The 455,754-nt window shown below is 34.7% G+C and carries 393 protein-coding genes, 5 tRNA genes, 1 pseudogene and 1 riboswitch (1 of these 400 cut by a window edge); of the genes and pseudogenes, 168 read left to right on the plus strand and 231 right to left on the minus strand.

Translation table 11 applies throughout. The features are described 5' to 3' along the window. The 6 genes in view from BMX64_RS02320 to BMX64_RS02345 are tightly spaced (at most 38 nt apart) and all read right to left on the minus strand, a layout consistent with a single transcriptional unit that may run on beyond the window. Positions 1-1,428: the 5' portion of a cation-translocating P-type ATPase gene (locus BMX64_RS02320; protein WP_091165790.1), read on the minus strand. 48 nt of this gene lie to the left of the window's left edge; the window shows 1,428 of its 1,476 coding nt (coding positions 1-1,428); the start codon lies at positions 1,426-1,428; its stop codon lies off the left edge, out of view. Positions 1,429-1,455: 27 nt separating this feature from the next. After that, positions 1,456-2,001: a c-type cytochrome gene (locus BMX64_RS02325; protein WP_091165794.1), complete on the minus strand. Its 546-nt coding sequence runs from the start codon at positions 1,999-2,001 to the stop codon at positions 1,456-1,458. An 8-nt stretch (positions 2,002-2,009) separates the two neighbouring features. After that, positions 2,010-2,534, minus strand: coding sequence for a DUF3341 domain-containing protein (locus BMX64_RS02330; protein WP_091165797.1), 525 nt, complete (start codon positions 2,532-2,534; stop codon positions 2,010-2,012). Further along, positions 2,527-3,930: an NrfD/PsrC family molybdoenzyme membrane anchor subunit gene (gene nrfD, locus BMX64_RS02335; RefSeq protein ID WP_091165799.1), complete on the minus strand. Its 1,404-nt coding sequence runs from the start codon at positions 3,928-3,930 to the stop codon at positions 2,527-2,529. The genes BMX64_RS02330 and nrfD overlap by 8 nt, the downstream gene beginning before the upstream one ends. Before the next feature lie 38 nt (positions 3,931-3,968). Continuing rightward, the gene (locus tag BMX64_RS02340) at positions 3,969-7,025 is read right to left on the minus strand and encodes a TAT-variant-translocated molybdopterin oxidoreductase (protein ID WP_091165802.1); all 3,057 of its coding nucleotides are present in this window, start codon (positions 7,023-7,025) and stop codon (positions 3,969-3,971) included. A 29-nt stretch (positions 7,026-7,054) separates the two neighbouring features. Beyond that, the gene (locus tag BMX64_RS02345; protein ID WP_091165805.1) at positions 7,055-8,389 is read right to left on the minus strand and encodes a c-type cytochrome; all 1,335 of its coding nucleotides are present in this window, start codon (positions 8,387-8,389) and stop codon (positions 7,055-7,057) included. Positions 8,390-8,604: 215 nt separating this feature from the next. Here BMX64_RS02345 and BMX64_RS02350 point away from each other — a divergent pair, with 215 nt between their 5' ends. Beyond that, positions 8,605-8,994, plus strand: a complete 390-nt coding sequence (locus tag BMX64_RS02350) for a DUF3627 domain-containing protein (protein ID WP_091165811.1) — start codon at positions 8,605-8,607, stop codon at positions 8,992-8,994. 706 nt (positions 8,995-9,700) lie between these two features. On the opposite strand, the gene infB is transcribed toward BMX64_RS02350, so the two are convergent. The 3 genes from infB to rimP form a co-directional block, all read right to left on the minus strand. Further along, a complete protein-coding gene (gene infB, locus BMX64_RS02355; RefSeq protein WP_091165816.1) occupies positions 9,701-12,598 on the minus strand; it encodes a translation initiation factor IF-2 in 2,898 nt (965 codons plus the stop codon). 112 nt (positions 12,599-12,710) lie between these two features. Next, a complete protein-coding gene (nusA, locus tag BMX64_RS02360; RefSeq protein ID WP_039108733.1) occupies positions 12,711-13,964 on the minus strand; it encodes a transcription termination factor NusA in 1,254 nt (417 codons plus the stop codon). 13 nt (positions 13,965-13,977) lie between these two features. After that, positions 13,978-14,442 carry a ribosome assembly cofactor RimP gene (gene rimP / locus BMX64_RS02365; RefSeq protein ID WP_091166529.1) on the minus strand — a complete coding sequence of 155 codons (465 nt, stop codon included), beginning with the start codon at positions 14,440-14,442 and terminating at the stop codon, positions 13,978-13,980. 178 nt (positions 14,443-14,620) lie between these two features. On the opposite strand from rimP, the gene BMX64_RS02370 reads away from it, so the two are divergent. Beyond that, a complete protein-coding gene (locus tag BMX64_RS02370; protein WP_091165821.1) occupies positions 14,621-15,445 on the plus strand; it encodes a universal stress protein in 825 nt (274 codons plus the stop codon). 139 nt (positions 15,446-15,584) lie between these two features. Here BMX64_RS02370 and BMX64_RS02375 read toward each other — a convergent pair. Further along, positions 15,585-15,655, minus strand: a tRNA-Gln gene (locus BMX64_RS02375). Between the two features lie 255 nt (positions 15,656-15,910). Between BMX64_RS02375 and BMX64_RS02380 the strand changes: the two genes are divergently transcribed. Next, positions 15,911-19,192: a glycosyltransferase family 117 protein gene (locus tag BMX64_RS02380; RefSeq protein WP_091165825.1), complete on the plus strand. Its 3,282-nt coding sequence runs from the start codon at positions 15,911-15,913 to the stop codon at positions 19,190-19,192. A gap of 69 nt (positions 19,193-19,261) precedes the next feature. Then, the gene (locus tag BMX64_RS02385) at positions 19,262-19,903 is read left to right on the plus strand and encodes a polysaccharide deacetylase family protein (RefSeq protein ID WP_091165830.1); all 642 of its coding nucleotides are present in this window, start codon (positions 19,262-19,264) and stop codon (positions 19,901-19,903) included. Positions 19,904-19,918: 15 nt separating this feature from the next. Here BMX64_RS02385 and BMX64_RS02390 read toward each other — a convergent pair whose 3' ends face one another. The 3 genes from BMX64_RS02390 to BMX64_RS02400 all read right to left on the minus strand — a co-directional run bounded on the left by BMX64_RS02390 (position 19,919) and on the right by BMX64_RS02400 (position 23,215). Continuing rightward, positions 19,919-20,215, minus strand: coding sequence for a thioredoxin family protein (locus BMX64_RS02390; RefSeq protein WP_091165834.1), 297 nt, complete (start codon positions 20,213-20,215; stop codon positions 19,919-19,921). Between the two features lie 72 nt (positions 20,216-20,287). Then, positions 20,288-21,523, minus strand: a complete 1,236-nt coding sequence (locus BMX64_RS02395) for a metallophosphoesterase (RefSeq protein ID WP_091165838.1) — start codon at positions 21,521-21,523, stop codon at positions 20,288-20,290. 168 nt (positions 21,524-21,691) lie between these two features. After that, complete coding sequence (locus BMX64_RS02400; RefSeq protein WP_091165841.1) at positions 21,692-23,215, minus strand: hypothetical protein; 1,524 nt, start codon at positions 23,213-23,215, stop codon at positions 21,692-21,694. A 336-nt stretch (positions 23,216-23,551) separates the two neighbouring features. Between BMX64_RS02400 and polA the strand changes: the two genes are divergently transcribed. After that, positions 23,552-26,395: a DNA polymerase I gene (polA, locus tag BMX64_RS02405; protein WP_091165844.1), complete on the plus strand. Its 2,844-nt coding sequence runs from the start codon at positions 23,552-23,554 to the stop codon at positions 26,393-26,395. Positions 26,396-26,480: 85 nt separating this feature from the next. Here polA and BMX64_RS02410 read toward each other — a convergent pair whose 3' ends face one another. Beyond that, positions 26,481-27,506: a LacI family DNA-binding transcriptional regulator gene (locus BMX64_RS02410; RefSeq protein WP_091165848.1), complete on the minus strand. Its 1,026-nt coding sequence runs from the start codon at positions 27,504-27,506 to the stop codon at positions 26,481-26,483. 341 nt (positions 27,507-27,847) lie between these two features. Here BMX64_RS02410 and rplM point away from each other — a divergent pair, with 341 nt between their 5' ends. From rplM to BMX64_RS02480, 14 genes are all read left to right on the plus strand, one after another. After that, positions 27,848-28,303 carry a 50S ribosomal protein L13 gene (rplM, locus tag BMX64_RS02415; protein ID WP_066080505.1) on the plus strand — a complete coding sequence of 152 codons (456 nt, stop codon included), beginning with the start codon at positions 27,848-27,850 and terminating at the stop codon, positions 28,301-28,303. Beyond that, positions 28,303-28,689, plus strand: a complete 387-nt coding sequence (rpsI, locus tag BMX64_RS02420; RefSeq protein ID WP_073016235.1) for a 30S ribosomal protein S9 — start codon at positions 28,303-28,305, stop codon at positions 28,687-28,689. Before rplM ends, rpsI begins: the two co-directional genes overlap by 1 nt. Before the next feature lie 174 nt (positions 28,690-28,863). Further along, positions 28,864-29,661, plus strand: a complete 798-nt coding sequence (rpsB, locus tag BMX64_RS02425) for a 30S ribosomal protein S2 (RefSeq protein WP_091165851.1) — start codon at positions 28,864-28,866, stop codon at positions 29,659-29,661. A 133-nt stretch (positions 29,662-29,794) separates the two neighbouring features. Continuing rightward, a complete protein-coding gene (gene tsf, locus BMX64_RS02430) occupies positions 29,795-30,619 on the plus strand; it encodes a translation elongation factor Ts (RefSeq protein WP_091165853.1) in 825 nt (274 codons plus the stop codon). A gap of 144 nt (positions 30,620-30,763) precedes the next feature. After that, positions 30,764-31,417, plus strand: coding sequence for a queuosine precursor transporter (locus tag BMX64_RS02435; RefSeq protein ID WP_091165857.1), 654 nt, complete (start codon positions 30,764-30,766; stop codon positions 31,415-31,417). 3 nt (positions 31,418-31,420) lie between these two features. Next, on the plus strand, positions 31,421-31,981 hold the full coding sequence (locus BMX64_RS02440) for a DNA-3-methyladenine glycosylase I (RefSeq protein ID WP_091165860.1): 561 nt from the start codon (positions 31,421-31,423) through the stop codon (positions 31,979-31,981). An 84-nt stretch (positions 31,982-32,065) separates the two neighbouring features. Continuing rightward, a riboswitch (TPP riboswitch) is annotated at positions 32,066-32,162 on the plus strand. A gap of 63 nt (positions 32,163-32,225) precedes the next feature. After that, on the plus strand, positions 32,226-32,432 hold the full coding sequence (thiS, locus tag BMX64_RS02445) for a sulfur carrier protein ThiS (protein ID WP_091165864.1): 207 nt from the start codon (positions 32,226-32,228) through the stop codon (positions 32,430-32,432). A gap of 186 nt (positions 32,433-32,618) precedes the next feature. Next, positions 32,619-34,442 carry a phosphomethylpyrimidine synthase ThiC gene (gene thiC / locus BMX64_RS02450; RefSeq protein WP_091165867.1) on the plus strand — a complete coding sequence of 608 codons (1,824 nt, stop codon included), beginning with the start codon at positions 32,619-32,621 and terminating at the stop codon, positions 34,440-34,442. 4 nt (positions 34,443-34,446) lie between these two features. Continuing rightward, positions 34,447-35,046, plus strand: coding sequence for a thiamine phosphate synthase (locus BMX64_RS02455; protein ID WP_091165870.1), 600 nt, complete (start codon positions 34,447-34,449; stop codon positions 35,044-35,046). After that, on the plus strand, positions 35,019-35,774 hold the full coding sequence (locus tag BMX64_RS02460; protein WP_091165874.1) for a hydroxymethylpyrimidine/phosphomethylpyrimidine kinase: 756 nt from the start codon (positions 35,019-35,021) through the stop codon (positions 35,772-35,774). The genes BMX64_RS02455 and BMX64_RS02460 overlap by 28 nt, the downstream gene beginning before the upstream one ends. After that, positions 35,767-36,399, plus strand: coding sequence for a thiamine phosphate synthase (locus BMX64_RS02465; protein ID WP_091165878.1), 633 nt, complete (start codon positions 35,767-35,769; stop codon positions 36,397-36,399). The genes BMX64_RS02460 and BMX64_RS02465 overlap by 8 nt, the downstream gene beginning before the upstream one ends. Then, positions 36,386-37,156: a thiazole synthase gene (locus tag BMX64_RS02470; protein ID WP_091165881.1), complete on the plus strand. Its 771-nt coding sequence runs from the start codon at positions 36,386-36,388 to the stop codon at positions 37,154-37,156. The genes BMX64_RS02465 and BMX64_RS02470 overlap by 14 nt, the downstream gene beginning before the upstream one ends. A 94-nt stretch (positions 37,157-37,250) precedes the next feature. Continuing rightward, the gene (gene thiH, locus BMX64_RS02475; protein ID WP_091165884.1) at positions 37,251-38,393 is read left to right on the plus strand and encodes a 2-iminoacetate synthase ThiH; all 1,143 of its coding nucleotides are present in this window, start codon (positions 37,251-37,253) and stop codon (positions 38,391-38,393) included. A gap of 52 nt (positions 38,394-38,445) precedes the next feature. Then, on the plus strand, positions 38,446-39,156 hold the full coding sequence (locus BMX64_RS02480) for a HesA/MoeB/ThiF family protein (protein WP_091165888.1): 711 nt from the start codon (positions 38,446-38,448) through the stop codon (positions 39,154-39,156). Between the two features lie 3 nt (positions 39,157-39,159). Here BMX64_RS02480 and aat read toward each other — a convergent pair whose 3' ends face one another. The 3 genes from aat to BMX64_RS02495 form a co-directional block, all read right to left on the minus strand. Beyond that, the gene (gene aat, locus BMX64_RS02485) at positions 39,160-39,798 is read right to left on the minus strand and encodes a leucyl/phenylalanyl-tRNA--protein transferase (RefSeq protein ID WP_091165892.1); all 639 of its coding nucleotides are present in this window, start codon (positions 39,796-39,798) and stop codon (positions 39,160-39,162) included. Between the two features lie 102 nt (positions 39,799-39,900). Continuing rightward, complete coding sequence (locus tag BMX64_RS02490; RefSeq protein WP_073352464.1) at positions 39,901-40,278, minus strand: DUF3127 domain-containing protein; 378 nt, start codon at positions 40,276-40,278, stop codon at positions 39,901-39,903. Between the two features lie 32 nt (positions 40,279-40,310). After that, positions 40,311-41,183 (minus strand): flavin reductase family protein, encoded by an 873-nt coding sequence (locus tag BMX64_RS02495; RefSeq protein WP_091165896.1) that lies wholly within the window; start codon positions 41,181-41,183, stop codon positions 40,311-40,313. Positions 41,184-41,355: 172 nt separating this feature from the next. On the opposite strand from BMX64_RS02495, the gene BMX64_RS02500 reads away from it, so the two are divergent. After that, positions 41,356-42,504 carry a sensor histidine kinase gene (locus tag BMX64_RS02500; protein WP_091165900.1) on the plus strand — a complete coding sequence of 383 codons (1,149 nt, stop codon included), beginning with the start codon at positions 41,356-41,358 and terminating at the stop codon, positions 42,502-42,504. Here the strand turns inward: BMX64_RS02500 and BMX64_RS02505 are convergent. The 3 genes from BMX64_RS02505 to greA form a co-directional block, all read right to left on the minus strand. After that, positions 42,501-43,673, minus strand: a complete 1,173-nt coding sequence (locus tag BMX64_RS02505) for a transglutaminase domain-containing protein (RefSeq protein WP_167543014.1) — start codon at positions 43,671-43,673, stop codon at positions 42,501-42,503. The two genes, BMX64_RS02500 and BMX64_RS02505, sit on opposite strands and share 4 nt — an antisense overlap. Before the next feature lie 99 nt (positions 43,674-43,772). After that, positions 43,773-44,162, minus strand: a complete 390-nt coding sequence (locus tag BMX64_RS02510) for an HIT family protein (RefSeq protein WP_091165907.1) — start codon at positions 44,160-44,162, stop codon at positions 43,773-43,775. Positions 44,163-44,205: 43 nt separating this feature from the next. After that, the gene (greA, locus tag BMX64_RS02515; RefSeq protein ID WP_091165910.1) at positions 44,206-44,682 is read right to left on the minus strand and encodes a transcription elongation factor GreA; all 477 of its coding nucleotides are present in this window, start codon (positions 44,680-44,682) and stop codon (positions 44,206-44,208) included. Positions 44,683-44,844: 162 nt separating this feature from the next. On the opposite strand from greA, the gene BMX64_RS02520 reads away from it, so the two are divergent. Beyond that, complete coding sequence (locus BMX64_RS02520) at positions 44,845-45,258, plus strand: Rieske (2Fe-2S) protein (RefSeq protein ID WP_091165913.1); 414 nt, start codon at positions 44,845-44,847, stop codon at positions 45,256-45,258. Between the two features lie 59 nt (positions 45,259-45,317). On the opposite strand, the gene BMX64_RS02525 is transcribed toward BMX64_RS02520, so the two are convergent. The 6 genes from BMX64_RS02525 to BMX64_RS02550 all read right to left on the minus strand — a co-directional run bounded on the left by BMX64_RS02525 (position 45,318) and on the right by BMX64_RS02550 (position 52,202). Further along, positions 45,318-47,396 carry a TonB-dependent receptor gene (locus BMX64_RS02525; protein ID WP_244273204.1) on the minus strand — a complete coding sequence of 693 codons (2,079 nt, stop codon included), beginning with the start codon at positions 47,394-47,396 and terminating at the stop codon, positions 45,318-45,320. Positions 47,397-47,705: 309 nt separating this feature from the next. Continuing rightward, a complete protein-coding gene (arfB, locus tag BMX64_RS02530; protein WP_091165921.1) occupies positions 47,706-48,107 on the minus strand; it encodes an alternative ribosome rescue aminoacyl-tRNA hydrolase ArfB in 402 nt (133 codons plus the stop codon). Between the two features lie 13 nt (positions 48,108-48,120). Beyond that, a complete protein-coding gene (locus tag BMX64_RS02535) occupies positions 48,121-50,241 on the minus strand; it encodes a DUF4301 family protein (RefSeq protein ID WP_091165924.1) in 2,121 nt (706 codons plus the stop codon). Beyond that, positions 50,196-50,825 carry a nicotinamide riboside transporter PnuC gene (pnuC, locus tag BMX64_RS15755; protein WP_091165928.1) on the minus strand — a complete coding sequence of 210 codons (630 nt, stop codon included), beginning with the start codon at positions 50,823-50,825 and terminating at the stop codon, positions 50,196-50,198. Before pnuC ends, BMX64_RS02535 begins: the two co-directional genes overlap by 46 nt. 3 nt (positions 50,826-50,828) lie before the next feature. Continuing rightward, positions 50,829-51,545 (minus strand): phosphoglycerol geranylgeranyltransferase, encoded by a 717-nt coding sequence (locus BMX64_RS15760; RefSeq protein ID WP_091165932.1) that lies wholly within the window; start codon positions 51,543-51,545, stop codon positions 50,829-50,831. Positions 51,546-51,572: 27 nt separating this feature from the next. Continuing rightward, positions 51,573-52,202 (minus strand): 4'-phosphopantetheinyl transferase family protein, encoded by a 630-nt coding sequence (locus BMX64_RS02550; protein WP_091165935.1) that lies wholly within the window; start codon positions 52,200-52,202, stop codon positions 51,573-51,575. A gap of 251 nt (positions 52,203-52,453) precedes the next feature. Here BMX64_RS02550 and ahcY point away from each other — a divergent pair, with 251 nt between their 5' ends. Both ahcY and BMX64_RS02560 read left to right on the plus strand, forming a co-directional pair. Continuing rightward, positions 52,454-53,770: an adenosylhomocysteinase gene (ahcY, locus tag BMX64_RS02555; protein WP_091165938.1), complete on the plus strand. Its 1,317-nt coding sequence runs from the start codon at positions 52,454-52,456 to the stop codon at positions 53,768-53,770. A 267-nt stretch (positions 53,771-54,037) separates the two neighbouring features. Beyond that, positions 54,038-54,280, plus strand: coding sequence for a hypothetical protein (locus BMX64_RS02560; RefSeq protein WP_091165942.1), 243 nt, complete (start codon positions 54,038-54,040; stop codon positions 54,278-54,280). A 634-nt stretch (positions 54,281-54,914) separates the two neighbouring features. Here BMX64_RS02560 and rpmA read toward each other — a convergent pair. Beyond that, a complete protein-coding gene (rpmA, locus tag BMX64_RS02565) occupies positions 54,915-55,181 on the minus strand; it encodes a 50S ribosomal protein L27 (RefSeq protein WP_086453627.1) in 267 nt (88 codons plus the stop codon). Positions 55,182-55,204: 23 nt separating this feature from the next. Further along, the gene (gene rplU / locus BMX64_RS02570; protein ID WP_091165945.1) at positions 55,205-55,627 is read right to left on the minus strand and encodes a 50S ribosomal protein L21; all 423 of its coding nucleotides are present in this window, start codon (positions 55,625-55,627) and stop codon (positions 55,205-55,207) included. Positions 55,628-55,865: 238 nt separating this feature from the next. On the opposite strand from rplU, the gene BMX64_RS02575 reads away from it, so the two are divergent. Further along, positions 55,866-57,191 (plus strand): M16 family metallopeptidase, encoded by a 1,326-nt coding sequence (locus tag BMX64_RS02575; protein WP_091165949.1) that lies wholly within the window; start codon positions 55,866-55,868, stop codon positions 57,189-57,191. Positions 57,192-57,202: 11 nt separating this feature from the next. Then, a complete protein-coding gene (locus tag BMX64_RS02580) occupies positions 57,203-59,251 on the plus strand; it encodes an insulinase family protein (RefSeq protein ID WP_244273206.1) in 2,049 nt (682 codons plus the stop codon). A gap of 70 nt (positions 59,252-59,321) precedes the next feature. Here the strand turns inward: BMX64_RS02580 and BMX64_RS02585 are convergent, their stop codons facing one another. Continuing rightward, entirely contained in the window at positions 59,322-60,188 is an 867-nt protein-coding gene (locus BMX64_RS02585; RefSeq protein ID WP_091165955.1) for a DMT family transporter, read from the minus strand. A 109-nt stretch (positions 60,189-60,297) separates the two neighbouring features. Between BMX64_RS02585 and BMX64_RS02590 the strand changes: the two genes are divergently transcribed. Next, the gene (locus BMX64_RS02590) at positions 60,298-60,675 is read left to right on the plus strand and encodes a heavy-metal-associated domain-containing protein (protein ID WP_091165957.1); all 378 of its coding nucleotides are present in this window, start codon (positions 60,298-60,300) and stop codon (positions 60,673-60,675) included. Positions 60,676-60,837: 162 nt separating this feature from the next. Here BMX64_RS02590 and gldD (BMX64_RS02595) read toward each other — a convergent pair. From gldD (BMX64_RS02595) to BMX64_RS02615, 5 genes and pseudogenes are all read right to left on the minus strand, one after another. Further along, positions 60,838-61,104, minus strand: a pseudogene (gene gldD, locus BMX64_RS02595) (gliding motility lipoprotein GldD); the annotation flags it as partial. A gap of 54 nt (positions 61,105-61,158) precedes the next feature. Further along, positions 61,159-61,851, minus strand: a complete 693-nt coding sequence (locus BMX64_RS02600; RefSeq protein WP_091165960.1) for a hypothetical protein — start codon at positions 61,849-61,851, stop codon at positions 61,159-61,161. Positions 61,852-61,862: 11 nt separating this feature from the next. Next, positions 61,863-62,114 (minus strand): hypothetical protein, encoded by a 252-nt coding sequence (locus tag BMX64_RS02605; RefSeq protein WP_143056047.1) that lies wholly within the window; start codon positions 62,112-62,114, stop codon positions 61,863-61,865. Beyond that, positions 62,080-62,805 (minus strand): hypothetical protein, encoded by a 726-nt coding sequence (locus BMX64_RS02610; RefSeq protein ID WP_091165966.1) that lies wholly within the window; start codon positions 62,803-62,805, stop codon positions 62,080-62,082. Before BMX64_RS02610 ends, BMX64_RS02605 begins: the two co-directional genes overlap by 35 nt. Then, positions 62,805-64,859 carry an AHH domain-containing protein gene (locus tag BMX64_RS02615; protein ID WP_167543015.1) on the minus strand — a complete coding sequence of 685 codons (2,055 nt, stop codon included), beginning with the start codon at positions 64,857-64,859 and terminating at the stop codon, positions 62,805-62,807. Before BMX64_RS02615 ends, BMX64_RS02610 begins: the two co-directional genes overlap by 1 nt. Positions 64,860-64,966: 107 nt before the next feature. Here BMX64_RS02615 and BMX64_RS02620 point away from each other — a divergent pair, with 107 nt between their 5' ends. Beyond that, positions 64,967-65,209, plus strand: coding sequence for a helix-turn-helix domain-containing protein (locus BMX64_RS02620; protein WP_091166022.1), 243 nt, complete (start codon positions 64,967-64,969; stop codon positions 65,207-65,209). Positions 65,210-65,232: 23 nt separating this feature from the next. Here BMX64_RS02620 and gldD (BMX64_RS02625) read toward each other — a convergent pair whose 3' ends face one another. From gldD (BMX64_RS02625) to mutY, 4 genes are all read right to left on the minus strand, one after another. Next, the gene (gene gldD, locus BMX64_RS02625; RefSeq protein WP_091166025.1) at positions 65,233-65,796 is read right to left on the minus strand and encodes a gliding motility lipoprotein GldD; all 564 of its coding nucleotides are present in this window, start codon (positions 65,794-65,796) and stop codon (positions 65,233-65,235) included. 89 nt (positions 65,797-65,885) lie between these two features. After that, a complete protein-coding gene (locus tag BMX64_RS02630) occupies positions 65,886-67,181 on the minus strand; it encodes a gliding motility-associated protein GldE (protein ID WP_091166027.1) in 1,296 nt (431 codons plus the stop codon). A 23-nt stretch (positions 67,182-67,204) separates the two neighbouring features. Then, positions 67,205-67,645 carry a single-stranded DNA-binding protein gene (locus BMX64_RS02635; protein ID WP_091166030.1) on the minus strand — a complete coding sequence of 147 codons (441 nt, stop codon included), beginning with the start codon at positions 67,643-67,645 and terminating at the stop codon, positions 67,205-67,207. A 44-nt stretch (positions 67,646-67,689) separates the two neighbouring features. After that, the gene (mutY, locus tag BMX64_RS02640) at positions 67,690-68,727 is read right to left on the minus strand and encodes an A/G-specific adenine glycosylase (protein WP_091166033.1); all 1,038 of its coding nucleotides are present in this window, start codon (positions 68,725-68,727) and stop codon (positions 67,690-67,692) included. A 132-nt stretch (positions 68,728-68,859) separates the two neighbouring features. Here mutY and BMX64_RS02645 point away from each other — a divergent pair, with 132 nt between their 5' ends. Together BMX64_RS02645 and BMX64_RS02650 are read left to right on the plus strand one after the other, a co-directional pair. Further along, positions 68,860-69,150, plus strand: a complete 291-nt coding sequence (locus BMX64_RS02645; protein ID WP_066080765.1) for an HU family DNA-binding protein — start codon at positions 68,860-68,862, stop codon at positions 69,148-69,150. Between the two features lie 324 nt (positions 69,151-69,474). Next, on the plus strand, positions 69,475-71,019 hold the full coding sequence (locus BMX64_RS02650; protein ID WP_091166530.1) for an Rne/Rng family ribonuclease: 1,545 nt from the start codon (positions 69,475-69,477) through the stop codon (positions 71,017-71,019). Between the two features lie 145 nt (positions 71,020-71,164). Here the strand turns inward: BMX64_RS02650 and BMX64_RS02655 are convergent, their stop codons facing one another. Next, positions 71,165-71,608, minus strand: a complete 444-nt coding sequence (locus BMX64_RS02655) for a nucleoside deaminase (protein ID WP_091166036.1) — start codon at positions 71,606-71,608, stop codon at positions 71,165-71,167. Between the two features lie 93 nt (positions 71,609-71,701). Between BMX64_RS02655 and BMX64_RS02660 the strand changes: the two genes are divergently transcribed. Next, positions 71,702-73,483, plus strand: a complete 1,782-nt coding sequence (locus BMX64_RS02660) for a 1-deoxy-D-xylulose-5-phosphate synthase (RefSeq protein WP_091166037.1) — start codon at positions 71,702-71,704, stop codon at positions 73,481-73,483. Between the two features lie 38 nt (positions 73,484-73,521). Continuing rightward, the gene (locus BMX64_RS02665) at positions 73,522-74,556 is read left to right on the plus strand and encodes a DUF3078 domain-containing protein (protein WP_091166039.1); all 1,035 of its coding nucleotides are present in this window, start codon (positions 73,522-73,524) and stop codon (positions 74,554-74,556) included. A gap of 2 nt (positions 74,557-74,558) precedes the next feature. Here the strand turns inward: BMX64_RS02665 and BMX64_RS02670 are convergent, their stop codons facing one another. From BMX64_RS02670 to BMX64_RS02695, 7 genes are all read right to left on the minus strand, one after another. Continuing rightward, positions 74,559-75,905, minus strand: a complete 1,347-nt coding sequence (locus tag BMX64_RS02670) for a deoxyguanosinetriphosphate triphosphohydrolase (RefSeq protein WP_091166042.1) — start codon at positions 75,903-75,905, stop codon at positions 74,559-74,561. 104 nt (positions 75,906-76,009) lie between these two features. Beyond that, complete coding sequence (locus tag BMX64_RS02675) at positions 76,010-76,486, minus strand: RDD family protein (protein WP_091166045.1); 477 nt, start codon at positions 76,484-76,486, stop codon at positions 76,010-76,012. A gap of 177 nt (positions 76,487-76,663) precedes the next feature. Continuing rightward, on the minus strand, positions 76,664-76,786 hold the full coding sequence (locus BMX64_RS15910) for a hypothetical protein (protein WP_262987357.1): 123 nt from the start codon (positions 76,784-76,786) through the stop codon (positions 76,664-76,666). Between the two features lie 197 nt (positions 76,787-76,983). Continuing rightward, on the minus strand, positions 76,984-79,398 hold the full coding sequence (locus BMX64_RS02680) for a ribonucleoside-diphosphate reductase subunit alpha (protein WP_091166048.1): 2,415 nt from the start codon (positions 79,396-79,398) through the stop codon (positions 76,984-76,986). A gap of 201 nt (positions 79,399-79,599) precedes the next feature. Beyond that, positions 79,600-80,577: a ribonucleotide-diphosphate reductase subunit beta gene (locus BMX64_RS02685; RefSeq protein ID WP_091166051.1), complete on the minus strand. Its 978-nt coding sequence runs from the start codon at positions 80,575-80,577 to the stop codon at positions 79,600-79,602. A gap of 263 nt (positions 80,578-80,840) precedes the next feature. After that, positions 80,841-81,407, minus strand: coding sequence for a DUF3109 family protein (locus BMX64_RS02690; RefSeq protein WP_091166053.1), 567 nt, complete (start codon positions 81,405-81,407; stop codon positions 80,841-80,843). Positions 81,408-81,493: 86 nt separating this feature from the next. Beyond that, the gene (locus BMX64_RS02695) at positions 81,494-82,300 is read right to left on the minus strand and encodes a DUF4412 domain-containing protein (protein WP_143056048.1); all 807 of its coding nucleotides are present in this window, start codon (positions 82,298-82,300) and stop codon (positions 81,494-81,496) included. Positions 82,301-82,488: 188 nt separating this feature from the next. On the opposite strand from BMX64_RS02695, the gene BMX64_RS02700 reads away from it, so the two are divergent. The 3 genes from BMX64_RS02700 (at position 82,489) to BMX64_RS02710 (ending at position 83,999) form a co-directional block, all read left to right on the plus strand. Then, positions 82,489-83,064, plus strand: coding sequence for a MarC family protein (locus BMX64_RS02700; protein ID WP_396180358.1), 576 nt, complete (start codon positions 82,489-82,491; stop codon positions 83,062-83,064). Positions 83,065-83,187: 123 nt separating this feature from the next. Continuing rightward, entirely contained in the window at positions 83,188-83,391 is a 204-nt protein-coding gene (locus BMX64_RS02705; RefSeq protein WP_091166062.1) for a hypothetical protein, read from the plus strand. Between the two features lie 2 nt (positions 83,392-83,393). Further along, entirely contained in the window at positions 83,394-83,999 is a 606-nt protein-coding gene (locus BMX64_RS02710) for an FAD-dependent oxidoreductase (RefSeq protein WP_091166066.1), read from the plus strand. A 70-nt stretch (positions 84,000-84,069) separates the two neighbouring features. Here the strand turns inward: BMX64_RS02710 and BMX64_RS02715 are convergent, their stop codons facing one another. The 3 genes from BMX64_RS02715 to BMX64_RS02725 are packed head-to-tail and all read right to left on the minus strand — an operon-like array spanning position 84,070 to position 86,668. After that, positions 84,070-85,641, minus strand: coding sequence for a S41 family peptidase (locus BMX64_RS02715; RefSeq protein WP_091166069.1), 1,572 nt, complete (start codon positions 85,639-85,641; stop codon positions 84,070-84,072). Continuing rightward, positions 85,642-86,073 (minus strand): deoxycytidylate deaminase, encoded by a 432-nt coding sequence (locus BMX64_RS02720; protein WP_091166071.1) that lies wholly within the window; start codon positions 86,071-86,073, stop codon positions 85,642-85,644. It lies immediately after the preceding gene. A 1-nt stretch (position 86,074) separates the two neighbouring features. Further along, positions 86,075-86,668 (minus strand): HupE/UreJ family protein, encoded by a 594-nt coding sequence (locus tag BMX64_RS02725; protein WP_091166531.1) that lies wholly within the window; start codon positions 86,666-86,668, stop codon positions 86,075-86,077. A gap of 179 nt (positions 86,669-86,847) precedes the next feature. Here BMX64_RS02725 and BMX64_RS02730 point away from each other — a divergent pair, with 179 nt between their 5' ends. Further along, a complete protein-coding gene (locus BMX64_RS02730) occupies positions 86,848-87,279 on the plus strand; it encodes a tellurite resistance TerB family protein (RefSeq protein WP_091166076.1) in 432 nt (143 codons plus the stop codon). Positions 87,280-87,332: 53 nt separating this feature from the next. Here BMX64_RS02730 and fbp read toward each other — a convergent pair whose 3' ends face one another. Beyond that, complete coding sequence (gene fbp, locus BMX64_RS02735; protein ID WP_091166078.1) at positions 87,333-88,352, minus strand: class 1 fructose-bisphosphatase; 1,020 nt, start codon at positions 88,350-88,352, stop codon at positions 87,333-87,335. Between the two features lie 170 nt (positions 88,353-88,522). On the opposite strand from fbp, the gene BMX64_RS02740 reads away from it, so the two are divergent. The 4 genes from BMX64_RS02740 to BMX64_RS02755 all read left to right on the plus strand — a co-directional run bounded on the left by BMX64_RS02740 (position 88,523) and on the right by BMX64_RS02755 (position 95,073). Next, a complete protein-coding gene (locus tag BMX64_RS02740; protein WP_091166081.1) occupies positions 88,523-89,002 on the plus strand; it encodes a GNAT family N-acetyltransferase in 480 nt (159 codons plus the stop codon). 26 nt (positions 89,003-89,028) lie between these two features. After that, positions 89,029-90,285 carry an aspartate kinase gene (locus BMX64_RS02745; protein WP_091166084.1) on the plus strand — a complete coding sequence of 419 codons (1,257 nt, stop codon included), beginning with the start codon at positions 89,029-89,031 and terminating at the stop codon, positions 90,283-90,285. Positions 90,286-90,474: 189 nt separating this feature from the next. Further along, on the plus strand, positions 90,475-93,906 hold the full coding sequence (locus tag BMX64_RS02750) for a hypothetical protein (RefSeq protein WP_091166087.1): 3,432 nt from the start codon (positions 90,475-90,477) through the stop codon (positions 93,904-93,906). Positions 93,907-94,002: 96 nt separating this feature from the next. Next, a complete protein-coding gene (locus BMX64_RS02755; RefSeq protein ID WP_091166088.1) occupies positions 94,003-95,073 on the plus strand; it encodes a glycosyltransferase in 1,071 nt (356 codons plus the stop codon). Between the two features lie 150 nt (positions 95,074-95,223). On the opposite strand, the gene phoU is transcribed toward BMX64_RS02755, so the two are convergent. From phoU to BMX64_RS02795, 8 genes are all read right to left on the minus strand, one after another. Beyond that, a complete protein-coding gene (gene phoU / locus BMX64_RS02760; RefSeq protein ID WP_091166532.1) occupies positions 95,224-95,901 on the minus strand; it encodes a phosphate signaling complex protein PhoU in 678 nt (225 codons plus the stop codon). Positions 95,902-95,960: 59 nt separating this feature from the next. After that, positions 95,961-96,713 (minus strand): phosphate ABC transporter ATP-binding protein PstB, encoded by a 753-nt coding sequence (pstB, locus tag BMX64_RS02765; RefSeq protein ID WP_091166091.1) that lies wholly within the window; start codon positions 96,711-96,713, stop codon positions 95,961-95,963. A gap of 1 nt (position 96,714) precedes the next feature. Further along, on the minus strand, positions 96,715-97,593 hold the full coding sequence (gene pstA / locus BMX64_RS02770) for a phosphate ABC transporter permease PstA (protein ID WP_091166094.1): 879 nt from the start codon (positions 97,591-97,593) through the stop codon (positions 96,715-96,717). A 3-nt stretch (positions 97,594-97,596) separates the two neighbouring features. After that, complete coding sequence (gene pstC, locus BMX64_RS02775; protein ID WP_244273208.1) at positions 97,597-98,805, minus strand: phosphate ABC transporter permease subunit PstC; 1,209 nt, start codon at positions 98,803-98,805, stop codon at positions 97,597-97,599. 206 nt (positions 98,806-99,011) lie between these two features. Continuing rightward, entirely contained in the window at positions 99,012-99,878 is an 867-nt protein-coding gene (locus BMX64_RS02780) for a phosphate ABC transporter substrate-binding protein (RefSeq protein ID WP_091166096.1), read from the minus strand. A gap of 136 nt (positions 99,879-100,014) precedes the next feature. Further along, complete coding sequence (locus BMX64_RS02785) at positions 100,015-101,271, minus strand: porin (RefSeq protein ID WP_396180368.1); 1,257 nt, start codon at positions 101,269-101,271, stop codon at positions 100,015-100,017. A gap of 280 nt (positions 101,272-101,551) precedes the next feature. Beyond that, positions 101,552-102,607, minus strand: a complete 1,056-nt coding sequence (locus BMX64_RS02790) for a sensor histidine kinase (RefSeq protein WP_091166099.1) — start codon at positions 102,605-102,607, stop codon at positions 101,552-101,554. Next, positions 102,608-103,291, minus strand: a complete 684-nt coding sequence (locus BMX64_RS02795) for a response regulator transcription factor (protein ID WP_091166102.1) — start codon at positions 103,289-103,291, stop codon at positions 102,608-102,610. It abuts the gene before it with no gap. A gap of 176 nt (positions 103,292-103,467) precedes the next feature. Here BMX64_RS02795 and BMX64_RS02800 point away from each other — a divergent pair, with 176 nt between their 5' ends. From BMX64_RS02800 to BMX64_RS02815, 4 genes are all read left to right on the plus strand, one after another. Next, positions 103,468-106,251 carry a TonB-dependent receptor gene (locus tag BMX64_RS02800; RefSeq protein WP_091166105.1) on the plus strand — a complete coding sequence of 928 codons (2,784 nt, stop codon included), beginning with the start codon at positions 103,468-103,470 and terminating at the stop codon, positions 106,249-106,251. A 182-nt stretch (positions 106,252-106,433) separates the two neighbouring features. After that, positions 106,434-107,606 (plus strand): hypothetical protein, encoded by a 1,173-nt coding sequence (locus tag BMX64_RS02805; protein WP_091166108.1) that lies wholly within the window; start codon positions 106,434-106,436, stop codon positions 107,604-107,606. Positions 107,607-107,733: 127 nt separating this feature from the next. Then, positions 107,734-108,072 (plus strand): T9SS type A sorting domain-containing protein, encoded by a 339-nt coding sequence (locus BMX64_RS02810; protein ID WP_091166110.1) that lies wholly within the window; start codon positions 107,734-107,736, stop codon positions 108,070-108,072. Between the two features lie 146 nt (positions 108,073-108,218). Next, positions 108,219-109,199 (plus strand): LuxE/PaaK family acyltransferase, encoded by a 981-nt coding sequence (locus BMX64_RS02815; RefSeq protein ID WP_091166535.1) that lies wholly within the window; start codon positions 108,219-108,221, stop codon positions 109,197-109,199. Here the strand turns inward: BMX64_RS02815 and tyrS are convergent. After that, positions 109,196-110,488 carry a tyrosine--tRNA ligase gene (gene tyrS, locus BMX64_RS02820; RefSeq protein WP_091166114.1) on the minus strand — a complete coding sequence of 431 codons (1,293 nt, stop codon included), beginning with the start codon at positions 110,486-110,488 and terminating at the stop codon, positions 109,196-109,198. The two genes, BMX64_RS02815 and tyrS, sit on opposite strands and share 4 nt — an antisense overlap. Positions 110,489-110,615: 127 nt before the next feature. On the opposite strand from tyrS, the gene BMX64_RS02825 reads away from it, so the two are divergent. Then, the gene (locus BMX64_RS02825; protein ID WP_091166117.1) at positions 110,616-111,605 is read left to right on the plus strand and encodes an NAD-dependent epimerase/dehydratase family protein; all 990 of its coding nucleotides are present in this window, start codon (positions 110,616-110,618) and stop codon (positions 111,603-111,605) included. A 13-nt stretch (positions 111,606-111,618) separates the two neighbouring features. Here BMX64_RS02825 and BMX64_RS02830 read toward each other — a convergent pair whose 3' ends face one another. Genes BMX64_RS02830 through BMX64_RS02840 form a run of 3 tightly spaced genes read right to left on the minus strand, consistent with a single transcriptional unit; the run spans position 111,619 to position 114,133 of the window. Further along, complete coding sequence (locus BMX64_RS02830; RefSeq protein WP_091166119.1) at positions 111,619-112,044, minus strand: DUF4296 domain-containing protein; 426 nt, start codon at positions 112,042-112,044, stop codon at positions 111,619-111,621. Between the two features lie 10 nt (positions 112,045-112,054). Next, positions 112,055-113,395 (minus strand): dihydroorotase, encoded by a 1,341-nt coding sequence (locus tag BMX64_RS02835; protein ID WP_091166122.1) that lies wholly within the window; start codon positions 113,393-113,395, stop codon positions 112,055-112,057. Positions 113,396-113,407: 12 nt separating this feature from the next. Beyond that, positions 113,408-114,133, minus strand: a complete 726-nt coding sequence (locus tag BMX64_RS02840; RefSeq protein WP_091166536.1) for a polyprenol monophosphomannose synthase — start codon at positions 114,131-114,133, stop codon at positions 113,408-113,410. 104 nt (positions 114,134-114,237) lie between these two features. Between BMX64_RS02840 and BMX64_RS02845 the strand changes: the two genes are divergently transcribed. The 3 genes from BMX64_RS02845 (at position 114,238) to BMX64_RS02855 (ending at position 116,308) form a co-directional block, all read left to right on the plus strand. Further along, positions 114,238-114,909: a DUF4271 domain-containing protein gene (locus BMX64_RS02845; RefSeq protein ID WP_091166126.1), complete on the plus strand. Its 672-nt coding sequence runs from the start codon at positions 114,238-114,240 to the stop codon at positions 114,907-114,909. Positions 114,910-114,922: 13 nt separating this feature from the next. After that, complete coding sequence (locus BMX64_RS02850) at positions 114,923-115,672, plus strand: uroporphyrinogen-III synthase (RefSeq protein WP_091166128.1); 750 nt, start codon at positions 114,923-114,925, stop codon at positions 115,670-115,672. A gap of 165 nt (positions 115,673-115,837) precedes the next feature. Then, a complete protein-coding gene (locus tag BMX64_RS02855) occupies positions 115,838-116,308 on the plus strand; it encodes an Lrp/AsnC ligand binding domain-containing protein (protein ID WP_073352582.1) in 471 nt (156 codons plus the stop codon). A gap of 88 nt (positions 116,309-116,396) precedes the next feature. On the opposite strand, the gene BMX64_RS02860 is transcribed toward BMX64_RS02855, so the two are convergent. Both BMX64_RS02860 and BMX64_RS02865 read right to left on the minus strand, forming a co-directional pair. Then, positions 116,397-117,086, minus strand: coding sequence for a zinc metallopeptidase (locus BMX64_RS02860; protein WP_208858952.1), 690 nt, complete (start codon positions 117,084-117,086; stop codon positions 116,397-116,399). 207 nt (positions 117,087-117,293) lie between these two features. Next, the gene (locus tag BMX64_RS02865) at positions 117,294-120,539 is read right to left on the minus strand and encodes a leucine--tRNA ligase (protein ID WP_091166131.1); all 3,246 of its coding nucleotides are present in this window, start codon (positions 120,537-120,539) and stop codon (positions 117,294-117,296) included. A gap of 170 nt (positions 120,540-120,709) precedes the next feature. Between BMX64_RS02865 and BMX64_RS02870 the strand changes: the two genes are divergently transcribed. The 5 genes from BMX64_RS02870 to BMX64_RS02890 all read left to right on the plus strand — a co-directional run bounded on the left by BMX64_RS02870 (position 120,710) and on the right by BMX64_RS02890 (position 123,946). Then, entirely contained in the window at positions 120,710-121,585 is an 876-nt protein-coding gene (locus BMX64_RS02870; protein ID WP_091166133.1) for a cell division protein FtsX, read from the plus strand. A gap of 71 nt (positions 121,586-121,656) precedes the next feature. Further along, positions 121,657-121,899, plus strand: a complete 243-nt coding sequence (locus tag BMX64_RS02875; protein WP_091166136.1) for a DUF3098 domain-containing protein — start codon at positions 121,657-121,659, stop codon at positions 121,897-121,899. After that, complete coding sequence (locus tag BMX64_RS02880; protein WP_091166139.1) at positions 121,900-122,709, plus strand: undecaprenyl-diphosphate phosphatase; 810 nt, start codon at positions 121,900-121,902, stop codon at positions 122,707-122,709. 6 nt (positions 122,710-122,715) lie between these two features. Continuing rightward, entirely contained in the window at positions 122,716-123,417 is a 702-nt protein-coding gene (truB, locus tag BMX64_RS02885; RefSeq protein ID WP_091166141.1) for a tRNA pseudouridine(55) synthase TruB, read from the plus strand. A gap of 4 nt (positions 123,418-123,421) precedes the next feature. Further along, positions 123,422-123,946, plus strand: a complete 525-nt coding sequence (locus tag BMX64_RS02890) for a hypothetical protein (protein WP_244273209.1) — start codon at positions 123,422-123,424, stop codon at positions 123,944-123,946. Between the two features lie 377 nt (positions 123,947-124,323). On the opposite strand, the gene BMX64_RS02895 is transcribed toward BMX64_RS02890, so the two are convergent. Beyond that, on the minus strand, positions 124,324-124,923 hold the full coding sequence (locus BMX64_RS02895; RefSeq protein ID WP_091166147.1) for a thioredoxin family protein: 600 nt from the start codon (positions 124,921-124,923) through the stop codon (positions 124,324-124,326). A gap of 105 nt (positions 124,924-125,028) precedes the next feature. Between BMX64_RS02895 and BMX64_RS02900 the strand changes: the two genes are divergently transcribed. From BMX64_RS02900 to BMX64_RS02915, 4 genes are all read left to right on the plus strand, one after another. After that, on the plus strand, positions 125,029-125,808 hold the full coding sequence (locus BMX64_RS02900) for a patatin-like phospholipase family protein (protein ID WP_091166150.1): 780 nt from the start codon (positions 125,029-125,031) through the stop codon (positions 125,806-125,808). A gap of 68 nt (positions 125,809-125,876) precedes the next feature. Beyond that, a complete protein-coding gene (pyrH, locus tag BMX64_RS02905) occupies positions 125,877-126,584 on the plus strand; it encodes a UMP kinase (RefSeq protein ID WP_091166153.1) in 708 nt (235 codons plus the stop codon). Between the two features lie 71 nt (positions 126,585-126,655). Then, positions 126,656-127,219, plus strand: a complete 564-nt coding sequence (frr, locus tag BMX64_RS02910; RefSeq protein ID WP_091166155.1) for a ribosome recycling factor — start codon at positions 126,656-126,658, stop codon at positions 127,217-127,219. A gap of 152 nt (positions 127,220-127,371) precedes the next feature. Continuing rightward, positions 127,372-129,870 (plus strand): DUF5686 family protein, encoded by a 2,499-nt coding sequence (locus BMX64_RS02915; protein WP_091166158.1) that lies wholly within the window; start codon positions 127,372-127,374, stop codon positions 129,868-129,870. Here the strand turns inward: BMX64_RS02915 and BMX64_RS02920 are convergent. Then, positions 129,867-130,196, minus strand: a complete 330-nt coding sequence (locus tag BMX64_RS02920; protein ID WP_091166160.1) for a DMT family transporter — start codon at positions 130,194-130,196, stop codon at positions 129,867-129,869. The genes BMX64_RS02915 and BMX64_RS02920 overlap by 4 nt on opposite strands. A gap of 1 nt (position 130,197) precedes the next feature. Beyond that, on the minus strand, positions 130,198-132,468 hold the full coding sequence (locus BMX64_RS02925; protein WP_091166538.1) for a cation:proton antiporter: 2,271 nt from the start codon (positions 132,466-132,468) through the stop codon (positions 130,198-130,200). 198 nt (positions 132,469-132,666) lie between these two features. On the opposite strand from BMX64_RS02925, the gene BMX64_RS02930 reads away from it, so the two are divergent. Continuing rightward, positions 132,667-135,093, plus strand: a complete 2,427-nt coding sequence (locus BMX64_RS02930) for an efflux RND transporter permease subunit (RefSeq protein ID WP_091166163.1) — start codon at positions 132,667-132,669, stop codon at positions 135,091-135,093. Between the two features lie 97 nt (positions 135,094-135,190). On the opposite strand, the gene BMX64_RS02935 is transcribed toward BMX64_RS02930, so the two are convergent. Further along, a complete protein-coding gene (locus BMX64_RS02935) occupies positions 135,191-135,649 on the minus strand; it encodes an RNA methyltransferase (protein ID WP_091166166.1) in 459 nt (152 codons plus the stop codon). Positions 135,650-135,957: 308 nt separating this feature from the next. Between BMX64_RS02935 and asnS the strand changes: the two genes are divergently transcribed. Beyond that, positions 135,958-137,394, plus strand: coding sequence for an asparagine--tRNA ligase (asnS, locus tag BMX64_RS02940; RefSeq protein WP_091166168.1), 1,437 nt, complete (start codon positions 135,958-135,960; stop codon positions 137,392-137,394). Between the two features lie 83 nt (positions 137,395-137,477). Then, positions 137,478-138,944 (plus strand): RNA polymerase factor sigma-54, encoded by a 1,467-nt coding sequence (gene rpoN / locus BMX64_RS02945; protein WP_091166170.1) that lies wholly within the window; start codon positions 137,478-137,480, stop codon positions 138,942-138,944. Between the two features lie 81 nt (positions 138,945-139,025). Here rpoN and BMX64_RS02950 read toward each other — a convergent pair whose 3' ends face one another. Then, positions 139,026-139,619, minus strand: coding sequence for a thymidine kinase (locus BMX64_RS02950; RefSeq protein ID WP_091166173.1), 594 nt, complete (start codon positions 139,617-139,619; stop codon positions 139,026-139,028). Between the two features lie 249 nt (positions 139,620-139,868). On the opposite strand from BMX64_RS02950, the gene BMX64_RS02955 reads away from it, so the two are divergent. From BMX64_RS02955 to BMX64_RS02985, 7 genes are all read left to right on the plus strand, one after another. Continuing rightward, positions 139,869-140,948, plus strand: coding sequence for a hypothetical protein (locus BMX64_RS02955; protein ID WP_091166175.1), 1,080 nt, complete (start codon positions 139,869-139,871; stop codon positions 140,946-140,948). 78 nt (positions 140,949-141,026) lie between these two features. Continuing rightward, on the plus strand, positions 141,027-141,740 hold the full coding sequence (gene rsmI / locus BMX64_RS02960; protein ID WP_091166177.1) for a 16S rRNA (cytidine(1402)-2'-O)-methyltransferase: 714 nt from the start codon (positions 141,027-141,029) through the stop codon (positions 141,738-141,740). Between the two features lie 2 nt (positions 141,741-141,742). Beyond that, entirely contained in the window at positions 141,743-142,795 is a 1,053-nt protein-coding gene (locus BMX64_RS02965) for a flavin monoamine oxidase family protein (RefSeq protein ID WP_091166179.1), read from the plus strand. A 15-nt stretch (positions 142,796-142,810) separates the two neighbouring features. Beyond that, complete coding sequence (locus BMX64_RS02970; protein WP_091166539.1) at positions 142,811-143,158, plus strand: HopJ type III effector protein; 348 nt, start codon at positions 142,811-142,813, stop codon at positions 143,156-143,158. Positions 143,159-143,261: 103 nt separating this feature from the next. Continuing rightward, positions 143,262-144,953: a single-stranded-DNA-specific exonuclease RecJ gene (gene recJ, locus BMX64_RS02975; protein ID WP_091166182.1), complete on the plus strand. Its 1,692-nt coding sequence runs from the start codon at positions 143,262-143,264 to the stop codon at positions 144,951-144,953. A 10-nt stretch (positions 144,954-144,963) separates the two neighbouring features. Continuing rightward, on the plus strand, positions 144,964-146,232 hold the full coding sequence (locus BMX64_RS02980) for an MFS transporter (protein WP_091166184.1): 1,269 nt from the start codon (positions 144,964-144,966) through the stop codon (positions 146,230-146,232). Positions 146,233-146,381: 149 nt separating this feature from the next. Beyond that, a complete protein-coding gene (locus tag BMX64_RS02985; protein WP_091166187.1) occupies positions 146,382-146,738 on the plus strand; it encodes a hypothetical protein in 357 nt (118 codons plus the stop codon). Positions 146,739-146,981: 243 nt separating this feature from the next. Here BMX64_RS02985 and BMX64_RS02990 read toward each other — a convergent pair whose 3' ends face one another. The 5 genes from BMX64_RS02990 to BMX64_RS03005 form a co-directional block, all read right to left on the minus strand. Next, positions 146,982-147,755 (minus strand): hypothetical protein, encoded by a 774-nt coding sequence (locus BMX64_RS02990; protein WP_091166189.1) that lies wholly within the window; start codon positions 147,753-147,755, stop codon positions 146,982-146,984. Between the two features lie 183 nt (positions 147,756-147,938). Beyond that, positions 147,939-148,691: a UDP-2,3-diacylglucosamine diphosphatase gene (locus tag BMX64_RS02995; RefSeq protein WP_091166191.1), complete on the minus strand. Its 753-nt coding sequence runs from the start codon at positions 148,689-148,691 to the stop codon at positions 147,939-147,941. Positions 148,692-148,695: 4 nt separating this feature from the next. Next, on the minus strand, positions 148,696-149,160 hold the full coding sequence (locus BMX64_RS03000) for a 6-pyruvoyl trahydropterin synthase family protein (RefSeq protein WP_091166192.1): 465 nt from the start codon (positions 149,158-149,160) through the stop codon (positions 148,696-148,698). A 34-nt stretch (positions 149,161-149,194) separates the two neighbouring features. Further along, positions 149,195-149,368 (minus strand): hypothetical protein, encoded by a 174-nt coding sequence (locus tag BMX64_RS15650; RefSeq protein ID WP_167543016.1) that lies wholly within the window; start codon positions 149,366-149,368, stop codon positions 149,195-149,197. A 6-nt stretch (positions 149,369-149,374) separates the two neighbouring features. Then, positions 149,375-150,142, minus strand: coding sequence for an enoyl-CoA hydratase/isomerase family protein (locus BMX64_RS03005; RefSeq protein WP_091166193.1), 768 nt, complete (start codon positions 150,140-150,142; stop codon positions 149,375-149,377). A gap of 126 nt (positions 150,143-150,268) precedes the next feature. Here BMX64_RS03005 and BMX64_RS03010 point away from each other — a divergent pair. Continuing rightward, positions 150,269-150,342: transfer RNA gene (locus BMX64_RS03010), tRNA-Ala, on the plus strand. A 63-nt stretch (positions 150,343-150,405) separates the two neighbouring features. Here the strand turns inward: BMX64_RS03010 and BMX64_RS03015 are convergent. The 3 genes from BMX64_RS03015 to BMX64_RS03025 are packed head-to-tail and all read right to left on the minus strand — an operon-like array spanning position 150,406 to position 153,206. Continuing rightward, on the minus strand, positions 150,406-151,353 hold the full coding sequence (locus tag BMX64_RS03015) for a lipid A deacylase LpxR family protein (protein WP_091166195.1): 948 nt from the start codon (positions 151,351-151,353) through the stop codon (positions 150,406-150,408). Then, on the minus strand, positions 151,354-152,094 hold the full coding sequence (gene mtgA / locus BMX64_RS03020; protein WP_091166196.1) for a monofunctional biosynthetic peptidoglycan transglycosylase: 741 nt from the start codon (positions 152,092-152,094) through the stop codon (positions 151,354-151,356). After that, the gene (locus BMX64_RS03025) at positions 152,094-153,206 is read right to left on the minus strand and encodes an NAD(P)/FAD-dependent oxidoreductase (RefSeq protein ID WP_091166198.1); all 1,113 of its coding nucleotides are present in this window, start codon (positions 153,204-153,206) and stop codon (positions 152,094-152,096) included. Before BMX64_RS03025 ends, mtgA begins: the two co-directional genes overlap by 1 nt. Before the next feature lie 237 nt (positions 153,207-153,443). On the opposite strand from BMX64_RS03025, the gene BMX64_RS03030 reads away from it, so the two are divergent. Both BMX64_RS03030 and BMX64_RS03035 read left to right on the plus strand, forming a co-directional pair. Continuing rightward, positions 153,444-155,345 carry a S9 family peptidase gene (locus BMX64_RS03030; RefSeq protein WP_091166200.1) on the plus strand — a complete coding sequence of 634 codons (1,902 nt, stop codon included), beginning with the start codon at positions 153,444-153,446 and terminating at the stop codon, positions 155,343-155,345. Positions 155,346-155,459: 114 nt separating this feature from the next. Beyond that, the gene (locus tag BMX64_RS03035; RefSeq protein WP_091166203.1) at positions 155,460-157,892 is read left to right on the plus strand and encodes an ATP-binding response regulator; all 2,433 of its coding nucleotides are present in this window, start codon (positions 155,460-155,462) and stop codon (positions 157,890-157,892) included. On the opposite strand, the gene BMX64_RS03040 is transcribed toward BMX64_RS03035, so the two are convergent. The 9 genes from BMX64_RS03040 to pdxA all read right to left on the minus strand — a co-directional run bounded on the left by BMX64_RS03040 (position 157,889) and on the right by pdxA (position 165,216). Beyond that, positions 157,889-159,220, minus strand: a complete 1,332-nt coding sequence (locus BMX64_RS03040; protein ID WP_091166540.1) for a sigma-54-dependent transcriptional regulator — start codon at positions 159,218-159,220, stop codon at positions 157,889-157,891. The two genes, BMX64_RS03035 and BMX64_RS03040, sit on opposite strands and share 4 nt — an antisense overlap. A gap of 120 nt (positions 159,221-159,340) precedes the next feature. After that, on the minus strand, positions 159,341-159,637 hold the full coding sequence (locus BMX64_RS03045; protein WP_091166206.1) for a hypothetical protein: 297 nt from the start codon (positions 159,635-159,637) through the stop codon (positions 159,341-159,343). 32 nt (positions 159,638-159,669) lie between these two features. Continuing rightward, positions 159,670-159,966 carry a hypothetical protein gene (locus tag BMX64_RS03050; RefSeq protein WP_091166541.1) on the minus strand — a complete coding sequence of 99 codons (297 nt, stop codon included), beginning with the start codon at positions 159,964-159,966 and terminating at the stop codon, positions 159,670-159,672. Between the two features lie 262 nt (positions 159,967-160,228). Beyond that, positions 160,229-161,575, minus strand: a complete 1,347-nt coding sequence (gene accC, locus BMX64_RS03055) for an acetyl-CoA carboxylase biotin carboxylase subunit (protein WP_091166208.1) — start codon at positions 161,573-161,575, stop codon at positions 160,229-160,231. 84 nt (positions 161,576-161,659) lie between these two features. Continuing rightward, entirely contained in the window at positions 161,660-162,139 is a 480-nt protein-coding gene (accB, locus tag BMX64_RS03060; RefSeq protein WP_091166210.1) for an acetyl-CoA carboxylase biotin carboxyl carrier protein, read from the minus strand. 23 nt (positions 162,140-162,162) lie between these two features. Beyond that, positions 162,163-163,161: a beta-ketoacyl-ACP synthase III gene (locus tag BMX64_RS03065; RefSeq protein WP_091166213.1), complete on the minus strand. Its 999-nt coding sequence runs from the start codon at positions 163,159-163,161 to the stop codon at positions 162,163-162,165. 173 nt (positions 163,162-163,334) lie between these two features. After that, complete coding sequence (gene rpmF / locus BMX64_RS03070) at positions 163,335-163,529, minus strand: 50S ribosomal protein L32 (RefSeq protein ID WP_007137315.1); 195 nt, start codon at positions 163,527-163,529, stop codon at positions 163,335-163,337. Positions 163,530-163,538: 9 nt separating this feature from the next. Beyond that, the gene (locus BMX64_RS03075) at positions 163,539-164,081 is read right to left on the minus strand and encodes a YceD family protein (RefSeq protein ID WP_091166216.1); all 543 of its coding nucleotides are present in this window, start codon (positions 164,079-164,081) and stop codon (positions 163,539-163,541) included. Positions 164,082-164,166: 85 nt separating this feature from the next. Continuing rightward, the gene (gene pdxA, locus BMX64_RS03080; protein ID WP_091166219.1) at positions 164,167-165,216 is read right to left on the minus strand and encodes a 4-hydroxythreonine-4-phosphate dehydrogenase PdxA; all 1,050 of its coding nucleotides are present in this window, start codon (positions 165,214-165,216) and stop codon (positions 164,167-164,169) included. A 58-nt stretch (positions 165,217-165,274) separates the two neighbouring features. Between pdxA and BMX64_RS03085 the strand changes: the two genes are divergently transcribed. Continuing rightward, complete coding sequence (locus BMX64_RS03085) at positions 165,275-165,862, plus strand: riboflavin synthase (protein WP_091166221.1); 588 nt, start codon at positions 165,275-165,277, stop codon at positions 165,860-165,862. A 408-nt stretch (positions 165,863-166,270) separates the two neighbouring features. Here BMX64_RS03085 and BMX64_RS03095 read toward each other — a convergent pair. Continuing rightward, positions 166,271-166,344: transfer RNA gene (locus BMX64_RS03095), tRNA-Ile, on the minus strand. A gap of 142 nt (positions 166,345-166,486) precedes the next feature. After that, positions 166,487-166,888, minus strand: a complete 402-nt coding sequence (gene mce / locus BMX64_RS03100; protein WP_091166226.1) for a methylmalonyl-CoA epimerase — start codon at positions 166,886-166,888, stop codon at positions 166,487-166,489. 220 nt (positions 166,889-167,108) lie between these two features. Between mce and BMX64_RS03105 the strand changes: the two genes are divergently transcribed. Next, a complete protein-coding gene (locus BMX64_RS03105; protein ID WP_091166228.1) occupies positions 167,109-168,761 on the plus strand; it encodes an Ig-like domain-containing domain in 1,653 nt (550 codons plus the stop codon). Here BMX64_RS03105 and BMX64_RS03110 read toward each other — a convergent pair. Next, entirely contained in the window at positions 168,758-169,534 is a 777-nt protein-coding gene (locus BMX64_RS03110) for an amidohydrolase (RefSeq protein ID WP_091166231.1), read from the minus strand. The genes BMX64_RS03105 and BMX64_RS03110 overlap by 4 nt on opposite strands. Positions 169,535-169,605: 71 nt before the next feature. On the opposite strand from BMX64_RS03110, the gene BMX64_RS03115 reads away from it, so the two are divergent. Then, a complete protein-coding gene (locus BMX64_RS03115) occupies positions 169,606-170,169 on the plus strand; it encodes a hypothetical protein (protein ID WP_091166234.1) in 564 nt (187 codons plus the stop codon). Between the two features lie 83 nt (positions 170,170-170,252). On the opposite strand, the gene BMX64_RS03120 is transcribed toward BMX64_RS03115, so the two are convergent. The 3 genes from BMX64_RS03120 to BMX64_RS03130 form a co-directional block, all read right to left on the minus strand. Then, entirely contained in the window at positions 170,253-170,999 is a 747-nt protein-coding gene (locus BMX64_RS03120) for a succinate dehydrogenase/fumarate reductase iron-sulfur subunit (RefSeq protein ID WP_091166542.1), read from the minus strand. Between the two features lie 86 nt (positions 171,000-171,085). Continuing rightward, a complete protein-coding gene (locus BMX64_RS03125; RefSeq protein ID WP_091166236.1) occupies positions 171,086-173,086 on the minus strand; it encodes a fumarate reductase/succinate dehydrogenase flavoprotein subunit in 2,001 nt (666 codons plus the stop codon). 13 nt (positions 173,087-173,099) lie between these two features. Continuing rightward, the gene (locus tag BMX64_RS03130; protein WP_091166238.1) at positions 173,100-173,765 is read right to left on the minus strand and encodes a succinate dehydrogenase cytochrome b subunit; all 666 of its coding nucleotides are present in this window, start codon (positions 173,763-173,765) and stop codon (positions 173,100-173,102) included. Positions 173,766-174,135: 370 nt separating this feature from the next. Here BMX64_RS03130 and BMX64_RS03135 point away from each other — a divergent pair, with 370 nt between their 5' ends. Then, positions 174,136-175,497, plus strand: coding sequence for a hydroxymethylglutaryl-CoA synthase family protein (locus BMX64_RS03135; RefSeq protein ID WP_091166241.1), 1,362 nt, complete (start codon positions 174,136-174,138; stop codon positions 175,495-175,497). A 78-nt stretch (positions 175,498-175,575) separates the two neighbouring features. On the opposite strand, the gene BMX64_RS03140 is transcribed toward BMX64_RS03135, so the two are convergent. After that, a complete protein-coding gene (locus BMX64_RS03140) occupies positions 175,576-177,057 on the minus strand; it encodes a helix-turn-helix domain-containing protein (protein ID WP_091166243.1) in 1,482 nt (493 codons plus the stop codon). Positions 177,058-177,219: 162 nt separating this feature from the next. On the opposite strand from BMX64_RS03140, the gene aceB reads away from it, so the two are divergent. Next, the gene (gene aceB / locus BMX64_RS03145) at positions 177,220-178,821 is read left to right on the plus strand and encodes a malate synthase A (RefSeq protein ID WP_091166248.1); all 1,602 of its coding nucleotides are present in this window, start codon (positions 177,220-177,222) and stop codon (positions 178,819-178,821) included. A gap of 50 nt (positions 178,822-178,871) precedes the next feature. Beyond that, positions 178,872-180,152 carry an isocitrate lyase gene (aceA, locus tag BMX64_RS03150; RefSeq protein WP_091166251.1) on the plus strand — a complete coding sequence of 427 codons (1,281 nt, stop codon included), beginning with the start codon at positions 178,872-178,874 and terminating at the stop codon, positions 180,150-180,152. A 73-nt stretch (positions 180,153-180,225) separates the two neighbouring features. Here aceA and BMX64_RS03155 read toward each other — a convergent pair whose 3' ends face one another. Continuing rightward, positions 180,226-183,063: a WD40/YVTN/BNR-like repeat-containing protein gene (locus BMX64_RS03155; RefSeq protein ID WP_143056049.1), complete on the minus strand. Its 2,838-nt coding sequence runs from the start codon at positions 183,061-183,063 to the stop codon at positions 180,226-180,228. 126 nt (positions 183,064-183,189) lie between these two features. On the opposite strand from BMX64_RS03155, the gene BMX64_RS03160 reads away from it, so the two are divergent. The 3 genes from BMX64_RS03160 (at position 183,190) to BMX64_RS03170 (ending at position 186,704) form a co-directional block, all read left to right on the plus strand. After that, positions 183,190-184,482: an aminopeptidase P family protein gene (locus BMX64_RS03160; protein WP_091166254.1), complete on the plus strand. Its 1,293-nt coding sequence runs from the start codon at positions 183,190-183,192 to the stop codon at positions 184,480-184,482. Between the two features lie 392 nt (positions 184,483-184,874). After that, positions 184,875-185,675, plus strand: coding sequence for a TIGR00266 family protein (locus BMX64_RS03165; protein ID WP_091166257.1), 801 nt, complete (start codon positions 184,875-184,877; stop codon positions 185,673-185,675). A 246-nt stretch (positions 185,676-185,921) separates the two neighbouring features. Beyond that, positions 185,922-186,704: an alpha/beta fold hydrolase gene (locus BMX64_RS03170; protein WP_091166261.1), complete on the plus strand. Its 783-nt coding sequence runs from the start codon at positions 185,922-185,924 to the stop codon at positions 186,702-186,704. Here BMX64_RS03170 and BMX64_RS03175 read toward each other — a convergent pair. The 5 genes from BMX64_RS03175 to BMX64_RS03200 form a co-directional block, all read right to left on the minus strand. Next, positions 186,701-187,372 carry an ATP-binding cassette domain-containing protein gene (locus BMX64_RS03175; RefSeq protein WP_091166264.1) on the minus strand — a complete coding sequence of 224 codons (672 nt, stop codon included), beginning with the start codon at positions 187,370-187,372 and terminating at the stop codon, positions 186,701-186,703. The two genes, BMX64_RS03170 and BMX64_RS03175, sit on opposite strands and share 4 nt — an antisense overlap. Positions 187,373-187,674: 302 nt before the next feature. After that, positions 187,675-190,452 (minus strand): PD-(D/E)XK nuclease family protein, encoded by a 2,778-nt coding sequence (locus tag BMX64_RS03185; RefSeq protein WP_091166270.1) that lies wholly within the window; start codon positions 190,450-190,452, stop codon positions 187,675-187,677. 63 nt (positions 190,453-190,515) lie between these two features. Next, positions 190,516-191,949 (minus strand): OmpA family protein, encoded by a 1,434-nt coding sequence (locus tag BMX64_RS03190; RefSeq protein ID WP_091166272.1) that lies wholly within the window; start codon positions 191,947-191,949, stop codon positions 190,516-190,518. Between the two features lie 112 nt (positions 191,950-192,061). After that, positions 192,062-193,255: a glycine C-acetyltransferase gene (gene kbl, locus BMX64_RS03195; RefSeq protein ID WP_091166274.1), complete on the minus strand. Its 1,194-nt coding sequence runs from the start codon at positions 193,253-193,255 to the stop codon at positions 192,062-192,064. Positions 193,256-193,302: 47 nt separating this feature from the next. Continuing rightward, positions 193,303-196,452, minus strand: coding sequence for a UvrD-helicase domain-containing protein (locus BMX64_RS03200; protein ID WP_091166276.1), 3,150 nt, complete (start codon positions 196,450-196,452; stop codon positions 193,303-193,305). 231 nt (positions 196,453-196,683) lie between these two features. Here BMX64_RS03200 and rbfA point away from each other — a divergent pair, with 231 nt between their 5' ends. Beyond that, positions 196,684-197,076, plus strand: coding sequence for a 30S ribosome-binding factor RbfA (gene rbfA / locus BMX64_RS03205; protein ID WP_091166278.1), 393 nt, complete (start codon positions 196,684-196,686; stop codon positions 197,074-197,076). Between the two features lie 3 nt (positions 197,077-197,079). Beyond that, positions 197,080-198,279, plus strand: coding sequence for an ABC transporter permease (locus BMX64_RS03210; RefSeq protein ID WP_091166280.1), 1,200 nt, complete (start codon positions 197,080-197,082; stop codon positions 198,277-198,279). A 41-nt stretch (positions 198,280-198,320) separates the two neighbouring features. Here the strand turns inward: BMX64_RS03210 and dusB are convergent, their stop codons facing one another. Further along, complete coding sequence (dusB, locus tag BMX64_RS03215) at positions 198,321-199,313, minus strand: tRNA dihydrouridine synthase DusB (protein WP_091166281.1); 993 nt, start codon at positions 199,311-199,313, stop codon at positions 198,321-198,323. 295 nt (positions 199,314-199,608) lie between these two features. Here dusB and lepA point away from each other — a divergent pair, with 295 nt between their 5' ends. Beyond that, positions 199,609-201,405: a translation elongation factor 4 gene (lepA, locus tag BMX64_RS03220; RefSeq protein WP_091166283.1), complete on the plus strand. Its 1,797-nt coding sequence runs from the start codon at positions 199,609-199,611 to the stop codon at positions 201,403-201,405. A gap of 78 nt (positions 201,406-201,483) precedes the next feature. On the opposite strand, the gene BMX64_RS03225 is transcribed toward lepA, so the two are convergent. Beyond that, positions 201,484-202,416: a 1-phosphofructokinase family hexose kinase gene (locus BMX64_RS03225; protein ID WP_091166286.1), complete on the minus strand. Its 933-nt coding sequence runs from the start codon at positions 202,414-202,416 to the stop codon at positions 201,484-201,486. Positions 202,417-202,522: 106 nt separating this feature from the next. Between BMX64_RS03225 and thiL the strand changes: the two genes are divergently transcribed. Further along, the gene (gene thiL, locus BMX64_RS03230; protein ID WP_091166289.1) at positions 202,523-203,569 is read left to right on the plus strand and encodes a thiamine-phosphate kinase; all 1,047 of its coding nucleotides are present in this window, start codon (positions 202,523-202,525) and stop codon (positions 203,567-203,569) included. Between the two features lie 59 nt (positions 203,570-203,628). On the opposite strand, the gene BMX64_RS03235 is transcribed toward thiL, so the two are convergent. The 5 genes from BMX64_RS03235 to BMX64_RS03255 form a co-directional block, all read right to left on the minus strand. Continuing rightward, entirely contained in the window at positions 203,629-204,324 is a 696-nt protein-coding gene (locus tag BMX64_RS03235) for a response regulator (protein ID WP_091166291.1), read from the minus strand. A gap of 20 nt (positions 204,325-204,344) precedes the next feature. Then, positions 204,345-206,369, minus strand: a complete 2,025-nt coding sequence (locus BMX64_RS03240; RefSeq protein WP_091166294.1) for an ATP-binding protein — start codon at positions 206,367-206,369, stop codon at positions 204,345-204,347. A 104-nt stretch (positions 206,370-206,473) separates the two neighbouring features. Next, positions 206,474-206,659 carry a hypothetical protein gene (locus tag BMX64_RS03245; protein ID WP_091166297.1) on the minus strand — a complete coding sequence of 62 codons (186 nt, stop codon included), beginning with the start codon at positions 206,657-206,659 and terminating at the stop codon, positions 206,474-206,476. A 176-nt stretch (positions 206,660-206,835) separates the two neighbouring features. Next, positions 206,836-207,648 carry a LytR/AlgR family response regulator transcription factor gene (locus tag BMX64_RS03250; protein WP_091166299.1) on the minus strand — a complete coding sequence of 271 codons (813 nt, stop codon included), beginning with the start codon at positions 207,646-207,648 and terminating at the stop codon, positions 206,836-206,838. Positions 207,649-207,871: 223 nt separating this feature from the next. After that, positions 207,872-209,413 (minus strand): glycine--tRNA ligase, encoded by a 1,542-nt coding sequence (locus BMX64_RS03255; RefSeq protein ID WP_091166303.1) that lies wholly within the window; start codon positions 209,411-209,413, stop codon positions 207,872-207,874. 97 nt (positions 209,414-209,510) lie between these two features. Here BMX64_RS03255 and BMX64_RS03260 point away from each other — a divergent pair, with 97 nt between their 5' ends. Both BMX64_RS03260 and BMX64_RS03265 read left to right on the plus strand, forming a co-directional pair. Continuing rightward, positions 209,511-210,194 (plus strand): ComF family protein, encoded by a 684-nt coding sequence (locus tag BMX64_RS03260; RefSeq protein WP_091166305.1) that lies wholly within the window; start codon positions 209,511-209,513, stop codon positions 210,192-210,194. Positions 210,195-210,502: 308 nt separating this feature from the next. After that, positions 210,503-211,111 carry a superoxide dismutase gene (locus BMX64_RS03265; protein WP_091166307.1) on the plus strand — a complete coding sequence of 203 codons (609 nt, stop codon included), beginning with the start codon at positions 210,503-210,505 and terminating at the stop codon, positions 211,109-211,111. A 304-nt stretch (positions 211,112-211,415) separates the two neighbouring features. On the opposite strand, the gene BMX64_RS03270 is transcribed toward BMX64_RS03265, so the two are convergent. The 4 genes from BMX64_RS03270 to BMX64_RS03285 form a co-directional block, all read right to left on the minus strand. Then, positions 211,416-213,314, minus strand: coding sequence for an amidophosphoribosyltransferase (locus BMX64_RS03270; protein ID WP_091166311.1), 1,899 nt, complete (start codon positions 213,312-213,314; stop codon positions 211,416-211,418). Between the two features lie 127 nt (positions 213,315-213,441). Next, a complete protein-coding gene (locus tag BMX64_RS03275; RefSeq protein WP_091166314.1) occupies positions 213,442-214,365 on the minus strand; it encodes a PfkB family carbohydrate kinase in 924 nt (307 codons plus the stop codon). A 206-nt stretch (positions 214,366-214,571) separates the two neighbouring features. Beyond that, positions 214,572-214,964, minus strand: coding sequence for a hypothetical protein (locus BMX64_RS03280; RefSeq protein ID WP_091166315.1), 393 nt, complete (start codon positions 214,962-214,964; stop codon positions 214,572-214,574). After that, positions 214,948-215,535: an RNA polymerase sigma factor gene (locus BMX64_RS03285; RefSeq protein ID WP_091166316.1), complete on the minus strand. Its 588-nt coding sequence runs from the start codon at positions 215,533-215,535 to the stop codon at positions 214,948-214,950. The genes BMX64_RS03280 and BMX64_RS03285 overlap by 17 nt, the downstream gene beginning before the upstream one ends. A gap of 126 nt (positions 215,536-215,661) precedes the next feature. Here BMX64_RS03285 and BMX64_RS03290 point away from each other — a divergent pair, with 126 nt between their 5' ends. Continuing rightward, a complete protein-coding gene (locus BMX64_RS03290; protein ID WP_091166317.1) occupies positions 215,662-216,009 on the plus strand; it encodes a DUF6249 domain-containing protein in 348 nt (115 codons plus the stop codon). Between the two features lie 52 nt (positions 216,010-216,061). Here the strand turns inward: BMX64_RS03290 and rnhA are convergent, their stop codons facing one another. Next, positions 216,062-216,535 (minus strand): ribonuclease HI, encoded by a 474-nt coding sequence (gene rnhA, locus BMX64_RS03295; protein ID WP_091166318.1) that lies wholly within the window; start codon positions 216,533-216,535, stop codon positions 216,062-216,064. A gap of 127 nt (positions 216,536-216,662) precedes the next feature. After that, on the minus strand, positions 216,663-217,226 hold the full coding sequence (gene purN / locus BMX64_RS03300) for a phosphoribosylglycinamide formyltransferase (RefSeq protein WP_091166543.1): 564 nt from the start codon (positions 217,224-217,226) through the stop codon (positions 216,663-216,665). Between the two features lie 176 nt (positions 217,227-217,402). On the opposite strand from purN, the gene BMX64_RS03305 reads away from it, so the two are divergent. From BMX64_RS03305 to BMX64_RS03330, 6 genes are all read left to right on the plus strand, one after another. Beyond that, positions 217,403-217,639, plus strand: a complete 237-nt coding sequence (locus BMX64_RS03305; protein WP_007137004.1) for an acyl carrier protein — start codon at positions 217,403-217,405, stop codon at positions 217,637-217,639. A gap of 175 nt (positions 217,640-217,814) precedes the next feature. Beyond that, on the plus strand, positions 217,815-219,068 hold the full coding sequence (gene fabF, locus BMX64_RS03310; RefSeq protein WP_091166544.1) for a beta-ketoacyl-ACP synthase II: 1,254 nt from the start codon (positions 217,815-217,817) through the stop codon (positions 219,066-219,068). A gap of 6 nt (positions 219,069-219,074) precedes the next feature. Then, positions 219,075-219,815 carry a ribonuclease III gene (rnc, locus tag BMX64_RS03315; protein WP_091166319.1) on the plus strand — a complete coding sequence of 247 codons (741 nt, stop codon included), beginning with the start codon at positions 219,075-219,077 and terminating at the stop codon, positions 219,813-219,815. Positions 219,816-219,928: 113 nt separating this feature from the next. Continuing rightward, the gene (locus tag BMX64_RS03320) at positions 219,929-220,417 is read left to right on the plus strand and encodes an IPExxxVDY family protein (protein ID WP_091166320.1); all 489 of its coding nucleotides are present in this window, start codon (positions 219,929-219,931) and stop codon (positions 220,415-220,417) included. Positions 220,418-220,422: 5 nt separating this feature from the next. Then, a complete protein-coding gene (pyk, locus tag BMX64_RS03325) occupies positions 220,423-221,853 on the plus strand; it encodes a pyruvate kinase (RefSeq protein ID WP_091166321.1) in 1,431 nt (476 codons plus the stop codon). A 168-nt stretch (positions 221,854-222,021) separates the two neighbouring features. Then, positions 222,022-222,795: a Bax inhibitor-1/YccA family protein gene (locus BMX64_RS03330; protein WP_091166322.1), complete on the plus strand. Its 774-nt coding sequence runs from the start codon at positions 222,022-222,024 to the stop codon at positions 222,793-222,795. Positions 222,796-222,850: 55 nt separating this feature from the next. Here the strand turns inward: BMX64_RS03330 and BMX64_RS03335 are convergent, their stop codons facing one another. The 3 genes from BMX64_RS03335 to BMX64_RS03345 all read right to left on the minus strand — a co-directional run bounded on the left by BMX64_RS03335 (position 222,851) and on the right by BMX64_RS03345 (position 226,678). Then, entirely contained in the window at positions 222,851-223,366 is a 516-nt protein-coding gene (locus BMX64_RS03335; RefSeq protein ID WP_091166323.1) for a PAS domain-containing protein, read from the minus strand. Between the two features lie 95 nt (positions 223,367-223,461). Continuing rightward, positions 223,462-224,544 (minus strand): DNA polymerase IV, encoded by a 1,083-nt coding sequence (gene dinB, locus BMX64_RS03340; protein ID WP_091166324.1) that lies wholly within the window; start codon positions 224,542-224,544, stop codon positions 223,462-223,464. A gap of 52 nt (positions 224,545-224,596) precedes the next feature. Continuing rightward, complete coding sequence (locus tag BMX64_RS03345) at positions 224,597-226,678, minus strand: recombinase (RefSeq protein ID WP_091166325.1); 2,082 nt, start codon at positions 226,676-226,678, stop codon at positions 224,597-224,599. A 398-nt stretch (positions 226,679-227,076) separates the two neighbouring features. Here BMX64_RS03345 and BMX64_RS03355 point away from each other — a divergent pair, with 398 nt between their 5' ends. After that, on the plus strand, positions 227,077-227,544 hold the full coding sequence (locus BMX64_RS03355; protein WP_091166545.1) for a CYTH domain-containing protein: 468 nt from the start codon (positions 227,077-227,079) through the stop codon (positions 227,542-227,544). Positions 227,545-227,547: 3 nt separating this feature from the next. Here BMX64_RS03355 and BMX64_RS03360 read toward each other — a convergent pair whose 3' ends face one another. The 11 genes from BMX64_RS03360 to uvrC form a co-directional block, all read right to left on the minus strand. Continuing rightward, positions 227,548-228,030 (minus strand): septal ring lytic transglycosylase RlpA family protein, encoded by a 483-nt coding sequence (locus BMX64_RS03360; protein WP_091166327.1) that lies wholly within the window; start codon positions 228,028-228,030, stop codon positions 227,548-227,550. An 82-nt stretch (positions 228,031-228,112) separates the two neighbouring features. Continuing rightward, the gene (locus BMX64_RS03365) at positions 228,113-228,535 is read right to left on the minus strand and encodes a hypothetical protein (RefSeq protein ID WP_091166546.1); all 423 of its coding nucleotides are present in this window, start codon (positions 228,533-228,535) and stop codon (positions 228,113-228,115) included. Between the two features lie 103 nt (positions 228,536-228,638). Beyond that, positions 228,639-231,425, minus strand: a complete 2,787-nt coding sequence (locus BMX64_RS03370; protein WP_091166328.1) for a TonB-dependent receptor — start codon at positions 231,423-231,425, stop codon at positions 228,639-228,641. Positions 231,426-231,806: 381 nt separating this feature from the next. After that, positions 231,807-233,459, minus strand: a complete 1,653-nt coding sequence (gene pgi / locus BMX64_RS03375) for a glucose-6-phosphate isomerase (RefSeq protein WP_091166329.1) — start codon at positions 233,457-233,459, stop codon at positions 231,807-231,809. Positions 233,460-233,642: 183 nt separating this feature from the next. Beyond that, a complete protein-coding gene (locus tag BMX64_RS03380; protein WP_091166330.1) occupies positions 233,643-234,863 on the minus strand; it encodes a M23 family metallopeptidase in 1,221 nt (406 codons plus the stop codon). Positions 234,864-234,883: 20 nt separating this feature from the next. Beyond that, the gene (locus BMX64_RS03385; RefSeq protein ID WP_091166331.1) at positions 234,884-235,819 is read right to left on the minus strand and encodes a tryptophan 2,3-dioxygenase family protein; all 936 of its coding nucleotides are present in this window, start codon (positions 235,817-235,819) and stop codon (positions 234,884-234,886) included. Then, positions 235,819-236,589 (minus strand): DUF3108 domain-containing protein, encoded by a 771-nt coding sequence (locus tag BMX64_RS03390; protein ID WP_091166332.1) that lies wholly within the window; start codon positions 236,587-236,589, stop codon positions 235,819-235,821. The genes BMX64_RS03385 and BMX64_RS03390 overlap by 1 nt, the downstream gene beginning before the upstream one ends. 294 nt (positions 236,590-236,883) lie before the next feature. Beyond that, entirely contained in the window at positions 236,884-238,044 is a 1,161-nt protein-coding gene (gene hppD, locus BMX64_RS03395) for a 4-hydroxyphenylpyruvate dioxygenase (RefSeq protein ID WP_091166333.1), read from the minus strand. Positions 238,045-238,253: 209 nt separating this feature from the next. Beyond that, the gene (locus tag BMX64_RS03400) at positions 238,254-239,411 is read right to left on the minus strand and encodes a homogentisate 1,2-dioxygenase (RefSeq protein ID WP_091166334.1); all 1,158 of its coding nucleotides are present in this window, start codon (positions 239,409-239,411) and stop codon (positions 238,254-238,256) included. Positions 239,412-239,596: 185 nt separating this feature from the next. After that, the gene (locus BMX64_RS03405) at positions 239,597-241,795 is read right to left on the minus strand and encodes a patatin-like phospholipase family protein (RefSeq protein WP_091166335.1); all 2,199 of its coding nucleotides are present in this window, start codon (positions 241,793-241,795) and stop codon (positions 239,597-239,599) included. A gap of 36 nt (positions 241,796-241,831) precedes the next feature. Further along, a complete protein-coding gene (gene uvrC / locus BMX64_RS03410; protein ID WP_091166336.1) occupies positions 241,832-243,634 on the minus strand; it encodes an excinuclease ABC subunit UvrC in 1,803 nt (600 codons plus the stop codon). Positions 243,635-243,761: 127 nt separating this feature from the next. On the opposite strand from uvrC, the gene BMX64_RS03415 reads away from it, so the two are divergent. The 3 genes from BMX64_RS03415 to BMX64_RS03425 are packed head-to-tail and all read left to right on the plus strand — an operon-like array spanning position 243,762 to position 245,560. Further along, on the plus strand, positions 243,762-244,745 hold the full coding sequence (locus BMX64_RS03415; protein ID WP_091166337.1) for a succinylglutamate desuccinylase/aspartoacylase family protein: 984 nt from the start codon (positions 243,762-243,764) through the stop codon (positions 244,743-244,745). Between the two features lie 10 nt (positions 244,746-244,755). Continuing rightward, positions 244,756-245,319, plus strand: coding sequence for a 5-formyltetrahydrofolate cyclo-ligase (locus tag BMX64_RS03420; protein ID WP_091166338.1), 564 nt, complete (start codon positions 244,756-244,758; stop codon positions 245,317-245,319). A 43-nt stretch (positions 245,320-245,362) separates the two neighbouring features. Then, a complete protein-coding gene (locus BMX64_RS03425) occupies positions 245,363-245,560 on the plus strand; it encodes a hypothetical protein (protein ID WP_091166339.1) in 198 nt (65 codons plus the stop codon). 61 nt (positions 245,561-245,621) lie between these two features. Here BMX64_RS03425 and BMX64_RS03430 read toward each other — a convergent pair whose 3' ends face one another. From BMX64_RS03430 to gdhA, 8 genes are all read right to left on the minus strand, one after another. Continuing rightward, positions 245,622-246,221: a lipoprotein signal peptidase gene (locus tag BMX64_RS03430; RefSeq protein ID WP_091166340.1), complete on the minus strand. Its 600-nt coding sequence runs from the start codon at positions 246,219-246,221 to the stop codon at positions 245,622-245,624. Positions 246,222-246,306: 85 nt separating this feature from the next. After that, the gene (locus tag BMX64_RS03435) at positions 246,307-246,687 is read right to left on the minus strand and encodes a TraR/DksA family transcriptional regulator (protein ID WP_073209154.1); all 381 of its coding nucleotides are present in this window, start codon (positions 246,685-246,687) and stop codon (positions 246,307-246,309) included. 6 nt (positions 246,688-246,693) lie between these two features. Continuing rightward, positions 246,694-250,152, minus strand: coding sequence for an isoleucine--tRNA ligase (ileS, locus tag BMX64_RS03440; RefSeq protein WP_091166341.1), 3,459 nt, complete (start codon positions 250,150-250,152; stop codon positions 246,694-246,696). Between the two features lie 266 nt (positions 250,153-250,418). After that, positions 250,419-250,622 carry a helix-turn-helix transcriptional regulator gene (locus BMX64_RS03445; protein ID WP_091166342.1) on the minus strand — a complete coding sequence of 68 codons (204 nt, stop codon included), beginning with the start codon at positions 250,620-250,622 and terminating at the stop codon, positions 250,419-250,421. Beyond that, positions 250,612-251,076: a hypothetical protein gene (locus tag BMX64_RS03450; RefSeq protein WP_091166343.1), complete on the minus strand. Its 465-nt coding sequence runs from the start codon at positions 251,074-251,076 to the stop codon at positions 250,612-250,614. Before BMX64_RS03450 ends, BMX64_RS03445 begins: the two co-directional genes overlap by 11 nt. 110 nt (positions 251,077-251,186) lie before the next feature. Beyond that, on the minus strand, positions 251,187-251,900 hold the full coding sequence (recO, locus tag BMX64_RS03455) for a DNA repair protein RecO (RefSeq protein WP_091166344.1): 714 nt from the start codon (positions 251,898-251,900) through the stop codon (positions 251,187-251,189). Between the two features lie 58 nt (positions 251,901-251,958). Next, positions 251,959-254,247 (minus strand): type IX secretion system anionic LPS delivery protein PorZ, encoded by a 2,289-nt coding sequence (gene porZ, locus BMX64_RS03460; protein ID WP_091166345.1) that lies wholly within the window; start codon positions 254,245-254,247, stop codon positions 251,959-251,961. Between the two features lie 124 nt (positions 254,248-254,371). Further along, positions 254,372-255,715, minus strand: coding sequence for an NADP-specific glutamate dehydrogenase (gene gdhA, locus BMX64_RS03465; protein WP_091166346.1), 1,344 nt, complete (start codon positions 255,713-255,715; stop codon positions 254,372-254,374). A gap of 265 nt (positions 255,716-255,980) precedes the next feature. Between gdhA and BMX64_RS03470 the strand changes: the two genes are divergently transcribed. Continuing rightward, positions 255,981-256,766: a THC0290_0291 family protein gene (locus tag BMX64_RS03470; RefSeq protein ID WP_091166547.1), complete on the plus strand. Its 786-nt coding sequence runs from the start codon at positions 255,981-255,983 to the stop codon at positions 256,764-256,766. A 69-nt stretch (positions 256,767-256,835) separates the two neighbouring features. Here BMX64_RS03470 and BMX64_RS03475 read toward each other — a convergent pair whose 3' ends face one another. Further along, positions 256,836-257,981, minus strand: coding sequence for a cystathionine gamma-synthase (locus BMX64_RS03475; RefSeq protein WP_091166347.1), 1,146 nt, complete (start codon positions 257,979-257,981; stop codon positions 256,836-256,838). A 103-nt stretch (positions 257,982-258,084) separates the two neighbouring features. On the opposite strand from BMX64_RS03475, the gene BMX64_RS03480 reads away from it, so the two are divergent. After that, entirely contained in the window at positions 258,085-258,828 is a 744-nt protein-coding gene (locus BMX64_RS03480) for a DUF3298 and DUF4163 domain-containing protein (protein WP_091166348.1), read from the plus strand. 166 nt (positions 258,829-258,994) lie between these two features. On the opposite strand, the gene BMX64_RS03485 is transcribed toward BMX64_RS03480, so the two are convergent. Next, the gene (locus BMX64_RS03485) at positions 258,995-259,453 is read right to left on the minus strand and encodes a DinB family protein (RefSeq protein WP_091166549.1); all 459 of its coding nucleotides are present in this window, start codon (positions 259,451-259,453) and stop codon (positions 258,995-258,997) included. A 76-nt stretch (positions 259,454-259,529) separates the two neighbouring features. Here BMX64_RS03485 and BMX64_RS03490 point away from each other — a divergent pair, with 76 nt between their 5' ends. The 5 genes from BMX64_RS03490 to nadD all read left to right on the plus strand — a co-directional run bounded on the left by BMX64_RS03490 (position 259,530) and on the right by nadD (position 263,155). After that, positions 259,530-259,880, plus strand: coding sequence for an arsenate reductase family protein (locus BMX64_RS03490; RefSeq protein WP_091166548.1), 351 nt, complete (start codon positions 259,530-259,532; stop codon positions 259,878-259,880). Continuing rightward, on the plus strand, positions 259,880-260,767 hold the full coding sequence (locus tag BMX64_RS03495; RefSeq protein ID WP_091166349.1) for a DMT family transporter: 888 nt from the start codon (positions 259,880-259,882) through the stop codon (positions 260,765-260,767). Before BMX64_RS03490 ends, BMX64_RS03495 begins: the two co-directional genes overlap by 1 nt. Positions 260,768-260,907: 140 nt before the next feature. Further along, a complete protein-coding gene (locus tag BMX64_RS03500; RefSeq protein ID WP_091166350.1) occupies positions 260,908-261,768 on the plus strand; it encodes a YicC/YloC family endoribonuclease in 861 nt (286 codons plus the stop codon). Between the two features lie 116 nt (positions 261,769-261,884). Then, positions 261,885-262,472 (plus strand): guanylate kinase, encoded by a 588-nt coding sequence (gene gmk, locus BMX64_RS03505; RefSeq protein WP_091166351.1) that lies wholly within the window; start codon positions 261,885-261,887, stop codon positions 262,470-262,472. A 59-nt stretch (positions 262,473-262,531) separates the two neighbouring features. Continuing rightward, on the plus strand, positions 262,532-263,155 hold the full coding sequence (gene nadD, locus BMX64_RS03510; RefSeq protein ID WP_091166352.1) for a nicotinate (nicotinamide) nucleotide adenylyltransferase: 624 nt from the start codon (positions 262,532-262,534) through the stop codon (positions 263,153-263,155). Here the strand turns inward: nadD and BMX64_RS03515 are convergent, their stop codons facing one another. Next, complete coding sequence (locus BMX64_RS03515) at positions 263,156-264,052, minus strand: LysR family transcriptional regulator (RefSeq protein WP_091166353.1); 897 nt, start codon at positions 264,050-264,052, stop codon at positions 263,156-263,158. A gap of 86 nt (positions 264,053-264,138) precedes the next feature. On the opposite strand from BMX64_RS03515, the gene BMX64_RS03520 reads away from it, so the two are divergent. The 4 genes from BMX64_RS03520 to BMX64_RS03535 all read left to right on the plus strand — a co-directional run bounded on the left by BMX64_RS03520 (position 264,139) and on the right by BMX64_RS03535 (position 267,630). After that, positions 264,139-264,903: a type 1 glutamine amidotransferase domain-containing protein gene (locus BMX64_RS03520; RefSeq protein ID WP_167543017.1), complete on the plus strand. Its 765-nt coding sequence runs from the start codon at positions 264,139-264,141 to the stop codon at positions 264,901-264,903. Positions 264,904-264,907: 4 nt separating this feature from the next. After that, the gene (locus BMX64_RS03525; RefSeq protein ID WP_091166354.1) at positions 264,908-266,071 is read left to right on the plus strand and encodes an iron-containing alcohol dehydrogenase; all 1,164 of its coding nucleotides are present in this window, start codon (positions 264,908-264,910) and stop codon (positions 266,069-266,071) included. A 312-nt stretch (positions 266,072-266,383) separates the two neighbouring features. After that, entirely contained in the window at positions 266,384-267,379 is a 996-nt protein-coding gene (locus tag BMX64_RS03530) for an NAD(P)H-dependent glycerol-3-phosphate dehydrogenase (RefSeq protein ID WP_091166355.1), read from the plus strand. Between the two features lie 35 nt (positions 267,380-267,414). Then, entirely contained in the window at positions 267,415-267,630 is a 216-nt protein-coding gene (locus BMX64_RS03535; RefSeq protein WP_091166356.1) for a hypothetical protein, read from the plus strand. A 230-nt stretch (positions 267,631-267,860) separates the two neighbouring features. Here the strand turns inward: BMX64_RS03535 and BMX64_RS03540 are convergent, their stop codons facing one another. The 3 genes from BMX64_RS03540 to BMX64_RS03550 form a co-directional block, all read right to left on the minus strand. Continuing rightward, positions 267,861-268,268, minus strand: coding sequence for a hypothetical protein (locus BMX64_RS03540; RefSeq protein WP_091166357.1), 408 nt, complete (start codon positions 268,266-268,268; stop codon positions 267,861-267,863). A 102-nt stretch (positions 268,269-268,370) separates the two neighbouring features. Further along, the gene (gene pheS, locus BMX64_RS03545) at positions 268,371-269,390 is read right to left on the minus strand and encodes a phenylalanine--tRNA ligase subunit alpha (protein ID WP_091166551.1); all 1,020 of its coding nucleotides are present in this window, start codon (positions 269,388-269,390) and stop codon (positions 268,371-268,373) included. A gap of 110 nt (positions 269,391-269,500) precedes the next feature. Further along, positions 269,501-269,857, minus strand: a complete 357-nt coding sequence (locus tag BMX64_RS03550) for a hypothetical protein (RefSeq protein WP_091166358.1) — start codon at positions 269,855-269,857, stop codon at positions 269,501-269,503. Positions 269,858-269,999: 142 nt separating this feature from the next. Between BMX64_RS03550 and BMX64_RS03555 the strand changes: the two genes are divergently transcribed. After that, on the plus strand, positions 270,000-270,503 hold the full coding sequence (locus BMX64_RS03555) for a CvpA family protein (protein ID WP_091166359.1): 504 nt from the start codon (positions 270,000-270,002) through the stop codon (positions 270,501-270,503). 22 nt (positions 270,504-270,525) lie between these two features. Here BMX64_RS03555 and BMX64_RS03560 read toward each other — a convergent pair whose 3' ends face one another. The 8 genes from BMX64_RS03560 to BMX64_RS03595 all read right to left on the minus strand — a co-directional run bounded on the left by BMX64_RS03560 (position 270,526) and on the right by BMX64_RS03595 (position 279,599). Further along, positions 270,526-271,269 carry a tetratricopeptide repeat protein gene (locus BMX64_RS03560; RefSeq protein WP_091166360.1) on the minus strand — a complete coding sequence of 248 codons (744 nt, stop codon included), beginning with the start codon at positions 271,267-271,269 and terminating at the stop codon, positions 270,526-270,528. Positions 271,270-271,333: 64 nt separating this feature from the next. After that, entirely contained in the window at positions 271,334-273,079 is a 1,746-nt protein-coding gene (locus BMX64_RS03565; protein ID WP_091166361.1) for a BatD family protein, read from the minus strand. Positions 273,080-273,099: 20 nt separating this feature from the next. Further along, on the minus strand, positions 273,100-273,867 hold the full coding sequence (locus BMX64_RS03570) for a tetratricopeptide repeat protein (RefSeq protein ID WP_091166362.1): 768 nt from the start codon (positions 273,865-273,867) through the stop codon (positions 273,100-273,102). 47 nt (positions 273,868-273,914) lie between these two features. Continuing rightward, complete coding sequence (locus tag BMX64_RS03575) at positions 273,915-274,946, minus strand: VWA domain-containing protein (RefSeq protein WP_091166363.1); 1,032 nt, start codon at positions 274,944-274,946, stop codon at positions 273,915-273,917. 53 nt (positions 274,947-274,999) lie between these two features. Further along, the gene (locus BMX64_RS03580; RefSeq protein WP_091166364.1) at positions 275,000-276,001 is read right to left on the minus strand and encodes a vWA domain-containing protein; all 1,002 of its coding nucleotides are present in this window, start codon (positions 275,999-276,001) and stop codon (positions 275,000-275,002) included. Then, on the minus strand, positions 276,001-277,632 hold the full coding sequence (locus tag BMX64_RS03585; protein WP_091166365.1) for a hypothetical protein: 1,632 nt from the start codon (positions 277,630-277,632) through the stop codon (positions 276,001-276,003). Before BMX64_RS03585 ends, BMX64_RS03580 begins: the two co-directional genes overlap by 1 nt. Before the next feature lie 17 nt (positions 277,633-277,649). Continuing rightward, complete coding sequence (locus tag BMX64_RS03590) at positions 277,650-278,513, minus strand: DUF58 domain-containing protein (protein ID WP_091166366.1); 864 nt, start codon at positions 278,511-278,513, stop codon at positions 277,650-277,652. A gap of 81 nt (positions 278,514-278,594) precedes the next feature. Next, positions 278,595-279,599, minus strand: a complete 1,005-nt coding sequence (locus tag BMX64_RS03595; RefSeq protein WP_091166367.1) for an AAA family ATPase — start codon at positions 279,597-279,599, stop codon at positions 278,595-278,597. 212 nt (positions 279,600-279,811) lie between these two features. On the opposite strand from BMX64_RS03595, the gene BMX64_RS03600 reads away from it, so the two are divergent. The 3 genes from BMX64_RS03600 (at position 279,812) to BMX64_RS03610 (ending at position 282,713) form a co-directional block, all read left to right on the plus strand. After that, positions 279,812-280,684, plus strand: a complete 873-nt coding sequence (locus tag BMX64_RS03600) for an aldo/keto reductase (protein WP_091166368.1) — start codon at positions 279,812-279,814, stop codon at positions 280,682-280,684. Positions 280,685-280,733: 49 nt separating this feature from the next. Then, positions 280,734-281,489, plus strand: a complete 756-nt coding sequence (locus BMX64_RS03605; protein ID WP_091166369.1) for an SDR family NAD(P)-dependent oxidoreductase — start codon at positions 280,734-280,736, stop codon at positions 281,487-281,489. A gap of 84 nt (positions 281,490-281,573) precedes the next feature. Then, entirely contained in the window at positions 281,574-282,713 is a 1,140-nt protein-coding gene (locus tag BMX64_RS03610) for an ATP-binding protein (protein ID WP_091166370.1), read from the plus strand. 131 nt (positions 282,714-282,844) lie between these two features. Here BMX64_RS03610 and BMX64_RS03615 read toward each other — a convergent pair whose 3' ends face one another. The 4 genes from BMX64_RS03615 to BMX64_RS03630 all read right to left on the minus strand — a co-directional run bounded on the left by BMX64_RS03615 (position 282,845) and on the right by BMX64_RS03630 (position 287,634). Next, positions 282,845-285,553 (minus strand): peptidase associated domain and porin domain-containing protein, encoded by a 2,709-nt coding sequence (locus BMX64_RS03615; protein WP_244273213.1) that lies wholly within the window; start codon positions 285,551-285,553, stop codon positions 282,845-282,847. Then, on the minus strand, positions 285,513-286,313 hold the full coding sequence (locus BMX64_RS03620; RefSeq protein WP_091166371.1) for a GLPGLI family protein: 801 nt from the start codon (positions 286,311-286,313) through the stop codon (positions 285,513-285,515). Before BMX64_RS03620 ends, BMX64_RS03615 begins: the two co-directional genes overlap by 41 nt. Before the next feature lie 61 nt (positions 286,314-286,374). Continuing rightward, entirely contained in the window at positions 286,375-286,674 is a 300-nt protein-coding gene (locus tag BMX64_RS03625) for a hypothetical protein (RefSeq protein WP_091166372.1), read from the minus strand. 306 nt (positions 286,675-286,980) lie between these two features. Continuing rightward, positions 286,981-287,634 carry a response regulator gene (locus BMX64_RS03630; protein ID WP_091166373.1) on the minus strand — a complete coding sequence of 218 codons (654 nt, stop codon included), beginning with the start codon at positions 287,632-287,634 and terminating at the stop codon, positions 286,981-286,983. Positions 287,635-288,098: 464 nt separating this feature from the next. On the opposite strand from BMX64_RS03630, the gene BMX64_RS03635 reads away from it, so the two are divergent. Both BMX64_RS03635 and BMX64_RS03640 read left to right on the plus strand, forming a co-directional pair. Beyond that, entirely contained in the window at positions 288,099-288,824 is a 726-nt protein-coding gene (locus BMX64_RS03635; protein ID WP_091166374.1) for a metallophosphoesterase family protein, read from the plus strand. 43 nt (positions 288,825-288,867) lie between these two features. Further along, positions 288,868-289,365 carry a DUF6646 family protein gene (locus tag BMX64_RS03640; protein WP_091166375.1) on the plus strand — a complete coding sequence of 166 codons (498 nt, stop codon included), beginning with the start codon at positions 288,868-288,870 and terminating at the stop codon, positions 289,363-289,365. A gap of 94 nt (positions 289,366-289,459) precedes the next feature. Here BMX64_RS03640 and amaB read toward each other — a convergent pair whose 3' ends face one another. The 3 genes from amaB to BMX64_RS03655 form a co-directional block, all read right to left on the minus strand. Then, positions 289,460-291,007: an L-piperidine-6-carboxylate dehydrogenase gene (gene amaB / locus BMX64_RS03645; RefSeq protein WP_091166376.1), complete on the minus strand. Its 1,548-nt coding sequence runs from the start codon at positions 291,005-291,007 to the stop codon at positions 289,460-289,462. A gap of 181 nt (positions 291,008-291,188) precedes the next feature. Next, complete coding sequence (locus BMX64_RS03650; protein ID WP_091166377.1) at positions 291,189-291,728, minus strand: 3-hydroxyanthranilate 3,4-dioxygenase; 540 nt, start codon at positions 291,726-291,728, stop codon at positions 291,189-291,191. 40 nt (positions 291,729-291,768) lie between these two features. Beyond that, positions 291,769-292,878, minus strand: a complete 1,110-nt coding sequence (locus tag BMX64_RS03655) for an endonuclease/exonuclease/phosphatase family protein (RefSeq protein WP_091166378.1) — start codon at positions 292,876-292,878, stop codon at positions 291,769-291,771. 269 nt (positions 292,879-293,147) lie between these two features. Here BMX64_RS03655 and BMX64_RS03660 point away from each other — a divergent pair, with 269 nt between their 5' ends. The 3 genes from BMX64_RS03660 (at position 293,148) to BMX64_RS03670 (ending at position 295,224) form a co-directional block, all read left to right on the plus strand. Continuing rightward, positions 293,148-294,044 (plus strand): S66 peptidase family protein, encoded by an 897-nt coding sequence (locus BMX64_RS03660; RefSeq protein ID WP_167543021.1) that lies wholly within the window; start codon positions 293,148-293,150, stop codon positions 294,042-294,044. A gap of 54 nt (positions 294,045-294,098) precedes the next feature. Beyond that, positions 294,099-294,458: a YraN family protein gene (locus BMX64_RS03665; protein ID WP_091166380.1), complete on the plus strand. Its 360-nt coding sequence runs from the start codon at positions 294,099-294,101 to the stop codon at positions 294,456-294,458. Positions 294,459-294,567: 109 nt separating this feature from the next. After that, positions 294,568-295,224 (plus strand): aspartate kinase, encoded by a 657-nt coding sequence (locus BMX64_RS03670; protein ID WP_091166381.1) that lies wholly within the window; start codon positions 294,568-294,570, stop codon positions 295,222-295,224. A gap of 55 nt (positions 295,225-295,279) precedes the next feature. Here BMX64_RS03670 and mfd read toward each other — a convergent pair whose 3' ends face one another. Beyond that, complete coding sequence (mfd, locus tag BMX64_RS03675; RefSeq protein ID WP_091166382.1) at positions 295,280-298,648, minus strand: transcription-repair coupling factor; 3,369 nt, start codon at positions 298,646-298,648, stop codon at positions 295,280-295,282. Continuing rightward, positions 298,641-299,246, minus strand: coding sequence for a hypothetical protein (locus tag BMX64_RS03680; protein WP_091166553.1), 606 nt, complete (start codon positions 299,244-299,246; stop codon positions 298,641-298,643). The genes mfd and BMX64_RS03680 overlap by 8 nt, the downstream gene beginning before the upstream one ends. A 312-nt stretch (positions 299,247-299,558) precedes the next feature. On the opposite strand from BMX64_RS03680, the gene BMX64_RS03685 reads away from it, so the two are divergent. Together BMX64_RS03685 and BMX64_RS03690 are read left to right on the plus strand one after the other, a co-directional pair. After that, complete coding sequence (locus BMX64_RS03685) at positions 299,559-300,509, plus strand: L-threonine 3-dehydrogenase (RefSeq protein WP_091166383.1); 951 nt, start codon at positions 299,559-299,561, stop codon at positions 300,507-300,509. 119 nt (positions 300,510-300,628) lie between these two features. Beyond that, the gene (locus BMX64_RS03690; RefSeq protein ID WP_091166554.1) at positions 300,629-301,834 is read left to right on the plus strand and encodes an NAD(P)/FAD-dependent oxidoreductase; all 1,206 of its coding nucleotides are present in this window, start codon (positions 300,629-300,631) and stop codon (positions 301,832-301,834) included. 62 nt (positions 301,835-301,896) lie between these two features. Here BMX64_RS03690 and BMX64_RS03695 read toward each other — a convergent pair whose 3' ends face one another. From BMX64_RS03695 to BMX64_RS03705, 3 genes are all read right to left on the minus strand, one after another. Further along, complete coding sequence (locus tag BMX64_RS03695; protein ID WP_091166555.1) at positions 301,897-303,771, minus strand: M1 family metallopeptidase; 1,875 nt, start codon at positions 303,769-303,771, stop codon at positions 301,897-301,899. A 61-nt stretch (positions 303,772-303,832) separates the two neighbouring features. After that, positions 303,833-305,461 (minus strand): S8 family peptidase, encoded by a 1,629-nt coding sequence (locus BMX64_RS03700; protein ID WP_091166384.1) that lies wholly within the window; start codon positions 305,459-305,461, stop codon positions 303,833-303,835. Positions 305,462-305,535: 74 nt separating this feature from the next. After that, positions 305,536-306,396 (minus strand): MBL fold metallo-hydrolase, encoded by an 861-nt coding sequence (locus tag BMX64_RS03705; protein ID WP_091166385.1) that lies wholly within the window; start codon positions 306,394-306,396, stop codon positions 305,536-305,538. Positions 306,397-306,564: 168 nt separating this feature from the next. On the opposite strand from BMX64_RS03705, the gene BMX64_RS03710 reads away from it, so the two are divergent. From BMX64_RS03710 to sufD, 5 genes are all read left to right on the plus strand, one after another. Continuing rightward, complete coding sequence (locus BMX64_RS03710; RefSeq protein WP_091166386.1) at positions 306,565-306,894, plus strand: HesB/IscA family protein; 330 nt, start codon at positions 306,565-306,567, stop codon at positions 306,892-306,894. 72 nt (positions 306,895-306,966) lie between these two features. Beyond that, positions 306,967-308,415, plus strand: a complete 1,449-nt coding sequence (gene sufB / locus BMX64_RS03715) for a Fe-S cluster assembly protein SufB (RefSeq protein WP_091166556.1) — start codon at positions 306,967-306,969, stop codon at positions 308,413-308,415. Positions 308,416-308,422: 7 nt separating this feature from the next. Further along, a complete protein-coding gene (locus tag BMX64_RS03720) occupies positions 308,423-308,911 on the plus strand; it encodes a flavodoxin family protein (RefSeq protein WP_091166387.1) in 489 nt (162 codons plus the stop codon). Positions 308,912-308,947: 36 nt separating this feature from the next. Next, positions 308,948-309,700 carry a Fe-S cluster assembly ATPase SufC gene (sufC, locus tag BMX64_RS03725; RefSeq protein ID WP_091166388.1) on the plus strand — a complete coding sequence of 251 codons (753 nt, stop codon included), beginning with the start codon at positions 308,948-308,950 and terminating at the stop codon, positions 309,698-309,700. Positions 309,701-309,781: 81 nt separating this feature from the next. After that, complete coding sequence (sufD, locus tag BMX64_RS03730) at positions 309,782-311,098, plus strand: Fe-S cluster assembly protein SufD (RefSeq protein WP_091166389.1); 1,317 nt, start codon at positions 309,782-309,784, stop codon at positions 311,096-311,098. 200 nt (positions 311,099-311,298) lie between these two features. On the opposite strand, the gene BMX64_RS03735 is transcribed toward sufD, so the two are convergent. Both BMX64_RS03735 and BMX64_RS03740 read right to left on the minus strand, forming a co-directional pair. After that, positions 311,299-311,991, minus strand: coding sequence for a hypothetical protein (locus BMX64_RS03735; RefSeq protein ID WP_091166390.1), 693 nt, complete (start codon positions 311,989-311,991; stop codon positions 311,299-311,301). A 76-nt stretch (positions 311,992-312,067) separates the two neighbouring features. Then, a complete protein-coding gene (locus tag BMX64_RS03740) occupies positions 312,068-313,414 on the minus strand; it encodes a serine hydrolase domain-containing protein (protein WP_091166391.1) in 1,347 nt (448 codons plus the stop codon). Positions 313,415-313,843: 429 nt separating this feature from the next. On the opposite strand from BMX64_RS03740, the gene BMX64_RS03745 reads away from it, so the two are divergent. The 8 genes from BMX64_RS03745 (at position 313,844) to BMX64_RS03780 (ending at position 320,142) form a co-directional block, all read left to right on the plus strand. Then, positions 313,844-315,058: an aminotransferase class V-fold PLP-dependent enzyme gene (locus BMX64_RS03745; protein ID WP_091166392.1), complete on the plus strand. Its 1,215-nt coding sequence runs from the start codon at positions 313,844-313,846 to the stop codon at positions 315,056-315,058. 22 nt (positions 315,059-315,080) lie between these two features. Continuing rightward, complete coding sequence (locus BMX64_RS03750) at positions 315,081-315,512, plus strand: hypothetical protein (protein ID WP_091166393.1); 432 nt, start codon at positions 315,081-315,083, stop codon at positions 315,510-315,512. A gap of 23 nt (positions 315,513-315,535) precedes the next feature. Continuing rightward, a complete protein-coding gene (locus BMX64_RS03755) occupies positions 315,536-315,955 on the plus strand; it encodes a SufE family protein (protein WP_091166394.1) in 420 nt (139 codons plus the stop codon). 73 nt (positions 315,956-316,028) lie between these two features. Beyond that, on the plus strand, positions 316,029-316,436 hold the full coding sequence (locus tag BMX64_RS03760) for a GxxExxY protein (protein ID WP_091166395.1): 408 nt from the start codon (positions 316,029-316,031) through the stop codon (positions 316,434-316,436). A gap of 127 nt (positions 316,437-316,563) precedes the next feature. After that, positions 316,564-316,887 carry an SUF system Fe-S cluster assembly protein gene (locus BMX64_RS03765; RefSeq protein WP_091166396.1) on the plus strand — a complete coding sequence of 108 codons (324 nt, stop codon included), beginning with the start codon at positions 316,564-316,566 and terminating at the stop codon, positions 316,885-316,887. Between the two features lies 1 nt (position 316,888). Continuing rightward, positions 316,889-318,721 (plus strand): ABC transporter ATP-binding protein, encoded by a 1,833-nt coding sequence (locus tag BMX64_RS03770; protein WP_091166397.1) that lies wholly within the window; start codon positions 316,889-316,891, stop codon positions 318,719-318,721. 9 nt (positions 318,722-318,730) lie between these two features. Further along, on the plus strand, positions 318,731-319,246 hold the full coding sequence (locus BMX64_RS03775; protein WP_091166398.1) for a DUF2480 family protein: 516 nt from the start codon (positions 318,731-318,733) through the stop codon (positions 319,244-319,246). Positions 319,247-319,293: 47 nt separating this feature from the next. Beyond that, the gene (locus BMX64_RS03780) at positions 319,294-320,142 is read left to right on the plus strand and encodes a DUF3078 domain-containing protein (protein ID WP_091166399.1); all 849 of its coding nucleotides are present in this window, start codon (positions 319,294-319,296) and stop codon (positions 320,140-320,142) included. A gap of 104 nt (positions 320,143-320,246) precedes the next feature. Here BMX64_RS03780 and BMX64_RS03785 read toward each other — a convergent pair whose 3' ends face one another. The 3 genes from BMX64_RS03785 to hflX all read right to left on the minus strand — a co-directional run bounded on the left by BMX64_RS03785 (position 320,247) and on the right by hflX (position 324,065). Beyond that, positions 320,247-320,852 (minus strand): REP-associated tyrosine transposase, encoded by a 606-nt coding sequence (locus tag BMX64_RS03785; protein ID WP_091166400.1) that lies wholly within the window; start codon positions 320,850-320,852, stop codon positions 320,247-320,249. A 205-nt stretch (positions 320,853-321,057) separates the two neighbouring features. After that, positions 321,058-322,440: a hypothetical protein gene (locus BMX64_RS03790; protein ID WP_091166401.1), complete on the minus strand. Its 1,383-nt coding sequence runs from the start codon at positions 322,438-322,440 to the stop codon at positions 321,058-321,060. A 374-nt stretch (positions 322,441-322,814) separates the two neighbouring features. Next, entirely contained in the window at positions 322,815-324,065 is a 1,251-nt protein-coding gene (gene hflX, locus BMX64_RS03795; RefSeq protein WP_091166402.1) for a GTPase HflX, read from the minus strand. A 239-nt stretch (positions 324,066-324,304) separates the two neighbouring features. Between hflX and BMX64_RS03800 the strand changes: the two genes are divergently transcribed. Next, the gene (locus BMX64_RS03800) at positions 324,305-325,951 is read left to right on the plus strand and encodes a DUF6377 domain-containing protein (protein ID WP_091166403.1); all 1,647 of its coding nucleotides are present in this window, start codon (positions 324,305-324,307) and stop codon (positions 325,949-325,951) included. Between the two features lie 296 nt (positions 325,952-326,247). Beyond that, the gene (locus BMX64_RS03805; RefSeq protein WP_091166404.1) at positions 326,248-328,365 is read left to right on the plus strand and encodes a glycoside hydrolase family 97 protein; all 2,118 of its coding nucleotides are present in this window, start codon (positions 326,248-326,250) and stop codon (positions 328,363-328,365) included. Between the two features lie 87 nt (positions 328,366-328,452). Here the strand turns inward: BMX64_RS03805 and BMX64_RS03810 are convergent, their stop codons facing one another. The 7 genes from BMX64_RS03810 to BMX64_RS03840 form a co-directional block, all read right to left on the minus strand. Beyond that, complete coding sequence (locus BMX64_RS03810) at positions 328,453-329,319, minus strand: hypothetical protein (RefSeq protein WP_091166405.1); 867 nt, start codon at positions 329,317-329,319, stop codon at positions 328,453-328,455. Positions 329,320-329,534: 215 nt separating this feature from the next. Then, positions 329,535-329,984: an FKBP-type peptidyl-prolyl cis-trans isomerase gene (locus BMX64_RS03815; protein WP_091166406.1), complete on the minus strand. Its 450-nt coding sequence runs from the start codon at positions 329,982-329,984 to the stop codon at positions 329,535-329,537. 90 nt (positions 329,985-330,074) lie between these two features. Further along, positions 330,075-331,430, minus strand: coding sequence for a DUF5689 domain-containing protein (locus BMX64_RS03820; RefSeq protein WP_091166407.1), 1,356 nt, complete (start codon positions 331,428-331,430; stop codon positions 330,075-330,077). Between the two features lie 10 nt (positions 331,431-331,440). Then, on the minus strand, positions 331,441-334,278 hold the full coding sequence (locus BMX64_RS03825) for a carboxypeptidase-like regulatory domain-containing protein (RefSeq protein WP_091166408.1): 2,838 nt from the start codon (positions 334,276-334,278) through the stop codon (positions 331,441-331,443). 446 nt (positions 334,279-334,724) lie between these two features. Next, on the minus strand, positions 334,725-335,936 hold the full coding sequence (locus tag BMX64_RS03830; protein ID WP_091166409.1) for an MFS transporter: 1,212 nt from the start codon (positions 335,934-335,936) through the stop codon (positions 334,725-334,727). 166 nt (positions 335,937-336,102) lie between these two features. Then, entirely contained in the window at positions 336,103-337,143 is a 1,041-nt protein-coding gene (locus BMX64_RS03835; RefSeq protein WP_091166557.1) for a Gfo/Idh/MocA family oxidoreductase, read from the minus strand. Between the two features lie 403 nt (positions 337,144-337,546). Beyond that, positions 337,547-338,614, minus strand: a complete 1,068-nt coding sequence (locus BMX64_RS03840; RefSeq protein WP_091166410.1) for an NADH:flavin oxidoreductase/NADH oxidase — start codon at positions 338,612-338,614, stop codon at positions 337,547-337,549. Positions 338,615-338,838: 224 nt separating this feature from the next. Between BMX64_RS03840 and rseP the strand changes: the two genes are divergently transcribed. Then, a complete protein-coding gene (gene rseP, locus BMX64_RS03845; RefSeq protein ID WP_091166411.1) occupies positions 338,839-340,182 on the plus strand; it encodes an RIP metalloprotease RseP in 1,344 nt (447 codons plus the stop codon). A 137-nt stretch (positions 340,183-340,319) separates the two neighbouring features. Next, positions 340,320-340,393 (plus strand) — tRNA-Asn (locus BMX64_RS03850). 188 nt (positions 340,394-340,581) lie between these two features. Here the strand turns inward: BMX64_RS03850 and BMX64_RS03855 are convergent. The 3 genes from BMX64_RS03855 to BMX64_RS03865 all read right to left on the minus strand — a co-directional run bounded on the left by BMX64_RS03855 (position 340,582) and on the right by BMX64_RS03865 (position 342,933). Further along, the gene (locus tag BMX64_RS03855; RefSeq protein ID WP_091166412.1) at positions 340,582-341,649 is read right to left on the minus strand and encodes an SDR family oxidoreductase; all 1,068 of its coding nucleotides are present in this window, start codon (positions 341,647-341,649) and stop codon (positions 340,582-340,584) included. 95 nt (positions 341,650-341,744) lie between these two features. Further along, entirely contained in the window at positions 341,745-342,308 is a 564-nt protein-coding gene (locus BMX64_RS03860; RefSeq protein ID WP_091166413.1) for a Crp/Fnr family transcriptional regulator, read from the minus strand. Positions 342,309-342,513: 205 nt separating this feature from the next. Further along, a complete protein-coding gene (locus tag BMX64_RS03865; RefSeq protein WP_091166414.1) occupies positions 342,514-342,933 on the minus strand; it encodes a DUF2452 domain-containing protein in 420 nt (139 codons plus the stop codon). Positions 342,934-343,416: 483 nt separating this feature from the next. Between BMX64_RS03865 and BMX64_RS03870 the strand changes: the two genes are divergently transcribed. Continuing rightward, complete coding sequence (locus BMX64_RS03870; protein WP_091166415.1) at positions 343,417-344,541, plus strand: PQQ-dependent sugar dehydrogenase; 1,125 nt, start codon at positions 343,417-343,419, stop codon at positions 344,539-344,541. A gap of 3 nt (positions 344,542-344,544) precedes the next feature. Further along, positions 344,545-344,988 carry a c-type cytochrome gene (locus tag BMX64_RS03875; protein WP_091166416.1) on the plus strand — a complete coding sequence of 148 codons (444 nt, stop codon included), beginning with the start codon at positions 344,545-344,547 and terminating at the stop codon, positions 344,986-344,988. A 21-nt stretch (positions 344,989-345,009) separates the two neighbouring features. On the opposite strand, the gene BMX64_RS03880 is transcribed toward BMX64_RS03875, so the two are convergent. Continuing rightward, complete coding sequence (locus tag BMX64_RS03880; protein ID WP_091166417.1) at positions 345,010-347,088, minus strand: TonB-dependent receptor family protein; 2,079 nt, start codon at positions 347,086-347,088, stop codon at positions 345,010-345,012. Between the two features lie 344 nt (positions 347,089-347,432). Between BMX64_RS03880 and BMX64_RS03885 the strand changes: the two genes are divergently transcribed. Both BMX64_RS03885 and BMX64_RS03890 read left to right on the plus strand, forming a co-directional pair. After that, complete coding sequence (locus BMX64_RS03885; protein ID WP_091166418.1) at positions 347,433-348,461, plus strand: hypothetical protein; 1,029 nt, start codon at positions 347,433-347,435, stop codon at positions 348,459-348,461. A gap of 15 nt (positions 348,462-348,476) precedes the next feature. After that, on the plus strand, positions 348,477-349,325 hold the full coding sequence (locus BMX64_RS03890; protein WP_091166419.1) for a polysaccharide deacetylase family protein: 849 nt from the start codon (positions 348,477-348,479) through the stop codon (positions 349,323-349,325). Positions 349,326-349,538: 213 nt separating this feature from the next. Here the strand turns inward: BMX64_RS03890 and BMX64_RS03895 are convergent, their stop codons facing one another. From BMX64_RS03895 to BMX64_RS04000, 22 genes are all read right to left on the minus strand, one after another. After that, the gene (locus tag BMX64_RS03895; RefSeq protein WP_244273215.1) at positions 349,539-350,756 is read right to left on the minus strand and encodes a murein hydrolase activator EnvC family protein; all 1,218 of its coding nucleotides are present in this window, start codon (positions 350,754-350,756) and stop codon (positions 349,539-349,541) included. Positions 350,757-350,815: 59 nt separating this feature from the next. Next, the gene (locus tag BMX64_RS03900; RefSeq protein WP_091166421.1) at positions 350,816-351,604 is read right to left on the minus strand and encodes a lipoprotein insertase outer membrane protein LolB1; all 789 of its coding nucleotides are present in this window, start codon (positions 351,602-351,604) and stop codon (positions 350,816-350,818) included. Further along, positions 351,601-352,950 carry a tetratricopeptide repeat protein gene (locus BMX64_RS03905; protein ID WP_091166422.1) on the minus strand — a complete coding sequence of 450 codons (1,350 nt, stop codon included), beginning with the start codon at positions 352,948-352,950 and terminating at the stop codon, positions 351,601-351,603. The genes BMX64_RS03900 and BMX64_RS03905 overlap by 4 nt, the downstream gene beginning before the upstream one ends. Positions 352,951-353,001: 51 nt before the next feature. After that, positions 353,002-354,012, minus strand: a complete 1,011-nt coding sequence (locus tag BMX64_RS03910) for a sugar phosphate nucleotidyltransferase (RefSeq protein ID WP_091166423.1) — start codon at positions 354,010-354,012, stop codon at positions 353,002-353,004. Positions 354,013-354,089: 77 nt separating this feature from the next. Then, positions 354,090-354,524, minus strand: coding sequence for a dUTP diphosphatase (gene dut / locus BMX64_RS03915; protein ID WP_091166424.1), 435 nt, complete (start codon positions 354,522-354,524; stop codon positions 354,090-354,092). 174 nt (positions 354,525-354,698) lie between these two features. Further along, complete coding sequence (locus BMX64_RS03920) at positions 354,699-356,165, minus strand: lipopolysaccharide biosynthesis protein (RefSeq protein WP_091166425.1); 1,467 nt, start codon at positions 356,163-356,165, stop codon at positions 354,699-354,701. Positions 356,166-356,286: 121 nt separating this feature from the next. Further along, the gene (locus BMX64_RS03925) at positions 356,287-356,685 is read right to left on the minus strand and encodes a hypothetical protein (RefSeq protein WP_143056050.1); all 399 of its coding nucleotides are present in this window, start codon (positions 356,683-356,685) and stop codon (positions 356,287-356,289) included. A 73-nt stretch (positions 356,686-356,758) separates the two neighbouring features. Continuing rightward, positions 356,759-357,202 carry a GNAT family N-acetyltransferase gene (locus BMX64_RS03930; protein WP_091166427.1) on the minus strand — a complete coding sequence of 148 codons (444 nt, stop codon included), beginning with the start codon at positions 357,200-357,202 and terminating at the stop codon, positions 356,759-356,761. 90 nt (positions 357,203-357,292) lie between these two features. Further along, positions 357,293-358,153, minus strand: a complete 861-nt coding sequence (gene atpG, locus BMX64_RS03935; protein WP_091166428.1) for an ATP synthase F1 subunit gamma — start codon at positions 358,151-358,153, stop codon at positions 357,293-357,295. A gap of 82 nt (positions 358,154-358,235) precedes the next feature. Continuing rightward, positions 358,236-359,813 (minus strand): F0F1 ATP synthase subunit alpha, encoded by a 1,578-nt coding sequence (gene atpA / locus BMX64_RS03940; RefSeq protein ID WP_091166429.1) that lies wholly within the window; start codon positions 359,811-359,813, stop codon positions 358,236-358,238. A gap of 38 nt (positions 359,814-359,851) precedes the next feature. Next, positions 359,852-360,385 carry an ATP synthase F1 subunit delta gene (gene atpH, locus BMX64_RS03945; RefSeq protein ID WP_091166430.1) on the minus strand — a complete coding sequence of 178 codons (534 nt, stop codon included), beginning with the start codon at positions 360,383-360,385 and terminating at the stop codon, positions 359,852-359,854. Between the two features lie 2 nt (positions 360,386-360,387). Next, the gene (locus BMX64_RS03950) at positions 360,388-360,879 is read right to left on the minus strand and encodes a F0F1 ATP synthase subunit B (protein WP_091166431.1); all 492 of its coding nucleotides are present in this window, start codon (positions 360,877-360,879) and stop codon (positions 360,388-360,390) included. Between the two features lie 77 nt (positions 360,880-360,956). Next, a complete protein-coding gene (gene atpE, locus BMX64_RS03955; protein WP_031453874.1) occupies positions 360,957-361,157 on the minus strand; it encodes an ATP synthase F0 subunit C in 201 nt (66 codons plus the stop codon). Positions 361,158-361,198: 41 nt separating this feature from the next. Then, the gene (gene atpB / locus BMX64_RS03960; RefSeq protein ID WP_091166432.1) at positions 361,199-362,350 is read right to left on the minus strand and encodes a F0F1 ATP synthase subunit A; all 1,152 of its coding nucleotides are present in this window, start codon (positions 362,348-362,350) and stop codon (positions 361,199-361,201) included. Positions 362,351-362,481: 131 nt separating this feature from the next. After that, the gene (locus BMX64_RS03965) at positions 362,482-362,844 is read right to left on the minus strand and encodes a hypothetical protein (RefSeq protein ID WP_143056051.1); all 363 of its coding nucleotides are present in this window, start codon (positions 362,842-362,844) and stop codon (positions 362,482-362,484) included. Positions 362,845-362,861: 17 nt separating this feature from the next. Continuing rightward, the gene (locus BMX64_RS03970; RefSeq protein WP_091166434.1) at positions 362,862-363,098 is read right to left on the minus strand and encodes an AtpZ/AtpI family protein; all 237 of its coding nucleotides are present in this window, start codon (positions 363,096-363,098) and stop codon (positions 362,862-362,864) included. Then, positions 363,076-363,474: a bactofilin family protein gene (locus tag BMX64_RS03975; protein WP_091166435.1), complete on the minus strand. Its 399-nt coding sequence runs from the start codon at positions 363,472-363,474 to the stop codon at positions 363,076-363,078. The genes BMX64_RS03970 and BMX64_RS03975 overlap by 23 nt, the downstream gene beginning before the upstream one ends. 2 nt (positions 363,475-363,476) lie before the next feature. Further along, entirely contained in the window at positions 363,477-366,104 is a 2,628-nt protein-coding gene (porW, locus tag BMX64_RS03980) for a type IX secretion system periplasmic lipoprotein PorW/SprE (protein ID WP_091166436.1), read from the minus strand. A gap of 328 nt (positions 366,105-366,432) precedes the next feature. Further along, on the minus strand, positions 366,433-367,128 hold the full coding sequence (locus BMX64_RS03985; RefSeq protein ID WP_091166437.1) for an ABC transporter ATP-binding protein: 696 nt from the start codon (positions 367,126-367,128) through the stop codon (positions 366,433-366,435). 48 nt (positions 367,129-367,176) lie between these two features. Further along, complete coding sequence (locus BMX64_RS03990) at positions 367,177-368,646, minus strand: DUF5687 family protein (RefSeq protein WP_091166438.1); 1,470 nt, start codon at positions 368,644-368,646, stop codon at positions 367,177-367,179. A gap of 162 nt (positions 368,647-368,808) precedes the next feature. Further along, the gene (locus BMX64_RS03995) at positions 368,809-369,489 is read right to left on the minus strand and encodes a hypothetical protein (protein ID WP_091166439.1); all 681 of its coding nucleotides are present in this window, start codon (positions 369,487-369,489) and stop codon (positions 368,809-368,811) included. Between the two features lie 10 nt (positions 369,490-369,499). Then, on the minus strand, positions 369,500-369,841 hold the full coding sequence (locus BMX64_RS04000) for a PadR family transcriptional regulator (RefSeq protein ID WP_091166558.1): 342 nt from the start codon (positions 369,839-369,841) through the stop codon (positions 369,500-369,502). A gap of 150 nt (positions 369,842-369,991) precedes the next feature. Here BMX64_RS04000 and BMX64_RS04005 point away from each other — a divergent pair, with 150 nt between their 5' ends. After that, positions 369,992-371,044: a ferredoxin--NADP reductase gene (locus BMX64_RS04005; protein WP_091166440.1), complete on the plus strand. Its 1,053-nt coding sequence runs from the start codon at positions 369,992-369,994 to the stop codon at positions 371,042-371,044. Positions 371,045-371,149: 105 nt separating this feature from the next. Here the strand turns inward: BMX64_RS04005 and BMX64_RS04010 are convergent, their stop codons facing one another. The 4 genes from BMX64_RS04010 to BMX64_RS04025 form a co-directional block, all read right to left on the minus strand. Next, positions 371,150-371,911: a GLPGLI family protein gene (locus tag BMX64_RS04010; protein ID WP_091166441.1), complete on the minus strand. Its 762-nt coding sequence runs from the start codon at positions 371,909-371,911 to the stop codon at positions 371,150-371,152. Positions 371,912-372,124: 213 nt separating this feature from the next. Next, the gene (locus tag BMX64_RS04015) at positions 372,125-374,905 is read right to left on the minus strand and encodes an outer membrane beta-barrel protein (RefSeq protein WP_091166442.1); all 2,781 of its coding nucleotides are present in this window, start codon (positions 374,903-374,905) and stop codon (positions 372,125-372,127) included. Between the two features lie 235 nt (positions 374,906-375,140). Beyond that, positions 375,141-376,151, minus strand: coding sequence for a glycosyltransferase family 9 protein (locus BMX64_RS04020; protein WP_091166559.1), 1,011 nt, complete (start codon positions 376,149-376,151; stop codon positions 375,141-375,143). 48 nt (positions 376,152-376,199) lie between these two features. Then, on the minus strand, positions 376,200-376,805 hold the full coding sequence (locus tag BMX64_RS04025; RefSeq protein ID WP_091166443.1) for a DUF4254 domain-containing protein: 606 nt from the start codon (positions 376,803-376,805) through the stop codon (positions 376,200-376,202). Positions 376,806-376,891: 86 nt separating this feature from the next. On the opposite strand from BMX64_RS04025, the gene upp reads away from it, so the two are divergent. Beyond that, the gene (gene upp, locus BMX64_RS04030; protein ID WP_091166444.1) at positions 376,892-377,545 is read left to right on the plus strand and encodes a uracil phosphoribosyltransferase; all 654 of its coding nucleotides are present in this window, start codon (positions 376,892-376,894) and stop codon (positions 377,543-377,545) included. Here the strand turns inward: upp and BMX64_RS04035 are convergent. After that, complete coding sequence (locus BMX64_RS04035; protein WP_091166445.1) at positions 377,540-378,469, minus strand: DUF6427 family protein; 930 nt, start codon at positions 378,467-378,469, stop codon at positions 377,540-377,542. The two genes, upp and BMX64_RS04035, sit on opposite strands and share 6 nt — an antisense overlap. 132 nt (positions 378,470-378,601) lie before the next feature. Here BMX64_RS04035 and BMX64_RS04040 point away from each other — a divergent pair, with 132 nt between their 5' ends. Then, positions 378,602-378,832, plus strand: coding sequence for a DUF6341 family protein (locus BMX64_RS04040; RefSeq protein ID WP_091166446.1), 231 nt, complete (start codon positions 378,602-378,604; stop codon positions 378,830-378,832). A gap of 32 nt (positions 378,833-378,864) precedes the next feature. On the opposite strand, the gene purD is transcribed toward BMX64_RS04040, so the two are convergent. Next, a complete protein-coding gene (gene purD / locus BMX64_RS04045) occupies positions 378,865-380,139 on the minus strand; it encodes a phosphoribosylamine--glycine ligase (protein WP_091166447.1) in 1,275 nt (424 codons plus the stop codon). A gap of 132 nt (positions 380,140-380,271) precedes the next feature. On the opposite strand from purD, the gene BMX64_RS04050 reads away from it, so the two are divergent. The 3 genes from BMX64_RS04050 to BMX64_RS04060 are packed head-to-tail and all read left to right on the plus strand — an operon-like array spanning position 380,272 to position 383,862. Further along, positions 380,272-381,585, plus strand: coding sequence for a phenylacetate--CoA ligase family protein (locus BMX64_RS04050; protein WP_091166448.1), 1,314 nt, complete (start codon positions 380,272-380,274; stop codon positions 381,583-381,585). A 4-nt stretch (positions 381,586-381,589) separates the two neighbouring features. Then, a complete protein-coding gene (gene wecB, locus BMX64_RS04055; protein WP_091166449.1) occupies positions 381,590-382,678 on the plus strand; it encodes a non-hydrolyzing UDP-N-acetylglucosamine 2-epimerase in 1,089 nt (362 codons plus the stop codon). After that, positions 382,678-383,862 (plus strand): glycosyltransferase family 4 protein, encoded by a 1,185-nt coding sequence (locus BMX64_RS04060; RefSeq protein ID WP_091166450.1) that lies wholly within the window; start codon positions 382,678-382,680, stop codon positions 383,860-383,862. The genes wecB and BMX64_RS04060 overlap by 1 nt, the downstream gene beginning before the upstream one ends. Here the strand turns inward: BMX64_RS04060 and BMX64_RS04065 are convergent. The 4 genes from BMX64_RS04065 to BMX64_RS04080 form a co-directional block, all read right to left on the minus strand. Beyond that, the gene (locus BMX64_RS04065; protein ID WP_091166451.1) at positions 383,859-385,226 is read right to left on the minus strand and encodes an undecaprenyl-phosphate glucose phosphotransferase; all 1,368 of its coding nucleotides are present in this window, start codon (positions 385,224-385,226) and stop codon (positions 383,859-383,861) included. The genes BMX64_RS04060 and BMX64_RS04065 overlap by 4 nt on opposite strands. A 76-nt stretch (positions 385,227-385,302) precedes the next feature. Next, positions 385,303-386,286, minus strand: coding sequence for a UDP-glucuronic acid decarboxylase family protein (locus BMX64_RS04070; RefSeq protein WP_091166452.1), 984 nt, complete (start codon positions 386,284-386,286; stop codon positions 385,303-385,305). 194 nt (positions 386,287-386,480) lie between these two features. After that, entirely contained in the window at positions 386,481-387,209 is a 729-nt protein-coding gene (locus tag BMX64_RS04075) for a class I SAM-dependent methyltransferase (RefSeq protein WP_091166453.1), read from the minus strand. Between the two features lie 16 nt (positions 387,210-387,225). After that, positions 387,226-388,341 carry a glycosyltransferase gene (locus BMX64_RS04080; protein WP_091166454.1) on the minus strand — a complete coding sequence of 372 codons (1,116 nt, stop codon included), beginning with the start codon at positions 388,339-388,341 and terminating at the stop codon, positions 387,226-387,228. Between the two features lie 228 nt (positions 388,342-388,569). On the opposite strand from BMX64_RS04080, the gene BMX64_RS04085 reads away from it, so the two are divergent. Beyond that, positions 388,570-388,956, plus strand: coding sequence for a hypothetical protein (locus BMX64_RS04085; protein ID WP_091166455.1), 387 nt, complete (start codon positions 388,570-388,572; stop codon positions 388,954-388,956). Between the two features lie 14 nt (positions 388,957-388,970). On the opposite strand, the gene BMX64_RS04090 is transcribed toward BMX64_RS04085, so the two are convergent. The 7 genes from BMX64_RS04090 to BMX64_RS04120 all read right to left on the minus strand — a co-directional run bounded on the left by BMX64_RS04090 (position 388,971) and on the right by BMX64_RS04120 (position 397,475). Further along, positions 388,971-390,110, minus strand: coding sequence for an O-antigen ligase family protein (locus tag BMX64_RS04090; protein WP_244273219.1), 1,140 nt, complete (start codon positions 390,108-390,110; stop codon positions 388,971-388,973). 130 nt (positions 390,111-390,240) lie between these two features. After that, on the minus strand, positions 390,241-391,311 hold the full coding sequence (locus tag BMX64_RS04095) for a hypothetical protein (protein WP_091166457.1): 1,071 nt from the start codon (positions 391,309-391,311) through the stop codon (positions 390,241-390,243). Positions 391,312-391,387: 76 nt separating this feature from the next. Then, positions 391,388-392,692 (minus strand): MATE family efflux transporter, encoded by a 1,305-nt coding sequence (locus BMX64_RS04100; protein WP_091166458.1) that lies wholly within the window; start codon positions 392,690-392,692, stop codon positions 391,388-391,390. 47 nt (positions 392,693-392,739) lie between these two features. Further along, complete coding sequence (locus tag BMX64_RS04105) at positions 392,740-393,726, minus strand: hypothetical protein (protein ID WP_091166459.1); 987 nt, start codon at positions 393,724-393,726, stop codon at positions 392,740-392,742. Between the two features lie 9 nt (positions 393,727-393,735). Then, positions 393,736-395,415: a DUF6909 family protein gene (locus tag BMX64_RS04110; RefSeq protein ID WP_091166460.1), complete on the minus strand. Its 1,680-nt coding sequence runs from the start codon at positions 395,413-395,415 to the stop codon at positions 393,736-393,738. Positions 395,416-395,451: 36 nt separating this feature from the next. Beyond that, positions 395,452-396,939 carry a GH3 family acyl-acid amido synthetase gene (locus BMX64_RS04115; protein ID WP_091166461.1) on the minus strand — a complete coding sequence of 496 codons (1,488 nt, stop codon included), beginning with the start codon at positions 396,937-396,939 and terminating at the stop codon, positions 395,452-395,454. Between the two features lie 38 nt (positions 396,940-396,977). Beyond that, a complete protein-coding gene (locus BMX64_RS04120; RefSeq protein ID WP_091166462.1) occupies positions 396,978-397,475 on the minus strand; it encodes a peptidase in 498 nt (165 codons plus the stop codon). 212 nt (positions 397,476-397,687) lie between these two features. On the opposite strand from BMX64_RS04120, the gene BMX64_RS04125 reads away from it, so the two are divergent. After that, entirely contained in the window at positions 397,688-397,861 is a 174-nt protein-coding gene (locus BMX64_RS04125) for a Sec-independent protein translocase subunit TatA/TatB (RefSeq protein ID WP_091166463.1), read from the plus strand. 41 nt (positions 397,862-397,902) lie between these two features. On the opposite strand, the gene BMX64_RS04130 is transcribed toward BMX64_RS04125, so the two are convergent. Beyond that, entirely contained in the window at positions 397,903-400,026 is a 2,124-nt protein-coding gene (locus tag BMX64_RS04130; protein WP_091166464.1) for a Tex family protein, read from the minus strand. Between the two features lie 64 nt (positions 400,027-400,090). Between BMX64_RS04130 and BMX64_RS04135 the strand changes: the two genes are divergently transcribed. After that, a complete protein-coding gene (locus BMX64_RS04135) occupies positions 400,091-400,369 on the plus strand; it encodes a DUF1294 domain-containing protein (RefSeq protein ID WP_091166465.1) in 279 nt (92 codons plus the stop codon). Here BMX64_RS04135 and rpiB read toward each other — a convergent pair. Together rpiB and BMX64_RS04145 are read right to left on the minus strand one after the other, a co-directional pair. After that, positions 400,366-400,794 (minus strand): ribose 5-phosphate isomerase B, encoded by a 429-nt coding sequence (gene rpiB, locus BMX64_RS04140; RefSeq protein WP_091166466.1) that lies wholly within the window; start codon positions 400,792-400,794, stop codon positions 400,366-400,368. The two genes, BMX64_RS04135 and rpiB, sit on opposite strands and share 4 nt — an antisense overlap. A 731-nt stretch (positions 400,795-401,525) precedes the next feature. Beyond that, the gene (locus tag BMX64_RS04145; RefSeq protein ID WP_091166467.1) at positions 401,526-401,759 is read right to left on the minus strand and encodes a hypothetical protein; all 234 of its coding nucleotides are present in this window, start codon (positions 401,757-401,759) and stop codon (positions 401,526-401,528) included. 119 nt (positions 401,760-401,878) lie between these two features. Here BMX64_RS04145 and rnr point away from each other — a divergent pair, with 119 nt between their 5' ends. From rnr to BMX64_RS04160, 3 genes are read left to right on the plus strand one after another with little or no spacing between them, the layout of a single operon-like run. Next, on the plus strand, positions 401,879-404,068 hold the full coding sequence (rnr, locus tag BMX64_RS04150) for a ribonuclease R (protein ID WP_091166468.1): 2,190 nt from the start codon (positions 401,879-401,881) through the stop codon (positions 404,066-404,068). A gap of 5 nt (positions 404,069-404,073) precedes the next feature. Next, complete coding sequence (locus BMX64_RS04155) at positions 404,074-404,790, plus strand: head GIN domain-containing protein (protein ID WP_091166469.1); 717 nt, start codon at positions 404,074-404,076, stop codon at positions 404,788-404,790. 41 nt (positions 404,791-404,831) lie between these two features. Continuing rightward, a complete protein-coding gene (locus BMX64_RS04160) occupies positions 404,832-405,509 on the plus strand; it encodes a LysE family translocator (RefSeq protein WP_091166470.1) in 678 nt (225 codons plus the stop codon). Positions 405,510-405,778: 269 nt separating this feature from the next. Here the strand turns inward: BMX64_RS04160 and BMX64_RS04165 are convergent. Both BMX64_RS04165 and folB read right to left on the minus strand, forming a co-directional pair. Then, positions 405,779-405,849: transfer RNA gene (locus tag BMX64_RS04165), tRNA-Cys, on the minus strand. An 83-nt stretch (positions 405,850-405,932) separates the two neighbouring features. Then, positions 405,933-406,292: a dihydroneopterin aldolase gene (folB, locus tag BMX64_RS04170; RefSeq protein ID WP_091166471.1), complete on the minus strand. Its 360-nt coding sequence runs from the start codon at positions 406,290-406,292 to the stop codon at positions 405,933-405,935. Positions 406,293-406,417: 125 nt separating this feature from the next. Here folB and BMX64_RS04175 point away from each other — a divergent pair, with 125 nt between their 5' ends. The 4 genes from BMX64_RS04175 to BMX64_RS04190 all read left to right on the plus strand — a co-directional run bounded on the left by BMX64_RS04175 (position 406,418) and on the right by BMX64_RS04190 (position 409,818). Beyond that, entirely contained in the window at positions 406,418-408,520 is a 2,103-nt protein-coding gene (locus BMX64_RS04175; protein ID WP_091166472.1) for a glutamine--tRNA ligase/YqeY domain fusion protein, read from the plus strand. Between the two features lie 303 nt (positions 408,521-408,823). Then, positions 408,824-409,171, plus strand: a complete 348-nt coding sequence (locus tag BMX64_RS04180) for a YtxH domain-containing protein (RefSeq protein WP_091166473.1) — start codon at positions 408,824-408,826, stop codon at positions 409,169-409,171. Positions 409,172-409,191: 20 nt separating this feature from the next. Continuing rightward, positions 409,192-409,542, plus strand: coding sequence for a competence protein (locus tag BMX64_RS04185; RefSeq protein ID WP_091166474.1), 351 nt, complete (start codon positions 409,192-409,194; stop codon positions 409,540-409,542). A gap of 3 nt (positions 409,543-409,545) precedes the next feature. Continuing rightward, entirely contained in the window at positions 409,546-409,818 is a 273-nt protein-coding gene (locus tag BMX64_RS04190; protein ID WP_091166475.1) for a DUF6327 family protein, read from the plus strand. Between the two features lie 28 nt (positions 409,819-409,846). On the opposite strand, the gene BMX64_RS04195 is transcribed toward BMX64_RS04190, so the two are convergent. Both BMX64_RS04195 and gltX read right to left on the minus strand, forming a co-directional pair. Next, a complete protein-coding gene (locus BMX64_RS04195) occupies positions 409,847-410,821 on the minus strand; it encodes an SPFH domain-containing protein (RefSeq protein ID WP_091166476.1) in 975 nt (324 codons plus the stop codon). A 182-nt stretch (positions 410,822-411,003) separates the two neighbouring features. Continuing rightward, entirely contained in the window at positions 411,004-412,509 is a 1,506-nt protein-coding gene (gltX, locus tag BMX64_RS04200) for a glutamate--tRNA ligase (protein ID WP_091166477.1), read from the minus strand. Between the two features lie 309 nt (positions 412,510-412,818). Here gltX and BMX64_RS04205 point away from each other — a divergent pair, with 309 nt between their 5' ends. From BMX64_RS04205 to BMX64_RS04230, 6 genes are all read left to right on the plus strand, one after another. Next, a complete protein-coding gene (locus tag BMX64_RS04205) occupies positions 412,819-415,965 on the plus strand; it encodes a hypothetical protein (RefSeq protein ID WP_244273221.1) in 3,147 nt (1,048 codons plus the stop codon). Continuing rightward, entirely contained in the window at positions 415,962-416,381 is a 420-nt protein-coding gene (ybeY, locus tag BMX64_RS04210; protein ID WP_091166478.1) for an rRNA maturation RNase YbeY, read from the plus strand. The genes BMX64_RS04205 and ybeY overlap by 4 nt, the downstream gene beginning before the upstream one ends. A gap of 144 nt (positions 416,382-416,525) precedes the next feature. Further along, a complete protein-coding gene (mnmG, locus tag BMX64_RS04215) occupies positions 416,526-418,397 on the plus strand; it encodes a tRNA uridine-5-carboxymethylaminomethyl(34) synthesis enzyme MnmG (RefSeq protein WP_091166479.1) in 1,872 nt (623 codons plus the stop codon). A 204-nt stretch (positions 418,398-418,601) separates the two neighbouring features. Next, on the plus strand, positions 418,602-419,450 hold the full coding sequence (locus BMX64_RS04220) for a class I SAM-dependent methyltransferase (RefSeq protein WP_091166480.1): 849 nt from the start codon (positions 418,602-418,604) through the stop codon (positions 419,448-419,450). A gap of 244 nt (positions 419,451-419,694) precedes the next feature. Beyond that, positions 419,695-420,261, plus strand: coding sequence for an OmpH/Skp family outer membrane protein (locus tag BMX64_RS04225; RefSeq protein WP_091166481.1), 567 nt, complete (start codon positions 419,695-419,697; stop codon positions 420,259-420,261). A 298-nt stretch (positions 420,262-420,559) separates the two neighbouring features. Next, entirely contained in the window at positions 420,560-422,827 is a 2,268-nt protein-coding gene (locus BMX64_RS04230) for a helix-turn-helix domain-containing protein (protein ID WP_091166482.1), read from the plus strand. A gap of 312 nt (positions 422,828-423,139) precedes the next feature. Here the strand turns inward: BMX64_RS04230 and BMX64_RS04235 are convergent, their stop codons facing one another. Beyond that, positions 423,140-424,087 (minus strand): HU domain-containing protein, encoded by a 948-nt coding sequence (locus BMX64_RS04235; RefSeq protein ID WP_091166483.1) that lies wholly within the window; start codon positions 424,085-424,087, stop codon positions 423,140-423,142. 102 nt (positions 424,088-424,189) lie between these two features. Between BMX64_RS04235 and dprA the strand changes: the two genes are divergently transcribed. Further along, entirely contained in the window at positions 424,190-425,290 is a 1,101-nt protein-coding gene (dprA, locus tag BMX64_RS04240; protein WP_091166484.1) for a DNA-processing protein DprA, read from the plus strand. 88 nt (positions 425,291-425,378) lie between these two features. On the opposite strand, the gene trpS is transcribed toward dprA, so the two are convergent. Beyond that, a complete protein-coding gene (trpS, locus tag BMX64_RS04245; RefSeq protein WP_091166485.1) occupies positions 425,379-426,353 on the minus strand; it encodes a tryptophan--tRNA ligase in 975 nt (324 codons plus the stop codon). A gap of 258 nt (positions 426,354-426,611) precedes the next feature. Here trpS and BMX64_RS04250 point away from each other — a divergent pair, with 258 nt between their 5' ends. Continuing rightward, positions 426,612-427,373, plus strand: a complete 762-nt coding sequence (locus BMX64_RS04250) for a lysophospholipid acyltransferase family protein (protein ID WP_091166486.1) — start codon at positions 426,612-426,614, stop codon at positions 427,371-427,373. On the opposite strand, the gene BMX64_RS04255 is transcribed toward BMX64_RS04250, so the two are convergent. The 7 genes from BMX64_RS04255 to BMX64_RS04285 all read right to left on the minus strand — a co-directional run bounded on the left by BMX64_RS04255 (position 427,357) and on the right by BMX64_RS04285 (position 433,196). Next, the gene (locus tag BMX64_RS04255) at positions 427,357-428,802 is read right to left on the minus strand and encodes a hypothetical protein (RefSeq protein ID WP_091166487.1); all 1,446 of its coding nucleotides are present in this window, start codon (positions 428,800-428,802) and stop codon (positions 427,357-427,359) included. The genes BMX64_RS04250 and BMX64_RS04255 overlap by 17 nt on opposite strands. Further along, on the minus strand, positions 428,799-429,341 hold the full coding sequence (locus tag BMX64_RS04260) for an RNA polymerase sigma factor (protein WP_091166561.1): 543 nt from the start codon (positions 429,339-429,341) through the stop codon (positions 428,799-428,801). Before BMX64_RS04260 ends, BMX64_RS04255 begins: the two co-directional genes overlap by 4 nt. Before the next feature lie 14 nt (positions 429,342-429,355). Beyond that, entirely contained in the window at positions 429,356-429,769 is a 414-nt protein-coding gene (locus tag BMX64_RS04265) for a hypothetical protein (RefSeq protein ID WP_091166488.1), read from the minus strand. A gap of 134 nt (positions 429,770-429,903) precedes the next feature. Then, the gene (gene recA / locus BMX64_RS04270; RefSeq protein ID WP_035674074.1) at positions 429,904-430,911 is read right to left on the minus strand and encodes a recombinase RecA; all 1,008 of its coding nucleotides are present in this window, start codon (positions 430,909-430,911) and stop codon (positions 429,904-429,906) included. Positions 430,912-431,101: 190 nt separating this feature from the next. Beyond that, positions 431,102-431,611 carry an acyl-CoA thioesterase gene (locus tag BMX64_RS04275; RefSeq protein WP_091166489.1) on the minus strand — a complete coding sequence of 170 codons (510 nt, stop codon included), beginning with the start codon at positions 431,609-431,611 and terminating at the stop codon, positions 431,102-431,104. Positions 431,612-431,659: 48 nt separating this feature from the next. Beyond that, positions 431,660-432,043 carry a DoxX family membrane protein gene (locus BMX64_RS04280; protein ID WP_091166490.1) on the minus strand — a complete coding sequence of 128 codons (384 nt, stop codon included), beginning with the start codon at positions 432,041-432,043 and terminating at the stop codon, positions 431,660-431,662. Positions 432,044-432,047: 4 nt separating this feature from the next. Then, on the minus strand, positions 432,048-433,196 hold the full coding sequence (locus tag BMX64_RS04285; RefSeq protein ID WP_091166491.1) for a DNA polymerase III subunit: 1,149 nt from the start codon (positions 433,194-433,196) through the stop codon (positions 432,048-432,050). 358 nt (positions 433,197-433,554) lie between these two features. Between BMX64_RS04285 and BMX64_RS04290 the strand changes: the two genes are divergently transcribed. The 6 genes from BMX64_RS04290 to BMX64_RS04315 all read left to right on the plus strand — a co-directional run. Next, positions 433,555-433,998: a hypothetical protein gene (locus BMX64_RS04290; protein WP_091166492.1), complete on the plus strand. Its 444-nt coding sequence runs from the start codon at positions 433,555-433,557 to the stop codon at positions 433,996-433,998. Positions 433,999-434,168: 170 nt separating this feature from the next. Then, complete coding sequence (locus BMX64_RS04295) at positions 434,169-435,452, plus strand: hypothetical protein (protein ID WP_091166493.1); 1,284 nt, start codon at positions 434,169-434,171, stop codon at positions 435,450-435,452. A 56-nt stretch (positions 435,453-435,508) separates the two neighbouring features. Further along, positions 435,509-436,957, plus strand: coding sequence for a T9SS type B sorting domain-containing protein (locus BMX64_RS04300; protein ID WP_091166494.1), 1,449 nt, complete (start codon positions 435,509-435,511; stop codon positions 436,955-436,957). A 1-nt stretch (position 436,958) separates the two neighbouring features. Beyond that, positions 436,959-440,309 carry a PorP/SprF family type IX secretion system membrane protein gene (locus tag BMX64_RS04305; protein WP_091166495.1) on the plus strand — a complete coding sequence of 1,117 codons (3,351 nt, stop codon included), beginning with the start codon at positions 436,959-436,961 and terminating at the stop codon, positions 440,307-440,309. 286 nt (positions 440,310-440,595) lie between these two features. After that, positions 440,596-454,866 (plus strand): T9SS type B sorting domain-containing protein, encoded by a 14,271-nt coding sequence (locus tag BMX64_RS04310; RefSeq protein WP_091166496.1) that lies wholly within the window; start codon positions 440,596-440,598, stop codon positions 454,864-454,866. 219 nt (positions 454,867-455,085) lie between these two features. Continuing rightward, a partial coding sequence (locus BMX64_RS04315) for a PorP/SprF family type IX secretion system membrane protein (RefSeq protein ID WP_091166562.1) occupies positions 455,086-455,754 on the plus strand: 669 nt, incomplete at its 3' end.

Here is a 455,754-nt window from a genome sequence, read left to right on the forward strand (position 1 = left end):
CAACAAAGGAACTTTTGTTAAAGCTGTAAAAACAACATAAATAAATAATCCTAGGAAGAAAAGAACAGATGCTATTTCTGAAATTCCAATAAACCATCTATCACCTACAGTTCCCGGCATAATCATATTAAAGAAATCAATATAATGTCCAGCTAGGATTACAACACCTGCCATAACTAATACCCAAGTAATTCTTTTGAAATCAGTATTGATTAAGATCAATAAAGGAAAAACAAAATTCATAACTACAGCACCAAAGAAAGGAAGGTTGTACAATTCTATTCTAGTTATAAAATAAGTAACTTCTTCAGGAATATTAGCATACCATATCAACATGTATTGTGAAAACCATAAATAAGTCCAAAAAACACTAAAACCAAACATGAATTTCGCTAAATCATGAATATGACTTGTATTTACATACTCTAAAACTCCTTTTGATTTCAAATACAATGTAACTAAAGCTATTGTAGTAATTGAACTTACAAAGAAACTTGAAAAAACATACCATCCAAACAAAGTACTAAACCAGTGTGGATCGATAGACATAATCCAATCCCAAGACATTATAGATTCAGATACAATAAAAAACACAAGGAACATTGCTGAAAGCTTGAAGTTCTTTTTGTAGTTAAGATCATCATTTGCTTCATCTTGTGCCAAACAATTTTTTCTTGAGAAGTATTGGTATAAACTCCAACCTGTCAAAAATATAGCAGCTCTAATAATCCAGAAAGGAAAATTTAAATAACCCGCCTTGTTTGCAATTAATTTGTCATTGGCAACAACTTCAGGATCTAACCATATAAAAAGGTGGTTTAAGTGTAATCCACATAAAATTAAAATCACAAAAAAGATAACTGAACCTACAGGTAAATAAGCAGTTATACCTTGCATAACTCTGAATAAAACAGGAGACCATCCAGCTTGAGCTACTTGTTGGATTGCATAAAAAACTAATACCCCAAGAGAAACAAGCATGAAGAAGATACAAGCAACATACAAAGCAGACCAAGGTTTGTTTTGTAATTGATGTAAAACATGATTTAAATGTTCCATATGCTCTGCCTCTTCACTAACCTCATGACCTTCTTTTTTAACGGCTGCTTTAGATTGAACTGTTTCAGCATGTGCTGCTTCAGCAACTTTAGTAGTATCATCGGTTGGAGCAACAGCTCCATGAGATTCCTCTACTTTTTTCTCTTCAACAGCTTCACCATGACTAGCAGCAACTTCATGCGAAGGTGCAGCAGAAGTAGTCGTTTCATGTTTTGCTTCGCCATGTCCACCATGACTTTCGGCAGCAAGAAATTTTTCAACGTCTTGAATATCTTTTGGTGCAGTTAAAAAACCATATCCAATTCCTAATATACCTACGGCCATTAAGATGAAAGAAAGAGTTTTTAATTTACTTGAAAATGTATACATATCTATTACGATCAGTTTGTTCAACAATTATAATTCGCTTTTTAGTTTCAGAACATAGTCAGTAACTAACCAACGTTCTTGGGCACTCAATTGGTTTGCATGTGAACCCATTGAATTCAAACCATACGTTATTACGTGAAAAATACTTCCTTCAGTGATAACTCTATCTTTATAACTAGGAACACCCAGAAATTTTTCTCTTTCTACTAACTTACCTTTACCATTACCAGAATTACCATGACAAGTAGCACAATAGATCTCAAAAAGTTCTTTTCCTTTTTCAGGATTTCTACTTAAAGAATCTAAAGGAGATTTAAGGTTTGCTTTAGCTAACTCATATCCAGCAGTAGAATTTTCGTATTCAAAAGGTTCGAATCCTCTGTTTACAGTTCCTTCAGCCGGAAGTTGACCTTCTTTACCATTTTTAAATGCATTCGATTCAGAATAAGTTTCATACCCTACTGATTCGTACATATTTGGAAAATATTGATAGTTTGGTGCCGCATTATTATGGCATGATGAAACTAAAATAGTTATACCAAATAAAAGTGTTATTTTATATACGCTTTTCATATCTATAATTAATGCTTATCTATTACTTTAACTTCTACAGCTCCTGTACTTTGGAAAAAAGAAATCAATTCCTCTTCGTTATCATTTACAGCAACTTCCATTAAAAAATGGTCATCTGTAGTTCTTACATCTGGATTTTCTGCTTCTTTGAAAGGCCACAATTTACTTCTCATATAAAAAGTAATAACCATTAAGTGAGCCGCAAAAAACACCGTAAGTTCAAACATAATTGGCACGAAAGCCGGCATGTTTTCAATATAACTGAAACTTGGTTTTCCACCAATATCTTGTGGCCAATCCTGAATCATAATATAATTCATCATCGCTGTTGCTACCGAGATACCAACACAACCATAAAGAAAAGCACAAATAGCTAATCTTGTAGGTGCAATTCCCATAGCTTTGTCCAAACCGTGAACCGGAAATGGAGTAAAAACTTCTTCAATATGATGATGAGCTGCTCTGGTTTTTTTAACCGCATCCATCAATATATCATCGTCATTATAAATGGCGTATATTACTTTATTACTCATGATGTGAATCTTTATTTGCTTCTCTTTCTCTTTTGTAATTATCTCCAGTTCCTTTCAAAATTGTTTTTACCTCTGCTTGGGCAATTACAGGGAATGTTCTTGAATACAATAAGAACAATACAAAGAAGAAACCTATTGTTCCGATGAAAATTCCAATATCAACAAATGTAGGTGAAAACATTGTCCAAGAAGATGGTAAATAATCTCTATGTAACGAAGTTACGATAATTACAAATCTCTCAAACCACATTCCAATATTTACAACTATCGAAATTATAAACGAGAACAAGATACTTGTTCTTAATTTTTTGAACCACATGAATTGCGGAGAAAAAACATTACAAGTCATCATTGACCAATATGCCCACCAGTAAGGTCCGGTAGCTCTGTTTAAGAAAGCATATTGTTCGTACTCTACACCAGAATACCATGCAACAAATAATTCAGTTATGTAGGCAACCCCAACAATAGATCCCGTAATCATGATAACGATATTCATCAACTCAATGTGTTGAACCGTGATATAAGCTTCTAGATTAGACACTTTTCTCATGATGATAAGCAAAGTATTTACCATTGCAAATCCTGAGAAAACCGCTCCAGCAACAAAGTACGGAGGGAAAATTGTAGTATGCCATCCTGGAATAACAGAAGTAGCAAAGTCCATCGATACAATAGTATGCACAGAAAGTACAAGTGGAGTAGCTAAACCTGCAAGTACCAAAGATACTTCTTCAAAACGTTGCCAGTCTTTTGCTCTACCGCTCCATCCGAAACTTAATATAGAATACACTCTTTTATTGAAAGGAGTAATAGCTCTATCACGTAACATGGCAAAATCAGGCAATAAACCAGTCCACCAGAATACTAATGAAACCGAAAGATACGTTGAAATTGCAAATACGTCCCAAAGTAATGGCGAGTTAAAGTTTACCCAAAGAGAACCAAATTGATTCGGAATTGGTAAAACCCAATACGCTAACCATGGACGTCCCATGTGGATGATTGGAAATAAACCTGCTTGAATAACCGAGAAAATTGTCATTGCTTCTGCAGAACGGTTAATTGCCATTCTCCAACGCTGACGGAAAAGCAATAATACCGCTGAAATAAGTGTTCCTGCGTGACCAATACCAACCCACCAAACAAAGTTCGTGATATCCCAAGCCCATCCAACAGTTTTATTTAATCCCCATGTTCCAATACCTGTAGATACGGTGTAAATGATACAGCCAAGTCCCCAAAGGAAGGCTATTAATGCGATTGAAAACACAATCCACCAATGTTTGTTTGCTTTACCTTCAACAGGCGCAGCTACATCTACAGTTACATCGTGATAAGATTTATCACCTATAACTAAGGGTTTTCTAATGGTTGCTTCGTAGTGAGACGACATAATCCTTTATATTGATTCTTAATTAATTATTTTTTGTACTAGGTATTTCTAACTTTAACGTGGTAAATCACATTTGGTTTTGTTCCAACATGCTCCAATAAATGATACATTCTTTCGTCAGCAGCTAATTTAGTTATTTCAGCTTCTGAATCATTTACATCCCCAAATTTCATTGCTCCAGTAGAACAAGCATTTGAACATGCTGTTTGGAATTCACCATCAACGATTGCTCTTCCTTCTCTTTTTGCTTTCAAAATTGTTGCTTGTGTCATTTGAATACACATTGAACATTTCTCCATAACTCCACGAGAACGAACATTTACGTCTGGATTCAATACCATACGTCCTAAATCGTCATTCATATGATAATCGAATTCACTGTTTTTGTTGTACAAGAACCAGTTAAAACGACGCACTTTATACGGACAGTTGTTAGCGCAATAACGCGTTCCAACACATCTGTTATAAGCCATATGGTTTTGACCTTGACGAGAGTGTGAAGTTGCAGCAACTGGACAAACCGTTTCACAAGGTGCATGATTACAATGTTGACACATTACAGGTTGAAAAGATACTTGTGGGTTATCACCCGCTTTTTCCATTTCATTAAATGTAGACAATGAACTTGATAAACCAGCTATATTTTCTTTTCTTTCATTATCACCTTCAAAAGTACTTTCAGAAGAATAATATCTGTCAATACGCAACCAGTGCATATCACGACTTCTTCTAACTTCTGATTTTCCAACAACAGGTACGTTATTTTCAGCATGACAAGCAATTACACAAGCACCACAACCGGTACAAGCGTTCAAGTCAATCGAAAGATTAAAATGGTGACCCGTTGAACGATCAAATGAATCCCATAAATCTACTTTGGTTGCTTCAACTTCTTTGTGGTCCAATGAAACCATTGGTTGTGTATTCCAAACCTGAGCATCTTTTGTATTGAAAATTTCTAAAGAAGTTTCTTTAATAATATCACCTCTTCCCATCAATGTTTTCTGACCTTGAACACAAGCAAACTCATGCTCTCCTCCAGCTTTCGCCAATGTTACAGACTGTACATTATCAAAACCTTTATATAAAGAGTAGGCATTTAAACCCACCATCATTTCTTCTTTCAAAGCCGCTTTACGACCGTAACCTAATGCTAAACCAATAGTACCAACAGCTTGACCTGGTTGAACTATTACCGGAACATTTTCTAACTTAGTTCCATCGGCAGTAGTAATAGTAGCATAACTTCCGTTTAAACCACCATTTGCAACGATTTCATTAGAAAGTTCGTATTTCTTAGCATCTGCATTCGAAACAGTAACATAATTATCCCAAGATACTCTTGTAATTGGATCCGGAAACTCTTGTAACCAAGGGTTATTTGCTTGTTGTCCATCTCCCATACCAGTTTTAGTATATAAAACAAGCTCTAGTCCTTGAGCAACTTTTGATTTTGCCAAAGCATTTGCAGCAGCACTAAAATCAGCAGAACCGGCAGATACAGTTGGAACAACTCCAACATAAACGCCATCATGTAACACTTTGTTCCAAGAAGAACCAGCTATTATTGTTGATGCATTAGCCTTAATATAATCGTAGAAAGTACCAGTAAGTCCATTTAAAGATAACAAGACATCTTGAAATTGTTTTGTAGTGAAAAGAGGGCGAATTGCAGGCTGAGTAATTCCGTAAGTACCTTTTGTAATACTTACATCATTCCATGATTCTAAATAATGAGGAACAGCAGCTGCAATAGTACTTACTAAAGCAGTTTCATCTTCTTTTAAAGAAAATGCCACTGATGTTTTAACTTTTTTAAGTCCTTCAACAAAAGAAGCACTATCTGCTAAAGTATAAACTGGATTAACACCACTCATGATCAAAGTATGAACGCTTCCCGCTTTCATATCATTGATTAACTGAGTAACTTTTGCATCAGATCCTTTTCTGATTTGTCTTACTCCAGAAGTACTGAAAGCTTCACTTGCCAACACTTGGTTGATAGCCAAAACTAACAACTGAGCATTTTTATCTTGAATCCCTGATACCAATACTCCTTTTGAACCAGCAGCTTTCAATTGTTGAGCCGCTTTTGTAACTTCTGCTTTAAATTTATCTTCTAAACTTACAGCAACAGAAGAACCAGTTACAATATTATATATATGAACTAATGCTTGTTTTTGATTAGCAGTAGACATTGGTAAACGCTTATCAGCAGCAGCACCAGACAAAGTCATATTTGCTTCTAACTGAAAATGACGAGACATCTTCCCTGCTTTAGGAATTCTTCCTTTAGCATAACCTGAATCAAATCCTCCACCTTGCCAATCTCCAAGGAAGTCAGCTCCAACAGAAACTATAAGCGAAGCTTTAGAAAAATCGTAATCAACCAAAGCTCTTTCTCCATAAACAGTTTCAAAAGCATCTAATGCTTCAGATTCAGATACAGCATCATAAACAACATGTTTAGCATTTGGATTTTTACCAATAAACTCAGCGATCAACTTTTCAGTTGATGGACTAGCTAATGTATTTGTCAAAAGCACAACTTGACCACCTTTTGCAGCAGCATCAGTTATACTTGATTTAATTTTAGAATTAACAGCAGACCAAGTTGAATTTTTACCTTCAATTTTAGGCTCTTTCAAACGCATACTATCATATAAAGATAGAATAGACGCATGAATTCTTGCATTAGCACTAAACTTAGCTCCCGCAATAGTATTATTATCTATTTTAATAGGACGCCCTTCACGAGTTTTTACCAAAAGATTAGCAAAGTCAAATCCATCAAAAACAGAAGTTGCATAATAATCCGCCACTCCAGGAATGATTTGCTCCGGCTGAAGCACATAAGGTATAGACTTGTTTACAGGACCTTCACAAGCTGCAAGCGTAGCTGCTGCAGTACTAAAACCAACGTACTTTAAAAAATCACGACGTGATGTTGACGAAGATGACAAAGCATCATTATTTCCTAAAAATTCATCAGTAGGAATTTCTTCAACAAATTCGTTATTTCTAAGCGCCTCAACAATAGAACTATTTTTGTCTAGTTCTTCAACACTTTTCCAGTATTTTTTGTTTGATGACATATATAAATATTAAAATCTTAATAATTTGATTAATAGTGGCATTTACCGCATTCTAAACCTCCCATTTGCGCCGCAGTCAATTTGTCTACACCGTATTTCTTAGAAAGTTCATCATGTATTTTAGTGTAATACTCATTGCCTTCCATTTTAACATCCGTTTTCCTATGGCAATCAATACACCAACCCATTGTTAATGGAGCAAATTGTTTTTGAATCTCATACTCTTGAACTGGACCGTGACATGTTTGACATTCAATTCCAGCCACAGTTACGTGTTGAGAGTGATTGAAATAAACAAAATCAGGTAAATTATGAATACGAACCCATTTTACAGGTTGTGTTTTTCCAGTATAACTTTGCGTTGTTTTATCCCAACCAACCGCAGTATATAATTTTTGGATTTGCTCATCATAGAACGCTTTGCTGTACTCTGGAGTAGCAGTAGTTTCAGCAACTTCAGCAATATTCTTATGACAGTTCATACAAACATTCAAAGAAGGAATCCCAGCATTTTTACTCACACGAGCAGCAGAGTGACAATACTTACAATTGATTTCATTGTCACCAGCATGTATTTTATGTGAATAATGAATTGGCTGGATTGGAGCGTAATCCTGATCAACACCAACTTGCATCAAATAACCATACACAAAGTAGGCACTGGCTAAAAGCAAAAATATTGAAGTTACTAAAACCAAAAATTGATTTCTAGCAAACGCTTTCCAAATAGGAGTTGTTGGTGTTTTTGGCACTGTTACAATTCCATTAGCCTTTGCCACTTTTGACAAAACTTGATTTACCAAAAACAACATCACTACCAAAATAACCATAACAAGTGCTAAAGCACCTAATATAATGTTATTTGAAACTCCACCGTCTGAAGGCGTAGTCCCAGGAACCGCTTCAGCACCACCGGCTGCCGGAGCTGGAGCTTCTGCTTTTGGCTCCGATGTGTAAGCAATGATATTATCAATGTCAGCATCAGATAATTGAGGAAAAGCCGACATTACTGCCTTATTGTTTTCTTCAAAAACTTTTACAGCCTGAGCATCTCCAGACTTAATCAAATCAGAACTATTTTTAATCCATTTGTAAAGCCATGGCATATCATACTTACCAGCTACACCCCTAAGAGCAGGTCCAGTAGCTTTAGCATCTAATTTGTGACATGCAGCACAATTTGCATTAAACAATTCTTTACCTTTTACAGCATCTCCACCAGTTGCCGCAGCAGGAGCTGCAGCTGCATCAGTCACTGCAGGAGCAGCTTCTTGAGCAAATGAAGTTAAAGAGAAAATTAACGATAAGGCTAAGCCTAAAAATAATTTCCTTGAGATCGAATTATGGTTACCCACCTTTTTCATATAGTATAATGATTATCTACTAAAAATTGGCACAGTTTTTTCTAATTGAATTATCAAAACTGATCCTTTATTTTAAAACTTGGACAAAAATACGACTTAAGAACTATTCTCAAAACCTTAAAATAGTCTTAATTTCAATTTATATCAATTCTAAATAACATTTGCCGTTTGGTATCATTCATTAAATATTACTTTTGCACAAAAACAATCACATTATGAGAATTTTAGCCACCCAAAAAGCCTTTTTCATCTTTCTTGCATTATGTATTTCAACACTCAACACAAGTGCACAAGATGCAAATATCACAGTAAAACAAGACTCAAAATTTGAACAATTATTAAATGAGAAGAGAAAAACAAATGTTTCAAATACTGTAAATGACCGATATAAAATTCAAATTTTCAGTGGAGACAGCGAAAAAGCTAAAAACACGCTTAATCAATTCAGACAAGAATTCAGCGACTTAGACGGTACTATTATATTTTTTACTCCAAATTATAAAGTTTGGGTAGGGAATTTCAAAACCCGAATTAAAGCGGAACGCAATCTAATTGAAATCAGAAAAAGCTACAGTAATGTGCATTTGATAAGACCTAATAAATAATAAAAATTACCGTTTTTTTTCTCAATATAACATGTTCTTACACAAGAAAGCCATTCGTAACGAATGGCTTTCTTGTTTTTATTTTATTCTAAAAACTTCATAGTCAAACTATCGGAGTAGCACTAAGCAACTACATTCAAATAGACTTTTATGATAATATTCATTGAAGTAGCTATGTTATAAGTCTATATAAACTATTAAACGGTCTACGCTACTTAAATCAAATTTATTGTTAAAACAGGATACATTTTAGCAAAATTTTATTGCTATATCCTCTACAATTAAGCAAGAAACCTTTCCCTCAATTAACTTTATAAAATAGTATCAAAATGAAATACCTACAGTTCCAATAGCATGGAAATACCTTTTTTTTAAGCTATACATCAAAATACCTTGCTAAAATAATTTTCTCTAAATAATCGTTTGAAAATTAAAATATAACTATTTCTTCCTAAAAAAAATTTATTACACTAAAGCCTTCTTGTTTGCGTGAGGGATAGCAGCTAGCTACCCTGTAGCACGGATAGCCCGGCAGCATCTAGGAAAAAGGGCAATGAACGGCATATTGCTGGCCCTTTTTCCTAGATGGTGACACGCCCAAATAAAACAAAACGACTCTAATTGCTGTAGTAACAACAATTGGTTAAATATATAAAACAAAAAATCCCGACGAATCGGGATTTTAATTTTAAAAAATATTGAAATTCTATTTCAATTTCTTTTTGATTGCTACCTCATGGTAAGACTCAATAACATCTCTTTCTTCAATGTCATTGTATCCTTTTACTTGAATACCACAATCATATCCTTTGGCCACTTCTTTTACATCATCTTTGAAACGTTTCAACGCTAACAATTCTCCTGTAAAGACAACAACACCTTCTCTAATGATTCTCATTTTAGCATTTCTGGCAATTTTACCATCCATTACCATACAACCTGCAATTGAGCCTACTTTAGAGATTTTGAATATCTCTCTGATCTCAGCTGTACCCAGAATTTCTTCTTTCATTTCTGGAGCCAACATTCCTTCCATTGCATCTTTCAAGTCGTCGATAGCCGCATAGATAATAGAGTAATAACGGATATCAATTTCTTCTTTGTCTGCTAATTGTCTTGCATTTCCAGCAGGACGAACATTAAATCCAATGATAATTGCATCTGAAGCAGAAGCCAACATTACGTCAGTTTCAGTAATTGCCCCAACACCTTTATGGATAATATTAATTTGAATTTCTTCAGTAGATAATTTAGAGAATGAATCAGACAATGCTTCAACTGATCCGTCAACATCTCCTTTAAGGATAATATTCAATTCTTTAAATTGACCCAATGCAATTCTACGTCCAATTTCATCTAATGTAATATGACGTTGTGTACGAACTGATTGCTCACGCATCAATTGAGAACGTTTAGAGGCAATTTGTTTCGCTTCTTTTTCGTCTTCGAAAATATTGAACTTGTCACCCGCTGTTGCTGCTCCATCAAGACCAAGAACTGAAACCGGAGTCGAAGGACCCGCAACAGTTACAATGTTCCCTCTTTCATCATGCATGGCTTTAATTTTACCATGATGCTTACCAGCCAACATATAATCTCCAATTTTCAATGTTCCGTTTTGAACTAATATCGTAGAAACATATCCTTTTCCTTTATCAAGGAAAGCCTCAACAACAGTTCCAGAAGCCGCTTTATTTGGATTTGCTTTCAAATCTAAAAGTTCTGCTTCTAACAATACTTTTTCTAATAATTCTTTCACGCCTGTTCCTACTTTCGCAGAAATATCATGTGATTGAATTTTTCCACCCCAATCTTCAACAAGTAAATTCATACCTGCTAATCTTTCTTTTACTTTTTCAGGATTAGCATTTGGCTTATCAATTTTATTGATAGCAAATATGATAGGAACTCCAGCTGCTTGAGCATGGCTAATTGCTTCTTTGGTTTGCGGCATGATGTCATCATCAGCAGCAATCACAATAATAGCAATATCGGTAACTTGAGCACCACGCGCACGCATCGCAGTAAACGCTTCGTGACCCGGTGTATCTAAGAATGCAATTTTTTGTCCATTATCTAAAGTTACTCCGTAGGCACCAATATGTTGTGTTATTCCTCCAGACTCACCTGCAATTACGTTTTCTTTACGAATGTAATCCAGTAACGATGTTTTACCGTGATCGACGTGACCCATTACAGTTACAATTGGCGCTCTGAAAACTAAATCTTCTTCTCTGTCTTCAACAACTTGAATTGCTTCTTCGATGTCCACAGTGATAAATTCAACTTCATAACCAAATTCATCAGCAACGATAGTCAACGTTTCTGCGTCAAGACGTTGGTTCATGGTAACCATGATTCCAAGTGACATACACGTTCCAATCACTTTAGTAATTGGCACATCCATCATGATGGCAATTTCACCTACAGTAACAAACTCAGTAACTTTAATAGTTTTACTTCCTTCGTCAATAGCTCTTTGCTCATCATCAGATTTCTGACGGTGCGTATCTCTTTTATCTCTTCTATATTTAGCTGCTTTAGACTTACCACCTTTACCTTGTAGTTTCTCTAAAGTCTCTCTAATTTGATTTTTAACTTCTTCTTCAGTAGGCTCAACTTTTGCAACAATAGCAGGTCTGTTTCCTTTTACAAAACCAGGTCTTGCACTTCTGTTAGCATTGAATCCTCCGCCACCTACATTAGGTGTAATCTTGTTAGGATTTGGCGCACCCGGAACTCCTGGTGTTGCAGGCGGTCTAGGAGCACCTGGTTTAGGAGCAATCCTTTTACGCTTGTTTTTATTTGCATTGGCTGCAGCCGAACCTGGAGCACCCGGTTTATTCGGAGTGATTTTTGGTTCTTCTTTTTTCTTCTTCGGTTTGTTGAATTGAGATAAATCAATTATTTGACCCGTTAAAGTAGTTCCCGATAGTTTTTGATATTGCGTTGTGATGGTTTCATCAACAGGTGCTTCATCAACTTTAACTGCCTCGGTTTTTTCAACTACTTTTGGTTCAGCAGGGACTTCTTTCGGAGCCTCTGTTTTCACCTCTTTTATCCCAACAACAGGTTTTACCTCTTTTTTGTCTGAAACAACTTTTTCTTCCAAAGGTTTTTCTGGTGACGGTTTTTCTGCTGAAACTTCTTTTTGAACCGCTTTTACCTCAGGTACTTTAGCAACTGGAGTCTCCACTTTTTCAACAGCTTTTACAGACGGAACGACTGAAGGTTTCTTCGGATTAAGATCAATCTTACCCACTTGAACAGGACCTGCTATAACCGCTCTTGCTTTTATAACCTCTTGTTGCTTAAGACGCTCTTCATCGACCTTACGTTTGTCATCGATTTCTTTCTCTCGTTCTAAACGCAAAGCTTCCTTTTCTTTTCTTTTCTCTTCCCCTACTTCTTTTGAAGCCTCCTTATTCCCTTTGTCACCTGCAAACTGACCGCACAAGACATTGTATACATCATCAGAAATTTTTGCGTTTGGATTTGCTTCAATAGCAATCCCCTTATCTTTTAGATAATCCACAGCTCTTTCTAAAGAAATATTCAATTCCCTTAAAACTTTGTTTATTCTAATAATTCTCTCTTCAGACATAAAACCTTTTTATTATTACCTTTTTTGTTATTCCTCACTTTACTCCCAACTCGATACCTACCGAGCAAGAATTAATTGTAAAATGGCATGTTTATCGTTGAAGACGTATTGACTAACTGTCAAATTCTTCTTTCAATATTCTCATTACATCTAGAATCGTTTCCTCTTCTAGGTCTGTTCTTCTTACTAAATCTTCTACATCTTGTTTCAAAATACTTTTTGCTGTATCTAAACCAATTTTTGCAAACTCTTCAATAACCCAGTCTTCAATTTCATCTGAAAACTCAGTTAATTCAACATCATCCTCATCAGCAGTTGCACCAGCAACATCTCCTTCGCGAATAACGTCTAATTCATAACCAGTCAATAAACCAGCTAATTTAATGTTGTGCCCACCACGACCAATAGCTTTAGAAACTTCTTCAAGTTTCAAGAAAACTTCTGCTCTTTTTGTCTCTTCATTTATTTTAATAGAAGACACTTTTGCAGGACTTAAAGCTCTTGTGATAAACAACTGTATGTTACTTGTATAATTGATAACATCAATATTTTCGTTTCCTAATTCACGAACAATTCCGTGAATACGAGACCCTTTCATACCTACACAAGCTCCAACAGGATCAATTCTGTCGTCATAAGAATCTACGGCTACTTTTGCTTTTTCACCTGGTATTCTTACCACTTTTTTAACCATGATTAAACCGTCAAACACTTCCGGAATTTCTTGTTCAAACAATTTTTCTAAAAACTTCTCCGAAGTTCTAGACATAATAATTTGAGGTTTATTTCCTTTTAATTCAACGCTTTCTATAATTCCTCTAACATTATCTCCTTTACGGAAAAAGTCAGAAGGTATTTGTTTTTCTTTAGGCAAGATGATTTCATTTCCTTCATCATCAACCAAAATCACCACTCTTGGACGCACATGGTGCACTTCAGCAGTATAGATATCACCTATTAAATCTTTAAATTGTTTGTAAAGATTTGTATTATCATGTTCATGAATTTTAGAAATCAAATTCTGACGTAAAGCTAAAATTGCTCTTCTTCCTAAATCAATTAATTTTACTTCTTCGGAAACTTCTTCACCAATTTCAAAATCAGGCTCTATTTTTCTAGCTTCAGTCAACGTAATTTCAAGATGATCAAAATCTAAGTCTTCATCAGCAACAATTACTCTTCTTTGCCATATCTCCATATCTCCTTTATCAGGATTTATAATGATATCAAAATTATCATCTGAACCGTATTTTTTCTTCAATGCATTTCTAAATACATCTTCTAAAATTGCCATAAGCGTTACACGATCAATAAGTTTATCATCTTTAAACTCTGAGAATGAATCGATTAATGCTAAATTTTCCATGCGAATTCTTTAATTAAAATGTTACTGTAACAATTGCTTCTTTTATATCTGCGTAAGGCAGTTTAAGTTCCTTTTGAACTGTTTCTTTCCCTTTTCCTATCTTTTTAGGTTCTCTTGCTTTCCAAGACAAAATTACAAAATCATCATTAGCATCCACTAATTCTGCTTCAATTATTTCCGCCCCAGTCTTTACAATCAATGTTCGTCCTATATTTTTCTTATATTGTCTTACTAATTTCAATGGAGACCCAACACCTACCGAAGCTACTTCCAGAGAATAATCTTGTTCTTCTCGGTCCAAATTACTATCTATGTATCTACTTACATCAATACAATCCTGAAGCGCTACCCCATTATCACCGTCTAAAGTCACAATAACCTTGAAAGCATCAGTGACAATAAGATCTATCAAAAAAATTGACGGCTTCTCTAAAAGGCCTTCTGCCAATAACGTATGTACTTTTTCTTTAAATGTCATATTTTTATAAAAAGAGGGGACATTTAGTCCCCTCATTATCTAGATTTTAATAAATAACCGTGCAAAGATAGTCTTTTTTTTTATAATTTAAAATAATCAGTTGCTGTTAAAATATTTCTTATCTTTATTAGACAATTTAAAGAACCCTTTTTCCTATAATTTTAAACCCTCCTAAATTATGAAACGAATTTTAGTTCCAACTGATTTTTCCGAACATGCTGAAGACGCTCTGAAAGCAGCCGCGCAAATTGCTAAAAAAAATGGAGCAGAGATATTTCTGCTTCATCTACTAGAACTGCCCAATCAAATGAATGACGCAGTGACAAATGGCAGCAGTATTCCCGAGGTCATGCTTTTTATAAAAAAAGCGAATGAAAAACTTCAAAAAATCAAGGAACAACCACACTTACAAGGAATCACCATTAGCACCACAGTACAATTTGAAAAAGCTTTTGATGGCATATTATCATTCAATAAAAAAAACAAAATAGACTTAATAGTCATGGGATCACATGGCTCCTCAGGCATCGAAGAAATCCTTATCGGATCCAATACAGAAAAAGTAGTACGCCTTTCAGACATCCCTGTATTAGTTATCAAAAAAGACTTAGATACATTTAACATTAAAAATATCGTATTCGCATCTGATTTTTCGAAAGAAATCAAAAAACCTTTCCTAAAAATGATTGAGTTTGCAAAAATATTTGATGCAAATTTAATTTTAGTCATGATTTGCACACCCAACAGCTTTAAAACAACCTCAATGGGCGAGAAAACGATGAAGAATTTTATTGCAGATTTTGAAGTCAATAATTACTCCATGCACATTTATAATGATTCCAATATCGAAAAAGGAATTCTAAATTTCACCAATATGGTTGGCGCAGATTTAATTGGTTTGTGCACACACGGAAGAACTGGATTATCCCATTTTTTTAATGGAAGCATCAGTGAAGATTTAGTAAACCACACCATAAAACCTGTTATAACTTTCAAAATCTAATTCACAAGAATTTAAACCGTGATGGGAAAGACAAACCTTGCCGTTAATCTCGGAAATTCAAAAAGAAACACAATTGTACTGCATAATTTCCCTTAAAATAAGGCATAAAAAAACCTCTCAAATAATGAGAGGTTTTTTGTTGGTCTACAAGGACTCGAACCTTGAACGACTGCACCAAAAACAGTTGTGTTACCATTACACCATAGACCAGCACAATTACTAAACTAATATTCTTGCTTAGCGAGTGCAAATTTATACTATTTTTTAGTTTGCGCAAACTTTTTTATCAATTTTATCAAAAAAATTTTCTCTAAAATTGAATTTAATTTCAAAAATAAACGAAAAAGATTCATAGTCAGAACGTTATTCAATTACATTACTTTTCCAGAAAATAGTGTTAATGCTATGGAGGATAAACAAAAAAACATTTTCTTTGTGACTTACAATTAAATTAAACTTTAGTACATGGATAAAGCAGCATTCAATTTCAATAAATGGAATACAATTATTGGTTGGTTTACATTTGGAGTCGCATTATTAACATACACTTTAACGGTTGAACCCACCATGAGTTTTTGGGATTGCGGTGAATACATAGCCACAGCAGCAAAACTTGAAGTAGGCCATCCACCAGGAGCTCCTTTATACCAGATGATCGGTGCCTTTTTCGCCATGTTTGCCACGGACGATACTAAAATTGCCTTAATGGTAAATATGATGTCAGTATTCTCAAGTGCTTTCACCATTTTATTTTTATTCTGGTCATCGTCAATGATATTAAAAAAATTAGTTTCAAGATTTTCTGAAATAAACAGGAATAATGAAATTGCAATCTTAGGAAGCTCACTTGTTGGCGCTTTAGCGTATACTTTTTCTGATAGTTTTTGGTACAATGCTGTTGAGGCCGAAGTTTACGCCATGGCTTCCTTATTTATTGCTTTATTATTTTGGCTTGGATTACGCTGGGAACAGGACATGGATAAACCAAGGGGTAACAAATGGTTATTAATCATTTCTCTTGTTGTTGGACTTTCATTTGGAGTTCACTTCATGGCTTTATTAACAATTCCCGCCATAGGTTTCCTTTACTTTTTCAAAAATTACAAAGTTGTTACCGTCAAAAACTTCATACTTGCGAATATTGTAGTTATTGCCATTTTGCTGTTTATTTTCAAAATGCTACTTCCAATGACCATGGGATTCTTTGGTAAAACTGAAGTTTTCATGGTAAATAACCTAGGATTACCGTTTGATTCAGGAACTATATTTGTTACTATTTTATTAGCAGCCTTGTTTTATTTTGGATTAAAATACACGAATAACAAAGGCTTGGCAACCTACAACACCTTAATTTTATGTGTTCTTTTTATCCTAATTGGCTTTTCTACTTGGACAATGTTGCCAATTCGCGCTAACGCCAATACCGTAATCAACGAAAACAAACCTTCTGATGCACGTGAAGTTCTTGCGTACTACAACAGAGAACAATACGGTGTAAACCCATTGTTTTACGGTCCGCAATACACCGAAGCTTTTTCAGGTTTAGACGAAAACAATCCTTATCTAGACAAAGCCCCCAATTATGAAAGAGACTACAAAACAGGTAAATATGTTATTGTCAATAATTTCAAAAATGCCGAACAAAATACGGATGACAACCACAAAACTATTTTACCAAGAATGTGGAGTGGCGATCATATTGAAAACTACATGAATTTTACAAATCCCCCTGAGTTCAGGTTAAATCCTAATTATCCTTACGAAAATGACCTGGCCAAATACGGGATTGACCCAAATCAACTTAGTGAAGAAGATTATAATAAAGCGATTGCGCAACTGAAAAATGAGACCGAAAAAATAATAACCGAATTCAGACAAGCTTACGCTCAAAAACAAATTGACAACGAAGGCTATGTTACGTTCCTAAAAAGCTATGGCGATTATTTATTGGTTGACAAACCAACAACTGCTGACAATTTGGGCTTCATGGTTGAATACCAATTTGGCTATATGTACTGGAGGTATTTAATGTGGAATTTCGTTGGTCGACAAAACGATGTTCAAGGAAGATACGATTACTTAGACGGGAACTGGCTCAGCGGAATATCATTTATAGACGAATTACACTTGGGCAGTCAAGAAAATTTACCATCAGATGTATTGAACAACAAAGGTAGAAATGTCTATTTCTTTCTACCGTTTATTCTAGGATTAATCGGCTTAATGTACCATGCCAATAAGGATTTAAAAAGTTTCTACGTTCTGCTGGCTTTATTCCTTTTTACAGGAATAGCGCTCAAAATATACTTAAACGAAAGACCTTTTGAACCACGAGAAAGAGATTATGCTTTAGTCGGCTCTTTTTACGTGTTTGCCATCTGGATTGGTTTTGGAGTTTATGCCTTATATGAAAGTATCCAAAAATATTTAGCTCCAAAAATTGCCGGCCCAATAATTATCTGCGCCAGTTTACTGGCTGCTCCTGTACTTATGGCTGCTCAAAACTGGGATGATCATGATCGTTCAGGAAAATATACTGCTGTAGCCATGGCAAAAGCCTACCTTACTTCGTGTGATCCAAATGCTATTTTATTTACCATTGGCGATAACGACACGTTCCCGCTTTGGTACGCGCAAGAAATTGAAAAAGTAAGAACGGATGTCAAAATTGTAAATACTAGTTTATTCATGACAGATTGGTATATAGATCAAATGAAAACCAAAACATACGAGTCAGATCCATTGCCTATTTCATTTACTCACGATCAGTACGTGGGAGATAAACTGGATTACGTAGCTCACATACCAAAAGTTGAAAGTCGTTGGGATATAAAAGATTTCATTAGTTTCATAAAAAACCCTAAATCTACGGTTGATATGCAAAACGGACAGACCATTCATTTTTATCCTACCAATAAAATTAGAATTCCTGTTGACAAAAATGTTATCATAAAAAATAAAGTCGTTAGTCCTAAATACAATGATTCTATTGTGCCTTACATAGATTTGGATATAAGTAAAAATGCGTTGTACAAAAACAGATTAATGATGCTGGATATTGTTGCCAATAACAACTGGAAACGACCTATTTATTTTAGCGGAGGTGCCTTTGATAACGAAGATTATATCTGGATGAAAGAGTATCTTCAACTAGAAGGAATGGTTTATAAATTAGTCCCAATAAGAACAATTATACATAAAGACGGCGGTCCGCTTGAAATGGGACAAATAGATTCGGATAAAATGTATGCTAAAGTTATGAAATGGGATTGGGGCAATAGCGAAAGTCCGAAAATTTATCACGACCCTGAAACCCGTAAAAACAGTATAACGTACAGAAGCAACCTTTCAAGATTAATGAATCAGTTGATCGTTGAAGGCAAAAAAGACAAGGCAAAAAACATAATTGATTTAGCCATGACAAAAATGCCTTTAGAATACTTCGATTATTATTCTTTAATAGAACCTTTCGCTGGTGGCTATTATAAAATTGATGAAAAAGTAAAAGCACAACAATTGCTGGAAAAACTAATCGGTAAGTATCAGGAAAACCTCAACTATTATGGCAAACTTAAATCTTCCGAGCAAAGCAGTATTGCAACTCCTATCATAATCGATATTGAACGTTACAGAAGCCTTTTGCAGGTCATGAAAGAAAATGGAGATGTAGATTTCTATAACAAGCATAAAATCACTTTCAACACGTACATCAAAATGTTTGAACGTTTTGGACGAGACAAAGAGTAATTTTAAATACCAATTAGAAAAGATAGCGATGTTGAAAAATATCGCTATCTTTTTTTTTAAAGCTAAAAAATGAAATTCTACTGGATCAAAACAAATTGGATCATTAAAAAAATGTTTTCTAATTATACTTGGGATGTTTCCAATACAGGAAACACCGTGTATCTCACATTCGATGACGGACCTATTCCAGAAATTACAACATGGGTTTTGGAAGAATTAAAAAAATACAACTTGAAGGCTACTTTTTTTTGTATTGGAGAAAATATTTCCAAGTATCCCGAAATATTCCACAAAGTAATCAAAGAAGGTCATTCCATAGGAAATCATACTTTTAATCATTTAAATGGCTGGAATACTGCTACTGAAGATTATATTGAAAATGTTGCACGATGCGAAGAAACGATTGACAAAAACATAAATCAAAATCTAAAACCCAGACTATTTCGTCCGCCTTATGGCAAATTAAAAACGGCTCAATCAAAAGCCATACGGAAATTGGGGTACAAAATAATTATGTGGGATGTACTTAGCGCTGATTTTGACACAACCCTATCTAAAGAAAAATGTTTGGATAATGTGCTGTCAAATATAAAACCTGGAAGCATTATTGTGTTTCACGATAGTATAAAAGCCTTCAAAAATCTTGAATACATGTTACCAAAAACATTGGACTTTTTAAAAGAAAATAATTTTAATTGTGCTGTTTTGTGACATCCAAAACCAATTTTACAATTGCTCCTGAACGATTCCAATAAGGGTATTGGCATCTAATTCTCCAGATTGTCTCCAGATCATTTGACCTTGTTTGTAAATCATCAATGTAGGCAAACCTTTGATGCGTAAAGCATCCGCTAATTCTTGATTTTTATCCACATCAATTTTAATCACTTTTGCTTTATCGCCAAGAGCTGCCGCTACATCTCTGATAACAGGATGCATAGAAACTGATGGTTCATTCCATTCCGTGTAAAAATCAATTAACACGGGTACTTGAGTATTTATAAGTTCTCCAAATTTTGACATAAAACCAAAAATTTAATTTTTAAATTCACTAAAAAGAGATATTTATTTTACAAATGTAGCATTTTTAACGTATTATGCCACATTCGTACCCTTTTTTAGTTCAATGACCGTTATTTCCGGCATAATTCCTACTCTACCAGGATAGGCATGAAAACCAAATCCTCTGTTTACATAAACGTATCTCCCTAAATTTTCGTACAAACCAGCCCATTGTTTGTATACATACTGTGCCAAACTCCATTTGAAATAACCCGGAATTTCGATACCAAATTGCATTCCGTGTGTATGACCCGAAAGCGTGAGGTGATAATGTTTCTCATCATGTTGCACGACGTGCTCCCAATGCGAAGGGTCGTGACTCATCAAAATCTTGAAGTCTTCTTTCTTTAACGGTCCCGCAGCTTTATTTAAATCTCCGGCCTGCTTGAAGTTATGACCCCAGTTTTCGACACCAACCAATGCTATTTTCGCATCTCCTTTTTCGATAAAAGTATGCTCATTCAACAATAAATTGAAACCAATTTCCCCATACAAACTTTTTATAGCTTTGAAATTTTCCTCTTTGGCTGCTTCTGTTGGCCATGTTACATATTCTCCATAATCGTGATTCCCCAAAACGGAATATTTGCCATATTCATGTTTTTTAATTCTATTGAACGTTTCTATCCAAGGATGCATTTCCTTGGCATCCGTATTTACAATATCACCGGTAAACAGAATTAAATCTGAATTTTGCTCATTAACCAAATCAATCGCGTAATTAATTTTTTCAGGATTATCAAAACTGCCACTGTGAACATCCGATATTTGAGTAATCGTAAAACCATCAAAAGCGTCCGGCAAATCAGGAAAAAAAATGCGTTGTTTGATTACTTTATAATTGTATTTCCCAACCGTCACACCATAAATTAAAGATAGAAAAGGAACCGCCGCTAATCCTAACCCTATTTGACTGATAAATTTTCGTCTGGAATTAAGGAAATCCGTGCCCTTGTCATAATCTACAAAATAATTTATGGTTCCCGCACCCAATCTAAAGATGTCTTCTCCCATTAACACAAGAGTCAAAATTAATTTTGGAACGTAAACAATCAGCAGCAAACCCATGATTACCATCATGTGTTGGGTTTGGCCAACGCTTCGGTCAAATTGCATTATCGAATAAACAATATACACTAAGACTACGATGCTAATAAGCTGAATGGAAAACAAAATTGGCTTTGATTTTATCAAAGTTTTTAATACCTGAAAAGTATAAAGCTCAACAATAAGAAGAATTAAGCACAAGAATACGATACGAAAGATCATTTTAATCAAATTTTAAACAAAATAACAAAAGAATTAACCAAAATGTTTTTTTATTAGTTAAAATTTAACGGTTGATTAAAGCTTAAAAAAGAACCAAAGTAAACATATAAAAAATTGCATTATTATTTTACTGAAATAATGCAATTTTTATGAATTTTAAAGTGAATTTTATTTCATTGTTATATTATAAGAGCGGAAGGTAAAAACTTTATTCGTACCATTCAATCGTTTAGCGCACAGTTCAATATACTCTCCATTAGCAAGAGTTACGGTTCCTGTAACTGCAATGCTCTGAATATTTGCGTTATTAGAATCTATAAAAGTTTCTGAAGCAGTAACAAAAGTGATGGGATTTCCAACAGAACTTTTGATAAAAAAGAATAATAGATCTGCAGCACCAGTACTACTACCTTCAAAAGAAATTGAAGCAGAAACTGTAAAAGTTCTAGGTTTCTTACCTGAATAAACTAATCTATTATTTGTTGAGCCATCCATTCTAAATAAATTAGTTGAAATGGTTGTTCCAGAGATTTTATAAGTTGCACCAATATCTGTTAAAGAACCGGCGGGAGAAGCTATAGCTCTATCTAAATAGATGTTTCCAGTAGAAAAAGAATCTCCTTCATTTGGAATTCCCGCACAACGTACAGTCCAATTATTGTTAAAATTATAGCCAGGAATAACACCTCCTGCAACACCATAGGGCTTTACATATCCTGCTGTATTATCCCCTGTAAACACAACGGTCTCCATCACCGCATCTCCAGCTATGACTGGGTTACTTGATACATCAAAACCAAAGGATGTTCCAGAAACTTCACTGAAACCACCCTGTTTTTCAACTAAGCCAAAAGTACCTACTAACTTTTCATACGTTCCTGAATTCGCAAGAGATGAACTACCACCAAACCAACCTGCATTATTAATCAATAACTTATTTATATCCTGATAAATAACTCCATTAGCGTTACCAAAATATTGAACGATACTCACAAATACTAATGAAAAATTTTTTATAAGGCCTACATTAGCTGAATTCCCGATAATAGCATCTCTTAAAATAAGATTTTGTGTTTGAGCCCCTATAGCTCCTGGCCCTGTAATATTGAAAACATTTCCTGCTGATGCCACTAAAGTCACTACCCTAATTGACCCTCCTGTTGTTCCTATAAAAAGATCTCCACTACTTTTAACTAACTTGTCCTCGCCAGAGTCCAATCCTGCGATATAAGCATTATTCAATTCAATAGGTAGATCTACTAGTACTTGTCCATTAATTTCATATAAGGTTCCAGTGTCCAAAAGATATTTAGTATTACTCCCTGCTGCCTTCTCCGCAGCCAATACCGTAGCTAATACATCACTAGATTTTATACGTTTAAATTTAAGTCTACCATTAGCATCACTACTCATTCTGTTCCATGATACTGCAGTACTATTATAATGATAAAAAGATTTCAAATCCGTATCGTACACGATCAACCCATCGGCAGGAGTCACAATAGCTGTTCTCTGTGCCGTTGTCATTCTCGGCGTCAACAATCCTTGTGTTGTAGAAGACACATCTAATACAGAACTTGCATTCGGAGTAGTAGTTCCAATTCCTACCTGTGCGAACACATTTGTTGTTATTGTCATAAAAATTAACAAACAGGCTTGTAATACCTTTTTAGCGGCGTAGTTTTTTTTCATAACAAATTTATTGAGTGAATATAAGACTTAAAAATAAAAAAAATCATTTAAATAATCGATTAAAAACACATATAATCGATTAAATACACTTTTTACGTCTTAATCATATTAAAAAACTTACTATTTTTAATGTGACACTCTTTTCTTTTTAGCTATTTATGTTTATTTAGTTTACCCGTTAGTTGTATTAAAATAGGCTCATTTTGCAAGAGCTACTAGATTGTTGCTTAGTACACATAAGCAAATTTCAACTGAAATTGGAACAAATCCTGCAATCCTGCACTCCTTTATATAACAAGTTTTGTACTTTTGAAAACTTTACAAAAACCATAGTTCATGTCACAACAAAAACGCCTGTTCCTTCTAGATGCTTATGCCTTAATCTTCAGAGGCTATTACGCTTTTATAAAAAATCCACGTATCAATTCTAAAGGAATGGACACATCAGCCATTATGGGTTTCATGAATTCACTGATGGATGTGATAAAAAGAGAAAAACCAGATCATTTAGCCGTTGCTTTTGACAATGGCGGAAGTCAGTTGAGAAATGATATATTCCCTGAGTACAAAGCCCACCGCGATGCCACTCCGGAAGCCATAAAAATTGCTATTCCTTATATCCAAGATTTACTGAAAGCCATGCATATTCCTATCATTGAAGTAAAAGGATATGAAGCTGATGATTTAATCGGGACTATTGCAAAACAAGCGGAAAAACAGAACTACAAAGTCTTTATGGTAACTCCTGACAAAGATTTTGCACAACTCGTTTCCGAGAATATTTTCATGTACAAACCTGCTCGAATGGGTAATGGAATAGAAATTTGGGGGATTCCGGAAGTTTTAGCAAAATTTGAAATTGAACGACCAGACCAAGTAATCGACTTTCTTGGAATGATGGGTGATGCTGCCGATAATATTCCTGGACTTCCTGGCGTAGGCGAAGTAACGGCCAAGAAACTTTTGAAAGAATTTGGAACCATGGAAAATCTTTTAGCCAACACTGACAAGCTAAAAGGAAAAATGAAAGAGAATATTGAAGCGAACAAGGAAAAAGGATTATTATCCAAAACCTTGGCAACCATTTTACTGGATTGTCCCGTTATTTTTGACGAAACAGATTATGAATTATCAACTCCAGATGTCGAAAAAACAGATGCGCTTTTCAATGAATTAGAGTTCAGAAGAATGGCGGAACAATTTGACGCCATATTCAAAAAAGGCGGAACTGCCTCTACCAATACCAATCCGGTTGACGAAACCAAATTATACAAAAAACCACAACCAAAAAACGAAGAACAGTTCGACCTTTTTGGAAGTGCAATTCAAGAAGATTCATCTGATGAAACACGCCATCAATACTACAATTCATTAGAAAATACCGAACATTCTTATCAGATTATTCAAGGGGATTTAGGCTTGAAATTGCTGTTGCAAAATTTGCAAAAACAGTCTTCTGTTTGTTTTGATACAGAAACAACCGGACTTGATGCTTTACATGCTGAGTTAGTTGGAATCTCATTTTCGTATGAAAAAGGAAAAGGATTCTATGTTCCGTTTCCAGAAAATCAAGAGGAAACTCAGACTTTAATCGAGAAATTCATTCCTTTTTTCGAAAATGAAAGCATTGAGAAAATTGGTCAGAATTTAAAATACGATTTAAAGATTCTTTCTAATTACAATGTTACCGTAAAAGGAAAATTATTCGATACCATGATTGCACATTATCTGATTAATCCAGATATGCGTCATAATATGGATATTTTAGCAGAAACGTATTTGAAATATTCGCCTCAATCCATTGAAACGTTAATTGGTAAAAAAGGAAAAAACCAAAAATCAATGCGTGATGTTGAACTGGAGGAAATCAAAGAATATGCCGTTGAAGATGCTGACGTAACCTTGCAACTCAAGGAAATATTCACTTTAGAATTAGATAAAACCGGAACCAAAAAACTTTTTGAGCAAATCGAAATTCCATTGGTAAAAGTCTTGGCTGATATGGAAAAAGAAGGAATCCGTGTGGATGTGGATTTCCTGAAATCGCTGTCGAAAACATTAGACGATGACATCAAAATATTAGAAGCCAACATATTTGAAACTGCAGGAGAAAAATTCAACTTGGCTTCTCCAAAGCAATTAGGCGATGTTTTATTCGATAAATTGAAAATTGGAGGCGCAAAACAAAAGAAAACCAAAACCGGTCAATATGCAACCGGAGAGGAAATCTTAAGTTATTTAGCCGCCGAAAACCCAATTGTAAAAGACATTCTGGATTGGCGACAATTAGTAAAATTACAAAATACTTATGTCGAGGCTTTACCCAATCAGGTTGATAAAATCACAAATCGCATTCACACCGATTATATGCAAACGGTGGCCGCAACAGGTCGTTTGAGTTCGAATAATCCCAACTTGCAAAACATTCCGATTCGTACGGAACGTGGAAGACAGATTAGAAAAGCATTCGTTGCCCGAGATGAGAACTACACTTTGGTTTCTGCGGATTATTCCCAAATAGAATTACGTGTAATTGCCGCATTGAGTGGGGAAGAAAACATGATTAAAGCATTCCAAAATCATGAAGACATTCACAAATCTACTGCTTCAAAAGTCTTTAATGTTCCGCTTGAAGAAGTGACTCGCGAGCAGCGAAGTCATGCCAAAACGGTAAATTTTGGAATTATTTACGGGGTTTCGGCTTTTGGATTGAGCAATCAAACTAACTTATCTCGCAAAGAGAGCGCTGATTTAATTGAGGCGTATTATCTAACCTATCCAAGATTAAAATCCTACATTCAGGAACAAATAGATTTTGCAAGAGAGAACGGTTATGTGCAAACCATCCTGGGGCGTCGTCGCTATTTGAAAGATATCAATTCGCAAAACGCCATTGTTCGTGGTGGTGCAGAACGAAATGCGGTAAATGCGCCGATACAAGGAAGTGCTGCCGATATCATCAAAATTGCGATGATTAATATTCATGAAAAACTAACGTCTGAAAACTGGAAAAGCAAAATGTTATTACAAGTCCATGATGAGCTTGTTTTTGACGTGCATAATTCGGAACTCGAAAAAATCCAACCAATGATAAAACACGAAATGGAACATGCGTTTAAACTTGATGTTCCTTTGGATGTAGACTTGGGAGCAGGAAAAGATTGGCTTGAAGCACATTAAATATCTTCCATTAAAGGCATAAAAAAAATCTCTAATCATTTAAAATGATTAGAGATTTTTTTTAGTTTTATATTACAATGAGTTGCTACAATTTCCTTGTTGACTCTCTTTCTTTCAACTTCGTTTTTATTACCACCGTTTCATAAGGAATGTGTTCTTCTTTGGACTCTAATCTGTCGATAAGCAATTTAGCAGCCACTTCTCCTATTTCAATTCCATGTTGACTCACCGTGGTTAAACTTGGAGACAGTCTTCGAGAAGCAAGAATTCCATCGGCAAAACCTATAATAGAAAGTTCTTCGGGAATTTTATATCCTTTTTTGATTCCAATTTTCAAAGCTGCTACTGAATCATTTTCATCCAAAGCAAAAACACCATCTATAGTATTGCCATCAAAAATACTTTCTATTTTATCTTTTAAATCCTCTTCAGAATCTGTTCTAAGAATTATATTCAAATTCACAGGAATATTGTTATTTTCCAATGCTTTGAGATACCCATCAGCCCTTAGTTTCCCAACACTTAAATTATCAATAGAAGACAACAAAGCGATATTTTTGCAGCCCAAGTCTATTAAATGTTGCGTAGAATTTAAAGCAGAATCAAAATCATCTACAATTACTTTATCACAATCCACTTCCGCAGCTATTCTATCAAACATAACTATAGGAGTTCCGTCATTAATAATTGCTGAAAAATGATTGTACTCATGATTCTTTTGGGCTTCTTCAGAAACTGATACGATGAATCCATCAATAGTCCCATTACTTAACATTTCCAGCGTATGCGCTTCTTTTTCTAAAGATTCATTGGAGATACACATAATCACATTGTATCCTTTCTCATCCGCTACTTTTTCTATACCGCTAAATACTTTGGCAAAAAAAGAATTGAGAATATTTGGAATAATCACCCCAATAGTTTTTGTCTTCCTGTTTTTTAGGTTCAGACCAATTACATTGGGTTTGTAATTTTTAAGCTTTGCGTATTCTTTGATTTTTATTTTAGTTAAATCACTAATCTCTGGACTATCATTAAGCGCTTTTGAAACTGTTGAAACAGAAACATTAAGTTCTTTTGCGATTTGTTTTAATGTAGCTTTGGCTTTCATGGAGAAATATTTAGTGTAATTGATAAGGTAAAAACAGGCACAAGATAGAAATAATTAGATTATTGACTAGCTAATGGACAAAAATAGCCAATATAATATAAAATTTACATGTAAAAAATAAGGAATATTCAATAAATGTATAAAAAAAATCACATCAAAACTTCTCATAGCCACAACTCCTGATTACTAAATTTAGTAATCAAAAAATATTTTAAATATACATTTGATAATCAGCACTAAAACAAAAAAAAATAATCTTTTAAGGTATTTGTATTTAAAATAATTAATTGTACTTTTGCAACCCCTTTATTGGGGATGGAATGTTTAATTAAAATAATATTATGGACGCATTAAGCTACAAGACACAATCAGCAAGCAAAGCCACCGTTACAAAAGAGTGGATTGTTGTAGACGCTGATGGGCATAACTTAGGTCGTATGGCTTCAAAGATCGCAATGATCCTTAGAGGTAAATACAAAGCTAGTTATACGCCGCACGTTGACTGTGGAGATAACGTAATTGTTATCAACTCAGAAAAAATCAACCTTACAGGAAACAAGATGAAAGAGAAAACTTACATCCGTCACACTGGCTACCCTGGAGGACAAAGAACTTTAACTGCTGAAGTTTTGCAATCAAAAAACCCTGCATTACTAGTTGAAAAAGCGATAAAAGGAATGTTACCTAAAAACAAGTTAGGTGCTGAACTTTTTAGAAATTTAAATGTTGTTGTAGGATCAGAGCACAAACAAGGCGCTCAAAAACCTAGAACAGTTAACCTTAACGATCTTAAGTAATGGGAGTTATTCACAAAATCGGTAGAAGAAAAACCGCTGTTGCACGTGTTTATGTTTCAGAAGGAACAGGAGTAATCACTGTAAACAAAAAAGCATTCGAAACGTACTTCCCAACTGCAACTTTACAGTACAAAGTATTACAACCTATGTCTATGACAGAAAATGTAAGCAACTTTGACGTAAAAGTTAACGTTTACGGTGGTGGTTCAACTGGTCAAGCAGAAGCTGTAAGAATGGCATTGGCACGCGTTATGTGTGAAGTAAATGCTGAAAACAGAGCTATCTTGAAACCACAAGGTTTATTGACAAGAGATCCAAGAATGGTTGAACGTAAGAAATTCGGTCAGAAGAAAGCTCGTAAGAGATTCCAATTCTCTAAACGTTAATATTACCTGTCTTGTTCAAATGGGACAAGACATCGTTGATTTATTATTGAATTTAAAAAACAAAGTTGTTGTTGCTCTCCTACCGAGGTAGGAAATAGTTTAGCATCTAAATGTATAAAGCCGGGAAGCCGCCATTTATTCATTGCTAATCAACAGAACGTAAACTAGAACAAAATGGCAAACAAAGTAGAAGTAAAAGACTTACTAGAAGCAGGTGTTCACTTCGGACACATGACTAGAAAATGGGATCCAAACATGGCTCCTTACATTTATATGGAGCGTAATGGTATTCACATTATAAATCTATATAAAACTGCAGCAAAAATTGAAGAAGCGAATGAAGCTTTGAAAAAAATCGCTGCATCAGGTAGAAAAATATTATTCGTTGCTACCAAAAAACAAGCAAAAGACATCGTTGCTGAAAAAGCAAAAGCTGCAAACATGCCTTACATCACTGAAAGATGGCCTGGTGGAATGCTAACTAACTTCGTAACTATCCGTAAAGCTGTTAAAAAAATGGCTACTATTGATAAAATGAAGAAAGATGGTACATTCATGACCCTTTCTAAAAAAGAGCGTTTACAAGTTGATCGTCTTCGTGCTAAATTAGAGAAAAATTTAGGTTCAATCGCTGACATGTCTAGACTACCAGCTGCATTGTTCGTAGTTGATATCAAAGCGGAACATATCGCAATAAAAGAAGCTCAAAAATTAAACATTCCAGTTTTCGCAATGGTGGATACCAATTCTGACCCAAGAGAGGTTGAATTCGTAATCCCATCTAACGATGATGCTTCTAAATCAATTGATAAAATTTTATCTTTAGTAACAGCTGCAATTGTTGAAGGACTTTCTGATAGAGGTTCTGACAAAGAAGGTGAAGCAACTGCTGAAGTTGTTGCTCCTGCTGCTGAAGTAGCTGAGGTTGCTCCTGCTGTTGAAGCAGCTGCTCCTACAGCAACTGAAGAATAAATAAACATTTAATTCCAAGTTTTAAATTCCTCTCCAAAAAAAATTAGAAACAATATGTTGATAATTTAATAAAATTGGAAATTGGTTTTAAAACTTGGAATTTTTTACTTTTAACCTTAAAAAAATATACAATATGGCAACAATTACTGCTGCAGACGTAAATAAATTAAGAACAATCACTGGTGCAGGAATGATGGACTGCAAAAAAGCCTTGGTTGAAGCAGACGGAGATTTTGATTTAGCGATCGAAAACTTACGTAAGAAAGGACAAAAAGTAGCTGCAAACCGTTCAGATAGAGAATCTACTGAAGGCGCTGCAATTGCTGTTGTAAATGCTGACAAAACTGCTGGAGTTGTTATCACATTGAACTGTGAGACTGACTTCGTAGGGATGAATGAAAACTTTGTAAAAATGGCTACTGAAATGGCTAATTTAGCATTGAACTTCAATACTAAAGAAGAATTTTTAGCGGCTGATTTCAACGGAATCACTGTTGCTGATAAATTAATCGAGCAAACAGGAGTTATTGGTGAAAAATTAGAAATCAGAACTTTCGAGAAATTAGAAGGTGCTTTTATCGGTTCTTACATCCACTCTGGAAACAAAATCGCCACTTTAGTTGGTTTATCTGCAAAATTGGAAGGTGCTGATGAAGTAGCAAGAAACATCGCTATGCAAGCTGCAGCTATGTCTCCTATTGCTTTAGACGAAACTGGTGTTGATGCTGAAACTATCGCTAAAGAAATCGAAATTGCTAAAGATATCCTACGTCAAGAAGGAAAACCAGAAGCAATGTTAGACAATATCGCTAAAGGTAAATTGGCTCGTTTCTTTAAAGACAATACTTTAGTAAACCAAGATTATATCAAAGACAACAAAATGAGCGTTGCTGCTTATGCTAAATCTTTAGATAAAGATCTTATCGTTACAGGTTTCAAAAGAGCTGCTTTAGGATAATCATTCTAAAATCGTTTCAGGATTCTAAATTTACTTTAAATTTAGATTACAAATATAAAATCCCATTTTGTTGTAAAAACAAGATGGGATTTTTTTTGTCTGAAAAGGAATTAAAATCCTAAATTTGAGTATTAATTTTTATTTATGTTTAAAACCAAAAAAGAGCTTGTATTTGTAATTCTGGCCGGAATCTTCATTACCAATGCCGTTACTGCCGAACTAATTGGTGGAAAACTGATACAAATTGGTCCGTTTGTAATGAGCATCGGCATTTTACCCTGGCCTATTGTTTTCCTAACCACCGATTTAATAAATGAATATTTTGGAGAAAAAGGAGTAAAAAAACTGTCTTTAATCACAGCCGGTTTAATTGCTTATGCTTTTATCCTCTTGTTTTTAGCCATAAACATTCCTGCAGCAAAAGGCATAAGCCCGGTAAATGATAAACAATTCTTTGCTGTTTTTGGACAAAGCATGTGGATCATAGTGGGAAGTATTATTGCGTTCTTAGTTTCACAATTGATTGATGTAACTATTTTTTGGTTTTTCAAAAACCGTACAGGAAACAAAAAAATATGGCTCAGAGCGACTGGCTCTACCATAATTTCTCAATTATTCGATTCATTTATTGTGTTGGGAATTGCTTTTTGGTTGCCCGGAAAAATTAACTTTGATACTTTTATTACTTCGGCATTGACGGGTTATACATTCAAACTTGCAATTGCCATTTTATTGACTCCGCTAATTTATTTAGGTCACTACATTATAAAAAATTATTTATCAGAAGAAACAGAATAAATCATGGAAGAAAAAACAAGATGTAAATGGTGTGTTGGTATTGATATTTACGAAAAATACCATGATGAAGAATGGGGAGTTCCAGTTTATGAGGATCAAAAATTATTTGAATTTCTAATCTTGGAAACCTTTCAGGCAGGACTGAGCTGGATTACAATCCTTAAAAAGAGAGAAAACTTCAAAGTAGCTTTTGATAATTTTGACTACAAAAAAGTAGCCCTTTATACAGAAGATAAAATCCAGGAATTACTTCAAAACGCAGGAATCATCCGCAATCAATTGAAGGTTCACGCAGCTGTTTCTAATGCCGTTGCATTTATGAAAGTCCAAGACGAATTTGGTAGTTTTTCTAATTACATTTGGAAATTTACCGATGGAAAACCAATTCAAAACAACCAACAATCCTTAAAAGAAGTTCCTGCAACCACACCACTTTCGGATGAAATTAGTAAAGATTTGAAAAAACGCGGATTCAAATTCGTAGGTTCTACAGTGGTTTATGCACACATGCAAGCCACCGGAATGGTTGATGATCACGTAGCAGATTGCTGGAAAAAACAGTAGTCAGCAATCAATTTTCAACCTTTAAAAAATTATCAAATAAAACTTTAAATCTGAAACTTTAAACAAAAAAACGATTACATTTGCTTCACACTTTAGGGGTGTCTACAACATTGTAGGCTGAGAATTACCCTCTGAACCTGATCTAGTTCATACTAGCGTAGGGAAAAGTAAGATGACTTTCGCGCACATTTATGTGTCATTGTAGCCATTCCTAAAGTATAACTATATACTAAACTCAAAAGGAATGGAGCTCAAAATCAACAATCAAACAAAACATTTTTCAACTGGCAATCTAACTGTTCAGGCACTTCTTGACTTAGAAATTCCCGAAAAACAAAACGGAATTGCCGTAGCCATTAACAATATCGTGATTCCAAAATCCAACTGGAATTCCCATCCTATACAAGAAACCGACGACATTCTCATTATCTCTGCAACTCAAGGAGGATAGTTTGGCTGCTCGGGCGGGCTATCCATTTCAAGTCCGCAGTTTCAAACCTATAAAACATTGTCTTAGTCAAAGCTTCCTGACGGTCGCTTCACTAATCCTTGTTTTATTTGGCTTTCAACTTTACGGGCTTTCCATTGCTATCCCTAGCAGAAGACGAACACTCCTAAAATCATAAAATTCGAAGAAATGAATAACGAAGAAAAAATCTCAAGAACTCCTTTCCCAAACTCTACAAAAATTTACGTAGACGGAACCATTCATCCCATAAAAGTAGCCATGCGAGAAATTGCCTTGGCAGACACTAAATTATCAAGCGGACGAATAGAAAAAAATCCACCGGTAACCGTTTATGATACTTCCGGTCCATTCACCGACCCAAATATTGAAATTGACATTCGAAAAGGATTGCCGCGCATCCGCGAACAATGGATTTTGGACCGTAATGATGTGGAAGAATTAACTGAAATCTCTTCTGAATATGGAAAAAAGCGTCTGAATGACGAAAAACTAAACGAATTGCGTTTTGAATATTTGCACAAACCCATGCGTGCCAAAAAAGGAGCCAACGTTTCCCAATTGTATTATGCAAAACAGGGAATCATTACTCCCGAAATGGAATACATTTCCATACGTGAAAACCAACGCTTGGAGTTGATAAATAAACAAACCAAAGCGATGCAATGCCAACATGGCGGAAACAGTTTTGGCGCTAATACACCCAAATCCAAGATCACACCTGAATTTGTTCGCAGCGAAGTAGCCAGAGGCCGTGCCATTATTCCAAATAACATTAATCATCCCGAAAGCGAGCCTATGATTGTAGGACGTAACTTCTTGGTGAAAATTAATGCTAACATTGGAAACAGTGCCGTAACCTCAACTATCGAAGAAGAAGTAGAAAAAGCGGTTTGGGCTTGCCGTTGGGGAGCTGATACGATTATGGATTTGTCCACCGGCAAAAACATACACGAAACCAGAGAATGGATTATCCGAAATTCTCCTGTACCAATAGGAACGGTACCTATTTACCAAGCTTTGGAAAAAGTAAATGGCGTTGCCGAAGATTTAACTTGGGAAGTATTCCGTGATACTATAATAGAACAAGCCGAACAAGGTGTTTCTTACTTCACTATTCATGCGGGCGTTTTATTGCGTTACATCCATTTAACAGCCAACCGCGTTACCGGAATTGTTTCCCGCGGTGGTTCTATCATGGCAAAATGGTGTTTGTTTCACCACAAAGAAAACTTTCTATACACTCATTTTGAGGAGATTTGCGAAATCATGAAACAGTATGACGTAGCTTTCTCATTAGGAGATGGCTTACGCCCAGGTTCTATTGCCGATGCAAATGATGCTGCGCAATTCGCCGAATTGGAAACACTTGGTGAATTGACAAAAATTGCTTGGAAACACGACGTTCAAGTATTTATTGAAGGTCCTGGTCACGTGCCCATGCATATGATTAAAGAAAACATGGACAAACAATTAGAACATTGTGAGGAAGCTCCTTTTTATACTTTAGGGCCATTGACAACTGATATCGCTCCAGGTTATGACCACATCACTTCTGCCATTGGAGCCGCCATGATTGGCTGGTACGGTTGTGCAATGTTGTGTTATGTTACTCCAAAAGAACACCTTGGTTTACCCAACAAAAAAGACGTCAAAGATGGTGTCATAACTTATAAGATTTCCGCTCATGCCGCTGATTTGGCAAAAGGTCATCCGGGATCACAATACCGTGACAATGCCTTGAGTAAAGCGCGTTTTGAATTCCGTTGGGAAGACCAATTCAACTTGTCTTTAGATCCAGATACGGCGCGTGAATTCCACGATGAAACATTACCTGCAGATGGTGCAAAAGTCGCCCATTTTTGTTCTATGTGCGGACCCAAATTCTGTTCTATGAAAATTTCACAGGAAATTCGTGACGTTGCCGAAGCCGAAAAAGGCATGCAAGAGAAATCACAGGAATTTGTAGAAAGCGGAAAAGAAATTTACAGCTAAATAAATGATCGTTATTTCCAATCCCACTCTTATAAAGAATGAAATCAGTACTATAAATCTTCTTTTCGAGAATGGGATGGAGTTATTTCATATTCGAAAACCAGATTTTTCTGTAGCCGAAATGAAAGCTTTCTTGTTTGAAATAAAATCGGATTATAGACAAAATTTGGTTTTACACAGTCATCATCAATTGGCTGTAGAGTTTGGAATACATCGCATTCACTTTACAGAAAAAAAACGAAATGAAACGTCTGAAGAAAGTTTGAAAAAATGGAAAGAAAATAGATTCACACTCTCTACTTCCATTCACAAAATGGCTGATTTTGAAAAATTATCAGCTGTTTTCGATTATGCGTTTTTTGGGCCCGTTTTCGAAAGTATTTCCAAAACAAATTATATTTCGGATATTGATTTTGAAAAAGAATTAAAACAAAGAAATAACATCAAAACTGCACTGATTGCAGTAGGAGGAATTACATCCGAGAGAATCAAAATTGCATTGAAATATGGTTTTGATGATGTGGCGCTTTTAGGTACCATTTGGAACAGCAATAACCCAATAGAAAATTATAAACTATGTCAGCAAATCGCCCTTTCGTATTAACAATTGCAGGCTTTGATCCTTCTGGAGGTGCAGGAATTCTGGCAGATGCGAAAACATTCGAGCAACATCACGTGTATGGATTTGCAGTGAATACCGGCAATACCATTCAAACTGAAAATGAGTTCTACGAAATACAATGGACTGACTTAGATTTTTTTTTAAAATCAGTAGAAAAACTGTTTCAAAACTATACTATCAAAGCAGTAAAAATTGGAATTATTCCTTCATTGGATTATTTAAAAGAAATTGTTTTACTTGTGAAAAGGCTTTCGCCAAAAACAAAAATTATTTGGGATACCGTTTTGAAATCCACTACTGAATTCGATTTTATAAACATCAAAAACCAAGCTTTTTTGATTGAAATATTGAAAGAGATTGATTTGATAACGCCCAATTACGATGAGATATTACAACTGTCTTCGGAAGAAATTAATGCAGAAACAATAGCAGAAAACCTTTCGGACTATTGCGCCGTTTTACTAAAAGGCGGTCATAATCCAGACGAAATTGGTGTTGATTATTTGTATCTGAAAAATAAAATTTTCAGGCTTAGGCCAAAAGAAAATTTGGTTTTCGAAAAACATGGCTCCGGCTGCGTATTATCATCCGCTATTACAGCCAATTTAGCCTTGGGACAAGACCTAAAAACAGCATGTGGCAACGCTAAAAAATATACAGAAACATATTTACAATCGAACCAAACCAAATTAGGATACCATTATGCATAACCAATTACAATACATTTCGCAAGGAAACACTGTCGAAGAACAAGTATACAACATCCACAAAGCATTGGATAATGGTTGCGAATGGATACAAATGAGATTCAAAAAAAATTATTCAGATGATGCTTTCACTTTGGCGGAAGCCGTAAAAATGTTATGCAAAGAATATTTAGCCACTTTTATCATCAATGACAACGTCTATTTAGCAAAGCAATTGGATGCGGATGGAGTTCATTTAGGCTTGAGTGACATGAGCGTTGAAGAAGCAAGACTCATTTTAGGAAACACAAAAATCATTGGAGGCACCGCAAATACTTTTGAAGATGTGCTTCAAAGAACAGCCGAAAATTGTGATTATATTGGTTTGGGTCCATTCCAATTTACAACCACAAAACAAAATTTAAGTCCAATTCTAGGATTGGAAGGATATCATTCAATTATTGGGCAAATGAAGGCGAAAAACATCCAAATCCCCATTTATGCCATTGGAGGAATCACACTCGAAAATGTAGAAAGTCTAATGAAAACTGGAATTCGCGGCATAGCCGTTTCCGGTATGATTACACAAACCGAAAATGCATCGCAACTTATCAATCAACTTAACGACAAATTATATGTTACCATTTAAAATAGGAGACAGAACCTTTGAATCCCGCTTGTTTTTAGGCACAGGGAAATTTGGTTCGAATCAACAAATGGAAGAAGCCATTTTAGCATCAGGGAGCGAGTTAGTAACCGTAGCGTTAAAACGTATTGATTTAGAAACTGAAACAGATGCCATTTTAGCACATCTGAAACACCCGAAAATTAATTTATTACCCAATACCTCTGGAGCACGAAATGCTAAAGAAGCCATTTTTGCAGCACAATTAGCCCGCGAGGCATTAGAAACCAATTGGCTAAAACTAGAAATTCATCCTGATCCAAAATACTTAATGCCTGATGCGATTGAAACCTTAAAAGCTACGGAAGCATTAGCCAAATTAGGATTTATCGTTCTGCCTTATATTCATGCGGATCCGGTTTTGTGCAAGCGTTTGGAAGATGTCGGAACTTCGGCGGTAATGCCTTTGGGTTCGCCGATTGGCAGCAACAAAGGATTAAAAACCATCGATTTTTTAGAAATTATTATCGAACAAAGTAGAGTTCCCATAATTATTGATGCAGGAATTGGCGCTCCTTCTGATGCTGCAAAAGCGATGGAAATCGGCGCTGATGCGGTTTTGGTAAACACAGCCATTGCCGTAGCGGGAAATCCAAAATTGATGGCAGAAGCTTTTAGAGACGCTGTTATTGCAGGCCGAAAAGCATTCGAAGCAAAAATCGCTCAACAACATAATCGAGCAATGGCTTCAAGTCCTCTGACGGCATTTTTGTATGAATAATCCTCTCCCCTCCCGAAGCTTCGGGACTCTCCAAAGGAGAGGGAGCCAAAACCAAATAATAAAAATGACGCTTCCTAAATAACCAACTTAAACGATGAACACATTTAAATCAGTTTTTGATAATTACGATTGGGAAACTATCAAATCCAAAATATACAACACAACAGTACTCGAAGTTGAACAGGCTTTAACCAAAAGCAAACGCAGTCTCGATGATTTTATGGCATTAATTTCACCTGCTGCCCAACCCTATTTAGAACAAATGGCGCAACTGGCCCATGAATTAACAAAAAAAAGATTTGGCAAAACGATTCAAATGTATGCTCCTTTGTATTTAAGCAACGAATGCCAAAACATTTGTACGTATTGTGGTTTTAGTTTAGACAACAAAATCAAGCGAAAAACACTTACCGAAAATGAAATTACATTGGAAATTGAGGTCTTAAAAAAAGGAGGATTTGATCATGTTTTGTTGGTTACTGGCGAAGCAAATCATACTGTAAACATTCATTATTTTCTAAAGGCAATTGCTCAAATAAAAAACAATTTTTCTACTATTTCAGCCGAAGTGCAACCACTTTCAACAGAAGAATACGAGCAATTGCATGACGCTGGAATCTATTCGATTTTAGTGTATCAGGAAACGTATCATCGTGATGTTTACAAACAGTATCATACAAAAGGCAAAAAATCCAATTTTGATTTTCGTTTAGAAACGCCTGACCGAGTAGGAACTGCGGGTATTCATAAAATTGGCCTGGGTGTTTTATTAGGATTGGAAGATTGGCGTACAGACAGTTTTTTCAATGCATTACATTTAGATTATTTACAAAAAATATACTGGCAAACTAAATATGCAGTTTCTTTCCCCAGATTACGACCGGCAGAAGGAGTGATTGAACCCAACTTTGTCATGGATGATAGTGATTTGACCCAACTCATTTGCGCATACCGTTTGTGGAATGAAGATTTAGAAATCTCCCTGTCGACCCGTGAAAATGAAAAATTCAGGGACAATATTATTCCAATAGGCATTACTAGTATGAGTGCCGGTTCTAAAACTAATCCTGGCGGTTATGCCGTTGATCCGCAATCATTGGAACAATTTGAAATCAGTGACGAACGATCAGCTTCAGAGATTGCAAAAGTCATTTCCAGTATAGGATATGAACCCGTTTGGAAAGACTGGGATAAAAATTTTAGTCAAAGGTCGAATATCGAAAGTCAAAGGATTTAAAATAATTTTAACTTTCAACTTTATGACTTTTCAACTTTAAGACTTAATAAAGATGAGTATTATTCAGGATTTTTTACGCTACAACCGACAAATGATGTTGCCGGAAATAGGAGATTCCGGGCAGGAAAAACTCAAGAAAGCTAAAATTTTAGTGATTGGTGCTGGCGGATTAGGGTGTCCTATCTTGCAATATATAGCAACGGCCGGAATTGGAACCATAGGAATAGTTGATTTTGACAAAATCGAATTGCACAACCTACACCGCCAAATTCTATATACTGAGGAGCACGTTGGTCAATCAAAAGCAATTACGGCAAAATCGGTTTTGGAAACTTTAAATCCGTTGATTGATATTATTGCTTTTGAAGAAAAACTAACTATGGAAAACGCCACACAAATCATCCTGAATTTTGATGTAGTTGTTGATGGAAGTGATAATTTTGCTACTCGTTATTTAGTAAATGATACTTGTGTAATTCTTGGAAAACCATTAGTCTATGGCAGTATCTTAAAATTTGAGGGACAAATGGCGGTTTTCAATCATAATGGAAGCAAAAATCTTCGTGATGTATTTCCTGAACCACCCAGTCCAAAAGATATTCCCAATTGTAATTTGAATGGTGTATTGGGTACACTTCCAGGAATCATTGGTACTATGATGGCGCATGAAACTTTGAAACTAATTATGGATTTACCAATATTGAAAAATGAATTAATTCTTTTTAACACACTGGATTGGAGTTTTAAAAAATTAAGATTTTAAGTGTTATTTGCTTTTCAATATTTCCATAAAATCGATTCTGTCAATTTCCCTGCAACCCAAACTTTCAAGATGTGGATTATAAACTTGGCAATCCAGCAATTTATAATTAGCTACCTTTAATTGGTTCACCAAAGCTATAAAAGCCACTTTGGAAGCATTCGAAACTTTAGAAAACATACTTTCACCACAAAAAACATGACCTAAATCAATTCCATATAAACCACCAACCAAAACCTCATCTTGCCAAACTTCGACTGATTTAGCTATTCCTAATTCGTGCATTTTACAATAGGCTTCAATCATGTCATTCGTAATCCAAGTTCCGTTTTGACCGTCACGTTCTATGTTTTGGCAATTAGAAATCACATCCCTAAAATTCTCATTGAAAGTGACTGTGAAAATATTTCTATTCAGAATGTTTCGCATGCTTTTAGAAATAATCAATTCATCTAGAAATAAAACCATTCTGGGATTTGGTGACCACCACATAATGGGTTCACCATTTTCAAACCACGGAAAGATTCCACTTTTGTAGGCAAGTAGCAATCGTTCCGGAGATAAATTACCTCCAATGGCTAAAATTCCATCGCGATTGGCTTGGTCAACAGGAGGAAAAAATAAATCTGGAGATAAATAATACATTTTTCAATTTCAAAAAATAATGGTAATGGCAAAAAATAAAAAAGTCAGAAATTCAAGTAAAAACTCAAACTTCTGACTTATAAATTCTAACTTTTTTATCTCTTAGAATGGTAAATCGTCAGCTTCTTCTTCGTTTAGGTTTGTTGCTGGTGCAAAAGCTTCAGCAGCCGGCATTGGAGGCATTTGTGCAGAAGTCGCTTCAGTAGCTACTCTTTCTACTCTCCATCCTTGAATTGCATTAAAATATTTAGTCACTCCTTGTGGGTCAACCCATTCGCGTCCTCTTAAATTGATTGAAACTTTAACTGCTTCTCCTACTTTGAAACTATTCAATAAATCACATTTATCTTGTACAAATTCTACTAAAATATGTTGTGGATATTGCTCTTCAGTGGTTACTACCAATTCTCTTTTCAAGAAACTTCCGCTTCCCACATTTTTTGCATCCCCAAGCATTTTAATTTTTCCTGTAACTTCCATCTTCGTTGTTTTTAATGTTATTTATATTATTATTATTTTGCTAAAAGCACTTTCCAAGCCGATAAAACATCATTATCATCCAGATATTTTTTTGCTGCCAAGTGTACTTTTTGCTGATCGTCAGCGCTTAAAACTCCTTTTACTGCAAAATTCTGTTGTACAAATATACTAACTTCTTCCAATGTAGGCAAGGCTTCTACATTCCCCAACATGCCTAAATCATTTCCGTTAAAAACTGGACTTTCTTTTACAAAATTTGGAATGGCATCCACTCCTATTCCTAATGTAGACAATGGTTTTGGTACTTCAAAAAGACCTTGGTTTGATCTCGAATACCAATTACCTCCTAATCTGGAAACTAAATCGATTTTATATTGGTCAATAGCTCCATTATCGTCTAAAACAGATTCGTCAATATGAATTCGAACGACTTCACAAAGCACTAAATTCCCTGCACCACCTTCTGTTCCAAGCGGAATAATCTGAGTGACTTTGCATTCAAATTGAACCGGTGATTCTTTTACTCGAAAGGGTTTCACCACCTCTGAAGCAATGGGAGTCAAGCCTGATTTTAAAAACTCATCCACACCATCAGCATACTCTGTACTCGCCAGAGAAATTTGTTGTACCATGTCATAATTCACCACATTAATGACTACTTCCCTAGTTGCTTCCGCATTGATTAACGTGTGTTTTATTGAATTGTCACGAACGCGTCTCGCCGGTGAAAATATCAAAATCGGGGGATTTGCACTGAACACATTAAAGAAACTGAAAGGCGATACATTAGGATTCCCTTCCGCATCCATAGTACTGGCAAAAGCAATGGGTCTTGGCCCAACAGAACTCTGCAGATAACCTTGTAATTTTGCCGTTTCAATGCTTTTTGGATCAATCGTAATCATATATTTCAAAATTTACTTAAGATACAAAAGTAGACAAATCGATTCAGTTTTTGAAGTAGAAGTCCCAATTAGAATAAAATTATGTGTGGATTTATTCTAAAAAAAATTCTTTGACTAAAACTAAAATACTACAGCATTTATTTCGTTATATTTATCATTCAAATTTTCATTTATGCAGTTTTCTGAAAGAAGAAATACAACCCGTTGGATTATAATTTTCGCCTCTTTTTTAATCATTTCACTGATACTTTGGAACACCTACACCTTTTTTCAAATCTTCAAAAATGAAGAACGATTAAAAATGAATCTTTGGGCACAAGCTCAAAAAACACTGATTAACGCAGGTGAAAATACAGATGTTGAACTTCCACTGCAAATTTTCAGTGACAATACTTCGATTCCTATTATACTTACAGAGAATGACAGCATCATAAACACCGTGAACATTGATGAAGTTATTGTAAAAAACAATAAAAAAGCAGTCGCATTTTTACATGATTTAAAAAGTGAAAACGAGCCCATCGTCATTGAATATGTTCCGGGAAAATTTCAAAAACTCTATTATGGAAACTCGGCTTTACTGAATAAATTAAAATATTATCCCGTTGCTTTAGTGCTAATTATTGTACTTTTTGGCGGTTTAGTTTACAATTTTTATCGAAGTACCAAAATGGCAACGCAAAACAAACTTTGGGCCGGAATGGCGAAAGAAACTGCACACCAAATAGGAACTCCGCTTTCTTCCTTGATTGGCTGGGTCGAACTATTGAAATCTGAAAATGTGGACGAAAGCACCACTTTTGAAATTGAAAAAGATATTGAGCGTTTGCAAACCATAACCGATCGTTTCTCCAAAATAGGTTCAGAACCCAAATTAGAGAATAAAGACATCGTTGCAGAAACCTTTCAATCCTACGACTATTTACAATCCCGATTCTCCAAACAAATTGAGTTTTCGTTCAAAGCGCCAAAAGCTCCTATTATAGTGTCTCTCAATCCCACACTTCACAGTTGGACCATTGAGAATTTGGTGAAAAATGCCATCGATGCCATGAAAGGAAAAGGGAAATTAGCACTTGAAATTGAGCAAGAAGGTGATTCTGTAAAAATAAATGTTTCCGATACAGGAAACGGAATTCAAAAAAAACAATTCAAAAGCATTTTTGAACCTGGTTTTACCACCAAAAAAAGAGGTTGGGGATTAGGACTTTCATTAACCAAAAGAATCGTGGAAGAATACCATAAAGGAACCATAAAAGTGCTGAATTCCGAAATTGGAAAAGGAACAACGATGCAAGTTAGTTTTAAAAAAGTAATTTAGTTTAACGGAACACCAAACCAGGTAACTTTAGAGAACATCGTTTTTCTGACTATTTTAGACTTACTCAAATAATTTTTTACAAACAAGGAATGTTCTTCGGCTTGCGCCAAAGCTGCTCCTATTGATTTTTTAATGGATGACACATTAGATGCATTTTGACTGCCAACAGAACCTACACTGTAAATATTGTTCTGGCAATTGACCAGTTTCTCTTTTGGTGTTTCAATCATGCTGCTAATTTCATCATCTGATAAAGCAGGTTTGAACTTATTGTTTCTGTAATGAATAAAATCATTCAACAGGACAACTGCCAGATTCATTTCATTCACAATAGCATTCAATTTTTCAATATTGGTATTTTGTCGCAAATAAGTCAACTGTTGCTTTTTTCCTTCATAACGCTCCAAAATCATGGCGTTTTTCAATCCATTTTTCTCTATTCTTTCTGCCGAAGCAAATAATTGATCCGCTTCAGACAAAGCATTGTATTTGATGATTTCTTTCTCAAAATCAAAGTATTTCTTCGTTTTATTGATTTGAATTTTCCCTTCATAAAACTCAGTATTGGTAATAGGATAATTCGAAAATTGCCACAAATAATCAAATGGAATGTGGGAAGAAATTATTGTAGCAGGAACTGCCTTAAAATAATAATTGTTTATTTTTTTAGAAAACCTACCATTATTTACATAACCGGAACCCCAAGTTGGATCAAATATATACCACTTTTTATCAACTTTTGCAGCGACCCAAGCGTGAGCTAATTCACTTACTTTTCCGTTTTGCTTTGTATAGCCTTCAATTATATAGGATTGAATTCCTATTTTTTGCGAAAGCTCATTGAAAACCACTGCATAATGAATACAAACCCCTTTATTAGTTCTTAACGTCTTTGCAATTTGTTCCTGTTCGGTTTCATTGAAATTTACGGAAAACATATTAGCAACATCATAGCTGATAGTTGATGCCGTCCAATAAAAAACCGCCCTGATTTTATCTGTTTCTGTTTTAAAATTAGCGTTAATGTAGTTTGCAATTGCTTGTGTAGAAGTTGTTGCATTTGCAGGAATTGCCGCCATTTTAGTATCAACCAAAGCGTATCCGGAATTTGCTTGTCCAAAACTCAGCAAGAAAAAAAAGAGAGAAAATAACAAAAAAATGTTTTTCATAGTATATAATGTAGGCTTCATAAAGTAGAAAAGGGAACAGGTTTGCACCTATTCCCTTTTTAACGAAAACCATACCAAATTATTTTATTTTAAAAATTATTATAAATTGGTTTTTATACTTGCCGCCAAAGCTTCAAATTGTTCTTTGGACAGCGATACTTTATTTTGAAAACGCATTTCATCCATTTCATTCAACGGAATCAAATGAACGTGCGCATGAGGAACTTCAAGTCCTACAACTGCAATTCCGATTCGTTTACACGGAACCGTTTTTTCAAGAGCAACTGCTATTTTCTTAGAAAACTGCATCAGCCCGATATACAAATCATCTTCCATCTCAAAAATCTTATTTATTTCTTTTTTTGGAATACAAAGTGTGTGTCCTTTTGCATTTGGATTTACATCCAAAAAGGCCAAGAAATTTTCATCCTCTGCGATTTTGTAACAGGGAATTTCTCCGTTTATAATTTTTGTAAATATACTTGACATTGTTGAGTTGGTTAATTGATGAATCGGTTAAACCTTTAACTATTTAATCACGAGATATTTCTAAAATTTCAAATTTCAAAACACCATTAGGCACAGTGATTTCCGCCACTTCTCCTACTGATTTCCCTAATAAACCTTTCCCGATAGGTGAGGTTACTGAGATTTTTCCAGTTTTCAAGTCGGCTTCACTTTCAGCTACCAACGTGTATTTCATTTCCATTCCATTGGTTTGGTTTTTGATTTTCACATTAGACAAAACCAATACTTTAGAAACATCAAGATGTGTTTCATCTATTAATCTGGCATTAGAATGTACTTCTTCCAGTTTAGCAATACGCATTTCAAGCATTCCTTGTGCTTCCTTAGCCGCATCATATTCGGCATTCTCTGAAAGATCGCCTTTATCTCTTGCTTCAGCAATATCCGCAGATGCTTTTGGACGCATTACGCTCTTTAAATAATCCAATTCTTCTCTTAATTTTTTTAACCCTTCTGCGGTGTAATACGATACTGTACTCATAACTTCATCATTTATATAAATAGAAAAAATCCCATCAGGACGGGATTTCTTTCCACAAAGATACTATTATTATTTTTTCGTCTATAAATATATGTTAATCATATATAATTCAAAGTTAAATAAATTAAATTTGTTTCACTAATACTTTGACACTATTTTAAAATGAAAAAACACACAATCCTTTTCCTTATTATTCCTTTACTTTTTTCATGTAGTGATTCTGATTTCAACAATACAAATCCATTTGTCCCTAATTACAGTTTCACAGTAGATATCAATATGAACTTGCCTGAATACTCTAATCTTAAATTCGTTAGTAATGCTGTTTATGTTCCTGGAATTGGCGCACGGGGCATTATTGTTTTTAATACTGGTAGCGGCTACAATGCTTTTGATGCTGCTTGTCCCAATCAAGCTATAAGTTCCTGCTCTACCATGACCATAAATGGAATAAATGCCGTTTGCGGCTGTGACAGTAAAGAATATAATTTATTTACAGGACAGGGAACTTTACAATATCCAATGAAGCAATATCGGGTTCAGGTAAATGGAACGTCACTTCGGGTTTATAATTAAACCAAAAAATCCTGACAGGTAAACCATCAGGATTTTTCTCATTATAACTAAACAAGATTCTAAAACTTCAGTGTCAAACCAGCAAGAAAATTAATTCCCGCTTGTGGATAATAATACGGATATACATCATACATGTATCCGTTAGAAACGTATCTCTTATCTAAAAAATTATTCACTAAACCCGTCAATACAATTTCTTTGAAGATGGTTTTTGGCTTAAAAGTGTAGGCAATATTCAAATCATTTACAAAATAATCCGCCAACTTTGCAGCCGGCAATTCGATGTTGTTCATGTATTGTTCTCCTACAAATTTTTGCAACCATGAAATATGAAGATTTTCAATAGGAGTGTATACCAAAATATTTCCCGCAATAATTGATGGCGAATACGCAATATCTGTAGTTCCATAATTCTGACCTTCTACCGCTAAATCAGTATTTTTATTAGCACTCAACGTAAAATTAGGACGAATAATCAATTGATCTGTCAACGCTATTTTAGCATCAACTTCCAGTCCTAAACGATAACTTTTTTCGCTGTTGGAACGTATTGGCGCACCAACATCATCTAAACCTCCCGTTAAAATCAATTGATCTTTATAGGCCATATAATACACATTCGAATTGAATTGTACTTTCTCCGCAACGTATCTCCAACCCAATTCAAAGTCATTCAACTTTTCCGGCTTTACGTTTCCGCCTTCATAATCACTCCTATTGGGTTCGCGATTGGCTCTGGCATACGATAAATAAACGGAATTTCCAGAATTGATCGTATAGGTTAATCCTGTTTTGGGGTTAAAGAAATTAAAAGTATCATCCACAACTGTTGGCTGGACACCGTTTGCTTTGTAATTCACTGATCTATATTGCAAATCTCCAAATAAACTTAATTGCTCCGTGATTTGGTAATTGGCTTTCACAAAAATATTTCCATCCGTTTTATTGGCATAGTCATCATAATAGCGATCTTCTAACTCACTCTGAGAAGCATTTCGTGCCCAAATGACTTTTCCAAAATGGTCGCCTTCATACTTATTCCAACCGCCACCAAAAATCACATCCAGTTTTTCATCTTTATAATTAGCAGAAAATGTAGTTCCATAGAAATCATTCTCTAACCATTTTTGTCGCACTAAATCCGTTGTTGTAATAGTGCCAATAGGCTGTAATCCGTAATCGGAAAAATCAGCATCTTCTTTATAGTTTTCATAAAATCCTTTGCCTTTTGTGTAATGCAACGCAAAATTTGTACTCCAGTTTTCTGATATTTTTTCGTTCCAAAGCAATTGTGAGTGATCTTGCTGGTAATTATCGGTTTCATTGTCATAAAAACGAGCATTTCCTTGTTCGTCCGTGAAAGCACCTGCTGAATTAAACGTTCGGTCATTTTTTAAGGTTTCACCATCTATTCCGTTCCAAGACTGATACGTTTTTTCGGTACCACCAAAAACCAATCCTTTTATCAAAGTAGTTTTACCCACATACGTTCCCTGCAGAAAATACGATTTCAAATCAGATGCTCCACGATCCACAAACCCATCAGACTTGATGGCCGATAAACGTCCCGCAATTTCAAAATGATTGTTCATTAAACCCGTACTGAATTTTACGGTGTGTTTCCTGGTATTAAAACTCCCCAAAGAGTTGGAAATTTCGCCCGAGCTTTCTTTGGCAAAATTATCAGTTAACATATTTAAACTGGCACCAAAAGCGCCTGCTCCATTAGTAGAAGTTCCTACACCGCGTTGCAATTGCAAACTCTCCACTGAAGATGCAAAATCCGGCATATTCACCCAGAACGTTCCATGACTTTCGGAATCATTGTAAGGAATTCCGTTGATGGTAACGTTCACTCTCGTTGCATCGCTACCACGAACCCGAATTCCGGTGTATCCCACACCATTTCCAGCATCAGAGGTCGTAACAACTGACGGTAAATAATTCATCAGAATAGGAATATCCTGTCCTAAATTTCGGAATTTGATTTCCTTTTTGTCTAAATTACTGAAACTTACCGGCGTTTTTGTGGTAACACGTACTGCAGAAACCAAAACTTCATCAAGTTGGTTTACTTTAGTGGTGTCTTTGACTTGAGAAAACGAGATAAAAGATGCAAGAAAAAAGACAGAAGACATATAATATGTCAGATTCTTGGGCTTTAAGACTTTGAGACTTTGAGACTTTGTAACTGTAATAAAAGTATTCATCCGTAAAAAAGATTACGAATAAAAGGGGGAATTATTCCTTTTGTTAAATTAATAAATGATTGTTTCCTATGACAAATAGATAGTGTGCACGCTATTTTTTTGTCATTTTTTCCCTTAGCGACATTACTCGCCCAGGTTCGTTGGGTATGATCTCAGCTCGTTATTTAGAGCACCCCTTTGAGACAGCGCAAAACTAATTATAAATTGTGAATTATAAATTATGAATTGGAATAAATTTTAAAAATCAGGTTTTCTGCGTGTTTTTTTAATTTCAGAAATAGTTTTTTTATCCTTTATTCGCTTTCTAATAACAGATTTAGGGATTCTGGTGGGCTTTCTTTCCTTTGGAACAAGCAATGCATTTTTTATTAGTTCCAAAAATCGCTTGGTCACAATTTCTTTGTTTCTAAATTGACTTCGATCTTCATCACAATTCAATATCAAAATAGCATCAGTAGTCAATCTGGAGGATAATTTGGTTTCAAGCAAAAGTTTTTCTCCTTCGGTTAAACCCTGAGAACTTTTCAAATCAAAAGTCAACACCACTTTCGAGGAAACTTTATTTACGTTTTGACCACCGGCTCCACTGCTGCGGACGGCTTTAAAACTTAATTCGGATATGATTTTTTCAATTTCCATTGCAGTTAAATTTTCAGGACTGATGTGCCGGTTTTAATAAATCATTTACTGTTTTTACCGGATTAAAAGTAATCAAAGGAACCTGAACAAATACAGTCAACCAGTTTGCCATTGCACCGTTCCATAAACCCGGTAATTCATATCCTTTAATATTTTTGCCTGCTACATTTTTCGCTACAATAAAACCACTATTATTATCCACAAACTGAGCCAGATCAAATTTCTCTTTTTTATAATTTTTAATGCCACAAACTAAATCAACCGGATTGAAATGGGTGGCATCATTAAGAATTATCTTTTGATTCTCATTTGACAAATCAACTTGAGAACTTTCTACGATTTGTAATGAAATTACCCCTTGACTATTTCGTACCCAAAATGGTCCTCCACCTGGCTCACCTTCATTTTTCACCATTCCACATACACGAATCGGTCTGTTTAAAATAGTTTGCAGTTGAAAGATTTTAGTTTTTAAATTTTCAGAATAAAAACCATTCTTCATGGTAATATTTAATTTTTCCTTCAAAAAGAGAATAATTTCATCTATTAATTCGGGTTCAATTGTAACAGAATCTAAAGCATTTAAATAACTAAATACCTCTTGCTGAATCCCCAGTAATATCCCCGCCAACCCTTTTTTATATAAAGAAATTTTCTCTAAATTGTTTTGAATTACATTATCAATATTTTTGATAAACACAATATCAGCATCCAAATTATTCAAATTCTCAATCAAAGCACCGTGTCCTCCGGGTCTGAAAACCAATTGCCCATTTTCATCTCGGAACGGCTTATTTTTCATAGTAACCGCAAGCGTATCTGTGCTTTTATTTTGATAGGAATAACTAATGTTTATTGTTACACCTGATTTATTTTCAATTTTAGGTTTAATCGTGTCTATGATACTTTCAAAATACTTTTGATGCGATTCTGAAACTGTAAAATGTAAATGGGAACTATTATTGGCGCTAGAATACTGTGTACCTTCCTGTAAATGTTCTTCTATTGGAGTTGCAATATGCGTTTTATATTTATGAAAAGGAAGAATCCCTTTAGGTTGATTAGCAAAATCAAAATGATCCGCTGACAGCAGAAATTTTATGAAATAATAATTTTTCAAACTTCGATCCAAAGTATCAAAATCAGTAAATTCAGCTCTCAGTTGCTTGTCAACTGCTTCAAAAAAAGGAAACTTCTCCATTCCTACTATGAAAATAGAAAGCTTACTTGCTTTTTTTCGGTTGATGTAGGCGTTTATCGATTCGTTTTCAATATCAAATTCATTGATAAATTCAGTCAAAAACTTAAACATTCTGCTGGCTGCTCCAGAAGCAGGAACAAATTTATTTAATTTGAGATCTGATTTATTTGCATCAAAAAAACTGGCTTTCTCTTGAAAATCTTTTTCAGATAATTTTAAAATACCATTAGACAACGTTGCCGGACTGACTAAATCCGCTTTTGGTATTCCTTCTTTAAAAAAACTCAATTGCTTTTGAATATTTTTCATTGGGATTCCATGCTCGTGAATATGTATAAAATCAGCTGATGAAAACCCCAATTCTCTCGCTAAAGTCAAATCATCAATAATAGTAATTGCCTTTTTAAGTCGCAAGTCCTTGTCTCCGGAAAGTGTTATAAATGGCTTATTATTATCGATTAAAGATTGCTTAAAAACCGCAAAAACAGATTCCCTGCCCTCCGCTTTATCTCTCAAATCATCTCTTTCCCAAGGCACATCAATATCCGTCAGAAAAAACAAGTCGTACTCATGTTCCCGAGCCGCTTGATCTAATAATGGATCACAATAGTCATAATACACTTCCGAAAAAACTTTAGTTACCAATAAATTAGTATCACAAAAAAGATATTTATTAGCAATTAAAGCGCTTTCATTTTCTAATTTGGTTTGACCATAAGCAATCGGTAACATGTCATCAACAGTGCATATTTGTTGATTTGCATCCCATTTTTCCTGAAGATAGTCGCGTGCAAATTCTGGAACCCATTCGGTTTTATAATATTCCGCAAGCTCTCTAGCTAAGGTAGTTTTGCCAGTGCTTTCGGGACCAAATAAAGCTATTTTTATTATTTTTGTAGCTCCGTTGGAGAGCTGTCTGAGATTTTCTTCCATTCTAAATAGCCAAAAATGGCAACTACTGTAAATACTATATATTGAAAACTGGTAAAAGTATAGCCTTTTGCAAAATACAATGGAATGGAAATTACATCTCCAATAATCCAAAATATCCAATTCTCTACTTTTCTTTTGGCCATGAGCCACATTCCTACAAAGAAAATTCCTGTAATAAATGTATCTACATACGCGTACCAAGTGGTGAATTTTCCGAAATAATGATATACCGAAACCACAAAGGCGACGGTAAATATAAAAAGAATTATCGCAATTCGTTTTTCAGAACTCGAAATTTTTGAAATTGGGAATTCTTCCGTATCTCCTTTTTTCCGAGTCCAATGGTACCAGCCATAAATACTCATCACAAAATAATAGCCATTGATCATCATATCGCCCCATAAAGTCCATTTCCAAAGCAAATACACAAATATGGAAGTACTTACTAATCCGGTTGGAAAAACCAAAATATTATCTTTTTTAGCGTACCAAACGCTCAGTAATCCGAAAATGACAGCAACAATTTCTAAAACTATGTCTAATGTTGGGTATTCGCTATACTGCGAAAAAAAATAATCAATCATTCACTATACGTTAAAAAAGTTATTATTGTTTTCAAAAGCCGTTCCTATAATTACTAAATCGGCCCCGGAATCATAAGCGTTTTGAATTCCCTGCAAATCTACAATTCCGCCACCAACAAGTAACGGAATTTCAATATTTTGAGCAACTAATGCAATCATTTCCAGCGGAACGGCTTGTTTTGCTCCACTTCCCGCTTCCAGATAAATCAACTTATTGCCTAACATTTCGCCAGCTTGTGCTGTTGCCAATGCTAAATCCAGATTATTTCTATCTAAAGGCTTTGTCTTACTAACGCGTTCCACGGCGGTTTCATTTCCACTTTCAATCAAAATATATCCTGTTGAAATGACTTCGAGTTTGGTTTTCTTTAAAATGGGAGCTGCTTTTACCTGATGTTCAATCAGAAAATCCGGATTGCGACCAGATATTAACGACAAAAACAGAATAGCATCAGCTTTGTCTGAAATCTGGGATGGATTTCCGGGAAAAAGAACAATAGGTAAATCACAGTTTTGCTTGATTTTTACAATTAATTCATCTAGAATATTTGTTGTAACATGGCTTCCGCCGATGAAAATATGGCTTGCCGGCGATTGATGTATTTTTGAAATTAGTATTGCTACAGTGTTCAAATCAATTTTATCTGGATCAAGAAGAATAGCTAATAATTTTTGGTTATTCCTTTTGGCTTGTATTATTTGACTGTATAGGTTCTCCATAAGTTCTAGCGCAAATTGCAGTTTGTTTTAATTTTCAAAGGCATAAACTAAAGTAAATTCTTCTATTTCTTCAAAATGGATTTTGAAATCTTTCACTAAATTATCAAAATGAAGTTCAGCGGTCGTTTGTTCACTTTCTAAATCAAAATCGCAGACTCTTATATGGTTTTTGAAACTAATTCCTTTTTCATTTCTAATTTTGAAAATAGCTTCTTTAACACCCCAAATAACCGTCAGCTTTTTGATGTATTCGTCGCTATCCAGATCCAAAAACTGAAATTCCGAATCACAGAATTTATCTGCAATTCGGGTGATTTTGTCTCTTTGCAATTCGATATCGATTCCTACGGTTTCGTCACTGATAATAATCGCGGAAAACTCATGGGAATGCGTTATCGAAATGTGTTTTTCTCCATGAAGATGCGGTTTACCAAATTCATCATAATACAAATCTAAATCCGTATGCCCCGCTTCCTGCAATAATTTGCGAACGCTAAGAAAAGCGCGTTGATGCATTTCAGACTTCATTCCGTCGAGCCGGAGCCGATTGCTGTCGTTTAAGACGACTTGTTCTAATAATTCCCCGTAGGATTCGGTTACTTTCCAAACGAGAATTTGAGTTCTAGAATTAATATGTATCGTTTTGTAAAGTGGCATCGTGTTCTGGTTTCGTTTTTTAGCCCCGGTAGCAGTGGCATCCTTTTTTCACGCTTTTTTGCGTGTAAAAAGATATAGCGAATAACGGGAAATAGCTCCTGAAACTGAAACAAGTTCAGCTTCAAGAAATTATTTAGTTAATGTTCAAAAGATTAGCGAATTAAACAATTCATAATTCTTTTAGAAAACAGTTAAATTCTAAAGTTATTACGTAAATTTGCAAAAAATTTACAATTACAAATATACTATAAATGAGTACTACAACTATGCCTTTTGTGGCTTTCAAAGTAAAAGACATTTCTCTAGCGGCTTGGGGAAGAAAAGAAATTGAATTAGCTGAAGCTGAAATGCCAGGTTTAATGGCGCTTCGTGCGGAATATAAAAACGAACAACCACTAGCTGGTGCTCGTATTGCAGGATGTTTGCACATGACAATCCAGACTGCGGTTTTGATTGAAACTTTAATTGCTCTTGGAGCTGAAGTGACTTGGAGTTCTTGTAACATTTTCTCTACTCAAGATCAGGCTGCTGCTGCGATTGCTGCTGCAGGAATTCAAGTTTATGCTTGGAAAGGTTTGAACGAAGAAGATTTTGACTGGTGTATTGAGCAAACTTTATTCTTTGGTGAAGACAGAAAACCATTGAACATGATTCTTGATGACGGTGGAGATTTGACTAATATGGTTATTGACCGTTACCCGGAATTAGTTTCTGGAATCAAAGGATTATCTGAAGAAACTACAACAGGAGTTCACAGATTATACGAAAGAGTAAAAGCAGGAACATTGCCAATGCCTGCTATCAATGTAAATGACTCGGTTACTAAATCGAAATTTGATAACAAATACGGTTGTAAAGAATCTGCAGTTGATGCGGTTCGTCGTGCGACTGATATTATGCTTGCTGCAAAAAGAGTAATCGTTTGTGGTTACGGTGACGTAGGTAAAGGAACTGCTGCTTCTTTTAGAGGTGCTGGTTCTATTGTTACGGTTACTGAAATTGACCCAATTTGTGCGCTTCAAGCTGCAATGGACGGTTTTGAAGTAAAAAAATTAGATACAGTTATTGCTACTGCTGATATTATTATTACTACTACTGGAAATAAAGATATCGTTTTGGGCTCTCATTTCGAAAAAATGAAAGACAAAACTATCGTTTGTAACATCGGGCATTTTGATAACGAAATTGATATGGCTTGGTTAAATACAAACCACGGTGCATCAAAAATCGAAATCAAACCACAAGTTGACAAATATACTATTGCTGGAAATGATATTATCGTATTGGCTGAAGGTCGTTTGGTAAACCTTGGTTGTGCTACAGGTCACCCAAGTTTTGTAATGAGTAACTCATTTACAAACCAAACTTTAGCTCAAATCGAATTGTGGAAAAACAGCGCGGCATACAACAATGACGTATACATGTTACCAAAACATTTAGATGAGAAAGTAGCAATGTTGCACTTAGCTAAATTAGGTGTTGAATTAGAGACTTTACGTACTGATCAGGCTGATTATATTGGCGTTCCAGTTGAAGGTCCATTCAAACCAGAATATTACAGATACTAGTCTGAAATTAGATTTTTAGATCATTGGATTTTTAGAACCCTTGCAGTCCCGAAGTTTCGGGAGCAAGGGTTTTTTGTTTTTGGGCGTGACCCTTCGCAAAAACTTCGGGTCGGGCTATGCGCTTTATCTTTTATTACGCTGCGCTTCATAAAAGGATACCGCTGCTATCCCTCACGCAAACAATCACAAGAAATCTTAAAATTAATCAGATATTTTATATACTTTTAAAAAATATAAGTATATTTTTTTAAAACCAAAAATCAAATTATGAGAATATGCCTAATTGTAATGATTATAACAATTTTACCTTTTTTTGTAAGTGCGCAAAATTTTAATCCTCCTAAGATTAAACCTCCAAATGTTGTCCATCCAATTCGATTAGAACAAAGACCAAAGGTTCCGGATATAACACTAACCATGAAGCCGCTTTATCGCAGTAGCATGGAAAATGCAAAAGCAAAGTTAGCACGGGAAGAGCAAAAACTAATAAAACAAGCAAAAAAAACATAGAAAAAAGAAGATGACTTAAAGACCAAACAAGAAAAATTAAAAAATTTTGAAAATATACCAAAAAATAGCATTGATCCCAAATTTCAGAAAAATATTGAAAGATATAAAAAGCAAATAGCTAAATTTCAAGATGCTCTGGATAAAGAAAAAATTAAACTAAAGTCAAAGTCAAAAAGAATAGAAGACTTTGAATTAGCAATAGAAGAAGCTAAATTTAAAAGATTTGGAGAATAACAAACTCCTATTTAAGCTCTAAGCAAAGACAAACAGACTCACTCTTTAAAGAGTTTTAAAACAAGAGCACTTAGCAATCAAGTAACTAAGTGTCTTTTGTTGAATCTAAAATTTTAAAAAGCAACCGCAATATATCTCCTTGTCCTAAAGAGCAAATTCACAATCTACCCATAAACATATATCTCAAAAAAAACCATTCTCAATAGAGGCAAATTGCACATACAAGTTGTAATATAAAAAATTCGAACATGGGATCGCAAAACAATAAATCTCTACAAACTTAAGTCTTAAGCGTTACGCTACAGAAGAGCTAAAATCAAGTTTCATAAAATAGTAAAAACAAAAAAACCCGTTTCGTTATTCAAACGAGACGGGTTTTTTAATAAATTGAGAAAATCAATTATGCTTCAACTTCGAATGGAAGTATAGAAACGTATGATTTGTTATCTCTTTTCTTTTGGAAGAAAACAACTCCATCTACTCTTGCGTGTAGTGTGTGATCTTTACTAATGTAAACGTTTGCACCTGGATTATGTTTTGAACCTCTTTGTCTTACGATGATGTTCCCAGCAATAGCAGCTTGACCACCAAATATCTTAACGCCTAAACGTTTTGATTCTGATTCTCTACCATTCTTAGAACTACCGACACCTTTCTTGTGAGCCATGACGTATTAGTTTTATTTTGTTATTATTCTTTTGTGTCTTCTTTTTTAGCTTTAGCTACCTTTTTCTTTGGAGCTTCAACTTCTTCTGTAGTTGCTTCAGCTACTGCTTTTTTAGGAGCCGCTTTTTTAGCACCAACACCAGTAATACCTTCAATTACAATTTGAGTAAGATATTGTCTGTGACCGTTTCTCTTTTTGTATCCTTTTCTTCTTTTCTTTTTGAAAACGATAACTTTATCTCCTTTTAAGTGTTGTAACACTTTAGCTTCTACTGAAGCACCTTCTATAGCTGGGGCGCCTAAAGTGATAGTTCCGTTATCATCTAATAAAAGAACTTTGTCAAAAGAAACTTTTGAACCTTCTTCATTAGTCAAACGGTTAACATAAACCTTTAAGTCTTTGCTTACTTTGAATTGTTGCCCTGCTATCTCTACGATTGCATACATACTGAATTGTTTTAATAATTTTTAAGGTTGCAAATATACAATTAAATATTTACCTCGCAATTTGTTGAAGAAAAAAAAATATTTTTTACGTCAGAATTCCTTATTTGTTAGGCTTTTGAACCAAATTTACGAAAGAACACGATGAACTAGTATTAAATTTCCCACACCGAAGTGCTTTTGATGTAACAAAAATATAAAAGCACTACTAACAATACATATTAACAAAATTATTAACCTTATGAAAAATTCATTAATGGCTTTAGGTGCTTTGTTTATGCTAGGAGGAGTCGCTTCTGCGCAGAAAGTAGCTTTTGAGGAATACAAATTAGATAATGGCTTGCATGTGATTTTGCACAACGATCCATCTGCTCCTACTGTTATTACATCAGTAATGTACCATGTGGGCGCCAAGGACGAAAATCCAGAGAGAACTGGTTTTGCTCACTTTTTTGAACATTTACTATTTGAAGGAACCGAAAATATCAAACGCGGTGAGTGGTTTAAGATTGTAACTGGAAACGGTGGTGTAAATAATGCGAACACTACTGATGACAGAACCTATTATTACGAAGTTTTCCCTTCTAACAACTTAGAATTAGGTTTATGGATGGAAGCAGAAAGAATGTTACACCCAGTAATCAATCAAATTGGTGTTGACACTCAAAACGAAGTGGTGAAGGAAGAAAAAAGACTTCGTGTTGACAACCAACCTTACGGAAACTTTTTAGCGGAAGTGAAAAAGAATATTTTTACAAAACACCCGTATCGTTGGGCAACTATTGGTTCTATGAGCCACTTAGACGCTGCTACATTAGAAGAGTTCCAAGCTTTCAACAAGAAATTTTACATTCCGAATAATGCTGTTTTGATTGTTGCCGGTGATTTCAAAAATGAACAAGCTAAAGAATGGATCCAAAAATATTTTGGACCTATCAAAAAAGGAGCTGCTATCCAAAGAGAGACATTTGTTGAAGAACCAATAACTCAAACCATAAAAGCTAAATTTGAAGATGCAAATATCCAAATCCCTGCAATTGTAGCAGCGTACAGAACTCCGTCTATGAAAACCAGAGACGCAAGAGTTTTGGATATGATTTCTTCTATTTTAAGTGATGGAAAAAGCTCAAGATTATATAAGAAAATAGTAGATGACAAAAAAATGGCCTTACAAATTGGTGCATTTAGCAATAGTCAAGAAGATTATGGAAGCTATATCATTTATGGTTTGCCTCAAGCTCCAAACACTGCAGAGAATATTCTTGCCGAAATTGACTTGGAGATTGTAAAACTACAAACAGAATTGATTTCTGAAAAAGATTTACAAAAATTACAAAACAAATTCGAAAACCAATACGTAAACAGCAACTCTACCATTGACGGTATCGCTGACAACTTGGCTTCCTATCATTTGTTATACGGTGATGTTAACTTAATCAACACCGAAATCGAAATCTACCATTCTATCACTCGTGAGGAAATCAGAGATATTGCCAAGAAATATTTAAATCCAAACCAAAGATTAGTTTTGGATTATGTTCCATCTAAAGACAAAGCTCAAAACTAAGATATATCATTATGAAAAAATCAATATTAATTTTATCAAGCTTGTTCTTAACAGTAATCATGCAAGGACAAATCATCCCTCAGCCAAAACCCGGAGTTGCTCCAACAATAAAAATCGGAAAACCAGTAACCTTTGAATTAAAAAATGGTTTGAAAGTTATGGTCGTTGAAAACCATAAATTACCAAGAGTTTCATTCAGCCTTACTTTAGACAATGATCCGTATACTGAAGGCGACAAAAAAGGAGTTGCTGACATGACCAGTACTTTAATTGGAAGCGGTACAACTAAAATTTCAAAAACAGCTTTCAATGAAGAAGTTGATTTTCTGGGAGCCAACATCAATTTTAGTTCGAACGGTGCATCAGCAAGTGCGTTATCTAAATATTCTGGAAGAGTTTTAGAATTAATGGCTGACGGTGCATTAAACCCAAACTTTACACAAGAGGAATTTGACAAAGAAAAAACAAAACTTATCGAAGGCTTAAAAGCGAATGAAAAAAGCGTTTCAGCGGTAGCAGCAAGAGTTGTAGATGTTTTGACTTTTGGAAAAAACCACCCTTCAGGTGAATATTTAAGTGAAGCTACATTGAAAAATGTAACTCTTGCCGATGTAAAAGCAAACTACAATACTTATTTTGTTCCAAGTAACGCCTACCTAATTATTGTTGGTGATGTAAAATTCAACGAAACAAAAAAAATGGTAGAGAAATTTTTTGGTTCATGGAAAAAAGCAACTGCTCCATCGACAACTTATAATGATCCAAAAGACGTTCAGTATTCACAAATCAACTTCATTGACATGCCTAATGCAGTTCAATCAGAAGTTGCAGTTATAAACATTTCGAACCTTAAAATGACTGATCCTGATTACTTTGCTGTCTTGGTTGCCAATCAAATCCTAGGAGGCGATTTCAATAGCTATATCAACATGAACTTAAGAGAAGCTCACGGATGGACGTACGGCGCTAGAACTAGTATTTCTGGTGACAAACGCGTTTCTACTTTCAATGCTTCTACACAAGTTCGTAATGCCGTAACCGATAGCACAGTTGTTGAAATTTTCAAAGAATTCAAAAAAATCAGAACAGAGAAAGTGACTTACGAAATGTTAGCTAGTGTAAAAGCAGGTTACATTGGACGTTTTGTAATGCAAATTGAAAAACCACAAACGGTAGCTGGATACGCTTTGAGAATTCAAACACAAAGCTTACCGGCAGATTTCTATGAAAACTACATCAAAAATATCAGTGCTGTAACTGCAGAAGATGTTTTAAGAGTTTCTAATAAATATTTCTTAGCAGACAACAGCCGAATTGTAATTGTAGGAAAAGCAGCTGATGTAGCCCCTAGTTTAGAAAAATTGAAAATTCCGGTTTCTTACTTTGATAAATACGGAAACCCAACAGCAAAACCTGAACTAAAAAAACTAGTTCCAGCGGGAGTTACTGCCAAAAGCGTTATCGATAATTACATCAAAGCAATTGGTGGAGAAAAAGCAGCATTAGCAGTAAAAACAATTGCAATGACCGGAACTACAACAATTCCACAAGCACCTTCTCCATTAAATTTTACTTCTAAAATTGATGCCAAAGGAAAACTTATGGTTGAATTAGCCATGGGAACTATGAGCTTGATGAAACAAGTAGTAAATGAAAAAGAAGCTTATGTAATGCAGCAAGGGCAACGTCAGAACATCGAAGGAACGATGCTAACAGACATGAGAGCAGCTGCAACACCATTTGAAGAATTATCTCTTTCTAAAAAACAAGGTTTAACACTAGAAACTATTGAGTCCATTAATGGAAAAGACGCTTATGCCGTTAAAAACGGAAAAACTACTTTATATTACGATGTAACTTCAGGTTTGAAATTAGCTGATTCTAAAGTTATGGAACAAGGTGGCAAAAGCGTTACACAAACTACTAATTATGGAGATTACAAAGAAGTAAAAGGAGTTAAGGTTCCTTTTAACATCATCCAAAATGTAGGTTTTGAATTGGACATAAAAATGTCTGATGTAAAAATCAACGAAGGTGTTTCAGATGCTGATTTTCAATAATCAAATCTTGAATAAATAATCGAAGGCTGTCTTTTTAGGCAGCCTTTGTTATTTAGCACTATTAACAAACCTATTTCTTAGCTGATAAATACACACCAATTAAAACAATAAAAGCGCCAAAAAACTGAACCGGCGTCAGCATTTCATTGTCTAATAATCCCCAACAAAAAGCAACTACAGGAATCAAATACGTTACCGAAGTAGCAAAAACCGGCGAAGACATTTGGATTAATTTAAAGAACAGAATATTGGCAATTCCAGTTCCTACAACTCCAAGAATCATGATAAACAAAATAGACTCTTGTACTTTTACATCATGCATTACTTCAAAGAAACCTGAAAAAAACAAGATGATAAATGCTGGAAAAAACAACACCAAAAAATTCCCGGTGGTAATGCTCAACGGACTCAAATCATGCAAATATTTTTTGATTAAATTAACATTGACCGCATAACATATTGAAGCTATTAAAACCAAAATAGCATAGTAATAGTTTTGTTCCGGATGATGAATCGCACCATTCAAAATCAATAAAGCACTTCCTATTAAACCAATAAGAATCCCAAAAATCTGATTTCTTTTGAATTGCAATCCAAAAACCAAAGCACCTAAAATCAATGTATTCAAAGGAGTCAGAGAATTCAAAATAGAACTCACAGAACTATCAATTTCAGTTTGAGCAATTGCAAACAAATAAGCGGGAATAAATGTTCCAAACAGAGAAGTTAAGGCAATATATTTCCATTTATGTAACGGGATTTTGGACAAACTTTTAAACCCTATCAACAATAAAAAAACAGCTGCAAAAATAATTCGCAACGATCCCAATTGCAAAGCGGTCAAACCGATTAGTCCTTTTTTTATTAGTATAAATGAACTTCCCCAAATCAAGGCAAGAACCATCAAGTATACCCATTTTAACTGCTTTGATCCCATAAAAATAATTTTGCCCCAAAATTGTAATTATTTTATGAATTAGTCCTTCTTTTTTTAATTAAATTTGTGAAATACAAACATGCTTTTAATCTTTTAAATTTTCAACATAATGAATTTCAAAAAATCAATCGTAACGCTAGTACTTACCAGTGTTTTATTTGTAGGCTGTAAAGAAAAAGAAACGGAAATTGTTGCAAAAGAAACTGCAACTACAGCTGCTCCAAAAGTTAAAAAAGAAATTGCTGCTGCTAATCTTCAAACCGCGAGTTTCTCGGTAGAAGGAATGACATGTGCTGTAGGCTGCGCCAAAACTATTCAAGAAGATTTGACCGTACTAGATGGTGTTCAGAAAGCAACGGTAGATTTTGAAACAAAATTAGCCACTGTAACTTTTGACAAAACGGTTCAAACACCAGGAAAATTGACTAAAGTTGTCGAAGCGGCCGCTGATGGTAAAACCTACAAAGTTTCGGATAAGAAGTCGTAATTCAGACTTTTAAATAGCATAAAATAGCATTCTCTCAACGGGAATGCTATTTTTTTTTGAACCATATAAGACATTGAAGGTCATTAAAGAAAGCTCGAAATTTAGTACTTACGGGCTTATTTGTACTTTAATGACTTATATGTTAAAAAAAAACACTTGTTATTACTTCCATTTTAGGGTTTCCATCAGTCGCTGCATGTCATTTTTAATGTAGCTTGCCGCTGGCATAATGGAGTCATAATTGGGTTTAGCATAGAAATAAACGGAACCCGTTACAAAATGCCTGGTACTATCAGTAGCGTAAAACTGTGAATTCGTTGCCGCATTTCCTTCTACCTGATAAAACATTCCATAAACTTTTTGGTCGGAATTCAAATACGGCTGTTCTAATATATCATCTGCTTTTATCACGTGTTCAAAAGTCAATTTTAGCTTATATTAAATTCTTTCTTTTTAAATTATTACTCACTAATTAGGCAGTAATTAATCATATGTACCATCATAATAATAAATATCTTTTACCCATTTCCCTTCAATTTTTTTCATGAGAACCGTAAATCGCTCTATCGTATTAAAACCGAACTGGCTATTTCCAGAGTTAAAAAATATTAAAGCATATTTTTTATTGATTATTAAAGGTTTTGAAACATATATTACTAGTTTTTCAGGTAAGTTTATATAAGATCCAGATTTTATGATATTTATAAATGTTTTAGAATTCATTATGGAAATTTTATAGTTTTTAACGTCTGATTCTTTCCAGTTATAGACTTCATCCTTATTGTATTTGTTTTTTAAACTATCAATTTTTAAACTATCAATTACCCACCCATCTTCATTATCTAATGAATTCGGATTTATTAATAATCTTGAACTTACTGAAGACTTTCTTTCTTTGTAAGCATAATCATAAGCATTTAAGGCTACTAAAGGATTAATAGATTCTTTAATTAAAAGAATTTCATTTTTTCTTGTGTTATTATACCGATCCGACTCTAATTGTAATCGTAGTAAAGTGTTTACAATTATACTTTCTTCAATTGTTAAAGAATCAACAATTTTGATTGCTGAAATAGTTTTAGACACTTTATAATCTGTAAGTATATTATTTGGTGTTTTTTTTGTATTACAAGAAAATAAATAGAAAATTATAAATGAATATATTGAATATTTCATAATTAAAATGTTTATTTACAAGGTTTTCCAATTGAAGCTTCTTTTTTTATTTCTAAGGAAACTTTATCAAGAACTTTTTCAAAAGATTTTTTATACAATAAAGTGTCTGTAATTATTTCTTTTTTTATAAAAACAATTGTTCCATTTTTTGGAACAATTGTTTCATTTTGTGAATAAAGTAAATTATTACTAATAAGAATTAATATTAGTAGCTTGGAATTTTTAAAATTATGCTTTTCCATATACTTTTTCTCTTTCGCCACCTGGCATTAACCATTCGCTTATTGATAATTCGAGAGGTTGAAATTCGACGCCAGAAATTTCGTTTTTTACTAATTCATTTTTTAATCTTTCCGAAACTATACCTTTATGCGCAGCCTCTGCATATCTCAAAGAAAAAAAATCTAAATCCATATTTTCGTTAAAAAAGATATTTTTGAACGAAATCATTTTTGGGTAGCGTATACTGCTTACAAATAGATTAAATTCATCAATGTTTTCAAAACCAATTGTGTTACTAATTATGTTTCTATTTTTATCTCTGTCTTTTAATGTAAAATTTGTCTTTTTAAAATCTACAAATTGAAATGGAAAATCGTATATATTAGTTTGCCAATAGTTATTAAATTTTTTATCATGTTGAATAATGTATGTTTTGAATAACTGAAGACCATAACAATTAAATTGATCTAATATTTGTTTAAACTTGTCACTTATTAAATACCCAAAATTAAAGCCCACATCGCCATAAACATCAATAAAATCAGTTTGTTTTGCAACAGAATGTAAAACAACGTTTGATAAAATGGGTTGAACTTTTATTTTTTCATAAATAAAATTGTCAATAAAGTTAGTTTCTTCATTCACATTACAATGATGTATAAATCCCTTTACTTGTGGATATTTACCTAATAATTTTTCATTTAAACATGTTTGTATTGCAAAATATTTCATTACTGTAAAATTATGTTATTTATTAAGGTATTGGGGTTATTCGCAATCCAAGTTCTAACATCTTGAATTAAATCAGTTAGAAAATCATAGCATTCATTTGGTGTAGCATTTGAAGCATCAAATTGATCAAATTTCGTTTGTATTACTAGATCATAATTTGCATGACTTCCATTATGCACCGCTTTACTTAAAGGGATACCATTTAAAGCCTCATTCATATGAAAAGCACTTCCCGATTTTGAAGCTTTTTGCACAATAGATTTTGTTTGTTTATTTAATGGAATAATGTGATGTGCTTGATTAAGATTTCCAACAGCTAATCCAAGTACTTTTCTTAGTTGTGCTCTGCAAGTACTGTTAGAACCAAAATATATTGTTCCATCTACCAAAACTTTCCATGTTAGTTTTACTTTTGTTCCTATAGTCGCAACTGTCTTTATTTTTACAGCATACTTAACACCTACAGCTGCCCATCCATAAACTGGAACAGCACTTGCAAAGCTAAAGGCTGCATTTACCTTGTCGTCTTCTATAGTGTATAGAGTGCCATTCGCTAAATCGGCTACTTCGCCAATAACGGGAATTAGTCCAAAAGCATCGAGTGTCATGTGCCTTAAATCCCATAAAACGCTGTAATAAATTTGAACTTCGTTCCAATTTGGATGAAGATATTTTTTCACTGCTCGTTGTATTAAATATTCTTGTGCAATTTGCGCAGCTAATAAAGGATCAATTAAAATTTGATTTTGCGCATCTTGGCTGAAATAACTAATATTATCTTGAAAAAATGATTCGGTTAAATTATCTTGGAAAATATTTGTTGCACTTACAGCTTTAAAAAACAATGAGGTAGTTTTGGAATCACTATTTACCGGATTTTCGAAACAATAATTAATCACTTTCATAGCAAATACCTTAGCTTCAGCATCATAGTTGTTTTCTTTAACAAATTTACAAATTTGTTCCTTGACTTCTATATTTTCAAAACTACTAAGCCACTCCGACTGTTCAAAGGAAAGTTCTAACAGAATAGCAATACCTTCGACGCTATCGCTGTTGCAAGAGCAATCAAAATAATCTTTTTTTATGGCATCACTTGCGTTTTTCATATCGATTTTACTGAATTTACAATCACAATTAGGTGCGTCGTCAGCGGTTGCCATTGTCAAAAAAGAATCAGGAAGAGGAATGCTAAAATCAAATTCTATAGACTCACTATTGCTTTTCTGACTCTTTTTATCAGAATTACTACAATCACACGCAGGGACAAAGAACGAATTTTCCTTACTTATGTCTGATGTTTTTCTAGTGGATCCACCTGCGCAATGGCACTTTGTTGCTCTAAAAATATTGTTGAAAAAATTACCGATACTATTAGTAATATTTGTGATAGTCGTCCAAATTCCGCTAAAAACACCATTGTTATTAGAAAAGGAAGAGTTTGAAGTAGGTGTAGAAAAGGTAGATGAATCTCCTGTTGAAGTATTGGTAATTGTTGTGTATATTGAAGTTGGTGCGAATGACCCTGATCCTGAACTAGATCCTGAGCTGTCTGAAGAATAGCTAGTAGCAAAGCTGACAAGATTTAGGTCACCACAAATTCCGGAATTACTGTCTACATTTAATGCAAAAACCTCATATAAAAATTCGTCACAATTGACTTCTCCTATTGTTTTAGAGAAAGTTCCTTTTTTGAGTTTGCTTTTGATTTTTATGTTCTTTTTAATAGGCAGAGCATAGGTTATAATTCCTCCATCTACTTTGATCACTGATGCTTTAGATTCAAAATAGGATTCCAGTATAGCTAGCTTTGATTGCTTGTTGTTCGACGAAACATTAAGAACTTTAAACAATTGATTTGTAAACGCATCAGGAAGTTGGCTATTTGGGATTAATTTTGCATCGGCATTAAAAAAGCCATTTAATTTTTCAAATTGCGATTGATTATTTTCAATTTCGGGCTCTTTAACTTCGAAATTTTTTTCGCAACTAGACAGCAACAATCCTAAACCAGCTGTAATTAAAAAAATAGTTTTTTTCAAAATTCGTTTCATAAACTGTTGGTTAAAGTTAGTAATATTCTTTAAAATATATAAAAAAATCTGTACTATAGCATATAATGCCATATTCTTTATAATATGCTTTAACGAATTTCGTTACTGTGAGAAAAGCAGTAAATGAAATTTTCATAAAAGAAGTTGGCAAGTACTTAAGGAAAATTAGGCTAAGTAAAAAAATGTCCATGCAAACGCTTGCCTACACTATAAACGTTGAATATTCACAGATAAGCAGAATAGAATTGGGAAAAATTAATGCTTCAATAAGTACAGTTTATGATATAGCAGAAGCACTTGAAGTTCCCTTACAATTGCTTTTTGATTTTGAGATAGAGCAAAATAAATAAATAGTTATTCTACTTTTGAAATCCTATTTCCACTTCAACGTCTCCATCAGTCGTTGCATGTCATTTTTGATATAACTCGCCGCGGGCATAATAGAATCATAATTAGGTTTTGCATAGAAATAAACAGAACCCGTTACAAAATGCGTGGTACTATCAGTGGCATAAAACTGCGAATTTGTAGCGGCATTTCCTTCTACCTGATAAAACATTCCATAAACTTTTTGGTCGGAATTCAAATACGGCTGTTCTAATATATCATCTGCTTTTATCACGTGTTCAAAAGTTAATTTTTGCGCATCACGCAATAATTTGTTGACATTTTCCGATACTGGTTTATACGTGAGATAAATTGTCGCTTTCATTTTAGGGTATGTAATCGTGAAACCACAATTCTTGTCTTTTTTAATTACAGCGTCTGAATTCATTTCGAAAGTAAAAGGACACTCATTTTCAAAATTCACATATTTGGCTTCTGGATAATCCAACCGCAAATGGCTTGATGGCTTTGGCAAGACATCATCTTTGCAACTAAAACTCACCAATGAGACTCCGATTATTGTACAAAAAGCGATTAATTTTTTTAACATCTTTATTCTAAATTTATTTAATCTTTTATTTTTCAAAAGAAACACATTCCACAATGATTCCAATTACTTCAAAGGTTTAGGTGGACGATTTATTCAATTGTCACTTTTATTTGTTTAACTCGTTTTTTATCAACTGCTTCTACCGTAAACAGACAGTTTTCAAATGTTATTTTCTGATCTTTTTTAGGAAAATTACCTAGAATTTCCAAAATAAATCCAGCTAGCGTTTCAGCTTCTCCTTTTTTGATTTCAAACAACTCTTCATCAACATCAATAATTCGATAAAAATCCTTAAGGTTTATTTTCCCTTCAAAAAGGTAATTTTTATCGTCAATTTGGGAAAAATTAATATGTTCATCATCAAATTCATCGCTGATATCCCCAACAATTTCTTCAATGACGTCTTCAAGGGAAACCAATCCTGATGTTCCGCCATATTCATCAACAACAATAGCCAAATGACTTTTCATGCTTTGAAAATCTTTTAACAGATTATCCAATTTTTTATTTTCAGGAACAAAGAAAGGCTCTCGCAACAACGATTTCCAATCAAATTCATTTGTATTAATATGCGGTAACAAATCTTTAACAAACAAAACGCCTTCTATCTGGTCTATATTGTCTCGATACACCGGAATTCTGGAATATCCTTTTTCTATAATTTTGGGACAAATAACGGAAAAAGATTCCTCTATTTCTAAAGCAAAAATGTCAATTCGGGGACTCATCACTTGTCTCGTATCCGTATTTCCAAAGCTTACAATTCCTTCTAAAATTTTTTGCTCTTCGGTAGATGTCTCATCCGAAGCCGTAAGTTCTAAAGCTTGTGATAATTGATTGACAGAGAAATTTGTTTTTTGTTTTCCTAATTTGTTATGCAAATAAATCGTGGCAGCCCGCATGGGTAAACTTACTGGAGATAACATTTTATCCAGAAAAGCAATTGGGTAGGCTATCAATTTGGCGAATTTTACGTTATTTCTGCTGGCATACACTTTGGGCAGAACCTCTCCAAATAACAAAATCAAAAATGTCACTACCAATACTTCCAGAATGAATTTTAAAAGTGTTGATGTTATCGCAGCAAACATACTTTTTCCAACAAATGAAAATAATATTACGATAGCTATGTTAATAAAGTTATTTGCTACCAAAAGTGTAGCCAAGAGTTTTTTGGGTTTTTCTAAAAGTTTCGAAATTATTTTCCCTTTAGAATTATGCTCTTGTACCGTTTCCTCGACATCTTTTTGTGACAACGAAAACAAGGCTACTTCAGCACCTGAAATTAAAGCGGAACAAAACAGCAAAACGACTATTCCTGTTATGCCAACTGCTACATTAGCATCTACAGCGTAAGTAACAAATAAACTGGGCTCTGGGTCCAAATTAGTTAAGATTAATTAAACAATCAAAATGGCAAGTCATTAATAGGCAAGACATTATTTTCTGGGTCAAAATTAGTGTTTTTCACAACATCAGCTGCAGGAATTTGTTTGTTACTTTCACTGTCTTTTTTTGTGGAAAGAAAAGTGAATTCAGTTACCTGAATTTCGGAGGTATGCTTTGTACTTCCATCCTCTGACTGCCATTGACGGGATTTAATGCGCCCTTCTACGTAAATTTTATCTCCTTTAGAAAGGTATTTTTCACAAAGTTCCGCCGCTTTATTGCGTACTACCAAATTATGCCACTCCGTAGAAGTGATTTTTTCATTGGTAGTTTTGTTGATGTATACTTCGTTTGTTGCCAACTGAAATCTTCCGATACAGTTGCCTCCGTCAAAATAATGCATTTTGATATCATCGCCAAGAAAACCAATTAGCATAACCTTATTTAATGTTCCGTTCATTTTAGAATGTGGTATTTTATCAAAGATACATTTTTTTAGAAACTCTATAAATCCTTTTCAATAAAATTATGAATCACAATTGGAAACGGAAAAGTTCTCAATATTTCCCTATCAATTCCATTTTCAATTGTTCCTTCAATTTTCACTTTCCAAAACTTGATGTGTAAATGTTGGTGAGACAATTTATGAATGATACTCTTTTCGTTGTATTCCAACATACTTTCGACAGTATTATCTTTGAAATAATTCCCTTGAACAGCTTCGCTAACACAATCAAAATCTTCTTCTTTTTCGGTTTCCATCAAAGGGAATTCATATAAGTTGTGCCAAATCCCTTTGTCTGTTCGTTTCTGGATAATTGTATTTCCCGCTTCGTCTTCAAGAACCAAATAATTAAAGTATCGGTTCCTAACTTTTAGTTTTTTGGATTTTACGGGCAACTGATCGACTTTGTTTTTTTGCAAAGCAGCGCAACTTTCGTTAAAAACACAAATACTACAATTCGGACTTTTAGGAACGCATTGCAACGCACCAAATTCCATAATGGCTTGATTGAAGGTCGCAGGATTATCCTTTGGCATCAGTTCGAAAGCCAAAGCAGTGAATTCTTTTTTGGCGGAAGCCTGAGCAATATCTGTATCCATATCGAAATAACGGGACAAAACCCGAAACACATTCCCATCAACAACGGGAACAGCTTCATTATAGGAGAAAGAAGCAATAGCCGCCGCGGTATATTCCCCTACTCCTTTTAATTTTAATAAGTCATTATAATTGTCTGGAAATACTCCCGATAATTCCTGTGCTATATGTTGGGCTGTTTTATGTAGGTTTCGGGCTCTGGAATAATATCCTAATCCCTGCCAGAGTTTCAAAACTTGTTCCTCATTGGCTTTCGCCAAATCAAAAACAGTAGGAAAAGCGGTTGTAAAAGACATAAAATAAGGCATTCCTTGTGCAACACGCGTCTGTTGCAACATGATTTCAGAGAGCCAAATAGGGTATGGATTGGTAGTATTTCGCCATGGTAAATCGCGTTTATTTTGTAAATACCATTTTATCAGCAGGTTAGAAAAATTCATCTTTAAATATTAGACTACAAAAGTAAAAGTTTATGTAATTAAATTTTAATCAATTAGCTTGAATAATTGTATTTTAAATTCATATCTTTGCAACCTCAAAAAAATAGTACAACATTATAAATAGGAAAGAAAATGACGAAAGCAGATATCGTAGCAAAAATTTCAGAGAAATTAGGTCTTGAAAAAGGAGATGTACAGGCGACTGTAGAGACTTTTATGAATGAAGTAAAAAATTCATTGGAAACTGGAGACAATGTTTATTTAAGAGGTTTTGGAAGTTTTATAGTGAAAACTAGAGCTGAGAAAACAGGAAGAAATATTTCTAAAAATACGACAATAAAAATTCCTGCACACAATATTCCTGCATTCAAACCTGCAAAAGTTTTTGTAGAAGGAGTAAAAACAAATAACGAAGCAAAATAATAATATTAATTAATCATAAAATCGACAAGATATGCCAAGTGGTAAAAAAAGAAAGAGACATAAGGTAGCAACTCACAAACGTAAAAAAAGAGCGAGAGCTAACCGTCACAAAAAGAAAAAGTAGTTTTAAACTACTTTTTTCTTTTTAAACGTTCATTGAAATTGAGATTTAAGATTGTAGATTACCGATTTAAGATTGCAGATTTGAAAAATTTAAAATCAAGAATCAAAATTCACAAATCTAAAATCTCCCCGGGTTCAATACCTGTTAAAATATTGTTTAATCCATTTGTTCGCCTTGGCGAATAGATAAAAATGTACAGCGTGAATAAAGAATTAATCATCCGATCTAGTTCTGAAGCCGTAGATTTTGCCTTATTAAAAGATGGAAAACTAATTGAATTGCACAAAGAAGAAGAAAAAAGCAACTTCCAGGTTGGTGATATTTTTATTGCCAAAATCAGGAAACCAGTTGCCGGATTGAATGCTGCTTTTGTAAATGTAGGCTTCGAAAAAGATGCTTTTTTACATTATCACGATTTAGGTCCTAACTTATCTTCCCAACTGAAATTCATAAAACTTGTAAGCGCAGGTAAATTAAAAGATTTCTCCCTAAAAACCTTTCAGTTTGAAAAAGAAATAGACAAAGATGGCACCATTACTGATGTTTTGAGTTCCAATCAATCTGTTTTAGTACAAGTCGTCAAAGAACCTATATCTACAAAAGGTCCAAGAATTAGCGCTGAGCTTTCTCTTGCCGGAAGATTTATAGTTTTGGTTCCGTTTTCTGACCGCGTTTCTATTTCACAAAAAATAGAAGACAAAAAAGAAAAAGAACGCTTGAAACGATTAGTACAATCCATCAAACCAAAAGGATTTGGTGTTATTGTTCGCACAGTAGCCGAAGGCAAAAATACAGCCGAATTAGAAAAAGATTTGCAGAACCTGCTCAGCAGATGGACTGCAATGTGTAAAAAATTACCGACCGCTCATCATCCGTCTAAAGTATTAGGAGAACTCAACAGAGCTTCTTCAATATTAAGAGATGTATTTAATGATACCTTTAGTGGTATTCAAATTGATGATGAAGAGTTGTACAACCAAACAAAGGATTATTTGCAAGAAATTGCACCATCCAAACAATCAATCGTTAAGTTTTATCAATCAAAAGACACACCTATTTTTGAGAAATACAACATAGAGAGACAAATCAAAACTTCTTTTGGAAAAACAGTATCCATGAGTAAAGGGGCGTATCTTATTATCGAACACACTGAAGCTTTGCACGTCATTGACGTGAACAGCGGAAACCGTTCTAATAAAGCCACCAACCAGGAAGATACAGCCATGGAAGTCAATATGATTGCAGCTGCCGAAATCGCAAGACAATTACGTCTTCGTGATATGGGCGGAATCATCGTAGTTGATTTTATCGATATGTCAAATCCTGAAAATCGTAAAGTGTTGTTCGATTTCTTGAAAGAAGAAATGAGCGATGATAAAGCAAAACACAAGATCTTACCTCCGAGTAAATTTGGATTAGTTCAAATTACAAGACAAAGAGTAAGACCTGAAGTAAATATTAAAACTAGAGAAGAAGATCCAAACAATGAAAGTGGCGAAATTGAAGCGCCAATCCAAATCATTGATAAAATCGCTTTTGATCTGGAAAGAGTATTAAAAAACCACAAAGATGTTGTGCTTAATGTACATCCTTTTGTGGCAGCATACCTTACCAAAGGTTTTCCATCATTACGTTCAAAATGGTTTCTTGAACATAAAAAATGGGTGAAAATTATACCTCGTGATGCTTACACGTATTTAGAATATCATTTCTACGACAAAAAAGAAAATGCTGTCATAGAATAAATTACAAACTTCTCAAGAAATTGGGGAGTTTTTTTTTGCCATTTTTTTAGTAGCTATTTCCAGCTATTCGCTATATCTTTTCCTGGCTAAAGAAGCCAGAAAAAGGATGCCGCTACTATCTGGGCTAGTGCATACGTTTATACCATCACTTCCTTCTCTCCACAAAAAACCGCTTCATCAAGTCCGAAGCTTCATTCGCCAGAATTCCAGAAACAACAGTAGTCTTAGGATGCAATTGCGTACCCATTTTTACAAAACCACGATGTTCATCAGTGGCTCCATACACAATTTTCGAAATCTGACTCCAATACAAAGCTCCCGCACACATCTGGCAAGGCTCCAGTGTAACGTAAAGCGTGCAACCAATCAAATATTTCCCGCCAAGATAATTCGCAGCAGCAGTAATGGATTGCATTTCGGCGTGGGCCGTAACGTCATGGAGTAATTCAGTTAAGTTATGACTTCTGGCAATGACTTTATTATCAATGACAATTAGGGCGCCAACAGGGATTTCGCCTTTTTCAAAAGCGATTTCAGCTTCCTGCAAAGCCTTTTTCATAAAATATTCGTCGGTGAAAGGATTTATCATAATATAGACCGCAAATTCGCAAATTTAAATTCTTTGTGAAACAACTTTTTTTATCGACTGCAAAAATACAATTTCAAATCGTACCTTTGCTTTATGTCAGATAATTTACTTTCAAACATCAATATCCCAGCCGATTTACGACTGCTTGACGAAGCCCAACTTCCTCAAGTTGCTCAGGAATTGCGCAATTTCATTATCGATATTGTGGCTGTAAAAGAAGGCCATCTCGGTGCAAGTCTTGGAGTTGTAGAATTGACCATTGCGTTGCATTATGTTTTTGACACACCAAACGATTTATTGATTTGGGACGTAGGACATCAAGCCTACGGACATAAAATACTCACCGGCCGAAGAGAAAATTTTCATACCAATCGTCAACTCGGTGGTATTTCCGGTTTCCCAAAAAGAAGTGAGAGTATATACGATGCTTTTGGCGTAGGCCACTCCTCCACTTCTATTTCGGCAGCGTTAGGAATGGCAATTGCTTCTAATTTGAAAGGTGACTTCAACAAACAGCACATTGCGGTGATTGGCGATGCCTCCATAGCCTCAGGAATGGCTTTTGAAGGATTAAATCACGCTGGAGTTACTGATGCTAATTTACTGGTGATCCTCAATGATAACGCTATCGGGATTGATCCAAGCGTGGGTGCTTTGAAACAATACCTAACTGCTGTAAAAGAAGGGAAAAATCCGAGGCAAAATAACATGATTAAATCATTGAATTTTGATTATTCGGGGCCTATTGACGGCCATGATATTTTTGCCGTCATCAAAGAATTAAAACGCTTACAAAAAATAAAAGGACCAAAATTTCTTCATATCATTACCACAAAAGGGAAAGGTCTTCAGCAAGCCGAGGACGATCAGGTGAAATACCATGCTCCCGGAAAATTTGACGCTTTAACAGGAGAAATTCACATTAAATCAGAAGAAAATCTACCTCCAAAATATCAGGATGTTTTTGGCTTCACCGTGTTGGATTTGGCTAAAAGCAACGAAAAAATCATAGGAATCACACCTGCAATGCCATCGGGAAGTTCGTTAAAATTCATGATGGATGCCTTTCCAAAACGTGCTTTTGACGTGGGAATTGCCGAACAGCATGCGGTGACTTTAGCCGCCGGAATGGCGACACAAGGAATGATCGTTTATTGCAATATTTACTCGACATTTTTACAAAGAGCATACGACCAGATAATACATGATGTAGCTTTGCAAAATCTTCCGGTGATTTTTTGTTTGGACAGGGCTGGTTTAGTGGGAGAAGACGGCGCAACACATCACGGTGTTTTCGATTTGGCTTATTTGCGTTGCATTCCTAAAATGATTATTCATGCCCCAATGAATGAAATAGCGTTGCAAAATATTTTATATACCGCACAATTAGGATTAAATCATCCTATAGCAATTCGTTATCCACGTGGTCGCGGCGTTATTGCAGATTGGCAAACGCAACATCTGGGGAAGTATGAAAAAACAGCAATTGGAGAAAGTGTTTGCCTCAAAGAAGGTTCGAAAGTAGCCGTTTTATCCAATGGAACTATTGGCAATACTGTTTCTTTGGCTATAAGCAAAATAAAACATCCAGAAAATATTGCCCATTATGATTTTTCGTTTGTTAAACCATTAGACAAAAAGGCATTAAAAGATATATTTAACACTTTTAAAACCATCATTACAATTGAAGGCGGAACTGTAAAAGGCGGGTTTGGAAGTGCAATTCTCGAGTTTGCCTCAGAGAACAATTATGCGTCAAAAATTACTGTTTTGGGTATTCCAGATGAGTTCATTGAACATGGAACTGTAGCCGAATTACAACAATACTGCAAAATTGACGTTAAAAGTCTTGAAATACTTTTTTCAAGTTATTAAAATAATTATTTTGCAACACCAAACACAATTACTCCAAAATGAAATTTTTAACCTACACATTATTATTGCTTGCATTCACATTTCCTCTTAATAGTTTTTCCCAAGAAGCGACAAATACCACTCTTTCCGACGGACTTAAACCTATAACCACACTATCAACTGCAGGAAAATCATTGCATGTTCCGCTAAAAATACAAACTAAAACACATTATCTTCCCTTATCACATTGGAGCAAAAAAAATAGTTTAGGTTTTGACATCTCTGAAGTTGCCTTTGTTAACTGGTCTGCCGGGGGAACAAGTTCAATTTCCGGTTTATTTAAAGGTAAATTTCACCGAGTGTATAACCGAAGCAATTATAACTGGTCAAATGAATTAGTAATTAGATACGGATTAAACAAACAAGACGGAATCGATCTTAGAAAAACAGATGACGCCATCCAATTAAACTCTACTTTCGGATATAGAAAAGACACGCTTTCAAACTGGTTTCATTCCGCTAAATTTAATTTCAATACGCAATTTACTAACGGTTACGCGTATCCAAATACTGAAAAAGCGATTTCAACACCCTTTGCTCCCGCTTATATTTTTATGGGAATAGGTGCCGAAAACATTAATAAAGAAAAAAAGAGAACGTTCTACATCTCTCCCTTTACCTTTAAAACAACCTTAGTTTTAGACCAAAGACTAGCTGATCAGGGTGCTTTTGGTGTTCCAAAAGCTACTTATGATCTCGACGGAAATCAACTCACAGAAGGTGAAAGGTCAAAAATGGAACTTGGTTTTCTGATTACCAACAAATATAAAAAAGAAATTTTCAAAAATATCAGTTTAGAAAATCGGCTGAGCTTATATTCTGATTATGTAAATCGTTTTGGAAACATCGATATTGATTGTGATTTGCAAGTAGAACTTGTGGTAAATCAATATGTAAAAGCTAATATTGGAGCACATGTTATCTATGACGATGACATCAAATCTAAAAGAGAAATTGCTGGAATACAAGTAACCGAAGGTCCAAAAACTCAGGTTCGCCAAGCGATTGGTGTGGGAATTGAATATATTTTTTAGAATTAATTCTTTTTTCTGCCGTTTATAGTTTCAAACAATTCAAGTGCATTTCCATCTGTCAACAACGAAATAAAATGACAAATATGGAGCAATCTTCCGTACAAATTTTCTTTTTCCTGATGGTGTTTCTCGGGCAACATTTTCAGAATTAAAGAATCGTAATTAGACGCATTCCCGTTGTATTTGTTATTATAAGCCGTTATGAATTTATCCAACAACGTTTGAATAATCTGATAACCGACGATTTCTTTCTCGATGACTTCCCGGCTTTGGTAAATATTATCGACACTAATCTTGATAATATCATCCATCTGGGCTTTGTACTTACTTTTATCCATTATGGCAAACGGGAATTTCCCGTTCAGAATCAAGGCTTCATTTTCAACAAATACCTTTACGGCATCATTTATTAAACTCCCAATGGCCAAAGCGCGCAAATAACTAATGCGGTCTTCTTTGGTTTCCAAAGTCTTGTATTTAGATGTATCAATACTGTCTTTTACCAATTTTATCAAATATTCTAATGCAAAATCTTCGGAAACTAATCCTAAATTGATTCCGTCTTCAAAATCAATAATGGTATAACAAATATCATCTGCAGCTTCTACTAAATACGCCAAAGGATGTCTTTCGAAACCAACATCACTTCCTGATTTATTTGGAATCAAACCCATATCAGAAGCTACATCTTGAAAAAAAGCTTTGTCGGTTTGAAAGAAACCGTATTTTTTGTCGGCAATGTCTTTGGTTGGTTTTTTAGGCAAACTTTCTTTAGGATATTTCATAAAAGCGCCCAACGTTGCATACGAAATCCGAAGTCCGCCTTCAATTCCGGGACGACTGGCCGTCAGCACCGAAAACCCATTTGCATTTCCTTCAAAATCAATTAAATCCTGCCATTCTTTTGCAGAAAGCTGGTCTTTGTATTGTTGTCCTTTTCCAATGGAAAAATATTCTCCAATCGCTTTTTCACCGGAATGTCCAAAAGGTGGATTTCCAATATCATGCGCCAACGAAGCCGCAGCAACAATAGCACCGAAATCATTCATGTGATAGCCATGAACTTCTTTCAAATGCGGATATTTTTCGATGATTTTCTTACCCACCAATCGCCCCAAAGAACGACCCACAACCGAAACTTCTAAACTGTGCGTCAATCGGGTGTGTACAAAATCTGTTTTTGATAACGGAATAACTTGTGTTTTATCCTGTAAACTTCTAAAAGCGGCCGAGAAAATGATACGGTCATAATCAACCTCAAAACCCAAACGGGTATCGTCTTGTTCTACACGCAATCTTTTGCCTTTGTCGCCTTGTCGTTTTAGTGATAAAAGTTGTTCCCAGTTCATTATTTTATTTTTGGTATTTAAAAGGAGCGAATATAAAGAAAAGGATGTGTTTAAAAACAAAAAAGCAGCCTAAAATGACTGCAATTTTTATCTTTTGTACTTTCTTATTCCTCCGAAAACAATTTCTTTTTGGCTATAAAATCATGCTTTTTCACCACATAGGTAACTGATAAAGTATCATGCCATCCTCGATCAGCAGTTAAAAAAGAAAAAGGCTCAAAAGGAATTAATCTAGAAAGTGTTCTTACAATTATACTTTTCATATTGGGTCTTGAACCTTCATGCTTTACAACAATTGTTTTCGTGAAATACTTCCCGAAGGTTCTGGAAAAATACATTTCAGTTATTAAATAATAAAAAAACAAGATGACAAGTCCAAAAAAGAAACTTTCAACTCCTCTTAATGAAGAAACCCAATTTGATGCTGTATCACTTTTCGTTAAATCTCCAATTAGAATTATGGTCGTACCAATACTGATTTCGATAACATAAATTATAAATAAATCAATAACGAAATTCAGTAGACGTTGGCCTTTGGAAGCTAATAAATCATCTGTAACAGTAAATTTTTTATTTTCCATGATAGTGATTTTTACAATGATAACTACATCAAATATAGTGAATTATTTACAAATTTAAACTGTTAGCTCTAGGTAATTAGCCCCGATTGAAGTGAAAATCCTTTTTGTTCGCCTTTTCGGCGAATAAAAAGATTGTAACGAAAAGCGGGAAATAGCTCCAAAAAAAAGCAGCTATCGTTACAATAGCTGCTTTTCAAATTTAAATACTTTTTTTAATTCGAATTTTAAAACAACTTCCGTCAGTTTTACAAATTCTTCTTCCATTTCTTGTTGTGATACATTTTCTAAAAATGTAATCATAACCTTCATCCGTTTTTGGACTCATAATTGAAATTATTAAAATTTAACAATAAAGAAGTCCTTTTTTTTACCAAAAAATTTTATATTTGAAGTCTGAAAACAAAAAGATTTTTGGCTATAGAATAGAACTTCAATTCTATTATCTATAATTTATTAAAAAAAGGCTTCAACTCGAATTGAAGCCTTTTTTATTTTATTTAACTCCCACACATTTCACATTCGTCTGGACCAGCATTTTTAGACAATTCAAGCATCGCTCTGTATTCATCGGCTGTCATTTCTACTGCTTCTGCAACTGCAGGAATAGCGATTGATTGCTCTTTGATTTCGATTGGCTCTGCTTTTTTATCATTGTTCAATGTAAATTTAATTGCATCCACCGCAGCTTTGGTTCTTAGATAATACATTCCCGTTTTCAATCCGGATTGCCAAGCGTAGAAATGCATTGATGTCAATTTAGAATAATTGGCATTTTGCATAAACAAGTTCAATGATTGCGATTGATCCACAAAATAACCACGTTGACGTGACATATCGATAATATCTTTCATTGACATTTCCCAAACGGTTTTGTACAATTCTTTCAAGTCTTGCGGAATATTAAGTGCTTGAACTGAACCGTTATTACGCATTAATTCTTGTTTCAAGTTTTCGTTCCACAAACCACGTTCCACTAAATCGTGCAACAAGTGTTTGTTTACCACAATAAATTCACCCGAAAGTACTCTTCTCGTGTAAATATTAGAAGTATATGGTTCGAAGGCTTCGTTGTTACCCAAAATTTGTGAAGTCGAAGCCGTTGGCATTGGCGCCACTAATAACGAGTTTCTCACTCCGTGTTCCATTACTTCTTTTCTCAATGAAGTCCAGTCCCAACGTCCTGATAATTCCTCATCTTTCAATCCCCAAAGGTTGTATTGAAATTCCCCTTGTGAAATTGGCGAACCTTTAAAAGTTGAATACGGTCCTTCTTCTTTGGCCATTTCCATCGATGCGGTTACGGCTGCAAAATATAAGGTTTCAAAAATTTCCTGATTCAGTTTTTTTGCTTCGTCGCTCGTAAACGGCAAACGCAACATAATGAAAGCATCAGCTAATCCTTGCACTCCAAGACCAATTGGTCTGTGGCGTTTATTAGAATTTTCTCCTTCTATAACGGGATAATAATTCCTGTCAATTACTTTATTTAAGTTTCTGGTTACTCGTTTGGTAACGGTATACAACAATTCATGATTGAATTTTTTGTTTTCCACAAACATTGGCAACGAAAGTGAAGCCAGGTTACAAACTGCGATTTCATCTTTAGAAGTGAATTCCATAATCTCCGTACACAAATTCGAAGAACGAATGGTACCCAGATTTTTTTGGTTTGATTTTCTGTTAGCTGCATCTTTGTACAACATGTAAGGTGTTCCGGTTTCAATTTGCGATTCTAGGATTTTCTCCCACAATTCATGCGCTTTGATGGTTTTTCTACCTTTTCCACGTTTCTCGTAATCAATGTACATTGCTTCAAATTCTTCGCCATACACATCATATAATCCCGGACATTCATTAGGACACATCAAGGTCCAATAACTGTCTTCCTGCACACGTTTCATAAATAAATCCGAAGTCCACATCGCGAAGAACAAATCTCTCGCACGCATTTCTTCTTTTCCGGTATTCTTTTTCAAGTCCAAAAATTCAAAGATATCCGCATGCCAAGTTTCGATATAAATAGCAAAACTTCCTTTACGTTTTCCTCCACCTTGATCTACATATCTTGCAGTATCATTAAAAACACGCAACATAGGAACAATTCCATTAGACGTTCCGTTTGTTCCACGAATATAAGAACCAGTAGCTCTTACATTGTGAATAGAAAGCCCAATTCCACCCGCTGATTGCGAGATTTTGGCCGTTTGTTTCAACGTATCATAAATCCCGTCAATACTATCGTCTTGCATCGCCAAAAGGAAACAAGAAGACATTTGAGGTTTTGGCGTACCTGCATTGAACAATGTAGGAGTTGCATGCGTAAAGAACTTTTTCGACATTAAGTCGTACGTTTCAATCACCGATTTCAAATCGTCTAAGTGAATTCCAACAGAAACACGCATCAGCATGTGCTGTGGACGCTCCACGATTTTACCGTTTATTTTTAGCAAGTACGATCTTTCTAAGGTTTTAAAACCAAAATAATCGTAGTTGAAATCTCTATTATATATAATATGGGAATCCAAAAATTCCGCGTTATCCATTATCACTTTATGCACTTCCTCAGAAAGTAACGGTGCGTATTGACCGTTTCTTGGATTCACATAATTGAACATATCATTCATCGTTTCCGAAAATGATTTTTTAGTATTCGAATGTAAATTTGAGATTGCAATACGAGCTGCTAATTGTGCATAATCAGGATGCGCAATAGTCATTGACGCAGCAGTTTCGGCAGCAAGATTATCCAATTCAGATGTCGAAACACCATCATAAAGTCCTTCAATTACGCGCATTGCCACTTTCACGGCATCAACCAAATCATTCAAACCATAACATAGTTTTTTAATTCTATCTGTGATTTTGTCGAACATTACAGGCTCTTTGTGGCCATCTCTCTTAATTACATACATAAGCTAAATTGTTTTTAAAAAACAGAAAATCCCTTTTCTATTTTTTGGGTATTTGTTAATTTTTTTTGGGAAGCTAATCCCGCTGTCATTCCGATCTTTCTAGTCCTGAACTTGTTTCAGGATCCTGAAACAAGTTCAGGACTAGAAAGGATATTCCCTTCCATCGGGGCTAAAAACACCCGATACTACAATAACTATTTTCTAAAAATCAGCGTCAAAAGATATTTTCTGAGCATCCTCATCGGTATTCATAACACCGGCTTTTTGATATTCGGCCACTTTCTTTTCAAAGAAGTTTGTTTTTCCTTGAAGTGAAATCATATCCATAAAATCAAACGGATTTGTAGTATTGTATTCTCGTTCGCAACCTAATTCAACCAATAATCTATCAGCAACAAATTCTAAATATTGCGTCATTAATACTGCATTCATCCCTATCAAACTCACTGGAAGCGATTCCGTAATAAATTCCCTTTCAATATTCAAAGCGTCTACAATAATACTTCTGATTCTTTCTTTTGGCACTTTATTCACCAAGTGGTGGTTGTGTAAATGCACCGCAAAATCACAGTGAACACCTTCGTCACGAGAAATCAATTCGTTAGAAAATGTCAATCCTGGCATTAATCCACGTTTTTTCAACCAATAAATAGAACAAAATGCTCCCGAAAAGAAAATTCCTTCCACCGCTGCAAAAGCAATTAATCTTTCAGCAAACGAATCCGATTCAATCCATTTCAAAGCCCAATCCGCTTTTTTCTTAATTGCCGGAAAAACTTCTAATGCATTGAACAATTCATCTTTCTCCGCTTCGTCTTTTACATAAGTGTCAATCAATAACGAATACGTTTCGCTGTGAATGTTTTCCATCATGATTTGGAACCCGTAAAAGAATTTTGCTTCTGCATATTGCACTTCGTTCACAAAATTTTCAGCCAGATTTTCATTTACGATTCCATCTGAAGCAGCAAAAAATGCTAAAATGTGTTTAACAAAATAACGCTCATCGTCCGAAAGCTTGTTATTCCAGTCATTTAAATCTTGTGACAAATCGATTTCTTCAGCAGTCCAGAAACTGGCTTCCATACTTTTATAAAATTCCCAAATATCATGGTGTTTGATAGGAAAAATTACGAAACGATTTTTATTCTCTTGTAAAATTGGTTCAAGTTGTGCCATTATAGTAGTTTGTTTTTTTTGAAATTTTAACGAAATAAATTCCGTTTTGAGAGTTACAAAGATTGTGAAATATTGCTGGAATTAAAAGCCAAACTTATCCACAATCGGTTATAGTTTTTAACAAATAGAAAAAATTAAATATTTTCAACAAGATTTACAAATCACTTTAAATCAGCCATTTGAAATTTAAAAAAAAGAGGGAAGTACCGTAAAATATAGGATTTTTAGAATACAAAACTATAGAAAATCTACTTTTATATAAATTATTTTTTCATGTCTTCAGCAACCTTTTCAAGCTCGGCATACCAGTCTTCACCAAACTTTCGAACTAAGGCTTCTTTGACAAATTTATAAACTGGAACATCCAACTCCTGACCTAAAGAACAGGCCGGATCACAAATATCCCATTTGTCATAATTAACAGCAGCAAATTCTGTAAAATCTTTCACCCGAACTGGATACAAGTGACAAGAAACCGGTTTTTTCCAGTCGATTATTCCTTGATTGTACGCTTGTTCGATACCGCACAAAGCCGTTTTACCGTCAAAAATTACGTAAGCACAATCTTTATCATCAATTAAAGGCGTTTCAAGATCACCATCGGTTCCTTTGACCCAAGTTCCTTGCGCTTCAATAGCAGCAATTCCCTGCTTGCGCAAAAAGGGTTTGACTTTTGGATAAATAGATTCGAGGATTTTAGTTTCCTCCAAACTTAATGGCGCTCCAGCATCGCCGTCTACACAGCAAGCGCCTTTACAAGCAGTCAAATTGCAAACAAAATCTTTTTCGAGTAAGTCTTCTGAGACGATGGTTTTTCCTAGTTGAAACATTCTGCAAAGGTATTCAAAGAAATTCAAAAAAGCACCTCAGCAAATCATAAAATTCGAAAACAAAATAGAAGAAAATAAAAAATAATTTACATGAATTTATAGTCTGATTTTAGAAATTCACGAGAATTTTTCTCTAAAACAACACACTTCATCGTGGTTATTTTTCCTTTATTTTTCAAGTCTTTCATACTCATTGTCATCATCAAAGGTCGGTCTCCAGTTTTAAAATATCGCTTTAAAACATCCGGGGTTTTCTGTCTTTGCTGAGATCTAAACATATCCGAAAAACTCACCTTGGCCTCATTTGTATAATAAAATACCATCACAAAATCGGCACTTGTGGCTTCAATTCCCTTACAATTATAACCCATAATTATTTTATTGGGAAGTGACCTGTATGAAAACCCGTCACTTTCATTCTCTTTTGATGTCATTTCGGAGTAATCAGGCATTTTAGAAGCCATGGCAACCTTTTCTTTTTCTTGATTAAAAGCAGTAATCATCAACTTATTTCTGCTGTCAATTACCATAAACATTTCACCGGATTCACCCATTTTGAATCCAAAATATTCCGCATTAGGCTCTAAAAAATAATCCATAATCATCGCCTTTTCCTTTTCACTCTGAATTTCCAAAGAATATTTCCAGCTGAACGAATAGGAATCTGGAACCAAAGCAGGATCAACTTTGTTTTTTCCGTATGCCATTGCCATCACATTAGCATCCAAAACCTTATCTTTAGAATTCTTCGTTTCCTCTTCCTCTTTATCACTGGCTTTCTGTTCTATTTTATCTTGGACTTTTTTTTGCAATTTTTTTAAAATTTGCGCTTCCAAAACATTATTAAAAACCAACAACAACACCAAACTAAAAACCCAACACATCTTTTTCATGACAGTAAATTTTAGATTAAATACAAATTTACAATTTGATTATCAGATAGTTATGATTAATTAAATAAAATTAAGAAGGAGCAATATCTATTAAAATAAAAGAAAAAAATAGCCTGATAAATTAAAAATTAACGTAGCCCATAAACAAACAAAATTCAATACTTTTGTGATAAATAAGTACCCGAATTATGGAATTAGACATTAGAGAAATAATCACAGTTGGAATGGTGCTTTTCGCCGTAATTGATATTGTGGGATCCATCCCAATTATTGTTGATTTAAGAACAAAACATGGACACATTGAATCTGAAAAAGCATCCATTGTTGCCGGTGTCATTATGATTGTTTTTCTTTTTGCAGGTGAAGAGCTTTTAAAATTAATTGGCATCGACGTTAATTCTTTTGCCGTAGCTGGTTCATTCGTCTTATTCTTTCTGGCTTTGGAAATGATTTTAGGAATCAGGATTTATCGTGATGAGGAAGCCAGTTCCGCCTCGATTGTGCCATTAGCATTTCCTTTGATTGCCGGAGCCGGGACCATGACAACTTTACTGTCTTTGCGTTCTCAGTTTTACACAATTAATATTGTGATTGCCATAATTTTGAATATCATCTTGGTATACGTCGTTTTGAAATCCTCTTCTAAAATTGAAAAAATGTTAGGTGAGAATGGACTTGGAGTGATCAGAAAGACTTTTGGAGTAGTTCTTCTCGCTATTGCTGTTAAATTATTCGCTGCGAATGTTAAAGGTTTGTTTGTCTAAATTTAATTTTCATAAATTTACTCCCTAACATTTTATATAAATAATTAGATTTTTAGAAAAACTACTTTCTAAATAACATCCCTAAATATTTCTTTCTTTTATATTAAAAAACAAAAACATCTTATGAAAATTTTCACTAACATATTGGTATTTTTAGCATTAGCTCTAATCCTATTTAATGTTACTTTACTGGACTTTAAAAATCCATTTCAAGGAGATAGCGTAGTTGCTTTTATTGGAATCGCAGCTTCTTTTTGTGCCGTGTTGATCCTTCTCATTTTTAGAATGTCTAAAAAAATAGAGGAAAAATCGAATGACAATCTATAATTATGTTTGATGTTTTGATTATTGGCGGTGGGGTTTCAGGAATGTCATGTTCACTTGTACTAGGTTCAGCAAAAAACAAACCTTTTGTCGCTAATAAAAAAATCGGCATTTTTACCCATCAAAAAACATCTTCCCTTCAAGAAGCGTTATTCAAGAACGCTTACGGGATACCACCCGGGAAATTAGGCTCTGATTTACTGCACGAAAGCATCACGCATCTTTCCGAAACGTATCCGCACATTGTGCAAATTCCCAGTGAAAAAGTACTCAAAATCGAAGGCATCTGTCCTGAATTTACAGTCATTACAAATAAAACAAGCTACAAAACCCGCATAATTGTAGTAGGAATTGGTTCAGCAAATACTTTTGCCATCGAAGGCTTAATGGAATATGTAGAACCACATCAAAAATCGCTTCCTGAAAAACAAAGAATACAACTCAAGAACATCGACCATAAAGTTGCCGAAGGTATTCATGTGATAGGAACTTTAGCAGGCTGGAGAAGTCAACTGGCCATTGCTGCCGGAAGTGGCGCCGCAGTTGCAACAGACATTCTAACTTTATGGAATGACGGGATTCAAACGCATGCCCATGACAGTATTCGGTAGAAAAAGTTGAATTAAACTTTTAATTATCCTTAAAACTCTAAACTATTTATTATCTCAATAATAGATTGCCTTACTGATTTAAAATCTTTTTTACCATCGCATCTTCTTTCAACACAATCTCATAATAATAGCTTTCCCCATACAATTGTCGGGCAAATTCAGCGGAAAGATAGCGTTTTACCAAAGCCTTGCTTTTTCCAAAATTCAGATCCAATCCGTTTCCAAAAATAAATTTTTGGAATGCATTAAAATACACCTCTGTGGCATTCATTTTAGTTTGAAATTGATCGAAAGACAATCCTTTAAAAGCACTTCGGTTTTTATCCAATTGCTCAAAAACAAAATTACCTACAATTCCGGATTGCAATAAATAAGCGGTACTTTCATTTCCGTGCTCCACTTCAAGGGGAACAAAAACATCTGGGACAATTCCGCCGCCGCCATATACAATTTTACCTTTTTTAGTTTTGAATTTTATGGTGTCCAAAACTTTTATACTGTCTTTGTCATACAATTCACCATTCCCAAAACGAGCTTCTGATTCTTTGAAATAGGCTTCATTTCCTTTTGAATATGGCTTTTGAATCGAACGTCCTGTTGGAGTGTAATATCTGGCAATGGTCAATCGAACGGCTGAACCATCGGCAAAATCCATTTCTCGCTGTACCAATCCTTTTCCAAAAGAACGACGCCCCACAATGGTTCCTCTGTCATTATCCTGAACCGCACCGGCAAGAATTTCACTAGCTGAGGCACTGTTTTCATTGATTAAAATAAAAACATTGCCTTTTTCAAAATTACCTTTTGCAGTTGCAAATGTTTTATCAATATTTCCGTTTTTATTTTTAGTAAAAACAATCAGTTGTTTATCCGGCAACAATTCATCGGCAATGGCAATCGCTTCTTCCATATATCCGCCACCATTATCTCGAACGTCAATAACAAGTGATTTTGCTCCTTGCTGTTTGAGTTTAGACAAACCTGCCATAAACTCTTTATAAGTAGTTTCCGCAAATCGATTTATTTTTATATATCCTGTCGCATTACCTAAAAGCAGTACCGCATCGACACTTTTCAAAGGAATAACGTCTCTCTTTATTTTTAGTTTTAGTTTTTTATGTTCTGATTTTCTGTAAATCGTAAGTTCAATATCGGAGCCAATGGTTCCTTTTAATTTAGAAAACAAACTGTCAGTCGGTAATTTACGCCCATACAATTTTGTTTTACCAGCATATAAAATACGGTCGCCTGCCTTTATTCCAGCTTTTGCCGAAGGGCCGTTCTCCACTGGTTTTATTACAGCAACAGAATCTTTGTACATATAAAAATTTACCCCTATTCCTACGAAGTTTCCCTTCATGCTTTCCATCACTTCTTGCTGATCACTTGGCGGAATATATACTGAATGTGGATCGAGCTGCGCCAAAATATTATCAACCGTAAGATTTACAATAGAGTCCGTATTAACATCATCCACGTATTCATTATCGATAAAATCAATGAGTTTATTTAGCTTGCTTTTCGAATTGTTTTTAACAAGATAATCTGCTGTGTTAGGAAAATTTAACATTCCACCCAAGACAACACCTAAAGCAAGTGTTGAAAAAATAAGAATGGGCAAATATTTAGTATTAAAGTTCATTTATTCTTCTAAAATTGAAATATGCTCCACCTCTACTCCGGCTTTTATCAGAAACTGAATTCCTGAATCATCCCGATATCCATTGTGATACACCACTCTTTTTATTCCGGACTGATGAATCAATTTACTGCATTCCTTGCAAGGCGAAAGCGTAATATACAATGTGGCTCCTTCACAGGATTGCGTGGATCGGGCTACTTTCAGAATCGCATTTGCCTCAGCATGCAAAACATCCCAACGCGTTAATCCTTCCTCGTCTTCACAGCAATTTTCAAAACCAGAGGGCGTTCCGTTGTATCCGTCAGAGATTATCATTCGATCTCGTACAATAATCGCACCAACTTGTTTGCGTTTACAATACGACAGTAAACTCCATTCTTTGGCAATTCTAAGATACGCTTTATCGTATTTATTTAATTTTTTTTCGTTCATTTTATCTTATCCAGATTTCACTTTCCACAATCATTGGTATAACCACTCCTATTATAAATGCCGACATTACTAATGTCCAATCGCGTTTCGAAAATCTAAAAACGGTTTGAACTATATACGACAAAATCAAAACGACAAAAACTACAACAATCTGAGCCGCTTCTATTCCTAACGCGAATTCTGACAACGGCAATATTTTAGAAGTAGCATCGCCACCAAGAATCGATTTAAAATAATTTGAAAATCCCAATCCATGAATTATCCCAAAGAAAAGCGTAATAAAAAACACCAAATTGATACTTTCTTTCTTGCTTGATTTTCCAGCTGTAAAAAGGTTAAACAATGCTGTTATCACAATTGTTATTGGAATTAATAATTCGACTACATTCACTTTTATGGCAATTATACCAAAAACGGAAAGCATTAAAGCCATCGTGTGACCAAGGGTAAAAAGGGTGACCAAAAGTACAATTCGCTTCCAATCCTTGAAAGAGAAAGGAACTGCTAGAGCGATTAAAAATAAAACATGATCATAAGCATGAATATCCAAAACGTGTTTTAATCCTATTTGAAAGTAAATCCAAAATTCTGACATCAGTAATTTATTAAGTTGATAAAGGGGTTGTAAACTTACGATTAATTTTGAAAATGATTCATTTGAATATTTAAATAAATACATTTCAAAACAGAACTTACTAAAAGAAAAAATATAAAAAAATTAAAATCAATAATTTAAAAATAGATTTATCTTTGTAAGATATAAAACCAATAATTATGTCATTTTCAGATTTATTTGATAGCGAATTTAAGCAAAGAAATAAAGGTCATTTTGCATCAATTGTCCGTGTAGCGCTTACTGACGAGAAGTTTTCTCCAGAAGAAAAAGCATTTTTAGACAAACTGGCAGTTCGATTAGAAATTTCTACTGCAGAATATGAGGAAATTCTAGAGAATCCTTTAAAATATCCAATCAATCCGCCTTATTTGTACGAGCAAAGAATGGAGCGTTTGTACGATTTAGCCCGAATTGTTCATGTTGATCATCATTTAGGTGACAAACAAGAAGTAATGCTTAGAAAAATTGGTGTAGGTTTAGGCTTTAACGCTGAAAACGTAGATTACATTGTAGATAAAGCGCTTAAATTAGTAGATAAAGAGGTTGATTTAGATACTTTCATTTTTGAGATGCAAAATATGAACAAGTAATCATATAAGTATATATATAAAAAGCTTCCGCCATGGCGGAAGCTTTTTTATTTTTAGTATTTGCTTAATTTTGCTTTATGCATAAATTCTTCTGCTTTTTCAACCATATTGTAGCTTCCGCAGAAAAAAGGTACCCGCTCATGCAATTCAGTTGGTATAATTTCCATAATACTTCCAAAACCATCTGAGGCTTTACCACCAGCTTGTTCGACAATAAATGCCATGGGATTACATTCATATAACAAACGTAATTTCCCTTTTGGTGCTTTAGAACTTGTTGGATAAATATAAATTCCGCCTTTAATCATGTTTCTATGAATATCCGAAACCAAACTTCCTATATAACGTGACGTGTACGGTCTATCATCTTCTTCGGACTGGCAGTATTTAATATAATCTTTAACCCCTTGTGGAAAATGAACATAGTTCCCTTCATTGATCGAATAAATATGTCCGTCTTTTGAAAACTGCATGTTTGGATGTGACAAATAAAACGTTCCAATAGCCGGATTTAATGTAAATCCATTTACGCCGTGTCCTGTAGTATAAACTAGCATAGTTGACGTACCGTAAATCACATAACCTGCAGCAACCTGATTGATTCCCGGCTGCAAAAAATCTTCTATTGTAACTGGAGTTCCTATTGGCGTAATTCTTCTATAAACAGAGAATATAGTTCCTACTGAAACGTTTACATCAATATTAGAAGAACCGTCAAGAGGATCCATTAAAACTACATATTTATTGTTGTGGCTTTTATCGCTTCCTTCCACTGTAATAAACTCATCGTTTTCCTCAGAAGCGATTCCACATACAATTTCCCGATTAATTAGCGTTTGAATAAAAACTTCATTTGCATACACGTCGAGTTTTTGCTGATCTTCTCCCTGAATGTTTTGTTCCCCCGCAGCACCTACAATATCTACAAGCCCCGCTTTGTTTACTTTATAATTGACCACCTTGGCTGCCAATCGGATGGAGTTAATGATTCGGGATAATTCGCCTGATGAATATTGAAAAGCATTTTGGTTTTCAATGATAAATTCTCCTAGTGTTTTGTTGCGTTGTTCCATTAAGAAATCGTTGTAGTTATTTTGAAGTCACAAATATCGTTTTTTTTGTGAAAATGATTTCAATAATATTTAGTTAGTTTATCAGTATTGTATATTTGCTTATTAAAGCTCCGATTTTATACGTATAAATACTGTTTTATCGTGTTTTTAGAACATTAAAATAAAAGATCATGAATATTAGAAGAGGAAATCCAGAAGACATGAAAGCTGTATTAGGGCTTATCAAAGAATTAGCTGAGTTTGAAAAAGAGCCAAATGCAGTTCTTGTAACTGTTGACGATTTAATTCGGGATGGTTTTGGCCCTGTTCCTCTCTTTCATGTTTTTGTTGCCGAAGTGGAGTCAGAAATTGTGGGTATCGCGTTATATTATTACCGTTATTCGACTTGGAAAGGAAAAACAATTCATCTGGAAGATTTAGTGGTAAAAGATAAAATGCGTGGAACCGGACTTGGATATGCTTTATATTCTGAAATTATAAAACAGGGTAAAAAAGATCAGGTTCGAAGAGTGGAATGGAATGTATTGGACTGGAATACTCCGGCAATAGAATTTTATGAAAAATCAGGCGCAAAAGTCCTTCGTGACTGGTATGTAGTACAAATGGACGAACTGGGAATCACGAATTTTGTGGAGAATAAATTGAAATAAAATAAAGAACAATTTTTGTTTAAAATATGAGAGTATTCAAATTTGGAGGAGCTTCTGTAAAAGATGCCGCAGGAATTAAAAACGTGTACGACGTTTTACAAAAAGTGGGTTACGAAGATGTATTGCTGGTCGTTTCTGCAATGGGAAAAACGACGAATGCATTGGAACTCGTCATAAAAAACTATTTCGACAAATCGGCTGAGTTAAATTCATCTGTCCAAGAAGTAAAAAAATACCACAATCAAATTTTGATGGATTTATTTGAGGATGAAAAAAATGAAGTTTTTTCAGCTGTAAATACACAATTTACTGATTTAGAATATTTTTTGGCGCACAATAAATCTCCAAATTATAATTTTGTATACGACCAGATTGTAAGTTATGGTGAATTAATTTCGACAACAATTCTGAGCCATTTCATGAATTTCATGAGAATAAAAACACAATGGCTGGATGTGCGTAATTTCATAAAAACAGATGCAAATTATAGAGATGCAGAAGTAGATTGGGAATTGACACAGAAAAACATTGCCAAAAACGTAAAACGAAAAATCCTAAACATCACACAAGGTTTCTTGGGTTCAGATGAGAATAATTTCACTACCACTTTAGGCCGTGAAGGTTCAGATTATACCGCTGCAATTTTTGCATATTGTTTAAATGCCGAAAGCGTAACCATCTGGAAAGATGTTCCAGGAGTGATGAATGCCGACCCAAGATATTTTGAAAACGCCAGTTTATTAAACCAAATTTCGTATCGCGAAGCGATTGAATTAGCATTTTACGGTGCAACGGTTATTCACCCAAAAACGCTGCAACCTTTACAGAAAAAGGAAATTCCCTTATATGTAAAATCATTCATAAATCCATTATTAAAAGGGACAAGCGTTTCTAAAGGAGTCGATTTAGAACCCTATTTACCTTGTTTTATTGTCAAAAGAAACCAACTTTTGATTTCGCTTTCCTCTATAGATTTCTCTTTCATCATGGAAGAAAACATCAGCGAGATTTTTGCTTTGTTTCACCAATTTAAAATAAAAGTAAATTTAATCCAGAATTCAGCGATTAGTTTCTCCGTATGCGTAGAAGATAAGTTTGATAATTTTAAAGCCTTAAATGCCATTTTGTCGAAAAAATTTAAAGTTGAATTTAACGAAAATGTCACTTTATATACCATTAGACATTTCGATGACAAAGCAGCACAAACTGTCGAAGAAAACAAAATTGTCTTATTGAAACAAGTCAGTCGTGAAACGATGCAAGTTGTGACAAAAGAAGTTTAGAAACTGTTTAACAGTATTGAAAAATGGGAATCGAAATTAAATTTGATTCCCATTTTTTGTTTTTAAAAATATAAAAAAAGCTATAATGGAGAAAATATTTATTTATGTATCCGCTAATTTTCTGATTGAGGCATCTTCTAATTATCGAATTATAAATACTACTTTTGGTACTTTCGAGTTATAGTATTTATGTTGAAAAAATTACTTTTTTGGATTGTAATAAGCTGTTTTTCTGGGCTCCATGCTCAGGAAATGAATTTGCTGTACAAAACCAAAAAAATCACTCCTACCCGCGACACGATTTACATTGAAAAAGAAAGCCTTAATTCTAGTTTTTTCAAATTGCTTGACGCAAATGGCAAACGGATTGACAGCACTTTATTTGCAATAAATTTTGAAAAAGGAACGCTACTTTTAAAGGGAAACAGTGATTTTGGCTCCGACTCACTTACTATACAATACTTGAAATTCCCTGAAATACTTACCCAAGAATACCGCATTTATGATTCCAGCCGAGTCGTCAGTAATGAAGCCGGAACTGGAAATTTATATAAAATTGAGGAAAAAAAAATAAACAAAAATGTGCCTTTTGATGGTTTGAATACTTCCGGAAGCATTACGCGTGGCTTGACGATAGGAAACAATCAAAATGCGGTTTTGAACTCCAATTTAGATTTACAAATCACAGGAAAAATATCCGAAAAAGTAAGTTTGAGAGCCTCCATTCAGGACAGTAATATTCCGTTGCAGGATGGCGGTTATTCTCAAAAACTAGATCAGTTTGACAATGTTTTCATGGAATTATTCAGCGACGAATGGAATATCCGTGCGGGTGATATTTTTCTGGAAAACAAGAACACCCAATTCCTGAATTTCAATAAAAAAGTACAGGGACTGGCGACAAATTTCAACTTTGGAACCGAAGAAAACAAAACGAATGTATTTGCATCTGCGGCATTAGTCCGGGGACAATATGCCAAAAGTGATATTGTGGGACAAGAGGGCAATCAGGGTCCGTACAAATTAAAAGGGCAAAATGGTGAATTATATGTTCTGGTGGTTTCAGGTTCAGAGCGGGTTTATGTCAATGGGATTTTACTGAAACGAGGCGAAAACAACGATTATACGATAGATTACAATGCGGGTGAAATTGTATTTACGCCACTTTTTACCATCACTTCCGAAATGCGAATTGCTATAGAATACCAATATTCTGACAGGAATTACACGCGTTTTGTAACCTACGCCAGAGCCACGCATGACAACAAGAAATGGAGTTTTGGAGGCTATTTATATTCGGAAAACGACTTGAAAAACCAACCGTTACAACAAAACCTCTCGCAGGAACAAGCCCAAATATTAGTCAATGCCGGAGACAATCCAAGTTTGATGACTGCGCCTTCCGCCTATTCCGACACGTACTCCGAAAATAAAGTGCTGTATCGAAAAACGCTCGTTAATGCCGTAGAAATTTTCGAATATTCGAATGACGCACAACAGGAATTATTCAATGTCCGATTCACTTTGGTAGGAACCAATAATGGGAATTATATATTAACCAATGCTGCAACAATCACCCGAGTTTATGAATACACAGCTCCTATAAATGGTCTTCCTCAAGGAAATTATGAACCCATAATTCAACTTATTGCACCAACGAAAGTACAAGTTGCCACCTTTTTAGGAAAATATAAACCCACTGAAAAAACAGCAGTTGATTTTGAAATTGGCATTAGCAACAATGATAAAAATTTATTTTCGACAATTGATGACGCGAATAATAAAGGTTTGGCTGGAAAAATAAATACCAAACAGCGTATTTTTTCAAAAAGATGGCAAATGGATGCTTTCGCCAATTATCAATTTATTCAGAACAATTTCAGATCTGTGGAACGGCTTTACAACATAGAATTTAATAGAGATTGGAATTTAGGAACAGCAGGCATTGGAAATCAAAGTTTATTAGTTTCCGGATTGCAATTGGATTTAAATCCAAAACCAAAATCCACCAATAAAGGATTAGTATTGTATCAATTTGAAAAACTAGATTTCTCCGAAAATTTTTCGGGTAGCAGGCATGTTTTAAATGGTTTGTTTCGAATAAAAAATTGGACTTTTCAAAACCAAGGCAGTTTTTTAAACAGTGATGGTACTATTTTATCCTCCAAATTTTTAAGAAACCAATCTCAAATGCGATTTCATTTCGACAAAAATTGGGTTGGTTCCAGCCTGCGTTTAGAAGACAATCAGGAAAAAGACAAAACAACCAATCAGTTTTCGGCTTTAAGCCAAAAGTTTACAGAGTATGGTTTTTTCACCGGAAGAGGCGACAGCACTAAGGTTTTTGTAGAATTGGGTTATCTTAGAAGAACCAATGACAGCTTACAGAATGGCTTGATTGAGCGCGTAAATTCCTCCCAGACTTTTATGCTGAAATCGAAATTGATTCAAACCAATAAAAGTGATTTGTCCCTTTTTGCCAATTACAGAGTCTTGGAATTTGTGGACGCTACACGAAAAAAAGAACCCTCATTGAATTCCAGAATTGTGTACACGGATCGTTTTTTCAATCAATTAATACAAAGCACAACGGTTTACGAAACGAATTCCGGAACCATTCCGCAACAGGAATTTACCTATCTGGAAGTACCGGCCGGACAAGGGGTTTATACTTGGAACGATTACAACAGCAATGGAATTCAAGAATTACAGGAATTTGAAGTCGCTCCGTTTATCGATCAGGCGAAATTTATCAGGGTGTTTTTACCCAATCGGATTTACATCAAAACACATCAAAATAAGTTCTCCCAATCCGTGACCTTAAACCCAAATCAATGGCAAAATGAAACCGGAATCAAGAAATTACTTTCCTATTTCTACAATCAAACCGCCTTTATAATCGACCGAAAAACGAGAAGTGACGGCGCTAATTTTGAATTAAATCCATTTAGCGGTTCCAATGAAAATGTGCTGGGGCTGAATTCCAGTTTAAGAAACAGTTTGTTTTACAATCGAGGAAAACAAAACCATTCTACAACGTATTCTTATTTAGAAAATAAAACCAAAAATTTATTATCCATCGGCTCGCAGGAAGCTACCAACAGTTCCCATCAATTGCAGTACAACCATTTGTACCAGAAAAGCTGGCTTTTTGGTTTTTTTGCCAAAACGATCCAAACCGCCATTCAATCGGAGAATTTCCCGGAGAAAAACTACGACATCAGCGGTTATCAATTGGCTCCAAAAATCAGTTATTTATTTTCCAAGAATACCAGTTGGGATCTCTTTTATGAGTTACAAAAGAAAGAAAACCAGATTGGAGTTTCGGAAATGCTGCTACAAAACCGTTTTGGAACTGCCTTCTCCTATTCGGGCACAAAAAAATTCACGATGAACGGAGAGGTTTCTTTTTACCAAAATAAATTTGATGGAAATGAATTCTCTTCTGTAGGATTTCAAATGCTGGAAGGCTTGCAAACGGGACAAAATTTGACTTGGAGATTGCTTTTGCAAAAAAATATCACACAATTTTTAGATATAAATTTTAATTACCAAGGTCGAAAAAGCGAAACAAGCCAAGCCATTCATACCGGAAACGTGCAATTGAGAGCTTATTTTTAATGAAATAATTTAATGGTTTGGTAATGCCTTAGAAATATGCGAAACGGGTTCATTTCCTAACTTTCAAATTAAAAATAACAAACCTATTTATCGCACATGGATTTGAAATCGAAACAAAAGACTATATTAATTGCACCATTAAATTGGGGCTTAGGTCACGCTACCCGATGCATTCCAATCGTTAAAGCGTTATTAGAAAATAATTATACTCCTATAATTGCATCCGATGGGATTGCATTGGCATTACTAAAAAAAGAATTCCCTAATATACAAACACTCGAACTTCCCTCTTACCAAATAGAATATGCTAAAAATGGCGCCAATTTTAAATGGAAATTGATACAAAATGGTCCCAAAATGGTTCGAGCTATTTTGGAAGAAAAAAAAACAATCAAAAATTGGATTGAAAAATATGCAATAGACGGCATTATTTCAGACAATAGATTAGGCGTTATTAGCAAGAAAGTGCCGTCTGTCTTTATCACCCATCAACTTAATGTAATGACTGGAAATACCACTTGGATAACTACTAAAGCGCATCAATATATCATAAAGAAATATACGGAATGTTGGGTTCCAGATCTCGCCGGAACTCTAAATCTAACTGGGAAACTAGGGCATATAAATGATCCAAATATCAAAATCAAATACATTGGTCCTATAAGCCGATTAGAGAAAAAATTAGTCCCAAAAAAATATGACTTATTGGTCATTCTCTCCGGTCCTGAACCTCAACGGGGAATATTGGAACATCATTTGAAGAAAGAAATAGTTCAATTCAAAGGAAATGTGATTTTTATTGAAGGAAATATAGAATCTGAACAGAAAACTGTTGTAAAAGAACATGTGACCTATTACAACTTCATGAATTCAACAGAACTAGAACTGGCTTTTAACGAAAGTGAAATGGTCCTTTGTCGTTCCGGTTACACTACAATAATGGATCTTGCACAATTAAGAAAAAAAGCATTTTTTATTCCGACTCCAGGCCAGTACGAACAGGAATATTTGGCTAAAAAACTAGAAAAAGAAGGTCTTGCACCTTACGCATCACAAGATGATTTCAGGATTAAAGACATTGAAAAAATAAAAAACTATAAAGGATTACCCAGATTAGACACCTCGGTAGACTGGAAAGCATTATTTCAAGTTTTTGAGAAGCAGTAACGATTACTCTGGTATCATACTAAAAATAAACAAGCGCTGTGATTAAGATTTATTTTCCAATAAAAAACACTAATTACTATACTCTTTAAAGTATCTAATTAGTGTTTTTTATAAAAATATACAGGGCAATTATAGCTTATCTGTATTGAATTAATCTTCAAATTTTGTACTGCCAAATTTTTCGTGTTTGATAATTTTGGCGTTAATCATAAAATAAACATATTCTGCAATATTTGTACAATGTTCAGAAATACGTTCTAAATGTTTTAAAACAATTACAAGATTTGTTCCAGAAACAACCGTCTTAGAATTAGACTTCATTTCATTTATAATGTTATGAATGGCTTCATCACATTCATTTTTTATTCTATTATTCAAAATAAAAATTTCGCCAATCGTACTTTCATTACGAGTTAAAAAACATTCGTTTGTTTTTATTGTAATTGACTCCACTTGTTTGGCGATATCAGCAATAGAAAACTTAACAATTAAATCATGTTTATCTTTAATGTTTTTAGACTTTTTTATGATACTTATCGCCAGATCACCTATCCTTTCTATCTCGTTGCTGATTTGCATTGCCGACATAATGAATCGTAGATCAGAAGCTACAGGTTGATGTAATGCAAAAATGCTTTGACAAATTTCATCAATTTTTACATCCAATTTATCAATCTTATTTTCTGTTTTTTTAACTTCTTTACCTTCTGTAACAGGCTCCGAAAGTAATACTTTGACAGCCTCAGCCACCTGATTTTCGGCTAAATCACCTATTTTTATTATGATATTCTTAAGCTTCCCTAATTCTGTTTCTATGTGTAACGCCATTTTTTTCAAGATTTCAAGATTTAAAATTAAACCATTCTGAATACAAATCAAAATCAATATTATCCAAATCTACCTGTTATGTAATCTTCCGTTTGTTTTTGTGACGGTTTTGTAAATATAGTTTTTGTTTTGTCATATTCAATCAATTCTCCCATATAGAAAAAAGCAGTTGTATCACTCACACGACCAGCTTGTTGCATATTATGTGTTACTATAACGATTGTATATTGTTTTTTCAATTCATAAATAAGTTCTTCAATTTTGGAAGTAGAAATGGGGTCCAAAGCTGAAGTCGGTTCATCCATTAACAATATAGAAGGTTGGATTGCCAAGGCTCGCGCAATACACAAACGTTGTTGTTGTCCTCCCGAAAGTTCAAAAGCCGATTTCTTTAATTTGTCTTTCACTTCTCCCCAAAGCGCAACTTGCTCGATAGAAGTAATCACGCGTTCTTCGATTGTCTTTTTATCGGTAATTCCGTTTACTTTTAAGCCATAAGCAACATTCTCAAAAATAGATTTCGGAAATGGATTTGGTTTTTGAAATACCATCCCAACATTTTTTCGTAAATCATCTACATTGGTGTTTTTTTCATAAATATCCTGACCGTCAATCAAAATTGAACCTGTCATTTTTGTGTTATCAATCAAATCATTCATCCGATTCAGTAAACGCAAATAGGTAGATTTCCCACAACCGGACGGTCCTATTAAAGCCGTTACTGAGTTTTCTTTCATTGATAGCGAAACATTATGCAATGCCTGAGTTTCTCCGTAATAAAAATTTATATCTTTTGATTCTATCTTTTGCATACTAATTCATTTTTACTTTTTTTCCAAAATATTTGCGAAGCGCATTCGCCAATAAATTAGAAATTAATACGATTATAATTAAAATAAGTGCCGTTCCGTAAGCCATTGCCCGCGATGCCTCTATATTGGTTCCACTGGTTGAAATTACGTATAAATGATACGGCAACGCCATGGCTTGATCAAAAATTGAGGTAGGTAATTTGGGCAAGAAATAAGCCGCAACGGTAAATAAAATGGGTGCTGTTTCTCCTGAAACCCTTCCTATGGAAAGAATTAATCCCGTAATAATATTTGGAAACGCAATAGGAAAAACCACTTTACTGGTAGTTTGCCATTTACTGGCTCCCAGACCTAAACTGGCTTGTCTAAAAGTATCATCAACTGATTTTAATGATTCTTCGGTAGTTCTTATTACCACAGGCAAAACTAATAATCCCAAGGTTAAGGATCCTGCTAAAAGAGAATCTCCAAATTCCAGTTTATTAACAAACAATGCCATCCCGAAAAGACCAAAAACGATTGAGGGAACTCCGGCCAGGTTATTTGTCATTTGTTTAATAATCTTCTTCATCCAACCATCTTTTACATATTCATTCATGTAAATAGCTGCCAAAACTCCTACCGGAAAGGCAAAAATCATACTTCCAAAAACCAAACAAAGGGTTCCCACTATTGCAGGGAAAATTCCTCCTTTTGTCATCCCCTCTTTGGGCATTTCTGAAATAAACTCCCAACTGATAACGCCAATTCCTTTTATTACTATGAAAGCTAAAATTACAAATAAAAGACCCACAACGGCATAGCTGGTGAGTTGAAACAGTCCAAAAGCAATTTTTTGGTTTCTTCTTTTTTGTTTTGCTAAATGAATTTCTTTAGTCATCTTTTAATGTTTTTTATGAGATCCTCTGTTGGTAACTAATTCAACCAACATATTGATGCAGAACGTAATCAGGAATAAAATACATCCAAGAGCAAACAACGATTGATAATGCAATCCTCCATTTGCAGCTTCGCCTAATTCAGCAGCAATGGTGGCAGGAATAGTTCTTAGCGGCGCTAAAAGTGTATGTGGCATTATGGCAGCATTTCCCGTTACCATTAAAACAGCCATCGTTTCACCTATCGCACGACCAATTCCAAGTATGGCTCCAGCTGTTATACCGGATGCCGAATAAGGAATCACAACTTTATAAATCGTTTGCCAATGGCTCGCGCCCAAAGCTAAACTAGCTTCTTTCATAGCGCGTGGCGTGGTACGCATTGCATCTTCGGAAATGGTGATAATCGTTGGCAAGGCCATAATCGCCAAAACAATACTTCCCGCTAAACCTGTTTCTCCAACAGGTAAACCGAAAACGCTTTGGATTAAAGGTACAATGACAACTAATCCAAAAAAACCGTAAACAACAGATGGAATTCCTGCTAATAATTCGATTAGTGGTTTCAAAATATTACGCGTTCGCTTTTTGGCTATTTCACTCAAATAGATGGCTGCAGCCAAACCAATGGGTAATGCCAATAGTATTGCGCCAAAACTTACCCAAAGTGTACCGTAAATTAATGCCTTAACTCCCATTTGTGCGATGGGTTGAGCAGTTGGAAACCATTCTTCTCCGGAAAGAAATTCAAAGATTTTAATTTTATTAATTTCTAATTCTTTTCCATGAAAATCTTTTGCTTTGTATTTATCTGAAAAAAAGGCAATTACACCAGGAGTTTTAGAAACATACTCATCTATTTTCGCTGGGAAATATTCAAAATTTTCACCTAACTCCTCTTCCGTATAAAACTCGGTAATATCCTCGGTTCTAAATAAAACGATGGGTTCATTTTTTCCGCCCAACTGTTTCCAATTGGTGATTTTTTGATCAAAAATATCTTTTACTTGGGATGGTTCTAATTTATTTATTGGATTAGACGCGTGTACTGCCAACAAAAAACCTTCTTCAATAGGCTTTTTGGAAAAAACTCCGGCGCCTTCAATAAATAGAAAAAAAACAATCAAAACAACAGTAATACTAGTAGCAGCGCTGCTTAGCATTAATATAGTTTCGATTATTTTCTCTTTTATTTTTTTAAAATTTGTTCTCAAAGCTATAGTTTATTTTAACAACAAAAGTACATTAGGGTTACGCTTCCAATGTGTTGTATACATTAACCTTGCGTTAACTTAAAGTTAAGTATAAAAGTACGAAAATCATTTTTCATCATTCTTAAGTAAAGCTATATTATTCAAAATGAAGCAAATAAAAAGGCTGCCTAAACAGACAGCCTTTTTTAACTTAAGAATAAATATTATTATTTTAACGGTACATAACCTACTTCAGAAACATTCTTTTGACCTTCAGGAGACAAAGCATAATCAACAACTGTTTTTACTTTTGCAGCATTTGCTTTATCAAAAATATAGAACAATGGTCTGGAGATAGGATAGCTTTTATCTTTTGCAGAAGCTACACTTGGAGCAACAAAAGTCTTTCCTTGATCATAAGAAACAGAAAGTTGTTTCACTTCTTTAGTTTCATAAGCCAGTCCAACATATCCGATAGCTCCTTTTGTTTGACTTACCGCCTGAACAATAGCTCCAGTAGCTGGCATACTCAAGATATCAGATGCATAATTTTTCTTATCCATTACTTCTTCTTTAAAGAACTCATAGGTTCCTGAGGAAGATTCTCTGGAATAGGCGACAATTTTAGCATCTTCTCCACCTACTTCTTTCCAGTTTTTGATTTGTCCTGTATAAATTTTTTCTAATTGCTCACGTGTTAATTGTCCTACTTTATTAGCAGGATTAACAATAATCGCTAAAGCATCAAAAGCAATAGTTACTGTTTCAATTTCTTTTTTTGCTTCAGAAAATTTTAATTTTTCTTCTGTTTTCAACTCTCTTGAAGCCATTGCGATATCCGTAGTTCCGTCCAGAAGAGCAGTTACACCAACTCCTGTTCCTCCTCCTACGATAGTAACACTGACCTCTGGATTAGTTTTCATCATTTCCTCAGCCTCTTTCTGTGCTAGTGGCAAAACAGTATCACTTCCCTTTATTGTAACAGACACAGACGATGCTTTATCTTCTGATCCTTTTTCTTCATTTTTTGCTTTACCACAACTTAACATACCAATTAAAGGTAAGATTAAGAATAATTTAGTTTTTATAGTCATCTTTTGTTTATTTATAAATTTGTACAAAAGTATACACCTTATATTAACAGTATGTTAAGCCAGCATTATACTATCTTTATTATTATATTAATTTTAATAATTATTTAATCCGTCAAAAATGAATGATAACAATTTATTAAAAGTTGAATTGTGCTTGTAAGCGCAATAAATTTCCTCGTTGCCTGTTATTTGGAAGGGCGCTATCTTCGAATGTTCTATCAGCAATAACCCATTCTGCCACTAACTCAAATGCCTTGATAGGCTGCCATTCTACTCCCAACTCATAATCTCTTACAACATAACTCCTGGCATCTTTCTCAAATTTCTTTCCACCATCATAATACTGGAATTTGGCAAAAGGATAAATGTATTGGTTTTTAGGCAAATCCCATTTGTAATTTAAAGTGATATAACCACCCTCCAGATTAGAAACCTCAACTGTATTGGTAGTTTTATTATAGCGGGGCCCCTTACCGATATTGTATTCTGTTTGAACTCCAAATGGTTTAGGATAAAGCACGAAAGAAGCCGCAATCCTTTGATCTGTTGTATATTGCTTATTTGGAGTAGTTACTCCTGTAGAAAGCTCATTGGTAAAAGCCCATTTTCCGGTATATGCTTGTATGCCGGGCTCTATAATTTGACTACCAATTTCAAAAGGATAACTTATTCTTGTCACAACATGCAAGTCCCTGTTTGCTTCTGACTTATTTGCTGTTTGTCCATTATATACTCCAAACCCAAATACTCCATAATCTCCAGACCCTTTATACCCATCTTTGATCAGCATAGCAAAACGCTCTCTAATTTTACTTGGAGCCCAATAAAAAAATGCTCCTAAATCTCTTTCGTTTACCACCGCACTATTCAAAGCATCGTTACGATCCAAAACCAATCGATTTTGACTAGATTGCAAGTTTTCGAATCCAAAGGGGATTTTACTTTGTCCAATTCTAATTCGATACTCTTTCTTTACATCAAATGACAAATCAAAATAAGCATCTCTGATTTGAGCAAAATTATTAACCCCAGATGACGGAGAACTTGCAAAATCTGGCTGAATATAAAAATAGACATTAGGATGAATTTGTCCTGAAAATACAATGCGAGCCCGTCTTAAAAAAAGGCCATTATTCGATTTTGCATCTTCTGCTGTTGATGTTGTCCCCCAAGACTTATCACATTGATCACAGGACACTTTGTCGTTGGAAGAAAACAACCCATTGTATCGCACTTGAACATAACCTCTTATGCCAATTTTATCATACCATTGTTCTTTTTTTTCCTTAGTTTTTTCTTGGGCTTCATTAACTTTCTTGATAGAATCCAAAACATGGATTATGGATTTAGTCAGCTCCTGTTTATTCGTAGAAGTTTCTACAGCAGGTGTAATTTGTGCAGATACTTGATTTACTACAAATATACTTGCAATAATTAATAATGCTTTTTTCACGATTAAATGTTGTTTGTTTAGTACACCAAAGATGATTGCGCAATGTTAACTAAACATTACGCAAGTGTTAAATAAAAAACTAATGTTAACAAATTGTTATAAATTTTATATAACTATTTGTTTTTTAGATCATTACAAATGTACTTTTTTTATTCCAAACTTTAACATTTATAACATTTTTAAAATATATAACTTTAAAATTACATTTTGAATCTATATATTATTTACTGGTTCTATTTGCCTTTTCAAGTGTAAAAGAAAATTCAGACCCAATTCCGAATTTACTATTTACATAAATTTTCTCATCATGAGCTTCAATAATATGTTTCACAATGGACAATCCCAAACCTGAACCACCTTCAGTTCTTGCTCCACTTTTGTCCACTCTGTAAAAACGTTCAAAAAGTCTCGAAATATTTTTTTTCTCAATTCCTTCGCCATTATCCGTAATTCGGACGATGACTTTTTCGTCCGTTAAATCTTCAATACTAACTTCTGTAGAACCTTTTAATTTTCCGTATTTAATAGAGTTGACAATCAAATTCATTACTACTTGTTGGATTTTTTCCTTATCCCCAACCACCATAACAGGCCTATTGTATTTCATATCAAACATCAATAAAATGTCTTTTTTAGAGGCTTTCATTTCTAGCAGATCAAAAACATTTTGTACCAGCTTAACGATGTCAAATTCAGCAATCTCTAAATTTAGATCTCCAATTTCGAGTTTGGAAATCATATCTAAATCCTGTACTATATAAATCAGTCTTTCCACACCTTTTTCAGCACGTTCTAAATATTTTTTTCGGATTGTTTTATCATTCATCGCTCCATCGAGTAAGGTAGACAGATAGCCTTGAACCGTAAAAAGAGGTGTTTTAAGTTCATGGGAGACATTTCCAAGAAACTCTCTCCGGTATTCTTCCCGGACTTTTAAGGTTTCAATTTCTAACTTTTTGTCGGTCGCAAACTTCTTCACTTCACGGGTAAGTGTTGCCATATCCGTTGTTATAGGCTGGTTTCTAAAAGTACTTGACTCTAATAAAGAAACATCATCGTATATTTTTTTTACTTTTTTATAAATGAAACGCTCTACCCGATACTGGATTACTATAAATGAAAAGGTAGCTATTGAAAAGGCAAAAATTAAGCAAAACTGATAGGAAAAAGAAAAAAATAAGCAGGTCAGATAACCAACTAGTCCGGTAGAAAAAAGGGTAATATAAAGCGCCGACTTTACGGCAAAGCGATATGTTTTTTTAAAATTTATTGTCATTTATACTTCAAACTTATACCCTACTCCTTTTATTGTTTTGAATAATTCTTCTCCAATTTTTTCTCGTAATTTTCTGATATGCACATCAATCGTTCTGCCTCCAACAACCACTTCATTACCCCAAACTTTATCCAGAATTTCATCGCGCTTGAATACTTTCCCTGGTTTTGAAGCCAAAAGATAAAACAATTCAAACTCTTTTCTGGGTAATGCAATTTCGATATTATCTTTAACAATTTTGTATTCTTCCCGATTGATTTCGATACCGCCTACATTAAGGGTTTCACTGTTTTGCTCTTTTTCATTTAATCTACGCAGCAAGGCTTTTACTTTGCTGACTAATAATTTAGGTTTGATGGGCTTTGTAATATAATCATCCGCACCTGCATCAAAACCGGCAACTTGAGAGTAATCCTCACTTCTGGCCGTCAGGAAAGTTATAATTACATTACTAAGTTCTGGAATTTTTCTAATATTCTCGCAAGCTTCCATTCCATCCATTTCCGGCATCATAACATCCATTATAATAAGGTCTGGGATTTCTTTTTTAGCTTTGGCTATAGCTTCTTTCCCATTTGCCGCTGTAAAGATTTGATACCCCTCTTGAGACAGGTTATACCCCACAATTTCTAGGATATCCGGTTCGTCGTCTACTAATAAAATCTTCGTGTGTTTTTTCTTCATAAAGCGCCAAAAATTGTTTTTGAATTGTAAATGTAATAATAAAAGGGGTATTGAAAAGCTGTTAACCGTAATTTAATATTAGGTTCGTTTTGAGTCCTAAAACAAAACATAACCATAACAAGTCAGTAACTTACATTTTACATTTCGGACGTTACTTTGCAAAAAAATTAAAACAAATGAAATTCAAGTTACTATTTTTCACGTTATTAATAACAGCCATTTCTTTTTCACAGAACAAAGGAACCGTTACTGGAATGTTAACAGACAAAGATGCTAATAATCAATCCTTACCATTTGCTAACGTTCTTATTAAAGGAACTAATATAGGAACCAATACTGATATTGATGGTAAATATGCGATAACGATACTTCCTGGAAATTATACTTTGCAGTTTAGTTTTGTAGGATATGAATCTATAGAAGTTCCTGTAACGGTAGTTGCAAATGAAACTATAACTATAAACAAAACGTTAGGTTCCGGAAGCTACAAACTAGAAGATGTGGTAATTAAAGCAACTGCCCCAAATCGAGAAAAGGAAACGGCCCTTTTATTAGACCAAAAAAATGCAGTTGTCTTCAAACAAAGTATTGGAGCACAGGAAATGGCTCGTAAAGGAGTTAGCGATGTTGAAGAAGGTTTAACAAAAATTACCGGAATCTCTAAAGTAGAATCTAGGGGTTTATTTGTAAGGGGACTTGAGGACAGATATAATAATCTTTTAATAAATGATCTGCAAGCACCTTCAAATAGTCCGTTCACCAAAATAATTCCACTAGATCTTTTCCCAACGGATATAGTAGGAGTTTTAAATGTTTACAAAACTTTTAATCCTAATATTTCTGGAGATTTTGCCGGAGCTACTGTAAATATTGAAACTGTACAATCAAAAAGCATTACTAAAATTAACATTGGCACTAGTTTTACTACTGCAAATAATGGTTCTGACTTTTTAATTCATAGTGATGCAAACAACAGCAAAGGCTTTTTGGGACTGAATGGTCAAGACCGTCAGTTAAGTAATGAATTTGGAAATGTTCCAACGGGTAAAAAATTAACTCCTACTGGATATAATGATGCTTACAAAAACAATACTTGGAATGTAGATAAAACTTCAAGCCCATTAAATACCAGTATTGGTTTTATACATGCCGAAAAATTTACTTTAAACAATGATGCAAAGTTAAATTATACACTTTCGTTGAATGCAGATAATAAATATGTAATCCGTAAGGGTGTAGACCGTACTTTTATTTTAGGAGCTGGAGATTACGATAACAACTTGAACAAAGAAAGCTATAGCTACCAAACGACAGCTTCCGCTTTAATTGGAATAAATTATAAAGCTAAACGTTTTGACATCGGATTAAACTCGTTTTACCTACGTTCCACTGATAGCAAGATTCAGGATCAATTAGGGTATACGAACAATCAATCTACTAATCCTAACATTTTAATTAGAACAAATCAATTCGATCAATCTGATTATTTGAATACACAACTTTTAGGAAATGTAAAACTAACTTCGGATGAAAAACATTCGCTTAAAGTAGGTGGCTCTTTTGTAAAAACTGCTTATGAGCAACCGGATCGTAAATTTATTATTGGCGAAAAAATTTCTGAAACTGAAATCAATACTTCTTATGGTGGAAATCATCTGAACAGACAGTATTTAGACATCAAAGGAAATTACTATTTCTCAGGCTTATTAGAGTATAATTTTAAGTTTAATGAGAAAGAAAACGGAAAATCCAATCGCATAACTGTAGGATATAATGTTTTCGAAAATGACTTAAGATCTACTTACCGTATTTTCTCAGGATTACGTTCTGTCAACAAAAACTACACAGCACCTTTGAATACTATTGATCAATTTATTGTTGATGACATCAATAATGGAATCATAGCTGTTCGTGAAGAATCAAATGCTGATTATAAAGTAAAATTGAATCAATTAGTTAACGCAGGCTATGTTAGCTTACTTTATAACATTGGTGACAAATTTGAAATCAATGGAGGAATTAGAGTCGAAAATTCAGACCGATTAATTCATTACAGAAGTATTGGTCAAATTATCAATGGACCATACCAAAAGATTAAAGACCAAAAATTAGATGTATTACCCTCGATTAATGCAAAATATGCGTTAACAGAAAGCAGTAATTTGCGTTTTAATGGTTCTAAAACAATTACCAGACCTGTTACAATGGAATTATTACCTATTCAATATGTAAGTCCAGATGGAAAATCGATATTGGGTAATCCAAACTTAAAAAATAGTGATAATTTCAACTTCGACATGAAGTATGAATTGTTTCCAAAAAACAACGAAATCATTGCGGCAGGGTTATTTGCAAAACAAATCCAAAATCCTATTGAAAGAGTTTTTATTGCTGGAGCAGGCGGTAGTGGACAATTGATGACGTATCAAAATTCTAAAGAAGCTTTTTTATATGGCGCAGAAATTGAATTGCTATTGCAATTAGAACGTTTATCTCCAGTATTATCAGATTTCTCTTTTGGAATGAACACTTCATTAATGAAAACCGATGTAAAAGTAAATTTTGGAGGTAGTTCATTAGAGAACAACTCCAGTAGAAAATTACAAGGAGCTTCAGAATGGATCATCAATTCAGATTTGAAATATGATTTTGAATTTAATGAAATTATGAAAAACTCCATTTCATTAGTATATGGCGTATATGGTCCAAGAATTTTTGCTGTAGGATCAGCGGGTATGGATAATATCTATGAAAAACCGTTTCACAAATTAGACTTTGTATGGTCTAGTAAAATCAGCAAAAATATTGATCTTAAATTTGCCGTTGATAATCTTTTAAATCCATTATATAAAATGGAATTGGGCAAGGACAATAAATTTATCATAAATGAAAATTCCCTATTATTGGAGAGTTTCAAAAGAGGACGAGGATTCTCACTTAATTTATCATATACTTTTTAAAAAACGAGGCTGTCAAAAAATGACAGCCTTTTTTTATTAATCACAATAACCTAACAGTCTTTACATAAAATTTACTTTAAGTTCAAATTTTAGCAATGGTATTATAATATTGACTTAACCTCCATTAAAAGCTATGAAAGTAAATTTGTTAAAAATAATCACAACAAACAAACAGTAACAAAATGAAAAAATTAGTCTTAAGCTTATCAATGGTAGCTTTATTTTTAGGAAGTTGTTCTTCTGATAACGAGGAAATCACAACGCAACCAATACCTACAGGAACTATTTCAGGTGATATAACAACAGCAAAAACGTATCCATTAGGGAATTACACAATACAAGGAACAGTGAAAATTAAAAACGGAGGGTCTTTAACCATCGATGCAGGTTCGACTATTACAGCAACACTTGCTGATGGAACAGCTGATGCTTTATTAGTGGAAAACGGAGGAAAACTTTTCTTAAATGGTACTGCTGCATTACCAATTGTATTTACAGAAGCTTCTAAAACTGCAGGTTCATGGGGTGGAATTATTATGTTTGGAGATGCTCCTATAGTAGGTGCTAATGGTGTTACTACTGCTACATCTGAAGACGGAAACAACTTGCCATACGGTGGCGCAAACACTACACACAATGGCGGTTCATTAAAATACGTACGTGTAGAATATGCTGGAAAAAAGCTTACTGATAACACTAGTGAATTAAATGGATTTTCATTTTACTCAGTAGGATCTGGAACTGTTTTAGAAAACTTAGTTGCTTACAAAGGTGCTGACGATGGATTTGAATTTTACGGAGGTACAGTAAGTGCTAAAAATCTTGTCTCTTATGGTAATTTTGATGACTCTTTTGACTGGCAAGATGGTTGGAGAGGTCAAGAAAACACAAATTGGTATGCTTACCAAGTTGGTACAGGAAACTATGGGATGGAGATTGAAGCAAAATCAGTAAATAATGCATTTGGACCAAAAGTTACTAATATTACTTTAACAAGAGGTACTGGAACTGTTACTGAAGGAGGATCTTCAGCTGCTGAATATGATGCTATTCAATTCAAAAAAGAAGGAAATGGAGAATTCTCGAATGTTCTAATTTCTGGATACACAACTGCAGGTTCAACTGCTGTTAGAATTCAAGATGCAGCTACAAATACCAATCAGGTTTCAGGTGGGAAGATAAAATTATCAAATGTAAAAATTAATGATGGTACTTCTCAGTTTGCTGGAGTAGGAACGGCTTTCACCGTTACATTTCCAGTTGGAAATTACTCTTTAAGTACAACGACAACTGGTGCTGCACTTACTTCTGGATCATGGTCAATTATTGACGGATTGGATTTATTAAAAAAATAGAATTCCATTACCCAGTATAGGTCCGATTATGGACTTTTATTTAAAAAACCTATTCAATCATTTGGATAGGTTTTTTTGGTATGCTTTTTGAAATATATTTTGTATATTTACTATTCAAAATAATCTGATGGCAAAAAACTACTTTTATATTATTACTTTATTGGTTCTTTTATTTTCTCTAAGCGTTACTGCTCAGGAAACTAAGCAACAACCAAGAACACAAGAAACCGCCACTATAGAAGGTTTAAGCTTGTACCCGAACCCTGTGAGTAATGGCAAAGTCTACATTTCTACAAAAAACGACTTGGATAAAGAAATAATTATCTTTGATGTTTTAGGAAAAAAAGTACTTCAAACTGTTATGAGTTCAAAAGAACTAAATGTTTCTAATCTCTCTTCTGGTGTTTATATCATAAAAATTAATGAAAAAGAAGCATCAGCGACCAGAAAATTAATCATCCGATAATTTCAAAAATACATCATAAAAGCTCCAATTGCAATTGGGGCTTTTTTTGTGACTTCTTGCAATTGAACCACTAGCGGGCTTCCTATTAATCCAATTCGGTTATTGGTTTGCCTTTAAATTTTTGATTACTTTTGCAAAAAAAATTCTTGATCACAGCTTCCGATATATTTGCCATTTCCAGTCAAAAACAGTTTGAAAAAATTGCCTTGAAAGTGTTTCGTTTCCAATACGAAAACAACTTGGTCTATCAGGAATTTTGCAATTTTTTAAAAACAGATCCTCACAAAGTAAAATCGCTACAACAGATTCCATTTTTACCTATTCAGTTTTTTAAGAGTCATCAGGTGGTTTCGAATACCAATCCCATTCAGGAAACCTTCACCAGTAGCGGTACAACCGGAATGATAACCAGCAAACATCTGGTTACGGATGTTACTTTATATGAAGAAAGCTACCACAAAGGATTTTCTGAATTTTATGGCAATATCGAAGATTATGTTGTTTTAGCTTTACTTCCCTCCTATCTGGAAAGAGAAGGCTCTTCCTTAATTTACATGGTTAAGGATTTAATTGAACTTTCCAATCATCCTGAAAGTGGTTTTTATCTACACAATCACGACGAACTGATTACTAAGCTTATCGCTTTAGATGAAGCAGGTCAGAATGTAATCCTGATTGGAGTGACATTTGCATTACTGGACTTGATTGAGCAGCATCAATTTCAATTGCAACATACCATTATCATGGAAACCGGAGGTATGAAAGGCAAGCGCAAAGAAATGATTCGGGAAGAATTACACGAACAATTGTGTAAAGGTTTTGGAGTTTCAGCCATACATTCTGAATACGGAATGACGGAATTACTTTCACAAGCGTATTCTTTAGGAAACGGCGTATTTGAATGCCCTTCTTGGATACAAATCCTCGTTCGCGATACAGAAGATGCTTTAACCTATATTGCAGACGGAAAAACAGGCGGAATCAACGTGATTGATTTGGCTAATATCAATTCCTGTTCGTTTATTGCTACGCAGGATTTGGGCAAAAAAAATCCCAACAACTCTTTCGAGGTATTGGGACGTTTTGATAATTCTGATATTCGAGGTTGTAATTTGATGGTTATTTAAACCACTCTCACCACAAAATAGTTTTTCTTTCCACTTTGCAACAATACAAATTGATTGTTGATTAAATCTTTGGTCGAAAGCACAAATTCCTCGGCAACTTTTTCTCTATTCACTGAAATAGAATTAGCTGTCAAAGCGCGTCTTGCTTCACCATTCGATTTTAAAAATCCTGTTTTTTCATTTAAAACGTCAACAATATTGATTCCCGCTTCAATTTCGTTTCTGCTGATTTCCGCTTGAGGGACACCATCAAAAACATCTAAAAAAGTCGCTTCATCTAGTTGTTTCAAATCATCCGAAGTCGAATTCCCGAACAAAATATTCGATGCTTTTATTGCATTTTCTAAATCTTCCGCTGAATGTACCATTACCGTAATTTCTTCGGCCAAACGTTTTTGTAACAAACGTAAATGTGGTGCTTCTCTATGCTTTTCGGTTAAAACTTCGATTTCTTCCTTCGATAAAAAAGTAAAAATCTTAATATATTTTTCCGCATCAACATCGGAAGTATTCAACCAATATTGGTAAAATTTATACGGAGAAGTTCTGGCCGAATCCAACCAAATATTTCCACCTTCTGACTTTCCAAATTTGGTTCCATCCGCTTTTGTAATTAACGGACAAGTCAACGCATACGCTTTTCCACTGGCAATTCTACGCACTAATTCGGTTCCTGTTGTGATATTTCCCCATTGGTCACTTCCACCCATTTGCAACGTACAATTCTTTTCTCTGTACAAATGCAAAAAGTCATATCCTTGAACCAATTGGTAGGTAAACTCCGTGAATGACATTCCTTCGGCAGCTTCAGAAGACAAACGTTTCTTCACAGAATCTTTTGCCATCATATAATTTACCGTAATATGCTTCCCTACATCACGAATAAAATCCAGAAAAGAAAAGTTCTTCATCCAGTCGTAATTATTCACTAATTCTGCTGCATTAGCCGAATTAGAAGTAAAATCTAGGAAACGAGCCAATTGACCTTTTATAGCTTCTTGATTGTGACGCAAAGTCGCTTCGTCCAATAAATTTCTTTCATTTGATTTTCCGGATGGATCACCAATCATTCCTGTTGCACCGCCAACTAACGCTAATGGTTTATGTCCTGATAGCTGAAAATGTTTCAATAACATCACGCCAACTAAATGTCCTATATGCAATGAATCGGCAGTTGGGTCAATTCCCACATACGCCACACGCATTTGTTCCATCAAATGTTCTTCTGTGCCGGGCATAACATCGTGGAGCATTCCTCTCCAAGTTACTTCTTCAATAAAATTCTTCATCTTTTTAATCAATTTACTTTCGTCAATTCAGCCTTTTAGGCTTCGTGTGCACAAAGATAAAATTTATTGCGGATTAGGTTATTTGTTTAATAGGTTATTCGAAAAAAATTATTCGTATTTTCGTAGCATGATTTTAGTCACAGGAGGAACCGGTTTAGTAGGCGCACATTTAGTGCTTCATTTAATTGATAATGGTGAAAAAGTACGTGCCATTTATCGAAGTGTAACTTCAATAGAGAAAACTAAATCGCTCTTCGCTACCTATAAAAAAGAATCCCTATTCGACCAAATCGAATGGATGCAAGCTGACATTACCGAAGTTCCTTCATTAGAAATCGCCTTTCAAAATATTGATACCGTGTATCATTGCGCCGCATTAATTTCTTTTGATCCAAAAGATGAAGATATATTGCGAAAAACAAATATTGAAGGCACAGCAAATATTGTGAATTTTTGCATTGCTTATGAAATAAAAAAAATGTGTTTTGTAAGTTCCATTGCCACTTTGGGCGATTTACTGCCTCATGAAAAATTCATTACCGAAGAAACTGAATGGAATCCGGAGAAGCCACATAATGATTATGCTATTTCTAAATATGGCGCCGAAATGGAAATCTGGCGCGGACAACAAGAAGGTTTAGAGGTAATAATTGTAAATCCTGGCGTTATTCTCGGACCCGGTTTTAGAGAGCAAGGAAGTGGACAACTTTTTACGAAAGTAAAAAATGGATTGAAATTTTACACGTTGGGTTTCACCGGATTTGTTGCCGTTGCTGATGTTGTTCGAATGGCGCATCAATTGATGAAAAGCGAAATCAAAAACGAACGCTTTACTTTGATTGCAGAAAATAGTGTTTTCCGTGACATTCTGAACGCGATGGCAGATGCACTGGGTGTTCAACGACCTGAAATTCACGCAAAACCCTTTTTTATGGAAATGCTCTGGAGATTGGATTGGATTGCTTCAACTGTTTTTCAACAAAAGAGAAAATTATCGCAAGCCACTGCAAGAGCTTCCTACTCGGTAAATAATTATTCAAATCAGAAGATTAAAGACTTCTTGGTAACTGATTTCACAGACATTCACCACTACATAAAAGAGATTTCAAAACTTTAAAACTGCAGGAGATTTATTTCAATTTTGTGGTATCGCCGACAACCGTAGCTGGTTTTTTATTGTTTTGAAGAACCGGTTTCTTTTTCTTTTTTTTCAAGTTTACTAATGAATCGGTGCTTTTTTTATTGGCATCCAATCGTTTTGTAATTTGTTCAAACATCAATTTGTAGTCTTCATAATCTGACGCGTAATACACATTACTTTTGGCAAACTGAAGACTGTCAATTTTATATTTTTTATAAATAAAGTCTCTTGGATTTATTTTAAAGGTATCCAAGGAAGTTGGGTTTTGATATTTGATCGCTTCCAAAATAGATAAATCATACATAATATCAACCATAACATCCTTCTCTATAAGTCGTTCAGGCTTATTCACTACTTCTTCTTTACAGCTTACAAACAGTGTTATGGTCATTAAAAGTGTTATGATTTTTCTCATTTATAAAATTTTATCTTTCGAATAATAAACGTTTTCCGGCACGAATATCTTTTACTTTAAAAGCAGTATATACTAATTGCCCGTTGACAAAAGTATGGGTGATTCTGGATTTAAAAGTAAAACCTTCAAATGGAGACCAACCACATTTAGCTAAAATATTTTCTTTTTTTACACTCCAAGGCAAACCTGAATTCACGATAACCAAATCCGCATAATAGCCTTCTTTGATAAAACCACGTTTTTCAATTTTGAAGATTTTAGCCGGATTATGACACATTTTCTCCACAATTTTCTCCACGCTTATTTTCCCTTGGTGGTGCGCTTCAAACATAGCCACGACAGCATGTTGAACCAGTGGACCGCCGGAGGGCGCATTCAAATAGGATTGTTTTTTCTCTTCTAAAGTGTGTGGGGCGTGATCTGTAGCAATCACATCAATTCGGTCATCAAGCAAGGCTTCCCAAAGCACTTTTCTATCATTAGCTGTTTTTACAGCTGGATTCCATTTTATAAGATTGCCTTTAGTAGCATAATCATCATTGGTAAACCACAAATGATGCACACAGACTTCGGCAGTGATTTTCTTGTCTTCCAAAGGAATTTTATTGGTAAACAAATCCATTTCTTTGGCCGTCGAAAGATGAAAAACATGCAAGCGAGCACCTGTTTTTTTAGCCAAAGCAACCGCTTTGGAAGACGAAATATAACACGCTTCCTCGCTTCGGATCAGGTGATGCACGGTAACGGGAACATCCTCTCCAAACTCTTCTTTATATTTCGCTAAATTGTTTTGTATTGTAGTTTCATCCTCGCAATGCACCGCAATAAGCATGGGCGTACTGGAAAATATTTTTTCTAGTGTTGCTTCGTTATCCACCAACATATTTCCGGTTGAGGAACCTAAGAATATTTTGATTCCGGCAACATTCTTCGGATTTGTTTTTAAAACTTCCTCCAAATTATCGTTGGTAGCGCCCATCATAAACGAATAATTCGCATACGATTTCTGTGCAGCCAATTCATATTTTTGCTCTAATATTTCTTGGGTAACCGCATTTGGAACCGTGTTGGGTTGTTCTATGTAGGAAGTGATTCCGCCTGCAACTGCTGCTCTGGATTCGGATTCAATATCACCTTTGTGCGTGAGTCCTGGTTCTCTGAAATGTACTTGATCATCAATAGCACCGGGCATTAAATAATTTCCTTCGGCGTCGATAATTTTGCAATCGGATGATTTAGCACTGATACTTTCTGAAATTTCAACAATTAAGTCATTCTCAATTAATACATCGCCTTCAAAAATTACCCCTTCATTTACTATTTTGGCATTCTTAATTAAAACCCTGTTCATCGTATCTTTTTCTTATAATGTGTTGAATAATCTTTTTAATCTAAGCGCAATAACTCCAAAAACGGCTTCAACTATTATTGAATTACTCATCTTGGATTGCCCTTTTGTCCGGTCGGTAAAAATAATTGGAACCTCCGTAATTTGAAACTTTTTACAATACGTTCTGTATTTCATTTCAATTTGGAAAGCGTAACCAACAAATTTTATTTTATCTAAATTGATCTCTTCTAAAACTTTTCTTTTGTAACAGACGAATCCCGCTGTGGCATCATGAATTTTCATTCCCGTAATCATTCGCACATAAACCGATGCAAAATACGACATCAGAACGCGACTTAACGGCCAGTTTACCACATTTACACCAGTGACATAACGGGAGCCAATCGCTAAATCAGCATCACCAAAATGACAGGCGGTGTATAATTTTTCTAAATCGTTGGGGTTATGGGAAAAATCAGCATCCATTTCAAAAATAAAATCATATTTATGTTGCAACGCCCATCTGAATCCATGAACATAAGCTGTTCCTAAACCTGATTTTTTATCCCTTTTTTCCAAAAACAATCGACCCTCAAATTCAGACTGAAGTAAAACGACCTTATCAGCAGTGTGATCGGGTGAATTATCATCAATAATAAGAACATGAAAAGGTTTATGTTGCGAAAGCACCGATCGAATAATGCTTTCTATATTTTCAATTTCGTTATAGGTAGGAATTATAACAATACAATCATTCATATTTTCGACTAATTTCACCGCAAAAGTAAACTTTTTATGCCATTTCATCCTTAATAAAATTATAATAAAAAGAATCATGGAAAAATTAGTAATTTTGCATCGTTATGATCGAAACTATACTTCATCCCCGAATAACTGAGAACAAAGACTGGGCGACCGCTCTTTTTGTTCTGTCGTTTGCTATTATTGCGATTACCAAATCTATTTTTGAAAATCGATTTGGTGATTTTGCTAATCTAATTTTTTCAAACAAATACACTAAAGTTTATAGAGATAACAGCCATTTAAAAAGCGGCTTTACCATCTCTTTATTTTTTGTACAGATTATTTCCCTTGCCTTTTTCATTCAGATTTCGCTGAGTTATTTTGGTCATGCCTCAAAAACAGATTGGGTGCTGTACATCCAAATATTTACGTTCCTTATTTTCTTTATTTTATCTAAATATCTAATAGAAAAAATAATTGCCACATCTTTCAATATTGAAGAATTTATGGATCAGTTTAACCTTCAAAAAGTCACTTATAGAACCTATATTGGATTATTGATACTGCCAATCAATATTATTTTGTTCTATTATGACTCCATTTCAAGAAATATCCCAGCATTAATTATAGTTATAATTCTAGCAATCAATATGTTAACTTATTCTATTTCAATAAAAAATTATCAAAATTTAATATTCGGTAAGTTGTTTTATTTTATTTTATATCTTTGCACTCTTGAAATAGCACCCTATTATTTTATGTATTATTGGTTTACAAAAGGGAGTGCTTAGAAAACGTTTAGATATGAAAGTGAAAACAATTTTGGTGTCACAACCCGAGCCTAAGGTGGAAAATTCCCCTTACTTTGAACTTCAACAAAAGCATAAAGTAAAAATTGATTTCAGACCTTTTATTCACGTAGAAGGAGTTAATGCAAAAGAGATTAGACTTCAAAAAATCGATCTTAATCATTACACCGCGATTATTTTAACGAGTAAAAATGCCGTAGATCATTTTTTCAGAGTGGCTGATGAGATGCGTTATAAAGTTCCGGAAGGATTAAAATACTTCTGCCAATCAGAAGCTATTGCTTTTTACCTGCAAAAATACGTTGTGTACAGAAAACGTAAAATTTACGTTGGACCAAAAGATTTTGCTGATTTATCTCCACTGATAAAAAAATACAAAGACGAAAAATTCTTATTACCTGCTTCAGATCAATTGAATGCCGATGCGCCAATAACGCTAAACGCATTAAAAGTAGATTGGACTCCAGCCGTTTTTTACAGAACTGTAATGAGTGATTTATCCGATTTAGCCGATGTATATTATGATGTTTTGGCTTTCTTCAGCCCAACCGGAATAAAATCATTGTTTATGAATTTCCCGGATTTCGAACAAAATGACACTCGAATTGCAGTTTTTGGAAGTACTACCCAAAAAGAAGCGTTAGATCACGGTTTGAGAGTGGATATTCTTGCACCAACACCAGCAACACCTTCGATGACAATGGCTTTGGAAAAATACATTATTGAAGCCAATAAAGGAAAATAAAAAATTACTTTTCAGATACAATTAAAGCCATTCGCAAATCCGAATGGCTTTTTTTATGACGTAAATTTTAAAAAAGGCGAGTTATTCTTTACACTAATCGTTTTTTACTTAAATTTGATTTTCAATTCAAACTAAATTTCATATTTTAGTTTAAAACAACAACTCATGAAAATCAATTCCCTAATAGTAGAAATTGACGGTATCGATAAAGAGATTTTACGCGACCTGATGGAAGATGCCCGAAAACCAATTCTTCAAATCGCCAATAAAATAGGAATTTCAGGGGCGGCAATCCATCAACGCTTACGAAAACTGGAGCAATCCGGTGTTATTTCGGGATCAAAATTCACCGTAAACAATAAAATTTTAGGATATAATACGATGGCTTTTGTTGGGATTTATTTGGACAAAGCCGCCAGAAACCCAGAAGCCGTAAGGGATTTAAAGAAAATTCCTGAAGTATTGGAATGCCATTACACCACAGGAAACTGGTCGATTCTAATCAAAATTATTTGTCGCGATAACGAACATTTGATGCAATTACTCAACACCAAAATCCAAGCGATAGAAGGCGTTTCCAGAACAGAAACCTTCATTTCCTTAGACCAGCAAATCGACAGGCAGATTCAACTATAGTCTTTTGGTTAATCGTTGATTTGGTTATTTGATAAAAAAAATCCGCTTTGTTTTCACAAGACGGATTTTATATTTCCTTCAAAAAATGTTAATCTCTTCTGCTTCCTCCCATATAAATCGAAACGTAATACAACAGCGTAGCGATAGATCCCAAAGCAGCTACCACATACGTTCTGGCAGCCCATTTAAGCGAATCTTTCGCCCCCGCTTGTTCTTGTTGCGTCAGCATTCTTTTGTTTTCTAACCAAGCTAATGCGCGATTACTCGCATCATATTCTACCGGTAAAGTAACAATCGAAAATAAAGTGGTTGCAGCAAAAATGATGATTCCAATCAACAATAATGATGGAAAAGTTTTCATCATTAAGATTCCGGCAAGCAAAATCCATTGCATGTACGTTGACGCCACATTTACCACTGGTACTAATTTAGAACGCATCGTAAGCCATTGATATCCTACAGCATGTTGTACAGCGTGACCACATTCGTGCGCTGCAACAGCTGCCGCAGCGGCATTGCGCTGGTTGTAAACCGCCTCACTTAGATTCACGGTTTTATCTACCGGATTGTAATGATCCGTCAAACGTCCCGGTGTCGAGATTACTCTCACATCGCGAATTCCGTTATCGGCAAGCATTTTTTCGGCGATTTCAGCGCCAGACATTCCGTTTTGTAATTGTAATTTAGAATAATGTTCAAATTTGCTTTTTAGTCTTGAACTAACTAACCAGCTGAAAAGCATAATTGCTCCGGCAAGAATCAAATAACCCATTCCCATATTTTTGTCTTTTAATTGTATTGTTAAAGTTATAAAAGAATTATCAAAATCTGAACCAATTTTTTAAAATGTCAATTTGGCATTGGAAAATGGAACGCGGCTAACGCAGATGAAACGGATTTACGCAGATTTTTATTTATTAGAATCAAAAAATCCAAATTCTAAAAATAGAATTTGGATTAATATGATTATTGCAATATTGAATACCTATCCCACCAAGTTAATGATTTTTCCCGGAACAATTATCACCTTATTTGGCGTTCTTCCTTCTAATTGTTTGATTGTTCTTTCGTCTTTCATCACGATTTCCTCGATTTGTTCTTTGGTTAAATCCAAAGGTAACACCATCGTGAAACGCATTTTACCATTGAAAGAAACTGGATATTCCTTTTCACTCTCCACTAAATATTTAGCTTCAAAAACAGGAAAAGCAACCGTTGCAATCGAACCTGTATTTCCTAATAATGACCATAATTCTTCGGCGATGTGAGGCGCATACGGCGAAATCACAATTGCTAATGGTTCCAATATTGCACGAGAATGACAATTTTGCGTAGACAATTCATTCACACAAATCATAAACTGAGAAACTGATGTATTAAAAGAGAAACCTTCAATATCTTCCGCCACTTTTTTGATGGTTTTATGTAATGATTTCAAGTTGTCTTTGGTTGGCGCGTCATTGGTCACAATCAAACCATTATCATCAAAATACAAACGACACAATTTTTTCAAGAAACCAAAAACTCCCGAAATTCCTGCCGTATTCCATGGTTTTGCTTGTTCCAAAGGTCCTAAGAACATTTCGTACAAACGCAAGGTATCTGCACCGTATTCGTTACAAATATCATCCGGAGTTATTACATTGTGATATGATTTTGACATTTTTTCAACTTCACGACCAACAGTAAATTTTGAACTTTTACCAAATGAAATAAATTTTGCGTCTTTAAATTCTAAAGAATATTTTGAATCCTTGACAAACTTATCAATTAACAATTCATTAGTACTTTCATTAATAAGTTTTAAATCAATTCTAATTGGACTAAAATTGAAGGCTACGCAGAAAGGATCAATCGAATTAAAACTTATTCTAAATGAGTCATCAGAATGTTGCTCCTGTAAGATTTGCAACAAACTCGACAAAACGACTCTAATGTCTCTTAAATCAACTATATCAGATTCCGTAAAAGATTCTTTAATTTTATCTCGATATTCAACTCCCTCAAGATTACTTTCTACAATGTCAATTATTTGATAAACCCAATAATTACTTAATAAAGTCTCAACTCCATCATTATTAAACAATTTTGAATTTAAAGAATCTAACTTGTCTTTTAGTTTATTGTATTTTTTTAAAAAATCATATTCAATAATTGTTGCAGGAAGTTTTAGCATCATAAATTCTTCATCCAAAACACCTGTATATAAATAAGAACTTACTTCTGCTCTTAAAACATAAGCACTATTCCCTAAAATCATTCCCTGATTAATCAGTTTTTTGAATGGTTCTTCAGTTGGTGCAAAACCTTTGTCTTTTAGGAATTTGTTCCAAAAACGAGAATACAATAAATGTCCGGTCGCGTGTTCGCTTCCGCCAATATATAAATCAACACTTTCCCAATATGCAAGTGCGTCTTTGCTTGCAAACTCATTCTCATTGTGCGCATCCATATAACGCATCCAATACCAAGAACTTCCCGCCCAACCTGGCATCGTGTTCAATTCTAAAGGAAATATCGTTTCATTATCTACTAAATCCGTATTTACAACTTCATTCGTTTCGGTATTCCAAGCCCAAACCGTAGCGTTCCCTAAAGGCGGCAAACCGTCTTCAGTTGGTAAATATTTTTCTACTTCCGGCAAGATGATTGGCAAATGTTGCGCATCAATCATTTGCGGCAAGCCATTCACATAATATACAGGAAACGGTTCTCCCCAATAACGCTGGCGAGAGAAAACGGCATCACGCAAACGGTAATTCGTTTTTCCTTTTCCTTGATTTAATTTTTCTAGTTCCTCAATTACTTTTTGAGTTCCTTTTTTGTAATCTAATCCATTTAGAAAATCAGAATCTACCAGTTGAAAACCTTCTTTAGCTCCAAAAGCAGCTTCAGATATATCTTTATTAAAAATGTTCTTGATTTCCTGCATTCCGTTTTGACCTTTGAAGAAATTCGCAAAAGCATAATCTCTTTCGTCGCCACAAGGAACCGCCATAACAGCGCCTGTTCCATAACCTGCCAAAACATAATCGCCAATCCAAACCGGAATTGGTTCTTTTGTAAACGGATGTTCTGCATAAGCTCCGGTGAATACTCCAGAAATGGTTTTTACATCGGCCATACGTTCTCTTTCGGAACGTTTTGACGTTTTTTCTATATAAGCATCTACTTCCGCTTTTTGTTCTGCAGTTGTAATTTGAGAAACTAATTCGTGTTCCGGAGCCAATGTCATGAACGTAACTCCAAAAATAGTATCTGGTCTTGTAGTAAACACATCGATATATTGTTGCTCACTTTCGACTTTCGACTTTTGACTTTCGACTTTGAAAGAAACAGTCGCTCCAACGGATTTTCCAATCCAGTTTCTTTGGCTTTCTTTGATACTTTCGCTCCAATCAATATCATTTAAACCTTGTAATAAACGTTCTGCATAAGCCGAAATTCGCATGCTCCATTGCGTCATTTTTTTACGAACAACCGTAAAGCCACCTCGCTCCGAAACACCATTTACGATCTCGTCATTCGCTAAAACGGTTCCTAATCCCGGACACCAGTTCACTTCAGTCTCGGCTAAATAAGTCAATCTGTATTGCAGCAAAATTTTCTCCTGCTGTTCTTTTGCGAAAGCATTCCATTCATTTGACGAAAAACTTTCGATGTTTTCATCACAAACAGCATTAACACTTGCATTTCCTTCTGTTGAAAAAATGGAAACTAAAGTCGAAATATCTTCGGCTTTGTCACTGTTTTTATTGTACCAAGAATTGAATAATTGGATAAAAATCCATTGTGTATGCTTGTAATAATCCGGATTTGAAGTGCGGACTTCTCTACTCCAATCGAACGAAAATCCAATTTTGTCCAATTGCTTTCTATATCCCGCAATTTTATTTCCTTCTTTATCCGTTCCACCGTCAATGTTTACCGAAGTCGTATCTTCCGGACGCTGACCAGTTTGTATCGCATATTGCTCCGCAGGCAATCCGAAACTGTCGTAGCCCATTGGGTGCAACACATTAAAACCTTGGTGTCTTTTGTATCTGGAATACACATCAGAGGCGATATATCCCAGTGGATGCCCTACGTGTAATCCCGCTCCAGATGGATAAGGAAACATGTCAAGCACGTAATATTTAGGTTTTTCTGAATTGTTTTCGGCTTTAAATGTTTGGTTTTCTAACCAATATTTTTGCCACTTGGCTTCAATTTCGTTTGGATTGTATTTCATTTCTATAAAAGTTGCAAAGTTGCAAAGGGACAAAGCTGCGAAAGCTTTCTCACGATGACTATTTTTAGGTGCCAAATTTACGTTTATTGTACGAAAGTTGAAACTTTGAACGTTATTAACTTTAAATAAAGAAATTCTTTATTATTTTTACCCAATAATTTCAATAAACTATGAGTTCTTCCTTTGATAATTTTCAAAAACGCCGGTTAATTTCCTCTTATTTTTCAGTAGTGCTAAGTGTATTCTTAGTTTTATTTCTATTGGGAATATTGGGACTTTTTATTATAAATTCTAAAAAATTAGCCAACGATTTCAAAGAAAATATTGCCATGACGGTTTTTTTCAAGAATGAAGCCAATGACAGTATTGTGAAAGCTTTTGGAACCCAAATAAAAGCAAGTCCATTCGTGAAATCATACACTTATGTGACCAAAGAAGCTGCCGCTAAAGAACATACTGATATTATTGGTGAGGATTTTATGGAATTTCTAGGTGAAAATCCATTGCAAAACTCCTACGATATTCACTTGAAAGGAGATTATGTAATTAAGGACAGTATCACAAAAATTGAAGCTGGCTTGCGCAAAAATACTATGATTTCGGATATTGTTTATGACAAACAATTAGTGAATTTAGTGAACGACAACATCAAAAAAGTGAGTATGTGGATTTTAATAATCAGCGGATTCCTTGCTGTTATTGCCGTATTACTAATCAATAGTTCATTACGTTTATCGATACATTCGAACCGATTTATCATCAAAACCATGCAAATGGTAGGCGCCACCAAAGCCTTTATCAGAAAACCTTTTGTAATGCGAAGCATAAAACTGGGAATGATTGGAGCAGTTTTGGCAGTTTTAGCATTAATTGGTGTTTTGATTTATGTTGAAACCAGTTTTCCAAATCTTGGTATTTTAGAAGATAAAGCTATGATTGGCTTGGTTCTACTAGCCGTTTTAGGAATTGGCGTCTTAATTACTTGGTTAAGCACGTACTTTGCAACACAACGTTTCTTGAACTTGAGAACAGACGATTTATACTAATATTTATTAGTTGATTAATATAAACTCATTATCATTCGGCATTTTTAGATGCTGAACTAAATTCAGCATAAATGAAAAACAACGAACAGAAACCAGAATTTCTTTTTGATAAAATAAATTACAAAATCTTATTAATTGGGATTGGAGTTATTGCCTTGGGTTTTATTCTAATGTCAGGCGGCGGAAGTGATGATCCAAATGTATTTAGCGAAGACATCTTCAATTTCAGAAGAATTCGATTGGCGCCAACAACCGTTTTAATAGGTTTTGGAATAACTATTTATGCCATTCTTAAGAATCCCAAAAACGCATAAATGAATACATTACAAGCATTTTTGATTGCTGTTATCGAAGGATTAACCGAATATCTTCCCGTTTCCTCGACTGCTCACATGGTTTTTCTAAGTTCTTATTTTGGAATTCAAGAGGATGATTTCGTGAAGCTTTTTCAGGTTTCTATTCAGTTTGGAGCTATTTTGGCGGTTGTCGCTTTATATTGGAAGAAATTTTTCGATTTCTCTAAATTCAACTTTTACATTAAACTGATTTGTGCCGTAATTCCAGCATTGGTTTTAGGAAAATTATTCGATGATAAAATTGAAGCAGTTCTTGGAGATCCAATTCCCATTGCGATTGTATTAATTTTAGGTGGCGTAATTTTACTTTTTATCGACAGTCGTTTTCAAAGTCCAACCGTAATCAAAGAAGAAGATATCACGGTAAAGAAAGCCGTAATCATTGGTTTTTGGCAATGTTTAGCAATGATGCCAGGAACAAGTCGTTCTGCTGCCTCAATCATTGGAGGAATGCAACAAGGATTAACGCGTCATGCCGCAGCGGAATTCTCTTTCTTCTTGGCAGTTCCCACCATGATGGCCGTTACCTGTTATTCTGTATTCTTGAAAACCTATGAGTCTTCACAAATGAAAGGCTACGAATTGATTTTAAAATCAAACGAAAATATACAATTGTTCTTGATTGGAAACGTGGTTGCATTTATCGTTGCCATTATAGCAATTAAATTCTTCATCGAAATCATCAAAAAATACGGTTTCAAACCTTGGGGTTGGTACCGAATAATCGTAGGAATATTTTTATTGATTTACTTTTCATACTTTAAATAAATTCCTTTGAAAACAGCCGAAGATTACCAAAACGGACAAATTTTACTCATTGACAAACCCTTGAATTGGACTTCATTTCAGGCGGTGAATAAATTGAAATGGGCATTAATTACCAAACTGAATCTGCCAAAAAAATTCAAGATTGGTCACGCCGGAACTTTGGATCCTTTGGCAACTGGATTGTTGTTAGTTTGTACCGGAAAATTCACCAAAAGAATCACTGAACTTCAGGGTCAAGCCAAAGAATACACCGGAACTTTTTACATTGGAGCCACAACGCCTTCGTATGATTTAGAAACGGAAATCGACCAAACTTTCCCAACGGAACATATTGACGAAGCTTTAATTCATGAAACTGTCAAACAATTTCTGGGCGAAATAGACCAAAAACCACCCATTTATTCGGCTATAAAAAAAGATGGCGTTCGCTTGTATGAACATGCCAGAGCAGGAGAAACCATTGAAATTGCCACTAGAAAAACAACCATTCACGAATTTGAAATCACTCGAATCGCGCTTCCTGAAATTGATTTCAGAGTCGTTTGCAGCAAAGGAACTTACATTCGTTCCCTGGCTTTTGATTTTGGAAAAGCAATGAATTCCGGTTCACACTTAACTGTTTTACGACGAACCAAAATTGGAGATTACGACGTAAATCAAGCTATAGCTGCTGAAACATTCGAGGAAAATTTAGTGACAAATAATTAATATTTTGAGACTTTTAATCCTATTAGCGTTCTTATTTACTTTTTCTGCTTTTTCTCAAAATAAAAAATTTACCTACATTCAATTTGATGTAGCCATCCCTATTAAAGGAAATCCGGAACGTGGAGAAACAGATGCGAATGGCAACAAAAACAACTCTTGGTTCCTGCCCGATGGACTGAATAGTAAAATAGGCTATGGATTGCATTACAACAAATGGATTGCTTTGGGAATCAATTCTGGAATAGACTGGAAATGGACTGATAAATTAGTTATTGTTCCAGTTTTTGCAAATTTAAAATTAAGTCCAAAAATTAGTGAGGACACCCGAATTACATTACAACTAGGTTTAGGAAAGGCAATGGCGCTAGGCCGCGGGGATTTAATGGGAGATTATAAAAAAATAAGTTTGGGTATTCAAACACCTGACGATCTAATTATATTTATTGAACTAAGCCATTACGCAATTCCTATTAATAATCAAAAAGATACCGGAAGCATCAGTTTCGGACTTTCTTTAATCACTTTTTAAAGAATACTTTCTAAGACTCAATTCGAATAAAAAGCAAAAACACATGATAAATACAAAATTGAATTTATTATGTGTTTTTTCTAAAATTAAAGTACTGTTAATCCATACTCTTTTTTCTACTTGGCTACGCCAAATTAATTTAATAATGAGGTATGTTCTTACCTCCAAATAGTAAATTAGACAAGTAATCATAAAACTTTTCAAATAGCTTTTTCATAGCGATGTTAATTAAATTGTGAAACAATATATTTAAACACCAATAAAAAAAGTAAATCAAATAGCAGACTTGGTTGTAAGTCACTAATTTACAATTTTTTTTAATACAAAAAAATTAATTATTTGATATAGAGAAACTTATAGCCAAATATGCTTTTATATTAAAGATTTTGCATCAAATTAATTATTTCTTCTTGAGTACTTAATCCTTTGTCATGCAAATACCACAATTGCAAGTTGGTTTTTGCTGTTTCATCAATAACTCCAAATTCTTTCTTATACTCAATGATCAAATCGGCTGCTGATTTAGGCCTTGGACCCCATTTTTCGAGAACGCTTCCCGTTTCTTTATCTACTACTATCAATATTGGAATTGCTTTATTTTTATTGGTCAAAAACAACTTCATCAACTCTTCGTTTTCATCACGCAACACAATCCTCAAATCTATTTTACCGGATTCTACTGCCATCTTATTGATAATTGGCAATAATTGTGCGGCGTCACCACACCAACCTTCAGAAATCACTAACCAAATATATTCGCTATTTAAAGACTTTAGTTTAAGACTGTTTTCCTCCGTGATTTTGATCGTTTTACCCAAACGATTCATTCGGGTTTCATTTAACGTACTATAGTGAGTCAAATCTTCGGATTGTTCATTACCGGTTGATTTTCCTTCCAATAATAAATCAGAAATAAGCTTTCTATATTCTGAATAGGAATGACTATTAAACAATGCTTTGGCTACTGGAATTTTCATAATAAGTAATTTGTTTCCACAAAGTTACCATAAAATTGAATTTTAAACATGACATATATCACTTTCAATTCCACAAAAAGAGTAATTTTATAACAAATAATAAAGATGGATTTAAAAACAAAATCGATAGGATTAGTGCTTTCTGGAGGAGGCTCTAAAGGTTTAGCACATGCTGGCGTTATAAAATTCCTGGAAGAACAAGACATCAAACCATATCAAATTGCGGGAACTAGCGCCGGTTCAATTGTTGGCGCATTATATGCTTGGGGGAAAACACCCGAAGAAATTTTGGAATTTTTCAAATCCATTTATCTTTTTCATTGGAAACACCTCACTTTTAAAAAAGCAGGACTAATTGATTCCGAATCCTTCCGTATTTATTTTCACAGTATTTTTGGCGATGCCGTTTTAAGCGATTTAAAAATTCCGATTCAAATTACAGCAACCGACATGATTCGGGGAAAATTAAAAGTATTTGGTCCCAAAACAAAAATCGTTGATGCTATTTTAGCCTCTTCTGCCTTCCCAGGAATTTTGTCTCCGTATGAAATAGACGGAAGCATATACAGTGACGGCGGGATATTAAACCATTTTCCTACTGATATTTTACAAGGTCAATGTGATACCGTAATAGGAGTTTATGTGAGTCCAATTCAGAAAATAGAAGCCAAAGATTTACGTTCTATCAAAGCGGTGACCACGCGGGCTTTTGATATTCTTTCGGCAAATTCAAACATGCATAAATTTAATATTTGTGATTGGGTTATAGAACCAAAGGATTTATGCCTGTACAGCACCTTTGAAACGAGCAAAATAAAGATGAATGCCGTGTTCAACATTGGCTATGAAGCCGCAAAAAAATCGTATGAAAAACTTAATTTATAAAATTTAAGTAACACTTTTTTTAAAAATCAGAATATGTCTATATTTGCACCAATCAACTCAACACACACATGAAATACAAAAGAATTCTTCTAAAACTAAGTGGCGAAGCTTTAATGGGCGACCTGCAATACGGAATTGACCCAAAAAGATTAGCTGAATATGCTGACGAAATCAAGCAAATTCATGAAAAAGGAGTAGAAATAGCCATTGTAATAGGTGGTGGGAATATTTTTAGAGGAGTTGCTGGCGCAAGCGCAGGAATGGACAGAGTGCAAGGAGATTATATGGGAATGTTAGCCACTGTAATTAACGGAATGGCTTTGCAAGGCGCATTAGAAGAAAAAGGAATGAAAACACGCCTGCAAACGGCATTAAAAATGGAATCCATAGCAGAACCATACATCAAAAGAAGAGCGGATCGTCACCTTGAAAAAGGAAGAATCGTAATCTTTGGAGCTGGAACCGGAAATCCATATTTCACAACTGACACTGCAGCCGTTTTACGTGGTATTGAAATTAATGCCAATGTTATCCTGAAAGGAACTCGCGTGGATGGTGTGTATGATTGTGATCCTGAAAAAAATAGTTCTGCTGTGAAATTTGACTTTATTTCCTTTGACGATGTTCTTAAAAAAGGATTGAATGTAATGGACACCACCGCATTCACACTAAGTCAGGAAAATAAATTACCAATCGTAGTTTTTGACATGAATAAAGTAGGGAACCTACTGAAAATATGTGAAGGAGAAAATATAGGAACCGTAGTAAATATATAGTTAATGGTTCTTGGTTTTAGGTACTTGGATTGCTCCAAACATCTAAAAACCAAAACCCAAAACCTAAAAAAATGACTGAAGAAATTGAATTTATATTAGACAGTACCAAGGAATCTATGACCGGTTCTATTGCGCATTTAGAAAAAGAATTTTTGAATATTCGTGCCGGAAAAGCATCTCCGGCAATGCTTGGAAGTGTTTTTGTAGATTATTACGGATCTGCGACACCACTTTCACAAGTATCAAAAATTAGTGTGCCTGATGCCAGAACAATTACGTTGCAACCTTTTGAAAAAAATATGCTGCAAGTAATTGAAAAAGCAATTATGGTGGCAAACATTGGTTTTAATCCAATGAATAACGGTGATGTAATTATCATAAGCGTTCCTGCATTAACTGAAGAAAGAAGACGTGATCTTGCTAAACAAGCCAAAGTAGAAGCTGAAGATGCAAAAGTGGGTATTCGAAATGCCAGAAAAGATGCTAATACTGAAATCAAGAAATTAGAAAAAGAAGGAACATCAGAAGACATTTGTAAAAGTGCCGAAGAAGAAGTTCAAAACTTAACCAATAGTTATATCCGTAAAATAGATGAACTTTTAGTGGTGAAAGAAGCTGAAATTATGAAAGTCTAATTCCCTTTCAAATTATATTAAAAATCCGTCTCGTTGAACTACCCCCAAAAAGTTACACACTATTTGGGGGTAGTTCAACGAGACGGATTTTTTTATTGCTATTTTTGCGATACCAAAATGAGATTATACCCGTTTTGCAGTAAACCCTATTTATGAAGCAATTGTGTTTGTTCTTCTTTTTTTTAACGCTTTCGCTACAAGCGCAATTTCAGGTCAATGGAATTGTAAAAGAATCCGCAACTAACAAACCGTTACCGTTTGCCACGATTACCACAAATAATGGTCTAAATACCATCTCTGATGTGGACGGGAAGTTTAGTATTGCAGCTCCTATTCCCTTTACAGCTTTTGATATTTCTTATATTGGTTTCACAAAAGCTAGGATTGCCCTCGAAAAAAACAAAAATTATTACGTTGTCGTTCTTTCCCAAAAAACAGATGATTTGAATGAAGTGGTGGTTCCAAGCGAAAACCCTGCTTTGGCGATTATAAAGAAGGCAATCGAAAATAAAAACAACAATAATCCACAAAAAAAACTACGCAGTTTTGAGTTCAAATCCTACAATAAACTCATTGTAACTGCAAATCCTGATTCTATTGATGGAAGAATCGATTCTGTTTTTGTACAAAAGTCTATTGGAAAACAATTCTCAAAAATTGACTCCTCCGATTATAAATTTAAAGACATCATTAGCAAACAACATCTGTTTCAAACCGAAAAAGTATCACAATATCAATTTGCCAATGCTCGATTAAAAGAAACAATATTAGGCACCAAAATGGCGGGTTTCAAGCAACCTGTTTATGAAATCATCGCTTTTAACTTGCAGTCTTTCTCTATTTACGATTCCAGCTACGAGCTTTTTGAAACCAAATACAACAGTCCTATTGCCAATGATGCGCTAAACGATTACAACTACAAACTCTTGGATTCACTCCTCATTGACGGTAGAAATACCTACATGATTTACTTCAAGAACAAGAAAAAAAGAAGAGCATCAGGACTGGAAGGCGTACTTTATATTGACCAAAATAATTTTGCTGTCGCCAAAGCGGTAATGCGTATAAAAGGCGTTCTTGACATTAGCGGAATTCATGATTTTAAGTACATTCCCAATGAAAAATTATGGTTCCCAACAGACAAAACCTTTAAAATTGTAAAAGGCAAGAATGATGACGATATAAAAATCCTTGGCGGAACCATTCAATTTGATGGAGATGTAGAACAAGATTTTAAAGAAAGAAAAAAAGTCGCTTCAGATTTCACCTACTTACTTTCGCACACGAATAATTTTGAAATTCAGTACAATACTCCGATACAAATTAAAAAATCGGCGATTTATATCGAAATTAAAGACGATGCGATTAATAAACCGGAACATTTTTGGAACACCTACAGAAAAGACAGCTTGGACAGCCGAAGCCAAAAAACGTATTTGGCATTGGACAGTATTTCGTCCAAAAAACGAATTGAAAGTCGCATCCGTTTTGGACGAAAAATCATCAACGGGTATTTACCAATAGGAAAATTTGATTTAGACTTACGCAAATTGTTCAGTTATAATAATTACGAAGGGTTCAGATTGGGAATTGGCGGAGTGACCAATGAACAGTTTTCAAAAAAATTCAGAATCGAAGGCTATACCGCTTATGGAACAAAGGATGGCAATTTCAAATACAATTTGGGAATGGCGACCCGTGTAGGTAAATTTTCGAATTCCTGGATTGGCGTTTCCTATACTGATGATGTTCGGGAAATTGCAAGCAGCGTGTTTACAATTGAGAAAAAAGCATTCAAAATCTATGATCCAAGACCAATAAACATCAGTACATTTTACAATTATGTAAGTTGGAAAACATTTATAGAAACGAAAATTATTCCAAAAACCGAAAGCTTCTGGGAACTTTCTCGTGCCAAAATAGAACCTAAATTCAATTATATATACAACTTAAACGAGAAATTATATACGAGTTATGTTATGACCACCGCAATGGTTTCTTTGCGCTGGAATCCATTCAGTGATTACATGCAAACGCCTACGGGACGAATTGAAGTAGAGAAACGTTTCCCAAAATTCACTTTTCAATACACACAGTCCCTGCCTAAGGTTATGCAAAATGATTTTGAATTCAGCAAATTAGATTTCAAAACAGAGTATGAAAAAAAATATTTAAACGGACAAAAAACAAGTCTGCTTTTTGAAGCCGGTTATGCTCTTGGCGATGTACCGCTGACACATTTGTACAATACGTCTCCTAATAATATCACCAAGGAAACCATCATGCAAAGAATCACTTTTGCAGGAAAAAACAGTTTTGAAACCATGTTTTTCAATGAATTTTTCTCCAGTGAATATGCTTATTTTCAATTCAAACATGGCTTTAGCCGCGTAACACTATTCAAAAAAGTAAAACCTTCTTTAGTTCTTGTTTCAAGAATGGCTTGGGGGAATTTACAAAACCCAGAACAACATATTGGATTGGATTACAAAACCTTAAACAAAGGCTATTTTGAATCTGGAATAGAGCTGAACCAAATTTACAAAGGATTGGGATTAGGCGGATTTTACCGTTATGGCCCGAATCAGTTGAGTAAATTTCAAGATAACATAGCTGTCAAAATAAGTTTCGTTCTTAATCTGGGGCTTTAATGACTCGAAACGAATTTCAAACCAATGATAGAACTGATTAAGGTGGTGATGAAAAATATACGCCAAAAATCAGCTGGTTCTTTAAATACAAAAATTCCAACTAGAACCGTTCCCACTGCTCCAATTCCGGTCCAAACTGCATAAGCCGTTCCAATAGGTAATGTTTGTGTGGCTTTGTAAAGCAACACCATACTTATTGTCAAACAAATTAAGAATCCGCCCAACCATAATGTTGATGTCGTTCCTGAAGTTTCTTTGGCTTTGCCTAAACAAGTGGCAAAACCCACTTCAAAAAGACCGCCGATAATCAATAAAATCCAGTTCATGTTAATGTTTTAAAATTAATACCGAAGGAACACCACTCAACCAAATGCTTCTGGAATCAACGAGTTCTTTCCAACTATCAAGACTGATTAGCATTAAATCCTGTTGGTCCAAAAATTCCTTTTTAATTATTTTATCGGTAATCAAACTAATATTATTTGGATGTTTTTGTTCCAAAGAATCAATAGCACTCTTCATCACAAAATTAGTCGTAAGATGCCCATTTACATCCAAAAGAATAATTTTAGAATTGTTGTTGTAAATTAATTTTTGCACATAATCAATTAAAAATGAATCTTCAGGACTGAAAATTGGAATAAAAATATGTTTTACCTGCTGTAAATCTTTATCGATTAAAATCCCAATTGGCATTTTCGTTTTAGAAATAATCTGTCTGGTTCTTTCGTCAAAAGGAGAGTTTTCAAACAAACCTTCTTTCCCAGTAAATTTATCGATTAATCGATCCGGATTGATGATTCGTGTAGTAAAACCAATTACTTTCCCAAGAATAGTCCCTTCAAATATTGATTTCCCCAAACCTACCAACAGCAAATCATAGTCCCCTTGATTGGCAACATCAGCAATCTCCGTTTCAATATCCATCGTTGCTTTAAAAATGGTGGTAATATCCTGTTTCAGCAGTTGTGACTCTTCAACAATAGGATAAAAACTATTTTTTTCTTTGTCTTCCATGTTAAAAGTATGCACCTCATCACTTAAAGACAAATGCATCACGGTAATACTGGAGGTGCTTTTTTGTTTTTTTATTAAACTGTTCGCCAATCGCAATAACGATTTCCCTTTTTCGTTGTTTCCAAACGAAATTAAAATTCGGTATTTATTCTGGTTTGTTGGTTCTATAATTTCAACACCATCTTTCGTTTTGAAGATATAATTGATTAAATCCAAAGCCGGCCCCGTCATAAAAGTAGTGACCAAAGCCATGATGACCATCATTGTAAACACTTCGGGAGTCAAAACTTTAAGCTCTAAACCGATGTTTAAAACAATCAATTCCATCAATCCTCTGGTATTCATTAAGGCACCAATAGTCAAACTGTCTCGCCAACTTTGCCCTACAAATTTGGCAGCCAAAGCACTTCCTAAAAATTTCCCCATTACGGCTACCAAAATAATAAAACCGGTAACTTTCCATAAATACGGATCATTGATAAGTCCAATTTCGGTTTTCAATCCCGTGAAGACGAAGAATAAAGGCAGTAAAAGTATCAATGCCACATCCTCTACTTTTTCTATGAATATGGTTCTGAATTTTGGGACATCCGGCATAATAGCTCCCGCCATAAACGCACCAAATAAGGCATGAATACCAATCACTTCAGTAGCATAAGACGAAAGAATAAGAACCAAAAAGAAGATGGCGACAACCGGTTTTATGATGCTGTCTTTAGAACCATATAAATCCCCTATTCTTTTCAAAAATGGTTTTACAATATATATCATGGCGATAACATAAAGTACCGCCAACATAATAATGTATAGCGAACTCACAAAAGTTCCCGCTTTAACAATTGCAATAACCACCGCCAGAATACACCAAGCCGTAATATCATCGGCAGCAGCACACGTAATTACTATGGCACCTAATTTAGTTTTATGGATTCCTCGTTCCTGAACGATTCTGGCCAAAACTGGAAAAGCGGTGATACTCAACGCAATTCCCATAAATAAACTGAAAGAAAGAAATTTAACGCCTTCGGGAGCAAAACGATTGTACACAAAATATGCCAGTCCTATTCCAAGAGCAAAAGGGATAACGATACTGGCGTGACTGATGACCACCGCTTCATTAGCTTTGTTTTTCAGCACTTTCAAATCGAGTTCCATTCCTATGACGAACATAAAAAGAATCAACCCTATCTGGCTCAAAAATTTTAAATTTCCTAAGGACTCAACCGGAAATAAAGCTCCCGAAAATTCCGGAAAATACAATCCCAACAAAGACGGCCCGAGCACAATTCCCGCGATAATTTCCCCAATTACTGATGGCTGTCCTATTTTCTTGAAAATCCAGCCAAAAACACGAGCGACAAGAATGATGGTTATGATTTGTGCCAAAAGAATGGCCAAAGGATCCTGAAAATTATGTTGCATCGAAGCTAAAAAATCGCCCCAAGAACCTTTTCCACTTTCAGGTGTCACTATAGTTTTGGCAACTTCTAAATGCTTTCCTTTGGTTATAATCCAATACATCAAAGCAGTAAAACCGCCTGTTATAACCAAATAAAAAACTGTATTTTTATAATTCTTCATATACTTTTTTTTTGTCATCTGTCTCAATCACAAACAATGAAGATGAGGATTCAAATGTATCATTTATATCTTAAAAATTTATTTAAATACAAATAAAAAAAAGAAGCCTGAATCACGGCATAAACTAACGAAAAGTTTACGTTAAAACAAATGATTTATTGTGGTTTTGACTACCTTTACAGCCTTTAAAAACGAATTATGATCAAGTGGTTTAGTTTAGGATTTTGGGAGTTAATAGCCCGAGTTGTCCTTAGAAATAGGATTTTAATGTTATCCATTATTGTTGTGATAACTGGGCTTTTAGCACTACAATGGAAAAATATACATTTTACATTTACCGAAGCTAATTTATTGCCGGATGATAATATTGTAAATATCGAGTACAACGCCTTTTTGAACAAATTTGGTGAAGAAGGAAATCTGGTCATCATCGGTGTAAAAGACGACGCCATATTTACACCAAAAGCCTATGCTTCCTGGAGTAAAATGATGAATACGCTGAAAGAAGACAAAGCGGTTGATTTAGTTGTTTCACTAAATGATTTAAAGAAATTACAAAAAAATGATTCTCTGGAAACCTTTGAACTGGTTCCTTTTGTGGACCAAAGCAAAACCGTTGACCCGGCGTATCTTCAAAAAATAAAAAAGGAACTTTTCAATGATTTGCCTTTTTACGAAGGATTGCTTTTCAACAAAAGATCGGGAAGCATTCGCTCTGCTGTTTACATGGATAAGAAAATTGTAAACACGGCCGCCCGAAAAGATTTTGTCCTTGATAAATTAGTTCCCGCAGTCGAAACATTCGAAAAAGAAACCGGAATCGACCTGCGTGTTTCGGGAATGCCTTATATCCGAACACTGAATGCAAAAACCATAACGGATGAAATTAGCATCTTTATTGGAGCCTCATTATTAGTTACCTCTTTGCTTTTCTTTTTCTTTTTTAGAAGTTTTAGAGCGACATTAATATCAATGATTATTGTTATTATTGGCGTGATGTGGTCGTTTGGATTTTTAGGATTATTGAATTACGAAATCACGGTTTTAACGGCTTTAGTTCCTTCATTAATCATCGTAATAGGAATTCCGAATTGTATTTTCCTGACCAATAAATACCATCAGGAATACAAAATTCACCACAATAAAGCCAAAGCATTACAGCGCGTAACCACCAAAGTGGGAATGGCAACTTTGATGACAAACCTCACCACAGCGATAGGTTTTGCTACGTTTGTGGCTTCAAACAATCAATTATTATTAGAATTTGGGGTCGTGACTTCTATCAATATCATGGCACTTTTCTTTTTGTGTATCATTGTCATCCCTATTTTTCACAGTTATATTCCGGCACCAAAAGAACGTCACATTGAGCATTTAGACCGAAATTACGTGAAGGTTTTCATGGATTGGATTCTGAGAAACGTAAAATACAATCGTTTTTCAATTTATGTCGTTTCGATTGTTTTGCTTGTGATTAGCATTGTAGGAATCTATGAAATGCGCATTTCCGGAAGTTTGATTGAAGACATGCCTAAAAAAGAAGCCTTTTTTGAAGATATTGTTTTCTTCGAAAAAGAATTTGATGGTGTTATGCCGCTCGAAATCATTATTGACACCAAACGCAAAAAAGGAGTCATGAAATTGTCTACGCTAAGGAGAATGGACGAGTTGGAAAAAACCATTGACGAAATTCCGGAATTATCAAAACCTATCTCCATTGTGAATTTGGTGAAATATTCCAAACAGGCGTATTACAACGGAAACCCCGAGTATTACGATTTACCCAGCTCACAAGAACAGTCGTTTATTTTGTCGTATGCTAAAAATGCCACGAAAAACTCGAAAGACAATCTAATGAAAAGTTACGTGGATTCCACGGGACAATTTGCCCGAATTACAACTTTTATGCGCGATGAAAACGGCGATAATATTGCCAAAATTGAAGCTGAGATTCGCAAGAAAGCTGATAAAATTTTCCCTCCAGATCAATATAAAGTCACTATCACAGGAAAAGCTCTGGTTTTCCAGAAAGGAACCGGATACCTGCTGGACAACTTACTTTCGTCGCTGGCATTTGCTTTTTTCCTGACTGCACTTTTGATTGGTTTTATGTTCCGTTCGTTCAAAATGGTTTTGGTTTCTATTATTCCAAATTTACTTCCGTTAATGTTAACCGCAGGAATCATGGGCTTTCTGGACATTCCACTGAAACCATCGACGATATTGGTTTTCGGAATTGCGTTTGGACTTTCGGTGGATGACACCGTCCGATTCCTTTCTCAATACCGTGAGGAATTAAAGAAAAATAACTGGAAAATCCGCAAATCAGTTTACGCCACATTTACTGACGCCGGCTTGAGCATGTTCTATACTTCTATCGTATTGTTCTTTGGATTTTCGGTATTTATGTTATCCAGTTTTGGAGGAACAATCGCGCTTGGCGGATTGATTTCACTGACATTATTGTTCGGAATGCTATCAAATTTGATGTTACTACCGGCTTTGGTACTGACCTTGAACAAAACACTGGCTAACGAACAGGATTTTATTGAACCTAAAATTGACATCATCGAACCAAGTGATGCCGAAATTGATGATTTAGAAAAGAAAAAATTGGATAATTAAGAACTATTTCCTTTTACATTATAATCTTTTTCAATCTTGTCAGGGTTTTGTACCCTGACAGGATTAGATTTAAAATAGAATATAAAAAGAGCGATTTTTAAGATCTGGGTTTATTAAGTCCACGATCATAAAGAACAATACTTCCTGCAACAGAAACATTCAAACTTTTTTCGGATTTGAATTTTACGAGGTAATGACATTTGGCAATGGCAGCTTTTGATAATCCGTTATCCTCAGCGCCCAATAGATATACACAGCGTCTTGGATGTTCAAAAGTTTCTAAATCAGTTGCATTTTCATCTAATTCAACACCTACTAATCGGGCACCTTTTGGTAAGTTTTTATAAAAGTCTTCGAACGACTCATAATGAAAATAAGGGATTGACTTTACAGCATTATGCGTATCGCAAGCCTGTTTAGCATAGCGATTGCCTATGGTAAAGATATAACTTGCACCAAGATTTTGTGCTGTGCGCCATAATACCCCCAAGTTCTCAGGAGTTTTACCGTTTTGAATCCCAATACCAAAATACTCTGTTACAAAATTGTCGTTCATGGGGCAAAAATACAAACTGTTACTAGGTTTGTCAAGTTTTTAAAATATTTATGCTTGGAGTGTTTTGCTCATCGTGTCGTTATTTATTGGGACAGCTTCTGTTTGTGCTTGAAAACCTAAAATTCCACCGCAACCTAGCCCTGATAGCAGCGGCATCCTTTTACTTTTTTCTTTAAAAAGTAAAAGATATAGCGAATAGCAGGAAATAGCTTCTGATTACCCTATTTCTTACAATGACTTTTCAAACAAATCATTTATATTTGCAGTTCAGTCACGAGACAATTTTTAATATCAATTATATACATAAAATGAGACATACAAAAGTTAAAGACTTACTAAACAGCACAAAAACGCTTCATGAAGTAAATGCAAAAGGATGGGTGAGAACTTTTAGAAACAATCAATTTATTGCCTTAAACGATGGCTCGACCATTGATAATATACAATGTGTTGTCGATTTTGAGAACACACCAGACGAAACCTTGAAGCGAATTACGACTGGAGCAGCAATATCTGTAACAGGAACTTTGGTAGAAAGTAAAGGTGCCGGACAAAAATTTGAAATTCAGGTGGCTAAACTGGAAATCCTTGGAGATTCAGATGCAGAGAAATTCCCGATACAACCAAAAAATAAACCAAGCTTAGATTTCTTACGTGAAAATGCGCATTTAAGAGTTCGTACCAATATGTTTGGAGCCATTATGAGAGTGCGTTCTGTATTATCATATGCGGTTCACAGTTATTTCCAAGAGAAAGGTTTTGTGTATGTGAATACGCCAATTATCACGGGATCGGATGCTGAAGGTGCTGGTGAAATGTTTAAAGTTACCGCTTTGCCATTTGACGGAACACCAAGAACTGAAGACGGAAAAGTGAATTACAAAGAAGATTTCTTCGGGAAAGAAACGAACCTAACGGTTTCGGGACAACTGGAAGGAGAAACTTTTGCGATGGCTTTGGGTCAGATTTATACTTTTGGACCAACTTTTAGAGCCGAAAACTCGAATACTTCTCGTCACCTTGCGGAATTTTGGATGATTGAGCCGGAAGTGGCGTTCAATGATTTGAATGATAATATGGACTTGGCTGAAGATTTTATTCAATATGTAATCAAATATACAATGGACAAATGTCCGGAGGATTTGAAATTCTTAGAAACGCGATTATTGGATGAAGAGAAATCAAAACCCGTTGCAGAAAGAAGCGAAATGGCTTTGCTAGACAAATTAAACTTTGTTTTGGAAAACAATTTTAAACGCGTTTCGTACACGGAAGCAATTGACATTTTGAGAGAATGTACACCAAATAAAAAGAAAAAATTCAACTATATCATTAACGAATGGGGTGCTGATTTACAGTCAGAACACGAACGTTACTTGGTAGAAAAACACTTTAAATGTCCGGTAATCTTGTTTGATTACCCGGCAAATATTAAAGCATTTTACATGCGTTTGAACGAAGACGGAAAAACAGTTCGCGCGATGGACATCCTTTTCCCTGGAATTGGAGAAATCGTGGGAGGTTCTCAAAGAGAAGAACGTTTTGATGTTTTGGTTGAAAAAATGAAAGCCTTAGGAATTGATGAAGAAGAATTGTGGTGGTATCTTGATACCCGAAAATTCGGTTCAGCAGTTCACTCTGGTTTTGGACTTGGATTCGAAAGATTAGTATTATTTGTAACAGGAATGACAAACATTCGTGACGTAATTCCTTTCCCAAGAACGCCAATGAATGCGGAATTTTAAAAATTTGTTTCAGATTTAAAGTTTAAGGTTGTTGAAAGTTCAGCAACCTTAAACTTTAAACCTTAAACTTTTAAACAATAAAAATGCTAAAGCAATTCTTAAATTTAAAGTTATCACAGAAATTATCTCCACAGCAAATTCAGCTGATGAAGTTAATTCAATTGCCTACGCAAGCTTTCGAACAACGTTTATTGGAAGAAATGAACGAAAATCCAGCTTTGGAAGCCGGAAAAGAAGAAGATGAATATGAAAAGGATGAGTTCGAAAATGAAGATTATGACGATTATGATGATTCGGAATCAGACAGAATTGAAGCCGAAGACATTAACATTGACGAATATTTAAGTAACGACGAAACACCGGACTATAAAACACAGGCCAATAATTACAGCGATGACGACGATGATCGCGAAACGCCTTTTGCAGCACCGGTTAGTTTCCACCAAGATTTAATCAATCAGTTGAATACCTTTATATTGAATGAAGAGGAGCGTGAAATTGCTGAATTTTTGGTGGGAAGTATTGATGACATGGGTTATATCCGCAGAAGCGTTCCAGATATGGTAGACGACATGGCATTCACGCAAGGCATTTACACCGATGAGAAGATGGTGGAAAAAATGTTGCAGGTAATTCATGAACTGGAACCATCAGGCGTGGGCGCACAAGATTTACAAGAATGTTTGTTGTTGCAACTAAAACACAAAACACCAACAGAATCCGTAGAACTGGCTACTGATATTATCGAAAATCAGTTTGATGCGTTTACCAAAAAACATTACGACAAGCTGTTGCAAAAATATAATGTTTCGAATGAGCAACTTAAAAAAGCCATTCACGAAATAGAAAAACTAAATCCAAAGCCAGGCGGATCATTTACTGGAAACAACAAAGTAACTGAAAATGTAGTTCCTGATTTCGCCATCAGAATTGTGGACGGTGAATTGGAATTGACCTTAAACGGACGAAATGCTCCTTCCCTGCACGTTTCTAAAGATTATCAGGAAATGATGCAAACCTACAAGGATTCCCGTGATAAATCAGCACAGCAAAAAGATGCGGTGCAGTTTATCAAACAAAAACTGGATTCGGCTAAATGGTTTATCGATGCGATACGACAACGTCAGGAAACGCTTTTTGTAACCATGAATGCGATTATGCATTATCAGGAAGAATATTTCTTGGATGGTGATGAAACAAAGTTGAAACCAATGATTCTGAAAGATATTGCTGATATGGTAGGTCTTGATATTTCCACTATTTCACGTGTGGCAAACAGCAAATACGTGGAAACGCCTTATGGCACGAAACTAATTAAAGAATTCTTCTCGGAAGCGATGAAAAATGACCAAGGCGAAGATGTTTCGACATTGGAAATCAAAAAAATTCTTCAGAACACCATTGAGGAAGAAGATAAGAAAAAACCACTTCCAGACGATCAATTAGCCGAAATTCTTAAAGAAAAAGGCTATCCAATCGCAAGAAGAACAATTGCAAAATACAGAGAACAACTCGATATTCCGGTAGCGAGAATGAGGAAGAAAATGTAAGATTGTTGATTTAAAAATACTAAAAAGGGGAAATTTGTTTAAAGACAAGATTTCCCCTTTTTTATAAAAATATAATTTTCTTTATTTTTTCTCCTGATCTTTCCGCATCGCATGATAATACGCGGCACGACTCAACGGTTCGTATTCTTCTGTTTCTCCTAACATAACGAGTTTGTCATTGTCGGTTTTTCGGAAACTGTAATTCGCTAGATTTCCGGTGCGGGTGCATACGGCATGCACTTTGGTAACATATTCGGCAGTTGCCATTAATGCGGGCATTGGACCAAAAGGATTTCCCTTGAAATCCATATCTAATCCGGCAACAATTACACGGATTCCCTGATTCGCCAAATCGTTACAAATTTTGACAATTTCGTCATCAAAAAATTGTGCTTCGTCAATTCCTACAACATCACAACCTTGCGCCAAAATAGCAATATTTGCGGCAGCGGGAACGGGTGTGGAACGAATTTCGTTAGCATCATGAGACACTACCATTTCATCATCATAACGCGTATCGATTGCCGGTTTAAAAATTTCGACTTTTTGCTTGGCAAACTGCGCTCTTTTCAAACGACGGATCAATTCTTCGGTTTTACCCGAAAACATGGAGCCACAAATGACTTCGATCCAACCAAATTGTTCTTTATGATTTACTGTATTTTCGAGAAACATTTTGTATTTTTCTGACTTAAAAAATGAATAGTTTTTATTACTTTGTAATAGACAAACCGACTTAAAAATTTTATACTTTTACGTCGTTTCAAAAGTATAAAATTTATATCAAATCGGAGATTTGCGAGCACTTATTTAAAAAAATAAAAATCGCGTACACAAAGAATCCCTTTTCTGGGGGCGATATAAAAAGGTAATACAAAAACGCATCAAAAAAGCCCCGCCTAACACCCTATAATTTCAACAGTTATGAAAAAAAAATTGGAAGCCGATTTAATCAGCATTGCACACAGAATATTACAGCTAAAAAATAAATCTGACATCAATCAATTATATCTGGAAACGCAGAAGTTATATGAAAAACTTTCTGTCTTACGATTTGTGGACGAACATTTCAGTGAAGCAAAACCAACTATTGGTATAACGGAAATTAGCAAAGAAATAGAAACTATTTATGACAAAACTGAGTCCACTCAACCGGAAGCAGCAATTGTAATTGACGAAACTGCTGTGGAAGAACCTGCCGAAACGACTTTGGAACAAACCGAAGAAACAACTCCTTTAGCGGAACAAGAAACTGCTACAACAGAAAATGAAAGCGTTTTAGAGGAAGAAGAAGCAATAACTGAGGAAATTCATGAGGAAGAAAAAATCACTGAGGAATCTGTAGATGAAGATGCAAGTGAAATCCCTTTGGAACAAACAGAAAAAGTAATTGACGCGAGCGAGGAAGAGGAAGAAACTGTGGTAGAACGAGAAATAGTTGCGAGTACAGAAAAGGAAATAGAAGAAGAAACAGTAGAACGTGAAGCGCCTTTTGAACCTGCTTTTGAATTATCACAGGAAAAAGAAGTGCAGACCGAACTGGAAATACCAAAGAAAACAGAAGCCGTACAAATCTCTTTTGAAGATTTATTAGGTGGCAATTACCACGATACACTTTTTGTAAAAAAACAGCAAGTCGATAATATTCCCACTGCAATAGTTATTGAAACCCCAAAAGAAGTGTTACCTGCTGAAGAGCCAAAATTAGAAAATGTTTCAGCAGACTCTGCTGAAAAAGCGGAGCCAAAAACAGTTTCTTTGAACGATAAGTTAGCCAAAGGAATCAACATCGATTTGAATGATCGTTTGGCCTTTATAAAACATCTTTTTGGAAACAGCAGCGAGGATTACAACCGTGTTTTAAGCCAACTTATCACGTTTGACACCTTCTATGAAACACGCGATTTTGTACAGGAAATGGTAAAACCAGATTACAACAATTGGGAAGGAAAACAAGATTATGAGGAACGTTTCATGGATATTATAGAGAAAAAATTCTTGTAATTTTCCTATAACTTTTTCTGAATATACATTTGAACAAATACAGATTTTCTATAAAATTTGTATTTAATTACTTTATCTATGTCAAAATTATACATCGTTCCTACGCCTATCGGCAATCTTGAAGACATGACTTTTCGAGCCATTCGGATTCTTAAGGAAGTCGATTTGATTCTCGCCGAGGACACGCGTACGAGTGGAAAATTGTTGAAACATTTCGAGATTGGCACACACATGTACAGCCATCACATGCACAACGAACACAAAACCATTGAGAATTTAATTTCGAGATTGAAAGCTGGAGAAAATATCGCCTTGATATCAGATGCGGGAACACCCGCAATTTCGGACCCCGGATTTTTATTGACCCGCGCTTGTGTTGAGAATGGAGTTGAAGTCGAATGTTTGCCTGGAGCAACAGCATTTGTACCTGCATTAGTAAACAGTGGCTTACCGAATGATAAATTTGTTTTCGAAGGTTTTTTACCTGACAAAAAAGGGAAACAAACCCGTTATTTGGCTTTAGCCGAAGAAACGCGTACAATGATTTTATATGTTTCACCGCATAAATTAGTGAAAACTTTAGCGGAATTCATTACTTATTTTGGTGAAGACAGACCGATTTGTGTTTGTAGAGAATTATCAAAATTGCACGAAGAAAATGTTCGAGGAACGGTACGAGAAGTTTTGACTCATTTTGAAAAAATAGCTCCAAGAGGAGAAATTGTTGTGGTTGTAGGTGGAAAACAAATAACAAAAGAGCCTAAAAAATCTAAATTCTCAGCTGAAGAATAATCATGAAAAAGGAAAAAGTTATTGTAATCGGTGCGGGACTTTGTGGACTCTACACTGCTTTTTTACTTCAAAAAAAAGGAATAGAAGTTCTGATATTGGAGGCCAATACCAGAATTGGAGGCCGCATAAAAACCATAACCGGAACAACAGCTGTCACGATGGAAATGGGTGCGACTTGGTTTGGAAATCAACACCGGCATCTTCTGGAGGTACTTCACATTTTAGAACTCCCCTATTTTAGACAACATACAAAGGGCATTTCATTATTTGAAACAATGTCTTTTGTACCGCCACAGAAATTTGAAATCTCAGATTCCAAAGAACCTTCTTTTCGTATCGTGGGTGGAACAGCAACTCTAATTGAGAAATTAGTCTCTGAGATTGGTCTACAACATATTAAAACACAAACTAAAATAATCGCAATAAAAGAGCAAAATAATCAATTAATAGTAACGGATTCAAGCGGAAGCAGTTATTCAGCCGATAAAGTAATCAGCACTATTCCACCCAATTTGCTTGTAAACTCGGTGATTTTTGAACCCAAATTACCCGACAATTTCACACAACTAGCCAAGAAAACGCATACTTGGATGGGCGAATCTATAAAATTCGCTGTGGAATATAAAACTCCTTTTTGGAAACAGAATAATTATTCTGGAACGTTATTCAGCCAAGCCAGTATTATTCAGGAAATGTATGACCACAGCACTGCTGATAATTCCGGTTTTGCATTGAAAGGTTTCCTAAATGGGGGAACCGCAGTCCTGTCTTTTGAAGAACGCAAAGAAAAAGTAATAGCGCAACTAACGACATTCTTTGGGCCAGAAGCTTCGGATTATGTAGCCTATTATGAGAGCGTTTGGAGGGAAGAACCACTTACATTTCAGCCGTATGAACAACTTGTATTAGCGCACCAAAACAACGGACATTCGCTTTTTAAAACACCATTATTAAACGAAAAATTATATGTTTCTGGAGCTGAAACAGCCAATCAAAACCCTGGTTATATGGATGGCGCTATTTTTGCCGCGAAAACAATTGCCTCACAATTCTAAACAATGAAAATCAATATGACTATAGCCGCTTTCTTAGAGAAATTAAAACAAACACCTGAAGCAATAGTATTTCCAGAAACCATTGCTACTATCGAAGAAAACTACGACTTTACACCTACAGCATTCGAGAATGGTTTGCAACACAATGCAGCAGGAGAAAATTCAGGATCTTGCAAATTATTTTCGTTCGCCGAAATTCAAAACTTATCAGAAGCAGAAACACTAGCCTGTTTTGGAGCCTATTATTACGAAGATGTTTTACAAAATCCAAACGGAACTGATCACCAAAACATCCGCAATTTCATGAAAACCGGTTGGGATGGAATTGCCTTTTACGGAAGTGCTTTAGTATTGAAAAAATAAAAATTGTTAAAATGCTAATTGCTATTATAAATCGATAGACGTAATTAGCGAATTAGCGGTGGTTCCCTTTTCGAATTTCTAAATTTTATAATACCAAATCAATATGCGTTGGACCTTCAAACCAAAACCTTCAGAGGAGACTGTACAACATTTGGCGAAAGCGCTGAATGTAGAAGATTTTGTGGCCACTTTATTAGTGCAACGCGGTATTGAAACATTTGAAGATGCCAGACGGTTTTTTCGACCAAGTTTAGAGGATTTGCACGATCCATATTTGATGAAAGATATGGAAAAAGCAGTCGCCCGAATTGAAAAAGCAATTGAAAATGAGGAAAATATTCTCGTTTTTGGTGATTATGATGTCGATGGAACCACGGCAGTTTCACTCGTTTCTTCCTATTTAAAAACCTATTATCCGAACGTGGCGACCTATATTCCGGATCGTTATGATGAAGGCTATGGAATTTCATTTAAAGGAATTGACTTTGCTGATGACAATGGATTTTCACTTATAATTGCTTTGGATTGTGGTATAAAATCTATCGATCATGTGGGGTACGCCAAAGCAAAAAACATCGATTTTATCATTTGTGACCACCATAGGCCGGGAGAATTCTTACCCGAAGCTATTGCCATTCTCGATCCAAAAAGAGACGATTGTTCCTATCCCTACGATGAATTGTGCGGTTGCGGAATAGGTTTCAAATTGATTCAGGCTTTAGGCCAAAACCGAAATGAAACAATCGATGATTTGATTCCGTATTTGGATTTGGTTTCAGCTGCGATTGCTGCTGATATCGTCCCTATGACTGGAGAAAATCGGGTGCTGGCTTATTTTGGATTGCAAGTCATCAATTCTGACCCAAGACCGGGAATCAAAGCCATCATTCACCAAATAAAAAAACAAACTTTAGATATTACCGATGTTGTTTTCATCATCGCACCCAGAATAAACGCCGCCGGACGCATTAAACACGGGAATCATGCGGTGGAATTATTAACCGAATTTGATTTTGAGCAAGCCCAACAATTTGCTTCTGAAATCGAGGCGTATAATTCGGAGCGAAAGGATTTAGACAAATTAATCACGAAAGAGGCGTTAAAACAAATTGAGGAAAACAATGAAAAAGAACGTTTTACCTCCGTAGTTTTTCAAGAAGATTGGCACAAAGGTGTGATTGGAATTGTCGCTTCCCGATTGATAGAAACCTATTACCGTCCGACACTTGTTTTTACCAAAAGTGGCGATAAATATGCGGCTTCGGCACGATCCGTAAAAGGATTTGATGTGTATAATGCACTCGAAGCCTGTACCGAACATTTGGAACAATTTGGTGGTCACATGTATGCTGCGGGAATGACGTTGAAAGAAGAAAACTATCAAATCTTCAAAGATGCTTTCGAAAAAGAAGTCGAAAGAACCATTCATCCGGATATGTTGACTCCAGAAATTGCGGTTGATGCCGAGATTGATTTTGCGGATATTACTCCAAAATTAATTCGAATCCTGAAACAATTTGAACCGTACGGACCGCAAAATATGACGCCAATTTTCCTGACCAGAAACATCAAAGACACCGGTCATGGAAAACCGCTTGGACAAGAAGACGAACACTTAAAACTTTTTGTCAAACAAAATAACTCCGAAGGCATCGCTGCTATTGGGTTTAATTTGGGAAACAAAATCGAACTGACTACGCATCAAAAACCTTTTCAAGCGGTGTATTGCATCGATGAAAACGAATGGAAAGGTAAATTAAGTTTGCAATTGCGATTGCGAGATATTAAACAATGATTCTGTTGCTATGAAAAAAAAAGACCCTTACTCTGCGCTGCGGTATAAAGAATTCAATATTTTTTTGTTATTGCGTTTTGCCATGGTTTTTGGCTGGTCCATGCAGTTTATCGTCATTGAATGGGAAGTATACAGTTTGACCAAAAATCCATTATCGTTAGGAATCATCGGATTAATGGAAGTTATTCCTGCGATTTCAATGGCATTATTTGCCGGTCACATTGTGGACCAAAAGGAGAAAAAAGGATTGCTTTTCAAATGTATTTTAGGTTTTTCAATTATTAGTTTGGGCTTATTTTTATTTACGTGGCCACCTTTTATAAAAGATTTTTCTACCCAAACTATTTTATATTCCATTTACTTTTTCGTGTTTTTAGGAGGATTGGTTCGTGCTTTTCTTGGCCCGACGATATTTTCTCTTTTAGCGTTAATTGTTCCTAAAAAATTATATCCCAATGCCGCCACTTGGAGCAGTTCGGTTTGGCAAATAAGTTCGGTTTTAGGTCCTGCAGTAGCTGGTTTTTCGATCAATTGGATTGGTGTTCATTGGTCCATGTCCATCGTTTTAGGATGTTCAATTTTGGCGTTGATAGCTTTAACCCAAATTGCAACTAAGCCTATTTTAAATCCAAAAATTGGTGAACCCATTATGGAAAGTTTGAAAGAAGGCGTGAAATTTGTGTTCAATAATAAGACTATTTTAGGCGCTTTATCACTGGACATGATTGCCGTTCTTTTTGGTGGAGCCGTTGCGCTATTACCCATTTTTGCACAAGATATTTTGAAAGTGGGACCGCAGGGATTTGGTGTTTTGAGAGCTGCCCCAGCTGTTGGCGCTTTTTTGATGCTGATTATTTCCGCATACATTCCTTTTACTAAAAATGCGGGTATGAAACTGCTGTCGGCTATTTTTGCGTTTGGGATTTGTATTATCGTTTTTGGACTTTCGTCTATTTTTTGGTTATCCGTTGCAGCTTTATTTCTAAGTGGTATTTTCGATGGGATTTCGGTAGTGATACGCCAAACTATTTTGCAATTGAAGACTCCGGATCACATGCGAGGCCGAGTTGCAGCCGTGAATTCTATATTTGTGGGTTCTTCCAATGAATTGGGAGCTTTTGAAAGCGGATTAACGGCGAAGCTGATGGGAACTGTTAGCGCAGTGGTCTTTGGCGGAAGCATGACATTGATTACCGTATTTCTTACCGGTGCCGTATCGCCTACTTTTAGAAAACTGGACTTACAAAAAGATGTTGAGGAACACGAAAAGAGCGAGTAATAATAGTTTTTTTTTAGAAAAAACACTTCTTACTATCTTTCAGTAAATTAATCTCAAGATTACTTACCGACTTTTTTTATGTCATTTTTATGTTTTATTATTTAGAACAAATATAAATAATATTTATATTTGCTTCAAATTGATGACACATGCAAGAAATAAAACAAATATATCATAACAATTTAGGCACTGCTTTTTACTGGAGAAAGGATAATGGCATTGTACTGGACAAAGTCCAACTGGTTTTTAGAGAAATGGGTTTTTATTTTACCCAACAGGAACTGCAACTATTTAAGCGCTGTATTGAGGACAGCTATTTCCAAAATAAATGCTGCGACGATTGTGAACTGAAAAACAAATGCCACAAATTTTTACTAAAAACGCCTTGTTACCAAATTGACTTGGCCGTTTCCATGGAAGAATTAGATGCCGTAAAAGACTTGGTGGAAGGCACTTTATTTAAAATAAATCTGGATGATTATTTGTATGGGGAAGGAATGAATTAGAGTTATTTTATTGAATAACTATCTAATAAATAGCATTTTAAAAAAAAACTTTAATAATGCAAGAATAGGCGCAAATTCAGACACATTTTCGCAGCACATAAGATTAAGACTTCGTGTAGCTCTGTAAATCCCTCTAAAAACTTAACGATATCCATAGGTAACGGACGTGTAATCGGTTCCGTTCAACACAGTTTTCATTGTTTGTGCTACGCACGTAACGAAACTCCGGCTTTTAGCAGATGTTTATATGTCTAACCGTATTTTTTCAAGAACTTTTTCTCCATCTTTCGTAATTGAATAATATTTTGCGGAAGTTGAATATTGAGATTTATAAATAAGTAAACCTAACTGTAATAAATAATCAAGTGATTTATTGTCATTTAAAATAGTTTCTCCCCGTTGAATAGATAAACATAACTTTAAAAACTCATCAATATAATTTTTAGCTTTTAAACGATTTATGAAAACATCTGTTCTGTCTTCGGAATTAGAAGGCTTGAAAACATCCATTTGACCATTATTTGTTTCACTTTTAATCTTTGAAACTTCTATTATCTCGTTTTCTAGACTTTTGATTCGAGCTTCCAATCGCGATTTAGTTTCACGTTCTTTATCTAAACGGTTTTGTAAATCATCACTTTCGGCACGAATTCTTTCATATTCTTCTTTTAATACTATAGATTTAGAATCAGTAATTTTATAAATCCAAGGAGTTAAGCGTTTTTCTGATAAATTGACAATAAATCTTGAAATATTTACGAGTAGATAGGTTAAAATTAAAAGTCCAAACGACCAGTAGATATTAATTAATAGATTTTCTACAAAATCAGTTTTGTTATAATAGTCATTAACAAATGTGATTTTATCTTTTAGCCTTAAATTTGAGTCAAAATTAAGCAAGCTATAAATTAAATCCCAATTTCTAATTAGCCATACGAGTAGATATGTTCCAAGAAATGGATTTTTAGTTTTTTCCTTAAAGTTATCCGAAAATGATATTAAAAAATCTTTAACCATTAGCAATTTTTATATTTGTTATTTGCACCTTGTTTGCCAAAATACCAGCTAACTCATTTATATATCTGACAATCGTTAACTAAATCAAATATATACAAAAAAGAAGACGCTAATGGATAACCCCCAACATATTTGTCAGTTTTTTACACAATCAAAAAAGTCGAAAAAACCCTTGAAAATTTATTAATACTTTTTGATTTCGAAAGTCTCGCCATCAAAAACACCATAGGTAAAATACGTAATCCAGTCGCCTAGATTTACATACTCAGAATTTTCTCCTACGGTTACTTTCATAGGCAAATGACGGTGTCCGAAAATAAGGTAATTGTAGTGTTTGGTTTCTAGTTTTCTTTTAGAATAAAGAATAAGCCATTCGTTGTCTTCGCCAAGAAAAGTTACATCTTCATCGCCAGAAATCAATTTATTCTTTACGGAAAGGTATTGCGCCAGTTTCACGCCAATATCCGGATGAAGCCATCTAAAAAGCCATTTGAAAAAAGGATTTGTAAATATCTTTTTCATGCGTTTGTATCCTAAATCTCCGGGACCTTTTCCGTCTCCGTGGCCAATAAGGAATGTTTTATCTCCAAAAGTATATTCTTGATTGTCATGAAACACAGGAATATTGAGTTCTTTCTGGAAATAATCGGCCATCCATAAATCATGGTTTCCCACGAAGAAATAAATAGGGATTCCGGAGTCTCTGATTTCGGCGAGTTTACCTAAAACACGAATAAATCCTTTTGGGACTACGGTTTTGTATTCGAACCAAAAATCAAATAAATCGCCCAATAGAAAAATAGCTTCTGCATCGCCTTTTACCTCATCGAGCCATGCTACGAATTTTTGTTCTCTAGGAAAACTCAGTTCGGGTGTTGGTGCGCCAAAATGTTGATCGGAGGCGAAATATACTTTTTTATTATGGGGTAATTGCATGAAGTTACAGTATGGATTTCATATTATCACTAGCAAACCATTCTGCAAAAGAAGATTCGGTTTCTTGTAATTTTAGGGAAAAAAGAGTGATTCCTTCTGGTAATCGGCTGATGATTCTTTGAGAAAAATCTACTACCATATTTTCACTAGTTGGTTGGTAATCTACCAAAATAACGTGGTGTCCGCGGGTCATTAATTCATTTGCCAATTCGATATGCGGCGTTGTTCCGTTGAAAACTGTCGCATGGTCAAATTGATCTACAATTTCTTCTTTTACAATTTTCTTTAAATCCGTGAAGTCAATCACCATTCCAAATTTAACATTGGAACGATCTGTAATTGGAGTTCCAATTACCGTTACTGACAATTTATAACTATGTCCGTGAACATTTTTACATTTCCCGTCATAACCATATAAGGCGTGTCCGGTTTCGAAACTAAATTGTTTTGTAATTCTGATATTGCTCATCGGAGTTTTTATTTTAATGCAAATTTAGTAATAATTATAGGTCTTTGTCTCTTTTTTTTGCACTGGTATACATCCAGTAAGCCAACGCAAGTAAAACAACAAAAGGAATAAAGGATCCAATAACAATCCCTATTTGATAACTGCTGTCTGTTGCATTTTTCAGTTTTTCTTCTATGTTTACTCGTTGAACAAGCATTAGAATTTTCATAATGAATTATTTTTTAAATTGTAATAACGCTTTTTTGGTAAAATCAGATAACACCAATCTTCCAGAAATAGAGGCTCTCTCTAACAAAAGTGTTTTCCATTCTTGGGTTCCATCCCATAACACTTTTTTCATTTCGGCTAATGCTTCAGGATTATAACTGGATAATTTAGCGCTAAAATCAGCTATTGCGGTATCCAGCGCTTCGATAGTTTCAAATGTATTGGCATACAATCCTTTGGCTGCTGCCCAATCAGCAGTTTTCCATTCGTGGGCTGCGAGCGTCATTTCGGCCATTGCCGTTTTTCCAATTTTCTTTGAAACGACTGGTTCTATTACAAAGGGACCAATTCCGATCGCTAATTCTGATAATTTTATTGAAGCATTTTTTGTAGCCAATGTATAATCACAAGCGGAAGCAATTCCTACGCCACCACCAACTGCTTTTCCGTGAATGCGCCCCACGATAAGCTTGGAACACAAACGCATGGCATTAATTAAATGGGCAAATCCAGAAAAAAACTCGGTTCCTTCTGATTCATTGGAAACAGCCAAAAGTTCATCAAATGAAGCACCTGCACAAAAAGCACCTGAGCCTTCACTTTGTATAACAATCACCGAAACAGTTGGATCGGCACTTAAATTATTAAACTCAGTAGTGAGTCGGTCTAATAATTCTCTGGGAAAAGAATTACTTGAAGGATGACCAAATATAACGGTTGCGATTTTATTGTCGATAGTTGTAACGAGCGAACCTATTGAGTTTTCTGATGGCATAGTAGTGATTTTGATGTAAAGTTAAAAAAAGTAAAGGAGGATTTGACTTTTTTTAAAATAGAATGAATTTGTATTTTTGAAATTTGCTTTTTGGAAAATTTATATGTTATATTTGCGACCAAGTTTGGGGGATTAGCTCATTTGGCTAGAGTGCTTGCCTGGCAGGCAAGAGGTGACCGGTTCGAATCCGGTATTCTCCACAAAAAACCGTAAAATCTTTTAAGTAAGAGTTTACGGTTTTTTTTATTTCTTAGTTCACAGTTCTATTTAAACAAATAAGCAATAGCTATTGAACCATAAAAATAGCCTGTGACCAAATCATTCTTCAACTCTTTTCCTCTGTAAATAAAGGCATACGATAAATTAAGATTGTTTTTTCGGTATTTTATCCCTGATTCTGCATTAAAACGAAATGGAATTAAATCATACGTTATCGGGCTGGAATCATTAAAAAGACTTCCCTGTATTGTAGCATCATACAATTGATAATTTATACCGGGAACGATGTAAAAATACAACTCGCTATCATTTTGCTGAGAATTAGCAAGAACAGAACCTCCATAAAGATTAGAATCATAAACAGGCAGTACTTTTTTTATACTGATTCTAGTCAAAAACCCTGCAGAAACTCCCGTAAAAATAGTTCCTAAATCTGCTTTTGATTGAAAATGAAAATCTACATTCTGTTTGTTTTGTTTGACAAATAACTTCTTAGAAAATAAAAAATTAGTTTGAAGGGCTACCGCATTTTTAATTTGGTACTGCCAGCCCTGAACTGATTTATAATTAAAAATTGCGTGAAATTCCTTTTGCATTTCTTCAGCAAATGAATTAACACCAATGAAACCAAGCTGAACCGCAACCTTGAATACCGATTCATTTTGATAAAAACTGGTTCTCCCCGCTTCAGCAAAAAGATAACCAGCGAACGGCCGATCATTTAATCTTGCATCATTTGCTTTAATAGTTCTGGGATTATAAATATATTGGCCTATTCGAAATTCCAATATATTTTTATTTATTGCTTCCTGATCATTTTTTACTAGAAACCTATAGAAAAACTCTAACCCATTGGTATAATACTTGTCATTCTTGGAAGAGGTATATAAATCATTATCCGTAATGAGACCTATCTCATTCATTTTATTTTGGCCAAAAGTAAAGGCGGAGAACATAATTAGAATACTACAAAGGGTTTTCCTAAATAGCATCTAATAATTAATTTTTCCAACAGTTCGCATCACGCGCATAATTTTAGCTTTTCGTCTGTTGATATACGAAGAAGAACTGGTTGCCGAATATTTTCTAGGATTGGGTAATATCGCAGCAATTCCAGCTGCCTGCATCGGTGTAAGACTCGATGCATCTTTTCGGTACCAATGTTTTGCGGCTGCTTGCGCTCCATAAACACCATTCCCCATTTCGATACTATTCAAGTACACTTCCATGATGCGTTCTTTACCCCAAATAATTTCAATCAGAACGGTGAAATAGGCTTCAAGTCCTTTTCTTAAATAACTTCGACCTTGCCAAAGAAATACATTCTTGGCTGTTTGTTGCGATATGGTACTTCCCCCTTTTATTCTTCGACCTCTTTCATTGCTTTTATATGCTTTTTGCATCGCAACAAAATCAAAACCGTTGTGTTTCAGGAACGTTCCGTCTTCACTGGCAATTACGGCTTTTTGAAGATTCATCGATATATTCTCAATTGGTTCCCAGTTGTGGCTAAAAAAAACTTCTTTCCCGGCAGCTTTGTTTTCAATCGCCCGAATCACCATTAATGGTGTAAATGGAACCGGAACAAATTTAAAAAGTACTACAAAAAATAAAGAAAGTCCGAAGAACCATAACAATACTTTGAATAAAAAATGAGTTAGTTTGCTCATAAAAGAGGTCGGTTCTTTTTTAACGGGTTGTCTTGATTTTCTTGGTGTTATTTTCGTTGCCATTATACTAAATCTGCTAATTCTGTTCCAATTAAACTTCCTATTGCTACTCCCATTCCACCCAATCGTACGCCACAATAGACATTATCGGACAGTTGTGAAACAATGGGATTCTTACTGTTGCCAATACCCATAATCCCGCTCCAACGGTGTGCAATCTGGAAATCCTGATTCGGCAAAATTACTTCTTTTAATAATTGTTCCAATTTTTTTTGGACGATTTCTGTTTGTCCAAATTCGGTTGTGTTCTCCGTCTCAAAATCCAGGTTTCTTCCGCCACCCAATAATATTCTGTCGCCAATATTCCTGAAATAATAATACCCTCTATCCAAGTGAAAAGTTCCTTTTATATCTAAGTTTTTAATAGGCTCCGTGATTAAAACTTGCGCTCTGGCCGGCTTAACAGCTCCAGTTGTCAATGTATTTGCAAAGCCATTCGTAGCAAACAATATTTTTTTAGTACTAAAACTGAAATCCCCAAGTGCCACTTCCACTCCATTTCCCTTATCGAAATAAGAAGTAACGGTTTGCTGGTTTAGAATTAAAATATTTTTAGAAACAGCTTCTTTCAACAACGCCTGCATCATATTTCCGGTATCAATTTGTGCTTCAAAGGGATTGAAAACTAAATATTCTTGTATCCCATTAAACCCAAAACGATCTACTTCTTTGGCAAAAACATCCGCTTTAAAAAGTGGTCTTAAAATTTCATTGATGAACGGTAATTTCCCGACACATTCACTGTAACAACTTTCATCGTCTTTTAAAAACAACTCATATCCGCCATACGGTTTGAAATCTATCGTGTCATCACCGAGTCTTTTTCGCAACAATTGCAATCCTTTCCAACGTTTTTGCACCAGTTGAATCACTTCCTCTTCAGAATGGGATTTTAAATCGTCTATAATTTCTGAAAGACTTCCGAAACACGCAAAACCGGCATTTTTAGTACTTGCGCCTTGCGGCAACATTCCTTTTTCCAGGACTAGAATTTTGCTTTCCGGGAATCTTTCGCGCAAGCGTAATGCAGCATGCAAGCCCACAATACCGCTTCCTACGATGGTATAATCGACATCCGTAAACCAATTTTTCAACTCCCAATAGCTCAAATCCATGTTTAAATATTTTTCATAAAATTAATAATTTTTTGGATTTATTCTCAATTTATTTCAGGAGCTAATCCCGCTATCCGTTTCAATCTTTCTAGTCCTGAACTTGTTTCAGAATCCTGAAACAAGTTCAGGACTAGAAAGGATTTCCACTTTTATCGGGGCTAAAAAGCAAGTGTTAAAAACGAAAAAACATCAATTTAAATTGGCTAATTTTAGCATTCGAAAAAATCAATTATCACAATGAAAAAAATACTGTTTATACCCTTACTAATGATTAGTTTAACTGCTATGGCACAAAATGTAATGACTCCGGAACTGCTCTGGAAATTAGGAAGAGTAACTCCTTTAGGCATTTCCAAAGATGGAAAAAATGTAGTTTATAAAGTTACCACTCCTTCGGTCCAAGAAAACAAATCGGACTCAAAATTCTATAGTTTGTCCGTAAATGGTGGAAATCCAACCGAAGTAAAAGATACTAAAGAATTATTAAAAGATAAAAATGTTTCTCCGGACGGGAAATATATCGTTTATAATGATGAAGTAAAAATCGAAAAAGTTCACGGAAAAGATTTTTATCCGGAACTGGAAAAATCAGACGTTCAAATCTATGACGGCTTAAATTACCGCCATTGGGACACTTGGAACGAAGGCAAATACAATCATGTTTTTTACAAACAAAACAAAGAAGGCGCAGTGGGAATTGACATTATGAAAGGCGAAAATTTTGACAGTCCACAAAAACCTTTTGGCGGAGACGAAGATTATATTTGGTCGCAAGACAGCAAAAGCATCTTGTACGTTAGCAAGAAAAAAGCAGGAACCGATTATGCTGTTTCTACCAACACCAATATTTTCGAGTACAATCTGGAAACAGGAAAAACCAGCAATAGAACCGAGGAAAACCTAGGATATGATACCGCTCCACAATTTTCTCCAACTGGAAATTTGACTTGGTTGCAAATGAAACGTGACGGTTATGAAGCTGATAAAAACGACCTGATGGTGAGTTTCAAAGGAATGAAAATGAACTTAACGGGGAATTGGGACGGAACAGTTGATCATTTCATTTGGAGTCCTGACGGGAAAAAAATCTATTTTGTGGCGCCAATAGACGGAACCAAACAATTGTTTGAAGTTAATTTTCCAGGTCTGACCAAGATAGCAATCAGCGTTCGCCAAATAACTACTGGAGAATTTGATGTCAATGATTTAGTTGGTTTCTCAGGCGATAACATCATCGTAACGAAAACCGACATGAATCATGCTGCGGAAATTTTTTCATATAATTTAAACAAAAATACTTGGAAACAACTTTCCAATGTTAATTCGGCAACCTATAATTCTTTGGCGCTTAGCAAAACAGAAAGAAGATATGTAACAACTACGGATGGCAAAAAAATGTTGGTTTGGGTCGTTCTTCCGCCTAATTTTGATGCTTCAAAAAAATACCCAACGCTTTTATATTGTCAAGGTGGACCACAATCTGCATTGACACAATTTTATTCTTACCGATGGAATTTGCAGTTGATGGCTGCCAACGGCTATATTGTCGTGGCTCCAAACCGACGCGGAATGCCGGGTCATGGTGTAGAATGGAATGAGCAAATCAGCAAAGACTGGGGCGGGCAAGTAATTGACGATTACCTATCAGCGATTGATGATGTGGCAAAGGAAAAATATGTTGACACCAGCCGTTTAGGATGCGTTGGCGCCAGTTACGGAGGATATTCCGTTTTCTATTTAGCGGGAATTCACAACAACCGATTCAAAACGTTCATTGCCCACGATGGCGTTTTTAATACCCAAAGCATGTTTGGAACTACTGAGGAAGTTTTCTTTAGCAACTGGGATTTTGGTGGTGCGTATTGGGAGAAAGACAATGCTGTAGCTCAAAAAACGTACACGACATTCAACCCAATGACTTTAGTGGAAAAATGGAACAAACCTATTTTAATTATTCAAGGCGGAAAAGATTTCCGTGTACCAATAGGACAAGGTCAAGAAGCGTTCCAAGCAGCTCAATTGCGTGGCATAAAAAGCAGATTCTTGTATTTTCCAGAAGAAAACCACTGGGTGTTGAAACCACAAAATGCTCAGGTTTGGCAAGGTGAATTTTTCAAATGGCTTAAAGAAACCTTGTAGATTCGAACTTATAAAAGAAATTAAACCTCACTTTTCCGTGAGGTTTTTTTGTTCCCTTCAAAATATTTTGAATATCTTAACTTTAAAGCCTTATCTAATTTTTATCTTTGAAAAATGGACAATAAAAAAAGTTATATTCCGATAAAAGTTTTCATTAGTTATCTGGTGCTAGCTTTACTTTTTGCAAGTGTGGGCTGGTTTTTATACTCCGAAAGCAACGTTTTTTCAGAAACTGAAAGTAAGTTTGTTAAAGAAAATAGCAAAATTTTAAAAGTAAGTAATTTACTTTCTAAAATATATAAAACAGAAAGTTTAGCCCGAATAACCATTCAGTCTAATTCTGAAAAAGATTTCAAGAATTATATTTCTAAAACAGATTCCTTAAAATTAGATATTGATTCTTTAAAATTATTGGTCACAACTCCCTATCAGATTACTTTATTGGATAGTGTGAAATTTTTATTATCTAAAAAAACTCAAAATATAAAGCAACTTAAAGCCATAAAAAACAAGACCAATGATGAAGCTGCAGTAAAAAATGCAATTGAGGATTTAACCAAGATAGAATCTTCGTTACGAAAGCTCCAATTGGAAGATTTTGTAAAATACCCCTCAGAAATGGGAGAATATCAACGAAATGTACTTAAAAAGTACGTCTCCTATTTAAATCAAAACATTCCTGATGACAGTACGAATACGTTAAGTAAAAAAGCTACTGATTCAATTTTAATGGCTTCCAAAACATTGTTGAATCAAGTGAAGAAAGAGACCGAAAAAAAGAAAATATTATTGAATTTTGAAGAAAATAAATTACTTAAAAATGAAATTTCCATATCGGAACAATTAAGAAAAATCTTAAATATCGTAGAAAGTGAGATTATTCGAAATACAACCAAAAATAATCTAGACCGAGAAAATTCATTAAAAAAAACAAATCGAATCGTAACTATAGCTGCGGCGATAGGATCATTGTCAACATTATTATTTTTAGTGTTAATTTTAAATGATTTTTCAAAAACTCAATCCTATAAAAGACAACTTGAGGCAGCGAACACCAAAACCAAAACACTTCTTAAAAATAGAGAGCAACTTATTTCCACGGTAAGCCACGACTTAAAAACCCCTTTAAGTACAATCTTAGGCTACACCGAACTTTTGGGCAATTCAATCTTGAATCCAAAGCAAGAACATTTCACAAAAAACATCAAAAATTCTTCAGAATATATCTCGAAATTAGTTCAGGATTTACTTGATTTTACTCAAATTGAGGCTGGAAAAATAGTTGTTGAAAAAATCCCTTTCTCTTTATATGATATTATTCATGAAATAGGTGACAGCATACAATCGGTTTATATTCAAAAACCAATACAACTTGACATCAAAATTGATCCTAATCTAAAACAAAAAATCATAGGCGACCCGTTCAGGCTGAAACAAATATTGTCTAATATCATAGGAAATGCGTTCAAATTTACAGAAAAAGGATTCATAAAAATTGAAGTTACGGTTAATCCTAAAACCGATAGAATATGCATCCGTATTGAGGATTCTGGCATTGGAATAGCAGAAAAAAATCAGCAATTAATTTTTGAGGAATTTACACAAGCCGATGAAAATATTGAAAAAAAATATGGAGGAACGGGTTTAGGACTTACCATCTCTAAAAAAATAACCGCTATTTTAGGAGGTGAATTGAGTTTAAAAAGTGAATTAGGCAAAGGAAGCATTTTTGAAATTCAAATTCCACTAATTTTTGACGATACGCTATCCAAAAAAGAAATCTTTATCAATCCTTCAAAAGAGAAATTTACAGCAGTGATCATTGATGATGATGAGAGTTTGTTGAAGTTAACAACCGAAGTTTTAAAACAGCATCAGTATACTGTTTTTCCGTTTAATAATGCCTCTGATGCGATTACTGCACTACCAAATATTAATTTTGATTTCATAATTACTGATATTCAAATGCCTGTTGTAGATGGTTTCTTATTTTTAGCAAAACTAAAAAAATCAACAGAAATAAATTATAAAAACCAGCCAATTATTGCAGTAACGGGAAGAAATGATTTAGATATAGAAAATTACAAAAAAGCGGGGTTCACAACCGTGGTCAGAAAACCATTTTCTCCAAAAGGATTGCTCAAAACCATCAAAGCATTTTTGAACAATACGGAAATCCCTGTTGAATCAGACTTGAAAACTGACTCTAAACAAACAAACAAACCATATTCGCTAAAAGCGTTGAAATCATTTTTATCCGATGAAGATGAGGCTTTAAAAGAGGTTTTATTAACCTTTATGACAAGCACAAAGGAGAGTTTACAATTTTTAGAACAAGCAATCTTAGAGGATAACTTTCTTGAAATTAAAAATAGTGCTCATAAAATGAACCCAATGTTTAAGCAAATCAAGGCTTCTCATATTAGTACAATTCTAGATCAATTAGAGTTAGAAGATCATACAATCCAAAACATAAATATTATTTTTACGGATTTAAAAAACAAGATTACGATTCTTTTTACACTTCTGGAAAAGGAAATAAACTAATTGATATCGTATAATTTTAATTTATTATACAATGTTTTTCTGTTGATTTTAAGCAATTTTGCTGCTTCAGTTTTATTATTATTCGTTTTATTTAAAGCCTCAAGAATAGTGTCTTTTTCATTTTCAGACAATGAAAAATCATTTGTTGTTGTAGGTTCATTTTGAAAAAATTCTACTGGAAGTGTCGCTTTTTCAATAAAATCTCCTTGTGATAAAAGCGTGGCTCTTTTGATACAATTTTGAAGTTCCCTAAGATTTCCCGGCCATCTGTAGTTTTGAAAAATAGTCATGACTTCAGAAGAAAATCCGATGACATTTTTGTTCAATTCTTGATTTGATTTTTCAAGAAAAAAAGCTGAAAAAAGCATTAAATCCTCATTTCGTTCCACTAATGAAGGAGAATGAATGGAGAATTCATTGATTCGGTGGTATAAATCTTCCCTAAAATCTCCTTTTTTTACTGCTTCGCGCAAATCTTCATTTGTTGCGGTAATAATCCTAATATCAACATCGATTTCTTTATTACTGCCAACGGGTTTTATTTTTCTTTCTTGCAAAGCTCGTAAAAGCTGGATTTGATTTTCATAAGAAAGATTCCCTATTTCATCCAGAAAAATAGTTCCACCATTTGCCGCTTCAAAAAAACCGATTTTATCTTGGATTGCTCCAGTAAAAGATCCTTTTAGATGTCCAAAAAACTCACTCGCTGCTAATTCTTTTGGAATGGAACCACAGTCAACAGCAATGAAATTAGTGTTTTTTCTGGAACTGTTTTCATGAATACTTTTTGCAATGACTTCTTTTCCAGTTCCACTTTCGCCAATAATTAAAACTGACATGTTTGTTGGACTGACTAATTGGATGTATTCAGCAAGCTTTTGGGACGCTTGAGAAATACCTTTAACAAATTCGTCAGTAATTTTTTTAACTTCCTGTTTTTTATTTTTAGACGTAGAAACTGTATTATCAGATATTTGTAGCGCACCAGTAATAACCAATAAAACTTCCTCAGGATTAAATGGTTTTGAAATGTAATCCGCAGCACCGTTTTTTATAGCCTTTACAGCTGTACTCACATCCGAATATCCCGTCATTAGTATTACAGGAACATTTGGGTGAGTTGATTTTATTTCTGACATAAGTACAATCCCATCAGAATCGGGAAGCCTTAAATCCGTGATAATTAAATCGAATTCGTTACTTTTAATCTTGGATTTTGCTTCTGCGGCTGAAAATGTTGCCGTTACATCATAGGATTTTTTTATTAGAAATTTTTCTAATAATCTACAAAAAGCGACATCGTCTTCAATCAATAAAATCTTAGCCATTAACATTGTTTAACTTTAGGGCTAAAATAAAGTTATTAAATTTGTATTCTCATAATTTTTTGCAAAAAAAAGAGACTGTTAAAAAACAATCTCTTTTAAAAAATAAAAAATTTCCCTAAATTATTTATTTATCCAGTTTCCTTCGGCATCTGCATAAACAGTAGCTTTCTGGTCTCCAACTGTGATTTCTAATTTATATTCTTTCTTTGCATTAACAGAGGCTTTTACAAGTGTAGCGTCCGGCTTAGCGGTTTTCAATGCTGCTTTCACCGCTTCAGGAATTGCTTCTGTCTGTACTTCGGAATATTCTTCTTGCATTAAGACAGATTGAGTAACTATATTGCTTACCGGAATAATAGTTGCATAAGTTGATAAACTTCCTAAAACGATTGCTGCTGATACCATTAACTTTTTCATCTTATTTACTTTTATTTATTATTATTTTATAATTATTTTTGAATCCATTTTCCATTTGCATCTGCAAAAAGATTTCCTTTTTTATCGCCAACAGTGATATCTAATTTATATTCTTTGTTAGCATTAATATATGCTTTATCAAGTATTGCATCTGGATAAGCTGTTTTTAATGCTGCTTTTATAGCCTCTGGTACTTCTTCTAATTTTACCTCTGTATATTCTTCTTGAATAGATTGTGATGTGGTAACGGAGTTAGTTGTAGGAAGTGTAGTTGCGTATGTAGAGAAACTTCCTAAAACGATTGCTGCTGATAAGATTAACTTTTTCATAATATTTATTTTTAAATTATTCATTTGTTATTGTTGTTTAAGATAAAGTAATAATTGTACCAGTTTTTAACAAGAACCTAAAAGACCTGTAATAGACTAAAAAATAGAGTATTAATATTTGAGCCCGTTGTTTTAAGATGGGAAAAGTGGGTAACATTTTGAGAAAAACGGGTAATTTTTACACACTTTACCCCAGTATCAAAATTAGAATAAACAAAAAAACCCTGCATCGCTGCAAGGTTTTTACTTAAATAAAGTATTTTTATTCCGGATCGTTCATTTTGAAAGTATCCATGAATGCGGTAGTATATTCACCCGCAATATAACGAGGATCATCCATTAATTGTCTATGGAAAGGAATAGTTGTTTTTATTCCTTCGATTACAAATTCATCTAAGGCTCTTCTCATTTTACTAATTGCTTCCTCGCGAGATTGAGCTGTAGTAATAAGTTTTGCAATCATTGAATCATAATTTGGCGGAATAGTGTACCCTGAATATACATGAGTATCTAAACGAACTCCATGTCCACCAGGCATATGCAATGTTGTGATTTTTCCTGGAGACGGACGGAAATCATTATAAGGATCTTCCGCATTAATACGGCATTCAATAGCATGCAATTGAGGCAAATAATTTTTCCCTGAAATAGCAACCCCTGCGGCTACAAGAATTTGTTCACGAATTAAATCATAATCAATTACTTGTTCTGTAATAGGATGCTCTACTTGAATACGAGTATTCATTTCCATGAAGTAGAAATTACGGTGTTTGTCCACCAAAAACTCTACAGTTCCAGCACCTTCATATTTAATATATTCAGCTGCTTTTACAGCTGCTTCACCCATTTTAGTACGCAATTCATCTGTCATAAATGGTGAAGGCGTTTCTTCAGTCAATTTTTGATGACGTCTTTGTACCGAGCAGTCTCTTTCAGAAAGATGACACGCTTTTCCATAAGAATCGCCTATAACCTGAATTTCAATATGACGAGGCTCTTCAATTAATTTCTCCAAATACATTCCGTCATTCCCAAAAGCAGCTGCGGATTCCTGACGTGCACCTTCCCATGCTTTTAACAATTCATCTTCTTTCCAAACGGCACGCATCCCTTTTCCACCACCACCAGCAGTTGCTTTAAGCATTACTGGATAACCAAAATCTCTTGATAATTGCAAGGCTTGATCATACGATTCTAAGATACCTACTGAACCCGGAACACAAGGAACTCCTGCTTCAATCATGGTTGATTTTGCAGAGGCTTTGTCTCCCATTCTATCAATCATCTCTGGAGATGCTCCAATAAATTTGATCCCATGTTCCTGACAAATTTTTGAAAATTTAGAATTTTCAGAAAGGAATCCGTATCCTGGATGTATTGCATCTGCGTTTGTAATTTCGGCAGCGGCAATAATATTTGACATTTTTAAATAGGATAAGTTGCTTGGAGGAGGTCCTATACAAACCGCTTCGTCAGCAAACTTTACATGAAGACTTTCGGCATCAGCAGTAGAATAAACAGCTACTGTTTTTATGCCCATTTCCTTGCACGTTCTAATTACGCGTAACGCAATTTCCCCTCTATTTGCAATTAATATTTTTTTAAACATCTTATTTTATATTTTAAATTTAAAATTCCAATAGTCAAAACTCAATTTGGAATTGGAATTTTGACTATTGGAATCTCAAAAATATTATGACGGATCTACTAAGAATAAAGGTTGGTCAAATTCAACTGGTGACATATCATCAACCAGTACTTTCACAATTTTACCAGAAACTTCAGATTCAATTTCATTAAATAATTTCATGGCTTCAATTACACAAAGAACATCCCCCTTAGAAATTGTTTTACCTACTTCAACAAACATCGGTTTATCTGGAGATGGTTTTCTATAAAAAGTTCCAATAATTGGAGATTTTATAGTGATATAATGAGCGTTTTCTACTGCTGGAACTTCTGGAGCAACTACGGCCGGGGCAATTTGTTGCGGAGCTACTGCTTGTTGAAGTGCACCTTGAGCAGGCATTTGTTGTACATAAGTGGTTTCTGTCACATTCCCTTCCAGTGTTGTTCTGATGGTGATTTTCACATCATCCATCTCTAATTTAACTTCTGCAACTCCTGAATTTGCTACAAACTTGATTAGATTTTGAATTTCTTTTAAATCCATAATTATTTGTTTTTAGTTTAAATTTATTTTTTATCGTATGCCCATTTTAGATAAATAGATCCCCAAGTGAATCCACCTCCAAAAGCAGCCAAAATTATCGTATCTCCTTTTTTGAATAAATGTTCAAAATCACTAAGCACTAATGGTAAAGTAGCAGAAGTTGTGTTTCCGTATTTTTCGATATTCATTAATACTTTAGAATCTTCTAAATTCATTCTATTAGCAGTAGCATCAATAATACGTTTATTGGCTTGATGAGGAACCAACCAATCTACATCTTCATTCGTCAAATTATTTCTTTTCAAAATTAATTCGCTTGAATCTGCCATGTTGGTCACTGCATATTTAAACACTGTTTTTCCGTCTTGAATAATATTATGTCTATTTTCTTTTACGGTTTCTAAAGATGTAGGATTAATGGATCCACCAGCATCAATTTTCAAAAAATCTCTACCGATACCATCACTACGCAAGTACTCATCCTGCAGTCCCAATCCTTCGTAATTAGGTTCAAATAATACTGCACCAGCACCATCTCCAAAAATAATACAGGTTGATCTGTCTGTATAATCTACGATTGAAGACATTTTATCAGCACCGATCAACAGTACTTTCTTATATCTTCCTGATTCTATATAAGCAGCGGCAGTTGACATTCCAAATAAGAAACTGGAACAAGCTGCTTGCAAATCATAAGCAAAAGCATTAGTAGCACCTATTTCAGTTGCAACATACACACCCGTTGAGGCTACCGGCATATCTGGAGTAGCAGTTGCCATTATCAACAAATCTATTTCAAGAGGATCAATATTAGCTTTTGCTAATAAATTTTGTGCAGCTTTAATGGCCAAAAAAGAAGTTCCTTTCCCTTCTTCTTTAAGAATTCTTCTTTCTTTTATTCCTGTGCGAGAGGTTATCCACTCATCATTGGTATCAACCATTGCTTCAAGAGCTTTGTTCGTTAGTACAAAGTCCGGAACATAAGCTCCAACAGCGGTTATTGCGGCTGTAATTGTATTCATTGTATGCGATTATTTCTTGTCAAATGATACCATTTGAAAATTTTTTAAAAGACTTGAAAATTACAAAAAAAAAATTCATTTCCATTGATTAAGAGCTTCTTATTTAACGAAAATGATAAACAACAAAAAAACTCTCACGATGTGAGAGTTCGAATATCATTTACTAAAATGTATTAAGCAACCGCTACAGATTTATCTATAACAACTTGCCCTCTGTAGTACATTTTACCTTCATGCCAATACGCTCTATGGTATAAATGCGCTTCTCCAGTGATTGGACAAGTAGCAATTTGAGCTACAGTAGCTTTATAATGTGTTCTTCTTTTATCTCTTCTTGTTTTGGAGATTTTTCTCTTAGGATGTGCCATTTTACTATATTATTTATCCGTTAATAGTTGCTTTAATTTGTCCCAACGCGGGTCAATATTTTCTTCTTCTTTAATTTCTTCTTTTTCTTCCTTTACTATGAGTTCATTTAACTTAGTTAAGGCTTCTGTCTTTAAACTTCCGTCTTTCACGCCTGGATGAACTCGTCTTAGAGGAACTGACAACACTATCATTTCATAGATGTATTGTGCAATATCTATTTCAAACTCTCCATGAGGTAAAATTAACAATTCCTCATTTTCATTATTAAATTCCTCCCCAAAACGAACGATTAACTTCATTTGACCTTTAATAGGCAAATCAAAATCTTCACTTGTGAGATCACAAGGCACATTTACAATACCTTTATGCTTAAAACTCAACTCTAGCAGCGTGCTTTTTTTCTCTAAAACTACATTTACTTTGATATTTGAATCTTGATATTCATTATAATCAAAGATTTCAAAGAACGCATTACTTATTTGATACTCAAAATGATGTTTCCCTAGCTTTAATCCTACGAAAGGAATTAAATATTCTTTTCTATTCTTCATTTCAACAACAATTTGCCCCTAAACTTCGGGAGTGCAAAGATATAAAATTATTGCAAATCTAATAATGTTATTCACTTTTTTTTGTTCACAACTGTTTTTCTTTTGTTTTCAATGGTTTCTCACTGATTTCAGCATATTGATTTCTCGAATGATAAATATCAATTGCAAGATAAACAGCCTCTTTAAAAGAGTTGAAATCCGCTATCCCCTTTCCTGCAATATCATAAGCAGTGCCATGATCCGGCGACGTTCTTATTTTATTCAGACCGGCCGTATAATTCACGCCATTTCCAAAAGAAAGTGTTTTAAAAGGAATTAATCCCTGATCGTGATAAGTAGCTATAATCGCATCATATTTTTCATATTGGTTACTTCCAAAAAAACCATCGGCAGCAAAAGGCCCAAAAACTAAAGTTCCTTTATCAAATATCTTTTTCAGTGCTGGCTTTATTATTAAATCATCTTCAGTCCCGATAACCCCGCCGTCGCCACAATGTGGATTCAATCCCAAAACCGCAATTTTAGGCTTATTGATACTAAAATCCTGAATCAATGATTGCTTAACTGTTTCGATTTTCTTCCTGATTAATTCCTCAGTAAGATGCGCAACCACTTCGTTTAAAGGTATATGATCGGTCAATAATCCAACTCTTAAATTATCCTGAACCATTAACATTAAGGCATTCCCAGCTAATTCCTGATCTAAATAATCTGTATGCCCGGGGAATTTAAATTCATCCGATTGTATGTTGTATTTATTTATTGGTGCAGTCACCAGCACATCTACAAGACCATCTTTCAAGGCCTTGGTTGCCGCAACAAATGACCGTATAGCATACTCTCCGGCCTTCGAATCACTTACACCAAAATTCAAATCCACTCCTTCCTTCCAAAGATTTAAAACATTAATCTTCCCCGGAACAACTTGATCCAACTTATCAATCCCATGCAATAATGAAGTCGATTGAAAACCTTTTTTCACAAAAGACAGCAACTTTACATTAGCGAAGATAACAGGAGTACACAACTCCAGCATACGAGAATCCTCGAATGTTTTTAAAATAACCTCGCTTCCAATACCGTTTAAATCTCCTATAGAAATTCCGACGATTATATTTTCTGCCTTTTTCATAATAATCTAACGTTATTTATTGCTAATTTTGAAGTGCAAATTTAGTAAAATAAAACAAGAAATGTTTACAGGAATCATAGAAACCCTTGGCACCATCCAAGAAATAAAAAAAGACATGAACAACATTCATGTCACAATAAACGCATCTATCACCGGCGAACTTCAAATAGACCAAAGTGTAGCCCATAACGGAATATGCCTTACCGTTGTTGCAATTGAGGACAGTTTTTATACCGTTACCGCTATAGACGAAACGATAAAAAAAACAAATTTAGCCGATTGGAAAGTTGGCAACAGCGTCAACTTAGAAAGAGCAATGAAACTTGGCGACAGACTTGACGGCCATATTGTTCAAGGTCATGTAGACCAAACCGGAACCTGCATCATTGCAGAACAAACTGATGGAAGCTGGCTTTACACTTTTGAATATGATGAAAAATTAAACAACATTACTATCGAAAAAGGATCAATCACCGTAAATGGAGTAAGCCTAACGGTAGTGAACTCACAAAAAAATCAGTTTAGCGTAGCTATCATTCCTTACACTTATGAACATACTAACTTCAAAAATTTCGTGGTAGGAACAAAAGTGAATCTTGAATTTGATGTGATCGGTAAATACATTTCCCGATTGTACACAAACAAATAAAAACTATATTCTTCGTTAAAAAACAAAAACCCCGATTAAATTGGGGTTTTTGTTTTTAATCTATTATTGTAAATGATATAAATTCCGAATAACAAAGCTATTATCATTACTATATATATATTCTCATCTATAGGCAAAAGAGGAGGAGCCGGAGGCGTTCTGTAAGTAGGCGAAGGAGGACTTTCCTTAGCAATTATACTAAAAATGCTAAAAAAAAAGAGAATAAAACACAATGCGTTTTTCTGAACTATTTTCATAATGTCAAATATAAAAATCTATTGTTTAAAAACAAATCTTCTTCAATGCTAATCCAACTAATAAGCATCTTTTTCACAAAATGCAAGACAAACTTGTTCAAACAAAAATTTTATAAATAAAAAAAACCTTGCTAAAAAACAAGGTTTTATGTGGTCCCACCTGGGCTCGAACCAGGGACCACCTGATTATGAGTCAGGTGCTCTAACCAGCTGAGCTATAGGACCGGTTAAGAGTGTGCAATATTACCACTATTTTTCATTTGCTCCAAATATTTTTGACTTAGATTTTAATATAGTTCAATTATTAACTTATTTCAAACAGAAACCAACTGAATATTAGAATACTACCCATTCATACATGCTTAAATTATTTTATTTCCTGACACAATTCGATCAAAACACCATTCGTACTCTTTGGATGCAAAAAAGCAACTAACTTATTATCAGCACCTTTTTTTGGAATTTCATTCAAGACTATAAATCCTTCGTTTTTCAAACGCGCTATTTCTGAAACAATATCTTCAACATCAAAAGCAATATGATGAATTCCTTCTCCCTTTTTTTCTATGAACTTGGCAATGGGACTGTCCGGATTAGTTGCAGCAAGAAGCTCAATTTTATTGGGTCCATTCAAAAAAAAAGAAGTTGTTACCCCTTCACTTTCAACCGCTTCAAATTTATATGCCGGAGCACCAAAGAGTTTTTCGAAAACTAAATTTGACACTTCCAAGTCTTTAACAGCAATTCCTATATGTTCTATTTTTCTCATTATATATTATTTGAAGGCAACGCTATTTTCGTTTGAAAATTCAAATACCGCTACTAATTATTACTGTACAATTTACTGATGTAAAATTAAACATTAAAAACAAAAAAAGGGAAGCATTCTAGAAAAGTAAGCGGAATTAAATCACTCATAATAATTCTATAAAAAATTTCGATTGCATGAATTATAATTGTTATTTTGTAGAATCTAATTATGATTTGATATGTTGAAAAACAATTTAAAATATACCTTCTTTCTATTGCTTTTAATTACTGTTGGATGTGCAAAAAGAGGCTCCATAACTGGTGGTTTGAAAGATACCATTGCACCCGTTTTAAAAGTAAGTTTCCCGGAAAATTTCAGCAAAAATTTCAAAGGAAACGAGATCAAACTAGTTTTTGACGAGAACATTAAACTCAAAAACCTCAATAAGCAGTTGATTATTTCACCACCCATGAAATACGAACCGTCAATTCTGCCTACTACTCCAAGCAAAACGATTACAATAAAAATCAAAGATACATTACAACCTAATACCACTTACAGTTTTAATTTTGGCCAAAGTATCGCTGACAATAACGAAGCTAACCCGTTAAATCAATTCAAATATGTGTTTTCAACTGGTGATTATATCGACTCTTTAAGCCTTGGCGGAACTGTAAAAAGCGCTTATGACAAAGAAGTAGAATCATTCGTTTCGGTTATGCTTTATGACGTGAATGACACTTTTAAGGATTCCGTAGTCTATAATGAGAACCCAAGATATGTGACTAACACATTAGATAGTTTGAAGACTTTTCGTTTTGAGAATTTAAAAGCTGGAAAATACCTTCTTGTAGCCATGAAAGACTACAACAGCAATAACAAATACAACCCAAAAACGGATAAAATTGGATTTAGCAAAGAGTTTATTACCATTCCTAACGACACCATTTACGAATTGGAATTATTCAAGGAATCACTTCCTTTTAAAACTTTCAAACCAAGCCAAGCATCCGGAAACAGATTGTTCATGGGGTACGAAGGCGTTGTCAATTCAGTTGCTGCCCTACCAAAGTTAATCTTGAAAAACAACACTGAAGTCCTGTCCAATATCATTACTAAATTTCCAAAAAAGGATTCCCTCCAAGTCTGGTATAAACCTATCAAAGTAGATTCGCTTACTTTGGCTGTAGCCAAAGACAAATACAAAGCCAATTTCACCTTTAAAATAAAAGACCAGAAAAAAGACACTTTGAGTATCTCTGCCATACAAACCGGCAACTTAAAGTTCAGAGAGCGTTTTACATTAGAGAGCTCAACTCCATTAATCCGCATTGAGAATTCTAAAATAAATTTGATCAACAATGCAAAAACTGCAGTGCCTTTTACCACTGAATATGACGAATTTAATCAGAAATTGTATTTTGACTTTAAAAAGGAACCCTCAGAAAATTATACTTTTGAAATTTTGCCTGGAGCGTTAACTGATTTTTTCGAAAAATCGAATGATACGTTGACTTATAAATTAAACACTACAAACACCTCAGATTATGGGAATCTCACCGTGGCATTAGAAAATATAAAAGAATTTCCTGTCATTATAGAACTAACAAATATAAAAGGTGATGTTTTGGCGACTGAATACACTGAAAAGAACACCACAATAGAATTTAATTTGATTGAACCTGCGCTTTATACGTTACGCGCTATTTATGACACCAATAAAAACAAGGAATGGGATTCCGGTAACTATTTAGAAAAACGCCAGGCCGAAGAAGTAATTTATTTCTCCAAGGAAATCGATGTCCGTGCTAATTGGGATGTAAATCAAATTTTTGATTTGAGCATTCCCTACATTCCCGAACCTAAAAAGAAAACAGAAAAAAAGAATTAAAACTTATATTTTTTTATTTCAAAAGAATCTCTGTCGTTCAAAAAACCTAATTTTTGTCGGGTTTTCAGCATTTTTTGTTGGTCTAATTTTACCGTAAAACAACCTTCAGACTCTTCTGGTTCCAATACATAATTCCCCAGAAAATCGACTGCTTGCGAATGACCAATGTATTCGTAACCATTTGCATCGGTCCCTATTCTATTGACACCAATTGCATAACTCATGTTTTCTATTGCTCTAGCTTTTAATAAAGCATCCCAAGCATTCGTTCTGATTTTTGGCCAACTTGCCACATAAATCAATAAGTCATAATCCTCTGAATTTCTGGAAAAAGCTGGAAATCGCAAATCATAACAAATCAATGGACAAATTCTCCAACCCAAATAATCCACCACTATTTTTTGATTGCCACTTGTATAGACTTTGTCTTCTCCAGCCAAAGTAAATAAATGCCTTTTATCATAAAACTGAATTTCTCCCGACGGAAACACAAACACTAATCGATTGTAGAAATTTCCATTTTCTGCAATAACTAAACTTCCCGTAATGGCGCAGTTTCTGGCTTTAGCCAATACTTTAAGCCAAGTTATTGTTTCACCTTCCATGGTCTCAGCTACGTTATCTGGATTCATTGTAAAGCCGCTTGTAAACATTTCCGGCAATACAATTAAATCAACTGCCGAGGAAATTTCATTTATTTTTTCTTGGAAATAATCGCGATTTAACTTTGGATTCTCCCAAATTAAAGGAGCTTGGATAAGGATGACTTGCATTGTTTTATTTTTTATAAAAATAAGAAATATCACAATACCATAAGTTCATTATATTAGCAAAAAACAACTTTATGAAAAAGATACTTTTTGTATGCACACTGTTATGCTCTATTATGATTTTTGGACAAGAAAAATCAGGAGCGAAACAATTTTGGGAAAGCTTGCAAAAACAATGCGGCAAATCATTTGAAGGTGAAGTAAAAGAAGGCGCTGCCAATGATACTTTTCGAGATAAAAAGCTAGTGATGCACGTTCGTAATTGCGATGAGAACACGATTCGGATTCCATTTTTTGTAGGAGATGACAAATCGAGAACTTGGGTATTGATTTATAAAAATGACCGCATTCAATTAAAACACGATCACCGCCACGAAGACGGTTCTGAAGATAAGGTTACACAATACGGTGGAACAACCTCTAACTCTGGTTCGTCTACGCTTCAGTTTTTTCCGGCAGATCAACAAACTTGTGATTTAATCCCAAATGCTGCTGCAAATGTCTGGTGGATTACTTTAGACGAAACTTCTTTTACTTATAATCTAAGACGCATCGGTTCAGACCGATTGTTTACCGTGAAATTTGACATTACAAAAGCAGTTCCAACACCATCCGCACCTTGGGGATGGAAAGACTAAACTAGTTCTGAAATCTAACGTGTATTTATAAAAAAACGCATTCAAATTAATGAATGCGTTTTTTAATTGTATGTTATGAGTTTTTATCCTTTCAAACTTGCAGACATATATTCTCTGTTCATTCGAGCTATATTTTCAAGGGAAATTCCTTTTGGACATTCTACTTCACAAGCTCCAGTATTGGTACAGTTACCAAAACCTTCAGCATCCATTTGACTCACCATATTTAAAACCCTGTCAGTCGCTTCAATTCGTCCTTGTGGTAATAAAGCATATTGAGATACTTTTGCAGCAACAAATAACATTGCCGATGAGTTTTTACAAGTAGCCACACAAGCTCCGCAACCAATACAAGCAGCAGCATCAAATGCATCATCAGCATCTTTCTTGTTCACTGGAATTGTATTTGCATCAATTGTATTTCCTGATGTGTTTACAGATATAAATCCTCCAGCATGTTGAATTCTGTCAAAAGAACTTCTGTCTACAACTAAATCTTTGATTACTGGAAATGCTTTTGCTCTGAATGGCTCGATAAAAATAGTGTCACCATCCTTGAACATTCTCATGTGCAATTGACAAGTGGTAACACCTCTATCCGGTCCGTGAGCTTCACCATTGATGTACAAAGAACACATTCCGCAAATTCCTTCGCGACAATCGTGATCAAATGCAACTGGCTCATCACCTTTCATGATTAGTTCGTCATTTAAAATGTCAAGCATTTCAAGAAACGACATGTCTGGTTCAATATGATCGATCGGATATTCAACTATTTTTCCTTCTGCAGCGGCATTTTTCTGACGCCATATTTTTAATGTAAGTTTCATATTTTTAGTTTGAAAGTCATAAAATCGAAAGTCGAAAGCCAATTGACATTGAGCCATTTGACTTTAAGACGTTAGACATTAGACTATTATTTATAACTTCTTTGAACTAATTTCACGTTGTCAAATACCAACGGTTCTTTGTGTAAAACAGCTTCACTTGGTTTTCCAGTGTATTCCCATGCTGCTACGTAAGCGAAATTCTCATCGTCACGTTGCGCTTCACCTTCTTCAGTTTGATATTCTTCACGGAAATGTCCTCCACAAGATTCATTACGATGTAAAGCATCTTTAGCGAATAATTCTCCCAATTCAAGGAAATCGGCAACACGAGTCGCTTTTTCCAATTCTTGGTTTAAACCATTAGCATCACCAGGAACTTTTACTTCATTGTAGAACTCTTCGCGCAAAGCAGCAATTTCTACAATCGCTTCGTTTAATCCTTTTGCGTTACGAGCCATACCCACTTTGTCCCACATAATTTTTCCTAATTTCTTATGGAAATAATCAACAGAATGTGTTCCTTTATTGTTCATGAATCTTTCGATTTGATCTTTCACCGCTTTTTCAGCAGCAGCAAATTCTGGCAAATCTGTAGATATGGCACCCATTTTAATATCTGGTGATAAATAATCTCCAATAGTATATGGCAATACGAAATATCCATCAGCTAAACCTTGCATCAAAGCAGAAGCTCCAAGTCTGTTTGCTCCGTGATCAGAGAAATTAGATTCTCCAATAGAGAAACATCCCGGAATTGTAGTTTGTAAGTTATAATCAACCCAAGTTCCACCCATAGTATAATGTACCGCAGGGTAAATCATCATTGGAGTTGAGTATGGATTTTCATCAACGATTTTTTCATACATCTGAAACAAGTTACCATATTTATTGGCAACAACTTCTGTTCCTAATTTAATAACTAAGGCAGTGTCTTTCTCGTCTAAATGTTTGATTCTTGCTTGATCTACTCCATATCTTTGGATTGCTGCAGCGAAATCTAAATAAACAGCTTCTCCTGTTTTATTTACTCCAAAACCTGCATCACATCTTTCTTTAGCAGCACGAGAAGCAATATCTCTAGGCACTAAATTTCCAAAAGCTGGATATCTTCTTTCTAAATAATAATCTCTTTCCGCTTCAGATAAATCCGTTGGTTTCTTTTTCCCTTCACGAATCGCTTTAGCATCTTCTAGTTTTGCAGGAACCCAAATACGACCATCATTACGCAATGATTCTGACATTAATGTCAATTTCGATTGGTGATCTCCAGAAACTGGAATACAAGTTGGGTGAATTTGTGTGTAACAAGGATTTGCGAAGAACGCTCCTTTTTTGTGGATTTTCCAAGCTGCAGTAGCATTACTTCCCATTGCATTTGTAGAAAGGAAAAATACATTTCCGTAACCCCCAGAAGCAATAACAACAGCATGCGCCGAATGTCTTTCGATTTCTCCGGTAACTAAGTTACGAGCGATAATTCCTCTTGCTTTTCCGTTTACGATTACTAAATCTAGCATTTCGTGACGGTTGTACATTTTTATTTTTCCACGACCTATTTGGCGATTCATTGCTGAATAAGCACCTAATAAAAGTTGTTGCCCTGTTTGTCCTTTTGCGTAAAAAGTTCTAGAAACCAATGTTCCTCCAAAAGAACGGTTGTCTAACAATCCACCATATTCACGAGCCAATGGAACACCTTGTGCCACACATTGGTCAATAATATTCGAAGAAACTTCAGCTAAACGGTGTACGTTTGCTTCACGAGCACGGTAATCGCCTCCTTTTACTGTATCATAAAATAAACGGAAAGTTGAATCTCCATCTCCTTGATAGTTTTTTGCAGCGTTAATTCCCCCTTGTGCAGCAATGGAGTGCGCACGACGTGGTGAATCTTGAAAGCAAAAAGCTTTTACGTTATATCCTAATTCTGCTAAAGTTGCAGCAGCAGAACCTCCAGCCAAACCTGTACCAACTATAATTATATCTAAATTACGTTTGTTAGCAGGGTTTACTAAATTAATATGATCTTTATAATTTGTCCATTTGTCCGAAATTGGACCACTAGGAATTTTTGAATCTAATGCCATTTATAATTTAATATTAATGATTAAAATGATGAAATAATGCAATGAAAATGAAACCAAAAGGAACTACGATTGCAAAAGTATACCCTAATTTGTGCAGAGATCTTGAATATTTATTGTTAAACCCTACTGATTGAAAAGAAGAATTGAAACCATGCCATAAGTGCAATGACAACAATAAAAATGATACGCAATAGATTGCTGTACGAACCGGACTTTCAAATTTATGAACTAATTCGGAAAAATATCTTGTTTCGTTCAATGGATTAACATCCACATATTTGTAAACCATTTCAGGGATCCAAAAATCGTAAAAATGTAAAAGAATAAAAGCAAGAACAACTGCCCCAGAAATAATCATGTTCCTTGAAGCCCAAGAAGAATTAGCCGCTCCGTTATTCTTTGCATAAGAAATTGGTCTTGCACTGTTATTTTTAAATTCCAAAACAATACCCATAGTAAAGTGAAAAATCACACCTAAAACTAAAATAGGTTGAATAACATATTGAACTAAAGGATTATTTCCCATAAAATGAGAAATTGAATTAAAAGTATCGGAATTAAAGACCGACGTCATATTGATAAAAAAATGCTGTGCTAGAAACAGCATCAAAAAAAGTCCTGAAAGTGCCATAGCTACTTTTTTTGCTATTGACGATTTCAATAATGCAGATTTTGCCATAAGAATTTGTGTGAATTAATTTAAAAATCATACAAAAATAAAGGAAATAGTGATGAACTACAACCTTTTCGTTACAATTTATAATCATTTTAAAGTGTTAAAGGCGGCAATACAGCAATTCGTTTGAAACCAACACTTAAACGACTAATTACCTGATATTTAATTAAACAAAAGCAAAAAAAGAAAGAATTTTGTCCTTAAGAATCAAATCAATTATTATTATATATTTATGTTAAAATTATCATATCAATAATTTTAACCTACATTAAATTTTAAATCCCTAAAACTTAAAAAAATCATAGTTTTATAACTCTAAAAAAAAGACTATTAAATCACAAAATTCTACTTTTGAGCATTAAAAAAACACAAAATGAAAACCGGAATTGACGCCATTTCTTTTGATGTGGCCAAAATACATCTACCCATTCAAACTTTGGCGAAAGCCAGAAATATCGAACCCGAAAAACTAGAGAAAGGATTGGGTTTAATTAAAATGACATTGCCGGACACGCATCAGGATGTTGTGGTTTTTGGAGCCAATGCGTTGACAAAATTAATTTTACAAAACAATATCAACCTCAACGAAATCGCCCGAATTTATGTAGGAACCGAAAGCGCCATTGACAGTTCAAAACCAATTAGTTCGTTTTTAATTGCATTAATGGAGCAAAAATTTGGAGCAAACACTTTATCAGAATGTGATGTAGTTGATTTCACTTTTGCCTGTATTGGCGGAGTTGATGCGATGCAAAACTGTATTGATTTTGTAACATTGAATCCAACCAAAAAAGCAATTGTTGTCACAACAGATTTTGCAAAATACGATTTAAACTCAACCGGAGAATACACGCAAGGCGCCGGAGCTTTGGCAATATTGATTACTGCAAACCCAAGAATTATTGCTTTCGAAAATAATTGGGCAACAAGTACAAAAGGAGTTTTTGACTTTTTCAAACCGTACCGAACGATTTCCAAAACAGCAATTACAGGGAATTCAACCAACGAACCTTGGTTTGAAAATTTAGAAAGCGAAATTGAAATCCACAAAGACCAACCCGTTTTTGACGGTCAATATTCGAATCAATGTTATATGGATCGAACGAGAGATGCTTACTTTTCGTTCAAAAAATTAAAAAACACCACCGAAACCGTTTACGATTCCTGGAAAAGCATTGTCATGCATTTGCCTTATGCTTTTCAGGGACGCCGAATGTTGTCTGAAATATATACTTTGGACGCTTCCAATATAATTATTTCCGGTGACGAAGCGGCTTCGGAATGCCAGAATAAACTGAAAGAAATCAGCAAATCAGAAGCCTACAAAGAATTTGTGAACGAAAAATTAATGCCCGCCGAAATTGCCTCTTCTCTAATTGGAAATCTATACACCGGTTCTATTTTCATGGGATTACTATCGACTTTGGCTCATTTTTACGATACTGAAAAAGAAATAAGCGACAGTAAATTTGGCTTTCTGGCGTATGGTAGCGGTTCAAAATCGAAAGTTTTTGAAGGAACGATTCAACCGGAATGGAAATTAGCAATTGCCTGCGTCAAACTTTTTGAAACGTTAGAAAAAAGTTTCGAAATTGATTTTGACACCTACAATAAACTTCACAAAAAGGAACAGAAAATCAGCATTCGAACCCCAAAAAACGAATGGATTTTAGACCGAATTGAAAACGAAATTCCAAATTTAATGGGTGCGCGTTATTACAAATGGGTTGACTAATTTTATATTCCCACAAAAAAGCACCGAGAATTCATATCTTGAACTTTCGGTGCTTTTTTTCTTAAATACAGCATTAGACTAACTGAATTTTGTCATGTATTGCTGTACAATTAAATCCGTGTTTTCGTTGCGGGTTTTCTGCTCTAATTGTATTGGAGCCGATGCTCTTTCCTCACAGTTTTTAACAGCGCAGGTTTCGCAGGTAACTCCAACAAGTTGTTTGGGAATGGTTTGATTTTCCATGAATTTAAATTTCTTTTTCATTCCAGGCGTAATCAATATCCCGACAGAAATACTTCTCAAACAATCTTTTTTGAAAGGGTCCAATGTAGCCGATGAAAAAACAAGGTATTCATTACTGCTGTTGTCATAACGAGAAATCTGAGCACTGAAATAATGTCTTTTATTTTGCTTTATTGCCTCGACAATGGTTTTTATAGAAACCCATCTTCTGCAATAATGTTCATTCATTTCGTTTGCGTGAGGCTCCTGCTGATTCGTTATATGCAATTCCTTTTTAATTTGATACGTATCTGAACCGATTTGATGAGACAATCGAAGGAAAAATAGGTTTTTCAGTTGAAAATCCTTTGGCAAAATATTCGTTAATCTCTGGTAGAAAGATTCCGGTGATACATTGAATCTACCCATGAGCTCAATCATTTCCTCAGCCTTAGGATTTGTTTTCGACAAAAAAACATTCAGTTTGTCAATCAATAACTGTCTTGGAATAAGCAAAGCTCCAGCAAAGTAGGAGGCATAAAAATTATTTAAAACCTGATCAAAATTATCGAATTTAATCCAACTGAAAGTATACAATCTCTCGCTTATTTCTAAATAATTATAAGCGATTTCTTTTGCCAAAATAAAGGCTTTTTGAGGCTCATCAATATCTAGTGAAAGCAATAAAGTTTTACTCTTAGGCACAAATATGGACCTTAAATCTCCCAATTGCTCGTGTTCCGAAAAAACAATTTCATTGATTGTGTAGCCATATTCTTCAATAAGAATAGCCGTTAGTTCTTCGACAGAAATCTTAGTGTTAATATTAACGTGAAATGCATTCGAGAAATCCAATACCTTTTGCTCCAAGTCTTCAAAATAATTATTGTGCGCTTCTTGGTACGATCGCAATGCAGCCAGAAAGAAACTTTCTCGTGTCAAGTTATAATGTTGTGCAATTTCAATAATCGTGCTTATGAACGCATTCACTTTTGCGGGCGCATTTGCAATAATATCAATAAGGTCATTTTCCTGAATACCAAAAATTTCCAAAGGAATTTCTTTTAGAATACCTGATTTTAAAATCTCGCCAATAGGCGCTAAATTATTATCCAGTTTTAAAGAAACCATACTGTCATAGGAAACTTCTAATTTCTCGGCCAGAAGAATAATTTTATCCGTTTTGGGGTATTTCTTTCCTTTTTCAATTTCGTTCAAATACGATTTTGAGAGGTCCGTAATCTTTGCCAAACCAAACAACGATAAATTCTTACTAGTCCTAACCTGCTTTAGTTTAAGCCCAAAAATCAACTTGATATAATCCTTTTCTATATTCATAAATTCAAAGGTACGCTAAAAAATAAATCCTTCAAAAAAAATATTTTTCATTTTTAGCGTACGTTCGCTTGTTTTGTAAAAAACTTTTTGTATCATTGCACTGTTAAACAATCACAAATTATTAACAAACATTCATTATTATTAAATTAAATACGTTTTAAAATGAATTTAAAAGAAGTATATTCGAAAAATTTGTTAAATTTTTCAGAAGAAACCACCGAGCATTACCCGGAAATCTTAACTGACGAAGCAATGACTTTTTTGTCTTTACTTCATGAAAATTTTAATGAAAAAAGACTAGCGCTTTTAGAGGAACGAAAAAAGCAACAAGTTTTATTTGATCAAGGCGCATTACCCACTTTTCCTGCTGAAACAAAAAGTATCAGAGAAAGTAATTGGGAAGCCGCTAAAACTCCTGAAGATTTATTAGACCGAAGAGTCGAAATAACTGGACCAGTAGACCGAAAAATGGTTATCAACGCATTGAATTCAGGGGCAAAAACCTTCATGGCTGATTTTGAAGACAGTACATCCCCAACATGGAGCAACTTGATGACTGGTCAACAAAACTTAAAAGACGCGGTCAATAAAACCATTACTCTTGAAGACACCATAAAAAATAAAAAATACAGTCTGAACGACAAAACCGCCATTCTGCTTGTTAGACCAAGAGGATTACATCTGCCAGAAAAACATCTTTTGGTTGATGGTAAACAAACTTCTGGTTCATTAGTTGACTTTGGTTTGTATGCTTTTCATAATTACAAGCAACTTATTGAAGATGGAACTGCTCCATATTTTTACATTCCAAAATTAGAACATTATTTAGAAGCCAGATGGTGGAACGAAGTTTTTGAATTCACACAGGAATATTTGGGCGTAAAAAACGGAACATTTAAAGCAACAGTTCTAATCGAAACGATAACTGCTAGTTTTCAATTGGACGAAATCATTTTTGAACTGAAAGATCACATCGTAGGTCTTAACTGCGGAAGATGGGATTACATCTTTTCATACATCAAAAAATTAAGAAAGAACTCGGCTTTCATCGTTCCAAACAGAGATCAAGTGACTATGACCGCACCATTCATGAGTGCATATTCCCAATTAGTTATTCAAAGATGCCACAAACGAAACATTCATGCAATAGGTGGAATGGCAGCACAAATTCCGATAAAAAATAACGAAGAAGCTAATAAAACAGCTTTCGACAAAGTAATTGCCGACAAAGAACGTGAGGCAAAAAATGGACATGACGGAACTTGGGTGGCACATCCGGATTTGGTTTCACTGGCCATGACGGTATTCGATAAATACATGCCGACCAAAAATCAGATTCATGTAAAAAGAGAAGACGTACACGTGACCGAAAGTGATTTATTGGAAACTCCAAAAGGAACAATTACAGAGGAAGGCGTTCGAAAAAATATCAGTATTTCAGTTTTATATATCGCTTCATGGCTCAACGGACAAGGCGCTGCCGCATTACACAATTTAATGGAAGATGCCGCTACTGCTGAAATTTCGAGATCACAATTGTGGCAATGGCTACAAAACGAAGTGATTTTGGACAATCAAAAAGTATTGAATGAAAAATACTACCATCGATTAGCCATGGAAGAATTTGAAAAAATCAGAAAGCTCGTTGGAGACGAAAATCATGAAAACCAAAAATACAGACTAGCCGAACAGTTATTAGACATTCTGGTGGTCAACGACAATTTTATAGAATTTTTGACTATTCCAGGATATAAATACATTTAAAAAACCCAACTACAATTTCTAGTTAACAAACAACCAAAAAAAGAAAAAAAATGAAAACTACAGAAACAAGAATTCAAGAATTAGTTACTGACTGGATTACTAACCCAAGATGGAATGGTATTGAGAGACCATACTCTGCTGAAGAAGTGGTGAAATTGCAAGGTTCTTATCAAATAGAACATAGTGTAGCCAGAATTGGAGCCAATAATTTATGGAACAAACTAAATGCTCAGGATTTTGTAGCCGGACTTGGCGCGCTTACTGGAAACCAAGCCATTCAAGAAGTGGAAGCAGGATTAGATGCTATTTATTTGAGCGGATGGCAGGTTGCTGCTGATGCAAATGTAGCTGGAGAAATGTATCCTGACCAATCTTTATATCCTGCTAATAGCGTACCGTTAGTGGTAAAACGCATCAACAATGCGCTTTTGAGAGCGGATCAAATACAAGTTGTAAACGGAACTGCTGACAAAAAAGAATACCTGGTTCCTATTGTGGCTGATGCCGAAGCTGGTTTTGGTGGAAACCTGAACGCTTTCGAATTAATGAAATCCATGATTGAAGCGGGAGCCGCAGGAGTTCACTTTGAAGATCAATTGAGTTCTGCTAAAAAATGCGGTCACTTAGGTGGAAAAGTATTGGTTCCTACTCAAGAAGCTATTAACAAATTGATTGCAGCACGTTTAGCAGCTGACGTAATGGGAACACCTACAATTGTTGTGGCCCGTACAGATGCGGATGCAGCTAACTTATTGACTAGTGATATTGACCCAAGAGATGCTAAATTCATCACTGGAGAGAAAACCGGAGAAGGATTTTTCTATGTAAATTGTGGCGTGGAGCAAGGAATTGACAGAGGATTGAGTTATGCGCCTTATGCTGATTTAATTTGGATGGAAACCAGCAATCCGGATCTTGATTACGCAAGAAAATTTGCTGAAGGAATTCACGCAAAATTCCCTGGAAAAATGTTGGCTTACAATTGTTCTCCCTCTTTCAACTGGGCTGCAAAATTATCAGTTGCTGAAATGGAAACGTTCAGAGAAGATCTTGCGGCAATGGGATACAAATTCCAATTCATCACATTGGCAGGATTCCACGCATTGAATACGAGTATGTTCGAATTGTCTAAAGCTTACAAAGAAAGAGGAATGGCAGGATATTCTGAATTACAAGAAAGAGAATTTGCTTTGCAAAAACATGGTTTCAAAGCGGTTAAACACCAAGGTTTCGTAGGAACTTCTTATTTTGATGCAGTACAAAACACCGTGACAATTGGAAAATCTTCTACAACCGCAATGAAAGATTCAACAGAAGCGGCGCAGTTTTAAACACAGCAGCAACCATAAAAAAACACGATTTCAGATGGAATCGTGTTTTTTGTTTTTAAAATAAAAGGACTTTCTATTTTGATTCAATAATTTCAAGATCAGTAACCACTTTCTCTTTTCCTTTTTGAATGCTTATTCTATTAACTGAAATTGGAAGGTAATATTTGCCGTTTTTGGCTTCTTCCAATTTTAGTTTTTTATCTTTATTTTTCCAATTATCAGCAGTTGCTTTCGTTATGGAAAGATCGTAAACATGTTTGTTTAATCCTTTTGACGCTTTCACTTTCTGAGAATAAACGACTTCTTTTAAACTGTTTTCAATTTGCAAAAGTACTTCTGAATCCCCATTCGAATAAAACCAAATCTCTGCTTTTGGCTCTGAAGCTTTAGCCCAAGAACTCCAGCTGTTTCCCCATTCTCTTGATTTTTTTATCTTTTTTAACTCGAAAACATGAAGGTTTTTCACCATGATTTTATCGCTCAATTGTTGCACTTGCTCTAAATTGACTTTATAAATCGAACGACCGTGAGTTCCCACCACTAAATCTTTTGCTACCTTTTGAATCACTAAATCGTGAACCGCAACGTTTGGAATTCCGTTAGAAAAATCATCCCAAGATGTTCCTTTATTTAGTGAAACATACAATCCGTTATCCGTTCCCAGATACAAAACATTCTCGTTAACATTATCTTCCACAATCACATTCACTGGACTTACAGGCAAATTAGTAGCTATGTTTTTCCAAGTTTGACCAAAATCATCTGAGATATACACATAACTGGTGAAATCATCATTTCGATATCCGTTTAAAGTTGCATACACTCTTTCTTTCTTATGCGCCGAAGCCACGACTCTGGAAACCCAACGATTCTGAGGCAAATTCCCCGAAATTTTATTCCAAGTCGCCCCGCCGTCTTTCGAAATATGAATCAATCCATCATCACTTCCTGCGTAAAGTAATCCGAACTGTAAAGTACTTTCGCTGATCGTAGCGATGGTACCAAAAGCTACATTTCCTTCTTTCATTCCTTGCGTCAAATCAGGCGAAATTGCCGTCCAAGTTTGTCCTTGATTCATCGAACGATGCAAGAAATTAGATCCCATGTATAAAATATCCTGGTTGTGCGAAGACAATAAAATAGGCGTTTGCCAATTGAATCGGAATGGTTTTTCGTCCTTTTTTGGCTTTGGCGAAATATAATCACGTTTGTTATTCGCACGATCAATTCTGTAATAATTTCCAAATTGAAACCCAGTAAAAACAATATTTGGATTTCTTTTGTCGATTTGAGTTTGCATTCCGTCGCCACCCATCAAATTTTCGTACGGATATTTCCCGGTTTGGTACCATTCTGAGGAATATTTATATGTACTTGGTCCAACCCAAACACCATTATCCTGCATTCCGCCATAGATATTATACGGTTCCTGCTCATCTACATTCACCGCATAAAACTGACTTACTGAATGGGAATTACTTTTCACCCAATGCGCTCCGTCATCATACGAAATATTCAAACCGCCATCATTTCCATTAATTAAATGCCCCGATTTATTTGGGTTTACCCAAACTACGTGATGATCTGCGTGAACATTCTCTTCGCTTAAGGAGGTAAATGTTTTTCCGCCATCATTTGATTTTATAATCGGTACGCCCGATAAATAAATTTTATTGACATCGTTTTGATCAACAGAAATGACGCTGAAATAATACCCGTACGAATAAAAGAAATCATCGATAAAATCTTGGTGGGTTTTAATCCAATTTTTTCCTCCGTTACTTGATTTGTAAACTTCGGCACCAATAACTTCTGTTTCGGCCAAACTATTGATCGCATCCAATACTACTTTTGCAGCTTCGTTAGGTTGCAAATACCCGTTTTGAACCCAGTGTTTGATGTTTTCTGCTCTGTATTTTTCCGTTAATCCGTAATTCTTTAAAATAGAATTCAGATTTTTATTGGGTAATTTCAGGAATTCGTCGCCCGGCATAGAAAATGCAATCGGTAACGAATTGCTTTTTTTGGATTGCAACGGTCTTTTGAATTGGTTATCCAAAACAGCATACACTTCATTATCGTCATACACCGCTAAACCAATTCTTCCAACGCCTTCGCCAACAGGAAATCCACTTTCAGCATTCGTAAAAAGTTTCCATGTCAATCCCGCATCTTCACTTTTATAAATTCCCGAAGTGGCTCCGCTTCCTATAAAATCCCACGCTTTCCTGTCTTTACTCCAAGAAGCCGCAAATTGAATCTTAAAGTTTTTTGGCGAAACAGCCACATCAATAATCCCGGTTTCATCGTCGATATAAAGGGTTTTACTCCACGTTTTTCCGCCATTTGTCGTTTTGAAAATTCCTCTTTCTTCATTTTTCGAATACAAATGACCCACTGCACCTAAAATAACTTCATCTGGATTTGATGGATTTATCAGGATTCTGCTGATGTGATGGCTGTCATGCAATCCCATATTTTGCCAAGTCTTTCCTTTGTCTTCGGATTTCAAAATTCCAATTCCGGCGTAAGACGATCTTGACGAATTCACTTCGCCAGTTCCTACCCAAATCGTTCCTCGTTTCCAGTCTATCGCGATATCACCCACATTTTGCGTAGGCGCCACATCCATAACCGGCGAAAAACTCATTCCGTTATTATTCGTGTACCAAAGTCCGCCCGAAGCATATCCTACATAAAATTCGGTTGGATTTTCCGGATTTACGTCCACATCCACCACTCTGCCGCTCATCACCGTTGGCCCCACATTTTCGAAAGTAACCTGCTGAAAAAGCGATTGATTTTCCATTATTTTCTTGGCTACCAATGATTGCTGAATCGCTTCGGTAGAAACCTGTCCCCAAGAGACGCTTTGTACGATAAGGGCAGAAAAGAATACTATTTTTTTCATGTAAAACTGATTTGAATTGGAAAATTAATCATAAAAATAGTTATCTGAAAATTTTATAGTGTAATTAACATCCGTTTCTCTCAAAGTTAGTATTTTTGAATATTCAATGTATAAAAACGAATTGTTATGAAATATCATCAAATTGACCGAGATTTATTTATAAAAAATAGAGAAAAATTCATGGCTCAGATGAAGCCAAAAAGCGTTGCCATCTTCAATTCAAATGATATTTATCCCGTTTCTGCCGATAGTACCTTGCCATTTGCACAACACCGCGATATCTTTTATTTAAGCGGAGTAGATCAGGAAGAAAGCATTTTATTGCTCTTCCCGGATGCGCCTTATGAGCACCAAAGAGAAATGGTATTTTTGAAAGAAACCAGCGAACATATTGCCATTTGGGAAGGCGAAAAACTGACTAAAGAGCGTGCTTTTGAAGTAACAGGAATCAGAACAGTGTATTGGTTACAGGAATTTGAGAAAGTTTTATTCGAAATGATGACTCATGCAGACACGATTTACATTAATACAAATGAGCATTATCGTGCCACTGTAGAAACTGAAACGCGTGAAGCCCGTTTTGTAAAATGGTGGAAAGAAAAATATCCGGCACATGCTGTTGCAAAAAGCAACCCAATATTGCAGCGCCTACGTTCTGTAAAAGAAACCGAAGAATTGGATTTAATCCAAAAAGCCTGTAACATTACGGAACTTGGTTTTAGAAGATTATTGCCTTTCGTGAAACCAAACGTTACCGAATACGAAATCGAAGCTGAGTTGATTCACGAATTCATTCGCAACCGTTCCAGAGGTTTCGCTTATACGCCAATTATCGCTTCCGGAAACAATGCCAATGTGTTGCATTACATCGAAAATAACCAACAATGCAAAGCCGGTGATTTGATTTTACTGGATGTCGCAGCTGAATATGCCAATTATTCCAGTGATATGACGCGTACGATTCCAGTTTCAGGAAAATATACCAAAAGACAAAAAGAAGTATACAATGCCGTTTTACATGTAAAAAACGAAGCGACCAAAATGCTGACTACAGGAACACTTTGGAAACAATACCATATCGAAGTAGGTAAATTAATGACTTCTGAGTTGCTAGATTTGGGTCTTATTGATAAAGCCGATGTGCAAAATGAAAACCCGGAATGGCCCGCTTATAAAAAATATTTCATGCACGGAACTTCCCACCACATGGGATTGGACACGCACGATTACGGAATCCTGACCGAACCCATGCAAGCCAATATGGTCTTCACCGTAGAGCCTGGAATTTACATTCCTGCCGAAGGTTTCGGAATCCGTCTGGAAGATAACATCATCGTTCAGGAAAGCGGCGAACCTTTCAACATGATGCGCAACATCCCAATTGAAGTGGACGAAATCGAAGAATTAATGAACAGTTAATTCCTAAAAACATACAACCAAATCGGTTTACAGCAATGTGAACCGATTTTTTTTTGGGCGCAACCCAGCTCCGTAAACTGCGGCTGTGTCGGGCTATCCGCTATAAGTCCTCGTCTCGTCCAAAAAGACGAGACTGTGGGCTTTCCACTTCTATCCCTTGCGCTTCAACGAGAAAATATATAATTCCAAAACATCAATTCCAAAATTCATGGTAAAGCTGTAACTTTATAATCACGCTTCCGACTTATTTAAAATAACAACTATTTTTTAAAACATATTCAATATGTGATTTGAACCATTAAGAAATTAAGAAAAATTAAGCTCTGATTCTTAATGAAACTTAATTTCTTAATGGTGAAAACTTTTAAATAAAAACTTAAAACACAGAAATCATGCAAGCACACGAAATAGACTACCACATTTACGGCGAGGAAATGCAATATGTGGAAATAGAACTGGACCCACAGGAAATTGTTATTGCCGAAGCGGGAAGTTTTATGATGATGGACAATAATATCCAAATGGAAACTATTTTTGGGGACGGTTCCGGGCAGGAAAACGGATTGTTCGGTAAACTTTTAAGCGCCGGAAAAAGAGTTCTGACAGGCGAAAGTCTTTTTATGACTGCGTTCATCAATCAAAACAACACCAAAAGCAAAGTTTCATTCGCATCGCCTTATCCCGGAAAAATTATCCCAATAGACTTGACAAAATTTAACGGAAAATTCATTTGCCAGAAAGATGCTTTCCTCTGCGCTGCCAAAGGTGTTTCTGTTGGAATCGAATTCTCTAAAAAACTGGGACGTGGATTGTTTGGTGGTGAAGGTTTCATCATGCAAAAAATAGAAGGCGACGGAATGGCGTTTGTACATACCGGGGGAACATTAGCCAAAAAAGAATTAGCCGCAGGCGAAATCTTAAAAGTGGACACCGGTTGCATCGTAGGTTTTACCAAAGATGTTGATTATGATATTGAGTTTATTGGTGGCATCAAGAATTCCATTTTTGGTGGCGAAGGATTATTTTACGCAACACTTCGCGGTCCGGGAACGGTTTATGTGCAATCCTTACCTTTCAGCCGACTTGCCGACAGAATCATTGCATCTGCTCCGAGAGCTGGCGGAAACAGTCGTGACGAAGGCAGTTTATTAGGCGGATTAGGAAGTTTGCTCGATGGCGATAGACGATTTTAAATTTTATAAACGGCTTTCAGAAATGGGAGCCGTTTTATTAACCATATAAGTCATTTAAGCAAATAGAGGTAATGCTTAAATGAACTTAAATTCCTTATATGGTTAAAAAACACTTTTTGTTTAAATATTTTTTCAATTTCACTTTGTACTTTTTGGTATAATTTACCATAACAATTTTAAAACTTATATGCCTTATATGGTTTAAAAAAATTAAAGCCCTAATTTTGCAGACTCTAAAAACTAAAAGTGAAACAAATTCTCTTTAAAAACACCAACATCTCCTATTCCGATACCGGGAAAGGAACCGCTATTGTCTTACTTCATGGTTTCTTGGAAAACAAAAGCATGTGGGATTTTTATATTCCGGAGTTTGCTAAAAAAAGCCGCGTCATCACGATTGATTTATTGGGACATGGCGAAACGGAATGTTTGAGTTACGTGCAAACGATGGAAGATAATGCCGATGCAGTCCACGCTGTTTTATCGGAATTACGCATCCGAAAAGCCATATTTGTCGGGCATTCTATGGGCGGTTATGTCGCTTTGGCTTTCGCCGAATTGTATCCTGACACGATAAAAGGATTGGTTTTACTAAACTCGACAGCGAGAGCCGACAGCGAGGAACGAAAAACAAATCGGGATCGAGCTATCAAAGCGGTAAAACAATCTTTTATGAATTTTGTTTCACTTTCTATCGCTAATTTATTCAGTGAAAATAACAGGGAACGCCTTTCGTCAGCAATTGAAAACGTAAAAAAAGAAGCTTTAAAAACACCGCTTCAAGGAATCGTTGCGTCACTGGAAGGAATGAAAATACGACAAGATCGTGAAGTGTTATTGCATCTTACACCCTATCCAAAATTATTGATTCTGGGCGAAAAAGATCCCGTTTTAAATTACGAAGAAACGAAAGAACAAATCGAAAACACTGCAGTGAAACTGGTGACTTTTCCGGACGGGCACATGAGCCATATTGAAAACCAAGACCAATTATTGATTGTATTATTGGCTTTTTTCAAAAGCATCTAAATCATTCCTGATTTCAAATATCCTTTTTCTACCAATTCACTTTTGTCTTTCAAGTGGTGCATTTTACCTTCTTTCATCAACGCCAGTTTTGTGGAAACCTTAATCACATTTTCATAGTTATGATCCGTAATAATAATGCCTTTTACATTGGACATTGCAGTGATTAATTCATTTATTTTTTCAATCATTATGGGTGACAAACCATTATAAGGCTCGTCCAGCAAAACAAATTTTGATGCATTGTTCAGGATTAATTTAATTTCTAAATACCGTAATTCTCCGCCAGATAAATGTTTTATTTTTTTGTTCAGTATTGATTGAATCATTTCATCAGCATAAAATTCCTGCACTTTCTCTTTGGCAATAGCCAATTGAATAGTCTTTTTTATCGAAAATGAATTTGGAATAAAATTATCTTGAGGCAAGTAACTAATTTCATTTAGCAAATCGCTGGTTTTTGATTTCACAACGCCATCTACTCGAACAAATTTAAAATCAGCAGCTACAATTCCAAAAATGATTTTCAACAAAGTAGATTTCCCAGAACCATTTCGTCCTAAAACACCAATAATATCCGCGGTTTCACATTTCAAATACACATCTGAAACTATGATTTTTCCATTATATTGTTTTTGAACGCTATCTACTTCTAAAACACTCTTTGTCATACGAGTTTCAGTACTACATTAATGAATAAAATCAGCAGCATCGAAAAAACAAAATTCATTAGAAAACCATACACAAACAATTGCATTTTTGAAATTCCGTTGTTGTAATAAAACAGGTATTCATTTTTAGCATTTACCTCTTTAATCAAAAGGCTAATGAAGAAACCAAAAATAATAAGTACGTATTTGAAAGTTTCAAATCCTCCAAAAACCCATGCCAAAGCACTTATTGACACATTAATCGTCAAAGTGCTTTTATAAAACTCGAAGATGTTGGCTAATTTTCTGATTGGGAGTTTTGTTTAAATTATTTTCTCTTCAAAAGGTATATTCTCGTCTAAAATTTCGCTTAATAGCAGCACCATTTGTTCTAAATAATTACTCAAAATTTCTTCGTTTATAATTGAATTTATTTCTTTGTCTTCTTTAAAATTAAACGGAAGAAAACCTGCTTTTAAATTCTTAAAAGAAATAATTCCCGCTTCAATTGGCTTTCCTTTTGCTTCGTGTTCATACATATAAGCATAGGCGAGCACCTGAATGATTTTATCGCTTTTAATGTCTTCAGTTAATCCTTTCCAGGATTTCAATGTGACGCTTGTTTTTTCTACTTTTCCAGTTTTATAATCAATGATTCGAATGATTCCGTTACGCTCTTCTATTCTATCTACATTTCCTTTTATCAATACGGGAAAAGGCAAATTCGGATGATTTAAAGTTCTTCCAAAAGTTTGTTCCAAAGCCAAAATTTTTATCGCATCGCCGTTTTTAATACTTTCCAGTTCCACTTTTAGGAAATTCGAAACGTTCCGTTTGGCTACTTCAAACGCCAACAAATTTCGCCCTTTTTTAATTTCGCCTTCTTTGTAAACCAATTTGAATTGCTTCAAAACCTCAGCGTCTATTTGTTTGAAACAATTTAGAATATCACTTTCAGAAATAAATTTACCAATGAAAGGCTCGTACAAAACTTTTAGAGTTTCGTGGATAATGGTTCCCAAGGTATTCAATGCAATGTTCTCCTCAACTTCTTCGACTTCGCTGATGCGTAAAATCTTCTGGAAATAGAACTGAATCGGATTCCGAATATAGCTCGTCAATGCCGATGGAGAAAACCCTTTTTCGGCAATTTCTTTCAATCGTACCATCACACTTTCCGATTTTGGAATCACCATCGGTTGATAGGCCGTTTCAGGTAAAACTGCATTGTAAATTTCGTGTGTTAACGTATGATTATTTTGCTTTTCGACTTCCAATTGGGTTATAAAACGGCTTTTTTCACCCGCATCCAGACCTTCACTTTCGGTATTATAAAGCAAGTAAATATTTTTGGCGCGTTGCAACAAATGATAGAAATGATAGGTATAAATGGCGTCTTTTTCTTTGAAAGTCGGCAAACCCAATTCGCGTTTCACATCATAAGGAATAAACGAGTTTTGTGATTTTCCCGCCGGAAATTTCCCTTCATTCATCGAAGTAACAATGACAGTATCAAAATCCAAAACACGACTTTCTAAGACTCCCATAATCTGTAAACCATTCAACGGTTCACCTTCAAAAGAAACTTCCGCTAAATCAATTACTTGTTTGTAAATGGCATAAAGCGTTTCTATTTTATCGATATGTTCATGTTTCGAATAATAATTAATCAGTTTGTTAATGACCTTGAAAATGGCAAAGACAAAAGCTTTGGTGATTTTTTCTTCTTCGTTATCGTTGCTTAAATTTTCTTTTATGGTTTGCAATAATTTTGAAATGGTCTCTAATACCGGAATCGAACCCTCTTCCCATTTTTGAAATAATAGAAGAAACAATTCACTAGGAATTGCATTCAATTCCATCAATTTATGATGTGTAATAAAAGTATAATTATTTTGATTGATGGTGTGGACAAGCGCGCTGGTTTTTGCATACGGTTCCACCAAAGGATGCGTCAAAATATCCAACACATCTTTGTAATACAATACATAACTTTTGGCATTTCTGGATAATGCATTCGTATGCATTTTGAATAATTTGGCAATCAAAATCTGCGCTGGATTATTCTTACTCGAATACCCCATCGTAATATTCAAAGCTCCAACACTTGAGGGTAATGAATATAAAAGCGGGACTAAAAGATTTTCCTCGCCCAGAACAACAGCCACTTTATCCAACTTGCCTTCTGTCCCGAGACTTCGGGATTCATTGATGACATTCTCGATAATACTTCCGGCTATTTTGGCTTGACCAATTGTTTTTGGTGTGCCAATAACCTGAATGTTTTTTGTCTGCGAAAAATCATTTACAATCCATTCAAACGGATGTAGTTTATAATGTTTCCAACTTTCTTTGAAACGTCGTACAAACAGTCCTGCATCGTGATACGGATCATTGAGAAAGGTTTGGTCTACGTCCCAATAAATTTTCGCCTGATCAGAAGCGATAAGGTGTTGGATTATTTTTTCTTCGGCGGCATTCAACGCATTAAAACCAGCAAAGACAAATTGTTTATCTTTTACGGAATCTGAAAAGTGATTTAAGTTATTTACTGCCTCACGATAAATCAAGCCTTGATACCCGATTCCTTTATTCAGTAAATGAGTATAAAGGGATTGATAGTAATTGGGCAGTAATTTCCAAAAATCAATATATTTTTCTAATAATGCCGTTTTATTTTCGACCTCAATTCCCCATTTTTTAATGTCTTCGATATCCTTCAAATACGAAAGAACATGAGAAGGCTCTAATAAATAGCGGTCAATTTCATTAAAGTCCTGTAATAGTGTTTTGGCCCAATTAGCAAACAATTCAAAAGTTTGTTGGTTTGCTTTATCGGTAATTGATAAGTAGACTTCGTAGAATTCAAATAATAGTTCAATAGGATCTATAGTACGTATACCAGCTATGTTTTGAACAAAATCTTCAATACTTATAATTTCGGGAGAAAGTATGTTTGTTGTGACTTGATTTTTTAACGCTTCAATCAGGAATATTTTAGCTCGTTTGTTTGGTAAAACTACAATCGTATTGGAAAGATTGCCTAAATAATTTTCAATTAAAACCGAAGCTATTTTATCTAAAAAAGAAGTATTTGTCATTTTATAAAAATAAAAAAAACGCCCCGATAAATCGAGGCGTTTTCTAAAAATATTTTGGGAAAATTATTCTTTAATTAAAGAAACTTCAACTCTTCTGTTGTTAGCTTTTCCTTTTGCAGTTTTGTTAGTATCAATTGGTTTAGTTTCACCAAAACCTGTAGATCTTAATCTATCAGTAGCAATACCATTTTCAATTAAGTAATTTTTAACCGCTGCAGCTCTGTTTTCAGATAAAGTTTGGTTTAATTCATTACTTCCATCGCTGTCTGTGTGACCTTCAACCATGAATTTAGAATATGGGTATTCTTTTAGAATAGTAACCATTGATTGTAAAACTGGGTAAGTTTGTGCTTTAAAAGTAGATTTACCAGAGTTAAACAAGATAGTTTTACCATAATTGTTTAATTGTTTAATTGCTTCTTCAGTAATTTCTGGACAACCTTGGTTAGCAACAGTACCTTTTATTTCAGGACATTTGTCATCTTTATCTAATACACCGTCTCCGTCAGTATCTGGCCAAGGACAACCTGCATTTTCTTTAGGACCTGCAACAGAAGGACATTTGTCATCTTTATCTGCAACACCATCTCCGTCAGCATCAGGACAACCGTTCAATGCAGCTAAACCAGCAACTTCTGGACAAGCATCATCTTTATCAGCAATTCCGTCTCCGTCAGTATCAGGACAACCATTCAATGCAGCTAAACCAGCAACCTCAGGACATGCATCAGCACTATCTTGAATACCGTCACCGTCAGTGTCAGGACATCCGTTGAATTCTTTCAAACCAGCAACTTCTGGACAAGCATCATCTTTGTCATATATTCCATCTCCATCTGTGTCTTTTCCTCCAAATTTGAAAATAAGACCAGCTGAATGTTGAAAATGTGATGGAGCATCTGGAACACCAGCTGCATCTTCTCTATCTCCAAAAGATTTTTTATATTTTGTAGCAAGTTCTAAACCAACATTTTCAGTAAACCAAAAAGTTAAGCCAGCACCTGGATTTACAGTTCCGTAGCTGCTATCACCAAAAAATGTATAACCTCCACCAACAGATAAAGACGGATCAATCACTTTAGAATTGATCAAGTTCATCATACTATATTTGATAGTTGCATCAATACCATAGTACATTAAGTCTCCTGGATTAGATACAACATATCCACGAGAATCATGACCAACTGCAGTTGGTGCAAATTTCACATATTTATCGATTTTGTTCACAGAACCAGAAAGTCCAAATGAGAAATTATCACCTACGTATTTCGATACACTAAGGTATGATACTGAAGGAAGAATATTCCAATTGTCTTTAACTGCAAATGGTTGAGAGAAATGACGATCAAGCCAGTTATTTCCTCCACCAGCACTAGTTTTAGTGTCTACGGCATTAACTCCAAAAGAGATAGCCCAAGGATTATTACTGTCTTGTGCGTGAGAGCTTAAGCCCATCACCATCATTACAGCAACAAAAAGTTTGTTAAGATGTTTCATACTTAATTTTTTTAATTACAAATTATTTAATTCCAAACAAAAGTAATGAGTAATTTTTTAAATACAAAATGAAATGTTAAAAAAAACCTACAAAACTACCAAAATATGGGAATTATACAACTTTTAACACTTTCCCAACCTCAATAAATGCATTAATTGCCTTGTCTAGATGCGCTTTTGTATGTGCTGCAGATAGTTGTACTCTAATTCTTGCTTTATCTTTAGGAACCACCGGGAAAAAGAATCCAATAACATAAATTCCTTTTTTTAACAGTTCATCTGCCATTTTTTGTGACAATTTTGCATCATAAAGCATCACGGGAACAATAGCCGAATCTCCATCAATAATATCAAAACCAGCTTTTTTCATTCCTGCTTTAAAATAATTAGTGTTCCATTCCAATTTATCACGTAAAGTAGTATCCTTTTCTAATAATTCAAAAACTTTTATAGAGGCTCCAACAATTGCAGGCGCAAGAGAATTAGAGAATAAATATGGTCTAGAACGCTGACGCAATATTTCAATAATTTCTTTTTTGGCAGTCGTATAACCTCCCATTGCACCCCCAAGTGCTTTTCCTAATGTTCCTGTAATAATATCAACTCTTCCCATTACACCTTTTGCTTCAAGCGTCCCTTTTCCGGTTGCACCAATAAATCCAGCAGCATGGCATTCATCTACCATAACCATCGCGTCATATTTATCGGCCAAATCACAAATTTTATCCAAAGGAGCTACAACACCATCCATAGAAAAAACACCATCAGTAACAATCAATTTGAAACGAGTTCCTGCCTCAGTAGCTTTGATTAATTGTTGTTCCAAATCTTCCATATTGCTATTTTCATAACGATAACGAGCCGCTTTACACAAACGAACACCATCTATAATGGAAGCGTGATTTAAACTATCGGAAATTATCGCATCGTTTTCTCCTAACAAAGGTTCGAAAACCCCTCCGTTAGCATCAAAAGCTGCCGCGTAAAGAATAGTGTCTTCTGTCCCATAAAATTCAGAAATTTTTCTTTCCAATGTTTTATGAATATCCTGCGTTCCACATATAAAACGTACTGATGACATTCCGAAACCGTGTGTATCCAAAGCATCTTTAGCAGCCTGAATCACTTCCGGATGTGATGATAACCCAAGATAATTATTGGCACAAAAATTCAAAACAGTTTCTCCTGTAGAAATAGTAATTTCTGCTCCTTGAGGTGAAGTGATAATTCTTTCCTTTTTGAAAATCCCATTATCCTCTATAATTTGCAATTCTGCTTGAAGATGTTCTTTTATTTTTCCGTACATTTTTATGTTTTTTAAAGTTCAGTTTTGCGAATTATTCATTTTTTAGGCTACAAATTTACTACATCGATTTCTTTTCCGATGTAAATAAGTGCTTTTTTTGTCACTTTATAACCCATTAACTCAATTGCTGTTTGATAATTTTCCAATTGCTGTTGGTATTTCACATTATGTGTTCCTGTTTTATAATCCAGCAATAACACTTCTTTGTTTTTTGTCAAAACCATTCGGTCGGGCTTAATGGTTCCTCTTTCTTTTTGAATGATTGTTTGCTCATTTAAAACTTCATTTCCTTCGGCAAAACAAATTTCTAATTCACTGTGATTGACAATTTCCTGAATTGTATTAAAAACTATTTCTTTCTGAGCAAAAGTTATCAATCCGTTTTCAATAGACTTTGTAATTGCCAAATCAACATCGTTTTTAGTTTTTACAAAAGATAAAATTTCATGAATTACATTCCCATATTCTATAGCTTCCTGCTGATGCGTTCCCCACATTAATGCTTCTCGTTGTGCAATTTTTATATTCTTTGGATTTAGAATTTCTGAAACCAAAGGAATCGTTTTTGAAGTATCGACGTGTTGTTTTGCTGAAGATAATTTCGCTGCATTTCCAAATTCATATTCTAATTTATCTTCGGCAAATTCGCCTTTATTACCTAAATAATTAATAAAAAAACTACACATATTGTTTTTTGGAATTTCGCCTTTATTGGATAAATTCATATTCGAAATAACATATAATTGTTCTTCGGCTCGGGTTAAAGCCACATATAAAACATTGATATTATCTAATAATTCTTCCTGTTTCTTTTGATTGTAAACCTCAGCAGCTTCTTCTCCAAAACCTTCTACCGCACTGCTATTGTCAATTAAAACTTTAGGCAAACCGAAATCCTGTTCTTCAGCATTAAGCCATAATTTATCTTTTGGCTTTCTGTTGTAATCTTCTTCGGCAAAAGGAAAAATCACAACCGGAAATTCTAACCCTTTCGATTTATGAATCGTCATAATCCGAACGGCATTAGTCCCTTCCGGAGATGGAATACTAAATTTTTCCGCATTTTTATCCCAGAAATTTAAGAAGTCCGAAATCCCTGCTTGGTTGCGAATGTCTCGTTCCAGAATAATGTCCAAGAAATATTGAACGTAGGCATTACTAACTTTTGGGTTCAGAAACTTTGCTATTATTGTCTCCACCGCTTCATACAAAGATTTTTTTCGAATGTTTTGAAAGGATAATTCCACATCAAAAGTCATTAACCACTCTTCAAAATTAGCTTCTTGAAATAACGCCATTCCTTGAGCGATAAAATCATGAATCGGTAATTTATCCTGACTCTTTTGAGCTAAATATTGAAGAAAATTTGCTTTGGATTCCAAATCAGAACTGTTTTTCAAATATTTCAATAAATGAATAATCAACAGAACTTCTGTTGCATTTTGAATCATCAAGGTTTCTGAAGACAAAAGCGGAATTCCTTGTTCTGTCAAATAATTCGCAATCGCAATTCCCTGACTTCTTTTTCGAGTAAGAATCACAATATCTTTGTATTGAAAACCTTGTTTTAAAGTTTTTTGAATCGTATTTAAGGTTGCCAAAACATACAAATCGGTTTTATCCAACGTTTCTTCATCTTCCGAAGTTTCTACTTTTGGAATAAAAGAAATATTTACGTAGCCGCCTATTTTATCATTCGTTTTTTGATGGCTGTGATTTTCATACAAATCTTTATAATCCAAATGTTCGAATTCATTTGATAACAATTTAAAAAAATCATTGTTAAATTCGATTATTTGCGAATAACTGCGGTAATTTTTATCTAAATGCTCGAGTCTTTTATCGGGATTGTTGAACGGATTTTGGTCTTTACTCAATTCAATAAATTGTTCCGCTTTTCCGCCACGCCATCTGTAAATGGATTGTTTTGGATCGCCCACAATCATCAAAGTTCCTTTTACTCCAAAATCATCCTGGCCCGAAAGTGCATTGTCAATCAGCGGAATCAGGTTCTGCCATTGCATTTCAGAAGTATCCTGAAATTCATCGATGAAAAAATGACGGTAGCGCTCGCCCAATCGTTCATATATAAAAGGAGCAGGTTGGTTTTGGATTTCCCGATGAATAATCGCATTAAATTCCGAAATGGAAAGTACATTTTGTTCTTCCTGAATTTTGGCTAATTCATTACTAACCGTATTCAGCAATGATAAAGGCGTAATGTTTTTCAGGAACGCTTTATAGAAATTTATCTTTTCGAAAGTCGAATAAACTTTCGATAGAATTTGTAAAAATTCAGGAATCAAATTCTCAATAATCGCTCGATCTTTTGCCGTTTTATTTATTGCAATATCATCAAACTCATGAAACATTTTATTCTTAGGATTGAATTTCCCTTGTTGAATACTATTAATATGATTTGGAAAAGTACCCCTGGAAAAGGACTTCACATCAATTCCATTTTTATCAATTAAGGTTAACGCTTCTTCTGCAAAAACAATCGTTTGCTTTTCTAAGTCTTTGCAGGCTTCAGAAAGTTTGGCTTTGATTTCGACAAATTCACCGATGGATTTATCTTGAAAATGCGTGATTTCATTTCTGTTATTTTCGTTTAAAACCAAACGTCCGGTTTCAAGAATTTCACGAGAAATATCCCAAGACTTGTCATCATCAGTTTTTTCCATCGTGAAATCGATGAGCAACTTTGTCAATGTTTCATCTTCTCCGGCTTGCGCGATGATGGCATCGACGGCTTCTATCAATAAATTTTCGGTATCCAATGTAACTTCAAAAGTCATGGGTAAATTCAAATCATGTGCAAAAGCCCGAATCACTTTATGCGTGAATTTATCAATTGTAGAAATATCAAAAGCGGCATAATTATGAATAATGTGCTTGATGATTTGCTGCGATTTGGTTTTGATTTGAATAATAGACAATTCCGTATCAATAGCCAAATCTTGCATTAAATCCTGCGCTTTTTGCATTGGTTCGTCTTTAGCAAATTCAGAGAGACTGCCTACGATTCGGCTTTTCATTTCATGAACCGCTTTATTGGTAAACGTAATGGCAAGAATGTTGCGATACGCATCATTTTTTGGTGCGACAAGGATAATTTTTAGGTATTCTTTGACAAGTGCATAGGTTTTTCCGGAACCGGCCGATGCGTCGTATATAGAGAATGAAGGTCTTTGCATTAAGATTTTAGATTTCTGATTAACGATTTTAGATTTCTGATTTAGAATTAGCGTTCTAATTTCCCAAATCCCCTAGCCCTGATGGTAGCAGCATCCTTTCCTGCCGGTGTTCGGCATGAAAGATATAGCGTACAGCAGGAAATAGCTCCTAAAAATACACGTATTAATAGGTTACTTTTAAAATTTGTCCTGAAACTTCAGGATAAAACTTAAAAGTAGTATTTTTGCAGCATGGAAACAAATAGACAGAAAAAAATAGGTGGGGTTATCCAAAAAGATTTGGTTGATATTCTACAAGGTGAAGTGAGAAAAAACGGATTGGCTAATTTAATCATTTCGGTATCCAAGGTTACTGTGACTACAGATTTATCAGTAGCGACTGTACATTTAAGCGTTTTTCCTCAGGAAAAAGCAAAAGAGATTTTAGAAGCGGTTAAGTCCAATGCTAAAAACATAAAACATGATTTATCGCAACGTGTTCGTTTGCAATTGAGAAAAGTTCCCAATTTGGTTTTCTTTATCGACGACTCTTTAGATTACATTGAAAAAATTGACAATGCTTTAGCAAATAGAGATAATCCTATTGAAAACAGAGATCTTTTGGACAAACGCAGATTTCAATAAAATTTGAATTTCCCCCTTTACATAGCCAAACGCTACATTCTTAGCAACAGTAAAAACAATGCTATCAATATCATCAATCGTATTGCCAGTTTGGGAATTATTGTTGGTGCGATGGCTTTGTTTGTGGTTTTATCTGTTTTTAGCGGGTTGAAAGTTTTTAGTCTTTCGTTTACAAATGACATTGATCCCGATTTAAAAATAAGCAGCACTTTAGGAAAATCTTTTTTGATTTCCCCAAATCAGGAAAGCCAAATTAAGAAAATTGACGGCTTGATTTCGTATACTAAAATTATTGAAGAACGTGTTTTATTCACTTTTGACGGCAAGCAGGAAGTTACGTACTTAAAAGGTGTTGATGCTAATTTCAGCAAAGTTAATGCTATCGAGAAAAAACTTTTCAATGGGCAGTGGCTGAAACCAGATACGTATCAAGTAGTTGTGGGTTACGGAATTTCTCAAAAATTCTCGATGGGATTATTGGATTTTAATAATCAGTTGGAAGTTTTGGTTCCAAAGCCAGGAAAAGGCGCTATCGAAAATCCGGAACAAGCTTTTAATAAAACCGATATTATTCCGGTTGGTATTTATGCCATAAGCGAAGATTTGGATTCCAAATATGTTTTTGCCGATTTAGGTTTAGCCCAAGAACTACTGGAATATAAAACCAATCAGGTTTCTGGAATTGAAATCAAGACGAATCCTGGCGCTGATGAAAGTGCCATTACAGAACAACTTCAAACTATTTTCGACAATAAAATCACCGTAAAAAACAGGGCTCAACTCAACGAATCGCTCTATAAAATGTTGAACACGGAGAATATTGCGGTATATTTAATCTTTACTTTGGTGATTGTTGTGGCGCTATTCAACTTGATTGGCGCACTGATAATGATGATTTTAGACAAAAAAGGAAACCTAAAAACCCTTTTTAATCTTGGAACTGAAATCAAGGATTTACGAAAAATATTTTTACTTCAAGGCACTTTACTTAGTGTTTTTGGCGGAATAATTGGCTTAGTTTTAGGAATTATAATCGTTTTACTGCAAGAGTATTTTCAGCTGATTATGATTACTCCTACACTGGCTTATCCCGTGATTTTCTCTCTAGAAAATGTACTGATTGTTATGGGAACTATAGTCACGCTTGGCTTTGTTGCTTCCTTAATTGCGAGTAGTCGCGTGAGCAAGAAGTTGTTGGAGTAAGATTTTTGATTTCAGATTTTAAAAAATAAAAATGAATTCCACTAAACAACCTCATATCCCGCATATGCTTCTTCAATCTCATTCAAAGCGGCGAACAACTCTTCAGGACGATCTAGCGTTACTAATTTTTGCTTGTGCGTTTTAAACGAATGAATTCCTTTGAAATAATTAGTGTAATGTGGTCTCGTTTCTACAATACCCAATCTTTCCCCTTTCCATTCCATTGCCCAAGTTAAATGGTTACGTACTGCTTCTACCCTATCAATAACCGTAGGTTTTGGCAAATGTTCTCCTGTTTTGAAGTAATGTTTGATTTCGTCAAAAATCCAAGGATAACCAATCGCGGCGCGACCAATCATAATTCCGTCGATACCATATTCATTTTTATATTGTAATGCTTTTTCCGGACTATCAATATCTCCGTTACCAAAAATAGGCATCGTGATTCTAGGATTATTTTTTACTCGGGCAATGTGCGACCAGTCCGAATGGCCTTTGTACATTTGGGCGCGGGTTCTGGCGTGTATACTCAAAGCGGCTACACCAATATCTTGCAAACGCTCAGCAACCTCATCAATATTAATGGAATTATCGTCCCAACCCAAACGGGTTTTCACAGTAACTGGCAAATGCGTACTGTCGATAACGGCCTGAGTTAAACGAATCATCAAATCAACATCTTTAAGAACTCCGGCTCCGGCACCTTTGCAAACCACTTTTTTGACAGGACAACCAAAATTAATATCTATTAAATCCGGGTTTACTGCGGAAACAATTTTGGAAGACATCGCCATAGCTTCTTCGTCTCCACCAAAAATCTGTATTCCAACAGGTCTTTCGTAATCGAAAATGTCTAATTTCATTCGGCTTTTGATAGCGTCACGAATTAATCCTTCGGAAGAAATAAATTCAGAGTACATCATATCAGCTCCATGGGCTTTACACAATCTGCGGAAAGGCGGATCGCTCACATCTTCCATAGGTGCGAGAAGTAAAGGGAAATCAGGTAATTCTATGTTGCCAATCTTAATCATCTTCATTTAATTTGGTGCAAAATTACAACATTTAGATGAATAGCAGAAAGCAGTTGCCGAAAAGAGTTCTTACTTAACCCATTAGTTTACTAATTCTAGGCTTTGAAGCTATTGATTTTAGCTTATATTTGCAGATTAATTGTCGCTGTTTGGCGCTTGCGTGAGGGATAGTAGTGAAAATCCTTTTCCTTTTTTCTTTAAAAAGGAAAAGATTGTAGCGGATAGCCCGACCCTTGTGGTCACGCCCTGAAATAAATTCAGGGTAAACGCAAATAAATTTGATATTATTTAGAACATGAAACATATTAGGAATTTTTGCATTATTGCACATATTGATCACGGAAAAAGTACGCTTGCTGACCGATTACTTGGTGCTACACAAACAGTAACTGCTCGTGAAGAAAAAGCGCAATTGCTTGACAACATGGACTTGGAGCGCGAACGTGGGATTACGATTAAGAGTCACGCGATTCAGATGGAATACACGTATAAAGGACAAGAATATATCCTGAATTTGATTGATACTCCGGGACACGTAGATTTTTCGTATGAAGTTTCTCGTTCGATTGCAGCTTGTGAAGGCGCGCTTTTGATTGTAGATGCAGCACAAAGTATCCAGGCACAAACGATTTCAAATTTATATTTGGCTTTGGAAAATGACTTGGAAATTATTCCGGTTTTGAATAAAGTGGATTTACCAAGTGCCAATCCTGAGGAAGTAAGTGACGATATAATTGATTTACTTGGATGTAAATTGGAAGATATTATTCACGCTTCGGGTAAAACTGGTTTTGGTGTTGAAAATATTTTGGCAGCAATTATCGAAAAAATTCCGCCTCCATCAGGAAATGTGGATGAACCTTTACAAGCATTGATTTTTGACTCACACTACAATCCGTTTCGAGGAATCGAAGTTATTTTTCGTGTGAAAAACGGACAGATTAAAAAAGGCCAAAAGATTAAATTCATGGCTACCGGAAACGAATATTTTGCAGACGAAATTGGTACTTTGAAATTAAACCAAGTTCCGAAACAAGTAATTTCTGCAGGTGATGTTGGGTATTTGATTTCTGGAATTAAAGAAGCCAAAGAAGTAAAAGTAGGTGATACGCTAACCGATGCGAAAAACCCGACTACCAATATAATTACTGGTTTTGAAGACGTGAAACCAATGGTTTTTGCAGGGATTTATCCTGTAGATACTGAAGATTATGAAGAGTTGAGAAACTCTATGGAAAAACTGCAGTTGAATGATGCTTCGTTGGTGTTTTTACCGGAAAGCTCAGCAGCTTTAGGATTTGGTTTCCGTTGCGGATTCTTAGGAATGTTACACATGGAAATTATCCAAGAACGTTTGGAGAGAGAGTTCAACATGACTGTGATTACTACCGTTCCCAACGTTTCTTATTTGGCTTACACCAAAAAAGATCCTACAACACCACTTATCGTAAATAACCCTTCGGATTTGCCTGAGCCTTCTCGTTTAGACCATGTGGAAGAACCTTTTATAAAAGCTACTATCATTACCAAATCTGATTACGTTGGAAATGTAATGAGTTTGTGTATCGAAAAACGTGGGTTGATTACCAATCAAACATATTTGACAACGGAACGTGTAGAATTGACTTTTGACATGCCACTAGCAGAGATTGTATTTGACTTTTATGACCGTTTGAAAACCGTTTCTAAAGGATATGCTTCTTTTGATTACACGCCAATTGGGATGAGAACTTCTAATTTGGTTAAAGTGGATATCTTATTGAATGCTACTATTGTTGATGCTTTATCCTCTTTGATGCATGCCGATAATGCGTATTCTATTGGAAAAAAAATGTGTGAAAAATTGAAAGAATTAATTCCACGTCAACAATTTGATATTCCTGTTCAAGCTGCAATTGGAGTAAAAGTAATTTCACGTGAAACCATTAAAGCATTGCGTAAAGACGTTACCGCCAAATGTTATGGTGGAGATATTTCTCGTAAACGTAAATTATTGGAAAAACAGAAAAAAGGTAAAAAACGTATGAGATTGGTAGGGAATGTTGAAATTCCTCAAGAAGCGTTTATGGCTGTTTTGAAGTTGAATGACTAATTTATTTTAGAGTAAAGAAGAAAGAGAATAGGATATATAGAAACCTGACGATGTGAAAATTGTCAGGTTTTTTTGTTTTTATTTATTCTTCAACCATTCAAACAATCGTTTTGCATCTTCACCTTTGAACAATTGGGTTCCTTCATTCATAGTTGTTGCTGAACCGCAAGCAACCCCCCAACGGATGACTTCTTTCAGGCTTTTATTTTGCGAAAGCGCCCAAACCATTCCACCCACCATACTGTCTCCGGCACCTACTGTACTTTTTTTGGCCACGTTGGGAGCTGGAACAAACTCGTAAACATCTTTTGTAACCAACACCGCACCTTGGGGACCGAGAGAAACAACTACGATTTCGGCGCCACCTTTAGCTATGATTTGTTTTGCGGCTTCATTTACTTCCTCCAGTTCCAATCGCTCTACGCCAATCAGTTTTGCAAGTTCACCAACATTAGGTTTGATCATATAAACACCCACTTCTAACGCTTTTTTCAATGCTTCGCCCGAGGTATCCACAATTAATTTAGCATTTGATTTTTTTGCGATTTCTGCAATTTTTCGATAAAAATCATCAGACAAACCTTCATTCAAACTGCCGCTGGCTACTAGGAATTTTGGTTTTAAAGCTGCTATGGCTTCTAAAATTCTTTCGCTTTCTTCTTCGGAAATTTTTCCACCGGTAAATCCAAAACGGTATTGAGAATTAGTATTATCATCCACGGCAACAAAACTTTCTCTGGTCCAAGTTTGAACTTCGATTGCTTTAAATTCAACTGATTCTTTAGCTACCAATTCTTCCAGCATTTTACCCATTGGTCCACCAGAGGTAAACACTGCTAAAGAGGTTCCTCCCAAACGGGAGATTGCCTTAGAAACATTGATTCCGCCACCTCCCACATCATAACGAGGCTCATCACATCTAATTTTCTGTTCTGGAACCAAGCCTTTAAAATGGGTGCTTTTATCCAAAGCCGAGTTAACTGTTATAGTAACGATATCAAATGATTCCATTGTTGATGATTTTAATTACTTAAAGATGCGAAAAAATGGCGAAAATTGATACAAATCAAGGCAAATATTTCTTTGTATATTTGCAATCTCAAAACAATAAAAAATAATGATCGAAGATAAAAGCCCACAACGTACAAGTATTGCCCAATTAGGAGAATTTGGATTGATAGACCATTTGACAAAAAACTTTGAAATCAATCAGCCTTCTACTTTAAAGGGAATTGGTGATGATGCAGCCGTTTTGGATTTCAAAGATAAAAAAGTAGTCGTTTCTACGGATTTACTGATTGAAGGAGTACATTTTGACTTGGCTTACATGCCCTTAAAACATTTGGGTTACAAAGCTGTTGTGGTAAATGTTTCTGACATTTGTGCGATGAATGCCAAACCAACACAAATCACGGTTTCTGTTGCGGTATCCAATCGTTTTCCACTGGAAGCGTTGGATGAATTATTTGAAGGAATTACGCATGCAGCCCGTGAATATAATGTCGATGTTATAGGTGGTGATACGACTTCCTCCCAAAAAGGATTAATTATCAGCATTACTGCCATTGGCGAAGCAGATGAAGAAGAGATTGTGTACAGAAACGGCGCCAAAGAAACTGATTTATTAGTGGTTACCGGTGATATTGGTGCTGCTTACATGGGATTACAAGTTTTGGAACGTGAAAAGCAAGTTTTTCAGGTGAATCCAAATTCACAACCGGATTTAGATGCGTATACGTATTTAATCGAACGTCAATTGAAGCCTGAAGCACGTAAAGATGTTAGAACTTTATTGCACGCTTTAGAAATAAAACCAACTTCAATGATTGATATTTCGGATGGATTGTCATCTGAGATTATGCATTTGTGCAAACAGTCCAAAGTGGGTTGTAATTTATATGAGGACAAATTACCTATAGATCCAACATTTATTAATGTTTGTGAAGAATTCAATATCGACAGCACAACAGTTGCTATAAACGGAGGTGAAGATTATGAATTGCTTTTCACCATTGCCATGGAAGATTTTGAAAAAATCAAAGCAAATCCAAATTTCACTATTATTGGCCATATGACACAAGAAAGTGAAGGAATCCATTTAGTTACGCGTGCCAATACAAAAATCGCTTTAAAAGCCCGTGGTTGGGATGCTTTGAGCGAATAGAAAACTATTAAAATAACAAAAAACGACACCTAAAAAGTGTCGTTTTTTGTTTAAGAAATTTAAAAAAGTAATCCTTTGTTTTTAGCTTCCCGAACTAAGTCAATGTCACTACCGCCCTCTATCTTTAATAACTCTTTTAGATTAAGTTTTCTTCTTTCAATTGCTACTAATGAAATCGGGATGTATTGCGTAATATCGTTTAACTTAGTACCTTTTGATAAATGAAATAAAATTTGTTTATCAAATTGATCAATTTCTATAGTATTTTCTTCAGATTGATTCAACATTTTCAGAACCGACTCACTGTAATATTTATTGTTTTTTAAAACTTTGTCGAATGCAAAAAGTAGTTCATCAAACGTTAAATCATTTTTTATAACCAGTCCGCTCGGATTTATAGTCTTTATAATTGTTTTTATATTTAATAGTTCCGTAAACATGGTTAACAAAATAACTTTGCAATTCGGCATATATTGCGATAATAATTTTGCTAAATCCTCACCAGAATAAATATTTTTTTCCGCATACGGGGGCATACTAATATCCAAAAAAGCGATATCAAATACCGGAGTATCCGGATTAGTAATAATGTTATATGCGGATTGACAATCTTTAGCCTGATCAATATAAAAATGATATTGCTCTGGATGGTAGCGTGTTATTGCATTTTTATACCCTTCAATTATAAAAGGATGGTCATCAACAATCAATATGTTATTTTTGATTATGATGTCTGCAGTTGAATCAATTGTCATTTATTTGTAAGTGTTTATATTTATTCTAACGCAATTTTGACTGCAATAACTGTGCCTTCTCCCATTTTAGAATTTATCTCAACGGTTCCGTTACATTCATGGGTTCTAGAACGGATGTTTTGTAAACCTATTCCTTTTTTTGATCTGTTAACATTAAAACCTATTCCATCATCGATAATTTCCAGAACAATATTATTTTCAGCTTTCTTAAATTTTATGTTAATGGTATCTGCATTGGCATATTTATTAATATTTTGCAAACACTCCTGGATAATTCGATATAAATTAATTTTAGTCGAGTTACTCATTAAATCCCACTTAATAGCTGGATCAATACTTAAAATCAACTTAGATTCAAAGGTTTTCTTTTGGTCCTCAAATAAGTCGTTTAGAATGGCTACAAAGTTATTAATTAATTCTGATTTTTCCCTACTCAAATCATGGGAAATCTCACGTATATCCTGTTCAATATTCTTTAATTCCAGCAGGTAATTATTTCTTTTTTCAACGGCAGTGGTATCATCAAATTTATTTAGACTGTCCAGATTAATCCGCAAACCAAACATCCTACCTAAAACACCATCATGCAATTCCTGGGCGACTCTTTTTTTCTCTTTAACTCTTCCGGTTTCAATAGTACTTTGCTGGGAAATCATTAAATTATAAATATCTTCATTGGCTTTTTGTTGTCTTTGTTTGTAAATAAGGACTTTATTCTTATTTTTTTGTGTCTTTACAATATACAGAAGCAATCCAAACACTACAAAAGAAAGCAAAGCATACAACAGATTCCTGTTTTTAGTCGTCAAATTGGAGTTTTTTTCTTTTACCTCTTCTGTTTCAAATTCGATACGGGAGAATTTATTCCCTATTTTCCGTTCTGATTTTTGAAGTTTCTCATTAACAAGAATGTATTCTTTGGAATAAACTGCAGCATTTTGAGGCTCAATTACAGATAATTGTTTTAATGAATTTAAAATATTACGGTAATTATTGATGTTTTGAGACAATTCAAGTGCTTCTGTAGCAAACTGTCTTGCTTTAACTGTATCCTTTTTTGAAATAAAGTACTCTGACAAATTTAGTTTACTTGCAATGATACCCGTTGTGAGTTGTAAACTATCTCTAATTTTTAATGATTGAAAAAACAAATCTGGCAGACTATCCTTTTCATTTAGCTTAAATTTAGCGTGACCTAAATTATCTAACAGCATGGCATACAATGAGGGTTTGTCTTTAGCTACATTTTCTTCTTCTAATCCTTTTTGAAAAAAAGATTTTGCTTTCTTAAAGTCTTTTTTGTTTTGATAAACTAATCCAATATTATTGTACGAAGTAGCCTTTGGCTGAGAGAAAGAAGCCGTTAGCTCATCATCGATACTTGTTAGCGCTTTATTGAGATATACCATTGCATTGTTATAATCCTCTAATTCATTATAAATTAATCCCAAATGATTGTACGCATCATACAAAACATCGTTGTTTTCAGTATCCTTAATAATCTTTAAGACTTTAAAAACAGCTTTTTCAGAGCCTAATAAGTCACTTTGATTGAATTGTAAGATTGCCTTTTTTATAATTGTTTTTGCTAAATTATAATTGTCATTTAACCCAATATATTTTTTTTCTGCATTATCATAGTATAAAAAGGAACTATCTGGCATCGACTGAGAATCATAGTAATCTCCTAAATACGTATTCCCTTTTGCAATACTGAACGCATCCTGTTTCATTTCTGATTTTTTTAGAACCAGGTGTACAATTTTATTATATTCCTTCCAGTTTTCTAAGTTATAATAGCGATTGGCAATCTTGAATAGGTTTACACGATGTAATGAATCATTTTCTTGAGGAGAAATGATATATAATGCTTTTAGTATGTATTGTTCTCGCTCGTCAGGAGGCAAATCAAAATCATTTGCTAATGAGAAATAGGCCTGTAGACTATCTTTATGGTTTGAAATAGGTTTAGGCCCCGTTTTTTTTTGAGTACAGCTAATCCCAAAAAAAATAAAGAAAATAAAGAAATGAAAAGAATGTTTCAATAGTTCTGATGTTATTCCATCAAAAATAACAAATTAAACTAATTGGTATAAAAAAAGCTGCCAAATATTTGGCAGCTCTTTTTATTAAAAATAAGTCTATTTATTTAATCATTTTTTTTATTTCCACCTGTTGACCCACTTCCTATTATCTCTAATTTTACATTTTCGATTTTAAAGACCTCTGCTTTATTGTCTTTTTTTGTTGTTGATGTGATTTCTTCATTTGAATTAAAAGAAGTTAATACCATCACTAAAGAGAATAATCCGATTGTTACTATTGCTTTTTTCATAATTTGGGGGTTTTATGTTTTTTGTTGTTTTACATTTGTTATGATGGTGATTATCACTGCATCATGATGTAAAACTACTTCGCATATCCCCAAAAACAACACCTAAAAAAGGGTTAGTGGTAGAACATATCCAACTGGTAGTGTACGGGTATCAAATTAGGGTAAACTGCATTATTTTAAATTTCCAGGTAATTTCCATTAGCAAAATCAGAAATAACCTGATCAACATTACCTTTGTACAATTTAGAAAAAGGCAATCTTGAATTGGTGTTTTTTATATAACAAACTGAGTTTCCATTGTGGATTCGAGAAATATAATTGCGATTTACAATATAACTTTTATGAATCCTGATAAAAGGATAGGATAATACCGCTTCAAAATATTTTAGCGTTTTGAAAGCAGTTATCATTTCACCGTTATTCAAATGGATATCTGTAGAATTATTGTCTGCTTGAAAGAAACAAATGTCTTTAGCATCAATATACCTGTGATCTCCATAGGATTTTATACACAATCGTAAAGGATGTAATTCATTTGGCATTTTTTGTTCCCATGAAAATGGAGAATTGCCAGTATGTTTTGCACGTTCGACAATCCCTATTTCTTCTTCCCTTTTTGATTTATTTAACCTCAACATCAATTTTATAATATCCGACTGAGTTACAGGCTTCAATAAATACTCTTTCACTTCATATTGAAAAGAATCAAAAGCCAAATTCTTTTCTTGCGTAGTCACAATAATCTTAGGAAGTATCGTTAAATATTTGTGTAAAGTATCAATAAAACCAAGTGATAAATTAGAACCCACATCTACTGGATCAATTTCAAGAAAAATTATTTCCGGTTTTTTTTCTAAAACGAGATTTAAACCATCCGCAGCATTTTGTACGGAGCCAATAAAGGAAAGTTCTGAAAAACAATCTGCAATTGCTTTAGTTTTCAAAATACTTTCTTGATCATCGTCAATAATAACGTACGAATAATTCATCAATCACCTTTATATTTGATTAATTACTACATAAAAGAAACTGTTTTAGAAGTAAGTTAACTTATTATTTCAGACAAATGTACTACAATTAGTTAAATAATGATTTAGACGCTACTGCCATTAAAAATTCCATTAATCAATTTAAGAAGCTAGTACACTATTGTAAATCTAAACCAAAAAAGCTTCTCAATCGAGAAGCTTTTTTGGTTTAGATTTACAATAATTACATTTTCATTAACCAGTTTTTCATTGAAACTTCATTTTCGATAATGGATTTCAAGTCTGCAATCGCTACACGGTCTTGTTTCATTGTATCTCTATGACGAATTGTTACAGTTTGATCTTCGATAGTTTGATGATCAACCGTAATACAAAACGGAGTACCTAATGCATCTTGTCTTCTATAACGTCTTCCTACCGCATCTTTTTCATCATACGAAACATTGAAATCCCAACGCAAATCGTCAATGATTTTATGTGCAATTTCCGGTAATCCGTCTTTTTTCACTAATGGTAAAATAGCCGCTTTTGTTGGAGCCAGAACCGAAGGTAATTTCAGTACTGTTCTCGTAGAACCATCTTCTAATGTTTCTTCTTTTAATGAAGTGGCAAAAACTGCCAAAAACATTCTGTCCAATCCTACTGAAGTTTCCACTACATAAGGAACATAATTCTGGTTCAATTCAGCATCAAAATACTGCAATTTTCTGCCGGAGAATTGTTCGTGTGCTTTCAAATCGAAATCGGTTCTGGAGTGAATTCCTTCTAATTCTTTGAATCCAAAAGGGAAATTAAATTCAATATCAGCAGCTGCATTAGCATAATGCGCCAATTTTTCGTGATCGTGGAAACGATAATTTTCTCTTCCTAAACCAAGTGATAAATGCCATTTCAAACGAGCTTCTTTCCAGAATTCATAATGCTTCATTTCTTCGCCTGGACGTACAAAAAATTGCATTTCCATTTGTTCGAACTCACGCATACGGAAAATAAATTGTCTGGCAACGATTTCATTTCTGAATGCTTTACCAGTTTGTGCGATTCCAAAAGGAACTTTCATTCTTCCTGATTTTTGAACATTTAAGAAATTGACAAAAATACCTTGGGCCGTTTCCGGACGCAAATATAAATCCATTGCTGAATCGGCTGAAGCTCCAAGTTTTGTACCAAACATCAAGTTGAATTGACGTACTTCGGTCCAGTTTCTTGAACCTGACTCCGGACAAGCAATTTCTAATTCTTCAATTAATGCTTTTACATCTTCCAAGTCTTCGTTACCAAGAGAACGTGCCATTCTTTCCAGAATTTCTCTTTCTTTAGCTTTGTACTCCATGACACGGGCATTTGTGGTAACAAATTCCTGTTCGTTGAAAGCATCACCAAAACGAGCTCTTGCTTTTTCGATTTCTTTGATTGCTTTTTGATTTAGCTTTTCGGCATAATCTTCAATCAAAACATCGGCTCTATATCTTCTTTTTGAATCTTTGTTGTCAATCAATGGATCATTAAAAGCGTCAACGTGACCCGATGCTTTCCAAGTAGTTGGATGCATCAAAATTGCCGCGTCAAGACCTACAATGTTATCGTTCATTTGAACCATTGCTTTCCACCAATATTCGCGTATATTCTTTTTTAATTCTACTCCGTTTTGTGCATAATCATAGACTGCACTTAAACCATCGTATATTTCGCTTGATGGAAAAATAAATCCATATTCTTTTGCGTGCGAAACTACATTCTTAAATAAATCTTCTTGTTTTGCCATAATGATGCAAAAATATAAAAAGTGAACTTAAAAAAAAGAAAATTGTTAAAGATTGAAGCATTGATTTGTCTATTTTTATAAATAAATCCCTGATTACATGTTTGAAAGCATTATTAATCTCTTTTTTCCAAAAGTCTGTTCCGGTTGCAGCTCGTTTTTATTGCCCTATGAAAATGTGATTTGCACGGTTTGCCGACACGATATTCCGCTGACGAATCATCATTTGAATCCAGAGAATGATGCTTTCAAAAAATTTTATGGACGAATTCCTGTAATTCATACTTCGGCCTTGTTTTATTTTCATAAAAAGGGAATTGTCCAAGAACTTATTCATAATTTAAAATACAAAGGACACGAGGAAATAGGTACAATTCTTGGCGAATGGTACGCTGAAGATTTAAAAACGATCGATTTATTACAATCTGTTGATGAAATTATTCCGGTTCCATTGCATCGAAGAAAACTAAAAGAAAGAGGATACAATCAAGTTACTGCTTTTGGAAAAGCACTTTCATCAGGTTTAAATATCGATTATAATGATTCTATTTTGGTTCGAAATGTGTACTCGAAAACACAATCCAAGAAAAATTTATTAGGCAGAACAGAAGGAATCGAAAGCACTTTTGATGTTTCCTTTACTGAAAAAGACCACAACAAACATTTCCTTTTAATAGATGACGTCATCACAACAGGATCAACACTAGAAGCTTGTTCCAGAGCATTACTGAAAATCCCTGGCGCAAAAATCAGCATTGTTTGTATGGCAATGGCGCAATCATAATTTGGTAATTTATATTCTAAAATGGGTATGTAAAACAGAATGGTATTCTAAAGTACAACCGTTTTTTAGCCCTGATTAAAGTGAAAATCCTTTCTAGTTCTGAAATTGTTTCAGGATTCTGAAACAATTTCAGAACTAGAAAGATTGTAGCGGAAAGCAGGAAATAGCTCCTGAAAACAAGTCTGTTACAACTCCAAAGAGCACACTATCAATTAATTTAATGAAATTATAACGAAATAGAATTTCCGTTTCCAAAGTTTAATGTTTAAATTTGAATAAATATTTATAAATCATTAAACAATCATATTATGGCTTTTGAATTACCACAATTACCTTATGCGTATGACGCATTAGAACCTTATATTGATGCGCGCACGATGGAAATTCATCACACGAAACATCACAACGCTTACATTACCAACGTGAATGCTGCAATTGCAGGTACGGATATGGAAGGTAAGACGATTGAAAATATTTTGATTAATCTTGATATGAAAAACATGCCAGTTCGTAACAATGGCGGTGGTTTTTACAATCACAACTTGTTTTGGACGGTTATGACACCAGACGGTGGAGGACTTCCAACAGGAGATTTATTGGATGCAATTGAAGCTTCTTTTGGAACTTTTGAAGAATTCAAAGCAAGTTTCAGCAAAGCTGGAGCAACACAATTTGGTTCAGGATGGGCTTGGCTTTGTGTTCATAAAGGTGGAAAATTAGAAGTTTGCGGTACTCCAAATCAAGACAATCCTTTGATGCCTGGTGTAGGTTGTGGCGGAACTCCAATTTTAGCAATGGATGTTTGGGAACATGCTTACTATTTGCATTATCAAAATAGAAGACCCGATTATATTGAGGCTTTTTTCAATGTAATTAACTGGACGGAAGTGGCTAGAAGATTTGCTTTAGAGAAATAAAAACAGATTCAAGAGGAAAGAATAAAGACTTCAAAAATTACTGTTGTCTTTTTTCTTGTTTCTTTAATCTTAAAATAAAAGGCGCCGATTTCAAAATTTGAAATCGGCGCCTTTTATTTTATCATTTTCTTGACTTTATTCCAATAAAAAAGGTGGAATCTCTTCCACCCTTTTTGCCCCAAATCTACCATAAACTTAACCTACTAATGTTATGGTGAGTCAAAATTATACTAGTTCTTCATTGCCACCAAATAAATTAGATGAACAACTTAGAAAACCGATTAAAAACTCATCTCCTTTAATTCTAGTATGCTCTAGCGTCTTTTCCTTCATAAAAATTCATAAATGCTCGGTTTACCACTCGGTTTCCTCCAGGTGTTGGATAGTCTCCGGTAAAATACCAATCGCCTAAATTTTTAGGACAAGCAACATGTAAATCTTCTACGGTTTGGAAAATAATTTTCACTTCGGCTTTGATCTCCGGAGAACTCAACATTTGTGCGATTTTATCTGAAATCTCTTGTGGTTGAAAAGGTTCGTATATTGCCGTTACGTAATTTACAACTTCACTGTCCTTGAAGTTTTCCTGCGCTTTACATTTTACATATACTTCGTCAACGATATGATACAAGTTTCTTTCTTTAAGTAATTCTAATGCTGCTTTGAAAGCCACTAAACCTTCTAGTTTAGCCATGTCAATTCCGTAACAATCCGGGTAGCGTATTTGTGGTGCAGATGAAACAACAACAATTCGCTTTGGATTCAAACGATCCATCATTTTGATGATACTCATTTTCAAGGTAGTTCCTCGAACAATACTATCGTCAATAATAACTAAATTATCCGTTGGTTTTATAACACCATACGTAACATCATATACGTGCGCTACTAAATCGTCACGACTGCTATCCTCTGTAATAAAGGTTCTTAGTTTCGCATCTTTGATGGCTACTTTTTCAGTACGTATTTTCACCGAAAGCAATTCTTGTAGCGATTCCTTTGTTAAGGTATTTCTATTTTGAAGAATGTAATTATTCTTTCTTTGATTCAAGAAATCTTGCGCTGCTTCAACCAATCCGTAGAAAGAAGTTTCAGCCGTATTTGGAATATAAGAGAAAACCGTATTGTCTGTATCTTGATCAATTGATTTCAAAACTGCCGGAAGAATAAGTCTTCCCAGTGTTTTTCTTTCTTGATATATTTCGGCATCGCTTCCTCTGGAGAAATAAATTCGTTCAAAAGAACAGGCTTTCTTAACCGTTGGCGGAAGAATTTCTTGCATAGAAACCGTTCCGTTTTTCTTGATGATTAATGCGTTTCCTGGTTCAATTTCCTGGACTTTTTCGAAAGAAACATTGAAAACCGTCTGGATTACAGGCCTTTCTGAAGCTACAACAACGATTTCATCATCTTGATAAAAATAAGCGGGACGAATTCCTGCCGGATCTCTAAACACAAATGAATCGCCATGACCTAAAAGTCCTGCCATCGCATAACCGCCATCTAAGTTTTTAGAAGCTCGGGCCAAAATCTTGGCAACATCCAGTTTCTCGGCAATTACCGGCGAAGCTTCTCTTTTTGTTAAGCCATTATTTTTACATTCTTGGTACAAATCAGTTACTTCATCATCCAGAAAATGACCTATTTTTTCCATTACCGTAACCGTATCCGCCATTTCTTTTGGATGCTGACCCAATTCTACTAGACTTTGAAAAAGCTCTTTAACATTCGTCATGTTAAAATTTCCAGCCAAAATCAAATTTCTGTGCATCCAATTGTTCTGACGCAAAAAAGGATGAACACTTTCAATGCTGTTTTTTCCAAAAGTTCCATAACGAACGTGTCCTAAAAACAATTCTCCTAAATAAGGAATCTTCTGTTTTTGTAAAGCAACATTATCCGCATATTCCGGATGAGCAGCCATTTCCTCATTGATTCTGTCATTGATCTGCGCAAAAACATCCTGAATTGGTTGTGCATGATTGGAACGAACACGACTGATGTAACGCTCCCCAGGTTCCACGTCTAATTTAATACTTGCAAAACCAGCACCGTCTTGACCGCGATTGTGCTGCTTTTCCATCAAAAGATACATTTTTTGGATTCCGTAGAATGCCGTTCCGTATTTCTCTTTGTAAAATTCAAGCGGTTTAAGTAATCTAATTAAGGCTATACCACACTCGTGTTTTAAAGCATCGCTCATTGTAAGGTTGTTTGTGTTGTTGTGTTATTCTAAAAATAAATTAAACTGATTTGAAAAAGATAAATCAGATGTAATTCCCTGCTAATTTTATTTAACAAAAAAACCTCGTTTCCGAGGTTTCAGCGCATTATAATTCTATGTCGAATTGTGTCAGTGATTTGAATTGTTGTAATCTGGAAACAACTTCCTCTTTCTCTAAATCAACCATTCTTTCGGTTCCAAATTTCTCCACACAAAAGGAAGCCAAATTAGATCCATGAATAATTCCATTTTTCATGTTTTCGAATGAAATGTTTTCGCTCTGCGTCAAATATCCTGCAAATCCTCCTGCAAAAGTATCTCCTGCTCCAGTTGGATCAAAAACTTCTTCAAGTGGTAAAGCAGGCGCGAAGAAAACTTCTTTATTATGAAAGATAAGTGCTCCGTGTTCTCCTTTTTTAATCACAACATATTTAGGTCCCATGGTGTGAATTTTTGCAGCCGCTTTCACTAAAGAATATTCTCCAGAAAGTTGTCTTGCTTCCTCATCATTGATAGTAATTACATCTACACGTTTTATTACGTCCAATAATTCCGGCAAAGCACAATCCATCCAAAAATTCATAGTATCCAATACTGTCAATTTAGGTTGTGTTTCCATTTGGTCCAAAACACTGCTTTGTACTAATGGATGTAAGTTTCCTAACATTACTATGTCAGCATTTTTATAGTCTTGAGGAACTTTTGGTTGAAAATCAGCCAAAACATTTAATTGAGTATCCAGTGTATCTCTTGAATTCAAGTCATTGTGATAACGACCACTCCAAAAGAAAGTTTTCCCTCCTTTAACCACTTCAAGACCAGAAATATCAATGTTTCTTGAAGTCAATAAATCTAAATATTCTTGTGGAAAATCATCCCCAACTACAGAAACTATAGCCGATTGAACATTAAAAAAAGAAGCGGATAGACCGATATAAGTTGCTGCGCCACCTAAAATTTTGTCCGTTTTTCCAAATGGAGTTTCAATTGCGTCGAAAGCTACTGTTCCAACAATCAATAATTTATTCATTATATACGTTTCGAATTAAGGCGCAAAGATAGTTTATAAGTTGTAAAGTTGCAAAGAGTCTAAAGCGTAAAGTTTTGCCAATTTATTAATTTGATTTTCATGTAATTAAGTATGTGTTTTGGACTTTTGGCTACTTTGATTAGACCAAAAACATTTTATCGTCGAACGATTAGAAACTCACCATAAAAAATTGTAAAAAAATTTTTTTACAATTGATACTTCTTGTCATAATAATTTTTCAACAATGGTATTTGTACCAAAATCATTAAAGGAACAATTAAAATCGCATAAATTGTGTTTATTGAAAAATGGAACTCTGAAAATATGTTTGAAATATTTACAACATAAGAATGACCTATTTCCGAATTATATGACTCATTCCCAAAGGATGCATAGAGAATCAAAGAAATTAAACTCCCTATAATGACAATCCAAATAGTTTTAGAAATCAAAGGTGTATAATGTTGAATTTTAATTTTTTCGACAACTAAAATTTGAGACATTACTTTTGAAGTAAAGTCAATTGACGGCGACTCCAAATTGCTCTCCGCCATTATATCACCTATAAGTTTTTTAATGTTTTTATCGCTCTCTTTCATAATAATCCAATATTTCCGGTTCCAATTGCTTTTTTAAAATTACTGCTAATTTTTTTCTACTTCTAAATAACTTTACTTTGACGTTATTGGAATTAATATCCATAATCTTTGCAATCTCATCTAAATTCTGATTGTCAAAATAATACAACGTTAATAAAAAATTCTCTTCCCTCGACAATAAATTCAGGCAATTCTGAATTGTTTGTTTTCGTTCTTTCTCTTCCAAAGCACTAAAAGCGTTATCCAGATTTTTAACTAAATGATCTGAAAATTCGTCAATTAAAATAGTATTCTCTTCCTTTTTATTCTTTTTCAAACGATCTAAACAAGTATTATAAGCAATTTTATAGACCCATGTCGAAAATTTAGAATCTCCTTTAAACTTATTTAAAGAATTGTAAATTTTGATAAATGTATCCTGAGAAACCTCTTCAGCTTCTTCTCTGTTTTTAATCATCCTTAAAGCCAAAGTAAAAATCATTTCCTTATAACGATCAACCAGTACGCTAAACACATTTGTGTCCCCTTGTATAATTTGATTGATATAATGTTGATCACTTAACTTATCCATATACTAGTAAGACGACAATCACTTTATTAAGGTTACAAATAATTTATTATATTTTTTTGATAGATCTGTAACCTAAATCAAATCTGTTTCGTCATATGGAATATCAATCATTTAAATTATGTAATTATGGGTCCAGAAATTTTAATCCCTTTGAGTTTTTTCCTTATGATCTTTGGAATTGTTTATCTTGTTTACTCTACAAGAAACCGAGAGCGCTTAGCTCTTATTGAAAAAGGCGTAGATGCCAGTATTTTTTCGCAAGGAAAAGACAAAGGCGTTCCTATGTGGAAAGTTTTTATTCTAAATCTAGCTTTTTTATTAATAGGAAGTGGAGTTGGAATTTTTATTGCTTTGCTAATTACAACTTACACCGGGTTGAATGATGGTGCTGTTTATCCATCGATTATTATCACAATGGCAGGAATTGGTTTACTTGCTGGATTTAACAAGGCTAAAGAATTAGACAAAGAATAAATAATTCTTTTATTAACGTATCAAAAAATATTTTGATACGTTAATGCTTTTTTTATTTCGAATCAATTGATTCATAGAAAGCATCGACAGAAAGTTGCTTTTGCATCGAAGCCATAACGGCTAATTCATCGCACCTTTCGTTTTGAACATGATTGTTATGCCCTTTGATCCATTTGAAATCGACTTTGTGTTTTCTATAAACAACCAGAAAACGTTTCCATAAGTCGGAATTTTTCCGATCTACGAATCCTTTTTTTTCCCAGCCTAAAACCCATTTTTTAACCACCGAATCAACCACATATTTAGAATCAGAAACAACTAAAACTCTAGTGTTCGGATTTTTCAACTTTTCAAGTCCCACAATAACGGCCAGTAACTCCATTCTATTATTGGTCGTTCGACGAAAACCTTCATAGAATTCTTTTTTATACGGTTTCCCTACCCATTCCATGACTACTCCGTAACCGCCATTTCCGGGATTACCCTTGGCTGCGCCATCAGTATATATATGTACGTCGTGTTCCATTTTAGACTTCTTAGATTTTTGGATGTATAGATTGGTTAGAAAGATAAATTATAATTGATTTAGATCTTTCCCAAATTTTAAGGATTGAACATGTTTTAGTTTTATGTCCCACAGAAAAGTCTAAAAATCAATTTGCCAACAATTTCTCTATCACTTCCGGAAAATATTTTTGTTCTAATTCATGTATTTTTGCAGCCACTTCTTCCGGAGTTTCATCACCCGTTAGAATAACACTTTGTTGAAAAATAATGTTTCCTTCATCGTAATTTTCATTTACATAATGAATCGTAATTCCGGTTTCTTTCTCTTTATTATCCACAATTGCTTTGTGAATATTCATCCCATACATTCCTTTTCCACCATACTTAGGCAACAATGCCGGATGAATATTTATGATCTTATTTGGATAGGCGGCGATGATATTTTCGGGGAATTTTAATAAAAATCCGGCCAAAACAATCCAATCAGGTTGGATATTGTTTATTGTTTGTAATACTTCACCTTCAATTAACTCTGCTTTTGAGAAAATTTCTGTTGCTACACCATAGTTTTTTGCTCTATCAATCACTTGGGCACTTGGGTTGTTTGTAAACACCGCCGCAACAGTTCCAATTTTAGTTTTCACAAAATACTTTATGATGTTTTCAGCATTAGTACCCGATCCAGAAGCAAAAATCACTATTTTTTTCATAATTCTAACAATTTTTAATTGCACAAAAAAAGGAATAAAAAACGAAATTAAATAACATTCAGAAGCCTTTGTCAAATTTATTTTATAAATTCGTTCTCACATTTATTAACTAAATAGTTGTTTTAAAATAAAGTTTTTTATTTTTGCCAACAAATTAAATTCTAAAATTAAAGATTATGTCAGACATTGCATCAAGAGTAAAAGCGATTATCGTAGACAAATTAGGTGTTGACGAAAACGAAGTTGTAACAGAAGCAAGCTTCACTAATGATTTAGGAGCTGACTCATTAGACACTGTTGAGCTTATTATGGAATTCGAAAAAGAATTTGACATTCAAATTCCAGACGATCAAGCAGAAAACATCGCTACTGTAGGTCAAGCAATCTCTTATATCGAGGAAGCTAAAAAATAATAAAGTACACACCCGTCTGCAATCTTGTAAACGGGTGTTATTATTTTTTTAAATTAAATTCAAGATTGAATTTCAATCAAAATATATTTATTGTAATACCCATGGCTCTTTTGTAATACTACAGTAAAGAAAGCGTGGGTTTTATTTGTTTAAAGATAACAAAAATAAAGAATTTATGGTATTAAGACGAGTTGTTGTAACAGGTTTAGGCGCTCTTACACCTATTGGAAATAACATTGAAGAATATTGGAACGGACTTATTAACGGCGTTAGTGGTGCTGCTCCAATTACCTATTTTGATGCTTCAAAATTTAAGACTCAATTTGCATGCGAATTGAAAAAATTTAATGCTGAAGATTTCTTAGACAGGAAAGAAGCTAGAAAAATGGACCGCTATGCACAATATGCAATGGTTTCATCTGATGAAGCCGTGCTTGATGCTGGTTTTAATTTCGAAAAATTAGACAAAGACAGAGTGGGTGTCATTTGGGGTTCAGGGATTGGCGGATTAGAAACGTTTCAAATTGAAATGTTGAACTTTGCAGCCGGGGATGGCACACCAAAATTCAATCCTTTCTTTATACCAAAAATGATTTCGGATATTGCCGGTGGTCATATTTCTATAAAATACGGATTCAGAGGTCCAAACTTTACCACTGTATCTGCTTGTGCTTCTTCTACAAATGCTATTATAGACGCTTTCAACTATATAAGATTAGGTCATGCTGATGCTATGGTAACCGGTGGCTCTGAAGCTGCAGTAACAATAGCCGGAATGGGAGGTTTTAATGCCATGCATGCTTTATCAACCAGAAACGATGATCCTAAAACTGCTTCAAGACCAATGGATAAAGACAGAGATGGGTTTATTTTAGGTGAAGGAGCTGGTGCATTAGTACTAGAAGAGTACGAACACGCTATAGCCCGTGGAGCAAAAATTTATTGCGAAATTGGCGGTGGCGGAATGTCAGCTGATGCATATCACATTACCGCACCGCATCCTGAAGGATTAGGCGCTAAAAATGTAATGTTAAACTGTTTGAGAGATGCTGGTTTACAGGCAACTGATGTTGATGGTGTAAATATGCACGGAACTTCAACACCACTTGGTGACTTGGCAGAATCTAAGGCAATTTTACATGTTTTTGGTGAACACGCGTACACGATGAACTTAAATTCGACTAAATCCATGACCGGCCATTTACTTGGAGCAGCAGGAGCAGTTGAAACAATTTCTTCGATTCTTTCCTTGAAACATGGAATAGTACCTCCTACAATCAATCATTTTACAGATGATGAAAACATTGATTCTAAACTGAACTTTACATTTAATAAAGCTCAGAAAAGAGACATGAATGTTGTTATGAGTAATACTTTCGGTTTTGGAGGTCACAATGCTTGTGTATTAGTAAAAAAATTAGAAATCTAATTATATATGCGTATAATCAGAAAAATATTTTCAAAATCCCGTTCTCCAGAAGACGGGATTTTTTTTGATTCTATTCAGAAAATTTTAGGGTTTGCTCCCGTAAATCTTGATTTCTATAAAAAAGCGTTTACCCATCGCTCCTCTAATCGTCTAGATATCTTAGGAAATCCAATCAATTACGAACGATTAGAATTTCTGGGTGATGCTATGCTAAGTGCTGTAATTGCTGCCCATTTATTCAACAAAGCTCCAGCTGGCGATGAGGGTTATTTAACCAAAATGCGTTCCAAAATTGTAAGCCGAGAACACTTGAATGAATTAGGTAAAGACCTAAACTTAGTACAATATATAGAAAGCAAAGTGCCACTTCAGCATTTTGGCGAAAATATTCATGGTAATATTTTTGAATCATTAGTCGGAGCAATCTACCTAGATCGTGGTTACGTTTATTGTGAAAAATTCATTCAAAAAAGAGTCATAATTCCATACGTAGATATTGCAAGGCTAGAAGGTAAAGTAATCAGCTACAAAAGCTTGGTCATTGAATGGTGTCAAAAAGAAAAGAAAATATTTAATTATGATATTTTTGAAGACAATGCCATTGACGGTCAACGTTTGTTTGGTGTAAAACTCAGCATTGATGATAAAGTAATTGCAAAAGCCAGAGCAACTTCTAAAAAGAAAGCCGAAGAAAAAGCATCCCAACGCGCTTATTTTGCATTTCAAGAAAAAATGGACAGAAAATAATATCCATTTTCAAAAACTATAACGTTATCGTTCATAAATTCACAAAAACATCCCATTTTAGGAGGTAGATACTTCAATAGAAGTACTATATTTACAACTTATTTTTTCATGAAATGGCTATTCATAAATTGGATCTTGGCGAATTTGACGAAATAGATTATTATCTCATTGCTATTCATACTTCATTAGAAGACTATCGATTGGCATTTTTTATTAATCAAATACTGCCTATAAATTTAAGTAAAAGCAAGAGCGAAATTCAAATTAATATAAAAGAAGGAGAAACAAATTTTTCCAGATTTTATTACAATGACGAAGAAAGCGCTATTACCTGGAATTTGATCCAAAATAAAAATGAAGTAATCCAATACAAAAAGGGAAATACTCAAAACTTATTTTCAAATGTAACAATGGAAGTTTCAACAAAAGTTTTTTTGCTTCCTGAATTTAAAAAAGCAGATTATTTTCTGAAAATAGAAAATAACGACGATGCAATGAATGTATCAAAAATACAAATCCTATTAAATACCATAGATAGTGTATCAACTGTTTATATAGTGGATACAAATAAAATAAAATCAAAAAACAATTTAATTTTTTAATACAAATGCTTACAAACAAAAAAACTAAAATTGTAGCCACACTTGGGCCAGCTTGCAGTACTAGAGAAATCATAAAAGATATGATTGAAGCAGGTGTAAATGTGTTTAGAGTGAATTTTTCGCATGCTGACTACAATGATGTAAAAGAAAAGATAAACCTTATACGAGGTCTTAATGAAGAGTTTGGCTACACAACTGCAATCCTTGGTGATTTACAAGGTCCAAAACTTCGTGTAGGAGTAATGGAAGAAGGTGTTGTAGTGCGTGATGGTGATTTAATTACATTTACTACTGCCGAAGAAGTTCTTGGAACGGCTAAAAAAGTATTCATGAAATACAAAGAGTTCCCGAACGACGTTAATCCAGGAGAAAGAATTCTACTAGATGATGGAAAGCTTATTTTCGAAATCGTGGAGACTGATAAGAAAACCGAAGTTATTGCAAGAGTAATTCAAGGTGGGGAATTAAAATCTAAAAAAGGGGTTAATTTACCAAATACAAAAATATCGCTTCCCGCAATGACCGAGAAAGATATTGCAGATGCCATATTTGCTATTAGCCAAAATGTAGACTGGATTGCACTGTCATTTGTAAAAACACCGCAAGACTTACAAGACTTACAGGAATTAATCGCAAAACATTCGGATTATAAGATTCCAATTATTGCAAAAATAGAAATGCCGGAAGCATTAGAAAATATCGACAAGATTGTTGCCTACTGTGATGGATTAATGGTTGCCCGAGGAGACTTAGGAGTAGAACTTCCAGCACATGAAGTTCCTCTTGTTCAAAAAGAATTGATTCGTAAAGCAAAAACAGCTCGAATTCCTGTAATTGTTGCTACTCAGATGATGGAAACAATGATTACAAGCCTTACACCAACCCGTGCTGAGGTAAATGACGTAGCAAACTCTGTCATGGATGGCGCAGATGCAGTAATGCTTTCTGGAGAAACGGCTACCGGAAATTATCCAGTTCAGGTAATTCAAAAAATGACTCAAATCATTGAGGCAGTAGAAGATTCTCCGCTGATTCAGGTTCCGCAAAATACACCACAGATAAAAACAAAACGTTTTATCACAAAAACCATTTGTCACCACGCAGCAAGCATGGCCAATGTAATCAAAGCAAAAGCAATTTGTACGTTGACAAATAGTGGTTATACAGCTTTTCAAATATCTGCTTGGAGACCAAATGCACATATTTTGGTATTTACCTCAAATAAAAGAATCCTTACACAACTTAATTTATTATGGGGTGTAAAATCTTTCTTCTATGAAAAAACAGTAAGTACTGATGATACGGTAACGGACATCAACGAAATCGTAAAACAAAAAGGTTTTGTACAAAAAGGTGACTTTCTTATCAATTTAGCAGCAATGCCAATTAAGGATAAAGGAATGGTCAACACCTTGAGAGTTTCTGAAATAGAATAATAAAAACTATTTAAAGACTATTAAAAATCCGTCTCGTTAGGAAAATGAGACGGATTTTTTTGTTTCTAAAGAACATGATTTATCTTTACTTCAAAAAAAATTAAGAATATTTAAACATGCCGTTACAAAATTAAATTTATATTTGAACAACAAATAACCCTACAAACTATGAGTTTCAATTCTAAAAATCCATTTTTAAATAATAAAACTTTTTCGTCAACAGCAGTTTCAAAAAAAGATGAAGTGCATCAAGCTACCTTCATTGATTATAATGACGAGATGACTTTGTCCGGCACTATCAATAAAAGTTTAATCTTATTTTTACTTCTTACCGCTTCTGCAACTGTAATCTGGTGGTTGACTTTTAACGGAATGAATCCTTTGGTTCCTGCTATTGGCGGTGCTATTGTTGGATTAGTTTTAGTACTTATCTCAGCTTTCAAACCACAATATTCTCCTTATCTGGCTCCTGGATATGCGTTGTTTGAAGGATTATTTATTGGTGGAATTTCGGCAATATTTGAAGCAATGTATCCTGGAATCGTAATGCAGGCGGTAGGTGCAACTTTTGTGACTTTTATGGTTTGTCTGGGATTGTATAAATATAAAATTGTAAAAGTAACCGAACAATTCAAATCGGTAGTTGTAGCTGCCACATTGGCCATTGCAACGTATTATCTTATATCTTGGGTGTTCTCCCTGTTTACCAGTTTTGTTCCTGTACATTATGGCAGTTCAATGATGAGCATTGGCATCAGTGTTTTTGTGATTGTAATTGCCGCTTTAAATCTGTTTTTAGATTTTGATCGCATTGAAAAAGGAGCCGAACAAAAAATGCCAAAATACATGGAATGGTATGGCGCCATGGGATTGATGATTACACTAGTTTGGCTCTATATTGAATTTTTAAGATTGCTTTCTAAATTGAACAGTAAAAACTAATTCCATAACTTCATATAAAAGAGAAAACCTTTCCATTCTGGAAAGGTTTTCTCTTTTATGCGGCTTTTTCAAAAGCGATATAATGACTTAACTTCCCTTTTATATTGAAAACAGGAAACGCTTTTATCAAACAAGCATAAACTTCTCCATTCTTTTTATAATTCATCACTATTTTTTCAAAAGGTTGCTGGTCTATTATTGCCTTACGAATTTCATTTGAAGTAATCTGGTTAGTTGCCTCTCCTTGAAACATTTTTGGACTTTTACCTAAAACTTCCGCTTCTACATACCCATTCATTTTCTCGATGTTGTGTGATGCAAAAAGAATCTTCAATTTAGTATCCGTCACAATTATCACTTCTTCTTTAAGACTGTTTTTTAAATCCCAGTTGTTCTGAATCCATTTATTTTGGGAAGCAATTGAATTTAATTTGTTTAAATCCAAAAAAAAATTCTTTACTGCTGCCAAAAAATCACTGTGAAAATCCCAACAATAAACGGGAGCTTTCTTTATATTTAAACCATTGTGATACATCGCAATAGCATCTTCATATTGTCTGAAATTATTCATAGTAGATCAATTTAAGATTCAAATGTAATTTTATTTACAAAGATAAAATAACAATTTCCTGACTTTAACCATTGTTGAATGCATTAAAAACCCAATTAGAAATCAAATTTTAACTGTACGACAACAAACTTCTTCTCCTCCGTGTTTAAATTACTTAAGGAAATCCCAAGCAATCGGACGGAATCTTTCATTCGTTCCTGATACAATAGTTCTTTTACGACTTCAATTATTAAAGCTTTATCAGATATAAAATAAGGCAATGTTTTACTGCGGGTTTGCTGTGAAAAATCACTATATTTTATTTTTAAAGTGACTGTTTTCCCCGCGACATTATATCTTTTTAATCTTTTCTCCAATGCAGCCGCAATGAGTTCCAATTTCTCTATCATAAAAATTTCAGAAGAAAGATTGACATCAAAAGTATGTTCTGCAGCAACTGATTTTGTAATTCGATCAGATTTCACTTCACTATTATGAATACCGCGGACGACATGATAATAAAAATTCCCTGACTTCCCGAAATGTTTCTCCAGAAACTCCAACGATTTGTTTTTTAATTCAAGACCGGTAAAAATTCCAAGTTGGTACATTTTTTCAGTAGTTACTTTACCAACACCATGAAATTTCCGAATGGGCAGCTCTTCCAAAAACGAAATAACATCATCTGGATTCACCGTTTTTTGGCCATTTGGTTTATTGTAATCGCTGGCAATTTTGGCTACAAACTTATTGACTGATATTCCTGCAGAAGCGGTCAAACCAACTTCGTTGAATATGCGCTGTCTTATTTCCTGAGCCAATACTGTAGCGCTTGGATTTCCTTTTTTATTTATGGTTACATCTAAATAGGCCTCATCAAGTGATAATGGCTCCACCAAATCCGTATACTCCCTAAAAATTTTTTGAATTTTATTTGAAATTTCTTTATACCGGTCAAATCGTGGTTTGACGAAAATAAGTTCTGGGCAATTTTTTTTTGCCATAACTCCGCTTATAGCACTCCTCACTCCAAATTTCCTCGCCTCATAACTTGCCGCTGCCACTACACCTCGATTTTCTGAGCCACCTACCGCAATGGGCTTTCCACGCAACAATGGATTGTCCATTTGCTCTACAGATGCATAAAAAGCATCCATGTCAACGTGTATGATTTTCCTATTTGGAATTAATTCTTGCATCTTAAACGAATTGAATACCCGTTCCTATTCTGAATGGTTTACTATCCTCCAATTATTTTGAATCCTCAACGTTTAAATAATTTTCGACCACAACAGATTTGCCTTTTTTTTCTGTTGGAAAAAAGAAACTTATGGGACTTGATTTGAAATGATTCCAAATGGAAACTGTAACAAAACGCAATTCAAATAATGAAATTGCTCTTGATCGAAAGGCTAGTCCCATTGAAAGACTAAAACTTACCATAAAGTTAACCAATCCTATAATCCCTATTCCAAAAATGCCCCAGAATAACATGGCATTATTCACTTCATAATTTGCCCCATATAAGGCCAAAGCTAGATTTCCACTACCAAAAGTGATGTGTCGAATATCAAGGTTTAATCCTAAAAACAACCCAATAGATGCCGTACTACCCATAAATATTCCAAACCAAAAATTTGAAATAATACCAGCCCATCTTTTTTCATATAGTTTCGCCAGTTTCAACGTTTTTGTTTTTCCTAAATTCCTTTTCAGGAAAGGGTGTTCTGTAATCCTAAAATAAACCTGATTGTGCTTATCCCTATTAGCAACACTTCCAGTAATAATTCCGGATAAAAATAGAAACACTCCTGCAATAGCCGCGTGAAAAATTGCTAAGGAATGAATCGGACTTAAATCAATCAGTAAAGATTCCCATTTAGTTGCGGCAATATTATAATGCAAAAAATGGTCAATCAGCCAGATTCCAAGTAATGAAACCGGAAAAGCCATAATCACGTTCCCCACAAAGGCAATAAACTGTGAGCGGAAAACACGTGCAAAAAGAATGGCAAAAGCTTTATACTTTTCAGTATCTCTACCTTGTTTCAACACGCCTTCTTCCAAAGCTTTAATCAAAGCAGAAGCTGTCATTGCGGGTTGTTTTGTTGCCAAAGTAAAACCCAAAAGATAAATTGCAATGAAACCAATAGCATAATTCATACTGTAAAGAAAAGCATGACCAAAAAAACTGGTGTCTGCCTTAGAAAGCAAAACCTTAATAATACACAAAATACCTACAATAAAACCTCCTCCTAATGCAGTTTTGAACATTTTAAAATACTCATTGCGGCTTTCTGTGATATAATGTTCTCCTGTTTTAGCCGTATGCTGCGTTATTTCATACGAAATCAATTGCGTGCTTTCTGCTATAAATTTTCGAACATTATTTTTATAACAATTGAACTTTATCAATCGTGACGCCAATATAATTCCGTTATTTTTTTTATCTTTTTCTTTGTCAACGATCAGTAACGAAATTAAAAATTTCAACCGTTCTAATTGCTGTCTAATTTTCAATAAATTTTGGTTTACCCGGAGTGAAATTCCGTATTTCGAACTGTTGTGAAATGCTTTCTCCACAAATTCTTCGCATTGCTTGTGCAAAACCAACAATTGTGCATACGATAAATCATCCGTTGTAATATAATGACTGTCCGAACTTCTAATCCTGTCTTCAATCAGAAAAAATTCTTTTTCAAAAGCTGAAAAAGGACTCTCAAGATCGTCAAATTCCGGCACCATTTTGATCACATCCGTTTCCATGGCGCGACCGCTGATCCGTTGGGTAATCAAATGCATGGCAACTAATAATTCAGATAAAGCCGAATTAGGTTCCGTACTGTCATAAATGGACTTAAATTTCAAAAGATCATATAATTCAGCCAATTGATTTAATGGAATTCTGTTAATCCAAATCCCGTCATTGGCCAGATAAAAAACCTGATTGAGAATGTATTCTAAAGTATCTTTTTGGGGCTGATACGGTAAAAACTTAGCGAAAATTCTTTTTTTAACTTCAAAAATAAAATCTACATCCTGCAGAATTGCTGCATCAGAAAGAATTTTATTGAACTTCTTTTCTTTTAAAATTTCTTTGAGATAAATGGAAAGTTGTTTCCGGCACGAATAATTTTCTTTCAAAAAAGTAATGATTTCTTGTAAATCTACCGTTTGTACGTTTTTGATTTTCAAAGGTCGAATCAACCTAATTAATTCTACTAAAGGCTCTAAGGTATCATTTGTTTCACGCCAAGATTGTGCTTCACCAAAAAACTCAGTTAAAAGTCCAGCTATTGTAGGCTTAGAGGTTGCTTTGAAAAATGCCTTCATTATTTACGTTCAATTTTTGTAAAAATACAAATCGGGAAACAAATTACTATAACTTATTCATTAAATTATGGTATCCAAAAGCTAAAAATGATAGCGACATCATATTCTGGTTTTCCAATCGTTTATTTTTGCTTATTGAAATACAAATAAAACAATGTAGAAAAATAGATTTCAAAACGGATTTAAAAGATACAAATCCATTAGAGGAAAATTTTGATACCTTTGAATACTGGAATAGCCCAGATAGAAGTGAAAATATTCGACTGAATAAAACTATTTTTTCTTTTAAAAAAGAGCGACCCAAGAAGCTCCTTTTTTAAAAATTGAAAAAAAGTTTTATGAGGGAGAAATTGAAACGAATAGCTGGAAATAGCTCCTATTATTTAAAAAAAACAAAAATGATTGAAATAGAAAGAAAATTTTTGGTTAAAGATGATTCATTCAAGACAGCCGCTTTTGCAAAAAACCACATTGCACAGGGCTATTTGAGTTCCGTTCCGGAACGTACGGTTCGCGTTCGTATAAAAGGAGACAAAGGATTTCTAACTATAAAAGGCGCTTCAAACGAAGCGGGATTATCACGATTTGAGTGGGAAAAGGAGATTCCTGTTGCCGAAGCTAAAGCGTTATTGCTTTTATGTGAAAAAGGTGTCATTGACAAAACACGGTTTGAAATAAAACAAGGTGATCATGTTTTTGAAGTGGATGAATTTTATGGTGAAAATGAAGGATTGATTGTTGCGGAAATTGAACTTAACTCTGAAACCGAAACTTTTGAAAAACCAAATTGGGTGGGGAACGAAGTAACCGGAAACAACCGATACTACAATTCGTATTTAAGCACCCATCCTTATAAAAACTGGTAATTATTAATTATCCAATACTGCTATTGTCACTAGCATTCCTCCGCTGCCTTTATGCGATGTAATATCCATAAATGCCCGTTTTGAAAGATCAATTTCTCTGGATTTAACAAATGGCCCTCTATCTGTAATTTCAACAATTACCCACTTTCCATTTTTTTCGTTAGTGACTTTCACTTTTGTACCGAAAGGAAGTTTTTTGTGCGCTGCAGTATATCTCTTGTTGTCAAATTTTGTTCCGCTTGCAGTCCTTTTTCCGTTGAATTTATCGGCATAATACGATGCATGTGCCTCTTTTTTGTAGGTTTTAAAGGTACCTAATGTAGTAATTAATGAATCTAATTTATTTTCTTGTACTTCAGCTACAGCTTTACTCTTTTTGATAGAGTCTTTTTGTATTGTAGATTTTTGTTTATTCAAAATTGAACTTTGACCACTAACTACGTTAATAATAGTCAGCAAAAAGAATAATGTAATTGATTTTTTCATATATACTGTATTAGTTAAATCTATTTTACAAAAACCATACCTAGATAAAAAAAGCCCTATTTCTAGAGCTTTTTTTAGGTTTTTAGAACCACATATTCCATGGAATTCTGCTCAAAATAAGTAGCAATCCTAAACCATAAAAAATAGAAAATGTTTTGAATTTTGATTCACTTGCCACTAATTTTTTATGTTTTGACCATCCTATTGTGATTAAAATAATTGCAATTATATTTATTAACGGGTGCTCCAATGAAGTAAGACGTAATGCCTTATCCGCCATCTGTCCAAAAGAAGCGAATCCTAATGGAGACACGAAATATAAAATGATACCTACTAATAATTGTATGTGAATTGCTATTAAGGCAAACAAGGCAATTTTCCTGTCTTTGGAAGTAAATTCTTTTTTTGAAGACATCCCAATAAAGGAATTAACCACTGCCACCACTAATACTAAAAGTGCTAAATAAGCCCAACCAGAATGAAATTTTTGAATGAAATCGTACATAAATACTTTTTTTGTTTTAACAAATATAAGAAAAAAAGGCATAAAAAAAAACGGCATCATGCTAAAAGCAGATGCCGTTTTTAAATATTAAAGAGATTCTCTTTTAGAAATTGTAACGTAAACTAAAGTTCCAAGTTCTTCCAAAACCGAAGAAAACTTGATTCGCATTTGCAACACCATTGTATAGTCTGTTGTTTGATGCATATGTCCCTAAAGCTGCATTTGAACTGATATTATCATCAGCGAAAATATTAGTTCTTGATTCCGCAATATAAACTTCGTCTAAAACATTGTTCACATTCAATCTGAAGTTTACAGAATTATCTTTGTTTTTACCTACAAGCATTTTATAAGAAAAACCAGCGTCCATTAAACCATAAGAAGGCAATTCTAAAGAACCTTTATTAGTCGCAGAAGCAAAGTCACCTGGAGAAATAGAAGCATATAATTTATCAGAATGTCTGTAATTTGCATCTAAAGTAACTCTTTTAACAACTTCATAAGAAGCTCCTAAAGAAGCAGTAACTTGAGCAGCATCTCCAACTTTAACTTTATCTAAATATAAAGTTCTTGCTGAACCGCCATCAATTGGGTTATTCGTATTATCATATCTGTTGCTAATACTATTACCATCATAAACCCATTTCCCAGCTGAAAACATAGCATTTATTTTCAATTTATCCCCAACCTTTGCATTAGCTTCAAGTTCAACACCAGAGTGAATTTCTGTAATCCCTGAGAAATCAAAATAACCACCAGGATTGTCAACTGAATTGTCAGTAGATCTTTGGTATCTGTCTTTCCAATTAGTATGGTAAACGTTTAAATTAGCATTGAAAACAGCGGAACGGAAACCGTATCCTGCTTCTAATCCAGTAATTTTTTCATTTGTTAAATTTGCTCCTAGAACAGAAGCATTATTAGGATAAACTGCATTAAAGAAAGGCTGTTTTGAGTAGTATCCTGCGTTAACAAAAACATTATGGTTTTCATTAATATTATAATTCGCTCCTCCTTTTACATTTCCTCCAAGAATATTTTCATAATCTGTAGAATATAAAGGATCCGTTGTTTTATATTTAAAGAAATCATCTCTTCTAAAGGCTTGCTGAGAAACTGCTCCTTGAATAAATGCAGTAAGATTATCAGCACTATACTCTAATTGAGTAAAAGCACCATACCATCTAACCAGACCATCATTATTGAAATTGATTTTTTCTTGATTAGCACTATAAAAAGGATTCGCGTTTGGTCTTGCTTCATAAGTAGTAGTTAAAAGCCTTGGAACTTGAACACCTGCTCCATCAACACTATTAACATTTGTATTATCAGAATATCTATCAGCACCCAACAAATCATTTAACACTTGATAGTGAATACCTCTATATGTTCTTGCATCAACACCAAAATCTAAAACTAATTTTTCATTTAATCTTTTATTCAAGTTCATCACACCACCATACCAGTTGTGAGAGTTAACTGAAGCAATTTGAGAAATACCATTAGTAGTATTATTAGATGTAGAAGAACTATTTTGATATGCTCCACCTATTTGAGTTCTTGTTACTGTGTTTCCACTAATAACAACTGGTTGACCCGAATTATACGCTTGAATTAAGTCAATATTAATTAAACCATTTGCAGTTTTCAAAGGATCAGCAAAAAATCTATTTCCTCTTATTGCTCCAGCTCCGTTAGAACCTCCTCCACGACCCCAAGATCCGTAAACAACAGTTGACAATTTAGTTGTTTCGTTTATTTTCCAATCCCAGTTGATTGAACCAACTGGTTTATGATAATAGTTCGTTCTAAAACTATATTCTTGTCCATTTAAATAACCCCAGTCTGAGTTGTATCTAGTATTAGGATCGTCATTTGAACCATATTTCTGAAAAGCTGCAATTGTAGGAGCAGTATTTCTTTGATTATGCCATTGTGGAGCACCTGTAAAAGTAAATTGGATATCGTGTTGCTTATTGATTTCATAACCAAGGGCAAGAAAATAATTGTATCCTTGAAACTTAGTTCCATCTACATAACCGTCACCACGTGTTTGACTCAATAAAATAGAAGCAGATAGTCCATTTTTCATTTTACCCGTAGAGTATGATGCTTGTGTTTTTAAATAATTAGCATTTCCAAAAGTTGATGATACTGAACCGCCTTCTTTCATATCTGAAGCTTTTGTAACTATATTGATAGTTCCTCCTACAGAAGAAATTGCCAATTTAGAAGATCCCAAACCTCTTTGAACCTGCATTGCAGAAGTAACATCTGACAAACCTGCCCAGTTACTCCAGTAAACTGCACTATTTTCCATGTCGTTTACAGGCATTCCATTAATCATTACCGCGATATTTCTTTGATCAAAACCACGAATATTAATTCTAGAATCACCAAAACCACCACCCGATTTTGTTGCATATACTGAAGGTGTATTCGCTAAAATTTCAGGAAACTCCTGAGATCCTAATTTCTCTTGAATTTCCGCAGCTTTTATTGTAGAAACTGCCACAGGTGTTTTTCTGTCTTTTGCAATATCTACAACACTACTCTTAACTATAATTTCAGTTAATTCATTAGAATTTCCTGTCAAAACAATAGTCCCTAAATTGACTGTAGCACCGTTTGAAACTGAAAATTTAACTATTTTCTGATCAAAACCGATAAAAGAAATAACTAATTCTCCTGAATTAGCTGAAGAATTGATAGAAAATGCACCATCAAAACCTGTAGAAGTAGTTGTTTTTGTACTTCTTATAACAACATTTGCACCTGGTAAAGTACTTTGACCATCTGTGATAGTTCCCGTAATTTTACCTTGAGAAAATGCTGTTGAGACTGCCAAAAACATTAATCCAGTAAGTAACCAATTTTTAATTGTCTTCATTATTGTTTAGTTTATTAATATTTGGCAAAAATATAACATTTTTGTTTTAAAAAGTTAACACAACGTTAAGAATAATATTTTTTTTACACAGAGAATATAGCTTAAAATAGTTCTTATTGCTTTTTTATTAAAAAAAAACATTTTTTGCAATAAAAAATGTTTTTTTTTAAATTATTCACATATATATTTTAATTAGTAATGTTTAAAAAAATTAAGTGAAGTTAAAAAAAAACACTATAACAGAGTCACTTAACCATAAAAAAGCCCTGATTTAATTAAAATCAGGGCTTTTAAACCAGTATCTAATCTTTAAAAACGGAAGGAAATAACTAAATTACATCAAAGTTCATAAAACTATAAAAATTAGTCCCAAAATTCATACTACTTACTCCTTAAAAAATGATTTAATAAAAAGGCAGTAGAACCGTCATGACTTTTGACCGTTTTCGTATGAATCTCCTCTAAAATTGAATTTGCTAATTGTTTCCCTAACTCAACTCCCCACTGATCAAAACTAAAAATATTCCAAATAATGCCCTGCACAAAAATTTTATGCTCATACAATGCAATCAAAGAACCTAAAGTTTCGGGCGTAAGTTTTTGAATTAAAATAGTATTAGTAGGCTTGTTGCCTGCAAAAACTTTAAAAGGCAATAGGAACTTTGCTTTCTCAGCTGCAATTCCTTGTTTATCAAATTCTGCCTGTACTTGTTCTTCTGATTTCCCATGCATTAATGCTTCGGTTTGTGCAAAAAAGTTAGACATTAGCTTATTGTGATGGTCATCATCTCCATATAAAGGAGTTATGAATCCAATAAAATCAGCCGGAATCAATTTTGTTCCTTGATGAATCAGTTGAAAAAAAGCATGTTGCGCGTTCGTTCCCGGCTCTCCCCAAATGATAGTTCCCGTTTGGTAGTTGACCGGATTGCCATCTCGACCTACACTTTTACCATTGCTTTCCATAGTCCCTTGTTGTAAGTAAGGCGCTAATTTTTGTAAATATTGCGTGTAGGGAATTAAAGCTTCACTTTCGGCACCAAAAAAGTTATTGTACCAAATGCTTAATAACGCTAAAGTAACGGGCATATTTTGATCAAAATCAGCAGTCTTGAAATGCTCGTCCATTTCATTGGCTCCTTTTAATAAGTCGTTAAAATTATCATAACCAACTGCCAAACTTATCGTAAGTCCAACCGCACTCCATAAGGAAAACCTTCCGCCAACCCAATCCCACATTGGAAAAACATTATCTGGATTAATCCCAAACTCAGTTACCTTTTGGATATTGGTAGAAACTGCTACAAAATGCTTAGCAACATCTTCTTGAACTGTCCCAAAATCTCGGGATAAAAACCATTTTCTGATAGTTTCAGAATTGGTCAGTGTTTCTTGTGTAGTAAATGTTTTAGAAACAATTACAAAAAGGGTCGTTTCGGGATTTAGTTTTTTTATAATCTCATTTACATGATCTCCATCCACATTTGAAACAAAATGGATATTAAGATGATTTTTATAGAATTGTAATGCCTCAATAACCATTGCAGGTCCTAAATCAGAACCTCCAATACCTATGTTAACAACATCCGTGAAGGCTTTGCCCGTAAAACCTGTTCTTCCTCCAGAAGTTACTTCGTTTGTAAATGCTTTAATTTTATTTTTCACTTCATAAATTTCAGGAATCACATCAATTCCATCCACTTTTACAACTGCAGATTCATTGGCACGTAAGGCAGTATGAAGCACGGCTCTGTTTTCGGTTTGATTGATGATTGCACCGTCAAAATAATCAGCAATGGCGCTTTTAAGCCCAACTTCATTGGCTAGTTCCAACAATAACTGAATCGTTTCCTTGTTGATAATATTTTTAGAAAAATCAATTAAAAAATTATTCCATTTCAAGTTAAATGTGTTCGCTCTCGAAGGGTCCAATTGAAATAATTCTTGCATCGAAGCTTTTTGCATTTCGTTGTAATGCAATTCAAGTTTCTTCCAAGCATTTGTTTCTGTTGGGTTTATAGTATTTAAGGCCATTATAAAGGATTTGTAGTATTGTTAAAATTGGGACAAAAATACTCAAATTTGTTTTAATGGAAAATGGGTTTTGATTTATATCACAATTTAGCAACAAAACCGCTAAATAGTAAAATTCTAAATTTACTTCATGGGATTCTGCTTTTGCATTCAAAAAACCGTAGACAATCTACATCCTTTGAATTATAGATTAGCGACACTATCTAATTCAAATTTCAGAGGCGTTATTTGTGCAAGAAATCGGCTTTTATTATTTCCGGTCATAGGCTCACCGGTAGGCAATTTAAGCCTTAGAGCATCCACTTGCTTCCCATTTTTCCAAAATCGATAACACACGTGCGGTCCTGTTGCAAGACCAGTACTTCCAACCAAACCAATGACTTGCCCTTGATTGACACGCTGTCCGCGTCTTACCAATATTTTTGACATGTGTAGGTATTGTGTAGAATAAGTTCCGTTGTGTTTTACTTTTACAAAATTTCCATTTCCGGCAGTAAAACCACTTTGCTCTACAATACCTCCTGCAGTAACAGTAATAGGAGTTCCGCGTGGTGCTGCATAATCCGTCCCTTTGTGCGCTTTCCATCGGTGTTGTACCGGATGAAATCTACTAGATGAAAACCGAGATGAAATTCTACTAAATTTTATAGGCGACTTTAGAAAGAAATTTTTTAGTGTTTTTCCTTGTTCATCATAGTATTCTATCTTATCTGAATTGGGATTCTGAGCAAAAGGAAACGCGTAAATAATTTTTCCTCTGTACTCAAAAAAAGAAGCTTCGAGTTCTTCTACTCCATCATAAACTGTGTCATTTATAAAGCGCTCAGTGAACGTTATTGCAAAACGATCTCCTTTTTTGAGTTTCATAAAGTCAATGGAATAGGCGTAAATCTTAGCTATTTTACTTGCCAAAACGCCTTCAATCTTAGCGTTACCAAGAGTTTCGGACAGCGACTCTTTCAAAACACCACCAATAGTACGTCGCTTGATGGTAATGGGTTTTATTTTTTTATAAACAACAATTGCTGTATCTCGGAAATCAACTACGTAATAACTCAAATTATCGGGCTGATAGATAAAAACCTCTAAGTTATGTTTTTTGTCTTTGGATCTCAACAACGTAAAAGGTCTGTTGATTCTAATAGTTCTTACATCAAAAGAATCTCTGACTTTTGCAATAATATCGTATACTTGGCGATCTCCTATATTTTGTTCTTCTAATAAGGTCCCAAAAGTATCTCCCCTTTCTATAGTGTCATTTACTATATTAAAATCAGCGAGAACAAATCCAAATTCACTTTTTTTAGGAACAAGCTTTACTACTTTTTCCGGAACTATTTCCTCCGTTTTTTTACATGATACTAAAGAAAATAATGCTATTATAACTATAAATATTTTTTTCAAACCGTGTTTTTTAATTCAACTTACATTTCTACTCCCCAATTTTCTAATTCATGGCTACTCCACAATTCCGGGAAGAAAATTCTTCTTTGGTATTTAGGATGCATGTATTTTTTCCAGTCACTTCCACCAGTAGCTTCGCCATCGCCTTTACCGCTTTGATCAATGTATTTTTTTGCTGTATTCAAATGTTGCATTACCCAAGTAATATTCACCGTATGGTCATAATGACGCATCGCTTGAACTAATTCGGGATTTTTTTGATCTAATTCCGGCAGTTGCTTAAATTTTTGCCAAATATTTATGGTGTTGTATTCCTCCATGTGCGCTAGGAATTCCTTCTTATATTTTTTTTCAAATTCCTCCAATAAAAAAGATTTTTTTCCGGTATGATAATCTTTTCCTGCTGCTTGCCAATATAAATGTTCCAATGCAAATTCATACGGTGTATTTCTGTCTATTGTATCTCTATAACGGTGGTCAATCAGATTTATTAGGTCAGTAGAAGCAAATTCTATCAGGCGGTATTGCGCACTTTGAAAACCACTGGCAGGTGTCAGTGTATTTCTAAATTTCATGTATTGATCTACTTCCATTCCATCTCCCATTATACTGAAAGAGGTAGTCAACATATCAAAATAACGACTGATTCGCATTAATCGCTCCGTGAAAAATACTGTATTAATGTTTTCACAATAGGAAATTTGTCTCATCTCCCAAAGTATCATTTTAAATATCAATTCGTTAACCTGATGATACATGATAAAAACCATTTCGTCAGGAAGCGTCGTTCTTTGAATTTGCAGATTCAACAAAGCATCTGTTTGAATGTAATCCCAATACGTGATTGGTTTTGACCACAATAACCCTTCTAGCTGCGTTTCTGTTTTTTGATTTATTGCTTCATATTTAAGCTCAATTTCTTTTAAAATAGCTTCTGAATTGTCGTTATTGCTCATTATTTTTTTATTTTAAAAGGATTCTTCAAGCCTTTATAGGCATCAATATCTGCCTTGATGGAACCTACTGCCAAACTAGCTTTTATTCTAAGGGGTAATTTATTATCATCGTCCGAAATCCAAACCGTAAGACTTTCTTGTTCTTTAAAAACACGTCCTGATTGTACCAAAGGTCTAAAAATCATAGCTGGAACAACGCCAAATTTAGTGGTTATATTTTCTCGTCCAATAAACTTTAGCTTGAATTTAGTAGTTTCATCATCAAAAAACATATCAATTGCCACTGATTCTCCTACTTTCAATTTATCAATTGTAGGATAATTTCTTAAATAATAAAACGTAGATAAAATGTCTTGTGTATTTTTAGGAACGTAAAGTGTTTTTTCGGTCTTATGTTTGTAATCCTTAATAAGAACTCTGTTTGTGGATTGATTAAAAAAACCTTCTTGATTTTTAGTATACCCTCCTTCATTAATCTTTCGAACAAACTGGTATGGATTTCCAGTCTCTTTGTCAATATAACTTTCGTATAAATCATCTACTTTAAAGAAAAAACGAGACATTCCTGTAGTGTACCCTTTCCCAACGACGTGAAAAGTTTTTTTATTATTTATCGTAGCATCTTTTACTTCTAATGTTGCATATCCTGCATTCACTATGCCGTAATGTATCCTGAATTTGAACCATTCCCCGACATCATAAGCATCCTCTCTTGGAGATTCAAAACTTACCGTCACTAAGAGTAGAAGGAGTAGAATTATCTTTTTCATTACGTTATGTTTTCTATTTATTTTTCAATAATAGCAAATTTTGTTCCAAATATATCAAAACAAAAAAACTCAGTCAAATAATGACTGAGTTTTTATGCTATTAACTAACCAAAAAACTATAAACTATGAAATTTATATGAAATCAGGAAGGAAACCACCCCTTCCCTTTTTGCGAGTGCAAAGGTAGCTAACAAATTCAGTTATATTTGTTAAAAATAAAGTTTAACACAACATTTACAAAGAACCATGTTGTTCGTCGGTTATTTTTTCACAATATGTAAAAATAATGCGTTTTTACAACGTTCCTCGCAATTGTTGTTCTCGCTCAATTGATTCAAATAGCGCTTTAAAGTTCCCTGCTCCAAAACCTTTTGCTCCCATTCTTTGAATAATTTCAAAAAACAAGGTTGGTCTGTCTTGTACCGGTTTTGTGAAAATTTGCAGTAAATATCCTTCTTCATCGGCATCGACCATAATGGCAAGCTTTTCGATTTCATTTAAATCTTCTTTCATCATTTTCATGTGATCGCCCAATCGCTCCGGAATTGCTTCATAATACGTATGCGGAGGAGCGGATAAGAATTCGATTCCTCTGGCTTTCAATTGCGATACCGTTTTGATAATATCATCCGTTGCAATTGCGATATGCTGAATTCCAGGTCCGCCATAAAAGTCCAGATATTCCTCAATTTGTGATTTTTTCTTGCCTTCGGCAGGTTCGTTGATTGGAAATTTGATTCTTCCGTTTCCATTAGACATTACTTTACTCATCAACGCCGAATATTCCGTGTTGATTTGTTTATCATCAAAAGAAAGGAAATTTACAAATCCCATCACGTCTTCATAGAATTTAACCCAAGTATTCATTTCGTTCCAACCCACATTTCCCACCATGTGATCTATGTATTTTAATCCTGTTGGCTCCGGATTGTAATCGGATTTCCATTCCTTATAACCCGGTAAGAAAACACCATTGTAATTTTTGCGTTCAACAAAAATGTGAACGGTTTCTCCGTAGGTAAAAATTCCGGAACGCACTACTTCTCCAAATTCATCTTTTTCTAGCGTTGGCTCCATAAAAGAGCGCGCCCCACGTTTCATAGTTTCTTCGTAAGCACTAGTCGCATCTTCAACCCAAAGTGCTGCAACTTTTACACCGTCACCATGTTTTCTCAAATGTTCATGAATTGGAGAATCTTGTGTCAATGGCGTGGTTAATACGATGCGAATCTTATCTTGCTTCAGCACATACGATGTTCTGTCTCGTACTCCAGTTTCTAGTCCGGCATACGCCAATGACTGGTATCCAAAAGCCGTTTTATAATAATGTGCGGATTGTTTTGCATTTCCTACGTAGAATTCTACATAATCGGTTCCTAATAATGGAAGGAAATCTTGCGCTCCTTCGAATATTTTTTCTAGCCCGTATTCTACTGATTTAAGTTCTTTTGACATGGCATTATTTGTTTATTCGGTACTTCTAGTTTTGGAACGCGGACGACGCGGATAAAACTGATGGACACGGATTTATTAATTTAAAATTATGTTATTGTTTACTCTAAAGTCCTAGCCCTGATAGCAGTGAAAATCCTTTTTTGAGGTTTTTTAACCGAAAAAAAGATTGTAATCTCGTCTTTCAGGAAGAGAGAGGAAATAGCTCCTTATTACTCTACCCAAGATTTATAGTACTGACCATCATCTAATCCCATCGCTTCTTCGGTGACCATTAAAGGGCGAAACGTATCGACCATTACGGCTAATTCATGAGTTTCTGTATGACCTATACTGCGTTCCATGGCTCCCGGTGCGGGTCCGTGCGGAATGCCTTTTGGGTGTAATGTGATGTGACCTTGCTCGATATTATTGCGGCTCATGAAATCGCCATCTACATAATACAAAACCTCATCACTATCAATATTACTGTGATTGTAAGGCGCTGGAATTGCTTTTGGGTGGTAATCGTACAGTCGCGGACAGAACGAACAAACGACGAAAGTTGCCGTTTCGAAGGTTTGATGTACTGGTGGCGGCTGATGTACGCGACCAGTTATAGGTTCAAAATTATGAATGCTGAATCCGTAAGGGAAATTATAACCGTCCCAACCTACAACATCAAAGGGATGCGTGGCGTAAACGACTTCATGCATCATTCCTTCTTTCTTGATTTTGATTAGGAAATCACCTTTTTCATCGTGCGTTTCTAACTCGTTTGGCAAAATAAAGTCGCGTTCGCAAAAAGGAGAATGCTCTAAATGTTGACCTGATTCGTTTTTATAGCGTTTTGGCGTGTAAAAAGGCGCAAATGATTCGACGTAGAAAAGTCTGTTTTCCGAAGTTTCAAAGTCAATTTGGTAAATCATTCCGCGAGGAATAATCAAGTAATCGCCATATTCAAAAGGAATATTTCCCATCATGGTGCGCAATTTTCCTTTTCCTTTGTGAATGAAAATCATTTCATCGGCATCAGCATTTTTGTAGAAATAGTTGCGCAATGATTGTCTTGGCGCGGCTAATCCTATCGTACAATCTTTGTTTACCAACATCGCTTTGCGACTGTCCAGAAAATCGTCTTCTGGTTTTAACTCAAACCCTTTTAACAGTAATGATTTGATATTTTTTCCAATGGCAATTTTTGGTTCAACCGAATAGGATTTTAGAATTTCCTTGACTTGCGTAGGCCTGTGAACGTGATATAACAATGACGAATGACCGTGAAAACCTTCTGTTCCAAAGAGTTGTTCGTAATACAAACCACCATTTGGTTTTTCGAATTGTGTGTGTCTTTTTTGAGGAAAACTCCCCAATTTGTGGTATAAAGGCATGATTTTTTTGTTTAAAAGTGTAACAAATTAAAGTTGAGATTACTTTATAATGTGCTATGATAAATCAAAAAAAAGAATACTTATTCAGGATTTCTCTTGATAAGGAATTGAAGATACTCTAATAAACCTAGCCATTTTGTTTTCATTATAACAAATATCGGAATTATTATTGAAATAAATTATAATTAAAACAAAAACCCAATGCTAAACCATGTAAATCCTTTGGGCTGTTCCGGAGACCAAGAATATTTTATTTCTATGGGTCCAATCACTGTTTCTAAACCATATCCAACGGCATAACCAGAATATTTTGGAATCGAAACCCAATCCACCGTTTCAAAAATTCGATCCCCAATATTAGCGAAATTTGCTGAGAAATTAACATGATTCTTCTTCAAAAACTCATAATCCACTGTTGCAGTTGATTTTATATAACTATTGGCAGCCACACTTAAATAATCGTACCCATATAGATATTTGAAATTATTAAGCGGATTATACCCATACCCTCCTAAAATAAAATTAAAAAAGGCAACACTTTCCTGACCAAAAGAAAATCCGGCATCGGTTTGAAATTTTACTGTGGCGTTTTTAAACAAAGTTGCCGCTACACCAAAATCACCTTTAGCAATGGAAAACGGCTGAAAATTACCGGTATAATTGGATGACAGTAAATACGATTGAATATCACCTGAAAAATACCATCCTTTTTTAGGAAAATATTTATTATCGAAAGAATCGAATTTCAAGTAACCAAAAAGACTTAAATAATTACTATTGTCAATTATTGGATCTACATTGGCGAGTGTTTCTGATTTTATCTTTAAATATTTGAGTTCGACTCCGCCTCCAATTAAAAATTTTTGAACAAATAAAGATTGGAAATATGCTTGATTCGTCATGTCAGTAAAATCAACATTAATAGAATTTATATCTGGATTATTTAAAGTTGTACTACTTATTTCCTTGGCTACATTTCGATTAAATTGGTTGTAATGCGATTTGAAACCAAAACTCAGATTAAATCCATTTTCAATGTAATAATCTAAATTATATCTAATATTATCGCCTAAAATAATATCCAGCGATGCTATATCATTTTTAAAAAGTGTTTTTTTACGTGTCAAATTCACTAACACACCACTTTTGAACAAATTATCATAATGCATTCCGAATTTCAAATAGGTTTTTGTGGGATTTTCTTTCAAGCTAATATGTAAGTCAACATCTTCTTTGTTTGACTCTAAAGAATACGATATGGCACTAAAATTTTTGGTCGCATTGATATTATTAATCCCCTTCAGCAAATCATCATAACAAGTTTTAGCACCGGGCTTAAATCGTAATTTTCCAATGACATACTCTTTCGTATAATTATCTAATTTATTACTGTTTATAGCTCTAATTTGTATACTGTCTGAACTTAATTCCAACTTTGGTTTCCGGTAAGGATTGGATTCATCGACAATTTTTTTTATTTGTTCGTAAACTGCAAAAGTAGCTTCTTCCCCTTTTCTTATAATTTCTTTTCCTTTATCAAAAGAAACTACGCCGTATTGAGAAATATCGGGTTTAATGTAAATATCTGTGTTAGAAATATTCTTCTTCATTCTCTCAATGGACTGGAGACTGGTTATTTGTACTAAAATTTTAGTAGCATCTTTCAGTTGCGTTCGATCCAATAATCCATCCTGAACATCGACACCTATTATGATATCAGCACCTAATTTCCGTACCTCTTCAATGGGATAATTATTAACAACGCCACCATCTACCAAAATTTTTCCATCAATTTCCACAGGAGAAAATAAAGAGGGAAATGCAGAGCTTGCAATCATGGCCTGCACCAAATTTCCCTTGTTCAACAGCACCTCTTCTCCGGTTTCAATATTGGTACCAATACATAAAAAAGGAATGGGAAGTTGGTTAAAATCTTTAATGTGTCTTACGTTTCTGGTAATTCTGCTCAATAAATTATAATTGTACATTCCTTTAGACAAGGCTTCCGGAATTCCAATCTTCATTTTATTAAACGGCAAAACCAGCGCATACAATTCGTCGTTTCTTCTTTCGTAAAAATTTTTGGAAGATCTGGGAATAAAATCATTGATTAATTCATTGAAATTTGTCGCCTGAAAAATAGAATCAATTTGGGTTGCATTATATCCCGAAGCATAAAGACCGCCAATAACCGCACCCATGCTGGTTCCGCCAATATAATCAATCTTGACGCCTGCTTCTTCTAATACTTTCAAAACTCCAATATGAGCAAATCCTTTTGCACCACCACCACTCAAAACCAAACCTATTTTGGGTCTTTTTTGTTCTTGCGAAAATACAGCCAGACTGGTGAAAACAATTAATAATAGTGCGATTTTCTTCATAAGCAGCCATTTGTTCCGTAATAGAATGAGGAAATATTAATTTTCATTTGTTGCCTTGTAAAATTCGGTAATTTTTTTGGCTTTTGATGTACCTATGACATCAGAAATTTCTTTTTCTGTTGCTAATTTCAATCTTTTAACACTTTTAAAGTGTTGAATCAAAGCCAACATAGTTTTTTCTCCAATGCCAGGAATGGATTCTATCGAAGAATTCAGTGCTGCTTTACTTCTTTTATCTCTGTGATGCGTAATCCCAAAACGGTGTGCTTCGTTTCGCAATTGTTGAATTATTTTCAGTGTCTCTGATTTTTTATCTAAATACAACGGGATAGAATCTCCGGGATAAAACAGCTCTTCCAGTCTTTTGGCAATACCAATTATAGCAATCTTTCCTCTAAGACCCAATTCATCAATGCTTTTCAATGCCGATGACAATTGCCCTTTTCCACCATCAATAATTATTAAATTGGGTAATGGTTCATTTTCGTCCAGTAATCGTTTGTATCTTCTGTAAACCACTTCGGTCATCGAAGCAAAATCGTCCGGTCCTTCGACTGTTTTTATATTAAAGTGACGATAATCCTTTTTGCTGGGTTTTCCATCTTTAAAAACTACACAAGCCGCCACAGGATTTGTTCCTTGAATATTCGAGTTGTCAAAACATTCAATGTGTCGTGGCTCCACCGGCAATCGCAAGTCTTTTTGCATTTGCGCCATAATCCTTTTCGTATGGCGATCAGGATCTACAATTTGCAATTGTTTGAGTTGTTCGATTCGGTAAAACTTAGCGTTTCGGATTGACAAATCCAAAATTTGTTTTTTATCTCCCAGTTGCGGAACGGTAATTTTTATATTCTCCCCCAAGTCCACATGAAAAGGAACAATAACTTCCCTAGACAGCAAATGAAAACGCTCTCGCAGTTCGATAATCGCCAATTCTAATAATTCCTCATCAGTTTCGTCAAGTTTCTTTTTGATTTCCATCGTGTGCGAACGAATAATCGAACCGTGAGAAATTTGCAGGAAATTCACATAGGCCGCACTTTCATCTGAAACAATAGAAAAGACATCAATATTGGTGATTTTTGGATTTACAATCGTAGATCTTGATTGGTAATTCTCTAAAATTTCTATTTTTTCTTTTATTTTCTGCGCTTCTTCAAAATGCATGTCAGCGGCCAAACTGGTCATAACACGTTTGAAATCTTTCATACTCTCTTTGAAATTTCCCTTCAGGATTTCGCGAATCGCATCGACTTGCTTTTGGTACTTTTCTAACGTCTCATGCCCTTCACAAGGCCCCATACAATTGCCAATATGATATTCAAGACAAACTTTGAATTTCCCGCTTTCGATATTACTTTTACTCAAATCGTAATTGCAAGTCCGCAGCGGATACAGTTCTTTAATAAGTTCTAGAATAGTACTTACTGTTTTGAAACTGGTGTAAGGACCAAAATATTCCGACCCGTCTTTGACCATCCTTCGGGTTGCAAAAATGCGCGAAAAAGGCTCTTTCTTGATACACAACCACGGATAACTTTTATCATCCCGCAATAACACATTGTAACGCGGCTGCAGGGTTTTTATCAGATTATTTTCTAACAAAAGCGCATCGGTTTCAGTAGGAACCACAATGTGTTTTATCGTGACAATTTTCTTTACGAGCACATTGGTTTTGGCCGTATCATGAATTTTATTGAAATAAGAAGAAACTCGCTTTTTAAGATTTTTGGCTTTGCCCACATACAAAATTTTCCCTTCTTTGTCGTAATATTGGTATACGCCGGGATTATCAGGCAAGGTTTGGATTTGTAGGGCTAAAGTTGTTGGATTCATGTAACAAAGTTAATCTCAAAAATCCCCAAATACAAATCAATGTTCTTGAAATCTTACTGAAGAAAATTTTATCGAAATTTTAGTTTCTAATTCGTTATTATCCTTATTTTTATGCTTTCAAGAACCTATGATAAAAATTAATACCACACCTATTGTTCTTTTTGGCGAAAGCATAAATCCGGGCGAAAGCAAAACTATCAATGTCGAAATTGCCAGACTGCACACCACTACAAAACTGAACATCCCTATTATAGTAAGACGCTCCAAGTTTCAAGGTCCCGTTGTTCTTTTCTCAGCAGGGATTCATGGTGACGAAATCAATGGAGTCGAAATCGTAAGACAGCTCATTTACAAAAAAATAAACAAGCCAAAAAGAGGTACAATCATTTGTATTCCAATAATTAACGTATACGGATTTGTCAATAAATCCAGAGAATTTCCAGATGGTCGAGATTTAAACCGCGTTTTTCCCGGAAGCAAAACGGGTTCTTTGGCCAGCCGATTTGCATTTCATATTTTAGCTGAAATCATGCCCTTAGTAGAATATGCTGTCGATTTTCATGCCGGTGGAGCCAGCCGTTTCAACGCACCACAAATCAGAATAGCACATAATAATGCTGATTTAAAAATTCTTGCTGATGTTTTTAATGCACCTTTCACCTTATATTCCAGAAATATAATGGGATCTTTTAGGAGTTCCAGCGAAAGAATGGACGTCAAAATGTTACTTTTTGAAGGCGGAAAATCATTAGATATTAATAATGATATCGCCGAGGAAGGCATAAATGGAGCAAAGCGCCTGCTTAAACATCTTGACATGCTAGATTTAAAACATACAGCCGTACAACAAAAATCCAACACGATTTATATTGAAAAATCTGGTTGGATACGCGCCAAATGCTCCGGATTATTACACGATTTTAATACGATAGGGAAATTTGTAAAAAAAGGAACTATTCTTGCCACCATAACTGATCCGTACGGAAAATTTGAACGAAAAGTAAAAGCGCCAAACGACGGCTATATCATCAATGCCAATCATTCACCAATTGTGTATGAAGGCGATGCTATTTATCATTTGTCGAATGCTCTTGGAGAAGAAGGAGAATAAAATATTTAAAATGAACAAGACAGACTTACGACAAAAATACAAAGCCTTACGAAATTCACTTTCTGAAAATGAATTGGAAGAAATGAGTTTGGCTGTAGCCAATAAAATACTGACACTCCCGCTTTGGGAAAAAACTTATTTTCATGTTTTCCTTCCCATAACAGAACAAAAGGAAGTCAATACAGAATTTATTTTACACTTATTGTCCGGAAAAGACAAAGAAATTATTGTTTCCAAAGCTGATTTTACAACCAGGAACATGACTCATTTCCTATTGACAGATAATACTAAAATCAAGAAAAATGAATACAACATTCCGGAACCTGTAGATGGTATTGAAGTTCCCTCAAATAAGATTGATGTAGTTTTTGTTCCGCTTTTGGCTTTCGATAAAAAAGGGCATCGCGTGGGTTACGGCAAAGGGTTTTACGATAAATTTTTATCAGAATGTAAATCGGATATAATCAAAATTGGACTGTCTTTCTTCGAACCTGAAGAAATTATTAAAGATGTATTTGAAGCTGATGTACAATTGGATTATTGCGTGACGCCAAATTCAATTCACTCGTTTTAATTTGGAATGCGTACTTTCGCAGCAGATACAATCAAAATAATATATGAGAACATTCAAAAATTCAAGATTTGCAGTAAGCGTTATGGTTATTTTATTCGCAGTTTCCTTTTCAAATTGCAGCATCCAAACCGGAACCAGCAGATCAAGTTATAAAGCTAAAAAACTTCCTCCAGGACAAGCTAAAAAAATATATGGTGGAAAAAGTGCAAAACGATATGCACCGGGACACAACAAAAATTAATAAAAAAAAGACCTGTTCAAATCATGAACAGGTCTTTTTGTATAGGGTAAAAACGCTGAATCTAATTGTGATGAAATGCTTTTTTATTAAAGAAAATCAAGATTCCAACTCCGGTAGAAATCGCCATATCAGCAATGTTGAAAATGGCATTGAAAAAAGTAAATTCTCTTCCACCCCAAATTGGCAACCAACTTGGTAGATTTCCATGCCAAAAGGGAAAGTAAAACATATCTACTACTTTTCCGTGAAACCAAGTTCCATAAGGTTGATCCGAAAAGAGAGTGGCTAATTGTTGTTGACTGTCGTCAAAAATAACACCATAGAAAACAGAATCAATAATATTTCCGAAAGCACCGGCTAAAATCAATGAAATAGCTACGATTAAATAATTGGAACTGTGTTTTCTTTCAACAGAATCCCACAACCAATATCCAATTCCACCTACAGCCACCAATCTAAAAAGGGTTAGGAATAATTTTCCGTATGCACCCGGAATTTCAGTTCCCCAAGCCATTCCTTCATTTTCTATAAAAAGAATTTTGAACCATTTGAATACTTCAACTTCTTCGCCTAATATAAAATTAGTTTTAATGTATATTTTGGAAACTTGATCAACAAGCAATAAGATAAAAATAAGGAGATACGCTTTTCGTAATGACATTTTATAAATTTTAATGGCGCAAAAATAACAATTTAATCAAAAAAAACGCTCCATTAGGAGCGTTAAATATTACACAACAAGTAGTTTATCTTTGCAAATTTTTTGCCTCAATACTCATTGTTGCATGAGGAACGATTTTTAATCTTTCTTTCCCAATTAGTTTGCCTGTAACTTTACACACGCCGTATGTTTTATTTTCTACACGGAAAAGTGCATTTTTCAAATCACGAATAAACTTTTCCTGACGTATTGCCAGTTGAGAATTTGCTTCTTTAGACATTGTTTCGCTTCCCTCTTCAAATGCTTTAAAGGTAGGCGAAGTATCGTCAGTTCCATTATTCAAATCATTCATGTATGCACTTTTTATCAGATCTAAATCAGCTTGTGCTTTTTGAATTTTGTTCAGGATTATCTCTTTGAACTCTGCTAAATCAGCGTCAGAGTACCTTGTTGCTTCATCTACCATTTTGTATTATTTTGAAATTAAAATCATTGTTTTTATATCGTCAAATTCAATTTCTGTCCCGTTTTCTAATTCATCTACAAAAACCAAATCACTGGTTAATGTTTCTGATTTTATATACGCTTCATTTTCAAGAATAGCCTCTTCTAAAATTCCGTTTCTCTTCAATTGAACTTTAATTTTATCAGTAACTTCAAATCCGGAATCTTTACGGATATTCTGGATTCTGTTTACCAATTCTCTGGCAATTCCTTCTTGTTTTAAAGCTGGTGAAATTGTAATATCCAGTGCAACCGTTATTCCGTTTGAGTTGGCTACCAACCAACCTTCAATATCCTGTGATGTAATTTCTACATCTTCTAAAGTTAAAATTACGTTATTTCCTGCAATAACAATATTTAGACTTCCTTCCTTATCCAATTGGCTGATTTGCTCTTTTGAAAACCCTTGTATTTCCTTAGAAATCAAGCCCATATCCTTCCCAAAACGAGGTCCAAGCGCCTTAAAATTAGGCTTAATCTGTTTCACCAAAACACCGGAAGCATCATCCAAAAGTACGATTTCTTTCACGTTTACCTCTGCTTTTATAAGGTCGGAAACAGCTTCAATTTCAGCTCTTTGATTGTCGTCAAGTACTGGAATCATTACCTTCTGCAAGGGTTGACGCACCTTTATCATTTCCTTTTTTCGGAGTGATAAAACCAATGATGAAATGGTTTGTGCTTTCTGCATTTTGCTCTCTAACATTTTATTAACATAGTTGTCAACCGAAATTGGAAACTCCGCCAAATGTACACTGTCATATTTTTCCGACTGTGTTGCTAAAGTTAAATCTCTGTAAAGTTTGTCCATAAAGAACGGAGCGATTGGCGCACCCAGTTTACTTATAGTTAACAAACAAGTATATAAAGTTTGATAAGCAGCGATTTTGTCCTGCGCATATTCCCCTTTCCAGAAGCGTCTTCTGCACAAACGAACGTACCAGTTACTCAAGTTTTCCTGTACAAATTCTGAAATCGCTCGAGCTGCTTTCGTTGGCTCATAATCCGCATAAAAACCATCTACTTCTTTGATCAAAGTGTTCAGTTCTGACATGATCCATTGGTCAATTTCCGGTCTTTCGTTCAACGGAATTTCCGCTTCTTCGAATTTGAAACCATCAATATTTGCATACAAACTAAAGAATGAATACGTATTGTATAAAGTTCCAAAGAATTTTCTTCGCACCTCAGCAATTCCTTCTAAATCAAATTTCAGATTGTCCCAAGGATTCGCATTCGATATCATGTACCAACGCGTCGCATCGGGACCATATTCTTTTAAGGTTTCAAATGGATCTGCGGCATTCCCTAAACGTTTGGACATTTTTTGCCCGTTTTTGTCTAAAACCAATCCGTTTGAAACTACATTTTTATAGGCCACTTTATCGAAAACTAATGTTCCAATGGCGTGTAAGGTATAAAACCAGCCGCGTGTTTGATCCACTCCTTCTGCAATAAAATCAGCAGGAAAATCTTTGTTTTCGTCAATTTTATCTTTGTTTTCAAAAGGATAATGCCATTGCGCATAGGGCATAGAACCCGAATCAAACCAAACGTCAATTAAGTCCGCTTCACGCGTCATTGGTTTGCCAGAAGCAGAAACCAACGTGATTTCATCGACTACATTTTTATGCAAATCAACTAAATCATAATTAGATTCTGCCATATTTCCAATTTCGAAACCTTTGAAAGGATTTTCTTTTTGGAAACCGGCAGCGATAGATTTTTCAATTTCGTTGTATAATTCTTCAACAGAACCTATTAAAATTTCTTCTTGTTTGTCTTCGGTTCTCCAAATTGGCAATGGAATTCCCCAGAATCTTGAACGGGATAAATTCCAGTCATTGGCATTTTTCAACCAATTCCCAAAACGTCCTTCTCCAGTCGCTTTTGGCTTCCAGTTGATGGTTTCGTTCAAGTCAAACATTCTGTCTTTAACTTCAGAAATTTTTATAAACCATGAATCCAAAGGATAATATAAAATAGGCTTGTCTGTTCTCCAGCAATGTGGGTAACTGTGCACATATTTCTCTACTTTAAACGCTCTGTTTTCTTCTTTTAATCGAATGGCGATTTCAACATCTACGGAACGTTCCGGCGCTTCACCTTCGTTATAATATTCGTTTTTTACATATTTACCGGCATATTCTCCCACGTGCGAAGTGAATTTTCCTTGTAAATCTACTAACGGAACCGGAGTTCCATTTTCGTCAAGAACCAACATCGGCGGGATCTCTGGCGTAGCTTCTTTAGCTACTTTTGCATCATCAGCACCAAATGTTGGCGCCGTGTGTACAATTCCTGTTCCGTCTTCGGTAGTTACAAAATCCCCTGAAATCACTCTAAAAGCATCTTCTGGATTTTGGTATGGTAAAACAAATGGCAATAATTGTTCGTAACGAATATCAACTAAATCAGCTCCTTTGCATTCCGCCAAAACCTGATAAGGAATTTTCTTGTCGCCTTCTTTGAAATTTTCAAAATCAGCTGGCTCATTACTTTCGAAGAACCCTTTCCCGAATTGTTTTCCAACTAAATTCTTAGCCAAAATCAATGTTGCCGGACGAAACGTATATTGATTGAATGTTTTTACTAAAGCGTATTCAATTTTTGGACCTACAGTCAAAGCGGTATTACTTGGCAATGTCCAAGGTGTTGTCGTCCAAGCTAAGATAAAAACTTCGTCTAAATCCAACGCTTCTAACTTATAATGCAGTAAATTATTCGAACTGATGTAATCGTAAAACTTTGAGAATAACAACTCTTTGTACGCGTCAATCACTTTAAATTGTGCCACAACCGTAGTATCCGTTACATCACGGTAACTTCCAGGTTGGTTCACTTCATGCGACGATAATCCTGTTCCTGCTTTTGGAGAATACGGCTGAATCGTGTAACCCTTGTACATCAAATCCTTGTTGTAGATTTGTTTCAAAATCCACCAAACCGTTTCCATGTATTTGGATTTATAGGTCACATACGGATCTTCCATATCTACCCAATAGCCCATTTTTTCGGTCAAATCATTCCATACATCCGTATAACGCATCACGGTTTTTTTACACGCTTCGTTATATTCTTCGATGGAAATGGTTTTCCCAATATCTTCTTTGGTGATTCCTAATTCTTTTTCGGTACCTAATTCCACAGGCAAACCATGCGTATCCCAGCCTGCTTTACGCTTTACTTGGAACCCTTTTTGAGTTTTATATCTGCAAAAAATATCTTTAATTGCACGCGCCATTACGTGGTGAATTCCCGGTAATCCATTTGCCGAAGGCGGCCCTTCAAAAAACACGAATGGTGGGTTTCCTTCACGAGTGGTTACGCTTTTCTCGAATATATTTTCTTTCTTCCAAAAATCCAGAACTTCTGACGCCACAGTTGGTAAGTCAAGTCCTTTGTATTCAGTAAATTTTGTGCTCATTTTATCCTTTTCTAAATCGAGGTGCGAAAGTAAGGAATTTTGAATAAAAGAAAGAAAAGATGAGAGAAAATAGACAAAATTGATTAGAGAATTCGATAAAATTCATAATAAGTCCGACAACATTCTATTTTAAGCAAAAACTTCTTTTAAAACGTCTAATGATTTCGGTTTTTTGAATTTTAATTCCTACTGAATCTTATAAAGCATAATTGTTTTTAAAGACTTTATATTCAATAGAATTCTTATAAATTTGAAGAATTTAACACTTATTTGTCATCATCATCCAGCTCGAAAAAATCATTAACTGATTTCCCAAACAACCTTGATAATTTTAACGCCAGAACTGTTGATGGCACAAAACGATTGGTTTCAATTGAATTGATTGTTTGCCTGGAAACGCCTATTTTCTCCGCTAATTCCTCTTGGGTCAAATTTAAAATGGCGCGTTCTATTTTTAGTCTATTCTTCATTATAGGCTTTTTTTAACTTGCGGAAAGTAAAAATCTGTGACATAAGCAAAACACCTAATACCGAAACGCCCTTACTACCTTCTATTTTAGGCATTGATGAAAAAATTGACACAATGGAAAAGTGAATAAATGGTAATATTAAATAGATCAGCACTGTCACTATTACAGCATAATTATAGGATTGCATTCGGATTTTCCCAATTAATTCATCTTCTATTTTCTCTCTTGAAATTGAAATTATAAGTAATCCTATAACTGAAACTGACAAAGCGATTCTTTCAAATAATTCGTGGTACTTAATATCTAACATATAAAGCTTAAGAGACGTAATAATTGATAAAATCGAAGCAATAAACACTACCAAACCAACAATTTTAAATTTATTAGGCAATTGATAACCTGTAAACTTATCAATTTTTTCAATATCTCCTTCTTGTTTTGCTTTTGGTTCCATAAAGTTAATTAGTTAAAGCTTGCTTTCCATAAAGAACAACAAACTTGATTAAAAGACAAATATACTTTACTTTTAAATATAAAATTAAATTATGAATAATTTTTTTTATGTTACGAAAAAACTTCTTTCAAAACGTCCAAGGATTTTGGTTTTTTAAATCCGTCCAAATGAAAACTGTAGTAATCAATCAGTATTCTCAAAACGATTTGTCTTTCAATGACATGAAATGTTTTTTGATTGTTGTCGAATCTCAAGTCAATCAGTTTTTTAAACAAATTACTTTCATGTTCCGTAAGTGAACTGACGGCATGAAAAGGCGTAAAAATACCTTCGTTCATTTCGAAAAAAGGCATATCCATATCGGAAGTATCAGGATAAAAACCCAAATATTTTGTAGTTTCCAATAATAAAATCAAGTGAAAATTAGCAATTTCATCGTGATTGTCTAACCAATGCAAAGCCGTTTCGAGAAAGGTAAACAGATGCTCATTTGTTTCTTCTTCATGAATGGAATGGTGCAACATTTCTGAAATAAACATCACGATCGTACTCTTATAAATATCTGAATGAATCGAGTGAAAAGGAGTCCCGATTTTTATTTCCTTAAAATTTTCTAAAGTGCCTTTGTTTTTATGAACCGCTTCGATTTCGAGAATGGTCAACGGTTGAAAATAAGCGATTTTCTGATTCGCTTTTCGGCTCGAAAAAGCATCTCGAACAAAGTACGATTTCAAACCATGTGAGAGCGTAAAGCATTTGACAATCAAGCTTTTTTCCTGAAATTTTAATGACGAAAGAACGATGGCTTTGGTTTTGACTTGCACAATTTTAATTTAAAGATTGAAAAATTTAAAGATTAAAAAATTAATTCACTCTTCTAAATCATCTGATTATCATTACTTTTTTAACTTTGGTTTCCACTCCGTCTTGTGCCGAAATAAATATCATATACACACCGGAAGCAACTTTGTATTTTCCAAAAGCAGTCGTATCCCATTCTATAGTTCCACCTTCAGAAGTGGTTTCATAAACCAGATTTCCTTCAATATCGGTGATTTTAATAGTGGCTTTATCAAGTAATCCGGCAATTTTAACGGTTCCATGATATTCAGGACGTACGGGATTTGGATACACATACGCATTACTTAAATCATCATTGGCAGCAGTCGAAACTCCTTTGAAAGAAACCAACCCTTTGGCAGTAGCGATAAAAACTTCGCCTGAAACGCTATTGATAGCAACATCATTTATAACATTGCTAGGTAACGGTGAGTTGTTTATTGTAAAGTGATATTTGGTTTCCTTACCATTTGGCGACACCAAAAACAAACCGGAATCAGCCGTTCCAATCCATTTATTATTCGCACCATCCACAGCAATGTCCGTAATGAATTGTTCAAACAACAATTCCTGAGCCAAGTTATCTTCTACAATTATTATTGGATTCGCCGTCATCTGTTCCTCAGATTGAAAATTACCTACATTAGGCAAAACCCGCAATCCTTTTGTGGTTCCTATCCAAAGTTGGTTTCTGGTATCTACTGCAACTGTTCTTACATTTGAAACAGGCAAATTCCCAGTATCTGGTCCTGTTGTTATTTTCTTAAATTTCCCAGAACTCTCATTAAAACCAATCACTCCATCTTCACTAGTAGAAAGCCATTTGGTTCCATTTTTATCGATGGCTATTGTTCCAAAATTATTGTCAATAGCCGAATCTAAGATATTATCCATAGCATAACTTTGCCATTGTCCAGTAGATTTAAACACTTTCAATCCATTTTTTATCCGGCTGGTGGTAACCCAAAGATTTCCTGATTTGTCAAATGCCGTTCCGTTAACCCTTATATCTACATAATCAGGACCCACAAAGGTCAAAGATTCTAAACCACTATTGGTTTGATTGTATAATATTGTAGGTACGTCATTTTCAATTTTCAATAATCCCGAGAAAAAAGAACTCGCATATACCTCGTTTTCATTGCTCGGATTAACGGTAATTCTGGTCATCGATTGTGCACGTAAAACTTGTTCATAAGGAATGTTCAACCATCCTGTTGCAGTAAACTTACTTACACCGTAACTATCTAATGGATACGGATTATAATCCGCGGAGTAATCTCCATAAACTGTCCAGAGTGCATTTGGTGTAACATGAAGCGAGAATATATTATTTCTTGCAGGGCCTATTGGCGTTATATTTTCAAAATTCACCGATGAAGATAAGGCAGTCGCAAATAATCCATTTTCTTTTGTTCCAATAAAAATATTTGCCCCTATTACACTAGCACAGGTAAAACGAATATTGCTTTCGGGGATTTGATTGGTATTTATTTGGCGTACTAAAACCATTTGACTGTTGTAAATATAAATACTGCTTGAAGTCGTCACTATTAAATAATCGGAAGATACTCTCATATCCAATGAAGGTTGAGAAAGCTGGACAAATCCTGTAAAAGAATTTGATGAGACAGAAAATTTTTGAACATTTCCAGAAGTATCAACAGCATACAAATCGGCACCAAAAGTTGTTGCACTGGACCAGCTTCCAGTAGCAATTGTTTCCCATTGATTAAAATCGATTAAGTTTTTATTGGAAATAGTAGCTCTCTTTATTCCACTATTTGTAGCAGCATAAATAAATCCATTGAACAATGCCGTTTGATTCACATTGATTTCAGCTCCATTATCCCCAATAAAATAAGTATCCCCAAACTGCATGGTAGTCAAATTAAATTGGACAATCCCAAAATCACACGATATATAAGCAATTCCCTCAAATTCCATGAAGTGATTGACTTTTTTTATATCCGCCGGAAGTTGTTTATTGATAATATCGACCACATTTAGCATACTGCCATCTACCTCATTGATGACAATTATCAGTCCGTTTTCGTATCCTACAATTGTTTTATTAAATGTTGAACTGTGGTATATAGATGAAATTGTTTGTCCGGAAAGCCCGTCAATAGTATTCGTTGTTTTAATTACGTTTGTCGATAAATTTTTTGAAAACAATGCATTTTCAGACGCGGCAAAAACTGCAGTTGCAGATTCTGAAACATCTTTAATCTCATTGTAAGAGAAATAACCCTGCCACGATAAATCACTTTGGGCAAAACCCTTTTGGATAAAAAGTAAAAGCAAAAAATACAAAACGCTCTTTTTCATTATTTGCATCAATATTTGTTTACAAATATAGAACAAACGAAAGTCTTAGCATTTTGTTACACAAAAAAAATGCCTTCGACCAATAACATCGGCAGAAGGCATTTTAAATTATAATTTACCTGATTTATACCACTCCTTGAGCCAGCATAGCATCAGCTACCTTAACAAATCCGGCAATGTTCGCTCCTTTTACGTAGTTCACATATCCTTCGTCATCAGTACCATATTTTTTACATTGATTATGGATTCCAACCATGATTTCTTTTAACCTAGAGTCTACTTCTTCACTGGTCCAGTTCAAACGAATAGAGTTTTGAGTCATCTCTAATCCAGAAGCTGCAACACCTCCGGCATTTGCTGCTTTACCTGGTGCAAAAAGCACTTTCGCTTTCAAGAATTGTTTGATCGCTTCTAAAGTACATGGCATATTTGCCGCTTCAGTTACGCAAATAACACCATTTGCTATTAAGTTTTTAGCATCTTCCTCGTTCAACTCATTTTGAGTAGCACAAGGTATTGCAACATCAACTTTCACTTCCCATACACTTTTTCCTTTATGGAAAACAGCATTTGGATATTTTTCTAAATAAGCTTCAGCTCTATTGTCACCTCTTGCTCTCATTTCAAGCATGAAATCAATTTTGTCTCCAGAAATTCCTTCTTCGTCATAAATATAACCATCAGGACCTGAAATAGTAACTACTTTTCCACCAAGATCATTTACTTTCAAAGCAACTCCCCAAGCAACATTACCAAATCCAGAAATAGAAACTGTTTTACCGTTAATGCTTTGACCAATAGTTTTCAACATCTGTTCCGCGAAATAAACTACTCCGTAACCCGTAGCTTCTGGTCTGATCAATGATCCTCCGTAAGCCAATCCTTTACCAGTTAATACTCCGGTAAATTCGTTTTTGATTCTTTTGTATTGACCAAATAAATAACCAATTTCTCTGGCACCAACTCCAATATCCCCTGCAGGAACGTCTAATTGCGGTCCGATGTGTCTGCACAATTCAGTCATGAAAGACTGACAGAAACGCATCACTTCACCATCAGATTTTCCTTGTGGATCAAAATCAGACCCTCCTTTTCCTCCGCCCATTGGCAAAGTGGTTAAACTGTTTTTGAATACTTGTTCGAATGCTAAAAATTTAAGCACGGATAAGTTTACAGTATGATGAAAGCGTATCCCACCTTTGTACGGACCGATTGCAGAGTTCATTTGAATTCTGAAACCTCTGTTTACCTGAATTTCACCACTATCATCTACCCAAGGAACACGAAATATAATTGAACGCTCTGGCTCCGACATTCTGAGAAGCAAATTTTTTCCATCGTATTTTTTTTGCTCTGCAATAAATGGAATTACAGTTTCTGCAAATTCCCTAACAGCTTGAATAAATTCAGGTTCATTTGGATTTTTGGCTTCAACTTGAGCCATAAAATCATTTATTTTTAGTAACATAGACTATAATATTTTAATTATGAAAACGATTTCGTTGTAATTTACAAATATACATTTTATAAAAATATTCAGACTCTGTTTTCTTAATTTATCAATAGAATTATCTTTTTATTAGACATTCACAAACAATTACGTTTAAGATGTGCCCATTTAAACCAAATGACTACCACTTTCGTAAGTAAATAAGAATTTGTCTGCTTATTTTTAATTTTTTTAATAATTGATGTTTACATATATTTGCAACGATTCGAAATTTGAAATGAAAATGCTTAATTATAAAATTATTGTTTTATTTATTCTATTTGGATTTTCAGGTGCAATAAACGCTCAAATCGGTATCGCCCACGAAGTAGGAGTTGTGTTTGGTCCGGTTATGTTTAAATCCGACTATGGTTCCCGCAACGATTTGGGAACAAACATAAATAATAATGGATTTGGAATAGGACTAGTTCATTATTTAAATTTTTCATACAACACCAATAATGAGACTTTTTTTTCTGAACACTTTAAAATACGTTCTGATATTTCATATAACAAGAGTGAATTCAAACACTATGGGGAGTATGTCGAAAAAAGTAGCAATTCTATAGGAGTCCAGCAACTTAGGGCCATGCGAGGTTCTTCAGGAATTTTCAATTTAGGAACACAACTTGAATATTCTCCGATAAAAATTCATAACTTTGAAAAAACAATCAGCAGTTTTGGACCTTACGCCAGTATTGGTGCCCAATTGAGTTATTATTCAGCCAAAGCAAATTCTACACTTGGAGAATTGGGAATTCCATCAATTACTTTCCCAAAATACCTAACTCCTTCAGACGGTCATCCTTTCGGGTTTTCAAATGAAAGTAAAGCTGTTTTCTCTATCATTTCAAGTATTGGAACACGATACAAATTAAGTCCTTTACAAGATTTAATTATCGATTTTAGATTTCAGTATTTCAACTCTGATTGGGTGGATGGCTTAAATCCAAATCCTGCAATCTATAAAGAAAACAAAGCTAATGACTGGTTAGTTTGGGTGAATCTAGGGTATATTTATTATCTATAAAACGACGAGGTAAAAAAAAGCTCCAATTCTAAATTTTAGAATTGGAGCTTTTTTATTTAAGATATTCCGTTACGCTAATGCTTGTTTCAAATCTTCGATTAAATCCTCAGCATCTTCAATACCTACGCTTAATCGAACCAAATCATCTGTAATTCCAACTTCCTTACGCTTGTCTTCCGGAATAGATGCATGTGTCATCAAAGCCGGATGATTTGCTAATGATTCCACTCCGCCTAAAGATTCTGCCAGTGTGAAAACTTTTAGTTTTTCCAAAAAGTCAATTGCATCTTCTTTTTTGCCCGACACAAAAGTAAATGACACCATTCCACCAAAACCACTCATTTGCTTTTTAGCAATTTCATGATAAGGATGGCTCGGTAATCCTGGGTAATAAACTGTTTTGACTTTTGGATGATTATTCAAAAATTCCACCACTTTACCACCATTTTCACAATGTCTTTCCACACGCAAATGCAAGGTTTTAATTCCTCTAAGCACTAAAAAACTATCCATTGGTCCCAATGTAGCTCCTGTTGCAAATTGTTGAAAATGCAATTGTTCTCCCAACGCTTCATCTTTTACAATCAAAGCCCCTGCAATAACATCAGAATGGCCGCCCAAATATTTAGTCGCCGAATGCATTACAATATCAGCGCCTAAATCCAATGGTTTTTGCAAATAAGGCGTTGCAAAAGTATTATCAACCGCAAAAAGAATTTTCTTTTCTTTAGTGATTTTTGCGATTTCTTGAATATCGGCTAGTTTCATCAAAGGGTTTGTTGGTGTTTCTACCCAAACCAGTTTTGTATTTTCATTAATTAATGACTTGAATTTTTCGATGTCATTCATATCCACAAAATGGAATTTTATTCCAGAATCTTTATAAATTCGAGTAAACATTCTGTAGGTTCCACCATATAAATCGTCCATCGCAATGATTTCATCCCCAGATTTAAAAGAACGCAAAACACAATCCGTTGCCGCTAATCCTGAAGAAAAAGCCAATCCTCGTGTTCCGTTTTCGATACTTGCCAAGGCGTTTTCAAGTGCGCTTCGGGTAGGATTTGCAGCTCTACTGTATTCATAATCTGGATTTATAGGTTGCCCAGGACTGGTTTGTACAAAAGTTGATGTTTGATATACTGGAGGCATAACCGCTCCTGTGCTTGGGTCGTGGTGCTGTCCACCGTGAATGACTTTAGTATTGAATTTCATAAGTTGAATTTTTTTGATGCAAAAATGTTTTACAAATTTACCCTTTAATTTTATCTAACCAAGCTACAAGTAGGTACCTTTGTATTTAATTAACAATTTTGAGATGAAACACTTTATTATTTACACTTTACTGCTTTTTTCTGCTGCGCAATGTTCTAACGAATTGGTTTTTGAAGAGGAATCTTTTCAGAAAAAAACAACGATGCCCTGCAAAGAAAATTGTCCGTCAATTAGTGTAAAAATACCCGTTGCAAATGCCGTCCCGGTTGTAGCAGACAGCATCAATAAAAAAGTATTTTCGGTAATGAAAGAGATTATTTATTTTGGAGAAAAGCCCTATTCAGCAACTAATTATGATAGCTTATTGGCTTCATTTATTAATTCTTACGAGAAACTTCAGAAAGAATTTCCCAATGATAAATTTGGGTGGGAAGCTGACATTGAAGGAAATGTAAAATACCAATCAGATGCTATATTGAATATTGAAATCAAACATTACACCTATACTGGTGGCGCTCATGGATACCAAGGTTTGCGCTCCCTGCTTTTTGATCCAAATACTGGAAAATCAATATCGAATGAGGAATTATTTAATGATAAAGGAGCATTCAAGGCTTTCGCCGAAAAAAAATTCAGAGCAAAATATAAAATTCCTGCAAACAAATCCATCAATGCAACCGGATTGATGTTTGAAAAAGAGAAATTCCAATTGCCCCAAAATATTTTTTATACCGATAAAGGATTGCTGCTATATTACAATTCCTATGAAGCCGCATCGTATGCAGATGGACCAAAAGAATTATTATTGCCGTACACTGAAGTGAATGATTATTTGGCGTTTAAATAATAAATGGTCTTTAAAAAAATTAAACATTTTTTAAAGACCAAATAGTGTTTTTTAACGATTCGCTAGCCCCGATAGAAGCGGATATCCTTTTCCTTTTTTCTTTAAAAAGGAAAAGATATAAGCGAATAGCGGGATTAAGCTCCCGATATTCATAGAGGTATAAATCCTAAATAAACTTTCTGATAATCATCATATTACCAATATGAAGCCCTTCATGGAAATTACTGAAAGCCATGGCATCCTCGGCATTTCTTAAAACGTGATCGCCAGTTGAAGTGGTATATTCCATGTAGTTTTTGAAAATTTGATTGTCATAATCTACTTTTGTTTGTTGAATAGTTTCAAACAATAACGATTTGATTTCGTCTACTTCGACTTGGGTTACGATGTGTTCCGGCTTGGTTCCCTTTTTGTATTTCTCGACTAATTCATCAGAAACCATCATCGGCAAACCAGAAAGCTTGTATACTAAAAGTTGTTGCGACACGATTATATGACCGATGTTCCAAATCAAATTATTGCTGAATCCTTCCGGAATTGTGTTGAGTTGGTCAAGATTGTATTCTGATAGAAATTTTGAAACCATATTTCTGCTTGTAGTGCTGACGTCGAATAATTGATTCATTTTTTTATTTTTTTGATAAAAATAATCATTTTCCGTGTCAAATGAATTTTCTTTGCACAAAGAAATCGCTATTTACATGGACATAATATACTATCTCGCTTCTTGCGACACCTGCAGAAAAATTATAAAATCATTACCGAAAGAACATGATTTTAAATTTCACGACATCAAACAAGATCCAATTACTGTTGCCGAATTAGAAAAAATGCGCGAGCTTTCAGGAAGTTACGAAGCGCTTTTCAGCAAAAAAGCACAGTTGTACAAATCGATGGATTTAAAGAACAAATCGTTGACCGAAGACGATTACAAAAAATACATTTTGGAACATTACACGTTTTTGAGTCGTCCTGTTTTTATCATCAAAGACAAAATTTATATTGGCAATACCCAACAAAATATGTTGCAGGTAATGAAAGCTTTGGTATAATGTCCAAAAGAAATCTTGCACTAATTGGCGCCACAATTGTCTCTATAATTTACGGTGTCACGTTTACCATTGCCAAAGATGTCATGCCGTTGTATATTGACGCCTATGGCTTCATCTTGTTGCGCGTGGGCGGTTCGGTGCTATTGTTTTGGCTGGTTTGGCTTTTTATGCCAAAGGAAAAAATTGCTCTCAATGATTTCCCTAGAATAATTGCGGCTGCTTTCTTTGGCGTAGCGTTTAATATGCTTACGTTTTTCAAAGGATTAAGCCTTACTTCTCCTATTAGCGCAGCGGTAATCATGGTTTCAACACCGATGATTGTTTTGACGCTTTCAGCCATTATCATGAAAGAACGCATGCAAAAACGAATGGTTTTTGGGATTATCCTTGGATTAATCGGAACTGCTTTTCTTATTCTGTACGGAAAATCCATTGGCAGCGCCACAAACGCCGGATTAGGAAATTTTCTGGTTTTGGTCAACGCCATTTCCTATGGATTTTACCTGATCATCGTCAAGAAATTAATGGATAAATACAATGCGTTTACGTTTGTAAAATGGATTTATTTGTTTGGTTTTATTATGGTTTTGCCTTTTGGCTGGAGCCAATTTCAAACTGTTGAATGGGCTTTAGTCCCAACGGATATTTGCTGGAAAATAGTATTTGTAGTTGTTTTTTCGACTTTCCTGACCTATTTGCTAAATTTGCTTTCGATGAAAGAATTAAAACCAACTACGGTTGCCGTTTTTATTTATTTACAACCGCTATTCGCCACTATTTTTGCGATAAGCTTGGGAAAAGACGAATTGAGTTTGGTGAAAATTGGTTCAGCCATTTTGATATTTGTCGGCGTTTATTTAGTTACACAGAAAAAGAGTGTTCAGTAATCAGTGTTCAATCGTTGATTTGGAATGTTCTAATTTCAATCCATTTACAAGTCAAAACCTAATTATAAAAAAAGCACTAAATACTAAAAACTGACCACTGACCACTTTTTTATTATCTTTGACCTCTTTTAGAAAAATATATGATACAATCAATGACGGGTTTTGGTAAAGCGACTTTGCAATTACCAACCAAAAAAATCACGGTAGAAGTAAAATCTTTAAACAGTAAAGGTTTGGATTTGAATGTTAGAATGCCTTCGCTGTACCGCGAAATGGAATTGGGTTTACGCAACCAAATTGCACTGAAACTGGAAAGAGGAAAAGTAGATTTTTCTATTTTTATCGAAAGTACCGCGGAACAGACTTCTACTAAAGTGAACGTGCCCATTGTAAAAGCATATATCAATCAGCTGAGAGAAGTTTATGCTGATGCTGATGAAACCGAACTAATGAAAATGGCAGTTCGCATGCCGGATACCATGAAAATAGAACGCGATGAAATCGATGAAAACGACTGGGTACAAATCCAAACCGTTATCGAAGAAGCGCTGCACAACATCCTGAACTTTAGAAAAGATGAAGGAATGTCTCTTGAAAAAGAATTTCAATTGCGAATTGGGAATATTCGTCAATATATGTCCGAAGCTTTGGCACTTGATCCAGAACGCGTTCAGGCGATAAAAGACCGTTTGCAAACTGCAATCTCAGAATTGAAAGTGAATGTAGATGAAAATCGTTTCGAGCAGGAATTGATTTATTATTTAGAAAAATTAGACATCACCGAAGAAAAAGTGCGTTTGACGAATCATCTGGATTATTTCCTGGAAACCATCAACGGAACCGAAGCTAACGGTAGAAAATTAGGTTTTATTACCCAAGAAATGGGACGTGAAATCAATACGATGGGCTCTAAATCCAATCACGCACAAATGCAAAAATTAGTCGTTCAAATGAAAGACGAATTGGAAAAAATCAAGGAACAAGTATTAAACGTATTGTAATTATTAACCTGCAAAGTTATTAACCTTGCAGGTTTATTAATTTTATAACATACCTACAAGGTTTTTGAAACCTTGCAGGAAAACATAAACAGATACTGAAATAAATTCAGCATAAAATGAGCACAGGAGGAAAATTAATAGTGTTTTCGGCACCTTCGGGATCTGGAAAGACGACCATCGTTAGACACTTATTAGGAAAAGAAGATTTGAATCTGGAATTTTCGATTTCGGCAGCTTCTCGTGAGCCAAGAGGCGAAGAAGTAAACGGAAAAGATTATTATTTCATGTCGACCGAAGAGTTTAAAAAACACATCAAAAACGAAGACTTTCTGGAATGGGAAGAAGTATACCGTGATAATTTCTACGGAACTCTGAAAAGCGAAGTAGAACGTATTTGGGCCAAAGGTAAAAATGTGATTTTTGATATTGATGTATCCGGCGGATTGCGTATCAAACATAAATTCCCCGAAGAAACTTTAGCCGTTTTCGTGAAACCACCAAGCGTGGATGAACTAAAAAGACGATTAAAGGAACGCTCTACCGAAAGTGATGACAAAATCAACATGCGCATCGCCAAAGCTTCTGTAGAACTGGCAACAGCACCACAATTTGATGTGATTATAAAAAACTACGATTTAGATATTGCCTTGGAAGAAGCATATCAATTGGTAAGGAATTTTGTAAACACAGATTCCACAAATTAGCACAGATTTATAATTTCTAAAAATCTGCGAAATCTGTGTTGTTTAAATAATTAGTGTCTATGAAAATCGGACTTTATTTCGGAACGTTTAATCCCATTCATGTTGGGCATCTCATTATTGCCAATCACATGGCGGAACATGCCGATTTAGATCAAATCTGGATGGTGGTTACGCCACACAATCCTTTGAAGAAAAAAAGTACATTGCTCGATGATTACCATCGTTTACAAATGGTGCATCTTGCCACCGAGGATTTTCCAAAAATCAAACCTTCGGATATTGAGTTTAAATTATCGCAACCTAATTACACCGTGAATACTTTAGTTTATTTAGAAGAGAAATATCCCAATTACGAGTTCTCATTAATCATGGGTGAAGACAATTTAAAATCTTTGCACAAATGGAAAAACTACGAAGCAATTCTGGCGCATCATGAGATTTATGTTTATCCAAGACTCGAGGCCAAAGGTTCTGCTGAAGAAGCAATTTCTACCGACGCGTACAATTTGGATTTAAAAATTTTACAAAAATTCGGTACAAAAATCCACATGATTGACGCTCCGGTTGTAGAAATATCATCGACATTTATTCGGGAAAATATTAAGAAGGGAAAAAATGTGCAACCTTTGTTGCCTGCGAAAGTTTGGGAATACATTGATCACAATAACTTTTATAAAAAGTAATTACGTCAAAACTCTTTTCAATTCGAGTTGAATATTTTCGAAAATCGTACTCAAATTATCGTTTTTACCGGATAATACAAACACTTCTGTACTTGGCATTTGCTTGCTGTTCCACAACAATTGGATTTTATTTTCTTCGATTAAACTTTTCGCATTGCAATCCCAAACAACCGCTATTCCGGTGTTTTTCGAAATGATTTCCAGCATTTCATATTCGGATGGAATAATATAATTGGGAACCATCGACGGTCTTTTTTTATTAAAAACATGCAACCAAAACAACTTTATGTGCGGAATCTGCGCATTGTGGCTGAACCATTTTTGGTCGTTTAACCAATTTTCGATAGCAGAGAAATCCTTTGTTTTAATACTAGATTTCAACTCGGAAGCATCGATAGTATTGGAACCGACAATGACTTGTTTGATTTCGCCAACCTTTTTCTTAATGGTGTCAAACGTGTCATATTGTTTGGTTACAACCGCAAAATCTAATTTTTTAGAATCGACTAATTCAAAAAGCGCATCGTTTTCATGGAAGCTAAAATCAATGAATTCGAATTTGGAAACCAAAGCGCTTCCCAAACTTCGCATCAAATGCTTTGAAATCCCAATAGAAATTAATCGATTTGCATTGAACGCTTTGGCACGAAAACCATTTTCCACATTTTCCAATCGGTCCAATGCTTCAATGATTAAATTATTGAGTAACTTAGCGTATTCCGTTGGTTCAACGCCTTTAGACTTTCGATTGAAAAGTTTATATCCTACATGCGCTTCCAACATTGATATTTGCTGACTAACAGCAGGTTGACTGATAAATAATTCTTTGGCAGCCAAAGAAAAATTACCGTTTTTGTAAACCGATTTAAACGTTCGATACCATTCGAGATTGACCATGATATAAATATATTTATCACAAACATAATTTAAATTATTTTTACTAATAGCATATTCGCCTTAAATTTGTAGAAAGAAAATTAAAGATGAAAAAAATCGCATTATTTGCCATTATAGCATTAACCGCAAGTTGTATTACGGCAACTGCACAAAATAAAAAAGGTATGAAAAAAGTATTATTCGTTCTAACTAGTCATAGTGAGTTAGGGAACACAGGAGAAAAAACAGGATTTTGGATTGAAGAATTTGCTGCTCCTTATTATGAGTTAGCAGATAAAGGAGTGATTATTGATATTGCATCACCCTTAGGAGGACAGCCACCAATTGACCCAAAAAGTTCAGATCCATCTTCGGCTACTGAAGATACTAAAAGATTTGACAAAGACACTGAACTACAAGCTAAACTAAGTAAAACACACAAACTAGCTGATGTTAAACAAGCTGATTATGATGCTGTATTTTACCCTGGAGGTCATGGTCCATTGTGGGATTTGGCAACGGATGCAACTTCAAGTGCTTTAATTGAATCTTTTTACACGAATAACAAGCCTGTTGCTTTTGTATGTCATTCACCAGCAGTGTTGAAAAACGTAAAAGTAAATGGGGAATTTTTAGTTAAAGGTAAAAAAGTAACCGGATTTTCAAATACAGAAGAAGAAGCGGTGGGATTAACGAATGTTGTTCCGTTTTTATTAGAAGATGCGTTGCAAGCTAACGGTGCAACTTATTCAAAAATTGGGGATTGGCAGCCTTATGCAGTAGAGGATGGTTTATTGATTACAGGTCAAAACCCAGCTTCGTCTAAACTCGTTGCGGAAAAATTATTAAACCAATTGAATTCAAAAAAATAAGAAGATGTTAAATTTCGAATTATACAATCCTACCAATTTAATTTTTGGAAAAGGACAAATTGAAAAACTTTCCACATTAGTACCAGAAGGAGCCAAAATCCTTTTGGCCTATGGTGGCGGAAGTATTTTCAAAAATGGAATTCATGAGCAAGTAATCAACAATCTGAAGGGGTTTGAAATCGTAGAATTTGGAGGAATTGAACCAAATCCACATTTTGAAACATTAATGAAAGCAGTTGACGTTATCAAGGAACAAAACATAGATTTTATCCTTGCCGTTGGTGGAGGTTCTGTAATTGATGGCGTAAAATTCATTTCGGCAGCCGTGAACTTTGACGGAAATCCAATGGATATTCTTCAAAAGAGATTATTGATTAAAGATTTGTCTAAAGTGATTCCTTTTGGAACTGTATTGACTTTACCGGCAACTGGTAGTGAGATGAATTCTGGTGCCGTAGTGACTATTGAAGCTACTCAGGAAAAATTGGCTTTTGGCGGCTCTGCTTTGTTTCCAAAATTTTCTATATGTGATCCGACCGTAATTGAATCTTTACCAAAAAGACAATTGCAAAACGGAGTTGTAGATGCTTACACCCATGTTTTAGAACAATATTTAACGTATCCGCACGAGGGATATCTACAGGATAGAATTGCAGAAAGTATTTTGCAAACTTTGATTCAAGTGGGTCCAGAAGTAGTTGAAAATCCTAAAGATTATGCTTTGGCTTCCAACTTTATGTGGAGTTGTACAATGGCTTTAAATGGATTAATCCAAAAAGGAGTCCCTTCGGATTGGGCAACGCACATGATTGGGCACGAATTAACGGCTTTGTACGGAATCGATCACGCCAGAACATTGGCAGTTGTGGGTCCAAATTTATACCGAGTGATGTTTGAAACTAAAAAAGGAAAATTGGCACAATACGGAAAACGTATTTTCAATTTAACGGGAACTGAGGATGAAATCGCAAACGAAGCCATCAACAAAACCGTTGAGTTTTTCCACACAATGGGAATGGACACTAAATTATCTGATTACACAAAAGATTTTGATAAAACGGCAGATTTTATAGTGGATCGTTTTAAAGAAAGAGGTTGGTTAGGACTAGGTGAAAAACAAAATATCACTTTAGAAAAGGTTAAATCTATTGTTGAAATGAGTTACTAATTAAAATAACTAGAGTACTGATTGAAGCAGTGTAAATAAAAAGGCGTTCTCATTTTTTGGGAACGCCTTTTAAAATTCTAAATTATAACTAACTAACTCAATTCTCATTATCTTGTTAAATTATTAAACAATAAATAACAATAACGAAATAGCTGTACTTATATTGTGTTAAAAATTAAAAAAAATTAAAATTATTTTTCATTCCCTATAATTGTAGTATTTCCAACACGTTTAAAAATCAACCTTCTTGTTCTAATTTTATTTGTATAATCAGTCCTTTTTTAAGTACTTTTGATTAAATTCAATAAAAAAATGGCTGAAAATATAAAATTCGCAGTAATAGGCGGTGGAAGTTGGGCGACAGCGATAGCAAAAATGTTATGCGTAAATCTTACCGAAATTTCGTGGTACATGCGCAATGAAGCTGCTATAGAGCATATTAAAACCTACAAACACAATCCAAATTATTTAAGTTCGGTTGAATTTGATACTAAAAAACTGAAACTAACCAGTGACATCAATGAAGCTGTAGCGTATGCAGATTACATAATTTTTGCTATTCCATCTGCTTTTTTGGATGGTGAATTAGCAAAATTAACCGTTTCTCTAAAAGATAAAATCATTTTCTCGGCGATTAAAGGAATTGTCCCTGAAACAAGTTTAATTGTAGGAGAACATTTTCATGTAAAATATGATATTCCTTATTACAATATAGGCGTGATTACTGGCCCTTGCCACGCAGAAGAAGTTGCCATGGAACGTCTTTCTTACCTTACCATTGCGTGTGGCGATCCTGATAAAGCCAAAGTCGTTGCTAAAAATTTATCTGGAAATTATATCAAAACTAAAATTACAGATGACATTATAGGAACTGAATATGCTGCTATGCTAAAGAACATTTATGCAATTGCAGCAGGAATGGCTCATGGTTTAGGTTATGGCGATAATTTCCAGTCCGTATTGATGAGTAATGGGATACGCGAGATGAAAAAATTTATCAAGAAAGTTCATAAGATGAAACGAAACATCAATGACTCTGCTTATTTAGGCGATTTATTGGTTACCGGTTATTCTATATTCTCCAGAAACAGAATGTTCGGGAATATGATTGGTAAAGGCTACACCGTTAAATCAGCAATGATGGAAATGAGTATGGTTGCTGAAGGATATTACGCCGTAAAAAGCGCGTATAAACTCAATCAGGCTTATGGTGCCAAAACACCAATTATAGATGCAGTGTACAGTATATTATACGAAGGTCAGGATGCTAAAGCCGTATTCAAAAAACTGACTGATAAACTCGATTAATTCCGTTTCAAATAACAACCAAACACAATCACTTCATGAGCGAAAGATGGAAATATCAAATTAAAACTGGCGGAATTTGGGGTGTATTTATGACGGTTTTCAATGTATTGTTTGACATTAAAGAAATCCCTTTTTCGGAACAGGTTGCTACGCCTAATTTTTATATTCGAGCAGCTGCCTATATCGCTGTAGGGATATTTGTTTTAGGTTATTTTACCTGGAAATCCAAAGTTAAACAACAGAACCGCTAAATCATTTCTATGAGCGAAAGATGGAAATTTTAGATTAAAAATGGTGGGATTTGGTGATTTATTTTTGCCTTATGTCTATCCGTTTTTGACCTGTTCGAAATGTCTTTTGAAGATGTTTTTTTGTCCAAAAAAATCTACTCCGAACACTTTATTTCGTTTTAGTCGGAGTATTTATAGTGGGCTATTTGAATTGGAAGAAAAAAGTCAAACGTGATGACGATAGTGCTGAACTATCTCACGATAACGCCGTCAACAAATAAGATAGGCACTTCCTCGACTTCCGTTTCGTTGATGAAATTTGCTTTGAAAATAAACTTTTTATCGTATAATTTGTCCCCAATAAAAAAGGTAAGCATAAACTCATTGTTAAGTGTCAAAACGCTCTTTTCGATCATTTCAATTTTCACCACAGAAACTGCAGGTACTTCTACAAAAGCATGACGCAAAAGTGAAGTTTTTTTCATTTCACCGTCTATGGTTCCAAATGCTTTGGAAACAACCATAACGCTTTCGATTAGAAAATCACTGTCGTTTATTAAGTAAGCATACCATACTTTTTCCATAAAATCGTCGCTCCATTCTTGGACTGCAGCAAGGAAAACATTTTCTACTTCGGGAATGATGATGTCGGCTTTCATTTATTTGATTGTTGATTGATGATTAACGATTTTTGATTGTAGATTTTTGATTGTAGATTTAAACTTCTAAAATCAAAAATCGCTAATCAAAAATTTGAATTTTTATATACTTGATTTGAATTGCTCCAAGAAACGAACGTCATTTTCGTAAAACATACGGATGTCTCCGATTTGATACAACAACATGGCAATTCTTTCGATTCCCATTCCAAACGCGAAACCAGTATATTCTTCCGGACTGATGTTACAGTTTTTTAATACATTAGGATCTACCATTCCACAACCACCAATTTCTAACCAACCGGTCCCTTTGGTGATACGATAATCGGTTTCGGTTTTCAAACCCCAATAAATATCGATTTCAGCACTTGGCTCTGTAAACGGAAAATAAGACGGACGCAAACGGATTTTTGATTTTCCAAACATCTCTTTGGTGAAATACAAAAGCGTTTGTTTTAAGTCGGCAAATGAAACGTCTTTGTCAATGTATAATCCTTCTACTTGGTGGAAAATACAATGTGAACGGGACGAAACAGCCTCATTACGAAAAACCCTTCCCGGAGAAATGGTACGAATGGGCGGTTTATTATTTTCCATGTAGCGCACTTGCACCGATGAAGTGTGCGTACGCAATAAAATATCAGGATTTGTTTGAATGAAAAAAGTGTCTTGCATATCACGTGCGGGATGGTATTCCGGTAAGTTCAATGCAGTGAAATTATGCCAGTCATCTTCAATTTCCGGACCTTCGGAAACATTGAAACCTATGGTAGAAAAGATATCTATAATTTGGTTTTTAACCAATGAAATAGGGTGACGAGAGCCAATAATCATTGGTTCCGCAGAACGGGTCAAATCACCATAAAACCCTTTACTTTCTTCTTTGCTTTCCAAAGCTTCCTGAATGGATTTTACTTTTTCTTCGGCAGAAGTTTTAAGCAGGTTAATTACCTGTCCAAATTCCTTTTTTTGGTCGTTAGGAACATTTTTAAATTCAGCGAAAAGCTCTTTCAAAAGTCCTTTGCTTCCTAAAAATTTGATTCGGAATGTTTCTAATTCTGCTGTATTTTGCGTTGAAAAAGCCTGTGCTTCGCCAATATATTCTTTTATCTTATCTATCATTTTCATTCCATAATTGAGAGTGCAAATTTAAGAAATTTGTTCCAAGTTTCACGTTTAAAGTTTCAAGTTTGTTGCATTACATTTAAAACTAACCATGTTGTTTAAATTAGCTATTCTATTACTTCCCGTTCCAGGAAGTAATTCACTATAGCTTCTTTCATCAAAACCGATTGTTCTCCAGCTTTTAATGGTGGTAATTCCTCTTTTACTTTGTAATGTGGCCATCCATCCTCATCAAAAAATTCGAATTCATAAAAACCATACGGCTCTAACAACCTGCAAATTGCGATGTGCATCAGGTTTAATTTCTCATCTTTTTTAAACTCATTATGGACTTTTCCTAGTTCCTGCACCCCGATTAAATAAATAATGGCGTCTAAATCTAAATCTTCACCTTGTGAAAATTGATTGGAAAGTATATTTACAAGCTGTTCCCAGCGTTCTTTAAGTTGTGTGTCTCTTGACATTTTTTTGAATTATGAATTATGAGTTATGAAATAGTTATTCATAACATTTACAAATATATCAGGCAAAGATAAGAACTTGAAAATTGGCAATGGTAAAGAACAATTCATTTATATTTGCGTTTCTATTTTTTAATTAATTATCATGGGATTTTTAGATATTATTTTAGGTGTACTACTTACTTTTGCTTTTTATAAAGGATTGAAAAACGGACTTTTTGTTGAATTAGCATCTTTGGTTTCGCTATTGGCGGGTATTTATTTTGCTGTAAAATTTTCTTCCTTTATGCGGGATATTTTAGTAGGTTATGTGAAGTGGAACCCCAATACTATTCAAGTTGTTGCCTTTATACTGACGTTTATTGCTGTGGTTGTGGTCGTCACAATTTTAGGAAAGTTCCTCACAGGAATTGCCGATTTTGCTTTTTTAGGCTGGTTGAATAAATTGGGCGGCGGTTTTTTCCGAGTGCTGAAAATAGTTTTGATTATCAGTATTCTCTTTGCAGTTTTCGAAAAAATAAATTACAATCATATTTTAGCCAAAAAAGAGACGTTGGACAATTCTCTTTTTTACAATCCAATCCAAAAAACAGCGGGATATATGTATCCGTCACTAAACGAATGGTACAGTAGTTTGAAGAAAAAGTAAGCAAAATTTACCGTGAATATTATTATTTCACTTCCTTAATCGTACTAGTTTCAATCCATCCTTCGGTTCCATCAGTAAGTTGTATTTTTTTCCATTTTCCAATGGTTTCAAAAACAAACACTTTTGTTCCTTCATGCAATACTAATAATGGCTTACCACCATCTCTGGGTTCCGACTTCATATTCGTTCTTTCGGCAAAAATTATGGCTGGTTTTTCAGTATCAAAATGACTTTTCTCAATAATTGCAGCAGATAAAGCAATTACCATCAAAATAAATACTGCAAACATTCCAAAGAAGAAAATACGTTTAGAAAGTGTTCTTTGTGAAAAATAATATCCGATAAAAAACAATAAAAAAAATGTCGCCAGTCCTACAGAAATCCATCCCCAAGTATTATAGTGGTAAATTCCCGTGAAATCCCGAAGTAACTTTCCAAAACCCACTTTTGGAATTACTTTAATCTCATCAATGGTTCTTTTTTGAGCGAATTTCAGGTTGTTTATGCTTTCCTTATCCTTTGGATTCAGTACCAATGCTTTTTCATAATAGTAAATCGAAGGCGCTACCTCATTCAATTTATAATACGCATTTCCTAAATTAAAATACAATTCCGAGGACTGCTTATTGTCTTTTAAAACACTTTCATAAGCTGTCACGGCTTCAGTGTACTTTCCTTTTGCATAGTAGGCATTCCCTTTTTCGAAACCGTTTTGGGCAAAGAAAATCTGGGTTGAAAGTAATAATATGTATAGTATGTTTTTCATTATTATGTTTTTTTGCCATGAAGTCACAAAGGCGCAAAGTCTATTTACTCAAAAATTGATTTTATTAAGCAATTTGTTTTTCTAATTCAGAGATTATAAATACCGCTTTATCAAAATCCTGCTGTATCGTAACACTTGACGAAGGCGCATAACGCGCTACTTCACAGTTCTCAGTAAGCGCAATAAAATCATTTACAGCTTCTGGTTTTGCATTTCGAGACAACAATAATTCCTGAATATTATCCTTGCTCATTTCTGAAGTTTCAATGTGTAATTTCGCTTTCAGGAAATTATGCATCGCTTTTTCCAGCGCAATGTAAAACAGTTCTTTGTTGTTGATTTGTTTCTTCGCTTCTGATAAATATTTCTTAGCCAGTCTGTTATTCATTCGGATTCTGTTTCCGGAAATATCACCATCCATAGCCTCTTTCTTCTTTTTGAATAAAACAATTATTGGTACCAGTAAAAAAGGAAGCAATAACAATCCAATAAACAAATTCGACCCAAAGAAATCCTCTTTGTCAATGGTAACAAGATTGGTTTTTGACTTGATCGTTTTAAATTCCTCTACAGCTGCAATTTTATTCTTATTTCCACCAGTTGCAGTAGAATCAGCCGGTGTAGGACCATCCAGAACATTAATCATAATCTGCGGAGAACGCAACGTTTTATAGCTTCCGGAGCTCAAATCAAAATAAGAAAACTGCATTGGTTTGACCGGATAATTCCCTCTGTATTGCGGAATTATTGCATAACTATCCGACGATTTTCCAGCCATTCCAGAGAGTGGTGTACTGATATCTTCGCTGTGAATGGCATCGTACATCTCCAGTGCATTTGGCACTACTGGTTTTGGCAAACTGAATAGTTTTAAATTTCCTTTTCCGGTTACACTTACAACCAAATCAAGGCTTTCTCCATGTTTCAAATTAGTCTTTGATGGAGTAACTTTAAAATCAAAATCTCCAACCGCACCGCTAAAATCATCTGGTTTTCCTGCCTCAGGTAATGGCTTAACGTTAATGGTTTTGGCTCCAGCCGAAACACGTTTAGTAGTTTCTGTAAGCATCATACGACCAAACATATCCCTACGATTGGTTGGTAATTGCACATCTACCGATAATGACAACGGCTCAATTTTAAGTCTGCCCGATTTTTGCGGATACAGCACTACTTTTTTCAGTACAATAAACCTGAAATTCTGGCCCTTGAAAATTCCTTCTTCGGCAGCAAGTTGTTTTATTTCGATATTTTGGCTCCAAAAATCATTGTATTTAGGCTTACTTGATTCTCCAAGGTTTGAAATTCCAATGTTGGCAAAATATAATTTATAAACTACCGTAATGGGTTCGTTGATGTATGGATTTGTTTTAGAAACATCAGCAACCAGATATAGGTTTTCATCCCCAGACATTTGAGTATCGTTAGGGTCTCTAGGCTGTTCTGTGGCAGCGGTCACAATAATCTTGATTGGTGCCGTTTTATAGATTTGACCGTTGTACTCAATAGCCGCCGGCTTAATTATAAATGTCCCTTTTTGATTAGGTGTCAGAAAATAAGAATATGCTTTTTCAAAAGAGCTTCTTCCGTTTACCCACGACTGACTTACCTGCTGACTGGGTCCGGCTATAATTCGGAAACCATCAAAAGACGGCTGAACAAAATTATCGCCATCTACATTCATCATAAAATCAATACGCAGTCTTTCATTCAAGCCCAGCGTAGTTTTGCTCACTCTGGCCTCAAACTGAACCTGAGCGCTGAGTGTGCTGCACACCAATAAAACAATCGCCGCTATATATTTTTTCATTTTCAAACTCTCTAATTGAATTACCAATCCTTCTCCGTTTTAACTGGTTTTCCTTTTACTTTTTGGGCATTCACTTTGTCCTGAATCTTCTTTTCTTCTTTATTTACGGCATCCAAAAGATTCTCTAAACGTTCCTTAGAAATTCCTCCCGGAGCAGGTTTTGGTTCTCCCTTATCGTTGGGTTTCGGGTCTTTATTTTGTTTGTCCTGATCGCCTTTATCGTCTTTTTTATCTTTTTCTTTATCGTCCTTTTTGTCTTTTTCGCCGTCTTTCTTGTCGTCCTTTTTATCGTCTTTCTTTTCCTGATCTTTTTTCTCGTCTTTTTTCTTATCGTCCTTCGGAGGATTGTCTTTCAGCATTTTTTTAGCCAAAGCATAATTATATCGGGTTTCCTCATCAGTTGGATCATTGCGCAAGGCATTTTTATATGCTTCTACTGCTTGCGTATAATCTTTTTCATTCATGAATACATTCCCAAGATTATGAAAAGCACGGTGTTTCTGAGGTCTAGTTTTCGAATTTTTTAATGCTTTGGCGTAAGCAAACTTGGCTTCAGAAGATTGTTTTTGCTTGTAAATACTATTTCCAAGGTTAAAAGGCGCAGCTGCTTTATTAGGGAATTTTGAATCCGAAATTCGGTAATTAGCCTCCGCATCCACAAATTTATTATCCGCATAATCTTGGTTTCCTTTGGGCAAAATTCTATCTTTTTGTTGCGCATGCAATCCGGCTGTTCCGGAGAAAGCAACGATTAAAAAGGCAATTATGATAATTTTAAATCTTTTCATTTATTGTATCTATAAATCCAGAAGGCTTCAAAAACTTCTAGAAATAATTATTTATTCTCGTTAAATAAATCCAACTTTTTAACCCAACTTGTTTTTCTTTCCAATAGAAATACATCAACAAATAATAGCAAAAAGGCAAAACCCAAGAACCATTGAAATTGCGATTGAAAATCTGCCATTTCGGTCGCTTCAAACTCTGTTTTTTGAATATTATTCAAAGCATTCTTAACATATTCCAAAACTTCTTTGGTGTTATTACCATTTACATAGCCTCCTTTTGTGGCTTTTGCAATGGCTGTCAGACTTTCAGGAACCAATTTTGTTATCACTACTTCGTTATTATTATCTTTCTTGAAACCTTCAACAACTCCATTTCTTTTTAATGGAATAGTACCTCCTTTTTCAGTTCCAACACCAATTGTAATGATTTTAATTCCAAGTTTATTCGCTTCTTCGGCGGCTTCATCAGCACCTTCGTTATGGTCTTCACCATCCGAAATCATTATCAATAGCTTACTTGTTTTTTTATCATCAAAATACGTTGACGATAATTTGATAGCCTCGTTGAATGATGTTCCTACGGAAGAAACCATATCCGTATTCATGCTTTGCAGAAACATTTTGGCTACGCTATAATCCGTAGTGATTGGCAATACTGGGAAAGCACTTCCTGCATAAGCCACAATTCCTATACGATCGCTTCCTAACTGATTGATGATTTGCGAAACAATTTGCTTGCTTTTATCCAATCGGTTTGGCGCTACGTCTTCGGACAGCATACTTTTGGAGACATCCACTGCAAAAACAATGTCAATTCCTTCTCGCTTCACAGTTTCCATTTTGGTACCAATCTTTGGATTTACCAATCCAAGAATGAGTCCAAGTAAAGCCAAAATCAGTACTGATATTTTCAAAACGGGTTTAAAAACTGAACTTTCCGGACTCAGTTTTTTCACCATTTCTAAATCGCCAAACTCGCGTTGTTTTTTTCTTTTCCAATATAAATTGAACAGAAAAACCAACACCACCAAAGGCAGTATAAAGAGAAGATATAAATATTTTTTTTCGTCTAATTCCATTTTTTTACTTTTAGTCGCAGTTTTCAGTTACAGTTTTCAGTTTGCGACTGTCATTATATAAAGCTTTTAAAAACCGTATTCCTTAATCCTATTTCCAGCAATAATAAAAAACCAGCGAACCATATAAAAGGTCTAAATTTTTCATCGTAATCATAGAATTTTAATTCTTCAATTTCAGTAGTTTCCAGTTTATTGATGGAAGCATAAATCTCCGCTAATTTGCTATTACTTGTTGCTCTGAAATATTTTCCATCTGTTTTTCTGGCGATATTTTTCATCAACTGCTCGTCAATTTCCACTTTCATCATTTGGAACAAAAACTTACCATTTGGTGCGATAGCATAAGGAAACATGGCCATTCCATTAGTTCCAATTCCAACGGTATACACTTTAATTCCATATTGTTTGGCAATATCCGATGCTGTTTCCGGCTCGATAAAACCGGCATTATTCACACCGTCTGTCAAAAGAATAATCACCTTGCTCTTAGCCTGACTGTCTTTCAATCTGTTGACAGCAGTCGCTAATCCCATTCCTATTCCGGTTCCATCCTGTAAAACATTATCATATTTAATGCTGTTGATAGCATCCAGAATTACGGCTTTATCACTAGTGACCGGCGTTTTTGTGTACGCTTCAGAGGCATACACCACAAGTCCAATCCTGTCATTTGGTCGTTCTTCTACAAAATCAGCGGCTACTCTTTTGAGGGCTTCCATTCTGTTCGGTTTCAAATCTTTGGCCAGCATACTTCCGGAAACGTCTATCGCCATGACGATATCAATTCCTTTCGTCGTTTTAGTTTTATTACTCACATCGACCGTTCTTGGTCTAGCCATCGCTACAATCAAAGAGCATAAAGCCAAAACCCGAAGCACATTCAACATCGGTTTTAACTTGGTCAAATACGATCCTGTTCCTTTAAATCCTTCTAACGAACTTATTTTTAACGTGGCTGATTGATGGTTCTTTTTTCGCATGAACCAGACAATTACAACTGGAATCAGTAGAAACAACCAAAAAAATTCTGGGTTTAAAAATGTTATTTTGTCCATTATTTACTTGCTTGTTTTAATTCGACAGCATTCAAAACGCGTTCTGATATTTCGTTGCCATACTTATCTCCTTCTTCATGAAAAATTAAAATCTGTTGCAATCCGCCTTCTTGACTGAACAATATTGCTTCATAATACATTTTTGCAGTAGTCTTATTGTCACTATCAATTTGGGAGAACGTTCCGTAAGCTTTCAATCCTTTAACTCCTTCATTGGTTTCAAAATCTTCTTGTTTTACAATCATGTTTTGAGCTCCTTGCGCTTCAAGTGATTGCAGCGCGCCATCCATAGATTTTGCCAAATCAATTTGAGTTTCTGCTTTGAATTTTAACGTAGAAACCATTACATAAAATCGGTCCAAAACACTTCCATACGCAAAGGATTGCATTTCTTTGATCAAAGCCATTCCATTTTTAGGGAGTGTTTTTGTCAAATCTACTCTCTTAAGCACTTTTGGTGTTTCTATGACAATTCCCGGATTTCCGTACTCACTTTTTACCCATTCGCCTTCCAATAATTCTTTTGTGGGATGACCAATAATATTGTCTTTTACATAATCAAACCCTTTGGTAACAATGAAAAAAGTGGTGGTCGCTGCCAATAAAAAAACAACCGAAGCCACCGCAGTTACGATGCGTTTGTTCCTTTGTTTGCGCAATTGAATTTGGATTTGTTTTTGTCTTTGCGCTTCATTCAACAACATATCTTCCTCTACCGGAATTTCCACAGGAATCGAATTGTCTAATGTCAGAATTGCTTTTTGAATCTTATTTCGGTCTTCTGTGATTTCAAAATCCAATGGTTTTGACTTGGCGAATTTCACTAAATCGGCTTGTTTCAAAACACGCTCCAGATTTTCGATAATTTCCTGCGAAAGCGTCATTTTCTTTTTTACAGAAGCTGCTCTAAGACCCTGAATCAATTCCGAAGTCGTGCTTTCCATAGCCGGAATTTCAATTGCTTCTTCGATATAATTTCTTGCGATATCAGTCAATTCACTATAATAGGCTTTGACTTCTCCTTTTTGCCAAAGTTCCTTTTTCTCTAAAGTATCCAGTAAAGTAGTCGCTTTCTCGATTGGAGTTTTATAAATTTCTTCCTGTAGTTTCTTTTCTTGGCGTTTTTTAATAAACCAATAAATAAAAGCTCCAATACCTACAATCAAAGCAATAATCAAAAGGTATTTCCACCAGTCTCCAATTGGGTTATCAGCTGGAGCAATGTCCTTGATGTCGAACATTTTTTGTTTCAAAGTATCCACTTGAACATTCGCCACTTCTACCAAAATCGAATCCGTAAGAAACGGTTTGCTGTTGATAAAAATCTTGATACTTGGAACCACATATCTACCGGAATCAAATTGGGTTAAACCGTATTTTTTGATTAATTCATAACGGCCGTCCATTTTGACCGTATCAATAGGATACGACTGAATCACCTCTAAAGCTCCAAAGTTTTTCAATTTCGGGAAAATCACTTTAGACGAAGTATCAACAGTAGTTTTTATGGACAGTTTAAATTCCGCACCAATTTTATTTTTAGTCGTGTCAATACTTGTGACTACTTGCTTTTGTTGTGCAAAAACCGCAGTCGAAAGCAGCAATAGTAGTAGGTATAATTGTTTTTTCATCTTTTATTATTGAACCCTTATCTCGATTTGAAATAACTTAATAATTTCGTCACATAACTTTCATCAACTCTTGTGTTTACAACACCGGAACCTGATTTACTGAATGTTTCTTTAAAATAATTTACTTTATCACGGTATTGTTTTTCATAATTCATTCGCACTGCTTTCGAACCGGTATTTATCAATTCGACTGCTCCGGTTTCAGCATCAAGCATAGAAACCATTCCTAAATCCGGCATTTTTTCTTCTCGAATGTCGTACACGCGAATCCCCGTTATGTCGTGTTTTTTTGCAGCAATTTTTAAAGTTTGCTCGTAATCTTCCGACATGAAATCAGAAATTACAAACACAATTGCTTTCTTTTTTTGGGTTCCCGATAAAAATTTTAAGGCTTGAGTAATATCAGTTTTACGGCTTTTAGGCTGAAATTCTATTAATTCTCGAATGATTCGAAGTACGTGTGATCTTCCTTTTTTTGGCGGTATATACAATTCGATTTCATCCGAAAACAAAATCAAACCTATTTTATCATTGTTTTGAGTTGCTGAAAAAGCCATTGTTGCAGCAATTTCCGTAACAATGTCTTTCTTGAATTGGTTTTTTGAACCAAAACTTTCTGAACCCGAAATATCAACCATTAACATCATGGTCAATTCGCGCTCTTCCTCAAAAACTTTTACGTGTGCTTCGTTGTACCGTGCGGTTACATTCCAATCAATCGCACGAATGTCATCTCCGTACTGGTATTGACGCACTTCACTGAACGTCATTCCACGCCCTTTGAAAGACGTATGATACTCTCCCGAAAAGATGTGATCGCTCAATCTTCGGGTTTTGATTTCTATTTTCCGTACTTTTTTTAAGAGGTCTTTTGTATCCATTTTTAATTTGTTTAAAGTTTAAAAGTTTAACGTTCCAAGTTCGTAATCCAACAACTTGAAACTTTAAACCTTAAACAAACTTTAAGGTACTTCTACTTCGTTTACGATTTTGTTGATGATGTCTACTGAAGTAATATTTTCGGCTTCTGCTTCATAAGTAACTCCAATTCTGTGACGCAATACATCATGAACTACAGCACGAACATCCTCTGGAATTACATAACCACGACGTTTGATAAAAGCGTAACATTTTGCGGCAGTCGCCAAATTGATACTTCCACGTGGTGATGCTCCAAAACTGATTAATGGTTTCAAATCAGCTAATTTGTATTTTTCTGGATAACGCGTGGCAAAAATGATATCAAGTATGTATTTTTCTATTTTTTCATCCATGTAAACCTCACGAACTGCTTCTTGAGCTCGTAAAATTTGTTCCACAGAAACTACAGCATTTACTTTTTCATAACTTCCTTTTAGGTTTTGACGAATTACTAAACGTTCGTCTTCCATTTTTGGATAATCAATAACCGTTTTCAACATGAAACGATCGACCTGAGCTTCAGGTAATTGGTAGGTACCTTCTTGTTCAATTGGATTTTGAGTAGCCAAAACCAAGAATGGTCGGTCTAACTTGAAAGTAGTGTCGCCAATAGTTACTTGCTTTTCCTGCATGGCTTCCAGTAATGCTGATTGCACTTTGGCTGGCGCACGGTTAATCTCATCGGCAAGAACGAAATTAGCGAAAATTGGTCCTTTTTTTATCGAAAATTCATTAGCCTTAATGTTGTAAATCATTGTTCCCACAACATCTGCTGGCAATAAATCCGGTGTAAATTGAATTCTACTGAAAGATCCCTGAACGGCTTGCGAAAGGGTGTTTATCGCTAAAGTTTTTGCTAATCCGGGAACACCTTCCAATAAAATATGCCCTTGACCCAAAAGTCCAATTAACAAACGCTCCACCATGTGCTTTTGACCCACAATAACCTTGTTCATTTCCATTGTGAGAAGGTCTATAAATGCACTCTCTCTTTCGATTTTTTCATTGATTGCTCTGATGTCTAAAGTCGCCGTATTTTCTTCCATTTTATTATTTTTAAAACCTTGAATTTAATGCCTTCGTTTTGAAGGTGCAAATTGAATTTTTTTTTAGAAGTAAGATGTTAAAAAATGGTTAAAACTTCAATAAAAGCCTTAATTTTAAGGACTAATTGTGATACAATTTTTATATTTTTAAGAACTTTGAAAAATATACTTTGAATTACAAGATTTACGCATTTCAATAAAAAATAAAAACCATGAGCAAAACAAAATTATCACCTATTGTAGCGGGTGTAATGAATTGGGGAGTTTGGGATAAAAATCTCAATACCAAAGAAATGGAAAACATGATTAATGTGTGTTTAGAGAACAAAATCAGCACTTTTGACCATGCCGATATATACGGAGATTACAGCACCGAAACCGACTTTGGAAAAGCGTTCGCTTCCAGTAGCATTGCACGAGAAAAATTACAGTTAATTTCGAAGTGTGGCATCCAAATGGTAACCGGAAACCGAGACAATACGATTAAACATTACGAGTATTCTAAAGATTACATTATCTGGTCCGTTGAGAACTCGTTAAAAAATTTACAGACGGATTATTTAGACGTCCTTTTACTCCACAGACCAAGTCCCTTGATGCAGGCCGATGAAATTGCCGAGGCGGTTTTAAAACTAAAATCAGACGGGAAAATCATCGATTTTGGACTTTCTAATTTTACGTCTTCACAAACAGAATTAATTAGTCAAAAAACAGAAGTTTTATACAATCAAGTGCAATTTTCGGCAACGAATTTCGAACCAATGGTGGACGGAAGTTTTGATTATATGCAAGCCAATAACATCCGACCTATGTCATGGAATCCGCTGGGATCCGTTTTTAGAGAAGATATTCCACAAACCAGACGATTGAAAAAATTACTGGCAACCTTAGTTTCAAAATACCATTTAGGTTCAGATTCGATTTTACTTTCTTGGATTTTAAAACATCCGGCGCAAGTAATTCCTATTGCAGGAACGGTAAATGTGGCCCGAATTCAATCGCTGATGAAATCCGTAGAATTAGAATTAGACAAAGAAGATTGGTTTGCCATCTGGACCGCAAGCATGGGCGATGATGTAGCCTAAAATAGTTTTCAGTTCAGCAACTTTAGAATCAAAAACAAAAAAAAAACTCATGACTAAAACAGCCTTAGTGACTGGAGCAACCAGCGGAATTGGTAAAGCAACAGCACAAATATTAGCTAAAAACAACTATAAAATAATTCTTTGCGGACGCCGTGAAGACCGTTTAATTGCTCTTGAAAAAGAACTTTCGGAATTTACTGAAGTGCATACTTTGTCCTTTGATGTTCGGGACAAAAAAGCGGTTTTTGAAAGTATCAATTCCATCCCGGAAGCTTTTTCCACAATTGATGTTTTGATTAATAATGCCGGAAATGCGCATGGTTTAGATCCCATTCAAAACGGGGATTTAGATGATTGGGACGCCATGATTGACATCAATGTCAAAGGGCTTTTGTATGTTTCGAAAGCAATTATCCCACAAATGATCGAACGAAAATCAGGTCATATTATCAACATTGGTTCCATTGCCGGAAAAGAAGTTTATCCAAACGGAAACGTCTATTGCGCCTCCAAACATGCCGTTGACGCCTTGAACCAAGCCATGCGAATGGATTTAAACCCTTATAGAATTCGCGTGGGCGCCATTCATCCCGGTGCTGTAGAGACAGAATTTAGCGAAGTACGTTTTAAAGGTGATACGGACAGAGCTGCCAATGTTTACAAAGGTTTTGAACCATTACATCCAGAAGATATCGCTGATATTATTCACTTTGTAGTTTCCAGACCCTATCATGTAAATATTGCGGATTTGATGGTGTTGCCAACAGCACAAGCCGCTGCTACTATTTTAAAAAGAGATATTTAAATTTAATTTTTAGATTGTTGGATTTTTAGATTATTTAGAGAGTCTAAGAATCCAACGGTCTAAGAAATATAAAAATATAACTGTATGATTAACAAACGCATTCTTATCAAGAACCTGCTTGCTCACAATGATGAGAGTAGTTTTTATGATAAAAAGCGTCAGTTGAACTTGCATACTCGGGAAGGAAAAGCCAAGTTTCTCAAACACATTTGCGCGCTCTCCAATTCAAATCCTACAAACAATTCCTATATCGTCGTGGGAGTTGAAGATCATGACAATCTTATCGTTGGCGATGATTTTTTTGATGACAGCCGGATTCAGAATTTAGTGAATGCCTATCTGGAAAATCCTCCAAAAATTCAATACGAAAATGTGCCATTCCCAAATTTGCCAAAAGATAAAGTGATCGGATTGGTAACGGTCAAGCCAAAAAGCAAGACTTCCCATTTCAAAAAAGGAATTCACACGATTCCTGCCAACAGTATTTTTATACGGCGAGGCAGCAACACGATGCCGGTTGAAGGGGAAATTGAAAAGAATTATCAGAATACAGAAACCGTAATTGGCATCGAAAACAATTCCAGAAACAGCATCGAATACACACTCGACGGTGTGATTGATTTCATGAATTTTCGGCACAAGGATATGGCGCCAAAGTATAAAGTATTCAAAGAATTATTTGTGATTTGCTGGGCGGGAATTGTCAAAAAATCCCGTGATAAAACCTATTTATCACGTGTTGATATTGAATTGATAAACGAACAAATCAAGCTGTTTTATTCGGCTCAAGATGTGGTCGAAATCACTTTTGACGAAGATACTTTTACAATTGTTGAATATGTTCCTTTGGGTTTGAATGACAAAACGAGCTATTATCCTTTAGAAAAACAAACGATTCATTTTCACGACAATGGTTATTATAAAATAGAAAGGGAGATGCTTTTTCAGCCACCAGAATTCAACAAGAAAATGCTGTTTCACATTTACAATGCCAATATTGCTTTGCTGAAAAAACTCCAAAAAGGGCTTTCGTTAACCGAGCGGGAACACAAAGATTTAGAGAATTTACCTTCCACTTTTATGATTTGTTACCTCAACGGTTTTGAAGAAGCCAAGCAAAAACTGATTGATGCCAAAGTGCTTTTAAAACCTTTCAACCAAGTCTATTTGTCGTTTAAAGAAGCGTTACGGATTTTAAGAAAAATGAAATATGATGTGCAGTGATATAATTATAATATGGTTTATTATCTAATTAGTAATTTTCAAATTAATGAAATATACTAAAAGAGTCCTTCGTAATAATAGCGCAAAAGAAAAATTCATACTTCCGTTATGAAGATATATAGTTCGTTTTTTTAGAACCTAAAATCCATTTTTATAAGCATGTATCTTGGTTGCAATTTATATTCAGTTTTTGAAACGCTAATGTCATTTATAGCGTAATTTCTAAATGTTTCGGTGTTAAACAAATTTTGACCTGAAAGTGAAAAAGTGAGATTATTTTCTTTTACAATATATTTTATATCTAAATCCATAAAATAATACTTGTTGTATTGTCTCTCTAAATTTCCAAAATAATAACGTTCGGTTTGGATTTGAAAATTGAATTTTTCGCTCATCATAAACGACAAATCAAGAAAAGACATATTGTCTTTAAACGAATTGGTAACGGTTGTTTTCACCTTGTTATAATTCCATTTTGAACCAATGTGATAATTGAAAAATCCGCTAAAACCAGAACGTAATTCAAATCCATAGTTTAGTGAACTGTTTCTTATTTCTCGTAAATCTGAGTTATTCACGATGTTTTTATAATTTGATTTCGAACCTCCAAAAGTTAATTTCAAATTTGAAGATATGGATTTAAAGTATCTATCCATATTTGATGATACCGTTAAAAAACCTCTACCCTTTATTAAAATTTTTTCTGATTCCGAATAGTTTTGAGCGACTAAAGTATTGGTACTGAAAAAATTATGATTTCTTGAATACAATAAAAATGTGTTGGCAAAAAACTTGTCACCCCAACTTCCATATGTATAATTAAGCAAAACGGAAGATGCATCTAATTGATTAAAATTACTCGTTCCTTTAGAAAAAGAACGAAAACCTGTGTGAATAGAATTATCATAAACATCTAAAATGGTAGCATTAGTTTTATTTAAGGAATACGAAGTTAGTATTTTATTTTTGTTGTTTATTTCCCATTCAAAACCAAGTTTTGGATTGATAAAAAATGGTTTTTCTGTTTTTAAGGTTTCAAAATTTTCCGCTTTATTAAAAAGTTGGTGAAGATCGGATTGTGTTAACACGCTTATTTTATTGAACTTAAAGCGATATTTTGTAATTAAATATAAATCATTTGTGAAGTAAGAAAGTTGATTTTGATAATCTAACGGTTCGTTAATAATTATTTCATTAGATTTGAGTTGAAAATGTGAAATTAAATCATCTTTACGAAATTGATTCCCGAATTGAATTTCCAATAACTCTCCATTATTTTTTCGGTCTAACAAATGGGCTTCAAAACCTGCAAACTGCATTTTGTTTTCACTGGTTTGAGCAATGTTATTTGTATTTTGGTTAAACAAATCCTGATAAATAAACTGATTTACTGCATACGATTGAGGAGTTTTCTCGTTGATGTATCTACCTGAAATCAACACTACTTTATTTTTTTTTAATTTTGAAGTCAGAACTAATTTTTGATCAAAAAGTTGGTTGTTACTTTGTAGTTTTTCATTTATATTATTCCCATTAAAATTCAAGTCACTTCTGTTTTTTTCGTCGGTTCTATTGAATTTTCCCGTGTATTCTAATGTTTTGGTTTTAGAAATATCATGGGTTAAATCAATTTTTCCGAAGCCTGTAATTTTAACTTTTCTTCCAACTATATCTTCGGTATTTTTAAAATTGACATTTCCAACTGTAAATGATTGAAAACTGTTTTTAAAGAAATCATTTACATCAGAATTGAAAAACCCTAACATTTTCAACTTTGTTTTTGGAGAAATTGTATAAATACTATTTAATGACAGCAGTTCGGCATTGTTGAAATTTATTTTTTTTTGTCTTAAATTTGCCGTTTCGGATTGTAAACCAAGAATTGTATTTGCAGTTTGGTTATCGCCTATACTGGCTGGTTCGTTAAAACGAAACGGTCTAATTAGATAGTTAATGTCTCCCGTTGCATCAAAGCCAATATTATTAAGATTTGCAAGAATATAATGTTTATTCTTTTTGCCAAAGTTCATCAAATTACCTCGAACTTCATAACGATTTTCAGTTATCAAACCATAACCAAGTTGCATATTGCCAAACCATATCCTTTTTGCGTCATCCTTGAGTTTTAAATTAAGAGCAATTTTTTCGCTATTTTCTATCCCCTTTAAATGTTTGTTATTTGAATAATGTTGGTACAATTCGACTTTTTCAATAGGGCTTGCAGGCATGTTTTTGGTAAGTAGCTTATATCCTTTTTCAAAAAAATCATCCCCATCAATCATTACTTTTTCGACTTCTTCATTGCCTACTTTTATCGTACCATCACTTGTAACATTAAGTCCTGGAATCTTTTTTAGTAAATCTTCAACAACTTGTTCGTTGCCTTGCAAGAATGATTTTGCAAGAAATGTTACGGTGTCTTTTTTTACGGTTATAGGTCTTTCAGATACAATAATGACCTGTTTAAGTTCTATTGGTTTGTAAATTAATGCTATATTTTTTTCTATTTTTTCTGCAACTTCAATTTGTTCAGTAGGTATGGAAATAGGTTGGTAATTTAATGCCGACACCACTAAAACAAATTTTCCTTTTTTATTTGTTGTTATTTCATAATACCCTTTTTCATTAGAAGTGGTATAGGCTATTATTTGACTATTATTATCAGTCTTTAAGACAATGTTTGCTTGTGAAATAATTTCTCCATGCCCTTTTACAATTCCAAAAATATGCGTTTGTCCAAAAGAAATAGTGCTGATAAATAATAATAATATATGAACTTTGATTCGTAATGGATTGACTTTATTCAAATTCACTTTCAATTGGGCTATTTTTAATATCACTTGGCTTAAGGTTTAAATTTGCGCCTCTAGGGAGTTTTGCCTTAATCGATTTAACATATTCCTCTTTATAATTTTTCCTATATAACTTAAATTCTTCATAATTAAATTTAGTTTCATTATTATTATAAACGGCTTTTATTTCCACGTCTGTTTTAACATTAAAAATAATTTCTGACGCAACAACATAAAACTCCATATTTGAATCATACGCTTCTAAGATTAACCCCGGTAAACCAAATAATTTCCATGGACCAGAAGAAATAGGAATGTCACTTGCAAACCAAGCTGTATAAATCCTACCCCTAAAATTACCACTTGCTTTTTGACATTCGTACTTTCCTATTTTCTTTTTTCCCTCTGAAATGTCCCACGATATTTCCTTCCAATGATCAACAACTAAAATTGCATTCATAAATTTAGAGCCAACTTCTCTAAAAACAATACTATCTTTTGAAAAATTCCTGTAGACATAACAGCCTATTTCATCGGATTCTGTAACTTTTATTGAGATACTATTTCCATCTTGCGTAATTCTATTTTCAGGTTTTGGAAAATCATCTCTTTCACTAATAAAAATGGAATGTTCATTGTTCGCTGTTAATTGTGAATATATTTCATCCGACATTTTTCCATTATTTGGAACATGATATTTGTAAACTACTTTAATAGAATTATTTGATTCTTGGGCATGACTATTATAACTATAAAAAAATAAAATGATTACTATAATTATCTGATCAATTTTGAATTTATTATCCATAGTTTTTTGCGGAATTAATTAAAAAAGATTGTCTCCTTCTGGAGACAATCTACGTATTGAATTATTGAAAGAAAATCATAAGGAAATTCATAATATCTCCCATTGTCATACCTGTGCAATCATATTGTGTACTCCAATTATCGTTCTTGTCTGTATAAGATAATGTAAATCCACAAACTGTATTATTCTCATCGTATTTTAAATTAGAAATTTCTAAATTATGAGATTTCAATGATAAATTAACTTGTTCAACACTATTAATAGTTGTTAATTCGTTTGATTTTGGTAAACTTTTTTCTGATGCAAACCCACTAACAGAAAACACAACTGTAGCAACTAAACCAAATAATAAATTTTTCATCTTATTTTGTATTCCAATTACAGACTATCTGTCATTAAAGACGAAAACTTTAGGAACATATTTTTAGGTTAGTTTGTTCCGCCCCGTTAACATAGTTATTTATCCAAACATCCTTGCAAGGTTACATTCCGATCATTTTTGATTAATCTTCATGTAATGTTTGTTAAAAAAAGTGTTAACTAATAGTCAAACCTAAAAAACAAAAGACAAACCAAAGGTAGTTTTACTACCTTTCTTGTTAAATTTTTATGAAAAAACTTCTTTAAAACAATCAAAGAAGTTTTTCTACTCCAATAATTATAAATTTTAGATAATACCAATTTTCCGAGACTCTCTGATAATGTCTTCGTCATTCCCAGAATCAATATTTAACAATTCTTTTATAATAGATTTTCTTTTATGAACTGCACTTAGCGTTAAAGGTATATAATTGGGAATATTTTTAGTAGTTATCCCTTGTGAAATCAGAAGAATAATTTCTCTATTCAAACTGTCAAAATGTATGTCGCTAATTCTGTTCTGGTTTATGGTTTTGTTTACTCTATCACTTTTATAAACCTTCCCTTCTACGACTTCCTTAAAAAGGATATAAATTGAATTATAATCAAGATCTGATTTTTCGACTAAACCTTCTGGATTTACTTTTCTTATAATGCTGCTTAATGTAAGCTTATTTAAATATCCTGAGATAAAAATAATTTTAATTTCGGGGTACTTCGTTCGTAATAACCTTGCTAAATCTTCTCCGTTTTTTAAATTATTTTCTAAACACTCTGGCATACTCCAATCTAACACTGCCAAATCAATAACTTCCAGATTTTGCTTAAGAACGAAATTATATGCACACTTCAAAGAATTGACTGAAGTGATTTCTGAATTTATTTCTAAATCTTTTAAAACCATTTTATAGCAATCTGTAATCATAATATGATCATCAACTAATAAAATTTTTAGACACATATAATTTTAGCTTCTTGAAATTTTAAAACCTTTGTTGTGTTTTAATTTGCGTGTAAGATATTCACAATCAGATCTATTTTCTACTTACATAAATCCTCAGTCCTAAATAAAAGCCATCAATTCTTTTAGAAATTGACAAATCATTTTAGCTAACAGCAATGATAACGTAATAAGTGTACTCATTTGAAAAAAAGTTTGATTTTTTGTAAAACTAATCCGAAAATTTTAATAAAACAATCACCTAAAACAGTGATATTTTCAACTTTATATTAAAATGAAATTTGAAGAATTTGGTACCGTTATTTGCTATAAAAATTACATTTTTTTAAAATACAGCTCCTTTTAATTTAGTTAAAAAAATAAGTTAAAAAGTAGTACTTCATCACTCTTTTACTTAATTTTATGACTTGAAAAATAGCCTGTATTTTCTGCTATTTTTACATTAATAAAAGAACAACCAGTACATGAGAACACTTGTTATAGGCGACATCCACGGTGGTTTGCGAGCGCTACACCAAATTATGGAAAGAGCCAAAATTACTAAAAACGATACTCTGATTTTTTTGGGAGATTACGTTGACGGCTGGAGCCAATCCCCTCAGGTACTCGATTTTATCATTGATTTAAAAACGAAACAAAATTGCATTTGCATTCGCGGGAATCACGATGATTTATTACTGGAATGGCTTGACGAAAGCAAAGACAATCTGTTGTGGTACAAACATGGCGGGGAAGCGACGGTTTTGGCCTACGAATCCGTTAGCACCGAAACGAAACAAAAACATATTGAATTCCTAAAATCGTTGGATAATTTTTATCTGGATGAGCAACGTCGTTTGTTTGTTCATGCTGGTTTTACTAATATGAACGGTGTTGATTTCGAATATTTTCCTGGACTTTTCTATTGGGATAGAACCCTTTGGGAAACCGCATTGGCATTGGATACAACAATGAAATCCAATCACCCGTTTTACCCAAAACGGTTTACTTTATACAATGAAATCTATATTGGTCACACGCCCGTAACCCGAATTAGTGAAACAACTCCCGTACAAAAAGCTAATGTTTGGAACGTAGATACCGGAGCAGCGTTCAAAGGACCATTGACCATTATGGATGTTGACACCAAAGAATTCTGGCAAAGCGAACCTTTGGACCAATTGTATTTTGACGAGAAAGGAAGAAATTAGATTTTATTGAACTACTTTTGCACCCACTTTAAAAATTAAGAGTATGAAAAAGATTACCACATTAGTATTGCTGTTGACTGTTGGACTGCTACATGCACAAGCTTTCAAAGGAAATGGAGACGTTAAATTTGATGTTGGAGCGAACTTTCAAAACGGAGGATCTGGAATTCGTGTTTCTTCGGATTTCGGTCTTGGAGAAAATATGTCATTCGGATTTGTCACTTCTTATTTGCTATCTGTTTCTAATGATGATTTAGGAAACAAACCTGATTTTGGAGACAGAGTAGATATTAAAGGACGATTCAATGCAAACTTGGGAAATGTTTTTGAATTAGATCCAAAAATGGATCTTTACCCGGGATTGGATTTAGGCTTAAGAAATTTTGGTGCGCATTTAGGTTTCCGTTATTTCTTTACCGAAGGTTTTGGTGTTTTCACCGAAGCTGGAATTCCAATTGCCAGTTACAAAACAAATCCAATAGGTTTTGATAAATTGAACAACCAATTCACGTTTAATATTGGTGCTTCTTTTAATTTGTAAAATACTTTTCACAACAATTCTCGAAGCAATTTGAAATAAAAAAAGGCAATTTGAAATATTCAAATTGCCTTTTTTAGTTTATTATAATTTATTACTACAAATCAAATTTGATTCCTTGTGCCAATGGCAATTGGGTTCCGTAATTGATCGTATTGGTTTGTCTTCTCATGTAGGCTTTCCAAGCATCTGAACCAGATTCACGTCCGCCACCAGTTTCTTTTTCACCACCAAAAGCTCCACCAATTTCTGCTCCGGAAGTACCGATATTCACATTTGCAATTCCACAATCAGAACCAGATTGAGAAAGGAACAATTCCATTTCTCTCATGCTGTTTGTAAAAATAGAAGAAGAAAGTCCTTGTGGAACTCCATTTTGCAACGCAATCGCTTCTTCAATCGTGCTGTATTTCATTACATATAAAATAGGCGCAAAAGTTTCTGTTTGAACCATGTCAAAATGATTTTCAGCTTCAATGATACATGGTCTTACATAACAACCACTTTCATATCCTTCGCCTTCAACCAATCCGCCTTCAACGATGATTTTTCCGCCTTCTTTTTTAGCGCTTTCTATTGCATTCAAATAATCCTGCACAGCTCCTTTATCGATAAGCGGTCCAACGTGATTATTCTCATCCAATGGATTTCCTATTTGCAATTGACCGTACGCATTTTTCAATACGCTGATGGTTTTGTCATACACACTTTCGTGAATGATTAAACGTCTGGTTGATGTACAACGTTGTCCTGCTGTTCCTACCGCTCCAAAAACGGCTCCAACCAATACCATACTGATATCAGCATGTTCCGAAACGATAATCGCATTGTTTCCTCCTAATTCAAGTATTGTATTTCCAAAACGTTCTGCAACGGTTTTTGATACGTGACGTCCTATTCTTGTTGATCCTGTAAAAGAAACCAACGAAATTCTTTTGTCATTATTGATTAAATCTCCTGATTCGTTTCCTGTTACTAAACAACTCACACCTTCAGGAACGTTATTTCTTTTTAAAACTGTTTTGATAATATTTTGACAAGCAATTCCGCATAAAGGTACTTTTGAACTTGGTTTCCAAATGGCAACATCACCACAAATCCAGGCAATCATTGCGTTCCAACTCCAAACCGCTACCGGAAAGTTAAACGCTGAAATGATTCCAACCGTTCCTATTGGGTGGTATTGCTCATACATTCTGTGCAAAGGTCTTTCAGAGTGCATTGTTAATCCGTATAACTGACGGGATAGTCCTACCGCAAAATCACAGATGTCAATCATTTCCTGTACTTCGCCATATCCTTCTTGAAGACTTTTTCCCATTTCATACGAAACTAGTTTTCCTAGAGGCTCTTTGAATTTTCTTAATTCATCTCCCATTTGACGAACGATATCACCTCTTTTAGGAGCTGGAACCATACGCCACTCTAAGAACGCTTCTGAAGCTTTTTGCATCGCTTTTTCATAATCCTCTTTAGAAGACGTTTTTACTTTTCCAATTAAAGTCCCATCTGCTGGTGAATAACTTTCGATGATTTTTCCGTTGGCAAAATTAGCTGCTCCAGTTGATGTTCCTTCATTTATCTCCTCAATCCCTAATTGCTTAAGGGCGTCTTTGATTCCGAATTGATCTGCTATTGTTATCATTGTAACTTTTTTATTAAAAATTGTTATATTTTTTTACAAATATATTGATTTAAGGTTAAATAGTAAACGTTACTACTTATATTTTCATTTTTTAGCCCTGATAGAAGCGGCATCCTTTATAGGTTTCGTTTTTTACGAGACCTATAAAGATACAGCGTATAGCAGGATGAGCTCCTGAAAATTATTTTTTGGCAACAAATCGAGGGTCCGTTTCCATTATAGTTCCGCATTTTTCGCAAGTTCTCAAGTGTTCTGAATTATAGAAATGTTCGAAATGAGGCAAGAAATCCTTCTCGATATTATGCAGTTCAAAATAGACTTCGTGCAGCTTATGATTACAAGTATCGCAAAACCAAAGCAAGCCATCTGTAAATCCTTGTCCGGCTCTTTTTCGTTCGATGACAAGCCCAATAGAACCTTCGGAACGAACTGGAGAATGTGGGATTTTAGCGGGATTAAGATACATATCGCCGGGATGTAATTCCATTTCTTTGCGCTCGCCGTCTTCTTGAATAATCACTTTTATAGAGCCTTCAAGTTGGTAAAACAATTCTTCGGTTTCGTTGTAATGATAGTCTTTTCGGGCATTTGGACCGGCAACAACCATAACGATATAATCCCCGGATTCTGTGTATAAATTCTTGTTGCCAACAGGGGGTTTGAGCAGATGACGGTTTTCGTCAATCCATTTATTGAGGTTGAAAGGTTTTGCTATTGCCATGATTTTTATTTTAATTGTAAAGTTATGAAATATTAAAACGTTATTTTTTTTCCTTAATCAAATAAATATAGACGGGAAAATGGTCGCTAAATCCTATTTCGGTGGTGGAATGACGTAACGGATAGCCTTTGTATTGTCCGCTGTTTTGTATCAAAAATGACTTGTTGTAAATTCCTGATTTCCAATATCGAAAGCTCGAATAATCCGTTTGCAGTAAGGTTTCAGAAACCATTATTTGGTCAAAAATATCCCATGCATCCCGAAATGCGATGGTTCCAAATCCCTTTTTGGCCATTTCTTCGAATGGATTGTAAATTCCAAACGGAAGCACATCTGCCTTTTTTGCTTTGGCGCCAAGCCCAATTCTGACGCTTTTATTATACGGTCCATCATTCAAATCACCCAACGTAATCACTTTTGCGTTTGGATTGATCCGTTGTAAAGAGTCTATTATTTTTCGGTTTAATGCACCGGCGGCCTCACGAAACGGACTTGATTTTTTCTCGCCACCAGAACGCGACGGCCAATGATTGACGATGATATTGATTTCCTCACCATCGAGAAATCCAGTTACTAAAAGCTGATCTCGTGTATAAACCCGATAATTTTTGGTGCTTATCTGCAATTCATCATCTGTTTTTTCTTCAGAACTGGCTTTGGAATTTTCGTTCGCAGTGCTCCCTTGTTTATAAATGTACAATGGAACATTGCTGTAACTCGTGGGCTGAAATTTATTTTTCTGATACAAGAGCGCCACATCGATTCCTCTTTTGTCTGGAGAATCAAAATGGATAATTCCGTAGTCTTTTTCGATTAGTTTGGGTTGTTTGACCAAATCTTCCAAAACGCCTCGGTTTTCTATTTCGCATCCACCAATAAATGTAGGTGAATCGGTGTTTTCTGCAGAACCTATTTCAGACAAAACGCGGGCTAAATTCCCTAATTTCTTTTCATATTTATCATATGTCCATCGCTGTAAACCTTTTGGTGTCCACTCTTCATCGAAAGTATCAGGATTATTTATGGTATCAAAAAGGTTTTCGAAATTATAAAACGCAACAGTATGAATGACGTATTTTTTTTGTTGAGCATTTGATTTTACTATTGGAAAAAATAAAAAAAGAATAGGAATCCAATGGGTAATTCTCATAAGTGTTATTTATTTCCAGTCGTTGATTGGATTCTATTTTAGAATCTGGCTATTGTAAAAATAGTCATTTGAACCTGAACTTAGAATTATTTTCTAATTGTCTATCTTTGTTTTTATCATTTAAAAACTTTACCACTAGAATTTTTTCAGAAAAGCATTCCAGCATGAACAAAATCCGATTAATTTTTACACCACGCCGTCCTATATTATATCCATTTCTATTGCTTATTTTTGTTTTACAATCTTTCAACTGCCAAGCCCAATACAACATGATTACACCGCCAAGTTTACAAAAAGGAGACACAGTAGCTATTTTGGCAACAGCCAGAAAAAATACAGATGACAACTTGAAACCCGCTATTGCTTTATTGAAAAGTTGGGGTTTAGAAGTAGTCATTGGCAGTACAATTGGTTTAGATAATGACCAATTAGCCGGAACTGACGAACAACGTGCCGCCGATTTTCAGCAGCAATTAGACAATCCAAACATCAAAGCCATTTGGTGTGTAAAAGGCGGATACGGAACTGTACGAATGATTGATTTACTGGATTTTTCTGCCTTCAAAAAAAATCCAAAATGGATTGTTGGTTTCAGTGATGTGACCGTTTTACACAATCATTTGAATACAATGGGTTACAAATCCATTCACGGAATCATGCCGATAACCGTTCCAAGAGCAACTCCTCAAGCCATAGAAACACTTCGAATTTCGTTATTTGGTGAAAAATTGTCTTATGAAATAGATCCTTTCCTGATGAACAGACCCGGAAAAGCTACCGGAGAATTAGTGGGCGGAAATTTATCGATTCTATACAGTTTGTTCGGTTCCCCATCCGCAATTGACTGTTCTGATAAAATCTTGTTTATAGAAGATTTAGACGAATATTTGTATCATATTGACCGCATGATGATGAATTTAAAGCGAAATGGTTGTTTGGAAAGCATCAAGGGAATTGTTGTGGGTTCCATGACAAAAATGAAAGATAATGATATTCCTTGGGGGAAAAATGCCATAGAAATTATTGAAGATGTTACCAAAAAATATAATATTCCCGTCTTGTACAATTTCCCTGCCGGACATATTCAAGACAATAGAGCCTTGATTTTAGGAAATAATGTGACTATCGATGTCAATGAAAAATGTAGTACGCTAGTTTTTGAATAAAGGCAATTTGATATTTGATAACAGAAGTTTAAAAACTTAAAACAAAATTTTTCAATGGCGGAACACAACGAGCTCGGAAAACTTGGAGAAGAAATGGCGGTCGAATTTCTAAAGAAAGACGGTTACACTATTTTAGAAACCAACTGGACATTCCAAAAAGCCGAAATAGACATTCTCGCCCAAAAAGAAAATACACTTGCCGTTATTGAAGTCAAAACACGTTCCTCATTAGAATTTGGCTTGCCACAAGATTTTGTAAAACCAAAAAAAATCCAGCTTCTTGTGAAGGCAGTTGATGCGTTTGTCAACGAAAGAGATTTAGATATTGAAGTCCGTTTTGACATAATAGCTATCCATAAAGAAGGGAAATCTTTTGTAATTGAACACCTTATCGATGCTTTTTATCACTTTTAGTTGTTTTTTCTAGATGTTATATTTGTAACAAATTGTTTTTTATTTATATTTGCGTCCTATTTACACACTGACTACGCGTATAATAACAACCAACTAAAAAAATTACATCATGAAAACTGTTTCTTCCATTGTAGAAAACTACATCAAAACAAAGCCTTTTTTACTAAATGCATTATCATTAGGCATCATTAATCTGACCTCATTATCCCGAAATATAATGACCGAATTAGAAAGTGAATTTGGCAAGGAAGTAAAACAAGGTGCAGTTGTTATGGCTTTAAAAAGACTAACAGAAGAACTGGATTTCAGGTTAAACCATAAGATTAACAAAGTCATCAAAAATATTGGAGAAATCACCGTTCGTTCGGCTTTGACCGATTATACTTTTTCTGCATCTGACACAGTATTGAACAAACAAGCCGATTTAATTACGGATATCAATTCACTTCCAGATATTTTTTACACTTCATCCAGAGGTGTAAACGAGACCAATATTGTAGTGAGCAACAGCATCAATCACTTAGTTGACAAGCATTTTGCCAATGAGAAATTGATTCAAAAACTAGACAATCTAGCTTCGATTACGGTAAAACTACCCAAAGAAAATATTGTCGTTCCTGGAATTTACTACTTCATTTTTCAACGTTTGGCTTGGGAAGGAATTATTATCAATGAAGTAATTTCGACTTCTAATGAATTCACCATTTTAGTGAGCGAAGAACAAGTTGATGTTGCTTTTAAAGTAATTAAGGATTTGAAGAATTAGAAAATTCCGTTATCAACAAAGCTTCCAGCCTTCAAAAGGCTGGAAGCTTTGTTATTTATTCTCCACCCAATAGCTCCATCAATTCCAAAGCTGTTCTGGTATTTTTTACATTGTCAAAAGTCAACAAAAGCCGCAAACCAGCTGGCGTTTGCTTTTCTTTCATTTTGCATAAATTAGGATGTTTTTGTACAAACTGCAGTACTTTATGAAAACGATTCGATTGGTAATAATCGGATTGTTGATCCGAAATGAAATACCCAATCATCTTGCCTTGTTTCATCACTAATTTCTCGATTCCAATGCGAGTCGCAATCCATTTGATTCGAATACTATTCATTAATGCTTTGGCTCGTGGCGGCATTGGACCAAAACGGTCAATTAATTTATTTTGGAAAACAATCAATTCTTCTTCATTTTTGACTGCGCCTAATTCATTGTACAAACTCAATCGCTCCGAAACATTATTGATGTATTCATCAGAAAATAACAGCTCAAAATCAGTATCGATTTGTAAGTCTTTGACGTATTCTTTGGTTTCCAAATTATTTTCCTCAGGATACAAATCTTTGAATTCATTTTCTTTCAATTCGTCAATGGCTTCATTCATGATTTTTTGGTAGGTGTCAAAACCTATTTCGTTGATGAAACCACTTTGTTCGCCACCTAATAAATCTCCGGCACCACGAATCTCTAAATCTTTCATCGCAATATTAAATCCACTTCCCAATTCACTGAACTGTTCCAATGCCTGAATTCTCTTTCTGGCGTCATCGGTCATCGCAGAATATGGCGGACAAATAAAATAGCAAAACGCTTTCTTGTTGCTACGACCTACCCGACCGCGCATTTGATGCAAATCAGACAATCCGAAATTATTCGCATTGTTTATGAAAATCGTATTCGCATTGGGAACGTCTAACCCGCTTTCGATAATTGTGGTTGCCACCAAAACGTCAAATTCTCCGTTCATGAAAGCCAACATCAATTCCTCGAGTTTTTTTCCGTCCATTTGTCCATGACCAATTCCAACTCTGGCATTTGGTACCAAACGCTGAATCATTCCGGCCACTTCCTTGATATTTTCTATTCGGTTATTAATGAAGAAAACCTGTCCGTTACGCTGAATTTCATACGAAATCGCATCCCGAATCAATTCTTCACTAAAACCAACTACATTCGTCTCAATAGGATAACGATTGGGTGGAGGTGTGGTTATTACAGATAAATCGCGTGCTGCCATTAGTGAAAACTGCAAGGTTCTCGGAATTGGCGTTGCCGTTAAAGTTAACGTATCAACATTCGCTGCAATCGTTTTAAGTTTGTCTTTTACATTAACACCAAATTTTTGTTCCTCATCTACAATCAACAATCCAAGGTCTTTGAAAACTACATTTTTATTAACCAATTGGTGTGTTCCTATCACAATATCGAGTTTTCCTTCGGCCAATTGTTTTAGTGTTTCCGCTTTCTGTTTGGCCGTTCTAAAACGGTTTAGATAGCCAACAGAAACCGGCATATCTTTCAATCGTTCTGTAAAAGTTCTGTAATGTTGGTAGGCTAAAATGGTTGTTGGAACCAGAATTGCCACTTGTTTACTATTATCCACAGCTTTGAAAGCCGCACGAATAGCGACTTCAGTTTTACCAAAACCTACATCTCCACAAACCAAGCGATCCATTGGACGATCGCTTTCCATATCAGCTTTGACTTCTGCAGTTGATTTAGTTTGGTCCGGCGTATCTTCATAAATGAACGAGCTTTCTAATTCGTTTTGTAAATAACTGTCGGGCGCAAACTGGAATCCTTTTTCCAGTCTTCTTTTGGCATACAATTGAATCAAGTTGAATGCAATATGTTTTACTCTAGCCTTGGTTTTTTGTTTTAAAATCTTCCAGGCATTCGAACCCAATTTGTAAATTTTGGGTGGCGTTCCGTCTTTTCCGTTGTATTTTGAAATTTTGTGCAGCGAATGAATACTCACATACACAATATCATTATCGGCATAAACGAGCTTGATGGCTTCTTGCGTTTTGCCTTCAACTTGTATTTTTTGCAATCCTCCAAAACGTCCGATTCCGTGATCAATGTGCGTCACATAATCGCCAACTGAAAGTGTTGTGAGTTCTTTTAAAGTGATATTTTGTTTTTTCGAATATCCGTTTTTAATATTGAATTTATGGTAGCGTTCAAAAATCTGATGGTCCGTGTAACAGGTTATTTGGTTTTCTTCGTCAATAAATCCTTGGTACAAAGGCAAAACAACGGTGTGATATTGCTTACGGATATTCTCTGAATTCGCTTCGTCCAACGTTTCAAAAATATCATGAAATCGTTTCGCCTGAGCTTCATTCGAACAAAACAAATAATTTTTGTAGCCGTTAAAATGATTTTCGTTAAGATTATTCAATAACAAATCAAATTGTTTGTTGAAAGACGGTTGTGGCTGAATGTGAAATTCGAATTTTTTGGTGGTTCTAAAAATAGCTTTTGAACTCAATTCAACAATCGAAAAATCCAACGCTCTTTTTATAAATGCTGCTTGATTCAAAAACAATTGTTCTGGCGAAGACCGCTTTATTTCCTGCGACAATTTTGCGAAAGCTTCTTCGGCTTTGCCAAATTGTTTATCCAATTGCAATAAAAAATCTTCGGTATTTTGAATGAAAATTACTGTTTTCTCCGAAATATAATCTAAGAAACTTTCTCGGTTTTCCTGAAAAACTTTGTTTTCCACATTTGGGATTATTGTAATCTTTTTTTGTGTTTCAATAGACAATTGCGTCGCAACATCAAACGTACGGATGCTCTCGACTTCGTCTCCAAAAAACTCAATTCGATACGGATTATCATTCGAAAATGAAAACACATCGACAATTCCTCCACGAACTGAAAACTCTCCTGGTTCCGTAATGAAATCGACTCTTTTGAATTCGTATTCGAACAAAACTTCATTGATAAAGTCGATGGAAATCTTATCCCCAACAGCAACTTTCAACGTGTTTTTGTCCAATTCTTTTCGGGTTACTACTTTCTCGAAAAGCGCTTCGGGATAGGTAACAATAATGGCCGGTTTCTTGCGGGAATTGATTCGGTTTAACACCTCGGCGCGAAGCAAAACATTCGCGTTATCCGTATCTTCTATTTCGTACGGGCGACGAAATGAACCGGGGTAAAATAGCACATCTTGCTCCCCAATCATCTGTTCCAAATCGTTCAAGTAATACGCCGCTTCTTCTTTATTGTTTAAAATAACTAAAAAAGGAAGCTCCGATTGTTTAAATACAGAACGAATTACAAACGAAACTGCAGAACCCAAAAGTCCCGACAGCTGCATTTTTACTTGATTGTTTTCTAATAAACGAGCAACAATTTGCTGGATTTTTGGCGAATTATCGTAGGTATGGTATAAGATTTTTTTACTCAACGCGTGGGATATTTGGATCTATAACTGGTGTATTGGGAATGGCTCTTGAGGTGTCCATCATTCTCCATAATTCAGATTCACCCTCTTCAATAGGAATTTTACTTTTCTCCACAATTTTGTCCATTTGTCTTTGTAGTGATACCAATTCCAAGTTGATTTCTGACACTAACAACGTCACTTTTTTATCTGGAATATTATCTAAATGAATGAATAAATCCAACAATCGTACTTTAGTAATCAACGTCGAAATCCTACTTTTTATTTGAGGTTTGTTGTATTCGTAAGGAATATTATCGTTTAAAGCCATTGCTTTTTTCGAAAGCGCTTTCGATTTTTGCTGAAAAGCTCCAATCGTTTTTTTAGGCTTTTGTGCTAATTCAGCCAAAAACATACGCCATTCGTTCCAAGACGCAATGCTTTTTTCACCCGCTTCGGTTACTGGTTCATCGTATAAAACCCAACCTTTCTGTATGTTTGCAAATATGATTTCTCTTTTTTGTATCTCTTTTTTGTTTTCCGCAATTCGTTTTTGATCGTCATTTTTACAAGAGAACAAAACAAAAACCAGAGAGAAGAAAACGGCTATTTTATATTTCATGTGCGTCAATTTATCATTTTTTAATGGATGAAAGTAATTCAAATACAGTTGTAATTTTTTAAAAAAGAAGCAATTATGACTCTTTAAAAATTCCATTAATTTAGGTGCAAAGTTACAAAGTAAATTTACAATAATGAATTCCAGTATTGGAATAACAATCTAATATTGCCAGACTGATTTTTATGTTTAAAAACATGAAAATTTAAGAAAATAAACATGTTTTTAAAAACTATTTTAAGATTTTTATAATCATTTTCATCAAAGTTATGTTATTTGCGAAAACGTTATCTTTGTTTTTCAAAACAGACAAAAATGAGTACAAAAATATTGATTATTGGCGCTTGTGGCCAAATAGGAACGGAGCTTACCGAAAAACTACGAAAAATATACGGAACTGAAAATGTAATCGCTTCGGATATCCGAAAGCTAAATATTGATGTGGTGAATTCCGGTCCATTTGAAGTGGTGAACGCTTTAGATTTCAATCAAATTGAGCATTTGGTCGAAGTACACCAAATTGATGAAGTGTATTTGATGGCTGCATTGTTATCGGCAACAGCGGAAAAAAATCCTGCATTTGCTTGGGATCTAAATATGAATTCGTTGTTTCACGTTTTGAATTTGGCGAAAGCAGGAAAAATAAAAAAAATATTCTGGCCTTCGAGTATTGCGGTTTTTGGACCAACAACTCCGAAAGAAAATACCCCACAATACACGATAATGGAGCCTTCAACGGTGTACGGAATCAGCAAACAAGCCGGCGAAAGATGGTGTGAATACTACCATAATATTTTTGGTGTAGATGTAAGAAGCATCCGTTATCCGGGTTTAATCAGCTGGTCATCGCCTCCTGGTGGTGGAACTACAGATTATGCAGTGGATATTTTTCACAAAGCACTTTCCGATAAAACATACGAATGTTTTTTATCCTCAGAAACTAAAATGCCAATGATGTATATGGACGATGCCATTGCTGCGACCATCCAAATTATGCAAGCGCCGGCTGACCAAATAAAAATTCATTCTTCGTACAATCTAGCCGCCATGAGCTTTACGCCAACAGAGATTGCTGCCGAAATCAAAAAACACATTCCTGAATTTACCATCACTTATGAGCCAGACTTCCGTCAAAAAATAGCAGACAGTTGGCCAGCAAGTATTGATGATGCTGAAGCAAGAAAGGACTGGGAATGGAAACATGAATTTGATTTAGAATCAATGACTAAAGATATGTTGAAAAATTTGAGTGCCGAAAAAGCATAATAATTTTATTTATAAAGAGTTCGGGTTTTAGAAAATTAGGGTGAAAATCTAGTTTTTTGAAACCCGATTTTTTTTTAAAATTATTTTTTTTAACTAAATTTGATAAAAACCTGAGCGCCATGAAACTAAAATCAAGTGAACCTTTTTGGTTGGTAAAAAACGGAATCATCAACTCGTATCCGTCATTAAGAGAAAATCTGGATACAGAAATTCTAATTGTAGGAGGCGGAATAACTGGCAGTCTGATAGCGCATCAATGCATGGCGGATGGTTACAAAACCGTACTGATCGATCGCAGAGAAATTGGTCATGGAAGCACATCGGCTACGACATCCATGTTGCAATATGAAATTGACGTGCCTTTGCACCAACTTATTGATTTGATTGGCGAAAAAGCTGCCGTTGACAGTTATTGGGCATGCTACAAATCGATTGATGATTTGAAGAAAATAGTACAACAAGTAAAATCGGATTGTGGATTTAAGAAAAAAGAATCGCTTTATTTTGCCGCTTTAAAGAAAGATGTTGGTTGGCTAAAAAAAGAATTCGAAGCTCGAAAAAAAATTGGAATGCCTGTAAAATGGCTTGAAGCCGATGAAATTGAAGAAAAGTTTCACATCAAACATTCGTATGGTGGAATCTTATCAGAACAAGGTGGCAGTATAGATGCTTTCCAATTAGCTCACGATATTCTAGCGTACAATCACGAAAAGGGATTACAGATTTTTGATAAAACCGATATTAAAAAAGTCACTTATAAACAAAATGGCGTTACCGTTCTAACCGAACATGGAACTACCATCACTGCAAAAAAAATAATTTATTGTAATGGTTTTGAAAGTACCGAAATCATTAAAGACAAATTTGTAAAACTACTGTCTACTTACGCCATTGTAGGAGAACGCTTTGAAGACGATCAATCGCATCTTAACGACACTCTTTTTTGGAATACGGCGGAACCCTACATGTATATGCGAACCACGGATGATAATCGATTGCTTATTGGCGGCGAGGATGAAGATTTTGTTGATGCTGCAAAAAGAGATTCCTTACTCAACGAAAAGTCCGATAAATTAACTAAATATCTGAAGAAAATTCTACCTGATTATGATTTCAGAATGGATTTTGTATGGGCGGGTACTTTTGGCGAGACCAAAGACGGCTTACCTTACATTGGAAAACATCCCAATTTTCCAAGCACTTATTTTGTCTTGGGCTTTGGAGGAAACGGTATCACATTTTCAGTTATTGGAATGGAACTTGTTTCTGAAATGTTGAAAAATAAGAAACATCCTTTAGCCGAATATTTTAAATTCAGAAGGTAATTTTTAAGCACCAACATTTCGTTAAACTGCATAAAAAAAGCCCTTTTCAAGGCTTTAAATTATTACTTTAATTCGTAGGTATTGTTTTCCTTCTTGATGTCAGCCATTAATCCACTTGGATCAATAGTTATTTTCTTGATGGAAGCTTTTGATTTAGCAATGTTGAATTCAAAAGTTGGGTACGCCCAAGCCCAATCATTCAAAACTGTTCTTTTTACAGCAGGATTTGGGTTTTCTTTTTCAAAACTCATCATGCGCAACGGGATGTAAAAACTTTCCATTGTTCCATCTGTGTACTCCACTAATAAATCAATTGGCATTGGCATTCTGCCTATTCTTCCTAAAGTAACCGTTGTTTTATCTGCATTTTCTTTTACATCATTGATTGCATAATCAATAGTATTTGTGGTTTGTGTCCAATCCGTCAAGTACCAATCCAGATTTGCTCCTGTAATTCTTTCGGCAGATCTTTTAATATCATTTGGCGTAGGATGTTTGAATTTAAAATCGCTGTAATACTTTTTTAAAGTTTTCATCAGATTTTCCTTCCCTATCAAATACATCAATTGTGTCAGGAAAAGTTCTCCTTTACTATACGAAGTAATGCTGTACACTCTATTTTCGTCAAAACGATCCGCATGTGTTCCTTGTGGTAATTCTTTTCCTGAATTTACCATTGAAAAATATCCAGCATACGCTCCCGTAAATGGGTTTTCTACTTTTTTATCTGCAATTTCATTCATTCCTAAATCTTCAAGGAATGAAGTAAAACCCTCATCCATCCATCCGTGTTTTGATTCATTGGAAGCCAATACATGCTGGAACCAAGAGTGTGCCATTTCGTGAGCGGTTACGCCTAATAATCCTTCAAAACTCCCTTGTCCTAAAATCAACGTACACATGGCATATTCCATTCCACCATCGCCACCCTGAATCACAGAATATTGTTTGTACGGATAATCGCCAACTGTTTTATTGTAAAACTCCATTAACCGCACTGTTTTTGACTGTAAATCTTTCCAGTTTTGTACAAATTTTGGATTGTTTTTGTACAAGAAATGAATATCAACCCCATTTGGGCCTTTGGCAATATCATGAATATAATTTTTATCAGCTGCCCAAGTAAAATCATGAACCATTGGTGCATTAAAATGCCAAGTCAACGTTTTAGTTTTCTTTGGAACAGACACAACAACACCTTGGTCTTGGTAGCCGTGACCTATTTCGTTTTTGTTTTGCAAATATCCGGTACCACCTAAAATGTAGTTTTTATCAATAGTAATATTTACGTCAAAATTCCCCCAAACGCCATGAAATTCTCTGGCGATGTAAGGATCGGCATGCCAACCTTCAAAATCAAATTCGGCTAGTTTTGGATACCATTGTGCCATTGATAATTCGACACCTTCGGCATTATTTCTTCCGGAACGACGAATCTGAATGGGAACCTGACCATCAAAATCTAATGTGAATGTAGTTTTGGAATTGGGTAGTATTGGCTTAGCCAAAGTTACTTCAAGAATAGTCCCAATCTCTTTTGCATTAGCAACTGCTCCGTCTTGTTTGAAATTAGAAATTCGCAAATAACCAATTTCATTTGGTTTCAAATTTTTAATGCGGCTTTCTTTGACTTCTTTATCACCAACTTTTACTTTGGTGACCATTCTGCCATCTGGATCTTTTATGCTTTGGATTCTTGCATCCATTTCGCTTCCGGGCTGAAAAGCATTATTGAATAGGTGGTAATATACTTTTCTCAAAGTATCAGGAGAATTATTGGTGTAAACCAATTCTTGTTTTCCTTTGTATTGGTATGTTTTTACATCCATGGAAACATCCATTTTGTAATCGACATGCTGTTGCCAATATGAAGTGTTTTGGGCAAAAATAGTTCCGAAACTCAAAGTGACAAAAGAGAATAAAAGTAGTTTTTTCATATTTGATTTAAATAAAAATGGAAGGACAAATTGCCCTTCCATATAATGAATTGTTTAAATATTATTTAGCCATTTTTTCTGCCATCAGCAAAGCATTGTAGGCATTTACTATTTTCCCTGATTTAGACAGAGTAGTAAAAGAACGCGTATCATTTGCTTTTCCACCAACAATAACCTCTGTTGAAATGGCAATTCCTGAATCCATCAAAATATGCTTCACTTGTTTAGCTGATAATTTTGGATAGTACGAACGGATTAGTGCAGCAACTCCGGCAGCATTTGGTGCAGCCATTGAAGTTCCTTGTAAATATTTATAAGTATTGTTTGGAGTTGTTGCGTAGATTTTTACACCAGGAGCAAAAACGTCAACATTAATTTTCCCAATATTAGAAAAACGAGCCACAACTTTATTTCCATATTCAAAATTCAAAGCACCAATTGTGATTAAATTATCAGCAAATTCGGTTACTTTATCTTCAGAATCATTAGGGAAATTTTCAGCAAAGTCAATGTCTTTTGCATCATTACCAGCTGCGTGAACGATTAATACATCTTTTTTCTCAGCATATTTTATAGCATCATAAACCCATTGCTTGTGTGGAGAAAAACTTTTTCCAAAACTTCCGTTGATTACTTTGGCACCATTATCAACAGCGTAACGAATTCCAAGTGCAATATCTTTATCATACTCGTCACCGTCTGGCACTGCACGAACGGTAAGAATTTGAACATTATTAGCAACACCATCTCCGCCTAATACGTTGTTTCTACTTTGCGCAACAATTCCGGCAACGTGCGTTCCATGAAGAATTTCGTTCTTGTCTGGTCCCATCACATTATTATTTCCATATTTTGTATCGGTAATATCATTTGGATTATCTCCTACTACTTTACGGTAATCTGTTTTCAGATTGTCTCCGTTTATAAGAGCAACCTGATCGTCTAATTGTTTTTGAACAGCAACTTTTAGATCCGCAATTGGCAATCCATAAGAAAGCATTTGTTGCATAGCTGCTTTACTTTTTTGAGTTGCCGGTTCTTGCGAAACAATTGCATTTACTTCTTCAATTGTATAAACTGGTTTACCTAAATGTTTCACTAAAACAGCATCACCTGCAACAATAGTTTCTAGCATTTGCTCTGAACGAGTTTTCCCAGCAGCAGCTTCAGCAACTTTTTTGTCATTCAATGCTTTCGCCGCTTGATATGTAGCATCATCAACTAAAGTTTTGTCTTTGATGATTCTTTCGTATTCCAAGTTTTCTTTAGTACTGTCCCCAAGAAAATTCCATCCGTGAATATCATCGATATATCCGTTTTTGTCATCGTCAATTCCGTTTCCGGCAATTTCTTTCGTATTGGTCCAAAGTACCGATTTCAAATCTTCGTGTTCGATATCCACACCAGAATCTACAATTCCAACAATAACTGGCACGCCTTTTTTACCTTTCAATAATTCAGCGTATACCTTGTCAACACTCATTCCAGGAATGGTATCTGACACAATATCTAAATGACTCCAACGCTTCAAGTCATTTTCAGTTATTGGTGCCTTTTTTGTAATGTTCAAAGGGGCGCTTATGGCAACGAGCCCTGAAGTAGAAGTATTTGAAACTTGTTTTGAAGCGCCACATCCTACTAATGCTAAAAGTGCAAAAGCAGAAATGTAAATAGGTTTAATGGTATTCATTTCGGATTTTTATTAAGTTTTGAAATATTTGTCTAAAATAATTTTTTTTGTTACAAAAGGCGTTAAGATTAACACTATGTTAAGATTTGTTCGCAAGTAAAAACTTCTGCTAACCGAACTCCTTTTTCTGTTTTTTGTACGGTTATTATTTCATTATGCGCATCGTGTTCCAAGAACAAATAATAATTGTTATCGGCGGCCGCATTCATGAATTTTTCTTTTTCCGGCATCGTTAACAACGGTCGAGTATCATATCCCATAACATACGGAATTGGAATATGTCCGGCTGTCGCCAATAAATCAGCGCAAAAAACGATGGTCTTATCCTTATATTGTATATGCGGAATCATTTGCTTTTCGGTGTGTCCATCAGCAAAGAAAATGCCAAAACCCAATTCCGATGTTGAAAGAAAATCTCCTTCGGGTCTTTGGATGAAATTCAGCTGTCCGCTTTCCTGCATCGGCAAAATATTTTCGGATAAAAAAGATGCTTTCTCTCTCGCATTAGGTTTTGTTGCCCATTCCCAGTGATTTTCATTAGACCAGAATTTAGCATTTTTAAACGCAGGTTCGTATCCTGTTTTGTCAGCGTTCCATTGTACGCTTCCACCACAATGGTCAAAATGCAAATGTGTCATAAAAACATCGGTAACATCATCGCGATGAAAACCGTATTTAGCCAACGATTTATCCATGGAATGCGTTCCCCAAAGCGAGTAATACCCAAAAAATTTCTCGGATTGCTTGTTTCCCATTCCGGTATCAATCAAAATCAATCGATTGCCATCTTCAATTAATAAACAGCGTGCCGCAATATCAATAAGGTTATTTTCATCGGCTGGATTGGTTTTGTTCCAAATGGTTTTTGGGACCACGCCGAACATAGCGCCGCCATCCAATTTAAAATTTCCGGTTTCTATGGGATATAGTTTCATGGTTTTTCTGTTTTTTGAGAGGCCTCAAAGTTAGGGAATTCAAATGCTTTTTACGGTTTCAAATAGCTTTTTTCTATTTTGTCATTTGCTATAAAAATGTTATCAATTATGGAAAAAGCATTTTATACACTATCTTTGTCCTTAATTTAGACAAAATCAATATAAGCTATGATAAAAGTTTCTGACACAGCAAGAAAAAAAATCATCGATTTAATGCAAGATGATGGTTTTGACGCTGCAATCGACTACGTAAGAGTGGGTGTAAAAAGCGGCGGATGTTCTGGATTGTCTTATGATTTAAAATTTGATAAAACAAAAAACGAAGACGATAAAATTTTTGTAGACAACGATATCACTATCGCTGTTGAAAAAAAATCTTTTCTGTACTTAGCCGGAACAATATTAGAATTCTCAGGAGGAATTAATGGTAAAGGGTTTGTTTTCAATAACCCAAACGCGAATAGAACATGTGGTTGCGGGGAATCATTTTCTCTATAACCAAATAACAAAAGATTTAAACCATTAAGAAATTACGCTAATTAAGTCTTAATGGTTTTAAAAAATAAAATTATGTCAAAATATACAGAAGACGATTTAAAAATCGAACTCGAAAATAAAGAATACGAATACGGATTTTACACCGAATTAGAATCGGAAACGTTTCCTGTAGGTTTAAATGAAGATATCGTTCGCGCTATTTCGCACAAAAAAGGAGAGCCACAATGGATGACCGATTGGCGTCTGGAGGCTTTTCGTGCTTGGGAGCAAATGACAGAGCCAGAATGGGCAAATGTGCATTACACTAAACCTGATTTTCAGGCGATTTCCTATTATTCAGCTCCAAAAGCGGTAGATCCCAATAAAACATTGGACGATGTAGATCCGGAACTTTTAGAAATGTACAAAAAGTTAGGTATCTCTGTCGATGAGCAAAAAATGATGAATAATGTAGCAATGGATATCGTTGTGGATTCAGTTTCAGTAGCGACTACATTCAAGAAAACATTAGGCGAAAAAGGAATTATCTTCATGAGTATTTCTGAAGCCATCAAAGAGCATCCAGAATTAGTTCGTAAATATTTAGGAACAGTTGTACCGCAAAAAGATAATTTTTATGCGGCTTTGAATTCAGCAGTTTTCTCTGATGGATCTTTCTGTTATATTCCAAAAGGTGTTCGTTGCCCAATGGAACTTTCAACTTATTTTAGAATCAATCAAGCAGGAACAGGACAATTTGAAAGAACATTATTAGTTGCTGACGAAGGCAGTTATGTAAGCTACCTTGAAGGTTGTACCGCACCAAGTCGTGATGAAAATCAATTGCACGCTGCTGTAGTGGAACTAATCGCTTTGGACGATGCCGAAATCAAATATTCAACCGTACAAAACTGGTATCCTGGAAACAAAGAAGGAAAAGGTGGCGTTTTCAACTTTGTTACTAAAAGAGGAATCTGCGAGAAAAACGCAAAAATTTCTTGGACACAAGTAGAAACCGGTTCAGCTATAACTTGGAAATATCCTTCTGTTATATTAAAAGGAGACAATTCAACAGGCGAATTTTATTCGATTGCGGTTACCAATAATTTCCAACAAGCCGATACAGGAACAAAAATGATCCATTTAGGTAAAAACACTAAATCGACCATTATTTCTAAAGGAATTTCTGCTGGAAAATCACAAAATAGTTATAGAGGTTTGGTACGAATTTCACCAAACGCAGATAACGCCAGAAACTTTTCGCAATGTGATTCCTTATTAATGGGGAACAATTGTGGCGCACATACTTTCCCTTATATCGAAAGTAAAAATCCATCGGCAAAAATAGAACATGAAGCTACGACAAGTAAAATTGGCGAAGACCAAGTTTTCTATTGCAACCAACGTGGAATTCCAACTGAAAAAGCCATTGCTTTAATTGTAAACGGTTTCAGTAAAGATGTATTGAATAAGTTACCAATGGAATTTGCAGTAGAAGCACAAAAATTATTAGAAATTTCTCTTGAGGGAAGTGTTGGATAATTTGAATATGGGAAACAAGAAAGTTATTATTGTAGGTTCTTCCAGAAGCAATGGAAATACTTCAAAAATAGCTGGTAAAATTTCCACCCAAATAAATGCTGATGTTATTAATTTAAGAGATTATTCTATTTCCTATTATGATTATGAAAGCGGAAATAGAGCCGATGATTTTTTGCCTTTAATAACTTCAATTATTGAAAAATATGACACGCTTGTTTTTGCAACACCTGTTTACTGGTATGCAATGAGCGGAATAATGAAAGTGTTTTTTGACCGATTTTCTGATTTGATCAGAATCGAAAAAGAATTAGGTCGAAAATTAAGAGGTAAAAATATGTTTGTAATTTCAAATTCTGATGAAGATCAAATGGATTATGATTTTTATTTACCCTTTCGATTATCAGCGGACTATTTAGGAATAAAATATTTAGGAGAAAAGCATTTGTCCTATCAAACAATAAAAGACCAAGAACACATCAATAGTATTTTAGAATAAAAGAGAATTTAAATCCTTTTAAAATTAAAGAAACAAATGTTAAGTATAAAAAATTTACACGCCTCGATAGGTGACAAAGAAATATTGAAAGGGATTAACCTTGAAGTAAAAGCAGGAGAAATTCATGCGATTATGGGACCAAACGGAGCCGGAAAAAGTACCCTTGCGTCAATCATTGCAGGAAACGAAAACTACGAAGTAACCGAAGGAGAAATCTCTTTAGACGGAGAAGACCTTTCTGAATTGGCACCAGAAGAAAGAGCACATAAAGGTGTTTTTCTTTCGTTCCAATATCCGGTTGAAATTCCGGGAGTTTCAGTTACCAACTTCATGAGAACTGCCATTAACGAAACTCGTAAAGCAAACGGTCTGGAAGAAATGCCGGCTAAAGATATGCTGAAAGTGATTCGTGAAAAATCAGAATTATTAGAAATTGACCGTAAATTTTTATCTCGTTCTCTAAACGAAGGTTTTTCTGGTGGAGAGAAAAAACGTAACGAAATTTTCCAAATGGCGATGCTGGAACCAAAATTGGCTATCCTTGATGAAACCGATTCTGGTCTTGATATTGATGCGTTACGAATTGTTGCCAATGGTGTTAACAAACTAAAAAGTGACAAAAACGCCATCGTAGTAATTACGCATTACCAAAGATTATTAGATTATATCGTCCCTGATTTCGTTCACGTGTTATACAACGGAAAAATTGTAAAATCCGGTGGAAAAGAACTAGCGCACGAACTGGAAGAAAAAGGATACGACTGGATTAAACAAGAACAAGAAGCTTAAAATTTTGTTTGAAGTTTAAAGTTTAAAGTTACCTCGGAATAACTTTAAATTTTTAAACCTTAAACTTTAAACAATAAAAAAATGGAATTAAAAGAAAAATTACTATCGTCTTTTATGGCTTTCGAAGAGCGTGTGGATGTTCACTCTGAACTTCATGACGTGAGAACTGCCGCCATAAAAAACTTTGAAAATAAAGGTTTCCCAACCAAAAAAGACGAAGCTTGGAAATACACTTCACTAAATGCCATCTTAAAAAATGACTTTACCGTTTTTCCAAAGCAAGAAAATGCAGTTGAATTCAACCACGTAAAAAAATATTTTTTACACGAAATAGATACGTATAAAGTAGTGTTTATTGATGGTGTTTTCAGTTCGCATTTATCGTCAACAACACACGAAGGAATTGATGTTTGCTTGATGTCATCGGCATTGACCAAACCAAAATACAAAATGGTTATTGATTCTTATTTTAACCAAATTGCCAACAAAGACGAAAGTCTAACTTCCTTGAATACGGCTTTCGCCATTGAAGGAGCGTATATCAACATTCCAAAAAGTAAAGTAGCAGATAAACCTATTGAAATCATGTATTTCTCTACAGGAAATGAAGCAGCTCTTTTGGTTCAGCCAAGAAACTTAGTGATTGTGGGTGAAAATTCACATGTTCAAATTATCGAGCGCCATCAAAGTTTAAACGAAAATCCTGTGTTAACGAATTCTGTTACCGAGATTTTTGCTCAAAAACGCGCTATCGTTGATTATTACAAAATTCAAAACGATACGCTTGAAGCGAATTTAATAGATAACACCTACGTTTCTCAACAAAAAGAAAGTCACGTTTCGGTTCATACATTCTCTTTTGGAGGAAACTTAACGAGAAACAACTTGAATTTTTATCACTTTGGAGAACGATTGACAAGCACATTAAACGGAATCACGATTATTGGCGAAAAACAACACGTAGACCATTATACTTTGGTGAAACATTCGACTCCAAATTGCGAAAGTTTCCAAGATTATAAAGGAATCTATGCTGATCGTTCTACAGGAGTTTTTAACGGAAAAGTGTACGTAGAGAAAGACGCTCAAAAAACAAATGCATTCCAAAAAAGCAATAATATTTTATTGAGTGACAAAGCGACTATAAATGCTAAACCACAATTGGAGATTTTTGCTGATGACGTAAAATGTTCTCACGGTTGTACTGTTGGACAATTAGACGAAACAGCAATGTTCTACATGCAACAACGCGGAATCCCTAAAAAAGAAGCCAAAGCGTTATTGATGTATGCGTTCTCGAATGCTGTTATCGAAAACATCAAAATACCAGAATTAAAACAGCGTATCACCAAAATTATCGCCACAAAATTAGGGGTGAAATTGGGATTTGATTTGTAGTATAATTCAAAACCAGATATAAAAAAACCCGACAGATTTTAGAAATCTTTCGGGTTTTTTTTTAGGAGCTAATCCCGCTATACATTGCAAATGAAATTCACTGAATACCAAAATAAAACATCAAATTGGTGAAGTACTCTTTTTTCGGTAAAAACCTCAAAAAGGATTTTCATTTCTATCGGGGCTTAAAAATCTCTGCCTTAATTAATAATATAACTAACCAAAGTACTTTCTACCGTACTTCCATCAATAGTATTTATTGATTTTATTGGTCCAACTCCTTTTGCATACCAATATACCGATTCTGTAATAGTAGTTTGACCTTGAAAACTTACTTCTTGTTTAAAACTAATTTTAATAACACTCGCATAAACCTTACCATTGACAGTCATACTTGCATCTTTTTCTACAATAATTCCCAAATATTTTATAGATGCATCAAAAGCAGATGAAAAAGAACCATTTGTCACACTTACCTTTGAAATAACAGTACCACTCCATTGTTCACCAACCGCCAAATTATCTTTCAATACTGGCAATTCATAAGCCTCCATTTTAAGAATAACACCATTTTCGTTGGCATTATATTCTCCTGTCCTTAAAAAATAAGTCGCTCCTTTTTTAGTCGCCCAAGCTTGTAAATCATAGACATTCTCCGTTGAAACACGATAATAAGTAGTCCCTCCAAAATTATCTGCACCTGTGATTTTCACAGGAGAAGTTACAGAACCATTTTCATTATAAATCCATTGATTGTTTAAAGCTAAAGGCCAATAATCGCCACTCGAAACCCCATTTGAATCATCAGAAACAGAATCATCATTAGAACAAGATGTAATTAATAAGGAAGAAAATAGCAATGTAAACAATGCCAATAAAGTAATTTTTTTCATGTTAATATCGTTTTATTAGACCAATATATAACATTTTAAGCATATTTATAAACCCTACTAACAAATATGCTAATTTTTATTTCTTCAAACTCCCAATAATCCCTTTCAACATTCCATTAAAATCAAAATTAGGATCTTCTTTCAAGCCCATTCGAACAATCACTAAATCAAGTGACGGAATAATCGCCACCATTTGCCCTTGAAAACCGCTACAATAATACATATCTCTTGGTACATCGGGAAAATGTCCGCCGGCATTGAGCCAAAAGTGTCCACCGTATCTTCCGTCTGAAGTATTCGTAGGTGTTGCGGTATATTTTGCCCAACCTTCATTGAAAATTTGTTCCCCGTTCCAATTACCGTTATGTAAATACAACAACCCAAATTTTGACCAATCTCTCGTTGTAGCCCAACCGTAGGATGAACCCACATAATTTCCAGCCATATCTGTTTCGATAACCATAGAATTCATTCCTATTTTATCAATCAAAGCACTGTACCAAAAATCTAGATATTCTTGATGCGTTTTGAATTGCTTTCGCAAAATACCTGAAAGTAAATTCGTCGTTCCTGAGGAGTAATTCCATCGCGTGTTGGGTTTATGCTCTGCTGGTTTCTCAAGTTGGGAACGCGTCATATCCTCGGCTTGGAAAAGCATTTTTGTAGCATCCGAAATTGTCGCATAATCCTCCACCCATTGTAAACCGGAATTCATGTGCAGCAAATCATTTGTGGTTATCAATTTTCGTCCGTCGTTTGCCCATTCTGGGATTGGAGCAGGAGCATCAATGTCAAATTTTCTTTGTTTTTCCAAAACTCCAAATACAGCGCTCGTGATACTTTTGGTCATCGACCAACCCAGAATTTTACTGTTTTTATCGAAACCAGTATTGTATTTTTCGGCAATGATTTTGTCTTTATAAATTACTAATAGGGTCCGTGTTCGTTTTTTGATTTGCCCTTTTGCATCAAAAGCATTGGCGACAGCCGCATTCAATTTAGTATAATCAACGTTAGCAAAAATGGTGTCTTTAGCTTCCTTATTTCCATACGGAAAAGGTAAATTGTTATTCAATTTTGTTCTTTTGGGAACCAAATACGGTTTTGACACATCAAAATCATCATTGATTAAAGTCGCTCCCAAACCTTCGCGGTAAATTGCTTTTCGTTCTTTCAAACCATAAACCGAAGCAACGGCAAACTTTCCGGCATCTTCAATTTTGTTTTTGGCCAAATCAATCATGTCGATATCATTGTCACCTTTCTCAATCATTTCTTGCGAACGATTATCAATAAAATGTCCTGACGCGATACTTTTGGCTGAAAAGCCAGAAATTAAATCCAGTTTTGGATAAGTAGTGAACCCAACATAAAAGATTCCGATAAAAGAAGCAAAACCAACGAACTTGAATAATTTTTTCATAGAGAATTAATTTGAAGCAATTTAATAAAAAAGAACCACATTTTTGAAACAGTAATAATGACTGTAAAGTGATTTTTCTGTGAACAACTATTTTTTATTTAAACCATTAAGAAATTAAGTTTCATTAAGAATTATCACTTAATTTTTCTTAATTTCTTAATGGTTAAATTTATAAAGAGAAATCGTTTCATAAAATCTTCCGGTTTACCAAAAAGTAAGGTTTGAAGTCGTATTATATTTTTCTAAATCATAAATAGTAATAACTTTTATTAACAAGTGTTTGCTAAAAATTAATTCCAATTTCACTACTTTTGTATTTAGAAAAATTCTAAATAATGAAAGGCTAATTTCAACTTAGTCTGTCAAAAAAATGTTGAATATTGGCAATCAATTTGACCAATAAAAACATTAAAAAAACAAGCCGACAAAATGTTAGACATTAATAAAATTAGAGCCGACTTCCCTATTCTTTCGCAAAAAGTAAACGGAAAACCATTGGTTTATTTTGACAACGGAGCTACTTCGCAAAAACCACAAGTGGTGATTGATGCGATTTCAAAATATTATCAGGAAATCAACGCTAATATACATCGCGGCGTTCACACGTTAAGTCAATTAGCAACTGATGCGTACGAGATTTCACGCGGTAAACTTCAAAATCACATCAATGCAAAATTTGCTCATGAAGTACTTTTTACTTCGGGAACAACGCATGGAATCAATTTAGTTACTAATGGATTTGCTTCGATTTTGAAACCAGGCGATGAAGTTTTAGTTTCGGCATTGGAACACCACAGCAATATTGTGCCTTGGCAAATGTTGTGCGAGAAAACGGGAGCGACTTTGCGCGTGATTCCAATGAATCTTGATGGCGAACTGATTATGTCAGAGTATGACAAATTACTTTCGGATAAAACCAAAGTTGTTACTGTAAATCACATTTCGAATGCTCTGGGAACGGTCAATCCAATTAAATATATGATTGACAAAGCACATGAAGTTGGCGCGGCGATTTTGATTGACGGAGCGCAAGCGGTTCCGCATTTAAAACCTGATGTTCAGGAATTGGATTGTGATTTTTATGTTTTTTCAGGACATAAAATATGTGGGCCAACAGGAACCGGAATTTTATACGGAAAAGAAGCTTGGTTGAATAAATTACCGCCATATCAAGGTGGAGGCGAAATGATTAAGGAAGTGACTTTCGAGAAAACTACTTATGCGGAGTTGCCTCATAAATTTGAAGCAGGAACACCAAATATTGCCGGAGGAATTGTTCTGGGAACTGCCGTTGATTATATGAATGAAGTTGGTTTTGACAACATTCAACAACAAGAAAAAGAATTGCTGGAATACGGAACGAAACGATTATTGGAAATTGAAGGTTTAAAGATTTTTGGCACCGCCAAAGAAAAAACTTCCGTAATTTCGTTTAACATTGAAGGTATTCATCCGTACGACATTGGCACCATAATTGACAAATTAGGAATAGCAGTACGAACAGGCCATCATTGCGCCCAACCCATTATGAATTTCTTTAATATTCCGGGAACTATACGAGCATCATTTGCTTTTTATAATACCAAAGAAGAAATTGATGTTATGGTTGAAGCTATTAAAAAAGCGCAACTCATGTTGTCCTAAAAAAAATTAAAAATATCAACACATGAAAATTCTATCCTTATTATTTCTGACTATTTTTCTGGGCAACGGTTGCGATAGCGCCAAAGCTCAAGATATTGAAACCGCTGTTATTGAATACACGGCGAACACCAGAGGTTTTTATCAAAAAATAACAGTGAAAAATCAGATGCTGACGGTATCAAAAGACAGAGACGGAAATGATAAAGAGGTACCAACAAAAATATCGGATGCCGACTGGAAAGAATTAGTGGATTGTTTTAAAAAGGTGGAATTGGATAGTTTATCCAAATTAAAAGCACCATCCGAAAAACGTTTTTATGACGGTGCGGCTATTGCCAATTTGAAAATCACCTTCAAAGATAAAACCTATGAAACGGATAGTTTTGATCATGGTTTTCCACCAAAAGAAATTAAGAAATTAGTGGATACAATAACGTCATTAGCTAAAGAATAAAACTGAAATAAATTCAGCATAGTATGAAAATTAAAGAGATACAAGAGGAAATTGTTGATGAGTTCTCCATGTTTGACGACTGGATGGAGCGTTATGAATACATCATCGAATTAGGAAAAAAACTTCCTTTAATCAAAGAAGAATTCAAAACCGAAAACAATCTGATTAAAGGCTGCCAGTCAAAAGTGTGGTTGAAAGGAGAACAAACGGATGACAAAATTGTTTTCACTGCCGATAGCGATGCCATTTTGACCAAAGGAATTATTGCGATATTAATTAGGACTTTTTCCAATCAAAAAGCATCTGATATTCTCGAAGCCGACATGAATTTTATTGACGAAATAGGTTTGAAAGAACATTTATCACCCACCCGCGCCAATGGATTGGTATCGATGATAAAAAATATAAAAATGTATGCTTTGGCGTTCAACACGCAGAATTGATTTCAAACTAATTCGTTTAACCATATAAGACATTTAAGGTCATATAAGTCAGAATAAAAAAAACGGAAAATTTATGACCAAAACATATTTAAAAGATTTAGTGTATCAGGTTAATGGTTGTGCTATAGAAGTACATAAGCATCTTGGTCCCGGTCTTTTAGAAAGTGTTTATCATACTTGTTTAAAAAAAGAATTGACAATTAGAGGTTTTGAATTTCTAACTGAACTTACAATTCCTGTTTATTATAAAGGTTTAGAACTTGAAGCAGGATTAAGATGTGACTTATTGGTTGAAAAAAGTTTAGTAGTTGAACTTAAAGCAGTCGAAAAAGTTTTACCAATACATGAAGCCCAAATTTTAACCTATATGAACCTTTTAGAAATTCCTATAGGATTAATGATAAATTTCAATGTAACACATATTTTTAAAGAAGGACAAAAAACATATGTCAACGAAAGATATAGACATCTGGATGAATAAAAAACAAAAATAGCAGACTTTAAATAAGATTTAATCAAGCTAAATAATAAAAAAAGTACTAATATAATATTCAAAACAAAAACCTTAAATGACCTTCAATGTCTTATATGGTTAAAACACTCAAACAATGGAACAAGAAATAGACACCACTGAATTAGGAGAATCAATCGTAAAAATATTAAAGACTATTTACGATCCGGAGATTCCTGTAGATATTTACGAATTAGGATTGATTTATGACGTGATGGTTAATACGGATTATGAAGTAAAAATACTGATGACACTTACCTCTCCAAACTGCCCAGTTGCAGAAAGTTTACCAAGAGAAGTAGAAGAAAAAGTAAAATCATTAGAGAATGTAAAAGATGCTGAAGTAGAAATAACTTTTGATCCGCCTTGGAGTAAAGATTTAATGAGCGAAGAAGCAAAATTAGAATTGGGAATGCTTTAAAATGGCGCGGACTCAACCCAAATCTTTAAACGATCAAAAAATTGGACTAAAATCTTCTTTTGATTCGCTTTTTTTTATACCCCGCTTTTTCAAAGAAATTTGGCGTACTAACAAAACGTTATTCTTGACATCAGCTTTTTGCAGAATCGTTGCGGCTTTGTTGCCCGTTGCAATTTTATGGGTTGGAAAACTCATTTTTGATGCCATCATCCAAATTACAACACACGGCGAAAAGGATTATTCTACGTTATGGCATTCTGTAGCAATAGAGTTTATACTCGTCGTGTTATCTGATTTGGTAGGTCGGGCAATTTCACTTACCGATGGAATTCTTGGAGATCAGTACAATATCAATAGTTCGATTAAAATTATCAAAAAGACTAATGAAATCGATATTAGTCTGCTGGAAAATTCTGAATTTTATGACAAGCTTGATCGAGCAAGAACGCAAACGGCAGGTCGTGTCGATTTAATGTCGAATGTTTTAGGTCAGGCACAAACTACGATTTCTATCTTTTCGCTTGTAATAGGATTGATTTATTTTGAACCTTATTTAATTGTCTTATTAATTTTAAGCATTTTTCCGTCTTTTATTAACGAAGTACGTTTCAGTCAACAACAATATTCGCTGGCTAGAAGCTGGACTTCCGAAAGAAGGGAATTGGATTACCTTAGATTTATTGGCGCTAATGATAAAACGGCAAAGGAAATTAAGCTTTTTGGATTAACTAGCTTTCTGGTCGAAAGATTTGAAACCCTTGCAACGCGTTATTTTAAATTAAATAAATCGCTCGTTGTAAAACGTTCCAGTTATGGGTTTTTATTTAATGTTTTAGGATCAATTAGTTATTATGCAGCATATGTTTTTATAATTTACAGAGTTCTTTCGGGCGGAATTACACTTGGTGAATTAACTTTTTTATCCGGGAGTTTCAATCGCTTAATGAGTAGTCTGCGAGATTTTTTTTCGAAATTTACTCGGATATCCGAAAGCTCTTTATATCTGAAAGATTATTTTGATTTTCTTGACATTCCGTCCGAATATAAAAATGAAAAGGAGGTTCCGTTGCCAGAAAAAATCAAAATCGGATTTGAATTTAAAAACGTCTATTTTGCTTATCCGGAATCTGATAATCAAATAGTAAAAGACATTAGTTTTGTTATAAAAGCTGGAGAAAAAATAGCATTCGTTGGGCAGAATGGTGCTGGAAAAACAACACTTACTAAATTACTGCTTCGGTTTTACGAGCCAACATCGGGTGAAATTTTGCTTGACGGCATCAATATAAATCGATATAATAAGGCCGATTATCAGGAATATTTTGGAGTCCTTTTTCAGGATTTTTTCAAGTATGAATTTTCAGTGAAAGAAAATATCGCCATCGGCAAAATTGATGAAATTAATGATTACGAACGAATACAAAAAGCGGCTGAATTAAGTTTGGCCAACGAAGTTGTCTCTGAATTAAAGTATGGCTACGATCAACAACTAGGAAAACGATTTGCCAAAGGTCAGGAACTATCCGGAGGACAATGGCAAAAAATTGCATTGGCACGGGCTTACATGAAAAACGCTGAGGTTATGATTCTAGACGAGCCCACATCGGCACTGGATGCCAAAGCTGAAAGCGAAGTTTTTGAACGATTTATAGGATTAATAAAAGATAAAACCAGTGTAATAATCTCTCATAGATTTAGCACTGTGAGACAGGCAGACCGTATTTTAGTCTTACAAGAAGGTAAGATTTTAGAATCAGGAACGCATAATGAGTTAATGGAAAATAAAAAATTATATGCCCAACTGTTCACACTGCAGGCTGAAGGCTATCTATAAAAAAATGGTATGGAAGATGAAATAATAAATAAAGTTGCGAATAGTGTTTTGGAAGTTTTCGATCTCGAAGATTATTATCCAAAAGCAATTCGCACGCAAATCGATATTTCGCAATGGCTTTTGGAAGGTTTTTTATTGAAAGAAAAAGACTTTAGAGAGGAATTGAAAAATCACGATTGGTCACAATATCAAGATCAATATGTAGCTATTGATTGCAGTACCGATGCTATTGTTCCGGCTTGGGCTTCAATTTTAGTGGCGATTCAACTAGCGCCATTTGCAAAGAAAATCATCAATGGAACTTTGGAAGATTTAGACGCTTCACTCTATGAAGAATTATTGCCTAAAATTGATTATTCGGTTTATGAAAATAAGCCTGTTATTATAAAAGGATGCTCCAGAAAACCGGTTCCGATGCGGGCTTATGTATTAGCAGCGCATTACTTGCAACCTTTTGCACGAAGTATAATGTATGGCGAAGCATGCTCTGCCGTTCCATTATACAAAGCACCTAAAAAGGGATAATATATTTACGTTTAGGAATACTTTAAAATGTATTTAAATTATAAAACATGAAAAAAATAGCTTTTTCTGTAGTGTTTCTTTTTGCAGTGCTTTCTGCTGCTGCACAAGAAACGGCAACAGACACGACTAAGTATTGGACCAAAAAAGGAAACATCTCACTGCTTTTTAATCAATCGGCATATAATAAGCAATGGCTGGGTGGTGGAACTTCGAATATTGCGGGGAATTTTGGACTGAATTATGACTTCAATTATAAAAAGGAAGATATCGTTTGGGATAACAAATTTATTTTAGCGTACGGCCTAACCAAAATAAAAGGAGACGAAAAAACCGCAAAAACAGACGATCGTCTGGAACTGAATTCTCTTTGGGGAAAGAAGGCCAAAGGACAATGGTACTATTCGATGTTTTTTAATTTCAAGACTCAAATGGACACAGGTTTAGACAAAAATGATGATAAAATATCGCATTTTTTCTCTCCGGCTTATTTCCAGTTGGGACCAGGAATGCTGTGGAAAAAAAGTAATAATTTGAGTGTCAATTTTTCTCCTGCGACAGCAAAACTAATTATCGTTCACCCTCATTTTACAGAATTTGGTCCTTCTTTTGGAGTATTGCAAGGCGATTCTACTCGATTTGAGTTTGGAGCCAGTATTACGGCATACTATAAATTCAATATCATGACAAATGTATCTGTAGAAAACCGACTGAATTTATATTCCAATTATTTAGACAATCCTCAAAACGTTGATATCGATTACCAAATGAATGTCATCATGAAAATCAATAAATACTTGTCGGCTAACGTAGCGGTACAAGCCATTTATGATGACAATTCGATTCAAGCCGTTCAGGTTAGAGAAGTATTTGGATTAGGTGTTAATTACGGTTTCTAAGAAAATACATTCTTATAAAAAAAGACCTTTAGAAATTTCTAAAGGTCTTTTTTTTGTTGTGTAGTGTCTCTGTACTCTGGTGCTCGTTTGCAACGAGTACCTACTTACTTGTGTGAACTAAATAAAGCGTTTGCAACGCGGTTAATATAAACAGATTGCCATAAAGGTTCGACATTTACATTACAAAAAACAGTATTGTCTTCTTCATAATTTCTATAACTACTGTTTACATAATCTCTTTCATGAAAAACGATTTCGGCTTCAACAGGATTATAATGAATATACTTTAGACGCTGTTCTATTTTTTCCAAAGTATCCAATATAACGGGATGAAAACCATCTTGCCATACTTTATAATTTTTAGCTCTTCCTGATTTTTGAGCTTCAAAACTAAATTTTCGTAACAGCCATTCTCGCCTGCTTTCAGGGTGTTCTTTTATTGCTTGTACCAGTTTTTTTGAGGTGAATTTTTTAAAATCTCGAATAACATTTTGCAGCTCACCATCAAATGCTGTTACAATTAAATGAATGTGACTAGTCATGTATACATAAGCATGCACACTCAATCCTTTTTCCTTGATACAATAATTTAAGGATTCGTCTAAAATACTACAATAATTAGGTCGTACCAATAAATCTACCCAGTCTACAACTGTTATTGTAATAAAAGTAGGCACTGTACTATCGATAACTTTGTAATTCTCAGACATTTTTTTCAAATATTGATTTTAAGAAACTCTACTATAAAACAGTCGTATAGTTATTTAAAGGTACTCCGGTTTTAGCGATCCGCGTTGCAAACGCTATAATTTGTTTCTTAATTTAAGTAGGTACTCGTCACAGACGAGCACCAGAGAACGTGGACAAACGAGCGCTAGTGGGTTCCAGTTAGCTCAAAATGGCTGTTGTGTGCTGTTATTTTATGGGAATTTTTGGAAAATTAATTATTGAACCTAATCCATCTTGAATTGACTTCCTACATTCTATTTTAAAATCATTATTATCATTAGCTGTTAGGTACTGACAAATGAAGAAAAGATCTATAGTTTTTATTAAACCTATTTTTTCTCTTTCAGCACCTTTAATACATTTTTGAGTAAAGAATTCTTTTCTTTTTTCTATTTGAATTAATCTATGAGGATTTCCAAATAATAATCCAAATGCTTTTTCTTCAACTTCTGCACGTTCAAAATCTTCATTTAATGAGTCTTGAAGTTGTCGGAACTTTCCAATATCTATTGATTTGCTATCTTTTCCTTCACATTCACCAATGTATCTAACGTTTTCTGGAGAAGTTATAACTTGATCTAATTCTAAAACTCCATCATCGAAATTGGCAGCTGTGTATCCTATTATTTCTAATGCTTTTATTACAGCGATTTCTAATGGTTTTCCTGTTTCAAATAAAAGATCTTTATATATTTCGTCATTCTTAAAAACTATCTCTAATCTTTCTTTTTCTTGCTCAAGTTCCTTTATGGATGAATTAACATTACCCAATAATTCTTGGGTGATTTCAGCTTTTTTCAAACTTAATTCTTTGTCATTGAGCCAATCAGGTTTTACTGTTTTTTCTACATTTGAAGAAATTTGTTTGTCAATTTCAATTATTCCAGTTAAAAGTTTTTTTCCAAAAATAATAGCCTTATTAGTCCATTCTCCATCTTTTTCGTAAAACTCATCTTTGTCATTATCTAAATAAGGTAAAATTATAACATTACCTTCTTCCATTTTAAATGATATTGATAAAAGTTTATCTAATGTTTTTGTTTTAAGTAATTCCGTATAAGATTCTTGTGATTCAATATATGCTTCGAAAGTTAAGTCTTTTTCAAAAGTTTTAAAAAACGGTTTAATTAATTCATTTTGACAGACTATTTTCTTGCCATTTGAATTATGAACCTCAAGTTCAAATGGAAGTGCTTTATAGTTATTTTGTAATTCAACTAAATTAGTCACTTTTTGATTTCTTCCAGTTCCACTTGTTTGTCTTTGGCCACTATCGATATAAAATTCATCTTTATATTTTAAAAGTACAAATAGATTTCTACCGCTTTTTAAGTAAGAACCTAATTCTTTTCTCCAATGTTTAATTGAATCAACAATTCTAGTTGAAGTATTAAGATTATATGATCTTTTACCTCTATAATTATTTTCATTATAATCATCAAAAGTATCTTTAAAATCAGGACAAAAAATAACTAAATCAGCATCCGAAAGAGATTTTTGGCTATCAATTGAAATATAATCATCCTCGTTTGTTGGTAATTGATAACCTACTGATAAAATTTCTTTCATAATTACATATTTGTATTTTGCACAGATTTTATAATTGCACACAACTTGTATATAGGCGCTACAAAATAGCGCATGTACATCTTATTTTTTTGGATAGGCGCTACTGCATAGCGTATTACTTTCAAATATACACTTTAATAATTATCTTACAAATCATCAAATGGACTTTTTATTTGTAAATTATCGTCATCGCTAAATCGCATGAAGGATGGCAGCGGAAATCCTTTTATGTAGTCCCGAAGATTCGGGACTACATAAAAGATTGCAGCGAACAGCCTGACGCAGCTGTAACGCAGAGCAAGCTGGGACATGCCCAAAAAAAATCCCTTTTGAAAATATCAAAAGGGATTGTGTATTTTATGTTTACGAGAAAATTATTCGTTTTCTTCTTCGTCTTTGTCTTCTTTTTCCACCGCGTCTTTATAATCCGGATATAAAAATTTATTGTACGGAAAACGGGTGATGTGAATTTGTCTTACGGCTTCGTAAACGCGTTCTCTAAATTCCTCGAAATTTTCTTTCTCGGTAGCCGAAATGAATAACGCATTTTGCTCTCCAACTCTGCTCATCCAAGTCGCTTTCCATTCTTCCAGCGTGTAATGTCTTGGCGTTTTTTCGGTCATTAAATCATCTTCATCAATAGTCAAATGCTTATACGCATCGATTTTGTTGAAAACCATAATTACCGGTTTGTCATTTGCCTTGATGTCCAATAACGTTTGGTTTACGGATGCAATATGATCTTCAAATTCCGGATGCGAAATATCAACTACATGCAATAACAAATCCGCTTCGCGAACCTCATCCAGCGTACTTTTGAAAGAATCAACCAGTTGTGTTGGCAATTTCCTGATAAATCCTACGGTATCCGAAAGCAGGAAAGGCAGGTTTTTGATAACTACTTTTCTAACGGTCGTATCCAAAGTTGCAAAAAGTTTGTTCTCTACAAAAACGTCACTTTTCCCAACAGCATTCATCAAAGTCGATTTCCCCACATTAGTATACCCAACCAGAGCCACGCGTACCATGGAACCGCGATTGCCTCTTTGCGTTCCCATTTGTTTGTCGATTGCTTTGATTTTATCTTTCAATAAAGCGATTCTATCTCTTACAATACGTCTGTCTGTCTCAATCTCTGTTTCACCAGGTCCACGCATTCCAATTCCCCCTTTTTGACGTTCAAGGTGTGTCCACAGTCCCGATAATCGAGGCAACATATAGATACATTGTGCTAATTCTACCTGCGTTCTTGCATACGAAGTCTCGGCACGTTGCGCAAAAATATCTAGGATAAGGTGCGTTCTATCCAGAATTTTACATTCTGTTATGATTTTAGATATATTTTTTTGTTGTGAAGGCGATAATTCATCATCAAATACCAAAGTTGAGATATCATTTTCTTTTACAAAAAGATGAATCTCTTCAATTTTTCCAGTTCCTACAAAAGTTTTAGGATTAGGACGTTCCATTTTTTGCGAAAAACGTTTCACCACTTGACCTCCTGCGGTAAAAGTCAAAAACTCCAATTCGTCAAGATATTCGTTTAGTTTCTCTTCACTTTGGTTTTGAGTCACAATACCAACTATAGCCGTTTTTTCGAAATTTATTACTTCTTTTTCTAACATATTTTTGAATAAGTTACAAATTTAATGATTTGTAAGGGACTTATTGAGTTCTGGGTTTATAAAAAAATCATAACGTGTGAATAATGATAGTATTTTGGTCGAACGCCATATTAGACCAAACAAGCCCCGAAAGAAATTAGCAAATTTGCCGAATTTGAAAATCAAATACGTTTGCCATGCTTACTATAGCAGTTCCATTGGATTTTTAATTATTTTTACAGCAATTTAATACCATTTGAATGAATCGCTTTTTGACTGTACTTATTGCGTTACTGCTTCCTGTTTTTCTTTTTGCCCAAAATAATTCTGAACAATTATTGCAGGAATTGGATCAAACAGTTGAGGATTACCAATTGTATTCAGATAAAAAAGAGATTCAAATCAACAAACTCAAAGAACTGCTGCCTTCTTCTTCTACCGATATTCAAAAATATGATGTTTACGGAAAATTGTATGCGGAATATAAATCGTATCAATCGGATTCCGCGTTGATTTACGCTCGAAAGAGTTTTCAAATTGCCGAAAAACTAAATGACATTGAAAAGCTAAATCATGCCCGATTAAATCTAGCGTCCATCATGGGAACATTAGGAATGTACAAGGAAGCAACCGACATTCTTAATCGAATCAACATCACTACTTCACCCGAATTAAAAGGTTATTATTTCACCGTAAATAGCGCCGTTTATGGCTATATGTCTGATTATGCGGCTTCGCTTCAGGAAAAAAAGAAGTATATTGTTTTAACAAAAAAGTACCGTGATTCTTCTTTAAACTATTACAAACCACAATCAAGCGCCTATATTATGGCGAAATCCAGTACGCTTCTTGATGCCGGAAAACACAAGGAAACACTGACTTTATTACTGAACTATTTCCCGAAAATTGCTCACAACAGTGATGATCGAGCGGTTATTGCCTACATTATTTCACAGGCGTATCGCCAAAAAAAAGACTTTAATCAGGAGAAAAAATGGTTGACTATTTCGGCTATTTCCGATTTGCAATTGGCCAAGAAAGAATATATTTCGTTGCGTTCGTTGGCTTTTCTGATGTATGAAAACGGAGCTATTGACCGCGCTTACAAATACATAAAACGCTCGCTTGAAGATGCCCTTTTCTGTAATGCACGCCTACGAACCTATGAAATATCTAAGATGTTGCCCATTATCAACGAAGCGTATCAAAAACAAAATGAAACCAATCGATTTCAGTTGGTATTGTTTTTAATAAGTGTGAGTATCTTATCCGTGTTCTTGTTGGCGGTGCTTTTTTTACTTTTTAAGCAAATGAAAAAATTATCCAAAGCAAAGCAGGATTTAAGTTTGGCCAACAGTAAGCTTTCGGAGTTGAATACTGAACTAAATACTTTCAATGAGAAGTTAAACGAGACGAATTATACGCTGACCGAAGCCAATCTTTTGAAAGAAATATACATTGGCCGTTACATGGATCAGTGTTCAGATTACATCGGCAAGTTAGACGAATACCGCCGAAAATTGAATGTGATGGCAACAACGGGAAAAATGAATGACTTAATCAGTGCCGTAAAATCAAAACAATTTGTCGAAAATGAACTGGCTGCATTTCTCACGAATTTCGACAAGACTTTCCTGCAACTCTTTCCTAATTTCATACCAGAATTCAGCGATTTGTTGATTGATAAAGAAGCGATACAATTGAAGGAAGGCGAACTACTGAATACGGAACTCCGAATCTTTGCACTCATCCGTTTGGGCATTAAAGACAGTGCAAAAATTTCGACATTTCTTCGGTATTCGGTATCCACAATTTACAATTACCGTTCGCAACTCAAAAACAAAGCAGCGGGTCCAAGAGAAGATTTTGAGGCCAAAGTAATGCGGATTGGAACCAATCTAAAATAGAAAAATCCTGTTTTTCAAGGAGGTCTTTGGGATTAAAACAATCTCAAAGACCACTTTTTTATTATAAATCTACCACTTTTTTTAAATACTAAATTTACATAATAAACAGTTATTCAGTATCTTGCATTTAAAAAAGAGAAATACAATCTACTTTTTTATGATGACAAAAATATGTAGTGTGTAAAGCGTTTACTTTTACCTTTTCGAAATATGGAAAACGTTGCATTTTCAATAAATCGATTTCGTAAAATCATATTCTATTACCAAACCTGAAAAATTAATTTATATTTTAAAAAATGAAGCAATTTCTTTTCACAGCCCTAATCTGGCTCGCATTTTTTAGCCCTGTAAAATCGCAGCAGTTAAAATCCCCAAATGGAAAATTTTTAATGGAGTTCTCCTTACAAAATGATGGAACTCCAAGTTACAGTTTAAATTACAAAAATAAAGCCGTTGTGAAACCAAGTAAATTGGGTCTTGAGTTAAAAAATGACAAAAAATCGTTGTTAAATGATTTCACTGTTGTTGATACAAAAACTACAACTTTTGATGAAAGCTGGAAACCGGTTTGGGGAGAAGTAGCCTCCATTCGCAATCATTATAACGAATTAGCAGTAACCTTAAACCAAAAAGAAACCGAAAGACAAATTGTGATTCGTTTCCGTTTGTTTGACGATGGTCTAGGATTTCGTTATGAATTCCCTTCGCAAAAAAACCTTACTTATTTTGTAATCAAAGAGGAAAGAACTCAGTTTGCCATGGCAGGAGATCATACTGCTTTTTGGATTCCGGGTGATTATGATACCCAAGAATATGATTATACCACTTCAAAATTATCTGAAATCAGAGGATTAGCTGAAAAGGCAAAAACGGCCAATGTGTCGCAAACTTCTTTTTCCACGACAGGAGTTCAAACTTCGCTAATGCTAAAAACAGCTGACGGATTGTATATCAATTTACATGAAGCTGCATTAATCAATTATTCTTGCATGCATTTGAATTTGGATGATGCAACCATGGTTTTCGAATCTTGGTTGACACCAGATGCAAAAGGAGACAAAGGATACATGCAGGCTCCAAATCATTCGCCTTGGCGTACCATAATTGTTAGTGATGATGCCAGAGAAATTTTGGCTTCAAAAATGACGTTGAACTTAAATGACCCTAGCAAAATTGACGATACGTCATGGATAAAACCCGTTAAATATGTGGGTGTTTGGTGGGAAATGATCACCGGAAAAAGTTCTTGGGCGTATACGGATGAATTTCCTACGGTACAACTTGGCGTAACTGATTTTTCAAAAGCGAAGTCAAACGGTAAACATGGTGCAAATAACGCCAATGTGAAAAAATACATTGATTTTGCAGCGAAACATGGTTTTGATGCGGTTTTAGTTGAAGGTTGGAATGAAGGTTGGGAAGACTGGTTTGGTCATTCTAAAGATTATGTTTTTGATTTTCTGACTCCGTACCCTGATTTTGATGTCAAAGGTTTGCATGAATATGCCAAATCAAAAGGTGTAAAAATGATGATGCACCATGAAACTTCGGGATCGGTACGTAACTACGAGCGTCACATGGATAAAGCCTATCAGTTCATGAAAGACAACGGATACGATGCTGTAAAAAGTGGTTATGTTGGTTCTATCATTGAAAACGGTGGAAATCATTATAACCAATTTATGAATAACCATTATCAATATGCTATTGAAAAAGCAGCTGATTATAAAATTATGGTGAATGCGCATGAGGCAGTTCGTCCTACAGGAATTGCAAGAACATACCCAAACTTAATTGGTAACGAAGCTGCAAGAGGAACAGAATATCAATCTTTTGGTGGTTCTAAACCAAATCACGTGACGGTGTTGCCTTTTACACGTTTAGTGGGCGGACCGATGGATTACACTCCTGGAATTTTTGAAATGGATTTGAGTAAATTGAATCCAGATAATCATTCTCATGTAAACAGTACGATTGCAAATCAACTGGCATTGTATGTAACCATGTACAGCCCGTTGCAAATGGCAGCGGATACTCCTGAAAATTATGACCGTTTTCCAGATGCGTTCCAGTTTATCAAAGATGTAGCAGTAGATTGGTCGGACAGTAAATACCTTGAAGCAGAACCTGGTCAATATGTTACCGTTGCGCGTAAAGCAAAAGTGACTAACAATTGGTTTATCGGTAATGTCAATGGCGATACTTCTCGTACCTCAACAATCAAATTTGATTTCTTGGAAAAAGGAAAAAAATATGAGGCAACGATTTATGCAGATGCAAAAGATGCGCATTATAAAACAAATCCACAAGCCTATACTATTCGTAAAATAAAAGTAACGAACCAATCGAAGTTAACCCAGCTAAGTGCTCCGGGTGGAGGTTATGCGATAAGCATCATTGAAATCAAAAAGTAACTAACTATAAAAGGCTGTCTAAATAGACAGCCTTTTTATTTTCTAAAAAATACGGAAAGAAAAACAGGATCATACATTGACTTTCTATTATTCGTATAAATAATTAAACTCCGTTTTTACTATCCCATTTTCTTCTACAAGGGAACAGGATACTGGATAGTTTAAATTATTGTATTTGTATTTTCTGCTTTTACCAATAGCATTTACTGCAGTAGAGGCAAAACTTAATTCATTATTATTAGATATTGATTCAAAATCAAATTCATCTTCATGAAAAGAAACTAGTGGCACAATCGTTTTATAATTTTGACCAAAAATGTTTTTCACTATTAATAAATCAGCAGAGTTTTTATCATCAAAAGTATAGTTCTTGATTGATTTGTCACCAATCAATCCTTTATGTCTGACAATATTGTCTTTGAAATACACATACTCTATTTTATTAACTATTTGTTGATTTCGATCCCTAGAAGAACGTCTGGCTACAAGTCCATTTTCAACAACATATTCAATATCTTCAATCAAGGTTTGATGACTGTTACTTTTTTTAGTTACTGCTTTTACTCTTGATCCTTCGTAAGTAATAATAACTGTTTTAGTAACAAGTTCTCCACCTTCTTCGTATTTCTTGGTAAACTTTACCAATTGATCCTCTTTATTATAAGCGTAATTTACAACCTCTTTCCAGTTACTTCCTTGTCGTTCTTTGACTGTCATGTCCAATAATTCTTTTGGATTATAAAAAAAACTTTGAATAACGTCAGATGTTTTAATGGACTGTAATTTTCCGTCCTTAAATAAGATGGTTTTATTTATAATCTCACCACTTTTTAAATTACGGAAATTTGTCTTTACAATATTAATTTGCTTTAACTTGACTGAATTTTCTGAAATTTGGCTTAGCATCAAACACGGCATGACCATCATAAATAAGGCAATAAAGTAGGTTTTCATTAGGTATTTATATTGATTTGGAATGGCCAAAATACAAAAACCAATCAAAGTATAAAATTTTTATTCCAAATTTATATTTTTCAGCTTGAATGCCATCTGTTTAGGTTTATGCATGGTGTTTCTATCAAAAAAACAGGAGTTATCTCCAAAAATAGATAACTCCTGTTTTTTATATGATAACTCTTCAGTTTTTAATAATATCTGAGCAATGAATCTTAATTTATTGTAATAAGTTTAACCTCAAAAATAAGCACAGAACCTCCGGGAATTGGACCTCTATCGTCATTCCCATATCCAAGGCGAGCAGGAATTAAAAGAATTCCACTTCCGCCTTCTTTAAAATAAGGGATACCTTCTGTCCAGCCTTTTATCACTTGGTTTAAACCAAATGAAATACCTTCCGCTTCACTTTCGTCGAATACCGATCCATTAGTAAAATAGCCTTTGTAAGCAACTGTTACATTAGAGGTTGCGGTAGGTTGTTCACCAGTTCCCGCTTCATTAACTACATAATACAAACCTGAATCGCTTCTTTGGGCTGTTAAATTATTTTTTGCGATATATGCAATAATATCTTGTTCATTTTGGGCAACATAGTCAACTTTTTTGTCTTTTGAACAAGACATACTAAGTACTAAAGTAAGTGCAAAAAGGATTTTTTTCATAATAAATTTTATTTAAAGAAGGCAAATATAATGAAAATGTGACTGTAGCGATGCTAAAAATCAACCCCCTCCTTTTCTTTTAAATAAAAATCATTTGTCCCCAAAAACCTGAACATCATCTACTTGAAAAGCGCCATCCAAAGCCAGATTTTTCCCGGAGCCGGTATATTTGAAAGCAATGTTAATTTTACCTTTATAAGAAGATAAATCTACTGCGCCACTTCCTATAAATTGATACCATGCTGTAGCTTGTTTAGGCAAATTTACAACTAACGGAGTCCACGTTGCGGAAGCCACATTCAGTCCGTCAAAATCAGAGGAAACATAAACTTCTAAAGAATTCAATGGTGAGTCAACATCTAAATGATGCTGAGCCGTCCTAAAAGTCAAGACTTCTTTAGTATGAACATCCATGTCAATTTTTGGCGAAATCAGCCAAGCAATATTGGATACGACTTTAGTTCCTGAAATGCTAAACTCGGCATAACCGTTTCCGGAATACACTGTCCCTTTCCAGAAAAGCGTTCCTGATTGAACCATATTTGACCAACTGGGAAGACTCAATTTTGAGTTATCCACTACTTTTTCAAAATCTTCAGAGAAGAAAGGAACTGCTCTTGTTCCAGTCATAACGACGTCTTTTTCGGAGCGGGGCAATAATTGGTAATCCGTTCCGTATTTCGTCAAAATCCCTCGTACTTTTCCGCTTCCTTCCGGAACTAATTTAGTTGCAAAATCAGAAAAACTACTGGTTCTAAAATAGATTTGATTCCCTAATTTATCCATCAAACCCCAATTCGTTGCACCGCCCACATTATTGGTTTCTTCAAAATAATGACGGCCAATTGCCAATGCCGAAAACTGAACATCAGACAACTCAACCAACGTATTCAAATTAGAATCATTCAGCAGTTCCGACATTGTTAACGACCGAACTAAAGCCTCTTCCTTTACATTCGTACAAGAAGCATTCAACACTTTTTTATACTCATTTTGCGAAAGTCGCCCCACGCCACCTTCATTGTAAGAATTCACAAAAATACTTCCGATACGCATTCCGCCAAACGAAATATCCGTGTATTGATTTTTCAAATTGATGTATACTTTATTGCCCAACCTATAGTCAATATACAAATTTGTAGCATCCACAGGAACACTAAATCCTATGGCTGGCGTTGTGGCTGTTGCCAAAGTCTGAAAGGAAATCGACTTGAAAAAATTACCCGATTCATCGCTGGAAACCACATATGCCTCGATGACATCATCGTATTTGTATTGCGTTACAATCGCATTTGCAACCGCATGAACTTCGCTGACAGTTTTATTAGTCACTAAATCCGGCTGTGTGCAAATAAGTTTTGGAGCCACAACCTCATCGGTCACGCAACTACCAAATGTGATTGTCATCAGTAAAAATAGAACCGATTTGTAAAATGTTGATTTCATATGCTTTAATTTATAGATTGATATAAAGATTCACGAAGTACGTTCTGCCGTATCCGTAGAAATATTTTGGTCCAAAAGAAGGCGTACCGCTGGAAACATCTTGATTAATTTGTCTGAAATTGGCATTTCGGGCTTGTTCGTAACCACCCGTTTTATAGGTAACATCAAGCACATTATTGATGCTGGCAAAAACGCCAACATTCTTTCCATAAATTCGCCATGATTTTCCACCCACGAGATTGAGTAACATCGTAGGATCAAATTTTTCTTGTTTTAATAATACTGCGGCTCTTTCCTCCGTCGCCTCCGGAAAATTAAAACCGCTTGCGGGATTCTTATAAAATATTTCGGTTCTTGAAATAGGTGAAATATCAATATAACTGTTGGTGAGGTAATTTACATTGGCGCTAAGCCACCAATATTTTGGATCTCGATACTCAATTCCTACGGAATACGCGCGTTGTGGCATTCCTGCTTGCTTGTAATTTTTGAGGGAAGCCGTTCCAAAATCAAAAACCGGACTGGTGTTTTCTGGAGTTGCTTCGGCATCGTTTGTCAATGTCACATGTGGATTACTGTCATACGTATATTCGCCAAAAGCCGCTGAAAAAGTAGTTTTAAATGTTTGCGTCAATTGATATTCCAAACTAAATTCTACACCCATATTCTTCTTGTTTAATTGCGTTAATGTTTGGCTCACAAAAGCATCTGTATTTAAATAACCGGAGCCATCATCAAAAATTCCTTCGGCATAAAAAAAGGAAATTTGAGTTGCGTTTTTAATCAGGGAATAATAAGCTGTCAGTCGGGCTTTCAGTTTTGGTGAACGGTAGACATAACTCGCATCCAAACTGCTGATGTTCTCACTTTCGATTCCGTCTACAATTGCATTATTCAAACGGGAATTTGCAAAAGTATTTTTCAAAGAAGGCGCTTTGGTCAAATGTGCCGCATTAAAAGTCACCAACTGTTTGCCGGAGATTTTCAAATTGAATCCGGCTTTGAAGCCAAAGTTTTCAAACGCAACTTTCTCACTTTTCCCAAAGGAATTGGTTTCATAAATCCCATTTTTGTACAAACCCTCCCGTTGATAATCTGCTCTGGAAAAATTTTGTGCCAGATAGAAATCCACTTTGCTATAAGTGAATTTAAATTGGGTAAATGCTTCTACCGTATTGGCAAAATAATTATAATTGTATCCGTATGTATCGCCAACGACTACTTGACGGTCTGGATTATTCAAATCAGATTGTGATTGATTCCCGCTGTAAAAAGCATCAATATCTTCAAAATAAGAGCCACCAAGCAAGTCCAATAACTTTTGTGAATTGTGCGATTTTAGTTTTTTGAAAGACGCTCCGGCATTCATAAAAATATTTTCTGAGAGTTGCGCGCTAAAATTTGTTGTGGCCACCGCCGTTTCATCTTCCACTTGATCTTCATACAAAACATACTTGCTTTTTGTGGGTTCGTAGCCCGTAATTGTTCCATTAGCATCCAAAACTGGATTTTGATTGGCTTGATATAATGCTGACCAATCAATTTGAGGATTGGCTAAAAATTCCCCTTTGCTTTTCTCCGCATTTTCATAATCCGGAGTAAATGCTCCCGAAAATTCTCCGTTATCCGGTGCATAAAGCGAGCTGTAATAACTAGGCATTTTTCTGTAATACGTGGGGTCAGGACTATTGGCATTTTGATAATCGATGTTGCTGTTGGCAATTTTTCCAAATTGATACATTACGCTCGAATTCAGATTCGTTTTATCATTGATTTTAAAATAATGATTCAGCATCATCGTGGGTTCTTCAATGGTTTTCATGCGGGCATTTCTTTTTTCACCGTCCTGAAAACCCCAATACGAATTGTATTTTACGTTTGTAAGCTTCGTAACTTCGGCAGTGTTTGGCGAATTTTTGGCTCTGGAATTAGGCGTGTACAGTGCCGTAAGATTCAACGAATGCTTCTCGCTTAACTTTTTTTCCAGGCTTATAAAAAAGGAATTCGCATCATAATTGGTTCCTTCAAAATATCCTTCCTGCGCCCAGCGCTTTCCTGCCGAAACTACAAAAGCCCAACCACGGGAATTCATACCGGAAGCATGCGTTGCCATCGTGCGCCAACTGTAATTGGTATTGGTTGATGAAAAGGAGATTCGGGAACCTGGTCTGTAAATGGAAGCCCGCGTGTTAATTTCCTGAGTTCCCAAAATTCCGCCAAACGTATAATCTGAAGGGGCTGTTCCAAGGGTGAATTCCTGATTGCGGAGCGCATCATTCAATCCGCCCCATTCTCCCCATTGTGGTCTTCCATCATAAATTTTGTTCATGGAAACGCCATTAATCATCATCGTGGAATGTTCGCTGTCTAATCCCCGCACTCTAAAACGAGCTTGTCCCCAGTTGAAAGCAGCGGATTGCAGAAAAGCATCGCGGGACGATTGCAAGAGTCCGGAAGTACTTTCGGAACTGCTGTTGTCTTCGCCAAAATCGCTTTCGATAAGTGTGATAATGCTGTTTTGTTGTTCTGTGGATTGGTCTTCTTCTAAAGTCATGGTTCCCAAATCCAGCATTTGTCCTTCGGTGATTTCGACCGGATATAAGCCATCTTTGAAACCCTGACTGTGTACCAGAAGCAATATATTTCCTGTGGGAACGGAATCAAAACTGAAATTACCATCCTCTTTAGTGAGTTGCATTAAAGTCGTATTTTGAACACTGACGACGACAAAACCTAATGGATTTTGGGTTTTGGAATCTACGACTTTTCCAAAAAAACCCGTACTGTTTTGTGCAATACTACATCCAATATGAACCATAAAGAAGAACGCAACGTAAAATTTATTCATGAATTCAGATGATGAGGTTACAGTATAAAAGCGGGAATTACAATAAGAAGTTCAACCGTTACAATGAATTGCAACGGTTGAACTACAAAAATTGAAAACGTTATCCGAAATGGGATAACGTTAAATAATTAAAAGTGAATTTTGGAAAAAGTGGTATAAACCTTAAATACGATACTGCTGAATGAGTGGTATTTTGCATGCAGTATCAAATGAAAATATTCTATAAAAGAATTATAATGTTAAATGTATAAAAAAAATACTAACATATTGATTTTCAATGAAAATATTTTATCAAACCTGTTTTCGGGGAAAGTTCTTAGATAATCTGAACGAGTTCAGTAGCCCCGATGGCAGCAAGTATCCCAAGCTTTTGGACGTGGATACTGCGAACAGCGGGAGAAAATGTTTTTATGGAAACGAAATATCGTGCTCCTAAAAATTTATAGTTATTCTATTGCTTTGATTCGGGATACCATTATTGCGATTAGAATCCCAAAAACGCCGATGAATGCGAATGAAAATCTGAGGCTTGACAGCTCCGCTATGTACCCGATGATTGGCGGACCCATAAGAAAACCCAGAAAACTTACGCTGGAAACGGTCGTCAAGGCTACGCTGGGCGACACATTTGGGGTTTTTCCGGCCACACTGTAAACTGTGGGAACTATGGTGGAAACTCCCAAACCAACGAACATAAACGCGATGGTTGCGGGAATGACAAATGGGAAGAATACGGCTGTAAAAAGTCCGGCTGATATCATGATGCCGCTGATTTGCAAGACAGTTTTTCGGCCAAATTTACGAATCAAACCGTCTCCTAAGAAACGTCCGCCCGCCATCATAATCATAAAGGAAGTGTACCCCAAAATCACTAATGGTCCGGGCGCCTTGATGACATCTTTGAAATAAACACCGCTCCAGTCGAACATTACGCCTTCGCTTGCCATGCAACAAAACCCGATTATTCCCAACCAAATCAGCGCACTGTCCGGTTTAGAGAATAATTTTTTCTTTTCGGTTTGTATGGTTTCTTTGGCTTTTATTAAAAATTTATAGTTGAAAGCCATCATCAAAAATACGATTCCGGCCACAATGAGAAAGTGAATGTACGGTGTTAATTCAAAAGCCAGCATTCCTAATCCTACTAATGCTCCCATGAATCCAGCAAAACTCCACATCCCGTGAAAGGAGGACATAATGGTTTTTTTGAAAAGCACTTCGGTGTAAACGCCTTGTGTGTTTACGGCGATATTAGATAGGTTTCCAAAGATTCCAAAGACGAATAATCCCAATGACAATTGCCAAGCGGAAACAGCCAATCCTAAATTTGTCATGCTAAAAACATATAATGAAAGGGCAAATATCAAGATTCTATTACTGCCAAAACGGGCGACTAATTTTCCAGAAAAAGGCATTATCACTAATTGACCTAATGGCAAAGCGAATAAAATACTTCCTAAATCACCTTCGCTAAGATGCAAAGCGGTTTTGATATCCGGGATTCGGCTAGCCCAAGTGGCAAAGCACAAACCCATCCCAAAGTAAAACATAGAAACTGCCCAACGAATTCGGTTCAAATAAGAAACCTTAGCTTCAGTGTATGTTTTCTTGAGTTTGGCTTTCGTATTTGACCTTCCTAAAAAGTTTAAATCTATCAAAGTGATTTATTTTAGCATTTAATGGGTCAAAATTACAAAAAGCAATCATTGGTTGTGTCAAAACAAAACATTTGACGAAAAATACAACGTTATTGTTTATAAAAGTAGTTACCGCGAATTCGCGAATTTCTATACTTTTTAAAAATTAGCTAATTCGCGGTAGATTTTATAAGTCGATTACTTTTTTCTGTGCACTGCTTTGAATCGCAGCTTCAATAATTTGCATTACCTGAACACCTTCTTGTGCCGTTACCGGTTCGGTCGTGTCATTTACAATCGATTGATAAACTCCGTCAAAAAAGTCATAATAATTGCCTTGAAGTGTAGGAATAATTTCCTGAATAATTTCGCCATTAATTTCAGTGTGCAACAGTCCTTGTCTTTCGATGGATTCCGTTCCCCACGTTTCTAAATTTGGTTTATTTCCTAATTTCAATTCGTCTTCCTGAACATCGCCGCGTGGTTTTAGGAATGAGCCTTTTTTCCCATGAATGACGTACGCCGGAATTGCTTCCCGAACAAAAAATCCTGCTTTGAGTCGGACGCGGAAATTGGAATAATACAGTAAAATATCAATATAATCATCTACCAAAGAATGTTCCCTTGTAATACGAATATCGGCAAAAACGGATTGTGGCAAACCAAATAAACACAGCGCCTGATCGATCAAATGCGGTCCCAAATCCTTCAGAATTCCAGCACCGGAATTGGCCGTTTCTTTGTGTTGTTTCGGACTCAAAAGTGGATTGTAGCGGTCGAAATGGAATTCGGCTTCCACGATATCACCTAATAGTTTATCTGAAATAATTTTCTGGACGGTTTTGAAATCGCTGTCCCACCTTCTGTTTTGGAAAACGGCCAGTTTCAATCCTTTTTCTTTGGCGATAGCCGCTAATTCCTGCGCTTGGGCAACCGTTGTAGTAAATGCTTTTTCGACAATAGCGTGTTTTCCGGCCAAAAGGACTTGTTTTGCATATTCATAATGCGTTTCCACCGGCGTATTTATAACGACTAAATCTACGTCATCTTCCAACAACTCTTCCATGGTGGCGTAACTTTTCACCGAAGGAAAATCCTGATGAATTAATTTTTTACTTCGTTCCCAAGAACCAAGGAGTTCAAATCCGGGGTGAAAATTTAAAAAAGGAGCATGAAATACTTTCCCGGACATGCCGTAGGAAAGTAAAGCTGTTTTTATTTTTTGCATGGTATTATTTTTCAAATTATTGGCGTGTTTTTTTAAACATATAAGCCACATAAGTTTTTAAAAATTAAATAAGTAGTGAAGTTTTTGTCATTTATTTTCTTTTAAAATGGAGACTGACACCTGTTTTTTTAACATATAAGTCATGTAAGTTTTTAAAAATTAGACAAGTAGTCAACTTTTTGTCATTTCTTTTCTTTCAAAAAATAGAGACTGAAACCTATTTTTTTAACATATAAGGCATATAAGTTCATATAAGAATTGAAATATTTTTATACAGTTTCATTTTATAATTTTTAAAAGTAAAACTTAGATGACTTATACGTTTCAAAAATTAAACATATAAGTCATCTAAGAAATCTTAAAAAAAAAACTTATATGACTTATATGTTTCAAAATCAAAATCTTACATTTTAGCTCTTTCGTATTGTTTCGGCCATTCGACATCCGCATTTAAATCATGAGCAAATGTCAATCCCAGATTCGGATTTCTAAGGGATTCTCTGGCAAATAACACTAAATCCGCTTTTCCTGAAGCAACTATTTCTTCGGCTTGAGCGGCATCAGTAATTAAACCTACGGCGCTAGTCAGGATTCCGGTTTCATTTTTTATGCTTTCCGCAAAAGGAACTTGGTAATTTGGTCCCAAAGGAATTTGTTGGTGTGAAACTAATCCTCCCGAAGAAACATCAATTAAATCCACGCCTTTTTCTTTTAACATTTTCGAAAGCTGTACCGATTCCTCCAAGTTCCATCCGCCTTCTGCCCAATCTGTAGCCGAAATTCTAACGAATAAAGGCAAGTTTTCCGGCCATTCTGATTGAACTGCATCCACGACTTCGAGTGTTAAACGGATTCGGTTTTCAAAACTTCCACCATATGCATCGGTTCTAAAATTAGACAAAGGCGAAAGAAACTGATGCAACAAATACCCGTGTGCGGCATGAATTTCCATTACCTGAAAACCTGCTTGAACCGCTCTTTTTGTAGCTGATTTAAAGTCGGAAACTACCTTTTGAATTCCCGCTTCGTCTAATGCAACGAGTGAGTTTTCAGTGTGATGATACGCAACCGCACTTGGCGCCATGGTATCCCAACCGCCTTGTGTTGCGTCTAGTTTTCGGCCTCCGTTCCAAGGTGATGCGGCACTTGCTTTTCTTCCGGCATGCGCCAATTGGATTCCGGGAACCGATTTCTGACTGATAATAAATTGATTAATCTGCTGCATTTTTTCGATTTGCTCGTCTTTCCAAAGTCCCAAATCTTCTGGTGAAATTCGACCTTCGGGAGAAACTGAAGTCGCTTCCTGGATGATTAATCCCGCACCACCACTGGCACGACTTCCAAGATGTACAAGATGCCAGTCATTGGCAAAGCCATCTTGGGCCGAATATTGGCACATTGGTGAAATAGCAATTCTATTTTTTAGCGTTATGCTTTTTATTTTGAGTGGAGAAAATAATTTTGAAGACATATCTTTATTTTAAAAGTGAAAGAAACGAGAAATGCTCATTTCAAAAAAGTAAAGTTAAGATTCACAGACCAAAGTAAGAATTGAATTTCTATTAATTAACAAACTTTTAAAATGGTATGGAACAATTATTGTAAAATAAACAAATAGAAAACCTTACTTTTGTGAGTTATAAAATTAAATTAATAAGAGGATTAGATTGCTTCGTTCCTCGCAATGACAAATAAATGGACATAGTTATCAAGCTTTCTCAATTTTTATTGAGCTTATCATTACTGATTATACTTCACGAATTAGGACATTTCATTCCTGCAAAACTGTTTAAAACCAGAGTCGAAAAATTCTACTTATTTTTTGATGTTAAATATTCCCTTATCAAAAAGAAAATTGGCGAAACTGAATACGGTATCGGTTGGTTGCCTTTGGGCGGTTATGTGAAAATTTCCGGAATGATTGACGAAAGTATGGACAAGGAACAAATGGCTTTGCCTCCTCAACCATGGGAATTTCGTTCTAAACCGGCTTGGCAACGTTTGATTATTATGCTGGGTGGTGTTACCGTAAATTTCATTTTGGCTTTTATCATTTACATCGGAATGGCATTTGCATATGGCGATACCTATATTGCTAATGAAGATTTGAAAGACGGACTTTTGATTGAGAATCCCGTTATGAACAAAGCAGGTTTTCAAACAGGAGATAAAATAATTGCCGTTGATGGTGAAAAAATCATCAAGTTTGACAATGAAATGAATATGAAAATCATCATGGCTAAACAAGTCTTGATTGAAAGAAATGGAATAGAGCAAACAATCAAAATACCAGTTGATTTCGTGGATCAATTGTCTAAAGTAGAAAAAGGTTCTTTAGTTTCTATTAGAAAACCATTTGCCATTACTTCAATTTCTGAAGGATCTTTGAATACTAATTTACAGCCAAAAGATATTATTTTGTCTTTAAATGGAGTATCAACCAAGTATTATGATCAAGTAACTTCCGTTTTAGAAAAGAATAAAAACAAAACTATTTCGGCTGTTGTTTTAAGAGATGAAAAACAAGTTCCGTTGCAAGTTATTGTTTCTAAAGATGCAAAATTAGGAATTGGTATCGGAAGCTTAGGAATGGAATCATTAGAAAAATTAGGATACTATAAAATCAGTAAACAGGAATTTAGTTTACTGGAATCAATCCCTGTAGGATTAGAGAAAGGAAAAAATCAATTAGTAGGGTACGGAAAACAATTGAAAATGATTTTTAGTCCAAGTACAGGTGCTTACAAACAAGTAGGTGGTTTTAAAGCGATATTTGATATTTTTCCTAATACGTGGAGCTGGGAAGTTTTCTGGAACATCACTGCTTTGTTATCCATAATGCTTGGCGTAATGAACTTATTGCCTATTCCAGCACTTGATGGCGGGCACGTAATGTTTTTATTATATGAAATCATCAGCGGTAAAAAACCAAGTGACAAATTCCTAGAGAATGCGCAAATGGTTGGTTTCGTATTACTTATAACGCTGTTACTATTTGCTAACGGAAATGACATTTACAAGGCAATTGTAGGGAAGTAAAAAAAATTAAAAAAAGTTTGATTTTTATTTGCACAAACCAAATGATAGCCTATCTTTGCACCGCTTTACAACTGAAACGCACATCATAATAAAGCAATTAAAAACGTTCATTCACACCAGAATAAAAATATACAGTTTCCTTCTTAGCTCAGTTGGTTAGAGCATCTGACTGTTAATCAGAGGGTCCTTGGTTCGAGCCCAAGAGAGGGAGCTTTTTAAAAAGACTTTACAGCAATGTAAGGTCTTTTTTGTTTTAAGGCGGTAGTGAAACAATATAATTGTTAGGAAGTCATAAAACCAACTTTGCACATTCCCGGTTACAAGAAATAAAAAAGAGGATTCAAAAACATTACGTTTTGAATCCTCTTTTTTTATTTCTTTCAGACTACCTTAAGATAACTACGGAATCAATCGGTCAGTACGAAGCTGTTCAAACAAATCGTAAAAGGAATCTTCCGTTCTTTGAAAAACAGGGAATCCGAGTTTGCGACTTTTAGACGTATCCGTCATCACTTCTATCGGGCGTCCTAAATCAAGATCCGTATGCCACGGAGAAGCCAACTTGTTTAAATTAGACTCTTCAAGAGCATATTGCGTAGCAATTTTTTTCCAAACCGGAGCTTCATTTTTCATTTGTTCTTCAAGAGTATGAATCGTACCATCAAAACCTATTGCTTCAATTTCGAACGATTCCGCTAATTTTTTCCAAAGCCATTTCCAACGAAAAAAATCGCCATTGACTACGTTGAATGCTTCGTTACGAGCCGCTGCTGTAGTCGAAGCCCAAATTAAATGTTCAGCCAATACTCTGGCATCGGTAACATCCGAAAGTCCATTCCATTGTGCTGCTGAACCCGGCCACTGAAATGGCTTTCCTGTTTCTTTACAAATGCTGGCAAATACCGCAAGCGTCGTACCAAGATTCATTAAGTTGCCTACTGCTTTTCCTATAACCGTATGCGGGCGGTGGATGCTCCATGTAAAACCATCTCGGGCTGCAGCAGCATAGACCTCATCTTCCTGAGCATAATAAAAATTCTCTAAATCAAGACGCGGCTGCTCTTCCCTAAGTGGAGTTTCGGGCAAAAATCCTTCTTTGGCGTAAGCCTCAAACGGTCCAAGATAATGTTTCAATCCTGTAACAAGTGCTACGTGTTGCACTGAATTTTTTGGAGATAATGCCTCGAGAAGGTTCCTTATCATCAAGCTATTTACCCGAATGTTTTCGGCTTCAGAATCCTGACGCATCCAAGTTGTAATGTAAATGTGAGTGGGAGAAATGTCTTTTAAAGCTGTTTTTAAATTCTGCAAATCCAAAAGATCTGCAGCAACAGGCTGAAGGTTCTCTATATCTTTTCGTGGATTTCTGGCTAACCCGAAAGTCGTCCACCCTTTAGCAATAAGTTTTTCTGCGAGATTGCTACCCGTTATTCCGGTTGCTCCAACAACTAGTGCTATATTTTCCATATTTCTGTTTTAAAATTTTATCAAGTACAAAATTCTAAAACATTCCATGGATTATAAAGGACATACGTCACAGATAATTTGTGACCTATATCACATCAATGCGATAAACGACTCAAAGTTTCTCTTGAAATTCCCAGATACGATGCTATTAAAGTTTTAGGAATGCGGTGAATCAAATCCGGATATAATTGGATAAATTGAATGTATCGTTCTTCTGAATTCTTACTCATTAACGATAGAATTCGGTTTTGAAGCGCAATATTGCCAGCAGTCATTTTTTGCAGAAAGAAGAATTCCATTTTCTGTAATTCGGCACACAATTTTTCTCTGTTATCAAGAGTAATATAATAGGTTTGTGCATCTTCTAAACAGTCAATATTGAGTGTGGCATTCTGGTTATTATAAAAACCTTGATTATCCGTTATCCACCAATCTTCCATGGCAAATTGCAAAATATAACTCTTTCCCGATTTGTCGATGTAAAATGATTTCAGCAGCCCTTTTACAACAAAATGAACATACGGAACAGGATTTTCTTGCTGAACAATATATTGATGTTTTTTATAGTTACCAACCGAAAAGTGAGACAGCACTAATCGAAATTCATCATCTGTTAATGGTACAATTTTCTCAATTTGTTGTCTTAAAATTTCTTCCATAGTTCCTTTGCTTAATGCCTGGATAAAAATACAATTAAAAAAGAACGATTAGGATTTATTGCCAATCTTGAATACAAAAATTAAAAATCATACGTAAAATACAAAGAAAACAACACGATGAGTTCAATGCCATTTTTAGAAAACTATTCTGTTTTTAGAAATATAAAGAAACGCTCTATCTCCAAATTATCTCGATTATTTTAGATTAGTAAAGCTGCGAATCAACTGCATTCAGGAGAATCCATTTTTTATCACTGTTGAGTTTAAAAGTACCAATATGTTCTTTATTCCATTCGTTCGGACCTATCAACGAAAGAAAGTTTACGCCTGCAGCATCTCTGTACAAATGATAGATTTCGCCAATAACGGGTTCAAATGAAAATTTAGCGCTGTATACTAATTCATTCCATTCGTATTCTTGCATCAATTTTTGATATTGCACCTTGAGTTCATTAAATTTATTCCCTAGCTCTTTATTCACATTGTCTATCCCTCTACTTTTCCAAGAAACAACATCACCTACGCTAATTACCGGAGCCCCAACATTGGTAGCGTAAGGCAATATATTTGCATTATATCCTGCTTCAACTGAATATACGACATTATCAGGTTTTTTATTTTTCATCTAATTTTAATTTATTTTTTCCAATTAATTATATGGAATCAATTAGTAACGTTTCATTTACAAATTTCAAACCTATGTTTTAAAAATAATTTTTTTTGTTTAAATATTTTAACACAAAGTTAAACAAAAAAATATAAAAATCCCACCTTCAAATAAAAGAGAGGAAGCAAAAAGGATAATCGCAAAAGTGGCTATATTTTATGTACTTCCAAAAAAAGCACCAAAAGACTACAGATGATAGTATTTTTTCTTGAAGCTCTTGTTCTTAGGATTGAACGGAAGTTCCTTAAACTTTTGATTTAGTTTCTACTACACCTTACTTAAAACACCAAATTACAGTTTGTCCAATAATTTTCTATCACTAGACCGAATCTTTCATCTGTTAATTCTAAGCAAATTTAAAATAACTATTTGTCTTTTTTATTCCTCTTTTACTATCTTTAAAAAGACTTATGAAGTACAAAGAACTAAAAAATAATACTCATGAAAAAAATCACATTAGTTTCACTTTCAATTATATCCTTTCTTTCTTTCAGTTGCGATGCGCAGGTAAAATCCAATGACATTGCTATTAAAGATGAAGTAAAAAACTATACGCTTGAAACCGTAGCTTCCGATATTGCCATTCCGTGGGGAATGACTTGGCTGCCTGACGGAACAATGTTAGTTACCGAAAAAAGTGGTATTCTGTATCATATCAAAAACGGTATAAAAACCGAAATCAAAAATGTTTCAAAAGTATATTCTCGTGGACAAGGTGGATTGTTAGATATCGTTTTACATCCTGATTATGCTAAAAATGGTTGGATTTATATGACGTATGCTTCCGATGAAGGTGAAGGTACCGGCGGCCACACAAAACTCATTCGAGCCAAATTAGTAGACGGAAGTCTGACACAAATCGAATCACTTTACAAAGCCACTCCGAATACTACAAAAGGACAACATTTTGGTTCCCGAATTGCATTTGACAACGAAGGCTATTTGTATTTCTCCGTGGGTGAGCGTGGCGATCATTTCGTAAATCCCCAAGACATTAAGCGCGATGGCGGAAAAATATACCGATTAAATGATGACGGAAGTATTCCTAAAGACAATCCGTTTGTCAGTCAGACCGGAGCAAAAGAAGCTATTTACACCTACGGGAATCGCAACCCGCAAGGAATGGCAAAAAACCCTGTAACAGGAGCAGTTTGGGCACATGAACACGGACCTCAAGGTGGAGATGAAATCAATATTATCAAGAAAGCGGCTAATTACGGATGGCCTGTTGTTACTTATGGTATCGATTATGACGGAACAACCATCAGTAAAGAAAACGAAAAACCAGGCATTGAAAAACCCATTTATTATTGGTTGCCTTCCATCGCTCCTAGCGGAATGGCTTTTGTGACCGGTGATAAATATCCGGACTGGAAAGGACATTTGTTGGTTGGTTCTTTAAAATTCCAATATCTTGAATTGTTAAAGTTGAAAGGCAATGAAGTTATCGGCAGACAAAAAATCGCTACTAATATTGGGCGTGTGCGTAATGTGGCACAAGGTCCGGATGGATATATTTACATGGGCGTGGAAGGAAAAGGAATCATCAAAATTATACCGAATTAAACGATGCTGACAACGAAATTATTTTTGGGATTTGGAGTATTTGTATTGGGAAGCTTCTCTTTCGAAAACCCATTTTCCCCAGACAACTATATTGACTTAAATACCGAAACCACAGTTGTTTCAAAATTTCAGTCACCCGGAAAAGAAATCTATGCTGATTTTTGCATGCAATGTCATGGCGCAAATGGCAAAGGAGATACTAAAAACTTCCCTCCTCTTGACGGTTCTGACTGGTTGAAAACCAAGAGGAATCAAAGTATTGCTGCTGTAAAATTTGGACAAAGTGGCGAAATTGTTGTCAATAAAATCATGTACAATAGCAGTATGCCAGCCATGGGGCTTACGGATCAGGAAGTTGCTGATGTGATGAATTACATTATGACTTCTTGGAGCAATAAACAAACCAAAATCGTTACTGAGAAAGAAGTCGCAGCCATTAAAAAATAAAATTCAGGCTTAGATTTCTATCTAAAAAACATACGATACCGAAAAACCACCATAAAAATTTACGGGATTTCCGGGGTAAAAATAACGTGGAGCAGCATTTCCAAAACCAACTGCGTTAGGCAAAATATTAGCCGCATATTGGGTATCCAATGTGTTATTTACTCCGGCATTCAGCTCTGTTTTTAGGATTTTAAGAATCGTAAAAATATACGTCGTTTTAATATCGAGCAACGAATACCGCTCACTGTATTTTGTATTGGAATCATTTAACGGAATTTTACCCATCGTTCGGAAAGAAGTGTTGACACTAAATCCATTTTTGGTATTTACATCCACTCCAAAATTGAATTGCTTTTCGGGAACGCCAGTCAATTGGTTTCCCGAATAATCAGCATCACCATCCAAGAATTCTTTGAATTTAAAGTTATTCACCGTTCCTGAAAAATAAGGTGTGATTTGAAAATGTGTTAGTTCCAAAAGTTTGTAATTAACCAAGAATTCCAATCCAGTATGAGAACTGCTACCTGCATTAATCCCTACAAATTGATCATTGGCAGTACGTCGAGCCACTAATAAATTTTTAATTTGTGTGGTATAAAAAGTTACTTCGGTGTATACTTCATTTTTAAGCCAATTCCCTTTGAAACCCAATTCATAATTCCAACCTATTTCTGGTTTCAAATCAGTGTTTATTTGACCTTCGGGAGTCAATGTTTCTGCAACTGATGGAACCGAAAATCCTTTACTGACTGATGTAAATATGTTTTTTCCTTTGCTTATTTTATACGACAAACCAACTCGTGGAGACCAAACATTTCCAAAAGTAAAAGGCATTTTTTGACTGCCAGAATTATTTTCGAAAACATCTTCTAACGAATATTTGGTTGTGTTTAATGCCATACCAGTTTCCAAATGCAGCTTTTCTGAAATCCAAAGTTCCATTTGTAAAAAGTAGTTGGTATAATTTCGGTTTTGTTTGATGGCGCTGAACTCGTCGCCTTTTATACTTCCTTGTCCCGGTTGCGATTGGTACAAATTTTCAAAAAGGGAATACTCATATTTTTCTGTTAATAACTCGGTGCCAAAACTTAGTTCAAACGGAAAAGAAAACAATCGATCTTTATAATTTAAATTGGAACGAAAACCTGCAGCACTTGTATTTTCATCCAAAATATCAAACGGTCTGGGCTCGTAAGCATCTTTAAAATTAGAAAAAACACTGGTTTGTATGGACCATTTTTTAGAAAATTGATGATCGTATCCTAATCCGAACATGAATTTATCATACGACTCAAAACCTTGTGCCGCAGCCCAAGTAGCGGCTGCTTTTTCAGGATTATTTTTTAAATCAGTCTCATTTATAGAACTCGGAATAAAAGCTTTCAATCGGGTGAACGTTCCCAAAAATGATAAATTACTGTTGGAAGTAATTTTTTGTTTGCCGTGCAGATTGAATGATTTTCTGTTATAGGAACTATTGGCTCTAAACCCATCGCTTTGTAAATCCGTAAAACTTGTGAATATATTTGTTTTGGAATCGCTGTAACCGGCCGAAAGTCGTTGCTGCAACAAACCAAAACTCCCAAAAGTAACTGTTGATTTTCCAAACGATTCTAGCAATGGCGTTTCTCTTGAAAACAGCTGAATTACACCACCCAAACCGGAACCAAAACTGGTGGAATTTGGTCCTTTTATAATTTCAATTTTTTCGATGGAAGCCAAATCAATATCGTCAATTGTAGTTTCGCCTTCACCGGAACTTAATGGTATCCCATCAAAATAGGCTTTTATTTTATTGGTTCCATATTGAGATCGGGCGCCAATACCACGAATCGTAATCCTGTTGGTGTTCAAAGCACCTTGTTGCATTGTCACCCCGGGAATCTTATTTAAAACCGGAGTCAATATAATTCCGTCACTTTTATTGATGTCGGCAGCAGTAATCACTGAAACGGAAGAAGCCGTGTTTTGAAGTACATTTTTGATTGGCAAACCCTTCAATGTAATTTCTGAAAGGGCAATTGTATCTTTTTTTATTTGGCCAAAAACAGCAGTTACACTACCTAAAAAAAGAAGAAAAGTAAGGAAATGTTTGAACAATTGCTAGAGTATTTGAATGAGTAAAAACGTTTATAAAGTTAGCCTTTTTCTTTGTATTCTTAAAAATCATTTTTTTAACAAGTCTTGATTATAGAATATTTACGTTTATATATAAGCAGGAATTTATATTCTGCTTGGTAGTGTTTTTATATTTGATTGAAATGTATTGAAAAATTACATAAAGCCCTTGTTAAACCGTAAATTATATAAAAAATAGCACTTTGAAACACTACTTTAAAGGAAAAGACGTTCTTTAAAAATCATACCTTTGTGATTGAAACAACAATTAAATTATCTTTAAACTCCGATATTCCTTTTAAATAAAAAAACAACATTATCTACCTATGAAAAAATTAGCAATTGCATGTATCACACTTCCTTTATTGTTGTTAAGTACTGTAGCCTGTAATCGTGGCAAAGCAGCCGATATAGAAAGCGAAACAGAGAAAACGAAAACAGTAAACGCAGATTCAATAGAGAAAAAAACAGTTCTTACCATTGACACGCTTGATTTTAATAAAAGAATGGTCGCTTTAAGCAACAATGACACTACTGGCAGATGGCCTGTAAAAGCGCCTTACCCTTTACCTGGCGCGTTATTACCATACAATAGAATTATTGCCTATTACGGAAATTTATACTCCACAAGAATGGGAATCTTGGGTGAACTTCCCCGAAAAGAAATGTTGGCAAAATTACAAGGCGAAGTAGCTAAATGGCAGGCAGCTGATTCTACTGTAAAAACAATTCCCGCTTTGCACTACATTGCTGTTACGGCTCAAGGCGCTCCGGGGAAAAACAACATGCACCGCTTGCGAATGCCTTTTAAACAAATTGATACTGTTATCAGTTGGGCAAAACCAATCAATGCATTAGTGTTTTTAGATATTCAAGTAGGTCACAGTACGGTGAAAGCTGAAGTGGCTGAGTTAGAAAAATACCTTTCTATGCCTAATGTACATCTTGGAATTGACCCTGAATTTTCGATGAAAAACGGAGAGCGTCCAGGTTCTAAAATCGGGCATTTTACTGCCGCAGATATTAATGACGCCATTACTATTTTGGCAGACATTGTGCGCAAAAATAAACTGACTCCCAAAGTGTTAGTAATACACCGTTTTACACAAGGTATGGTGAAAAACTACAAAGAAATCAAAACCGTACCCGAAGTTCAAATCGTTATGGACATGGATGGTTTTGGAAGTAAAGTATTAAAAAAAGATTCTTATATGAGTTATATTTATAGAGAACCCGTACAGTTTGCCGGTTTTAAATTATTTTATAAAAATGACAATAAAAAGGATTGGAAAATGTACAGCCCGGAAGAATTAGTAAAATTCACTCCAAAACCGATTTATATTCAGTACCAATAATTTACCATTGAATTCATGAAAAATATTTTTTATTCCGTTTTCGTGGGACTTTTTTTATTGGTGGGCTGCCAATCAGAATCCCGTAAAATAGTTCCAGAAGTTCCGCTTGTTGCTGCTCCAGCAAAAATTGTTGCTCCAAAAAAAGTAGCTGCTGATGCCGCGACTATTCTTTCGAAAAAAGAAGTGCCCATTTTATGTTATCATAACATCAGGGATTTTAGCGACAGTGCGAGTGGAAACGTGAAAGTATATACCGTAAAACCTCCTGCTTTTGCGGAACAAATGAAAACGTTAGCTGATGCAGGCTACCAAACCATTTTGCCAGAACAATTATATAATTATTTGGTTTTTGATGGGCCATTACCTGCAAAACCAATCATGATTACCTTTGATGATACGCGGGAAGAACAATTTAGCATTGGCGCAGCCGAAATGAAAAAATACGGCTTCAAAGGGGTATTTTTCATCATGACAGTTTCAATTAACCGTCCCGGATATATGAGCAAAGAGCAAATCAAAAGCTTGTCTGACGAAGGGCATGTTGTAGGAGCACATACTTGGGATCATCATATGGTTACAAAATATACCGGAGACGATTGGAATACACAATTGGTAAAACCAAAAGCAAAACTGGAGGAAATCATAGGAAAACCAGTAACCGATTTTGCCTATCCGTTTGGATTATGGAATACCGCGGCAATCCCTGAAATAAAAAAGAGTGATTATAAAATGGCTTATATTTTATCTACCAAAAGAGATCCTGTAGATCCGTTACACACCATCAGACGCATTATAGTTTCAGGAACTTGGTCTATTGAAGGAACAATGAAGGCTATAAATTCTTCTTTTAACAAAGCAGAATAGCCCATTAAACAGATTCTAAATTCGCATTTGTTTTATAAATTAAACCAACTGTACTAACTATAAATTAAGAACACAACTGTTGAAAAGGTTCCTTACATAATCTTTTATCCTTTACTTCTAAAGAGTTTCTTATCTAAAAATAGCGTTTATAAAAAAAGCACTATCTTATTCCAAGGAATACGATAGTGCTTTTTTTATGTGAACAACCCTTTCTTATCTTGGTGACAGCCACCCTTCAGGATTGTTATATGTCGTATTTTGAAGGATTAGGAATTTAATGATTGTTTTACCCGTTTCCCCATTGGTTCTTACTTTTCCAAGGCTTTGCTTGATACTCACTTTATCGCCTTTGCTAACATTCACAGAACTTAGATTTTGATAGACCGTGAAGTAATCCCCATGTTGTATCATTACCGCTTTGTTTACGGGTGACAAAACAATAACGCTGGTTACTTCTCCGCCAAAAACGGCTCTGGCACTTGCGCCTTTGTCAGTGGTGATTTCTACACCGCTATTGTGTACGATTATCGTATTAAACAATGGATGCGTTTGGTTGCCGTATCCTAATGACACATATCCTTTTTCAACAGGGTAAGGCAATCTTCCTCTGTTGGCTCTAAAATTATCTGCAACAATTTTGGCTTCCGGAGTTAACTCAATTTTGGATGATGACACCGCAGCTTTAGAAACCGGGGCATTCGGATTGGCTTTTGCCTTTTCTAAGGCTGCTTTCCTGTTGGCTGCAGCAATAGCTTCCCGAATTAATTTATTGATTTGCCTGTCAATTTTTTTGTACTCTTGTTGTCTTTTTCTAATTTCTTGGGAAATCTTATTCTTATCTTTTTTGATAACGCTTACCAACTTTAACTGCTCTTTTTTCTCTTTTTCAAGTGACAATCGTTCTTTTTCGTTTTCAGCAATCAGTTTTTGTTTTGCTGTTTTTTGTACGTTTAGTTTTTGATTAAAATCCGTAAGCTTATTCGACTTCGTTTTTATTTCTTCACCCTGCATTTTTCTATAGCTGGTGTATTGCTTCATATACTGGGCTCTTTTGTAAGCCTGTAAAAAATTTTCAGACGACAATAAGAACATTGCTCTACTTTCGGCTGAACGACTTTTATATGATTTCACAATCATTTCGGCATAATCCTCCTTAAGTTCTGCCAATTCTTTCTTCAATTTATTAATCTGAACTTGATTAATATACATGTCATTACTCAGCAATTTGGTTTGCTTTTCAGTCGTGTTTATTAATTTTTCTTTAAGCTTTATTTTAGTGCTTTGAATAATCACTACGTTAACAGCAGATTTTTCTTTTTTCTTTACAGATTGTAATAACTTTTCATTTTCTCTAATTTCTTTTTGAATTTGAGCTTTACGTTCTTCTAATTTTTCTTGTTGTGATTCCTGACTCCACAGTAATGAAGTCATACAGATAAAAATTAGGCTTAGGAGAAATTTTGGCATATCGAAAAAATATTTTTGCTAATTTACTTAATTATAATTCTTTTGTACCCATTTGGAACACTATAAGGAAAAGAAAGTTCTTCATTGAAAGTTACCGAGTTGTATTCCAGATTGATTTCGGTATTTCCTTTCTTCTGAAATGTATTGATCAGGACACTTGTAGGCAATGTAGCCTGATTGTATACTTTGTTGTCCGCGTACGCTACTTTAATCATTCTCTCTTCGGCAGTTTGCGTGATTTCTTGTTTTTGAACCAAGAATTTATCAGCATCTAAAAAGAATGATTTTTTCGTGTTTTTATTCGATGTATCATCCAATCGATACGTTTGTTCCAATAACGTTTCCAAATATTTTCCTTTGGTCAAATCATCAATTGCCTGACCTAACAACATGTTCTGGATTTTATTGTAATCTAAATCCGTTCCTAACCATTGGCTTAAACTACTGAAATCACCTTCAAAATATTTCCCGTTTATCTTTTCGTAATAGCTCACTGTTTTAGGAGTGATTAATGCTTTTGCCATTGTAATTCCCAGAAAACGAATGCTTACCAAAATTTGTTCGTCTTTCTTGATTTTGATTTCAGCAGTAACATTTTGCGTTTGTTTATCATCGGCATAACGAGCACTTGACTTAATATATAATGTAGAAAATTCATTTTTATTGTTGTAATGATTTTCTATTATTTTTTTGGCCGACATTTTTTCTGCCGCTGCAACTGGCTCATTACCGGCTGCAATAGCAACAGCTTTGGATTTGCACGAAACCATAAAAACAGTAAGTAGTACTAATATTGAAATTTTTTTGATCATTTTTTTCCTTTTAATAATTGATTGGCTTTAGCAAAAAACAAGTCTTTTTTCTTGAAATCTCCCAAACCATTATACGCTTCTCCAAGCTGGATATTGAAATTTATTTCCAATTCCTTATTCTCCACTACATAATCCATGCCCATTTCTAAAAAATCCTTTGCTTTTTTAAATTGCTGCAGCTGATTGTTAGCCAAACCAGCATAATAATAAAACTGAGGCTGCGTTGGGAAAGTCTCTACCAGCTCCAGAGCTTTCTTGGCTACTGCATCAAATTGTTTCATCTCCGTATGCGCTTGAAGCAAAAGCAAATGCTTTTCAACAGCATCACCTACTCCATTATTTACCGATTTTTCATAATATACAATGGCTTTTTCCCATTGTTTTTTAGCGTGAAAAAATTTCCCTATTTCTTTCGCAACATCAACAGATTTGTCATTTTCGAAATAACCAACAGCTTTCTCTAAATCAGGCGAATATTGCGGATTTTTATCGGTAAAAATCAGAAATTCATTTAGAATCCGATGCTTAATTTTCGAATCTATTTTGGCACTGGCCAAAACAATATTCATTGCTTTTATCGCTTTTCCTGCAGCATTTGAATCTAAATAATTCTTGAATAAACTCACTTGCGCCCACTCCGAATTTGGGATTGCTTTTTCGAGTTTTTTTACTGTTTCAAAAGCTTTTGTCTCTTCATTATTTTTAGAATACAAAAATATCAAACTGATATAATTAGACTCTTCTTGCGGATTTTTGACAATCAATCCCTCCAGATTCGAAATTTCGTTGTTCTGAAACTTCCCTTCAGACAAAATTTGGCTTTTGTATAATTCCCTGCGATCTGTTTTTCCAACAGTTTCATTGAGTTCCTGAATCAGCGCCAACGCTTTCTCATACTGATTGGTCCCGATATACAGTGAGGTCAAATCTTCTTTGTATTTTGGATCAAATTCAATCAACTTATTAATGACGATAATCCCCTGATTGAAATTTTTAGTTTCATAACTCACATCATACATTCCTATCCAAAACCATTTATTTTCAGGGTCAATCTTGGCCGCATTTTCAAAGTAATTATAGGCAGTTTTATACTCTTTTAATGCTAAATAATTCTTTCCTAATTCATAATAAACGGTCGCATCATTCGGTTTTATTTTATTGGCTTTATCCAAAGCTACTATCGCCTTATCATAATTTTCAATTCCTTTTTGAAGCAACGATTCATAAAAAAGTTCTTGAAACTGATCTGTATCGAGCTTGATTTCCTCGGGTTCCGTTTGCGCCCATAGCAAAGCCGAATTGCATTGCAAAACGAGAAATAAAATTATGAAAGCACTTTTTTTCATTTCAAATTTAATCCTACATCATTTTAAAAAGATGCAGGAATTGTATTTTATTTATTCCAATACCGAATAATCTCCGATACTGATGCTGGTGAAATTCCCATCGAAACTAGCGTGATTTCCGATCATCGCATTGTCTAAATTCGCATTTTTGATATGAGAATGCGTTTGTACCAAACTGTTTTGTATCGTACTGTTTGAAACATGACATCCATCGCCTAAAGAAACATTTGGACCAACAGTTGCGTTTGTCAGAACTACATCTTTACCGATATAACAAGGCGGAATAATAGTCGAATTATCTAATTTGACATCAAAATCCACTAGATGTTCACCATCATTATGCAAGAAACCTAACATTCTGGAATTCGTTTCCACAGTTACATTTTTGTTACCGCAATCCATCCATTCATCTACTTTACCGGGAACGAAAGTCATTCCTTTGGCCATCATCTGTTTGATTCCGTCATTTATCTGGTATTCGCCACCGTGGATAATGTTGTTGTCTAATACTAATTGTAATTCGTTTTTCAGTACGGTCACATCTTTAAAATAGTAGATTCCAATTACGGCAAGATCAGATACAAAAGTTGCCGGTTTCTCCACTAGCTCAACTATTTCATTCGCTTCATTCAATTTTACGACACCAAAAGCTTCTGGTTCGTCTACTTGTTTTACCCAAATCACGCTGTCGGCATTTTGGTCTAAATCGAAATCCGCCCGAATTAACGTATCGGCATAAGCGATAACTGCGGGTCCGCTCAAAGAATCTTTGGCACACATAATCGCGTGACCGGTTCCTAAAGCTTCGTTTTGGTAATAAATAGTTCCTTTGGCGCCTAGTTTTTGTGCAATAGCAAGTAGTTCTTCTTCTACTTTTTTGCCAAAACTTTCGTGTATAATAAAGGCTACTTCTTCGATATCTTGATTCAACACGCCTGCAATATCTTCCACCAAACGATGAACGATTGGTTTTCCGGCGATAGGAATTAATGGTTTAGGAATGGTTAATGTATGTGGACGAAGACGTGAGCCACGACCGGCCATTGGCACAATTATTTTCATGTTCTTTTATATTAAAGGATTGAAAAATTAGAATTAAAAATCTTTGAATTATTAAATCTTTGAATTATTAAATTAATTTATTTAACTCCCGTACTTCCAAAACCGCCTTCTCCTCTGGAGGTCTCTGTCAATTCCTGAACCTCGATCCACTCCGCACGTTCGTGTTTTGCGATGATGAGTTGTGCAATTCGTTCTCCGTTTTGGATAACGAAATCTTCATTGGATAAATTTACTAAAATAACTCCAATTTCACCACGATAATCCGCATCTACTGTTCCGGGAGCATTCAGGACCGTAATTCCGTTTTTGGCGGCCAGTCCGCTTCTTGGACGAACTTGTGCTTCGTAACCTATAGGTAATTCGATGAAAAGACCTGTTTTTACGATGGCTCTTTCCAGTGGTTTTAGTGTTATGGATTCCGATAAGTTGGCTCGTAAGTCCATTCCTGCCGAGGCTATGGTTTCATAGTTAGGCAAGGCATGTTGTGATTTGTTGATTATGTTTATTGTCATTGTTTTTTATTTAAAAATAGTAATGCAGGAGGGACAAGTCGCCACTTGCTCATATATATTTTTTGTATTGTTTTCGATTTTTTTAGCCCTGATTGAAGCGGCATCCTTTTCTTTTTTTCTTTAAAAAAGAAAAGATATAGCAAAAAGCAGGAAATAGCTCCTAAAAACTAGATTCTAATTCTTTTTTCGGTTCAACATTTTGATTAATAATTCTTTTTCATTGTGATATATAAAATACATAAACACCAGTAATAACGTGATTCCTACATAATAATTCTCTCTGAAACCATAAAAGGAAACTGCCGAAAATCCTACTGAAATCAATAGATACATGAATATTTTATTGGTATCATACGGAATAGGATAATATTTATTCCCAAAATAATACGAAATGGTCATCATGCTTCCGTACGCAGCAATGGTGGCAATTGCCGAGCCGTAATAACTCATTGTAGGGATCAGCAGGTAATTTAACACCAGTGTGATTACAGCTCCCACAATTGAAATATAGGCACCAATATGAGTTTTGTCAATTAGTTTGTACCAAACGGAAAGATTAGTATAAATTCCTAAGAAAAAGTTGGCCAGAATGATTAATGGAACCACTTTCATCGCTTCCCAATAAGACTCATCCTGAATCATAATAACTTTTAGAATATCCGCAAAAACGATAACAGACAGTAATATGAAAGACCCAAAAATGACAAAATATTTGGTAATTGTAGCATACGTTTGTGGTGCATCCTGACTATCCGAGTGGCTAAAAAAGAAAGGCTCGATTCCCAATGTATAGGCGGTACGATACAAAACCATGAACAAACCGAGCTTGTAACAGGCGGAATACACTCCTACTTCGGCGGCGGCAATATCAGGTGGCAATAAATAACCCAAAAGTATTTTGTCGAATTGTTCATTGATGGCAAATGCTATTCCGGCCACCATAATAGGCATGCCGTACTGCATCATTCGTTTCCATAATTTGTAATCAAAATGCCATTTCAATTTGAAATAATTAGGTGACAGCAGTATGAAGGTAAGTAAGCTGGCAACAATATTGGACACAAAAATATAGCCTATCTGAAAATCTTCCAGATATAAAGAGCGTAAAACACTGTCTGGATTTGATTCTGCAATAGCGGGTAAATAACTTAAAAAGAAAAGGTTCAAAAACAGATTGACGGCTACATTTCCTATTTTGATTATCGCGTATTTTACGGGTTGCTGATTGACTCTTAATTTAGAGAATGGAACAATCACCAAAGCGTCAAGTACTAAAATCCAAATCGTGTAACTAATGTATTGTTCGTCTATTTCAGCCCAACTCGATATTGTATTTCGGAATAATAAGGCTATGAATAAAAACGCTATGGAAGTCCAAAAAATGGAAACGGACGTAGTTTCAACTACTGAATTCTTGTTGGTTTCTTTATTGTAAAACCTAAAAAACGCGGTTTCCATTCCGTAAGAAAGAATGACGTTGAAAAAAATCATTCCGGCAAAAATGATGGAAACCTTTCCGTATTCTGCTTTTGGGAGTAAATCCGTGTATAATGGCACCAATAAAAAACTGAACATTCGCGGCACAACCGTTGCTAATCCGTAAATGGCAGTCTGTTTAAAAAGGTTTTTATATAATCCCAAAATGGTGTATTTATTAAAATTAAGGAAACAAAAATAACTAATTCTTTGGTTTAATACGACAATGTGAATGTTTGTTTTGAAACAGATCTATCAGCAACAAAAGCATTCCATTTACAAAAAATTATCGCAATGGCTTTTCTTTGAGATTGGTTATTTTAAAAAATTGGGTTTTATTATCTTGCTTATATTCCAAAACTGCTTCGTTGAGTTTTAAATCGAATTTAGATTTTAGAATTACTGGTGTTTTATTGCCATATTCTTTGGCAGGATTACTATCCATAATGAAATCTTCCTCTTTATTGCTTTGCAAAAAAGAAGATTTAAAGTCTTTTGGTGTAATTTCTTGAACCGGAGATTCTTGATTGTGAAAATAGATTTTTTCCAGTTTTATATTTGCTGACAGCGGATTTTTGAATTCGATATAAAAATTGATTACGCTGCTTTCCATACCGTTTTTCTCTTTATGATAAAAAACCGACTGTATTTCTTGAGGAAATTCCGTTTGAAATTCTTGTTTCATAGCACAGAAAGTTAGGCTGATTGCAGTAATAAATAAGAGACCAATTATTTTATATCCTTTCATAATTCTCAATTTAACTTAATCCTTCTTCATTCAAAATCTTAAGAAAGTGAAATCCTTTTGGCACATACCCTTGGTTGTAATAAAAGCGATGTGCGGTGAAATTTCCGGTAAAAGCATCTAAAACTATCATGGTACAGCCCGTTTCTTTGGCCAAAACATCAACATAATCCGTCATCATTTTACCCAAACCTTTGGAACGGTGATCCGGGTGAACAATAAAATTATCAATCTCGATGTATTTTCCCGACCAAAGTTTTGTTCCCGACCAAAATCCGGAAACCGCCACACAAACTTCATTTTCAAAAACGGCTACCTGTTTATAATTATGCGGAATCATTTCGACCAGATATGATTTGTATTTTTCTACTGTAAAGGTGGGATATAAAAATCGCATCACATCAATGTTGCTAAGCATCTCATCTACCGAAGTCAGTTCTCTAATTTCTAATTTCATTCTTCCTAGTATTATTTTAAACTATAAAATTAAACAAAAAAAGAGCCAACAGATGTTGGCTCTTACAATATATTTTGAATCAATAATTTATTACCCATTCAATGCTTCTGCTCCACCAACAATCTCTAAAATTTCATTAGTAATAGAAGCCTGACGTGCTTTATTGTACGTCAATTTCAATTGATTTCTCAATTCCGTTGCATTATCAGTTGCTTTGTGCATGGCAGTCATACGCGCTCCGTGTTCTGAAGCAAATGAATCACGAATTCCTTTATACAATTGTGTTTTCAACGATTTTGGAATCAAAGTCAACACGATTTCTTCTTTTGAAGGTTCAAAAATATAATCTCCTGGTGTAACAGTAAGATCCGATTTTAAGGGTGCTAATGGCAAAAATTGTTCGGTTTGAACGATTTGTGTAGCAGCATTTTTAAATTGGTTGTAAATCAACTCAATTTTATCATATTCACCAGAAACGAATTTCTCTGTTAAAATATCAGCAATTTTAGCAACATTATCAAAAGTCAATGCATCAAAAACAGCGCTTTGATTATCTACAACCGACAATGTTTTACTTAAAACATCATTTCCTTTTTTTCCTATGGCAAAAATATCCACTTGTTTACCTGCGTAAAATTCAGCACGATTTTTAGCTTCTTTAATTGCATTAGTATTAAAAGCACCCGCTAAACCTCTGTTAGAAGTTACTACAACAAGTAATACTTTCTTGATTTCGCGTTGCGTTGTAAACTCTCCGCCAGCGTCACCTTCCAGTGTAGCAGAAAGATTTTGCAATAATTCCGTTAATTTTTCGGCATAAGGGCGCATTGCTGTGATTGCATCTTGTGCTTTCTTTAGCTTTGCTGCAGAAACCATTTTCATCGCTGATGTAATTTGCATCGTAGATGAAACGGAAGTAATTCTATTACGGATTTCCTTTAAATTTGCCATTTTATGTGGGTATTGGGTTGTTGGTTTTAGGTGCTGGATTTAGAAAAATCTAAAACCTAACACCCAAAACCTAGAAACCTAATTAGTTATATTTTGCTGATAATTCTTTTGCTACAGTTTCAATTACATCTGTAATTTCGTCTGTTAATTTTCCTGCTTTCAAAGCATCAAGAGTTGCTCTGTGTTTATTGTTCAAGAATTCCAAGAAATCTTTCTCAAATTCTCTCACTTTGTTCACAGGAACATTTCTCAATAAGTTTTTAGAACCAGCATAGATAATTGCAACTTGGTCTTCAACAGTATACGGATCGTTCAAACCTTGTTTTAAGATTTCAACGTTTCTTTTTCCTTTTTCAATTACGTTTAAAGTAACTGCATCTAAATCAGAACCAAATTTAGCAAACGCTTCCAATTCACGGAATTGTGCTTGATCTAGTTTCAAAGTACCTGCTACTTTTTTCATTGATTTAATTTGTGCATTTCCTCCAACACGAGATACCGAAATACCTACGTTAATTGCTGGACGTACCCCAGAGTTAAACAAATCTCCATCCAAGAAAATTTGACCATCTGTAATCGAAATTACGTTTGTTGGGATGTATGCAGAAACGTCACCAGCTTGAGTCTCAATAATTGGCAAAGCAGTAAGAGAACCACCACCTTTTACAATTGGTTTCAATGAATCTGGTAAATCGTTCATGTTTTTAGCAATTCCATCATCTGCAATTACTTTACACGCACGTTCTAATAATCTACTGTGTAAGTAGAAAACGTCTCCAGGATATGCTTCACGTCCCGGTGGTCTTCTTAATAAAAGAGAAACCTCACGGTATGCAACAGCTTGTTTAGATAAATCATCATAAACAATTAAAGCCGGACGACCTGAATCTCTAAAATATTCTCCAATTGCAGCACCTGCGAAAGGAGCATACACTTGCATCGGAGCTGGATCAGAAGCATTAGCAGCAACAATAATGGTATACGCCATTGCTCCTTTTTCTTCTAACATTTTAGCAATTCCTGCTACAGTTGACGCTTTTTGTCCAATTGCAACATATATACAGAATACTGGTTTCCCAGCATCATAAAATTCTTTTTGATTTAAGATAGTGTCAATACAAACAGTTGATTTACCTGTTTGACGGTCACCAATAACCAATTCACGTTGTCCACGACCAACTGGAATCATAGCATCTACTGCTTTGATACCTGTTTGTAATGGCTCAGTAACTGGTTGACGGAAGATAACTCCAGGAGCTTTTCTTTCTAAAGGCATTTCGTACAAAGTACCTCCAATTGGTCCTTTTCCATCAATTGGAAAACCAAGTGTGTTTACTACACGTCCTACCATTTGTTCTCCTACTTTAAGAGAAGCGATACGTTGTGTTCTTTTTGCAGTTGAACCTTCTTTGATTCCTGTAGACGGTCCTAAAAGTACCACACCCACATTGTCTTCTTCAAGGTTCAAAACAATAGCTTCTAATCCATTGTCAAATTCCACTAGTTCCCCGTATTGAACATTTGATAGCCCGTAAACACGAGCAATACCATCTCCAACTTGAAGCACTGTTCCTACTTCTTCTAGTGTAGCACCAGATTCAAAACCTTCTACTTGCTTTCTTAATATTGCTGAAATTTCAGCAGGTTTGATTTCCGCCATCTTAATTTATAATTTAGACACTTAAATGTGTAATAAAACTAATTACTTAACTCTCTTTTTAATACTTGTAATCTATTGGAAACTGAAGCATTATATTGCTTATCTCCAATTCTCAAAATAAAACCTCCAATGATTGCAGGATTTACTATGTTTTCTAATGTGATTTTTTTATCTGAAAGCGTTGCTATTTTTGCTAAAACTTTAGCTTCTAAAACCGCATCCATAGGAACAGCTGTAGTCACTTGTGCCAACTCAATACCATTTGCTAAGTCAGATAATTTACCATATTCAGCAGCAATTGCTCCTAATATTTCGAATCTTTTGTTTTCAAATAATAAATGAAATAACCCTTGAGTTACGCCATTGATACCTGCAAAAACTTCTAACAATGCATTTTCTTTCACTGCTACTTTAATGGTAGGGTTTTGAATAAAAGTACTCAATTCTAAATTTCCATTAATAGTGGTAGCAATAGTTTTCATATCACTGCTTACTGCTTCGGCAACACCTTTTGAGTTTGCTAAGTCCAAAATTGCTTTTGCATAACGAATTGCTGCTCTTGTACTTGCCATAATTAGTTCAATTTAACGTCACCTAACATATTCTCAATCAATTTTGTTTGAGCTTCTTTGTTAGATAATTCATCTTTCAATACTTTTTCAGCAATACTCAATGACAACGATGAAACTTGTGATTTCAATTCAGCCATAGCCGCATTTTTTTCTGCTAAGATAGCTGTTTTAGCTTGCTCTATCATTCTTGCGCCTTCTGCTTGTGCATCAGCTTTAGAATCAGCGATCATTTTTTCTCTCATTTCACGCGCTTCTTTCAATAAAGAGTCACGTTCTAATCTTGCTTCCTGAAGAATACGTTCGTTTTCGGCAGTAAGATTTTGCATTTCTCTACGAGCAGTTTCTGCTGAAGATAACGCTTCATTGATTGAATCTTCTCTACCTTTTACTGCGCCAAGAATTGGTTTCCAAGCGAATTTTCTTAAAAGGATAAAGAAAACTATAAAGATGATCGAGGTCCAAAAAATTAAACTCTCTGGTGCTGTTAAATTCATATTTTTATATTTAAAAAGTTTGTTTTAGAAATAAAAACTCCCTGATACCAACCGTATCAGGAAGTTTTAAGCTTTAATTATTTTGCGATTAACGCAACAACTACTGCGAAAAGTGCAACACCTTCAATAAGTGCAGCAGCAATAATCATAGCAGTCTGGATTTTTCCAGCAGCCTCAGGTTGACGAGCAATAGCGTCCATTGCAGAACCACCAATTTTTCCAATACCTAGACCTGCACCAATAACAGCTAATCCAGCTCCGATTCCAGCTAATACCATAATACTAAATTTAATATAGTTAATAATTAATAAAACACATTTTAATGATGATCGTGCTCTGCTACGGCCTGACCAATAAATAATGCTGTCAATAACGTGAAGACATAAGCCTGCAACGCCGCAACCAACATTTCAAGTACACTCATAAACAATACGAAAGCTCCAGAAATAGGCGCAACGGCTACTGTTTTGAATATAAAAATCAATGAGACTAAACTCAAGATGATAATATGTCCTGCAGTAATGTTTGCGAATAAACGAATCATTAATGCAAAAGGTTTTGTCAACATTCCGATAATTTCTACAGGAATCATAATAGGATATAATGCCTTAGGAACTGGAGGCATAAAAATATGTTTCCAATAATCTTTGTTGGCACTGAAAGAGGTTACAATAAAAGTAATCAATGCTAGTACAAATGTAAAGAAGATATTTCCGGTAAGGTTTGAACTGAAAGGAAAAAAAGGAATCAATCCAATAAGGTTGTTAATCCAGATAAAGAAAAATATAGTCAGTAAATACGGCATGTATTTTGCATATTTTTTTGTTCCAATATTAGGTATCGCGATTTCATCTCTAACGAAAATCACTAATGGCTCTAGAAATCCAGCGATTCCTTTTGGCGCTAATTTATTTTTGTTATAAGAACGAGCTACCGCAAGAAACAAAAAGAACAATACAAGAGCTGACATCAACATCGAGAAAACATTCTTAGTGATTGAAAAATCAAGTGGTCTGGCGTCAAACGCGAAAGCACCGTTTTTTCTTTGGTCTTCTGTTAAGGTTTCAAATTTATCCGCATAAAAGATAACCTCATTGAAACGAACTAATTTCTGACCGTTCACATCAATAATATGGTGTCCTTCATTATCATGGTGAAATTGTTCAGAAGAGAACATTTCCAATCCGTTGTTTGTCCACAATATTACAGGAAGATAAAACGTAATAGGATGACCATCATAATCCGCAATGTGAAATTCATGAGAATCTCCAATGTGATCATTAATCAATTCCGTAGCATTGAATTCTTTTTCAGCAGAATGACCTGTTTCTCCGTGCGCTTCTGCAACAGGAGCAGCATTTTCAGTGTGATTTTGAAGACTATCCGCTGTTGGATTTGCGAAAGTAACCAACGGCATACACGCTAGAAAAGTAACTAACAGGAATTGAAGTGATTTTTTAGAAATTACCATTATTAATTGTGTATCTGATTTTACGTTTTTAAAATTTTTTGCAAAGGTACATATTTAATTGAAAATTGAAAATTATAATGATGATTTTAAAAAATGAATTTTACAATCGTATTGCATTATTTTCAAGCAACTTATCTTTTATTTATTAATCGTATCGAAAAAATTGTTTCAAAAAGCAAAAATAGGAAATAAGGGATGAAAAAAGCTGCTATATCCAAATTAGTTTCTCTACCTTCTGATTGTATCAACGGAATCAAAAAAACGACAGCCGCCATCATTTTCACAAAAGTGGTGCCCAGAAAAGCAAAACCGGTAAAATCCGGGAAATTTGAGTTTACAAAAAGCAACAGCAAATAGATTAAAAGTGTGGAAACAAACAGGAAAAGATAAATACTCCAAGTAGCATAAAAGAAATCATGATCTTGACTGATTGCCGCAGTGCCATAATATTGTGCAGCAAATAAGAGCAATGTAAAAGGTATTAGATACTTCAAAAAAGATAAAAATTTGATCATTCGTTATTTTTATTAATATTTTTAACTTGGCGAATTACGTTATAGAGTGCTATAAAAACCGATAATAGTGATAAAATAATGGTGTAAAGTGATGACGATTCATCAGAATATTTTTCATCCAGCCACATCCCAAAATAAGTAAATGCGAAAATGACAATTCCCATTTGAAACGGAATCCCCATAAATACCAACCACTTATTGAAATTGTTTTTATTTAGTTTTTTGTTGTCCATCGTTTAGCATTAGATTTTTTGTAATTGTCTTCATGATACATGATGCACTAAAATCAGCACCTGGCTCTACTGATAATTTGCCTACCGTAACTTCCCCATGAATACTGGCTTTTGCTTTTACATTCAGGACTTCTGTAACTTGAATTTTACCGTCAAGCTTTCCTTCAATATCAGCATTCTTACATATAATATCTCCGGTGACACTTCCCGCAGGTCCTATAACAATTTTTCCGCCAGACTGAAAATTCCCAATCAAATTTCCATCCAGTCTGAAATCAGCTTGTGAAATTATATCGCCTTTAATAATTGTTCCTTCAACGATTCTATTGGTCTTCCCCAAAAGATCGGTATATGATTTTTGTTTTTTATCAAACATAATTATTGTCTTTTTAATGCTAAGTATGCGTCAAGGTTTTTCTTGATCTGAATTACTTTGTAGTTTTGATTAGATACCACAATTGAGGTCTGTTTGCTTTCCGCAGACTTATCTAATTGAATCTTTGCAACAATATTATTTGCAAAGACTGCTGAATTTAGACCATGAATAGTAATAAAACTTTCTTTCTCATTATAAAAGTCGTAGGAGTACGATAACTCCTGAAAGTTGTTTTCTTTGAAAAACTTCTTTATTTTTTCTTCCAAAGCTTTTGTATCCTTATCTTCCTTTTTGCCTACTTTATATAGAATTTTCCAATTATTGGTCTCCACTGTATTGAAATCCATTTTCTCTAAAAAAGGAATTTGATCTCTCAAAATTTGCACTGCGTTTTTCCCTTCTTCGCTATTTGGATAATTATCCGCCACAAATTGCAATGCATTTTTGTAGGCTGTTACTCCTTTCAGTTTACCAATGGTATTTGCTTTAAGCAACTCAAATTTGGATACAATTTCATCTCCCGAAAATTGATTAATCAAAACGTCTGCATTTTCTAAAACCATCACAAATTGTTCTTGCTGGAATACTTTATACCATTTGTTATAGACACTTTCCGGTGTTTCATTTTCAGAAATTGCATCTGGATTAGTGTTATTAATTATTTGTGCATAACGAGAATCCGGAAATTGAGCCGAGATCTTTTTTTGCATTGTTTCAGCTTTATTCAAATCAGTTATCTGGTATAATTTATACAAGTTATACATTGCAGGAAGAACCAGTTTTTCTTCAGGATCCTGTTGTAATAATTGTTCCAGTTTATTGATTGCCAGATTGTTTTCTTTGAATTTTTCCTTATAAATAATGCCCAGTTGATAGTATGCAAAATTGCGTTCTTTACGGATACTGTCCAATTCTATTTGCGCTGTTGGAAGTTGTTTCAGGTAATAATCCGTGGTGTATTGCTCTACTATTTTATTCGAGTCCGCTTCCTTTTCAGACGATTGTTTATCCACATCCAAAGAGTCAATAGTCGTTACGTTTGCATTTCCTGCGGCAACTCTCCAATTCCCGTTTAAATTCCTGTCACCCCATATTTTTTTGAATTCCAATTTCCCAAAAGCTACAGTTGTAGGATTATAAAAATAGAAAGCACTCACCGTTTGTTGAGAAGAAACACTCGCCATGGCAGGTGGAGTAATTGGTGATTTTCGCGCCGGATTTCCGGATTCTTGAATAGAAGCGGGAGCTGCAGATGAAGCGGTGTTATTTCTCGCAATATTTTCCTGTTTCGCTTTGTTTTTCTCCTCTAAAAGTCGCTTAATTTCATCTTTTTCTTGTAGCGCAACAATGTACTTTTCAAAATAAGCCATACGATCCGCTGAGTTCATTGCCACCACATTTAGAATACTGTCGTTTCTCTTTGCCAGCGCTTCATACAAAATCACCTCATCAAGGTTGCTTCTTATTTTTTGGATTTTTACAAATTCTCTTGTTTTGTTATTCAGTTTAACCAAAGTACTGTCATAGTATTTTGCTGCCGCAGGATATTCCGCATTTCTAAAATACATATTTCCTATATTTCTATAATTTGAAGCAACTAAATACGTATCTTTTGAATTGGTTCGTAACGATGCATTGTAAAAATCCAATGCTGTTTTCTGATTGTTTTCCTTGTCTTGAAATACCGCCATTTGATGAAAAATCAAATCTTTATACGGACGGTTTTCCCGGTCTTGAATCAGTTTATTGAATGTTTTTAAAAAAGAAACTGAATCTCCCGATTGAGAATCAAACAACTCCGCTTTTTTGGCATGTGCCTGAATCACAAATTTCCGCTCCGCTTTTCGGTTCATGTCAATCACGGCTTGATAGGAAGTAACGGCACTGTCCTTGTATCCCAATTCTTGATACAATTGTCCCAGAACAAAACGGTATCGGGCTCTTTCCTGATTTACTTTGGTGAATTCGATGGCAAGTTTTATCTTAGCAACTGCACTGTCTTTCTCCTCCATGTTTAAAAAAGAAGCGGCCAAAAGTGCGTTTGCATCTGCAAAAACCTGTTTTTTTACTTCGTGATCTTCTAATAATTTACTGACATTTTTTATGACCAAAGCATCATTTCCCAAACGCATGTTGGTTTTCTCTCGCCAAATTTTGGCTTCATAAATTCGGCTGCTGTTTGGGTATTTGTACAGAATATAATTGAATGCATCTAGCGCAGGAACAAATCGTTGGTCGTAATATCTGGCTTTTCCAAGCATCAGATATGCTTCGTCAATTTGGCTGTTTTTTTCTTTACCGCCAATGTTCATGGAATGTTTTTGAATGGCTTTGGTCGCTTTGGTTTCTGCCAATTCAAAATCAGTATTTTTAGGTTTTGTTGTAGAAGTGAAATCTTCTACAATTTGCATTTTTTCAACCGGCAAAAGTTGCCAGAAATCATCATCGCTATTGGCGTTTACCACCAGAACTCCTTTATCCAAGCCTACTTGCCCATTGTATAAAATGTTATATTTGGTGCTTAAAGCATGCGAATTCCTAGCCATAAAAGTGTCTCTTTTAGTAGAACAGGCTACCAAAAAAGCAAAAAACAACAAGAAAGATAACGGTTTAAATATATTGATTTTCAATGGAAAACGTTTTTATCAATTAACTATTAAATATACTTTTTAGTATATGCACTGGTAAAAATACATTTCTTTTTGCTATCGTGAAAATTATGAAGTTATATTTGGGTTTTCCTGATGTGCGTAAGGGATGGAAGCGGCATCCTTTATTTTTCTTTCTTTAAGAAAAATAAAGATACAGCGCACAGCCCGACCCGAAGTCTCGGCTTTTGGGACGAGACGGAGGGTTACGCCAAAATAAAACCGCCAATTCACTGATTAAATAAACTCATTGGAGCATACAATTAGCGAATTAGCGGTAAAAGTTTTGTCTGGGACTGATTCGTTAATTTTAAACCGCAAAAAACAGTTCTAGTTCCTTTAAGGTTTCCTCAGAAGTTTGAATGTCTTTGACCACTTCGCCTTTGTGCAGCGCGACAATCCTGTCACTTACCTCAACAGTATGCAGTAAATCGTGGCTGGAAACCAAGACGGTTACTTCCGGATTATCGGCTAAATCCTTGATGATTTTTTTTAATCGGAATTGTGTGGTTGGGTCTAAATTAGCAAACGGTTCGTCCAGAATAATAACCTCCGGATTCCCAATTAAGGTAGCGATGATACCCACTTTTTTCTGGTTTCCTTTAGATAAATCACGTAGATATTTCTTGTTTTTAAGAATTTCTCCGTTGAAAAACTCTTCGTGTGTAGCCAATAAAGCATCGACATCGGCTTTGTTTTGTCCGCGTAAATCGCCAATGAAATAGAAATATTCTTCGGGCGTTAAGTAGCCAATTAAGAAACTTTCGTCCAAGAAAGAAGCAGTGAACGGTTTCCAGTTTTCACTGGTGTTTACCTGAATGTCATTATTCACAATATTTCCTGTTGAGGGCTGGATTAAATCCAATAAAAGACTGAAAAAAGTGGTTTTCCCAGCACCATTATTTCCAACTAATCCAAAGCTTTCGCCTTTTTTTATTTCTAAAGAATCTATTTTTAATACGGTTGTTCCGTTGTATGTTTTTGAAAGGTTATTTACTTGTATCATTTTTGAAAAAGTTTATTCGGTTATTTGTTGATTTCGTTAATCGCTGGATTATCCTTTTTGTTTGTACGCCGCAATGGTCGCGTATTTCTCTGATTTATAGATTTTTTCAATCACGGAAAATGCTTTCTCTTTGAAGGCAAATCCAATCACTCCTGTACCTGCTACCAGCGCTAAGCCTATATTTGGATTCGCATATTTTGAACCCAGCCAATACAGTAAAACCGGCAAAGCCAACTGCGGAATAGAAATCAACATCGTTTTAATATTGAAGGCTTTTTTGTCTCCAAAAGCACCTTTCCCGGAACTCAAATCGATTGGTGTTTTAGTGTACGCGCCACCCAATAAAACCAAATGAGAATTGACTCCGATATTATAAATCGCACCCACGACAATGGTTAAATAAACATGAACCCCTAAATAGAGATAGAATGACGCTATGGTTGTGGTTACAATTGTAGCAATTACCATCAACCACCATTTAGAACTCAAATAACCTTTGTACGGAATGTTTTGCGTCATCATTAGCTGGTAATACGCGCTGTCCCAACTCGGCACAAATTGTCCGAAAGTAATTAAGAATCCACCCGAAACTATAATCCCGCCCAAAATGTGCATTAAAGGATTATTATAAGCTTCAATACTACTAGTGAAGAAAAGAAGCCCATATAAAAGGAACATGACGCTCAATCCAACAGTGGTTTTAGATCGTTTGTTTCTTTTGATTAATTTGATGTCATTTTTCAAAAAGGTTCCGATGGTTCCAAATTGGTTTAACCAAGTCAACTCCTCCGTTTTGGCAACATCGTGTTTGTTAGACAATCCTGCATCCAGATATAAATTCTTTTTGAAATACTGGAACGTGACATAATATAAAGCGATTAATGCTAATACTGGAATGGCAAAAGCCCAATACGTGTTGAAAATAACATTAAAAAATGGCGCTGTAATTTCCGTGATATTAAAGAGTTCGTAGTAGTGTAATCCTCCTAAAACAGCTGCTATTGCTAAGAAAATGGCGAATAAATTATCCTTGTTACTCAGTAGAATATTCAGAAAATTGTTGATGTACAGCAATGAAAAGATGGCAGTGTACCAAAGCACTACGGAAAGTATATCATAGCCTTCGATGATTAAAACAACACAAAACGGAATCAGGAAAAAAGCGTGCACCAAATTAAAGAAGGACAAAACCGTTTTTCCTAATGAGAAATGAACAATCGTTGATTTTTTTATGGGAAAAATCAACATGGGGCGAATGTTCATCACCGGGATTTTTTGCAACATCAATCGGATAATTAAATCCATCAATACATAATAAATCATGAATTGATTCACCGTAACAATTGGGTCCAGATTCATTTTCTTCAGAATATAAAAGGCCCCAACTCCTACTGCTAAGAAAATTAAAATGAAATAAATGGCGACAAAACCCATCAGGATTTTCAAAGCCAAATTAGTAGCGAAGGAAGCTGACCTAAAAAATGCTTTCCATTCGAGATAAAGGAATTTTTGAATCATAGTTTGGTTATTTTGGTTTTGTAATATGTAGTCAAAATAAGAAAACGTTACAAATTTTCTAATTTATATTCCGGGTAGGTTTGTTTTAAATAGGCTTCAGCTTTGGAAGGGATTATTTTAAAAATGATGAAAAGTGCACAGGTTAATAGTACGAAAACAAGATTACACTAATTTTAACTTTTTTACTATTTTGTAGTGTTCATAAACCATCATTAATTGAAAAAAACAATAAGTAAAGGGGAAACCTAATAAAATACAAGTAATAAAATTAAACAAAAAGGAATTATTACTATCGAAATTTTTTAGTGGTTCATTGATGATATTGAACTGAAAAAGGAAAAAAAAAACTAGCCAACCTCTGTAAAGAAACAACCTCCCATAAGTTGTTTTTATTTTAGAATACCATATAAAAAACAAACTTAAAACAGTGGCTAAAACCAATACCAAATACGCTCCTTTTAACCCTAAGTTTAGGCTGTTAAAAGTTTGTTGTGATTGAATATTTGAAACAATAAGAACTAATACAAAACCAAAAACAATAGCTGACAATAATATAATTAAAGTCTGTCTTTTAGAATAAGTAACTAATTTTTCAATTACAACTCTTGGTGCTTTAAAAAAAGCTCCTAACCAATTACCGCTAGATGAAATTTCAAGCGATTGTTCCCATTTCTCAAAAACTGCTTCAAAAACAATGTCGAATGAAATTTCTTCATTACTCAGTCTCTCCTCAATTTCTGAGGCAATGTGGTCTAATAATTCTAATTTGACATCCTGATAAACAAGACCATTTAAAACTAAGGTTTCTTCTATTTGAGCTATTTGTTGGTTGGTTAATTTCATCTTCAAAAAATTAAAATTCTAATTTTGGACTTGGGTTCACTAAACTCTGCATGTTTCGAATGAAATCTTCGAGTTCTGAGAGTCGGTTTACGGTTTCTTTCTGCCCGGTTTCCGTCAGTTTGTAATATTTACGCATGCGGTTATCCACTTTTTCAATTTCGACATCCAGCAAACCTTCAGCTTCCAGCTTGTGCAAAGCCGGGTACAAAGCGCCTTCGGTGATGTTGAGTTCGCCTTGCGTAATCGCTTTTACTTTCTGGGTAATTTCATAGCCGTACATCTTGCCGTTTTCCTCCAGCAATTTCATGATAATCGTATTCAGACTTCCTTTGTATAATTGTGAGTTTTTCATTTTTTTGTCATTGCGAGGCACGAAGCAATCTCATTTTGAAAAACAAATATACATAAGATTCTTATACATAATAGTTTTAGGTATTAAAATTTTCAAATATTTTGAATTCAAAAAACCTATTCTGTTTACTATATTTGCAAAAAAAATATCATGTCATCCTTTCTGAAATTAATCATAAAAGAAGTAAAACGCGAAACCAAAGACGCTGTTTCTATACTTTTTAACGTACCTGAGGAATTAAAAGCGAATTATACTTTTGTTGCCGGTCAATATATCAATCTAAAATTAACTTTGGACGGTGAAGAAATTCGTCGTGCGTATTCTATATGCTCAGCTCCTGACAGCGGGGAATTACGCATTGCGGTGAAAGCAGTCGCAAACGGTGCTTTCTCTCAATTTGCTAATACAAAACTCAAAGCTGGCGATGTTCTTGAAGTGGGAAAACCGGAAGGGAAATTCACTTTTGAACCGCAAGCGGACCGTCAAAAAAACTACGCGGCTTTTGCTGCCGGTAGCGGAATCACACCTGTGATGTCTATCTTAAAATCAGTATTGAAAAACGAACCGAAGAGTTCTTTTATATTGGTTTACGGGAACAGAACACCTGAAGAAACCATTTTTCATCAAGAATTACACGATTTGCAATTGCAATATGTAGGACGTCTTTTTGTTCATTATGTGTACAGTCAAGCCAAAGTAGAAAATGCTTTGTTTGGGCGAATTGAGAAATCAACGGTTAATTTTGTTTTGAATAACAAACACGCGGCATTAGAATTTGATAAATTCTATTTGTGTGGACCAGAAGAAATGATAAATATCGTTTCCGGAGTTTTGAAGGAACATAATGTAAAAGAATCTAATATTAAATTCGAATTATTTGCTTCTTCAACCAAAGAAAATAAAATAGAAAAATCGTTAGGCGGCCATTCAAAAATCACCATCATGGTGGATGACGAGGAAACGACTTTTGAAATGTCACAAAAACAAACCGTTCTTGATGCCGCTTTAAAACAAGGTATTGATGCTCCGTATTCCTGCCAAGGCGGAATATGCAGCAGTTGTCTCGCTCGCGTTACCTCCGGAACTGCCGAAATGACGAAAAATTCCATCCTTACCGATAAAGAAATTGCCGATGGACTTATTCTTACATGTCAAGCGCATCCAACATCAGAAACTATCTATGTAGATTATGATGATGTTTAAGAGGTAAACATCCAATATCAAAATTCCAAATTCCAACTTTTAAGGCTGGAGTTTGGAATTTTTTCTATTTATAAAACATACTTCCTTTAACTTACAGTCAAAGCATTACAAAAATGCATTCCACAAGAACATGTTTTTTTGTCTTTTATTCTCTTCCTTGTCTTCTCCGTACGTATACCAATCTTTTGTTTTTTCTTCTATTAATGTTTTTAGTTCTTTTAAATCATAGGTTTTTTTAGCTGTAATCGGTTTTATGTCGGATGCGTTACTGATTTTTAAATCTATTTTGGTAGCTATAAATGACGTGTATAATCTTGGTATTGAAAGTCCTAAAATCATACCCGGTAAACCATTTACACTACATGGACCGCCAGAAATAGTAATGTCATCTGTGTAAAAAGCAAAAAGATATACATCATCAAATATTTTTCCTACTGCTTTTCGGCAATTATAACCTGCTATTTCTCTGTGCTCGTTTGTGATTTTCCATTGTATATTTGGTATGCTATCTGTTATTACAAAATTAGTTCCTACTATTTGCTTTTGCATATTCATTTTTCCAGTTGTAAAATCAAAATACCAGTTATTTTCTTCATCTGCATCTTTTTCGTGCTTTGGTATTCTTGTTTTTGGACTCCATCTGTCGAACTTATATACACTTTTATTGTCTTCAAAAGTATAAGTGTAATAGGATATTTTTAGGTCAGATAGGTTCTCTTTCATCATCTCATCCCAGCTGTCATTGCTCATCGTTTTTTTGAGGTTAGTATTTACTTCATATTCAATTACAGCTTTATCTATAAATTGTTGTGCTTTTGATGTAGTTGTAAAAAGTAGTGCTGCAATAAAAAAAAGTATTGATTTCATATGTTGATATTTATTGTTTTTTATCGGTCATATGTAATTAATGACCGATAATATTGTTTTTTTGTGTCATTGAACTTCGTTTCGCATATCATTATTGGTGTTTGCGACCCAATTACGGTCATGCTCATTTCATATATAGATAACTTAGATAATTAGATTTCTTGAATGCTCATTATTACAATTCCTTGAACTTCGTTCAGGACATTTGCTGATTTATTTCTTTACTGTTTCGCCTTTATTTTTAAAATTCCAGGTAAAGCCTATCATAGCATATCTTTTGAGCCTATCATTTCGTTCCTCACCTATTATGTTTTCATAAACATATCTATTGATTCCTATATTTTGATTCAAAATATCTCGTACTAGAATATAAGCCGTAAACTCATCGTTTTTGAAGGTCCGTTGCAGCCTTGCATTCCACAATTGATTGGTGAGATTGGTTTGGAAATCGGTCGTTTTTTGACGAAAATTTAAATTGTAGTCTGTGGACAATTTCCATTTTCCCCTAAAATAAACCCCTATATCCAGGTCCAAATTATTAGTGTTAAATGATTTTACTTCATCGTTTTGAGAAGTACTGTTTCTGTTATTTGAAAATCTATTACTTAAACTAAATTCGTATTTCTTTTCTTTTGATTTATTTAAATAAATTGAAAATCCTGAATTTAAAGTATTGGAATTATTGATTTTGTTGTTAATACTAAGTACTGATTTGTTATAGTTAACAGATGGATTAAGATTAACTTGTAAATCTATTTTTTTTATCTTAAATCCATATCCAAAATAAAAATTTCCAGAAAAATTACCGTTTGTGTTTATGGGTGTGCTAATTGTTTTAGCGCTTTCCGGATCTATATCTTTATTGTAAGAAATTAAATTTGAAGTCGATCTAAAAGAAATGTTTTGGTAAAAATGCGATTCTGTCAAAATACTATAACTATTGTGTGATATGCTTATACTATTGGTAAAAGATTGCTTTAAATTTGGATTCCCTAAAGTTTGATTAAAAAAATCTTGATTGTTTCTCAAAGGCTGTAATTGATCGATAGTAGGCTGTTTGGTTGCGCCTTGATAATTAAAACGCAAATTACTATTACTTTTGTATTTATAGGATAAATTCGCAGTTGGAAAAAAGTTGGTATAGCTGCGCTTGTATTCTTTGTTTAAAGTTTGATCTTGCAAATCAAACGAAGTAAAACCAAAACCACTTCCAAAGCTATAATTTATTTTTTTGGCATTGTAACTCAATTTTAGATTAGGCTTGTTTGTTGTTATGGTCTGTTTGAACTGGTTTGACAAAGAATCTACAACCAAATCATACTTGCCTGAAGCATCTGAATAATCATAGGTTAAATAATTGCTTTCGCCAGTGTTGTGAGTAACTTGATAGGCAAATTGCAATGCAAATTTCTTACCAATAGGCTCTGTATAGGTAACGTTTACGGCAAGATTTTGATTTGTTTTTTCCCCTATTTTGTTTTGATCCACATCATCCCTGGAGGAAAAGACACCACCTTCATAACTTTCGTTGGAAGACTTTAAAAAATTATTTGCATCCGTATTCAAAGTGTTCCAACTACTGTTTACAGAAAATGTACGACGGGCTTTGGCAAATTTATGTTTGTACAAAACACTTGCAAACAAAGATTCCTTCTCCGATTTTGTGTTAAATGTTTTTTCTTGTTTGTTTTTTAACAATCCGTCACCTCCTGTGGTATTTCCGTTTATAAATTCATCGCTTTCCGTATTATAAAAATTGGTTTTGGCGGTAAATTTGATGGAGTTTACAGAATCTAATTTTACGTCGTAAACAGCATTTAGTTTAAAATTACTTCTGTTTACGTTGCTTACCTTCGATGTGTTTTCGTTTAACTGTGTTTCTCCTACTTGTGTTTGAGTAATCCTGTTATTATTGTTGGTATAAATTTGCTTATTATATTTTGGTGATAGATTCAATGTTTGTTTATCATTCCACTTGTTGCTGTACTGCAATCCTGCGTTGGTGTTTTTGATAAACCCATTTTGAGTGTCAACATAAGGTTCTTCATCAGTATTGCCGCCCGTCCATTCATAACTTACATTTCCGTCGTCATCCATGTTCATGCTTATATCATCCCGAGATCCAAATTTTTCGCTGTCTTGCCAGTCAAGTCCATCCTGACCCGTATTTCCATTTAATAAAAAAGCGGATAATTTTCTTTTGCCTTTAAAATCACTAAACATAAGATTGCTATTGTATCTGGAATCCATATTTACTAATGGTCCGTTTGCAGCATCAATTTTACCAAAATAGCCTTTCTTTTTATCCTCCTTTAATTTTAAATTAATTGTTTTTTTTGTGTCGCCATCATCAATTCCTGTAAACTCGGCTTGATCACTTTTCTTATTAAAAACTTGTACTTCTTTTACCGCATCTGCCCGTAAGTTTTTTACCGCCATGCCTGGGTCATCACCAAAAAATTCTTCGCCGTCTACCAGTACTTTTTCTACTGTTTCACCCATGGCTTTGATGATCCCATTTTTATCTACTTGTATACCTGGCAGTTTTTTTAGTAATTCTTCTACATTGGCATTGGCATCAACTTTAAAATCACTTGCCCTATAACTGGTAGTATCTCCTTTAATTTTAATAGAACCCGTCTTTATAATTACTTCTTTAAGCGCATTAATTTTGCTTATCAAAGCAATTATCCCTATTTTTTTTTCGCCTTCTTCAACAGTTATGGCATCTACATAATCAGCATATTGGCTATGAGCCGTCATCAGTATATAATTTCCTGCTTTTACATTTTTGAGATTAAAGTTTCCCTCTTTATCCGATCGGGTAAATTTATATAAAATAGAGTCTTTGGGGGTTAATAAAGCAACAACCGAATTGTAAATGGGGGTTTTTTCGCTACCGTCGGTTAAAACACCCGAAAGGTTTGTTTTTTGAGAAAACGCTGAAAAAGAGAATAAGAACAAAATTGCAATTGTTACAGTAATTTTTGGCATAAATAGTTTCTATTTTTATTGTATTAGCATTTCAAGATTTCTAAAAAACAACTTGATTAAAAAAGCTCTTCTTTCTACTAATTGAACTTTGAGTTGTAAGACCTAACTCACAGCAAGCCAAAGTAGTATTTTTAATACTAATAATTCGAAACCTATTTGTTAAATAATTTATAAAATTATTCCTTCAAAAAAATAGCTAAAAAAACAATATCCTTAACTATTAATTTGATTTAATTCACTTGCTTACACCAATTAAAACTTTTGTAATAGAGTCAACAGCAATCGTTCGCATGGCATCTTCATAACCATCCACTTTCTTATTTCCATACACCGAAGTGGGTAATTTAGGATATTGCTTCCTGTCAGAAACCAAAGCATTTCCCAAAGGCTGATTAAAAGGAGAAAATCCCGCATAAGGGTGTGTCGCGCCCCAAAGCGTAATGACTTTTACGCCTAGCATTGCAGCAATATGCGCATTCCCTGAATCCATGGAAAGCATCACATCTAGATTACTGATGAGTTGCAATTCCTGTTGGAATTTAATTTTGCCCGCCATATTGATGACGTTTTCTTTATTAGCAGAAAACGAATCCAGAATTTCGATTTCCTTTTTACCACCGCCAAAAAGTAAAATTTTATATTCTAAATTTTTCGATAATTGATTAATGACTTCCTGCATTAAATCCAGCGGATATACTTTAGAATCGTATTGCGCAAAAGGAGCTATACCTATCAGTTTTTGACTTTTTTCTCCAATTATCGCTAGAATTTCCGGACTCAAAACTGCTTTTTTAGGAAAAAATGCCTGCGATAAATCAACAGTAAAACCGAGTTGTTCAAACACTTTCACATGTCTTTCAAACATCGTTGGCAGTTGCTTAAACACTTTATTTTCGGGTTGGGTCAACGCCTTTTTCTCCGCTCTTCCTTTATCAACCGATGCTGTTTTTTTTCCGCTTAAAGCAAAAAGATTTCTGACGATTTTAGAGCGCAACACATTGTGTAAATCGGCAAAAGCATCAATATTTAAACCTTTTAAATCTTGGAACAAACGTAACAATCCAAGAAATCCTTTGTGTCGTACTTTTTCGTCGAAAGCAAAAAAAGTAATATTAGGGATACCTTCAAAAAAAGGTTTGAAAAACGGTCTGGAAATGACCGTGATTTTAACTTGTGGATGCTGCTTTACAAAAGCGCGTAAAACAGGAACCGTCATGGCGACATCTCCCATTGCGGAAAGTCTCATGACGGCTATATGCTTTATTTTATTAGACAATTTTAAGGTTGTCAAAAATTATTTTTTGGCTTGGTACAAAACAGGATTCAAATCATCATCGTTGTACATTTTCATTTGTTTGTACACTTTCATGAATTTATCTCCATTTTCAATGTCTGTCAATAAATCATCGATTGCTAAAGACAAATCTGTTCTTTGTTCCAATAAAATATTCAACTTCGCCTGACATTTATCTCTGTGCTCTTGTGAAGCTTCGGCACGATTGGCTTCTTCTTGCATGTGATAAATTTTCAATGCTAAAATCGACAATCGGTCAAAAGCCCAAGCCGGACTTTCCGAGTTAATTTTCGCATGGTCTTTTACCACAACATGACTGTATTTTTGAAGAAAATAACTGTCAATATATTCCACCATATCCGTGCGTTCCTGATTAGAAGCATCGATTCTTCTTTTCAAAGTCAAAGCGGCAACAGGATCAATATTTGGATCACGGATAATATCCTCAAAATGCCATTGAACAGTGTCAATCCAGTTTTTGTGATACAATAAATGTTCAAATTTATCCTTCGGAAAAGGATTATTTATAGGCTGATCAACATTATCAAATTGATGATAATCTTTGATACTTTGTTCGAATACGGCGTACGCTAATTTTGAAAACATATCTTTATATATTAAAAGACAAAGATACTTTTTATACTTTTATACCATAAAAAAATAACTATAAGTTTAATTACAAAAATACAACCATGCAAATTCATTATTTATCGGAAGGGAACAGTATCCTAAATCACTTTTTGGGGCAAATACGGAATGTGAATGTTCACAATGACAGCATGCGTTTCCGAAGAAATATTGAACGTATTGGCGAAATAATGGCGTATGAATTAAGTAAAGAACTGCATTACGCGCCTATTGAAATCCAAACACCGTTAGGCATTAAAAATACAACTGAGATCAAAGATCAATTGGTTTTGTGTTCTATTCTGAGAGCCGGATTGCCATTGCATTTGGGTTTTCTAAATTATTTTGACAGCGCCGAAAATGGTTTTGTTTCTGCCTTTAGACATCATCCCAATAATGACGATTACTTTGATATTTTAGTGCAATACCAAGCTCTTGCTGATATCAACGAAAAAAATTTAGTGCTAGTTGATCCCATGCTTGCTACTGGTCAGTCCATAGTTGCGGTGTATAATAAATTAATGGAAAGAGGAACGCCAAAAGAAATTCACATTGCCGTTGTAATTGCCGCACCAGAAGGCATTGCACATTTGGAAGAACACTTGCCGAAAAACTGTCATCTTTGGGTTGCTTCTTTAGATGAAAAGCTGAACGAGCACAGTTATATTGTTCCGGGACTGGGTGATGCGGGTGATTTAGCCTACGGTGAAAAATTATAATTGGCTGAAAAAAGCAAATAAACTGCAGGCGATTAACACAAACAGAACTAATTCCTGATTTAGTTTTTCTTGAGGAATTTCAATATGACCAGTAGCCATAACTGCTAATGGAGCAAAAGTAAATAACAGTAAATCATTACTTTTATTGGAAGAAATTATGAAAATTAAAAGGCCAATGAAAAATGATACAATTATTTTTTTATATGAACTATGCAACAATAATGGTCTATTAGACAATGACATAAACATTGAGATAATAAAAAACAAAGCCACAGTCAAGTAAATTGATAAGGAACCATTTTGATAATTATTAGTAAAATAGTTGATTTCAAAACTTATTTTAATGTTGGAATACATGTGTTCAATCCCGTTTATATCAAAAAGCGTCATTACGAACATATAGAAAATCCCAACCGTAAAAAAGGCAATAAAAGGCAATATCCAGTTTCTATAATCTCTGGAAACATGAAAAATTATAGAAATAAAAACCAACACTATAAAGATAATACTCCAAAAATGAAATATGGAGGCTATAAAAATCCACAAGGAAGCATCAAATATTTTTTCTTTGGATTCTTTTAGTGATTGTAACGAAATTAATCTTCGAAGCGCTAATAAAATAAAAAAATTAGAAATAATTAAATTTGTATTATCCAGTACTGAAGGAAAAAAAAGTAAAAATAAAAAGTAGAAAAAAATCGTATAACTACTGTCTTTACTGAGTGCATTCCTGCGGGCAATAAAGTCAATTAAGAAAACTGATGCCAACAAAATAATAAATGTTGTTGCTTTTTTAAAAATTAAAAAACCAGAACTTAACCAAGATAAATCTTGAATTTGATACATTAAAAAGAAAACTAGCATTAAAATAACGACCAATGCAAAATTTAATGGTGTAGATTTTTTAAAAACACTTGTTATCATAAGGATATTTTATACTTTTGTGGTTGTAAATATAATACTTGTTTAAAAAGGAAACTGTCCAAGTTCAAAAAAGATTCTCTTTTTTAAGATACCAAGTTTCTTAAGACAATTAATAAATTAATTTTATACATTATGAAAGCATTTTTCGAAGGAATAGAATACTTATTTGTAAATATTTTATTTGCTCCTCTAGACTTTTTACGCTCATTAGAGCTATCATCTTGGTTTGCTGCAAATACAATCAATTGGATTTTCATGATCATTTGTGCTGCCGCAATGGTTTATTGGATAATGCAATTGAGAATATTTGACGCAAACGGAACAGAAAATCAAGACACTACCGCTCACTCTTTCTTAAAATAATATTTTAAAAAAAAGTGAATAATAATTGGAAACTATTTTAAGTCGTTTCCAATATCTTTTCTAAAATACATCTTATCAAAATGTAGCTTGTCTATATTTTGGTAAGATTTTTTTATGGCTTCTTCGAAATCATTTCCATAAGAAGTTACAGTCAAAACCCTTCCTCCATTTGACACTATATTTCCATTATCCAGTTTAGTTCCTGCGTGAAAAACAATCGAATCTTCAATGGTTTCTAATCCAGAAATTACTTTTCCTTTTTCGAAATCTTCAGGATATCCACCAGAAACAACCATAATTGTAGTGGCGCTTCTTTCGTCAATTTCCAGATTAATTTCGTCTAGTTTTTCATTTGCAACAGCCAAAAATAATTCTACTAAATCCGTTTTCAATCTTGGAATTACCACTTCGGTTTCCGGATCGCCCATTCTCACATTGTATTCAATTACGATTGGCTCGTTATTGACATTGATCAACCCAATGAAAACAAAACCTTTGTATGGAATTCCGTCTTTTTGAAAACCATCAATAGTTGGTTTTACAATGCGTGTTTCGATTTTTTCCATCAAAACAGCATCTACATAAGGAACTGGAGAAACCGCTCCCATTCCGCCTGTATTTAAACCTGTATCGCCTTCGCCAATGCGTTTGTAATCTTTGGCAGTTGGCAATATTTTGTAGTTTTTTCCATCCGTAAGAACAAAACAACTCAATTCTATTCCGTCCAAGAATTCTTCGATAACAACTTTTGAACTGGCATCACCAAATTTTTGATGCACCAGCATGTTTCTTAATTCTTCTTTGGCTTCTGCCAAATCCTGAATAATTAAAACTCCTTTTCCTGCGGCTAAACCATCTGCTTTCAAAACATAAGGCGGTTGCAATGTTTCCAAGAATTCACATCCTTTTTCTACCGTTTCTGCAGTAAAACTATCGTAAGCGGCAGTTGGAATGTTATGTTTGATTAGAAATTCTTTGGCAAATTCTTTACTTCCTTCCAGTTGCGCGCCCATTTTTGAGGGACCAATAACCGGAATATGACTTAATGCAGCATCGTTTAGAAAGAAATCATAAATCCCTTTTACCAAAGGATCTTCTGGTCCTACCACAACCATTGCTACTTTTTCCTGAATAACAAACGTTTTTATAGCTTCAAAATCCGTCGGACTCATCGCAACGTTAGTGGCTATTGAAGCAGTTCCCGCATTTCCTGGCGCTACAAAAAGTGTGTCACAAAGCGGACTTTGAATCATTTTCCATGCAAAAGCATGCTCTCTTCCGCCCGAACCCAGTAGTAAAATTGTCATGTGTAGTTGTGTTTAGTTGTGGTGCAAAAATAATTGCTTTTGAACTTAAAAAATAATTAATTTTCAAAAAGTTGTTGGTTCTCCATCATTAGTTGTTGGTAAATATTATTTTTGATGAAATATACCTTTAAAATGTTCCCACTATTCGACTTATCGCTGCAGCTAAATGGTTTTCCAATGAAGGAGGCTAAAGCCGAATTACGAAAAATTGTAGCCTTTTCTGAAAAAGAACATGAAGTTTTTGTTGAAAATAAAAAAGTGGAAATTGTCAATTTTCATTTGCAAAATAATGCTTTTTACAAAGATTTAGTCGGTATTACAACTTTTACAAGCTGGGAAGATTTACCCGTTTTGAATAAGAAAAACTTACAAAAACCATTACTGAAAAGGCTTTCGGAAGGCTATTCCGCTAAAAACAGTTACGTCAATAAAACGTCCGGTTCCAGCGGAACTCCTTTTATTTTTGCCAAAGACAAATACTGTCATGCCTTGACTTGGGCTTCAAATATTTATCGTTTTGGTTGGTATGGAATTGAATTTAATACTTCCTATCAAGCACGTTTTTATGGTATTCCGATGGATTTTATCGGAAACAAAAAAGAACGTATCAAGGATTTTTTGAGCCATCGGTTTCGGTTCTCTATTTTCGATTTGTCGGATGAAATTTTAGAAAAGATTCTGAAAAAATTTCAAAATAAAAAATTCGATTACATCAATGGCTATACGAGTTCGATAGTTTTATTTGCTAAATTTTTACAAAAGAAAAACATCGTATTAACAACAATTTGTCCCACTTTGAAAGTATGCATGGTGACTTCTGAAATGCTTTTTGAAGAGGATAAAATCCTTTTAGAAAAACAATTTGGTATTCCTATTGTCAATGAATACGGCTCTTCGGAACTGGATTTGATTGCTTTTGAAAATCCTCAAGACGAATGGCAAGTCAATTCGGAAACGTTATTCGTGGAAATTTTAGATGATAATAATAAAGCAGTTCCAAATGGTACTGCAGGCCGAATTGTAATCACTTCCTTGTTCAATAAAGCACATCCGTTCATACGATATGACATTGGTGATATTGGAATTCTGGATGAAAAAAGCACGTTACAAAAACCTATTCTCAAAAAATTAATAGGCCGGACCAATGATGTTGCCATTTTACCCAGCGGGAAAAAATCACCTGGACTTACCTTTTATTATGTGACAAAAAGCATCATCGAAGACGACGGAAACGTAAAAGAATTTGTGATAAAACAAACCAAAATAGATACTTTTGAAATTGAATATGTGAGCGAAACCGAATTAAATTTGGCACAAATTGAAAAAATTGAAAAGGCGATTGCACTTTATTTAGAAAATGATTTGGTGTTCATCTTCCATAAAAAAGAAAAATTAGAACGCAACAAAAGCGGAAAATTAAAACAATTTGTTTCATTTGTAAAATAACACTATGAAAATCACAATAGTTGCAGGCGCCAGACCCAATTTTATAAAAATCGCCCCTATCATTAAAGCGATAGAGAAAAAACAAGCCGAAGGTGCGGAAATCTCCTATCGGTTGGTGCATACTGGACAACATTATGACAAAAACCTCAGCGATACATTTTTTCAAGAATTAAATATTCCTGAGCCGAATGCAAACTTAGAAGTAAAAAGCGGCTCACAATCAATACAAACTGCTGCAATAATGGTTGCTTTTGAACAAGAATTACTGCAAAATCCATGTGATTTAGTTTTGGTGGTTGGCGATGTCAACTCGACTATGGCCTGTGCGATTGTTGCAAAAAAATTAAACATTAAAGTAACTCATGTAGAGGCTGGTATTCGTTCAGGTGATATGACAATGCCCGAGGAAATCAATCGAATTGTTACGGATAGTATAACCGATTATTTTTTTACAACCTCAATTTGGGCAGGAGAAAATTTGTTAAAATATGGGGCAGATTCTTCTAATATTCATTTTGTTGGAAATGTAATGATAGATACTTTGTATCAAAACCTAGATCGAATTTCGGCTCCAATTTTTTGGAATGAATTCAATTTAGAAACTAAGAATTTCATCATTTTGACCTTACACCGTCCTTCGAATGTAGATGAAGAGCAATCATTGATTCAACTTTTGCAAGGAATTGATAAAATGGTTGGTGATAAAAAAGTGATTTTCCCTATTCATCCGAGAACAAAAGCGATTTTAGGTGAAACTAATTTGAACTTAAAAAACATCGTATTTGTTGAACCACAAGGGTATTTGAATTTTATGTTTTTAATTAAAAACAGTTTTGCTGTCATTACAGATTCTGGCGGAATTTCAGAAGAAACTACGGTTTTAGGAATTCCTTGTTTTACCATGCGAAATAATACTGAAAGACCTGAAACGGAAACCATAGGCACGAATACTTTAGTTGGCACATCGATTTATAATCTAAATAAAATGTTTGGAGAATTTCTTCAAAATGGTCATCGAAAAGCAGGAATTCCTGAACTTTGGGACGGTAACACTTCTGAACGAATAATTGATATTTTACTTTCAAAAAAATAATGGAAGAAATCCTCATCATATCAAATTATTATCCGCCAGAGAAAGGTGCTGCAGCAAATAGAATTGAGCAACTAGCGTTAAAATTATATCAAAATAATTATACAGTTTCTGTAATTTGTCCTTTAGGTAATTATCCCAAAGGCGAACTGTTTCCGGAATACAAAGGCAAATTTTTTGTTAATGAAAATCTACAAAATATTCTTGTAAAACGTCTTTGGATTTATCCAAGCAACAGTAAAAATATAATCAAGAGACTGCTATCGGTTTTATCCTTTTCTTTGGGTTTGTTTTTTTACTTATTGTTTCAAAAAACACCACAAAAAGTAGTGGTGCAATCCCCGCCATTACTGCTTTCTTTTATTTCAGTTTTTGTTCTTTCGCTGAAGCGAAAAAAAATTATTCTGAATGTTTCTGATTTATGGCCATTGGCTGCCATTGAATTAAATGCTTTAAAAGCCAATTCATTTTCGCATCGTGTATCTTTATTTTTAGAACGTTTTATCTACAAAAAAGCAAGTTTAATTTTAGGCCAATCCAACGAAATTATTACTCACATACAATCCATTTCCCCTGAAAAAAAATGTTTTTTATATCGTAATTTTCCGGACCATAAAACGGTTCAAATGGATTTGGAAACCCGAGAAAACAAACCAATTAAAATATTCTATGCTGGTCTTTTTGGCGTGGCGCAAGGAGTCTTAGAAATGTGTCAAAAAATCAATTTAGAAGGCTTAAATATCGAGTTACACCTATTTGGCGATGGTGCTGAAAAAAAACAAATAGAAGCGCTGATTCAGTCCAGAGCAGATAAGAAAATTTTCTTTTATGGAATGTTAGAACGTAAAGCTTTACACGAAAAATTAAAATCGTTTGATATCACAATAGTTCCTTTGAAGACCAGAATTTATGGTTCTGTTCCTTCTAAAATTTTTGAGTATGGCGCATTGGGATTTCCAGTTTTATACTTTGGTGGTGGTGAAGGTGAAACCATAACTGAAAAGCATAATTTAGGCTGGGTAGCCAAAGTAGGAAACTATGATGATTTAAATGAGAAACTGCAAACCATTTCAAATATTCAAAAAGCAGAATTGGATTTAATGAAAAAACGAATTTTTAATGATGTTCAAATTTCGTTTAATCTTGATACACAAATAGAAGATTTGATTCGACAAAATATTTTCTAGTAGGCTTTTTCTTCTCCTTTAAAAATATTGATAACCGTTTGGAAAATTATTTTTAAATCTAAAATTAAAGACCAATTTTCAATATAGAAAACATCGAATTTTATTCTATTAATCATATCGTCTTCCGTTTGAATTTCACCACGGAAACCATTAACCTGAGCTAATCCAGTAATTCCTGGTTTAACACAATGCCTCACCATATATTTTTTAACTTTATTTCCATAAACTTTATTTTGAGCCCAAAGATGCGGTCTTGGACCTACTACTGACATGTCACCCAATAAAACATTTAGAAATTGAGGCATTTCATCTAAGCTTGTTTTTCTCATAAACCTTCCTATTTTGGTAACGCGAGGATCATTTTTAGAGGCTTCTTTTTCAGTTGTTTTATTGATTTTCATGGAACGAAATTTATAACATAAAAATTCATTTTCATCAATTCCTGGTCTTCCTTGTTTAAAAAAAACCGGACCTCTGGATTCTAATTTTATTAAAATCGCTAATAAAGGAATTAGCCAAGACAAGAGAACTGTAATAATTGAAATTGAAAAAACAATGTCAAAAACCCTTTTGAATATCATTGTAGCAGGCTCATGGAGCATAGTTTTTTTCAGCGATAGTACCGGGAAAAATTCGTAATAGTCAATTTTTAAATTTTTAGAAAAAATCTCTTTTGTATCTGGTATAAATTTTATCTTTTTATAATTTTCATCAGCAAAATCAATTAAATCTTTCAAATTTTCATTTGAAATTTCATTCAAAGAGCAATAAATTTCATCGACAGAATTTTCAATAACAAAAGGTTTCAAATCTACCAATTTCCCTGTTATATTTTGATTTGATTTCTTATCTGAAAAATAGCCTAAAAAACGATAGCCATAATCACTTCTTGTTTCAAAAAGATTTTTTAATGCTATCGCCTCTGGAGTATAACCAATTATGACAGCGTTTCTATAATTACTTCCTGTTATTATTCTATATTCTTTTAAATAATAAAACAATAAAAATTTTGAAATAGTAATCAGTAGCATAACGGAGAATATAAACATCGCAACCATTAATCTGCTAAAAACAACTTGTTTTGAAAACGGGAAAAAAGCAATGGTTATTAAAAGGAATATGACGCCTTGTTTGACTATTTTTGAGATTATTTCAAGTGGAGTTGTAAAGCGATATATCTCGTAAAATCTTATAAAAAAAGCAACTGTAATCCACCCAAATGACTGATAAACAAGAAAGCGCTCAATGTTAAAATTAAGGTCTTTGAAGAAGAAAAAACCAAGAATTAAAATAACAATTAGGTCTATTGAAATACTAATGGGCCTAATGTATTTTGAATATCTTCCTGTTTGAGATGCCGTCATATTTGATGAATGAATTCCATTACTCCTCTCGTTACCAATGATTTAAAAACGAATATAAAATTATGTTATTCTTTTGCTATTTAATGTAACCCGAAAAATCTTTATGTTCTTCTTTAGAAAGTTCTTCTTTGGACAACGATTTGAAATAGTCGTAAGTGATTTTCATTCCCTCGGCTCGACCTATTTTGGCTTCCCATCCAAGCAGTTCTTTTGCCTTTGTAATATCAGGCTGACGTTGTAAAGGATCATTTACAGGTAAAGGATGATATACTACTTTTTGATTGGTTCCTGTCAGTTTTATGATTTCTTCTGCAAAATCCTTGATGGTAATTTCATCCGGATTACCAATGTTTACCGGATACACATAATCAGAATGCAATAATCTAAAAATACCTTCTACCTGATCATCTACATAACAAAACGAACGGGTTTGCATTCCGTTCCCAAAAATAGTCAAGTCTTCCCCACGAATTGCCTGACCTATAAAAGCGGGAATTACGCGGCCATCATTAAGACGCATTCTTGGACCATAAGTATTGAAAATTCTAACGATTCTGGTTTCTACACCATGAAACGTATGATACGCCATAGTTATGGATTCCTGAAAACGCTTTGCTTCATCATAAACACCTCTTGGTCCAATCGTGTTTACATTTCCATAATATTCTTCCGTTTGTGGATGAACCAATGGATCTCCGTAAACTTCAGAAGTAGATGCAATAAGGATTCTCGCCTTTTTAACACGTGCCAATCCTAGAAGATTATGCGTTCCAAGAGAACCCACTTTTAAGGTTTGGATCGGAATTTTCAAATAATCTATTGGGCTTGCAGGCGAAGCAAAATGCAGAATATAATCTAGTTGACCTGGAACATGAACAAATTTGGTGATATCATGATGATAAAATTCAAAATTCTCCAGTTTGAACAAATGTTCTATGTTTTTTAAATCTCCCGTAATGAGATTATCCATTCCAATAACAAAATAACCTTCTTTAATAAAACGGTCACAAAGATGTGATCCTAAAAATCCAGCGGCTCCGGTGATGAGTATTCTTTTCATATTGATTTTATAGTTTGGATATCATAGAAGTAATTTATTAAAAGCAAATAATTACTTCAATAATATAACTCTCTTTGACCACTCAACGAGGTTTCTGTCAAAAATAAACTTATCGTTAGGATTGTGAAAGAAATATAAGCAAAATCTTTTTTTTCATAACCGTTTATGTTCAGTTATTGGTGAAGCAATTTAAATTATTCAATTTTTTCTAAAACAAATACATTATTGAAATAAGCTGTTTTATCAATTGGCAATATTAAACTGAAAAGCACTCCAAAAAAATTAAAAAAGATGATAAAAGGAGTTAGAAAAACCTGTCTTAAGTACTTATTTTCAGGGAGTATATTCTTTATGTAATTTAAATTGAACTGGAAAATAACTTCAATATAATTTCCTGTTTTAAAGTTTTCAATCACCTTGAAACCATTTTTTTGATACAAATGTTTTAAAGCAGGTGTTGTATACCTCGCAAAATCATAGGGCATTTCATGTTCCTCCCACATAAAAGGAGTCGTTATTAAAGCCTTTCCGTTTTTCTTTAAAACTCTATTAAATTCCTTTAATAATTCGTCGATATTAAAAACATGCTCTAAAACTTCGGTGCACAAAAGAGAATCGAACCGTTCATTTTCAAATGGAATTTCTTTTCCATCATAAAAATTATCTACTTCATTGTAATTTTGTTCCCTTCCTTCAATCTTATAATCTACACCAATATATTCCTTTACATTTACAAATAGATTTTTATAAGGCTTCGTTCCACAACCAAAATCTAACAAAGAACCATTAAGTTTATCAGCATTATTTTTTATAGCACTTCGAATTGATTTCCGAATAAGAAAATTATAATTAATGAAAAAACCAATAATCCCGGGATGAAATTTTTCTTTCTTAATCTTTTGTTTGATGAGCTCTTTATACATTAACTTTTTTTCAATATTATTCTAAATAGATAGATTCCAGTTCAGAAATATTTTCTTTAATATTATAGTTTTCGGAATACGAATTAAACGCATTTTTTGATAACTTATCCAATAATTCTTTATCACTCAATAGCTTCAAAATTTTACTTTTAAAACCTTTTAAATCCTCATTTTCAATAACAAATCCATTATAATTATCAATAATCAAATCTTTATTTCCATCGCAGTTAGTAACTACACAAGCTTTAGATAGTGCCAAACTTTCAATAATAGAATATGGCATTCCCTCATATCTGGACGTTGAAATATAAAACTTAGAATGATTAATAATATAAAAAACGTCGGTTCTTTCTGTCCAATTTAAAAGTGTTACGTCATTGGCCATGTCTAACTCGTGAATGAACTTTTTAACGGATTCTAACTGGCCTGATACCGGGCCAACTCCCATTACGATTAAATGAATTTTAGCTTCTTTATTAACTTCATGCATTACCCGTATCATTTGTTCAATATTTTTTTGATACGATGGACGACCAACGGTACAAATATAAGCTTCAGGCCACGTTTTAGGAATGGTTAAGGGTTGTATTTTAGTTATTGGCTCAATACAATTGTTGAATACTATTGCATTTTCTAGTTTATAACCAACGGCTTCAATAGCTCGCTTTTTTTCGGACGCTGATGTGGCAAGAAGTAGACTATTCCCATTGGCAAGAAGCTTTTCAATATTCAAAAAAAGGCTTCTTTTCAGACTATTTTGCGTACTTAAATAAGAGAAAGCGTGTGGCGTATAAATCACTTTTATTCCTAATAATCTTCCTGTAATTCGGCCTACAATTCCACCTTTAGCGCTGTGTGCGTGTATCAGATTTGGCTTTTCTTTTTTTAGAATCTTATACGTTTGAAATAATGATCTAATATCATAGAATATTGAAATATCTCTAAAAATAGAAACTTTATATTCTTTTATTGTATTCCCGTTTTTATCAAAAAAAGGTTTTTCCGTGTCTTTAGTTCCATGAATAATAATGTTTTCAAACGAATCAGTATTCATATTTTCTAAAACAAGTCTCAAATACACATCGACTCCTCCTATAGAATGCAATAAATGAACTATCTTTTTTTTTGCCATTTTTTTGATGTAAAAGAATAATAATCATTCGCTATTCTTTGCTCATTTAATAATATAAATCAAATGTATCACAAATTTAATAATTACAAAGTATTGATCTAAATTATTAAATGAGCATCTATTTTAAAAAATATTCCTACTGTATATAACTTCTATTAAATTTCTTTGATTAAAAAAAATAACGATATTTACGGAAATTTTGATTTCTATCATTTAAAATAAATTCAAATGAAAAAAACGTTTATGATCGCGACTCTAGTTGCTTTATTTTCATTGTCTTGTAGAAACAAGAAAGAGGAAACGACACAGCAAGATACCATTCAAGAGGTTGCGCCAAAAGCATCTAATGAAGTGAAAGTTGAAGTTACTGACTTTGACCGTTACGAAGGTAAAATTGTTTTGGGAACTAATGGTCAATGGTATTTAATAAAAGAAGGGGTTCGCTGGAGAACTAATTCTATAGCCGCAACAGATGATTATATCAAAACACTACCTGCTGGGAAGGATTATGTTGTGAAAAATGTACCTATTGAAACATTACAACAATTTTCAGAAGTTGGAGAAATTTATCCAAATTTAGAATTTAGAAAAGATGTAATTAAAACCGCTAAATAAGCGGTTTTTTTGTGTCATTCTAAAAAAATATTATTCGCAACCCGCTTACTTTTTTGTTGAAGCCAATAACTGGCAAATATAGAAATCCATAATCCGCTAAAAACAATTCCATCAAAACGAAGAAGGAAATCATCGGTAAGGTTTGAAATGAAAAACAAAAAAAAGAAAGAAAGTACAACTGCATTTTTCGTCTTAATTCCCAAATAAGCAATAAATCCAATATAAAATAAGGCTACAATTGGTCCCAATATTCCAAATTTCAATAAATAATCTAAAAATTGATTGTGTGTTGGGAACTCATATTTTGCAAGAAATATTTGATTCGTTTCTTTAAAATACTTTACTAATTCTATCTTTCCATCCGATGCTCCCACGCCAAAAGGAAGGTTTTTAAGGGATAATTCCCATGCTGATTTCCAGATGGATAATCGAGTTACAAAAGAACTGTACACGGCTATTTCCGGATGATCTATGGCGTCTAATTTCCCTACTTTATCCATATTCGAAAAAATCTGAGTCGAATATTTTTCTTTCATGAAAGGATTCTTTTGTATGAATAAAAATAAAACGGAGCCTATCAAAAGCAACATAACAATTGCTCTTTTGAAGATAATTTTAGAACTATCCCTTTTGGAAATTTGGAAATAGCCCACCACCATAAAACCAAACAAAGTACCTAATAATGCCATTCTGGTATTCACATATAAAACAAAAAAGAAAGAGCTGATAAAAAGCACTAAATCTCCTATTTTATACCATTTATTATAATTTGTTTTTGAAGTTTCTAGCAAAAAATAAAGATTAGAAAAAGCTACAAAAGCCAAGTGCATATTGAGAGCCGGTGCATGAATCCCAATACTATCCGAAAATACATAACCCATTTCCCAAAGATGAATCCCATTAAGATATTTAAAGAAATGCTCCGGATACAACACTATAAAACGCACAAAAAAGAATACCATGATAAGTGTTGTACCAATACAATAGGCTTTCAATATTTTAAGAAATTGGATCCGTTGATAATTTCCAATTATAAATATTGGGAAAAAAAGTAATGAAAGACTTTTTTCGAGTGATTTTAAACCAATAGCATAAGAATCATTATTTCCAAAAAACAACATTTCCATCAAAAACGGAGCTGCTATTACTATCATAATTGGTAGTTGGCTTTTTGAAATCTTTAGTTTTTTAAAAAACAATAAATTGAAAACTACAAAAACTATCAGGAAAACTGTACATAGTTTTCTGAAAATTAATGTAATCGCAATTAAAAACAATAATAAATTAAATACTTGGTTGAATCTCTTTTCTGAAATTTTCATAATACAATGCAAAATATATTAAAGGGAAAAGGCCTATTTTATGTCTAATTGAAGTACCTAAATCAGGTTCAAAAATACCTTGAACTATAAAATAAGCGAACAAAATTAGTAATATCCACAACTCCAGTTGATATTGTTTTCTATTTTTTAAACATCGAGAAAACCGAACAAATAAAATATAAAAAATCAATAATTGCCATACAACAAAGGCTAGAACTTGAGGAGATAAAATATGTTTAATAGCTTCGACTATAGGTACATTTACCGCCATAAAACCATAAACAATACCAAACGCTTCGCCATACCAGGTATCTTGTGATATTGGCGAAACAATAGCCGTATTTATATTGTTTTTATTAATCTTATTCATGACATAATTTTCCCTAGTTAGTTTAGAAATATACTCTCCTCTTACAACTCCATGACTCAGTGATAAAAAAATGGCAATTAGTAATCCATAAAAAATAGTAGAAAATGTTTTATTCTCAAATTTGATAAACGATATTACATACATCCCAATTGCAAATATTGGCATCAATAAGTAATAGGGCCTGAAAAACGAGAAACAAGCGATTAAAATCAATGAAAAAATAATTTTGAATCTTGGTTTTTTATTGGACTGAAATATAAAAGGAATGGTACAAAACATTACAAAAGTTATAAATTCCTTAGTTGGCATAGACATATATATCCCTGTGAGAAGAAGAGCAACATACACTAAACCATTCTTTACATTTAACTTATGGAAGTTTGAAGGCACTCCAATTTTATATAAGATGTAGGTTACTATAGGAAATTGAATTAGGGCAATAACAAAAAAAGGAAAATGTCGCATACCAGTAAGCTTATAAAACATGATGGCAAACGGATAACTGCCAAACCAGCCTATTTCATGGTGTTTGTCAAATACAATTATTACAGTATCGTTAAAATATCTTTCCGGTAAAATATAAGGCGTCAAAAAGGCTATGATTAAATTGCAAAAAAACAACCCTATAAATACCACTTTGTTTTTTTTTATTAGTGTTTTCATCAATGCTTTTTATAGAAAAACCTTATTTTATCCGTGAATAATTATATTAAAATGGGTATTATTTCTCCTTCTTATTTTAATGAAATAAAATTAATAACTTATCTTTTTTATAAACAATTATTGCTGTAACTATATTCCAAAAAAGTAAACTTGAAACAAAAGCAATTGCTGCTCCAGTCATAGAATACTCCGGAATTAATATAATGTTTAGAATTAAATTGACTAATACCGCAAAAATTAAAACGATTTGGAAAATACTTTGTCTTCCTGTCATATTCAAATATATAGCTGATACTCCAAAAAAAGAAGCAAACAACTGACCCACCATTAATATCAAAAGCGCTTGTTTACTTTGTGTATAATTTTCTCCAAAGAAATATAAAATATTTTCGGAAAACAAACAAACAAATAAAACAACCGGTACTGTTAGAAAAACAATCATTCTGGCGCTTTGTTTCAACGTTTTTAATAGTTCCTTTTTATTATTGTCTGTGTAAAGTTGTGCGATTTTTAAAGAAACAGAAATATACACCGAATTATTAATCATAAACAAAATCGAAACTAACTTCATTGCAATGGCATAATAGGCTACCGTTTCATCTCCTTTAAATTTTTTTAAAAAGACTATATCAAAAGTCATCATCAAAAAAACAGCTAAATTACTTATAGCCATAGGATATGATTTGTGAGCAATAAAGGAGTACGAAAAAGGATTCGTGTCACTTGGTAGTATTGAATCGTCTTTTTGTTTTTTGAAAAGCCGAAAAATAATAATCGTTGTTATAATCGAAAGCGCTACAAATCCTATCAAAAAAGTATCTACCAAATAGGTTTCCTGGTGATAATAAAACAATACAATAGCACCAAAAATAACAGAAACATACTTAAAAGTATTTCTAAATAATTCAGCAATATAAATTTTATCTAATGCTCGAATTGTTTCAGTGTTAAACAAGGTTATGGAATAAAAAAACAAAGCAATAATTGCCTTGGTCATCAAAACATAAGTACTTTTATCGTTGAAAAATAAATTAATACTGTTTCGACCAATACCAAAAAAAATAAGCAATACCAGTAAACACAATACAAAAATAAGTAAAACAATTTTTTTATAAATCATCTTTAATTTTTGGATTTCATTTTTGCTTTTTAAAATCCCCGTAAAATATAATATAGATTGATCCGTGCCGAGAACACAAATACTGCTTAATACTAATAAAACTATTCTTATAAAGTCGAATTGACCAATGATTTTCGGGTCGTAATTATGCGTTAAAAACAATGAAAATCCAAAAAGGGTAACTACACCTATAATTCTTAAGAACATCGTTTTTAAACTCTGTAAAACAAATGGATTTTTTTTTATTTTATTGAAACCCATATTGATTTTTTTTTCAAAATTTCAGGAATTTGTATTTGTCGAATTAACTAAATCATTTTTGATTTTTTCATTTGATTTTTGTAATAACCTAAAAATAAATGAATTAAAATAAATGAAAGCAAAAATAAAATAGGCAAAACCAATTTTAACTTTCCATTCACTGAGTTCGTATTTTCAATATTTAATGTTGAACTATTGTCTTTGATAATTTTATCTAATCCTACTAATCCTACTCTATGAATTCCTTGTTCATTAATTAAAGTCTCTTTCGTTTTAATAACATCGTTAAGTTGCGTGTTCTCATTATAATAAACCAATTTATCACTTTTTTGAGCGCCATTTACCATATTAGAAAATCCATTCAAAACACCATTTATTTGTGAAATAATAGTGTCATTTTGAATCATCTTCATACGAACATTATTTACCGTTTCTTTTTGGATTTTTTTATAGTAATCCGTTTCGTTTAAATAATTTAAAATAGGTTGAACAGTACCGGTATTGTTTGTTTGGTTTTTAGTTTTGAAAGTAATCGTATGTAAGGTATAATTCTTACTTGTTAAATTATCTTCGAGGATTTTTTTTATATCTCCACCCTCTGCCATTAACTTGATTAATTCGAAGTTCTCTTTCTTGTTTTCAATGAATTTATAAACGTCCGTTATGGGTTTAATTGCAATTTCAATTATTTCTTTAGGTTTTTTTATCCCTACAATTTCTTTAAGAAAAACGGTATCCCTCTCTTTAATTTTAGATTCAATCAAATCAATTTTTGAATATAAATAATCAGTGCTTTCAAAATTTGGAGTAACTATAATTTGATGATCATAGGTTTTTTTTGTCACATCTAAATAAAACCCTAACCCAACTCCAATTACCAACAAAATCAAAATTACAATCGCATTTTTTACAAAAAACTGAATACATTTAAATAAAAAAGTATTAATCCAATCAAATAATTTTCCTATTTTTTGAAAAATTTGCGACAAATCAATTTCTTGATCCTCTTGGTTATTGGGTTGGTTATTGTTCATCCTATGTTTTTATTTTACGTTGAAAATTTGTTCCAATATTTTAATTGTAATCAAATAAGTAGGTTTTACACCTGTTGTTCCCAATCCGCCTGAAGCTAATGTACTTCCGGTTTCCAAAGGATTATCAGAGGCATAATACGCATATCTTACTTTGACATCATGTGGAACACTCTTTCTGATTTTAGAAGCGGATTGAATCGCTTTTTGGTAATAAGAACCTTCCATTTCCAATCCGATAATTCCCCAAGTCGATTCATGGAAAAACTTCAATAAATCTCGGTTTTGCAATGAAGTTCCCAAAACGGTAACCATTGGACCTGCAAAAACGGCAATATCATTTCCTTCAAACATATCAGCAGTCAATTCATTTTCGAAAAAATAATTATCCGCCGTTCCTTCATTAATGTGTGCATTCGGAATCATGATATCTCCTTTTCCACCTTCCAAAATTCCCGCTTTCCCCATGATAGAAACCGATTCCACATTCAATAAGGTGTCTTTTTTAAATGGTTTCAAAAGCTCATCAATGGTTTCATACGCTTGTTCTCCAAACGCATAATCCATAACAATCAATACTGGTTCTTTATCACCGATATTCGCCTTAGGAAAAGACGTTTTTGCCCAATCAATTTTTGCGGTATCAAAAATCTGCACATCGATATTTGTTCCTGATGTATCCGGTAAGGAAATCATTCCGCATTTCAACGCAACTTCTTCCACTTGATTTCGAACCGCATTGGCACCGGACTTACTCAATTCCTCATAAATGAAGAAATCCGATTTATCTTTGAACTTGGTTTTCAAAACTTCCGTTGCAAAAATAGAATTCATCACACTGTGCATATTGGCACTGATTACGTGAATTGGACGGTCTAAAAGTTGGTTTTCTTTCAAAACTTCCTTGATATTAGTAGCCCATATTTCCCCATGAATGTGGTGTCCCAATCGTTCTCTCAAAATAGGACTGAAAGTGATTGTTCTCTTATTATCGTCTACAATTTCTTCTATGGCGAGTTTCCCCAACCAAAAGATGACATGCAAGAAACGATCTGGTGCAGCAGCTGAACCAAAAGCGTCATAAATATCCAATACTTCTTCAAATGTTCTTCCCAGAATATTGGCAGCGTGTGAAATGGCTTTCTCTTTTTCTATCTGAGTCAGTTTCTTCTTTTGGGAAACCGCTTGTTCCAGTTTGAACCAGTCGCGGGAAACCTCACCGGCATCATCCAGTAAAACCCTGTTTCTAATTTTGTGTGATTCGATGAAAATAAAGGTCAAATGCGTCAGAATATCATAAATATCAGAACGTCCTCTTGTAATCTCCACATTCATTTGTTCCTCATCGATGCGGTAACAATTACGACGTCTTTTTGGCGGTACAATCGCCTGAAAATGCGATTTAGAATACCCTTCATCCGATGTTAAATTGATAAATCTACATTCTTCAATTCCTACCGGAAGACGTTCAATTACATATAAAAGTCCGTTCAATTCTACTTTTTCTTCAGCAATATTTCCATAAATTTCTGGTCGCAGTGCTAACAATGCTTCGCGCAGCGTATCACCTGAAATTCCCATAGGTTTGTAAAATCCCCTGTTAAAAAGGTGACGCATCGTAATGTACATTTTTTCAATTGCTGCCGATGATTCTTGCGCTCTGGAGCGTGATATATTTTTTGTTTCTTTCATTTTCTGCTTATTTTCTAACCTTCAAAGGTAAGACATTTATTTACTTTTTAACAAATCCACTATATTTCTATCATTCGAAAGTCTAGGGATTTTATTTTGACCGCCCAGTTTACCAATCGATTTCATATAGTCCTGAAAACCGTTTTTAACGACTTTAGAAATCACCACTTTTCGCAACACTTTGCCCACAATCAAATCATCATAATACATGTTTTGTTTTCGCATGGCATTGTCCAGCGCTTCCGCAAAAGATACGCTGTCTTCCGGTTCGTTCTCAAATTCAATAAACCATTGATGATATGGCAAACCTTCTGCGGGAGTGATTTGTGGTGCGACCGTAAATTCATTGATTCGAATGTTAGTGCCAATAATTGCTTCCTGCAACGCACTTTCCACTTCTTTCCCAATTACATGTTCTCCAAAAGCCGAAATATAATGTTTGATTCTTCCCGAGACAATTATTCGGTATGGTTTTAAACTGGTAAACTGAACCGTATCGCCAATATTATAGCCCCAAAGTCCCGCATTGGTAGAAATTATCAAAACATAATTCACTCCCAATTCTACTTCGCCAATAGTATATCGTTTTGGATTATCAGTATAGAATTCGTCACTTTTTTTAAACTCATAAAAAATACCGGAGTTCAAAAGCAGTAACATTCCTTTTTCTTTTTGGGAATCCTGGTACGCAAAAAACCCTTCCGAAGCCGGAAATAACTCAATACTATCTACTTTTCGTCCAATAAGATTTTCAAATTTGGCGCGATACGGTTCATAATTCACGCCGCCATAAATAAACAAATTGAAATTTTTGAAGATTTCACCTACTGGCTTTCCTCCTTTTTGATGCAATTTCTCAAAATACATTTGTACCCAAGAAGGAATCCCAGAAATCACAGCCATATTTTCGTTGAATGTTTCCTCGACAATCGCATTTACTTTGGTTTCCCAATCTTCGATACAATTCGTTTCCCATGAGGGCATTCTGTTTTTTTGAAGGTATTTTGGAACAAAATGCGCCACAATTCCAGACAATCGACCCAATTTAACGCCATTTTTTTCTTCTAATATTGGACTTCCTTGCAAGAAAATCATTTTCCCATCCACAAAATCAGCTTTTCCGGTTTCGTGAATGTAATGCAGGATCGCATTGCGGGCCGCCTCAATATGATACGGCATCGATTCCTTAGTCAACGGAATATATTTGGCACCGGAAGTCGTCCCGGAAGTCTTCGCAAAATAGAGCGGTTTTCCTTTCCAAAGGATATTTTCCTCACCTTTTACCACCTTATCAACATACGGTTTTAACGCTTCATAATCCCGAACTGGAACTTGTTTGGCAAAATCCTTCTCATTTTTTATTTGGTCAAAATGATGGTCGATACCAAATTGTGTTTGCTCCGCATCTTTGATTAATTTTCGTAAAACTTTCTTTTGCGTTTCAATAGGATTATTGGCCCAAAGTTGTGTTTTCTTGTATATTTTTTGCGCAAATAATTTGGCTGCAATTGATTTTATTGACATTTTTATTTTTGTTCTTTAAAAGATAAAAATTTGTTTTTTTACTCTTTTTTTAATTTTTTAGAAAGCGGATTTTTCTCTTCTTTTGCTATTTGCTCCCGCAATTCCAATTCTTGTTTGGATGGCGATAAATCAACTTGAGAAGAAACTTCATCTGCAGCCGAAAGTATCGAATCTTTACTGAATTTTGCATATTCTAATTCTCCTGTTAACACTTTCTGAATGGATTTAATATACGCTTCATTTCTTTTCAAGGCTTTTGACAAAGAATCTGATTTTAAAGCCAGTTCCATAGCGTCTTTCTTTAATTTTGACGAAGAATATCCTGGTATAAATTCTCGTAAAGGAGTAAAAGCAATAATAAAAGTGGTAACAAATGTAATAATTATTGCTCCTAAAGATGCTACCACAAAAACGTTCATTAAAGTAAGTTTCAATGAAAAAGTTTCTTCAAATGTATCTTCGTTTAGTATAATTAAACGTCGTTTATTGAATAAGTTTTCCTTTATTTTTCGCCGTTTTTGTCTTTTCTTGGACATATAAATTGATTATTGAACAAATATAACAATTATTGTCGTTGCTTGTATTTCCTTGTATTGGTCCCGTATTACAAACCTAAATTAATTTTTAGTAAATTTTTAACGCTTTTGAAACTAAATAAATGAAGTAAAATGAATTTCAGTAAACTAATTCTATTTACCTTTGCTTCTAGATTTATTACAAATTTGCTTCGGCAATAAATTATCGTATTATGAGTAGTATCGGTGTTACAGAAATCCTGATTATATTGGCAGTTGTTTTATTACTTTTTGGAGGTAAAAAAATTCCGGAACTTATGAAAGGTTTTGGAAGCGGAATTAAGGAATTCAAAAATGCTGCTAAAGATGACCAACCAGCAGCTAGAAAAGAAGAAGAAACAAAATAAAAAAAGAGGCTTTTCAATTATGAAAAGCCTTTTTTTATGGGTTAAATAACCATTGTCAACTGAATTCTCTTTCTATCCTCATCGACTTCCGTTACTTTTACCTGAACGTGTTGGTGTAATTTTACCACTTCATTTACGTCGCTGACAAAACCCGCTTTGAGTTGCGAAATGTGTACCAAGCCACTTTCCTTGACTCCAATATCCACAAAACAACCAAAATTGGTAATGTTATTGACAATTCCCGGTAAAACCATTCCTGTTTTTATATCTTTTATCGTTTTTACATTCGGGTCAAATTCAAAAACTTTGGCTGATTTTCTTGGGTCTAATCCTGGTTTCTCTAATTCTTTTATAATGTCTTTCAATCCCAATAAACCTATTTCTGATGTAATGTAATTTTCTAGTTTTATCAAAGCTGTTTTTTCTTTATTGGCAATCAAATCATTCACCGTCAATTTCAAGTCTTTTGCCATTTTCTCCACAATTCCATACGATTCCGGATGAACCGCTGAATTATCCAACGGATTTTTTGCGTTCGAAATTCGGATAAAAGCCACGCCTTGCTGATACGCTTTTTCACCTAAACGAGGCACTTTTTTGAGTTGTTTACGATCTGTAAATGGACCGTTTTCAGAACGATAATTCACAATGTTTTCGGCAAGCTTATCTCCTATTCCACTCACATAACTCAGTAAATGTTTACTCGCAGTATTAATGTTTATTCCAACTGAATTTACGCAACGAATCACCGTACTGTCTAATTCTTCTTTTAATTTATTTTGATCTACGTCATGTTGGTATTGACCTACGCCAATGGCTTTCGGGTCAATTTTCACCAATTCAGCCAACGGATCACTCAATCGTCTTCCGATAGAAACTGAGCCTCGAACCGTAACATCATAATTAGGAAATTCGTCTCTGGCAATTTTCGAAGCCGAATACACCGATGCTCCCGCTTCGGAAACTATAAAAACTTGAACCGGCTTATCAAAAGCTATTTTCTTGATAAAGAATTCCGTTTCACGTGATGCAGTTCCGTTTCCTATTGAAATCGCATCTATTTTGTAAGAATTCACCATCGAACGGATTTTTTTCATCGCCATCGCTTCCTCCTTTTGAGGCGCATGTGGATAAATGGTTTCATTATACAACAAATCTCCTTTTTCGTCCAAACAAACAATTTTACATCCACTTCTAAAACCCGGATCAATCGCCAGAATTCGTTTTTCACCCAAAGGCGGTGCCAACAATAATTGCCCTAAATTATTCGCAAAAACCTGAATCGAATTGGCATCAGCCTTCGCTTTAGCTTCTTGCAAAGCTTCGTTTGAAATGGCCGGATTCAGTAATCGTTTGTAACTGTCTTCTATGGCTAATTGTACGTTTGGCGTAGTTTTATTTTGACCTTTCAAAACTAACGCATCAATAATATCATACGCTTCATCAATATCAACTTCAACTTTAAACTTGATAAAACCTTCATTTTCGGCACGAAGCATCGCTAATAATCGATGCGATGGTGCTTTAGTCAACGATTCTGACCAATCGAAATACTGACTGAATTTCTGCGCCGCTTCTTCGTCTTTTTTCGTTTTTACAACTTTGGTGGTAATGGTTGCTTTGCGTTGGTACAATCTTCGGAGTTGCTTTCGAACATAAATATTTTCATTAATCCATTCGGCAATAATATCTCTGGCACCTTGTAATGCCGCATCTTCATTAATGATATTTTCGTTCAAATATTTTGTCGAAATAAAATCGACATCATCATTATTCTGCGCCATAATGATTTTTGCTAATGGCTCCAATCCGTTTTCGCGGGCAGCATCGGCTTTAGTTTTTTTCTTCTTTTTGAATGGCAGATAAAAATCTTCTAATTCCTGTAAATCGAAACTTTTCTGGATTTTTTTATCTAATTCTGGGCTAAGCGCATTTTGTTCCTGAATCGATTTTAAAATCGCTTCTTTGCGTTTTACAATCACTTCGTATTCCTTTTGGAATTTAGCAATTTGCTCAATAAAGACTTCGTCCAGATTACCGGTTTTGTCTTTTCGATACCGCGAAATAAACGGAATTGTACAATCTTCCTGTAATAATTGAACGGTATTTTGAATGTTAATCGCTGCTGTTTGAACAGACTTAGCTATGAATTGTATGTTAGTCATTTTAAATTTAAGATTATAAAATCATATTGCTAAAATAGTATCTTTGGGTCAAAACTCCTTATTTATGTCTTTTTTATTCTGGTATTTTCCGCTTATTAATTTAGTCGCTTTTTCAATAATAGGAGTTGACAAACGGCTGGCCATACAGCAAAAATGGAGAATTTCAGAACGTAATTTATTGTTTACAAGTATTCTGGGCGGCACAATTGGTTCCGGGTTAGCCATGCTTTTCTTTAGACATAAAACCTCAAAAGAAAGCTTCCTTTTGAGGTTTTACGGAATTATTGTAATCCAAATTTTAATCCTTTTTGTACTTTTTTATTCTGGAATAATAGAGTACTAACAAGAAATTTTATCTACTCTATTTTGGTGTCTTCCACCTTCAAATTCAGTGTTTAAAAATGCTTCTACCATTTCTACTGCTTGTGGAATCGAAGTAAAACGAGCAGGAATACTAATAATGTTCGCATCATTATGCTGACGTGCCAAAACTGCAATTTCCTTCATCCAGCATAAAGCAGCACGAACTTTGGCTTGTTTATTTACTGTCATTGAAATTCCGTTTCCGCTTCCGCAAATAACAATTCCAAAATCAGCTTTTCCTTCAGAAACATCTGTGGCAACAGGACGTCCAAAATCAGGATAATCCACGCTTTCTGCTGAATCGGTTCCGTAATTCGTTACTTCATGTCCTTTTGCTTGCAGCATTTCAACAATTGCTTTTTTGTAATCCGGTCCTGCGTGATCGTTTCCTATGGAGATTTTCATATTATATGTATTAGGTTGTGTGCTGCAAATTTAAATAAAGTAATCTATTCTGATGAATTTAAATCTTGCTTCTTTATTAGATAATTTTAATTGAAATTTACCTTCAAAAATGAATTCAACAAACGCTTCTGTAACTATCAGATTCATATTGAATTAGCAGTTATCAACAATTCTGTAAAATGTATAAATAGCTGTAAATCAATGAAAAATTTATAAAATAAATGTTAAAAATTTGCATTGTTAATAGCAAAACGTAATCACTTGATATTCAGTTAACTTTAAATTAACATAAAGTGTTCATAACTTTAGATAGAATATTAGAAGTTTTTTTGGGTTGTATCCAAAAAATAAGTAATCCAAAACCCAGTTTTTAAATCCTAATTTAGTTCGGGGAATTTTTAGAATAGTTATCAATATTAAAAAGCAGGTTATCAACAAAAAACCGTAGTGTGAGTTATTTACAAAACCAATAGTTTTTCTGTTATCAACCATTGTTAATTAAAATCTAAAAATACTTTAAAACTAAGACTTTATCCAAAAATAAGTATGTTGATAACTCCCGATAACATCTTTAAACTTGATTTCAATGCGTTTTAAAATAAATTTATTGCCACTATTAACAAGCTATAATAACAACCAAAAAATAATTTAAATTTAATTTTTCTTTTTTATTATATTAATATATGTTGACAACTTTCAAAAAAATTAAAGTCAAAAAATTGATTTCAGTTTCAAACGATTTTCAAATTGTTGTTTAGGTTGTCTAATAATTCCTGAACTTTTTCAAAATCGTTGAAATGAATTTTGAGTTTGATTCCACCGTAGGCGAAACTGCCAAAAGGATCAATGGAAACCAACGTTTCGTTTTCAAAAAAATAGTTAATCTCTTCCTGCTCCAGCAAATGCTTAATAACTACAATTTCATGGGAATAATTGAAAATTGCAATGGTTTGAAATTCTTCCATTTTTGATACTTTTTATAAAGATACAACTATTCTGTAAAGTTATATTTTCTTTAAAACTGTGCTCTCTTTACTGATAACAGTTTAGTATTTTGTAATTTTAGACTTTTAAGAACAGATTTATGAGTAAAAGATTAAGAAAGCCGATAAAAAAAGGGAAAGATTTCTCTGAAAAAATTATAAAAATATTATCGCAAAGTGCTAATAAAGCATTTAACTACAAACAAATAGGAGCAAAGCTAGAGCTTGACGATACCGAAAGCAGAAATCAAATTATCAAAGATTTGAAGATTTTGGCTTCGCAAAATAAAATTATAGAATCAGAACCAGGTAAATACTTAGTGAAGGCTGAAAGTAAAGAGTATTACGAAGGTAAGATTGACATGACAGGACGTAAAACAGCTTATTTTGTTTGTCCTGAAATGGAAGAAGATGTCTTTATTCCTACAAATAACTTAAACCACGCTTTAGACAAAGACATTGTCAAAGTGTATGTTTACAATCGTAGAAAAGGAAAAAGACCGGAAGGTGAAGTGATTGAAGTCCTTGAAAGACATAAAACCGATTTTGTTGGTGTTATTGACATTCAAGCTAATTTTGCTTTTGTTTCTACAGCAAATCCAAAAATGTATACTGATATTTTTATTCCAAAGGATAAAATAGGCGAGGCGGAGCAGGGCGATGTAGTTTTGGTTCATATCGAAGATTGGCCAGCCAGAGCTGACAGTCCTTTTGGTTCTGTAATAAAAGTTTTAGGGAAACCTGGAGAGCATGATACAGAAATCCATGCAATTCTTGCTGAATACGGTTTGCCATCAGAATTTCCTATTGAAGTGGAAACGTTTGCACAAAAAATTGATACTTCAATAGAAGAAAGTGAAATTGCCAAACGTCGCGATATGCGTGATACGTTGACTTTTACCATTGATCCAAAAGATGCGAAGGATTTTGATGATGCACTTTCATTCAAAAAACTAGAAAATGGTAACTACGAAATTGGTATTCACATTGCCGATGTTTCGCATTATCTTCAAGAAGGAACAATTCTGGATGATGAAGCGTATCAAAGAGCAACTTCGGTTTATTTAGTTGATCGAGTAGTGCCAATGTTACCTGAAGTATTATCAAATTTTGCGTGTTCATTACGTCCAAATGAAGAAAAATATACATTCTCAGCTATATTCGAAATTACCGAAACATCGCAAGTGGTGAATCAATGGTTTGGTAGAACAGTAATTTACTCTGATCAACGTTTTGCTTACGAAGAAGCGCAGTACATCATAGAAACCAAAGACGATGTGATTCCGGAAGAAATTTCGATTACAGGAAGTTCGTATCAAGTTTCAGCAGCAATTGTTGCTGCGACGCTAAAAATGGATGAATTAGCTAAAATTCTTAGAAAAAGAAGAATGGCTGAAGGAGCAATTTCTTTTGATAAAGTAGAAGTGAAGTTCAATTTAGATGAAGCAGGCGAACCTCAAGGTGTTTATTTTAAAGTTTCAAAAGATGCGAATCATCTGATTGAAGAATTCATGCTTTTAGCCAATAGAAAAGTAGCGGAATATATTGGAAAACAAAAGAAAACCTTCATTTACAGGATTCACGATGAGCCAAATGAAGATAAACTTTTTGCGATGCAAGCTGTTATTGCCAAGTTTGGACATAAAATTGATTTTAAACAAGGTTCTATTTCACAAGCTTTGAATAAATTAATGGAAGATGTAAATGGTAAGAAAGAACAGAATTTAATTGATACGCTTGCGATTAGAAGTATGAGTAAAGCCAAATATTCTACGGATAACATAGGACATTACGGTTTAGCTTTTGATTATTATTCGCATTTTACCTCGCCAATTCGTCGTTATCCAGATGTCATGGTGCATCGATTGTTGCAGCATTATTTGGATGGAGGAAAATCTGTTGATGAAGAAACATATGAAACTAAGTGTTTGCATTCATCAACAATGGAAGGTTTAGCAACCAATGCGGAACGTGATTCTATCAAATACATGCAGGTAAAATACATGCAGGATCATCAGGATGAGGAATTTTTAGGCGTAATTTCCGGTGTGACAGAGTGGGGAATTTATGTTGAAATCATCGAGAATAAATGTGAAGGAATGTGTAGAATCAGAGATATAAAAGATGATTATTACACTTTTGACGAAAAACAATATGCACTAACCGGCGCAACTTCTGGTAAATTATTACAATTAGGAGACGAAATTTACGTTAAAGTAAAAAATGCCGATTTAGTTAAAAAACAACTGGATTTTAATTTTTTAAGAAGAATTGAAGAACCGTTAAAATAAAAAAAATGAAATCAAAGATTCACGAATACCAAAAAAGAAATATTAGAAATAGGAGTAAAAAATTAGTGATTATTGCTTTTGTATTTTTAAGTCAATTTACAAACGCTCAAGTAACCAGAAACTTAGGAGATTTTGATGAAGTTAAAGTTTTTGATAAAATCAATGTCAAATTAATTGAAGCTTCAGAAAACAAAATTGTAGTAACCGGAGCACGCGCTGACGAAGTGGAAACGGTAAATAAAAACGGAGAATTAAAAATTAGAATGCCTTTTCCTCAATTATTATCCGGGGAAGATATTATGGTTAAATTATATTTTAAAAATCTGGAAAGTATTGCTGTGAGCGAGGGAAGCTATGTTTCAAGTGAAGAGGATTTTAAACAAACGAGCTTAGATTTAAATGCAAAATCTGGAGGAGAAATAAAATTAGGTATAAATGTTGACAAAATAAATGTAAAAGCGAATGCTGGTGGAATAATTACTTTATCAGGAAAATCGAAAAATCAAGATGTTGTAATTACTTCGGGAGGAATTTTAAACGCTAAGGATTTAGAGACTTCACAAACCACAATAAGCGTTGCTGCAGGAGGAAAATCAGAAATCCATGCGACTACATTAGTTGATGCAAAAGTAAGAGCTGGAGGCTCTATTTTTATCTACGGGAAACCAAAACAGATTAACAAGGAAGTTTTCATTGGCGGTACGATTTTAGAAAAAAATTAGTACTTTGGTTTAGATTTTAGCGTAATAAATTTAAATTTTTAATGATAAACGACATTTTAGCTGGTATTCCTTGGGGAATTTTCTTGAGTTTTATGATTGGTCCTGTTTTTTTTATTTTACTGGAAACAAGTATTATAAAAGGATTTAGAGCGGCTTTAGTATTTGATTTAGGAGTTATTTTAGGAGATATTGTTTTTATAGGAATTGCGTATTTAGGAAGTTACCGATTGATTCAAAGTTTAAAAGATCAACCTGCTCTTTTCATATTTGGAGGTGTATTGATGTTGGCTTATGGCATAATTTCCTTCATACAGTTAAAAAAAGAACAGAAAATCAATACGGATATTATTGACAAAGAAATTGTCAAAAAAAATTATATAAGCCTTTTTATAAAAGGTTTTTTGTTGAATATTATTAATATTGGCGTACTTGGTTTTTGGCTTGCAATCATTATTTCTGTTGGACCAAAACTAGAAATGCAAACACCCAGGATGATCACTTTTTTTATTGCAGTTATTGGAACTTATTTGTTTGTTGATTGTATCAAAATTCTTTTGGCGAAGCAATTAAAAACAAAACTAACACCAATAAATATTCTAAAAATTAAAAAAGGAATCAGTATTATAATGATGGTTTTCGGAATGGTTTTAATCACACAAGGTTGGTTCCCGGAAGAAAAAGAAATGGTTAAAAAAGCATTTGATAAAATAGATAATTAATAGATAATAATTTTATAAAATAGTAAAAGCCATGAGTCTAATTGATTTAGATTTAGGGCTTTTTTTTATTTTAAACATATAAGTTATTTAAGTTTTTAGTCACTAAATTATCAATTGAAATTATTTTTAAAACCATTAAGGAATTAAGTTTCATTAAGATTTTACACTTAATTTTTCTTAATTACTTAATGTTTTAAAATAGAAACTTCTTTAATTTTTCCTGAAAATTTGACATAAAAAAAACCTCCAAATTACTTTGAAGGTTTTAGAGGCATCGTCCGGATTCGAACCGGAGTAGGAGCTTTTGCAGAGCCCAGCCTAGCCACTCGGCCACGACGCCATAGTTGAATGGACGGCAAAAGTACTCAAAAAGATTAAAGTTTAAAAGATTAAAGTTTAAAAGTTTTAAAAAAAATTTTTAAATTAACTTCTGTATTCTTCCATTTCAATAGTAACTGCTTCAACATCACCGCCAATAGGAGGATTTAGTTTAGAAACTGCTACAATAATTCTGGATATTTCAGGAATTTCTTCAAATATTCTCGTTAATATTCGGTGTGCTACATGTTCTAACAAGTCCGAACGAATCGCCATTTCCTCTACAACAATACTATTTAAGAGCACATAATCAACAGTATCTTTCAAATTATCAGAAATACTGGATTTTCTCAAATCAGTTTTCACCTCTAAGTTTACCGTATAGTCTGATCCTATTTTTCCTTCCTCGATTAAACAACCATGGTAGGAGTAGGTTCTGATATTTTTAAGTTTTATGATTCCCATTATTTTATTTTTTTGTTTAAAGTGTAAAGTCTAAAGAGAAATTGCTAACTTTTCATAGGTTTCTATGGAAACATTAAACTTTTAACCTCAAACTTTTTTTATCTTTGCTAAAATAAAACAAAAAAATGTCAACTGAAGAAAAATCACTCCATTTTATAGAACAAATCATCGAAGACAGTTTATCAAACGGTTTTCCCAAAGATAAATTACGTTTTCGTTTTCCGCCGGAGCCAAATGGATATTTGCACATTGGTCATGCTAAATCGATTTGCTTGAATTTTGGATTAGGATTAAAGTATAATGCGCCTGTTAACTTGCGTTTTGACGATACCAATCCTGCCAAAGAAGAGCAGGAATATGTAGATGCCATCAAAGAAGATTTGAAATGGTTGGGATTTAATTGGACGGAGGAATTGTATTCTTCTGATTATTTTCAGCAATTATACGAATGGGCAATTTCGATGATTAAAAACGGTAAAGCGTATATAGATAGTCAATCGTCAGAAGATATGGCTGCCCAGAAAGGTACGCCAACACAACCGGGAGTTGATGGTCCTTTCAGAAACCGTTCTATTGAAGAAAACCTTACCTTGTTCGAAGGAATGAAAAATGGGGATTTTCCGGAAGGAAGTCATGTTTTACGTGCCAAAATTGATATGACTTCGACCAATATGTTGATGCGTGATCCATTAATGTACCGTATTTTGCACCGTCATCATCACAGGACAGGCAATCAATGGAATATTTATCCAATGTATGATTATGCACATGGCGAAAGTGATTACATCGAGCAAATTTCGCATTCTATTTGTACGTTGGAATTTGTAATGCACCGAGAATTGTACAACTGGTTTTTGGACCAAATTTATGATGACTCAAAAGTAAGACCACATCAATACGAATTTGCCCGTTTGAACTTGAATTACACCGTAATGAGCAAGCGAAAATTATTGCAATTGGTTCAGGAAAATATAGTAAATGGTTGGGATGATCCAAGAATGCCGACGATTTCAGGATTGAGAAGAAGAGGGTATACAGCGAATTCTATTCGTAAGTTTTGTGATATTATTGGAGTTGCCAAAAGAGAAAATATAATCGATTTTTCACTTTTGGAATTTTGCTTGCGCGAAGATTTAAACAAAACGGCTCCAAGAGTTATGGCAGTTTTAGATCCAATAAAATTAGTAATCACAAACTATCCTGAAGATAAAGAAGAATGGCTGGAAGCCGAAAACAATCAGGAAGATGAAAGCGCTGGGTTTAGAAAAGTTCCTTTTTCTAAAGAATTATTTATTGAAAGAGAAGACTTTCTTGAAGATGCCCCGGCAAAGTTTTTCCGATTGAGTTTAGGTAGAGAAGTACGTCTTAAAAATGCTTATATAATTAAAGGAGAACGTGTTATAAAAGATGCTGCTGGAACTATTACTGAAATTCATGTAACTTATGATGAAGACAGTAGAAGCGGAAGTGGGAGCGAAGCCAGTCAACGAAAAGTGGCTGGAACCTTGCATTGGGTTTCGATACAACATGCTTTGGAAGCTGAAGTTCGTCTCTACGATCGCTTGTTTATCGATGAAGCGCCAGACAGTCATAAAGAAAAAAATTTCTTGGAATTTATGAATCCTAGTGCGTTACAAATTGTAAAAGGATTTGTAGAACCAAGCTTGGCAACGGTTCAATCTGGGGAAAAATTACAATTTCAACGTTTGGGCTATTTCAATGTGGATAAAGATTCAATTGAAGGCAAAATTGTCTTTAATAAAACTGTTGGATTGAAAGATGCTTGGGAAGAAAAAGGTAAAAAAGAAGAAAATTTATTGATGAACACTCAAAAGGAAATCAATAAATATGTTAAGGAAAAAGACGAAAATAATGCCAATTTGATTTTAAATAGCATTGTTGAAAACATAAAAAGTATCGATAATTACAGTTTAATTATTCAGACTATTGTAAAAAATATTAAGAATGATAATAACTCTTTGTTGTTTTCTAATTTGATTTTACATCATTCAGATAAAGTACAAGTAATAGATATCGAAGAAGAAGCTTTGACAAAATTATATACGATGTCATTAAAAAGTCAAATGGCAGCCGTTAGAATTTTGGCTATCGAAAATTTACAAAATGATTTAGATAATTTTAGTCTTTTTCAAACACAACTTTCAGAAATGAAAAAAAATGAAAAAAATGAAAAAGTGTTGCAATTATTAAATGATCTTAAAATCTAAGTTTTATTTTTTTAAATAGATTTTATCAATTCAAAGTCCTCTTTTTAGAGGGCTTTTTTTATTATAGTAATTTATTATAGAAATATCATTTTTGATATTTTTATTCAATTAAAAACAACATCCATAAATTGATTTTAAGACCTTTTCTTAAAACAAATAATGTTCAGTATAAAAAGTAAATAAACGTGTAACAGCTTCCTTTTATTTGCTTTTTGTCCTGTAAAATTACACTTTAACGAGTTGTTAACGGGTTGTTGTTAATAAATACGTATCTTTATAAGACAAACTTTAAAATTTAGAATCATGTCGAATAATACAGGAAATACAATATTGGCTGTTTTAGCAGGAGCAGCTATTGGAGCTGGAATTGGAATTTTATTTGCTCCAGATAAAGGTTCAAAAACAAGAGAAAAATTTAAAGATGGTTTTGATGATGCCAAAAACGAATTGCAAAATAAATTTGAAAGTGCATCTTCCCAGTTAAGTGATAAATTTACAACTGCTAAATTTGATTTAGAAGGAACGTATGAAGATTTACTTTCTAATATGAGTTATAAAACGGAAGAAGTGATTTCTTTTTTAGAATTAAAATTGGCAGAATTAAAAAAGCAAAATGCCAAACTTCAAAAAAATACTGATATACCTGTCTAATAAATCCTAAAAATGAATACATGGCTTTTGAAGAATTAAAAGAAAATACAGAAAATATTCAAGAACAGGCGAAAGCTTTTTTAGAAAGTAATGCAGCTTATTATAAATTGTGGGGTTTCAAGGTTGCCATGAAATCGACCACAATGATTATCAAGTTTACATTGATTTTATTGTGTTTTAGCATGGTGTTATTGTTTTGTTCTGTCGCCGCTGCCTTAGCTATAGGCATTGCTTTAGATAGTTATGCTTTTGGATTTTTAATCGTTGGTGGAATTTATCTTGTGATAACAGCAATTTTATTTACTATAAAAGATAAAATAGTTGAAGGACCAATTTTAGAGAGATTTTCAGAAATATTTTTTAACGATTAACTTATGGAAACCAAAAAATATTCATCCTACGCTCAAATTGAAAGGGAACTTGAAATTTTAAAGATTGAAAAAGAAATCAGTTATCAAAAATTGACTTATGGTTTTCAAAAAACAAAGGAAAGTATTACGCCTCAAAACATTGTAAGCGACTTAATAGGCACGTATAGTTCTGTTATTCCTTATGGAGCAATTGTTTCAACAGCGGCTCCTTTTATATTAAATAAAGCAATTCCGTTTATTAAAAATTGGTTTGCTAAAAGAAAAAGAGGCAATTAAGCCTCTTTTTTTTATTAATTCTGGTAAATTATTCTTCTGTTTCAGTTGTTTCTGGAGCTTGATTTCCAGTATGATGTTCTTCAACCTTTGGTTTTCTATTTGTTTTCTTCATCATTTCTCCAACTTGGTTTGAGGCAGAAAATGACGCAACCATATTATTCAACATATCACTTCCAGCTTGAGGAGAATTAGGCAATAAAATTAAATTAGAGTTTGTGTCTGCACCAATAGCTTGTAGTGTATCATAATGTTGGGTAACCACAATCAAAGCAGATGCTTCCTGTGAATTTATACCTACTTTATTTAAGACATCTACACTTTCTACTAAACCTCTTGCAATCTCACGTCTTTGATCAGCAATACCTTGTCCTTGTAAACGCTTGCTTTCTGCTTCAGCCTTGGCTTTGGCAACAATTCTAATTCTGGATGCTTCTGCTTCAAACTCAGCAACCGTTTTTTCACGGTCTGCTGCATTAATTCTGTTCATTGCATTTTTTACTTGAATATCCGGATCGATATCTGTTACCAATGTATTGATAATGGTATAGCCATAAGTTGTCATGGCTTCATTCAACTCTCTTTTTACAGCAACTGCAATGTCATCTTTTCTTTCAAAAACATCATCTAATTTCAGTTTAGGAACCTCGGCACGAACGACATCAAACACATAAGAAGTAATTTGATCGTGTGGATATTCCAGTTTATAAAATGCATCATAAACGGTATCTTTTACAACCATAAATTGAACTGAAACTTTTAGTTTCACAAATACGTTGTCCTTAGTTTTGGTTTCGATAATAACGTCTAATTGTTGTATTTTTAGATTTACGCGTCCCGCAATTCTGTCAATCATTGGGATTTTTAAATGTAAACCGGATTGTCTGATACTTAAGAACTTTCCAAATCGTTCTACAACAACTGCCGTTTGTTGCTTTACTGTGAAAAAAGAGGAGAGTAAAATAAATAATCCAAATACTAAAAGGATAATTAAGGTAACATTCATAATGTATTTTAGTTAAAAATTGACTCACAATTTACTAATTAAAACGTAAGGATTCTCCTTATTAACATTTTTATAATATAAAATAATCATTCTTTCCATTTTATAAAGAATGAAAGACATCTAATTCATAAATTAAAACTTATGAATTAGATGCCTTTCCGGTAGACAATATTTTTGTAAGCTTACAATGTTGCTATTGCTTTTTGGATTCTTTTTATCGTTTCGTCTTTTCCAATTACTTCAACGATATCAAATAGGTGAGGACCTTTCAGCGCTCCAACCAAACTCAAACGAAACGGTTGCATTACTTTTCCCATTCCAATTTCGTTTTTCGTCATCCAGTCTTTGACAATGGTTTCGATATTCATCGAAGTGAAATCGGTAATTTCTTCTACTACAGAGATTAATTCCTGCATTAACGCCGGAGTTTCTGCTTTCCAATTTTTGCTTGCTTTTTCATCATAAGCAGTTGGAGCTACAAAAAAGAAATCGCTCATTTCCCAAAATTCAGAAACAAAATGCGCGCGTTCCTTGATTAAAGAAACCACTTTTGTTAGAACAGTATCATTTACAGAAAATCCTTTTTCAGCCAAAATAGGAGCATAGGCTTTCGCCAAAGTTGCATCTTCCTGTTTGATTAAATAGTGGTGATTGAACCATTTGTTTTTTTCAGGATCAAATTTAGCTCCGGATTTATGAACTCTGTTCAAGTCAAATGCTGCTACTAATTCTTCCAGCGAGAATAATTCTTTATCCGTTCCGTCGTTCCAACCTAATAATGCTAAAAAGTTGATTACGGCTTCCGGGAAAAATCCTTTTTCTCTGTAACCTGATGAAACTCCTTCTGCGGTTTTCCAGTCTAATGGAAATACAGGAAATCCCATTTTGTCACCATCACGTTTGGATAATTTTCCGTTTCCAACAGGTTTCATAATCAATGGTAAATGGGCAAATTCTGGTGCTTCCCAACCAAATGCTCTGTACAATAAAACGTGTAAAGGCATTGATGGCAACCATTCTTCACCACGAATTACATGCGAAGTTTCCATTAAATGATCATCCACAATATTAGCCAAATGATACGTTGGCATTCCGTCACTTTTGAATAATACTTTATCGTCTAATAGATTTGTTTCAAATTTCACGTCGCCACGAATAATGTCATGCAAATGCAACGTTTCATTCACCGGAGTTTTAAAACGGATGACATAATGTTCGCCATCAGCAATTCTTTTAGCAGTTTCATCTGCAGAAATCACTAATGAAGTGTCCAGTTTTTCTCTGTTGGTATGATTGTAAATAAATGTTTTTCCTTGTTCTTCCTCTAATTTTCGTGCTGCATCCAAAGCTTCTGCTGTATCAAAAGCATAATACGCATTTCCGGAATTGATTAATTCAGCAGCATATTGTTGGTACAAATCTTTTCTTTCGCTTTGACGGTATGGACCAAATTTTTCATTTTTTCCAATAGTCTCATCTGGAGCAATTCCTAACCATTCCAGTGCTTCCATGATATATTCTTCGGCACCTGGAACAAAACGGTTTTGATCCGTATCTTCAATTCTCATGAAGAAAACACCATTGTTTTTTTTGGCAAACAAATAATTGAATAATGCGGTACGAACGCCGCCAATATGTAAAGGTCCAGTTGGACTTGGTGCAAAACGCACACGAACTTGTTTAGACATTGCTGTAAATTTTTTGCGAAGATACAAATTCGATTTCTCATGTTATTATCTGAAAATGAGATAATGTAAGATTTATGTGTTTGATGATTTTTAACATTTCTTTATTCATATAAATTATTACTTTTATTGGTTACAAAAAACAAAGTACAAATTTTGGATACTCAGCAATTTATTTATCAAAAATTAGAAGCTTTCATCAGAAAGTTTTACACTAACGAATTGATACGGGGAACTATTTTCTTTATCGGTTTAGGATTGTTGTATTTTTTATTTACGCTTTTTGTTGAATATTTTCTTTGGCTTAAGCCAATGGGAAGAACCATTTTATTTTGGACTTTCGTTGGAGTAGAAGTGTATTTGTTGTTTCGTTTTATTTTGTTTCCAATTTTTAAATTATTCAAACTTCAAAAAGGAATCGATTACAATCAGGCTTCGGCAATTATTGGATATCATTTTACGGAAGTGAGTGACAAGCTTACTAACTTTTTACAACTATCAAATCCGAATGAGTATCAAATCAAATCGGAATTATTAGCTGCTTCGATTGAACAAAAAGCGAATGCGTTGCAACCAATTCCTTTCGGCAATGCCATAAACTATAATGTTAACAGGAAATATTTTCCTTTGGCTTTAATTCCAATATTGTTATTTGCTTTCTTTTACTTTTCCGGAAACAGCAGCATGATTTCTCAGAGTTTGAATAGAGTAGTGCATTTCAATTCGACTTTTTTGCCACCTGCTCCATTTAAATTTGTAGTTCTTAATTCAAATTTACAAACTGAACAAGGAAAGGATTTTATTCTTCGCATTAAAACAGAAGGAAAGATAGTTCCTGAGAATGCGATGATTTTTATTGATGATGAAAGTTATTTTATGGAATCGACTAAAGCGGGACAGTTTCAATTTAAGATGGCAAAGCCTTCAGAAAATATTTTGTTCCACGTGGAGGGAAATGCCATTTCTTCACCTGATTATGAATTGAAAGTGATTACAGTTCCATCGATTGCTAATTTTGAAATGCAGTTGAACTTTCCTTCGTATTTGAATAAAAAATCAGAAACTATCAAAGGAACAGGAAATGCAATCATTCCGGAAGGAACGAGTGTGACTTGGAAAATGAACACTCAAGCGACAGAAAATGTAGTGTGGATGAATGGAATCTCGAAAGCTACTTTTTTGAAAACAGAAAACACCTTTGTTTTATCAAAAAATATAGTTCAAAACACAGATTATCAAATTCTTACTTCAAATGAGAAGGTAAAAAACTACGAAAAACTCAATTATCAGCTCACAATTGTCAAAGATCAGTTCCCAACTATCAATGTGAACAATGCACCAGACAGTTTGAAGGTGGCTAAGAACTATGTTTTAGGTCAAATCTCCGATGATTATGGATTGTCTAAACTTCAGATTGTTTATTACGAAAGAGAGAAACCACAAACTGCTAAACGTGGAACAATTGCTATTAAGAAGAGTGCTTTTGATCAATTCGTATTTTCATTTCCAAGCAATCTTCTGGTGGAGCAAGGCGTGTCTTATGACTATTATTTTGAAGTTTTTGATAACGATGCCATCCATAATTTCAAAAGTACGAAGTCTTCCGTTTTTTCTAATCGTGTTTCCACATATGAAGAAAAGGAAGATCAAATTTTGCAGCAGCAAAATGACAACATTAACAGTTTAGAGAAGTCTTTAAAAAACCAAGATAAGCAAATTTCTGAAATGGAGAAGTTGCAAAAAACCGGAAAAGAGAAAGAAAATTTGGATTTCAAAGATCAGCAAAAAGTTAATGATTTCATCAAACGTCAAATGAAACAGGATGAGATGATGAAGGAATTCACTAAAAAAATGAACGATAATTTGGAGCAATTTAAAACCGATAAAAAGGATGAATTGAAAGAGGAACTTCAAAAACGAATGGACAAAGCCGAAAAGGAATTGGAAAAAAACCAGAAGCTTTTAGATGAATTGAAAGAACTGAACGATAAAATTCAGAATGAAGAGTTGTTGACTAAGTTGGATAAATTTAAACAAAACAGTAAAAACCAAACTAAGAATTTAGAACAATTAGTAGAGTTGACAAAGAGGTTTTATGTAGAAAAGAAAGCGGAACAATTAGGCGACAAATTGGACAAGCTTTCTGAGAAACAAGATATGTTATCTAATGATGAAAAGGAAAACAAACTAGACAAGCAAGATGATATTAATACTGAGTTTGACAAAATCCAAGAAGATTTAAATGATTTGGATAAAGAAAACAAGGAATTAAAATCACCTTTGGATTTACCTAAAGACGATGCTAAAGAAAAAAGTATTGACGAAGATTTAAAGAAATCTTCTGAGGAATTGAAGAAAGAAAAAAAGGACAAAGCCAAACCAAATCAAAAAAGTGCTTCTAAAAAGATGAAAGAGATGGCGCAAAAAATGGCGCAAACTTTGGAGCAAGGTGAGATGGAACAGCTGGAGGAAGATGTTGCCATGTTAAGACAAATTTTGGACAACCTATTAGCATTTTCTTTATCCCAAGAAGACTTGATGAACCAATTTAAAAAGCATAAAACAGGATCTCCGGCGTTCAATAAAAACATCAAAGTCCAACAGGATTTAAAACAACAGTTCAAGCATGTTGATGATAGTTTGTTTGCGATGTCGTTGCGCAATCCTAAAATTGCGGAGGATATTACTAAAGAAATTGGCAATGTAGTTTACAACGTAGATAAGTCTTTGTCCAGTTTAACAGATGCTCAAGTTACAAAAGGATTGTCACACCAACAATATACTGTTTCTGCGGCTAACAAATTGGCTGATTTCCTTAGTGATATGCTTAATAATATGCAAATGCAAATGTCAGGAATGGGTTCCGGGAAACCAAAGCCAGGTCAAGGTCAAGGAATGCAATTGCCGGATATTATCAAAAAGCAAGAAGTTCTTGGCGAGAAAATGAAAGACGGAATTAAAAAAGGGGAGAAACCTGGCGAAGGTCAAAAAGGACAAAACGGCAAACAAGGTAAGCCCGGAGAATCGGGTGAAGAAGGCGAGGGTGGCGAAGGCGATGCACAAGCTATAATGGAAATTTATAAAGAGCAAAAGCAATTGCGCGAAGCATTACAAAACGAATTAAACAATCAAGGATTGGGTGGTAATGGACAAAGTGCTTTGGAACAAATGAAGCAAATTGAAAAGCAACTATTGAACAAAGGTTTTAAGAACGAAGCGCTTCAAAAGATACTGAATGTGAAACAGGAATTATTGAAATTGAATTCCGCGATACAGCAACAAGGTGAAGAAAACAAACGCCAATCTGAAACTAATATAAAGGAGTTTAATAATCAATCTAATGCACTGCCAGCTGCTTTATTAGATTATTTGAATAGCATAGAAATATTAAATAGACAATCCTTACCTTTGCGCTCGAATTTTAATCAAAAGGTTCAAGAATATTTTAATAAAAAATGATCAATTTTAATTACGAAACCGACTTTAATTTAGACAACGAAGAAGCTATTGCAACTTGGTTGGGAAATGTTATTACTTCGGAAAACAAGAAAGAAGGAGAGATAAATTATATCTTTTGTGACGATGAGTATTTGCATAAAATTAATGTTGAGTATCTGGATCACGATACGTTAACGGACATCATTAGTTTTGATTATTCTATGGGCAATGAATTGCACGGAGACATTTTTGTTTCTGTTGAAAGAGTAAAAGACAATGCTGCTGATTTCAATGTTTCTTTTGAGGAAGAGTTAAAGCGCGTTTTGGTTCATGGTATTTTACATTACTGCGGTTACAAAGACAAAGGTGAAGCCGAAGAGCTTTTAATGCGTTCTAAAGAAGATGAAAAAATCGCTATGTTTCACGTGGAACAATAGTGTCTTTCAGATCATCAAACCAAAAATGTTTCACGTGGAACATTTAGTTTTGATTTAAAAAATAAGTTTACAGTGTTTCACGTGGAACAAAACATATAGATTTCAAAATTACAATCCTGAACAAGGATTAAATCATAAAAGAAGATGTTTCTAAATGAATATGATGTGATAGTTGTGGGCGCAGGACATGCAGGTTCAGAAGCCGCTGCCGCTGCCGCAAATTTGGGTTCAAAAACCTTATTGGTGACAATGAGTTTGCAGAATATTGCCCAGATGTCATGCAACCCAGCGATGGGCGGAATTGCCAAAGGACAAATTGTGCGTGAGATTGATGCGCTTGGAGGATACTCTGGAATTGTTTCGGACAGGACTGCAATCCAGTTCAAAATGCTGAACAAATCCAAAGGTCCTGCAATGTGGTCGCCACGCGTTCAAAGTGACCGTATGCGTTTTGCAGAGGAGTGGAGGATGATGTTGGAAGGGACTCCAAATCTTGATTTTTATCAAGAAATGGTGAAAGGTTTGATTATTGAAAATGGAAAAATAAAAGGAATCCGAACTTCATTAGGAGTGGAGATTCGATCAAAATCGGTTGTGTTGACCAATGGAACTTTCCTGAATGGTTTGATCCATATTGGTGAAAAACAATTTGGTGGAGGAAGAGCAGGCGAGAGTGCTGCATATGGGATTACCGAAGACTTAGTTGCGGCAGGTTTTCAATCAGGACGAATGAAAACGGGAACGCCTCCAAGAGTGGATGGACGTTCTTTGGATTATTCGAAAATGAACGAAGAAAAAGGAGATGCTAAACCGGATAAGTTTTCCTATTCGGATGTGACGTCGCCGCTGATTCATCAGAAATCTTGTCACATGACGTACACATCTCTTGAAGTTCACGATATTTTGAGAGAAGGTTTTGATCGTTCGCCAATGTTTAACGGAAGAATAAAAAGCCTTGGGCCTAGATATTGTCCGTCAATTGAAGATAAAATAAATCGTTTTGCTGATAAGGAAAGACATCAATTGTTTGTAGAACCGGAAGGATGGAATACGTGCGAGGTTTATGTAAATGGATTTTCTACATCGCTTCCTGAGGATATTCAATTTAAAGCATTGAGTTCTGTTGCAGGATTTGAGAAGGTGAAATTCTTTCGTCCGGGTTATGCAATCGAATATGATTATTTCCCACCAACACAACTGAAACATACTTTGGAAACAAAGCTTGTTGAAGGTTTGTATTTCGCAGGACAAATAAACGGAACTACCGGATATGAAGAAGCTGCTTCTCAAGGATTGATGGCTGGAATAAATGCGCATTTAAAAGTACATGAAAAAGCGCCGTTAATTTTAAAAAGAGACGAAGCGTATATTGGAGTTTTGATTGATGATTTAATTACGAAAGGAACCGAAGAACCTTATCGTATGTTTACTTCTCGCGCAGAATACAGAACGTTGCTGCGTCAAGATAATGCCGATTTCAGATTGACACCGATGTCACATGAAATTGGTTTGGCTTCAGAAGCACGTTTGCGAAGAATGGAACACAAATTAAATGAATCTGAAAAAATGGTAGCATTCTTCAAAGAAACAAGTGTTTCGGTTGCAGAAGCAAATCCTATTTTAGAATCAAAAGATACGGCTCTGATTACGCAAGGAGATAAAATGTTTAAAGTATTTTCTCGTCCGCAAATTGATTTAGAAGACATCATGAAATTTGATAAGGTTGCAGCTTATGTTGCAGAAAATGATTTGGACCAAGAAATTTTGGAACAAGCCGAAATCCAAGTCAAGTATTCTGGTTACATAGAAAAAGAAAGAAACAATGCTGATAAATTGCTTCGATTGGAAGATGTGAAAATTCCAGAGAATTTTGATTATGAAAAAATCAAATCAATGTCGATAGAAGCGAAACAAAAATTAAGCAAGATTCGTCCGGTAACTATTTCGCAAGCATCAAGAATCAGTGGTGTGTCGCCAAGTGATGTTTCGGTGTTGTTGATTTATATGGGACGATAAGATTTAAGATTGTTGATATAGGATTAACGATTTTTGATTTAAATCTGCAATCACAAATCGTTAATCAAATGTTCCACGTGAAACTACGTTGTGAAGCCTTGCTATAATTGAATAATCACAAAAATAAATAATTCAGCCCTGAAAGCATCCGTTGGTGTTTTCAGGGTTTAGTTTAAAATTAAAATATAAAAGCACTATTAATTAATGGATATTTCAAACCAAAAGCCTTTTTTAACCGTTAAAGATTATTCTGTTTCTCAGGAAATTTTCGAATTGTATCATGATGATAAATTGGATATGCTGATTACGTCTCCGCAACCCAGCTTAGAAAATTTAGGAAAGTATTACGAAAGCGTAGATTATATTTCGCATACTGACAGCAAAAGGTCTCTGTTTGAAAAAGCATATCATTTTGTAAAAACTATTGCGCTGAAAAACAAATTGAATTTAATCAATTCACTGCAATCGAATAAAGGAAGCATTTTAGATATTGGTGCCGGAACAGGTGATTTTTTATCTGTGGCCAAAGAAAACGGATGGCATACGATAGGAGTAGAGCCAAGCGAAAAAGCAAAAGCGATTGCAAAAAAGAAAGGCGTTTCATTTGTTGGAGCAACCAGCGAATTAGACAATCATTCTTTTGATGTGATTTCGATGTGGCATGTTTTGGAACACGTTCCTAATTTAGAAAACCAAATCAAAGAACTGAAACGATTATTAAAACCAAATGGAACTTTAATTATTGCTGTTCCAAATTTCAAATCTTTCGATGCAAAACATTACGGAAAGTTTTGGGCTGCTTATGATGTGCCAATTCATTTTTGGCATTTTTCTAAAACGGCAATAAAAATGCTTTTCGAAAAAGAAGAAATGAAATTGGTAAAAGTACTTCCTATGAAATTCGACTCTTTTTACGTGAGCTTACTTTCGGAAAAATACAAAACCGGTAAAATGAATTATATAAAAGCCTTTTTTGTCGGTTTGCAGTCAAATTGGGAAGCGAAGAAGAATTTCGAATATTCATCACACATTTATATCCTAAAAAATAACTAAAAATCATTTTAAGCTTATTTAAGCTTATTTTTTGGCTAAATCGAGGGTGATTATTGGATTTTAAAAGTAATTCTTTTAATTAATAGATATGAAGTCCGTTTTTAATAGTCATAAATTATACATTCATTAATCATAATAATAAAATTCTATATCATAAAAAAGTAGCATTTTTTAAACTTTATGTCAATGCTATCTATTTTTTTATATTTTTGTCACCAATACTCAAAACTAGAAATTTATCAAAATGAAAAAAGCATTATTAATTATCGCGTTATCAATTTCAATTGTTGCTTGTAACAAACCAGCCGAAGCAGCTAAAGAAGTAAAAACAGCTTACGTAGACACTTCTGAATTAATGAAAGAATATACAGAGGCAAAAGACCTTGAAGCAAAATATAAAACTAAAGCAGAAGAAAAAGGAAGACAACTAGAAGCTGAAATTGCAAGATTCAAGCAAGAAGCAGCAAGTTTTCAAGCGCAGGCACAAGCTAATGGTCAAGCATGGGCACAACAAAAAGGAGCTGAATTGCAAAAGAAAGAACAACAATTAAGCTACGCACAACAAGCATTGTCTCAAGAATTGCAAGTTGAAAGCGGAAAAGAAATGGATTCTTTAGTAAGCGGAGTAAAAAAATTCATCAAAGCGTACGGAAAAGAAAAAGGATATGCATACATCTACGGTACAGGTGACGCGGCTTCAATTCTATACGCTGAAGACAAATTTGATATTACAAAAGAAATCATCAAAGGCCTGAATGATAAATACAAAGCACCTGCTAAAACAGAAGAAAAAGCAGAAGCTAAAAAATAATTTTTTTATATTAATTCAAAAAATTGCCTTCGTCTAGCTTTAGATTGAAGGCATTTTTTTTGAAGCTATTTCCCGCTATCCGCTGTAATCTCTCGTTTAGCAAGTGTTTTTTCTAACCCATAAAAGGAGCTTCCGTTGGTCGCTCTTTTCCGGCTAGAAAAAAGTCACTTACTAAATTTCGAGGATTTTCGCTGCTATCGGGGCTAAAAAATAGTTGAATTTTAATCCTAAAATGTTTTCCGAAAATTAAAATAGTATTCCTAATTTTCAATACTTTAGCTTTATATATACACGCCTAATGCAAACCATTTCAGAAGCCGCCGCTTACACTTTACGATTCATCAATCAAACGCATCGATCCGTTTTCCTTACAGGGAAAGCAGGGACGGGAAAAACTACACTTTTACGGGAAATTATCCAAACCACGCACAAGAACACTGTTGTTGTGGCGCCAACGGGAATTGCCGCTTTAAATGCGGGTGGTGTTACCATTCACTCGATGTTTCAGTTGCCGTTTGGAGGATTTATTCCTGACAATTCATCACCTCAATTTTCTGAAAGCACCAAATTTGAAACCAAAGCTACCTTGCGCAGGCATTTCAAAATGAGCGGTTTGAAGAAATCAGTGATTCGCAATATGGAATTGTTGATAATTGATGAAGTAAGTATGCTTCGCGCTGATTTATTGGACGCTATGGATTATATGATGCAAACCGTACGCAAGAAAAGTACTGCTTTTGGTGGCGTTCAAGTCTTGTATATTGGAGATTTGTTGCAGTTGCCACCGGTAATTCGCGACGAAGAATGGCGTACGCTGAAAACTTATTACAAAGGAAAATTCTTTTTTCATTCGCACGTTGTGCAGCAACATCCGCCTTTATACATTGAATTGTCTAAGATTTTTCGCCAGACCGATGATACGTTTATTTCTGTTTTGAATAATTTGCGCAACAACCAGATTTCGCAGCAAGACATTCAAACTTTAAACCAATACGTAAAACCTGATTTTGATTTAAAAGGAAACAAAGGCTACATAACATTAACCACGCACAACAACAAAGCCGATTCTATGAATGCTCAGGCTTTGGAAGATCTGGAAGGAAAGTTAGTAGTATACGAACCCGAAATAACTGGAGATTTTCCGGATAAAATATTTCCCGTGGAACAACGACTGCAGTTGAAATTGGGCGCACAAATCATGTTTGTGAAAAACGATTTGTCCTTTGATAAGCATTATTTTAACGGAAAAATGGGCGTTATCAAATCGCTTTCGAGTAAGGAAATATTGGTTCATTTTCCGGAAGAAAATAAAACCATAGAAGTCGAAAAGTACGAATGGCAAAACATCCGCTACAAAGTGGACGAAACCACTAAGGAAATTGAAGAAGAGGTTTTGGGAACTTTTGTGCATTATCCCATCAAATTGGCGTGGGCAATTACAGTTCATAAAAGCCAGGGATTGACATTTGACAAAGCTGCGCTTGATGTTTCGCAGGTTTTTCTTCCGGGACAAGCTTATGTTGCATTATCGCGTTTGCGCTCGTTAGAAGGGCTTATTTTGCTTTCTCCGCTGCGCATGAATGGCATTTCAAATGATCAGGATGTGATGGATTATTCGTTGAACAAAGCTTCGGATTCGTTTTTAGAGAATGCCTTGCATTTTGAAACCAAAAATTTTATCCATAACTATCTGATAAACACGTTCGATTGGAGTGATTTGGCTCAGGAATGGCGCAATCATAAATTCAGTTACAACGAAAAATCAGAAATTTCAGAGAAATCCAAGCATGCCGTTTGGGCCAAAAAACAAACGGAAGTTATTGAAAAGCTTTTGGATCCATCCAAAAAATTCATATCGCAATTGAATAAACTTTTTGGTCAAGAAACAGTCGATTTGAATCATGTATCGGAACGTATTCAAGCTGCTTTCAGTTATTTTTTAAAACCAATGGATGATTTGGTTTTTGAAATCCTTTGGAAACTCGAAGAAGTAAAACGCATCAAAAAAGTAAAAGCGTTTTACGATGAATTAATTGTGCTGGAAGAATTGCAAACCAAAGCCGTTCTGCGCTTAATGAAGGCCAAATTATTGATAGAAACCGTTGTTGCAGGAGAAACCATTTCTAAAGAGAAATTGACGTCTTCAGATGTAAAAAATTACATCAGCCGAAAAACGGAAGCCATACAAAATCAGTTCAAAGAACTAAATATTACTTTGATTGAGGACGATAGGGATGTAGAGCGCTATACTGCGAAAAAATCCAAAACAGCAGTACCTAAAAAATCAACAGTTCAGGAAACCTACGAATTATGGGTTGAAAAGAAATCAATTGAAGATATTGCTACAATCAGGGTGCTGACCAAACAAACGATTTACTCCCATTTTGTGAAGTTGATACAAACCAAAGCGGTATCTATTTCGGAAGTATTACCAGAAGATAAAATGCAGGATTTGGCAATTGCTTTTGCCGGATATAAAGAAGAATCACTGAATACTATGATGGAAAAATACGGTCATAAATTCTCATGGGAAGAAGCGAGAATGTACAAAGCAAGTTTAAATTAGAAATTTGAAAAAGGAAATAATTTATTATGTAAACAATGAGGTTTAGAGACTAAGAGTTCATGTTTTAAAAATTATTAATGTCTTGAGTCTAACTTGATGATTTTGTTTAAAAAAACTAAAACTTAATGCAGAAACACAAGCTAATTCTCTTAAACTCTAAACCTCATTGTTTAAATATCAAAGCGTTTTATTGGTTATAATAATTTTTTCGAGTTCGAGTTTTTATATGGATATATAAAGTATTCTTTTAGCTTAATTAATAAGATGTTATGAACTAAAAAACCCTATTCGATTAGAATAGGGTTTTTGTTTTTATAGTGATTGAATCAATATCCAAGCCTCTGGATTGTGCTTTTCATTAATTTCTTTTTTTGCTTTTTCAGCTTCAGCAAATGTGGCATAACTACCATATAAAACGGGAAAATAACCGTTTTTGTTAGGAGCGATTCGTTTGGCATCATATCCTAAACGATTTAAAATTCGCAACGTTTTATCAGCATTTTTTTCTTCTCTGTACACTCCGGCCATAATGTGATACGGCATTTTTATTTCGGTAGTCGACTTTACTGAAAGTGTAACAGCAGGAACCGGACTTTCGATGAAGAAAGTGGCTTGCTGAATTTTATTTTGAACTTGTTTTTGAACGGCAGTTTCAACAAGAATCGTTTCTGAGGCGATTTGGTTTTGATACATTGGATAACCAACACTTCCTGCAAGTCCCAATCCTAATACAAAAATAGCAGCGTATTTTAAATACGGATTCGCTGTTCTGGTTTCTTCAGAAACCATTGTGATAGTTGCTTTTTCTTCAATCGCTTCCACTTCTTTTTCGAAGATTGCTCTTTTTACAAGTGGTGAAACAAAAGGAGCCAACCCAAAAGAACTAGTTAAATAATTCGTTTGATCGTAGGGAGTGAAAACGATGTTTTTATCTGCATTCAAACGAAGATCACCTACATTTTTTATTGATATAAGTTCGTTTTCTTCAAATGCTTTTTTCCAATTAAATACCTCGTATTGAATTTTACTTACGGCATATTCATAAGAAGTTTTTTCTGCTAAAGCGATATGATTGGCTAATAAACCATCATTGTTTTTCAGATTTGCATTGAAAGCAATCATTTTTTTGGGTGGAGAAAATGAATTTGTACTTTCGTTTAGTTTAGCCGATTGGATTTCGGTCAAAAAAGCTCCGAAACCAGGAACGGTAACACATTGATAACGGTATAAAAGCTGCGCGATGTATAGTTCGATTTTCATACTTACAAAGTTATACAACCAAAATAGTTATCAAAATTTTATTCACAATTTTTATTAACAATCCGCATAAAAATTTATACATTTCACTCTCAAATAATTAGCATGAAAGAGCAGGATTTATTTTATTTATTGGCATTGCAAAGAATAGAAGGTGTGGGCGACATAATAGCCAAAAAACTGCTGACTCATTTTGGTACTGCGGAAGCGGTTTTTAATACAAAGGCATCGCAACTTGCTGCCATTGATGGAGTAGGATCTGTTTTGCTGAAAAATTTAAGAGACAAATCGGTTTTCGAAAAAGCAACTCAAGAACTGGAGTTTATAAAAGCAAATGAAATCAATGTGGTTTATTTTCAGGACGAAGACTATCCAGAACGACTGAAACATTGTATTGATGGACCACTTTTATTATTTACCTCTGGGAATATAAATTTAAAAAATAGAAGAATCATCAGTATTGTAGGAACGCGCCAAATTACCTCGTACGGAACTGAATTTTGCAGAAAATTGATTGAAGATTTGGCTCCGTTAGATCCTATAATCGTGAGTGGCTTTGCTTATGGTGTTGATATTGTGGCACATCAACTGGCAATGGAACATAATTTACAGACGATAGGCGTGGTGGCGCATGGTTTGAACCAAATTTACCCGAAAACCCATAAAAAATATGTGTCGAAAGTCGAACAGAACGGTGGTTTTATGACCGAGTTTTGGAGTTCTTCCAATCCGGATAAAGAAAATTTCGTAAAAAGAAACAGAATCGTTGCGGGAATGTCTGAAGCAACAATCGTAATTGAATCAGCCGATAGAGGCGGATCGTTGATTACTGCAAATATGGCGAATGATTACAACCGTGATGTTTTTGCGGTCCCGGGACGTGTTACGGATAAATACAGTCAGGGCTGCAACAACCTGATAAAAACCCAAAAAGCAAATGTCCTGACCAGTGCCGCGGATTTGATTTATATTTTGAATTGGGATATTCAGAAGGAATCCAAACCTGTACAAAAACAATTGTTTGTAAACTTAGATGAAGACGAACAAAAAGTATACGATTACCTCCTTAAAACCGGGAAAGAACTTATGGATATTATTGCTTTGCGCTGTGATTTCCCTATTTATAAAATCTCAGGAATGCTGTTGAATATGGAACTGAAAGGCGTGATACGGCCTTTGCCGGGGAAATTGTTTGAGGCGATTTGATTTTAAAATATAAGTCATGTAAGCTTTCGTGAAATAGAAATAAAACTATAAAAAAACTTACACGACTTATATGTTTTAAAAATGGATTTTACATCTCAAATCCTAATTTCTCCCTCACTCTTGCCAGAACTCCATTGGCAACAGCCGAAGCTTTTTCGGCTCCTTTCTTGAGTAAAGCATCAACTTCATTAAGATTATTGATGTAATAATTGTATTTTTCTCTTTCGGTTTTGAAAGTTTCTGTAATCAATTCAAACAACGCTTGTTTAGCATGACCGTAGCCATAATTTCCACCAAGGTAATTGGCTTTCATCGCCGCGATTTGTTCTTCATTTGCTAATAAAGAATAAATAGCAAAAGCATTGCAAGTGTCTGGATTTTTATGATCTTCTAGTGGTGTGCTGTCGGTTTCAATACTCATGACTTGTTTGCGCAACGCTTTGTCATCTAGAAAGATATTGATTATATTATTGGCTGATTTACTCATCTTTCCGCCATTAGTTCCTGGAATCAACATGCTGTCTTCCTGAATTTTGGCTTCGGGAAGTACAAAAGTTTCTCCCATTTGGTGGTTGAAACGGGAGGCTACATCACGCGTGATTTCAACGTGTTGCAATTGGTCTTTTCCTACCGGAACCAGTTCAGCGTCGTATAATAAAATATCGGCAGCCATCAGCATTGGATAGGTAAACAAACCAGCGTTTACGTCTTCCAGTCTGTCCGCTTTGTCTTTGAAAGAATGCGCTAATGTCAAGCGTTGAAAAGGAAAAAAGCAACTCAAATACCATGATAATTCCGCTGTTTGTGGCACATCAGATTGTCTGTAGAAAACTACTTTGTCCACATTCAAACCACAAGCAAGCCAAGCTGCAGCGGTACTGTAAGTATTGGTTCGTAAGGTTTCACCGTTTTTTATTTGTGTTATCGAATGTAAATCAGCAATGAAAAGAAAGGATTCGTTTTCAGGTTTATTTGATAATGCTATTGCGGGAATGATTGCGCCAAGTAAGTTTCCTAAATGTGGTGTTCCAGTACTTTGAACGCCTGTAAGTATTTTTGCCATTATTTCTTTTTTCTTAAGCGCAAAGTTCGCAAAGTTTTTTAATTTTTACCGCAAATTCGCAAATTATAAAATCAACTTATTTTAAATGGTGTTAGTAATTTTTTTAACCATATAAGTCATTTAAGTCTTTAAAAACTTGATGATTAAAAGAGCGAGTTGTAATTGACCAGTAACTTAAAAACTTTGATGACTTATATGTAGAAAAACCGAAGAATATTTTTTGACCATCATAACATCTGATTTCTTACTTTTGAACCTATGAGAGGATTAAAAATTATTTTTTGGGTATTGTGGCGCATTTGGTTTTATATTTTGATGACCATTCCCATATTGGTGATGTTTCCTTTTCTGGTATTATCTATTTTGACGGAAGGTGGCTATCCTTATTTTTTTAAGATGGCTCGTATTTGGGCAAAATTTATTCTTTTCGGGATGGGATTTTATTATAAAATAGACAAAAGCCAAGAAATGGAATACCAAAAAAGTTACATGATTGTTGCCAATCACACCTCAATGGCCGATATTATGCTGATGCTTGCCCTAACAAGAAATCCGTTTGTTTTTGTGGGTAAAAAAGAATTGTCAAAAATTCCTTTGTTTGGATTTTTCTATAAAAGAACCTGTATTTTAGTGGACAGAAGTTCTTCAAAAAGTAAAATGGAAGTTTTTAACCGCGCTCAAAAAAGAATTAATCAAGGATTGAGTATTTGTATTTTTCCAGAAGGCGGCGTTCCGGATGACGAATCGGTTTTGTTAGATACTTTCAAAGACGGTGCTTTTCGCTTGGCGATAGAACACGAAATTCCTATTGTTCCCATTACTTTTGCCGATAACAAAAGGAGATTTTCCTATACTTTTTTTAGCGGAAGCCCAGGAATTATGCGTGTAAAAATGCATTCGCACGTAGAGACTTTAGGAAAAACCGGTTTTGACCGCAAAGAAATTCGTGAAGAAGTGCGCGAAATAATATACAATCAACTGATAGCTTTCGATTCTGATCCAATTAAAAGCTATAACTAATACCAGAATACAAGCCGATAAATAGCGGTTTAAAGTCACCCGAGTTGTTGGAAAAGGTATTCAATTGATATTTAAGCATTGGTTCCACATTAATTTGGAATGATTTTATAATCTGGTACTTAAATCCTAGACCCACATTAGTACTGAAATGGACTTGATTCAGGTTTTTTGCCTCTCCTAATTTCACATTGGTTTCAGAGGAAACTAACGATATTTTATTCTGACTGAGAAACAAAGTACTTACACCTCCAATAACGTTGATTCCAAATTTTTTATCCAAAACAGCATAGGAAATTTCCAAAGGAACTTCGTAATAGCCCATTTTTTGATTGATAGCGCCTGTATTTGTTTTTTGCAAGTCTTTTTCAAAAGTCAATAGCGTGTTAAGACCAGCTTCATTTTTAATCTCAATTAATGCATTTGAAGAATAATTGATATTTGCCAGATTATTGTTTGCCAAACCGGTTGAGTAGACTACGTTATTCGTGTTGTATCCTAACGACAACTTGTTAATTCCGCTTCGTAAGGCTACTTTTTTAGAAACAGCATAATTTACCCCAACACCAAAACTTAAGCTGTTATCGGCCGTTTTTTGATTTTCTGAAAATTGTGGGTCAATAGCAGAGCCGCCTGAATTTGAATTCAGATACACCGCCGCGATGTTTGGCGTAATTTGCCACTTGTTTTTTTGATTAAGAACTACAACTTCTTTTTCTTCTCCTTTTCTCTTTTTAAGGATTTCTTCTAATTCGTTGGGCGTTTCAGTATTACTCGATGACTGTTTTTTGGAATCTATTGCAGCAATTTTAGAGTTCCCGCCTTCTTCTAAACCACTTTTTTTCAATGTTTTATTTTGAAAATTATCAAATGTTTTATCAGTTGTTATACCATTTTTTTCTGTAGTGATGTATTCAGATGTCACGACATTGTTATCCGGAGAGGCTTGTTTTATCGCAGTATAATTTTCTTGTAGATTAACAAGAGCATTAGTTTGATTGTTCTTTTTCTCAGAATAGACTTTCGATTTATCAGCATGTATGAATTTTTTTTCATTTGTTTTCCCAGTTTTAATAGTATTATTTATAGCGACTTGAGGAACTTTTTTTATTTCTAAAAGATTGGTATTGTTTTCTGTTTTAGGTATCACAGAGTCCTTATTTTTAGAAGAATTTTTTAAAATATTTGGTTCTAGAACGATGCTTTTATTTATTTCTATTTCCGTTTTAAAAATGGAATTCAATGCGAATAAACCCAGAAGAAAAGCCGCTGCAATTCCTGGAAATTTTATCCAGAAAGGAATTATTTTTCTTTTTTTCTTCTTTTTATCTAATGCAGTTTGGATGTTTTTCCAGACTTGCTCATTCGGATTCATTTCAAAATCCTTGAATTTTTCTTGAAAAAATCGGTCTATATTTTTTTTATCATTCATTTTGCAGACGACTTTATTTTAATTGTTGAATAAGCATCAATTTTGTCTTTTAATATTGCTCTGGCTCTAGCAAGATTTGATTTTGTGGTTCCTGTAGAAATTTTCAGCATTTCAGAAACTTCTTTGTGGGAATAGCCATCAAGTACATAAAGACTGAATACTAAGCGGTATTGATCCGGTAACTCGTGGATGATTTTCATTAAATAATCAATAGAAATATTCTCGGCATCAATTTCAACTTCTTCATCAGGAATATTGTCATTTATAACCTCCATATATCGGACACCTTTGAATTTTTGAAGGGCATTATTAATTACGATTCTTTTTGCCCATCCTTCGAAAGAACCTTTAAAATTATACTGTTCAATTTTTCCGAAAATAATCAAAAACCCATCTTGTAAATTGTCCTCAGCATCTGCATAATTAGAAGAATACTTTAAACATACTCCATAGAATTTTTTTGCAAACAATTGGTATAACTGTGCTTGTGCTTTGGAGTTGTTTTTTTTACATTGATTGATTATTTCATCTAATCCCACAGTATGATCAGGCATTAATTAGTGGTAACTGGAACTTCTACTTCCTCAAAAATATTTTTACCATCGGCATCTTCTCCTTTATAAAATTTGAAAATATAGGAACCGGTGTTAGTTACGTAAAATTTGAAAGAGACTTCTGTAGCTTCAGTAGTCAATGGTTTGCAATCAGTGCTTTCCAAAACTGTAGTTTGTATGCCAATGGTTCTGATATTTAAATCCTTGTCGTAATAAATTCCTTGAAAATAATGACAGTCTGAAGGTTTTTTATACTTCAATTTTATTTCATACGTTTCTCCTAGTTTAAAAGATTCGGGTAGCGTATAACTGTCTATTGGAAGTATTTCGGAACTGTATTTTTGTTGATCATCGTCAATACTACAAGAAACCAGTGTCAATAAAAATAGGGTGAGTAAAATAAGTTTTTTCATCTTTTATAATTTTAAAAAGTTAATACGATTCCGCCACTTTAAAAGTTTTTGTAGACGGTTTCTTTATAGATGAAATTTTAAAAAAAGGTTGCGTTTAAAAATGAAAAAACCCGATATTCTCGGGTTTTAGTTTTTTATGCTTCAGCTAGTTCTTTTATTCTAGCTTTGATTTTTTCTTCAAGTTCATCCGCTAATTCCGGATTGTCTTTGATTAAAGACTTAACAGCATCACGACCTTGCCCTAGTTTGGTTTCACCGTAACTGAACCAAGATCCCGCTTTTTTGATGATTTCAAATTCAACGGCAAGATCTAGAATCTCTCCTGTTTTTGAAATTCCTTCACCATACATGATGTCAAATTCAGCGATTTTAAATGGTGGAGCAACTTTGTTTTTCACCACTTTTACTTTGGTTCTGTTTCCAAGTACGTTATCACCATCTTTAATTTGTGTAGAACGACGGATATCTAAACGAACCGAAGCGTAAAACTTCAATGCATTTCCTCCAGTAGTTGTTTCTGGATTTCCAAACATCACTCCAATTTTCTCTCTCAATTGATTGATAAAGAAAACCGTACAATGTGTTTTGCTGATCGTCCCTGTCAATTTACGCAATGCTTGAGACATCAAACGAGCGTGTAATCCCATTTTAGAATCTCCCATTTCGCCTTCAATTTCACTTTTTGGCGTCAAAGCAGCAACCGAGTCAATTACAACAATGTCAATTGCTCCGGAACGAATCAAGTTCTCTGCAATCTCTAATGCTTGCTCTCCGTTATCGGGTTGTGATATGATTAAGTTTTCGATGTCCACACCTAATTTCTCAGCATAATTTCTATCGAAAGCGTGTTCTGCATCAATAAAGGCAGCAATTCCACCTGCTTTTTGAGCTTCAGCAATAGCGTGAAGTGTCAACGTGGTTTTTCCAGAAGATTCCGGACCATATATTTCAATAATTCTTCCTCTTGGATAACCGCCAACTCCTAATGCTAAATCGATTCCTAAAGACCCTGAAGAAATAGTTTCCACCTCTTCAATGGCTTTGTCGCCCATTTTCATTACTGTTCCTTTTCCGTAGGTTTTGTCTAGTTTGTCAAGCGTAAGTTGTAGCGCTTTTAATTTAGATTCTTTCTCTGTACTCATCTTCTCTTTTACCTTTTCTTTCATCTATTTGTATTGTTTTATAACGGTAATAAACTGACAGGATGACTAATTACCCTGTAATTTCATTTGTATACTGAACATTTATTTTCGTAAAAATACTTCTTTTTTTAATTAAAAATTTCTCTTTCCAGAATATTTTAAATTAAAAACTACAAGTCAATTATGCGTATTATGTGAACAATGCTTTTAATTCGGTTGCATCGTGTGGGTTCATTTTACCAGCCAAAACTAAACTCAGTTGTTTGCGTCGCAATGCGGCTTCAAAACGTTGTTTTTCTAGTTCGGTTTCCGGAACAATTTGTGGTACTTCAACTGGTCTACCCGTATCGTCAACCGCCACAAAAGTATAAATCGCTTCATTGGCTTTGGTTTTGTTGCCCGATTCTCTGTCTTCGACCCAAATGTCAATGTATATTTCCATTGAACTCTTGAAAGATCTGGAAACTTTAGCTTCCACAGTAACGACACTTCCCAGCGGAATGGCTCTGTTGAAAGCAACATGATTGACGGATGCAGTAACTACAATTCTACGGGAATGTCTTCGTGCCGCTATACTCGCTGCGCGATCCATACGGGCTAATAGTTCTCCTCCAAAAAGATTGTTCAAAGGATTGGTCTCACTTGGTAAAACCAAATCTGTTAATATCGTCAGGGATTCTGAAGGGTGTTTTGGTGTCATTTTTTTATGTAAAAAGGAATTGTTGTTCAAAATAATAAGTTGTAAAGTCTAGTTTAACCAATAAACGGCCAATATTGCAGGGATAAAATAGATCACAATTGTTCTGGCGCCATCATAATCTTTGGCCAATCGTTGTCCAAAAAGCAACATCAACAACGTGATGCAGGAGAAAACGGCTCCGTAAAAACCGAAGATTCTGCCATTATTCACGAATAATTCGATGCAACCCACCACACATAAAATACCAGAGATTAACTCTAAAATTAAAATGTTCAGTAATGCTAAAGGCACATGATTTTTTAACGGCGTTTTAGCGAAATGGCCTTTCAACCAGTCTACATTGTCTTTCCAATAAAACAGTTTGTCATAACCGGATTGCAGAAAAGTGATGGCCAGGAAAATTAAAATCAAAATAGAAGTAATGTTGTTCATGTTTTTATTTTTTGTGAATTAAACGGGTAAGTTTTATGGATAAATCGGTGAGAATAATTTTAGCGTTTCCGTTGCGTTCAATGTGATACATGGCTTCCGAAAGTTCTTTGAAAATATCGTTGATATTGTTGCCGTTTACGAAAGGCGCAAAATTCTCCAGTTTGAACTTTTCAACTTGTGGTTCCATGTAAACTAAACTTGGCGTTTGGTAATTCAACAACAATGCCTGACGGAACATGTCGATGCAGAAATGTAAAAATTTCTTCTGGGTTTCTCTTCCTAAACCGGCAATTTGCTCGCTCCATTGAATCAAATCCTGAATGGCTGCGGCGTTTCCTTTGGCCCTAAAAGCAGCCCGAACCCAATCAACGAACCATTTTTCAAAAAAAACCGATTCGCTGTCCGGTTGCAGTAATTGCAGTGCTTTGTTGTAATTTCCTTGTGCCTGATGCGCTATTTTTAAAGCTTCTTTTGATTCCATGCTTTCTTTTGAAACTAAAGCTTCTGCAATTACAGTTTCACTTAGTCCGTTAAAATGCAACACTTGGCATCGGGAACGAATGGTTTGAATGATATCTTCTTCATTTTCCGAAATCAGAATGAAAACAGTTTTGTCTGTAGGCTCTTCAAGTAATTTCAGCAGTTTATTGGAAGCGGCAATATTCAATTTATCGGCCATCCAAATAATCATTACTTTGTATCCGCCTTCGTAGGATTTTAAAGCCAGCGATTTCAAAATTTCCTGCGCATCGTCAACCCTGATTTCGCCTTGTTTGTTTTTAACACCCAGCATTTGGTACCAATCAAACAAACTTCCGTACGAGTTTAGCTCTAAAAACTGACGCCATTCCATGATAAAATCGATGCTTTTAGGTTTGGTTTTTACGTCTTCGGTACTTACCGTTGGGTAAATGAAATGCAAATCCGGATGCGATATTTTATGAAATTTAATGTTGCAAGATTCATTTGAACCTGAGTTTTCCGCGTTTTGATTGCTGCAAATGATGTATTGCGCGTAAGCAATTGCCATAGGCAAGGTGCCACTACCTTCAGGACCAACAAATAATTGTGCATGTGGAATTCTACCCAAATCAGCACTTTTTGTCAAATGACTTTTGATGTGTTCTTGTCCTAAAATTTCTGAAAATTGCATAAAGCAAAGATAGCAGAAAATGGTTTAGTCTAAAATTTTAGAATGCAAAGTTTATATTCAATTGAGTTTGATAGAAATAATAAGTAGTCGTCTAGAGTTTACGGTTTTTTGTTTCGGTTTTTTTCTAAGAATAAAAATGCCTTAACCCTACTATTTGTCCTGTTAAAGGAATTCATCTTTGGTATAAATAATAAATATTTAAAGCGTTTTTTTCTTAATTTCTTAATGTTAGTAGTTGTTGTGGATAAATTTTTATGTTTTTTTTATAATGCTTTTAGTTTAAAAATAGTATTGAAAAGTTGTAAATTCAAAATATTTGTATATTTTTGAGTTTTATTAATAATTTTATAATAAAGCTATGAAAAGAAAAATTATTTTCTTCAGTCTGTTTTTTTTGTTAGTAGCGGGCACTGTATCTGCTCAAAACAAAAACTTACCTAAAAGTATCATTAGTACCACTGCATCTATCAGGCAATATTATGATCAAAAAGAATTGAATGGTATGCAAAAAGGGGAGTTGCTTGAGTTATATATAGAGCGTATCAAGGTTTTAGTTAAAATTTTACCCTATGTTGCACTTGCTACAAAACCTGGAGTAACTATGGCTGATTTAGGTATTCCGGATGATTCAGATCATAGAAAATCGCTAGATTTACAATCTGAAAGTACAGCAAGTTTTCTTAATACGACAGTAGATTTTCAAAGGAAAATGATGCCTTATTCGGATAAAAATAACTTAATAGCGTCAATTTTATTTTATCAAAATACATTGAAAGAACTTCATGTATTTAATGAACTTTAATTTTTTTGTTTGAAAAAAGCTTGATTTCTTCAACGTTTAGTTCTAAGGGAACAAATTTTAAAATCATGTAGATTTGAATCTACATGATTTTAAAATTAAAACCCATTTAGTTTTTTAATCCTAATTTAGTTACACAGTCATGTGTTACGAATTATTTATAACTTATTTCAATGAAAAACATAACCCAAATTATATGGATTGTTCTTTTAATAGTTTGTGATGTTAATGCGCAACAAGAAAAAGGCATAATTGGTTCAAGTAACTGGCTAAATAACTGGACAGAATTTAAACCCAATATTGTTGATTATGGCGAAGCCAATCAAATATTAGCCGGAAGCATTTCAATAAATACAAAGTTGTTGAAAAGAAATATTTACGTTCTCCAAGGAGATGTTTATGTTACTAATAATGCAGTTTTAACAATTGAACCCGGAACAAAAATAATAGGTGATTTTCAATCTAAAGGCGCACTTATTATTACTAAAGGAGCGACATTAATTGCAGATGGTTTAGAAACGGATCCAATCGTTTTTACTTCAAATGCCAGTACAAAAAAAGCTGGAGATTGGGGTGGTATTATTATTTTAGGTGACGCTCCAATAAATAAATTTGGAAATTACTCTTCATTAAATTTAGAGCTAGACCCTAATTTTAATACTTATGGAGGAACTAATTCTGTTGGTTCTTCGGGCATTATAAGATATGTTCGAATAGAATTTGCCGGCAAAAGGATTAAAGGGAACGATAATTTTAGTGGATTGTTATTAGCCGGCTTAGGTTCTAAAACGATTGTTGAAAACGTGATGGTCAGCTATTGTGGTGGAAATTCTTTTGACATTTTTGGTGGAGAACTTAACTTAAATAAAATGGTTTCTCTTCGATCTAAAAAAGATGATTTTAAGTTTACTCAAGGGACTCAATGCCGAATTGATAATTCATTAGCAATTAGATCATCTTATGTATCAAGTGATTCTGACTCTAGATGTGTAGAGGTTTTGGGTTATGAAAGAAAAGAAGAAACTGATTTTTCAAAAAAAGCAACCGTAGTTACCGCTACAAATTTAACGATGGTAAATGATAGTGAAAATTTGAGAGCAGATATACAAGCAGGTTTAATAAAATCAGCAGTATATATTGGAGAGAATGCATCACTTTTATTTAAGAGAAGTGTGATATCAGGTTTTAATCCAGCTGTTTTATTGGATAGCAATATTGAAATTAATGACAAAAACTTGAAGAAAATGCAATTTGAAGCCATGTATTTCAATAATTGTAACGGAAATATTTTTACGGAAAACAACACTAATAACGAAGATTTAGAAAGTTGGTATGGTCAAAGTGTATTTTTTAATGTGTATTCAAAAGGAAATAACTCGGAGACATTTATAGATTTTTCAAACGATAAAAAACCAGATTACCGATTACAATTATCAAAAATTACAGCATCTAAATAGAAATTACATGTACAAATGCTGCAATTTAAGAGCTAAAAACAGACTAAAAATTAATTATGAAATGTAGCCCCACTACCATTTTTAATAAATATATTGTTGTTTTTATATTGCTGGTTTTACCAGCAATTACTTGTTTATATGCACAAGTAGCGATTAATAAACCAGCCATTGGTTTTACTCAAGTATGCGCTAATTCTGGCTTTAATGCATTTGAGGTTAGCTTTTCTTTTAGTGGCGCTTTAGATCCGTCGAATCAGTTTATTTTAGAACTTTCGGATGCTGCAGGTAATTTTGCTACACCAGTCACGCTTAGTGCCACCGAAAAACCATTAACAGCGACCCCTACTTCAAGGACTTTTATTTTTTCAGTTCCTACCAGCACAGGCGGTGAGAATTATAAAGTAAGAGTTAAGAGTACTTCGCCTGCATCGGTTAGTCCAGTTTCAAATGCTTTTGCGGCGTATTATAAAATTCAAGACTCACAATTTTCTATTAATAATTTTAATGCAACAGCTACTTATTGTACAGGTGGTTCGTATTTATTAACGATAGACAATCCTGGAACGGGAACCAATGATTCTCCTTTGAAATATCCTTCACTTACCTATAAATGGTTTAAAGAGCCAAGCTTAGTTCCTATAGCTACTACAGCCAGTTTAACGGTGAACCAGCCAGGGCGTTATTATGTAGAGACTAATTACGGTACTTGTACGTCAGATTCTTATTCAAACAGAGTAACTGTAGGAGAAGCTTCAGGTGTATCTGCTACAATAACGTCTAGTAAAGGCAACCCTTTTTGCCCTTCGGATGGCCCCACAACACTTAGCACACAAGCTGGAAACTCGTATCAATGGTTCAATAATGACGTAGCAATTTCAGGGGCAATTGGTCAACAATATCAAACTAGCATAGCAGGACAATATTCTGTAAAAGTAGATTTTGGGGGCTGTACTTCGAGTGCTTCCATAAACTTACAGGATGTACCTTTTACCAGTTCTTTAAATGTATCCAGTACAACAATAATTAATGAAGGGGAAACTAAAACTATCATTGCGACAACAGATGCTAATAATCCCACATTTGAATGGTACTTTGATAACACCTTAATTGCAGCAGCAGTTTCAAATACTTTAAATGTTACTGAGGAAGGAACTTATTCTCTTACGATTACACAAACTACCGGATGCATATCCAAAAAAGAGTTGCCTTTTGTAATCAACTTTCCTTTTGTTGATCCAAACGTTACTAAGATTCCAAATCTTATCAGTCCTAACAATGACGGGATCAATGATACCTGGATATTGCCACAAGAGTATGTAAGTGGTACAAATACGGAAATACTTTTATTAAATTCAAGAGGCGAAATAGCCTTACAAACGAATAATTATCAGAATAATTGGCCGGAAAATGCACTAGATTTTAAATCAGTTAATCCAATTTATTATTACATAATTACAACGCAAGATAATAAAGTAAAAAAAGGTTCTATAACGGTAGTCAAGTAACATGAAAAATATTTTTTTAAGCGTTGTGTTTTTTTTCTGTTTGCTTCAAGTACTCCATTCTCAAGAAGGTGGAGTGGCTTCGTTTAATATTCCCGTTAGGAATTCTCTTAAGTTCAACAAATTTATCATAAATCCAGCTTTTAGTTTTGCCAGAGAACAAAATTCTTATATCAGTATTTTTAACAAACGAGAATGGGTACAATTTGAAGATGCCCCACAAACGTATTTAATTAGTTATTCCGGTCGATTTAGAGAAAATCAAGGTATTTCAGTAGGCTTATTCCAACAAAATTATGGTGTATTGACTACATTTGGAGGAATAGCAAATTTTGCCCAAAATGTTTATTTAGGGCAAGACAGCAACTTGACCTTTGGGGTTAATTTGGGTTTTTATAAAAGTGGAATTAACACCGGAAAGGTAGTAACAAACTATCCTGATCCTTCTTTAGAGACAATACCTTCAAATTCTTTGATCACATTAAGTCCGGGCATTAATTATGGGACTGCTTTTTTTGATTTCGGTTTTGCCATTAATAATGCGGTATTATATAATCTTCAAAGTTCCGAAATGGTACAAGATGATCCAGAACGAAGCATTCAAGCCCATATAATGTATACTGGTTTTATAGACAGCTACGGTTTTTTTGACAAAAGTAAATTTTCTGGACTAGTAAGAGCCGAAAGTAAAAAAGAGCAGACTATTGTTTCCGGATTGATGATGTTCAGCATTCCAAAAGGAATTTGGGCACAAGCTGGGTATAACAGTTTTCATGGCGTTTCCGCAGGAATAGGACTCAATCTAACTTCCAGAATAGCGCTAGAATATAATTATGAAAAAGCATTAGGGAGTTTTACACAGTTTGGACCCTCCCATGAAATTGTCTTGGCTTATAAATTTAAAGGAAGTTATAGCGATGATGACGAAGAAGAAGGTGCTATTATACCTGCTTTAGAATCTCGAAAAGTCACTCCTTCAAAACCAGTTGTTCAAGCCAAAGTTAAATCGGATGCTGACATTCAAAAAGAAAATGAACTCAATGCAGCTAAAGCAAAAGTACTTGCCGATGCCAAGGCTACTTCCGATGCCATTGCACAAACCAGATTAGAGAGTGCAGCTAGGGCTAAAGCCTTGTTAGAAGCTAATCGATTAAAAAGAGAGAAAATTGCTGCCGATGCTGCCGCTAAAGCAAAAGCTATTGCTGATGCCAAAACAGCAACTGTCGCAAAACCAGTTGTGCCAAAAACACAACCAGTGGTCATTACGGATGCTAAAGCCAAAGCTGATGCCAAAGCAAAACTAGAGGCACAAGCTGCTAAATTAGCCGCTGACGCTAAAGTCAAAGCTGACGCTGATGCCAAGGCGAAATTAGCTGCGGATGCCAAAGCGAAACTAGATGCACAAGCTGCTAAATTGGCCGCTGACGCCGATGCCAGAGCAAAATTAGCTTCCGATGCCAAAGTAAAATTAGATGCAGAAGCTGCTAAATTGGCCGCTGATGCTAAAGCCAAAGCTGACGCCGATACTAAAGCAAAACTAGATACAGAAGCTGCTAAACTTGCCGCTGACGCTAAAGCCAAAGCTGACGCCGATGCCAGAGCAAAATTAGCTTCCGATGCCAAAGCAAAACTAGAGGCACAAGCTGCTAAATTAGCCGCTGACGCTAAAGCCAAAGCTGACGCCGATGCCAAAGCGAAATTAGCTGCGGATGCCAGAGCGAAACTAGATGCAGAAGCTGCTAAATTGGACGCTGATGCCAAAGCCAAAGCTGACGCCGAAGCGAAATTAGATGCAGAAACTGTTAAACTTGCCGCTGACGCTAAAGCCAAAGCTGATGCCGATGCCAAAGCAAAACTAGATGCAGAAGCTGCTAAATTAGCCGCTGATGCTAAAGCCAAAGCTGACGCCGATGCCAGAGCGAAATTAACTGCCGATGCTAAAGCAAAACTAGATGCAGAAGCCGCTAAACTTGCCGCTGATGCCAAAGCCAAAGCTGACGCCGATGCCAGAGCGAAATTAGCTGCCGATTCTAAAGCGAAATCAGATGCAGAAGCCGCTAAATTGGCTGCTGATGCCAAAGCCAAAGCTGACGCCGATGCCAGAGCGAAATTAGCTGCCGATGCTAAAGCGAAACAAGATGCAGAAACTGCAAAACTTGCCGCTGATGCCAAAGCTAAAGCTGATGCCGATGCAAAATTAGCTTCCGATGCTAAAGCGAAATTAGATGCAGAAACTGCTAAATTGGCCGCTGACGCTAAAGCCAAAGCTGACGCCGATGCCAGAGCGAAATTAGCTGCTGATGCCAAAGCAAAACTAGATGCAGAAACTGCTAAATTGGCCGCTGATGCCAAAGCCAAAGCTGACGCCGAAGCGAAATTAGCTGCCGATGCTAAAGCGAAACTAGATGCAGAAAATGCTAAATTGGCTGCTGACGTTAAAGCCAAAGCTGATGCCGATGCCAGAGCGAAAGCCAATGCAAAACCAAAAGATGAGAATGCAAAAACGATGGATAATATAGCGGAAACATTAGATAACGCCAGAAAGGCACAGCTACAATTATTGAATCAGTTGAATGAAAAAGTGAATCAAAGAGAAAAAGAACTGAAAGACTTAAAAACCGAGAATGATTTAAGTGATAAAGGAATTGCAAGTGCTCCAAAAGAATTCAAGAGTGTTTCCGCTGAAAATAATGCATTGGAATCTTTAAAATCAGAAATAGATCAGGTTAACAAAAGCCAAAATCAATTACTAAGCACGTTTAAAAATTTATACGAAGAGCGTATTAAAAAAGTACCAAACAAAAATGATGCACTTACGCAAAGCTATTTGAAAACGATAGACTTGTTGAAAGGGGAACAATTAAAAGCGGAACAATCCAATACTAATTTAATTACTTCATTAGAGAAAATTAAAATAGAAACGGAAATAGAGAAAAAACGTAGGATAAAAAAGGCCAATTTTGAAAATGAGGATAGTAGGTATCAGAAAGATCAAGAGACGTTGAAACGTATTAAAGAAACGACAACAGTTAGCACAGTAAAACTTAAACCGGAAGATTTTGATTATGGTAATGAGCAATCAAATATGCAAATTATTAAGAATATTAAAAACGTGGAAACAGGTTATTATTTAGTGCTTGCAGTTCATGCTGATGTTGCAAAAAGAGATTCTTTTGTCACTAAAACGATAGCAGCGGGAGAATCAAAAATTAATTTTTTCTATGATGTTAAATCAACGAATTATTTCATTTATTCGGAGAAATTTGATAATCTGCAAGAAGCAACAAGAACGTTGGAATCCCGAGGCAATAAACCCTATAACGGAAAAATGGTGATGGTGCGCGTAGAGAATTAAGAACAAAATAATGCGTCTGAAAATTGAATACTGTAGATAGGAATAATAGCAAAAAATGCAATAGGTTATCATAAATTTTGAATTGGGATTGATACTATTCTAAACTTGTTTTAGGATAGTATTTCCCGTTAAAGATGTCATTTACTATTCCTAAGTTAAAAGGGAATAAGGAGTTAATTTTTAATTAAATAGCAATAATAATTTTTTTAAATACCACATAATTTGCTTGTAATAAATTCCGATTTTTTGAATGAAAATCAAGCAAGTACCCAAATAAATTAATACCATGAAAAAAACTACTTTTTTAAAAGTAATCCTACTTGCTTTTATTTTTTCACAAAGTTTTATATCCTATTCTCAAACTCTTAAACCTTTTACTCCAAGGTTTGATAAGGATATTAAAGGAGATATGTTATTGATTGGGAATAGCATTTTAAACAGATCTACAAATAACAGAACACCTAATAATCCTTATAATGGGGATAATCTTAATTCAGATTTTGATATGCAGTTTATCAATATTGATAATGGAGCTACGTCAGGTGTTTTTAATTCTAGTAGTGCTAATCTAGTCGTTCCTAATGCTTCAGCTCCAGCAGCGCCATGTTATAAAATTTTATATGCGGCTCTGTATTGGGGAGCAGTGACTAAGGGTACAACTCCTATTACTGATATTAAATTCAAAATGCCTACTGGAGGGTATAATGATGTGGTAGGTACAATAATTCATGATTCAGGTACTAATGTGATAGGAACAAGTTATCCGTATGCCTGTTATGCTGATGTAACCAGTTTAGTAACTGGAGCCGGAAACCCAACTCCAGAGGGAACATATACCGTTGCTAATGTGTCTTCTAAAGTAGGAACAAATGGAGGAACAGGTCTTTCTGCAGGTTGGTCACTTTTTATTGTGTATGAAGATCCAAAATTAGCTGCTAAATCAATTACTTCCTTTGATGGTTTTAGTGCCATCAGTTCTACAGTAAATTTAGATATTCCAGTAACTGGATTCAGAACAATTCCTACAGGACCAGTAAGAGCCAAATTTGCTTTTTCGTCCTTAGAAGGAGACCAAGGAATTTCTGGAGATTACTTGACTATAAATGGTTCTATACTATCAGCTGTGAATAATGCAGGAACTACAATTAGAGGGACAAATAATTTCTTTAATAGTTCTGTTACTTATATTGATCCGGCTAACGGTAAAACAGAGGATTTTATCAACCGTAATCCAGCAAGTACAAATACGCTGGGGTATGATGCCGGAATTTTAGAAATTAATAACAATGGGAATGCTGTCATTAAAAATAATGACATAAGTGCTGTTATAGGATTACGAAGCAATCAAGATGTTTATTTCTATTATTTTAATGCGATTTCATTAGAAATTATTGAACCCAAAATCGTACTTACAAAACAAGTTTTTAGTGATGCTACCTTAACTAATAACATAGGTAATGCTAATGTAACTTTAGGGCAAGAATTATTTTATGCTATTGGTTTTCAAAATATAGGAAATGATGATGCTGAAAACTTTACTATTAAAGATATATTACCTATTAATATAAATTTTGACCCTAATAACATAATTGTTCCAAATGGTTCTGGGATTACGTATGTATATAACGCTGCTACAAGAACTATTGTATTTACTATTCCTAGTAATTTAGTTGAAAAAAATGACCCTCGTTATATAATTAAATTCAAAGTTCAGGTTGTTCCGGAATGTAATGATCTAAGTGATGCCTGCTCTGATAAAATCCAGAATCAGGCTTTTGCGACTTATGTAGGAGTGACTAGTGACATTAAGGTAGATGATCAACTTAGTTTATCCACTTTTGGAGAATGCTATTTAGGTACTGCATCCCCAACCAACTTTTTAGTAGGAGTTGAAAATTGTATCTATACTAAAGATTACCAGTTGTGTGGTGCGAGTGTAGTTTTGACGGCTGCCAATGGATATAATTCTTATTCTTGGTCAACAAGTGCTACAGGCACACCTGTTATTGGCACAACTCAATCAATAACAGTTAGTCAAACTGGTACCTATTATGTTAATAACATTGCGAATGCTCCTTGTAGGTCAATAAAACAAGTAGTTACGGTTTCACCTTCTGGTACTACTGTGCAAAATCCGGTGATACCATTTGCAGATCAAGTGGTGCAATGTCCAAATAATGGAAAAGACTTGCCTAAAATATTTTTATGCGGTGCCAATGCTACTAGATTAATAAATACAGGTGTTACAGATGCTATTTCTATTGTTTGGCAAAAACTGAATGAAGCCAGTTGTACTGCCATAGGAACGGATGATTGTGCCAATGAAAAAGTCGATTGTACTTGGGATAACATAGCCACTGGATCAAGTTATACGGCAAATACTTCCGGACAATTTAGAGTGGTTTTCAATTATGCTGGTGGCTGTTTTAATATTTTCTACTTTAATGTTTTTAAAAACTTATTAAACCCAACGGCTACTTCCAGAGATATTATTTGTAATACATCTGGTGAAATCATTGTAGGAGGCGTTCCTACATCCGGTTACGAATTTAGCTTGAGTGCTTCAGGACCTTTCCAGGACAGTAATGTTTTTTCTATAACTACAGCTAATACGTATACTGTTTACATTAGACAAAAAGGTATTGTTAGCAATCCTTGTTTATTTTCAGTTCCTGGGATTGATATTCTACAACGTAATTTTACTGTAAGTGAATTCATTTCTCAGCCCTTGTGTAATGGTGACAAAGGATCGATAAAATTAGCAGCAAACGATGTACGAGCACAATATTTTTATAGTATTAGCAAATCAGGTTCATTAGTAAATGCTGTTGGGCCTATAGCAGCGAGTGATCATACATTTTCTAATTTGTCTTCAGGTAGTTATGATTATGAAGTAAAAACAGATGACGGCTGTTTAAAAACAGGTACAATAGTACTAATTGAACCAGATGTTTTAAAAGCTACTGTTAATCAAACAAAAGCACTAACTTGTGAAACAGGCGAAATTACAGTGTATCCTATCGGAGGAACAGCTCCTTATGCGTACTACGTAAATGGTTCTACAACTGCGCAGTATAGTGCTGTAGTTAATACACCAACAGCGGGTAATTATACTATCAGAGTTGTGGATTATAATGGTTGTATAGCAAATACTTCAATTACAATTGCCGCAGTCCCTAAACCAGTTTATAACCCAACCGGTACCAACGTAAATTGTTACGGAGATACCACAGGAGTCATCAATTTTAATGTCACTAATGCTAATGGGTATACTTTAGCCTACAGTATCAATAACGGAACAACGTATGGAAGTTCACCAATTATTTCTAATCTTGCAGCGGGAACGTACAACACTATATTAAAATATTCTTTGAATGGTGTAGATTGCTTAGACACCATGAAAGTGATTACCATCACGCAACCATCAACGGCCTTGACTGCCTCAGCGGGAGTTTCTGAATTGGCCGGTTGTGGCCCTGCCGGAGAAGGAAAAATACGCATCACCAATCCGCAAGGGGGAACGCCTACATATGAATACAGTTTTGACAATCAGACTACTTGGACCACTGTCAATGATGCTTACAAAGCTCCTGGAACATATACAGTATATATTAAGGATGCCAACGGATGTATTTATCCAATGCCAAATATTATAATTGAACCAGAACCTGTTGCTCCAGTTATTGATGTGAACACGCCTGTAGATTTCAATTGTGATGGAACTGCAACCAGTACGGTGACCATCAATAACCCGGGTACAGCCAGTTTTACGTACAACTATTATTTAGATGGGACAATAAATCCAAACACGACCAATCCCAATACATTTTTAAATGTACCTCCGGGTACACATACCGTAAAAGTGGAATACAATTTAGTGAGCGTTCCCACTTACAGTAATTTATTGAAAGAAGATTTTGGTTATGGAGATGACACTACTTCTCCTGGGATTAACACTGCTTTTTATTGTTTTGAGAGACAGGTGGTTGCTACACAATGCAAGGGAAGCACAGCTATTAATGACGGCGATTATTCGGTTACTGCAAATATTGTAAATCCTTTTTCGGCTTGGGTTCAGCCAGGGGATCATACTACTCAGACAGTTCCTCCAACTCCTAAAGGTAGAAGTTTGGTGGTTAATATTGGTGATCAAATTGCAACCAGCGATATTTTATATCAAAAAGTTATAAATGATATTATTCCTAACCAACCGATAAATTTTGAGCTCTATGCGATGAATTTACTTAAAACAGGAAATACTCAGGTAAATGCTGATTTGAGAGTAGCTCTGGTAAATGCTGCGGGTGTAGAGATTTCATGGTTTGCAACAGGAGATATTCCTAAAACCCAAAAATGGGAAGTTTATCCTAAAACTCCAGTAACCCTAAATCCAGGAGCAAACACTACCTTACGATTTATTATCCGTTCTAATAAAAGAGCTACAAGTGGTAATGATGTGGCGATAGATGATATCAAAGTATTCCAACTTCCGAAATCATGTATTACTACAAGAAGCTTTACTGTTGTAGTTCCAACAGGAAAAGCATTTACAGGTTCCGTAACCGGATTCAAAAACGTAACCTGTAACGGATTATCCAATGGAGAAATCACGATTAGCGCCACTAATTTTGACGCAGTTACAGGATACCAATATTCCCTAGATAACGGAACGACTTGGAATACCACAGTTTTAACCACTTCGCCTTATACAATTACAAATTTAGCACCAAATACGTACACTGTAGCGATTCGTCCAGTAGGGTCAACCGTTACGGCTTGTACTCAAAAATTTCCTCCAGTAACTATTGCACAACCTGATCCAATTGTTGTTAATGCGACGAAAACGGCGGCTACTTGTATTACTGGAGCAACCATTGATGCGAGAACCACAACAGGAGGAACCCCAGCCTATAAATTTGAATTGATAAATACTTTGGCGCCTTTAACGGTGACCGCTTTTCCTCCTAATGGAATTTTGACGAATGTACCTCCTGGTTCCTATCTCATAAAAGCTACCGATGCCAATGGTTGTAACAACCCGACAGACTACGGGATTACAATTGATGCAGTACCAACCATATCGGCTGCAGTTGATCCAAGCACGGCGATGTGTTTTGATCCTTCTACTGGAGCTCAAATCAATGTTTCTATTACTGGTGGAACCGGACCATTTAGTTACCAAACAAGTTTAAACGGTGGAACTTTTAGTGCTTCTAGTGCGACATTCACAACACCAACATTCACGCATACTGCGGCTGTAACGGGTAATTATATTTTTAGAGTAACAGATAGTAACGGTTGTTTTTTCGATACCGCTCAACAAATAATTAATGCTAAATTAACAGCTAATGCTCCTGTGACTACTGATCTGGATTGTGATGTTTTACCAGGGTCTCCAGATGCTTTGATTACAGGAACAATTTCAGGTGGAACGGCGCCTTTTACGGTGCTATTAACATCGGGACAGACTACAGGAACTCTTGCTGGACCTGTTGGGAATAGCGCTAGTTTTACCTATACTACAGGGGATTCAGGTGTGTATCAATTTCAAATTACAGATGCTATTGGTTGTATAACCAACACCTCTGCTACTATTAATGCAAAAGTCGCGGTAACTGGTAATGCAATAGTGACCAATGAAACCTGTGAGACATTAAACAACGGAAGTGTTACTTTGCAAGCACTTACTGGTGTTGCTCCTTTCACATATAATTTTAATAGTTTAGGATTCTCTAATACAGTAACCTATGGTTCATTGTCAGGATCTGTGGGAGGAACTTCTTACCCTTATCAAATCAGAGACAATAAAGGATGTATTTTTACTGGAACTGCGACTGTTTTTGAACCTACTCCAATTACCCTAACTGCTAGTATTACCACTCCTTATACGTGTGACGGTCCTGCAACTATTACCGCTGCGGCTTCAAATGGAAATGGAGGATTTACATACGTGCTAACAAGAGGTGCCACAACAGTAGCTTCAAACACCACTGGAATTTTCCCTAATTTGTCTGTAGCAGGAACTTATACCGTAACGGTTACCGATGCCAGAGGATGTTCACTTACATCTTCACCAGCTATGGTAATTGATGCTTTGACACCACCAACGGCAATGACGTTTACGAATACCGCGGTAACTTGTCCAGCTAATAAAACAGATATTACAATTAATAGCGTATTGGGTGGTTTGCCAGCTCTAGAATATAGAATTATTGCTCCAGCTAGTGCAGCAACAGCGTATCAAGCAGGTGCTACTTTTGCAGGTTTAGATCCTGGAGTAACCTATCGTTTTGAAGTTAGAGATGCTAAAAATTGTACGTTTGCTGAAAACTATTCAGTACCATTATTGCCTACGCTTACTGCTAGCGGCGTAGTGGTAAATAATGTAAGATGTTTTGGCGAGAGCAACGGATCTGTTCGTTATACTGTTGGTGGATTTGGTAATGGTACGCCTTACTCATATACCATAGATGGCTTAGCGGCAGGGTCAGGAACTTCACCAGCTACAGGAACTACATTTGATATTTTAGTCAGTGGTTTAGCGGCGGGTCCTCGTGTAATAGTAGTTACTAATACTAATACAAGTTGTACAGTGTCGGCATCAGTAACTGTTGGTGCGCCAAGTGCAGCATTAGCTATTACTGCTCCAACTATTTCTCCTATTACGTGTACTGCATTAACAGCAAGTATCAACATCAATACTACAGGTGGATGGGGATTTAATACGTACACCGTTACAGGACCATCTCCTGCAACAACTGTTGTAACACAAACAACTAGAACTTTTAACAATCTGGCAGCTGGTGATTATACCGCTACCGTTACAGATGTAAATGGTTGTTCCCGTTCAATAAATTTCACAATTGCATCATACACCGCACTTGTAGTAACTCCAACAGTTACTAATGCATGTTCTGTTGCAGGAAATACAAATGAAATTGTAGCTACAGCCACAGGTGGTTCAGGTACCTACACCTATTCTATCAATACAGGTGTCGCTCCAACTGGGCTTTTATTAAATACGTTTAACGTTGCTCCAGGCAATTATACTATTACGGTTCGAGATGCTTTTGGTTGTATAGATACTGAAACGGTTACGGTAAGTGAAGTATTAGTAGTAACGGCTGTTAGAACTAAAGATATCAGTTGCTCAACACCACAAGAAGCTACTATTAGAGTAACCATTTCTGGTGGAATAGCTCCTTTTACTTATAGAGTAAAAACCGTTCCGGGTACTTATAGTGGTGGTCCAAATGCAGTTACAGGAAATCCGTTTATATATACTGCACCAGGAAATATTGGAGCAAGCTATGAATTTGAAATTACAGATGCAAATGGTTGTATTAGAGTAACGAATATTGTTAACACCAATACACCAACTCCAGTTGCTGCTTCAACCTCAATAACAGATTTAACTTGTTTCCAATCAGGAAATGGCGCAGTAACTATAAATCCGACTGCGGGTGTTGCTCCATTTGAATATAATTTTAATGGTTTAGGTTTTTCATCAATTTCTTCATATTCTAGTTTAGCCGCTTCTCCAGCAACTGGTTATCCTTATGTTGTAAGAGATAGTAAAGGTTGTTTGTTCAATGGTAATGCTATTGTTAATCAACCTAGTGAGATAATTTATACGGTTACCCCTGTTAATATGACTTGTAGTTTTGCGATTGTAGCCGGTTCAATTACAGTTAACACAATTACAAACGGTAATGCGCCTTTCAATTATACCTTAAGAAATCTTACAACTGGTGAAGTTTTAACACATCCGGACCTTGCAGGTGCAAGTCATACATTTCCTAATTTAGGATTTGGTAATTATGAAGTAATTGTATCTGACAATACAGGCTGCTCTAAGACAACTACTGGTATACAAGTACTTGCTCCACCGGAGGATTTGGATATAAATCTATTTACTACAGCCGACTGTACAAATGGAGCTACAATAATTGTGAGTATTAATCCTACGGTTGTTCCTCCAACACCAAATTATGAGTTTGGTATTTACGATTTAGCTGCATTTCCATATAGTAGTGTTTTTTTAGCTCCAGATGGTGCTACGTCACCAGATAATATGCGAAGAACTTTTACAAACCTTACTCCAGGTGTGGTGTATACCTTTGTGGTTAGGGATAATTTAACAGGTTGTTATTATTTTGAAACAGCTGCAGGTGCTGTGCCTCCAGTAACTACATTAACTTCTGATCCTATTGTGGCGAATAATGTGACTTGTACAGGTACTGCTACGGGTAGTGTAACCTTTACTTTGGATAATTATAATGCAACTACTGTTAATTACGAGATATTTAGGAACCAAACTAATGTTTCTACCGGAATCACAGGATCAGTAGTAACAGCAGCTCCGTCAACTATAACAACTCCGGCAGGCTTAACGCCAGGTCAGTACTATATTACTTTTACTGAAGTTGGTGGAACGAACAATGGTTGTACTAGTGCATCTGCTGTTTTTACCATAACAGAGTCCCCAGTTCTTTTGGATTTAAACGTTACTGCAACTAAAAATGATAACTGTAATGTAAATGCGGGTGAAATAGTGGCTTTTGCAAATGGGGGAACTGCTCCTTATAGTTTTATTCTAAATACTTCAAGTACTGCTCCAGCGGCTAATGATCCTTTATGGGATTCACCTAGTACGTTTAATGTGCAGTCAGGAAGTTATTATGTTTGGGTGAAAGACAATAATGGTTGTATTATTGGTGATCCGGTAAATGTACTACTAGATCCTTCACCAGTTATTGATTTAACAGTACTAGATGTTTGTGCAGTTGAAGGAGCTTTTGCAGTAGATGTAACTTTAACTTCACCTGGTGTAGGTCCATACAAGATTTCGGTAAACGGAGGCGATTACGAAGATGTGATCTCTTTCCCTTATCCTGTTAGTGGTTTGAGTTCAGGACCTCAAACAATTGTTGTGATAGATGCCAATGGTTGTACTTCTAATAGTGCAACTGTAACGTTGACTAAAAAATTATCTGTAATTGCAGATCGTACCAAAGAGTTAGATTGTACGACTTCGCCAGATGGATTAATTACGGTGACGGTATCAGATGGTTTATTTACTCCACTAGATCTAACACCTGATTTTAGATACGAGGTGGCTATTAACGGTGGAAGTTATGGAACTCCAGTTAATTTTGCTAATGATGTTAGGTCATTTACATATACAGTAACAACAGCCGGTACGTATCAATTTAGAATTACAGATTTAAATAATTGTACAGTTGAAAGTACGATTGTAGATGTAGCTGCCATAGTATTTCCAACTGCAACTGCAACAGTAACTCCGCCTACCTGCGCAGGTGCAACAAATGCTACTTTGATAATTAATGCTTCATTAGGGGTACTTCCTTATGAATATAGTATTGATGGAGGAACTAACTGGCAAGATTCTAATGAATTTGCAGGACTAGGTGCCGGCACAATTAATTATATTGTCCGAGACAATAAACTATGTATTTTCAATGGTTCAGAGAATATCATTAATCCAACGCCTGTAGTTGCTTCTATAGATTCTGTATCTGCTTTTACTTGTTCATCAACCAATACACCTAATGTAACAGTTGTAACTGTTAGTGCAGCCGGTGGTGCAGGTAATTACAGCTTTAGTGCTGACGGTATTAATTATTTCCCAAGTAATAGTTTACCGGCTGATAATAGGTATGCTTTTAATGTAACAGATACTGGAGCTCCACAAAACCTAACGTTTTATGCAAAAGATGCAAATGATTGTGTAAGTACTATTCCTGTTACCATTGCGGAATTCCCTACATTGGTGTCGGCTGTAGCGAGTTTAGTCACTAAAGCAGATTGTACTACTCCTACTCCTACAGAAATTATTAATGTATCAATTACTGGTGGTGCTACTCCTACTAATTTTAGCTATCAAGTTGCTATTGATGGAGGAACTTATGGTGCGTTAGTACCAATTACTGCTGGTGCTACTTCATTCAATTACAACGCCATATCTATAGGAAGTTTTTATGAATTTAAAATAACGGATAATACAACGGGTTGTAGTATTATTTCAAATGCGTATACTGTTCCAGTATTCAATACGATGACTGTAACCGCTAGTGCCGCTGCAAATGTAGATTGTGCTACAAATGCAACGGGTGCTATAGAAATTAATATTGGTAACTATACCGGTCCTTATAATTATATTATATGGTTAGGTGGTGTTCCAACAGCATTTACAGGTTCAGGAAATACGTCAACTAATCCGTTTGTACTTCCACACGGTTTAGTTGCAGGAAATAATTACACCGTAGTGGTTGCCCAAACGACTTATCCAAGTTGTTCAGTTACTTCTAATCCTGTGGCCATTACTGAGCCAGTGGCTTTAGATTTGACTAACCTTATTGTTTACGTTAAAAATCAAAATTGTAACAGTACAGGAGCAGTACTTACTGTTGATGATGCTACTATTGCTGGCGGAAAACGTGATTATACGTATGCTTTTGTATTAAATGGAACAGGAGCATTACCACCAGCTGGTGATTTTAAACCTTCAAATACTGCAACATTTACCACCACTCAAATAGCACCTTTATCGGATACTGTTGAAGTTTGGGTAAAAGACGCTAATGGTTGTACGGATATGGTAACGGTTAACATTTCTGTTGATCCAGAACCAACAGTTACAGCAACTGTAGCTAGTCAATGTGCGTCTGCAACGGGTTATACAATCGATGCAGTGGGTACAGGTGTAGGACCTTTAGAATATAGTTTGGATGGTATCAGTTTTGGAACATCTGATTCATTTAATGTATCCTCTCCTCGTGATTATTATGTTTGGGTAAAAGATGCTAATGATTGTATTGTAAAAACAGCTGTACCGGTAACGATTTTCGAACCATTGCAATTGCAAGCTGACATTACTACCTTATCTACTTGCTTGAATGCAGATGGTTTAGTAACGCTAACGGCTACTGGAGGATTTATTCCTGCGAATTATGAATATAGTATTGATGGTATTACTTATGGTTCTTCCAATGTATTTGGTAGTTTGGCCGCAAGTGCTACTCCTTATACTTTCTATGTGAGAAATATGGCATCAGTGCCAGTTTGTGTTAAATCGGTAGACGTGATTATGTTATTACCTAATACAGCCATTGCTTTTGTATTAGATCCAACCCCAGTAACTTGTAACGGCGGATCGGATGGTACGATTACCGTTAACATGGATACATCAACGTTGACTGTTAATAATAATCCTCAATATACTTTTACCTTAACAGGAACGTCAATTACTGGAGCAACAGTAAATTTGGGTCCACAACCTTCACCATTATTTAGTGGACTGGCAGCTTCTGATACCAATGGATATACGGTAACCGTTACTTCGGGAAGAGGTTGTGATGATACTAAAACCGTTATTGTTGATGAGCCAGATCCAATTGTGGTACCAACTATAGTTCCGGTACAATTCGGTTGTATTACTGACAATACAGGGAACTTAGCAATTATTACGGTAACAGGAGTATCAGGAGGTTCAGGAACGTACAAATATGAGTTTATTAAAGAGGGAGCTCCTGATACACAAGTTCAATTTGGTGACAGCAATGTCTATACCGAAGGAGACTTAAAAGGAGGTTCTTATATCGTAAATGTATATGATGATAAAGGATGTGTTGGTACTACAACGACTGCAATAATCATTGATCCTTATGTACAGTTGGATAAAGTGAATGTGACTGTTACGCGTCCGATCACTTGTGCTCCTAAAACAGAAGATATTACTGTTTCGGCTACAACAATAGGAATAGGAACTACCAATTTAGAATATACTTTAGTAGATGTAATCTATGATCCAATTACAGGTGTGCCTACAACAGGTTCTATTTATCCTGCTGTTCCTAATAATAATGGAATATTTACAAATTTACCAGTTGGAAATTATTTGATTACCGTCAAAAACTTAGATACGAACTGTGAAATCCAAGGCGTACACTATGTAAACGAACCTAACACTTTCGACCTAACCATTGATACCGTTGTGGATGTCACTTGTTTCTCTGGAACTAATGGAAGTGTGAATGTCACTTTTGTAGATCGATTGATTACAACGAATCCGGTTAACGGAGATGATGCAGGAGCATTTACGTTTACATTAGAAGATGCTTTTGGAAATGCACTACCTGGAGGAACTTCTGCAAATGCAGGACCAATCACTATTTCAGGTTTGGCTGCAGGAACGTACACCATAACAGCAACTTTATCGCAATCGCCTTCTTGCCCAGTAATTAAAAACTTTACCATTACAGGTCCTACAGCGGCACTGGATATTACGGAAACCCATACTGAAATTACGTGTGTTAGAGGTAATAATGACGGAACAATTGCTGTAACTGCTAGTGGCGGATGGCCAGGTGCGTATGAATTTGAGTTAGTGGGGCCAACTCCTGCGCAAAATATTGCGTATTCAGCTCAAACAGAATTTGCAGGTTTGACAGCAGGAACCTACACGATAAATGTAAGAGACAGTAAAGGCTGTGTGGATTTTATAACGGTTACGTTAGCAGATCCTGCTCCAATTGTTTTCACGGCAACACCTAGTACAACATTGGTAAGCTGTTTTGGTGATACCAGCGCTACGATTACTGCGGGATTACCTGTAGGTGGATCAGGCAATTATTTATACAGTTTAGTAACTACTTACACTAACGGTACAGTAACTACTGATGGTCCGCAAGTATCTAATACATTTACAAACTTGGGTGCAGGAAGTTATCAGGTACAAGTATCTGATTCTTGGACTTGTTCTGCATTATCAGCTGCTATTGTCATTACTGAACCTGCAAAAGTAACAGCAAGCTTAGCATTGGCCACAGCAATTTCATGTGATGTTGATGCGACACTTACCTTAACTGCTTCAGGAGGAACTGCACCGTATGAGTACAGTACAACTTCGAACTTTGGAACGGTTATAGGGATGACAGGTAACACCGCTACATTCTCTGTACCGGTAGGAACCTACAATTATTACATTAGAGATAACAATGGATGTGTTAGTTTTATATCAAATGACATCACGATTGATACAGTTCCTGCTTTAGTGATTGATGTAAATATTCAAAATGCAGTCATCAACTGTAAAGGAGATGATTCAGGAGTAATTGTTGCTACGGCGCAAGGTGGTTTAGGAAACTATGTTTACACTTTATTAGACGGAGCAGGTAATGCATTGTCATTTACACCAGTGCAAACTTCTCCAGGGAATTTCACGAATCTTCCGGCAGGATCGTATCTGGTAAATGTAGTGAGTATGGATTGTGAGGCACGAACTGTAGTTCCAGTGGTCATCACAGAACCAGATTTCCCACTAACAGAAAGCAATGCAGTGACTAATATTACATGTGCAGGTGAAGGCGACGGAAAAATTGTGATAACGGCTTCTGGCGGAACAGGAATTATAAAATATGCCATTTCACCGGATTTAAACCAGTTTTTTGAGTCTAATGTTTTTGATAATTTAAAACCGGGTACGTATGATTATATTGTGCAGGATGAGAACGGTTGCTTTATATACACAACTGGAGTAGTTATTAGTGAGCCAAATTCTATTTTTGTGACTACCATTGTGGGTACAGAGATGCCGGAAGTATGTGCTGGTGATGCTGATGGTGCATTCAGTATTAATGTTACAGGAGGAAACGCTCCTTACAGCGTAAGTCTGGATGATGTAAACGGAACGTATACTACGGGAACTTTAGTTCAAACGCAATTTGATTTTACTGGTTTATCAGGAAGTGAGCATGTTGTTTATGTTCGTGATGCTAATAATTGTACGACGGAACATACCGTGATTTTAGGAGAAGCGGTGACATTAAACCCACAGGCGACTTTAAATTACGATTGTGTTAATAATAGTGCCAGCAACTCCGTAACGGTTACGGTAGATGCCAGCAACCTGCCAGCTGATTTGGATTATGCTTTAGACGGTTCAACAGTGTTCCAAGCTAGTAATGTGTTTACTGATGTAACACCAGGACAACACACGATAGACGTAAGACATTCTAACGGATGTATCAAACAAGTTGTATTTGATGTTGTACAAGTAGATCCATTAACATTGACCCTTGCGGATGGCGGCTTAAACGAAATTGTAGCTACTGCCACAGGTGGTGGTGGAAATTACCAATACACGTTAGACGGTGAGTCGTACGGGAATCAAAGTAATTTTATTATTTACAAATCAGGAAATTATACGGTTACCGTTACTGATATAAATGGATGTACGGCAACAGCTACCCGATATTTTGAGTTTATTGACATCAAAATACCAAATGTCTTTACGCCAAACGGAGATGGTAATAATGATACTTGGGCACCAACCAATACCATTAACTATAAGGATTTAGTATTCTATGTCTATGACAGATACGGTAGAAAATTAGGTTCGTATAGAGAAAGTCAATTCTGGGATGGTAAATACAATGGTAATGAATTACCTTCAGGGGATTACTGGTATGTCATAAAAATCAGAGATGCAAAAGATGCACGTGAATTTGTTGGACACTTCACATTATACAGATAATGGTAAAGGCAAGGACTTGATAATCAGAAAGATATATTGTCGGAATTGTTAAAAAGAGTTTTGTCACCGATTGGAAGGATTAAAAAGATTTTTAAAGCTGCGTAATGAATTAATCTGTGCTAATCTGTGAAATCTGTGGCAAAGAAATGCAGAGCTTTATCATAATACTGCATTAAATTTAAGCCATGATTTATGTCATCTCAAAATAAAATTATTAAAATGAAAAAAATCATAGTATCATTTTTTCTCTTGACTGTAGCTTCGAGCCACAGTCAGGAGCTAAATTTGCCCGTTTTTACACAATACTTAGCGGACAATCCTTTTGTTATTGCACCCACATTTGCCGGGATTGGAGATAACCTTAGAATTAGAGCCAATGGATTGACCCAATGGGTAGGTATCAAAGACGCGCCAGACAATCAATCTATTTATGCTGATTTCAGGATTGCAGATCAATCCGGGGTGGGTGTGTCCGTTTACAATGATAAAAATGGAAATACAAGACAAACGGGTGCCAAGGCCTCATTTGCCCATCATATCATCCTGGACTATTATTCCAAACAGTATTTGTCTTTTGGTATTTCATATAATATCAATAACTTTAAGATTGATGCAAATGCACTCGATCCTGTTGATTTTGACCCTGCAATTACAAACAACAGGTTTATTTCGAACAATAACTTTGATGTGGGATTACTCTATAGAAACAAAAGTTTCTATTTGAGTTTCAATGCCAGTAATATTCTGGATAAAGACATTGACAATTTTAGCGGTATAGAACCGAGTCTTTTGAGAAATTATCAGGTGTATTCCGGATACGTTTTTAAAAACAACAGCAATAACAGGGCAGAGATTGAACCATCAGTATACTATCAATTGTTTGCCAGT

Source organism: Flavobacterium sinopsychrotolerans, assembly GCF_900110375.1.
Classification (GTDB): domain Bacteria; phylum Bacteroidota; class Bacteroidia; order Flavobacteriales; family Flavobacteriaceae; genus Flavobacterium; species Flavobacterium sinopsychrotolerans.

Excerpts from the sequence above, each read along its gene's own strand:
- BMX64_RS02325 (WP_091165794.1), bottom strand. The coding sequence starts at position 2,001 with ATGAAAAGCGTATATAAAATAACACTTTTATTTGGTATAACTATTTTA.
- BMX64_RS02330 (WP_091165797.1), bottom strand. The coding sequence starts at position 2,534 with ATGAGTAATAAAGTAATATACGCCATTTATAATGACGATGATATATTG.
- nrfD (WP_091165799.1), bottom strand. The coding sequence starts at position 3,930 with ATGTCGTCTCACTACGAAGCAACCATTAGAAAACCCTTAGTTATAGGT.
- BMX64_RS02340 (WP_091165802.1), bottom strand. The coding sequence starts at position 7,025 with ATGTCATCAAACAAAAAATACTGGAAAAGTGTTGAAGAACTAGACAAA.
- BMX64_RS02345 (WP_091165805.1), bottom strand. The coding sequence starts at position 8,389 with ATGAAAAAGGTGGGTAACCATAATTCGATCTCAAGGAAATTATTTTTA.
- BMX64_RS02350 (WP_091165811.1), top strand. The coding sequence starts at position 8,605 with ATGAGAATTTTAGCCACCCAAAAAGCCTTTTTCATCTTTCTTGCATTA.
- infB (WP_091165816.1), bottom strand. The coding sequence starts at position 12,598 with ATGTCTGAAGAGAGAATTATTAGAATAAACAAAGTTTTAAGGGAATTG.
- nusA (WP_039108733.1), bottom strand. The coding sequence starts at position 13,964 with ATGGAAAATTTAGCATTAATCGATTCATTCTCAGAGTTTAAAGATGAT.
- rimP (WP_091166529.1), bottom strand. The coding sequence starts at position 14,442 with ATGACATTTAAAGAAAAAGTACATACGTTATTGGCAGAAGGCCTTTTA.
- BMX64_RS02370 (WP_091165821.1), top strand. The coding sequence starts at position 14,621 with ATGAAACGAATTTTAGTTCCAACTGATTTTTCCGAACATGCTGAAGAC.
- BMX64_RS02380 (WP_091165825.1), top strand. The coding sequence starts at position 15,911 with ATGGATAAAGCAGCATTCAATTTCAATAAATGGAATACAATTATTGGT.
- BMX64_RS02385 (WP_091165830.1), top strand. The coding sequence starts at position 19,262 with ATGAAATTCTACTGGATCAAAACAAATTGGATCATTAAAAAAATGTTT.
- BMX64_RS02390 (WP_091165834.1), bottom strand. The coding sequence starts at position 20,215 with ATGTCAAAATTTGGAGAACTTATAAATACTCAAGTACCCGTGTTAATT.
- BMX64_RS02395 (WP_091165838.1), bottom strand. The coding sequence starts at position 21,523 with ATGATCTTTCGTATCGTATTCTTGTGCTTAATTCTTCTTATTGTTGAG.
- BMX64_RS02400 (WP_091165841.1), bottom strand. The coding sequence starts at position 23,215 with ATGAAAAAAAACTACGCCGCTAAAAAGGTATTACAAGCCTGTTTGTTA.
- polA (WP_091165844.1), top strand. The coding sequence starts at position 23,552 with ATGTCACAACAAAAACGCCTGTTCCTTCTAGATGCTTATGCCTTAATC.
- BMX64_RS02410 (WP_091165848.1), bottom strand. The coding sequence starts at position 27,506 with ATGAAAGCCAAAGCTACATTAAAACAAATCGCAAAAGAACTTAATGTT.
- rplM (WP_066080505.1), top strand. The coding sequence starts at position 27,848 with ATGGACGCATTAAGCTACAAGACACAATCAGCAAGCAAAGCCACCGTT.
- rpsI (WP_073016235.1), top strand. The coding sequence starts at position 28,303 with ATGGGAGTTATTCACAAAATCGGTAGAAGAAAAACCGCTGTTGCACGT.
- rpsB (WP_091165851.1), top strand. The coding sequence starts at position 28,864 with ATGGCAAACAAAGTAGAAGTAAAAGACTTACTAGAAGCAGGTGTTCAC.
- tsf (WP_091165853.1), top strand. The coding sequence starts at position 29,795 with ATGGCAACAATTACTGCTGCAGACGTAAATAAATTAAGAACAATCACT.
- BMX64_RS02435 (WP_091165857.1), top strand. The coding sequence starts at position 30,764 with ATGTTTAAAACCAAAAAAGAGCTTGTATTTGTAATTCTGGCCGGAATC.
- BMX64_RS02440 (WP_091165860.1), top strand. The coding sequence starts at position 31,421 with ATGGAAGAAAAAACAAGATGTAAATGGTGTGTTGGTATTGATATTTAC.
- thiS (WP_091165864.1), top strand. The coding sequence starts at position 32,226 with ATGGAGCTCAAAATCAACAATCAAACAAAACATTTTTCAACTGGCAAT.
- thiC (WP_091165867.1), top strand. The coding sequence starts at position 32,619 with ATGAATAACGAAGAAAAAATCTCAAGAACTCCTTTCCCAAACTCTACA.
- BMX64_RS02455 (WP_091165870.1), top strand. The coding sequence starts at position 34,447 with ATGATCGTTATTTCCAATCCCACTCTTATAAAGAATGAAATCAGTACT.
- BMX64_RS02460 (WP_091165874.1), top strand. The coding sequence starts at position 35,019 with ATGTCAGCAAATCGCCCTTTCGTATTAACAATTGCAGGCTTTGATCCT.
- BMX64_RS02465 (WP_091165878.1), top strand. The coding sequence starts at position 35,767 with ATGCATAACCAATTACAATACATTTCGCAAGGAAACACTGTCGAAGAA.
- BMX64_RS02470 (WP_091165881.1), top strand. The coding sequence starts at position 36,386 with ATGTTACCATTTAAAATAGGAGACAGAACCTTTGAATCCCGCTTGTTT.
- thiH (WP_091165884.1), top strand. The coding sequence starts at position 37,251 with ATGAACACATTTAAATCAGTTTTTGATAATTACGATTGGGAAACTATC.
- BMX64_RS02480 (WP_091165888.1), top strand. The coding sequence starts at position 38,446 with ATGAGTATTATTCAGGATTTTTTACGCTACAACCGACAAATGATGTTG.
- aat (WP_091165892.1), bottom strand. The coding sequence starts at position 39,798 with ATGTATTATTTATCTCCAGATTTATTTTTTCCTCCTGTTGACCAAGCC.
- BMX64_RS02490 (WP_073352464.1), bottom strand. The coding sequence starts at position 40,278 with ATGGAAGTTACAGGAAAAATTAAAATGCTTGGGGATGCAAAAAATGTG.
- BMX64_RS02495 (WP_091165896.1), bottom strand. The coding sequence starts at position 41,183 with ATGATTACGATTGATCCAAAAAGCATTGAAACGGCAAAATTACAAGGT.
- BMX64_RS02500 (WP_091165900.1), top strand. The coding sequence starts at position 41,356 with ATGCAGTTTTCTGAAAGAAGAAATACAACCCGTTGGATTATAATTTTC.
- BMX64_RS02505 (WP_167543014.1), bottom strand. The coding sequence starts at position 43,673 with ATGAAAAACATTTTTTTGTTATTTTCTCTCTTTTTTTTCTTGCTGAGT.
- BMX64_RS02510 (WP_091165907.1), bottom strand. The coding sequence starts at position 44,162 with ATGTCAAGTATATTTACAAAAATTATAAACGGAGAAATTCCCTGTTAC.
- greA (WP_091165910.1), bottom strand. The coding sequence starts at position 44,682 with ATGAGTACAGTATCGTATTACACCGCAGAAGGGTTAAAAAAATTAAGA.
- BMX64_RS02520 (WP_091165913.1), top strand. The coding sequence starts at position 44,845 with ATGAAAAAACACACAATCCTTTTCCTTATTATTCCTTTACTTTTTTCA.
- BMX64_RS02525 (WP_244273204.1), bottom strand. The coding sequence starts at position 47,396 with ATGTCTTCTGTCTTTTTTCTTGCATCTTTTATCTCGTTTTCTCAAGTC.
- arfB (WP_091165921.1), bottom strand. The coding sequence starts at position 48,107 with ATGGAAATTGAAAAAATCATATCCGAATTAAGTTTTAAAGCCGTCCGC.
- BMX64_RS02535 (WP_091165924.1), bottom strand. The coding sequence starts at position 50,241 with ATGGAAGAAAATCTCAGACAGCTCTCCAACGGAGCTACAAAAATAATA.
- pnuC (WP_091165928.1), bottom strand. The coding sequence starts at position 50,825 with ATGATTGATTATTTTTTTTCGCAGTATAGCGAATACCCAACATTAGAC.
- BMX64_RS15760 (WP_091165932.1), bottom strand. The coding sequence starts at position 51,545 with ATGGAGAACCTATACAGTCAAATAATACAAGCCAAAAGGAATAACCAA.
- BMX64_RS02550 (WP_091165935.1), bottom strand. The coding sequence starts at position 52,202 with ATGCCACTTTACAAAACGATACATATTAATTCTAGAACTCAAATTCTC.
- ahcY (WP_091165938.1), top strand. The coding sequence starts at position 52,454 with ATGAGTACTACAACTATGCCTTTTGTGGCTTTCAAAGTAAAAGACATT.
- BMX64_RS02560 (WP_091165942.1), top strand. The coding sequence starts at position 54,038 with ATGAGAATATGCCTAATTGTAATGATTATAACAATTTTACCTTTTTTT.
- rpmA (WP_086453627.1), bottom strand. The coding sequence starts at position 55,181 with ATGGCTCACAAGAAAGGTGTCGGTAGTTCTAAGAATGGTAGAGAATCA.
- rplU (WP_091165945.1), bottom strand. The coding sequence starts at position 55,627 with ATGTATGCAATCGTAGAGATAGCAGGGCAACAATTCAAAGTAAGCAAA.
- BMX64_RS02575 (WP_091165949.1), top strand. The coding sequence starts at position 55,866 with ATGAAAAATTCATTAATGGCTTTAGGTGCTTTGTTTATGCTAGGAGGA.
- BMX64_RS02580 (WP_244273206.1), top strand. The coding sequence starts at position 57,203 with ATGAAAAAATCAATATTAATTTTATCAAGCTTGTTCTTAACAGTAATC.
- BMX64_RS02585 (WP_091165955.1), bottom strand. The coding sequence starts at position 60,188 with ATGGGATCAAAGCAGTTAAAATGGGTATACTTGATGGTTCTTGCCTTG.
- BMX64_RS02590 (WP_091165957.1), top strand. The coding sequence starts at position 60,298 with ATGAATTTCAAAAAATCAATCGTAACGCTAGTACTTACCAGTGTTTTA.
- BMX64_RS02600 (WP_091165960.1), bottom strand. The coding sequence starts at position 61,851 with ATGAAATATTCAATATATTCATTTATAATTTTCTATTTATTTTCTTGT.
- BMX64_RS02610 (WP_091165966.1), bottom strand. The coding sequence starts at position 62,805 with ATGAAATATTTTGCAATACAAACATGTTTAAATGAAAAATTATTAGGT.
- BMX64_RS02615 (WP_167543015.1), bottom strand. The coding sequence starts at position 64,859 with ATGAAACGAATTTTGAAAAAAACTATTTTTTTAATTACAGCTGGTTTA.
- gldD (WP_091166025.1), bottom strand. The coding sequence starts at position 65,796 with ATGTTAAAAAAATTAATCGCTTTTTGTACAATAATCGGAGTCTCATTG.
- BMX64_RS02635 (WP_091166030.1), bottom strand. The coding sequence starts at position 67,645 with ATGAACGGAACATTAAATAAGGTTATGCTAATTGGTTTTCTTGGCGAT.
- mutY (WP_091166033.1), bottom strand. The coding sequence starts at position 68,727 with ATGAATTTTTCTAACCTGCTGATAAAATGGTATTTACAAAATAAACGC.
- BMX64_RS02645 (WP_066080765.1), top strand. The coding sequence starts at position 68,860 with ATGACGAAAGCAGATATCGTAGCAAAAATTTCAGAGAAATTAGGTCTT.
- BMX64_RS02655 (WP_091166036.1), bottom strand. The coding sequence starts at position 71,608 with ATGATAAATCCTTTCACCGACGAATATTTTATGAAAAAGGCTTTGCAG.
- BMX64_RS02660 (WP_091166037.1), top strand. The coding sequence starts at position 71,702 with ATGTCAGATAATTTACTTTCAAACATCAATATCCCAGCCGATTTACGA.
- BMX64_RS02665 (WP_091166039.1), top strand. The coding sequence starts at position 73,522 with ATGAAATTTTTAACCTACACATTATTATTGCTTGCATTCACATTTCCT.
- BMX64_RS02670 (WP_091166042.1), bottom strand. The coding sequence starts at position 75,905 with ATGAACTGGGAACAACTTTTATCACTAAAACGACAAGGCGACAAAGGC.
- BMX64_RS02675 (WP_091166045.1), bottom strand. The coding sequence starts at position 76,486 with ATGGAAAATAAAAAATTTACTGTTACAGATGATTTATTAGCTTCCAAA.
- BMX64_RS15910 (WP_262987357.1), bottom strand. The coding sequence starts at position 76,786 with ATGATTACATTTTTAGAAAATGTATCACAACAAGAAATGGAAGAAGAA.
- BMX64_RS02680 (WP_091166048.1), bottom strand. The coding sequence starts at position 79,398 with ATGTATGTAATTAAGAGAGATGGCCACAAAGAGCCTGTAATGTTCGAC.
- BMX64_RS02685 (WP_091166051.1), bottom strand. The coding sequence starts at position 80,577 with ATGGCACAACTTGAACCAATTTTACAAGAGAATAAAAATCGTTTCGTA.
- BMX64_RS02690 (WP_091166053.1), bottom strand. The coding sequence starts at position 81,407 with ATGTTTCAACTAGGAAAAACCATCGTCTCAGAAGACTTACTCGAAAAA.
- BMX64_RS02695 (WP_143056048.1), bottom strand. The coding sequence starts at position 82,300 with ATGAAAAAGATGTGTTGGGTTTTTAGTTTGGTGTTGTTGTTGGTTTTT.
- BMX64_RS02700 (WP_396180358.1), top strand. The coding sequence starts at position 82,489 with ATGGAATTAGACATTAGAGAAATAATCACAGTTGGAATGGTGCTTTTC.
- BMX64_RS02705 (WP_091166062.1), top strand. The coding sequence starts at position 83,188 with ATGAAAATTTTCACTAACATATTGGTATTTTTAGCATTAGCTCTAATC.
- BMX64_RS02710 (WP_091166066.1), top strand. The coding sequence starts at position 83,394 with ATGTTTGATGTTTTGATTATTGGCGGTGGGGTTTCAGGAATGTCATGT.
- BMX64_RS02715 (WP_091166069.1), bottom strand. The coding sequence starts at position 85,641 with ATGAACTTTAATACTAAATATTTGCCCATTCTTATTTTTTCAACACTT.
- BMX64_RS02720 (WP_091166071.1), bottom strand. The coding sequence starts at position 86,073 with ATGAACGAAAAAAAATTAAATAAATACGATAAAGCGTATCTTAGAATT.
- BMX64_RS02725 (WP_091166531.1), bottom strand. The coding sequence starts at position 86,668 with ATGTCAGAATTTTGGATTTACTTTCAAATAGGATTAAAACACGTTTTG.
- BMX64_RS02730 (WP_091166076.1), top strand. The coding sequence starts at position 86,848 with ATGTCATTTTCAGATTTATTTGATAGCGAATTTAAGCAAAGAAATAAA.
- fbp (WP_091166078.1), bottom strand. The coding sequence starts at position 88,352 with ATGGAACAACGCAACAAAACACTAGGAGAATTTATCATTGAAAACCAA.
- BMX64_RS02740 (WP_091166081.1), top strand. The coding sequence starts at position 88,523 with ATGAATATTAGAAGAGGAAATCCAGAAGACATGAAAGCTGTATTAGGG.
- BMX64_RS02745 (WP_091166084.1), top strand. The coding sequence starts at position 89,029 with ATGAGAGTATTCAAATTTGGAGGAGCTTCTGTAAAAGATGCCGCAGGA.
- BMX64_RS02750 (WP_091166087.1), top strand. The coding sequence starts at position 90,475 with ATGTTGAAAAAATTACTTTTTTGGATTGTAATAAGCTGTTTTTCTGGG.
- BMX64_RS02755 (WP_091166088.1), top strand. The coding sequence starts at position 94,003 with ATGGATTTGAAATCGAAACAAAAGACTATATTAATTGCACCATTAAAT.
- phoU (WP_091166532.1), bottom strand. The coding sequence starts at position 95,901 with ATGGCGTTACACATAGAAACAGAATTAGGGAAGCTTAAGAATATCATA.
- pstB (WP_091166091.1), bottom strand. The coding sequence starts at position 96,713 with ATGCAAAAGATAGAATCAAAAGATATAAATTTTTATTACGGAGAAACT.
- pstA (WP_091166094.1), bottom strand. The coding sequence starts at position 97,593 with ATGACTAAAGAAATTCATTTAGCAAAACAAAAAAGAAGAAACCAAAAA.
- BMX64_RS02780 (WP_091166096.1), bottom strand. The coding sequence starts at position 99,878 with ATGACTATAAAAACTAAATTATTCTTAATCTTACCTTTAATTGGTATG.
- BMX64_RS02790 (WP_091166099.1), bottom strand. The coding sequence starts at position 102,607 with ATGACAATAAATTTTAAAAAAACATATCGCTTTGCCGTAAAGTCGGCG.
- BMX64_RS02795 (WP_091166102.1), bottom strand. The coding sequence starts at position 103,291 with ATGAAGAAAAAACACACGAAGATTTTATTAGTAGACGACGAACCGGAT.
- BMX64_RS02800 (WP_091166105.1), top strand. The coding sequence starts at position 103,468 with ATGAAATTCAAGTTACTATTTTTCACGTTATTAATAACAGCCATTTCT.
- BMX64_RS02805 (WP_091166108.1), top strand. The coding sequence starts at position 106,434 with ATGAAAAAATTAGTCTTAAGCTTATCAATGGTAGCTTTATTTTTAGGA.
- BMX64_RS02810 (WP_091166110.1), top strand. The coding sequence starts at position 107,734 with ATGGCAAAAAACTACTTTTATATTATTACTTTATTGGTTCTTTTATTT.
- tyrS (WP_091166114.1), bottom strand. The coding sequence starts at position 110,488 with ATGAAGAATTTTATTGAAGAAGTAACTTGGAGAGGAATGCTCCACGAT.
- BMX64_RS02825 (WP_091166117.1), top strand. The coding sequence starts at position 110,616 with ATGATTTTAGTCACAGGAGGAACCGGTTTAGTAGGCGCACATTTAGTG.
- BMX64_RS02830 (WP_091166119.1), bottom strand. The coding sequence starts at position 112,044 with ATGAGAAAAATCATAACACTTTTAATGACCATAACACTGTTTGTAAGC.
- BMX64_RS02835 (WP_091166122.1), bottom strand. The coding sequence starts at position 113,395 with ATGAACAGGGTTTTAATTAAGAATGCCAAAATAGTAAATGAAGGGGTA.
- BMX64_RS02840 (WP_091166536.1), bottom strand. The coding sequence starts at position 114,133 with ATGAATGATTGTATTGTTATAATTCCTACCTATAACGAAATTGAAAAT.
- BMX64_RS02845 (WP_091166126.1), top strand. The coding sequence starts at position 114,238 with ATGATCGAAACTATACTTCATCCCCGAATAACTGAGAACAAAGACTGG.
- BMX64_RS02850 (WP_091166128.1), top strand. The coding sequence starts at position 114,923 with ATGAAAGTGAAAACAATTTTGGTGTCACAACCCGAGCCTAAGGTGGAA.
- BMX64_RS02855 (WP_073352582.1), top strand. The coding sequence starts at position 115,838 with ATGAAAATCAATTCCCTAATAGTAGAAATTGACGGTATCGATAAAGAG.
- BMX64_RS02860 (WP_208858952.1), bottom strand. The coding sequence starts at position 117,086 with ATGGGAATGGGTTATTTGATTCTTGCCGGAGCAATTATGCTTTTCAGC.
- BMX64_RS02865 (WP_091166131.1), bottom strand. The coding sequence starts at position 120,539 with ATGAAATACAATCCAAACGAAATTGAAGCCAAGTGGCAAAAATATTGG.
- BMX64_RS02870 (WP_091166133.1), top strand. The coding sequence starts at position 120,710 with ATGAGTTCTTCCTTTGATAATTTTCAAAAACGCCGGTTAATTTCCTCT.
- BMX64_RS02875 (WP_091166136.1), top strand. The coding sequence starts at position 121,657 with ATGAAAAACAACGAACAGAAACCAGAATTTCTTTTTGATAAAATAAAT.
- BMX64_RS02880 (WP_091166139.1), top strand. The coding sequence starts at position 121,900 with ATGAATACATTACAAGCATTTTTGATTGCTGTTATCGAAGGATTAACC.
- BMX64_RS02895 (WP_091166147.1), bottom strand. The coding sequence starts at position 124,923 with ATGAAAATTCCAGTAGCCAAAGCATTGTTTAATAGTCATTCCTATTCA.
- BMX64_RS02900 (WP_091166150.1), top strand. The coding sequence starts at position 125,029 with ATGGATTTAAAAACAAAATCGATAGGATTAGTGCTTTCTGGAGGAGGC.
- pyrH (WP_091166153.1), top strand. The coding sequence starts at position 125,877 with ATGAAATACAAAAGAATTCTTCTAAAACTAAGTGGCGAAGCTTTAATG.
- frr (WP_091166155.1), top strand. The coding sequence starts at position 126,656 with ATGACTGAAGAAATTGAATTTATATTAGACAGTACCAAGGAATCTATG.
- BMX64_RS02915 (WP_091166158.1), top strand. The coding sequence starts at position 127,372 with ATGAAGCAATTGTGTTTGTTCTTCTTTTTTTTAACGCTTTCGCTACAA.
- BMX64_RS02920 (WP_091166160.1), bottom strand. The coding sequence starts at position 130,196 with ATGAACTGGATTTTATTGATTATCGGCGGTCTTTTTGAAGTGGGTTTT.
- BMX64_RS02925 (WP_091166538.1), bottom strand. The coding sequence starts at position 132,468 with ATGAAGAATTATAAAAATACAGTTTTTTATTTGGTTATAACAGGCGGT.
- BMX64_RS02930 (WP_091166163.1), top strand. The coding sequence starts at position 132,667 with ATGATCAAGTGGTTTAGTTTAGGATTTTGGGAGTTAATAGCCCGAGTT.
- BMX64_RS02935 (WP_091166166.1), bottom strand. The coding sequence starts at position 135,649 with ATGAACGACAATTTTGTAACAGAGTATTTTGGTATTGGGATTCAAAAC.
- asnS (WP_091166168.1), top strand. The coding sequence starts at position 135,958 with ATGAGACATACAAAAGTTAAAGACTTACTAAACAGCACAAAAACGCTT.
- rpoN (WP_091166170.1), top strand. The coding sequence starts at position 137,478 with ATGCTAAAGCAATTCTTAAATTTAAAGTTATCACAGAAATTATCTCCA.
- BMX64_RS02950 (WP_091166173.1), bottom strand. The coding sequence starts at position 139,619 with ATGTTTCTCGAAAATACAGTAAATCATAAAGAACAATTTGGTTGGATC.
- BMX64_RS02955 (WP_091166175.1), top strand. The coding sequence starts at position 139,869 with ATGAAAAAAAAATTGGAAGCCGATTTAATCAGCATTGCACACAGAATA.
- rsmI (WP_091166177.1), top strand. The coding sequence starts at position 141,027 with ATGTCAAAATTATACATCGTTCCTACGCCTATCGGCAATCTTGAAGAC.
- BMX64_RS02965 (WP_091166179.1), top strand. The coding sequence starts at position 141,743 with ATGAAAAAGGAAAAAGTTATTGTAATCGGTGCGGGACTTTGTGGACTC.
- BMX64_RS02970 (WP_091166539.1), top strand. The coding sequence starts at position 142,811 with ATGACTATAGCCGCTTTCTTAGAGAAATTAAAACAAACACCTGAAGCA.
- recJ (WP_091166182.1), top strand. The coding sequence starts at position 143,262 with ATGCGTTGGACCTTCAAACCAAAACCTTCAGAGGAGACTGTACAACAT.
- BMX64_RS02980 (WP_091166184.1), top strand. The coding sequence starts at position 144,964 with ATGAAAAAAAAAGACCCTTACTCTGCGCTGCGGTATAAAGAATTCAAT.
- BMX64_RS02985 (WP_091166187.1), top strand. The coding sequence starts at position 146,382 with ATGCAAGAAATAAAACAAATATATCATAACAATTTAGGCACTGCTTTT.
- BMX64_RS02990 (WP_091166189.1), bottom strand. The coding sequence starts at position 147,755 with ATGGTTAAAGATTTTTTAATATCATTTTCGGATAACTTTAAGGAAAAA.
- BMX64_RS02995 (WP_091166191.1), bottom strand. The coding sequence starts at position 148,691 with ATGCAATTACCCCATAATAAAAAAGTATATTTCGCCTCCGATCAACAT.
- BMX64_RS03000 (WP_091166192.1), bottom strand. The coding sequence starts at position 149,160 with ATGAGCAATATCAGAATTACAAAACAATTTAGTTTCGAAACCGGACAC.
- BMX64_RS15650 (WP_167543016.1), bottom strand. The coding sequence starts at position 149,368 with ATGAAAATTCTAATGCTTGTTCAACGAGTAAACATAGAAGAAAAACTG.
- BMX64_RS03005 (WP_091166193.1), bottom strand. The coding sequence starts at position 150,142 with ATGCCATCAGAAAACTCAATAGGTTCGCTCGTTACAACTATCGACAAT.
- BMX64_RS03015 (WP_091166195.1), bottom strand. The coding sequence starts at position 151,353 with ATGCTATTTAGGAAAACCCTTTGTAGTATTCTAATTATGTTCTCCGCC.
- mtgA (WP_091166196.1), bottom strand. The coding sequence starts at position 152,094 with ATGGCAACGAAAATAACACCAAGAAAATCAAGACAACCCGTTAAAAAA.
- BMX64_RS03025 (WP_091166198.1), bottom strand. The coding sequence starts at position 153,206 with ATGGATTTGAGCTATTGGGAGTTGAAAAATTGGTTTACGGATGTCGAT.
- BMX64_RS03030 (WP_091166200.1), top strand. The coding sequence starts at position 153,444 with ATGAAAAAAATACTGTTTATACCCTTACTAATGATTAGTTTAACTGCT.
- BMX64_RS03035 (WP_091166203.1), top strand. The coding sequence starts at position 155,460 with ATGGACAATAAAAAAAGTTATATTCCGATAAAAGTTTTCATTAGTTAT.
- BMX64_RS03040 (WP_091166540.1), bottom strand. The coding sequence starts at position 159,220 with ATGGCTAAGATTTTATTGATTGAAGACGATGTCGCTTTTTGTAGATTA.
- BMX64_RS03045 (WP_091166206.1), bottom strand. The coding sequence starts at position 159,637 with ATGAAAAAGTTAATGGTATCAGCAGCAATCGTTTTAGGAAGTTTATCA.
- BMX64_RS03050 (WP_091166541.1), bottom strand. The coding sequence starts at position 159,966 with ATGAAAAAGTTAATCTTATCAGCAGCAATCGTTTTAGGAAGTTTCTCT.
- accC (WP_091166208.1), bottom strand. The coding sequence starts at position 161,575 with ATGTTTAAAAAAATATTAATTGCAAATAGAGGGGAAATTGCGTTACGC.
- accB (WP_091166210.1), bottom strand. The coding sequence starts at position 162,139 with ATGGATTTAAAAGAAATTCAAAATCTAATCAAGTTTGTAGCAAATTCA.
- BMX64_RS03065 (WP_091166213.1), bottom strand. The coding sequence starts at position 163,161 with ATGAATACAATTACAGCCGCAATAACCGCTGTTGGAGCTTATGTTCCG.
- rpmF (WP_007137315.1), bottom strand. The coding sequence starts at position 163,529 with ATGGCACATCCTAAGAGAAAAATCTCCAAAACAAGAAGAGATAAAAGA.
- BMX64_RS03075 (WP_091166216.1), bottom strand. The coding sequence starts at position 164,081 with ATGAAGAATAGAAAAGAATATTTAATTCCTTTCGTAGGATTAAAGCTA.
- BMX64_RS03085 (WP_091166221.1), top strand. The coding sequence starts at position 165,275 with ATGTTTACAGGAATCATAGAAACCCTTGGCACCATCCAAGAAATAAAA.
- mce (WP_091166226.1), bottom strand. The coding sequence starts at position 166,888 with ATGAGAAAAATAGAACATATAGGAATTGCTGTTAAAGACTTGGAAGTG.
- BMX64_RS03105 (WP_091166228.1), top strand. The coding sequence starts at position 167,109 with ATGTTGAAAAACAATTTAAAATATACCTTCTTTCTATTGCTTTTAATT.
- BMX64_RS03110 (WP_091166231.1), bottom strand. The coding sequence starts at position 169,534 with ATGCAAGTCATCCTTATCCAAGCTCCTTTAATTTGGGAGAATCCAAAG.
- BMX64_RS03115 (WP_091166234.1), top strand. The coding sequence starts at position 169,606 with ATGAAAAAGATACTTTTTGTATGCACACTGTTATGCTCTATTATGATT.
- BMX64_RS03120 (WP_091166542.1), bottom strand. The coding sequence starts at position 170,999 with ATGAAACTTACATTAAAAATATGGCGTCAGAAAAATGCCGCTGCAGAA.
- BMX64_RS03125 (WP_091166236.1), bottom strand. The coding sequence starts at position 173,086 with ATGGCATTAGATTCAAAAATTCCTAGTGGTCCAATTTCGGACAAATGG.
- BMX64_RS03130 (WP_091166238.1), bottom strand. The coding sequence starts at position 173,765 with ATGGCAAAATCTGCATTATTGAAATCGTCAATAGCAAAAAAAGTAGCT.
- BMX64_RS03135 (WP_091166241.1), top strand. The coding sequence starts at position 174,136 with ATGAAAACCGGAATTGACGCCATTTCTTTTGATGTGGCCAAAATACAT.
- BMX64_RS03140 (WP_091166243.1), bottom strand. The coding sequence starts at position 177,057 with ATGAATATAGAAAAGGATTATATCAAGTTGATTTTTGGGCTTAAACTA.
- aceB (WP_091166248.1), top strand. The coding sequence starts at position 177,220 with ATGAATTTAAAAGAAGTATATTCGAAAAATTTGTTAAATTTTTCAGAA.
- aceA (WP_091166251.1), top strand. The coding sequence starts at position 178,872 with ATGAAAACTACAGAAACAAGAATTCAAGAATTAGTTACTGACTGGATT.
- BMX64_RS03155 (WP_143056049.1), bottom strand. The coding sequence starts at position 183,063 with ATGAAAAAAATAGTATTCTTTTCTGCCCTTATCGTACAAAGCGTCTCT.
- BMX64_RS03160 (WP_091166254.1), top strand. The coding sequence starts at position 183,190 with ATGAAATATCATCAAATTGACCGAGATTTATTTATAAAAAATAGAGAA.
- BMX64_RS03165 (WP_091166257.1), top strand. The coding sequence starts at position 184,875 with ATGCAAGCACACGAAATAGACTACCACATTTACGGCGAGGAAATGCAA.
- BMX64_RS03175 (WP_091166264.1), bottom strand. The coding sequence starts at position 187,372 with ATGACAAAGAGTGTTTTAGAAGTAGATAGCGTTCAAAAACAATATAAT.
- BMX64_RS03185 (WP_091166270.1), bottom strand. The coding sequence starts at position 190,452 with ATGACAAATACTTCTTTTTTAGATAAAATAGCTTCGGTTTTAATTGAA.
- BMX64_RS03190 (WP_091166272.1), bottom strand. The coding sequence starts at position 191,949 with ATGAAACATCTTAACAAACTTTTTGTTGCTGTAATGATGGTGATGGGC.
- kbl (WP_091166274.1), bottom strand. The coding sequence starts at position 193,255 with ATGTACGGAAAAATAAAAGAACATCTTCAAGCAGAATTGCAAATTATA.
- BMX64_RS03200 (WP_091166276.1), bottom strand. The coding sequence starts at position 196,452 with ATGCAAAGACCTTCATTCTCTATATACGACGCATCGGCCGGTTCCGGA.
- rbfA (WP_091166278.1), top strand. The coding sequence starts at position 196,684 with ATGGAAACAAATAGACAGAAAAAAATAGGTGGGGTTATCCAAAAAGAT.
- dusB (WP_091166281.1), bottom strand. The coding sequence starts at position 199,313 with ATGATTAAGATTGGCAACATAGAATTACCTGATTTCCCTTTACTTCTC.
- lepA (WP_091166283.1), top strand. The coding sequence starts at position 199,609 with ATGAAACATATTAGGAATTTTTGCATTATTGCACATATTGATCACGGA.
- BMX64_RS03225 (WP_091166286.1), bottom strand. The coding sequence starts at position 202,416 with ATGGAATCATTTGATATCGTTACTATAACAGTTAACTCGGCTTTGGAT.
- thiL (WP_091166289.1), top strand. The coding sequence starts at position 202,523 with ATGATCGAAGATAAAAGCCCACAACGTACAAGTATTGCCCAATTAGGA.
- BMX64_RS03235 (WP_091166291.1), bottom strand. The coding sequence starts at position 204,324 with ATGACAATTGATTCAACTGCAGACATCATAATCAAAAATAACATATTG.
- BMX64_RS03245 (WP_091166297.1), bottom strand. The coding sequence starts at position 206,659 with ATGAAAAAAGCAATAGTAACAATCGGATTATTCTCTTTAGTGATGGTA.
- BMX64_RS03250 (WP_091166299.1), bottom strand. The coding sequence starts at position 207,648 with ATGAATTATTCGTACGTTATTATTGACGATGATCAAGAAAGTATTTTG.
- BMX64_RS03255 (WP_091166303.1), bottom strand. The coding sequence starts at position 209,413 with ATGGCAAAACAAGAAGATTTATTTAAGAATGTAGTTTCGCACGCAAAA.
- BMX64_RS03260 (WP_091166305.1), top strand. The coding sequence starts at position 209,511 with ATGTTTGAAAGCATTATTAATCTCTTTTTTCCAAAAGTCTGTTCCGGT.
- BMX64_RS03265 (WP_091166307.1), top strand. The coding sequence starts at position 210,503 with ATGGCTTTTGAATTACCACAATTACCTTATGCGTATGACGCATTAGAA.
- BMX64_RS03270 (WP_091166311.1), bottom strand. The coding sequence starts at position 213,314 with ATGAGCGATGCTTTAAAACACGAGTGTGGTATAGCCTTAATTAGATTA.
- BMX64_RS03275 (WP_091166314.1), bottom strand. The coding sequence starts at position 214,365 with ATGAATAAATTATTGATTGTTGGAACAGTAGCTTTCGACGCAATTGAA.
- BMX64_RS03280 (WP_091166315.1), bottom strand. The coding sequence starts at position 214,964 with ATGAAAGAGAGCGATAAAAACATTAAAAAACTTATAGGTGATATAATG.
- BMX64_RS03285 (WP_091166316.1), bottom strand. The coding sequence starts at position 215,535 with ATGGATAAGTTAAGTGATCAACATTATATCAATCAAATTATACAAGGG.
- BMX64_RS03290 (WP_091166317.1), top strand. The coding sequence starts at position 215,662 with ATGGGTCCAGAAATTTTAATCCCTTTGAGTTTTTTCCTTATGATCTTT.
- rnhA (WP_091166318.1), bottom strand. The coding sequence starts at position 216,535 with ATGGAACACGACGTACATATATATACTGATGGCGCAGCCAAGGGTAAT.
- purN (WP_091166543.1), bottom strand. The coding sequence starts at position 217,226 with ATGAAAAAAATAGTGATTTTTGCTTCTGGATCGGGTACTAATGCTGAA.
- BMX64_RS03305 (WP_007137004.1), top strand. The coding sequence starts at position 217,403 with ATGTCAGACATTGCATCAAGAGTAAAAGCGATTATCGTAGACAAATTA.
- fabF (WP_091166544.1), top strand. The coding sequence starts at position 217,815 with ATGGTATTAAGACGAGTTGTTGTAACAGGTTTAGGCGCTCTTACACCT.
- rnc (WP_091166319.1), top strand. The coding sequence starts at position 219,075 with ATGCGTATAATCAGAAAAATATTTTCAAAATCCCGTTCTCCAGAAGAC.
- BMX64_RS03320 (WP_091166320.1), top strand. The coding sequence starts at position 219,929 with ATGGCTATTCATAAATTGGATCTTGGCGAATTTGACGAAATAGATTAT.
- pyk (WP_091166321.1), top strand. The coding sequence starts at position 220,423 with ATGCTTACAAACAAAAAAACTAAAATTGTAGCCACACTTGGGCCAGCT.
- BMX64_RS03330 (WP_091166322.1), top strand. The coding sequence starts at position 222,022 with ATGAGTTTCAATTCTAAAAATCCATTTTTAAATAATAAAACTTTTTCG.
- BMX64_RS03335 (WP_091166323.1), bottom strand. The coding sequence starts at position 223,366 with ATGAATAATTTCAGACAATATGAAGATGCTATTGCGATGTATCACAAT.
- dinB (WP_091166324.1), bottom strand. The coding sequence starts at position 224,544 with ATGCAAGAATTAATTCCAAATAGGAAAATCATACACGTTGACATGGAT.
- BMX64_RS03345 (WP_091166325.1), bottom strand. The coding sequence starts at position 226,678 with ATGAAGGCATTTTTCAAAGCAACCTCTAAGCCTACAATAGCTGGACTT.
- BMX64_RS03355 (WP_091166545.1), top strand. The coding sequence starts at position 227,077 with ATGATTGAAATAGAAAGAAAATTTTTGGTTAAAGATGATTCATTCAAG.
- BMX64_RS03360 (WP_091166327.1), bottom strand. The coding sequence starts at position 228,030 with ATGAAAAAATCAATTACATTATTCTTTTTGCTGACTATTATTAACGTA.
- BMX64_RS03365 (WP_091166546.1), bottom strand. The coding sequence starts at position 228,535 with ATGTACGATTTCATTCAAAAATTTCATTCTGGTTGGGCTTATTTAGCA.
- BMX64_RS03370 (WP_091166328.1), bottom strand. The coding sequence starts at position 231,425 with ATGAAGACAATTAAAAATTGGTTACTTACTGGATTAATGTTTTTGGCA.
- pgi (WP_091166329.1), bottom strand. The coding sequence starts at position 233,459 with ATGGCCTTAAATACTATAAACCCAACAGAAACAAATGCTTGGAAGAAA.
- BMX64_RS03385 (WP_091166331.1), bottom strand. The coding sequence starts at position 235,819 with ATGAGCAATAACGACAATTCAGAAGCTATTTTAAAAGAAATTGAGCTT.
- BMX64_RS03390 (WP_091166332.1), bottom strand. The coding sequence starts at position 236,589 with ATGAAAAAGATAATTCTACTCCTTCTACTCTTAGTGACGGTAAGTTTT.
- hppD (WP_091166333.1), bottom strand. The coding sequence starts at position 238,044 with ATGTCAAAAGAACTTAAATCAGTAGAATACGGGCTAGAAAAAATATTC.
- BMX64_RS03400 (WP_091166334.1), bottom strand. The coding sequence starts at position 239,411 with ATGCCTTTATACCACAAATTGGGGAGTTTTCCTCAAAAAAGACACACA.
- BMX64_RS03405 (WP_091166335.1), bottom strand. The coding sequence starts at position 241,795 with ATGAAGAAAATCGCACTATTATTAATTGTTTTCACCAGTCTGGCTGTA.
- uvrC (WP_091166336.1), bottom strand. The coding sequence starts at position 243,634 with ATGAATCCAACAACTTTAGCCCTACAAATCCAAACCTTGCCTGATAAT.
- BMX64_RS03415 (WP_091166337.1), top strand. The coding sequence starts at position 243,762 with ATGATAAAAATTAATACCACACCTATTGTTCTTTTTGGCGAAAGCATA.
- BMX64_RS03420 (WP_091166338.1), top strand. The coding sequence starts at position 244,756 with ATGAACAAGACAGACTTACGACAAAAATACAAAGCCTTACGAAATTCA.
- BMX64_RS03425 (WP_091166339.1), top strand. The coding sequence starts at position 245,363 with ATGAGAACATTCAAAAATTCAAGATTTGCAGTAAGCGTTATGGTTATT.
- BMX64_RS03430 (WP_091166340.1), bottom strand. The coding sequence starts at position 246,221 with ATGTCATTACGAAAAGCGTATCTCCTTATTTTTATCTTATTGCTTGTT.
- BMX64_RS03435 (WP_073209154.1), bottom strand. The coding sequence starts at position 246,687 with ATGGTAGATGAAGCAACAAGGTACTCTGACGCTGATTTAGCAGAGTTC.
- ileS (WP_091166341.1), bottom strand. The coding sequence starts at position 250,152 with ATGAGCACAAAATTTACTGAATACAAAGGACTTGACTTACCAACTGTG.
- BMX64_RS03445 (WP_091166342.1), bottom strand. The coding sequence starts at position 250,622 with ATGAAGAATAGACTAAAAATAGAACGCGCCATTTTAAATTTGACCCAA.
- BMX64_RS03450 (WP_091166343.1), bottom strand. The coding sequence starts at position 251,076 with ATGGAACCAAAAGCAAAACAAGAAGGAGATATTGAAAAAATTGATAAG.
- porZ (WP_091166345.1), bottom strand. The coding sequence starts at position 254,247 with ATGAAAAAGAGCGTTTTGTATTTTTTGCTTTTACTTTTTATCCAAAAG.
- gdhA (WP_091166346.1), bottom strand. The coding sequence starts at position 255,715 with ATGTTACTAAAAATAAATGATTTTATGGCTCAAGTTGAAGCCAAAAAT.
- BMX64_RS03470 (WP_091166547.1), top strand. The coding sequence starts at position 255,981 with ATGCTTAATTATAAAATTATTGTTTTATTTATTCTATTTGGATTTTCA.
- BMX64_RS03475 (WP_091166347.1), bottom strand. The coding sequence starts at position 257,981 with ATGAAATTCAATACTAAAGTCATTCACGGTGGACAGCACCACGACCCA.
- BMX64_RS03480 (WP_091166348.1), top strand. The coding sequence starts at position 258,085 with ATGAAACACTTTATTATTTACACTTTACTGCTTTTTTCTGCTGCGCAA.
- BMX64_RS03485 (WP_091166549.1), bottom strand. The coding sequence starts at position 259,453 with ATGAATCAATTATTCGACGTCAGCACTACAAGCAGAAATATGGTTTCA.
- BMX64_RS03490 (WP_091166548.1), top strand. The coding sequence starts at position 259,530 with ATGGACATAATATACTATCTCGCTTCTTGCGACACCTGCAGAAAAATT.
- BMX64_RS03495 (WP_091166349.1), top strand. The coding sequence starts at position 259,880 with ATGTCCAAAAGAAATCTTGCACTAATTGGCGCCACAATTGTCTCTATA.
- BMX64_RS03500 (WP_091166350.1), top strand. The coding sequence starts at position 260,908 with ATGATACAATCAATGACGGGTTTTGGTAAAGCGACTTTGCAATTACCA.
- gmk (WP_091166351.1), top strand. The coding sequence starts at position 261,885 with ATGAGCACAGGAGGAAAATTAATAGTGTTTTCGGCACCTTCGGGATCT.
- nadD (WP_091166352.1), top strand. The coding sequence starts at position 262,532 with ATGAAAATCGGACTTTATTTCGGAACGTTTAATCCCATTCATGTTGGG.
- BMX64_RS03515 (WP_091166353.1), bottom strand. The coding sequence starts at position 264,052 with ATGGTCAATCTCGAATGGTATCGAACGTTTAAATCGGTTTACAAAAAC.
- BMX64_RS03520 (WP_167543017.1), top strand. The coding sequence starts at position 264,139 with ATGAAAAAAATCGCATTATTTGCCATTATAGCATTAACCGCAAGTTGT.
- BMX64_RS03525 (WP_091166354.1), top strand. The coding sequence starts at position 264,908 with ATGTTAAATTTCGAATTATACAATCCTACCAATTTAATTTTTGGAAAA.
- BMX64_RS03530 (WP_091166355.1), top strand. The coding sequence starts at position 266,384 with ATGGCTGAAAATATAAAATTCGCAGTAATAGGCGGTGGAAGTTGGGCG.
- BMX64_RS03535 (WP_091166356.1), top strand. The coding sequence starts at position 267,415 with ATGAGCGAAAGATGGAAATATCAAATTAAAACTGGCGGAATTTGGGGT.
- BMX64_RS03540 (WP_091166357.1), bottom strand. The coding sequence starts at position 268,268 with ATGAAAGCCGACATCATCATTCCCGAAGTAGAAAATGTTTTCCTTGCT.
- pheS (WP_091166551.1), bottom strand. The coding sequence starts at position 269,390 with ATGATAGATAAGATAAAAGAATATATTGGCGAAGCACAGGCTTTTTCA.
- BMX64_RS03550 (WP_091166358.1), bottom strand. The coding sequence starts at position 269,857 with ATGTCAAGAGACACACAACTTAAAGAACGCTGGGAACAGCTTGTAAAT.
- BMX64_RS03555 (WP_091166359.1), top strand. The coding sequence starts at position 270,000 with ATGGGATTTTTAGATATTATTTTAGGTGTACTACTTACTTTTGCTTTT.
- BMX64_RS03560 (WP_091166360.1), bottom strand. The coding sequence starts at position 271,269 with ATGAAAAACATACTATACATATTATTACTTTCAACCCAGATTTTCTTT.
- BMX64_RS03565 (WP_091166361.1), bottom strand. The coding sequence starts at position 273,079 with ATGAAAAAATATATAGCGGCGATTGTTTTATTGGTGTGCAGCACACTC.
- BMX64_RS03570 (WP_091166362.1), bottom strand. The coding sequence starts at position 273,867 with ATGAAAAGATTTAAAATTATCATAATTGCCTTTTTAATCGTTGCTTTC.
- BMX64_RS03575 (WP_091166363.1), bottom strand. The coding sequence starts at position 274,946 with ATGGAATTAGACGAAAAAAAATATTTATATCTTCTCTTTATACTGCCT.
- BMX64_RS03580 (WP_091166364.1), bottom strand. The coding sequence starts at position 276,001 with ATGGACAAAATAACATTTTTAAACCCAGAATTTTTTTGGTTGTTTCTA.
- BMX64_RS03585 (WP_091166365.1), bottom strand. The coding sequence starts at position 277,632 with ATGAAAAAACAATTATACCTACTACTATTGCTGCTTTCGACTGCGGTT.
- BMX64_RS03590 (WP_091166366.1), bottom strand. The coding sequence starts at position 278,513 with ATGGATACAAAAGACCTCTTAAAAAAAGTACGGAAAATAGAAATCAAA.
- BMX64_RS03595 (WP_091166367.1), bottom strand. The coding sequence starts at position 279,599 with ATGGAAGAAAATACGGCGACTTTAGACATCAGAGCAATCAATGAAAAA.
- BMX64_RS03600 (WP_091166368.1), top strand. The coding sequence starts at position 279,812 with ATGAGCAAAACAAAATTATCACCTATTGTAGCGGGTGTAATGAATTGG.
- BMX64_RS03605 (WP_091166369.1), top strand. The coding sequence starts at position 280,734 with ATGACTAAAACAGCCTTAGTGACTGGAGCAACCAGCGGAATTGGTAAA.
- BMX64_RS03610 (WP_091166370.1), top strand. The coding sequence starts at position 281,574 with ATGATTAACAAACGCATTCTTATCAAGAACCTGCTTGCTCACAATGAT.
- BMX64_RS03620 (WP_091166371.1), bottom strand. The coding sequence starts at position 286,313 with ATGGATAATAAATTCAAAATTGATCAGATAATTATAGTAATCATTTTA.
- BMX64_RS03625 (WP_091166372.1), bottom strand. The coding sequence starts at position 286,674 with ATGAAAAATTTATTATTTGGTTTAGTTGCTACAGTTGTGTTTTCTGTT.
- BMX64_RS03630 (WP_091166373.1), bottom strand. The coding sequence starts at position 287,634 with ATGTGTCTAAAAATTTTATTAGTTGATGATCATATTATGATTACAGAT.
- BMX64_RS03635 (WP_091166374.1), top strand. The coding sequence starts at position 288,099 with ATGAGAACACTTGTTATAGGCGACATCCACGGTGGTTTGCGAGCGCTA.
- BMX64_RS03640 (WP_091166375.1), top strand. The coding sequence starts at position 288,868 with ATGAAAAAGATTACCACATTAGTATTGCTGTTGACTGTTGGACTGCTA.
- amaB (WP_091166376.1), bottom strand. The coding sequence starts at position 291,007 with ATGATAACAATAGCAGATCAATTCGGAATCAAAGACGCCCTTAAGCAA.
- BMX64_RS03650 (WP_091166377.1), bottom strand. The coding sequence starts at position 291,728 with ATGGCAATAGCAAAACCTTTCAACCTCAATAAATGGATTGACGAAAAC.
- BMX64_RS03655 (WP_091166378.1), bottom strand. The coding sequence starts at position 292,878 with ATGAGAATTACCCATTGGATTCCTATTCTTTTTTTATTTTTTCCAATA.
- BMX64_RS03660 (WP_167543021.1), top strand. The coding sequence starts at position 293,148 with ATGATTACACCGCCAAGTTTACAAAAAGGAGACACAGTAGCTATTTTG.
- BMX64_RS03665 (WP_091166380.1), top strand. The coding sequence starts at position 294,099 with ATGGCGGAACACAACGAGCTCGGAAAACTTGGAGAAGAAATGGCGGTC.
- BMX64_RS03670 (WP_091166381.1), top strand. The coding sequence starts at position 294,568 with ATGAAAACTGTTTCTTCCATTGTAGAAAACTACATCAAAACAAAGCCT.
- BMX64_RS03680 (WP_091166553.1), bottom strand. The coding sequence starts at position 299,246 with ATGAAATATAAAATAGCCGTTTTCTTCTCTCTGGTTTTTGTTTTGTTC.
- BMX64_RS03685 (WP_091166383.1), top strand. The coding sequence starts at position 299,559 with ATGAGTACAAAAATATTGATTATTGGCGCTTGTGGCCAAATAGGAACG.
- BMX64_RS03690 (WP_091166554.1), top strand. The coding sequence starts at position 300,629 with ATGAAACTAAAATCAAGTGAACCTTTTTGGTTGGTAAAAAACGGAATC.
- BMX64_RS03695 (WP_091166555.1), bottom strand. The coding sequence starts at position 303,771 with ATGAAAAAACTACTTTTATTCTCTTTTGTCACTTTGAGTTTCGGAACT.
- BMX64_RS03700 (WP_091166384.1), bottom strand. The coding sequence starts at position 305,461 with ATGAATACCATTAAACCTATTTACATTTCTGCTTTTGCACTTTTAGCA.
- BMX64_RS03705 (WP_091166385.1), bottom strand. The coding sequence starts at position 306,396 with ATGAAACTATATCCCATAGAAACCGGAAATTTTAAATTGGATGGCGGC.
- BMX64_RS03710 (WP_091166386.1), top strand. The coding sequence starts at position 306,565 with ATGATAAAAGTTTCTGACACAGCAAGAAAAAAAATCATCGATTTAATG.
- sufB (WP_091166556.1), top strand. The coding sequence starts at position 306,967 with ATGTCAAAATATACAGAAGACGATTTAAAAATCGAACTCGAAAATAAA.
- BMX64_RS03720 (WP_091166387.1), top strand. The coding sequence starts at position 308,423 with ATGGGAAACAAGAAAGTTATTATTGTAGGTTCTTCCAGAAGCAATGGA.
- sufC (WP_091166388.1), top strand. The coding sequence starts at position 308,948 with ATGTTAAGTATAAAAAATTTACACGCCTCGATAGGTGACAAAGAAATA.
- sufD (WP_091166389.1), top strand. The coding sequence starts at position 309,782 with ATGGAATTAAAAGAAAAATTACTATCGTCTTTTATGGCTTTCGAAGAG.
- BMX64_RS03735 (WP_091166390.1), bottom strand. The coding sequence starts at position 311,991 with ATGAAAAAAATTACTTTATTGGCATTGTTTACATTGCTATTTTCTTCC.
- BMX64_RS03740 (WP_091166391.1), bottom strand. The coding sequence starts at position 313,414 with ATGAAAAAATTATTCAAGTTCGTTGGTTTTGCTTCTTTTATCGGAATC.
- BMX64_RS03745 (WP_091166392.1), top strand. The coding sequence starts at position 313,844 with ATGTTAGACATTAATAAAATTAGAGCCGACTTCCCTATTCTTTCGCAA.
- BMX64_RS03750 (WP_091166393.1), top strand. The coding sequence starts at position 315,081 with ATGAAAATTCTATCCTTATTATTTCTGACTATTTTTCTGGGCAACGGT.
- BMX64_RS03755 (WP_091166394.1), top strand. The coding sequence starts at position 315,536 with ATGAAAATTAAAGAGATACAAGAGGAAATTGTTGATGAGTTCTCCATG.
- BMX64_RS03760 (WP_091166395.1), top strand. The coding sequence starts at position 316,029 with ATGACCAAAACATATTTAAAAGATTTAGTGTATCAGGTTAATGGTTGT.
- BMX64_RS03765 (WP_091166396.1), top strand. The coding sequence starts at position 316,564 with ATGGAACAAGAAATAGACACCACTGAATTAGGAGAATCAATCGTAAAA.
- BMX64_RS03770 (WP_091166397.1), top strand. The coding sequence starts at position 316,889 with ATGGCGCGGACTCAACCCAAATCTTTAAACGATCAAAAAATTGGACTA.
- BMX64_RS03775 (WP_091166398.1), top strand. The coding sequence starts at position 318,731 with ATGGAAGATGAAATAATAAATAAAGTTGCGAATAGTGTTTTGGAAGTT.
- BMX64_RS03780 (WP_091166399.1), top strand. The coding sequence starts at position 319,294 with ATGAAAAAAATAGCTTTTTCTGTAGTGTTTCTTTTTGCAGTGCTTTCT.
- BMX64_RS03785 (WP_091166400.1), bottom strand. The coding sequence starts at position 320,852 with ATGTCTGAGAATTACAAAGTTATCGATAGTACAGTGCCTACTTTTATT.
- BMX64_RS03790 (WP_091166401.1), bottom strand. The coding sequence starts at position 322,440 with ATGAAAGAAATTTTATCAGTAGGTTATCAATTACCAACAAACGAGGAT.
- hflX (WP_091166402.1), bottom strand. The coding sequence starts at position 324,065 with ATGTTAGAAAAAGAAGTAATAAATTTCGAAAAAACGGCTATAGTTGGT.
- BMX64_RS03800 (WP_091166403.1), top strand. The coding sequence starts at position 324,305 with ATGAATCGCTTTTTGACTGTACTTATTGCGTTACTGCTTCCTGTTTTT.
- BMX64_RS03805 (WP_091166404.1), top strand. The coding sequence starts at position 326,248 with ATGAAGCAATTTCTTTTCACAGCCCTAATCTGGCTCGCATTTTTTAGC.
- BMX64_RS03810 (WP_091166405.1), bottom strand. The coding sequence starts at position 329,319 with ATGAAAACCTACTTTATTGCCTTATTTATGATGGTCATGCCGTGTTTG.
- BMX64_RS03815 (WP_091166406.1), bottom strand. The coding sequence starts at position 329,984 with ATGAAAAAAATCCTTTTTGCACTTACTTTAGTACTTAGTATGTCTTGT.
- BMX64_RS03820 (WP_091166407.1), bottom strand. The coding sequence starts at position 331,430 with ATGAAATCAACATTTTACAAATCGGTTCTATTTTTACTGATGACAATC.
- BMX64_RS03825 (WP_091166408.1), bottom strand. The coding sequence starts at position 334,278 with ATGAATAAATTTTACGTTGCGTTCTTCTTTATGGTTCATATTGGATGT.
- BMX64_RS03835 (WP_091166557.1), bottom strand. The coding sequence starts at position 337,143 with ATGCAAAAAATAAAAACAGCTTTACTTTCCTACGGCATGTCCGGGAAA.
- BMX64_RS03840 (WP_091166410.1), bottom strand. The coding sequence starts at position 338,614 with ATGTCTTCAAAATTATTTTCTCCACTCAAAATAAAAAGCATAACGCTA.
- rseP (WP_091166411.1), top strand. The coding sequence starts at position 338,839 with ATGGACATAGTTATCAAGCTTTCTCAATTTTTATTGAGCTTATCATTA.
- BMX64_RS03855 (WP_091166412.1), bottom strand. The coding sequence starts at position 341,649 with ATGGAAAATATAGCACTAGTTGTTGGAGCAACCGGAATAACGGGTAGC.
- BMX64_RS03860 (WP_091166413.1), bottom strand. The coding sequence starts at position 342,308 with ATGGAAGAAATTTTAAGACAACAAATTGAGAAAATTGTACCATTAACA.
- BMX64_RS03865 (WP_091166414.1), bottom strand. The coding sequence starts at position 342,933 with ATGAAAAATAAAAAACCTGATAATGTCGTATATTCAGTTGAAGCAGGA.
- BMX64_RS03870 (WP_091166415.1), top strand. The coding sequence starts at position 343,417 with ATGAAAAAAATCACATTAGTTTCACTTTCAATTATATCCTTTCTTTCT.
- BMX64_RS03875 (WP_091166416.1), top strand. The coding sequence starts at position 344,545 with ATGCTGACAACGAAATTATTTTTGGGATTTGGAGTATTTGTATTGGGA.
- BMX64_RS03885 (WP_091166418.1), top strand. The coding sequence starts at position 347,433 with ATGAAAAAATTAGCAATTGCATGTATCACACTTCCTTTATTGTTGTTA.
- BMX64_RS03890 (WP_091166419.1), top strand. The coding sequence starts at position 348,477 with ATGAAAAATATTTTTTATTCCGTTTTCGTGGGACTTTTTTTATTGGTG.
- BMX64_RS03895 (WP_244273215.1), bottom strand. The coding sequence starts at position 350,756 with ATGACTTCATTACTGTGGAGTCAGGAATCACAACAAGAAAAATTAGAA.
- BMX64_RS03900 (WP_091166421.1), bottom strand. The coding sequence starts at position 351,604 with ATGATCAAAAAAATTTCAATATTAGTACTACTTACTGTTTTTATGGTT.
- BMX64_RS03905 (WP_091166422.1), bottom strand. The coding sequence starts at position 352,950 with ATGAAAAAAAGTGCTTTCATAATTTTATTTCTCGTTTTGCAATGCAAT.
- BMX64_RS03910 (WP_091166423.1), bottom strand. The coding sequence starts at position 354,012 with ATGAAAATAATTGTGCCAATGGCCGGTCGTGGCTCACGTCTTCGTCCA.
- dut (WP_091166424.1), bottom strand. The coding sequence starts at position 354,524 with ATGACAATAAACATAATCAACAAATCACAACATGCCTTGCCTAACTAT.
- BMX64_RS03925 (WP_143056050.1), bottom strand. The coding sequence starts at position 356,685 with ATGAAACAAGAATTTCAAACGGAATTTCCTCAAGAAATACAGTCGGTT.
- BMX64_RS03930 (WP_091166427.1), bottom strand. The coding sequence starts at position 357,202 with ATGAAATTAGAAATTAGAGAACTGACTTCGGTAGATGAGATGCTTAGC.
- atpG (WP_091166428.1), bottom strand. The coding sequence starts at position 358,153 with ATGGCAAATTTAAAGGAAATCCGTAATAGAATTACTTCCGTTTCATCT.
- atpA (WP_091166429.1), bottom strand. The coding sequence starts at position 359,813 with ATGGCGGAAATCAAACCTGCTGAAATTTCAGCAATATTAAGAAAGCAA.
- atpH (WP_091166430.1), bottom strand. The coding sequence starts at position 360,385 with ATGGCAAGTACAAGAGCAGCAATTCGTTATGCAAAAGCAATTTTGGAC.
- BMX64_RS03950 (WP_091166431.1), bottom strand. The coding sequence starts at position 360,879 with ATGAATTTAACAGCACCAGAGAGTTTAATTTTTTGGACCTCGATCATC.
- atpE (WP_031453874.1), bottom strand. The coding sequence starts at position 361,157 with ATGGTATTAGCTGGAATCGGAGCTGGATTAGCTGTTATTGGTGCAGGT.
- atpB (WP_091166432.1), bottom strand. The coding sequence starts at position 362,350 with ATGGTAATTTCTAAAAAATCACTTCAATTCCTGTTAGTTACTTTTCTA.
- BMX64_RS03970 (WP_091166434.1), bottom strand. The coding sequence starts at position 363,098 with ATGGACAACAAAAAACTAAATAAAAACAATTTCAATAAGTGGTTGGTA.
- BMX64_RS03975 (WP_091166435.1), bottom strand. The coding sequence starts at position 363,474 with ATGTTTGATAAAAAACAAAAATCATATACCGATCTTTTGGGGAAGACC.
- BMX64_RS03985 (WP_091166437.1), bottom strand. The coding sequence starts at position 367,128 with ATGATACAAGTAAATAACCTTTCAAAAACATACAACGGAACAACCGTA.
- BMX64_RS03990 (WP_091166438.1), bottom strand. The coding sequence starts at position 368,646 with ATGATTCAAAAATTCCTTTATCTCGAATGGAAAGCATTTTTTAGGTCA.
- BMX64_RS03995 (WP_091166439.1), bottom strand. The coding sequence starts at position 369,489 with ATGAAATTAACCAACCAACAAATAGCTCAAATAGAAGAAACCTTAGTT.
- BMX64_RS04000 (WP_091166558.1), bottom strand. The coding sequence starts at position 369,841 with ATGAAAAACTCACAATTATACAAAGGAAGTCTGAATACGATTATCATG.
- BMX64_RS04005 (WP_091166440.1), top strand. The coding sequence starts at position 369,992 with ATGTCATCCTTTCTGAAATTAATCATAAAAGAAGTAAAACGCGAAACC.
- BMX64_RS04010 (WP_091166441.1), bottom strand. The coding sequence starts at position 371,911 with ATGAAATCAATACTTTTTTTTATTGCAGCACTACTTTTTACAACTACA.
- BMX64_RS04015 (WP_091166442.1), bottom strand. The coding sequence starts at position 374,905 with ATGCCAAAAATTACTGTAACAATTGCAATTTTGTTCTTATTCTCTTTT.
- BMX64_RS04020 (WP_091166559.1), bottom strand. The coding sequence starts at position 376,151 with ATGAGACTTTCCGCAATGGGAGATGTCGCCATGACGGTTCCTGTTTTA.
- BMX64_RS04025 (WP_091166443.1), bottom strand. The coding sequence starts at position 376,805 with ATGTTTTCAAAATTAGCGTACGCCGTATTCGAACAAAGTATCAAAGAT.
- upp (WP_091166444.1), top strand. The coding sequence starts at position 376,892 with ATGCAAATTCATTATTTATCGGAAGGGAACAGTATCCTAAATCACTTT.
- BMX64_RS04035 (WP_091166445.1), bottom strand. The coding sequence starts at position 378,469 with ATGATAACAAGTGTTTTTAAAAAATCTACACCATTAAATTTTGCATTG.
- BMX64_RS04040 (WP_091166446.1), top strand. The coding sequence starts at position 378,602 with ATGAAAGCATTTTTCGAAGGAATAGAATACTTATTTGTAAATATTTTA.
- purD (WP_091166447.1), bottom strand. The coding sequence starts at position 380,139 with ATGACAATTTTACTACTGGGTTCGGGCGGAAGAGAGCATGCTTTTGCA.
- BMX64_RS04050 (WP_091166448.1), top strand. The coding sequence starts at position 380,272 with ATGTTCCCACTATTCGACTTATCGCTGCAGCTAAATGGTTTTCCAATG.
- wecB (WP_091166449.1), top strand. The coding sequence starts at position 381,590 with ATGAAAATCACAATAGTTGCAGGCGCCAGACCCAATTTTATAAAAATC.
- BMX64_RS04060 (WP_091166450.1), top strand. The coding sequence starts at position 382,678 with ATGGAAGAAATCCTCATCATATCAAATTATTATCCGCCAGAGAAAGGT.
- BMX64_RS04065 (WP_091166451.1), bottom strand. The coding sequence starts at position 385,226 with ATGACGGCATCTCAAACAGGAAGATATTCAAAATACATTAGGCCCATT.
- BMX64_RS04070 (WP_091166452.1), bottom strand. The coding sequence starts at position 386,286 with ATGAAAAGAATACTCATCACCGGAGCCGCTGGATTTTTAGGATCACAT.
- BMX64_RS04075 (WP_091166453.1), bottom strand. The coding sequence starts at position 387,209 with ATGTATAAAGAGCTCATCAAACAAAAGATTAAGAAAGAAAAATTTCAT.
- BMX64_RS04080 (WP_091166454.1), bottom strand. The coding sequence starts at position 388,341 with ATGGCAAAAAAAAAGATAGTTCATTTATTGCATTCTATAGGAGGAGTC.
- BMX64_RS04085 (WP_091166455.1), top strand. The coding sequence starts at position 388,570 with ATGAAAAAAACGTTTATGATCGCGACTCTAGTTGCTTTATTTTCATTG.
- BMX64_RS04090 (WP_244273219.1), bottom strand. The coding sequence starts at position 390,110 with ATGATAGTAATAGCAGCTCCGTTTTTGATGGAAATGTTGTTTTTTGGA.
- BMX64_RS04095 (WP_091166457.1), bottom strand. The coding sequence starts at position 391,311 with ATGAAAACACTAATAAAAAAAAACAAAGTGGTATTTATAGGGTTGTTT.
- BMX64_RS04100 (WP_091166458.1), bottom strand. The coding sequence starts at position 392,692 with ATGGGTTTCAATAAAATAAAAAAAAATCCATTTGTTTTACAGAGTTTA.
- BMX64_RS04105 (WP_091166459.1), bottom strand. The coding sequence starts at position 393,726 with ATGAACAATAACCAACCCAATAACCAAGAGGATCAAGAAATTGATTTG.
- BMX64_RS04110 (WP_091166460.1), bottom strand. The coding sequence starts at position 395,415 with ATGAAAGAAACAAAAAATATATCACGCTCCAGAGCGCAAGAATCATCG.
- BMX64_RS04115 (WP_091166461.1), bottom strand. The coding sequence starts at position 396,939 with ATGTCAATAAAATCAATTGCAGCCAAATTATTTGCGCAAAAAATATAC.
- BMX64_RS04120 (WP_091166462.1), bottom strand. The coding sequence starts at position 397,475 with ATGTCCAAGAAAAGACAAAAACGGCGAAAAATAAAGGAAAACTTATTC.
- BMX64_RS04125 (WP_091166463.1), top strand. The coding sequence starts at position 397,688 with ATGAGTAGTATCGGTGTTACAGAAATCCTGATTATATTGGCAGTTGTT.
- BMX64_RS04130 (WP_091166464.1), bottom strand. The coding sequence starts at position 400,026 with ATGACTAACATACAATTCATAGCTAAGTCTGTTCAAACAGCAGCGATT.
- BMX64_RS04135 (WP_091166465.1), top strand. The coding sequence starts at position 400,091 with ATGTCTTTTTTATTCTGGTATTTTCCGCTTATTAATTTAGTCGCTTTT.
- rpiB (WP_091166466.1), bottom strand. The coding sequence starts at position 400,794 with ATGAAAATCTCCATAGGAAACGATCACGCAGGACCGGATTACAAAAAA.
- BMX64_RS04145 (WP_091166467.1), bottom strand. The coding sequence starts at position 401,759 with ATGGAAGAATTTCAAACCATTGCAATTTTCAATTATTCCCATGAAATT.
- rnr (WP_091166468.1), top strand. The coding sequence starts at position 401,879 with ATGAGTAAAAGATTAAGAAAGCCGATAAAAAAAGGGAAAGATTTCTCT.
- BMX64_RS04155 (WP_091166469.1), top strand. The coding sequence starts at position 404,074 with ATGAAATCAAAGATTCACGAATACCAAAAAAGAAATATTAGAAATAGG.
- BMX64_RS04160 (WP_091166470.1), top strand. The coding sequence starts at position 404,832 with ATGATAAACGACATTTTAGCTGGTATTCCTTGGGGAATTTTCTTGAGT.
- folB (WP_091166471.1), bottom strand. The coding sequence starts at position 406,292 with ATGGGAATCATAAAACTTAAAAATATCAGAACCTACTCCTACCATGGT.
- BMX64_RS04175 (WP_091166472.1), top strand. The coding sequence starts at position 406,418 with ATGTCAACTGAAGAAAAATCACTCCATTTTATAGAACAAATCATCGAA.
- BMX64_RS04180 (WP_091166473.1), top strand. The coding sequence starts at position 408,824 with ATGTCGAATAATACAGGAAATACAATATTGGCTGTTTTAGCAGGAGCA.
- BMX64_RS04185 (WP_091166474.1), top strand. The coding sequence starts at position 409,192 with ATGGCTTTTGAAGAATTAAAAGAAAATACAGAAAATATTCAAGAACAG.
- BMX64_RS04190 (WP_091166475.1), top strand. The coding sequence starts at position 409,546 with ATGGAAACCAAAAAATATTCATCCTACGCTCAAATTGAAAGGGAACTT.
- BMX64_RS04195 (WP_091166476.1), bottom strand. The coding sequence starts at position 410,821 with ATGAATGTTACCTTAATTATCCTTTTAGTATTTGGATTATTTATTTTA.
- gltX (WP_091166477.1), bottom strand. The coding sequence starts at position 412,509 with ATGTCTAAACAAGTTCGTGTGCGTTTTGCACCAAGTCCAACTGGACCT.
- BMX64_RS04205 (WP_244273221.1), top strand. The coding sequence starts at position 412,819 with ATGGGAAGAACCATTTTATTTTGGACTTTCGTTGGAGTAGAAGTGTAT.
- ybeY (WP_091166478.1), top strand. The coding sequence starts at position 415,962 with ATGATCAATTTTAATTACGAAACCGACTTTAATTTAGACAACGAAGAA.
- mnmG (WP_091166479.1), top strand. The coding sequence starts at position 416,526 with ATGTTTCTAAATGAATATGATGTGATAGTTGTGGGCGCAGGACATGCA.
- BMX64_RS04220 (WP_091166480.1), top strand. The coding sequence starts at position 418,602 with ATGGATATTTCAAACCAAAAGCCTTTTTTAACCGTTAAAGATTATTCT.
- BMX64_RS04225 (WP_091166481.1), top strand. The coding sequence starts at position 419,695 with ATGAAAAAAGCATTATTAATTATCGCGTTATCAATTTCAATTGTTGCT.
- BMX64_RS04230 (WP_091166482.1), top strand. The coding sequence starts at position 420,560 with ATGCAAACCATTTCAGAAGCCGCCGCTTACACTTTACGATTCATCAAT.
- BMX64_RS04235 (WP_091166483.1), bottom strand. The coding sequence starts at position 424,087 with ATGAAAATCGAACTATACATCGCGCAGCTTTTATACCGTTATCAATGT.
- dprA (WP_091166484.1), top strand. The coding sequence starts at position 424,190 with ATGAAAGAGCAGGATTTATTTTATTTATTGGCATTGCAAAGAATAGAA.
- trpS (WP_091166485.1), bottom strand. The coding sequence starts at position 426,353 with ATGGCAAAAATACTTACAGGCGTTCAAAGTACTGGAACACCACATTTA.
- BMX64_RS04250 (WP_091166486.1), top strand. The coding sequence starts at position 426,612 with ATGAGAGGATTAAAAATTATTTTTTGGGTATTGTGGCGCATTTGGTTT.
- BMX64_RS04255 (WP_091166487.1), bottom strand. The coding sequence starts at position 428,802 with ATGAATGATAAAAAAAATATAGACCGATTTTTTCAAGAAAAATTCAAG.
- BMX64_RS04265 (WP_091166488.1), bottom strand. The coding sequence starts at position 429,769 with ATGAAAAAACTTATTTTACTCACCCTATTTTTATTGACACTGGTTTCT.
- recA (WP_035674074.1), bottom strand. The coding sequence starts at position 430,911 with ATGAGTACAGAGAAAGAATCTAAATTAAAAGCGCTACAACTTACGCTT.
- BMX64_RS04275 (WP_091166489.1), bottom strand. The coding sequence starts at position 431,611 with ATGACACCAAAACACCCTTCAGAATCCCTGACGATATTAACAGATTTG.
- BMX64_RS04280 (WP_091166490.1), bottom strand. The coding sequence starts at position 432,043 with ATGAACAACATTACTTCTATTTTGATTTTAATTTTCCTGGCCATCACT.
- BMX64_RS04285 (WP_091166491.1), bottom strand. The coding sequence starts at position 433,196 with ATGCAATTTTCAGAAATTTTAGGACAAGAACACATCAAAAGTCATTTG.
- BMX64_RS04290 (WP_091166492.1), top strand. The coding sequence starts at position 433,555 with ATGAAAAGAAAAATTATTTTCTTCAGTCTGTTTTTTTTGTTAGTAGCG.
- BMX64_RS04295 (WP_091166493.1), top strand. The coding sequence starts at position 434,169 with ATGAAAAACATAACCCAAATTATATGGATTGTTCTTTTAATAGTTTGT.
- BMX64_RS04300 (WP_091166494.1), top strand. The coding sequence starts at position 435,509 with ATGAAATGTAGCCCCACTACCATTTTTAATAAATATATTGTTGTTTTT.
- BMX64_RS04305 (WP_091166495.1), top strand. The coding sequence starts at position 436,959 with ATGAAAAATATTTTTTTAAGCGTTGTGTTTTTTTTCTGTTTGCTTCAA.
- BMX64_RS04310 (WP_091166496.1), top strand. The coding sequence starts at position 440,596 with ATGAAAAAAACTACTTTTTTAAAAGTAATCCTACTTGCTTTTATTTTT.